Source organism: Pseudomonas sp. OIL-1 (assembly GCF_010669185.1).
GTDB classification, from domain to species: domain Bacteria; phylum Pseudomonadota; class Gammaproteobacteria; order Pseudomonadales; family Pseudomonadaceae; genus Halopseudomonas; species Halopseudomonas profundi.
In genome coordinates this window covers 285,416-746,788 of the sequence record NZ_CP048629.1, presented here as the reverse complement: position 1 = coordinate 746,788, position 461,373 = coordinate 285,416, and the positions used below count along the sequence as shown (strand labels likewise).

The window sequence follows — 461,373 nt, the reverse complement described above, 5'->3', positions numbered from 1 at the left end:
CTCGATCGCTCTGGAGCTGGTCGATGCCTCAGCGCTGCTGTGGCGCCTGCACGTTGCCGGCGCTCAGGTGGGTGATCGTTGGCAGGCGGTGGCGGACAGCTGGGCCATTCACGTCGAAGACAGCGATTACCCTTTCAATGACTGGCACGCAGCCATGGCGTTTCTCGGCGCAGGCAGGGAAGCGGCCCTGCAGCGATTGCAGGATAACCTGAGGCGCCGGTCTGTGGGTAGTGCGGAAGCTGCCAGATGGGCGGGCGAGGTCGGCTTGCCGCTGGTAGAAGGATTCATCGCCTTCTGGCATGGATCCTACGAGCTGGCCGCGGAACGCCTGCACCCTGCGCGCTTCATTGTGAATGCTTTCGGAGGCAGTAACGCCCAGCGCGACATTATCGATCTGACGCTCGCTGAGGCGGCGTTGCGCGGTGGCCTGCACAGTCTGGGGCGATCGCTTGCCGATGAGCGTCTGGCGCTGAAGCCGCACAGCATGATCAACCAGAGGTTTCTGGCGCGCGCTGCCAGGGGGCCGCTAGGGACTGAGCAGACAGCCGCCGTCGGTCTTGCCGGTTAGCCGAAAGGGCCAGAGTGGGTTAAAAGCTCTGGCCCATTGTGCAAGTCTTGACCTGGCTCAATTGCACACAGCAGAACATCGGGGAAAATAGGGCCTTGGCTGGTTCACTATTTTCAACTCAAAGGCACGGGCTGCATAATGACGCCGATACCGCATTTTTAATGGAGTAACGGCATGTCCCTGCAAATGGGCGTTCGCACCCTGACCATTCTGGTTGTCGTGGTGCTGGGGTTTTTCGCCCTGGGTAGCTGGATGGCAGAGCAAAACGCACCTGGCGAGATGCAGTGGCATGGCGAATATCAGGCGTCCTTGTGGCAGCCGTTGCAACAGCAGACGCTAACGCTTGCCGGCGTCGATGCGGCGCTCGGAACAGGTAGCCTGTGGCTGATCAATGCGGAAAACCAACCGTTGCTGGTCAGTCGCCATCCGCTTGAAAGCGACGGTTTGAACTGGCGCGTTCAAGCGGTGATCGAGCTGGATTCAGCGCAGACCGATAGCCTGGTACGCGCTCAGGCCTGGACAGTTGATTCGCCTGAGCAGTCGATATCGCCCGGCGTGGCTGCACCATTAGCCGGCCGCCTGATCAAGCGTATCAGCCTGATCCCTGAGGAGCCGGTGGATGTGGTGAGATTCCAGGGTTCGTTGGGCAATCCGGCGATGCGTATGGATGTCGGCGACGGTAGACAGGCCTGGGTCTATCCTGAACAGGGTGCGGTGGTTGCTGTGAGTGAAGACCAGGCTCATTCAATCCTGTTTGGCCCCAGCGACGATTACGAATAGCGCTGTCGGCTATACCTCGAACTGCATATTGTGCCGACAGGCGCGATTTCTGATCATCATTCGTCCTGTCTGTTGCCGGCGAAATCGAAACCGCAGCAGACGTTCAACGTTGTGGAGTAGATATGGACCAACGGCTGAGTTTCAACCGTGATCTGATCGAGAAGTACGACCGGCCCGGACCGCGCTACACGTCCTATCCTACTGCGCCGCAGTTTCACAAAGCGTTCGCCATGGATGACTATCGGGCGGCGGCCAAGGCCAGCAATGAGGTGACTTCGCCCAAGCCACTGTCGGTGTATATCCATATCCCGTTCTGCAAAAGCCTGTGCTATTACTGCGCCTGCAACAAGATCATCACGCACAAGACCGAGCGCGCCGTCGAGTATCTCGAATATCTCAAACGTGAGATTGCCGAACAGGCGAGCCTGTTCGATTCGTCACGTCGCTTGACCCAGCTGCACCTGGGCGGCGGTACGCCCACCTACTTCACCAGCGAACAGCTGGCTGATCTGATGCAGACGCTGCGCAATGCCTTCAATATGGACGACAGCGACGCGCATGAATTTTCCCTCGAGGTCGATCCGCGCACCGTGGCACCGGTGCAGATTCATACGCTGCGCGAACTGGGCTTCAACCGCCTGAGCTTCGGCGTTCAGGATTTTGACGAGAAGGTGCAGGCGGCAGTCAATCGGATCCAGAGCGAACAGCAAACCCGTGACCTGGTCATGGCTGCGCGCGATGCTGGCTTCAAGTCGGTGAGCGTTGATCTGATTTACGGTTTGCCGTTGCAGACTGTCGCCAGCTTCGATGCCACGCTGGACAAGATCATCGATCTGCGTCCCGACCGCATCGCCGCCTATAGCTACGCACACCTGCCCGAGCAGGTGAAGGCGCAGGGGCTGATCCGCATGGAAGACATGCCGCCGCCCGAGCGCAAACTCGAGCTGCTGGAACTGACCATTCGCCGGCTCACCGATGCGGGCTATGTGTATATCGGCATGGATCATTTCGCCCTGCCTGAAGACGAGCTGAGCCGCGCGCAGGCGAATGGAACATTGCAGCGCAACTTCCAGGGCTACTCGACGCATGCCGACTGCGACCTGATCGGAATCGGCGTGTCGTCAATCGGCAAGGTTGGGGATAGCTACAGTCAGAACGTCAAGGAACTCTCGCGTTACTACGCACGGATGGACGATGGCATGCTGCCGGTGCAACGCGGCTACCAGCTCAGCGAAGACGATCGCCTGCGCCGGGACGTGATTACCGATCTGATGTGCCATGGGCGCGTGGACTACGCCAAGTTCGAGCAGCGTTATCAGATCAATTTCGCCGAATATTTCGCCGACGCGCTGGCGCTGTTACGTGAGCATGAACGCGACGGTCTGGTGGAGCTACATGATGACGCGCTGGTCTTGTTGCCACAGGGCCATCTGCTGATGCGCAGCGTGGCGATGACTTTTGACGCCTACCTTGGCGAAGAGCAGAAGGGCAAGTTCTCCCGCACGGTATGACCCCAAGCCTGCCGGGCGCCTGGCGTCCGGCAGCATCCCCCCGCCGATCACTTCAGCGAAACCCGTTCCTGCCAGTAGGCGAACCTCAACCAGTCGGGTCGCGGGCGGCCCGCTTCCATCTGGTCCAGATAATGTCTCCCGCCAAGCTGGCGGGCCTGGCGCTGGATCCAGGTGGCGCGTCGCTGCACATAGTCAGAGGGTCTGGCGGCGCTCCAACGGATCGGGCTGGGCAACACCGCAGCCAATTGCGCGGCCTGGCGATCAGACAGCGTGGCGGCCCCGCCGTTGAAATGGTGTCTGGCTGCAGCGTCGATACCGAACACGCCCTGATCCCATTCCGCCACGTTCAGATAGATTTCCAGAATACGCTGCTTCGGCCACAACACCTCGATCCACGCCGTGAACCAGACCTCCAGTCCCTTACGGACCCAGCTGCGTCCGGACCATAGAAACTGGTTCTTCGCGACTTGCTGGCTGATGGTGCTGGCGCCGCGCAGGCTGCCACCTTCGAGATTGTGTTCCATCGCCGCGCGAATCGCCTTGAGATCGAAGCCGTGGTGCTCGGCGAAACGCTGGTCCTCGCCAGCGATGACCGCCATCTTGATGCTGTCGGAGATGTTCGCGTAGGGCACCCATTGGTGTCTGATGTTGACGTCGCTTCCCTGCTGGCGAAATTCGATCCAGCGCTCTACCATCAGCGTCGAGCCGGGGGAGGGGATCCAGCGCAGCAGAATGACCGGGATCAGGCTCAGCACCATCAGGTACAGCAGCCAACGAGCTGAGGTGCGCAACAGTTTTTTCAACATGGGCGAATCGGTTTCAGGATTGGCCCGCAGTATAGACTGGGGGATTTATCCATGGCCAAGTTATTGCTTTTGCTGGCGTCTTTTTGCGGCTTCACTGGCGTCGCGCTGGGCGCCTTTGCGGCACATGGTTTGCGCAGCCGACTGCCGGACAATCTGCTCAATGCCTTTCAGACTGGCGTGCAATATCAGCTCTGGCACACTGCTGCGCTGTTTGGCATAGCGCTGCTGCTGTTGCGCTGGCCGGACGTTGCCCTGTTCAAGGCGTCCGGCGGATTGTTCGCATTCGGGATTCTATTGTTCAGCGGCAGCCTGTACGCCATGGCGCTGACTGGGCTGGGCAAGTTGGGCATCATCACGCCGGTGGGCGGCGTGATGTTCCTGCTCGCCTGGCTGTGCCTGGGAATCGGTGTCTGGCGTGCTCTGTGAGCTGCACTAGCGTGGTCAGCACTGGCCAAAGCAGGCTATCATTGTCGCTTTCCTGACTACGTTCGAGTATCCCATGCAGATCCAACTGAATGGCGAAGCCTACGCCCTGGAGAACCCGATTACGCTGGCTGAACTGGTCGAGCGGCTGGGTTTGAGCGGCAAGCGCCTGGCCGTAGAGCTGAATCTGGATATAGTGCCACGCAGCCAACACGCCGAGACCCGACTCGCAGACGGCGACCGGGTAGAAATCGTTCACGCCATAGGCGGCGGATAGGGTAGTTGCCGTTTCATCGCGGCCCTGCCTTTCCCCCCAAATCGGAGTTCACATGACTGACCTGACCCAGGACGCGCTGGAAATTGCCGGCGTGCGTTACCGTTCCCGCTTGCTGGTAGGCACCGGCAAGTACAAGGACATGGACGAAACCCGCGACGCGATCGAAGCCTCAGGCGCCGAGATTGTCACCGTGGCTATCCGCCGGACCAACATCGGCCAGAATCCAGGCGAGCCCAATCTGCTCGACGTGCTACCGCCGGATCGCTTCACCATCCTGCCCAACACCGCTGGCTGTTTCACTGCTGAAGACGCCGTGCGTACCTGTCGCCTGGCGCGTGAACTGCTGGACGGACACAAGCTGGTCAAGCTCGAAGTGCTGGCGGACCAGAAAACCCTGTTCCCGGATGTCATCGAAACCATCAAGGCCGCCGAAATCCTGGTGCGCGATGGCTTTGATGTGATGGTATACACCAGCGACGATCCGATCATCGCGCGTCAACTGGCGGAAATCGGCTGCGTCGCGGTCATGCCGCTGGCCGGGCTGATCGGCTCCGGGCTGGGTATCTGCAACCCCTATAACCTGCGCATCATCCTCGAAGAGGCCACCGTGCCGGTGCTGGTGGATGCGGGTGTCGGCACCGCCTCGGATGCTGCTATCGCTATGGAGCTGGGCTGCGCCGGCGTGTTGATGAACACCGCTATCGCCCATGCGCAGCAACCGGTGCTCATGGCCGAAGCCATGAAACACGCGGTCCTGGCAGGTCGCGGTGCCTATCTGGCCGGACGCATGGAGCGCAAGCTGTATGCCTCGGCTTCCTCGCCGCTGGCCGGCACTTTCTTCTGATTACACTTTGAGCTTTTGCCATGACTGACAGCCAGACCCCTTCCGACCTGCCCGAGAACGATAGCAACAGCGAACATCCGCGCCGCGCGATTCGCAGCTTTGTCATGCGTGCCGGACGGATGACCGATGCGCAGAAGCGCGGCATCGACGTCGGTTGGCCCAGATTCGGGCTTGATCTCGAAAGCGGTATACTTAACCTGGATGCGCTGTTTGGCCGCCAGGCACCGCGTACGCTGGAGATCGGTTTCGGCATGGGGCAGTCGCTGCTGGAAATGGCAGCGGCCGCACCGGAACAGGATTTCATCGGCGTAGAGGTGCATCGCCCCGGCGTCGGCTCGTTGCTCAATGGCGTGCTTAACGCGGGGCTGAGCAACCTCAGGGTGTTCGATTGCGATGCCATCGAAGTGCTCGACAAGACCATTCCTGATGCCAGCCTGGACCGGGTGCTGCTGTTCTTCCCCGATCCCTGGCACAAGAAGAAGCACAACAAGCGCCGTATCGTGCAGCTGGACTTCGCTGAGAAATTGCGGAAGAAGCTCAAGCCCGGCGGTGTATTCCACATGGCCACCGACTGGGAAGCCTACGCCGAGCAGATGCTCGAGGTGATGAGCGCGGCCCCTGGTTACCGCAATCTGGCTGAAGACGGCACCTATGTGCCCCGTCCGGAAGAGCGCCCGGTAACCAAGTTCGAGCGCCGCGGCGAGCGTCTCGGTCACGGCGTCTGGGACCTCAAGTTCGAGCGCGTCGACTAGGTAACCACTCAGGATCAATCGGCCCTGCCTATGGCTTTGCATACGCAAAGCCGAGGGTCATGGCCTGAGGGCATTTGCGCTCTTACACTGTCAGGCCTTCCCATTCTTGCAGGAGTGCCGCAGTGAGCTATTCAACGCTGAATTATCAGGTCGAGGACGGCATCCTCGTCCTGACCCTCAATCGCCCCGACCGCATGAATGCCTTCAATGCCGACATGCGTCGTGAGCTGATCGAAGCTTTCGATGCCGCCGACGCTGACGATGACGTACGCGTCGTCATCATGACGGGCGCCGGGAAGGCGTTCTGCGCCGGTGCGGATCTGGAGAGCGGCGGCGACACCTTCAATCGTCACAAGCGTAGCAACGCCGATCTGCGTGACGGCGGCGGTACTGTTTCGCTGCGAATTTTCGAATGTACCAAGCCAGTAATCGGTGCCTTCAACGGCGCGGCTGTGGGTGTAGGTGCCACCATGACCCTGCCCATGGATATTCGTCTGGCCTCCACCAAGGCGCGCTTCGGTTTTGTCTTCGCGCGCAGAGGTATCACCATGGAAGCCTGCTCCAGCTGGTTCCTGCCGCGTCTGGTCGGCGTACAGCAGGCCGCTGAATGGGTCTACACCGGTCGCGTCTTTGATGCCGAAGAAGCACTGTGCGGTGGCCTGATTCGCAGCATCCATGAACCGGAAGAGCTGCTGCCTGCCGCCATGAAACTGGCCCGTGAAATTGCCGACAACACATCGCCCATGTCCACGCTGCTTAACCGTCAGATGCTCTGGCGCATGCTTGGCGCCGACCATCCGATGGAAGCTCACATCGTCGATTCCCGTGCGATCGCTTTCATGGGTGAATCGGCCGATGCGAAGGAGGGCGTGCAATCCTTCCTGGAAAAACGTCCTGCACGCTTCACTCTGCGTCCCAGCCAGGACCGTCCGGACTTCTTCCCCTGGTGGCAGGAGCGGCCTTTCCGCTGAGGGCCGGATTCGGTTGGCGTTTTCGGTCCTTCGCGATAGAGCGCCAACCGATGCTGAAATGCTAGGCTTCCTTTCAAACCATCCATTTGAGGAGCCGCTGCCATGTCACGCCATTTCGAAACCGCTGAAGGCCTGTGCGAGGATCGCGACCCGGCCACGGAGGGCTTCGTCCTTAACCAGACCATGCTGCGCGTCAAGGACCCGACCGCGTCGCTGGATTTCTACACCCGCATCATGGGCATGACGCTGGTCAAACGGCTGGATTTCGAAGACATGCGCTTCAGCCTGTATTTCCTCGCAATGATCGACGAGCTGGATCTTGGCTACTGGTCGCATGAATCCAGGGTGCGGCTGGTGCAGACCTTCGGCCGGCCGGCAATGCTCGAGCTGACGCACAACTGGGGCACTGAGGACGATCCAGAATTTGCCTATCACAACGGCAACGACCAGCCCCAGGGGTTTGGTCATATCGGCTTCGCCGTCCCTGATCTCGATGCGGCCTGTGAGCGCTTCGAGTCCATGGGCGTGGAATTCGTCAAACGTCCGAACGACGGCAAGATGAAGCGCATCGCCTTTATCAAGGATCCGGATGGCTACTGGATCGAATTGTTTACGCCGGGGCAGTTGCCGGACGTACTAGGTTGAGGTCATCAACCGTCCCAGCGCGGCGCGCGGTCCGGCCGGTATGGCGCATGAGCGGTTGCTGGCGCGCTCGACGAACACGTGTACAAAGCGCCCGGCTGCGCAGGGCGCTTCTTCGCCTGTCTTGAACACTGCCAGTTCGTAATGCACCGAGCTGTTGCCCAGTTTGGCTACGCGTACGCCCACTTCGATACGATCCGGAAAGGCGACTGGTTTGAAGTAGTCACAGGCGGAGCTGACGACAAACGCCACCTGTTCTCCGTCGTGAATATCCAGGCCACCCTGTTCAATCAGCCAGGTGTTCACAGCGCTGTCGAAGAATGCGTAGTAGGTGACGTTGTTGATGTGGCCGTACAGATCATTATCGTGCCAGCGGGTAGTGATCGGATGCAGATAAGGGTAGTCGCTGCGTGAGGAATGGGCGGCTTCGGTCATGGCGTGTCCTGAGGGCGGGCCGCGGAAGTGACTCCGCAGCCCGGCAGTGATGGGTATCAGTAGGCTTTCTGGTAGATGGCCAGCGCGTCGGCTTCGGTCAGCTCGCGGGGGTTATTGACCAGCAAGCGTTGCTGAAGCATGGCGTCGCGGGCCAGCATGGGCAGGCTGTCTTCCGGTACACCGGCATCGCGCAAGCGGCTTGGCAGGCCATGGTCAGGGCTGAGCCGTGACAGTGTAGCCACCAGCTGCGCGGTCAGGCTTGCATCGTCGCCGGGTTGCAGATCGCTACCCAGGATGACTGGCGCTAGCTCCGCGTAAAGCGGTGCGGCGTGGGAGGCGTTATATTCGATTACCGCAGGCAGCACCAGTGCGTTGGACAGGCCATGCGGGATATGAAAATGCCCACCCAGCGGATAAGCCAGCGCGTGCACTGCTGCAACCGGCGCGTTGGCAAAAGCCTGGCCCGCAAGCAAAGCGCCGAGGAGCATCGCCTGACGCGCTTCGCGGTTCTGTCCGTTATGCACCGCCTCGCTCAGGTTGGCGGAGAGCAGGCGCAGGGCTTCGCGGGCCAGCATGTCGGAGAGCGGATTCTTTTTGACCTTGCTGGTGTAGGCCTCGATCGCATGCACCATGGCATCAATACCAGTGGCTGCGGTGACGGAGGGCGGGAGGCCCAGCGTGAGGTCGGCGTCGAGTACGGCCAGATCAGGTAGCAGCAACGGCGAGACCACGCCCATCTTGGTGGTTTCACCGGTGGTGATGATCGCGATCTGGGTGACTTCCGAACCGGTTCCGGCGGTTGTCGGTACTTGAATCAGTGGCAGGCGGCGACCGCGCGCGTTGCCCACGCCATAGATGTCGGGCAATTGCTGTGTGCACTCGGGGTGCGCCAGCAAGGCCACGAGCTTGGCTACATCCATTGAGCTGCCGCCCCCAAAGCCGATCACCAGCTCGGCCCCCATCGCTCGCCCCTGTTCAACCGCCGCCAGCACCACCGCCTCCGGCGGATCGGCCTCTACCGCATCAAATATCTGGTATTGGATCCCGGCGTCTGCAAAACCGGGAAGAATATCCTTCAGCAAGCCTAACTGAATGATGCCCGGGTCGGTCACTATCAGCACGCGGTGAGCATCACGCTCGTGACAGAGTTCGGCCAGGCGCAGGGCAGAGCCGGGTTCACAGAGAATTTGTGCGGTAGTGGCGAAGCTGAAAGGGGACATGCTGACCTCGGTTCAGTTGAGACAGATAGCTGAACTGTACGGGGTATGGGGCGGCAGCATCAAGGAACAGATGGCGGGCGTGACGCCGCTGACAGTCAGCGGCGCCGCGATAGTGCTTACAGCGGTGTCTGGCTGCTGTCAGTGCCGGCTTGATGGCTATTCTGACGGCGTGGCTTGGTCAGGAAATAGGCCACCAGAGCGAAGGCGCCGGCGGCAATCGCCAGCGTCACGACGGGATGCTGTTTGACCATCTGGCCTGCCTGCTGCAGCGAGTGAGAGGCGCGGTTGTTGTGACCGCCGAGATGCATGTCGTGCATGTTATGGCGCGCACGTTTTTGCAGCTTTCTGAAATCGCGGCTGGACTCCTTGGCGGTGCCCTTATAAAAACGGCGTGCAACCGAACCCAGGTGGTGCGCTTCTTTTTCGGCTTCTTTGCGGGCAGCTGATACTTGCTTACTGAATGACATAAGTGTGCTCCTTTGACCAGAATGCTCAAGGAACCCCGAAATGATGGGACGCGGTCATGCAGCGTTGATGTCGCTCTGAAGAGGCTTGTTACAGCTGCACGCTGCAACCGTTCTCTCCATTACGCCTTGTCTGACCTTCGCTCTCTATCTTTTCAGAGGTTTCTACGGTTCCAAGTTATGGACTACAACTCAGAGCAAAGGTGCGGTAACTATTGAGAATCGCCTGATCTGGCAAGCCTGACGCGGAACGGAGCCGGCGTTATCGCCCGGCTCCGAAGCGCTTAATCGAGCATGTCGCTGAAGCGATCATCCTTGCGAAATATCAGGGGCTGGCTGAAGCCGGGCACGGTCATCTGTTCGACCGACATCTCTATCTGCCGGTCATCGATCATGTCCTGACCAAACTTGTAGATCACCTCGAGCTGGCCTTTCTGGGCGCGCTGTTCGTAGGCCAGTGCAGCGGCCCGGACCGCTTCGCGACGGTCAGCATATTCGGCGAAACGCTCTTCCCCGTGACGCTTGCGGAGCATCCGCTCGACCACCTGCGGGGCCAGCACCACCGAGCTGGCGTTGTTGCCGCCGAAGCCCTTGGAGTTGATAAAGCACACCTCGAGCGGATCCTGCGCGCGGTCTACGTCACGGGTGCTGATGCGTAGATGCTGTTGATGGACATCGTCCGCCACTTCATCAATGGTTTTGATGCCGGGAATGATCTGGTATTTGAACGTGCCCAGCGCCGAAGCCAGCTGATCACCACTGGCGCTGGCAAGCGAGTGACCGACGAAGGCCTTGACCGCTGCCACCGGCCAGTCGGCAATACCGAAGGCCTCGGCAACACGGTCCAGCAGTTCTGACTCGGTTACCCGGTTGGCCGGAGTGCTGGATCCGTGCGCATGTACGAAGCTGCGCCGGCGCACGCTGTCTTCGCCGAGGATCTGCATCGCGCTGTGTACGCATTTGGCCATGGTCAGGTAGTTGCCAGGACCCGGCGCTGAAATCGATTTCTTGAAACCGTCGGCGCTGACAAACACATCCGGAACCGAGCCGTGGATATCGGCGCCCAGCTCCATCGCCAGCTCGTCATCCATCAACAGGAAGAACTGGCTGGACTCGGCCAGGGTAAAGCCGCAGTTCTGTCCAAAGGGCCGGCTCGCCCGCCGGAAGTTCACATCCGTCGTGCCTTCGATATTGCGCAGCCCTTCCTCGGTACCCAATGCGCCCATCGCACCGTAACCTTCGATGCATTCCTGGGTTATAGGTGCTTCACTGCTGCCGACCAGGGCGACCCGGGCGCGACCGCTGGTAATCATCTCGGTGGCTTTCTGCAGGTTGTACAGGAAGCTGGCGCAGGCACCGGTGATGGCCCCCGTCGTGCCGACACTGCCAAGGATATAGGCGTTGATGAAGTCCGCCGGCATGCTGTTCAGGCCCAGCGCGAGCTGCTTGGCGCTGACCCGGTTGCCCTTGAGCCGGGACTGCATCATGCCGCCGAAGCTGAATTCATCCAGCTGACTCATGATGCTGCTGGCGAACACGGCGACTTCATCCGGCCGGATGCGCTGGGTGATGTCTTCCCAGGCGATACCGCTGGAACGCAGCGCATCGGTAGCGGCGACGATAGTCATCTGCAGGCCGCGTGGGTGGAAGCGCGATGCGTATTGCTCGCCGGGCTCGAAGCCGCTGGGCAGCTGTCCGGCGGACTTGACTGCCAGCGAGCGGTAGCTGTCGACCTTGATGTCGCAACCGTCATACATGGTGACCATGACTTCAGCGGCATTCAGGGGCTCGACCACCCAGTCCGATGGCAGGGGTTCGGGTAACTGTTTTGCCAGAGTGATGAACGAGAAGGGTTTGCCGGCTTCGCCGGTCACTGTCAGGTTCTTGTGCCAGTGCGCAGCGTCTACATCCAGGTGACGTTTCTCTACCCGGCGTACCAGGGTGCTGTCGAGGATCTGCTGACCGAAACGCTCTTCGATGTCCGCCAGGCTGAGCGGCTGCTCCTCATCATCGAGATAGTCATCACCCTCTACGCGTACCAGCTTCATGAGAACGGCCAGTCCGGCCAGCGTTTGCTGCCGGTCGGCTGGGTTCAGGGATTCAATGATGGTGCGGCGAAAGCCATGATGGAATGAGCTACGGCCAGCGGCGTTGTATCCGCCGAACCCGACAATGACTGGTAAACGCGACATCTCGCAGGACTCCTCACTGTACCCCGGTGCGCACCCGCCACGCGTGACGAACAGGCTGAACTCGATGGTCGCCGGGCGATTTACCCGGTCTGGCCATTGATCCTGAGGAATCTCTGAGAGCCAAGGGCTCGCCGCGACAGGCGTTCATATCACGCTTAGCAGCCCTGCCTGGTCACAAGACAGGGTTGCGGTGTGGTATGAGTGCGTCCCGTCAGGCCGGTGCATGGCTGGCTCTCGGAGCTTCCTGAACAATCCAGGGGAAATTATGGTCTTGAATGCATTGGTTGACGAGGAATGTAACCCGTCAGTCACGTTTAGACCATGCTGTGTCGGCAAGAAACATGTTCAAGTCGGTGCCTAGTGGGTGTCCAGCACGCGTGCGCAACCGCCAGCAAGCCGGCGGGTGCGCACCTGTTGGCCGTTGCGGCCGCTCACGTACGGAAATATCTCAGGGCAGGGCGTGGTCCTTGAGGAAGTTCCAGCTGGCTTGTGCATCCCAGGCCTTGTGACCACCGAGCCTGGCGGTGCAAAGGACTGCCTCGGTGTCGCCGTCACAGTTGCTATAACCCTTGCAATTGTTACCCATGTCAGTAGCCGTGCCGCTGCAATTGTTGATATCCGCCCATTTTTCCAGGCTTCCCTCAGCGCCGAGGAAGGTGATTGGGTCGAGACGGTAGCGGGTCGGCGGAGTGGATTCACCACCCTCAAACGGCACGATGGAATCGCGGGTGCCACGCGCTGCGAACACGGACACCGGGCGCGATGGCTCGCAGGCGGTCTCCTCGATCATGTCGAAAGCTGCGGGTGCGACTGCCGCGAACATGTCTGCCGCCCGGCATGCCAGGGTATAAGCCATGCCGCCGCCGTTTGAATAGCCGGTGGCGTAGACGCGTTTCTCATCGACGCAGGCCTGGGCTGATACTTCCTCGACGACCGCTCTGGCAAAACCGACGTCATCCACTGCGCGCGATTCGGTGCAGCAGGGACCCAGGTTCCAGGCGTTATCCACGCCCTGGGGATAAGCTACGATGAAGCCTTCCTCATCGGCGACTTCCCGCGTACCGGAGTTCTCGATCTGATAGTCAGCGCTGGTCATCAGGGCATGGAAATCCAGCATCAATGGCGTTTCGCTGGCGTTGTTATAGGACTCCGGCACGTACATTACATATTCGCGACGTTGGCCGCCGACATTGATGGTGCGGGTGGTTTCGCCCGGTTGCAGATCCTTGTCAGTGCAGGCTACCGGGCCATCCGGCGGCGGATCAGTCGGCCCAGGGCCCGGTGTTGGAGGGTTGAAAGCCATTGCTACAGGCGATAACAGACACACAGCAGAAATTAGCAAGCGGATCTTCACGGTAATTATTCTCCGGATTCTGGAGCCGGAGCATGACGATCATACGAAGGCGCCCCGGCAGATTTCGGTCCCGGCGCGCTCGGCTGTGGCGCAGCGGAACCAACACGCAGAGACGGCAAACTCTGCTATGAACGATTGTTCATTATCAGGTTGACCGGTTATCTGGGCAGGGGCAATCTGCAGCGGGGATTGTTGCGGACGGGTTCGCATCTGGGCCTGCTTAACCCCGAATCCCCCTGACCCCCTTTTTCAAAAAGGGGAATTGTTTGAGAGCTTGTTCGAGCGATGTGCGACGGATCGTACGGCGGAGAGTCGGGAGTGACCCGGTTCCGCTGGAGGCGACGCTTATGGCGTGCGGCGGAGCACTTTTTCCAGCGTTTCGATAATGCGGTCGATATGGGGCTTTTCGATTATCAATGGCGGCGACAGAGCGATGATGTCGCCAGTGCAACGTACCATCAGGCCGTCCCAGAAACATTCTTCAAACACCTCATACCCGCGCGCGCCGGGTGCTCCTTCACGACTCGCCAGATGCATCGCGCCAACCAGGCCGGCATTGCGGATATCGATGACGTGGTGCAGGTCCTTCAGGCTGTGCAGCGCCTCTTGCCAGTAAACCTCCAGCTGTTGCGCGCGGGTCAGCAGTCCGTCGTTGGCGTAGATATCCAGTGTCGCCAGCGCTGCGGCGGCAGCAACGGGGTGGCCGGAATAGGTGTAGCCGTGAAACAGCTCGATCATGTTCTCCGGTCCCTGCATGAAGGCGTCCTGTATCTGCTCGCTGACAAACACGGCACCCATGGGAATCGCGCCGTTGGTCAAACCCTTGGCTGTGGTAATGATGTCCGGGGTTACGTCCCAGCGCTGCGCGGCGAAGGCGTCGCCAAGGCGTCCGAAACCGGTGATGACTTCGTCGAAGATCAGCAGGATGTCGTGTTTGCTGGTGATCTCGCGCAGGCGCTTGAGGTAGCCCTGCGGTGGCAGTATTACGCCGGCAGACCCGGCCATGGGCTCGACTATCACCGCGGCGATGTTCTCACTGCCGTGCAAGGCGATGATCCGCTCCAGGTCGTCTGCCAGTTCCGCCCCGTGTTTGGGTAACCCGCGGGTGAAGGCGTTGCGCTCGATATCCAGCGTATGCGGCAGATGATCGACACCGGGCAGCAGGCTCCCGAATGCCCTGCGATTGTTGACCAGACCGCCGACCGAGATGCCGCCAAAGCCTACCCCGTGATAGCCCAGCTCGCGACCGATCAGGCGGGTTCGATTGGCCTGTCCACGGCCTCGCTGATAGGCAAGTGCGATTTTCAGTGCGGTATCCACTGACTCGGAGCCCGAGTTGGTGAAAAACACGCGGTTCAGTCCGGCTGGAGCAATGTCTACCAGACGTTCAGCCAACGCAAACGCCAGCGGATGGCCCATCTGGAAGGATGGCGCAAAATCCAGCTTGCCGACCTGCTTGCTGACCGCCTCGGTTATCTCCCGGCGGCCATGTCCGGCATTGCAGCACCACAGCCCGGCGGTGCCATCCAGCACCTCGCGCCCCTGTATATCGGTATAAAACATGCCCTGCGCGCTTTCCAGCAGGCGCGGCCGCGCCTTGAACTGACGATTGGCGGTGAAGGGCATCCAGTACGGGTCCAGGCTGAGGTCCTGTTGGGCATCGAAACGGGGTGGCATGCTATTCATGGTGGCTCCTGGCGCGGACCGTCGAAAGGGGTGTGCCTGCAATCGAGTCTATGTGGTTTTTCCTGGGGGTGTCGAGCGCCTGCTCGTTGTGGGGCTTGCACGGATATATACGTCGACTCATTGCTCCCGGGGGGCGGCTGTGCGGTTATGCGCGCGGATAGCTTGCCGTAGAGTCCGAACGCGGCCCGAGGCGCTTCACAGCCCCAGGAGACGCAGCGTTTTGCTGTAGAACGTGGTGTTTCTGGGAGGTCTCACCCCGCCTGCGGCGGCGCGCCGGCGCGCATCGATCATGGACCGATGCGCGCCGGCAGAGTCCGGATGGATTTCCCGCGAAGTTCGAGCATCAACTCGTACGATAGGCGTCGCCGACAGGTACGCTGGCGAAATGAAACTGGGCGCTACGGAGTGCCGAGTTCCACCTCGACCAACGGCGTTACCAGCGAGTAAGCTGGCCAGGATGGCACCTGGCCCTCCGTACCGCGTGCTATCCCGGCCCTGTTGTGCCATCCACAAAGGTACCGATGTCCGTGTTCAGCTTATCGCCACTGATACTCCACACCCAGCCCCACCAGCCATTGCCTGTCCGGTGCGGGTTCATAGAAACGGTTGCCCGCGCCGTTGATTATCAGCGATCCGATGTACTCCTTGTCGCCGATGTTGTCGATCCGGGCGAAGGGCTCCAGAGCCAGTTGACCCATCTCGTGCCGATAGCCGGCGCGCCAGTTGAACACGGCGTAACCTGGCGCCTGGGCGCTATTGTCGTCCGTGGCATAGCGCTGGCTCAGGCTCTGCGCCTCCAGCGCGGTCGTAAATCCCGTTCCTGGCGGCTGCCAATTGAGTTCGGCGAACAGGCTATGTTCGGGCACGCCTGGCAATTGCCGGCCTGATAGATCTTCGCCGTCACTGTTGCGATAGCGGTCGAAGGTGGCATCCAGGTAGCTATAGGCGAGGTAGGCGCCGATTCCATGGGCGAACTGCTGATCGATCGACAACTCGACTCCACGCCGGGTCGAGCGCCCTGCGTTGGCATAGGTAGAACGGCCGGTGCCCAGTTGATCAGGACCGGTGACGATCTCGTCCTTGACCCGACTTTCGAACAGAGCGACGTTGACCTGGGTGCGATCCCTGCGCAGCTTCAGGCCGATCTCAGCATTGCGTGACAGGCTGGGTTCCAGGCCGAAATTCAGGCCGCTACCCTCGGGCAGGTAAGCCAATTCCTGAAAGGTCGGTGTTTCAAAACCCTGTCCGAGCGCGGCGTACAAGCTGACCGTCTCGGTCCATTGATAACTGACGCCCAGCGCCGGGTTGGTCTGGTTGTAGCGCACGCTGCCGCTGTCGTTCTGGCCATCGAACAGAAAATCATCATCCGAATCGAATTCGATTCGGCTGTGGCGCGCTCCGGCGGTCAGACTCCAGCGTGGGTCAAGCTGCCAGGTGCTGATGAGATAAGCTTCCTGGCTATCGACCCGGTTGAACTCGTCGCGTTTGAGCGCACCTTTGAAACCTTCGTTATTGACGAAGCCCTTGCGGCCTTCGCCCTGATAGTCGTAGGTCAGGCCGGCGGCCAGTTCCACGGGAAGCCCGAACAGCTCGGTATTGCGTTGCCAGCCGAGTTCGCCGCCGCCGAAACGGCGATCCAGCTCGATGACGCCGCCCCCCGAGTATTCCAGGCCCCCGGCAAACGCCAGATACTGCTGCACGTCGCGCTCGCCGCCGTAGATCATTACCGTGATTTCATCGTCATTGTCCAAGCGCCGCTGATAGTTCAGGCCGGCCTGGTTGTGCTTGACTGATTTGCGAGTGTTATAGAGATAAGCGTTCGGCACCGCCTGGCGGCGATCCTCCCGCAAGGCGTCTGCAGTCAGCCCCAGCGGGTCTTCGGTTTCCGGCTGGTCGAGCATGTTTACCAGCAGTGTCAGGCTGGAAGCATCATCGATATCCCAGCCCAGACGCAGATTGGCCAGGTCGCGGCGGGTATCGCTGTGATCACGATAGCCGTCGGTTTCCAGTCGCGACACATTGGCGCTGACATTCAGATCGCCATGCTGACCGCCATAGCGCAAACGCGAGCGTCGCAGCCCGTCGGGGCCGAAAGCGGTCCGTGTGTCCAGAGTCGGGTAGAAGGGTGCTTCGCCGGTGAAGCCCTGGATGATTCCGCCGGCGGCATTGCCATACAACGTGGTCAGCGGACCGCGCAGTACTTCGATGCGCTGCAGGCTGTCCAGATCAAACAAGGCTGGCTGGCCCTGCCCGTCAGGCATGGTCAGCGGGATGCCGTCCTGTACCAGACGCACGCCGCGCACACCAAAGGCTGCGCGAGCACCAAACCCGCGGGAGGAGATCTGCAAATCCTGCGCGTAATTCTGCCTGTTCAGCGCAACGATGCCTGGCACTCGCTGCACCGATTCAGAAATGTTCGCGCCCAGGCTCTGGGGGCTGAGCTGATCGCCAGTGAGGGTGTCACGGGCAAGAGGCAGGCGTACCTCTTCGTCGCCGCTCTCGCTGCCCAGTACGACCTGCGCAGGCAAACTCAGCTGCCGTTCCTGTGCCTGCAGAGTGGACGTCATAACAGCGAGCGCCAGCCCGCCAAGGGCCAGCGTAGGAAGTTTGTGCATGGTCAAGGGTCCGTCAAGTATTGTTGTTGTCGAGGTGCCGGTTGGTTCCGGTCAGTCGTTTCGTTTCTTCCAGCTCCGGCAGGTCTCTGTCCATGCTCTCATGGGCGAACACTCTTTCCAGTGGCGGCAGGTGCGTCTCATTGCTGGACATGGTCTCGGGATCCAGTTGACGCTGGAAGTTTTCCCGTGGCGCATCGTCGCGTTCGTCGTGCTCGAATACCGGCGGACTGAAAGCATAGGCCGTCAGCAGGCGAGCGACCGCTTCGAGACTATCGCGATGGGTACGCTCGTAGCCATGCGTGGCGTCGGTGCCGAAGGCAATCAGCGCGGTGCGGATATCATTGCCCGAGCGGATCGCTGACTCGGCATCGCTGTGGTAATAGCGGAACACGTCACGGCGGACGGGTATTTCGTCGCGCTGGCAGAGGCTGAGCAAGTGGCGAGACAGGTGATAGTCGTAAGGACCGCCCGAGTCCTGCATGCATAGCGATACGGTGTGTTCGGTACTGGTCTGCCCGGGAGCCGAAGGCGCGATATCCACGCCCACGAATTCGCTGACATCCCAGGGCAAAGCGCCGGCGGAACCGGTGCCGGTTTCCTCGGTAATAGTGAAAATGGGGTGCAGATCCATCGGCAGTTCTTCGCCACTTTCAACAATCTGCTTGATGCTCGTGAGCAGTGCGGCGGCGCCGGCCTTGTTGTCCAGATGCCGGGCACTAATGTAACCGCTGTCGGAGAATTCCGGCAGCGGATCAAAAGCCACGAAATCGCCAACGTGCACACCCAGCGCCTCGGTTTCGGCACGGCTGGTGGTCTCAGCGTCAATGCGGAGTTCGACGTTATCCCAGCTCACAGGCAGGGCGTCCACTTCTTCATTGAAGGCGTGACCGGACGCCATCAGCGGTAGCACGCTGCCGCGCAAACAGCCGTGGTCGCCGAACAGACTGACCCGGCTACCCTCAGCGAAGCGGCTCGACCAGTGACCGATAGGCGCCAACTCCAGCCTGCCGTTGGGTTTGATGCTGCGCACCATGGCGCCGATGGTATCCAGATGCGCTGCAATGGCGCGGTCCGGGCTGTTCTGTCGCCCTTTGATGGTGGCGCGGATGGTACCGCGCCGGGTCAGTTCATGGGGCACGCCCATCGCATCCAGATGCTCTGACACATACCGCACTATGCCATCGGTAAAACCGGTCGGGCAGGGGATGGCGAGCATCTCGAGCAGGGTGCCTTTGAGGAAGCCCATATCCGGGCCGTAACGCTTATAAGGCATAAAATCTCCGTTCGCGGGCTGTCGCTTCTCGCATCAAGGATGCGCCCGACTAAGCGGAAACAGCAAGTCGATGAAGCGCTCGGCGGTGGGCTGTGGCTCGTGGTTAGCCAGGCCTGGCCGCTCATTGGCTTCGATAATGACGTATTCCGGCTGGTCGACTGCCGGCACCAGAAAATCCAGGCCGACCACCGGATTCTCCAGGGCGTCGGCAGCTCGGATCGCGGCTTGTTTAAGGTCTGGATGCAGCCGGTCGGTCACATCCAGCAAAACGCCACCGGTATGCAGGTTGGCGGTGCGTCGCACATACAGATGCTGACCGGCGGGCAGCACGTCGTCCAACGAATAGCCCTGCGACTCAACCGTACGCTGCGTCTCGGCATCCATCGGAATCTGGCTTTCGCCGTCAGTGGCGGCCTGTCGCCGGCGGCTCTGTTTTTCGATGAGTCGAGAGATGGGGCTGCTTCCATCGCCGCAGATTTCGGCGGGCTTGCGGATCGCCGCAGCCACCACTTCATAGTTGATTACCAGCACCCGCAGGTCGTCCCCGGGATGGTAGCTCTCGAGCAGAACTTCAGTGTCGTATTGCCTGGCTTCGGCGATTGCGTCTTCCAGCGCCTCGGCGTCGCGGATATTGACCGCCACGCCATGACCTTGCTCACCATTGTTCGGCTTGACTGCGAGCGCCTTGTGTTCGGCAAGAAACGCCGCGTTCTGCTCCGGCTCGCCTGCCAGCTGAAACTGCGGCGTACGCAGCTCATGGCGTTGCAGGGTACGGTGGGTGAGCTTCTTGTCCTGACACAAGGTCATGCTTACGGCGCTGGTCACGTCGCTGAGCGATTCGCGACAGCGAATGCGTCGTGCGCCATGAGTCATTATGAAAAGCCCGGCGGGCGCATCTTCGATCTGCACCTCGATACCGCGTCGGCGGGCTTCACGGGTGATGATACGAGCGTAGGGGTTGAGCTCCTTGTCGCTCTCGAGGCCGATGAACAATGGCTGGTTGAAGCTGTTCTTGCGCTTGATGGCGAAGGTCTGCAATTTGCGAAAACCCAGCTTGCGATAGAGCGTCTTGGCCTGCTGATTGTCATGCATTACCGACAGATCCAGATATTGGCAGCCACGGCTCATGAAATACTCGACAAGGTGACGCACCAGGGCTTCGCCGATGCCCAGCCGCAGGCTCTGGCTGTCCGCGGCGAGGCACCAGAGGCTCGAGCCCTTTTCCGGATCATCGAAGGCTTTTGCATGATTCAGACCCATGACCGTGCCGATGACCTCGCCGGTGTCGTCATCCTCGGCCAACCAGTAGGTGGGCCCACCATTCGCTCGAGCGGTGATGCGTTCCTGATCGACTTTGACCATGCCGGCCGCGGCATACAGGGCGTTGATCGCAGACCAGTCGCCCGGATGCTGCGGCTGGCGAATCTGAAATCCGTGGAGACTATGGTGCGCCGGACGGTAATCGCTGAACCACAGGCGCATGGTATCGGATGGGTCGAGGAACAGGTGCTGCGGAGCAAAGGACAGCACTACCTGAGGATCGGCCACATACAAGGCGATATCGCGTTCACCGGGGCGTTCATCCAGCAAGGTATTGGCCAAGACTTCGTAATCGGAAAAGGTCTGGCCTACCAGCAATCGGCCCCAGCCGCACTGGATGGTCACCGGTTTGGTATGCCCCCCATCCGGCGAGCCCTGTTGGGCGTGTCCAGCGCGCATGCTCTCGTAGGTCGGAGCCTGCCCGCGCATCAGCCGGTGCTGGTCGGGATGCAAATGCTTGGTCATTCGAGCGTTATCCTCTTCTTGCCCACTGACATGAATCGGGCTATTGGGTGATATCCGGCGTGGCCGCCGATGCATTCCCTGTCCAATCCTGACCGTCATAGCGGATCAGAGTTCGTGCGCCTCCAGCCAGAGCCCAAGGACGGCGAGCTGCCACAGCTTTGACCCGCGAAGCGGCGTGATATGGCTCTTCGGGTCCTGGAGCAAGGTGTCCACATAGTCGGTATCAAACAGGCCACGCTCGCGGGCCCGCTGGCTGGTCAGCGCCTCGCGTACCCAATCCAGCGTACCGCCTTCCAGATACTTCAGCCCCGGCACCGGAAAATAGCCCTTGGGCCGGTCAATCACCGCGGCGGGAATCACCTTGCGTGAGGCTTCCTTCAACACATACTTGCCCTCGTCGGGCAGCTTGTATTTGCCGGGTATGCGCGCTGCCAGCTCGACTACTTCGTGATCGAGGAAGGGCACACGTGCTTCGAGACCCCAGGCCATGGTCATGTTGTCGACGCGTTTGACCGGGTCATCCACCAGCATCACCGAGGTGTCCAGGCGCATGGCCTTGTCCAGGCCGCTGGTCGCACCGGGCTGGGCAAAGTGATCGCGAATGAACTCGCCAGCGTAATCCTGTTGTGCCCAGGCGGGCTGGACTGTGCGGCGATATTCCGCAAAATCACGGTCCATGAAGGCCTGCTGATAGGCCGCCAGCGGGTCGTCCGCTTCATCGACCTTGGGATACCAGTGATAACCGGCAAATATCTCGTCCGCCCCCTGTCCGCTCTGCACCACCTTGCAGTGCTTGGACACTTCCCGCGACAGCAGGTAGAAGGCGATGCAGTCATGGCTGACCATTGGCTCGTTCATCGCGCGGAAGGCGCTGGGCAGCTCGGTGAGGATTTCCTGCTCGGGAATCATCAACTGGTGGTGGTCGGTCGCAAAATGCTCGGCGATCAGATCCGAATATTTGAATTCGTTACCGGCTTCACCGTTCACGTCAGCAAAGCCAATCGAGAAGGTTTGCAGCTTGTCTGCGCCGGCTTCGCGCAGCAGCCCGACCAGCAGGCTTGAATCCACGCCACCCGACAGCAGCACACCCACATCCACGGCGGCCAGATTGCGGCGTTTGACCGAGGCACGCAGGCTATCGAGTACCCGGTCCTGCCAGTCGTCGAAGGTCAGATCCTGCTCTTCGGCGCGGGCACCATATTGCACGGTCCACCAGCATTCCTGTTGCTGGCTGCCGTCCGCGTTAATCCGCAGCCAGTGCGCTGGGGGCAATTTCTCGACCCCGGCCAGCATGGTGCGCGGCGCTGGCACCACGGCATGGAACGACAGGTAATGATTGAGTGCTACCGGATCGATAGAGGTGTCCACACCGCCACCCTGCAACAGCGCCGGCAGACTGGAGGCAAAGCGCAGGCGCTCGCCGGTGCGGTTGATGTACAGCGGCTTGATGCCCAGGCGGTCGCGGGCGAGAAACAGGCGCTGCGCGTCGCGCTCCCAGATGGCAAAGGCGAACATGCCGTTCATGCGCGGCAATAGTTGTTCACCCCAGGCGTGATAGCCCTTGAGCACAACCTCGGTGTCGCCGCCGGAATGGAAGCGGTACCCCATGGATTCCAGCTCGGCGCGCAGTTCCGGGTAGTTATAGATCGCGCCGTTGAAGACCATCGACAGGCCGAGCTCGGCGTCAGCCATGGGCTGCCCTGAAGCGGCATGCAGATCCATGATCTTGAGGCGGCGGTGGCCGAATCCCATCGGCCCCTGTGACCACAACCCGGCACTGTCCGGCCCGCGCTTGATCATGTGATGCGTAATTCTATCCAGGGCGCCCATGTCCGCGGGTGCCCCGTCAAAGCGAAGTTCTCCAGCTATTCCACACATAGTCTCGTCCGTTTGAAAGAAATGGGGCCAAAAACGCTTTCTCGGGTGTTTTGGCTATGTGATCGCCGATTAAAACAGCCAACTATTTTGAAGTCAAAATACTAATGTTGTAGCATTCCTGTTTCCGATGCACTGAAAGCGCCGTTTGCTGGGGTTCATAGCTTTCGTTAGCGCGTCGAAAAAGTTTATCTAGTTATTACTGTAATATTTAGGGTTTGTGGCAAAATGCCGCCTTCGTTCGACGTGCCGCCGGAGTCAGACACCATGCACATGATGCACGACCTTTACCTTTCCCTCAGACGACTGCAGCGAGCCAGTGAGATTCATGCCAAACGCCTTGGCCGGCACAGCGGACTGACGCCTATCCAGCTGTTGATCCTGCACAGCATCAAAGCCATGGGCGAGGGTACTCTGGGCCAGCTGGCAAAGCAGGTCAGCGTGTCTCAGGCGACGCTCAGTACTATCATTGACCGCCTCGAGAACCGAGAGTTGCTTCATCGTATTCGCAGCCAGCGTGACAAGCGCAAAGTGCATCTGGCGCTGACCGATAAGGGCCTGGCCGCTATCCAGGCAGAACCCGCCTTGCTGCCAAGCCAGTTTCTTGATCGTTTCGGTCAGCTGGCTGATTGGGAGCAGCTGATGTTGCTGGCCAGCCTGCAACGGGTAGCCGGCCTGCTCGAAGCGGACCAGAACGGGTCTGCAGCATGGTTCGAGAACGAGACGGTGGCGTGACGAGGGAGTCCGCCTCCTAGGTTGGAGGCGTCTGCGGGTGTTGCCGCTCTGGGCTTAGAACGTAGAGATTCCGGTCGCTTCCATCAGCCGGTACAGAGCATAGCGAGCCCACGAATGATCGGCGAATTCGTCATAAGGCTGGCTGTAGGTTGCGCCGTCAGCATTTGACCAAACCTTTTCGAATACCTGGCGGCTTTCATCCAGCACAGGATGCTGCGTCGCGACCAGCCGGACGCTGGTTTCCAGATTGAGATCATCAAGGTTGCGGCGGGTGAAGTTGGCCGAGCCGCTGATCAATTCGGCACCGCCATTGGCTCGATCCAGCCGAATCCATTTGCGATGACATTGCTCGCCCTGGGTAAAACACCAGCGCAAATCGATACCGGCTTTATGCAGATCCCAGGCAGCCTGACGGTTCGGAATGCCATTCTTTTCCCGACCGAAGGCGTCGCGGTTCGGGTCGAGGATCGCTCTTATGGTTACGCCGCGTTGGTGAGCGCTGATCAGCGCGTCTATGACCGGTCGATGGGATAGATAGAACACTTCCATATCCAGACGGTCGCCCCGTTCTGACGAGTTGATCATTGCCAGTAACGCGTCGCGAATGGCGCCTTCGGTCAGTATCTGGATCGCAGGGTCAGGGGAGACAGGCACGGGCGCGGGTGGTGCAGGCCAGTTCGCACCGATCGCAGCGTCGGACATGCTTGATACGGCACGCTCGGTTTGCAGGAGATCCAGCACGGCGGCGCCACTGAAGCGAATGGCATTATTGCTGTGCCGGCTGCTGGCATCCTGGGGGTTGGCGGATGTGATCAGGCCAACCCAGTCATCACCCTGATCGACGACCAGCGTCTTGCGGTGGTTGGCCCGGAAATTCAGCAGATGCAGATAGGTCCGCAGCGTGACGTCCTCATCGGCTACCGGGTTGGGTAACCAGCCGCCGTCTGGATTGTTACCGACCCAGCTACAGCACAGCATCCACAATCCGGACCATACCGGGTTCGAGGCGGGGAGCCGGTCAACATTGGTATACACCACCTGGACACCGGATTCGGCCAGCTGCTCAAGATGCGGCGAACGCAACCCGCCATAAAGATGATTGAACGGGTCGGTGATGAGTACCACCTCGATGCCTGGCTGTGCCTGCCGCGCCGCGATCAGGGCTTCGGTCATTTGCGTGGTCAGGGGGCGATAGCTGTCCTCGGCCGCGAACTCATTGAACAGAAACATGTCGACCACAATGAGCTTGCGCGCTTGGTCGATCAGTCTGAACACTTCGTCGAATATCTGCTGCTCGCTGACTGGCTCGCCATCGGCCGAGCGGTAGGTTTGATCAGTCAGTAAGGCCAGATCGCCTGCAGGACGCAGTGGGCCGGCGAACGACATGCCCGTCGGCAGCGGTCGTAGTGCCTGATAAACCGCCAGGGCGATCCAGATCAGCAGGAATGCCAGCGCAAACATGCTGAACACTCCTATGTGGCGTCGCGGGCGGTTCAACCGCGCTAATGCGTCCATGTATCAGCTCCAGGCCCAGGCGTGTGATGTCTGGCGCCATGCTAACCTGACAACAGACCTTTGAGGAGATGTAGGGTCTGTTGACGTTTCATCGCGGCCGCGACGGAGGCCCGTTTGGTGCAGAACAAGGCGCGAGGAGAGGGATTTGTTCAACACATCCATGTGCTTCACCCCTGCGGGGCTTGCGCGCAAAAACGCTCCAGGCGTTTTTGTGGTCATTCCAAATAAACGACGAGCAACGCAGTGCTGCGCAAAACGGGGTCCGTCCCTTCGGGTGGGGCCGCCTAGGCTGCGGTTCCAAATACCGCCATGCAGTGTTGCAGGACTTGGCGAGGGAACAACCATTGCCTGCGTCCCGCGCCTTGCGGAACGCCGCCCGGCCTTGCGGCATTTGACACAGCAACGCGGCCCGCTATGAAACGTCAACAGACCCTAATGCGGACCGCGTTCCGGATCCTGATCGTGGTGCTTGCATTGATAACGCTGGCCGGCATCTTTGCCGTGCAGTCAGCGCAGCGAGCGTTACGGGATGCCGGCGTCGAACATCTCGACTGGCGAGGCGTGAGCTGGTCGGGCAACGAGTTGAGCGTCGCGGAGATCACCGGCCGATACGCAGCCGAACAGGGCGATCTGGGTTTTGCCGCCTGGGGCGTTCAGGTCAAACTGGTGTGGGAAGCAGGGCCGCGCCTGGAGTTGGTTGATGTGCGGGATCTGGATCTTGACTGGCGTCCCACGCCCGGTATGACCTTTGAAGATCCCATGCTTGACCCGAACCCCGGCTCACCGGCGCCGGCGTCGATTGATCAATCGCCCGCTTCGCTGGATCCGCGCGACTGGCTGCACGTGCCGCACTGGTTTCCCGCCGAGGCTGCTATCCGAGATCTGAGTCTGAGCATGCCCTGTCAGCAGGAGACCTGCGAGCTCAGCGGTTCGTTTGATGCGCGGCGCAATGTCATTTCTGCCAACTCGTTCGCCGCGCAGCTTGCTCTGCTGTCCGGCACGGAAAGTCTGGCTTTGAGCGTCGACTTGCGCGACGAGGCGGACGACCTTGTGCTCAGCAGCGATCTTGCGCTCTCAGGCCAGCACGCCCTGGCGCTGCGCGCGGATTGGCGAGGCGCTACAGATTCTGCTCAATGGCAAGGCAGCGTGAGCATGCCCGGCTGGCCGGACGCCAACTGGTTGTTCGGATTCGTTGATCCATGGCTGAAGCCAGGAACCCTGCCGCTGGAGCAGTTGCCGACTGGCCTGCAGTTCGATGCGAACTGGGTGCTGCAGCCCGGTCGAACGCCCGTTCAGTGGACGGATTTGCTGGCCGGAGCCGTGCGAGTCAAGGGCCAGCTCAACCTGCCGCAGCCCTGGGACGTCAAAGATGTCGGGGCTGTCAGCGGGGCGGCTGATTTTGATTTCCAGGGCGATAAGGGCGCCTGGTTATTGCACCAGGGTACAGCCAGCGTACAGCTGGAGCGGTTGAGTTGGCCGGCATTGGCGAATCTGCCCGCCGACGTGCGTCCGGTCTCCCTGCAGGCTGTTATTGAACCAGAGCCGGGTTCCACTGAAGGCTGGCGGGCCGCGTTGCCGCTGACGTTCAGCGCGACCCTGGGCGGTCCGGTTACCGGTACGCTCGATACCAGGCTCAGTCTGACCAACAACCCGGCGCTGCAAGCTGAGTTACATCAGGGTCGTCTGCAACTGGTGGGTGGCCGTATCGATTATGCCGGCGCCCGATTCCAGGATCTGCGGGCCGATTTGTCTTTCGAGGGGCTGGTCAATCAACAGTTGCTGAGCCTTACCCTGGGCAAGTCATCCCGTCTTGATTCAGCTGCATTGCGACTGGGCGAGGCAGACGTCTCGCTGATCGATACGCGACTGGAACTGGCCGGACTCAAGCTAGATATACCGTTTGACGGCCAGGACGCCACACGGCTCGACGCACCCATCCGCCTTGGCGCTTCCAGACTGGAGCATGCCATGCTACGCCCGCAAAGTTGGAGCCTGGTTGGCAGGCTGGGCTATGGCGAAAAAGGCCTGGACTGGAAGGGCGTGGCGGCGGCGGCAAGCGGTTTGCAGTTCGGTCTGGACATGACCTGGCCAACAAACGCCGGCTGGCGGGCACGGCTGACGCCTGACGCAATCTTCCTGCGCGCGGACAATCCGCTCGCGCTGACGCTCACCGATTGGCCTGCATTGCTTGACCTGAGCGCAGGCAAGTTGACCGCCAACTTCGATGCCAGCGGTCATTCCTCTATCGAGCGGCTGTCCGGGCGGATCGACCTTTCGGGCGGCAGCGGCATATATGACCGCACGGAATTCAGCGGCCTTGATCTGCCGCTGACCATGGAACTGAAAGGTGAACAGGTCACCCTGGCAACATCGGCTATAACGCTACAGTCCATCAATCCCGGCCTGCCAGTCGGCCCTGCCCGTTTTGACGGCCGCTATCAAGCGACACTCGGGCAAACGCTGGCTGGCGAGCTGCATATCGAACACGCCTCCACTGATTTGCTGGGCGGTCGGCTATTGCTGCAACCGACCACACTCGATTTTTCCCATGCGCGTCAGAAGCTCATGGTGCAGATGCAGGGCGTCGAGCTGACCGAGCTGTTCAAAGCCTATCCAGCGGAAGGGCTCAGTGGGCACGGCATTATTGACGGTCAGTTGCCGGTCACCCTGACGGATAACGGCGTAATCATCGAGAATGGTTCGCTGAGGGCGCGTGAGCCGGGTGGTGCCCTGCAGTATCGCTCGGACAGGCTTGCCGGGCTCGGCGACAACCCCGGCATGCGTGAGCTGGTGCTAGCGCTGGATGATTTCCGGTACAGTGTGCTCGCGAGCGATATCGACTATGCCGAAAACGGTACACTCGTACTCGGCCTGCGTCTTGAGGGGCATAATCCAGAGCTGCAGCAGGGCCGTCCGGTGCACCTCAATGTACGTCTGGAAGAAGATATCCCGGCGCTGCTGGCCAGCCTTCAGCTGAGCGGACAGGTCAGCGATATCATTCAGAAACGGGTTCAGGAGCGGCTGCTGCAGCGGCGCTGACCCAGCAGAGGAGAGCCTCATGCGTTGGCGAATGTTTCCGATAGCGGCAATGGCTGTGGTGTTCATGGCAGGTTGCGCACCCACGGTAAAGCTGGAAGCGCCCAGTGAACCAATCAACATCAACCTGAACGTGAAGATTCAGCATGAGATCTACGTCAGGGTCGACAAGGAGCTCAATGAGCTCTTCAGTGAATCGAGTGGGTTGTTCTGACAATCCCGGGGGAATGACATGCGTATGACTATCAGGATGGGCGGCCTTTTACTGGCGCTGATGATGAGTATGCCGGTGCTGGCGATGAGCCTGAACGAGGCGATGTCGGCGTTGCCGGCGGCTAAAGCGGCCGGCCAGCTTGGCGAGCAACCCAATGGTTATCTCAGTGTGGTGAACCCGGGCGGCGAGGCGGCGGAAATTGCCAGTCAGATCAACCAGGCACGCCGTAATGAATATCAGAAACTGGCCAAGGAAAACGGTATCCAGCAAAGTGACGTGGAGTCGATGGCCGGCAAAAAGGCCATCGAGCGTACAGCGCCGGGGCAGTACATCATGCTCAATGGGGTGTGGATGAAGAAGTGATGTGACTCGGGGGCGGTTCATCTCAACCGTCCCTGAGTAGGTCTTACGTAGGCGTTAGCTGGCGCGAGGCGACAGCGCTGCGCCGACACGCTGCAAGTGCATCCCTGTAAGCTCGTCGATGACATCCCTGTCATCGCACGGTCGACTCAACCCTGTCGCCTCGCTTTGCATGAACGTTCGAGTTGCCGGATGGCAAATTCCAAGCAGGTTTTTCTTCGTATCACGCGGATGTTCGAACAAGCCCACCGGCTGTCAGGGTGGAGCAAGTGTTGAAAACAGGGATGTTTTCACCAAGCCCCCACGGATGGGTTCACGGCGTTTTGCTCAATCCTGGCTGACGGTGGGCGACAGGCTTCGATCTGGCCTGGTGGATCGCTGCGCTGAATCTCCCCTAACCCCTCTTTTTCAAAGAGGGGGACTGGTCGGAGTGGTGGCTGGTTAGGTTTCAGGCTCGGACATACCTAATGCTGCAATTACGCCGATGCAGGACCAGGCCCACCGGCTCTCAGGGGTCGGTTGAGCCTTACTTGTCGGCGTCCGCGTCCTCCTTGCGTTCCTCATCCTTTTTGAAGTTCTCCCAGTCTTCCCAGTCATGTGGCGTGCCGGCCTTGGGCGGCTCGGGGTGGGTAGCACGTTCCAGTGATTTGCCCTTCAGGCTTGAGTCCTTGAGTTCGTCCTTTTTGTCTTCTTCCAGTCCATGCTTTTTCAGATATTCGTCGGCGCGCATATAACCTCCGCAGGAGTCGGCAAAAACCGGTGTGGTTATATCTCCGACAAGCCGAATCCGGCACTGTTGCATTTTGCCTGGTGCAGGTCGGTCGGCGAGACAGGTTATCGCCACGACATTGTGCTGCAAGCTCGTACGGGCGCCTTCGCATTCTGCTAGGCTTCCGGCTTTGTCGGCATATCTAAGGGATGAGTTTGATGCTTACGATTGACCTACTCAATAATTATGCATTCTGGCTGGTGCTCGGGTTTCTGCTGCTGATTTCGGAGCTGGCCGCTCCGGGCGTGGTTGCGGTGTTTTTTGGAATCGGCGCGCTGGTAGTCGGACTGCTTACGCTCGTGGGCGTGATTGACAGTCTGCCGGTGCAGCTGTTGTGTTTCTCGGTGGTCAGCCTGCTGGCGCTGTTCGGCTTGCGCCGGCGGTTTCGCCGTTGGTTGCATGGTGACGTATCCGACCGGGCCAGCGGGCCGGATGAGGGCGATCTGGTCGGCGCACGGGTTGCCGTACTGGAGGATTTCGAGCAGGGCGTAGGCGCAGTGCAGTTGAACGGCGCCAAATGGGACGCCGAGTCCGACGAACCATTGAAAACAGGCGACGCTGCGTGGGTTTCGGCCCACCGCGGCATCGTTTTAAGGGTGACTGCAAAGTGCCCTGTGACAGCTGAATAACCACACAACGGAGTAACAGCATGGAAATCGCTACAATCATTTCATTGGCCTTCCTGGCCCTCATCGTCATCACCATCGCCAAGACCGCGCAGATTGTGCCGCAACGGTCAGCCTACGTGGTCGAACGGCTGGGCAAGTACACCAAGACCCTGGACGCGGGCTTTCATCTGCTGATTCCCTTCGTCGACCGGATCGCCTATCGCCATACCCTCAAGGAAGAAGCCATCGACGTAGAGCGTCAGGCCTGTGTGACCAAGGACAACATCCAGGTAGTGGTCAACGGCGTGATCTATCTGCAGGTGGTCGATCCCAAGGCCGCAAGCTACGGCATCAACGATTACCGCTACGCCGCCATGCAGCTGGCGCAGACCACGCTTCGTTCGGTGGTCGGCAAGATCGATCTGGACAAGACCTTCGAGGAACGCGAGACCATCAACGTGCAGGTCGTCGACGCACTGGACGAAGCTGCCCGGCCCTGGGGTGTGAAAGTGATGCGCTATGAGATCGCCGATATCGAGTTGCCCGCGACCATTCTCGATGCGCTTGAGAAACAGATGCGCGCCGAGCGGGAGCGTCGTGCGGTGGTGGCACAGTCCGAAGGCGAGCGTCAGGCCAAGATCAACGTTTCCGAGGGGATCAAGCAGGAGACCATCAACCTCTCCGAAGCCGACAAGATGCGCCAGATCAACGAAGCCGAGGGTAAGGCGCGTCAGATCGAACTGGTCGCTGAGGCCACCGCCCAGGGCTTGCGCCTGGTTGCCGAGGCGATCAATACCCAGGGCGGCAAGGATGCTGTTGCGCTGCGCGTTGCCGAGCAGTATGTGAATGAGTTCGGCAAACTGGCCAAGACCAACAACACCATGATTCTGCCCGCGGAGCTGAGCAATATCGGCGCTGCCGTCGCGGCGATTACCAAGACTCTGGATACGGTCAAGCAACCGAACGTTTAACCCACTTCGGCCAGCGCACCGGCATTGCCGGTGCGCCAGGCGCTGCAGCAGGCTCCCTGTTTTACCGCATCAACCTCTTACCCCTCAGCTCCCGCTGTAGCGGCCTTGCCGCGATTTTCCTTGTACCCCTCCAGCACCGACAGCAACGCCGGAATAACCAGCAGCACCAGCATGGTCGAGAAGCCCAGGCCGAAGGCGATTGATGTCGCCATGGGTATCAGAAACTGTGCCTGCAGCGAGGTCTCGAAGAGCAGGGGCAACAGGCCGCCAATAGTGGTTAGCGAGGTCAGCAGCACAGCGCGCAGCCGCTGGACTACCGCTTCGCTGATGGCGTCATTGATGTCTAACCCCAGCTTGCGCTGATCCTGATAGAAGCTCACCAGAATGATCGAATTGTTGACCACGATCCCGGACAGGCCGAACAGACCGAACATCGACAGGATGGTCATGTGCAGTCCCATGAACCAGTGCCCGAGCAGGGCACCGACCAGTGCTAGTGGGATCACTGACATGACGATCAGCGGCGTGGTCCAGGAGGTGAATACCCAGACCAGCACCGCATACATCAGCAACAGGCCAATGATCAGCCCTGCCTTCATGTCGGCCATGGTCTCGCGCTGGTCCGCCGAGCGGCCTTCGAAGCTGTAACGAACGTTGTGCGCAGCGGCCAGGTCGGGCAGCACGCCGTTGATGACTTCCATCACCTCACCGGCGGTGGTCTGCGTCGGGTCGAGGTCGGCGGTGACCTCCACGGCCAGATGGCCTTCTGCATGGCGCAGTGCTTCAAAACCCTGCCCCGCACTGAAAGTAGCGACCTGACCCAGCGGCACGAAGCGACCATCGTCCAGCCGGATAGTCATATCCCCGAGGCTGGCCAGTTGTTCACGCTCCTTGCGCGGTAGCTGCACGCGTACTTCGATTTCATCCGAGCGATGCTGATAGATCTGGGCAAGGCGGCCGTCGTAGGCGGCGCGCAATTGTCGTCCAAGGCTTTCCGTACTCAGTCCCAGCGCCTGGCCGTAGGGCGTGAGGCTGTAGATCAATTGCTCGCGGCCCCAGGCCATATCGTCTTCGGTGCTGATGACGCCGCCAATGGACGCAATCATCACGCCCAGGGCGTCGGCGGCGTCTTTCAGTTGCACCGGATCATCGCCGGTCAGGCGCACATTGATATCCTTGCCGGGCGGGCCCCCGGTGCGCTCATTGATCACCAGTCGATCGATACCGGCGGGGAGTTCGATGCGCTCGCGCCAGGCGCGGATGAATTGCTGGTTTCGAACGTCACGGTGATCCGGCGATTGCAGCTCGACCATGATCGATCCAAGCTGGTCACCGGCCCGACCCATGCCAGAGGGGCCGGTTACTTCACCCAGGCTCACCACTGCGGTCAGGATCAAGTCTTCACCCAGCGCCTGCTCGGTGTCATTCAGGGTTTCCTGCAGATGAATCAGGAATTGATCGACCTGCTCGCGTGGCGTGCCCGCGACGAAGCTCACACTGGCATTGAGCACCTGCGGTTCCGGCGTCGGGAAGAAACTGAAGCCAATGCGCCCCCCGCTGATCAGCCCCACGGTAAGGATGACGCTGACCAGCGCGCAGGCGAGGGTGGCGCCCCGGTGGCGCAGCGACAGTTCACTCAAACGCCGGAATCGCTGCTGACGGAAACGATCGAAACCCACATCGAAGCGCGCACGTACGGCGTCCACCCGATTGCCCACGCTGCGTAGCCAGCCTGTACTGGTATTGATCGGCTTCGGTTGGAAGGCATTGCGCAGATGGTGGGGCAGGACCAGAAAACATTCGAGCAGTGAGGCGATGAGGACACAGATCATCACCGTCGGGATGTCGCCAAGAATGCTGCCGTAGATGCCACCAATCATCAGCAGCGGCATGAAGGCGGCGATGGTGGTGAGCGAGGAGGCCACCACGGGCCAGAGCATGCGGTGCGCCGCGCCGTCCGACGCCAGCCCTGGCTGCTCGCCATTGCGAAAATGCGCATCGGCATCTTCACCGACCACGATCGCATCGTCGACGATCACACCCAGCGCCATGATCAACGCGAACAACGAGATCATGTTGATCGACCCACCGATCAACCAGAACACCGCCAGTGCGGCGAGGAACGCGGTGGGAATACCGACCGCGACCCATAGCGCCACGCGACCGGGCAGGAAGAAATACAGCAACAGGATGACCAGTGCCAGCCCTCCGACGCCGTTATTGATGAGCAGGCTGATGCGCTCGTCGATAGCTTCCCAGGCCTGATCATGTACGTGTAGGGAAAGGTCCGGCGGCAAGGTCGGGCGCACTTCGGCAAGCCAGTCGTTGAGGATTTCCGCCGCCACCAATGAGTCGCCATTCTCGGCGCGCTGTAGTATCAGCTCCACCGCCGGATAGCCTTTGAAGCGTAGCTCCGGCTGATTGCGCATGGCTTCCTGGCGGATGTTCGCCACATCCCCCAGGCGCAGGTGATTACCTTCGCCGGGTTCCAGCGGGAGGTTGGCGAATTGCTCGGGCGCGCGGCGCTGCTCGACTGCACGGAGCTCGCGGGCGGCGTCCAGCTCACCGGCCAGACCGGCGGGCAAATCCCGGGATTCGGCAGCGACCCGTTCTGCCACCTGATCCAGCGACATGCCCAGCTCCTGCAGTCGCTGATTGGAAATCTCGATACTGATCTGCTGTTCCGGCAGTCCACGGATTTCGACACGGTCAACGCCGTGATCGAGCAGGTCAATTTCCAGCCGGTTGGCGGCGCTGCGCAATTCGTGGTCGGCCAGCGGGCCATATAGCAGAATCTTGGCCACCGGCTCGTAGCGGGCAACCCGCGTGACTTCCGGACGTTCCGCATCGCCTGGGAGGTTGCGGAACTCGTCCACCTGCTGGCGCGCATCGTCCAGCGCCACGATTGGATCGGTGCCTTCACGGAATTCCAGGGTGATACTCGAAACGCCCTGGGCAGAGGTCGAGGTCATCGATTTGAGGTTTTCGATGTTGCGCAGCCGCTGTTCCAGTGGCTGGGTGATTGCCTGCTCGACGTCCTCCGCGGCAGCGCCGCTCCAGATCACCCGCACGGTGACGAAATCCAGTGCGAAGGTCGGAAAGAACTGGATGTTCATGCGCATCAGGCCGAGCACGCCGCCGCCGAGCATGATCAGCATCAGCAGGTTGGCGGCGACCTTGTGCCGGACGAAGAAGCTGATCGCGCTCGACTTGCCATTCATCGCGCCGGCTCCGGCGGATTACCCTTGTCCGCCTCGACGGCATCCACCTTCAGACCCTTCATGGCGTTGGGCAGATGGGTGGTAATGATCTGCATGCCGGGTTGCAGCTCCGGGGATTGCACCAGCACCCAACGCTCGCCCGACTCCATGAGAATTTCGCCGACCTGCTGGATGGCCAGTCGGTGCATGCGCCCGTCTAGCAGCTGATAGATGGTGTCATTGCCATAGATGGAGCTGTAGGGGAGCGCCACGCTGTTGTCACTGGCCGGTCGCGCTACGCTGATCGCCAGCAGGTTGCCCGCGCGCAAGCCGGGGTGCGGCTGATCCAGCTTGAAGAGCGCCTCGACCCCGCGCGTATCGGCCTGGCCAGCAATGCGTTGCAGGGTCAGCTGCACCGGTGGATCGGTATTCAATGCCGTGGCGGGCAATCGCTTGCCGTTGTTCAATGCGCTGATGAACGCCTGGCTATAGATCTGCGGCAGCGTGGCGCGCAGTTCCATGTCTCGCAGCGGGTAGAAATCCAGCAATGCGGCGTTGGCTGCGACCTGGTCGCCGACCGCCACGCGCACCTCACCGACAACGCCATCAAAGGGCGCGCGGAAGCGGCTGCGCTCGACGTCTCGTTGAGTGCTTTCCAGTTCGGCACGGGCGCGCTCAACGCGCGCCTGCAGGCCGGCCATGCGGCTCGGATACCCTTCGATGTTACGTTCACGAATGGCAACGGTGAGCGCTGCCCTGTCCAGCGCGTCGGTGGCCGCGTCCAGTTCGGCCTGCGGCGACAGGCCGCGATCAACCAGTTGCTGCATCCGCTCCAGGGCCTTGTTGGCGTTGGCCTGGATGCGGCGCTCGAGTTTCAGTGCACTTTGATCATTTTTGTGAGCCAGGCGCGCGTTCTCCAGCTGGGACTCGGCATCGGCCAGATCCGCGCGCGCCTGTTGCAGCCGGGGCATCACATCCGCTTCGTCCAGCGCCACCAGCAGTTCGCCTTCATCAACCAACTCGCCGTCACGCACCGGCAGTTCGCCGATTCGCCCCGCCATCGGCGCCACACTGGTCAGGCGCAGGGGGGACTCGAGCCGGCCATATAGAGTCAGGCTGGGTTGGAAGGCTTCGGGTTGAATGTGCAGGGTTTCTACCCGCCAGCTACGCTCAGTCGGTGTCACCGGTTCGGGTACCGGTCTGGTCACTTTGAGCAGGATGAAGCCGAGAATGCCGACAGCAATAATTGTTATAGGTACGAGGCGCTTGCGCATTGTGTATCTCAGGCAGAAAAATCAGTGGCTCTGTATAGCCTTTTGCAGGCATTCGTAGCAATAGCCGCGGTGACGCAGATGGCTGGCCTGTGAGCGAAGCGGCCCCTTGCCCGGTCTATCCCGGCTTAACGCAGCCTATAGCGTGATATATCGGCGGTGGATGCACGTTTCTGAAGGGCCAGCGTCAGGCTAGTTTCATGCTGTCGACCTACTCAAAAAAAACAATACGCGGAGTGCCATTGTGAATAGCGAAATGCCCTGGTTGCGATCCTATCCGGACAATGTTGACTGGAACGCCGCTTTGCCGGCTCGGCCTGTATATGAGCTGCTGTCCGATGCGGTACGCCATTTTCCCGACAATCCCGCCATCAATTTCCTCGGTCATCGGCTCAGTTATCGTCAGCTGGATGACCTGATCTCCCGGGCTGCAGCGGGCCTGCAGCATCTGGGCGTAGGCCCTGGCGTGCATGTTGGCCTGTACCTGCCTAACACGCCGCATTATTACATCAGTTTTTTCGCGGTCCTGCGGGCCGGCGGCACCGTGGTCAATTATTCGCCGCTGGATGCCGAGCGCACGCTCGAGCACAAGATCGAGGATAGCGAGACCGAAGTGATGGTGACGCTGGATCTGGCCGCGTTCTACCCGAAGATGGCCAGTCTGCGTCAGCGAACCCGGTTGCAGACCCTGGTTGTTGGCGGCATGACGGATTTCTGCGGGCCGGGCGTGACTCCCGGTGCTGATCAGCTTGGGCCATCGGTGGAGGTTGGGTTCGACTCGAGCTGCGTTGCGTTTACCCACCTGCTGGATAACACCGGTGAGTATCGTGCCTTCGCGCTGGACGGTCCCGAGTCGACGCTGGCGGTGCTGCAATACACCGGCGGCACCACGGGTGCGCCCAAGGGCGCGATGCTTACCCACGGCAACATCGCTTCGGCCTGCGCACAGCTGAAGGAAATCCTCGATGTGGCGCTGGCCCCTGGCCAGGAACGGGTGCTGGCAGTGCTGCCGCCTTTTCATATCTATGCGCTGATGATCAACATGGTGTTTGGCCTGAGCATGGCGGCTGAGGTTTACCTGCATCCGCGCTTCGACGCGCCGACGGTGTTACGGGAGATCAGCGAGAACAAGATCACCACCTTTCCGGGTGTGCCGACCATGTTTATTGGCCTGCTGGGACACCCCGACACGCCGCAGCATGACCTGACCTCCCTTAAGCTGTGTAATTCGGGCGGTGCGCCGTTGCCTACCGAAGTTCAGCAGCGCTATCTCGACATGGCCGGCTGCAGTCTGCGTGAAGGGTGGGGTATGACTGAGACGACGACGACCGGGACGTTCTCGCCCATGGGCGCTGAACCGCGCCCTGGCTCCTGTGGCATTCCGATGCCAGGTACGCGTATCCGCATCGCTCCGCTGGACGGCCCCTCAGGCAGCCTCGCCCCGGGGGAGCGCGGCGAAGTCTGCATCAGTGGTCCAAATGTGACGGTAGGCTACTGGAAGCGCCCGGATGCAACTGCCGAAGCCATGACAGATGACGGCTATCTGCGTACCGGTGACATCGGTTATATGAACGAGGATGGCTACCTCTATATCGTCGACCGGACCAAGGACATGATTCTGTGCAGCGGTTTCAACGTTTACCCGCGCACCATCGAAGAAGCGATTTATGAACATCCCTCGGTCGAGGAGGTCTCTGTTATCGGTGTGGACGATGCCTATCGGGGGCAAGCGCCCAAGGCGTTCATCAAGCTCAAGGCTGGCGCGCAGGCTTTCGATTTTGCAGAGCTCCAGGCGTTTCTGGAGCCGCGTCTGGGCCGGCATGAACGACTGCAGGCAATGGCCATACGCGACGCCTTGCCGAAAACACCCGTCGGCAAGCTGTCAAAAAAGGAGCTGTACGAAGAAGAGCGGGTGCAATTGACCAGTCAGACCGCCTGAACGGCAGCACCCGGTGTGCGCTTTGCTATGAATGGGCGCTGGCTTTGTCGGATAATGCAGGGCCTGTGAATGTGCCGTTGCCACTACAACGAAGCATCTACAGGCCTTATTCCATTCATAGAACGCAAGGTTTTCATTTCATGCTGATGGCACTGCTCGCTGTAATTGCCGGACTCGCACTACTCGTCTGGAGCGCTGACCGCTTCGTTGATGGCGCCTCGGCCACGGCTACTCATGCGGGTATGCCGCCGCTGTTGATCGGTATGCTGGTCATCGGCTTTGGTACTTCGGCTCCGGAAATGGTCGTTTCGGCGTTGGCAGCCTCGCAGGGCAACCCCGGGCTGGCGCTGGGCAATGCCTACGGCTCCAATATCACCAACATCGCGTTGATCATCGGCCTGGTCGCAGTGATCAGCCCCATCGTCGTGCACTCGCAGGTTGTACGCAAAGAGCTGCCTGTGTTGCTCGGCATTACGCTGCTCGCCGGTTATCAGTTGATTGACGGGAATCTCAGCCGGATGGACGCCTGGGTGCTGCTCGGCGCCTTCGCTTTGCTCATGGGCTGGTCAATCGTGCAGGGCATGCGCGGTCGCGGCGACACGCTGGAAGAGAACTACGACAGCGAGCTCAAGGAACACGCCATGCCATTGAAGAAGGCATTGTTCTGGCTGATCCTGGGTCTGGTGCTGCTGGTAGTCAGTTCCCGCGTGCTGGTCTGGGGCGCAGTGTTCATCGCCCAGAGTCTTGGCGTCAGCGATCTTATTATCGGTCTTACTGTGGTGGCGATAGGTACATCCCTGCCGGAACTGGCCTCTGCGCTGGTGGCGGTGCGCAAGAATGAGCATGACCTGGCACTGGGTAACGTCATCGGTTCGGGCATGTTCAATACGCTCGCCGTGGTGGGCATTGCTGCGGGCATCATGCCGCTGGCGGTCGAGCCGGTGGTGCTGTATCGCGACTGGATGGTGATGGCGGCCTTGACCGTAGCGCTACTGGTCATGTGTATCGGGCTGAACGGCAAGCAGGGGCGCATCAACAGAGTGGAAGGTGGGGTGCTGATGCTGGCGTATGTCTGTTACACCGGCTATCTCGTCTATACCATGATCAACCCGGGATAAGACCGGTCCCTAAAAAATCCGGTCCGGTCGGGCTCTTTGCCGAGTGCGTTCCGTGTAACATGACCCGACCACCCGGAATCGTCTGAGCCATCATGACCGACGCTACACAACAGAAAGTACCGCAGCACAAACCCCGGCCGATGGTCGATCTACTGGTCAGTATCGTTATCCCTTCGGTGATACTGATGAAGTTCAGCGGTGAGGATGACCTCGGTGCTGCGCAGGCATTGATGCTCGCGCTGGCCTTTCCCATCTGCTGGGGTCTGTTCGAGCTGGTGCGCTATCGCAAATTCAACTTCATCGCCATGCTCGGCGTGATCAGTGTGTTTCTGACTGGTGGCATCGGCCTGATGGAGCTGGACCCCAAATGGCTGGCGATCAAGGAAGCGGCGGTGCCGGGTCTGATCGGCATCGCCGTGCTGGTGTCCACCCGCACGTCTTACCCGCTGATTCGCACGCTGCTATACAACGACAGGGTATTGAATGTGCGCCGGGTCAATGAGCGGCTGGAAGAGCGTGGGCTGATGGACATATTCGAATTGCGCTTGTTGAAAGCCACCTACTTTCTGGCGGGCACCTTCTTTTTCTCCTCACTGGCCAATTACACCCTGGCCAAATGGATAGTGGTCAGCCCGGCGGGGACCAGCGCGTTCAATGAGGAATTGGGGCGCATGACCCTGGTCAGCTATCCGGTGATAGCCATTCCTTCGATGGTCATGATGATGGCGATTCTGTTCTATCTCTGGCGCACCATTCATGGCCTGACCGGCCTGAAGATGGAAGACATCGTCGCGCACCCACCGAAATAGATCAGAGGAAGCCATTGCGGCTTCCTCTGCTTGCGTTACATCCGCTCTAACGCTTCGCGGAGCCTGGCAACGGTCTGCTCAACATTGTGCAGCTTGTCCAGGCCGAACAGGCCGATGCGGAAGGTCTTGAAGCTGGCCGGCTCGTCGCACATCAACGGCACGCCTGATGCCGTCTGCAGGCCGTGCTCGATGAACGCCTTGCCGCTCTGGATGCCATCGTCGCTGGTATAGCTGACGACAACGCCGGGCGCCTCGAAACCCTCTGCAGCAATGCTCTTGAAACCCTTCTCGGCCAGCAATGCGCGTACCGCCTTGCCCAGCGCCAATTGCTCCTGCTTGACCTTGTCGAAACCGTAGTCGCGTGTTTCCAGCATGGTGTCGCGGAACTGCTTCAGTGCGTCGGTGGGCAGAGTAGCGTGGTAGGCGTGGCCGCCGTTCTCGTAGGCTTGCATGATCTGCAGCCATTTTTTCAGGTCGCAGGCGAAGCTGTTGCTGCTGGTCTCGGCGATACGCTCAAGCGCCAGCGGGCTGAACATGACCAGCGCGCTGCAGGGCGAGGCGCTCCAGCCCTTCTGCGGGGCGCTAATCAATACGTCCACGCCGCACGCCTGCATGTCGACCCAGAGTGTGCCGGAGGCAACACAGTCAAGTACGAACAAACCACCCACCTCGTGTACCGCATCGGCTACCGCGCGAAGGTAATCGTCCGGTAGAACGATGCCTGAAGCGGTTTCCACGTGGGGGGCAAATACCAGATCCGGTTTGCGCTCGCGGATGGTCGCCACGACTTCATCGATTGGCGCAGGGGCAAAAGGGGACTGTTCGTCAGCGCCGGTTTGCCGCGCTTTGAGCACGATCTCTTCGGCTGGCAACCGGGCCGCTTCGAAAATCTGACTCCAACGGTAGCTGAACCAGCCGTTGCGGATCACCAGGCAGCGCTTGTCCTGGGCAAACTGGCGAGCAACTGCTTCCATGCCATAGGTGCCGCCGCCCGGCACCACCGCCACACCGGCGGCCTGGTAGACGTCCTTGAGCGTGCCGGAAATGTCCCGCATGACCTGCTGAAAGGTGGTGGACATGTGGTTGAGCGAGCGGTCGGTGAAAACCACAGAATATTCGAGTAAACCATCGGGATCGATGCTTGGGTGCAGGCTGGACACGGCAGGTTCTCCAAATCAGGCGGAAGGTTGCGCCGGACCGGGCCGACGCGCCAAAGGTCCTATGCTACCTGATCTGAGCGATCATTTACTGCTGATGCTTTATGGCAACTGTGTTGGTTCTCTGGGCGAGTGAAAGAAATGCCAGAGGTGTGGCCGGCCAATCCGCGATCGCGCCGAGGCGATACGCGATACCCGCCAAGCCAGCCCTGTCGGCGCGCAGGCGCACGCCAACCCCAACCCCAGGGAAACCCCAAACCGCAGCCGAAGCGCACCCCTGGCGGTGTAGCGCGTCTGCGCTACGCCAAATCCGCAGCAACGCGAAACCCTGTGGGCGCATCCGAACGCGGCCCGAGACGCACGCCAACCCCAGGGAACCCCAGCCTCCCGCCTCCGGCTCTCACCGCTCGACCCAACAGCACCCCGCCGAGCCGGGCCGAAATATCACCCGGTACACAAACTCCAGCAGGCATCTCGGGCGGCATCGATATCGGCTTGATCCAGCCTCAGATAGCCATCGCGCTCAGCCTTCATCAGATTGACGAAGGCGCCCCATACCAGGGCCATCAGCACCTCGGCACGGATATCGCTGCGATAAATGCCTTTCTTTTGCATGCTGCGGTAATAGGACAGAACGGGGGCGAGGATCTTGCGTTCGAGCTCGCGGCTGGCCTGGTCCAGATACGGACGGTGGTCCTGTAATTCCATGAAGCGGTAGGAGTCGGGTGCTTCCCGGGTGAACTCGATCATGCGCTGCCAGATGACCGCAAACTGCTGCTGTGGTCCCAGGCTTTCGTCCAGTTCGCCGTAAAGACGCTTGCTCATGGCGAGCTTTTCCTCGCGGAACAGCTCGTTGACCAAGACTTCCTTGCTGACGAAGTAGCGGTAGATAGTACCCGTTCCCACGCCGGCCTGTTCGGCAAGCGTAGGCATCGGTACGCCATTGACACCACCTTCGGCAAACACAGTCAGCGCAGCGCGAAGGATCGCGCTGCGCTTGTCCTTGATCCGTGGCCGTGGTGCCTTGTTTCCCTTCGAATGACTATTCATTTGGGCATTCTAAAGGCAAACGGCCGGTTTTTGCAGCCCTCGTCCGTTCTGTCAGGTGTGAAATGTCTGGTAGGGCTGAAAAATACAGATATTGGTACCGCCCATGCTGTTGCCATCGGTGAGCTCGGTGAAGTAAGTGAAGCTCGTGTCGGCCTTGAGTTCGGCCTGGATGGTCAGTTTGTTGCGGTTCTTGCCTGCGTCCGGATCGGCGAAGCGCTGCAGGAAAATATTGTCCCACCAGTACAGGTTCTGAGGGTCGAATTCCTTACTGTTGCGGGCTTCACAGATACGGAAAACGTAATAAGCATCGACCCCGCTCAGTTCCTTGAACGACTCACAGCGGATTTCGACATTCTGCAACGACGCCTCTGCGGGCAACTTTTCGCCATTGCCCGGGGTATAGCTGGCTTTGAGGCGGTCGCGGATGGGCAGGTAGGCGCTCATCAGGCGTTCCGAGGGAGCGTTATCCTGGATGCGGGAAATAGTCTTGGTCGCCCCATCCTTGCACTTCACTTCGATGATGTATTCACCGGGCTCCATGAAGCCAGTGAGCAGGTTGATCATGTACCAATGGGAATTGGTGGTGCGGTCGTAGATATGACCGTTGAGATTGCTGATGGTGTAGGGCTGATTGGCCACTTCGACGAGGTATCCATTGGGACCACGCGCCGTGATGCTTTCGATCAGCTCGTGTACGGGCGCGCCGCCACTGGGATGGAAGGCGATCAGAAACTTGTGCTGTTCCTTGGGTAGGCCCGTGTCCTCGAAGTCCATATAGACGTTGCACGCCATCAGATCGTAGATCTCGACTTTGCCCTGGTTCATACGCGTCTCCTGCTGATTGTTTTTATGGCGACAGTTAATGAATGAACGTTCGTTCATTGACAAGGTTAACGCCGGCATCGGCGCTTGCCAAGTATTTGATGCAGCTTGCAGTGCGTTCTGATCGTTGGATTCAGATCCCGATTGGCGGCGGGCGAGTAAACAAGGCGGGAGGGAGACAGAAGAGAAAGCAGTAGATGACGTTGTATCGCCGGTTATCCGCCGTAGCGAGCGTCAGATAACCGGGGCAATGCCGGGGCTAGCTCAGGAGCTCGCGTTTGGGTTGCGGGCGCGCCGATCGGCGCTGCGCACAATCAGCCAGGCGAGCAGGGTGCAGAGCGCGACAGCCAGCAGGATGACGCTGGCAATGGCATTGATTTCAGGCTTGACGCCCAGGCGCACCGAGGAGAATACCTCCATCGGCAGCGTGGTGGCGCCCGGGCCCGACACAAAGCTGGCGAGTACCAGATCGTCCAGCGACAGGGAAAATGCCAACAACCAGCCGGCGGCAATCGATGGAGCGATCATCGGAACCGTGATCTGCAGAAAGGTCTTCCAGGGCGGGCAGCCAAGATCCAGCGCGGCTTCCTCCACTGACTGGTCAATTTCCCCGAGCCGGCTGCTGACGACAATGGCCACGTAGGAAGTAGCAAAGGTGGTGTGCGCGATCCATATGGTCACCATACCTCGCTCGGCCGGCCAGCCGACGGCCTGAGCCATGGCTACGAACAGTAGCAGCAGCGAAAGACCGGTAATTACCTCAGGCATGACCAGAGGTGCAGTGACCAGACCCGAGAACAGCGTCCGACCACGGAAGCGCTTGATGCGGGTCATGGCGAAGGCCGCCAATGTGCCCAGCGCCACGGCGGCGGTGGCGGTGAAGAAGGCGATCTGCAGACTGCGCTTGACCGCGCTCATCAGCCCGGTGTTATCCAGCAGGCCGATGTACCAGTGGATCGACCAGCCGCCCCATACCGTCACCAGTCGCGAGGCGTTGAACGAATAGATGACCAGAATCACCATCGGAAGATAGAGGAATACCAGGCCCAGCCAGAGCATGGCAGTGGAGAATGCCGGACGCCTGTTCATGCGTTTCGCTCCATGGCCCGTGACTGGTTGTAATGAAACAGGATGATCGGGATCAACAGCAGAGCGAGCATGACGATGGCCAGCGCGGAGGCAACCGGCCAGTCACGGTTGTTGAAGAATTCCTGCCAGAGCACCCGGCCGATCATCAAGGTCTCGGGTCCACCCAGCAGTTCGGGCACCACAAACTCGCCCACCACCGGGATGAATACCAGCATCGATCCGGCAATGATGCCGCTCCTGGATAGCGGTACGGTGATCTTCCAGAACGCTTTGATCTTGCCAGCGCCGAGGTCCATGGCGGCCTCGAGCAGGGTGTCGTCATGCTTGATCAGGTTGGCGTAGAGCGGCAGGATCATGAACGGCAGGTAAGCGTAAACGACGCCTATATAGACCGCCGTATCAGTGTTGAGAATCTGCAGCGGCGAGTCGATCAGGCCGGCCCACATCAGCGTCGAATTGAGCAGGCCATTGGTGCTCAGGATGCCCATCCAGGCGTATACGCGAATCAGTATGGCGGTCCAGGTAGGCATCATGATCAACAACAGATAGATCAGCTGCTTGTCCCGTGGCGCGCGGGTAATGGCATACGCCATCGGATAGCCCAGCGCCAGGCAGATCAGTGTCGAAAACAGGGCAATCTTCAGCGAGCCGAGATAGGCCGCGTAATACAACGAGTCCTCGCTGAGGAAGATGTAATTGCCGAGATTGATCGCAATGCTCAGCGACTGTTCGGCATATTCCAGCAGGGGCTGATACGGCGGTATGGCGATCGCCGCTTCCGAAAAGCTGATCTTCAATACGATCGCAAAGGGCAGCAGGAAAAACAGGAACAGCCACAGGTAGGGTGCGCTGATAACCCAGAAGCGACCGGTCGGCAGTAGGCGAGATGTCAGCTTGCTCATGAGGGCAGGACGACCCCGCTGTCGTTTTCCCAGCTGATGTAAACCTTGTCATCCCAGGTCATGCGCGGCATGCGGCGTTCGGAGTTGGCAAAGAACGCCTGCACGATCAGGCCACTGTCGAGTTTGATGTAATACACCGAATGCCCGCCGAGATAGGCAATGTCATGCACTTCACCGTGCGCCCAGTTATATTCCTGGTCGGGTTTGTCAGGGCTGACCCAGACCTTTTCCGGACGCAGGGCGAAAATGGTATGCCGGTCTTCTGCGCGGGTGCTGATGCCGTGCCCAATATAGATAGGCCGATCCAGCTTGGGACATTCGATGATGGCGTGGTCTTCCATGTCGACCGTCAGTTCACCCTCGAAGATATTCACGCTGCCAACAAATTCCGCCACGTGACGGCTTGCCGGGCTTTCGTAGATATCCATCGGCGTGCCGACCTGGGCAATCCAGCCCTGGTGCATGATGGCGATGCGTTGTGCCATGGTCATGGCTTCTTCCTGATCATGGGTCACCATGATGCAGGTCACACCGACGCGCTCGATGATCTCCACCAGCTCCAGTTGCATTTGCGAGCGCAGCTTCTTGTCCAGCGCGCCCATGGGCTCGTCCAGCAGCAGCAACTTGGGGCTTTTTGCAAGCGAACGCGCCAGGGCCACGCGCTGGCGCTGGCCGCCGGAAAGCTGATGCGGCTTGCGCCGGGCATATTCGCTCATGCGTACCAGCTTGAGCATTTCCGCCACGCGGTCTTTGATTTCAGCTTTGGACATCCTGTCCTGCTTCAGGCCGAAGGCGATATTCTGCTCCACGGTCATATGCGGGAACAGTGCATAGGACTGGAACATCATGTTGATCGGCCGTTGGTGCGGCGGTAGGTCAGTCAGATCCTGACCATCGAGCAATACCCGGCCTTCGCTCGGCCGCTCGAAGCCGGCGAGCATACGCAGCAAGGTGGACTTGCCGGAGCCGGACCCGCCGAGCAAGGCAAAGATTTCGCCACGATTCACCGTCAGACTGACATCGTCGACCGCCAACGCATCATCGAAGCGTTTGCTGATTCGTTCGATCTTGACGAATTCGTCAGGCTTGGCCTTGGCCATGGCCTGCTTCATGGCTCCTGCAGCGCCAACCATAGTGTTCTCCGTGCTCGGTATCGAATGAAGGCGTTACAGCTGTTGAGGCCTGATGTGCGCACCAAACCTCAACAGTGCCTGTGCTGACTCAGCGACCGGATTTGATCCGGTTCCAGGAGCGGGTAACGATCCGTTGCGCCGCCAGCGGACGCGGTTCGGCAACATACAGCTTCTGCATGACTTCTTCGGTGGGGTAGATGGCTGGATCGTTGAGGATTTCGGGGTCGATCAGCTCATTGGCAGCCTTGTTCGGGTTGGCATAGGCAACGTAATCGGTGATCGGCGCGACGACGTCGGGGCGCAGGATGTAGTTGATGAAGGTGTGCGCGTTATCCGGGTTGGGCGCATCCTTCGGAATCGCCATCATGTCGAACCACAACTGAGTGCCTTCCTTCGGAATGGTATAGGCAATATCGACGTTATTGTTCGCTTCCTCGGCGCGGGCAGCGGCCTGGAATACGTCACCGGAGAAGCCGACGGCAACACAGATATCACCATTGGCGAGGTCGCTGATGTACCGCGAGGAATGGAAGTAGCGAACCGAATCGCGCACGCTCAGCAGTAGTTCTTCGGCCTTTTTCAGGTCGTCCTTGTCGGTACTGTTCGGATCCAGGCCCAGATAGCCGAGCGCTGAGGTGATCATGTCATCGCCGGAATCCAGCATGGTAATACCGCAGCTGGCCAATTTGCTGGCAACCTCGGGCTTGAACACCAGATCCCAGGAATCGGTCGGCGCATTGTCGCCAAGCGCGGCCTTGACCTTCTCGACGTTGTAACCGATGCCGTTCGTGCCCCACATGTAAGGAATGGAGTGTTTGCTGCCCGGGTCGATGCTTTTCACCTGCTCCATTAGCTGCGGGTCGAGATGCTTCATGTTCGGCAGCTTGTCGTGGTCCAGCTCCATGTAGACGTCAGCAGCGATCTGTTTGCTGAGAAAGTGGTTGGAGGGCACCACCAGATCGAAGCCGGAGCGGCCTGTCAGCAGCCGAGCGTCGAGGACTTCGTTGGAGTCATAGACATCGTAGGTCACGTCAATGCCGGTTTCCTTCTCGAAATTGGCGATGGTGTCTTCGGCGATATAGTCGGACCAGTTGAAAATCTTCAGTTGACCGTTCGCCTGCGCAGTCGCAGCGCCACCAAGCAGGGCAGCAGTCGCCAGGGCCAGAAACGTTTTTTGTACCGGGTTTTTCATAGCGCCTCCTGTGCAGGCTCCAGCCACAGTATGTTGCCTGCCTTGTTATAAGCCGGGCGGTAGCCCTGGCTCGATTATCAATTCCTTTCTGCCGGTTCAGTTTGCAGTCAAACCGAACCGGTAATGAGCAGATTAGCTGCCCTGTGCCTTTTTACAGTGCCCGACCGGGCGGCGAATTCTATTCGACGCGCCGGTGTTCGGATAGTCGTCGGCTTGTATCAAACGCCCAATTGCTCGGCCGTCAGGTCCAGACAGCGCCAGATCAGAGCCGCCAGCTCGTCGATCTCGGCAACACTGATGACCAGTGGCGGTGACATGATCATGGTGTCGCCCACAGCGCGCATCACCAGGCCATTACTGACACAAATGTCCCGACAGAGCGAGCCGGTACTGCCTTTGTCGGCAAATCGTTCGCGTGTTGCCTTGTCTTTCACCAGTTCGATCGCGCCGAGCAAGCCTGCGCCGCGCACTTCACCAACCAGCCGGTGTTCGGCCAGCTCGGCAATCTTTTTCTGCAAATAGGGTGCCGCTTCGTTTTTCACGTAATCGACAATCTTTTCGTCGCGCAGAATACGCAGATTTTCCAGTGCTACCGCGGCAGCGACCGGGTGGCCCGAATAGGTGTAGCCATGGAAGAACTCGCCGCCTTCGTCAATCAGGGTGCGTGCAACCCGGTCGCCTACTATCACGCCGCCCATCGGCAGGTAGCCCGAGGTCATACCCTTGGCGATCGGCATCAGGTCCGGCTCAAGGCCGAAATACTGGCTGCCGAACCACTCGCCGGTGCGCCCGAAGCCACAGATGACTTCGTCGACTACCAGCAGAATGTCGTGTTCGGCAAGGATGCGCTTGATCTCCGGCCAGTACGTTGCCGGTGGGATGATCACGCCTCCGGCACCCTGAATGGGTTCCGCTATGAAAGCAGCAACCTGATCTTCACCCAGCTCGTTGATCTTCGCTTCCAGCTGACGCGCGGCCCAGATACCGAACTCGTCGGGGGTCATGTCACCGCCTTCTTCGAACCAATACGGTTGAGGAATATGCACGATGCCGGGGATCGGCAGATCGCCCTGGGCATGCATGGGCGCCATGCCACCCAGGCTCGCGGCGGCAACGGTCGAGCCGTGATAGCCGTTTACCCGGCCGATGACAGTCTTTTTCGCGGGCTTGCCCTTGAGATCCCAATAACGCCGAACCATGCGCAGCACGGTATCGTTGGCTTCTGAACCTGAACCGGTAAAAAACACATGATTCATGTGCGGCGGCGCCAACTCGGCAATCGCCGCGGCAAGCTTCACCGCAGGCGGATTGGCGCACTGGAAGAAACTGTTGTAGTAGGGCAGCTCGATCATTTGCTTGAAAGCGGCTTCGGCCAGCTCGGTACGGCCGTAGCCGATGTTGACGCACCACAGCCCAGCCATGGCATCCAGAATCTGGCGGCCTTCGCTATCCCACAGATAGACACCCTCGGCGCGCTCGATAATCCGCGTACCGCGCTCGCCCAGATCCTTGTGATCGGTAAAGGGGTGCAGATAGTGCGCGTTGTCCAGCGCCTGAAGCTGCGCGGTGGTGTATGTACTTTCAGTGCTCATGCGAAATCCTCTACTTCATTGCTCGCGCGGCCGTGGTTCGGTGAGTCCGCGCGGAGTCTTGATGGTGGCTACCAAGGTCGCTGTGGTCAGACACTCAGGAGCAAAAATTCACGTTCCCAGGAGCTGATCACCCGCTTGTAATTCTCATGCTCCACGCGTTTGACCGAAACGTAGCCACGGCAGAACTTCTCACCCAGTACCTCGGAGATATCCTTGCATTGCTCCATGCGTTCCAGCGCGGCCTCGAGAGAAAAGGGCAGGCGCAAGTTGCGCCGTTCATAAGCGCGACCCTTGACCGGAGCGGAGGGGTCAATCTTGCCGACCATACCCAGATAGCCGCACAGCAGGCTGCCGGCAATGGCGATATAAGGGTTGGCATCGGCGCCCGGGAGGCGGTTCTCGATGCGGCGATTCTGCGGATCGGAATCCGGCACCCGCAGCCCTGCGGTCCGGTTCTCCTCTCCCCATTCAACGTTAACCGGCGCCGAGGTGTCGGGCAGGAAACGGCGGAAGGAGTTCACGTTGGGCGCAAACAGCGGCAGCACTTCGGGGATGTACCGTTGCAGGCCACCGATGTGATACAGGAAGAGCTTGCTCATCGAGCCATCGGCGTTGGAGAAGACGTTCTTGCCGGTTTTCAGGTCAAGAATGCTCTGGTGCAGATGCATCGCGCTGCCGGGTTCGTTGGTGATCGGCTTGGCCATGAACGTCGCGGTGATATCATGCTTGAGCGCGGCTTCGCGCATGGTGCGCTTGAACACCAGAATCTGGTCGGCCAGGTGCAGCGGGTCGCCGTGACGGAAGTTGATTTCCATCTGCGCGGTGCCTTCTTCATGGATCAATGTATCCAGATCCAGCCCCTGGGCTTCGCACCAGTCGTACATGTCCTCGAACAAGGGATCGAATTCGTTGGCCGCATCAATCGAGAACGACTGGCGCCCGGTCTCCTGGCGACCAGAGCGGCCAATCGGCGGCTGCAGCGGCAGGTCCGGGTCCTCGTTGCGCTTGGTCAGATAGAACTCCATTTCCGGTGCCACAATGGGCTGCCAGCCTTTTTCCTCGTACAGCTTGAGCACCTTCTTCAGCACGTTGCGCGGCGCCATCTCGATCGGCACGCCTTTCTTGTCGTAGCAATCGTGGATAATCTGCGCGGTCGGCTCGATGGCCCAGGGCACCAGATAGATCGCCGTGTGATCCGGCTTGCAGATCATGTCGATATCGGCGGGATCGAGAAGGTCGTAATAGATGTCGTCCTCGACATAATCACCGGTCACCGATTGCAACAGGATGCTCTCGGGTAGACGCATGCCTTTTTCCGAAATGAACTTGAGTGTCGGTGCAATCTTTCCACGGGCAATGCCGGTCAGGTCGCTGACCATGCATTCGACTTCGGTGATCTTGCGTTCCTTCAACCAGCTTTCGATGTGATTCATAACTTCCTCAGAGTTGCCGGGCGGCATAAGCCCGGCAGGCGTCGCCAAACGCATTGAATATAGCGGAGTAGAAAGCGTTCTCGGTGACTTTCCATTCCGGATGCCATTGCACACCCAGCGCAAAGCCGGGCGCGTCAATGACGGAGAAGCCTTCGATCAGGCCGTCAGGTGCGAATGCTTCAGGCCGCAGCCCGGGTCCCAGATCCTTCACGCCCTGCGTATGCAGGGAATTGACCTGGGCCGTGCTGCAGCCGGAGACTCGATGAAGCAGGCCCCCCGGTTCAATGCGGACTTCATGTGCGGGGCCATACTGCACGTCCACCGGCCGGCTTTTGTCCTCGCGGTGTTCAATATAGCCTGTCACTTCGTGAAGACGTGGATGCAAGGTTCCGCCGAAGGCGACGTTCATTTCCTGGAAGCCCCGACACAGGCCGAGCACCGGCACGCCACGCTCGATGGCAGCCTTGATAAGGGGGAGTGTCGTTTCGTCGCGTTGAGGATCATGATGGGTACCCTCTGCGCTCGGCGCGCCCCTATAATGATGCGGTTCAACATTGGACGGCGATCCTGTAAACAACAGGCCATGAAAGGTGTCGAGCAATTGATCGATATCGATGCGACTTCCGAGCGCTGGGATCAATAGCGGTAGACCGTCGGCCCCATTGACTACCGCGAGGATGTATTTCTCTCCGGCGATATGAAATGGATGCAGCCCCGTCTTGTCTGTGCAACAGGAAATACCGATAAGAGGTTTGTGCTGAGACGACATGGTTAGGCTCTGAACTGGGGTGGCCGTGTGCGGATTGTTGTTCGATTTTTCATACAATAGCAACAAAAAATAGCCGGCACAAAAGCGCTATTCGAGGCCCGTAATGAATACCTGAAACGCCCCATCCAGCCCGCATAAATAGCGGGTAAACCGGTGTGCTGCGCTCTGATACTCAGGCCCTGGCTCGCTTGACTCGATCTGGCCTTTCGGATTTACTCTGACCATATGACCACTGTGGTTGATATATTTTACAAACAACAGGTGACAACCCATGCAACCCCAACCCGGAGCGGATACTGTGGTGCCGATAACTGAAACGGTAACCAGTATCCAGGAAGCTGAGGCATTTCTTGCCGAGCATCCGGAAGTTCACTTTATTGATCTGCTGATTGCCGATATGAATGGCATCGTCCGCGGCAAGCGCATTGACCGCTCTGCTCTGATGAAGGCCTTTGAAAGAGGCATCGCCTTACCCGCCTCCGTATTCGCGCTGAACATACAGGGCACGACCGTCGAGGAAACCGGGCTCGGTCTGGAGATGGGTGATGCTGACCGCATCTGCCTGCCGATCCCCGGTACGCTGTACATGGAGCCCTGGCAGAAGCGCCCGACGGCTCAGCTGCTGATGACCATGTATGAGCTGGACCGCAAGACGCCATTCTTCGCTGACCCCCGCTATGTATTGCAGCGTATTGTCGAGCGTTTTAGCGAGCTGGGCCTCAAGCCGGTCTCAGCCTTCGAGCTGGAATTCTATCTGATCGATCAGGAGAACATCACTGGTCGGCCACAGCCGCCGCGCTCGCCCATGTCCGGCAAACGGCCGAACTCGGTACAGGTCTATTCCATGGATGACCTGGACGAATACGCCGAATTCCTGCAGGACGTCATCGAAGCTGCCCACGAACAGGGCATCCCCGCTGACGCCATTGTTGCCGAATCTGCGCCGGGGCAGTTCGAGGTCAATCTGCACCATGTCGATGACCCAGTGGTGGCCTGTGATTACAACGTCCTGCTCAAGCGCGTAATCAAGAACGTCGCCTATGACCATGAGATGGACACCACCTTCATGGCCAAGCCGTATTACGATCAGGCCGGCAACGGCATGCACGTGCACATCAGTCTCATCGACAAGGACGGGGTGAACATCTTTGCACCGAACCCGGACGGCAGTCTGAGTGACAGGCTGCGCTGGTCAATCGGTGGCTTGCTGCAGACGCTGCCGGAATATATGGCGTTCCTGTGTCCCAATGTGAATTCCTACCGGCGCTTCAGCCCCAGCTTCTTCGTGCCCTGCGCACCGACCTGGGGTATTGATAACCGCACCGTGGCCGTCCGTGTGCCGGGCGGGGAGCCAGACGCCATGCGCATCGAGCATCGCCTGGCCGGTGCCGATGCCAATCCCTATCTGCTGATGGCTGCGTTGTTGTCGGCGATCCATTACGGCATCACCAACAAGATCGAACCGCCGCCCATGACCGAAGGCAACGCCTACGATCAGCATGAGGCATCGCTGCCGACCAACCTGCGCGACGCACTGCGCTTGCTGGAGCACTCCAAGGTCATGCAGGAGTACATCGGCGAGGAATATCTGGATGTGTTTGTGCTGTGCAAGGAAAGCGAGCAGGAGGAGTTCGAGCGAACCATCTCCGACCTCGAGTACATGTGGTATTTGCATACAGTCTAAGCGCTGAACATCGCGACCTGAATCCCGCCCCCGTGGCGGGATTTTTGTATGTGCGTGTTATTGTCTCTGCGAGAAGGCCGGACGGTTGAATCCTTGATTATCAAAGACATTGAGTCGGCGCAACGCTCGTCGCGAGGCGCTTGGCGAAGGCTGAGCAAATGGCGGGAGGACAGGCGGCTTCGACGCCTGAACATTTCCGCCGATGACTGGCAGCAGGCGCTGGGCGACTGGTCCGTATACCGTCGTTACTCGGTGCCGGAACGCCGCTGGCTGCATGAAGCGGCGCTGCGATTGCTCCTGCGCAAACATTTTGTCGGTGTGGGCGGTCTGGAACTCAGCGACGCCATGCGTCTTCGTATTGCGGGCATGACCGCGGTGCCGGTGCTGGGGATAGGACTGAATTGGTACGACGGCTGGCAGACTCTGATCCTGTACGACGGCCCTTTTGTTGCCAACCACAGCTGGCAGGATGAATACGGCATTGTTCATCAGGAAACCAGCGAGCGCAGCGGAGAAGCCTGGGAGCGCGGGCCGGTCGTTCTGTCGCTGCAGGACGTGCTGAACGCTGGCCAGCACGACGGTTACAACGTGGTCATTCATGAGCTGGCGCATACCCTGGATATGCGTAGCGCCTCAGCCAATGGCGCGCCGCCATTGCATTCCGGCATGGACCCGGTGGCCTGGAAGCGCGACCTGTCTGCTGCCTGGGATGATCTGGCGCACCGTGCAGAGCTTGGCGAGCGGTTGCCCATGGATAGCTACGCGCTTGAAGACGCGGCCGAATTCTTCGCTGTACTCTCCGAAACCTTCTTTGAATCGCCGGGCTCGCTGCAGTCCGCCTGGCCGGCTGTGTACGGTCATCTTGTCGCATTTTATCGTCAGGACCCTCTGGCCCTGACTTAGCAGAATCGGCCCGGCGGCGACCCGCTCCGTCTACTCGTTCAAAACATGAAAAAGTCTCGTTCGGCGACTGTTCGTTTTTATGTCTACTCTTTGGGCTGCACTCCCGTGTAGACAATAAATACAAGAACGAGGTTTACCTATGTTTCGCAAAGATTCCCACTTTGGTTTTACGGTATCGCGGCAGCTGACAGCGGCTTGTCTGTTGATGTTGGCAGGCGCTCTGGCGGGTTGCTCGGACAGTGACAACGACGATGATGATCACGCAGGAGACGGTGGTGGTGGCGGTACCCCGCAGCCCGCGCTGACTGGCGTTTTTGTCGATAGCCCGGTTGCTGGTCTGCGTTATGAAACCGACAGTCTGAACGGTCACACCGATGCGCAGGGCCGTTTTCAATATAACGCCGATGAGACGGTCAGCTTTTATATAGGTGATTACCCGCTGGGCTCTGCGCCAGCGGAGCAGTCCTTGAGTCCGCTGGATCTGGTTGACGGGGCTGAAGGTGTTGAGAACGAGACGGTAAACAACATCGCCGTCCTGCTGCAGACGCTGGATCAGGATGGCGATCTGAACAACGGCATTCAGATCACCGATGAGATCGCCGGCCGGGTTTCCGGCTATGCCGACCTGATCAGCCTTGAACAGCCTGTTGGTGAGTTCCGTACGGCCCTTGAGCCTTTACTCGATGAGCTCAACGCAGCCGAGCCGCCTGTGTTTACGGATACTGATCCGCGCCCGCGCACTGCAATGGATGCGGAAAATGCCCGTGAGCACCTGGCCCGATCCATTTCCCCAGGCAAGACGGTGACAACCCGATATGGCGAGCTGGCCGGATTCCAGGCAGGAGAAGGCGCCTGGGCCTGGTACGGCATTCCCTACGCCAAGCCACCGGTTGGCGAGTTGCGCTGGAAACCACCGGTCAAGCCGGATGCTTGGGACGGTGTGCGCCAGGCTACTGCCTGGGCCGACCAGTCCGCGCAAAACCCACGCTATGAATCCTTTGGTGAAGGCGGCATGAGCGAGGACAGCCTGTACCTGAATGTCACAGCGCCGGATGGGTACGAGGGTGAGCGGCTCCCGGTGATGGTCTGGTTCCATGGTGGCGGCTTCGCCATCCTGACCGGCAATACCAAGGCGTTCAATAACACCTCATTGCCCAAGGAGGGTGTCGTCGTGGTGACAGTCAATCACCGTCTCGGGCCGTTCGGTTATATGGCGCACCCCGCGCTGACCGCCGAGTCCCCGGAGAATACGTCCGGCAATTATGGCCAGCTCGATCTGATCGCCGCGCTGGAATGGGTGCGTGACAACATCGAGGCCTTTGGCGGAGATCCAGCCAATGTCACGATTTTTGGTGAGTCGGGAGGAGGCGGAAAGGCGCTTTCCCTGATCAACTCACCGATGGCTGAAGGGCTGTTCCACAAGGCCATCGTGCAAAGCGGCATGGCCGGCCCCGAGGACGAGCTGATGCCAGTCGAGAACATGCTGGCCAATGAAGAGGCCGACGGCGTGGCCGTGGCCGAAGCGCTGGGCGTTCAGGATGAAGAAGACGTTGCCGCGGCGCTGCGGGCCATCCCCTGGCACGAACTTGCAGTGAAGGTTGATGAGACCGGGCGGGTCTTCTCACCCAACGTGGATGGTGTGTATATGCTTGACGGTATACGGGACAGCTTTGAGGCCAGACAGCATAACGATGTGCCGATCATTGCTGGCGCCAACCAGGGCGATACCCCTGCTTTGATCGAAGGCCTGAAGTGGTACATGCCGTGGATGGCCGAGCATAACGAGTCAGAGGTCTTCGCCTATGTATTCGATCATCTGCCGAATAACTGGTCGAGTCAGGGCGCGTTGGCTTACCACGGCGCCGAACTGGTGTACGTGTTCGACTATCCTGGTAGCTTCCTTTCCCATTACCTGCTGGGGCTGACGGGGCTTGAGGATCCGGTGGGTGGCGATACGCCGACACCCCAGGGGGTCATGGCCAATCCCCCCGGCTGGAATCCCAACGACGTCCAGGTAACTGACAATATGCGCGCCATGTGGGCCAACTTCGCGCGTACCGGCAATCCATCCATCGAACAGGTGGACTGGCCTGCTTATACCAGACAGAACGATACCTACCTGCGTATCAGCCAGGATTTGAATGTCGAAACGGGACTGGATACGGCGTTCCCTGAGCCTGAAACATCCGAGAGCGAGGTCGAGTGAAGGATTAGCAAAGAGGCAGGATTGAAACGCCGTGTCAGTCGCGACACGGCGTTTTGGTTTTACCAGCTACCGAAGGGAATGCCGTGGGCATCGATGTACTCCTGAGCCGCCGGCGCCAAGGGTAGCGCGTAGCGGCCGTTGGTGAGTCCTTCGCTGGGTCCCTCAGGACTGATTGTGCCTTCGAAGCGTCCTATCTCAACAGGCTCCAGACAGTCACCGCTCAACCATGCCTTGGCAATGCCTCCGGGCGCCAGGCCGATAGCGATTATTTTTCTGTAGTCCTGAATATGCTTGCCATCAAAGCGGCAGAAAGCGGAGTAGGGGGTAAGCATCTCCTCTCGATTTTTTTCGGAGATAGGGATTGCTACGCGGTAGGTTTGTGGTTCGGCCAATGATTGCCAGCGAACGAAGACGATTTCCGGTAGATCGACACCGGTCATTGGCCGCGTTTTCCCCGCTCCTGGCCTGGCGGGCCAACCATGAGGGTTGCCGCGGTTATTCGGAGGATTCTGTATCGCAGAAACGCCCCCGTGTACCCCGTAATAGGCCAATCCTCGCTGATCCAGCGCGTCAACGCTTTCGACCCAAACCTCCATATAGTTGGGTGCTAACAAGCCAATTTCCCAGGTTCGGTAGGGCAACTCAGGTGGTGGCAGTCGGAGCGGGTCGGGTTCGCGTTTGTTGGCGCAAGCGGTTAAAGCGATAAAAAGCCCGAATACAAGCAGGACCTTTCTCATACGGGGTAGCCCCGCTGTGGCCGGTCTGCATACAGGGCGCGTTTATTCTGATTTCTAGGTTTGTTCACCAGCAACCCGCTAACGGAGCTCCAGTTGGCGGAACTGTGTATATATTTGCTATGCAGAAAGCGCCTTTCAGTTTTGTCGAGCGTAGCGCTGCGCCCAGCCATCGCAGAATTTATAACCTTGTCCGCGATTGGCTTTAGATTCTCTGGAATGGCGAATACGGGTGTCTCGGGAACGGGCTTGAAGGCTGCATGATTTTCGGTCGCCTTCGCATGCATTATCCGTAACGCGATTCTTGATAATTCGCCGTGTACCGGTCTATCAAGCCCTAACGCCAGAAGCATGTTTTCTGATCCCTGGCTGTTACGACCATTTCCAGGCACCGGCAAACGAACATTCAAGGAAATCAGTCCACCCTCTCCCGGCAGTCCTCTTTCCAGAAGCTGACGCTCTTCCTCTGCCCGAGCCCGCCATTCTCTGGATCGTACCAGCTTCGTCCTGTCGACGCTTTGCATCGAATAATAGGCATCGCGGAAAAGACGGGGCCGGCCGATCAGCACACGTTCACGTATCAGCAGAGGATAGCCGCCGCCGAGGTTCGAATGCACGCCTGGCAACGCCAGTTCCTCATGGAAGTCATCCACGCGGTTAAGGCTGAAATTATGTCGATGTTCGTCGGCTGCAGTCAGGTGCACAACCTTACGAGCACTGCCGGGCGGCATATACAGGTTTATTCCGGGGTTGCGCTCGCCACCCACGTTGACATCCCCGCGTAGCGGATCGAGGACGGCCGCGACGGTATCAAAGAGACCTATGAAGTTGATGCTGACATGGCGCAACCATTCGAATCCAGGCGCCATCGCTGGAAGACCCTCGTTTAGTTGAGCCGCAAAAACGCCGCCGTTGGGCTTGAGCACCTCATTGGCAAAATGACGTGCGGCGGCTGCGCCACGGCTGAACCCGAAGATATCAAACTCGATCTTCTCTATCAGGAGTTTCGGGTTGCCATTCACTAATCTGCGCAGCGTTCCGGTCACCAGAGAAGGGCTTTCTTGAACCCGAGCGACTATGCCCGTCTTGCCTTTCCCTGTCGCTTGCCCCCATCTGACGTCATCGCTGCCACCCGTGGTGCCAATCCCATCGATATAGACCTTCAGGCTTGCCTGAACGGCGGTCGGCTCTACCACCGCATCGCTCTGGTCCTCATACAGGTCATACAAAAGCGCGACGTTGCTCTGCTCGTTCCCATAACTGCTACCGGGCAACTGGTCATAGCGGCCGTCACCGTCGGTGTCACGGTAGTCGTAGGTTTCGCATAGCTGACGGATATGGGTCAGGGTCTGTTCATCGAATTCGTGCAGATCCTGGCGGCGGCACTCCGCGGTGAGTGCAGCGTTGCCAAGGTTGTTTCCCGTGCCGTCAAAGAACATACCCACGCGCAAGGTGATGCGTTGCTACAGGGGTAGCTCGCGCTCTTCCTCCTCCTCTTCTTCCTCTTCCAGAGAATAGGGCAGGCCATCGATAAGAGTGTTTTCCTTGAGTGGTCCGGCGGTGTCGTCCAGGCCTGGGGCAAGCAGGCTGCCAGCACCCGCAGCAACCGATGGAGTTGAGGCTGCGTGATTCTCGCCGCCGGGGTCCGTCGCCGTGCTCACATTGCCCCCAATGGTGCCAGAGCCTCCAGTTATCACGTCGCCATGACTGTCGGTGCTGCCCAGCACTGCTGCCGGACGCCCATTGATCAGGACTGAGGGGATTACCGTTCCGTCAATTGTACTGCCGCAGGCGGTTTGATCGCCTTGACGGGCCGCGGGCTGGCCGTCGAAGAGTACATCTGTCGAGCCAGTGACAATGGCATTGCTGCCGTGACCGTCTTTCGGGCACTGGGTGGGGTCGCCCATCCGGGCGGCGGGCTTGCCTGACATGCCAAGCTCCTTTTGGCGGGTAGAGCTACAGAAGATTAGACCCTAGGGCCATTGGCTGTGCTGGACAATCCGCTTGACGCTTGGGTGTGACACGGTGCCAGCATTTTCGGGTTGAAGAGGGTTTGTGGGGCCTGCGCTAGTACACGTTGCTGTGTGATTGTTTGGGGCACAAACAGGGGAGTGGGCGCCTCAACGGTCCGTGGCTGGGGCAGCTAATTCTTATTTACTACCGCGTGACCCAGCTTTGCCTGGTGGTTTGGTGGCCCTTTTAGTACGAGCTGGTTGTTCTGACTGGTTTTATAACAAACTTTTGACTCATGTCCGAATGATGATAATGTGATATCAACTCGACATGGATTTCAGGGGCACCAGAGATGAGCTTTGCAGACGCATTGGATGATCTTGACGCAGCGAACGGCCCAAAGTGGAAGGCCGAGCCCAAACAGGCGACGGTTCGGGCACGGTTGGAGTGGTTTCTACGGAAACGCAAACTAAAAAAAGAAATTCCCGGTTTTTCCGCCAGCGTGAGCAGTTTCGCCTCATCCGATGTGACCTTTGCCGAACACGTTCGGCTTTGGGGCGGAACCTCTGTTTCCAATGCCCGCATCGGTAGGTTTACATACCTGGCCGGGACCAAAACGGCCAACATCACCATTGGTTCGTTTTGTAGTATCGGACCGGGCACTCGCCTCGGCGGGATGGGCGATCACCCAACCTACATGATTAGTACCCACCCGGTTTTCTATTCGACTCTCAAACAATCGGGAACAACCTTCACCGACGTAGATTATTTTGACGAACTAAAACAAACGCATATTGGGCATGACGTCTGGGTCGGAGCTAACGCTGTTGTGCTTGATGGCGTGAGAGTCGGCAACGGGGCGATCATTGCCGCAGGCGCAGTGGTTACATCCGATGTGCCTGCTTATGCGATCGTGGGCGGGACCCCGGCGAAAGTGATCAAGTTCCGATTCACCGATACCGAGATCGCGCGCCTGGAATACTTGAAATGGTGGAACTTCCCGACCGATTTGCTACGCGAGCATGCTGACCTGATCCGAGCAGCAAACGTTGACGTGCTGTTCGAGAAGCTTGCCGTTAAAGCACTGAAACCTGTGTTGGGCATAACGTACCGTAAGCCCCTGACACCGATTTCAGAGCGCGACCAACCGGCTCCGCCCTTCACCAAAGAATATGCACGGGCCAATAGCGAAGCTGAAAGTTGAGGCTGCGTTAAAAGCGCACGGCCCGCGCATCACTCGGCCCACCAGGCATCGCGTGTTTTTATCGTCTTGCCGACTTCGGTGTCATTGGGTCATGCGCGGTATTGAGTGAATTTTTGCAGGTAGCAACTGCGATTTGCGCGCCTCAGGCGGCACATCAACTTCTTTGAATATGGTCATTCGGACAATGCTCCCTCTTTTCAGACCTTTTACCGGAGGCCGATATCAAAGCCTCTACTGAACACTCTGGCTCAAATTGGAAACAGCGCATTGACGTGATACGGAATGAGCTCCGCAATGGCGCCTTGCGGAATATCGTTGCTGTAATAACGGGCACAGCTGGAGCACAAGCGCTGACGATGGTATTCATGCCAATCGTCGCCAGGCTTTATGGACCGGAAAGTTATGGCGTGCTGGGCGTGTTCATGGGTCTGGTGATGATGGTCGTCCCAATAGCTGCGTTGACTTTTCCTATGGCTATTGCCTTGGCTCGAAAAGATGCTGAGGCACTGGCGCTATGTAGGCTGTCGCTGTGGGTTGCCGCGGCTTTGTCCTTTGGCTCCGCCGTGGTTCTCAGTATCTTCGGCACGCCGCTAGCCAACCGAATAGGCGTTGAAGAAGCTGCTCCCTATCTGATGCTGTTGCCAGTAGTAATGTTTTTTGGAGGGGCGCTGGAAACGGCACAGCAATGGTTGTTCAGAAAACAATTATTCCATGTCACGGCTAAAATTGCAGTTATGCATTCCCTGACCCATAACCTTGTTCGATGCGCAGGTGGGTTGATCTATGCGTCACCTGCTGTGTTGGTGACAACGACCGCCATCGGTTCATTTTTACACGGCAGCATGCTGTTCGCTGCTATCAGGCGGTGGTCGACCGATAGAAAGCTGGAAGAAGAGCCCAAGCCGTCCGCTTGGACCGCTGCGGAGCTGGTGCGGACGTACAAGCAGTTCCCGCTATTCCGAGCGCCCCAGATGTTCATCAATGCGATATCGCAAAACTTGCCAACCCTGATGCTCGCTGCCTATTTCGGTGCAGCGGCAGCAGGCTACTTTGCGCTGTGCCGACAAACTCTCAGCATGCCTACCCACCTGGTAGGCAAGTCGGTAGCAGACGTCTACTACCCAAAACTGACGCGCGCCATCCAGCAGCATGATCGCATCACGGGTATGCTAATTAGAGCGGTCGCAGGGCTAGCTGTCGTGGGGCTGATACCCTTCGGGATGGTTTTCTGTTTTGGTCCATGGCTGTTTTCTGTGGTGTTTGGTGCAGCCTGGGAAGAGGCCGGCGAATTCGCTCGATGGCTGGCACTTGCAGAGTATGCAATCTTTATCAGCCGCCCCTGCACCGTTGCTTTTCCGGCCCTTTCTATACAAGGGCTCGGGCTGGCGATTGAAATAGCCAGCACTGGGTTACGCATAGTCGCTCTATTAATCGGAGCCCTTATTCTAGGCACTACCCTGGGAACGATCACCGTCTTTGCCTTTGCGAACGTAATAATCTACGTAGTCGTCATAGGCGTTGTGCTTTTAAAGGCATATAGCAGAGATCATCATGAATGCAGAAAAACCTAGAGCTGGTTAGGCTTTTCTAGACCTATCCGTTTTCAGCTGCCCCGATTTTGATCAGAGGCTACAGCTATGCGTTATGCTATCGGCATTCAGTCATTCGCCGGAGAAAACCATGTCCCGCCCTGTTACCGTCGCCGCTACCCAGATGAGCTGCAGCTGGGATCGTCAGGACAATATTGCCAAGGCAGAGCGCCTGGTGCGTGAGGCTGCAGCCAAAGGCGCGCAGATCATTCTGATTCAGGAGCTGTTTGAGACTCCGTATTTCTGCCAGAAGCCGAATCCGGAATACCTTCAGCTCGCAACGGAAGTCGATAAAAACCCGGCGATCAAGCATTTCCAGGCGTTGGCCAGGGAGCTGGAAGTGGTATTGCCGATCAGCTTTTTCGAGCTGGCCGGGCGTGCCCGTTTCAACAGCATCGCGATTATCGATGCCGATGGCCGCAATCTGGGCGTGTACCGCAAGAGTCATATTCCGGACGGTCCCGGTTACCACGAGAAGTACTACTTCAACCCCGGCGACACCGGATTCAAGGTGTGGAAGACCCGCTACGCGACCATTGGGGTGGGTATCTGCTGGGATCAATGGTTCCCGGAAACGGCCCGCAGCATGGCGCTGATGGGCGCGGAAATCCTGTTCTATCCGACCGCGATCGGCAGCGAGCCACATGATCCGACGATCAGCTCGCGCAATCATTGGCAGCGGGTGCAGCAGGGCCACGCCGGCGCCAACCTGATGCCGCTGGTTGCCAGCAACCGCATCGGGCTGGAAGAGCAGGACGGGTACGACATTACCTTCTATGGCTCGTCCTTCATTGCCGACCAGTTTGGCGAGAAGGTGCAGGAAGCCAGCCAGACTGACGAAGCCGTTCTGGTGCAGCAGTTTGATCTGGACCAGCTGGAGCATATTCGCAGCGCCTGGGGTGTATACCGCGACCGTCGTCCGAACCTGTACGGTCCCATCAAGTCGCTGGACGGTTCACTGGAGTCCTGATCGCCTATGTACAGTCTGCACAGCACCCCGCGTCACGACGGTTACTCCATGCCTGCCGAGTGGGCGCCTCATGCGCAAACCTGGATGGTCTGGCCGGAGCGTACCGATAACTGGCGCATGGGCGCGAAGCCAGCCCAGGCCGCCTTTGCCGAGGTGGCGCGAGCTATCGCCAGTTTCGAGCCGGTCACCGTGTGCGTCTCCGCCGCCCAATACGAGAATGCCAGCTTGCAGCTGGATCACCCCGGTATTCGCGTGATCGAGATCAGCTCGGATGATGCCTGGGTACGTGATACCGGTCCGACCTTTGTCATCAACGGACAGGGCGGTTTACGCGGCGTGGATTGGACATTCAACGCCTGGGGTGGCTTCAGAGGCGGGCTCTACTGGCCGTGGCAGCGTGATGATCAGGTGGCGGACAAGATCCTCGGTCTGGAGCGTTGTCCGCGTTACCGCACAGAGGGGTTCGTGCTGGAAGGCGGTGCCATCCATGTGGACGGTGAGGGGACCGTACTCACTACCGAAGAATGCCTGCTCAATCCAAACCGCAATCCGGATCTGGCGCGTCAGGAAATCGAGCTTATGCTGGCGGACTACCTGAATATCGAAAAAGTCATCTGGCTGCCCTTTGGGCTGTTCAATGACGAGACCGACGGCCATATCGATAACTTCTGTTGCTTTGTACGGCCGGGCGAGGTGTTGCTGGCCTGGACCGACGACGAAGACGATCCGAATTTTCAACGCTGTCAGGCTGCGTTAAAAGTCCTGCAAGCCAGTCGCGACGCGCAGGGCAGGGAGCTGGTGGTGCATCGCATGCCCATCCCGGGGCCGCTCTACGCGACTGCTGAGGAATGTGTTGGCGTGGATCGGGTTACAGGCACGCAGCCGCGTGATCCCTCGATCCGCCTGGCCGGCTCATACGTCAACTTTCTAATCGTGAACGATGGGATAGTGGTCCCGGGTTTCGATGATCCCCAAGACCAGCCCGCCCTGGAAATACTGCAGGAGCTATTTCCGGAGCGGCGGGTAGTGATGGTGCCTGGACGGGAAATTCTGCTCGGTGGTGGCAATATACATTGCATCACCCAGCAGCAACCGGCGCGTTAGGGGCGCCGGGCTGGTTGTAAGCGACGTGCGCGTGGTGGCTTGCCACCGGAAAATCCTCGCTCTGGTTATATGCTGGGCGGGATCCAGTCCTCGATTCGTAAGCCCGGGACGCGCTCAAACTCGCGCCGATTGTTGGTAACTACGATCAGCCCCTGCGAGCGGGCGTGACCAGCGATCATCTGGTCGTAGGGGCCGATCGGCGTGCCTGCTTTGGTGAGTTCAGCACGGAGCTGGCCCGTGTGTGCGGCGGCTGCCTGGTCGTAGCTCAGCACTTCCAGACGCGTTGCAAACCCTTCTATGACGGCCAGGTTGCGCTCGGGATTTGAGGACTTCTCCGCACCGTAGATCAGCTCCATCAGCGTTATGGTGCTTATGCACATCTGACCGTGATGTTGCGTAAAAGCCTCGCGTACAGACTGAGGTCGGTTTTTGATGGTGAAAATGCATATATTGGTGTCGAGCATGAATTTCAGCATCAGAACGCCTCGCGTTCCTGCTCTGGTGGTTGCTCGCGATCGATCATGAAATCGGCAGTGACGCCTTCTCCTTCAAACCAGCTATCCCAGGATTCCCCGGCTGGCGTGATGAGTCGAGCTCTACCGAGCCTGACAATATCAACTCGATGCACGTCATCAGGCAGTGCGGCAGCCTTGGGCAGTCGTACCGCCTGGCTGCGGTTGCTTTGAAAGACAGAGCCTTGTTCCATCGAGCACCTCCAAAGGTCTTAAAACACACAGCCAATGATAGTCAGGTCGAGGGATATGTCAACGGGATATACATGCAGATCCGGCTGCTTTATTACGGTTACGTGGTGCTTGAAAGCAACCCAGTAAAAAGCCCACCATACGAATCGCATGACGGGCTTGGGTTATCAGTGGACTACCTGATCTTTTCCATGGCAGCTTTTATCGGCCCGGCCCCACCAGCTCCCGCCCACGCTGAACCGCTGCCACTACCTGAGCCGGAGCGGTGCCGCCAATATGGTTGCGCGCGTTCACCGAGCCTTCCAGCGTTAGCACCTCGAACACGTCCTGCTCGATCTGGTCGCTGAACTGGCGCAGCTCGTCCAGGCTCATCTCGGCCAGATCCTTTTTGTTGTCCACGCCATACTTGACCGCATGCCCGACGATCTCGTGGCAGTCGCGGAAGGGCAGGCCCCTGCGTACCAGGTAATCGGCCAGGTCAGTCGCCGTGGAGAAGCCACGCAGGGCCGCTTCACGCATCGCCTCGACCTTCGGTTCGATTGCGGGAATCATGTCGGCAAAGGCGCGCAGGCTGTCGCGCAGGGTATCGACTGCATCGAACAGCGGTTCCTTGTCTTCCTGATTGTCCTTGTTGTAAGCCAGCGGCTGACTTTTCATAAGGGTCAGCAGACCCATCAGGTGACCGTAAACGCGGCCGGTCTTGCCGCGCACCAGTTCAGGCACGTCGGGGTTCTTTTTCTGCGGCATGATCGAGGAGCCGGTGCAGAAGCGGTCGGGCAGATCGATAAAGTTGAACTGCGAACTGGTCCAGAGCACCAGTTCTTCGGAGAAGCGCGACAGGTGCATCATTGCCACGCTCGCTGCTGCGCAGAATTCGATAGCGAAATCGCGATCGGAGACGCCATCCAGGGAATTGCCGGAGATCGCGTCGAAGCCCAGCAACCCGCAAGTGATGCTGCGGTCGATGGGGTAGGTTGTACCTGCCAGGGCAGCGCTGCCCAGGGGCATACGGTTGACCCGCTTGCGGCAATCGAGCAGGCGCTCGCTGTCACGGACCAGCATTTCGAACCATGCCAGCAGATGATGACCAAAGGTCACCGGTTGCGCGGTCTGCAGGTGAGTGAAGCCCGGCATGATGACGGCCGAATGTTTTTCCGCCTGATCAAGCAGCCCGGTCTGCAGGCGATTGAGTTCAGCCAGAATGATATCGATTTCATCGCGCAGCCAGAGGCGGATGTCGGTGGCGACCTGATCGTTACGCGAACGGCCAGTATGCAGTTTCTTGCCAGTGATGCCGATACGGTCAGTCAGTCTGGCCTCGATGTTCATATGGACATCTTCGAGCTCGACGCTCCAGGCGAACTCTCCGGCTTCGATTTCACTCCGGATCGCCTGCAGGCCGTCAATGATGGTGTCGCGCTCGTCGTCGGTGAGTACGCCAACCCGGGCGAGCATCGTAGCGTGAGCAATAGAGCCCTGGATGTCATGCTTGTACAGGCGCTTGTCGAAATCCACCGAGGCGGTGAAACGTGCTACGAAGGCGTCGACCGGTTCGCTGAAACGGCCACCCCATGATTGATTGGTAGTCTGATCTTGGCTCATGTGTCGGATCGATCCGCTGACAATTTGAAGACGCATAGCATACCATCACAGGCCAGGACGATGCCGGTCGGCTAATGGACCAATGGAGATCCGCCACATGAAGAATGGAATCTGGTCGCTGCTGAATAAGCCCCATGAAGGAGAGGATTTCTTTCTTCCGGATCTGTGCTCATCTGTGGCCGTATTTACCCTGGTGGTGTTGGCCGAGCTGGTGGTCATGCTGTGGGTGCTGGCGCAGCCGGGAACGGGTGTTTTCGACTGGTTGCAGTTGGCTATGGCATCGTTGTTTGTGCAGTGGATTGTGCTGCTGTCCGCCGCACTGCTGTGCCGACTGCGGCCCTGGATGCAGCGCCGCCCGTTGTGGCTGGCAATTTCCGCGTGCTACGCCGTAGTGATTGGTCTGACCCTGCTATTCACCGTGCTTGCCGAGTGGGTACTGCAGCACGGCATGACCGGCGCGCCGCCGTTGCGTGTCGATCTGCTGCTTCGCCACGGCCTGATCGCTCTGATCATGACCAGTCTGCTGCTGCGTTATTTTTATCTGCATCAACAGCGACAATTCCAGGTCCAGTCGGAGCTGCAGTCGCGCTTGCAGTCGCTGCAATCACGGATCCGGCCGCACTTTCTGTTCAACAGCCTCAATAGCATCGTCAGCCTCATCGGCAGTCAGCCACAGCAAGCGGAGAATGCGGTGCTGGACCTGGCCGATCTGTTCCGCGCCAATCTGTCCGAGGCCGGCGGCGTGGCCACCTGGGCCCAGGAGAAGCGTCTGTGTGAAGGCTATTTGCGTATCGAAAAGTATCGACTTGGCCAGCGACTCGAAGTGCATTGGCGTACCGAATCGCTACCGCCGGACACGCCCATGCCGCTGCTTACCCTGCAACCGCTCCTGGAAAATGCCATTCTGCATGGCCTGTCGCCACAGCTGGAAGGCGGCGACATCAGCATTTATGCGGCCTATGTCAATGGGCGGGTTGAACTGGAGGTCTCGAATAGTTGTCCAGAGGTACTAGATAGCCACCAGGGAGCCCGCATGGCGCTACAAAATATAAGAGCACGGCTTGCTGCCCTCTTTGGTCCCCAGTCCCGAGTCGAGATCTGGCGAGACGGTCCGCGCTTCTTCAGCAAGCTGGTCTATCCTTGTATAGAACAATCGCCAACTTACCAGAGAAGTCATTGAGGCATGAAAGTACTGATCGCCGATGATGAACCCCTAGCCCGCGAGCGTCTGGCCCGACTGGTCGCCGCGCTGCCGGAGTATAGTGTGGTGCCGGAGATGGCCGCCAACGGGCAAGAGGCGCTGAAGCTCATCGAAGAGCATCATCCGGATATCGCGCTGCTTGATATCCGCATGCCGGGGCTTGATGGCCTGCAAACTGCGGCGAAACTGTGCGAACTCAGCGATGCACCGGCTGTGGTGTTCTGCACTGCCCATGGTGAATACGCTCTGGATGCCTTCGCCGTCAGCGCGGTGGGATATCTGCTCAAGCCGGTGCGCAGCGAGGATCTGGCAAGTGCGCTGGCCAAGGCGCAAAAACCCAATCGGTTGCAACTGGCCAATCTGGGCAAGGCTGGCGTAATCGAGGCGACCAATCAGGCGCGCAGTCATATCAGTGCTCGCACGCGCCGTGGCGTGGAGCTGGTACCCATTGAAGATGTGTTGTATTTCATCGCCGACCACAAATACGTGACCCTTCGCCACTGTGAGGGGGAAGTATTGCTGGATGAACCGCTCAAATCGCTCGAAGACGAGTTTGGCGATTACTTCGTGCGCATCCACCGCAACGCCCTGGTGGCGCGCAACCGTATCGAGCGGCTGCAGCGCAGTGCCATGGGTCACTTCCATCTTCAATTGAAAGGCTTGCCAGACGAGACCCTGACTGTCAGCCGGCGCCACGTGCCGGGCGTGCGCAAACTGATGGAGCAGCTGTGACGCGGATCGCTACCGCATGGATGCCTGTACAGCCATGGCGTATCATGCCGGCTGGCAATGAAAGAGAATCCCATGAGTCGACAACTGCGAATCGCCACCCGCAAGAGCGCACTGGCCCTGTGGCAGGCCGAATACGTCAAGGCGCGTCTTGAAGCAATACACCCCGGACTGAGCGTATCGCTGGTTCCCATGGTGAGTCGCGGCGACAAGCTGCTGGATTCGCCCCTGGCAAAGATCGGCGGCAAGGGTCTTTTCGTAAAAGAGCTTGAGGCGGCATTGACCGCGAACGAAGCCGACCTGGCCGTACACTCCATGAAAGACGTGCCGATGCAGTTTCCCGAAGGGCTGGGGCTGTATGTCATTTGCGAGCGTGAAGATCCGCGCGACGCCTTTGTGTCCAATAATCACGAGAGCGTGGACAGTCTGCCGCACGGCAGTATAGTCGGTACCTCCAGTCTGCGACGCCAGGCTCAGATCATGGCGCGCCGTCCGGACCTGAAAGTAAATTTCCTGCGCGGTAACGTGAATACCCGTCTGGCCAAGCTGGATGCTGGCGACTATGACGCCATCATCCTTGCTGCTGCAGGTCTGATGCGGCTCGGCTTTCATGATCGCATCCGTTACGCCATGCCTCCGGAGGAAAGCCTGCCGGCAGGAGGCCAGGGCGCAGTGGGCATCGAATGCCGTACGGATGACGCCGAACTGCATGCTCTGTTGGCTCCGTTGAATGACGAGGACAGCGCATTGCGCGTGCGTGCCGAGCGCGCGCTCAATCACCGCTTGAATGGCGGCTGTCAGGTGCCCATCGCCTGTTACGCAGAACGTCAGAACGGCGAGATCTGGCTGCGCGGCATGGTCGGTGATCCAGACGGTACTCAGATGCTCACAGCCGAAGCCCGGGGCCCCGAAGCTACGCCGGAAGAGTTGGGTATAGCTGTCGCAGAGGACCTGCTGTCCCAGGGCGCTCAGACCATCCTTGATGCGGTCTATCTGGGGGCTGCGCCGGAGTGAGTACAGCGGTCCTGTTGACCCGCTCGGATGCTGATAATCAGCGTCTGGCGAGTAAGCTGGCACGCCTGGGGATCTCTGCGCTAAGCGTGCCATTGCTGCGCATAGACGAGCTGGACGAGACGCCGGAGCAGCAACGACTGATCCTTGATATCGACCGCTATCATGCGGTCATGGTGGTGAGTCCGGTTGCAGCTCGTCTGGGTCTGGAGCGTCTCGATGCAGCATGGCCTCAGCCGCCGGTGGGTATTGACTGGTTCGCTGTCGGTGAGACAACGGCAAGCGTTCTCAGGGCGTACGGGCTGCCAGTGCACACGCCTGACTCGGGGCAGGACAGCGAAGCGCTGTTGCGTTTGCCCGTATGGAGTGAGTTGCTGGCGCGTCCGGATCTGAAAATACTGGTCTGGCGCGGCGTCGGTGGCCGCGAGCATTTGGCTAATCACGTTCGGGCAGTCGGCGGGCAAGTAGATTATCTTGAATTGTATCGACGCGAACCGCCGCAGGGTTTGGCCACGGCGCTTGAATCTGCCAGCCAGGCGGATGTGCGCGGCATCGTATTGGCGAGTGGCCAGGGACTGGAGCACTGGCACGCTGCGGCGGGCAGACACTGGCCCGAGCAGAGAACCTGGCGTTGCTGGGTGCCGAGCCAACGCGTCGCCGAGCGAGCCAAAGTGCTCGGCTGCAACGACATCATAGTATGCGAAGGCGCGGACGATTCCGCAGTATTGACGGCAATAGCCGCTCATCCGCTGACGCGATAAGGGGAATAGCGTGGAACCGACAGTACCTGACAAGAACGACCGGAACGATGAAGCCGGGACAAACAAGCCAGACGCGTCACAAGCCACGACAACCGGAAAACCCGGTGAATCTGCGACCGGAACCAGCCAGCCCAGCGTATCTGCTCCGGGCGAAGCGGCAGCGCCCACTGCGGCTCCCGAGCCGCCTGTTACGGCCGCTCCCACAACGGAACCTGGCAAAACAGGCGCCGCTAAGACCGAGCCCTCCCAGACGGACAAGCCTGCCACGGACAAGCCCGGCGCAGCCAAGCCCACCGGATCCACGACCAGGCCAAAGGATGTCGGGGCTGGCAAGCCGCCACCGGTCAAGCCGCGCGATACTTCAACGTCCGGCTCCGGGGGCGGACGTGGGCTTTCGGCTCTGGCGCTGTTGGTCGCTCTGGGCGCGCTGGGCCTGAGCGGCTGGCAGTGGTATCAACAGCAATCGGAGCCGGATGTTTCCGCGACGCTGGATGCACGGTTTGATCAACTGGCCGCCGATCAGGAACAATCGCTCCGCCAGGTGCGCGAACAGATGCAACAGCAGTTGCAGGATCTTCCGTCCAGTGCGGAGGTCGACGAAACGCGGCGGCTGGCAGCAGATCTGCAGCGTAGCCAACAGGCACTGTCCCAACAGCTTGAGGAAATGCGTGGCGATACTAACGCCGACTGGAAGCTGGACGAAGCGGAATACATGCTCCGGCTGGCATCGCTACGTCTACTGGCAGCGCAGGATGTCGAGTCCGCCGGCGAATTATTGCAACTGGTCGATCGGATCCTCCGAGAGCAGCCGGACAGCGGCGTTTTTGCCGTGCGTGAAGAGCTTGCACGGTTCCAGACGCAGCTGGAAAGCCTGCCGGAAATCGACCGTCCGGGTGTCTATCTACGGCTTGCGGCATTGCGTGATCGGGTAAACGATATCGTTGCCCTGCCGGTACGTGAATTCAGTCCGGACGAGCAGAGCGCCACCAGCTCCGACCCCGAGGCAAGCCGCTTCGATCGGGTCATGGCGCGTCTCGAGCGCTACGTGCGGGTTGATTTTCAACGCGGCAAGGTCATCACTCCGCAACTTACTGCAGCGGAAATGAACCGGGTCCGGCGCACGCTTCAGCTGGCTATCGAGCAGGCGCAATGGGCCGCCTTACGGGGCGAAGCCGAGATATTCCAGTCCAGCCTCGAACAGGCCGACTCGGTACTACAGCGCTTCTTTGAAGGCGACAATCCCGAGGTCAATTCGCTGCGAGAGCAGCTGGCGAATGTGGCCGAACAGGACATCTCGCTCGACCCGCCGGATATAGCACCCGTTCAGCAAGCCCTGGCAACCTACATGCAGAGCCGCCGAAGCCAGTCCAATGGTCAGCGCGACGGCAGTGGAGAGAGTGGCGACAACGCAGGGGAGAGCGGCAATGAGTAAAAGCTACATTGCCATCCTCATCGTACTGCTGGTGGCTGCCGTACTTGGCATGGCGGTGGCGGAAGATCCAGGCTACCTGCTGATTGCCTGGCGCAATCTCTCCATTGAGACCAGTGTCTGGGTAGGCGTCGCTTTCATCATCGGGCTCTGGCTGCTCGTTGCGCTGCTGCGCACAGTGTTCCGGCTGCTCGGCGCATCGGGTAGACGGATCAATCCCTGGTCGCAGCACAACCGGCATCGTCGTGCTGGTGTGGTAACCACCCGTGGGCTGCTCGAGTTTGCCGAGGGGCATTGGTCCAATTCATTGCGCCTGCTCAAGCGTTCCGCGCCCCATGCAGAACAGCCACTGATCAATTATCTCGCTGCTGCCCGCGCCGCCAATGAGCTGGAGGATTTCACCGAGTGTGACAACCTGCTGCGTGAAGCCTACGAGACAACACCCCGCGCTGAAGTTGCCATTGCGGTGACCCAGGCACAGCTACAGATGGCGCGCGGTCAGCTGGAGCAGGCATTGGCTACCCTGACGCGCGTCCGCAAGGACCACCCTCGGCATCTTTATGCGTTGAAACTGATGAGCCAGCTGTATGCCCGCCTTGAGGATTGGCAGCGCTTGCAGCAACTGTTGCCCGAGTTGCGCAAGCATGAGGTGCTGCGGCCGGAAGAGTTGAAATTGCTCGAATATCGCGTGTATACCGAACTGCTGACGCAGGCGGGGCTGCGCGGTATTCACCACGAGCCCGGGCAGGGCAATCCGCTCAACGAGATCTGGCAGCAGATGCCGAAACAGCTGCGCCAGGATCCGAGACTGGTTGAAGTGTACGCGCTGCAGCTCCATGCCATGGGTGATGGTGCCCGGGCGGAGGAGGTGCTGCGCAGCGCGCTGAAGCATGCCTTCAATGATCGTCTTGTTCATCACTACGGGCTGGTTTCCGGTAAGGAGCCGGCACGGCAACTGGCGACGGCTGAGCAGTGGCTGGCGCAGCATCCACACGATGCCACGTTGCTGCTGGCGCTGGGCCGGTTGGCGTTGCGCAACAATCTGTGGGGCAAAGCGCGAACCTATCTTGAGGCGAGTTTTGCCAGCAAGCCGGATATTCAGACATGCGCCGAGCTGGTGCGATTGCTGGAGCATATGGGTGATGATGTGGCGAGTCAGCTGGTACAGCGCAAGGGCTTCGGACTGATGATGCATGATCTGCCAGCGCTGCCCTTGCCGCAACTGAGCAACAGTACGGCGGAATAAACGCATATGCTCCAGCAACAGGATTCCGCCGCCATTGTGCGGCGTGCGGTACGCCGTGGGCTGATCATTCTGGTGGTGTTCTTGCTGCTGGTCGGCTCGTGGGAAAGCCGCCAACGTATTGGTTATCAGCCAGTCGAGGCGACCGTGGTAACGGAGCGCTCGGTGCCTGGCGAGTGGCTTGGTGAGGTGCGTGAGCTTGGCGTTCGTTACCGCTGGCAGGCGAGTCAGTATCTGGTATTCATTCCGGTGGGCATGCTGGATGCCTTGAGCGGGCTGAATGAGCTTGCCGAAGGCGATCGGGTCGCCCTGGCAATTGACCCGCAGGAGCCGAACCAAGCGATATTCGACCGCCTGACTCAGCGCTACCCGGTGACGCTGGCGACTGTTGGGCTATTGTTGGTGGCGTTGCTGATATTGCTTGCTCTGGCAGGTCTGCGGCGCGGACGTCGGCGCAGCTGAAGCTTCCCCTCAGCCGCGTGGAGCGTAGGCAAATACATCGGAATGCATCCGTTGCTCCGGCATGCCCGCTGCCGTCAGTGCGTCCAGGGTCGCATAGACCATCCCGGGCGAGCCGCTGACATAGAACTCATAGCGTTCCAGATCAGACAGATCTTCACACACCGCCTCAGGCAACAAGCCCTGACGACCTGACCAGCCCGGATCGTCACTGACGACTTTGTGCAGATAAATGTTTGGTTCAGCCTGCCATTGCTGCCAATACGGCGCCTGGTAAAAATCAGCTGCACTGCGTACGCCCCAGTACAGATGGATGGGATGCTCGAACCCGATACGAATACTGTGCTGGATCATGCTCTGCATTTGCGCCAGGCCGGTACCGGCAGCGATCATCACCAACGGGCGGTCAGGCAGATCGGCCAGATGCGCGTCACCAAAGGGTATCTTCACGCGCGCCATGCGCTCGCGGCGAATGTGTTCCACCAAGGCCCAGGCGGAATGCTCACGCACCAGGATATGCAGCTCAATCAGACGATCTTCGCCGGCTTCCGAGGCGATGGAAAAGGCCGAGGCCTGTTCGTCCGGGCGCTCCAGCAGCAGGTACTGGCCGGCATGGTAGCGTAGCGGCTTACCCGCCGGCGGGCGCAGCCGGATCCGCCAGACGTCGCCGCTCAGCAGCTCGGCATCGATAAGTTGGCAAGACAGATTACGCAGCGGCAACTCGCCCGGCCCCAGCACGTTTTCCCAGTACAGTTCGCAATCGTTCAGCGGCTCTGTCACGCAGGTGTAAAGCTCGCCGCTGTGCTGCGGAGTATCGGCGCCGGTCTTGCGGACGGTTCCGCTGATAAGGTTGGCGGCGCAGATATGGCAATTCCCGTTTCGGCAGCTTTGCGGGACATCGAAGCCCAGGCGCCTGGCGGCATCAAGGATGCGTTCACCGGGCCATAGCTCCAGAACGTGGCCTGAGGGCTGCAGCGTTACCTTCATGTATCGATTCCCAACTCGGCCCAGATTGCATCGACGCGCTGTACAACAGCCGGATCCTGACTGATTGCGACGCCCCATTCGCGGGTCGTTTCGCCGGGCCATTTATTGGTGGCATCCAGCCCCATCTTGCTACCGAGACCCGATACGGGCGATGCGAAATCGAGATAATCGATGGGTGTGTTGTCGATCATCACCGTGTCACGCTTCGGATCCATGCGCGTGGTAATCGCCCAGATCACATCGTTCCAGTCACGAATATTGATGTCGTCATCGGTAACGATGACGAACTTGGTGTACATGAACTGACGCAGGAATGACCAGACGCCAAGCATCACGCGCTTTGCATGGCCCGGGTACTGTTTCTTCATCGAGACGACGGCCATGCGATACGAGCAGCCTTCCGGCGGCAGGTAGAAGTCGGTAATTTCGGGAAACTGCTTTTGCAGGATAGGTACAAACACCTCGTTTAGCGCCACGCCCAGAATAGCCGGTTCATCCGGCGGGCGGCCGGTATAGGTGCTGTGGTAGATAGGCTTCTCGCGGCGCGTAATACGCTCGACGGTAAACACGGGAAAGCGGTCCACCTCGTTGTAATAACCCGTGTGATCGCCAAAAGGTCCTTCTTCGGCCATTTCGCCTGGATGGATAACCCCTTCAAGAACGATTTCGGCACCGGCTGGGACCTGAAGGTCCGAGCCGCGGCACTTGACCAGCTCGGTGCGCTGGCCACGCAGCAAACCGGCAAAAGCGTATTCTGAAAGACTGTCAGGAACAGGTGTTACCGCGCCAAGGATGGTCGCCGGATCGGCACCGAGCGCCACCGCAACCGGAAAGGGCTGGCCGGGATGTTTATCACACCATTCCTTGAAGTCCAGCGCGCCCCCGCGGTGGCTAAGCCAGCGCATGATGACCTTGTTGCGACCTATGACCTGCTGGCGATAAATGCCCAGGTTCTGACGTTCCTTGTTCGGGCCTTTGGTGACCACCAGCCCCCAGGTTATCAAGGGCCCGGCGTCGCCAGGCCAGCAGGTCTGGACCGGTATCGCTCCGAGATCGACATCGTCGCCTTCCAGGACCACCGCCTGGCAAGGGCCGTCACGCAGCACCTTGGGGGCCATGGAAATGACCTTCTTGAAGATCGGCAGCTTGGACCAGGCATCCTTGAGGCCTTTCGGCGGATCAGGCTCCTTGAGAAACGCCAACAGCTTGCCGATTTCACGCAATTCGCTGACATCGTCAGCGCCCATGCCCAGCGCCACCCGCTCGGGGGTGCCGAACAGATTGCCCAGTACCGGCATATCAAACCCGGTCGGGTTTTCAAACAGCAGAGCGGGGCCGGCCTTGCGCAGGGTGCGGTCGCAAATCTCGGTCATTTCGAGCACGGGGGAGACGGGCGTCTGGATACGCTTGAGCTCACCGCGCTCTTCCAGGCCCTTGATGAAATCACGGAGGTCGGAATACTGCATCTGAGCTTTATGCCTCAATCTGCAAGCGGCAATTCAAGGAGTGATGTTGCTGCTCGTGGGAGGGGGGCCAGTTAGCTTCAGGCGGGCCTGAAAAGGGCCCGTCTGAAGCATGCGCGGCAGTTTAGTTCTTGCTGCGCTTCATGGACTGGAAGAATTCGTCGTTGGTCTTGGTGTCCTTCAGACGATCCAGCAGGAATTCGATCGCAGCGATTTCGTCCATGGAGTGCAGGATCTTGCGCAGGATCCACATCCGCTGCAACTCGTCTTCGCTGGTCAGCAGCTCTTCGCGGCGGGTACCGGAACGGTTGATGTTGATAGCGGGGAAGACGCGCTTCTCGGCAATCTTGCGATCCAGGTGGATCTCCATGTTGCCGGTGCCCTTGAATTCCTCGTAGATCACTTCGTCCATCTTCGAGCCGGTATCAACCAGTGCGGTAGCAATGATGGTCAGGCTGCCGCCTTCCTCGATGTTGCGCGCAGCGCCGAAGAAACGCTTGGGCTTTTCCAGGGCGTGGGCGTCAACACCACCAGTGAGAACCTTGCCGGAGCTCGGGATCACGGTGTTGTAGGCGCGGGCCAGACGGGTAATCGAGTCGAGCAGAATGATGACATCCTTCTTGTGCTCAACCAGACGCTTGGCCTTCTCGATCACCATCTCGGCGACCTGCACGTGACGACTGGGTGGCTCGTCAAATGTAGAGGCAACCACTTCACCGCGTACGGTGCGCTGCATCTCGGTCACTTCTTCCGGACGCTCGTCAATCAGCAGAACAATCAGGTGGCACTCGGGATTGTTTCGCGCGATGTTCGAGGCGATGTTCTGCAACATCAGCGTCTTACCGGCTTTCGGCGGTGCGACCAGCAACCCCCGCTGGCCCTTGCCGATGGGCGCACACAGATCAATAATCCGCGCCATGAGATCTTCAGTGGAACCGTTACCGGCTTCCATCTTCAATCGGTCATCAGGGAAAAGGGGCGTCAGGTTTTCAAAAAGGATCTTGTTCTTGGTATTTTCCGGGCGGTCGAAGTTGATCGAATCAACCTTGAGCAGCGCGAAATACCGTTCACCATCCTTGGGAGGGCGAATTTTGCCAGCGATCGAATCACCGGTTCTCAGATTGAAACGGCGAATCTGGCTTGGGGAAACATATATATCGTCCGGCCCGGCAAGATAGGAGGAGTCAGCCGATCGAAGGAAACCAAAACCGTCTTGCAGAATTTCCAGAACACCATCGCCATGGATATCTTCACCACTTTTGGCGTGCTTCTTCAGAATGCCGAAGATGACATCCTGCTTCCGCGATCGGCCCATATTTTCGAGGCCCATCTGGTCGGCAATTTCTAACAGTTCGGTAATTGGTTTTTGTTTAAGTTCGGTCAGGTTCATAGGTTCGATGAGTATGATGTCTTTCGGCAGGACGGTTAGTAACAGGCCGCCACGTGAGGATGGGGCGATGGATTTGGCTGAAGTAGGGAAGCCATTGCCGCGGGGGGCGACAGGGAGTTGGAATGCAAATCTAGCACTGCAACACGGTTGCGTCTAGAGAAAACGCAGAGAAAAAACCCTCCCTGGACCGAAAAGTCCAGGGAGTGTGAACATCAGATGTTGCTATCAAGAAATGCCGACAACTGAGACTTGGACAGAGCACCGACCTTGGTCGCTTCTACATTGCCATCCTTGAACAGCATGAGAGTCGGGATGCCGCGCACGCCATACTTGGGTGGGGTGTCGGTGTTTTCATCGATGTTCAGTTTGCAAATCTTGAGTTTGCCATCGTAGTCCTTGGCGATTTCATCCAGAACCGGGGCGATCATCTTGCATGGGCCACACCACTCAGCCCAGTAATCGACCAACACGGGGCTATCTGCCTTAAGCACTTCAGTTTCGAAGCTGCTATCGGTGACATGCACGATCAAATCACTCATGAGTCTCTCCAGGGAGTTTTTAGTAAGCAGGCAGGAATGGCAGACATGATAGCACCACCCTGCGACATAGCAAAAGCCAGCGGGTTAGATCTCTTGACGTGATCGCCGGCCGGGCAAAAGCACAGTTCGGGATGCTAGAATTCGCAGACGACAATCCGAGGTGCCGCATGGCAAACAAGCAAAGGTCCGATTTTCCGCTGGTGGCCGCGATTGATCTGGGTTCGAACAGTTTCCACATGGCGCTGGCCCGGGTTGAGCACGGCGAGATGCGTATCCTCGAGCGGCTGGGCGAGAAGGTTCAGTTGGCGGCGGGACTTAACGAGGAGCGTGAACTAGACGACGATGCCATGCAGCGAGGGCTCGACTGCGTCAGGCGTTTTGCTCAGATGATCAACGGGTTGCCGGTTGGCGCCGTGAGAATAGTTGGCACCAGCGCGCTGCGCGATGCGCGTAACCGAAGCCAGTTCATCAATCAGGTGCAGCAGCTGCTTGGACATCAGGTGGATGTGATTTCCGGGCGGGAAGAAGCACGGCTGATTTATCTCGGTGTTGCGCACACCTTGTCCGATGACGAAGGCAAGCGTCTGGTGGTTGACATTGGTGGGGGCAGTACGGAGTTCATAGTAGGCGAACGTTTCGAGACGCTGCTGCGTGAAAGTCTGCCGATTGGCTGCGTCAGTTACACCCGCAAATTCTTCGCCGACGGCAACATCTCCGCCAGCAACTACTCCCGCGCCTATACGCTTGCGCGCCTTGATCTGATGCAGATCGAGCAGAACATTCAGCGCCTGGAGTGGCGGGAAGCGGTTGGCGCCTCCGGTACTATCCGCTCTATCGGCCAATGTCTACAGGCCGCCGGGCAGGGGCAGGGAGATGTCACCCGTGAAGGCCTGCAGCGTCTCAAGCGCAAGCTGATCAAGGTGGGCGATGTCGACAAGTTATCGCTGCCGGGGCTGAAGAGTGATCGTCGTCCTATCCTGCCGGCTGGCGTGGCTATCCTCGAAGCGATCTTTGACGCGTTGGATGTTGACCGCATGGGGCATTCCGAGGGCGCGCTGCGCGAAGGTGTGCTATATGACCTGTTAGGCCGGCACCGCCATGAGGATGTCAGGGAACGTACCCTTAGTGCGCTGGCAGAGCGTTACCACGTCGATCCAGGTCAGGCTTGCCGTGTCGAACGCAAGGCAATGAGTTTGCTCGGCAAGGTTGCCGAAGCCTGGGGGCTTGAGGACGCCAAGCACGCCGACCTGCTGGGTTGGGCGGCACGCCTGCACGAAGTGGGCAAGGGCATCGCGCACAACCAATATCACAAGCACGGCGCTTATTTGCTGGCGCATTCCGATCTGGCCGGGTTCTCACGTCAGGAGCAGCACGCTCTTGCCCTGCTTATTCGCGCGCAGAAGCGCAGTCTGCCCGGTAAGGAGCGACTCAGTGAATTCGGTGAGGAAAGTGTACTGATGCTGCGGCTGTGCATGCTGCTGCGTCTGGCTATCCTCTATCACCATATCCGTGGCTATCAGGAAATGCCGGCGCTCAAGGTGCAGGCCGGGGACGATTTTCTGGTACTGGAGTTTCCGTCTGGCTGGCTGGATCGCAATCCGTTGACCCAGGCTGACTTCGATCAGGAAGCGCAGTTCTGGGCCAAGGTGGGTTATACGCTGACGGTGCGTTGAGGCGAGTTGCTGAGTTTTTCCAGCAGCGCGCTCTGCGCGCTGCGCGGGATCTGGTTACCGGTCGGCGTGCTGCGCACATAGGTGCCGTCCGGTTGCAGGATCCAGCTCTGGGTATTGTCAGTCAGAAATACCTGCAGTTCCTGCTTGGCTCGTGTAACCAGCTTTTTGCCCTCGAGCGGGAAACAGGTTTCCACACGGTGATCGAGGTTGCGCTCCATCAGATCCGCACTGGACAACCACACCTGCTCGACCCCTCCATTCAGAAAGTAATACACGCGGCTGTGCTCAAGGAAGCGACCGATAATTGAGCGCACTGTGATGTTATGCGACACGCCCGGAATGCCGGGACGCAGACAACACATGCCGCGCACGATCAGGTCGATTTTTACCCCGGACTGTGACGCCTTGTACATTGCCTTGATGATCTTGGCGTCCGTCAGCGAATTGACCTTGGCGATGACATGCGCAGGCTTGCCGGCCTGGGCCGCCAGCGTTTCGCGGTTGATCAGCTCCAGCAAACGCTTCTTCAGCGTGAAAGGTGCCTGCAGGAGCTTCTTCATGCGCAGCATCTTGCCCATTCCGATCAGCTGGTTGAACAGCTTGTGTACGTCTTCGGTCATCGCCAGGTCGGACGTCAGAATGCTGTAATCGGTATATAGCCGGGCGTTTCCTGCGTGGTAGTTACCCGTTCCCATATGCGCGTAGCGGCGCAGGATGCGGTCTTCACGGCGCAAAATAAGCATCATTTTGGCGTGCGTCTTGTAACCCACCACGCCGTAGATCACTACGGCTCCGGCCTGTTGCAAGCGGCTTGCCAGCTGCAGGTTCGATTCCTCGTCAAAACGCGCACGCAGCTCGATCACCACGGTGACTTCCTTGCCGTTGCGGGCTGCTTCCACCAGCGCGTTGACGATTTCCGAGTTCGCCCCGGTGCGATACAGCGTCTGTTTGATCGCCAATACGTTGGTATCCTGCGCCGCCTGGCGCAACAGATCGGTTACCGGGCTGAAGGATTCGTAGGGATGCAGCAACAGAATGTCCTGCTTGCTGATTGCCTGGAACAGGTTGTCCGCACTGGACAATATCTTCGGCAGGCCAGAGCTGAACGGCGGGAATTGCAATTCCGGATGATTTTCCAGCGCCGTGACCGAGAACAGCCGGGTCAGATTGACCGGACCCTGGACCTGATACAGCTCCTGATCAGTCAAGCCGAATTGCTTGAGCAGGAAATCAGTCAAAGGTTTCGGGCAATTGCTGGCGACTTCGAGACGCACTGCATCGCCGTAGCGGCGTGATAAAAGCTCGCCACGTAGAGCGCGCGCCAGATCATCCACCTCGTCGGGATCCACGATCAAGTCCGCGTTGCGCGTCAGGCGGAACTGATAGCAACCCAGCACCTTCATGCCGGGAAACAGATCATCGGCATGTGCGTGGATGACCGAGGAGAGGAACACGAAGTCGTCCTCTCCGGTGGACAGTTCCTGCGGCAGGCGGATAAGCCGGGGCAGGGAGCGCGGGGCCGGAATGATCGCCAGGCCGGAATCGCGGCCGAAGGCATCCGTCCCTTCAAGCTGGCAGATGAAGTTGAGACTCTTGTTCACCAGCAACGGGAATGGGTGCGTGGGGTCCAGCCCGATGGGGCTAATGATCGGCGCTACTTCCTGACGAAAATACCGCCGTACCCACATGGTCTGCTTGTGGGTCCACTGATGCCTGCGTACGAAGCGGATGCCCTCCGCAGCCAGCTGGGGCAGTAGCACGTCGTTGAGAATCGAGTACTGACGGCTGACCTGCTCGTGAGCCAGCTCGCTGATCCGGCTCAGCACCTGCTGCGGTTGCAGCCCGTCGGGACCGGTCTGTTCACGGGCGAAGGTAATCTGTTTCTTCAGGCCTGCCACACGGATTTCGAAAAATTCATCCATGTTGCCGGAGAAGATAAGCAGGAACTTCAGCCGCTCAAGTAGCGGATAGGACTCATCGAGCGCCTGTTCCAGGACACGGATATTGAACTGCAGCTGCGACAACTCGCGATGGATAAACAGTTCCGGCGCGTTGATATCAGCCGCAAAGGGGGTCGGCGCTGCCGGCTCTACAACTGGCATCAGGCGCGTCTCGTCGCTCTCGGACTCCGGAATAACAAAGCTGTCCTGCGGGGTGTGATCGGACGCGGCAATCGGATCATCTTCGCGTGCGCGGTTGGGCTGCTGCATCATTTCCTCTTAGCTGCGCTCGCGTAACTGGCGGGCTGCGGTCTTGGCGTAATAAGTCAATATGGCGTCGGCGCCGGCACGTTTGAAGCCGATCAGTGATTCAAGAATCACCGCATCGCTGAGCCAGCCGTTGGCAATGGCGGCCTGGTGCATGGCGTACTCGCCGCTCACCTGATAGACGAAGGTGGGGACGCCGAAGGTATCCTTCACCCGACGAATGATGTCCAGATAGGGCATGCCAGGCTTGATCATGACCATGTCGGCGCCTTCGGCCATATCCTCGGCGATTTCCTGGAGGGCCTCGTTGCTGTTGGCCGGATCCATCTGATAAGTCGCCTTATTGCTCTTGCCGAGGTTGCCGGCCGAGCCGACAGCGTCGCGGAAGGGGCCGTAATAAGCGCTGGCATACTTGGCAGAATAGGAAAGAATCCGGGTGTGAACATGACCGGCTGATTCCAGAGCCTGGCGCATGGCGCCCACGCGGCCATCCATCATGTCCGAGGGCGCGACGATATCTGCACCGGCTTCGGCATGCGACAGCGTCTGTTTTACCAGCGCTTCGATGGTTATGTCGTTCTGTACGTAGCCGTTGTCATCGATGATCCCGTCCTGCCCATGCGTGGTAAAAGGGTCGAGTGCGACGTCGGTGATGATGCCCAGTTCAGGGAAGCGTTCCTTCAGCGCACGGGTGGCGCGTTGCGCCAGGCCTTCCGGATTCCAGGCTTCGGCGGCGTCGAGGGATTTGCGCTCCAGGGGCGTGACGGGGAACAGCGCAAGAGCAGGAATCCCTAGCTCGACGATCTCGGCCGCTTCTTCCAGAAGCAGATCAATGGACAGTCGCTCGATGCCAGGCATCGAGGCGATCGGTTCGCGCTGTTGCGTGCCTTCCAGTACGAATACGGGGTAGATCAGGTCGTCAGTGCTCAGCTGGTTCTCACGCACCAGCCGGCGCGAAAAATCATCGCGGCGCAGGCGGCGAGGACGGCTGAGAGGGTACTGACGACTGGTATTGGCAAAGCTCACATGGACTCCCGAGGCGCAGACAAAGCGCCCATCTGGTTGACATTTATACGTCCAGATTATGACGGAATTGAGACAGTAAGCGTAATGCCATTTGATCCTGAAGATTTTCGGCGGGCTCTGGCGCCAGCTCGACGCGGTTGCGGCCCAGTGCTTTGGCCCGATACAGCGCAGTGTCGGCGGCAGCCACCAGCGTATCGAAAGTGAAGCCTTGCTGGTCGGTGCAGGCGATACCCAGGCTGGCGCTCAGCTTGACCGGTGCGCTGGCCGACTGCCACGGCTGGTCGCACAGACCCAGGCGAATACGTTCGGCTACCTGTCTGGCGCTTTCGGTATCAAGGCCGGGCAATATCAGTATGAACTCTTCGCCACCGAAACGGCCGAGCAAATCGTTCGAGCGCATATGTTGACGGATGCGCGCTACCATATGACAGAGCGCGGCGTCCCCGGTCTGATGGCCGAACTCGTCATTGATGCGTTTGAAGTGATCGGCATCCAGCATCAGCAAGGTTACAGGGAATGACTGCTCACTCGCGACCTGGAGGACCCGGGTCGCCTGTTCCTGCAGGCTGCGCCGGTTGAGCGTGTCAGTCAGTGCGTCACGTTGGGACAGAGTGTGCAGCGCCATCGTGGTGCGGTAGTGGGTCATCAGTATGAAACCGCTGGCCAGGCCAATCTGGGCGACCATGGCGCCGAGTAGTGTCACGCTCTGCATCGGACTGTTTACCACAACGTGATCTGCTCCCAGTTTCAGGCTGGACAGCGCGCGCAGGGTCAGGCCGATAGCGCAGAACAGGGCAACGCCACCAGTAAACCAGTAAGCCGTGCGTAACGGCCGCTCAGCCGGAATCAACAATTCTCTGGCGCAGAGCATACTCATGCCGGCGAGTATGATTGACGATACGCCGAGACGGGCTGCATAGCTTTCCTGTTGAAAGCTGAAGATTGACATGAGGACTATCATTGTCGCCGCAGCGGCAATCGGACCGGTCTGTGGTTGGCTCAAGCCCTTGAACGCCCGGATGCCGAGCCATGATACGCCGATGCCTAATGCCATCAGGCCGTTGCCAATGACAACTGAAAGACTATCGTGGACGACATCGAGGTTGGTGTTGAGGAGCAGGCCGAGCATCAGAGCGAAGTTGCCGACAGCCCAATGGCGCAGACCTTTATCGGCACCCGCATGCCACGCCGCTATCGACAATAGCAACGTCATGCACAGGGTAACCAGCGACAGGGTTACGCCCAATGTGATGAGGTCAAGTGCTGCGGGCATCTGAGACTATCGTCCTTGTCCGGCAGAGGGCGGCCGGCTACTTCGAATATCCGGGTTAGGATCCGTTTGGTATTACAACCATACCAGCAGACCATTGGGTCCTGGATCGGTTCAATTTGGAAATGTGGCCAAGTCGGCAGTTAAATCCTCGCCCCAGCGCAACGAATTTTGCCAGCAATCCCGGCGCTTCGCTCAATCGGGTGAGGCTTGAACTGCATACCGAGTTCTACTGGCCTTTTGAGATACCCAGGAATGAAAAAGGTTCATCGCAATCTGTTGGTAGTGTTGCTGTTGGCGTGCTGGATGGCGGGGCTTGTATGGGCGCTGACCTGGTACGAGAGTCGCTACGTAAGAATATTCGAGCGTCCGGCATTCTTTGACGGGATACCGGTGTCTCCACCGTTTGAGGCGGCGCGCGTGCAGGTTCTGCATGTCTGGCAGTCCGGCTGCCCTTGCAACGGCGGGCATCAGGCCTATGTGAATGACATGACCGAGCGCTTTGCTGCCGAGGGGGTGGTGTTTGCGCGTTCAGGGGCGCGTGGCGCGGACGCCTTGCCGCAAGCGTTACGCCAGTTGCCTTATTGGCCGATGCCGGAGGCGTGGTCCGCCTGGCCGGGAGCACCAGCCGTCGCGATCTGGGGAGCAGATGGCCGTCTAGCCTATGTAGGGCCTTATAGTGACGGTGCGAGCTGTAGCGAGGAGAGCAGTTTTGTCGAGCCGGTAATCCAGGCTTTATTGGCCGGTCGGAAGGTCAACATCACCCGGCAGGATACGCTGTCCTGCCTGTGTGAAATCGACTGATTACATTCTGGACAACAGCCGGTCCAGAGAATTGGCGAAGGCCTGCTTGTCCCGGTCGTTATAGGGAGCTGGACCACTGCGACCGGCCAGGCCGGCTCCGCGTAGCTCGTCCATGAGATTGCGTACTGCCAAACGTTCACCGACGCTTGATTCGTCGTAGATTTCGCCTCGGGGGTTGATTGCGGTTACCTTGCGTTCAACCAGGCCGGCCGCCAGGGGAATGTCTGCAGTGACGACCAGATCGCCGGGGCGTGAATGATCAATGATGTACTGGTCGGCCACGTCAGGACCGCTCGGCACTATCACCTGGCGCACACCTGGCCCGGGAGGAAGCTGCTGCGCGCTGTTTGCGACCAGCACCAGCTCGATCTGTCGGCGCCTTGCGGCCTTGACCACAATGTCCCGAACCGGGCGAGGGCAGGCGTCAGCATCAATCCATAGCGTCATGCGGTTACCTTTCAAATGAGAGGGTCAGGCGGAATGGCTTTCGAGCTCTTCGCTTGCTTCCAGCCATTGCTCTTCCAGTTGTTCTATTTTTTGTCGGCAGGCTGCCTGTCGGCTCAGCAGCGTCTTCAGCTGATCTTTCATGCCTGCCGTGTAAATCTCGTTATTCGCCAGCCCGGTTTCGATATCAGCCAGCTCAGCTTGCGCCTCGCCCATCTGTTTCTCTAGCTTGTCGACCTGTTTCCTGAGCGGTGCCAGGCGTTTGCGTTCCTCAGCAGCGAGGCGTCGCTGGGTCTTGGCGTCGACCCGTTCTTCGTCGGGTTGAGCACCGGCTGGCGCGTTGGCAATGCGGATGTCCTCAGCTTGCTGCTGTCGGAACCGCGCTAGCCAGCGGGTGTAGGTATCCAGATCTTCCTGGTACGTCTGCAATCTGCCATCGGCGACCAACCAGAGTTCGTCGGTGGTATCGCGAATCAATGCCCGATCGTGAGACACCAGCAACATGGCGCCTTCGAAGCCCTGCAGGGCGAGCGTCAACGCGTGGCGCATTTCCATGTCCAGATGGTTGGTCGGCTCATCGAGCAATAGCAGATTGGGTTTCTGCCAGGCAATCAAGGCCAGCGCCAGTCGGGCTTTTTCGCCCCCGGAAAAATGCAAGACCGGTTCCTCTGCGCGTGCGCCGTGGAAGTCAAAACCACCCAGGAAGTTGCGCAATGATTGCTCGCGCTCCTGCGGCGCGATGCGCGCCATATGTAGCAGCGGGCTGGCTTTCGAATCAAGGCTGTCCAGTTGATGCTGGGCGAAATAACCGATCGCCAGATGTTCGCTGGATTTCAGCTCGCCATCCATCAGCGCCAGGCTGCCGGCGAGCGTTTTGATGAGTGTTGACTTGCCGGCACCATTCGGACCCAGCACACCAATGCGTGCGCCTGGCACCAGCTGCAACTTCACCTGATGCAAAATGGCCTGTTCGCCATAGCCCAGCACGCCTTCGCGCAAATCGATCAGAGGACTGGGTTGTTTGTCAGCCTCGCGGAAGCTGAAAGAAAACGGCGAGTCGAGGTGCGCCGGGCTCAGCGTTTCCATGCGTTCAAGCGCTTTCAGCCGGCTTTGCGCCTGCTTGGCCTTGGTCGCCTGTGCGCGGAAGCGGGCAATATACTTTTCCATGTGTTCACGTTGCGCCTGCTGCTTCTCGAATGCGGCTTGCTGTTGAGTCAGGCGCTCGGCACGGGTGCGCTCGAACTGCGTGTACCCGCCCCGGTACAGAGTGAGCTGCTTGTTCTCGACGTGAACGATATGTTCAACCACTGCATCGAGGAAGTCACGGTCGTGGGAAATCAATACCAGTGTGCCCTGGTAAGCCCTGAGCCAGTCCTCCAGCCAGAGAATGGCGTCGAGATCCAGGTGGTTGGTGGGCTCGTCCAGCAGCAACAGGTCGGACGGACACATCAGTGCCTGCGCCAGGTTCAGTCGCATTCGCCAGCCGCCGGAGAAATCGCCTACCCGGGCTTCGCACTGTTCGGAACTGAAGCCCAGGCCGGCGAGCAGAACTCGCGCGCGGGCATCGGCGCTGAAGCCGTTATGCGATTCGAGCTCGGCGTAGAGCATGCCAAGGGCATGGTTGTCATGTTCCTCCTCGGCGCGTTGCAGTCGTTGCTGGATCTCGCGCAGGCGTTGGTCTCCATCAAGCACATAATCAACCGCCACGCGATCCAGGTTGTCTATTTCCTGGAGCATGTGGGCAATGCGCCAATCGGCGGGTATTGTGCAACTGCCAGCGTCCGGCGTGAGCTCGCCGCGGAACAGCGCAAAAAGGCTTGATTTGCCGGCGCCATTTGTACCAAGCAAGCCGGCTTTCTGGCCCGGATGTAAAGTCAGGTCGGCGCTTTCCAGTAGACGCAAGGCGCCGCGCTGAAGAGTCAGGGATTCAATTTTGATCATGCGCGGGAGTATATCAGCGCGTCAGCCTCTGTGAGCCGTTCCGTGGTTGCGATGGCGGCGTCTCAGAGGTTCTAACAACGGCGAGCCGCTCTAAGGGGGGAGGATGAACGAATTGCAACAGGTTGAAGCTGGCGTGATGTTGCGCCGGTTTGCCGAGGGGGTATATGAGCAGCCAGGGGTCGAGCCGCTGTTGTTGGACCTGCAGGATAATCACGGCTGTGATGTGTTGTTGCTGCTCTACGCCTGTTGGCTTGGGCAGCGACGCGAAGCGGCTTCGTTCTCGCGGTGGGAGGCTATTGTCGATTGGCATTGGCCGTGGCAGGCCCAGGTCGTCACGCCGCTGCGAACCGCCAGACGCTTCCTCAAGGGACGCGAAGATTCAGCCGATCTGTATGTAAAGGTGAAGGGCTGCGAGTTGGAGGCGGAGCTTTTGCAATTGGAACGGCTGGCAAGCCATGACCGTGGGGAGGCGTTGGACATCAGGCGGGACGACTCTGTGGAGGAGCAGCTTGCGGCCTGCTGCGATGCACAGGGCATTGAACTGAGTGCCGCGCTCCGTGGACGGCTTGATCGGCTTGCAGTACTGGCGGCGCCCTTATAGGCACGCCGCCAGCACGGTTTATTCAGGCGTTGGTAGTGGCGCTGGCCGGCTTCTTGGCAGGGTTCTTGGAGCGTCCACGGCGCGGCCCGCTGCGTGGCCGCGGCGGCGGAGCCTGATCAGGATTGTCGCGTTTCTCAATCGCCTGGCTGACTTGCCCGTCGATCCGCTCGAAGCCCTTGGCCAGGCGCAATGTCTGACGGATATCCAGGCGTAGCTGCTTGACGTAGGCATCGGCTGAGTTACGCGCTTCGCTCAATTCCACTAGCGCAGCTTCCAGCTCATCAACCCGGCTCTGAGCCTTGTTAACCGATTTATGCTCTTCGCCGCTCTGCCGCGCAGCCAGTTTCTCGCGCGCCTCAGTCAGCTTGTCATCAAGTTTGGCTTTCTGACGTTCGAGTTTTTCCAGTGCCTTGACGGCGTCATGCTCGGCTTGCTGGCAGGCTTCACCCAGTTGCTCATTGAGCGTGCGGGTCAGGGTCTGCAAAAGGTGCAAGGGTGTCGGCACCCGTGAAGATTTCTTGCCTTGGGTAGTGGCTGTCACAATTACTCCAGTTTTTCGGGGGCGCTGAGCATGTCCTGATGGCAGTTATGCAGTACTTCGATGAGGCAGTCCTCGAGTTCGAAGCGCTCGTGCAGTAAACCGCCCAGCACCTTGAGGTCCTTCTGCATGGTTTCTTCGTCGAAATCGGTGGTGTCGCCGTATCGGTCGTTGAACGTCAGGGCGGCCTGGGTAATGGTTTCTATGCGGGGATAGACCTGGCCTGCAAGATCCAGGCTGCGGACGTCCTGAAGTTCCTCGGCCTCGCGTGTCAGCTGCTCGTAGATTTCAAAGTGACCGGCGCAGACATAGTCAATCAGGATGGTGCAAAAGGAGCCAAGTGCCTGCTCGGGATGGGCTGCGGACGGAGCGCGGTCGCGTAAACCGGTGAACTCCAGGACAACTTGTTTGCGCTCGGCCAGCCAGCGATCGACCATTTCATTGACACCGCCCCAGCGTTCCTGGGCTGTAGTGCAGCTGTCCAGCATTTTTTACACCTCTTCAGTGAGCGATCGTCATACCGGCGACCGAGATCCGGAGTGCTTGATTCATCATTGTGGCAACAGAATAGGCCACTCCGGTCTTCCGCATCAAGAGCTGAAACTGCCGGAGATCTGTCGTCACGCTACGCTGTTATGCGCTTGTGTCAGTAAAGCGTCGGGTCTGTTGGGTTAATCATTCCTGCGCAGCAGTTGCAGCAGACCGAACAGCACAAACCCGATGAAGGCGATCAACGTATATTCAGCGATGCTCAAGCCAAGGAATGTCCAGGTGACCGCTGCACAATCAGCGGTGCCGCTGAATACCAGGCGGAGCATTTCCTGAAAGGGCAGCACGTCCATCATGTAGTCGAGGCTTGGCAGGCAGGAAGGTAGCTGGTCCGCTGGTTGATGCTGCAGCCACACCTGGCGACCGGCGATAGCCACGCCGAATGCGGCTGATACTGTGATCAGTAGGCCATAGACACGCGCGGCCACCGGCCGCTTGCCTGTCGTGGTGGTCGGAACGGGGTTGTGCAAGACCGCGGCGAGACTGATCAGACCGAGAATGACGAACACTACGCGCTGCACGATACACAGCGGACAGGGCTCAAGACCCATTGCATGCTCCATGTACAACGCAACCGCTAGCAGTACGAGACACAGAATGAAGGAAAGCAGATAAAGCGGGCGGGAGGCGGGTTGGGTCATGCTTGTATCCGTCGAGGCGTTGGGCGGTGGCCTACCTTAGAACAAGGTATCGGGGCTGACAAGCGGAGCGCTGAGTTGTGATAACGCCGACCGCAACCGCGATCGGCGCTTGTGCGGTTGCCGGGTCAGGCGGTACCAGCGGCTTCCTGCTGACGGCGTTGTTCGTTCTGCGCGTACAGCGCGTCGAAGTTGACCGGCGACAACATCAGGGGAGGGAAGCTGCCACGGCCAACCAGGCTGTCGATCGCTTCGCGGGCATAGGGGAACAGGATGTTCGGGCAGAAGGCACCGAGCGTGTGACGCATCGCTGCTTCGTCCAGACCAGTGATGGCGAAAATACCCGCCTGCTGTACTTCAGCAATGAAGGTGACTTCATCTTCACCGTTGGTCACGGTGGCGGACAGGCTCAGCACCACTTCGTGGATGCCTTCCTGAAGCTGGGTGTGGCGGGTATTCAGATCAAGATTGACCTTGGGGCTCCATTGAGTCTGAAACACCGCCGGCGACTTCGGCGACTCGAAGGAAAGATCCTTGACGTAGATACGCTGCAGGCTGAACTGCACGGCAGGCTGATCCTGGCCTGCGCCGTTGGCAGTTTGATTGTTCTGGTTGTCGTCGGCCATATTCGGTCCTTAAGTATGTTGTTTTTGATGTTGTAGCGGCGGGATCTTTTCCCGGACTATTTGCCCAGCATGGAATCCAGTTTGCCGGAGCGTTCCAGGGCGACCAGTTGATCGCAACCGCCCACGTAGGTGTCGTTGATCCAGATCTGCGGTACCGATGTGCGCCCGCCGGCAAGGCGAGTCATTTCGGCCCGAACCGCTGGCTGACCGTCAACCACGATTTCCTTGTACTGAATCTTCTTGCTGTCCAGCAACTGCTTGGCACGAATGCAAAAAGGACAATAGTTGCTGCTATAGATAGTTACTTCAGACATGTCATTTCACCAGTGGAAGATTGTCGGCTCGCCATCCGCTGATGCCCCCGACCAGCCTGTGCACATTGTTGTGCCCGGCTGCCTTGAGCTGTTTGGCGTAAGCCCCGGCATGCTGACCATTGGCGCAAACCAGGATGATTGGCTTGTCCTTGTACTTGTCCAGTTCTACCAGACGCGTTGGCAGGCTGTCATGGGGAATGTTGATCGAGTCGACGATATGGCCAGCCGCATAATCTTTCTTGGGACGGATATCGACGACCTGGGCATTCTCCCGATTGATCAGATTGGTGGCCTGTTGCGTGGTGATGGATTTTCCAGCCTTGCGACCTTCAGTAATGATCAGCAGGGTCACTACCACCAGAAAGGCGAGAGCGAGCAGATAATGGTTGCCGAGAAACTCGGTGAATTTTTCGATGAACTGCAAAAGAGCCTGCATTGGACGTGTTCCGGGGTCGATAAAGTCCGCCAGTATACACAGCACGTCTCGGTCACAGAACCTCCCCGTGCATGACAGCCCGGTGCGCTGCAAGTAAACTGTCGGCAACATGCCTGTCGGGTCTTGCGAGGCCGTCGGCGGGTACGCTTTCCACGAAGACAACCTGCGAGCCTACTCCGTATGACAGCTGCCCCAAAACCACTGGTACTGATGATTCTCGACGGCTTCGGCCACAGCGAATCACCCGAATCCAACGCCATCATGGCCGCGCGGACCCCGGTCTGGGATCGGCTCTGGTCGACCGCGCCGCACACGCTGGTGTCGGGCTCGGGCATGGATGTGGGGTTGCCGGATGGCCAGATGGGCAACTCGGAAGTGGGCCATATGAATCTGGGCGCCGGCCGTGTCGTCTACCAGGATTTCACGCGCGTCACCAAGTCCATCATGGAGGGGGACTTCTACGAGAATCCCGAGCTGTGCAAGGCGGTCGATGCCGCGGTCAAGGTTGATCGCGCAGTGCATATCATGGGCCTGTTGTCACCAGGTGGTGTACACAGCCATGAGGAACAGCTGGTGGCGATGGTCGAGCTTGCCGCGCGTCGTGGGGCTAGCCAGATCTACGTACATGCGTTTCTGGACGGCCGCGATACGCCGCCGCGCAGCGCGGCACCTTCACTTGAACTGCTCGAAGAAGCCTATCGGCGCCTGGGCAAAGGCAGAACGGCGAGTCTGATTGGCCGTTATTTCGCCATGGATCGCGACAACCGTTGGGAGCGTGTTGAGGCAGCCTACAACCTGGTCGCCGAAGGCCAGGCGAGTTTCTCTGCTGTTGCGGCTGCCGAAGCGCTAGCCGCTGCCTACGAACGAGATGAGAGCGACGAGTTCGTCAAGGCAACCGCCATCGGCACGCCAGTACGGGTGGAAAATGGCGATGCGGTGATCTTCATGAACTTCCGTGCTGACCGTGCCCGGGAACTGACGCGCGCATTTGTCGAGCCTGATTTCGATGGGTTCACCCGCCAACGTCAGATCCAGCTGGGTGGTTTTGTCATGCTTACCCAGTATGCAGCGAACATCCCCGCACCCTGCGCATTTCCGCCGTCTTCGCTGGACAATGTGTTGGGCGAATACCTCGCCAAGCAGGGCAAGACCCAGCTGCGGATTGCCGAGACCGAGAAGTACGCGCACGTCACGTTCTTTTTCTCCGGCGGACGTGAAGAGCCATTCGAGGGCGAAGAGCGCATTCTGATCCCGTCTCCTCAGGTGGCGACATACGACCTGCAGCCGGAGATGAGCGCGCCCGAAGTCACTGACCGCATCGTCGAGGCGATCGAGCAGCAGCGCTACGATGTAATCATCGTCAACTACGCCAACGGTGACATGGTTGGGCATACCGGTGTGTTCGAGGCGGCAGTCGCGGCAGTCGAGTGTCTGGATGCCTGCATCGCACGTATTACCGACGCGCTGGCCAAAGTAGGTGGCGAAGCCCTGATCACAGCTGACCATGGCAATGTTGAACAAATGTCGGACGACAGTACCGGTCAGGCACATACCGCGCACACCTGTGAGCCGGTACCTTTCGTCTATGTCGGTCAGCGCAACGTTACTCTGCGCGACGGCGGTATTCTGTCCGACGTGGCACCGACCATGCTGGCACTGCTCGGCCTGGAGCAACCGGCTGAAATGACGGGTCGCTCCATTGTCAGTCTGGCGCCCTGAGGGAGCCGCGCCGATGCGATTTGGCCAGGGCTGGCGAGCAATGTCATGGCGTGCCGGAGCGCTGGCGGCGCTGATGGCATGCGCAGGCGCGCTGGCGGTCCCGGTTTTGGCGCAGGATTCGCGCGAAGCCAAGGCGGAGCTCAAACAGACTGAACAGGAGATCGCCCGGCTCAAGAAAATGCTCGGCGAACTCGAGCAGGACATGTCCGGGCTCGAGCAGGAGCTCAAGCAGAGCGAGTCGGAAATTGGTCGCCTGCAAAAGGAAAGTGAAACCCTTGAACAGCAGATCGAAGAGGGCGAATCCCGCATTGATGACCTGCACGACCAGGCTGAAGCATTACAGGTGGCCCTCCAGGAGCAGGAACAACAGATTGCCCGCCAGGCTCGCTCTGCCTATATGGCTGGCCAGCAGGATTACCTGAAGCTGGTACTGAACCAGGATGATCCTGCTCGCGTCGCCCGGATGATGCGCTATTACGAATATGTCAGCCGCGCGCGCATGGAAGAGATCACGACCTACAACCACACATTGGCTCAGATACGGCAGGCCAGCGCGGCGATTGCGCGCGAGCAGGCGCAGCTGCATGAAAATCGCGAACAGTTGGCCGAGCGACAGCAAGCCGTAGAGGCGGAACGCGAGACGCGGGCGGAACTGCTGGCCAGTCTCAAAAGTGAAAGCCGCACCAGCGAGCAGCAGCTCAAGCAACGCCAGTCCGAGCGTGCGGAACTGGCCGCATTGATCAAGAAGCTCGATGAAGCCATCACCAGCATCCCGACGCCGGCCGGCAGTCTGCCGTTTGCGGACGCCAAAGGTAAGTTGCCGCTGCCGGTCAAGGGCAGTATCCAGTCGAAGTTCGGCAGCCAGCGGGGCGACGATGCGCGTCTGAAGTGGGACGGCCTGGTCATAACGGCCGAAGCTGGCACGACAGTGCATGCCATTCATGGTGGCCGCGTAGTCTTTGCCGACTGGTTGCGCGGTTCCGGTCTGCTGCTGATTCTCGATCACGGCAATGGTTATCTCAGCCTGTACGGCCACAACCAGGCGCTGTTGCGCGACGTGGGCACCTGGGTTCAGCCAGGCGAGGCCATTGCCACCGTCGGCAGCAGCGGTGGCCTCTCCAGCTCGTCGCTGTATTTCTCTATCCGCAAACAGGGCCGTGCACTGGACCCGTTAGCCTGGTGTATGCTGTCGAGCTGATGAGGACGCTGTGAAACATCTCGCCCGACTGGCGTGGTGGTTTACCGGCGGTTTCTCAGACCAAATCAATTCTGTGTTCGGAGAGTTAGATGACTGCTGCGCGTACCTTGTCCGCTATCTGCCTGAGCCTTGCTCTTGCTGTCGTTCCGGCTCATGCCCAGCGTCAGGACGAGGCGCCCGCTGCGCCCCTGCCTCTGGACGACCTTCGTACCTTTGCTGAAGTGCTCGAGCGCATCCGCGCCGCCTATGTTGAGCCGGTGGATGACGCCACGCTGCTGCAGAATGCCATTCAGGGCATGCTCGAGGGGCTGGATCCGCATTCTTCATACATGGAGCCCGAAGCCTTCCGTGGACTGCAGGACACCACAACCGGCCAGTTTGGCGGGCTAGGTATCGAGGTTGGCCAGGAAGACGGCATGATCAAGGTCATCTCTCCGATCGACGACACCCCCGCAGCCAAGGCGGGCATCCAGGCCGGCGATCTGATCGTCAAGATTGATGATCGGTTGGTCAAGGGCATGACCCTGATGGAAGCGGTCGAGCTCATGCGCGGGGAGGCTGGCACCAAGGTTGTGCTGACGCTGGTGCGCGGTGAAGGACGGCCCTTTGATGTTGAGCTGGAGCGCGCCGTGGTCAAGGTGGCCAGCGTGCGCACCGAAGATCTGAATAATGGTTACGCCTACCTGCGGATCACCCAGTTCCAGAACAATACCGGCGATGAAGTGCGGGACACCCTGGCTCGTCTGAACAAGAAAGAGCAATTCAGAGGGCTGGTGCTGGACCTGCGTAATAACCCGGGCGGCGTGCTGCAAAGCGCCGTAGAGGTAGCCGACAGCTTTCTTGATGAAGGTCTGATCGTGTACACCAAGGGGCGGCTCAGCAATTCCGATATGCGCTTCAATGCCACCAGTAACAATCCCAGCAAGGACGTTCCCGTCGTCGTATTGATCAACGGCGGTTCGGCCTCGGCTTCGGAAATTGTTGCCGGAGCGCTGCAGGACCATTCCCGCGCCGTCATCATGGGAACTGACAGCTTCGGCAAGGGGTCGGTGCAAACCGTGCTGCCGCTTAACAATGATCGCGCACTGAAGCTCACTACAGCCCTGTATTACACGCCGAATGGTCGCTCGATTCAGGCGCAGGGCATCGTCCCGGATATTCGCGTCGAGCGCGGTCACCTGGTTCGGGACGAGCAGGAAGCCGGCTACCGGGAGGCGGATCTGGAAGGTCATCTGAACAACGAAAATGGTAACCAGCGGCCGACGATTCGTACGCCAGTCAACCAGGGTGATAATCCTGAAGAGACCGATTATCAACTCAGCCAGGCGCTTAACCTGCTCAAAGGTCTGAATATCACCCGCGCCAAACAATGAAGCGAATGGTCTTGGGGCTGCTGGCAATACAGCTCGCAGCCTGCAGTGACCCTGTGCCCGAATCAGCCATCGATGAGCACATTGCCGAGCCTGCCAATGAGCCAGTCGAGGCTCGGCTCCCGATTGTCCGGCCGGCTACTCCCGAGGCAGACCTTCTGCGCGTGGAGTGGATGCGTATCGAGCATGCGGGTTGGGAAACCCTGGCACAGCAGGTTGAACAGCCATTGCAGTCAGTACCCGTGGCCGGACGAGAGCGTCCGGGCGAGATGCCTGCGCTGGGTATCATCATCGACGATCTCGGCCACAACTATTCGAGGGGTCGTCGGGTCATTGATCTGCCCGCGCCCGTCACGCTGGCAATCCTTCCGCATACCGCCATAGCCGCCCGGCTAGCCAAAGAAGCCAGCGCAGCAGGACGCACTGTCATATTGCACCTGCCCATGCAGAACGGCGCGAACCTGTCGCCTGGCCCGGGCGCGCTCTTTGCCGATATGAACCGCGAGACTTTCACCGCCACGCTGCAAGGCAATCTGGATGATTTCGGCCCGCTATCCGGCGTCAATAATCACATGGGCAGTCTGCTCACTACGTTGCGCCCGCAGATGGACTGGCTGATGGATGAGCTGCGTGAGCGTGATTTGTTCTTTGTAGATAGTCGAACATCAGCGCAGACCCAGGCGGCCTTTGCCGCCCAGGAGCACGGCGTACCGCATCTGCCGCGGGACGTGTTTCTGGATAATGAGCTAACGCCCGGAGCGTTGCAGAATGCTTTTGATCGGGCGTTGGCCGAGGCGCGAAAAAACGGCGTGGCGGTGCTGATTGGTCATCCGCATGAACAGACACTGGCGTTTCTTGAGCAGGTGTTGCCGGGGCTGGAGCAGCGTGAAGGGGTGCGGGTTGTGGCGATGGAGGAGTTGGTGGGGCGGAATAGGCGCTGAGTGTGGTGTGAAGCCAAACCAAGGCGTCCTTCGGCCGCCGATCGCGGCGAGTCGCCCCTCCCACAAATTAGTTTTTTTGTCAGACGCTAGATCCGTGCCGAGATCCAGATGTAAGGCGGGTGTCAGTCATTGTCCGTCTAAGCAAGCTGTCAATAGTTCACTGCGCACCATAACTGTGGGAAGGGCGATCGGGGCGCCGAACCGTCGCCGCGATTGGCGGCCGCAGGACGCCCCGGGGGCTGGCTCTACAGCCGCATCTCTATCCCACGCTCAGCCATATACGCCTTGGCTTCGCCGATGGTGTACTCACCAAAGTGAAAAATACTCGCCGCCAACACCGCATCGGCGCCGCCTTCCAGCACGCCATCCGCCAGATGTTGCAGATTGCCGACCCCGCCAGATGCAATGACCGGGATATGCAGCGCATCGCTGATGGCGCGGGTGACGCCCAGGTCGAAGCCGCTTTTCATGCCGTCCTGGTCCATGCTGGTCAGCAGGATCTCGCCGGCGCCGAGGGCCTGCATCTTGCGCGCCCACTCGACGGCGTCCAACCCGGTGGGTTTGCGGCCACCATGGGTGAATATCTCCCAGCGCGGCGTCTCGCCGTCAGCTGAGACGCGCTTGGCGTCAATGGCTACGACAATGCACTGGCTGCCGAAACGGTCAGCCGCCTCGCCAACAAATTCTGGATTGAACACCGCAGCGGTGTTGATCGAGACCTTGTCAGCGCCGGCATTCAGCAGATTGCGGATATCGCTGACGGTGCGCACGCCGCCGCCTACGGTCAGCGGAATGAAGACTTCACTGGCCATGCGTTCGACGGTGTGCAGTGTGGTATCGCGTTCCTGATGGCTGGCGGTGATATCCAGGAAGGTAATCTCGTCCGCGCCCTCTTCGTTATAGCGACGGGCAATCTCAACCGGGTCGCCGGCGTCACGGATGCTCTCGAACTTCACGCCCTTGACCACGCGGCCATTGTCCACGTCCAGGCAGGGGATGATTCTTTTTGCCAGTGCCATATTCAGATCCTCGTTGGAACAGAGCCGGCTGTCAGCCTTGCGCCGCGTCGCAAAGCGCCTGGGCTTCGGCGACGTTCAGCGTACCTTCATAGATAGCGCGCCCGGTAATGGCGCCGACGATTCCCGGTGCACGTGCATCGAGCAGGCTTTGAATATCGCCCAGGTTATGGATGCCGCCGGAAGCAATGACGGGGATCGAGGTTGCGTTCGCCAGCGCCGCGGTGGCTTCAACGTTGCAGCCCTGCATCATTCCGTCCTTGGCAATATCGGTATAGACAATCGCCGATACGCCGTCGGCTTCGAAACGCCTGGCCAGATCCGTGACCTGGATTTCGCTGACTTCAGCCCAGCCGTCGGTGGCGACGAAGCCGTCCTTGGCGTCCAGCCCGACAATCACCTTGCCGGGGAAGGCGCGGCAGGCTTCGCCGACAAACTCCGGCTGCTTGACCGCCTTGGTGCCGATGATCACGTAGTTGACGCCCGCACGGACATAATGCTCGATAGTTTCCAGGGAACGGATGCCACCGCCAATCTGGATCGGCAGATTCGGATAGCGGCGAGCGATCGCGGTAACCACTTCCCCATTGACCGGCTTGCCTTCGAAGGCGCCGTTCAGGTCGACCAGATGCAGACGGCGACAGCCGGCCTCCACCCACTTGGCGGCCATGGCCACCGGGTCGTCGGAAAATACGGTGGCGTCATCCATAAGGCCCTGGCGCAAACGTACGCACGCGCCGTCCTTGAGGTCGATAGCGGGAATGATCAACATGGAATATGTTCCTTGGTTTGCGGCATCGCTGTAGGCAGAAGGCTTGGGATTGGCAGGCTGGGCACTGAGTGGCTTATCCAGCCTGCTGGCTCAAGCGGTATGTTCGGGGTTACCAGCGCCCATCCCAGGCCAGAAAGTTCTGCAACAACTGCAGTCCATTGGTGTGGCTTTTCTCGGGGTGAAACTGGGTAGCAAAGACATTGTCCTGGGCCAGCGCCGCGGCAATGTCGACGCCATAATGGCAACGGCCGGCCAGTTGCGTCTGGCGCGCCGGAACGCCGTAATAGCTGTGCACGAAATAGAAGCGCGCGTCCTGTTCGATACGGTGCCACAGCGGGTGATCAAGCGTCTGCTTGACCTGGTTCCAACCCATGTGGGGGACCTTGAGGCGGGTGCCGTCTCCTTCGCGCAATTCATCGCCGAAGAATTTCACCTTGCCGGGAAACAGTCCGAGACCGTCCACACCGCCGTTTTCCTCGCTGTGCTCAAGCAGCATCTGCATGCCGACACATACACCCAGCAACGGCTTTTGCGTGGCGACCTGGCGCACCACCTCGTCCAGGCCGAGCTGGCGCAACTCGCTGACGCAGTCGCGGATCGCGCCGACACCGGGCAATACCACGCGGTCGGCGGCCAGGATGATCTGCGGGTCGCTGGTCAGTTCAACGTGGCGCGCGCCGACATGCTCGAGCGCCTTGGCGACGGAGTGCAGATTGCCCATGCCATAGTCAATAACCGCTACGTGAGTGTTCACCATGAATTACAGACAACCTTTAGTGGAGGGCATCATGCCGGCCATACGCGGGTCCTCTTCAATGGCCATGCGCAGCGCACGACCAAAGGCCTTGAACACGGTTTCGATCTGGTGATGCGTGTTGGTGCCACGCAGCGTGTCGATGTGCAAGGTCACCAATGCGTGATTTACGAAGCCCTGGAAGAACTCCTGGAACAGATCGACGTCGAAGCCACCAACCGTTGCACGGGTAAAGGGCACATGCATCTGCAGGCCGGGCCGTCCGGAGAAGTCGATTACCACGCGCGAAAGTGCTTCATCGAGCGGAACATAGGCATGACCGTAACGACGAACGCCTTTCTTGTCGCCCAGCGCCTTGGCAAAAGCCTGGCCGAGCGTGATGCCGACGTCTTCCACGGTGTGGTGGTCGTCAATATGCAAATCGCCGCGACAGTGTATCTTCATGTCGATCAGACCGTGCCGGGCTATCTGGTCCAGCATGTGCTCAAGAAAGGGAACGCCGATATCGAAGTCCGCCTGGCCGGTACCGTCCAGATTGATGTCGACTTTGATTCGCGTTTCCAGCGTGTTGCGCTCGACGCTTGCCTTGCGCTCAGCCATGGCAGTTCTCCAGTAATACGATCAAGGCCGAGCATTATACGTACAGCGTGGGGTGCGGGCTACATCAGGGCTCAGGAATGTGGAACAGGGTAATTCAGCAAGGGAATAGCAATGAACGATTGTGACGTAGTGGTAGCAGGGGCCGGCGTGGTCGGCCTGGCAATAGCCCAGCATCTGGCCGCCAGCGGCCGTTCGGTAATGGTGTTGGAGCAAGAAAGCTGGCCGGGCCAGCATGCATCGAGCCGCAACAGTGAAGTCATCCATGCGGGTATCTACTATCCGCCGGGCTCGTTGAAGGCAGCATTGTGCAAGCAGGGGCGCGATCTGCTGTATGACTGGAGCGAACGCCATAACGTACCGCATCGGCGTATCGGCAAGCTGTTGGTGGCGGTAGAGCCCGGTGAAATAGTCGCACTGCAGGCGCTGCACGACAACGCCTCGGCCAACGGCGTCGAGCTGCAATGGCTGAGCGCCGAGCAGGTGCACGAGCTGGAGCCGGACGTCAAAGCTGTCGCCGGCCTGTTTTCGCCGCTGACCGGTATCATCGACAGCCATGCGCTGATGCAGTCATACGAAGCGGCGTTGCAGGCCAATGGCGGAACGCTGGTCTGCAATGCGCGCATCGAGCGCGTCGAGCCGACGCCGGATGGATTGCGTGTCAGCGGCCACAGCGCGGGCGAGGCTTTCGAGTTGAGCACTGCCTGGCTGATCAATGCCGGGGGGTTGTTTGCGCAGCAGCTGGCGGCCAGCGTGAAGGGGGTTCCGGCCTCGGTGATACCGCCTGTGCATTACTGCAAGGGCAGTTATTTCGCCTATAGCGGGCCGTCCCCCTTCCGGCATTTGGTTTATCCTATGCCCGAAGCCAACACCGCAGGACTCGGTGTGCATGCGACGCTTGATATGGGCGGTCAGCTGCGCTTCGGTCCGGATGTGCTATATCAGGACGATCTGAATTATCAGGTTGCCCCGTCGCTGGCGCCGAGCTTCGCCCGGGCCATTTGCCGTTATTGGCCGCAGTGCGAGCCGGAACGCCTAGTGCCTGGCTACGCTGGCATCCGCGCCAAGCTCAGCGGTCCGGGTGAAGTGGCTCGCGATTTCACCCTGCAGGATGCGCGCACGCACGGTATTTCCGGACTGATCAACCTGTTCGGAATCGAGTCGCCGGGTCTGACGTCCAGCCTCGCCATTGCCGAGAAAGTAGCCATGCTGATGGACAGGCTCTAAGGTAATGCGTTTTACGATACATACAGCGGGCCGCGGGTCCGGGCATGAATAACAAGGGGTACCCATGAAAGCGCTGAAAATAGTTGGTCTGGTGGTGTTCGGCTTACTGGTGCTGGGGGTGGGGCTGCTGTTTTTCCTGACTCGCATATTCGACCCGAATGACTACAAGGAAAATATCCAGCAGGCCGCGCGCGAGCACGCCAACGTCGAGCTGACGCTGGAGGGTGATATCGCCTGGTCATTGTTCCCCTGGTTGGGTATCGAGCTCGAGCAGGTTGGCGTTGCACCGCTCGAGCAGCCTGATCAGCAGCTGGCACAAGTCGGTTCCATGGGGCTTGGCGTCAAGGTACTGCCGCTGTTGCGCAAGCAACTGCGCATGGATGATGTGATTCTCGACAGCGTCAGTCTCAATCTGGTTCGCAACCAGCAGGGCGTCGGTAACTGGGAATCGATCGGTGCCAGCGAAGAGGTGGTGCAGGAAGAGGGCGCAACCACCGAGGCTGAACCGGCGCAGGCCGGCGGTGATCTGGATATCGCCATCGAGAGCGTACGCATCACCAACGCCAACGTGCGTTACACCGATGAGCAGGCGGGGCAGAGCCTGCAGATGGAAGACATCAATCTGACCACGGGTGCGCTGATTGAGGGTGAGTCATTCGATGTCGAGTTTCTTGGGCTGCTGATTGTGGACGATCCGGCACTGCGTGTGCGCCTGGATCTGAACAGCGTGGCGCGTTTTGACCTGAGCCAGAATCGTTATGAGCTGGAAGCTATCGATCTCAAGGTCGATGCCAGCGGTACGCCGTTCTCGGGGCGTGCGGTCAGTCTGGAACTGCAGGGTAACGCACTGGTGGATCTGACCGAGCAGATCGCCGAGCTTAATGAAATGCGCCTCACCGTCGCCGATATGCGTGCCACCGGCCAGCTCAAGGCTACTGATCTGAGCGGCGAGATGAAACTCACCGGTAATCTGGATGCCGCGGAATTCGACGGCCGCAAATTCATTCGCTCGCTGGGACAGGAGTTGCCGGAAACCTCCGACCCCCGCGCTCTGGAAGCGGTAGCGCTATCGGCCAATATTGATGGCACCGCCAACAGCCTTATGCTCAACGATCTCAAGCTGGTCGTCGATGGTAGCGAGCTGACCGGCGACGCCGGACTGGCGGACATTGAGCGTCAGGCGCTGCGCTTCAATCTCACCGGTAACACCCTGAACATCGACAAATATCTCCCAGCCGAGGAAGCGCCGAGCGAGGACGCAGCCCCGACGCCAGTATTGCCTTCGGGTGGCAGCCGCTCGGGCATCGCACCGCCGGCCTGGAGCGACGAGGCAGTGCTGCCGCTGGAAACACTCGCCACGCTGGACGTCGACGGTAAGCTGAGCCTGCAGGAAGTCATCGTTACCGGTCTGACCATCAGCCCCTTCGAGGTCAGCGTGCTGGCCAAGGATGGCCTGGTTCAGCTGCGGCAGTTGAGTGGTGGCGTGTTTGGCGGCGAGTTTGCTGCGCAGGGCCAGATCAACACCCGCAGCACCCCCACCACTGTCAGTATCAAACCTGTTCTGACCAACATCGATTCGTTGGCGCTACAGGAAGCCTACGAACAGCCGCCACAGATCCGCGGGCTGGTTGACCTGAATGCGGATTTGCAGGCGCAGGGCAACAGCATCTACCGGTGGATGGATACCCTTGATGGCAACGCCAGCTTCACCGTGAATGACGGCGCGTTGGTCGGCGTCAATCTCGAGCAGCAGCTGTGCAGTGCTATCGCACTGGCCAATCGCAAGGCGTTGTCGGAGTCCCGTGGTGGACAGGACACGCCGTTCCGCCGGCTGCAGGGCAGCTTCAATATCGAAGACGGCCAGGTGCGCAACGACGATCTGGTCGTCGCGTTACCGGGCATTGCAGCCAGGGGCCGCGGCAGTGTGAACCTGCCGCAGCAGAAGCTGGATTACCGCCTTGGTCTGGAGATTCAGGGTGACACCCGCGAAATGCCGGATCCGGCCTGCCAGGTCAATGAGCGCTATGTCGGTATCGAATGGCCAATTCGTTGTGAAGGTTTTCTGCATAACGCCGCCAGTAGTTGTGGTGTGGATGGTGACGGCGTGGCGAAAATTGCCGGACGTCTGATTGGCGACGAAGCCAAGCGCAAGGTCGAGGAAAAACTCGAAGACGAACTGGGTGATAAGGCGCCTGCCGTGCGTGATGCGCTGCGAGGTCTGTTAGGCCGGTGAGTCCCGCAGCTTTTTCGCAGGCGGTGCTGGAATGGTATGACCGCCACGGCCGCAAGGATCTGCCCTGGCAACAGGATATGACGCCCTACCGGGTATGGGTGTCGGAAATAATGCTGCAGCAGACCCAGGTGGCCACGGTCATCCCGTATTACCAGCGCTTCATGGAGGAGCTGTCCAGCGTTCAAGCGCTGGCTGCTGCTCCCGCCGATGAGGTTCTGCACCTGTGGACCGGACTCGGTTATTACAGCCGCGCGCGCAACCTGCACAAGGCTGCGCAGGCTGTTGTCGAGCACTTTGATGGCGTGTTTCCCACCAGCGTTGAAGGGCTCACCCAGCTGCCGGGGATAGGTCCATCAACTGCGGGCGCCATTGCCAGCCTGAGCATGGGGCTGCGCGCGCCCATTCTCGATGGCAACGTCAAGCGCGTGCTGGCTCGGTATCACGCCGTGGAAGGCTGGCCAGGCGAGCGTACGGTGCACGACAGACTCTGGGAAATGGCCGAGCGCTACACGCCGACCGAACGCGTCGATCATTACACCCAGGCCATGATGGATCTAGGTGCCACGCTGTGTACCCGTAGCAAGCCAAGCTGCCTGGTATGTCCGCTGCAAACCGGATGTGAGGCGCGCCAGTTGGGTCAGCCAACCCGCTACCCGAACCCGCGTCCGAAGAAAGTGTTACCGGTGCGCCAATGCGTGATGCCAATGCTGGTCAACCCGGATGGTGACGTGTGGCTCGAACGGCGGCCCGACTCGGGCCTCTGGGGCGGCCTGTGGAGTCCGCCGCAGCTGGACGATCTGGTTGGCCTGGAGCAGCTCGTCGAGCGCCTGGGCTGGCAATCAGCAGCGCCACAAGCGCTCGAGCCACTACGGCACACATTCAGCCATTTCCATCTGGATATTCAGCCGTTGGTTGTGCGGGTCGAGCCAGGTCATGCCGTGACCGAACCGGGGCAGGTCTGGTATAACCTGCGCCAACCCTCCCGCCTTGGACTGGCTGCGCCGGTCAAGAAACTACTCAAGCGGGCCGAATTGATCATCTAGCCGACTTTCCCACTTTTCTGAAGGAGTAGCCCATGACTCGCACGGTAATGTGCCGCAAGTACAAGCAGGAGCTTCCCGGACTCGACCGTCCGCCATATCCTGGCGCAAAAGGTGAGGCCATCTACAACGACGTCTCGAAGAAAGCCTGGGACGAGTGGCAGGCTCACCAGACCATGTTGATCAACGAACGTCGCCTGAACATGATGGATGCCGAGGATCGACGCTTCCTGCAGAGCGAAATGGAGAAATTCCTGTCCGGTGAAGATTACGCTCAGGCCGAGGGTTACGTGCGCCCGGCGCAATGACCGTCAGGTAAGCGGCTGAAAAAAAGGAATTATTTTCCAGGCCGCGCTTGACACATAACCTCTTAAACCGTTTAATAGCGCCCCGTTGCCCAGATAGCTCAGTCGGTAGAGCAGAGGATTGAAAATCCTCGTGTCGGCGGTTCGATTCCGTCTCTGGGCACCATTAATATCGACGAAAAGGCTCACCTCCGGGTGGGCCTTTTTGTTTTCCGCCTGCCGCACTCCTTTCTTGGTATTCCACCGTGCGGTGGGTGGGGTTCGATGTGTCTAGTGCGCGGGTTTTTAGCCGTTCCGATAAATGTATCGTTATGTTTCTGTAACAGCAGGTCACCCATTTGTGGTGTACGTTGAATGAACCACCCTTTGGCAGTAGTGGCCCTATGACCGATAAAAATAAACTCAAACCCTGCGCCTGGCCTAGATGTAACGGGCTGACCTTCGGCCGGTATTGCTTCCACCATCAACCCCTGGCGACCGCTTCCTGCGCCGAACCTGAAGAGAAGCGTTCCGATACGCGGTATCTGGATGACCGAAGCAGTTGACTGAGCCCGTGAGCCGCGGCTGATTCATCTGTCGTTTTAAAGGTACGCTCATCCATCTTCATATGCCCCGCGTCCGTCGTGTTGCATTCCAGGACGCTCATTGCCCCAACCGGGTGCGCTTGGCATGCTTGGAGCACCTCACAGTCACGCTGAATCTGATTCGGAGTACTGGTTATCCGCGCCTATGTTTACCTGCTGCTCGCAGTGTTTCTGTACGCCGGCAATATCCTGGTTGGTAAAGCAGTGGCCGGCACTTTGCCGCCCGTTTCGCTGGCCTTCGGGCGCGTGCTGGTTGCGTTGATTGCGGTGGTCTGTCTGTTCGGTCCAGCCGCATATCGGCAGCGCCAGCTATTGCTCCGTCAGTGGCGTGGATTGCTGGCGGTCGCTGTGTCTGGCGTCGCGCTGTTTAACGTCTTCGTCTATTCCGCTCTCCAGCACACCAGCGCTACCAACGTGGCGGTATTGGAGTCGGGCGTGCCGGTCATCACTGCGTTGTGCATGGCGGCGTTTGTTGGCGAGCGCCTGAAAGCTCGGCAGTGGTTTGGTATTGTCCTGTCGGTTGCAGGCGCTGCGTGGGTAGTCTCCGCAGGCAATCCGGGCGAGCTGCTTGAGCAGGCGAACCGGGGTGATGTGCTGATGCTGCTGGCCGTGTGCGCCTGGGTCGGCTATTCCTTCACTATCAGGCGCTGGCTGGTCGGGATGCCTGCCTACGCAACCCTGGTACCGCTGATGTCCATCGCTGCGCTGATACTGGCGCCGATGGCGCTGGTTGAAAACGTACTGATAGAGCAGCGCTGGAGCCTGAGTGAAGAAGCCTTAATCGCCTTGTTATACTTGGGCCTGGGTCCCTCGCTTGTCGCCTTTGTAGCCTATAACCGTGCAGTGCTGTTAGTTGGGCCCTCGCGTTCAGCGGTATTGCTGAATCTTCTTCCGCTGGTGACCATGGCCGGCGGATTCTGGTGGCTGGGCGCTCCGATCACTCTGGTGCAGGTTGTTGGTGCGGTGGTAGTGGTGGTCGGCGTCACGCTGGTGGTATTCGAGCCGCGGTAACGGCATTGCGACCGGCGATCGCTCAATACATTCTGGATGTCAGTAATCAGGTTTATGGAAAGACTTTTGCATGAATATTCTATCCATGACCCGATGAGTGCTCTTGGTCATGTAACTGAGCTGTGCTAGTTTTGCGCGCATGACAGGATGATTGCAGATAAAGCTGCGTGATTCGTTCGGGCATAGCCTGCCCGAGCTCAATGTACAAGCGTCTGCGGACGCATGGATCGGAAAGCCTTACGTGACACCGCCAGCTTTGGAAGTGCGTGACCTGCACAAGCGCTACGGCGACCTTGAGGTACTCAAGGGCGTTGATCTTACTGCCCGCGACGGCGATGTTATCTCCATTCTTGGCTCCTCCGGGTCGGGCAAAAGTACCCTGTTGCGCTGTATAAACCTCCTCGAGAATCCTCATAAAGGACAAATCGTGGTGGCCGGCGAAGAAATGAAACTCAAGCCCGGTCGTGACGGTGCGCTGGTCGCTGCCGACAACAAGCAGATCAATCGTTTGCGTGCCAATATCGGCTTCGTCTTCCAGAGCTTCAACCTGTGGCCGCACATGAGCATTCTCGACAACATCATCGAGGCTCCGCGGCGCGTGCTGGGTCAGCGCAAAGCCGATGCGGTTGCCGCAGCGGAACTGTTCCTGGAAAAAGTGGGCATCGCCGACAAGCGCCACGCTTTTCCTGCGCAGCTGTCCGGTGGCCAGCAACAGCGCGCCGCTATTGCCCGCACTCTGGCCATGCAGCCACGTGTCATCCTGTTTGACGAACCGACTTCTGCCCTGGACCCGGAGATGGTCCAGGAGGTGCTGAACGTGATCCGAACGCTGGCCGACGAAGGACGTACTATGCTGTTGGTCACCCACGAGATGGGCTTTGCAAGGAATGTGTCCAGTCAGGTCGTTTTTCTGCATCAGGGACAAGTCGAGGAAATCGGTACGCCCGAACAGGTCTTCGATAATCCCGTGTCCGAACGTTGTAAACAGTTCATGTCCAGCCACAGGTAAGGAGTTTTAACCATGAAGAGCTACAAGAAGGTTTTGCTGGCCGCTGCGATGTCCCTGTTCATGAGTGCCCCGGCAATGGCGGAAACGTTGCGCATTGGTACCGAGGGCGCGTATCCGCCCTTCAACATGATCAATAGCGAAGGTGAGGTGGTCGGTTTCGATATCGATATCGGCATGGCGCTCTGTGAGGAAATGGGCGTCGAGTGCACGGTAGTCACCTCCGACTGGGACGGCCTGATTCCAGCACTGAATACCCGCCGGTTTGACTTCCTGATCGCCGGCATGTCCATCACCGACGAGCGCAAACAGGCTGTCGATTTCACCGATCCGTACTACACCAACAAGCTGCAATTTGTTGCGCCGAAGAAATCTGATTTCAAGGTCGATAAAGCCAGCCTGGAAGGCAAGACCATCGGCACCCAGCGCGCCACACTCGCGGGTCAATGGCTCGAAGACAATCTGGGCGACGTGGTCGATATTCGCCTGTACGACACCCAGGAGAATGTTTATCTGGAGCTGAACTCCGGCCGTATCGATGGCGCGCTGGCAGACAAGTTCGTCCAGCATGACTGGCTGCAATCCGAAGCCGGCCAGGACTTCGAGTTCAAGGGCGAGCCAGTGTTTGATGATGACGAGATCGGCATTGCCGTGCGCAAGGGTGATCCGCTGCGCGAGCGTCTGAACAAAGCGCTGGCGGCCATCATCGAAGACGGCACCTACCAAGAGATCAACGCCAAATACTTTCCCTTCAGCATTCGCTGACCTGACGACCGGGCCCCGCGGGGCCCGGCGCGACTGAAAGATGCCCATGTTTGATTTGCACGGTTTTGGTCCGGCCCTTCTCGAAGGGACCTGGATGACGATTCGTTTGTCCCTGGCAGCGGTAGCGCTGGGGCTGTTACTCGGTCTGCTTGGTGCCAGCGCCAAGATCTCAGGCAACGTACTGCTGCGCGGCGTTGGCGGCTTCTATACCTCGGTTGTGCGCGGAATCCCGGAAACTCTGTGGGTGCTGATGGCTTACTTCGGCACCGTTTCGCTGATGAATGCGCTGGGCAGTTACTTCGGTAACCCGTATCTGACGCTAAGCCCGTTCCTGGCTGGAACGCTGGCGCTTGGGTTATGTTTCGGTGCCTACGCCACGGAAGTCTTCCGTGGCGCGCTGCTGTCGATCTCCCCCGGACAGAAAGAGGCGGGGCTGGCGCTGGGCATGTCGAACATGCGGATCTTCTGGCGTATTACCCTGCCGCAACTGTGGCGAGTCGCTCTGCCGGGGTTGGGTAATTTGTATCTCATCCTGCTGAAAGACACTGCCCTGGTATCGCTGATCACGCTCGAAGAAGTACTGCGCAAGGCCCAGGTCGCTGCCAATGCCACCAGGGAACCCTTCACCTTTTACTTCACCACCGCTCTGATCTATCTGGGCCTGACAGTCATCATCATGGCCGCACTGCACTGGTTTGAACGCCGGGCGAACAAGGGCTACGCAAGGACCGAGCTATGACCTGGGCTGAACGCTGGGCAACGATTCAACCCTGGCTGCCGCAGCTGTGGGAAGGCACGCTGGTAACGCTGGAACTGGTCGGCCTGGCCGTATTGATCGGGCTGATACTCGCCATTCCGCTGGGGCTGGGCAGAGCCTCACGGCACTGGTACATCCGCGCCGTGCCCTATTCGTACATCTTCTTCTTCCGCGGCACACCGCTGATTCTGCAGCTGTTTCTGGTGTATTATGGCTTGTCGCAGTTCGAGGTGGTACGCGACAGCATGTTCTGGCCCTACCTGCGCGAACCCTATTGGTGTGCGCTGATTACGATGACGCTGCACACCGCCGCCTACATCGCCGAGATCCTGCGCGGCGCCATTCAGGCGGTACCACCCGGTGAAGTGGAAGCCGCCAGAGCGCTCGGCATGTCGCGTAGCCAGGCACTGCAATACATCATCCTGCCGCGGGCGATTCGTATCGGCCTGCCGGCCTATGGCAACGAGGTCATCCTCATGCTCAAGGCCAGCGCAGTGGTCTATACCGTTACCCTGATGGATCTCATGGGGGTGGTACGCACCATCAACTCACGCACCTACCAGTTCGAGCTGTTCTTCCTGGTAGCGGGGCTGATTTACCTGACTATCACCATTCTCTTCACCCAGTTATTCAAGCTGGTCGAGCACTGGCTCAAGATTGAGGCCAGTCGCAAGCGCTGAGCCATGGACTTCCTTGCGCGTTTTCAACAGCTGGATGCCTGGTTGAGTGAGCACCAGGCAGTCTGGCGCGCACGGCCTTTCACGCAGCTACAGCTGCCGTGGGAGCAGGTCTGGCCCGAGCTTTCCGTATTCTTGCGCGTCCGCTCGCTAGGGCAGGCCGAGCAAAACCACAACCAGCCCCATCTGCTCGACGCGCCTGCGCCCTTTACCGAGTTGGCTGCGCAGTCGCTCGCCTTGAGCCAGGTTGAAGACTGGTCACGTGCCCCGCCGAACCCGCTACCCGAATCGCTGACCCGCAATGTGCCGGGGCGCAAATGGCAGCAGATAACCCGCTTTGCTGATATTTCCCGCCAGCGTTTGCCGCAGCCCGCGCAGCACTGGCTGGATTGGTGTGCCGGCAAGGGCCACCTGGGCAGGCTGCTGGCCTTCACTGGCGGACAGCCGTTGAGCTGCCTTGAATACGACGGCGCGCTCAATGAGCAGGGCAGGGCGCTCAGTCATCAGTGCAATATTGAGGCGTCCCATGTAGATGCCGACGTGCTCAGTGCAAGCTCGTGGCAGCATCTGCAACCGCATCACACGCCGGTTGCCCTGCATGCCTGTGGCGAACTGCACATGACCCTGTTGCGCCAGAGCGTCGCCCGCGGCTGTGGACAACTGGTGCTGTCGCCATGTTGTTACAACCGGATCGAGACGGACAGCTATCAGCCACTCTCTGCCGCAAGCCGTAGGGCGCAGCTCAGCCTCAGCAAGGACGACCTCGCGCTGCCGCTGCTGGAAAGCGTCACAGCCGGACAGCGGGTGCGGCGGCTGCGTGATCAATCCATGGCCTGGCGCCTGGCGTTTGATCTGTGGCAGCGCGAAGCGCGCGGTGTTGATAGTTATCTTCCCACGCCTGCACGGCCGCAAAGCGCTTTGAATGTAGGTATCGCAGACTTCTGCCACAGCCTCGCCGCGCATCATCATCTTGAACTGCCAGAGCCGGCGGACTGGGGCGCGCTGGAATATGGCGGCTGGCAGCGGCTGGCCCAGGTACGCAACCTGGAGCTGGTCGGAGCGCTGTTCAGACGCCCCCTGGAAATCTGGCTGCTCCTCGACCGCGCCTTGTTTCTTCAGGAATCCGGCTACTGTGTACAACTCGGCCAGTTTTGCTCCACAAGCCTTACGCCGCGCAACCTGATGCTCGTTGGACATAAATAAACTGAACAGCCCACCACCAGCCTGTGAACGGCTTGCACACAGACTTATCCACAGATTATGGTTGTGCACTGTTATCCCCGACATCTGTGCATAATCATGTTGACGACAGCTTGATAGAGTTTTGCGGGCCTTTATCGGCGCGGCTTGTAGCGTACCGATCAAAAAATAACCTTGGTGGATAGTTTCGCAAAAACAAGGGGTTAACCCCGCTTTGTCAAGTGCTGCTACAGAAGTCATACACAAGTGCGATTAATCGCCGCACCGGCAAAAAAATAGTGGATAACTCGCCACAGGGCTTTACAGATCAGCCTGCATCTATATAATTCACCCCGCGCCGGTATAGCTCAGCTGGTAGAGCAACTGACTTGTAATCAGTAGGTCCCGAGTTCGACTCTTGGTGCCGGCACCAGCAAAATCAACGACTTAGGCCCGCCTCAAAAGCGGACCTTTTTCGTTTCTGGCGTTTGGGTACCACTTTGGGTACCACTTCTCTCCGCGATCATGCGTCTTCCCGCTTCTAACACCTTTCGCTAAAAAAACCGAAACTCGGTGTTTTATCGCACATTCTCCATCTCGCTTTCGTATTTCATAGGTATCGCCAATTCACGTAGGAGACGAAGGCGATGGCTTTTATTTCGATTTGCAAAGGTGGACATGTATGAATATCGAGCTCATGTCGGCCGTTTTTGCCCTGGAGTGTGACCCCCGCGACAAGAACCTAATGCTTTTTTTAGCGTTTCGCAGCAATGCAGATGGGTTGGCTTGGCCCGGAGTGGCTCGTATAGCGGAGGCAATTTCCCAGTCCCTGCGGTCGACACAAAGAAGACTTAAGCGTCTTGTCGCCCAAGGGTTGTTGGAAATTATCCCTCGTACGGCTGCAGGTGGCCGTCAGACATCAAATTTTTATCGTTTGCTTCCCGCGGTGTCTCAAGCCTCCGCCCCTGAGACCAGCATAGCCGGCAACGGGTCGGATTTGTCACTCTCGAGGGTGACAGCATGGGTGTCGCCCCAAGAATTAACAAAAGAAAGAAAATCTTCAGGGGTGGCATCTGGCGGCGAAGTTGGCAAGTACCACCTGGAACAGCTGCAGCAAAGGCTGAGGGGGAGATTCAGTACTAAGGTGGTCACGAACGGAGGCGATCAATGAGTACTAGCGAGGTGCTTAAGACCACCGATGAAATTTGCGCCATATTACGTGTCAGCCGTCAGACTCTTTGGCGACTGACGAAAGACAATCCATCCCTTCCAGGAAGAGTCAGGATCGGCCGGTTAACGCGTTGGTCTGAGAAAGAGCTGATAGGGTGGCTCAATTCCAGGTGACTCGGTAAGTGATAACTCTTGAGGACATCATCCATGGAGGGAGATGCCCTCCGGCGCACGCCAGAAGATCAAGCTACCTAGCCAAGTCTCTCGGCTCATCACGTCCCATAACGTTTGCTTCCGATATCAAAAAGTTCGAGCTGTCCAACTGCTGCTTCATCACGTGATAGCCAGGCGAAATGCTTCGCAGCATATCTTCGCTCGACTGCGGTTCCACGTGACCACCATGAAACTCGAGAGCCTCAGCCTTCACCTCGCTGTCACATTCTTGAAGCAATGCTTTAACACGCCCTGCGTACCTTTCTGAATTGCAAACCGCAATCCTGCGGCTTTCGAAATTGCGAAAGGTGATCATATGACGCTCCATCCGATACAGGACGCCGTGCTGCGTGTAGACCGGCTTAGTGTGGTCTACCCAGGCGGGGTAGCCGCGCTGCGCGATACGTCGGTGGCTTTCCGGCGTGGCGAATTTACGGTACTGCTTGGTCTCTCCGGTGCAGGCAAGTCGACCCTGCTCCGCAGTCTCAATCGACTGGTTATGCCTACGGACGGCACTGTATCCAGCGAGCTCGGCGAGCTTGGTGGTGGCTCCACCCTCCGGCAGCACCGTCGGCGTACCGCCATGGTTTTCCAGCATCATCAATTGATCGAGCGCCAGAGCGCGCTGGCGAACGTGCTGACTGGTCGGCTGGCGTTTCACAGTACCTTCCGGTCACTGTTTCCGTTGCCACGCGCTGATCAGGAGATTGCGCTCCAATGCCTCGCACGAGTAGGCCTGGCAGACAAGGCGCTGAGCCGGGTGGACAAACTGTCCGGTGGTCAGCAACAACGGGTGGGCATCGCTCGTGCGTTGGCCCAACAACCGGCGATTATCCTGGCCGACGAGCCGGTAGCCAGTCTTGACCCCGCCACCTCGGTTCGGGTTCTCGGCTTGCTCCGCGACATATGCAAGGAAGACGGCATAACCGCCATCGTCTCGTTGCATCAGCTCGAATATGCCCGCTGCTTTGCAGATCGGGTAGTCGGGCTGGCCGACTCTCAGATCGTTTTCGACGCCGCACCATCGGAACTCACTGATGCACAACTCGACCGGATTTATGCGGGCCGCACCACGATTCGGCCAGCAACTCCGTCGGCCGAAGTTACCGCAATGTTTGCACCCTCACTGGAGATGTCTCGATGAAACGTTTAACTACGATGTTACTCGCTTGTTTGCTGGCCGCGATCTCAAGTCTATCCGCCATAGCGGCGGACGCTGATCCGGATGTCCTGAAGGTCGCGCTGCTTCCGGACGAGAACGCCTCCGAGCTGATCAAGCGTAACCAGCCGCTGAAGGATTATCTGGAAAAACACCTTGAAAAAAAGGTACAGCTGATCGTAACGACCGACTATTCCTCGATGATCGAGGCGATGCGCTTTGGCCGTATAGACCTCGCGTACTTTGGTCCCCTGTCCTATGTCATGGCTAAGAGTAAAAGCGATATCGAGGCCTTTGCTGCCATGGTCATTGATGGCAAGCCCACGTATCGCTCTGTGATCATTGCCAACGTCGCCTCGGGCGTGAACGAGTACGCCGACCTCAGGGGCAAGAAGATGGCTTACGGTGACCGCGCTTCGACTTCCAGCCATCTGATTCCCAAGACCGTACTGCTCGAGACGGTTAGCCTCACAGGCGGACAGGACTATGAGCAGCATTTCGTTGGTACTCATGACTCGGTTGCGGTCAACGTGGCAAACGGCAACGCCGATGCGGGCGGGCTGTCCGAGGTGATCTTCAATCACGTGTCCGAGCGTGGTCTGATCGATCCAAGCAAGGTAAAGGTACTCGGCTATAGCGGCGAGTATCCGCAGTATCCCTGGGCGATGCGCTCCAACCTGAGCACTGAACTCAAGGCGAAGGTGCGTGATGTGTTCGTCGGTATCCACGACCCTGAAGTGCTGAGCAGTTTCAAAGCTGAAGCCTTCGCACCCATCACAGATGCTGATTACGACGTGATCCGCCAGATGGGATCGCTGCTCGGCCTCGACTTCGCCACGCTGTGAGGACCGATATGTCTACTCACTATAATGTGCAGGCGCTACCTGCTGAGCAAAGGGAGCGAATACTGCGCGGTTTCGGCCTCAGTTGGTGGCGCCAGTTGGGGCAGGTGGCAATCCTCTGCGGGGTAGTTGTGCTGGCCTGTTGGTACGTTGGGCTGCTTGACGCCACGACATTGCTGAACGGCCTTCCTTCCATCGCGACTCTGGCAGGGGAGGCCATGCCGCCGGACTTCTCGGGCTACCGCAGCTGGATCAGCCCGTTGATCGATACGTTGGCAATGAGCATCGCCGGCACGGCTATCGCGGTGGTGTTCTCGTTGCTGATTGCGTTCATCGCGGCGCGCAATACGTCGCCGCATCCCCTCGTCTTCGGCATAGCAAGGGTGTTGCTGAATGCGTTGCGGTCGGTGCCGGAGCTGATCATGGGCATCATCTTCGTCGCGGCGGTGGGATTTGGTGCCTTGCCGGGCGTGCTAGCGCTGGGGCTGCATTCGATCGGTATGGTCGGCAAGTTTTTTGCCGAGGCCATCGAGCATGTCGACGAAGCGCCGGTGGAAGCCGCTCGCGCGGCGGGGGCCACATCGTTGCAGGTACTGCTGCACGCAGTACTGCCGCAGGTGACGCCGCAGTTTGCCGACGTAGCCATCTACCGCTGGGAATACAACTTCCGTGCCTCCACCGTGATGGGCATGGTGGGTGCCGGTGGTATCGGCTTCGAACTCATGGGCTCATTGCGCATCATGCAGTATCAGGAAGTAGCAGCAATTCTGCTGGTCATCCTGGCCATGGTCACGCTAGTGGACGCCTTCAGCGGCGTTCTGCGCAAACGCTTCAAATAGGACATATCATGCTGCCGAAACTAGTTATAACTCACCGTGTACACGATGAAACCCTGCAACTGCTGGCGCCTCACTGCGAGCTGATCACCAATCAGACCGATCTTACGCTGCCGCCAGAGGAAATTCGCAAGCGCTGCCGTGATGCGCAGGCGATGATGGCATTCATGCCCGACCGGGTTGATGCCGAATTCCTCCACACCTGTCCCGACTTGCGCGTGGTCGGCTGTGCGCTGAAGGGGTTCGACAATTTCGATGTGAACGCCTGTACTGCCCGCGAAGTGTGGCTGACCTTTGTGCCCGACCTGCTTACCGTCCCCACCGCTGAGCTGGCGATTGGCCTCGCGGTCGGTCTGGGGCGCCATTTGCGGGAGGCGGATGCGTTCGTGCGTTCCGGCGCTTTTCAGGGCTGGCAACCGCAGTTCTACGGCACTGGGCTCAACGGCGCGACAGTGGGTATAGTCGGCATGGGCGCCATCGGCCTGGCCATGGCGGAGCGCCTGCAGGGCTGGGGAGCGACCATCCAGTATTACGAGATGAAAACTGTGGATGCAGAAGTCGAGCAACGGCTCGACCTACGCAAAGTGGCGTGTGACGAGCTCTTCGCCAGTTCGGCTTTTATCTTGCTGGCGCTTCCGCTGAACCCTGAAACCGAGCATGTGGTAAACGCGGAGATGCTTGGCAGCGTGCGCCCCGGCACCCTGCTGATCAATCCCTGTCGAGGCTCGGTAGTGGATGAAAGCGCGGTGCTTGATGCGCTTGAGCGAGGCCAGCTCGGCGGCTACGCGGCAGATGTATTTGAGATGGAAGATTGGGCGCGTGCAGACCGGCCTCGACGCATCGATCCTGCTCTGTTGCAGCATCCCAAGACCCTGTTTACACCGCATATAGGGTCGGCGGTGCATCGCGTGCGATTGGAGATCGAACGTTGTGCTGCGCAAAATATTATCCAGGCGCTGGCGGGCGAGCTACCGGCTAACGCTGCGAACCGTATACCTCAGGCCGAGCCTGCTCCATGTTGAATCCGGTATGGCTAAAAAGCTTGGTGGCGATCGTTCAAACCGGCAGCTTTCAAAGCGCGGCCCGGACGTTGGGACTCGCCCAACCGACGGTGTCGCAACACTTGCAGAAGCTGGAAGAGCAGGTTGGCGTTACGTTGGTGCACCGCAGCCGAAGCGGCTGCCAGCCCACCACGCGCGCTTTGGCCTTCATGCGCCACGCCACTGCTCTGCTGGACATGCACGACCGAGCATTGGACGCGCTGCACGGCAGACGCCAGCGCGTTGGGGCCAGCTCCAACATCGGCACCTATCTGCTGCAGCCTTTTCTACGCAGCTATTTGGGGACGGGGGCCGAAGGGGGAGAGGTGGACTTGCGCATCGCAGCCAACCCCGACGTAGCCGACCAACTTCTGGCGGGGCAGCTGGACGCCGCGGTGATGGAATGGTGGATACCTCATCCTGACTTCGAGCAGCGCCAATGGAGGGTCGAGCCGCTGGTGTTAATCGTAGGTCCGGATCACCCGCTTGCCGGTGCTGAGTCTATCGAACGAGCCAGGTTGGTCGAGTTGCCCATGCTCGGAGGCGAACCGGGCAGCGGAACCGGTCGGCTCTTGACCGAATACTTCGGTGAGCTGGGCGTGCCCCGCAGCGGGATGCAACTAGGCAGCACCGAAGCAGTCAAGCAGGCAGTCAGGGCGGGTCTGGGCGTTTCGCTGGTATTGGCCTCGGCAGTGTGTGACGAAGTTCGGAGCGGTACCCTCGTCGCGCTGCCTATTCCGGGGCTGGAAAAGCACGTGCAGCTGATCTGGCGGAAACCACCGCGCAACTTGCCCCCGCCGGGCTTTGTTGTTCATTTGCTCGAGACGGAGGCTGCAGTTGGGGACGTTTGATTCATTGACGGGAGACGACTGGCTATTAAGTCGTTTGTCCAACAACGGCCTGCCGTAACTATCTAGTCGCCGGCCGGTCCCTTGCTGTTCGGCTGTGTTATGGCAAGCCCCACAGTGTGTCGATTACTGTTCTGGTCTTCTCAACGTGAAGGTGAGCGCTTAGCGGCCCCAGCAATACCGTCTACTTTGGATGGATTCTGAGTCGGTCTCAGAAAAGTCAGCTTGTGGTTGGTTGCAACCAGGGAATTATTTTTCTTCGATTCGGTTACAGCTTCTCGATGGGCTTGGAGCACAATGAGAACGGTATAACCGGCGCCTCGATGCACATACTGGGTCGCCACACTGCTCCACGCCGGCCCTCCCGCCCACTGCACTGTGCAATCCACCGAATCAGCAGCCTATCGAGCATCCTGTCCGTGAATGTGGGGTAGAATCTCTGGCATTTACGCCATCAGGACAGGCCCCCACGACGGGTGCCCATAGGGATTTCGCAATGCCCCTCACGCTGCAACAACTGGAACGCCACCTGTTCAAGGCCGCCGATATTCTGCGCGGCAAAATGGATGCCTCGGAGTTCAAGGAATACATCTTCGGGATGCTGTTTCTGAAGCGCTGCTCCGACGTATTCGAGGAGCGCTACGAGCAAGTGGTTGACCAAGAACTGAAGGCTGGAAAGAGTCGGGCTGACGCCTATGTCTCGGCAGCAAGCCCACGCTGGTACAAGCGCGACGGCGGTTTTTGGGTTCCTCAACAATCACGCTTCAGCCACCTGGTCAACGAAGCGCACCTCAACGTCGGCGACCTGCTGAATAAGGCGTTGGCCGGGATCGAGGAAAGCAATGCGTCCCTGGAAGGCGTGTTGGAGCACATCGACTTCACCCGCAAGGTCGGCCAGAGCAAGATTCCTGACCAGAAGCTACGCCAGCTCATCACCCACTTCGGCGATGTGCGCCTGCGCAACAGCGATTTCGAATTCCCCGATCTGCTCGGCGCGGCCTACGAATACCTGATTGCCGAGTTCGCCGACTCCGCTGGTAAAAAAGGCGGTGAGTTCTACACGCCGCGCTCGGTGGTGCGGCTGATGGTTAATCTGCTCAAGCCGACCCTGGCCCATGACGTGTATGACCCGTGCTGCGGCTCGGGCGGCATGCTGATCGCCGCCAAGGAATATATCGACGAGCACGGCGAAGATGGCCGCAAGGCCAACCTGTTTGGTCAGGAATACAACGGTACTGTCTGGTCCATCGCACAGATGAACATGCTGCTGCACGGCATCAGCAACGCCTGGCTGGAGAACGAAGACACCCTGGCTGATCCCCGGCATATCGAAGGCGGCGAGCTGCGCCGCTTTGACCGCATCCTCACCAACCCACCGTTTTCCATCAACTGGGGCCATACCGAGAAAAGTCCGGATGGCAACCTGGTCTGGGCTCCATCCTTTCGTGAGGAGCGTTTCCGTTTCGGCGAGGTGCCGCTGGGTTCGAAGAAGGCTGATCTGATGTTCCTTCAGCACATGCTTGCTGTCACCCGCGACGAGGGCATGGTTGCCACCGTACTGCCGCATGGGGTGCTCTTCCGTGGTGGTGAGGAAAAGGGCATCCGTGCAGGCATCATCGAGAAAGACTTACTCGAAGCGGTCATCGGCCTGCCGGCGAACCTGTTCTACGGCACCGGCATCCCCGCCTGCATATTGATTCTGCGTCAGCAGAAACAGGACGGCGCCAACCGGGTTAGCAGTAAGCCGGTCGCGCGCCGGGGCAAGGTGCTGTTTATCAACGCCGACCGTGAATACTTCGAAGGTCGGGCGCAGAACTTCCTGCTGCCCGAACACATCGAGAAGATCGCTACCGCCTTCGACGAGTTCCGCCAGATCGACGGTCTCAGCGACGTGGTGGACATCGCTACCCTGCGCGAAAACGACTACAACCTGAACATCCGCCGCTATGTGGACAACGCACCGCCGCCCGAGCCCCATGACGTGCGCGCTCACCTGCTCGGCGGCGTGCCCAAGGCTGAAGTGCAGGCCAAGGCCGTACTATTCAACGCCCACGGCCTCGATCCGCAAGACCTCTTTGTGGAGCGCGATGCGCAGTATTACGACTTCCGCGACGAGCTGACCTGCCGCGCCGATCTGAAGCCCGCCATCGAAACCAACGCTGGCCTGCAGAGCAAGGAAGCCTCAATACGCGCCGCCTTCGAGGCGTGGTGGAGCGAACACAGCCCGCGCATCACCGCCCTGGCTGGGAGACTCGACGACACCGCCGCGCTGGTTGATCTACGCGGCGAACTGCTGGCCAGCTTCAGCGAAACGCTGGAGCGCATTGGCATGCTCGATCCCTTCCAGGTGCGCGGCATCGTTGCCGGCTTCTGGTATCAGAGTAAATATGACTTCCTTGGCCTGATGGCGCGCGGCAGCCGAGGCGTAATAGATGCCTGGCGCACCAGCATCGTTACCGCCATGGAAGACAAGGCCAGCAAGCACAGCCCGTTGGAACACAAGCTGGTCAAGTTCCTGCTCGATGATTTCGTTGGCACGCTTGCCGAGCTGGAAGCGAAGAAAACCGAACTTGAAATCCAGATCAAGGCCGCCACCCCAGCCAAGGGCGGGGAGGGTGACGAGGCCGACGGTGAGGCGGACTTAAGCGACGACGAGGACACTGCCGTTGACGAGGGCCAACTCAAGGAATGGAAAGCTGAACTGACCAAAGTGAAGAAGCAGCTCAAAACCAGGAAGGACAACTTTGCCAGCCACCTGAACAAGGCGGTTGATGGGCTGGATGAACAGGCAGCCGCCGAGCTGCTGTTGACTATCCTGCACAACGATATGCAGGCCATCATCGAGCGCTATATTGCTGCCCAGCGCAAAGAGATTGTCGCCTCCTTCGAAAACTGGTGGGACAAGTACCGGGTGACGCTCAATGAGATCGAGCATAAGCGCGATGCGGCAGCGGTGGAGTTGCAGGGGTTCTTGAAGGGGTTGGGGTATGTCTGAGAGAACCACCTGGGAAGCCTGCACTGTCAGAGATGTTATCGAGCGTCACTTTTGTGGCCCAAGCCCTGACTGTGAGGAGCGGCAAATTTTCGCACCCGAAGAATGGGGCGTTCTGAAAACCACAGCGATCACATGGGCCGGATGGAACGATGCTGCTCATAAGGTCTTGCCAAAAGCATTTTGGGAGCAGTCCCAAATTGAGGTTCATGAAGGTGATGTGCTGGTTACGAAGGCAGGTCCGCGACATCGAGTAGGTGTTGTCTGCCATGTTCCGAGCACTCATAGCCGGCTGGTTGTTTCCGGAAAGATGATCGGACTCCGGCCTAAGACGGAAGTGGTTGATGCACGGTTCTTGGCAGGCTTTCTAGGAACAAAGGAGCCGCAAAAGTACATCCATGACCGCACGACCGGAATGGCAGAGTCGCAGGTAAACTTCGCCAACGAAGTCCTGTTGGATGCTCCCTTACGGCTACCGCCAGTCCACGAGCAACACTTGATCGCCAGGGTTCTCGACACCCTCGACACCGCCATCCGCGAAACCGAGGCGCTGATCGGCAAGCTCAAGGCCGTCAAGCAGGGCCTGCTGCACGACCTGCTGACCCGTGGCATCGACGCCAACGGCCAACTGCGACCGCCGCAGAGCAAAGCGCCGCAGCTCTACAAGGAGTCGCCGTTGGGGTGGATTCCGAGTGAGTGGGAGGCGCTGCCGCTTGATACTGTTGCGGTGCGAGGCAGCGGCCACACACCAAGTAAAAATGTCTCTTCCTACTGGAATGGCGGCATCAAGTGGGTTTCCCTGGCCGACTCGCATCGTCTCGACAGGATCTATATCTACGAGACGGACAAAGAAATCAGCGAACTTGGTATAGCCAACTCATCGGCTGTTCTTCATCCCGAGGGAACCGTCATCTTGTCCCGCGATGCTGGGATCGGAAAAAGTGCCATCCTGGACTGCGACATGGCGGTGAGCCAGCACTTCATAGCGTGGCGTTGCGGAGAAAAGCTGAACAACCTTTTCCTGTACTTCTACCTACAGCGAGAAAAGCCCAAGTTCGAGGCTATTGCGATAGGAAGCACGATCAAAACCATCGGACTGCCATTCTTCAGGAGCTACGAAATTGCAGTGCCTCAACGCTGGGAGCAAGATCAAGCGGCTGCCATCCTTATGGAAACTGAGCAGGATCTGGCAGCCCATGATGCCGAACTGGAAAAGCTCCGCCAGCAGAAGGTTGGCCTGATGGACGACCTCCTAACTGGCCGCGTCCGCGTCACCCCGCTGCTGGAATCTGTGCAGCAACCTGCTGCACAAACGGGAGCCTGACATGACCCGGCGCCTGCCGCCCCGCGAAACCCTTACCGTCGAGTTCAAGAGCGACCTGAAGAAGCTCCCCGACCGCGAGCTGATCGAGGCGCTGGTCTGTCTGGCCAACGCCGAAGGCGGCGAGCTGTGGCTGGGCGTCGAGGATGATGCCACGCCCACCGGCCTGCATGCCGAACATCGCATGCTGGAAGGGTTGGCCGGTATGGTGGCGGCGCGGACTTCGCCGTCGTTGTCGGTGCAGGCGGAGGCGGTTGAGGTGAACGGGGTGACCGTGGCGTGTATTCAGGTGCCCAAAGCGCACGGTGAAGTGGCGACCACTAGCGGCGTTTACCTACGCCGCCGCGTGAAGCACGACGGTACGCCCGAGTGCGTAGCCATGTTGCCCCATGAGCGGGCCAGCCGCGCCTCCAGCTTCGGCCTGATCGACGTGTCGGCTCAGCCGGTGGCCGGCGCCACTGTGGCAGACCTTGACCCGTTGGAGCGCGAACGCCTGCGCCAGGCTGTACAGCAGTTTGGCGGTGACCGCGTGTTACTGGAACTGGACGACGAAGCCCTCGACGGCGCGCTGATGCTTACCGCACGCCAGCCGGATGGCTCGCGCGTACCGACGCTCACCGGCTTGCTACTTGTAGGCAGGGAAACCTCCCTACGCCAGTTGGTGCCTACCCACGAATTCGCCTTCCAGGTGCTGGCCCAGCAGGCAGTACGTTTTAATGAGTTCCGTCGCTTCCCTCTGCTCAAGGCGCTGGATTGGCTGGAAACCAACTTCCGCCCCTATAACCCGGAGGAAGAACTGCAAGTCGGCCTGTTCCGCGTGCCGGTGCCTAAGGTCGATATGGGCGCTTACCGCGAAGCGGTGGCCAACGCGCTGATCCACCGCGACTATCACCGTCTCGGCGCCGTGCATGTGCGTCTTGAGGACGAGGCGCTGGTGGTCAGCAACCCCGGCGGGCTGGTAGATGGTGTGACCCTGGCCAACCTGCTGGTCACCGAACCGCGCCCGCGCAACCCGGCTTTGGCGGACGCCATGAAGCGCATCGGCGTGGTTGAACGCTCCGGGCGCGGTGTGGACAAGATCTTTCGCGGCATGCTCAAGTTTGGCCGACCCGCACCGGATTACAGTTACACCACAGCACAGAGTGTGGTGTTGCGCCTGCCGACCACCGAGGCCGATCTGGAATTTCGCCGCCTGGTGGTGGAGCACGAACGGGCCACCAACAACGAGCTACCCATTGACAGCCTGATTGCGCTGGCGGCGCTGCGCTCGACCAAGCGGGTGACTGCCGATGAGTTGGCCACACAGATACAGCGCGACACTGCCAGCGCCAAGCGCACCCTGGAAGCCTTGACTGAAGCCGGTCTGGTGGAAGCGCACGGCTCAACGCGGGCGCGTAGTTATACGCTGTCGGCCAGTTTGTATCAGGCTTCGGGTGACAAGGCCGCCTACACGCGTCAAGCTGGGTTCACACCCATTCAAAATGAGCAGATGGTGCTGAACTATGTGCAGCAGCATGGACAGATCAAGCGAGCCGAGGTGATGGACCTGTGCCGGCTCTCACCTGATCAGGCGGCAAAATTGCTTACACGAATGAAAGATAAAGGTGCGCTGATACAGCAAGGCGAGAGACGCTGGGCGGTCTATACGCTCAGCTGAAGATTCTATGAGCCGCTATGAGCTGCTATAAGCCTGTATGAGCCCATACACGCCTGAATTGGATGTAAATCCGACCGGATTAAAGGAGTAAACCTGTGGGATGGGAACTGGAAGACGTCGAAAAACCCTTTGTGACGCAGCTGCAAGGGTTGGGTTGGGCACATATCGAAGGGAGTCTGGACATTCCGGCTGTAACCGGTCGAAGCAGCTTTGCCGAGGTCATTCAGAGCGCTGTGTTGCGCGCACGATTACGCGCTATCAATCTACGCGATGGCCAGCCCTGGCTGGATGATGAGCGCATCGCCGAAGCACTGGCGACCATTACCCGATTGGGTGCAGCGAAGCTCATGGAAGCCAACCAGAAAGCCACCGAGCTATTGCTCAAAGGCATCACCGTCGATGGCCTTCCCGGTTGGGATGGCGGACGGGGACAGACCATTCAGTTCATCGATTGGGAAACGCCAGTCAATAACCACTTCAGCGTGATCAATCAGTATCGGGTAGATTGCCCGGCTGGCTTCGACAGTGGCAAGAAATTCATCGTCCCGGATCTGGTGTTGCTGGTGAACGGTATCCCGCTGGTAGTGGTTGAGTGCAAGAGCCCGTCCATCCCCGAGCCGCTGGCCGAAGCGGTGGACCAGTTGCGTCGTTACAGCAACCAACGCAAGGCGGCCTTTGAGGTCGAGGAAAACGAGGGCAATGAGGCGCTGTTCGCCAGCGTGCAGCTGTTGATTGCCAGCAGCTACGACGAGGCACGGGTGGGCTGTATCGGTGCCGGCTTTGCGCATTTCAACCAGTGGAAGACGGTGGTTGGCCCGGATGGCAGTGGCAGCGAGCAAGCCGTCGCTGCGGCGCTGGGCATGTCGAAGCTCTCCCAGCAGGAGCGCCTGGTGGCGGGGATGTTGGCACCCGCGCATCTACTCGATCTGATCCGCCATTTCATGCTGTACATGCAGGTAGGCGGGCAGACCATCAAGACGGTTTGTCGCTATCAGCAATACCGCGCGGTAAACCATTCGATCGCACGCCTCAAGCGCGGGCAGACGCGCGCGCAACACGGCGAGAGCGATCAGCGTGGCGGCATCGTCTGGCACACCCAGGGTTCGGGTAAGAGCCTGACTATGGTGTTTCTGGTGCGCAAAATGCGCACCGACGAGCAACTGCGGCGTTTCAAGGTGATCGTGGTCACCGACCGCAAGGATCTGCAGAACCAGTTGGCCGCCACGGCGACCTTGAGCGGCGAGCCTCCGGAAATAGCCGCCAATATCGAAGGCGTGAAGGCGTTGGCCCGCCGCAAGGGGCCGGGGCTAGTGTTTGCGACCATCCAGAAGTACCGTAATCCGGAGCAGGACGAAGGGGAGTCGGCCCTAGGCTTAGCGGAAGCCGCCGCTCCATCCAGGGCGGCGGAACCGCGCGTAACCTACCAGGCGAGCAAGCTCTTCGAGGTACTCAACAACGACGAGAGCATTCTGGTGATGGTGGATGAGGCGCACCGCACCCAGGCCGGCGACCTGCACGCCAATCTGCTGGCTGGCTTGCCCAATTGCGCACGTATTGGCTTTACCGGCACGCCGATCATCATGGGCGAGAAGAAGCGCACCCATGAGATTTTCGGCGCCTTTATCGACAAGTACACCATCAAGGAAGCCGAGGCCGACGGTGCCACTGTCCCGGTGCTCTACGAGGGGCGCACGGCACAAGGTGCCGTCAAGGACGGGGCCAGTCTGGACGAGCTGTTCGAGGATCTGTTCCGTGATCACAGCGAGGAAGAGCTGGAACTGATCAAGAAGAAGTACGCCACTAAGGGGCATATCTTCGACGCACCGGCGCTGATTGCCGAGAAGGCGCGCGATATCCTTCGCCATTACGTCACCAACATTCTGCCCAACGGGTACAAGGCGCAAGTGGTGGCTTACAGCCGGATCGCGGCGATTCGCTATTTCCACGCGCTGCAGGTTGCCCGCGACGAATTGCTGGCCGAAGCCAACGCCTTGTCAGTGACAGACAAGGAACTCGACGACGAAGCTCTTTGCCAGCGCTTGCCGAAAGTGCAGGCGCGGGTCCAGGCCTGGCGCCACCGCGACACGCTGAGCAAGCTGGAATTCGCGCCAATCATTTCTGGGGCCAATAACGATCCATCCGAGTGGAAGACCTGGACCGATGGCACCAAGCATGAGCAGCTGATCAAGCGCTTCAAGAAGCCCCTGTACCATGAGCAGCCGAGCAAGGCCGACCCGCTGGCCTTCCTGATCGTCAAATCCATGCTGCTGACCGGTTTCGATGCGCCCATCGAGGGGGTGATGTATCTGGACCGGCCGATCAAGGAGGCCGAATTACTGCAGGCCATTGCGCGGGTCAACCGGACGGGTTTCGGCAAGCGCTGCGGCCTGGTCGTCGATTACTACGGCGTCGCCAACCACCTGCGCGAGGCCTTGGCTGCTTATGCCGATGAGGATATCGAAGGCGCGCTGAGCAGCATCAAGGACGAGGTGCCGGTGCTACGTGATCGTCACTTACGTGTGATAGACGTGCTGCGCCGCCAAGGTGTCGAGTCGCTGGAGGATGCCGAAGCCTGCATTATGGCGCTCGCCTCGGAGAAGGTACGCGCTGAATTTGCAGTGAAACTCAAAGCCTTTCTCAACTCCCTGGATACCGTTCTGCCACGTCCCGAGGGGTTGCCCTTCGTCAAGGATGCCAAGCGCCTGGCGTACATTCATGCCCGTGCGCGTGGACGCTACAAAGACCTGCCGCAACTGGGCAAGGATGTTGGGGCCAAGGTGCGCAAGCTGATTGACGATCACGTTATCTCGCTGGGCATCGATCCGAAGATCCCGCCGATCCAGCTGACTGATGCGGATTTTGAGAATCAGCTGGCACGCAACGTCAACGACCGCGCAAAAGCCTCGGAAATGGAACACGCCATTCGCTCGCATGTGCGCAAGCATGCCGATGAAGACCCGGTGCTGTTTCGCAAGTTGTCCGAACGCTTGAATGAATTGCTTAAGTCGCTGGGCGATCAGTGGGATCAACTGGTCGTGCAGATGCAGAAGATCATCGACGAGCTACGTAGTGGTCAGTTAAGCGACGGCAACACGCCGTTGGATTTGCCCGAGCACTACGCACCTTTCTTACGCACCCTGCTGGATGTGGTGAGCGCCGATGCGACCCCGCACCCCAGTGAATTGCTGCGTTTGAAGGACGTGACAGTTGAACTGGTTGATCTATTGGTGGATGAGTTGCAAAGCCATCGCGATATATGGAGTCCACGCAAGCGTTCAGCCCAGGAAGAGCTGGCCGGACAGCTATTTGATCATCTGATGCACTTGCGGCCACCGCTGGTGGATACCGATACGGCGGGTTTGCTGGCTGACCGGTTGATCGATCAGGCAAGGGCCAGCCACGAAAGGTTGATGACGGTGTGAGCAATCTGATGCTGACAGTGGACGATCTGCACCTGACGATTCGGCGCAGCGCTCGGCGCAAAACGATGCAGATCACAGTCGAGCGCGATGGCAGCTTGATTCTGTCGACCCCGCCTGAGGTAGAGGAGGGAACGCTGCGGCAGTTTGTGCAAGAAAAGAGCTTCTGGATTTACTCACGGCTGGCCGAGAAGGAGCGCCTGCAGCGTGCTATTCCTACCAAGGAGTATGTGGATGGCGAAGGCTTTCTTTATCTTGGCCGCAGCTACCGGCTCAAGTTGGTCGATGAACAGGATGTACCACTGAAACTGATAGCCGGTCGCTTCCGCCTGCTACGCAGCGAATTGGGGTCGGCACGAGAGTATTTCATTCGTTGGTATAGCGAGCATGCGCGGAACTGGCTAGCCGTGCGCGTCAAAAATTATCAGGCCCGCATGGGCGTCGCGCCCGGCGGGGTGCGGGTGCAGGATCTGGGTTACCGTTGGGGATCATGTGGTAAAGGCGCGCAGTTGTACTTCCATTGGAAGACCATTCTGCTGCCCAAGCACATCGCCGAGTATGTGGTGGTGCATGAGATGACGCACTTGCACGAGCCGCATCACACGCCGGAGTTCTGGCGCCGACTCGAGCGCGCCATGCCAGACTATGCGCAGCGCAAGGCTTGGTTAGCCGAGCATGGGATTGAGGTAGAAGGCGTTTGACCTGCCGCCAGTGTGGCGGCATTGGGCATGAGCCCCAAGAGGGTTCCGTGGGGGAGCTGGTCGGGTCGTAAACGGTGGCTCTGGCCATAGGGACATTTGCCAGCGGCGGCTAGGTAATCGTGCGCATCAAGGTACGCCAGTTAGCGTCCAGCACCCTTGCGGCAAGCCGTCAGTTGACAGGCTCTTCCAAATCTTCAACAGGTCTTGTCTTCTTCGACGATTTTAAATGCCTAGTTTATGGACCTGCCAAGTAGCGACCCCGGTGCTCATGAGTAGGATCACTGCGGGAAGCGAGAAATGCCAACTTTTTTTGGCTACCGTTAACCAGTGTCTAGACCGAACCGCGACGGCATAGAAATAGGCCCAAACGCTGCAGGCTCCCATAGACATAATTGCCCCTGCGTACCTGTAATCCCACCCCACGGGTGAATAAAAGATCGAGGGCGTGCTGTGGAACAGGTATAGCTGCCACCAAGCGAATCCAGAACACGCGAGAAGTACTGACGCTAGTCCGAAAGTTAGTACATAACCCATCATCTCTTCACGCATCGTTGGGGTGTCGAAACTCATTTATGCTCCTCCTGTTCCTTATCGATATGATCCTAACCTCTGGGAGAGAATACCCAAAACCTTCTGGCGGCAGGTGAAATTGACGCTATGCCTGAACAACGCTAATTCCGGTAACTATCCCTTCTAGGTGAAAGAATGGGGGGTTGGCTGAGCCTTAGATATCCCTTCAACGGCGCGAGCACCTCCAACACAGACGAAAAGAATTAGGGTTTTCTGCTGCATGTTTGAAAATCTGTAGGCGGTGGCAGGGAGAAATGTCGTCTCGGTTACCGCCTATCTTGCTTTGTATTGCCGTGTCAGTAGATGGCGAGAAAAACTATTCAGAAAGGAAGGTATAGATGAGCGAAAACGCCAAGGTGATCCGATCGCAACTTCATTGGGTGACTCCACCAGATATTGGTCAGCCATTGGAAGAACTGGAATGGGTTTTTATCGACGTATACGATGATGGCTCCGCCCAAATCAGGCCGGAGCCGCCATCAGATCGAGAGGCGGCGGAATTCCTTGCGGCAGTCAGTTCGCATCAATCTTCGCAGCTAGGATGAGGCACTGGATGTCGCGAATTTGATTGTCGGTCTGTTACTCCAGCATTAAATCGGCTGCCTGGTTCTTTACGGAGGTAAAAGCAGTACGAATACCGCAGGGCGGACCTAGAGATTTCTCGTAAGGTCAGATTGTCATCGTGATTGCGCACAACCCACGGCATGATCGACGGTATCCATTAGAACCGCCTACAGGAACAGGATAATGCTTGGCGCCAGATCTTCTTCGGCCTGCTCCAGATGAAAGCTCGGCTGTAACTGCCGTTGAGCCACACCTGGCGCCAGGACTCAACGGCCTGCGCTCATATCGACTATTCCCTGATCATTATCGGTAATCGCAAATCCGCTTGCGTCGTCACCGAGCGGCGGCTGTGCGCTGTCGCCAGAGCTTCAGCAAGAGTCTGCTGTCGGGCAAGAGGTCGTTGGTTGTTGACCAAGCGGCGCCTCGCACGAGCGACAGCTGTTAGGCCGAAGGGTTTCTACCCAGGCGAGGCTATTCAGTTGCAACCACGAGATCACTCTCTCCAAATCTCAGCTGCCACGGTAACTCATTCAGCCCCACGCGCGCCTCACGCCACGTCCGGAATGCTCCCCGAGGACGGGGATGAAGCATTCGTGCCCCTCTTCAGCCAGACTTGATTAGCACGGTTTTCCTTCGTTGCCCAGAGCGTAGAGCAGATCAGGCGCAGTGACCCTAGAGTCTGGAGCCGGCGACGTGGAGTGTACGCTGAGTTTCTGAGCTTATGGTGCGAATCGTCGACACAGTAGTAGCCGGGAGCGAAAGCAGCCGGATCACCTACCCTCAATTCTGGGTACGTTCGGCCGATACGGAGTAACCGGTGAAACGGAATCCATGTTTGATATGTAGTGAGAACGATGAGATGGGAAGAGATAATTTCACGTCTGCAACCAAGAGCGCACTGGCGCGGAACGTCCACTTCCGATGCGTTTACCCAGGCTGTCCGAGAGTCACCCACGCGTCCACTCCACAGGGGCAGAACGTCAATTTAGGGCAGGCTGCGCATGTTTCAGCTGCAGCTCGAGGAGGGCCCCGGTTTGACAACGCGTTGACGCCTGAGCAACGCAGAGCTTATGAGAACGGTGCATGGCTTTGCGCCAACCACGCGAAGCTTGTAGACGATGACCCCTTAACCTTCCCAGGTGAAACCATAAGGGGGTGGCAGCGTGCGATGGAAGAAAGCGCACGAGAGTCTGTTTATGGGGTTCCGATGAATGCCAACTTCGATTTTTCCGAAATATGCAGCAAGTTGGAGCTCTTCCTGAAGGCTTGCAGGGGAGTAGTTTTCCGTGTGTGCCGGGACCCAAAGTTTATCCAAGTGCCCCGGGAATGTGTAGTCGTCATGCAGGATTTGATCAGGCAATGCCCAAAAGACCATTGGAGACCTGTGCATCATTGGCATTCACTGCATCCAATTACGCACGCCATTCAAGAGCGAGCCATTAGTGCGGTTCGGCGCATCTTCTACGAGATAACGGATTATAATAAATGGTACTGCGATGGATACACATACGTGATTTTAGGCGCGGCCAATGTTTGGAGTCTCACTCCCGCTCAGGAGATCGCACGCATAAATAAAACGGCTGGTATCGTTTGTGAGGCACTATTAGAATTCACCGAATGCATTGGCCATTTGAACGAGTATGCGGCTGGCAGAAGGCATCCAGGCAACATCATGTAATTTTGGAAGGGAATGGTAGCCAACTGTCGTGGTTCGCTTTCATTAGTTTTAGTGATCGCCCCTTGGATAGACATCATCGAGAGGTGTCGTTTTGACGATTCTTTCCCTGTCTTGAAGGCAGCTTTGGGTCGTAAACTGCCTAGCCGGAGGGGCAGTAAACGGCCAGAAGCGGACGTACAGCTTGCTACAGATTTAAACTGGCCCTGCCAAACTGATCGATGACGATTGTAAGCAAGACTGAGAGAGTTCACTTCAAAATCAGCAGTGGCAGTTCGCAACTGGTCCGGTTAGCGTAATAATCGCGGTGTTCTTCGACCAATGAAAATGGATTTTCAGCCATGTGGCATGACAACGAGACAGCAATTGATTACCTAAACTTCGGCGTAGTGGCTGATGCGTGTGCGAGCATGCTGACGCGAGCAAATGGCGAGCCCATTTCCGTCGGTGTGTCCGGGGGATGGGGCGCTGGCAAGTCGTCGTTGGTGAAGATGATTGCGTCTCGACTGGAGGCTCTCGGTGAAGCTAAGCCTGTCGATGATGGCAAGCCAGGTAACACCTTCGTTGTTCTCACCTTCAATCCCTGGCTGTACCAAGATTTTGAGTCTGCTCGCAGTGCTCTGCTTCAGATCGTCGGCGATGAGATTGTTCGGCTTGCCAAAGAGAACCAGACCATCGCGAATAAGGCCGCTGAGCTGTGGCGTCGCATCAACCTGCTCAGGATTGCCCAGCTGAGTGGGGAGGCAGCACTGACATTGACAACTGGGATTCCGGTCGGGGCCCTCGGCAAGACGTTCAACACAATTGCTGGCTTCTTCTCCTCCCTGGAAAAGCCGGGCGAGGTAGCGATAGATGCTGAGGGCATTGGATCGGCGGCCAATGGTTTGCTGAAACCAAGCGAACCGTTCTCTATGCCGGCGCACATCCAGGCCTTCCGAGACACCTTGGAAGAGCTTCTCGCCGAGCTTGAAATCACCTTGGTGATTTTTGTCGACGACTTGGATCGATGCCTTCCACAAACCGCAATTTCAACGCTCGAATCTATTCGTCTACTGCTGTTCATTCGCCGTAGCGCATTCGTTGTTGCGGCCGACAACGACTTTATTAAGGCAGCTGTGAAAGTCCATTTTGATGGGGCAGGAATTTCGAGTGATGTGGCTACCAACTACTTCGACAAGCTCATTCAGGTTCCGCTTCATGTCCCGCGGCTTGGTCTCAATGAGGCGAAAGCCTATCTGGTTCTGCTGCTGCTTGAGCGAGAGGCCAATGTCGGAACATTCGCTCGTGACCAATTCAAAAACGCGCTCAGGCTTGTTCCCGAGAGGCTTCGAAACAGCTGGAAAGGTGAGACGATCAATCAAGATTTTCTCTACGCTTTAGTTGGGGAAAATGAAGCGCTTCGAGGATTGATGGACCTAGCAGAAGGGTTGGCATCACTTCTACATCGCTCGTCAGCAGTCAATGCCAATCCCCGGCTCATGAAGCGCTTTCTAAACACGATTTACCTGCGTGAAGCCCTTTCTGCGCCGCAGGGCATCCAGCTAGATATCGCGGCATTGGCAAAATGGCACCTTCTTGAGCGCTGTGATGAAGCGCTTGCAGAGGAGATTGCTGGCCAAGTGCATTCGGATAATGACGGTCGAGTACAGATCCTGGCCGACGCGGAAAACGCCGCCGCTAATCAAGCTGGCTTGCACGAGCCCTTTAAGGACAATCCCTTCACTAGGGAGTGGCTCGAACTGCCACCTGCACTCGGCACTGAAGATCTCCGCCCATTGCTTCACCTGAGCCGTGACTCGGGGACTCGTGACTTCGGCGATGACAATATGACGCCTGACTCACGACAGCTTCGCGATGTTTTGAAGGCGGCAAAGAGTGGGCACCAATCCCTTACGGATCTTATAAACAAGGTTGGGCCTGATCAGACTGGTTTGGCGATGATCAAGGCATGGCAGAACTGCAGCACTACGCGCACCTGGAGAAGCAACGAAGAGATCGTGATGCTCATCGAGTGCTGCAAGGTCTTTCCCGAGCTGGGTAAAAAGGCGGCCAGCTTGTTGGAGCAAGCGCCTCTAAAGCAAGTTGGCCCCGGCATCATACCTACTCTAGGTGCTCAGTCCTGGGCGCGCGAGGTCTTGGAGCGTTGGAAGGATCTAAATGAACTGCCAAAGAATACAAAGGCGGCGATTGAGCACCTAAGGAAGAAGAACTGATGGGTACATCAACATCCTGCAGTGGTGGCCGTTCAGGCTCTCCTTTTGACCCAGAGTGGCTGGCTCCAGATGGAGCTACAGCTCGCAGCTCGGATGGTGGTGAGCAAACTGACTCTGACCAAGAGGGGGCTCCTGCCAGTGAGGCACCTGTTGCTCCACAGAATGTTATCGCTCCGGATCGTCGCTTTGGCCCTGCCCGGGCAAAAATGGGATCTTACCTAGGCAGTGGTAACCGCGACGATCTTCGTAGTGCGACCAGGAGCATGGTGTCCAAAGGAATGGGAGGAGCGAGTCGCGCTGCTTCTACCATGCGTAGCACTGCACGAGGGGCAGGAGCTCTTGGTCAGTTCCTGGCCGCTGCTCGTGATGGTACTGACCAGCGAGTGACCGACTGGGTAGCACGCTGCCGCTCGGCCAATCTCTCCGCTTCCGACTTGGCGCTTGAGGTCTTGAAAGAAGTCAGTTCGGGTTTCGGCAGTATTGATGAGGAGTCTTTGCATGATGCAGGTGCTGAGGCGCTAGCGAAGCTCTATGAGAATCACCCTGATGTAGACATTTTTGCTCTGACTGATGCGCAAATTGCCGAAGTAGTAGGGCTGACGATCGCTAACCAAATCTGTCAGCGCATTGATATGCAGCTTGGGCAGACCTACGAAAAGCTCAAGCATGATCCTGTAATGATCCAAGAGCGCCGAGCCGACATAAGAGAATGGGTTTGGGCAGAAGTGCGGGCGATCTTGGAGGAGAAGCAAGCTTCGCATGCAGATCCTAAAAACTTAGCCCAGTCAGTCCTTCAAACTGCGTTGCAGGTGTTTGCCGAATGAACAAGGTAATGTGCTCCAAGGCGGAAAGGATCCCGCAGCAGCTGCAGGCGGATGAGCGAGCGTTCTCCTATTTCAAGGGAGCCCAACGCGATGGCGTTGGTACAATTGCTAACCGTTGGCATGGATCATTAAAACGATCGGGCTTTCGGCCGTCGCCGGCAGTCTGGGACTTTGTTCAATTCTGTCTAGCGGTCTGCAGCGCTGACCTGGCTAGCCCCAGAAGTACCAGCGCAGATGGGTGGACCCGTACGATCCAGCTCACAGTGGGACTTTGCGAACCACTGCGTTGGCTACCTCTCAAACATCGTCTTGAGAACATGCTAAAGGTTCTGACCGGCGACTATTGGACTTTGGTTTTCAACGACGCAGGGTTTGAGCCACCTCAGGGGGATGGTGCCTATCTTCAGAGCGACTGTGTGTCTTTGCTGTCAGGTGGGCTAGATAGCCTGATTGGTGGCATCAATTTGGTCACCGAAGGCAGACGTCCTCTGTTTGTCTCCCAGCTTGCGCACAAAGACTCGGCACTACAACGACGTTATGCACAACTGCTGGCAGGTGCTGGCGGGCATTATCAATGGAGTCATGGCATCAATTTCAAAGGTGCACACGAATCCTCGACCCGAGCTCGATCCTTGGCCTTCTATGCATTTGCGGTGCTTGCCTCGACGAAGATTAGTCTGCCCAGGCCGCAAATCTACATCCCTGAAAACGGGTTTATCTGCATCAACCCTCCACTGGTCCCTGGCCGAGTCTCGAGCCTGAGTACGCGCACGACCCATCCGCTTTTCATCGGCACGCTTCAAAGCGTACTCGATGAGCTCGGGATATCCGTTGAGTTGATACTGCCTTATCGCTTCCAAACCAAAGGAGAGATGATGCGGGGCTGTCTCGATCAGGACAGGTTGAGAGAGTTGGCTTCGGACTCCACAAGTTGCGGGCGCTTCCGGACTTATAATCGCCAGCACTGTGGCCGTTGTGTACCTTGCCTGATCCGTCGAGCAGCTTTCTTTGCGTGGGGGCCGGGGTCCGATCAAACCAACTATCGCTTTCCGACCGTACTAGGCAGCGATAAGTCAGGCGGTCCCGATGATCCCATGGCAGTAGCTCTGGCTGTGCTCGATGCCAAGCAGAGAGGGCTGGATCGATTCCTGGGCGGCACACTGGCCTTTGCACCTATTGAGGAGCGTCCAGACTATCGCCGAGTCCTGCAGCAGGGACTTGCTGAGCTGGAAGCTGTTCTTGTTCAGGACCAACTGCTTTGATCGACTTCCATTGCCATGTAGATCTCTACCCCAGAGCTAGGGAAGTACATGCTGAGGCTCTGAGCCGCAATGCGTTCACGTGGCTGGTAACCACGAGCCCGAAGGCTTTCCAGGCAACGAGCTCGGTGCTTGGTCACCACGAAGCAATGCTGATCAGCCCGGGCCTTCACCCTGAGATCGTCGGCGAGCGCTTCCAAGAATTGGACCTCCTCACAGAGTTGATTGATGGCGCCATTGCTGTCGGTGAAATCGGTTTGGATGGCTCTAAGAGGTATGCTTCTAGCTACCTAAAGCAGAAGCAAGTCTTCGCTACTGCCGTGAAGCGATGCCATGACTTGGGAGGGCGTGCGCTCAGCATCCACTCGAGACAGGCGGTTTTAGACGTGTTGGCGCTACTCAGTGAGTTCCCTGACCACGGCATCCCGGTGCTGCATTGGTTCACCGGTACGGCATTAGAGCTCAAGGCCGCTGCTGGGCAAGGCTGCTGGTTCAGCATTGGCCCCGCGGCTTTCCATTCCGCGGCTGGGAAGGCGCTAGCCAAAAAGCTTCCGAAAGATAGGGTCCTTCCTGAAAGCGATGGGCCTTTCGCGCAGCTGGAAGGGCGTCCGGTGATGCCCTGGGATTTCGACATTACCGTCAATTTGCTGAGCGAGGCTTGGGCGCTACCACCGCTAGAGGTCAAGCACCAGTTGTTGAGCAACGCCAAGGCTCTGCTTAGCCAGATGGGTTGCAATGCTTCAGCACACATCCCCACCCAATAACTCCAAGTATCTCGGTGCAACACGAAGCGGATCAAGGCGACTTGCAGAAATATGTCAATTGCTACTAGTTGCAGCTAACCAAAGCCGCCCGTAGGGAGGCGGCGGCTATTGAGCGAAATAAGCTAAACAACGTTTCTTAGCCCGTTGTACCGTCGCCTTTTACGCAGTTACGGGATTGTCCAGATAGGTCAGCCACTCCCTGTGCGAGTCGGGTAGGTGTACCCGCTCGGCACCCCGGGTGACGGCCGTATACAGCATGGATAAGGTGCGCGCTAATTCCCGTTGGCTGCCTTCCCGAGCCAGGTAGTAGAGTGTTTCCGGCAGAGCTAGAATCGGCAGTTCGAAAGATTTGATGTCGTGTAATTTGACCGCGATCAGATTCAGAGGTCGGCCTATGAGTTCGCTTTCTGGTACCGAACGGTATGACAGGTCGAAATGGTCTCCATTTTTTAACCATTCTTCCACGCGCTGGAATGCTGGGCTCCAGATCATGGCTCGGGCTACTGACTCCCACGAGTCGTAGCGTCGGAGTGCCCCGTGGGTCGAGCGGCGTCCATGCTTGAGAAGTTCTCTGCAGTCTTTAACAAAGTGACTCAAGGTTCTGCCAGGGTCAAAAACATCAACCGCGCGACCCTGCTTGCGTCCGCGGATAAGCATGTCTACGACTCCCCATTCATCCGGCGCCGGCATCACTGCCGGCTCCAAGGGTAGCCCATCTGCGGGATACTCATGGAACTCAGTGGTTTTGCGGGCATCTGCTGAAAACGGCGAAGTTGAACGTAGCGGGTGCATGTTGATAAGCGGGTTGACATAATCAGCCATCCGCGTCCCTGCGCGCAGTGAGACTGTCATCTCGCATGTCAGCAGCGTACCAGTGAAAGGCAGATCTAAACCTCGGAAGTTTTGATAGCGATCGCCCAACATTCGCAGGGGCAGCCCGCTACGCTGCAGGACCTCTACCATCACCCGGGGAGCATCGTGCAGTTCATCTATTAATATGGTGCCGTAACGCTCTGGTAAGGTTTTATTAGACAATTGCAACAGCTTGACCAGATGGAAGCCACGCATCGGCATGTCTGAATGGGTCAAATTGATCATGGCATTCCAGACGCGGATTGCGGAGTCTACCGCCGCTGCCGCTTCGATCTTGCCCATATGTAGGCGCTTGCTCGGAGGGATATGACGCTCGGATATGACCGGGTCCAAGCTGTTGCAGTATCTGCGTACGATTTCCCAGCTTTGTGCTGCAAGCTGGTCTACACCCATGCGACTAGGATCGGCCAGTTGGGCGCGTTCGACTAAGACTGTCGCCGAGTAGCGCGTCCCAAGTGCGATCCCGAACCGTTCCGCCAGGCGGCGATTGGAGCCGGCCAGCAACTCAATAGCCAGGCCTATATAGGTCAGCAGATGGATGCGGCTTTTGTAAGTCTGGTATTTCTTCTTACCCAGTTTATGGAGCAGGGGCCTATGCTTCTGTGGTTGGTCAGCCAAAACGGTCACGGGCTTGTCACCGCCGGAGTAATACTGACCCACCAGCGTCGACTTAAAATTGACCCACCTGAAGCAAAATGGCCGCCTAATCAAATGATCAGAGCGGCGGCCGATGTTGACTCAGGAGAGACTCGTGGAAATTCATGTATTACATGGCCAAGGCAACAGTATTCGCTCCATCGCACAGCAACTGGGAGTGTCGCGCAATACCGTACGACGGTACCTGCGGGACCTGTCTGTTGTAGCTAGCTATCCGGACCGGGGCCCGCGACCAACGAAGCTGGAGCCCTACAAGCCCTATCTGTTAGAGCGAATCGAGGCGGCCAAGCCGCACTGGATACCGGCCACGGTATTGTTTAGCGAGATCCAAAACCGTGGCTACACCGGCGGAATCACCCAGCTCAAGCACTACACTGCCGAGTTCAAAACGGTCGAGCCTGATCCGGTGGTCCGCTTCGAGACGCCGCCAGGCAAACAGATGCAGGTCGATTTCACGACCATCTCTCGCCACCGGCGTACGATTAAAGCCTTCGTTGCCACGCTGGGCTTTAGCCGCGCCACCTACGTCCGATTTTCCGAGCACGAACGTCAGGAGGACTGGCTACGCGGTATCGAAGAGGCGTGCCAGTACTTCGGAGGCGTGCCCCAGGAGATCCTGTTCGACAACGCCAAGACCATCATGATCGAGCGCGATGCCTACGGCGAAGGCCATCATCGTTGGAATGCGCAACTGCTGGCGTCCGCGCGGGATTACGGCTTTATCGCCCGCGCTTGCCGACCTTACCGGGCCCGCACCAAAGGCAAGGTTGAGCGCTTCAATGGCTACCTGAAGAACAGCGGTGTTTGTCAACGTAGTTGTCGCGTAGACCATACTTTTATGCAGCCTGTAGCTGCGGTTCTTCTTGCAGGTTTTGCTGCTTCTCTGGATTGAGTGTTACTTCCCTCACAGCGTCCCAGTTTCGCGTATTCCTTGACCATCGTTCCGGGTGCGCTGAGCGTGCCTGTTGATACAGCGAATGACGCTTTGCCAAGATATCCACATCCAGGCGCAGATGGCGCTCCGCTGGCGTCACGAAGCGGATCCGGCTATGCCGGTGCTCGTGGTTGTACCAGTACATGAAGTCCCTGACCCAGGCCCGGGCGTCATCCAGGCTGGCGAAGCCGTTCTGCGGCCATTGAGGGCAGTACTTCAATGTTCGGAACAGTGATTCCGAGAAGGCGTTGTCATTACTTACGCGGGGCCTGCCGCGCGAAGGCGTGACGCCAAGGTCATACATTTTGGTTAGCAAGGTCGCAGACTTCATGGGTGCACCGTTATCAGAATGCAGCACCAGCGGCTCACGCAGGCATTTTTCGCTGAGAATGCTGCGTTGCAACAAGGCGGCAGCCTCTTCGCCAGACTCGGCGCTGTGCACCTCCCAGCCAACGGCTTTGCGGCTGTAAATATCTTCAATCAGATACAGGTAGTAATACTGACCACGCACCGGCGATGGCAGATAGGTAATGTCCCAGGACCAGACCTGGTTGGGCTTTGTGGCTACATGTGTTGTGGGCGCAGGATGCCGACGAGGCGGTTGGCTGCGGCCACGACGGTACTGCTGATCGGCGGCGTGCAGCACACGGTAAAAGCTGCTTTCAGAGCCGACATAACGACCCTGGTCAGCCAGTCGCGGCACAATTTGGCTTGGCGGCAAATGCGCGAACTCTTCGCTGTTGCACAGCTCCAGAATGGCCTGACGTTCTGCCTTGGTGAGCGCATTAGCTGGTACGGGGCGTATGGCAGTGGTACGGCCGTCAGGCTTCATGGTGTTCTCTTGAGTCCAGCGCTGGAAGGTGCGCAAACTGATGCCCAGCTCACCACACGCCGGCTTCTTGCGTGCACCGTTGGTGATGGCCTCAGTGAGCCATTCGACATAGTTCTGCCTGACTGGCAGCGAGGTCATATATCCTCGCTGTCGTCGCCCCAGTAGGCATTCAGCTTTTTTCGCAACACCAGCAGTGCGGCGGCTTCGGCCAAGGCCTTCTCTTTGCGGTTGAGTTCACGTTCCAATTGGCGGATGCGTTTCTTGTCTGTCTTGGCCTGCTCACGATCAGCTTGGCTTTGCGTCTTGGCGCTTTGCTGGCCGGCCAGACAGGCGGCTTTCCAAGCCTTTACTTGTTGTGGATAGAGACCCTTGCTGCGGCAGTACTCACTCAGCTCAATCTCTGACAATGCGGCGGTTTCAATAACGACCGCCAGCTTGGCTTCTGCCGACCAGTTGTCAGTCAGCTTTTGATCTCCCGGCACAACAGCTCCTCCGGCTTTGGCTTGTTTGCGCCAATTATAAAGCGTCTGCTCGCAGATACCTTCCTGCCGGGCCAACTCAGCAACAGACAGGTTGTGCGGGGGCAACAGCTTTCTCAGCAGGGCTTCTTTTCGCTCTGGTGCATAACGTGGCATTGCATGACTCATACCGTCCCCGGGATTGGATTCAGGTAAAACCGATCAAGCGACAACTACCCTGACACCGGGGGACAGCTTCATCACGCCTCTGGCAGCTACCCTAACCCAGACCGGCCTGCGGCTGGACGTGGCAACGGCCAATGCTCACATAGGCCCATGGCTTGAGCGTGTAGCACATCAACGTATCCACGGCACCACCGGCATCAAGCCCCAGGTATTGCTGGATCAGGAGCGCTTCCAGCTCAGACCTTTGCCACGGCAGGCAAAACGGGGTCCAGAGCAAATGCCAGTCACCGCACGGCCTGTGCCCAGGGAGAGCTTCCAACATCCGCTGAGCACCTATGACCGGCTACTGGAGGCGCATCCATGAATCTGCAACATCAGCGTATCCAACACGCCTGCGCGAACCTAAAGCTCGACACGCTAGCTAGCGAATGGTCAGCCATGGCCGACCGTTGCGCCTCGCAAGAAGACACCTTTGCCGTCTTCCTCGAGCAGCTATTGCGCTTGGAACTGGATGCACGGTCCCTGCGCTCCCGCGAGACCTTACTCAAGTTTGCCGGCTTCCCTGGGCGCAAGCTCTTCGAGGACTATGACTTTAAATTCGCCAGCGGAGCGCCGCGCAAACAGCTGAACGAACTGACAAGCTTGGCCTTCGTGGAGCGAGCAGAGAATGTCGTACTCCTCGGCCCTAGTGGCGTTGGCAAGAGCCATCTCGCCATCAGCCTGGGTCACAAAGCCGTCGCTCAAGGCATCAAGACGCGCTTCATCGCCGCAGCCGATCTGATGCTACAGCTGGCAACAGCCCGCAAACAGGAACGCCTAGAGCAATACTTGAAGCGCAGCGTGCTAGCTCCGCGGCTGCTGATCATCGACGAGATTGGCTATCTGCCGTTTGGCCGCGAAGAAGCCAATCTGTTCTTCAATGTCATCGCCAAGCGGTACGAGCAAGGCAGTGTCATCGTAACCAGTAACCTGCCGTTCTCGCAGTGGTCCCATGCCTTCGCCGATGACACAACGTTGACGGCAGCGTTGTTAGACCGGTTGTTACACCATGCGCATATCGTGCAGATCCGTGGCGAGAGCTACCGCCTGAAGGACAAGAACGCTGCGGGTATCGCGCCGGTCTCGGCCAACAGCCAAGATCTATTAAACAACAATTAATCGCCAAGGGTGGGTCAGTTTTAAACCGACGATATCGCCGATAAGTGGGTCAGATTTGAACCGTCGTTGACAGGCTTAAGATCCCGAACAGCTATCCGCTCTACCATCTCGTATAAAATGGTTGTTTTGCCAGTCCCGGCGTTTGACTGGGAACCGATCACCTCCTCAGGCATAGCCATCTCCGCATCCATAATACGGCGCTGGCTGTCGCTAAGGTGTAGCAGGACGCCGTCATGTCGTACCACCTGATAGGGGGTAGCCAGATTCCGCAATCGCTGCGCGTAGGAAAAGTCCCACGAACCGTCTGGCTGCAGATAGCGTCTGCTTTCTACTTCCTTTTGATCCATAAAATGGATGCCGTATTGGGCGCAGAGCATAACGCCTTGGCTCAGCGCGCTGTTGTCATGCCTGGCCTTTAGGTAAGCCTGCAACTCTTCAAGAGGGATTTGAATATTACGGGCGAAACGTTTCTCCAGATCATCAGGCAACAGTATCGATTGTGACAGCTTGGGAAGGTTCTGCAGGTAGACCAGTGCGGCGATTTCTGAGTGCGAAAGTTGTGACAGATCCAGCTCAGGCTCAGACACAACCGCTCCGCAAACATCCGTGCTTACAGGCAATAACCATGAGTAGCTCATGCAGCATCCTCCTAATAATAATTGTGAGATTATATCAATCACGAGCTTAGGAAATCTTTCACAGTCGTGAATCTGCTAAGGAGTGCTCACTGCTTGTTGTCAGAGGGTGCTTGCTGACTCTGTTATTTTTGACGGGTGTTGCTCGAGCGGCGGTCCAGATAGCGCTGATCTTACGTTTTTGCCGCGATATAAGAGTCTATCGAACTCGGTTCTTGGTGCTCGTCTATGGCTCTTTGCGGTGAACGGTTATTTGTCAGGCAAGCCCTGAAATGAGAAGTTATCCGTAAGCACGGTTGGCGAATGGCCGTTATTGGAAAAAGCTATGGTCCAGTAGTAAACAACAAACGATCGGCGGCGCTATGTGAGTGCCGTCGATCGTTTCTAGTGTAATGAGTAATTATTGAATCCGGGTAGAAAATCGAGTAATGTTTTAAAGCTTCAGATTGCCCTAGTTGTCTAGGAAAGGCAGTTGTTTGGCAAGAGTGTTCTTTGTGTGATTGATATGGGAATGCACGGTACAGTTGCGTGATAGAGCATACCTGATGATGGCCAGCCATTCTTCATATAAGAGTACTTGATATCGAAGTTTGGGTTCTAGAAAGGCAAAGGCTGAAGCTGGATATCTATGGGTCCCTCGCCCTTTACGCATAGGGCGGGCTAAAACTCGTTTTGAACCCCTTTCATCGCGCACCAATACGGTCTTGCTCCAACGGATTGACGTAGAACGATATCGCTTATCCTCGTTTATCGTAATCACGATCGGGAGCAGGATTTTCCGTTCTGCAGCAATTTCTAAAAACTGAACCATCAGTCGCTTAGCTTCCGCTGTTAATTCTTCAAACTGACGGTCCAGCACTATCAGCATTTCTTCGTAGGTTTCTAGTTCCAAGTCCAGTTCTAGCATTGTTTGCTCCAGGTTAGTCTGTCCGCAGATTCTCCAGCAGACTCCTGACGGAAAAACTGGGAATTAAACAGGATTTCGGTATAAAAACGCTTTTGATAGGGCTTTATGCACGACGATCCCTGTGAAAGGCTGACAGATACATTCCTGAATGGCGCCGAACGCGCTAGGTCGAGGGGATTGTCCTCGGATCTGCTCCACCGCTTGCTTTAGGCATGCAACACTCTCCTCAAGATGCCTTGCCCAGGAGGTCGAAACCGGGAGTGTGATCATGCCGGAGGATGTCTTACCAGACTCTTGCACCTCATTACCTGCGCCTTCACTTTTTCCGGCGCCATTCGGAGAGAGGACAGCGGAAACGGAGTTTTTCCGGCTTCTTTTCACGGAAAATTATCGCAGAAACAAAGGCTTAGCAAATTTTTTTCCGGCTATACTGTCCCCGGAATCTATAGTTTAGAAAATTGATTTGGGTGCGCAGAAAGAGGGGGCAACGGAAAAAGTTCGCAAGAACAATGGCTTAGCTTCGTTTTTCCGGCGCTTTACTAAAGAAAAACCTGCCGGAGAATTTTTTATTACTGAGATTGTCTTATCTCTGTAATAGTAAGGTAATCAGAGATGACCACCAAGCGCAGTTTCTTATGTGGTTTTTCCGGGTCGCGGAAGCGCGTCGCAGAAAAAGGAGCATGGAATCCTTCGAGTCGAATTCGGCTCTGCGCGATGTACAGGTAGCGCTTTTATGACCGAGCGTGCCCCGGACACTGAGGAAGCTGCTTCAGGGGATGGCATCTCGATGGCACCACATATGATGTCTATCTGGGCTTGCAGCTATGCTGGGCGTGATGAGAACGCGACGGGATGGTCCCTTTCTCCTCTGACCCTTGAGCATCAGCCAAGGTGAAGAGAGTTGTAGACTGGCGCCTAGGTCGCCACATTGATAAACAGTGGCGCGGGTTTGATACAGTTAAGGCGCAGGGATTGATCCCTCTCTTAATCTACATAAAAGTACCATTTTGTATGACGCTGAAATCGACTTTCACGAATCTGTCCGGGAAAAAATACCCCTGCCGAATAGTGAATGCTTGTTTTATGCATCACTGTTGTTGATGTGGCGGTGGGGCTATCTGCGACAAGAAACGATATAGACACGGCAATCTGTTTGTACGATTTATATCAAATGTGTTACTAGATCAATTTATTATTCGCTTTGGTTTGTGAGTCGCTATGCGGTTTCTGATGGAATTTCCTGTCGCAGACAACGCTTTATAGTCCTTCCTTGTATCGAAATAGGAGATGTTTTATGCTTATTAAGATAAATATTGATGATGCGCTTTACGCGAAAGCGTCGAAGTTGGCTGGCCCTGATATGGGTCAAGAAGACATTTTTCATGGGGCTCTGGAAGCTTTTATAAGAGTTCAGGCTGCTAAGCGGTTAGCAGAGCTCGGTGGAGTCTCGCCTAATATGAGTGAAATGCCCCCTCGTCGTTAGGGCCTTTATGGCAGCGGGAGGTTAGATAAAGGGTTTCGACCTGCTCAATACTAATCAGTGACAGTCTGATGGGTTTGTTTGTTAATTCATTTTGACAGACGATATTGCAGGTCGCTTAGCAGTGGCGCGTAATCGAATAGATGTTGGGTAGCGGTCAATTGTTATTACAGAAAAGACTGAAAGTACCGTCTTCCCTGGTGCCTTGCGGCAATTGATAGCTGCTTAGCGACACACCCGGCTGCGTAGGCACAGTATGTTGAGAATCAGCAATGAGAGCACTAAGTCAAAAGGCAGGATCTTAGCGTCAGAGAAACATAAAGGCGAGCTGCGCTGCGGTTGTGGGTGAGCGATACCGAGATAAGCCCTAGTGCGGAGGTATAGGACGATGAGTGTGCTAGAAGGGGACGCAAATTTCAACGCCTCGTATGAGGATAGCTCATCCTCATACCAAAGCCCTGCAGAGCGCATATTTGATGCGGTCTATGGCGAATCGGAACGGCCCACCCACACACTCTCCCACACGCAGGGAAACGTTAACTAGTTGAAATATAATTAAATATATACGAAGTGGTACTCTTTGCAACGGGAAGGTACGGCTAAAATGATGCCATCGTGTCAGTTTATTTGACTTCGGAAGGCAGTAGACTCACAATTCAATTGGATATTTCAAGAATACCAGATGGTGGGAATATGGAGACCGTTCACATCAAGACCTACAAACCCCAAAGGTCCAAGACTGAGTCGTTGTGGGAGAAGATAGGGCTTCCTAGCCGGGGCGAAAAGTTACATAGCGCCGTGAGGGAAGGAGTCAGCTATGTCGTTTACGAGAGACTTGCCGACGCAGGAGGTCTCGACATAAAGAGGCTCTCAAAAGTACTGCTTATATCGGGCACGACTATCCATCGGCGCACCAAATCAGGACGATTTAATACGCTGGAAAGCGACAAGATTGTGATGTTTGCCGAAGTCCTTGAAGCCGCGGTGAATCTCTTTGAAGGCGACAAGGAAGCGGCACGTCAATGGATGAACGCGCCGGTAAAGGGACTGGGCGGCAAAGCGCCGATGGACATGCTCGGAACCAATGTTGAAGCTGAGGCTGTTCTGGATCTGATAGGCCGGCTTGAGCACGGGGTCATTGCGTGACGGACGAGAGCATCGAGTACTTTCGGATCGTCAAAAAGAAGTGGGCAAGCACGGCATTCGATGGAGAGGGAGCCCGTCGACACGGTGGACGCTGGAACAGCAAAGGCCAACGGTGTGTATACCTGTCGTCCAGCATCTCACTCGCTACCCTTGAGGTGCTGGTACATCTACAGTCATCTGATCTTCTCGCAGCCTACGTCCTGTTCTCCGTCAAGATCCCCGTCGAGCATGTTCGCTCCCTGGCTAAATCTGACCTTCCCTCCAACTGGCAAGCTGACCCGGCTCCCAGTGAAACGGCTGCAATAGGTGATGGTTGGTTGGTATCGGGGGATGGCGTTGCCCTGGTCGTTCCGAGCACTGTCATAGTTCAGGAAAAAAACATTCTCCTCAATCCAGCTCATCCTGCTTTCGAGCTGATCGTCGCAACAAGCACGGAAGTGAATTTCGAGTTTGATCCAAGGCTTAAATAGGCAGTACAGCTAACGCAGGGAAAAATATGCCTCTACGATGCATCAGCACGGCAGGTGTCCCCGGTGTCTGGGTAGTTGTCGCTGCAAGTAGCCAATGCAAGGCCTAGTCTCTGGTTCAAGGCTCCCAACGCGACCGGCTCTGCCGGCTTACCCTTGAACTGGGAGCCAGGGTAGGCAGGATTGGTGATCCCGCGATGATTGACCTAGGCACCGGGGTAGATGAGGGCATACCGCAGGCGACTAACCTTTGCTCGCAGAAAACATGATGATCAGCAAAATAAGTCCGATGCTTATGCCTACAACCGCCCCCCAAACATTGATGAAATCATTTTGTTCGACGAGAGCAGCTACGTTTTTATTCTCTTGTTGCTCGTTCCAGGCTTCCATCTCTTGATCAAACATACTCTGAAATCCAAGTCGTTCTTCTTCTGGCCAGTCGGTTGTTAACGCTTCTAGCTCGTCCTGCTTATCCAATGCTTTCTGGTGCGGATTTCCACCGGATTTAGCCCATTCCACTATCTCCAGACCAGTTTTTGCTGCAAGCAACCGTACCGAATCCCTATCAAATCTGGACATCTTTTCCTCCCTCAACTTTAAAGATATATGACCTTCAAGGATTTTCCTTGGTCTGCGAAAACCCCTCGCGCACCCAGCACAGCGCCCAGGCAGCTGCATAAATACCCCAATGAGTAGTCACAGCCGTACCGAAAAAGAAAGCTGCCACGATCAAATAGCTGTAGTCCCTGTGGTCCAAAGCAAAGGCGACTAACAAACCGAAGCCAACTAAAGCCACCGCGCCGGATAAGAAGAAGCGCAGCACCTGAAGCATTCGCCAGTGCCCCTCATTGGCAATCCAGGCAGGTTTATTCTTCGATATGGTAGCCAGCGTTGGCATGGAAATCCTTTGCTTGGAAAATAAACGTGGGATCGTAACGGAACCCAGAAGCACAATGCTATCACTACGCCCAACGAGGTTTATGGTAAATTGAGATGGTAACGGGCTGTGTTCAGATAAAAATACTGCTCTCAGGATTGGCACCCAAATCGCGAACAGGCCGCCTTGATCGTTACGCTAATGCTGCTATGCCGCTTTTTTAAGGAAGAACGATATGTTTGAGGGAATAAAGGTAATTCTTGCAAAAAACCGCGTCATCATCGAGCTCGTTGATCAAGGCCATATTGAGAAGCAAAAAAGCCTTCTTATGCGCCAGATTGCGGGAAATGATTCTAATAGAGCGTACGCGACGTACGCCTTAAAGAATCGCCTCGTGAAATGTAAGTATATGGCCGCAGCCGCCATCTTCGCTCGGGTAGCAGTCTACTCTGCAGAAGACCCATCTAACGGGATTAGCTACCACGATTGGACTACTGCCTGCGAGCGCGCAATCATTCTGTCAGGCGCGAACGATGAAGAAGCGTCTGTCGTGATGCAGAGTTTGCTTGAAATGAATGAGCAGGTTCAACCTTTGTTCTCAGTGTAACGTCGCAATAATCCTAAGTTATGCGACAAACCGGTATGGCCCAGGCCTGGCCCGGCTCGAAGACCTGCGCACCCTGCCGAACCAGCACGCGCAACACTTACATGTTGCTCGCGACGTGCCAGCTCGCGCTGTCGGGCCTGGTGTTACCCACAAAAAATTCCACTGATTGGACGGGATTTTTTGATCATGGCTCGATATTACCCCGCAATCAGATCCAGCACTTTCTGCCCGTCGGGCATCCCTGACATCGTTCTCAGAAAAACAATGTTGCGCTCGAGGATTTTCTTGAGCTCGGCGGCGGGCAGAGGGCGCTCCAAGACATTGAAGCCCTGCAGCTTCTGATAATGAGTTTCGTCTTTATCGCCATCGTGATCGCCTATCTCAACTTTTCCGGTGCCCCGACCGTAGGCGACGATGCCTTTGCCATTCTCATACAAGAACACCACGTCATCTTTTTTGATCCGGTCGATGTTGTATTTCCAGGGCGAGTAGAAAGCGGCGGCGGCACCATTTGCCAGCATCCACTCATGGTCTTCAAGGTTATTGCCCTTGTTCGTGTTCAGAACGTGAAACCCGCTGACTGAAGGTTCTTTAAGCTCGGCTTCAGTTTTTTCAGCGCCATCTAGGGTTTCCTTCGCAATGGCGGCCCCTTTCTCCAACAACTTGAGCATGACCTCCTGTTTGGAGATCCCGATTTCGTCCGCCAGCCCCTCGATGAACGAATACAGTTCTTTGGGCATTCTCACAGTGGACGCGACCAGCTCTTTTTTGGATTTCTTGGAATTTTCGATCAGCGAAATGATGTCGTTCATGCGATGCTCCTTTTGGTTAGCTACAAGCATCATTTCATGATTTAACATATGAATCAATACAAAATTCAACTTTAAACCTAGTCGTGCATCTAAAGATGCTTCAGCGCTCATATATGTGATAATGTCCTTTATCACATATATGTTTGGGTACCTGAGATGAAACTCGACAAAGACTTGGTGCGCGAAATATTGCTGGCCGTTGAAGCGAGCAGCCCCGGTGAAAGTATTACGCTCTCGCTGGAAAACCGCACAGATCAAGAGATTTCCTACCATGTTCTGTTGCTGCATGAAGCGGGATTACTTGTAGGTCAGGATGCTTCCGTCTTGGCTGATGTATTTGCCGTGTGGAAAGCCAAGCGGCTGACCTACAAGGGTCATGAATTTCTCGATACCGTGCGGGATGGCGAGGTGTGGCGACGTACCAAAGCAGGCGCTGAGAAAGCAGGAGTGGCCAGTCTTGGGTTGATTTTTGAGTTAGGCAAGTCGGTTGGTAAGCAGCTGATCAAGGAAAGGCTGGGGATCGATCTGCCATGAGCCGTCTGGTGCTGTCTTCCAACCTCTCGACAAATGTTCCAGTGCTAGTCAGTCACGCCGGCGAGCAGGCCAGCATGTGCTTCCTTGAGTTCTTCGCGGCTAATATCCGCAATGCTAATACCCGGAGAGCGTATGCCCGTGCGACCGCTGACTTCCTAGCCTGGTGCGCCGAGGGCGGCGTATCCAGCCTTGCGTCGGTGGCCCCGCTGCATGTGTCGGCCTGGATAGAATTACAGTTGCAAACGCTGGCCGCCCCCTCGGTGAAACAGCGGCTGGCCGCTCTCCGACATCTGTTTGACTGGCTGGTGGTAGGCCAGGTTGTGCCCCATAACCCAGCCTCATCGGTGCGCGGGCCTCGTCATACTTCCCGCACAGGTAAAACCCCGGTGCTCGATCCATCTGAAGCCAGACAGCTGCTGGACAGCATTGATGTCAGCACGCCGGCAGGCCTTCGTGATCGAGCCTTGATCGCCCTGATGGTGTTTTCGTTTGCGCGTATTGGCGCGGCACTGGGCATGAAGGTCGAGGATGTCTACACACAAAATCGGAGGCTGTGGATACGGCTGCGGGAAAAAGGGGGAAAGCAACATGCCATGCCCTGTCACCACTCATTGGAGGAGTATTTGCACGCGTACCTAATAGAGACAGGGATTGAAAACGATCCGAAAGGGCCGTTGTTTCGCACCATCGGCCGCGGCACCGGGCAACTGAGCTCCCATACGCTGCCCCAGGCCAATGCCCACGCTATGGTACGTCGACGTGCACAGGCGGCCGGGATTCAGACACGGATAGGCAATCACACCTTTAGGGCAACAGGAATCACGGCTTATCTAAAGAACGGGGGCACCTTGGAAAACGCTGCTGCTATGGCCAATCATGCGTCAACGCGCACCACACAACTGTACGACCGACGCCGAGACGAAATCAGCCTTGATGAAATCGAACGGATTCATCTTTAAGCCTTGAAACCCGCATTGGGTGGTGCGGTAGGCAATCTTCTAAAAACGATAACGTATTTTATCGTTACTTTTAGATGCAGCGGAAAGTTGTGGCACAAGGACCAGGCAGGCTAGCCTCCGGGGGCATATAAGCATCGCTATTTCGTCAAAATTTCCCGTTAGTTAGTTCCTCTACTGGCGGCAGGCGGGGGAAGAAACCATCAGCGTGCCAAAACTGCTACGGGCTGCGCTCAAGCAGAGGTTTTGGTTCGCTGCATCCAGCCAGACACGACCGCGACGGCAAAGTTGTCGGGTGCTTTCGTGAAGTGCTGGAAGTGTAGCGAGTGGACCAACCTGCTTGATCACATCGAGCTATGTCCCAGCCAGGAAAGCGGGGATGTGGCCTATTTCAGGATAGACGAGATACCTGAGCACATACTGCCCGAGCTGATCCCTGATTCCCTGCACCCCTGGAAGGTAGGGCAGGTTCAGCAGCGATTCAGCAAAACAGAGGCTGGATCGTACATCTCGAACGGCTGTGTGCAGTGCGATGCGCTTCAGGGACGTTTCTTTTCCTCAGAAATAATGCACAGGTTGCAGCCTATAACAGAGTATCCAGTAACAATCACTAAGCCGCTGAGCGCGGCGATTAACGCATGTAACCCGGGGCGCTGGAGGGTGAGCAATCCATAACGCCTGATGGCCTTGGGTTTGTAAAAAACGATATTAACCTCCATCTATGCAAGAGAGAGCAAGCCGCCGAGCGGGCTCACAACATCAACGGCTGGGCCTCATTCGGGACGGTCATTAACAAGGGCAGAGAGAAGCAGCATGACAAAGCTAGAAGAGACGATCGTCGAGCAGGCGAAATACCAGCTCCAGGAGCTGCGCATGTCGCTTGTGCGCCCAGAAGCGCCCGAGCGTAACGAAGCGATTTCATCGGCGTTCTGGATGCTTGGAGGCCTAACCATCCTGGCCAACCTAGTCGACAGCGGCATGTCCGATGACGCCGCAAAGGCGCTGCAGGTAATTGAGCGTGAATCAGCGCAGGCAATGTCGGCCGCAAGCCTGCTTGGCCCTATCAAACGATAATCAACTGAGCAGAGGGAGGAGCATGACGAAATCCGTGGATAATGGAAACACAGATGGGTCTTTGTTGGAATTTGGCCGTTTGGTTGTGAGGCACTTTTTCTGGATTGCTGTGCCCTTCGCTATCGGTGGTGCAATATACGCATTTAATAAAGACGACGTTAAAGGCGTTGGTGCTATATGTACATTCGCAGGTATGTTACTTACAGCATGGTACTTGGCCACCAGAGAAACAGTACATTCTGAAAATAAGAGACTGAATAAAATAGATGTTATAGAGTTATTGGTCGCGTTAGCGGGAATCGTCTTGAGTGCTTTTGGTTATATGTACAGCCTAACCAATAGCTTCCAGTAAAGCGATAAAAAGCCGAAATTACGTGATTTATAGCGTTGGGTTCTGTGATTTATATGCGACAGTTGTATATGTATATCAAAGCAACTGTCCATATGGAGCATGACACATGAAAAAATGCGCTTTAGCACTTACCATCATTTCAGCCATCGCAGCATCAAATACCGCACTCGCTGAGAACAATATCGCGCTGGGCGTCTACGGCGGTAGTACTGGTGTAGGCATAGGTGCTACCTACAAACTCAATGATCGTATTAATCTCCGCGCAATGGCAAATCACCTCGACTATAGTGACGACGCCACTGTTGATTACTACGATTATGATTTCGACCTAAAAATGAGCAGTGTCGAAGCGCTGGTAGATTACTTCCCATTCGATTCAGGATTCCGCCTTACAGGTGGTGTGATGTTCAATAACAATGACTTCACTGGTAGCGGAAATCCGAACGTAAACGGACTGGTTGAGATCGGCGGATACGTCTTCACAGCCGATACAGTTGGGCAGGTAGACGCTGAGGTTGAGGTTAGGCGGATCGCTCCGTACCTGGGTGTGGGCTATGGCAACACCTTCAAGGGCAGCGCCTTGTCAGTGAATGCGGACCTCGGTGTGATGTTCCTGGGGCGTCCGGATGCGACCGTACGGGCTTCAGGGGCCGACAATGCGAGCCCCTTTATCCGCAACAGACTCAACGAGGCAGCGCGAAACGAAGAGCGTGACGTCGAGGACCAGTTGGACAGGCTTCAGTATTATCCGCTTGTTCGTGTAGGCCTCACATACGCCTTCTAAGCGTCCAGTCAGCATTACAGCCCGGCTCTATGCCGGGCTTTTCCGTTTCTAGGGTGCGCTGAAGGCCCTATCAGTAGCAATCCATCGTTTGCAGGACGACAACCCTAGAACCGAGAGGCATTGCCGTCCTATACTGTATGAATGAACAGTATAGGGATTGCTATGAACCAGGCAGTTATCATCGGCGAGGTCGCGCTCTCCGGTCATCTAGTAACCCGGATTGAGGCATCTGTTCCGGCGGGATTCCCATCCCCGGCTCTTTTCCCATATCGTTCTCTATGTCAATGTGCAGGCCAATTTTTGTAAACCTATATAAAACAATAATATACCGACTAAATAATCAATCCTATCTACTTTAATTGCGTTGACAATTGTCAGCCGGTTCGCTTCCTTCACCGATTCCCGCCAAGATCCCACAATCGGTTGCTTCGCGCTTATCCGAGCAACGCCCTCTCAGTGCAACAAGCTGTCTCTCAAGTTCATGTAGAGCAGTTATCTGCGATCGCACATGAACAATGTGGTCATCGAGCATCGTGTTCACCGCTGCACAAGGCTGGTGAGGATCGTCCTTATAGCTTTGGAGGTCATGAATCTCTGCCAGTGACAGGTTCAGGATTCGGCAGCGACGAATGAAAGCGAGCCGTTTGGCATGTCGCTCGGTATAGATACGGTAACCATTTTCCTGCCGACTTGGCGGTTCAAGCAGGCCCTGCCGCTCGTAGAAACGAATTGTTTGGGTGTCGATACCCGCTGCCTCCGCTAACTGACCAATACGCATCGCGCTTACTCCAAATCTCAACTGATAATCCCGCTCCCTTGACCTTATAGTTACTACATGGTTTTAACTATCACAATTCTATTTCTGCTCGAACTGGAGGCGTACCGTGGGAAAAGATCGTGGTGACTCGTGTGGTGGTGATGCGACGTCTGCAACTGACCCCGATACGCTGATGTCCGGCGATGCGTCAGTTAGCGTCTTTGCCGTGCCGAAGATGGACTGCCCCTCGGAAGAACGAATGATCCGCTTGGCGCTGAATAGTTTTCATAACATTCGAGCGCTCTCCTTTGATTTGTCGAATCGACGATTGACGGTCGTGCACGATGGGGAGGTTGAGCCCATAACGGCAAAACTGACGACCCTGGGGCTGGGTGCATCTCTCCAGGAAACGAGCACTGCCGACACAGGGACGGTCACGGCTGCCATATCCTCTGCATCCTCGGACGCTCAAGAGTCCGGCACTCTACGCTGGTTGCTCGGCATCAATGCGATCATGTTCGTAGCCGAAATGACCGCAGGCTTGATCGCCCAGTCTACTGGGCTGATTGCTGACTCGCTGGACATGTTTGCCGACGCAGCCGTCTATGGTCTTGCCCTCTATGCCGTAGGCCGCAGTTTGCGGTTGCAAACACGCGCCGCTCATGTTGCTGGCGTGCTCCAGCTGGTCTTGGCCCTTGGCGTGTTGATAGAGGTAATGCGCCGTTTCCTGGTTGGCAGTGAACCTGAGTCCCTGATCATGATGATCGCTGCCTTCATTGCATTAATCGCCAACACCGTTTGCCTGTTGCTGATATTCAAGCATCGTGAGGGCGGCGTGCATATGAAGGCCAGCTGGATATTTTCAGCCAATGACGTGCTGATCAATCTGGGCGTCATCACCGCAGGTGCATTGGTCGCCTGGACGGGCTCCAGCTACCCGGATCTGGTTATAGGCACGATTGTGGGTCTTATCGTCCTCAACGGTGCCCGGCGCATTTTGGCGCTCAAGGCGTGATAAAGAGTGGAGTGGCGCCTTGGGCGCGCCCGGATAAAGATTCAACAATTCTACAGTCATTGATGACACCGCCTTCGCAGCACGCGCTTAAGCGTTGAAGTTCACGCTCCATCGCATGCAGATCACGAAGACGCATCCGAACCTGTTCGAGCTGCTCTTGCACCTTGGCATCGAGTGCCGCACAGGAAGCTTCGCGCCGGTCAGCAAACCCGAGAAGCACACGAATATCATTGAGACTGAAACCGAGTGCACGGCTACGCCGGATGAAGAGCAGACGATCGTGCTCCTTATCCGTGTAGAGACGGTAGCCGGCGGCGGAGCGGCCGGCCGGAGGCAATAACCCCAAGCCCTCGTAGTACCGGACCGTTACGGCCTTTGTGTCGGTGGCCTTCGCCAGCTGACCGACCGTGTAGTGTGTCGAACTGCTCCGTTCCGTTGTCATGCCGCTTGACCTTATAGTCACTATAACCTGCATTCTAACATCGAACGTTATCTTGGAAGAGGGTTTGACAATGGATGATTGCTGCGACAGCAAGGGCAGTGAGCTTGCCAAACTGCGTGAGAAGCAGAGCCGGGTGCTCTACATCGTGCTTGCCATAAACGCTGTTATGTTCGTTGTCGAGTTTACGGCCGGCTGGGTCGTGAACTCGACCGCCTTGCTCGGCGATTCGCTAGACATGTTCGGCGATACCCTGGTTTATGCCATCTCGCTTTTCGTGCTGCACCGTGGCACTCGCGCCCGGGCGGGGGCTGCCCTTTTCAAAAGTGGCTTTCTTTTACTATTCAGCATCTTAATTATCGGTGAAGCCATCCGTAAGAGTTTCCTCGGCGTGGTGCCGGAGGCGGGCTGGATGGGTCTGATCGGTCTTATTGCGCTCGCCGCCAACCTGAGCTGCCTGGCGTTGCTCTATAGCCACCGCAGCGACGACATTAATATGAGCTCGACTTGGTTGTGCTCGCGAAACGATGTTATCGCCAACCTAAGCGTGCTAGGCGCGGCCGGGCTAGTTATGCTGACCCAGTCGCGGTGGCCGGACCTGATCGTTGGGGTGGGACTCGCGCTTCTGTACTTGCACTCTTCCGTGCAGGTCGGGCGGGATGCTTGGCCACAGTGGCGCGGTCGCGCTGACCAGTTAGGCGGTTGCTGTGGGACGGGTTCGACGGATGCGAAGACAGAGAACGACGGTGATCAATGCACAAGGCGGTGATGTCGCTGCGGTCTTATTCATCATGGCGACAGATGAAGTCAGTGCGTCTCAATCTGCTAAACAAAGCTTCGGCAGAAGGGGGGATCGCGCCTCGGGGAGCTCATTCGGAAAAAAAACGTAGCCATTAGCCTTAAATGACAAGATTGTCATTTAAGGCTAATCCTCTCGTCAGACTTGAACTGCATAATAGCGGCATGGAATTCATAACCAATGCCAAGCCGAGGGCGCTATGACATATCGCAAAATGATGACCGTATTTAGCATGGCTTTCGTCCTGATTGGAGCCGGCACAGCAGTACAGGCAGAAGATGGAAGCTTGAAATTGAGGACGATGCTTGCCGATCGTCACGGATATGGTCTGCCTCTTGATGAGCGTAAGGGGAATGAAGTAAAAGAGCGTAAGCAGCGTATCCTGAATAATGATGATTTATTCTTGAAAACGACAAAAAAATCAGATCCGGAAAATAGATAACTTCAGTTTCATCTCTTGGGTAGTTACTCCTTCAACAAGAGATGTTTTAGGCGCCTTTGGGCGCCTTTTTTTACAACTAGCAACGCCCACGCATCAGAACACGAAAATGAAAGGCCAAAAAGGTGCAACGATGCGAGTCTTGATCATCGAAGACGAATTGAAGACAGCCGAATATTTGCAACAAGGTCTAAGCGAATCTGGTTACACAGTTGACTACGCTTTAACGGGAACGGATGGAATACACCTGTTCAAAAACCAGCAGTATGCTTTAGTAATACTGGACGTAAATTTGCCTGGCATGGACGGTTGGTCGATATTGGAGGATATTCGCCGCACTAGCGATGCGCGAGTAATGATGTTAACTGCTAGCGGCAGGCTGTCGAACAAGGTGAAAGGGTTGGACCTTGGTGCAGATGATTATCTGGTTAAGCCCTTCGAATTCCCTGAATTGCTGGCAAGAATTAGATCGCTTCTAAGGCGAAGTGAGAAACTGACTGAAACCGGCTCTCTGAAAGTGGCGGACCTTGAGGTTGATCCCGCTAGACATCGTGCATACCGAGCAGGGCAGCGCATCGGTCTGACTGTCAAGGAGTTCTCCTTGTTACAGTTACTCATGCGAAATGCCGGTGTCGTTATGACCAGGACTCAAATAATTTCGTTAATATGGGACATTAACTTCGATTGTGATACTAACGTAGTTGACGTCTCTGTCCGAAGGTTGCGCGCCAAAATAGACGAACCCTTTGACAGGAAGCTAATCCACACCCTGCGTGGGGTAGGGTATGTTCTTGAGGATCGCGGATGACCAAGCCTTTGAGTTTGTCGCTGCGAATCGGATTGTCTGTAGGTATTATGGGATCAATTCTCGTTATTTTGATATTCAGTCAATCCTGGATGACGCTGCGCAATCAGCTGGGAATAATTGCGGAGTCCAGGTTAGAACAAAAGTTAAATCAAATAGAACATGTCATATCAGAGTCAAACCCGTCGCTTGTTAAAGATACTATCTCACACCCGCTGGGCGACTTAGTGTCCGGTCACCCTGATCTAGGCCTGCTGGTATGCGATGCTCAAAGGCTGAATAAACTAACTTTTACGATTGGCTCGGTGCCAAGAGAGTTGTTAACTGGCAGTGCTTGTACCGCCGAACTTGATACATATAAAAATCGGTTCACTCATCTCGGCATTAAGGCGCTGGTAAAATCTAGCACTGTGCGCATCGCTGGGAGCAATGAGAGTTTTCTGCTGGTACTCTTCAGTGATCGTTCCGATGATTCCGAATTGCTTGGTGCATACCTCAATTCAACCATATTAGCGGTGCCGCTGTTCCTTGTATTAATTGGGTTCGGGTCCTCGTGGATTGCCCGACGAGGAATGGCTCCACTGAGTAACTTCAGAGAACTGACTTCCATCGTTACCACAAATGATCTTGATGGAAGAATAACAACCTCTGGTCTGCCCGTGGAGCTTAAAGAGCTAGCAGACAGCGTAAACTTCATGTTGGGAAGGCTTGAGGGCGGCGTGCAACAACTTTCTGATTTTTCGGATGATCTGGCCCATGAATTGCGATCTCCAATTACTAATCTAATGGGTAAAGCGCAGGTGGCTCTTTCTCGAGACAGATCATCCTCAGAATACAAAGAAACGCTGGAATCATGTGTAGAAGAGCTTGGCAGAATATCTCGGATTGTTTCAGACATGCTTTACCTTTCGCAAGCTCTTCAGTCGGATTCAGCTGATCTGGCAGATCAGATATCGCTAAGAAGGGAGGCTGAGCAGATAGTCGACCTGTTTAATATTATGGCTGAAGAAAAGGGAATATCGCTGACGGTCCAAGGAGACGGCGTTATCGTGGGCGACAGGTTAATGGTACAACGAGCTATATCGAACTTATTATCGAATGCCATCAGACATGCGTCCCCCCGCAGCAACATCCCAACCCTCATCACGAGCCAAGGTCAATCTATCGTGTTGTCTGTGACAAATGATGGCCCCGGTATACCCGAAGAGCACACTGAAGCGATATTCAAGCGATTTTATCGCGTGGATAGCGGGCGCTCACGTGACGAAGGAGGGACAGGGCTGGGTCTCTCCATTGTCCGTTCGATCATGCAGATTCATCAAGGCAGTGTAACTGTACAATCGGACACCGCGGGTCCTACCACATTCCAGTTGTGGTTCAGAAGCTCTACTCCGGAACGAAACAATCAGTCCTAACCGAGACAACCTAGTTTGGAGAATACGCATGTTTGATGAACCAGATGATGCCCAACCAAAAAAATCCAAACAGTGTGGATTATGGTGTTTCGCTATCATAATCGCTTGGCTAGTAATCCCGTCAGCGCATGCCCAGACTGATAATTCTTTGTCATTGGACGAAGCTATATCTCACGCCATTGCCCGCAATCCGGATCTGCCGATCTTCGACCTTCGTATCCGAGCGCTGGACGGAAGTCGTATGACCGCTGACCAGCCACCCGCTTACGAGTTGGGCCTGGAAGCAGAAGATATTGTGGGGAGTGGAGAGCAAGGGATCGACACTGCCGAATACACGCTCTCGTTATCATCCGTTCTGGAAATGGGTGGGAAACGCCAAGCCCGCATCGGCATTGTCGACGCCGAGTATGATTTGGTTGAAGCAGAACGGCGGGCCGATGTACTGGATCTGCTCGGAAGAGTCACTCAGACATTCATCTCTACGTTAGCTATTCAGGAAAAGATTCGCGTCGCAGCTGACGCCGTTGACATATCCGAAGCAAGTTATGGAACGGTAGCGCGGCGCGCACAGCAAGGCGCGACATCTGAAGCGGACGTTTTCCGGGCGAAAGCTGCGCTTGCGGAATCCCGGATTGAGCAGGCAAATCTCACGGCGAATTACGAGGTTCAAAAAGCGAATCTCGCAGCAAGCTGGGGAGAGATGACACCAGATTACTCGCGTCTAGACGGCGATTTGTTTCGATTCGAAGCCACCGGCAGCTTCGAGAGTCTATTCGAACGTATAGCGAACAATCCGAACATCGAAGTGTTCGCTAACGAACAGCGGGTTCGAGAGGCAGAGGTTCAAATGGCTCAAAGCCAGGCTGATAGCGATATTCGCTGGGCAGTCGGCGCCCGCCGTATGGAGGCAACAAATGATTTCTCCGTGGTCGCCAGCGCATCGATCCCACTTTTCTCAGGTAAACGAAACCGTGGACAAGTACGGTCTGCGTTAGCCGCACAGGAGCAAGTACTGTATCGAAAAGATAATGCGTTGCTCAGGCTGCGTGCGCAACTATTTGAAGCTTACCAAACACGAAAACAGTATCTCGAAGCATTTCGGGTCATGAACAAACAGATGATTCCTGATTTAACTGAGGCCCTGCGTTTAACACGAGAAGGTTATGAAAGAGGCCGGTACAGTTATCTGGAATGGAACGCCGCTCAGGCTGATCTTCTATCTGCCCGCCTCTCGCTCATCGAAACGGCGTCATCGATATTGTTGAACCAGGCACTGATCGAACAGCTTACAGGTCAGCCGCTGGAAGCCAAATGATCAACTTATACAAAAACACGGCCGCTATAGCTGCGTTGAGAGCGCCGACTGCATTTGGGCTAATCAACGAATACAGGATTATTGAACCATGCAATTAAAAAAAACACTCTACTGCATATTAGTGGTTACCTGTCTGGCCATCAGCCCTTTACATGCTGCGGAAGACCAGCACGATGACCATGACGATCACCAAGAAGCCGAGCACGACGCGCCCGAGACCAAAGGACCACATGGCGGCGTGTTACTACAGCAGGATGGTGTCACCGTGGAGTTGCAGATTTTCGAGCAAGGGGTCCCCCCTGAATATCGCGCTTGGGTGACAACGGACGGAACGCCCGTTACCGGTGATGCTGACCTGGATGTCCAGCTCACTCGCCTCGGTGGACAAGTGGATAACTTTAACTTTGCCTTCCAGGGAGACTACTGGCAGGGCGCTGGCGAAGTGACCGAGCCTCATTCCTTTGATGTGGAAGTAACGCTTGCCCTGAACGGTAAACAATACCAGTGGCAGTGGGAATCCCATGAAGGTCGTACCCGCATTGCAGCTGACATTGCTGAAAAAGCGGGAATCCGTATAGCCCAGGCTGGCCCGGGCACAATCGAGCGAACACTGACCGCTTATGGGCGACTGACCACCGCGCCGGAACAGATGGCGCGAGTGCACGCCCGCTTTCCCGGCGTCATTACCAGAGTCGATGTTCGCTTGGGTGACCGTGTTGCCAAAGGCGATAGGTTGGCACAGGTGGAATCCAATGAAAGCCTCAGAACATATGATCTGCGCTCGCCCATTGACGGCGTAGTGAGCGAGCGCACGATCAGTGTTGGCGAAATTACCGGCGAGCAGCCCTTATTGGCCATCACCGATTTAACCACCTTGTGGGCAGATTTGCAGATATTTCCGGGCCAGCGCAACAAGCTGGCGGTCGACCAAAAAGTCCATTTGAAGGCCGAGGGAGTTGATCGACAAGCTACCGTCGACCACCTGCTGCCCTCCTCAGATAATGCCCCCTATACCATGGCTCGTGTTGAGGTGGAGAACACTGACGATGCGCTGAGTCCCGGCCTGCTTGTGGCAGGAAATATCGTTGTAGAACGCCTTGACGTGCCGTTAGCAGTGGACAATCGCGCACTGCAGTCCTTCCGCGACTGGACGGTAGTGTTTGTCCAGGTTGATGACACTTACGAGATCCGGCCGCTCGAACTCGGCCTCAGCGATGGCACCTCGACCGAAGTGCTTGACGGGCTGCAGGTGGGTGATCGTTATGTGGTGGAAAACAGTTATTTAATTAAGGCGGATCTTGAAAAATCCGGCGCGTCCCACGACCACTAAACCAGGAGGCTATGATGATCAATGCCATCTTACGCTTCTCGGTAGAGCGGCGGTTTTTAACCTTATCCCTCATTCTCGTGCTGGTCGGTATTGGTCTATGGAGCTTTCAGCGCCTGCCCATCGACGCGGTGCCGGATATCACCAACGTCCAAGTACAGATCAATACCGAGGCACCAGGGTATTCACCGCTGGAAGCGGAGCAGCGCATCACCTTCCCGGTGGAAACGGCCCTGTACGGATTGCCCGATCTGTCCTTTACCCGCTCAATATCCCGCTATGGCTTGTCCCAGGTGACGGTGGTATTCGAGGAGGGCACTGACCTTTACTTTGCCCGTAACCTGATCAATGAGCGCCTTGGCTCCATCAAGAATGCTCTGCCACCAGACCTGGAACCAGAAATGGGCCCCATCGCGACCGGCCTTGGCGAGATCTTGATGTACACCGTGGAGGCGCTGCCCGGCGCCACCCAGGCGGATGGCAGCCCCCTGGACGCCACGGCGCTGCGGGAAATTCAAGATTGGATTATTAAGCCCCAACTGGCGCAAGTGCCTGGGGTGATCGAGATCAACACCATCGGCGGCTATGACAAGCAATACCACGTCACGCCCTCGCCACAGCAGTTGCTGCAATTTGGCGTCACCATGGATGAACTGGCGGAGGCACTGCGAGCTAACAACACCAATCGCGGTGCGGGCTATATCGAACGCAACGGGCAACAGCTGTTGGTGCGCTCGCCGGGGCAGTTGGCCTCTATCGCCGAAATCGAGCAAGTCGTGATTGCCAATCGCCACGGTGCGCCGGTGAGAGTCAGTGATGTGGCCGAGGTGGCCATCGGCAAGGAATTGCGCACCGGAGCCGCTACCCGCGACGGCAAGGAAACGGTGATGGGCACGGCCATGATGCTAGTGGGAGAAAACTCTCGCACCGTCGCACAGGCGGTGGCCGAAAAGCTGGAGGCCATCCAGCCCTCGCTGCCCGACGGAGTCAAGGTGGAGGCGGTGTACGATCGTACAACGCTGGTAGACAAGGCCATCGCCACGGTGGAAAAAAACCTGCTCGAAGGGGCGCTGCTGGTGATCGTGGTGCTGTTTCTGTTGCTAGGCAATCTGCGCGCCGCCTTGATTACTGCACTGGTAATTCCCTTGTCCATGCTCGCCACCATCACTGGCATGGTGCAAACGGGCGTATCGGCGAACTTGATGAGCCTGGGTGCGTTGGACTTCGGCCTGATCGTCGATGGCGCAGTAATTATCGTTGAGAATTGCATCCGGCGCCTGTCTCAAGCCCAGCATAATAGCGAGCTGCCCTTAGGAGAAAGGCTTCAACTGGTGTTCGAAGCTACCAACGAGGTCATCCGTCCGAGCCTGTTCGGTGTCGCCATCATTACCGTGGTGTATCTTCCAATTTTTGCCCTTACTGGCGTCGAGGGGAAGATGTTCCACCCTATGGCGGCGACTGTGGTGATGGCGCTGCTGGCGGCCATGGTGCTGTCGCTAACGGTGGTGCCGGCCGCCGTGGCGGTATTTATGGGGGGCAAGATTAGCGAAAAAGAAAGCCCTGTGATCAGCGGCGCCAAATCGCTGTACAAGCCGGCCTTGCTGCTCGCCATGAAGTTTCGCTGGCTGGTGTTAGGGGCGGCAACGGCACTCCTCGTGGTTTGTATATGGCTTGCGACCACTTTGGGCTCGGAATTCATTCCACAACTAGATGAGGGGGATGTCGCTCTGCACGCTCTGCGCATTCCAGGCACGGGACTGGAGCAATCCATCGAGATGCAGTCGCAGCTGGAACAGCGACTGAAGGCGTTCCCGGAAGTGGACAAGGTGTTCGCCAAGATCGGCACGCCAGAAGTGGCCACCGACCCCATGCCGCCCAGCGTGGCGGATAACTTTGTCATCCTCAAGTCTCGCGATCAATGGCCGAATCCCGACAAAACCAAGGACGATCTGGTGGCGGAAATGGAGGAAGCCGTGATCCAGCTCCCGGGCAACAACTACGAGTTCACCCAGCCTATCGAAATGCGCTTCAACGAACTGATCTCCGGAGTACGGGCCGATCTCGGGATCAAGGTGTTTGGCGATGACATGGATCAATTGCTGGCCTCGGCACTGGAAGTTCAGGAAGTGCTCGAAACCGTCGAGGGTGCGGCGGATATTCAGGTTGAACAGGTCACAGGACTGCCCATGCTGTCGGTTCATCCGAAACGCATGGTGCTATCGCGCTACGGTCTGAACGTTGAAGATGTGCAAACACTGGTGGCGACCGGTATCGGTGGTGAAAACGTCGGATTGATCTACGAGGGTGATCGTCGCTTTGAGTTGGTGGTACGCCTGCCGGAAACAGTCAGACGTGACATCGACAGCTTGGCCTTTCTGCCCATTCCCTTGCCGGATGGCGGCTATGTGCCGCTGTCGGAAGTCGCCGAATTGGAAATAGCCCCAGCGCCCAACCAGATCAGCCGGGAAAACGGAAAACGCCGAGTGGTGGTAACCGCCAATGTGCGGGATCGTGACCTGGGTGGCTTCGTCGAGGAAGTACAGGCACGCATCGCACAGGAAGTAGACTTACCGGATGGTTATTGGCTGGATTACGGCGGTACCTTTGAGCAACTCCAATCGGCTAGCGCGCGTCTCGCCATTGTTGTACCCATCACCCTGGCAATCATCATTGGCCTGCTGATTATGGCGTTCGGTTCAGTGAAAGACGCCTTGATTATCTTCACTGGCGTACCGCTTGCGCTGACTGGCGGGGTGTTGTCGTTGTGGTTGCGGGACATGCCGCTGTCGATCTCGGCCGGTGTGGGCTTTATCGCACTTTCCGGCGTAGCGGTCCTCAACGGTCTGGTGATGGTGGCCTTCATTCGCGATCTGTGGCGGGAGCAGGGCGATCTCGTCACGGCGGTTGTGGAGGGTGCCCTGGTTCGTCTGCGTCCGGTCTTGATGACCGCGTTGGTGGCAAGTCTTGGTTTCGTACCAATGGCGCTCAACACAGGCACCGGTGCCGAGGTCCAAAGACCGCTAGCTACGGTCGTGATAGGCGGAATTATTTCGTCGACACTTCTGACATTGTTCGTCCTGCCTATCCTGTACTCCATGTTCCACCGAAACGATCAAAAGCACCAAGTTGTTGAAGAGGCTACGACATAACGTCGAAATCGCCACGGCAAAAAAGCAGGGCGCGCCCACAAATGCGAAGCAGCCGATACAAACTGAAATTTCATTAGTGATAGGAGGCAACGTGGCACATCAACACCTACATAATGAACAGGCCGGTGATAAACGCGTCTGGTGGGCGATAGCCGTCAACCTTGTCTTGACCGTGGCGCAAATAGCGGGGGGGATATTTTCAGGGAGCCTCTCGCTGGTTGCCGATGCAATCCACAACCTGAGCGATGCCATCTCGATGGCTATCGCTTACGTTGCCAGGAGAATAGCTCGGCGCCCAGCCAACGAAGAGTGGACGTTCGGGTACGTCCGGGCAGAGATGATTGCAGCGCTTATAAACTACACCACCTTGATTGTGATCGGCCTGTACCTGGTTTACGAAGCGATCTTTCGCTTTTTCGAACCGCAGCCCGTTCAGGGGTGGACGGTGGTGATTATCGCAGCTGTCGCTTTAGTGGTTGACACGATAACGGCCATGTTGACCTATTCGTTATCAAAGTCCAGCATGAACATTCGGGCGGCGTTTTTACACAACGTGTCAGATGCATTGGGGTCCGTTGCGGTCATCATTGCAGGGACTTTGATAATTTTGTATGACTGGGTATTTGTAGATCCCCTGATAACGCTAATGATAGCTGGGTATATATTGTGGCAAGCGTTTACAGAAATAGGCGGCGCCATACGCATACTCATGTCTGCCACACCAAAAGATATAGATCCCCAGGAGGTTATATCAAGGTCGTTGGCCATTTCAGGGGTGTGTGGCGTTCATCACCTGCACATCTGGCTCATAGATGAACACCGGACATCACTTGAGGCCCACGTTGTGATTGAGGATCAATTGATGAGCCGAAGTGAGGACATAAAGAATGATGTCAAGAAAATGCTCAAAAATACCTTTTCCATTCATCATGTTACGTTAGATGTGGAATCTACATCGGGAGAATGTGGCGACGCGAAAACGATTGGCCATTGAAAACGAAAGGCGCCCCTGGGCGCCCATATCAAGTCAGATCAGATAATATCAAGCGGGTATTCTATAATAATCCTGACTTCATCTAGATCCGACTCAAAAGCAGTTGCACGTGCAGTAGCCTGGCGCACTCTAAAAGACAGGCCATGGAATTTTCCGGACTGCACTATGTATTGGGCTTCGATGTCTCTCTCCCAACGCTTCTGGTCAGTAAGCGGGTCGCCACCAGCATCCCGTCTCATATATACCGCGTTAGCATTTGAATAGTCGGCCTCGCTTCCTTTGGCATAACGGGTCATAAATGAAAGTCCTGGCACGCCATACTCAGTCACATCCAGATCATAACGAAGCATCCACGACCGTTCTTTTGGTGCGTTGAAATCATTATACTGGGATGCGTTATCGAGAAAGATTGCATCGGATTGCCGCAGATAATCGAAATCGTCATCTCCGTGGTTGCGCTGGTGGGACACCGCGATACTGTGGGCACCAGTCGCGATTCCGACTTTAGCGCTCCATATCTGGTTGCTAAATTCTCCAAGTAGCTTTTTTCCTTCATCGCGGGCGTCGTAATAATTTATGCCGCCAAACAGCGAAAGCCGTTCAGAAACCGGCAGCTCACTGGAAATACCAACATACGTTTGATCCCAGGCGTCTTTAAGGCGGCTTGTGTATAGGTTGAACCCTAATGCGGGATTGAGGATATAGTCCCCTCCGAAATAAGCCACCCATGGGGAGTCGACAGGACCTGCGTAAAATGTCGCGAAATCATCATGCATACTGCTGCTGGTTGGTTGGCTCATGCCAGTGAGTCGACCGCCTTGCACAGTCAACCCGTCAATATGAGTATTGACGAGCGTAACGCCTCGGAAGCTTTCAGGAAGTAGCCGGGAATCTCCATAATGGACTACAGGGGTCGTCGGAAACACGTCGCCGACTTTAACGACCGTGTCAAAAGCACTTAATTTTGCCGCCGCGCCGAACTTTGTGTACTCATCCTCAGCTTCGCCTTGACTGTCGGTGGGAAGAACGTCAAAGGTGCTGCGTGCGCCGTTTCGTCCGTCGCCAGTATCAAGCTTCAGGCCCAGCATTGCAAAAGCGTCCAAGCCAAAACCAACGGTACCTTCGGTAAACCCAGACTCGAAATTAGCTATTACGCCGTGCGCCCACGCTTCAGAATATCCTGTCCCTTTCGGACTGAACTGACCATGACGGTCGTCTCGATTAAAATAGAAATTTCGGTTCAGCACCGATAGGTTGCTTCCATCTACGAAGCCAGATGCAATACGTTCTTGTGCTGATACCGCTTCGGAGTGAACGGCAAAAAATATCGACGAGGCAATCAACGTGCGGCTGATGTTTTTATTCATATGATTTTCGTCTTTTTAGGAGGCTTTTTGGAACGAACGTTTTATCGTATTCCTCTCAGAATTGCGGGTAGATTGCAGCAGCATTACAATTCTGTAATACGACCAGGCGCGGTAGGTCTTTTTAACCTGACTGTAATGGTTATGGATGCGCGGAGTGGCCGATGTTGATTCATGTTTGAGCAGACAAAAGCTGATGATCAGTCGCTACGCACTTCGCCAGCGGATGCGATCTTGTCTGGATGAAAAGGTGATCTCGCTCATTCCGCTTGCGCTAGCGTGCCCTGCGCACGCGTCCAGCTTTTGAAACTGACATAAAAGTAATTTTAGGCTCACTTTTCTGTCAGCAAGGTTTGATAATCTAAGCTGTATCAACTGACCGGAGAATATGTAGAAAGGGATCTGTTACGTCCTCTTCGCATGCTACTAGCCATAAATCTATGATCACGTGTCGGAACTTGCTTCTTGTTTTTCTCATGCTGCTTGCGCTTCCCTTCACCGGGACGGCGCAAACCATGACGCCCGACACGCATCATGCCATGAACCAGTCGAGCCTTGCTTCCAGCACAGTCGCGTCCGAAATGGCCACCTCTGCACATGACTGTTGTGCACAAGACCCCGCCGCCTCAGTCTGCGAAAACGGTCAGGAATGCAAAACCATTAGTCTGTTTCAGCTCGCGTTCGGCAAGGTCACTGTGCCGGCGCTCAGCCCACGCCCCTCTGTCTCCCTTCCTGGTCAGGTCCCGACTCGCGCACCTGACATTGTCTGGCATCCTCCCCGTAGCTGATTTCGCTCGTGTTCCCTAGTTTCGCCTGACCCCTTGGGGTGGGCGGTTAAGGCATGCCGATGGCGTGCGCTAGAACATCAACGGAATCGAAGACATGAATTACCGAATCCTCGGGGTGCGTTCCTACGCAGCGGCTTTGTTGTTTGGCCTACTGGCTGTGCCCAGTACGTCGGCAGCACTCACTCTTGAAGAAGCCATCAGTCTGGCTGAGCGGGAAGCCCCTTCATTGGCTGCGCGCAATGCAAACCTTCAAGCCGCTCAAAGTTCGGTGGCCCCGGCGGGTGAGCTACCGGACCCAAAGTTGAAGCTTGGTCTCCAGAGCCTCCCTGTCGAAGGTGAATCCAGCCTGCGATTGGGCGCTGAGCCCATGACTATGCAAATGATCGGCGTTATGCAAGAGGTTCCTAACCGGGCCAAGCGACGGGCACGCGTAGAAACCGCTGAAGCAACTGTGGCACTGGCGCATGCCCAGCAAAAAATCGAGCGCCTTAAGGTTCGTCAGCTGACAGCTGAGGCTTGGATTGCCACGTTGGCAGCGGAGCAAAAGCTGAGCATTTTTGACCAGCTCTATGCAGAAAATCGTCTCTTATCTCAGGCCGTTAAAGCAAGAATCGCTGGTGCTCGCGGAATGGCGAGCGATAGCGTTCTACCAAAGCAGGAAGCGGCTCTTTTGGCCGAACAAAAAGATGTGCTGGTGCGCAACGAAGCTGTTGCCCGTGCGGAGCTGCAGCGCTGGATTGGCGAGGCTGCTAGCGTGCCGCTGGAGGGAAGCTGGCCAGTGTGGCGGGGTGATCTCGATCAATACCGGCACAATCTTGACCGCCACCCCGAGCTGTTGGCCTTCGATCCTTTGAGTGACCGCGCTGAGGCGAAGATTGCCGAAGCCATTTCGGATAAAAGGCCCGACTGGGGGTGGGGCGTGGATTATCAACATAGGGGGGGCGGGTTCGGCGACATGGTCAGTCTCAGTGTCAGCTTCGATCTGCCGGTGTTCGCAGGTTCCAGACAAGAACCGAAAATCGCCGCTGAGCGCGCCCGTCTGGCGGAGCTGGAGGCCGAGCGGCAAGCAAGGCTGCGCCTGTATAACCAAGAGCTTGCAGCCGATGCCGCAGAGCTGCAACGGCTCAATCGAGCGCTTTCTCGATTCGATGAAACACTGCTTCCGCTCGCTGAAGAAAAGGTGCGTCTGGCCATGGCGGATTACCGGTCCGGAAATGGTGAGCTCATCTCCGTTATTGATGCACGGCAGGAGCTTGTCGAAATGCGCTTGCGCCGTGTGGATCTCGCCCGTGACCGCTCTCTGACCAACGCCCGCCTACATTTCGCCTTTGGAGACATCCAGCCATGACATTTCGAATCAAGCGACTGGCTCTGCTGATTAGCCTACCCATGCTGCTGAATACAGGACTAGCCGGGCTAGCTCTAATGGCAAGCAACGCCGGGGCTCAGTCTGCCGAGCAGAACGAGCGAGAAGTTCTTTATTGGTACGATCCGATGTATCCGCAACAGCGCTTTGACGCACCTGGCCCCTCTCCTTTCATGGATATGGAGCTTCTGCCGCGTTATGCCGACGAAGGGGGCGATGGCGCATCGATGACCATCGACCCCGGTGTAATGCAGAACCTGGGAATGCGGATCACCTCAGTCACACGCGAACCTATCAGTCAGACCGTCGAGGCGGTTGGTACTCTGGCTTTCGATGAACGTGACGTCGCCATTGTGCAGGCTCGCAGCGGTGGCTTCGTCGAGAAGGTCTACGATCGAGCGCCGGAAGACGTGATAGCGAAAAATGCGCCATTGGCCGATCTCTTCGTACCGGAGTGGGCAGCTGCGCAGGAAGAATATCTTGCTTTGCGCAGCATAAACGAACCGCAGCTGGTCGCTGCCGCTCGCCACCGTCTTCGCCTCGCTGGTGTTCCGTCTGACGTTATTGCGCAACTCGAGCGCAGCGGCAAAGCCAGGTCAACCTGGACTATAACGAGTCCCATCAGTGGCGTACTCCGTTCCCTTGACGTCCGCGAAGGGATGACACTGCCTGCCGGCGCGTCCCTTGCCCGCATCAACGGACTGGAAAACGTCTGGCTGGAAGTTGCCGTACCTGAAGCACAGGTGGCCAACCTAAACGTTGGTCAAACCGTCGAAGCCAGGCTACCCGCCTACCCGGGCGACAGCCTGGAGGGTTCTATCGAGGCAGTATTACCGCAGGCCAACCTGGATAGCCGAACGGTACGGGTTCGGATCGAACTACCCAATCCTGACCTACGCCTGCGCCCTGGAATGACTGCAGACGTCACTCTCAGTCGCGATAAAGACGTTGCGCTGGTTGTGCCCACCGAGGCACTGATTCGAACCGGTCGACGTACGCTCGTCATGCTCGCCGAAGGCGAGGGCAAGTTCCGCCCGGTAGAAGTTCAAGCCGGCCGTGAGACCGAAGACAAGACAGAGGTGTTGGCCGGTTTGGAGGAAGGCCAGCAAGTGGTGGCGTCAGGGCAATTCTTGCTTGACTCCGAAGCCAGCCTGCGTGGATTGACTGCTCAGCTGAAACAATCAACGCAAACCACAGGACAAGCCTTACACGAGGCCGAGGGCACCATCATGAGCCTGGAAGACGGCATGGTCGGCTTGGCCCACGGTCCGTTCAAGACATTGAACATGCCCGGCATGACCATGGCGTTCCCTGCCGCAGACAAATCCCTGCTGGAAGGACTTACCGAAGGGGATCGCGTCCGTGTGGGCGTTAGCGAAAGCGACGAAGGCCTTCTTATTGAGCAGATCGAACAACTCGGGGGCGGCCATGATCACTAACATCATTCGATGGTCGGTAACCAACCGATTTCTGGTATTGCTTGGCACGCTGTTTTCAGTTGCCTGGGGCATATGGTCAATACAAAACACAGCCGTTGATGCTTTGCCTGATCTGTCCGACGTTCAGGTCATCATCCGCACGCCCTATGCCGGTCAAGCCCCACAGATCGTTGAAAATCAGGTCACCTACCCGCTGGCGACAACCATGCTATCGGTACCTGGGGCGAAGACCGTACGGGGCTATTCATTCTTTGGCGACAGCTACGTTTATGTGCTCTTCGAGGACGGGACTGACCTTTACTGGGCGCGCTCTCGGGTCCTTGAGTACCTCAGCCAGGTTCAAAGTCGCTTGCCCGACGGAGCCGCTCCAGCACTTGGCCCGGATGCCACCGGAGCAGGCTGGGTTTATCAGTATGCCTTGGTTGATCGTACCGGCCAGCACGATCTAGCCCAGCTGCGCTCGTTGCAAGACTGGTTCCTGCGCTATGAGCTCAAGACTCTCCCAAACGTGGCCGAGGTAGCGGCGATCGGGGGGATGGTCAAGCAGTACCAGGTGATGCTCGACCCAGTGCGCATGGCTAACCGCCAGATAACGCAGCAGCAAATCATACAGGCGATCGACGGGGCCAACCAAGAAACAGGCGGGAGCGTACTAGAGCTCGGAGAAAGCGAGTTTATGGTCCGCGCTTCGGGTTATCTCGCTTCGTTAAAGGACTTTCGCGCTATTCCACTGCGCTTGGATACGAATGGTGTGCCGGTAACACTCGGTGACGTCGCGCATATTCAGCTTGGCCCGGAAATGCGCCGTGGGATTGCCGAACTGGACGGCGAAGGCGAAGTGGTGGGCGGTGTAGTGATTCTGCGCAGCGGAAAAAATGCCCGTGAAACCATTACCGCCGTGCAGGCCAAACTGGAAGATCTCAAGAAAAGTTTGCCCGATGGGGTCGAGGTGGTCACCACTTATGATCGCAGCGAGCTGATTGATAGCGCCGTAAAGAACCTCAGTTATAAGCTGCTGGAAGAGTTCATCGTCGTGGGGTTGGTGTGTGCCTTGTTCCTCTGGCATTTACGTTCATCGTTGGTAGCGATCGTGTCGTTGCCGGTCGGTATCTTGATCGCTTTTATCATCATGCAACGACAAGGCGTCAACGCTAACATCATGTCCTTGGGTGGCATTGCGATCGCAATCGGCGCCATGGTTGATGCCGCTATCGTAATGATTGAAAACGCGCATAAACACATCGAAGCGTGGCATAAGAACAATCTCAACAAGAAGCTTGAGGGCGCCGAGCACTGGAAAGTAATAACCGATGCCGCGATCGAAGTTGGTCCGGCTCTGTTCTTCAGCCTGCTTATCATTACGTTGTCATTCATTCCGGTGTTCACGCTGGAAGCTCAGGAAGGGCGATTGTTTGGCCCGCTGGCATTCACTAAAACCTATGCCATGGCTGCAGCCGCAGGGCTCTCGGTCACCCTGGTCCCGGTGCTGATGGGGTACTGGATCCGTGGGAAAATCCCTGATGAACATCGTAATCCCATCAACCGTGGACTTATCCGGGCGTACCAGCCAGCCCTTGAAGCAGTGCTCCGTTGGCCGAAGGTCACCATAGCAGTCGCTATAGTCGTTTTCCTTACAGCTCTCTGGCCGATCTCTCGCCTGGGTGGAGAGTTTTTGCCGTCAATGGATGAAGGCGACCTGCTCTATATGCCGACTGCGCTACCGGGTCTGTCGGTTCAGAAAGCGTCAGAGCTTCTGCAACAAACTGATCGCATGATCAAAACCGTTCCCGAAGTGAAGCGAGTCTTTGGTAAGGCAGGTCGTGCCGATACCGCAACCGATCCCGCACCCTTAACCATGTTCGAGACAACCATCCAGTTCAAGCCGAAAGACCAATGGCGACCAGGCATGACGCCGGAAAAATTGGTAAAAGAGCTGGACCAGGCGGTGCAAGTTCCAGGACTGGCCAATCTCTGGATCCCACCCATTCGGAACCGCATGGATATGCTGGCCACCGGGATCAAAAGCCCGATCGGGGTCAAGGTATACGGCGCGGACCTGGCCCAGATTGACAAGGCGACCCAATCCGTTGAGCGCGTCGCCAAGACGGTCCCGGGCGTGAGCTCAGCTGTCGCCGACCGCATCACCGGCGGACGCTATATTGATGTCGACATTGATCGAGCCGCAGCTGCGCGGTATGGGCTGAACATAGCTGATGTGCAGTCCATCGTGGCTGGTGCGGTCGGCGGTGCCAATATCGGCGAAACCGTCGAGGGGCTGGCCCGTTATCCAATCAGCCTGCGTTATCCGCGCGAATGGCGTGATTCGCTGAGCGATTTACGTAATCTGCCGATCTACACCCCGCAGGGAAGTCAGATCACCCTGGGCACCGTGGCGCAAGTCAAGGTGACGGATGGCCCGCCGATGCTCAAAAGCGAAAATGCCCGACTCACCGGCTGGGTATACGTTGACGTGCGCGACCGGGATATGGCGGCGGTGGTGGATGATCTGCGTACAAGGATTGACGAGGAGGTGACGCTTGAATCGGGCATGAGCATCAGCTACTCGGGGCAGTTCGAGTTCATGGAGCGCGCCAACGCCAAACTGAAACTGGTCGTACCGGCCACCCTGTTGATCATTTTTGTGCTGCTTTATCTGATTTTCAACAGGTTCAGCGAAGCCTTGTTGATCATGGCAACACTCCCGTTCGCCCTGACCGGCGGTGTCTGGTTCCTGTACCTGCTTGATTACAACCTTTCGATAGCTACCGGTGTCGGCTTCATTGCGCTGGCAGGGGTGTCGGCCGAGTTCGGCGTCATCATGCTGCTGTACCTGACCAATGCCTGGACCGAGCGTCAGGGTGCGGGACGTACGGATAAACAAGCTCTACTGGAAGCGATCCGTGAGGGCGCCGTGCAGCGAGTTCGACCCAAGGCGATGACCGTGGCGGTCATCATCGCTGGTCTGCTGCCAATCCTGCTTGGCAGTGGCACCGGTAGTGAAATCATGAGCCGTATAGCCGCGCCAATGGTTGGCGGCATGATCACCGCGCCTCTTCTGTCCCTGTTTGTACTCCCGGCTGCTTATCTCTTGATGAGGCGCCGATCCATTGAGCAAGCCAAACCACAAGTTGGAGATTCACAATGAAAACGAAACTGGCACTCATTCTTAGCCTGGCACTGACTCCGGCAGCCTTCGCCGATGAAATGAAGGGTATGGAAATGAAACAGAGCATGCCCATGGGCGAAATGAAAATGGAGCAAAACGATACGACAACGAAGACAGCCAAGGCAACTGGAACTGTTCGCAAGATCAATCACGAAAAAGGAACCGTGACCATCGCACACGGGGCCGTGCCGGCGCTTGACTGGCCACCCATGACGATGGGCTTCAAGGCTACGGCCGAACAGCTTGAGCAGCTCAATGAAGGTGACGAGATTGAGTTCGAATTCACCTCGAAAGGCATGAGTTCATCCATCACTTCGCTTAAGCAATTGTAACCATGCCGATGGCTACCGCCAGCTGGTGCGGTAGCCCGGCTAGCTGAACGTTACGCAACTGTAAGGATCCCAACAGCTTGTCGTCAGCCTTAGCCGGGTAATCTATAGCCATTCCCAACAATGAGGTGACAAATGAACAAACTAACTAAAGTAATTATCCCGCTAGTTCTGGCGTTCGCGTCTTCAGTAGCGATGGCGGAAGATGGCAGTGATTATGCGCTGACTAGCGTCCCCCGTGCTCAGGCGCCAAAAATGCTGCAGGAGTCGCCGCAGCAAAATCAGCAATTAGCCCAAGAAGCAGTTGAAAGCTGAGCACTGAACCTAGCGACACAACATCCGCCCGAACGCTCATTGGCTGCCGTTATTTGAGCAACAACGCGGCTCGCGACAATAGACCCTGGTGCAGCGTTGGTAAAACTTGCTGAGTTTGGTCCACGCAACATATCGTTAGGGCATCGAAAAGGCGGTTGCAGAAGCTGAGGGCAACACAGTCATATAGACCACCAACTCGAAGCGCTTGCTACCGGGAAACAGCTTTCGTGTCGGTCGACAAGCCTGGCGACGGCCTGCATCTGTTGCTGGACCACGCGGGCCGAGTAGCCACCACTGGTATCTCGATTGCGGCGCAGCTCCCGGCTGATGGTCGAAGGGGATCGGGTGATCTTACCCAGGCTCAAGCCTGGGGCATGACCGATTTGTATGTTGGCGCGTTCTTCAACGCTGAGTTCGGAATAAGATAGCGGCAGCACCGTACCGGAAAGGTCAGGTGTTGCACTCGGTTTTTGCGCCCGCCCCGTTAAAGAAGAAAGCCAATTGAATCATCCTTCGTTTCCTCGGCACTTCGTGCCAGAGGCACGATACTCAAGTATTTTCAGATCCCCGTTGGAATCTTTGTACGTCATCTGGGCAGGCATTACACCGCAGCCAATACGTGTCGATGTGATATGTATGACACGCTCAATATCCAGGTTCATTCCATAGCGGTAATGAACAATCTCCGGGGGGGCTTGGTCAGTTGATAATGCATGCTCCTTCCATCTATTTTCGTTCTCTTTAATCATAGAGCCATAAACGGGATCACTGCTGCCGTCTGCCATTACGAACGGAGAAACAAAACTGATTGAAAATGCAGCAATTTTTGATCGAATGCCCATGCGTGTCTGCCTATAAAAAATATCCAGAGCAGATGGTGTCACATTATACCTGTCACCAAGGTGACACAGACATTACATTGGATTAATGCCACGAACTACTGACGAACTCATCAAAATAAAGAATAATATAAATTTATTGCATAAGCCTCCCAACTGGCCTGCTTTACAGGACATGACAAGCGCCTTCCGTTGGTTTCTTTCTGTATATATATTGCGTTAGCAGTTTGCATCACTTTGCGCAAGTCATGAATGACGTTCCGGCAATTTAGGCCGCCAAATAGCGAAAATCGTTCAGGCAAGGGCGACTCATTAGAAATACCAAAATAACTTTGATACCACGGGCCCTCAAGACTACTCGTATACAAGCTGAACCCCAGCGCAGGGTTTAGGATAAGATGTATCTTCACTTTTGGCTCAATACTTAACGAGAGGCAGCAATGAGCAGGTTGTCATTACGCGGCAGGATGGCGCTTCTTTTTGTAATCGTGGTGACAGCAGTGCTGAGTCTCGCCGCCGTCAGCTTCGACTATTTTTGTCGTCTTCATTTCGACAGACAAGATGCGCAGCTTCTTGACCGCAAGGTTTCCGCGCTGGAAGCCATCCTGACGCGCGGGAGCGGGTTGGACCCTTCGATGGTTTCGGACATTGATCGACTGATCGACACCTCTTTTGGCTTCGCTGCCGCGATCCTGGCCGGAGACCAAGTGATCTATTCCCATCACAACCTGTCCGAAAAGATGGTGTCATTGATAAGCCCCAGCCAGGACGACCGGTGGCTGATTGATGTTGGACCCAACCGCTACAGCGGAATTACAAAAAGGATCGCAGGCTGGGCCGACGGGGACGCAGAGACAATCCACTTGGCACTCGATGTTACGCATCGCACGCATTTTTATGAAATGATCCGGCAGTGGTTCATTTACACGCTCGTGGTCAGTGCGATTTTAAGTGGTGCGCTTGGCTTCGCCTTCATTCGCAGGGGGCTGAAGCCAATATCCAAGCTATCCAGAACGTCTTCCATCATCACTGCTAATTGTCTGGATACCCGAATCTCAACTGAGTCAGTACCCACTGAACTGCACGAACTCGTCGATAACTTCAACGCAATGCTTGAGCGACTGGACCAGTCCTTCGTGCGTCTATCAGGCTTTTCCGCTGACATAGCGCATGAACTGCGGACCCCGCTCAATAGCATGCTGACGCAAACTGAAGTAGCGCTGATGAAGGATCGCGACAATGCCGACTACAAGGACACTCTTTTCTCGACCCTTGAAGAGCTGCGTCGAATGGCGCGCATGGTTGATGACATGCTTTTTCTCGCCAAAGCGGATAATGGCATGATTACTCCTGATTTCGAGGATCACGACCTGACTGCGGTTGCTTCGAGCGTGCTGGAATATTACGAGTATGCCGCCGACGAAAAAGGGATCAAACTCGTCGTTCATAGCAACGGCCCAACGCCGGTGAGCGGAGACAACCTTATGCTACGCCGGGCGATCTCAAACGTGATGTCGAACGCGGTTCGCTATGGAAAGACAGACACAGCAATTGATCTCACTGTCTCGCAAGCTGGCCCATGGGTGGAACTGAGCGTGAGCAATCAAGGCCCAACGATCCCGCACGAACATATCGACAAGCTGTTCGATCGCTTCTACCGCATCGATACAGCCAGACGAGAGGGCAGCACCTTGAATGCGGGCTTAGGGATGGCGATCACTCGCTCGATCGTGGAGGCGCACAAGGGGTCGATCGGTTGTCACTCGGCAGAAAGCGTTACTACTTTTACGGTAAAGTTACCGACAGTTCGAGAATGATTAACGAGAGAGGCAATCTACGACCAGATGCATCGCGATTGTCGATGACGGTCCTACGGAAGCAATACCGTTACCCTGAGTGTCGACTGGCACAACCAGCCAAGATCCGCCGCTTCTCTGCCCAAGCATCTGCGTCGGGACGTCGCCGAGCTGAAAAATTCGCACGCTGCACGCTGGTCTTAATCTATTGGATGCGGCGCGAACTCGGGATCACTTCGCCGAGAGGTTCATCCGGCGGATTTCGAAAATCCACAAACACGCCAAGGAGGAGTTGGAGCAGATCCAGGCGGCAATGCCAAAAGCTGGAACAACTGGCGGGCACCCTGGACGGCGTGGTCCCCATGTTATTGGCAGCTTGTCATTGTCCGGCGCCTATGCGAAGCGCGCTGGCCTTAACCGTGCGCGCTTGCGCCATAATTCCACCTGCCAAAACATTCAAGTAGCTTGAAAATTACATTTCAGTCAACGCGATGTAACCTGTTAGTTCTGACTTGGACAACTTGTCCCGGCTGCCAGGTACTCAAGAATAGTCAAATTACCGTTGGAATCTTCGTATGTCATTTGGGCGGGCATCACATCGCAGCTGCCATCAGTAGAGGTCCTGTGTACAACTTTTTCAATATCAAGCTTCATGCCATAACGGTAATGTACGACCTCTGGTGGGTTCTTTCCATTAGCAATTGCATACTCTTGCATGGCCTTTTCGTTGGCTTGAATCATGCGGCCATAAACGCGGTCAGTAGTACCATCTGCCATGGAAAAAGAAGAAACGGCCATAACGGAAAGTGCGGCAATAGTTCTCATGCTATTCATATCTCATCACTCCTTAAGGTAATGATGACAATATAAGCCCAGGAACCTGTCATAAAAGTGAAGTCAAAATTACATTATCGTAATAAAGCCGCAAACTGCTCATTGCGTATTGAGATGGCCTTTCCTGGGCTGACTTTTCTCCCAAATTTTTCACCATGAACTTGATGAGATTTCCAGCTAACCTAGCACCACGGAGATCGCAATATGAAGAAAACGCGATACACCGAAGACAAGCAGATCATTGGCTCCATGAAGCAGCACGAGGCAGACGCAAAGGTCGATATCGGCCGCAAGCTTACCATTTCCAGTGACATATTGAGCCTAGCCAGGTTCCGCACCGTCGATAAAGTAGCCCATGCCCCGCACGGTGTGGATCAATTTGACCGGAAAGTCATCATCGATTTTCGCGCGCAGCCGTCGGATAGCGACCTCAATGACATTGGTGTCGCTGTCGAAATTAATATCCCATACCTTCGATGCGATAATCGATTTGGATAACACTTCACCACGACGGCGAAGTAGGAGTTCCAGCAACATGAATTCCTTGGCAGTCAGGTCGATGCGCTTTCCACCGCGCTCTACTCTTCGCTTGAGTAGATCCACCTGAAGATCTTCGAGGGTCAAGGTGGTTTGGACGGTGGCACCGTTTCCCCGGCGCAGAAGCGATCTCACCCGAGCCAGCAACTCGAAGAACGCAAAGGGTTTGATCAGATAATCATCCGCCCCGAGCTCCAGGCCTTTGACTCTATCTTCCACCCGATCTCGAGCAGTCAGAAACAGCGCAGGCGTTTCACTACCAGCTGCACGCACCCGCTCAAGCACCTGCCAGCCATCCAGTCCCGGCATCATCACATCCAGAACCAGCAAATCATATTCTTCATCAAGGGTCTGTTGGACCGCATCGATGCCGTTCGTGACCAGGTCAACCACGAACCCGGCTTCAGTCAAACCCTGTTTCAGGTAAACGCCAGTCTTCGGCTCATCTTCTGCGACTAAGATTTTCACAATCAAGCTCCTAAGGAACGTCTGAAAAAGACTTTCTAAAACGGTAAAATGGCGCAGCCCATTTTCGAGATCACCGCATGAAACAGATGAGCTTCGCTGACGCCGAATACGCCGGAAAACGTAAGCAGACCCGCCGTGAGCGCTTCCTGATCGAAATGGATCAGGTTGTCCCCTGGAAGCCATTGCTGGCATTGATCGAGCCCCATTATCCCAAGGGTGAAGGTGGGCGCCCTGCCTATCCGCTGGAAGCCATGCTGCGGGTTCATCTGATGCAGAACTGGTTTGGCTACAGCGATCCGGCGATGGAAGAGGCCCTGTATGAAACGACCATCTTGCGGCATTTTGCGGGCTTGCAGCTAGATCGCATCCCCGACGAAACCACCATCCTCAACTTCCGTCGCTTGCTGGAACGCCACGGCATGTCCACCGCGTTGTTCGAGGTGGTGAACCGTTACCTGGGTGAACATGGGCTAATGCTCCGCCAAGGGACCATAGTCGATGCAACCATCATTCATGCACCCAGTTCGACCAAGAATGCAGACGGAAAGCGTGATCCCGAGATGCACCAGACAAAGAAAGGCAATCAGTACTATTTCGGCATGAAGGCGCACATCGGTGTGGATGCTGACACAGGTCTGGTTCACAGCCTCGTAGGCACACCTGCCAACGCTGCTGATGTCACTCAGGTAGACAAGTTGCTGCACGGCGACGAAACTCATGTGTGCGGTGATGCTGGTTACACCGGCGTCCAGAAACGGGACGAGCATAAGGAACGCAAGTCCGTGGTCTGGTCGATTGCCGTGCGTCCTGGCAAGCTCAAGACGTTGAGCAAAACCAAGCTGATTGAGAAAGGGTTACGCCGAATCGAACGCGCCAAAGCCAGCACCCGGGCCAAGGTCGAGCACCCGTTCCGGGTGATCAAATGCCAGTTTGGCTTTACCAAGGTGCGTTACAAAGGTTTGGCCAAGAATACCGCCCAGCTGCATACCCTGTTTGCCTTGGCGAACCTGTGGATGGCCCGAAAGCAGTTGTTGAGCGCGGGATAAATCCGCCCGGAGTTTCGGGTATGGCGGCCTGACAGGCCGAAAGCGGGCTTAAACACCCCCAAAGCGTGACCAGGCTCGATGAAATCGTTCCCGAAATGATTTTTTGCGCGTTGAGGTCAGAATCGCCGCCAGCGGGGTCAGTTCTTCAGACGTTCCCTAAGCGATAGTTCATTGTGCAGATCTCAGCACGGAGATGCTATTCCCTTTCAGAAATGTAATCGGCTGTGTCTAAAGCACTGTTGATGTTAGCGCTTCGACGGGGTTGGCGCGTCGGGGATTGACCCGAACGCGCCACGCGATTAACTAGCCATCCGCTCACATTCTTCCGCACAGGCCAGGCAAGCCTCTGCACAACGCTGGCAATGATCAGCTTCATGCTTTTTGCACTCTTCGCCACAGGCGCGGCAGATCTGAGCACAGAGTCGGCAGACTTCCTTGGCATACTCGCTGTCTCGGGCCATGAAGTTAGCGGCCAGTTGGCAGATATCCGCACAGTCCAGGTCGAGCTTGATGCACTGAGCCATCATTTTTACGTCATCTTCGGCAAGGCACGCAGAGGCACACGTCTGGCACGCGATCGCACAGTTGCTACAGGCTTGGATGCATGATTCAAACTTGGCATTCATCATTTATTTCTCCACTGTGAAGGTAGGTGTGTGCCGCCTGACAAACCAGGCGGGCACAGGTTTGTCGACCGAAGGGGAGTGGAGAAGTTTTATCAAATCATCTGTCTGACAGAATTGTAATATTCGGCGAATAACACGCTCATCCAATACCTTGCTTGCAGGACTGCTATTGGGGCGATAGTCGTTCGTGTCGGTTGGATGTATCGCCTATCTGACCGTGCCAAATTATCGCGCTCCGCGGCGCGCTTTCTTCAAATCTCGGCGTTCTAGTCGCGCCCAATGCAAACGCGCCGTTCTTTGTGCAGGGCAGTGTAGAGTAACTATAGAATTGTGGGAAAGACGGCCGGCACTTCAAAACCATGAGAGCTAACATGAGGATTAAACAGATGCCGAAACCTGAAATGTCTGACTATCCGAACATTGCTTCGCTGGCGGCAATCGGTGATGGTCGTTCCATGGCACTAGTGGGCCCCGATGGCAACGTTGAATGGTTTTGTCCCCAGCGTTTTGACGCCGCACCGCTAAGCTGGCCATTGCTCGATCGTCAACGTGGCGGTCGACTTCAGCTGTCCTCACCAGGTGCTGATGTCCGGATGCGTTACCTGGACGAGACTGCAGTACTGGAATTCGAGGTGCAAAGCGTGTCCGGCCACGCTCGCGTTAGACTGTGTATGGAGTGGCTTGGGTCGACTGACCAACAACGCTTGATTTGGCAGATAGACGGACTCGATGGTCGTTGTGAATTTACCCTGCTGTTCGAGCCCCGCCCGGACTTCGGAAGCGCAGACGGCGAAGCAAGCCTGTCAACAGACGGTTTGACCTATGTGTACGCACGGCAGCAGGTGCTGCTGCAAGCTGATTGCTTTCTCTGCCCTGACGGGGAGGGCTGGACTGGAACATTGTCAGTGTCGGCAGGTGAGCAGGCGGGGGCTTGCCTGAGCGTTTCCTTGGAAGACGATATGCCAGCCCGTCCTTTGCCACTTGATGCCATACCTGTACAGGTTGCTGCAACCGTTGATGCATGGCGTAAGTGGTGCGCAACGTTGGATGTCCCCGCTACGCATCGTACCGCTATCGTACGCAGCGCTATCTGCCTCAAGCTGTTGATCTACGCACCCACTGGAGCGGTTGTGGCGGCAGGGACGACTTCCTTGCCCGAACATCTAGGAGGAGAACGGAATTGGGACTACCGCTTTACCTGGTTTCGTGATGCAGGATTGACACTCGGCGCGCTGTTTGGTCTCGGCTGCCGGGACGAGGCGCACCGCTGGGCACAGTGGATGCAACAAACCATTGAGCGACATGGTACGCCACTGGCCGTCTTATACGATGTGCAGGGAAATGCCCCGCCACCGGAACGGATTATCAAGGGAGTCCACGGCTATCGTGGTTCGCCGCCGGTGCGTGTGGGTAACGCAGCTGATGGCCAGTTTCAGCTGGATATTTATGGCGAGTTGCTGGAGTGCGTTAGTATCTGCGATAGCATGGCCGACGATGCGATGCGCTCACATTGGTCTCACATGCGCGCCGCTGCGGACTTCATCGCAGCGCACTGGCACGAGCCTGATCAAAGCATCTGGGAAATGCGCAGCGCGCCGCGGCACTACGTCCACTCTAAGGTCATGGCCTGGGCCGGCCTACAGCGTGCGCTTTGGCTGATGCGCCGCCATGGTCTGGGCGGAGATGAGGATAATTGGGTCAGTCAAGCTGAAGCTCTACGTCAGTTGATCTTGCAGCGCGGTCTTAGTACCGATGGGAGCCACTTCATCCGCGCCTTCGATGACGAGAGACTGGACGCCAGTCTCCTGCTGTTGGCACGCGTTGGCTTCGTCGATGGCCGCGATGCTCGTTTCGTTAATACCGTGGACATGATTCGGGAACAGCTTAGCGAAGGAGGGGGCGCAATACGGCGCTATCCCGCTGAAATCTCGGATGGGCTGGAAGGCCGAGAAGGAGCGTTCTTCATTTGCAGCTTTTGGCTGGTCGAGGCGTTGGTGCAAACCGGTCGGCCTCGAGAAGCAGCGGATCTCTATGCACAGCTATTGGAGCACAAGGGCGAACATGGCCTGTTCGCCGAGGAATTCGATACGCGCAGTGGCGGGCATCTGGGAAATGTGCCACAGGCCTTTTCACATGTGGGCCTGATTAATGCAGCACTGAGCCTTGGTTCTGTTGGTTAAAGGACTGGTGTCCTGCTACCTGCCTCGCGTCCGTTCAGCCAGCGGAGCTAAGCCGACTGGCTCAACGGGCGATGGCGAAAACCACTGCGACGCTAAGCGCTGTCATTAACGCCAAACTGCCCACGGCCAGCCTGCCTACCGTAGCGGAGCTGAGGCCCAGCGCCTTGTCTTTCGCCTGGTTGGCAAAGCGTCCCTCGAGACGGTGCAGTCCCGCTACCGGCTGGAACAGGTTGTCCGGCTGATCGGGATCGGCCGCCTCGCCGGTCAACTGCCCGCTCCAAGCTTGTTTGGCCATCATCCGGTCTAGCAAACCTGGCATAAACATGTTGCCGATGATTGCCTGGAGCGAGGCGCGTCCCAGCCAAATCTCGCGCGGGGCGTCGGTCGCTGCACGAACGATGGCACGTGCAGCGACTTCCGGCGTATGGATGGGCGGGACGGGCTGGGGACGCTTTGGCATCTTATTACGCGACCAGTCGAATTGCGGTGTGTTGTGGGCGGGCAGCTGCACCATGGTCAGCCGCACCTGGCTATTGGTATGAATGAGTTCGCAGCGCAACGAATCGGTGAAACCGCGGATCGCGAACTTGGCTGCGCAGTAGGCCGACTGCAAGGGTATCGCTCGATAGGAGAGGGCCGAGCCCACCTGAATGATGGTGCCTCGGTTGCGTTTTTCCATAAAGCGCAACGCGGCCAGGGTGCCATGAACGAAACCGAGATACGTCACCTCGGTAACCCGCTTGTATTCTGCCGCGCTGATTTTGTTGACCGGGCCGAACACCGTAGCCATGGCAGCATTGACCCATATCTCGATCGGACCCAGCTCCGCCTCGATCCGATCGGCGGCCTTATCGACCGCTTCGGCGTCGGCAACATCTGCGGATATCGCCAGTACCACGGCGCCTGCTGCGTCCAGTTCGGCCCGGGTGTCGGCCAGTCCTTCTTCGCCGCGAGCGATCACTGCGACGCGAAAGCCGGCTTGCGCAAGCGCAAGAGCAGTCGCTCGTCCTACACCTGCGGTTCCGCCACAAATCACGGCGGTTTTTGCGCGGTCGGTCATGTTTTATTCCTTAACCATAAAGGCAGTCGCACAGGCTTAGCGCAACAGCGCGTTCCAGCCAGCGTAGCGGTGATGAATCGGTCCTCTGGGAAGGCTAAGCACTATTACCAACAGGCCCGCGACCAAACTGCCAATCGTAGCGGCCAGCTCCGCGCCTGCAAGGAACCAGGGCGAGGCCAACAGCCAAAGGCCGATCGGCAGGTTAAGAAACCGCAGCGGCCGAGCTATTTCTGCCAAGGCCAGCACTGAGACGGTGATCAGCAGGGAGCCCATCAGATGGTCGCTGTTGGCCATGGGCCCCTCTGTGCCGAAAATCAACCGGGTGAACATCAACCAAACGCCTAGAATGCACAGCAGCGTGAGCCCCCAGGGCAGGTTAACTCCGCGCAGACCCTTGAGAGTCATTGAGGAAAGACTGCCCTCGAACTCCGGCGTGTTGTCCTCACGCGCGCCATCCATCGCATCGCCCTTGAAGAAGGTCTTCCAGAAAGGCTTGCCGCGGCGCCGCGCATCCTTGAGGAACTGGCCCATGGCGACCAGCTCATCCAGTGCGTAAGGCATCATCACCAACATGGCTAACGCCTGAGCCAGGCACAGAGTGCACCAGGTCCCGATGAAAATCGGCTGGGCAATGATGAAGAAAATGCTTATCACGCCAAGAGGCACTACTACCACGCCGAACGCCGCGACCATCCATGGCATGGTGCGCCATCGCCGGGCATCGCCCATCACCGCCATGAGCAGTTCGATCATATAGGCCATCACACCGATTCCTGCATCGGACACAGGCCAGGCACGCGACATGTCCGATGTAATGATTGTCTCTGTGCCGTTAGGTTCAGAACCGAAAAAGGGGTCCCAGGCATTCGAGGTATGGCCAAGCTGGTATGCGGTAAGATAGCGCGCGAGAAGAATGCCAATGACGGCGAATATGGCGATAGGCAGGCGTTGTAGCCAGGTCGAAGGATTGTAATCCCATCCCGGCGGCACCGCAGCCTTCTGCATCATGCCCTGCATGCTCATGCCCGGCATCATCGGAACCAAAGTAGAGAAGGCGATCACCAGACCACCGACCAGCAAGGCATTGCCGTAACTCGCCGGGGATGGCGTCCAAAACAGCAACGGCGCAAACATCAGCCACAGCCCCACGACCGTGTTGGCCCATTGCGCCCAGCTGATCCGCTTGAGCGACAGGACCGCGAACAACACGATCAGCCCGCCGCTAATCACGTCGTTCCAGGTCATCAGCAACGCGCGAGTGGCGACTGCGGGCAAATCACGCTCGGCTGCCAGGCGCGGCAGGTCAAGATCACTGGGTGCAATGTTCATGTAGCCAAAGATGAAGGGCGCGCTAAGCACCCACAGGCCGAGCAATACATTGACGAAGTGGCACCATAGTGTCGCGACATGCCGCCGCTCCATCATTTGCATGTGCGTATCCATATCCATATCGGAAGACATACCGCCCTGGCGTAGATATTCCCCTTGATGCTCCATATATCTCGTCTCCTGCAGTGAGTGTTGTTCCAAGGCGGCTAGAATGTCTGCGCACTAAAGGGCGATTTTAATTAAGGACTCATACTCGTCCTCTAAACGCTCGCGGCGGTCTCAACCGGAAAGAATGAGTAAGCCGGTCAGCGCGGCAGCACTGCCGGCACAGCCCAGAAGCAGAGGTTGCGTGGCCTGCGTGTCTCACCGTTACTCTCAGGACTGTCATGACATATCTCACGCTAGCTCCAGCGAAGCCGTTCAACTAAAACGCCAAGCGCAAGCCCGCGAGGAATAACCATTGCTCAGTTCTCTCTCCGGCGGCTTCGGCGATGTTTTCGGTTTCGCCGACGAGGGAGTGATAACGGAGGCCGATATAGGGCGCAAGCTCTCGCTTGATCTCGTAACGCAAACGCAGATCGACGTCGGCCTCGGTCAGTCCGGACCCGAGATTGCGTTCAGAAATGGTTTGTGCAGAAAAGGTCAACCCGACGCGGGGCTGTAGGACCAGCCGTTGGGTGATTCGAACGTCATACTCGCCCTCAGTCTCAAATGTCACATCGCCGTCTTCCGAGACATATAACGAATTATCCAATTCGAACTGATAGGGCGCCATGCCCTGCAAACCCAGCACGTAAGACCAGCGGTCATTATATTCATCATCGGTGACCCACTCATTGGCATATTGAACGCCGGTTTGCACATTCCAAAATGGCGTGATCAACCGAGAATAAAGAAAGTCATTTTCGCTTTCGCCTTCGTCCGTTCCTTCGAAAATCGCCTCACCTTCGCTTTTCCACCAGAACTTGTTGATGTCGCCTCCGATCCAGCCTTGGGCGTCCCAACCCAGGCGGTCCCGCGCGTTATCATCCGGCACGCGGTATTCAAGCTGGTCGAACAGAGCGAAAGCAAAAAGCTGGTCGTCGGGCACTGGATCGGGAAAATCGGAGGGTGGTTCGCTGTTGCTATAGTCGAATACCTCCTCCAGCGTCATGCCTCCAGGCAGTGGCGGAACTTCGAGGTCAGGGGGAGGTGTCTCTTCGTGCTGCTGGGCGGATTGCTGGTGATCAGGACGGTTTGCTGTGGTCGGCATGTCATGCTTGTTCTGGGCATGAGCCGCGCTGGGTATCAACAGAACGGTCGTGGCGATCATCGCAAAGAGGCGGAGATTAGGCGTCAGCATCGATAGACCCTCCATCCAGCGAACGGACGACAGCAACCGTGCGGAACATTCCTGCCTCCATATGATAAAGAAGATGGCAATGAAAGGCCCACTGTCCCGGCGCGTCGGCGGTAATGTCTACAGTCAGTAACTCAGCTGGCTGTACGTTGACTGTGTGCTTGCGGGGATTGGTATCGAGGTCACCACCGGCGTACAGGTCCATCCACATGCCGTGCAAATGGATCGGGTGGCTCATCATGGTGTCATTGATCATGTTGATTCGCAGCCGCTCGCCATGCTGAAAACGGATCATGTCTGACTCTGACCACTTTTTGCCGTCAAAACCCCAGATAAACTTGCTCATGTTGCCGGTCAGGTGTAGATCGAATTCCCGAGTTGGTGGCCGCCGAAGGACCGGACGTTCCAGCGCTCGAAGCTGGCTATAGGTAAGTACCCGCCAACCATCATCGCCGAGTCCGGCTCCCGGATAATCCAGGCGGCGGTTGGCGGTTTGGGCCATGGTGATGCTGGCAGGGCCGTGCTCGTCCGGGCCGTGCTTGATGCGCTCCACCAGGTTTTCGGTAGGCAACTCATTTCCGCTGCGGGGTGAGGTTTGCGTGTCCTTGCTTGCATGTCCATTGTGATTTTCCCCTTCCATGCCTTTCATTCCCCCTCCCATCATGCCCATATCGGCCATGGTTAACATGGGCCGGCGTCGCAGCTCCGGTATGGCCGCTGACATTCCGGGCTGTGGAGCCAGCGTCCCTCGAGTCGCGCCGCTACGGTCCATGGCTTCGGCGAATAACGTGTAAGCTTGATCGTCAGGCATGGTTACAATCACATCGTAGGTCTCTGCGACAGCGATGCGAAACTCATCGGTTTCGACAGGCTTGATATTCTGTCCGTCGGCTTGAACCACCGTCATTGGCAGGCCGGGAATGCGAACGTCATAATAGGTTTGCGCCGAAGCGTTCACGATCCGCAGACGAATGCGCTGACCAGGCTTGGCAATAAAAGTTGGGTTCTCTTCCGTTGTTTTGCCGTTCATCAAAAAACGGTAAGTCGCACCGGTAATATCGGCGATGTCGGTGGGGTCCATGCGCATACGCTGCCACGCCAGCCGCTTGGCAATTACCTCTTCCAACGTCATGCCAGTTGCCTGCATTTGGTCATCAATGTTCGCTAGTGTCGGCCGCTGGAAGTTGAAGTAGCCCTCAATCGTCTTGAGCTTGCGAAAAACCGTGTGGGGGGCTGTAAACGTCCAGTCCGACAAGATAACGGAGTACTCAACATCGTAATCAATGGGATCGGGTTTGGCCGGCTCTATGATTAGCTGACCGTAGTGGCCGCGTTGTTCCTGGAAGCCGGAGTGGCTGTGATACCAGAAGGTCCCATTCTGGCGGACAGGAAAACGGTAGGTGAAGGTTTCGCCCGCCGGAATACCAGCGAAGCTGATGCCGGGCACTCCATCCATATCAAAGGGCAGCAAAACCCCATGCCAATGAATTGATGTTGATTCCGCCAAGCGGTTATGGACTCGAATCAATGCTTCGGCGCCTTCTCGCATGTGGATCGTGGGGCCTGGAAAGGAGCCATTGATCGTGATAGCACGACCGGGTTTGCCCCCGACCAGCAAATCGCGTTCTTCCAGATACAGGTCGATACCGCCAGTATCGGTAGCGACCAGCTCGCCGAACTCACCTGCGCTCGGGAGCGCGAGACCATTAGCCCAGGCGGGTCGGCCCAAAGCCAAGTAACCGGCGAGCGTCAAAGAGCCCGTCTTTATGAGAAAATCTCGGCGGGTCATGGCCGCGCGCGGGGTCGGTCTGGAGTTTTCGGTCATCTGCGTTTCCCTTCGGGTCGGAAATGGGCACTTATGGCCAATTGGCTAGTTGCTGCGCTGGTTCATTTAACTGACTGCGCAAATGACCAGCATTTATCAGTTGCACGCTCCGTTCAGTCGACGGGCATATCGTGGGAAAGTTTTTCTAGAATCATGAACCTGACAAAATTGTAATGTTCGCTTCAGCCTCCAGTTAACTTATCCCGTGTATGGTTATTTGTGAGGCGTGTTGTTCCGTCTTATGTGTTGATCCTTCATCTCTTCGCGTTCCGCTCCTTCAAAAGAGATGCTTTAGGCGCCTTAGGGCGCCTTTTTTTATTGGCTCATCGCACCTTACATAAATGTAATCACGGCTCGTATCGGGATATGGCACATTGGCAACAGGGTCGAAGTGCCGAGAACAACCTGGCAAACCGACCATGATTTTTCAGCACCGATTTTTTGACGACGGGATACATTCGCATGCCATACAAAACTTCAAGACGGACCTTCGTCAAAGGGTTAGTCGCTACCAGCCTGTTCGGAGGCCTTGGCTTGTGGCGCTCGCCGGTCTGGGCGGTGACCAGTCCGGGGCAACCCAGTGTGCTGACCGGCACTGAATTCGATCTGTTTATTGGCGAAACGACAGTGAACATTACGGGCGCCCCTCGAACCGCAATGACCATCAATGGCACTATTCCCGGCCCGCTGTTGCGCTGGCGTGAAGGTGACACTGTTACGTTGCGCGTTGCGAACCGGCTCAGCGAAGACACCTCCATTCACTGGCACGGCATTATCCTGCCGGCGAATATGGACGGCGTTCCCGGCTTGAGCTTTCATGGCATCGCACCGGACGGCATGTACGAGTACAAGTTTCAGGTCAATCAGAACGGTACCTACTGGTATCACAGCCACTCAGGCTTTCAGGAACAGGCAGGCGTCTATGGGCCCTTGGTGATTGATGCCCGGGAGCCGGAGCCATTCGAGTATGACCGCGACTATGTCGTAATGCTGACTGACTGGACCGATGAGACGTCAGATGAAGTCATGGCCAAGCTGAAGAAACAGTCGGATTACTACAACTTCAACAAACGAACCGTTGGCGATTTCATCAGCGATGTAAAGGAGAAGGGCTGGGGCGCTACGGTTGCTGACCGCAAGATGTGGGCGCAGATGAAAATGAGTCCAACTGATCTCGCTGATATCAGCGGCTATACCTACACCTACCTCATGAATGGCCAGGCTCCCAACGGCAACTGGACCGGCTTGTTCAAGCCGGGCGAGAAGCTGCGGCTGCGCTTTATCAACGGCTCGGCTATGAGCTATTTCGACGTGCGTATTCCAGGGTTGAAAATGACCGTAGTCGCCGCGGACGGCTTGCACGTGGACCCGGTCAGTGTTGATGAGTTTCGTATAGCGGTGGCCGAGACCTACGACGTGATCGTCGAGCCCATCGCCGAGGAGGCGTACACCATCTTCGCCCAGTCCATGGACCGTACAGGTTTTGCCCGCGGTACCTTGGCCGTTCGGGATGGCCTGAGCGCCCCGGTACCCGAGACTGATCCACGCCCCGAGATCAGCATGAGCGATATGGGTATGGACCACGGCAGCATGGGAGGCATGGCTGGAATGGACCATGGCGGCATGCAGGGCGAGATGGCCACAATGGACCATAGCAACATGTCGGGCATGGATCATGGGCAGATGCAAGACGACATGGGTGGAATGGATCACAGCAAGATGGCCGGCATGGACCATGGGCAGATGGCGGGTATGGATCACGGAGAAATGGCTGGGATGGGAGCGATGCAATCGCACCCAGTCTCTGAAAAGGACAATCCGCTGGTCGATATGCAGACCATGACGCCGACGCACAAATTGGACGATCCGGGTATTGGGCTACGCGACAACGGACGCCGAACCCTGACCTATGCCGACCTGAAAAGCACCTTCCCCGACCCGGACGGCCGCGAGCCCGGCAGAACGATCGAACTGCACCTCACAGGACACATGGAAAAATTTTCCTGGTCGTTCGACGGTATTGAATTTTCGGACGCCGAACCGCTGCGCCTCAAATACGGTGAGCGGGTTCGAATCACGTTGGTCAACGACACCATGATGACTCACCCCATTCACCTCCACGGCATGTGGAGCGATCTTGAGGATGAGCACGGTAACTTCGTGGTGCGTAAGCACACCATCGACATGCCGCCTGGCTCGAAGCGCAGTTACCGCGTCACCGCCGATGCGCTCGGCCGCTGGGCTTACCATTGTCACCTGCTGTTTCACATGGAAATGGGCATGTTTCGTGAGGTACGAGTGGATGAATAAAGGAGACGCTATGAACGCTTTGATCAGGCCGACGGGAATGCGGGTCAACAGCAACAGGTTTGTACGTCCCGCCTTGCTGGCTTTGGCTGTCTCGCTCAGTACAGTGACCGCCGGCTTGGCGAATGCTCAGACGATGGATCACTCATCCATGGAGCACGGCTCGATGGACCATGACAGCATGGATTCCATGGACCACGGTCAGGCGCAGCCGACGAACCAGGACTCAATGGATCATGGTTCGATGAATCACGGCCAAATGGACCACAGGGCGGTCCATAACGTCAACGGCATAGCCGGTCCGCCGCTCCTACCTGCTCTTACCAATGCTGACCGCGAAGCGGCGTTCCCGGCAATCCAGGGGCATACGGTGCATGACAAAATGCCCTTCGCCTTTTTGCTTTTCGACCAATTGGAATACCAGCATGCCGATGAGGGCAGTGCCCTCAGCTGGGAACTGTTGGGATGGTGGGGCGGGGACGTTAATCGCTTGTGGCTGCGCTCCGAGGGCGAGCGTACCAACGGCGTGACTGAGGACGCTGAGATCCAGGCGCTCTGGGGGCATTCCATTGGTCCCTGGTGGGACGTGGTCGCCGGTGTACGGCAGGATTTCAAGCCGGGCTCGCCCCAGACCTGGGGTGCATTTGGCATACAGGGCATGGCGCTTTACGGGTTTGAAGCAGAAGCGACTGCCTTTATTGGCGAGGGCGGGCAGACCGCTGCCCGCCTGGAAGGGGAGTATGACATCCTGCTGACCAACCGCCTGATACTCCAGCCCACCGCTGAGATGAACTTCTACGGCAAAAACGATTCAGTGCGCGGCGCTGGCTCAGGCTTGGCCGATACAGAACTTGGGTTGCGCCTGCGCTATGAGATTGTGCGTGAGTTCGCCCCTTATATCGGGGTTAGCTGGGGTCGTTCGTATGGAAATACCGCCGACTTCGCTCGCGATGAAGGGGAAGATATTGACGAGGCCCGCTTCGTCGCTGGCGTTCGGATGTGGTTCTAGGGAAAGCAAATGAAAAGAGTAATAGGGGCGTTGGCAGTAGCGGGTGCAGTGGCTGTGGTTGGTGTGGCCGGCGTTGTGTACTTTGGGTTGATTAACGTTGGTGCTGACGATCCACACTCAGCGCCGGTTCATGCATTTCTCGTTACGGCGCGAGACCGCTCAATCGAAGCGCGTGCTCAGGTTATAAAGGTGCCTGATCTCGCAGGCCAGGAGCTGATTCGTGCTGGTGCGGGGAACTATGATTCCATGTGCGCTACATGCCATTTGTCTCCTGGAGCTGCGCCAACCGAACTCAGTAATGGGTTATATCCGGCGCCACCGAATCTGGCCACTGCAGGACTCGCAGGTAATCCGGGCAGAACGTTCTGGGTCATCAAACATGGAATCAAAGCTACCGGTATGCCTGCCTGGGGCAAAAGCATGCAAGACCAGTACATCTGGGACATGGTTGCTTTCATACAGCAGCTTCCGACCCTTGATGCTGATCAATATCAGTCGCTGGTCGCATCAAGCGGCGGCCATCAGCATGGCGGGGGTGAGACCTCTCAGCGTGGGGACCACCATAACGGCGACGCCGCCGAGACTGGCCACGCCAGCGATCACCATGGTGCGGTCGAAACCGACCAGTCTTCCCCAGTTAAGTCTACTCAACACATCCATGCCGACGGCAAGGAACACGTACATGAACATTAAATTCAGCAAAGTTCGACTAGCGATCGCAACGTTATTCTTCGCGACGGCAACGGCCCACGCAGCAGCGCCACAACCAGCCATAGAAGTCCATCGGGACGCCAACTGCGGTTGCTGTAAAAGCTGGGTCTCCTATATGGAAGAACAAGGCTTTCAGGTCATTGATCACGTCGAGCAGGACATGATGGCGGTCAAGCGCAAACTGGGTGTCCCTCGCCACCTCGCTTCGTGCCACACAGCCACTCTGAATGGCAAGTTCATTGAAGGTCATGTACCGGCTGCGCAGGTTACTGAATTGTCGAAACGCTCCGACTTGCAAGGCATTGCGGTACCTGGAATGCCAGCGGGGTCGCCTGGCATGGAGGTTCCAGGGATTGTCCACCCGTATAAGGTGATCGGTGTGAGCGCAGGAGGAGAAAAGGTCATAGCGAACTATCCTTGATACCTGGCGAGTTGAGCAAGCTGGAAGGATAAAAAGCCTGCTGTGACAACCAACACTAGCAGTGGGGCAATGCTCCGCCCCTTAGAAATGTCGTCTTAACTGTCAGTAACAGGCCTTGGATCGGGTGCGCCTTCACGTTCACGTTAAGCCTTCCCCGCTGGGTCTTGCAATAGCCGACCGACTATTGAGATGAATCTCTATTTGACAGTTTGCGGGATATTGAGAGGGTGTTTGCAATGGCGAAAAATAATACTCCGTGTCATGTCGGTTTCATCCCCGATGGAAACCGTCTCTGGGCTCTGGGCTCTGGGCTCTGGGCTCTGGACCACGACCTGCCCAAAGAAGCGGGATATATTCATGGTATCGACCCAGGATTGTTGTTGTACGAGAAATGTAAAGAATGCGGGATCAAGGAAACGTCAATCTTCTGCTTCACCCAGGACGACACCAAGCGGCCTTCCATTCAGAAAACGGCCTTCAGCGAGGCCACCGTTACATTCGCTTTAGAGATCGTACGCCGGGGAGCCGCGCTTCTTGTTGTCGGCGATGAGACCTCGGCACAATTTCCCGGGGAATTAAAAGAATATCGGCAGCGCCAAGGTGTCGGAATGAAGGTAAATTTACTTGTCAACTATGGTTGGGAATGGGATCTGGCCGGTCTTCAAAACGGTGGCCTGCGTTCAGATGAAGTTTCACGTCTGGATTTAATCGTACGCTGGGGAGGGGGATCGCGATTAAGCGGTTTTCTCCCGGTGCAATCAGTTTATGCGGATTTCTATGTCAGGGATGAATATTGGCCAGACTTTGCACCACGCCATTTTGAGGACGCACTCGCTTGATTTAAAAACCAGGACCAGACACTCGGCGGTTAATAGCATCGACGGCCCGCGGGAAAAACTTAAGAAGCCGAGTCTATATGAAGGTTGTGTGCAGGATACTGAGGATCTCGCCGTCAAGGGTGAGGAGTTCATCGCGTACTTTACACGGCACCACACCGTAAGCTAGTTGTCATTCCGCAGCGCGGGGCCGACCATCGACCTGGATGCGATCGGGGAGGGGTCCCCCCGTCCCCGGCGTCAGGATAGTTGTCGCCTGATCGAATTTATCAAAACTCTGTACTGCCGCGTTATTCACCTGAACGTAAACTAGCCCTGCTAAAGACGCTGCTACTCCCTTGAACCGGCCCGTGACTGAGGTTGCACGCCAGGAGGGCATCAGCGAAGTCACCCTGTATGGTTGGCGCAAACAGACCAAGGCAGAAGGAGCCGTTGTGCCAGGAAACAAGAAACTCTCCGATGACTGGTCCGCTGAAACCAAGTTCGCGGTGGTGCTGGAGGCCGCGACCCTCTCGGAGATCGAGGTGAGTGAGTACTGCCGCAGCAAAGGGGCGTACCCCGAGCAAGTCAAAGCGTGGCGGCAGGCGTGCATCAGTGGCCAGCTCTCTGCCCAGACGCAACTTCAGAATGAACGCGCCCAGGCGCGGGGCGACAAGAAGCGTATCGCCGAGCTGGGGCGCAAGGATTAGGATTTTGCTGTTGATCAGTGGCCTGCCGCAGGTAGCGACAAGCTATAGACTCAAAACTGACCTTCGCTCAACCCTGCGGACTGTGTTCCACCTGTTCGCAGTAATGGCGAAAGTTTACCGTCAGGTTAGGCGGACACACACCGCACTGGCGATTCCCAGGGACAGCATGATCAATGAACTTTGGATACGGTAGGTTCAACCCAGCCATGATCTCCTTGAACCGCTCTAGAGATATCGCTTCGCCTAGCCGAGGGTTGCGCTGTTTTTCCTGCGCGATAGTCGATACCCGGCGGCCATGGTAGTCGTGCCCCGGGTAGACTAGCGTGTCGCCCGGCAAAGCGAACAACTTGTTTTTCACGCTGCGAAAAAGGTCATCGGCACTGCCATTTTGAAAATCGGTTCTGCCGCACCCGTCAATGAGCAGGGCGTCACCGCTGAACAGGCGGTTCTCAAGCAGATAGGCGAAGTGCCCGTCTGTATGTCCAGGTGTGTGCAGCGGCATGAAGTTGAGAGTGCCGACCACGAGGCGTGTGCCGTCTTGAACGCCTACATCCGTGCAGGGCAACTGATCCATGGCTGGGGCCGCGGTTAGGCAGCCCGTTTTTTTCTTTAGCTCCAGCGCCGCGGTGATGTGATCGGCATGTATATGGGTGTCCAGCGTATAGGCAAGCTTCAGATCCAGTTCGGCCAGTACAGTCAGGTCGCGATCCATCATGGAAATGACGGGATCAATGAGCACCGCCTGCCCAGTGTCTTCGCAGCCAAGCAAGTAGGTATAGGTAGAAGACACGGGCTCGAACAACTGGCGGAATATCATGATGACACTCGTTTAGTGGTGAGTATTTAGCGGCGGGTGTTCCAGAGCCTCAAGCAACGCAAACTTCTCTCGGTCGATCTCGCCACGTGTACGAACACCCAGGCGGCGCAGAATCGAAAGCGGCGGGCACCAGCCCTGCAAGCCGTGTTGCAGTAAGAAGGGGAGCACGACCCCAGGTAACAGGAACCATCTTTTACTCACCGTAAGCCCGAGCACGAGCCCGGACAGCGCGAGCGTTGATGCATTGACTTCGAGCACGCGCTCGACGTCCCACTCGAGGTCCAGAGCATCGATTCGTTGGGAGATTGCGCGACGATCAAGGCGGCTGAACTGCTGAATATTTTCATCCGTTTGGCGATCAACCGTGCGATTGAGGCCGGGGGACGTTGAGCTACGAACTCGATCTGCTTGGTTGCCCGTTGCGATGTTCTGATGGCTAGATGTCATGACCGACTCCAGAAGTATGCCTTGGTTAGCTGTGCCTGGGCGCTGTGAAAGGAAGATGAAACAGCCCCTGCACAAATCGAAGCTGGGTTGCGCGTCGACTTCCTCTAAGCGCAAGGACGAGGATAGCTGTTTAAAACGATATATCAATATATCGTAATATATACTAGTATAATGTATTGTCAAATCTATCCATTTCCAGCGGTGTGATCATGGCCTCGATAGTAGGCATCAATATTGAAACGTTACATAGCAGCGCGACGGAAGCCTGCGGCCTGTTGAAGGTCCTAGCCAACCCGGATCGCCTGCTACTGTTGTGTCAGCTGACGCAAGGAGAATATTGCGTAGGCGACCTCGCAACCACGACAGGTATCGTGCAACCGACTTTGTCTCAGCAGCTCACTGTGTTGCGCAACAGCGGCCTGGTCACCACTCGCCGGGAAGGCAAGCAGGTCCACTACAGCATCGCTAGCTATCAGGCGATGGAGGTCATGCAGGTACTGTACAGGCTCTACTGCCAGCATCCTGAAGCCGAAGAGACATTCGTATGATGATCGATTGGACAAATTTCACACCCTGGTCTTCGCTGGCTGGGGGAGCGCTGATTGGTCTCGCTGCCACTCTATTCATCCTTATGAATGGGCGTATCGCCGGCATCAGCGGTGTGATTGGCGGTTTGTTGCGTCCCGTGAACGGCGACGTGCTTTGGCGTGTTTCGTTCGTAGCAGGCTTGGTCGTCGCGCCGCTGCTGTTCCAAACCTCTTTCGCATTGCCTGCCGTCGACATCAATGCGGGCACAGCAACGCTTATTGTCGCCGGCTTATTGGTCGGCGTCGGCACCCGGTATGGCTCCGGTTGCACCAGCGGGCACGGGGTGTGCGGATTGTCTCGTCGCTCGCCGCGTTCGTTCGTTGCTACGACCCTGTTCATGGCCAGCGGCTTCGTGACTGTTTTCATCGTACGCCACCTATTCGGCTGAGGTATTGGCATGAAGCTGTTGAGTGCATTTGTAGCGGGTCTGGTGTTCGGGCTCGGCTTGATCTTATCGGGCATGACTGACCCGTCGAAGGTCATTGCATTCCTTGATCTGGCAGGTGCGTGGGATCCTTCGCTCGCGTTCGTCATGGCAGGCGCCATTCTGGTGGCGAGTGTCGGATTCCATTTCGCTTCCAAACGATCCCGGTCGATCCTGGGCGATACCATGCGATTGCCCACCGCCAGCCAAATCGACCGCCGTCTCGTCCTGGGCGGTTTGGCGTTCGGTGCAGGCTGGGGTTTAGCAGGTTACTGTCCGGGACCCGCGGTGGCCTCGCTCGCAAGTGGTAATGCGGAGCCGGTTATTTTCGTCGTTGCGATGCTTGTAGGAATGGGTCTGTACGAGCTCCGAACGCGCCTGTCGGCGACGTCGCGGTGATCAGGCGCGTTAAAGGTTCAGGGCGCGAGGGCATGGAATAGAGACTGAAGGCTGGCTATGACGATTGAGATCGGACTCGGGATGCTCGTCGGTATTGTTCTAGCGTTGACGGGCGCAGGCGGCGGTATTCTCACGGTTCCCCTGCTGATATTCATGGTTGGGCTCGACTTGCCACAGGCCGCTCCAATCGGCTTGATGGCCGTCGGCCTGGCCGCCTGGATCGGCGCAATCATTGGGCTCAGGGATGGCGTCGTCCGTTACAAGGCAGCGGCTTTGATGGCGTGCTGCGGCGTGCTGCTTGCCCCTGTTGGGGTCTGGACGGCCGGGCGGGTAGAGCACAACGTGCTTGCCGTAATTTTTGCCATGGTGCTGTTCTGGGTTGCATTCAACTCCTTGAAACGTCCGGACAACAGTGAGCCAACCACGGAGGCTGTTCCCTGTCGCCTGAACCCTCAGACCGGTCGTTTTCGTTGGACGTCTCGTTGTGCGGCGACGGTGGCTGCATCTGGCGCCTTGGCGGGTTTTCTGTCAGGGCTGCTGGGGGTAGGCGGTGGTTTCGTTCTGGTTCCGGCGCTGAGCCGTTTCAGCGATCTGCCTATGCGCTCGATCGCGGCAACCTCATTGGCGGTCATCGGGCTCGTCTCGCTTAGCGGTGTGTCGTCCGCAGCGCTGGCGGGCAGCATTCTGTGGGCGGTCGCCCTTCCATTTTCGGCAGGTGCCGTCATCGGCATGGTCGCCGGGCGTTTCGTCTCGGCACATCTGAACGGGCAGGTTCTGCAAAGGGCCTTCGGCCTGGTCGCAGCCATTGCGGCGACCGCCTTGCTGTTACGTGTAGTGCTGTAACAGGGCAACCACATTGGCGTCATACGTCGTTTTGTGTGGGCCGGGGAAAGCCTGACCCACCGCTCGGTTCAGCTAGTTTCAACAGGCAGACCTGCAGCGTTCCACGCCGCCCAGGACCCTGGAATGTTCGCCACGTCGGAGAAGCCGGCTTTCTTTAAGATGCTGGCGGCGATGGAGGCGCGATAGCCGGATCCGCAGTAGATAGCAATGGTCTTATTCGGGTCCAGCTCGTCAAGCTGATCGGCAAGATGGGCAACGAATATATGCTTCGCGCCGGGCACCCAACCGTTGGCAACCTCATTCGGACTGCGCACATCGAGCACCTGTACCTCGGTCTCTTCGCGTCGGGCGTTCAGCTCGTGGACGGTCCACTCCTGCAGCCTGTTCAACGGTAGTGCCGCGTTCTGCCAGTCCGTCATGCCGTTGCGCAGGTAGCCTCGGATGTCATCCAGCCCGATGCGGTAGAGTTGGGTGACGGCTTGATGGACATCGTCTGCCGACTCGCCCACCAGCAGGATCGGGCGAGAGTCATTGAGCATCCTTCCCGCCCAGTTGACGAACTCGTTACGCAACGCAATGTTGATGGCACCCGGCACATGCCCGCCGCCAAAGGCCAGTATCGAGCGGATGTCCACGACCTGCATGCCGTTGCCGCCCCCGGCGAGCGTTTCGAAATCCTGGGGCGACAGGGGTGGTGGCAGCGAGGGGCCTTCCATCTGCGCGGCGGGTCGCACGTTCAGTTTCTTCAGGCGCGCGTAGTGACGCGGCGGCTCCGGCATGTCGGCCAGCAGCCAATCGATGAACGCCTCTTCGCTACGCTGTTCCCGCAGAGCGGGATTGAAGAGCCGCTCGTTGCCAAGGGTGGAATGACGCCGGTCACCAATCGATTTGCCACAGGCCGAGCCGGCGCCGTGGCAGGGATACACTTCTATCCGGTCGCCCAGTGGCAGATAGCGGTCGAAGAGGGTATGGAACAGCTCGCCGGCCAGCTTCCGCTCGCTGCCGGCTCCAAGCAAATCGGGGCGCCCAACGTCGAGGTTGAACAGCGTGTCGCCTGTGAACAGCGCGAATGGCTGGTCGCCCTGCTGCGCATCGAACAGTAGCAGCGAAATGTGTTCGGGCGTATGCCCAGGCGAATGCATGATCTGCATTCGTACCTGACCCAGCTTCAATGTTTCGCCATCGCTGACCTGGCGAAGATCGAAGTGGTAGGCATCGGAACGGCCTCCGATGATCTGCGCACCGGTGCGGCTCGCCAGCGCCTGGGCACCCGATACGAAATCCGCGTGGATGTGTGTTTCGATAACGTAGGCGATTCGCAGGCCTCGCTCTTTCGCCATTCGCACGTAGATATCGATATCGCGACGAGGATCAATTACCGCAGTCACTGCCGCTTTGCTGTCGCCGATTAAATAGGAAATCTGCGCCAGACCATCTGTATACACAGGCTCAAAAACAAGCATCGTTAACTCCGTTGATAGGCGGGGCGGGGTTGCCCAATATCTATTTGGACGATGTGTGCTTCTGGTCGTTCAGGCTATCGGTCATTGACCGGCATCGCTGGCCTGTGGCAGGGCTCCTTGCTGCCATCCCCTCAATCTTTACCTATCCACTCAGATGTAGAGTTGCCTGCCGCATGATCGCATCAATGCGGTCGTCACCCTAATTAGCCAGCCGATGCTGAGCCTAATAAGCTTGGTCTCTTCATTTTTTGAACAGATACTTCACCAAGGCAACGATTCCAAAGACAAGGAGGACAATGACCAGAAGCCCTATCAGCCCCATACCCCACATCATTGCTCCTCCATTCATCATTCCGTCCATCATGGTCGTCGCTCCTGTACAGTAGTAAGCTGGGTCGCTCTGGCTAAAGTCGGGTTCCGATCATGCCCAGCCTTTCGAGTCGTTTGTCTCAGCCTCGTCGCGTATGCCAGTCAATGGTGAAAAAGCGTCTTGCGAGCCACCATTGCCACGAGCATAGCAGCCAAGGGGTGGTTGACCTGAAAATGGGAGGCAAAATAGCATTCTATGACCGTATTGCCGAGTTAGAGCGACAACTACCAACCTTAAGTGTCCTACCCATCGACCCGCGAGGCCCCCAAAGACTTTGAGGGAGCTATCAGCACTCATGTGAAACCACCCTTCATCATCAACCGAGCCAGTTGGGTAGAGACTGGCCCGGCCATGACGGCGACTATTCAGGCTTCCTACATCAGATCGCCCGTTTTAACTCGCCATAGTTACCGCTGGTACGAAGCACCAGCGTGATGTCATCATCGTTCCGGTTGCGGAAAAACCAGCCGTGGTTGCCTGTGAACGCAGCCTCCAGTTCGCCTTCGTCTTCCGAGACACCACGGCCCTTCTCGTAAGAGATGGACTGGCCACTGCCGTCACCGTGGGTGTCGTAGTTGATGGGGCCACCCTCGGATACCCAGAAAAAGCGCGCCACGGCACCTTCTTCCATGGTGAGTTTGAACTCCGTCCCTTCACCGGGGGTAAGTACTACACGCACCTCATCCTGCCATTCGGGTTCGGCAGCGGGTGCCTCCGCTTTTGGCGCGGCGTCAGGTTCAGGCGCTGCGGCTGTCTCGGAAGCAGTTACGGCGGGCTCTGGTGCGCTCTCCTCGCTGGACTGCGCCGTTACCATTTTCGCGGCCTCGTCGGCGGCTGCTTCTTCCGCAAGCTGTTCCTTGATTTCACCCATCTCCGTCAAACCCAGCAGACGGCCTGCGCCTGTGGGATCCAGAGCGTATTCAGCGGGCATTACCACGGTTGTCAGCAGCAGCAACGCCACGATGGCGGCGATAATGGTTGAACGAATCAGCCGCGCGGAGCTGGGCAATTCGCCACGTGAAGGCATATCAGTGTTGTACATAAAAGATCTCCAGAATTAAGCGACAAAATAACCGGTGAGCTGATAGCCGATGAGCAGGAAGCCTGCGCCCATCACGGCAACGTTGGCGGTGTAGGCATGGCGGAAAAAGCCATCGGTTTTACGCCAGAAGCTCATGACAATCAGGATCATGGCCAGAGCAATAAGCTGGCCGATTTCCACACCTACATTGAACGCAAGCAGGTTTGGCACCAGCCCATCCGGAGAGATGTCGTATTCGATGATTTTCGTGGACAGACCAAAGCCGTGAAAGAACCCGAAGATCAGTGTTGCGGCCTTGGTGTTGGGCTGGAAGCCGAACCAGCGCTGATACGCCCCCAGGTTATCCAACGCCTTGTACACCACCGAGAGGCCGATAATGGCATCGATGAGGTAGCTGTTGATGCCGACGTTGAAATACACGCCCAACAGCATGGTGGTGGAATGCCCCAGCGCAAACAGACTCACGTAGATGGCGATGTGCTGCATACGGTAGAGGAAGAAAATCACCCCCAGCAGGAATAGCAGGTGGTCATAACCGGTGACCATGTGCTTGGCCCCGAGGTACATGAACGCAATCAGGTTTACCCCGGTGATTTCCTGGATGTACCCCTTATCGCCCTCGGCAACGGCATGGGCCAGTACGTCGGCGCTCATCCCGAGCAATCCGAGTGTTAGAAAAATCCAGATGAAACGGTGTCCGCCGGCGGCTGTGTGCGCACGCCAACGACCGTCAAGCAAAGTTGACAACATAATGACTCCAACAGTTTTGGTTTAAAACGCTGCGACGCAGCGAGACTCAAACAGTCAGAAAAGCTTTTGGCGGGCGATAGAGCCGATAACGAAAACTGCGGGGAGAATCTCCGGCGAAGGGAATGGGCTGCCGGAGTGAGATCGAGTAGTCAGAGAGGAGGCGGATCGTCAGGTGATCCACGGATTCGTGGCTGTGATTACCCGTGTCGTGATGTAGGTGAATATCTGACTTCCCATCAGAATCGTCGTGGCTGTGTGGGTGGTCATCCTGATCCAGTACCGACGTTTCAGCCAGTTCAGCGATACCATGGGAAGAGGCTTCACCGATGACCGAGAGCGACATGCCAGCCAGCGCGAACAGCATGACCAGAATTGGAAGCAGCTTTTTACGGTGGATGGCCGTAATCATAGGTGTCAGTTTTTGGCTGTTGGATTAATATGGTGCCAAAGGATAACATCCCCCCCAGGGGGATAGGAATTAAAGATGGAAAATGATCATAAACACCAATCGCATCCGGACATCGTCAAACGCCTCAAGCGCGCTCAAGGTCATCTTGGCAGTGTTATTGGAATGATCGAGAGTGGGCGACCCTGTCTTGAACTGGCGCAACAGCTCCATGCTGTCGAAAAAGCCATCCAACAGGCAAAGCGAGTGCTGGTCCAGGATCACATTGAGCACTGCCTTGACGACGCGATTGGCCCTTTGGAGCCTCACCAACAAAGGCGTGTTGATGAATTCAAGGCCATCGCCCGTTATCTTTAATTCTGGTGATCCATGCTTGAGATTCTGAAACACCGCACCTATCGGCACTTGTTCTTAGCCCAAGTAGTGGCTCTGCTGGGAACCGGGCTAGCGACCGTTGCGCTAAGTCTTCTGGCATTTGATCTGGCTGAAGACGAAGCTGGCCAGGTAATAGGTACCGCGATGGCGATCAAGATGGTCGCCTATGTGCTGATCGCACCACTGGCCTCGGCACTGGCTGAGAGCGTGCCGCGCCGGGTGATGCTGGTCTCGCTGGACCTGGTGCGTGCAGCCACGGCACTCGCGTTGCCCTTCGTTACCGAAGTCTGGGAGATATATGTGCTAATCGCGGTACTCCAGTCCGCCTCCGCTGCGTTCACCCCCACGTTTCAGTCCACCATCCCGGATACGCTTCCGGATGAAGACGATTACACCAAGGCTCTATCGCTTTCCCGCCTTGCCTATGACATGGAAAATCTCATCAGCCCGGCTCTGGCGGCGGTGATATTGCTAATCACAAGCTGGCAGGGACTTTTTTCAGGAACAGTCATTGGTTTCATTGCGTCGGCACTGCTCGTGGTTTCAGTGACGCTGCCAACGGGCGCGAAACCGGAGAAACGCCGGGGCGTGTATGAGCGTGCCCGGCGCGGATTCAAAATCTTTGCAGCAACGCCCCGTCTGCGGGGTCTGATGGCGTTGAACCTTGTTGTCAGCCTGGCAGGTGCCATGGTGATCGTGAATACCGTGGTGCTGGTCAAGGGCCATTTCGGCCTGACCGACCAGCATACGGCCATGGCCTTTGCTGCCTTTGGCGGCGGCTCGATGCTGGCGGCATTGGCTTTGCCAGCTTTGCTCAAGCGATGGCAGGATCGTAGGGTCATGCTGACGGGGGCCGGCATCCTCATTTCCGGGCTGGTTTTTGCATTACCTGTAGACAGGCTGGGCTGGCTGCTCCCGGTCTGGGCCTTGCTTGGTGTTGGCTTTTCTACCACACAAACCCCTATTGGCAGGCTACTCACCCGTTCTTCCCATGGAGAAGACCGACCAGCGCTTTTTGCCGCCCAGTTCTCTTTGTCCCATGCCGGTTGGCTGGTAGCGTACCCGCTGGCCGGTTGGCTTGGATCGGTCGCTGGCATGCAAATTACTCTGGTGGTATTGGCCAGCCTTGCGCTGGTTGCGCTGATCCCAGCTATCAGGCTATGGCCATCTGATGATCCGACAGAACTCCTGCACCGACATGATGATCTTGCAGACAATCACCCGCACACCGCAACGTCTGGCCGTCAGCATGTCCACCCTTACGTTATCGACAGTCTGCACCCGAAATGGCCGGAGTAACGCTGTTCTGGATCAAAAAGGTTAAAAGATTAAATGTAGTGGTCTACTAAGAGGCTGGGAACAGTTCAGGTAGGACGGTCGCCACAACGCGTCCGGCGCGAAAGACCGGCACATCAAGCTGATTCGTGGGTATTTGAACATCCGGCCGTACGATTCTGCGAAGACAGGAGAGTTAGTCGCCGACTGGGCTCGCAGCGCCGCAAGAACCAAGGAGGCCTTGGCAGACATCATCAACGTCACCCTGGAACACCTGGTGAAAGAACAATATGAACTACCAGGGTTCAGCACACTCGAGCGGCTCTGCCGGTCGGCGCGAGCGGAGGTCAACAACACTTACTATGATCAGCTTTGCGGCTATCTGAATGCCGAAGGCAAACAGCTCGTTGCGCAAGTGCTCCGCTCCTCCAGTGGACCTAGCGGGTTCGGCTGGAGCACGCTTAAAAACGAGCCAAAGCGCCCGACGCCGCGCAATATTCACGCTTACATTACCTATCTGGAATGGCTGACGTCACTTCAAGAGAGTCTGCCGACGGACCTGGGATTACCGCCAGTCAAACACCGGCAGTTCATCAATGAAGCAAAGGCGCTGGACTATGCCGAGTTGATGAAACTCAAGGCGAACAAGCGCGTGGCGCTAGTGATCGTGCTCATCCGCCACCAGTACGCGCAGACCCTTGATAGAGCCGCCGAGATTGTGATCAAGATCCTGCAAAAGATGGATCGGACAGCGGAAAAGCAGCTGGAGCAGTATTTAGCTCACCATCAAAAGCAAACGGACCGTCTAATCGCCGTCTTGTCGGGCACAGTCAAGGTCTACATGGACCGGCCAGCATCAATCGCCGCTTTCGATCCGATATTGGGCAAGGACGGCAAAGAAATTTTGCACATGTGTGAGCAGTACATGGCTTATGCGGGCAATAATTATCTGCCATTCATGGTGCCGCTGTTTAAGAAGCAAAGAGCGACGCTGTTCCGCACCATCGAGATTTTGAATTTAGCCTCGGCCACCGAAGACAAGGACCTGCTGAAGGCCTTCCAGTTCATCCTTAAGCATAGGAACCGTCGCACAGAGTACCTGTGCATTTTGAGCGATCCCGACTCTCCCTCAAGCAAAAACATCCTCAATATCCGATGGATTCGCGATAAGTGGTGGAAGCTTGTCACCGGCAAGTCCACTAGAACGGCGACCGTCACCCATGTCAATAAGCTGTGCTTTGAGTTGTGTGTCTTTGACCGCATCGCCGAGGAGCTAAGCACTGGCGATTTGTTCATTCCTTACAGTGAGACCTTCGACGATTACCGAGAGCAGATGATCACCTGGGAAGAGTACGAGGCAGGTCTGGAAGCTTATTGCGAGGAGGTTGGACTGGTGGCGGGGGATGCGGCGTTCACAGCTGCATTGAGAACCGCCATGGAAGACTCGTGTCTGAAAGCCGACCAGCGTTTCCCCGAAGATGAGCTGGTGCGCATTGAAAAAGGCAAACTGGTGATCGGCAAGCCCAAGCCCGATGAGGTGCCACCCGAAATTGAAGCCCTCTCAAATCTCCTACGGGAACGCCTGGAGAAGATCAATCTGCTCGATATGATCATTAACGTAGAAAAATGGTTGGACCTAAATCGGCTGTTTGCTCCACTTTCTGGCAATGAGTCTCGGGTCGATGACCCGCTCTTACGTTTTGTATTGGCCGTGTTTTGCTACGGTACCAACATTGGCCCCACTGAAACCGCGCGATCGGTTAAAGGCATAACACGCAAACAGGTGGCGTGGCTCAACCTCAAGAGAACCACGGAGGAGCGCCTCGATAAAGCCATCGCTAAAGTCAATAATGCCTATAAGAAATACCATTTGATTAACTGTTGGGGATCAGGCAACAGCGTTTCGGCCGACGGTAAACTGTGGGATCTATATGAGGACAACCTGCTATCGGAATACCATCTGCGGTATGGAAGCTACGGCGGTATCGCTTACTACCATGTGTCCGATACCTATATCGCATTGTTTAGCCGATTCATACCGTGCGGCGTCTACGAAGCCATCTACATCCTGGATGGATTGTTGAACGATGAATCCGACTTCAATCCGGATACAGTACACGGCGACACCCAGGCACAGTCGACACCGGTATTTGGGCTGGCCTACTTGTTGGGCATTAAGCTCATGCCCCGGATCCGAAATATCAAGGATCTGGTGTTCTATAAGCCCGACCGGAAGATGGTACTCCTGCATATCCAGTCGCTGTTCAGTGACCCCATTCGATGGGATCTCATCCAGACCCATTATCCCGACATGATGCGTACGGCCATGTCGGTGAAGGCCGGGAAGATCACTGCATCAACCATCCTGCGCCGGTTTGGCACCAAAAACCGCAAAAACAAGCTTTACTTTGCATTCCGGGAGTTGGGACGGGTCGTCAGGACCATGTTTCTACTGGAATACGTCACCGATCTCGATTTGCGAAAGACCATCCAGGCGGCAACCTGTAAGAGTGAAGAGTTCAACGAGTTCGCCCGCTGGCTGTTCTTCGCTAATGGCGGGAAAATCAGCGCCAACCTCAAACATGAACAAAGCAAAATCATCAAGTACAACCACTTACTGGCGAACTTCGCGATTCTTTACAACGTGAATGCGATGACAGAGATATTCAACCAGCTAAGGAACGTCTGAAAAAGACTTTCTAAAACGGTAAAATGGCGCAGCCCATTTTCGAGATCACCGCATGAAACAGATGAGCTTCGCTGACGCCGAATACGCCGGAAAACGTAAGCAGACCCGCCGTGAGCGCTTCCTGATCGAAATGGATCAGGTTGTCCCCTGGAAGCCATTGCTGGCATTGATCGAGCCCCATTATCCCAAGGGTGAAGGTGGGCGCCCTGCCTATCTGAATCACACCGGGTTTTATGGAGGCCATTTCGTTTAAGTCAGGCGGCCATGGCCTGACCGGTGTTTTGCTGATAGAAGTTTGCCTCAGCTTCTGCCGGCGGTATATATCCAATCGAGCTCAGTAACCGCTGGTAGTTGTACCAGTGAACCCACTTCAAGGTGGCGATTTCGACGGCTTCGCGGCTCCTCCAAGACTGCCGGTAAATCAGTTCCGCTTTGTACAAGCCATTGATGGTTTCCGCCAAGGCGTTGTCGTAGCTGTCTCCTTTGCTACCAACAGAGGGCTCTATTCCAGCCTCAGCGAGACGCTCCGTATAACGAATAGAGACGTACTGACTACCCCTATCGCTATGGTGGATCAGACCGTCCGTGTGGCCTGGCTGCCGGGCGTAGAGTGCTTGCTCCAGGGCATCAAGCACGAAGTCCGTTTTCATGCTGTTGCTCACACGCCAGCCGACGATACGTCGCGCAAAGACATCGATAACGAAGGCTACGTAGAGCCAACCCTGCCACGTTGATACGTATGTAAAGTCTGAAACCCATAACTGATTGGGACGGTCAGCTTTGAACTGGCGTTGAACCTTGTCGAGAGGACAGACGGCGTTGCCATCAGGCACCGTGGTACGAACTACCTGGCCGCGCCGAACACCCTGCAACCCCAAGTGGCGCATCAGTCGCGCAACGGTACAACGGGCAACGTGCACCTTGTCGCGCCTGAGTTGCTTCCAGACCTTCACGACGCCATAGCAGCGCATGTTGTCCTCCCATACACGCTTGATGTCCTCACACAGCAACTCATCCTGTTGGGCGCGAGTGCTTCGCCGTTCAGGCTGTCGGGCACGTGCTGCATGCAGGTAGTAACCGGACGGAGCGATCTGCACCACGCGGCAGATCGACTCGACCCCGTAACGGTCACGGTACTCGTCAACGAAGGCGTTCAGGGTTTGTTGCGGCGGTCGAGCTCCGCCTGGGCAAAATAAGCACTGGCCAGGCGGAGGATCTCGTTCGCTTTACGCAGCTCACGATTCTCGCGCTCCAAAGCCTTGATACGGTCCCGTTCCTCAGTCGTCTGACCGGGTCGCTGGCCGTTGTCGGTCTGGTGTTTGCGCACCCAGCCATGCAGCGTCTGCGGGACACAACCAATCTTGGGTGCAATGGATTCGATGGCTGCCCACTCGGAGGGGTAGTCCTTCAAGTTCTCCAGAACCATGCGCACAGCACGTTCACGGACTTCAGGGGAGTAGCTGTTGGATTTTGTCATGCCTCATTCTCTCAAGAGTTGAGGCCTCCACGAAACCCGGTGTGATTCAATCCGCTGGAAGCCATGCTGCGGGTTCATCTGATGCAGAACTGGTTTGGCTACAGCGATCCGGCGATGGAAGAGGCCCTGTATGAAACGACCATCTTGCGGCATTTTGCGGGCTTGCAGCTAGATCGCATCCCCGACGAAACCACCATCCTCAACTTCCGTCGCTTGCTGGAACGCCACGGCATGTCCACCGCGTTGTTCGAGGTGGTGAACCGTTACCTGGGTGAACATGGGCTAATGCTCCGCCAAGGGACCATAGTCGATGCAACCATCATTCATGCACCCAGTTCGACCAAGAATGCAGACGGAAAGCGTGATCCCGAGATGCACCAGACAAAGAAAGGCAATCAGTACTATTTCGGCATGAAGGCGCACATCGGTGTGGATGCTGACACAGGTCTGGTTCACAGCCTCGTAGGCACACCTGCCAACGCTGCTGATGTCACTCAGGTAGACAAGTTGCTGCACGGCGACGAAACTCATGTGTGCGGTGATGCTGGTTACACCGGCGTCCAGAAACGGGACGAGCATAAGGAACGCAAGTCCGTGGTCTGGTCGATTGCCGTGCGTCCTGGCAAGCTCAAGACGTTGAGCAAAACCAAGCTGATTGAGAAAGGGTTACGCCGAATCGAACGCGCCAAAGCCAGCACCCGGGCCAAGGTCGAGCACCCGTTCCGGGTGATCAAATGCCAGTTTGGCTTTACCAAGGTGCGTTACAAAGGTTTGGCCAAGAATACCGCCCAGCTGCATACCCTGTTTGCCTTGGCGAACCTGTGGATGGCCCGAAAGCAGTTGTTGAGCGCGGGATAAATCCGCCCGGAGTTTCGGGTATGGCGGCCTGACAGGCCGAAAGCGGGCTTAAACACCCCCAAAGCGTGACCAGGCTCGATGAAATCGTTCCCGAAATGATTTTTTGCGCGTTGAGGTCAGAATCGCCGCCAGCGGGGTCAGTTCTTCAGACGTTCCCTAAGCGGTCTATCAGGTCCAGCGCCGTCTCCGTGTGAGTATGAGTAATGAACATTTCTAATGGAGTTTTACCGCTCAAAAACCCGACAGGGCGCTTCAAGCCACAAATTGGCCACGGTAATATCAGCTTCGAATAACTCCAACGTTGCATCTACTAGCCTAACCAGACGAAAGATTCCGTCAGTTTCACCGCCATCAAGTTCGCCTCCCGCAATCCAGTGTTGAATCCTGGGCTTGTCGAGGTTTAAAGCCGCCGCTAGGTCGTACGGGTTGCGGTTAACTAGCGAGGCGAGGCGAAGCAAATGTTCAGCCGAAATATCAGAGCGAGCCTGAGCCATGAGTTCAGCCGACCCGGTAGGGAGACCGAGCTCATCCCAGACGCTAGTTTTTTTCTTGGAAGCATTCATATTCTCCTCCGGATTGCGTCAATTGCAATTACAAGCACCTCAACGAAAGCTCTTGAAAATATCGAGAAGGGGTGACCTGACAACTGTGCCCAGTACATATCGATGTCTGAGTTTGCGAAAAATCGCCTCGACCGCTGTTGATTAATGCTCGCACACGTAAAGCTTTTTTGCGCGGATAGGTAATTATCTGCTCCCAAAGGGGGGATGGATTTGGGCTTGGAACGTGGATTACCAATGGTAGGGAGCTGGCACAGGATCGGTCGGATCGAGCTACCAATGTGTAGAAGTGCACAGCAGCGAGGAGGGGATAAGATGGTAAGCCTCTGATATTGCGAGCTTTTTCCTCGTAGCATGTCTTTCACGTTATTTGCCTGAGGCGCATGGGCCCGCGAGGCAGAGCAGACTCTATTTATCCGTAAGTCTTTGTTTTATTAAGGGGTTGCACGTGCAACCCCCCTTGCCCGGTTCCGTTGTGAGCTACCAATTTGTAGCTCGAAGTCTCCTTCGCGGGGAGCTGGCACAAATGATCGGTCGCATCGAGCTACAGATGTGTAGAAAGCGCGCTGCAGCGGGACGGCGGCTTATCTTTGATAAGCCTATAGATGCCGCGCGATACACATCTCAGGCTATTCGTCTGAGTCGGATGGTCGGCGACGCGTAGCAGACTCTATTTAGCCGTACGGCGTCGTTTCATGAGGGGATTTGGACGTGCAACCCCCTCCTTCACGATGCCCCAGCCTAGTCAGATTCGGGCTGTTAGCGAAAATTCTTATTTACAGCTATGTTGTTGATTCGTATAGGGGTTGCACGTGCAACCCCCCTAGCTTAGAGCTACGCATTTTTAGACCTGACCTTGGGCTCCAAGCTGCTGCCGACGCGGGTCTGCGGGGTTCCATCAACAGCACTTGCAGCAGGACCCAAGTCAGACAGCCGCTAAATAATGCCTACTTTGCGGTTATTTTCTACGTGACAAGGGTGTGCCGGCCATACGGCCAACTGGTTCGAGCTCAAGTCCCTTGGTTGCTGCGATATCGATGAAACGGATCTGCGTCAACGTACGGTTTGCCAGCGTCTGGTGTGCTTCAGCTTGCAATCGTGCGGCCATCAAGGCTTTTGAATTGTGTGTTCGCTTTTTCATAGACAGCGTTTGCCTCAATGTTGCCTTGTTAATATTGCCGCTGGATCGCCATCAGCAGTCAATCTACAGGCCGTCATTGCTGACGGTTACGGTCTTTTCGTAGGAACTGGTAAAACATGGTTTGGATCATGATGACGAAATGGACTCGTCCGAGCTTAATATAATGTCCAGAATATGATCAAATTCTGTCATTGCGGCTTTCCGCCGAGGTAGCGTGATCATGGGGTTGTTACGGTAGTGGTCTGCGACTATGCCACCGGTACCATGCGCTTGAAGCTCATCAGAACGACGATCGTCTATACCGTATTTGGCCATTAGCTGGGTGCACGTTCGTCGTAGATCACGTGCAGTAAATCGAGGAATCTGCACGCCATCCATCTGTGAATGTTCAGATTCGAACCACCGGTTAAGCGCATTTTTCAGGCTTGAAAGTGTAACTGGCCGCCCATCTATCTGATGATTTCAAGCGCACGAGGGGTCAGAGGAACTGGATGAGGTTTCTGTTGCGATCGCCCACTACGGCCTTTGCTGTGGTGCAGATGAGCCACGCATTCCACCAGATCGTACGCATGCCATTCTGCTTCAATGACGCTCGAAAACCGCTGACCTGCAGTAGCGATGACGAATTTGAATAAGGACGTCATCACTGGGCCTACACGGTCGGTCTTTTCCAGTGTATTCCAAAACTGTTTTAGCTCTTTTTCTGAGAGGGCGCGGGTACCTTTCTTTTCGACGTGTTCAACCGTAACCACTGCGGCTGGATTCAACTCGATAGCATAGGTTTTGTTACTAGTTCTACCGACTACGTTCTCCGCTCTCATGCCGTAGTTGAATGACGCGGAAATCTGGCGTCTCATCCGTTCTGCCATCACCTTTGATCCACGTTTATGGATGGGGGATAGGAGCTCTTTAATGTGGGTAGGCTTAATGTCGGCAGCGTGCAGGCAAAGTATCTCGGTATTCTGCAAAATCAGCTTCCCACGGACGCGCTTCATTTCATCAATGGTGCGGGGATCAAGCTTACCAGTCCGGTCATCGATGTAATCCTGCAGTAAGTCCTCGAAGGTACCCTTGGCAGCCTCGATTGCAGCGATACGCTCTGCTTCAATCGCCTTGAGGCGCGCATGATTCTCGACTTCGTTTTTGTGTTTCGTAAGGTCACCATGCTCTAGAGCTAGCATGGCCATCTCCACAGCTTTCTCACGAATTTCTGTCAGAGTAAAACCTGCGTCTTTGGGTTTTTCTTTATAGCTTCCTAAGCTGACCTTCTTACGCGTTCCCTGGATAGCGTATCGGTAGCTGGCTGCGATAACGCCGCTAGCTTTACGCTCGAATAGGATCGCCCCTTTTCCCCTACCTGGTAGCGAGTCGGTAATCGTGTCGCCAGCCCTCAGCGATTTCAGATCTTCAGGTCGTACCAAACGGGACAAATTTGATGCCATATTGAGCTGACTTCCATGTGCCTGGGTACCACTTTGGGTACCACTTCTAAAATGAAAATAGGAAACAACGTGGAACAGTTGAGAACGCAGGGAAACGTTAACTGTTTGAAATATATATGAATTATATACGAGGTGGTACTCTTTGCAACGGGAAGGTACAGCTAAAATGATGCCTTGTAATCAGTAGGTCCCGAGTTCGACTCTTGGTGCCGGCACCACACAAATGAAAGGGTTACGTGAAAGCGTAGCCCTTTTTTGTGTCCAGAATTTGTCCCTGGGGTGGGGTTCGGGTAGAAGTTTGACGCTTACGACCATCTCGGTTAGCCAGGCTTCAACGGCTTTGAATGCCGGACGGCTATAATGTCTTGCCCGCTCCATCGACGCTCGATTCCTCGAGCGTTGTTCAGCGCATGCAATCTAGGTGTTCATGCCTGCATCGACGATCCTCACATCATTGCGTCTTCGGCCAGGTTGTCCCCAAGGAAGAACAATGCGTGACTATGAACGGAGCTGGCCCAATCTCTGTTCGACAGCACCAAGAAGCCCAGGATTACACCACCCGCTGGCTCCGGCACTACAATAATGAACGATCCATTATGGGCTTGGAGGAATCACCCCTCCACACAGAAGTTGGGCATGGTAGTCAGACGTCTATCATTGAACCCGGTGGGAAGTACAGTGGCAGCTTCGGTGGGCGCGGCATGGATTGAATATTGGCGTGCGGATTGCGCACTGATGGTAAATCGGGAGGCAGGTAGAAGCTTCGCAGAGGGTCTTCCGGCGAGCAGCAGTCGGAAAGAGACCTGCCGGCTGGCGCCGGCAGGGTTTTGCTTACTGGTTGATAGTAGCGGTATTAGCGATACCAGCCTGCTGGACTAGCGCCACATTGTCAAAGCCGCCGAACTGGGTAATGGTCGCGGTGTGGCTATAGCCGGCCTGCTGGACGTCGGCCAGGTTTCTGAGTCCCGATTGCGACAGCATTGCGGTGTGCGAGCTGCCATCCTGGTCGATCACGACGATTCCGCTGTCGCCGGTCTGAACGGAGCTTGCATTACTCCCGCGGCCGTCATACTGACTGATCTTCACATAGTTATTACTGAGTTCCTGTTCAGCATACGCCATATGTGACGTGCCGCTCTGCCAGATGACGGATGTCCCGTCCAAACCGTGCTGGCTTGAAGTCGCAACGTTTGCAGTGCCCTGCTGGGTTATGAATGACTTGTCGTTTTGACCGCTCTGATAGCTGTTGGCATCATTACGGGAACCCGACTGTTCGATATTAGAGACATTCTCAATCCCGGCTTGATCTACCGTTGCGTAGTTTGCCCCCAAGAAGCCACCCGACTGGTTTACTGCTACTTTGCCGTCAATACCGGTTTGATTGGTAACGGCATTATTGTTGAGAAACTGGTTAATCTTCACTTGGTTTCTGGTACCTGACTGGATTGCTTTAGCAAAGTTATCTGTGCCCAGAACCTGAATAATCTCCACTTTCTCTTCTACACCAGTCTGATACGAGTAAGCGGTGTTACGGCCCGACTGATCGATGATCGCCTCGTTGGATTCGCCTGCTTGATCGGCGCTGGCGAAGCTGAATACTGCTCCATTTTGCTCGACCGAGACGTAGCCTCCAACGCCGGACTGTAGCGACATAGCTTCGTTGAATAAGCCATTCTGATCAATATTCGCAACATTATCGTTACCAGATTGCTCGGTAAAAGCACGGTTTTCGAGGCCATTTTGATCGATGTACGCCTCGCTACGCTTCGCTTTAAACTGATCAGCAGTGGCATTGTTTCCAGTACCGTCCTGCTTGATATTTACGCTACTGAACCCGCTTCTAAATTGGTCGGACGTCGCGATATTTTCGTTTCCGAACTGATAAATCGTTGCGCTGTTATCCTCCCCCGATTGCGTAGCGACGATATCGTTGTCGTTTCCGATAGTGACTGTCGTCACCGTGCTACGAACCACGTTCTGAGTCGCATCTACTGAGTTGCGGTTACCGTTCTGATATGTATCGGCTGCGTTTCGACTTATGGTTTGTGTAATGGTGGCGGTATTCTCTTCACCTTCCTGCTTGGCAATTGCATCCTGCCGAGAGCCAGTTTGATCAATCGTGGCCTCTTGCTGGACCCCATACTGATTGATCGTGGCCTCGCTATTTTCTGTAGCATGAACGTGCATGGCGCCAACAGCGAGCATGGCTACTACTAACGGCTTGAACTTGAACATATCCTTTCTCCTGGAGATTCAATTTTTCATTGAGTAATAAACACTAGCGATATTGGCGAACCAATATGTCTACAAGTTGGCCGGATTGGTTGATACTGCTGCTCTTTTCCGATCCAATCTGTACTATGGACGCCGAATTGTTGACGCCGCTTTGTTCGATTGATGCCTGATTGTCATGGCCAAATTGGGATATTTGCGCACGATGGCCATAGCCCTGTTGGAGGATCAAGGCTTCGTTATAGGCACCTTGCTGGTAGATAGTTGCTAGCAAGCCGGCTCCATCCTGCATTGTTGAGGCTTCCATGGAAGCACCGGTCTGCGTGGCGACAGCGACATTGCGGGAATCATGGGTCCAGTAGTTGTTTCTATTTGGCGACTGGTTCACATTCAATTCGGGAGGGGCTAGATCGGGATGCTCTTTTCCGTGCGCCAGTAGCGGACTTATACAAATAAGCGATAATGCCAGATAAAGCGTTTTGATTGTTTTTCCAATATGATCCATCACGGGAATCCAGCTCCGATATCGATGAATCTATACTCAGCCATACCCGTTAATATGGAAATCAATCGAAGGATTGAAAGTGCAAAGTATTTAGGCCAAAAAAAACCGCTCGGGGAAGCGAGCGGTTTTTTATGCCGGTATCATCAGGTCGAGCTGACGTCCTCGGCTCTTTGCCAAAGACGTTTTTCCACGCCCTGGTTGATCAGATGCGCTACGGCCGCTTCAATGGCAGATAAAACACATAACTGCGCAGGTTCGTTAGTTGTATATCCTGCCTCTGCTTCGAGGAGTTCCTTGAATTCCACGAACTTGTACACGTTGGCGCTGCGCCCGATAGAGTATATGGTCTTGGTGGTCATTACATTGGATAAGACTTGACCACTCCGAACGTCTACTGCCCGCAGGTTAACTGTCACTTGATCAACGCGGTATTCCTGCGAGACGCCTATGCCCAGATATCGGGCGCCGGCGCCGCCGGTACGAACGTTGGTTTCGTAAGCGACGATAGCTCCTTCCAGCAGGATATTCGCAGCCATCAGTGCGGGCAGGTCGTCGCGAATGTTCGGAGCGACCTCTGGCTGATTCTGCGAAGCACGTATGATCTTGCGCTCGGTCAGCACGTTTTGCAGGCCTTCGCGTTCGAGTATCACGAACCAACCGCTGGCCTGCAGCGCATCGACCAACATACTGGCCGCACCTTGGGTCACCGCGGTAGAAAAAGAGCTGGCCGGGTTGGGCTTGTACTGGCCTGTCTGATCGCGAAAGCCATAGACTGCGGCCACCAGCTTGCCCCGCGGTGCAGGCAGGTTCAACAGATCCTGGTAGGTTGAGGTTCTTGGCGTAAGCGTTGGGGCTTTGTGGTGGGCCGGCATCGGTTCCTTAATGGCGCAGCCCTGGAGGGCGACGGCGGCGGTAACCACCATCGACAAAAATAATTTTCTCATTACCACGTTCCTTGTCAGTTTGGTGCGCCGTAGCCCGAGACGCTGATTTCCGAGATTTCGCCAGTAAGTCTGTCGGTGATTTCAACGGTGAGGTTACCGGCGTCATTGATGACGTTGACGGTGAAATCATCGGTCGTTAGCGTCCCGGTATTGGCGTTGTTCGGGTCATTGAGCAAGTTGGAGAGCAGGCGCGATTCAAGTTGCGAGGTGAACCGCTCCAGCGCCGACTGGCCAGTTAATGAGGAACGGTCGAAAGCATCGGGATCCTTGGTCTTGTTCTGCGCCTGGGCATTGCCGAGCAGCCAGGACCCATTGATCGGGTTGCCGCCGAACGAGGGGTTAACCGGCGTATAGACCAGTTCCGTAGCGGAGGCAGTGCCGATGGCAAGCGCGCTGGCGGCCAGCCCGCTAAACAAGAGTGATTTGTAATTCATAGCTCGTCCTTGTCCATGTCTATGTGATCTGCAAATAAGGATTCAACTTGCCGTCGGCTGATTTCATTCAGCACACCGTCGGCGGCACGGTAGGCAGTTTCATCCTGGCTGGTTGCGTTGGGTGAGAGGAATTCACGGTAGACGGTGCTATTTTCGAGCTCTACCCAGATGAGAATTCCCCAGCGGGCGGAGGGGCGCTCTTTAATGACCAGGTTGGCCTTCAGGTCGCCTGCATCATTGATGCGCTCGCTGAACTTGCGGTAAAAATCGTTACCAGTGCGCGTGATGGTGTGGTTGATCACCAGTCCGCTAATCTCCGCTTCCTGGGCCTGTGCTTCCACCAGGCTTAGCCAGGCCAGCAATAGAAGCCATCTCATGGGCTGCTCTCGGCGTGGCCGAGCACCATCGAGGCGGCCTGTGTCCGGTTGGCAGCCCCCAGTTTGCGTAACGCCCTGTGCACGTGGCTTTTAACGGTATGGATACTGAGGTGGATACGGTTGGCGATGTCGACGTTTGAAAGGCCTTGTCCTGCCAGGAAGAGAATCTGCTTCTCGCGTTTGCTTAGCTGCGAGACAACGTCGTAGGAGCGAGCGAGGTGGCGATATCGATCGATCAGCCTTTCCATCAGCGCTCTGGGCAGCCAGTCGCCCCCAGACACGAGCTTTTCCATACCCTGTTCGAAAACTCCCCTTGAGCAGGAACGATAGAAGACCCCTTTGATCCAGGGATACTTTTCCATCAGCAGTAGCGCTGCATCATGGTTGGCGTTAACAAGGGCGACGGGCGTTTGGTGCAGGGTTTTGAACAGTTCAAGGCATTCATCGATGGAGATGCTGCCCAGGTCGATGAGGACCAGGGCGAAGCTGCCGGTAGGGTCGATCGCCGCCGCACCAGATCGGTAGAGGGCGATACTGTTGACATCTGCGAGCTGTTTTCTAAGCGCGGCGACAAGTAGTTCGCTGGCCGAAACACACGCTACCGCAGCCTCAGTCGCCGGCGCGGGACCGACAATTTTATTGTTTGCCATGGCAAGGTTCCTTTTGCGCGGGTAAGCATCCTGCTATGCGTCGAAAGATAATGTTACTTTGACGTTATAACAGCATGACGCATAAAAACGACGAATTAAAGGCGCGCCGGCCCGGCGCGCGGCCTAATCGATGAATGGACAGTCTGAAAAGCCAACAAGTTCAAGTTTTTGATATCAATACGATGCTTTTTTAGCATCAAGCGTGACTGCCCGCCTCGCTAGGCCCAACACCAACGGGCTATTGGTTCCCCCACCCCGCCTGCTCTGGCATGATCTCAGCTACATACATATCCACCCTGGTCAGGCGGGGTGTCGAAGGAACCGACATGGCAGTTAGCAGTAATTTCGCCTTTCTCTCGGAGCACGACCCCGTTTTCTTTCAGCTCGCCAACGTGGCAGAGCAGGTGTTTGCCAGCGATCCCAACACAACCCTGATCAAACTCCGCCAGCTTGGTGAGGCGCTTGCACAGCATCTGGCTGCCGTTTCCGGCGTCGAGTTTGACAACCAGACCAGCCAGGCAGATCTGCTCTTCCAGCTCAACCGGGAGCTGCGGTTGGAGCCGCAGATCAAAGAGCTGTTTCATATCCTGCGGGTAGAAGGCAACAAGGCCACCCACCAATTTCGTACTCAGCATAAAGAAGCAATGGACGGGCTGAAGGTGGCTCGGGAGCTGGCGATCTGGTTTCACCGGACACTGGGCAAGGCGGGTGCTGCCTTCACTCCTGGGCCCTTTATCGCACCTGCCGACCCCAGCGCCCAGTTGCGCCAGCTACAGACTGATATTGAAAAGCTCCGCCACGATCTGCAACAAGCAAACATGGAGCTGGACAGCAGCCAGCAGCTCAGTCAACTGATCGAGAAAGAAAAGTCCGAATACGAAGCGCTGGCCGTGGCCATGGATGAAGAATCCCGCGCCCTGGCCGAACAGGCCCGCCAGCACGAGCAGGCATTGACCCAGCAGCAACAGGCCTACGAACGCAAAATAAAGGCCCTGCAACAGCAGCTTGCGGAGCAGGGCGAGCAAACGGTTAAAGAGCAGCGCCAGCAGGTAGCGAAGCAGACCAAAGCCGCCACCGATACGTTGGTACTCAGCGAAGAACTGACTCGCATTCTTATAGATCAGCAGCTACAGGAAGCAGGTTGGGAAGCGGACAGTCAGGAAATTACCTATCAGAAAGGCGCGCGCCCGGAGAAAGGGACTTATCGCGCCATTGCCGAATGGCCAACCAACCACAACGGCGAGAAAGGCAGAGCCGACTATGTGTTGTTTGCCGGCCTGACGCCTATAGCTGTCGTGGAAGCCAAGAAAGAAAACACCAACGTAGCGGGCAAGATTGGCCAAGCCGAGCGCTACAGCAGAGGCTTCAAGGTCGCTGCGCCCGTGCTTGGTGCCTGGGAGCTGACGGGCCGTACCATCGCCTGGCCCGCCGATGAGAGCGGTCATTACCACGTGCCCTTCGTCTATTCCTGCAATGGCCGTCCTTATGTACCGCAACTGGCGGAGCAATCCGGCATCTGGTTCCGGGACGTGCGGGAAGCGAGCAACCTGCGCCGTGCGTTGCCGCAGTTCCACACTCCCACGGGTCTGTTGGATCTGCTCGAGCGGGATAAGGCGAGTGCGGAGCAGTTGTTAGCACAAGAGCCCTTCGGTTATCTCAAACTACGGGACTATCAGCAGCAAGCAATCGTTGCCACCGAACACGCCCTTGCCCGCGGCGTGCGCACTGCATTGCTGGCAATGGCCACCGGCACCGGAAAAACCCGCACTATTATTGGTTTGATGTACCGGTTTCTGAAAGCCGAACGCTTCCGCCGTATCTTGTTTCTGGTGGATCGTACCGCGCTGGGTCAACAGGCTATTGATGCCTTCAATGAAGCGCCTCTGGACCAGAACCTGACCCTCAGCAAGATCTATAACGTCGCTGAGCTGGGTGATATGGCCGCCGAAGCGGAAACCCGCATTCAGGTTGCGACCGTGCAAGCCATGGTCAAACGCATCTTTATGAGCGACAACCCGCCGCCTATTGACCGTTTCGACTGCATCATCATCGACGAAGCCCACCGGGGCTATACGCTGGATCAGGAAATGACCGAAGGTGAGCTGGCGCTGCGAGATGCGAGCCAATACCTGTCCAGCTACCGCCGGGTTCTGGATTACTTCGATGCGGTAAAAATCGGCCTTACCGCCACCCCGGCCAAACACACCAGTGAGATTTTCGGCAAACCCGTTTACACCTACTCCTATCGGGAAGCTGTGGCGGACGACTGGCTCATCGACCACGAGCCTCCCATCCGCTACGAGACCCTGCTCACCCAGAACGGCATCACCTTCGAGAAGGGCAAGCCGGTGGAAGTGATCAACACCCGCACCGGTGTAATAGACACCACCGAGCTGGAAGACGAAATGAATTTCGAGGTGGATGCCTTCAACCGCCGGGTGATAAACCAGAACTTCAACCGGGTCATCTGTGAACAGCTGGTACACGAGCTGGACCCATTCGGCGATGAAAAAACCCTGATCTTCTGCGCGACCGATCTGCACGCGGATATGGTGAAAACCCAGCTCGATAATGCCTTCAAGGATTTGTACGACGACCAATACAACGAAGCCGCCGTAGCCAAGATCACCGGTCAAAGCTATAAGGTGAACCAGCTCATCCGTCGTTACAAGAATGAGCGCTACCCCAACATTGCCATCACCGTGGATCTGCTCAGCACGGGTATCGACGTACCCAAAATCTGCAATCTGGTGTTCATGCGCCGGGTACGCTCACGCATCCTCTATGAGCAGATGGTTGGCCGCGCCACCCGGCGCTGCGACGAGATCGGCAAGACAGTATTTCGCATCTACGACCCGGTGGATATCTACGCCGCGCTGCAGGATGTGAATACCATGAAGCCGCTGGTGAAAGACCCGAATATCACTCTCGAGCAGTTGGTGGATGAGCTCAGCGATGACGAGCAACTGGAAAAGGCGCTTGATAGTCCCGGTGAGCTTCCCGGTGAAAGTCATGCAGACGTGGTGCTCAGCCAGTTAAGCCAGAAACTCATGCGCGTGTTGCGCAAGGCCGACAACAAAGCCGAAAACCGGCCAGCACTGAAGGAGAAACTGGACGAGCTGCAGAATACCTGGGGTGTGGAGCCCAAAACGCTGCATCAGCATCTTCACCAGCTCGGGCCCCGGCAGGCCGCGGAATTCATCAAACAGCACAGCGGTCTGCTCAGTCAGCTGGCCGAAGTGAAAGCGCTGGTGGGCAGTGAACACATGCCGGTGATCTCCAATCACGAAGACGAAATTCGCGAGCGCAGCCAGAGTTACGGAGTGCACAAGCGGCCCGAGGACTATCTGGATGCCTTCAACGACTTCATCAAACAACAGCTCAACCAGTCTGCGGCGCTGGCAGTCGTGGTCAACAAGCCACGCGATCTGACACGCGATCAACTGCGGGAAGTGAAGCTGTTGCTGGACAACCACGGCTATTCCGAAGCACGTCTGCAAAGCGCTACGCGCAACCAGACCAACAAGGACATTGCCGCCAGTATCATTGGCCACATCCGGCGGGCCGCCCTGGGCGAGCCGCTGATTTCCTTCGAGCAGCGCGTAGCCGAAGCCATGGACCGCATCTATAGCCAGCACAGTTGGAACCCCAACCAGCGCCGCTGGCTTGAGCGCCTGGCCAGGCAGCTGGTGCATGAAGTCATCATCGACCGGGAGTTTGTGAACCACCGCTTCGCCGACGATGGCGGAGCGAAGCAGATGGACAAGGTGCTTGGCGCACAACTTGATACCGTCCTGGACGAGCTCAACGAGGCGATGTGGCCCGATGTTGGGTGATGTTTACTTGATGCGGAGTTGTTAAAAGCGCAGAATCAACGAAATCACGTTGAATCAGTGAGAATATGATAAAGAATCTGAGCTTCAAAAACTTCTACAGTTTTGCTGGCGAAGCTGTCATCGACTTTGGGCTGGGCAAGAAGCCCACGCCCTCTGGCTATGACATAGAGGTCAATCGCGAGCGCTATAACAAGGTGATTGCCGTAGTGGGAGCTAATGGGTCAGGCAAAACCCAATTCCTGAAGCCGCTGGCCTTTCTGCGCTGGTTTGTTACCAGGTCCTTTTTGGGGACTGACCCGGATCACATCATCCCTATCGCTCCGCACCGGTTACACGGCGAGGAAAGCACTTATTTTGAGCTTGAGTTCATGCTCAAAGGTATCGACTACCGTTACCAACTGGAACTGACCCCTCGAGCGATCATTTCTGAAGCGCTATATGAAAAAACAAGCTCCCAATTCAGTTATCTGTTCAAGCGGGAAAAAACGGAACATGGTTACAGCTTCAAGCAGAAGGGCTTTCCATTTTCCAAACCCCAGGCAGAAAAACTACGCGGTAATGCCTCCCTGCTGGCGGCAGCACACAGCTATGACGTAGCCGAAGCGCGGCCTTTCATCGAATTTTTCAACCACATCGAGACGAACATCATCAGTTCAGGGCGCCGGCCCTTCCAGCATGGCGCCGTCATAAGGGCTGCAGAACAACTGCAGAAAACGCCCGATTTGCTCAAACAGATGTCCGTTGCCATGAGCAAGTTCGACCTCGGACTGGATAGCGTGGATATACGCGAGCTAGCCCGTCCTGATGAAACTGATAAAGAGGAACAGGTATTTGTCCCCTTCGGAACGCACACCACTGAAGATGGGCGCAGCTTCGAGCTGTCTTTCTTTGAAGAATCCAGCGGTACCCAATCTGCCTTTGTATTGCTTGGCCCGATATTAAGAACCCTGCAACACGGCGGGATTGCCGTGATTGATGAACTGGACAACGATCTGCACCCCCACCTGGTGCCGCAGCTGCTGGAATGGTTTGAATTCGATCACAGCAATCCGCATCAGGCACAACTGATCTTTACCTGTCACACGCCGGAGGTGTTGAACCTCCTGCAAAAACATCAGGTTTACCTTGTCGAAAAACGCGACCAGAGCAGCGACGCCTGGCGCCTGGATGACATGACAGGCCTGCGGGCTGATGACAATCTGTATGCCAAATACATGGCCGGGGCCCTTGGCGCCACGCCGGAGTTATAAGAAGCATGGCAAGGAAACGCACCCAACGGAGCCAGCATCGGCAAGCCAGTAAAACAACGCTGTTGATCGTGGGTGAAGGTCCTGACGATCAAGCTTTTATCAAGCACATGAATCAGCAGCTCCGGGAAAGAGATTCCAGCATTAAACCGACCATAGAAAAACAATCTGGGGGATCGCCAGGCAACATCATTACCAACGCTGCCAGAAAATATGAGCATTTGGCTTTTGACCAGAGGCTGTTTGTGCTGGACTCCGACATCCCGATCACTCAGCAGGATTACGATAAAGCCAGGAAGTACGGCTATCGAATCATTCTTTGGGCGCCGGTTTGTCTGGAGGGTGCGCTGCTGGATGTGCTGGGTGAAAGAGTCGGGAATGATGAGGCCGCTATATCCTTGAAAAGACGACTCCACCCGCGTCTGGAAGGGGCGCACACAGAAAGCGAAGCATATCGAAACCTTTTCCCCAGGATCGTACTCGAGCAAGCCGCGAACGAGTCCGTTGTTTTTGTGAGGAAGGCCCTCCTACGGGAGCCCGCTTGAATCCGACTATGTTTATGGCATCGACATAGGTGCAAGCTGTGTCGATTTTTCGGCGTTTTCTCGACATGGCCCAATCGAGGTGTAAAGAAAAAGGACTCTTTCTATACATGTCACCGCAATACATAAAGATTTCTCCGTTTTCTATACAGGATCACCCATGACCAATAACGACATCGTCCAGAAACTCTGGAACCTCTGCGACGTGCTGCGCGACGACGGCATCAACTACTCGGACTATGTCACCGAACTGGTATTGCTGCTGTTTATCAAGATGGTCCACGAGAACACTGAAGCCGGCACCCTGAAAAAGCACCCGCTGCCCGAAGGCTGTCGCTGGACAGACCTCAATGGCAAATCCGGCATCAACCTGCTGAACGACTACAAGCGCATCCTGCTTAGCCTCTCCACCGGCAAGGATGGCGACGGCAAATTGGTTCACGACGATCCGTTGATCAGCGCCATCTACGCCGATGCCCAGACCCGTCTGCGCGAGCCGCGCCACCTGGAACAGATGATCAAAACCCTGGATCAGATTGACTGGTTCAGCGCCCAGAAAGACGGCCTCGGCGATCTGTACGAAGGCCTGCTGGAGAAGAACGCCAACGAAACCAAATCCGGTGCTGGCCAGTACTTCACCCCCCGCGCGCTGATCAACACCATGGTGCGCTGCCTGAAGCCACAACCCGGCGAACGCATCCAGGACCCGGCAGCCGGCACGGCGGGTTTTTTGATTGCCGCTCACGAATACATCAAAAGTCAGACCGATGATTTGTACGAACTGAGCGACAAAGACAAAACCTTCCAGACCACCAAGGCCTACGTGGGCATCGAACTGGTGCCCGGCACCCGCCGCCTGGCGCTGATGAACTGCCTGCTGCACGGCATGGAAGGGGGGAAGGAAGGCGTCGTGCAGCTGGGCAACGCTCTGGGTCAGACCGGCGCCGGGCTGGAGAAGGCTGACGTGATTCTCGCCAATCCACCCTTTGGCACCAGCAAGGGCGGTGATGCCAGCATCACCCGGGACGACCTCACTTATAAAACCAGCAACAAGCAGTTGGCCTTTTTGCAGCACATCTACCGCAACCTCAAACCCGGTGGCCGCGCCGCCGTGGTACTGCCGGACAACGTCCTGTTCGAAGCCGGCGTCGGCACCGACGTGCGCCGGGACTTAATGAACAAGTGCAACCTGCACACCATCCTGCGCCTGCCCACCGGCATCTTCTATGCCCAGGGCGTGAAAACCAATGTGCTGTTCTTCACCAAGGGCAGCGCCATGGACAAGTACCGGGAAGAAAACTGCACCGAGAACGTCTGGGTCTACGACCTGCGCACCAACATGCCCAGCTTCGGCAAACGCACACCCTTTGGCGACCAGCACCTGAAGCCGTTTGAAACCGTTTACGGAGAAAGCCCCAACGGCGACAGCGAGCGCAAAGAGGGTGAATACAGCTTCCATTCCGAAGACATCGAACTGCCCGAACACAGCGAGGAAAACGAAGGCATCGATCCGCGCCTGGCCTACAGCCGCTGGCGCAGCTTCAACCGCCAGTGGATTGCCGAACACAAGGACGACTCGCTGGATATCTCCTGGTTGAAAGACAGCGACAGTGTGGATGCGGCCAATTTGCCGGAGCCGAGTGTGTTGGCGGGTGAGGCGATGGGGGAACTGGTGCAGGCACTCGGTGAGCTGGATGCGTTGATGCGAGAATTGGGGGCTGAGGAGGAGGCTGATGGGGCTAGGATGCTTTTGCGGGAAGTGATGGGTGAGGTTAAGTAATGCAAAACCGACTCACTCCCAAAGTCTGGCAACTGGCTAAGTTAGGAGATATCTCTTCAGATATCTCCTACGGTTACACCGCATCGGCAACTTCTGAACCGACAGGGGTAAGGCTTCTGCGTATTACAGATATACAGAACAACGCCGTAAACTGGCCCGGCGTACCGAATTGTGAAATCGATGCTGAAAAAATCGAGAAATACCGGCTCAAGCCTAGAGATCTTGTTTTCGCCAGAACCGGCGCGACCGTTGGAAAAAGCTTTCTGCTTGTAGGCGACATACCGAAAGCTGTCTATGCCTCGTATTTGATCCGGGTCCGCTGTTTAGATGACATTTCGATAGAATTTCTATCCAGTTATTTTCGGTCACCAGATTACTGGAGCCAAATCACAGCCTTTAGTGCCGGAATTGGACAGCCAAACGTTAACGGTACAAAGTTAAAAAATCTCTCGGTGCCTATCCCGCCCCTCGCCGAACAAAAAGTCATCGCCGACAAACTCGGCACCCTGCTGGCTCAGGTGGAAAACACCAAAGCCCGCCTCGAACGCATCCCGCAAATCCTCAAACGCTTCCGCCAGTCCGCGCTGGCTGCTGCGGTGAGTGGGCGGTTGACGGAGGAGTGGCGAGATTCTGCGGAGAACCAAGATTTCGACCCCCTTGAAATACCGGCTAGTTGGACAGCCACTTCAATTGGAGCGGTTGCTGAAGTAAAAGGAGGTAAACGTCTCCCGAAAGGAGAGGAGTTAGTTTCCGAAAACACCGGATATCCATATATACGAGCAGGGCAACTTAAAAACGGTACAGTGATAACAGGACAGGAAGGAAGAAACGCTCAGCTTTTCATAACCGGGGCTGTACGGAAGGTGATAAGTCGTTACACCGTCAATGCAGGCGATGCCTACATCACAATTGTGGGTGCCTCAATCGGCGACGCGGGTATCGTTCCGGAAAGTCACCACGGTGCAAATCTAACTGAAAACGCAGCCAAAATTACAAACTTCAATGTTGGTCTGGAGCCCAGCTATTTAAGCATCTGGCTAAGAAGTGAGTATCTACAGGATATAATCCGGTTAGAAACAAAATCAGCCGCCCAAGGCAAACTTGCTTTAAGCCGTATAAAAACGTTGCCGCTTCCACTCCCGCCGATAGAAGAACAAACCGAAATCGTTCGCCAAGTAGACCAACTCTTCGCCCACGCCGACCGCATCGAACAACAGGTCAACAACGCCCTGGCCTGCGTCAACAATCTCACCCAGTCCATCCTGGCCAAAGCCTTCCGGGGCGAGCTCACTGAGCAGTGGCGCAAGGATAACCCGGAGCTGATCAGCGGGGAGAACAGTGCGGCGGCGTTGCTGGAGAGGATCAAGGCGGAGCGGGCAGCAGCGCCGAAGGGCAAGCATAGCCGTAAGGTCTTAGCCTGAAGAACGCAGACAACTTTTGAGGGTGCTGCGTCTGTAACGTAGGCCAGCGCCGCCGACCTTTACCAAGGAGTAATACCATGGCGATTCCAGATTTTCAGAGCCTGATGCGACCGGTGTTGGCCGCAGTGGCCGATGGTGCGCCTGTGGCGCTGAGTAGTCTGCGTGAGCAAGTCGCCAACAGCTCGCAGCTCACCGAGGCCGAGCTGCATGAACGCGTGGCGTCCGGCAAGCAGACGGTCATCAATAACCGCATTGGCTGGGCGCGCACTTACCTGAACAAGGCTGGCCTGTTGCACATACCGGCCAAGGGGATGGTGCAGATTACCGAGCGGGGGCTTGAGGTGCTCAGCACAGGACCCGAGCGCATTACCGTCGGCTGGCTCAAGCGCTACCCGGAGTTCGCCAGCTTCCATACCCCGCGCCCGGCCGACAACCCAATCGAGGCAGAACAGACTGAACCGGTCGAGCAGGCCACTCCCGATGAGCAATTATCCAGCGCGCATCAAACGCTGGTGAAGTCGCTGGCTGATGAATTGCTTGAGCAGGTGCGTGCCGCCACGCCTACCTTTTTCGAGCGGGTGGTAGTGGATCTGATGATCGCCATGGGCTACGGCGGCTCGCGTAAGGAAGCCGGGCAGGCGACTCAGGCCACCAATGATGATGGCATCGACGGTATCATCAAAGAGGACAAGCTCGGCCTGGATGTTATCTACCTGCAGGCCAAGCGCTGGACAAACACGGTACACCGCCCGGAAATTGATAAATTCATCGGTGCGCTAACCCGTCGAAGAGCTCGCAAGGGCGTGTTCATCACGACTTCGGACTTTTCTGCTGGTGCGCGCGAAGCGGCGCTGAGTCTGGATATGAAAGTGGTGCTGATTGATGGTGTTGAGCTGGCCGCATTGATGGTGGAAAACAACCTCGGCTGTAGCGTGAAGCATGTTTACGAGGTCAAGCAGCTGGATAGCGATTACTTCAACGAAGATTAGAATTTCTTTTTCGATTTCACCTGCCTGCCGGTGTGGCGGCATTCGGCATGAGGTCCAGGATGGCCTACAACGAGGAGAGTCGGGATTTAACCTTCTCGCTCCCCTCAGTTATGCACAGCGCTCGGCTTGATAGGCGCGGTGCTTGGAGTAACGACCTTGGGTAGTTCGAGCGTAAAGGAACTGCCCTTGTTCGGACCTTCACTCGAAACGCTTATGGTTCCGCCGTGCAGTTCAACCAGCTGCTTGACTAGCGCAAGGCCGATTCCGAGCCCGCCGTGGGCATGTTGAAGGTGGTCTTCGACCTGCTCGAACATATGGAAGATCGCTGTGGAAGCATCCAGCGTCAGGCCTAATCCGTTGTCGGTAACAGTCAAGCTGGACGCGGTCGGCGTGCTGTCGAGCGTGATGTCGATGTGTCCGCCGCTGGGAGTGTATTTGGTCGAGTTGTTGAGAAGATTGGCGATGCACTGGGTGATGCGCACCTGATCGGCCATGAGCTCGACCGGGTGGTCGGGCAGATTCACACTAAGAGTATGGTTCTGCGCCTCGATCGCCGCTTTAGCCATCTCGACTGCCGACCATACAGCCTCTCGCAAGTCACACACCGCTAAGCGAAGTTCGATTTTGCCCTGCGTGACGCGCGACACGTCCAGAAGGTCGTCGACCAGTCGGACGATATGCGACATCTGGGTTTCCATCAGGCTTCTGATCTTTCCTGCCTGCGGTTCAGCTGGCTTGCGCACGAGCAGTTCCAGCCCGCTCTTGAGTGCGGTCAGTGGGTTGCGGAGCTCATGTGCCAGCACGGCAAGAAACTCATCCTTGCGCTTGTCGGACCGTTGCAAAGCCTCTGCCTGTGCTTGCAACAGATCGCGTTGCTCGGCGAGCAGCTGACGCTGAAGGAAGAGTTCGAAAAAGACATCGGTCTTGCTGCGCAGGATGTCCGGCTCGATCGGTTTCTGAATGAAGTCGACGGCACCGGCTTCGTAACCCTGAAACCGGCGTTCAGCGCTATGGGTTCCTGCCGTGACGAAGATGATAGGGATCCGCCGTGTGCGCTCGTTACCGCGCATCAGCTCGGCCAATTCAAAGCCGTTGAGCCCAGGCATCTGAACATCGATCAATGCCAGCGCCACATCGTGATCGAGCAGCAACTCCAGTGCTTCGTCGCCGGATTGTGCCTTCAGAAGTATGAGACCTTCGCGTCGTAAAAGCGCTTCAAGAGAAAGAAGATTCTCGGACAGGTCATCGACCAGGAGAAATTTGACTGGTGTGCTCATTCGGAGATCCTCGACAGGTAGGCGGCAATATCGGGGAGCGACATAACCTGCGCTTGCGGACACGCCGCTATGGCGGCTTCGGGCATGGCCCTGGCGTAGGCCCTCTCCGGGCTTTGCACGATTGCCGTGCCGCCTGCTGCGGATATGGCCTGCAGCCCTCGGGCACCGTCCTGATTGGCACCCGTCAGGATGATGCCGATCAACTGATCACCCCAGACATCGGCTGCGCTTTCCAGCGCTACATCGATCGAGGGGCGCGAGAACAGCACCTCTTCCTCGTTCGACAGCGCTATGTTCTGCTTGTCTTCCAGCAGCATGTGATAGTTCGGCGGGGCGAAGTAGATGGCGCCGGGCATGACGGGTTCCTTGTCTTCCGCTTCGATTGCCCGCAGATTGCATTTGGCATCGAAGATGTCAGCGAGCACGCTGGGTTTGTCCGAAGGGACGTGCACGACCACGAAAATCGGCAGTGGGAATGCGGCGGGAAGCGGCGGCAGGAGGACTGACAGTGCCTCAAGTGCGCCTGCTGATGCGCCGATGATCACGGCTCCCTTCGATGCTCCGGTCATGAATCCGTCCTCTGGTAAATTTTCTCTGTGCGCACGAAATCACGGAAGGCATTGGCGTGCGTCGAGAACCTCAGACTTTCCTTGGCGCCGAGCCCGAGAAAACCCTGTCGCGGCAGCGAATCCTTGAACAGACCCACCACGCGATCCTGCAGGTCACGGTCGAAATAGATCATCACATTGCGACACGATATCAGGTGCATCTCACCGAAAACCTGGTCTGTAACCAGGCTGTGGTCGGAAAAAACCACGTTTCGACGCAGGCTCTTGTCCAGGATGCAGCGGTTGTAATGGCTGTGATAATAATCGGACAGGGACGTCTTGCCACCGGCCTGGCGATAGTTTTCCGAAAACTGTCGAACGCGTTCCGCATCGTAGATACCGGCTTCGGCCTGATGCAATGCGTCCGGGTTGATATCCGTGGCGTAGAACAGCGTGCGCTCTTCCAGGCCTTCTTCGCGGAAGAGGATAACAAGCGAGTAGAGCTCCTCGCCGGTACTGCAGCCTGCCACCCAGACCTTAAGCGAAGGGTAGGTCCGCAGATGCGGGATGACCAGTTGCCGAATGGCCAGAAAATAGCTCGGATCACGGTACATTTCACTGACCTGGACCGTAAGGTAGCGAAGCATCTGCGGCAACATGTCGGGATCATGCAGCACGCGCTCCTGCATGGCTGAAATGGTCGCAAGACCCATATTCTCTTTCGCTTGCCTCAAGCGCCGTTTGATCGACGACATGGCGTAGTCGCGAAAATCGTAATGGTACCGGTGGTACAGGGCTTCGAGAAGCAGGCGGATCTCGATGTCTTCGATCTTTTCGAACGTCTCCATCATTGCGGCATCCACACCCGGACCAGCGAGAGCAGCTTCTCTACGTCAAGCGGCTTGGCCATGTAATCGTTGGCGCCGGCTTCGATGCATCGCTGTTGATCGTCCGGCATGGCCTTCGCTGTCAGTGCGATAACGGGCAACTTCTTCCAGTTCGGATTTATGCGGATATGGCGGGTAGCCGTCAGGCCATCCATGACAGGCATCATGACGTCCATCAGAACGAGATCAATGTGGCGCTCCGGCTGGTCGAGTGACTGATCCAGTTTCTGCAGCGCCTCCTGGCCGTTGCGCGCAATCTCGATCAATGCGCCGCGGGGCTCGAGGATATTGGTCAGCGCGTAGATATTGCGCACGTCATCTTCCACGATCAGGATGCGCTTGCCTTCCAGCAGCGCATCACGATTGCGAGCCTTGCGAATCATTTTCTGTTGCTCGTCCGGCAGTTCCGAGACCACCTGATGCAGAAATAGCGAAACCTCGTCCAGAAGCCGCTCCGGCGATTTCGCACCCTTGATGATGATCGATTTGGAATAGCTGCGCAGCGTCTGTTCTTCTTCGCGAGTCAGTACGCGCCCGGTGTAAACGATGACCGGCGGGAAGGCGTGTGCGGCGTCCTGGCTTATGGTTTCCAGAAGGTCGAAGCCGGAGGCGTCCGGCAGCGACAGGTCGAGCACCATGCAGTCGAACGTCTGCTCCCTGAGCAAGGCCAGGCACTCGGCCGCGGTTCCAGCGCCGACCGTTTCGACGTCGTGCGAGCTGATCAGCTCGCTTACCGCCTCACGCTGGACCTGGTTATCCTCGACGATCAGCACGCGCCGCAGGTTCTGCGAGATTTTCGCTTCGAGCGCTTGCAGCACCCCGATCAGTTGTTCGCGTTGTACCGGCTTGAGCGCATAGCCGATGGCGCCTAACGACAGAGCGCGCGCTGAATAGTCATCGGCAGAGATGATATGCACAGGGATATGGCGAGTGCGTGTATCGCGCTTGAGGCGATCGAGGACCGACAGACCAGACTGATCGGGCAAGCCCACGTCCAGCACGATGGCGCTTGGCAGGAACTGGCGAGCAAGCTCCAGCGCTTCATGTGCTGTTTCGGCTACCAGCGCCAGGAAGTTGGACTCGCGCGCGAGATCACGCAGGATCAGTGCGAAGGATCTGTCATCCTCGATGATCAAAAGCCTGCGAGCCGTGTCGTCACCCTTCAGGCGATCGTCGTCGACCACGCCTGTGCGCTGCTGCAGCTGCGTTCTCGGCTGCACTGCCGCAGACGGAGTGGCGAAACCCGGTACCAGCGGTAACGCCTGAACTTCAGGCGCCGGCGTGCTGACGATGGCGCCATGGTACCGCTGCGGTATGACCACCGTGAAGGTGCTACCCAATCCAGGGCGACTTTTCAGCTGAAGGGTGCCGCCCAACAACCTGACTACTTCGCGGGAGATGGAAAGACCCAGGCCGGTCCCGCCAAACCTGCGGCTGATGGTGCTGTCAGCCTGATGAAAGGCCTGGAAGATGTGCGCTTGCTGATCGTCTGCGATACCGATCCCGGTGTCGATTACCGAAATGGCGATCTGGTCGTCGCTCAGCGAGCGCAAAGTCAGCGTTACGCTGCCTTTGTCGGTGAACTTGATGGCATTGGCAATCAGGTTCTTCAGCACCTGTTCCAGTCGCTGCGGGTCGGTTTCGATGGAGGGCGGGGCATCCGCTGCGACCTCCAGTGAAAAGGCGAGGCCCTTGTCGTTGGCTAGCGGATCGAAAAGATGGCGCAGGGAATTGACCATGCGTTCGGTCGATACCGTTTCGGGCTGAATCTCCACATGACCCGCCTCGATTTTCGACAGATCCAGAATGTCATTGATCAGGTTCAGCAGGTCGTTGCCCGAGGATTGAATGGTCTGGGCGTATTTCACCTGCTCGGGCGTGAGATTGTCTTCCGAATTGTCGGCGAGCAACTTGGCAAGAATCAGCGACGAGTTGAGCGGCGTACGCAGTTCGTGGGACATATTGGCCAGGAAATCCGACTTGTAGCGGCTTGCCTGCTCGACCTCCTGGGCCTTCAGCTGAATCGCCACGTTGGCTTTTTCCAGCTCATCGCGCTGGCCTTCCAGCTCCTGCGCCTGTTCTTCGAGTTGTGTGTTGGTCTGTTCCAGCTCGACCTGCTGTTGCTCCAACCGCGCCTGGGATTCCTTCAGCGCTCGGCCTTGTTCTTCCAGCTCCTCGTTGGAAACCCGCAACTCTTCACTTTGAACCTGCATTTCTTCGGCTTGACGCTGCGTTTCGGCAAGCAGCGCCTCGAGCCGGGCGCGGAATTCGGCTGACTTGATCGCCGCGGCGATGGTCCCGGAGGAGTGTTCAAGCAGAGCGAGCACGTTATCGCCGACGGGATTGAGGAACCCGAGTTCGAAGAGCGCTTTGACTTCGCCGTCCGCTGTTGCGGGTCCCAGCGCAAGGAAGCGCGGCGTCTGCTGGCCGAGACTGGAGCCGAAGCTGATATAACCCTCCGGTAGCTCGCCAACGGTAATCGGGCGCTGGTCTTCCAATACATGGGCAAAGAGACTGTCATTGCCTTTGAAATGCGCCGGAAGATCGCCGTTTTCAGGCACGCCGTATCGCGCCAGCAGTGAATACTGGCCGTTATCCTGCGTATAGATGGCACCCGCCACTGCGCCGAGATGACTGCTAAGGAAGCGGAGTATGTTCTGCCCCAGCTCCTCAGTTGACTGCTCGCCCATGACCACCGACGCCAGACCCACCTGCGCCCCTTGCAGCCACTGCTCACGACGGCGCTCCAGAGTCGCTTTGCGGATCAGGACGGCGATGACCAGCGTCAGGATTATTCCGAGCGCGCCGGACAACGCGCTGGTGATGAACGCGACCGTATAGGCCTTGTTCATGGCTTCCATCCGCTGTGTCCGCAACACGTCTTCTTCTTCGCGCAGCTCGGAAATCACCTGGCGAATGGCATCCATCTCTGTCTTGCCGCGCTCCAGGTTCGCGCCAGCAATCGCGGCCTCCCGTCCTTCGCGCACATAGATGCCCAGTATGATTTCCAGCTCCTGGAACCGAGTGGTGATGTACCCCTGAAGCTCATCAACACGCCAGCTTTGTGCCTCGTTGCGCGCGATCAGGTCCTCGACCACCCGCATCCGGGTTCTTATCTGGGAAACCGCTCGGTTGTAGGGCTCAAGGTAGCGCTCATCGCCTGTAAGCAGAAATCCCCGCTGGCCGGTTTCGGCATCCTGGACGTCCGCCAACAGACGATCAATGGCGACAATGACCTTATGCGTCTGCAGTACTTTCTCGTTGCTCGATTTGAGAAGCTGCGTGGTGTAGATCGCAACCGCTGTGCTCAAAACGAAGAATACGAAGGCGGCCGCCAGGCCCGCAGCAACTTTCAGGTCGAGGCCAAGTGTGCCCTTGGTACTCGCACCCGCACTTTTTCTATGCATTTGATGTACGCAATTTCAAATCAGCGCGATGTTACGGACGGTTCAGGCAGAGGATTGGTGACTGCCCGGATGGTGCCGCCTATTGCGCTGTCGATTAAATTTTGGCTGGAACACCCGAATTGAACGACCCAGCATGGGTTGGTGTGGCCACTTGCTACCGACCGGACCGGCGGAGTGTAACATTTGAAGAGATATAACGACGAAAGCGCTGGCAGGCGGTTATCCAGAGCCTTCCACAGAAGGCCAGCTATCGCGCTATCGCCGAGTGATCTGTCAAGGATAGCGACGGAAAGGGAAAAGCCGATTTGATGCGCTGTGTAGGGCGTGGCTTGGCAAGGACGCGCCCAAACCGCAGGCGCGCCAGGTCATCGCCGTCTATCAAACGTGTGCTTGTTCGCGGGTTGTAACAGCAGGGCGATTAGCGCCGACATTCGCACCGATGGCGGCAGCGATAGCGCTCAGGAGCAGGATGATGAAGGTCCACCACGCGGCCGTAGCGGTAGCGTCTGCAGCAGTATCGCCCCATTCGCGAGCTTTCTGTTCAGCCTCTTCCTGCAACTGGCTGAGCTCTTCCTGCGCGGTCTGGTAGGCTTCTTCGTAGGTCTGTTCCCAGTTTTGTACGGTTTCTTGTGCTTCCTGTTCAGTCATGTCCGTACGCGACACCAGCACGTTGATCAGCGACTCACGGTCGGCGGCGCTCATTTTTTCGTTCATCTCGCGCTGAACCCGATCCAATACCTCCTGAATCGCATCATTCGCTTCGTCAGGGTTTCTGGCAACGCGCCGGGCTTGGGTGGCCACCTGATCGCCGATCTGTGCGGCATCCTGCTCAACTTGCGCAGGCCGCATTTCCGGGGTCTCGGCTTGCTGCGTCAGCTCGCGTGCTTCGCGACGGATAGCGGCAAGGTCCAGATCAATATTGGCTTCCTCCAGCTGTTGTTGGACCTGGTCGGTGATAGGTCCGGCAGCTGATGCTACAGCATCGCCAGCCGCTGATACGCCGGACGCTACCATGCTGGCAGTGCCGCCAATGATTCGACCGACCGCGGTCGTCAGCAACATGAACATAAGAATGGTTACCACAGCCCAGGTAGTCAGGCCGTGCAACGTGCGGTCACGGCGGTCTTGGATCATGGCCAGCGCGCCGGCAACATAACCACCAACAAAAAGCGCAATAAGCGCGCTGATGACCAGATAGATGGCGGAGCCTGTACCAAGCCCGGCTACCGGATTGCCCTCCTGCATTGGATCAATGGTGCTGATGCCGATGGCGATCCCGAGCACACCCAGCAGTAGATGCACGACAATCGCCATCGCTACGCCAGCTAATACCGCTCCCCAGGAAATACGTTTATGGGCAAATGTGGCGTTGGCGATTTCAGTTCTGCCGAGGTCTGCTCGAGCGGTATTGGTAGTAGCAGGGTCGTTTAACGTTGCCATGGTTGTTCTCCTGAGTAGCGTGCACGGGCACGATTCGGACGAATGCATTGACGCGAACAACATGGCGCTTTGATTAACAGTCCATATCGCGAGCAATCAAAAAGTTAGTAGCGATATTCACGGTGGAAGTTCACGTTTTGTCACTAAATCGCGAGTTGACGACCAGAGCGCAACGCGTTGGCCGTGAGGATGATCGAACTGTCGGTGCAGGCCAGGGAGGTGTCGACGGGGCAGCCTTGAAGGCTGGATGCGATGCTGTATTGGCTGATTTTGAAAGGCTGATATTGAAAATCTGGTGAGCATTATTGCGATGAGGGTGTCGGTTTAAGAATGAGCTTTGGAAAACCCTGCGTACGGGAGCGCCATCGTGACGAAACCGGTAAAAGTGATTCTGGTCAGTGTCGCAGTGATTGCCTTGCTTCTCGCAACAGCGATGGCGCTGTTGGACTCTGAGTGGGCGAAGGGTTTTCTGGAAGATCAGGTCAGCCAACGTCTGGAAGGTCGTGAGGTCATAATTGGCGACCTCGATATAGAGTGGGGCTTCCCGCTCGGTATACAGATGAAAAACGTCAGCATTGCCAATCCCGACTGGGCCGAGCACGAGCGCATGCTGGAGCTGGCTGCGATGGAGGCAACGATCAAGACAGGCCAGCTTCTGCGCGGCCGTATTGGCCTGGGGCGTCTTGATCTGCAGCAACCTGTGGTGCATCTGGAACGGCGTGAAGACGGCACCAGCAACTGGCAGGCCCTGCAATCGGAAGAAGACAGCGACGAGCCTCCGGTAATCCCTGATTCAGTTAACCTGAGTGATGGCGTGCTGACCTACCGGGACGCCACGCTCGACGCTGATTTGCGAGCCGAGTTTGAGACCCGCGGCGAGGCGGCGGGCGATCACCGTCTCGATATATCGCTCCAGGGTCGGTATCAGGGCCGGCCCGTTCAGCTGAATGCTGAAGGCGGCGCCCCGTCGCGGGCGTTGCAGGAAAACACGGATTATTCGGTAGCTTTGCAAGGCCAGCTAGGCGAGCTGCGGATATCCTTCGACGGCACGGCGGGTGATTTACTGCAGTTTGAAGATCTGCAAGGGACGTTGCAGGCATCCGCCCCGGCAGGTGCCGATGTGACCGCGATGCTGGGTCAGCCGGATCTGTCGATCCCCGCATTCAACCTTGAGGCGCAAGTCAGCCACGGCGAGCAAGCCTGGTCCTTGAGCGAGCTAAGAGCTCAGGTGGGAGAGAGTCACCTGGCCGGTTCCCTGAGCGTCGACCCAGGCCCGCCGAGTGTAGAGATGGATCTTCAGCTCGAACGCGTTGACCTGGGAGAGCTGCTCGAGCCGCAAGGCTATCCTCAGCTGGGTGTGGTAACGGGCGAGCTGGACGGGGGATTCTCCGACGGCATCCTGACAATCAACGACTCCAACCTGAGCTACGACGCGCCCGATCAGCAATTGCACCTACAGCTCAACGCCCAGTCGCGTGATGTCGCAGCGTCTGAACAGCCGGGCGCGCATCTCGAGGGTACTGGCTCGCGCAATGGTCAGCCGTTCAACTTCGATCTTGAGGTGGGGCCGCTGCTCGATCTCACCGCGTCCGAGCAACCTTATCCGATCAAAGGTACGTTGGTTTCCCAGGAAACCCGTCTGGATATAGACGGTACCATCGTGCAGCCCCTGGAGCTCGGCGCCATTGACGTACAGGTCCACCTGAGCGGCCCCGGCCCAGCCAGCCTCAATCGCCTTACAGGGTTTGACTTGCCTGGGCTGCCGGCCTATGAGCTGGAGGGTCGGTTCCGCTGGGATGACCAGTTATCAAGGCTCAATGAGTTGCAAGTCCGACTAGGGGAGAGCGATTTCAGCGGTGACGTCCGGCTGCAGCGGGGCGATCGTCGGATGCTCTATGCGACCTTGCACTCAACTCGATTGGATATTGAGGATCTGGAGCCCTTGTGGGTAAAAACAGAGATTGAGGAAGATGAGCCTGAATCAGACAAGATCTTTTCCGACGACCCTTTCAACCTTGAGCCTCTGCAAAACATGGACGCGCGGGTGCGCTACCAGGCTGACACGCTCAACAGCCCCAGTGTGCCGCTGAACGACGTGTCGCTGGAGTTGGAGCTGGATCAAGGTGTGATTACCGTCGAGCCCTTGCAGGTAGGTGTTGGCGGTGGAGAAATAACCGGCCGGCTGGAGCTGGACGCAGCCAACTTGCCGCTCGAAGGCGAGCTGGATCTGAGCATCAAGCGCGTGACAATGTCGGCATTGCTGCGTCGTGCCGATTTGCGAGACGTGGCTGAAGACTCGGCGGGAGTAATCGGCGGTAGAACGGATCTGGGATTCCAGGGCAACTCAATGGATGAGCTAATGGCGAGCCTCGACGGCCTCGTCGAGGCGGCGATATCCGGAGGTGAGCTGGACAGGCTGGCAGTGGAGATCCTGGGGCTGGATGTCGGTGAAGCCCTGATGGTTGCGCTTATCAATACTGACCAGGGTCCGGTCTCCATGCGCTGTGCCTATGCGAGGCTTGATGCTGAGCAGGGCATTGCCGAGATCGAACAGTTCTTTGTAAGCACGGCCGATACCAATTTCACCGGTGCGGGAACAATCAACCTGGACGCGGAACAGCTGGATGTTGTGCTGGAGGCGCATGCAAAGGACTTGAGCCTGCTGTCGCTCGACTCGCCGGTGCAGGTAGCGGGTCCTTTCAGCAACCTGCAAGTGAGCGTCGTATCCACTGGATTGCTTGCGCGCGGCGTAGCGACGGTGCTCGGAGCGATCGTCGCGCCGCCGCTGGCGATATTACCCTGGGTGGAGCTGGGGCTGGGGGAAGACGCTGGCCCCGGCTGTCGGCAGGCACTGCAGGAATTTGAGAGCCAGGGCCAGGGCTAGCCCTGCCGTCATGATGGGCTTGCCAAGACAGGCAGCACGCACACAGACCGAAACATAAATGTGATGATCAGCGCGAGTTTCGCTCACCGTACTCCGCCTGAAACTGGCTACAATCTGCGGCTTCTAAGCCACGATGGTCTTGTATGACTCTCCTGATAGCGTTCGCTATTCTTTCAATTGCAGTTTCCTTCCTTTGTTCGATTCTAGAAGCAGCTCTGCTGTCGATGACACCCAGCTTCATCGCCAATCAAAAAGCGGACAAGCCGCAGCTTTACGATCGCTTGAAGCATTTGAAGGAAAATGTGGATCGGCCTCTTGCGGCTATTCTCACGCTTAACACTGTCGCCCATACCGTTGGCGCTACCGGCGTGGGTGCACAGGTAACAGTGGTATTCGGTGACGGTTATCTGGGTGTTGCCTCAGCGGTCATGACATTACTGATTCTGGTCCTTTCGGAGATCGTTCCCAAGACCATCGGTGCACGCTATTGGCCCAGGCTTGCGCCGTTTCTCCCTACGTTACTCGGCGCTATGATCTGGATACTGAAACCCTTTATATGGTTATCGGATCTGGTGACCCGGTCTCTGGGTGGTCAGCCACCGGCGCATGACATTCGTCAGGAGATCAAGGCACTTACGCTGCTGGGGCGCGAGCTGGACGAGCTGGATGATGACGAGCAGCGCGTTATCGGCAACATCCTCGATCTTCATACGATAAAAGTGCGCGATATCATGACGCCACGAACAGTCTGCGAGTATGTGGCTCCGGAAACTGCAATTGGCGAGTTCATTGACAGAGTTGCTGTAAGCCAGTTTTCCCGGTATCCGGTCATCGATGAAGGAGAGCAGCCATTGGGCGTGGTCTTCCGTTATGACCTGGTAGGAACCCAGCAGAGTGATGCCTCTATCGAAACACTGATGAAGCCGGTCAAGGTTGCTCAAGACACATTGAGCGTAGAGGCCCTGATGAGTCAGATGATGAATGAGCAACAACACATGTGTCTGATTTACGACGAATTTGGCAGTTGGGGTGGACTGGTAACGATGGAAGACATTATCGAAACCATTCTGGGTAAGGCGATTCTGGACGAAACGGACGATATCCCCAATATGCGTCGGTTTGCCAGACGTTTGTGGGAGAACCGGCTTAAAGCCGCCCGCGGATAAGCGGGCAGTCAGAGTCTGATTTTAACCAGCACTCGTTCGGTCCGGTTTCAATCGTCAAGGTTGCGGCGGCGTCGCAGCGGGCTTTTCGAAGCGATAGAAAAGATTCGGCTCACTGACGATGTAGAGTTTTCCCTGATCATCCAGGGTTACGCCCTCGGCCTGAGGAATCCCCGACTCCAGAGCCGAGAAGCCGCCGGAAAGGGACATATAACTAATGACCTGGCCGGTGGTGCCGAGCTCGATCAGCAATTTTGACTCGTCGCTAAGTACCAGCAAGTGGTCCGTCGCTTCGGCAAAAGCTAACCCGGAGAAATCATTCAGGAACAGATTGCGGCCGAGTGGGCGGGTCACGTTTTGCAGGTCATGAGGGAGTCGTTGCGACAGGTCGTTGGTGAAATCGTTGATCTGGTATAGCCGCATCGGGTCGCGCTCTTTGGCGATGTACAGACGGTCGTTCGCCGGGTCGTATGCGAGGCCCTCATATTCATTATTATCCTCGGGATATAGCTCAACGCGTAGTTGGGCGAAGTCCTTGCGCTCCAGCACACCAGAACTCTCAGGAACAGGCATCACTACCAGCGTTTGCCGTCTTTCTTCCACGACGGCCAGTTGTCCATCTCCCAGGTGGACGACGCCTTCAACGTCGTCAAAGCCGTGCAGTGGGTGCCGGCTCAATACTTCTCCCTCCAGGCTGAGCCCGATCAGTTCATTCGGCCCATTGATAACAGCCCAGAGTTGCTGCCGTTCGGAGTCAAAGGTCAATCCAGAGAGGTTGTCCGACACGCCGGAGACCGGCCGGGCCTGGATAACGGCCTCATAATTGTCGAGCCAAACCGATTTGTCCTGCCACGCCTCGGCATGGTTGCGGGTGCTGTAAAGGTAGTAGAGACGGTCGTCCCAATGAAAATGACGTATCAAGAACACCGTCACTGCGATGACGGCGATTGCGACGATCGTGAGAAGAGCCTTTCTGGATAAAATCATGGGTGCTTTAGATGTCGCTCTGTCGGTGAAGGACGCCATACAGCATCGCAATTTGATTACAGGAAAAACGCAAAACTATTCTGAACTCAGAAGGTTACCGAATCAGCTCGCCCCATTGCAGCACGATACCGCTAAAGCCGATAGCTCTAAGCCCGTGTAATCCAGCATCGTTGTATTCCAGCTGCTTGTATACAATATGGGCCGCCCTTACGTTCTTGCCCTGCATAAAGAGACACCATTACATGAAGGAACGCCGGTCCCCGTCCGCCGCTGAAGAAACCGACAATGATCCTGTCACGCTCGCCCCGAAAAAGTCTGGCCGAAAAGGCTCCGGTCACTCCGAGTGGATTTATCGGGCTATCAGCAATGCGGTGATCGAGCACCGGCTCAAACCCGGTGCGCGTCTGCGTGAGGATGCGTTGGCCGAGGTGTTCGGCATCAGTCGCACTGGCATTCGCAAGGTATTGCAGCGGTTGGCGCTGGAGCAGTTGATCACGCTGACGCCGGGTAAAGGCGCGACCGTGGCGCGACCGTCAGCCGAGGAAGCGCGGGAGATCTTCGATGCGCGGCGGATGATTGAAGGGGCGCTCATGTCGCGCTTGGCCAGTCGCGTGACGGCCTCGCAGATCAGGGCGTTGCGCGATCTGGCCCGGCAGGAACTACAGGCACTGCAGGGCGATGAGCAGAGTGCGGCGATCAAGGCATCGGCTGCTTTCCACGGCCGTCTGGCTGAATTGGCGGGCAACCAGACGCTGGCGCGATTTGTTGCCCAGTTGTGTTCGCGCTCGTCCTTGATCCTCGCCGTATACGGCCAATCGGGCGACCTGGGTTGTGATTGCAACGACCACAATCAGTTGGTTGATCTGCTCGAGGCGGGGAATAGTGACGGTGCGGCCGCGTTCATGCAGACCCACCTGCACGCGATCGAATCGTCGCTGTCCATCGATGAGGTGGCTGATGAAACGCCAGACCTGCACGATGTATTTGCCGTCGAGCAGGGAGAGGAGAGCCAGACGACCTGAGGTAGCAACGCCGGAGTAAGGATGAGGGGGAGGTGTGCGGCTGACCTCGGAATCCATCGAGGCCAGCCGACTCCGATCGCTGTTACTGACAGAAGCGCTGGCAGGGGGCCCAGTGTTTCATCAGCAGATAGTAGGTTATGCCCGCCGGTATCAGGCTGGCGTACCAGGAAACGGACGAGAACGTCAGCGCCACCACCGCACCCACTGCCGTCGCGATCAACGCAGCGTAATTCATGCCGCTATAGGGCCCCTGGGCATCGTACAGGTGCTGCAGATTCAGCGTGCGCTTGCGGATCAGGTAGTAGTCAACCACCAGAATGGCAAATATCGGACCGAGGAACGCCGAGTAGGTCTGCACAAACAGCTGGAGGCCGGCGGCGGATTCTTCGGTCACCAGTTTCCACGGAAAGGTGGCGAAGGCCAGCAGACCAACGATGATGGTGGCCGGGCGGAACTTCAGCTTGAACACATCCATCAGGATATAGGTCGGCGGCACCACGTTATTCAGGACGTTGGTCGTCACCTGAGCGAAGGCGATGAACAAGAGTGTGGTCATCAGCAGCGGCGTGTTATCCACCGCGTTGGCGAAGACCTGAATCGGATCAGCCACACCGGTCGCTTCCGAGACCATGTAACCGATCAGACCCATGAACAGCGTGCACGGCAGAATCGACATCGAATACAGCGTGGTCAGCAACGATGGGCTGGAGCCGTGCTTGTGCTCGCGCGAATAGTCGCTGACGTTGAGGATCATGGTGCTGTAAATGCCCAGGAACAGCATGGTTGCGCTCCAGAAGGGCAGCCCCCAGGAGCCTTCCATGGACAGCAGGTTGGTCGAAAGCTCGTCCCCGTAACGCTGCACGGTGCTGTAGAACATGTACACCAGCGACGCGAGAATGAAAGCGCTGCCGATATTCTCGAGCCATTTGATGCCCTGAAAGCCCATGACTGACAGGCCGATCTGCAGAAACTGGAAGGCGATGAAAAAGAACACCAGATTGTCGAAGCCGAACAGCGTGGCCGAGACCATGTTTAGCGCGCCGGCACCGATCCAGCTCTGAAAGCCATACCAGACGATCGCCGGCAATGCGCGGACCAGGCCGGGTAGGCGAGTACCGGCAAAGCCGAAGGCGCCGCGTGCCTGAACCATGAACGGAATGCCGTATTTGTACCCCGCTGCACCATTCAGGGCCAAGGCTACGCCGATCACGAAGCAGCCGATGGCGATGGCCAGGGTCGCCTGAATCAGGTTGAGGCTGCCGACGACGCTGGAGCCCATGGTGAACGTACCGATCGAGACGCAGCCGCCGAACCAGGCCAGCAGATAGGAAATGCGCCCCATGATACGGGTTTGCTGGGGCGCCAATGATTCCTCGCCCGGCGCCTTGGATGCGGTCTGGCCGGATGGCTCAGTCTGTGTGCTGGATGCGACGCTCATGAGACCGACTCGCTATTGGTTTTGTTATTCATTGGTTTGCTCCTGGCTAGGTTTGAATTTCTAAAGCAATGTTCAGTCCAGCTTAAGGTTGGAATAGCCCTCGAAGCGTCCAACGAAGGGTTTGGGCCGAGGGAAGGCGAGATCGCCGTATTTACTGGTATGCAGTCCGAGCCCCACTACGGCTTCGGCCAGTTTGATGGCAGCGGTTACGCCTTCCACTACCGGCAGGCCGACGGCCTCGGTAATCTGTGGTGTCAGATCCGCCATGCCGCCACAGCCCAGCACAATGGCGCCGATGTTGTCCTCGTGTTTGGCGCGCAGGCATTCCTCAATGATGAGCTCCAGCGCGCGGTCGGGGTTGTCCTCCAGATCCAGCACCGGAATGTCCGCCGCGCGAATGCGCCGGCAGTTATGGCTGAAGCCATAACTCTCCAGCAGGTGTTCGGCGATAATCATGGTGCGGGGCAGGGTGGTGACGATGGAAAACCGCGTGCTGATCAGACTGGCCATGTGAAAGGCCGCCTCGGCAATCCCGATAACCGGGGCGCGTGTCAGCTCCCTCGCCGCGTAGATGCCCGGGTCGCCGAAGCAGGCGATGACATAGGCATCGGTGCCTTCGCGTTCGCCCGCCAGAATCTCTTCGACGACGCCCATGACGCTGACAGCTTCATCGAAATGGCTTTCAATCGATACCGGGCCACTGTCGGGCTGGGAGGCGGTAATGCGCGTACCGGGCGAGGCGACAGCCCTTGCCGCTTCTCCGATGGTATCCGTCATGGCTTGGGTGGTGTTGGGGTTGATGACGCGGATATGCATGGCTTTGGCCTGTTTCTGGATTTGTACACAAAGTTTGAGTTTAATTGTATACAATCGATCCGGTCAAAAAGATAAAGATACGGTCTGTTTATCGGAACAAATAAGTGGCGGATGTCTGGACGCCACGATTTTTCAACAGATATAAAAGGTTACGCAGTCATGAGTATCAGCGCCCCTTATCCACGGGATCTCGTCGGCTACGGCCGGAATCCGCCGCATGCCAAATGGCCGGGTCAGGCCCGTATCGCCGTCCAGTTCGTGCTCAACTATGAAGAGGGCGGCGAAAATTGCGTGCTGCATGGCGACAGCCACTCGGAACGCTTCCTCTCGGAAATCGTCGGCGCTGAGGCCTTCCCTGCGCGACATATGAGCATGGAGTCGATCTATGAATACGGCTCGCGCGCCGGTGTGTGGCGGATTCTCAACGAGTTTGAAAAGCGCGGGCTGCCGCTGACGGTGTTCGGCGTGGCCATGGCTCTCGAGCGGCACCCGGACGTGGCGATGGCGTTCAAGGAACTGGGGCACGAGATTGCCTGTCATGGCTGGCGCTGGATTCATTACCAGGATGTACCTGAAGCCATAGAGCGCGAGCACATGCAACGCGCCATCGACATATTTGAGCGCCTGTACGGCGAAGAGCCGCAGGGCTGGTATACCGGTCGCGACAGCCCCAACACGCGCCGCCTGTTGCTGGATGAGGGCAGCTTTTTGTATGACAGTGATTACTACGGCGACGATCTGCCGTTCTGGACGCGCGACGCGGACAGTCAGGGCGAGCTGCATGATCACTTGATCGTGCCCTACACGCTGGACACCAACGACATGCGTTTTGCCGCGCCGCAGGGGTTCAACACCGGCGATCACTTCTTCAACTACCTGAAGGATGCGTTCGACGTGCTCTATGCCGAAGGCAGCGAGCAACCGAAGATGCTCTCGGTCGGGCTGCACTGCCGCGTGATTGGGCGCCCGGCACGCTTCCGCGCGTTGCAGCGTTTCCTTGATTACATCGAGGCCCACGACCGGGTCTGGGTGACACGCCGTATCGACATTGCCCGTCACTGGGCCGAACATCATCCTGCTCCAGCCGCCGTATAAGGAATCACCATGGCCCAGCGTCCGAACGAACCCAGAACCTATTTCGCCCCCACCGGTGGGCATCCGCCGCAAACGCAGCTGCTGACTGACCGCGCGGTATTTACCGAGGCCTATGCCGTCATTCCCAAGGGCGTGATGCGCGACATCGTTACCAGTCATTTACCCTTCTGGACCGGTACGCGCCTGTGGGTGTTGTCGCGGCCGTTGACCGGTTTTGCCGAGACCTTCTCGCAGTACATCATGGAAGTGCAGCCCGGTGGCGGCAGCGACAAGCCGGAAACCGACCCTCAGGCCGAGGCCGTGCTGTTCATCGTCGAAGGCGAACTGGATCTGACCCTGAACGGCGAGCTGCATAGCATGCAGCCGGGTGGCTACGCGTTCATTCCGCCCGGCAGTGACTGGACGGTGCGCAACAGTTCTGACACCACTGTGCGCTTTCACTGGATTCGCAAGGCCTATGAGAAGGTCGAAGGGATCGATGTACCGGAGGCCTTCGTCACCAATGAAAACCTGATTGATCCGCTGGTCATGCCCGACACCAACGGCTGCTGGAGCACCACGCGCTTCGTCGATACTCAGGACATGCGCCACGATATGCACGTGAATATCGTCAATTTCCTGCCTGGCGGCGTGATTCCCTTCGCCGAGACCCATGTGATGGAGCACGGCCTCTATGTACTCGAAGGCAAGGCCGTGTACCTGCTGAACAAGGATTGGGTGGAAGTGGAAGCAGGCGATTACATGTGGCTGCGCGCCTTCTGCCCGCAGGCCTGCTATGCCGGTGGCCCGGGGCCCTTCCGTTATTTGCTGTACAAGGACGTCAACCGCCACATGAAACTTCCGAACTACGGCCGCTGAGCGAGCAAGCAGATGAGCGAACAACTGTTACAGCTGACGGCTGAGCCCCTGACGCCCGAGGCCTTCGTGGCCTTTGGCGATGTGATTGATCATCGCCGCGCCGAGTTCTTCATGATCAATAGCGGGCGCACCCGCCGTTATCATGATCTGGCCAGGGTCGAAACCCTGGGCGAGGAAGCTCGAACGCTGATCAGCATCTTCATCAGCCAGCCGGTGCAGATGCCGCTGGAACTGACGTTCCTCGAACGTCACGCTCTGGGCAGTCAGGCCTTTATACCGCTGCATGGCGAGCGTTTCGTTGTGGTCGTCGCACCGTCGGGCGACGTTATTGACCCAACCCAGGTGCGCGCCTTCGTCACCGATGGCCGACAGGGCGTGAACTATCATGCCGGCACCTGGCATGCGATCCAGTCTGTGCTCGATTCAGAGGGTGAGTTCCTGGTGGTGGATCGTGGCGGCGCCGGGCACAACTGCGACGAGCATCCGCTTGCGGTACGGGTGACCCTGGCTTAACGACCTCAGGGCGAGACGCACCAGTTCGTCCTTTACATCCTGTTTCAAAACTCCTAACCTTCCGCCTGCTTCAGGTTCCTGCCAGTAATTGGTGGGTGAAACTGGGAAGCCGGTGCGTCTGCTTCAGACAATTCCGGCGCTGCCCCCGCAACGGTAAATGAGTGCCGGCCACTACGGTGTGCCAGGCGGATGATCCAGCAAGACCACTGTGCTTCGCATGGGAAGGTCGGATCATCGGAGTTATCCACTCATGAGTCCGGAGACCGGCCTGTCGCATGTCACAGTAGTGCGGCGGGCACTGCGGGTGGAGCGATTTCATCTGTGTCGAAACCGTTTGCCCCTGTCCGTCGCGGCTGCTTTTAACCAGCCATGCCGTACGGGTGAGTACGGTGACGGAGCACCGATGAAATTTGCACGCACAACCCTGGCGCTGGCCCTGACGGCCGCTGCCTGCCTGTCCCATGCCGAATCCCTTTCCCTGAATGATCAGGTCGTTACCGCAACGCGGACCGGCCAGTCCCTTGGCGCCAGTCTGGGTGCGGTTACCCGCATTGATCGCGCCGATATTGAACGTCTTCAACCAACCGATCTGCCGGATCTGCTGCGCCGTACGCCTTCGGTGAGCATCGTCAACAATGGCGGGCCGGGCAAAGCGGGCAGCATTGGTATCCGCGGTAGCGGTTCCGGGCATGTGCTGGTGCTGATCGATGGCGCGCGCATTGGCTCGGTGACGAGTGGCGATGCGGCGTTACAGAATCTGCCGGTGGAGCAGATCGAGCGCATCGAGATCGTGCGTGGCCCGCGCTCCAGTCTGTACGGCTCCGATGCCATTGGTGGGGTGATCCAGATCTTTACCCGCCGGGGCAAGGGCGGAGAGACTAGGCGCTGGATGTCGCTGACGGCGGGTAGCCGTAATCACCATGCCGGCAGCGCTGGCATATCCGGTGGGGTGGGCGATGGCTGGTACAGCCTGGGGGTTACCAGTCTGTCGACCCGGGGTATTGATGCGCGGCCGAGTCATGGCGAGCCGGATCATGACGGGTATCGCGAGCTGTCTGGCAATGTCCGCGCGGGTTACCGTTTCGATAACGGTCTGGAGCTGGAAGGCCATGTGCTGGAGTCCCATTCCAGCAATGACTACGACTCTGGCTTCAAGGCCAACTCCGATGCGGTGCTGACCATCCATGGCGTCAATGCCCGTTTTGCGCCGCTCAAGTCATGGCGCGTGTCGCTGCAGGCTGCACGCAGTGAGGACAAGAGCGACAACTTCAACGGCAGCACCTTTTTCAGTCGCTTCGATACCCGCCGTGACACGCTCGGCTGGCAGAACGATATCGATCTGGCGCCCGGTCATCTGCTCACGGTGGGCTATGACTATCTGGCCGATGAGGTCAGCAGCACCACCGAATACAGCGAGTCCCAGCGCGGTAACCACGGCTATTACGCGCAGTATCTCGGCCAACGCGGTATGCACGAATGGCAGGCGAGCCTGCGCTACGATGACAATGAACAGCACGGCGAGCACACCACCGGCAATCTCGGCTATGGCCTGACGCTGTCCGATAACCTGCGATGGGTGGCCAGCTACGGTACCGCATTCAAGGCGCCGACCTTTAACCAGCTGTACTACCCCGGCTTCGGTAATCCGGACATCAGCGAAGAAACCTCCCGCAACCTGGAAACCGGTCTGCGCGGTCAATACGATTGGGGTCAGTGGTCGGTCAATCTGTTCCGCAACGAGGTGGAAGATCTGATCGCCAGCGTAAACCTGGGCGGCGGCATCTATCTGGCGGAGAACGTCGACAAGGCGGTGATCAAGGGTATCGAGTTCGAGATGGACAGCCAGTGGCTGAACTGGGACTGGCGCACCAACCTGACCTTGCAGGACCCCGCGAACCGATCTTCCCGTCCTGGGCAGGGCGATCTGCTCGCCCGCCGCGCAGAGCAGCTGTTCAATCTGGATATTGATCGCCGCTTCGGGCGTATCGGTGTCGGTGCCAGCCTGCATGCCGAAGGCCGCCGCTGGGATAACGCTTCCAACACTACCGACCTGCACGGCTATAACACCGTCGACCTGCGTGCCACCTATTGGTTCAGCCACGCCTGGCGGCTGCAGGCGCGGGTCAGCAATCTGTTCGATAGCCAATACGAAACCGCCGCCAGCTATCAACAGCCAGGCCGGGCCGGTTATCTGACTGTGCGCTACCAACCACTTTAAAGGAGCCCCTGAATAACTACTGCGCTCGGTCATGCTGCGTTGAAATCCTCGTCAAATTGCTCATTTACAGCACGTAAACTGCGCATTCTCGTCGGATTTCGCCTTGCCTGACCTTCGCTCGCTACGTTCTTCAGAGGCTCCCCTAACCGTGAAACGAAAAGGGGAATGACCCATGTTGGCACTATCCAAACGCAGCCAGTTGGCTGTAGGTGTTGTACTCGTACTCTTGATGGCAATCAGTCGCGGCAGCCATTTCAGCGCAGTGAATCTGCCCAGTGCGTCCTGGGCGGTATTTTTCCTGGCGGGGGTGCTGTTGCGTCCGCGCTGGGCATTCCCTCTGCTGTTTCTTCAGGCGCTGTTTATGGATCTGATGTCGACTGGTTGGGCCAGCGATAGCCATTGCATGACGTTGGCGTACTGGACGCTCGTGCCGGCCTATGGCGCGCTCTGGTTTGGCGGCCGCCTGTATGCGCGCTGGCATCGTGAGCAGTTCTCCAGTCTGCTGATTCTGGTGCCCACCGTGGCCGCAAGTGCGCTGGTGTGTCAGTTGTTTTCCAGCGGTGGCTTCTACTGGCTGTCGGGTCGGCATAGCGATCAGACTGTGGCCGGCATGTTCGAGCGCATCGCCACCTACTATCCGCAATACCTGAGCACTCTGGCGCTTTACGTGGCCTTGGCGGCGCTGGTTTACGTTGCGCTGCGCCTACTCACTGGTCAGCAGGTTGCGGCCGGAGATCACCGGGCATGAGTGAGATTCCCGGCCGCGACGAGCGCCACCGCCTGCGCATGCAGCGCAAAAAGGCGCTGATGGATGAAAAGATAGCCCAGGCGCAGGACGAACACGGTCTGCTGCTGGTGCTGACCGGTAACGGCAAGGGCAAGAGCAGCTCCGCGTTCGGGATGGCGGCGCGGGCGCTGGGCCATGGCATGCAGGTCGGCATCGTGCAGTTCATCAAGGGCTCGAGCAGCACAGGGGAGGAGACCTTCTTCCGGCGCTTTCCCGATGAAGTGCGCTACCACGTGATGGGTTCCGGCTTTACCTGGGAGACCCAGGACCGCCAGGACGATATCGCCAAGGCGCACGCGGCCTGGGATGTGGCGGTGGAATTGATGAGCGATCCGGATGTGGGCCTGGTGGTGCTGGATGAGTTGAATATCGCGCTGAAGTACCGCTATCTGGATCTGGAGCAGGTATTGCGCGATATCGCGTCGCGGCCGATGCATCAGCATGTGGTAGTGACCGGGCGCGGCGCGCCTGATGAGCTGATCGACGCAGCGGACACGGTCACCGAGATGGGCGTGGTCAAGCATGCGTTCAAATCGGGCATCAAGGCGCAGCAGGGAGTCGAGTTTTGAATACCCGTTCATGCCCGGCGTTACTGATCGCCGCGCCTGCCTCAGGGCAGGGCAAAACCACCGTTACCGCGGCGCTGGCAAGGATGCATACCCGGCAGGGACGACGGGTTCAGGTGTTCAAATGCGGGCCGGATTTCCTCGACCCGATGATTCTGCAACGCGCCAGTGGCCGCCCGGTATACCAGCTTGATCTGTGGATGACCGGTGAAGTCGAGAGCCGTCAGTTGCTGTGGCATGCGGCGGGCGATGCCGATCTGATTCTGATCGAAGGCGTGATGGGGCTGTTCGACGGCACGCCCTCGGCGGCGGATCTGGCACGGCGATTTGGCGTGCCGATTCTCGGGGTCATCGACGGTTCCGGCATGGCGCAGACCTTCGGTGCCATGGCCCACGGACTGGCGCATTACCAGCCCGATCTACCCTTTGCCGGCGTGTTGGCAAACAAGCTCGGCAGCACCCGCCATGCTGAAATCCTGCGCGACTGTCTGCCAGAGGGCATGCACTGGTACGGCGCTTTGCCGCGTGATCCGGCGCTGGCTTTGCCCAGCCGGCATCTGGGTCTGGTTCAAGCCGATGAGGTGGATGATATCGACGTTCGCCTCAATGCCGCTGCGGACGCTTTGGAAGCCAGCGCCGGGGCCCGATTGCCAGAGGCGGTCCGCTTCGAAGGCGAGCCGGGCGCAGAGGTTGAGCCGCTGCTTGCTGGCGTGCGTATCGGCGTCGCCCGCGATGCGGCTTTCGCGTTTCTGTATCAGGCCAACCTCGACTTACTGAGGCGCATGGGCGCCGAATTGGTGTTCTTTTCGCCTCTGGTCGACAGCATGCTGCCCGATGTCGATAGCCTGTATCTGCCCGGCGGTTATCCGGAGCTGCACCTGCAGCAACTGGCGGCTGACAGTGAGCTGGCGGAGGCGATCCGCCGTCATCACCGCGCCGGCAAGCCGATGCTCGCTGAGTGCGGCGGGATGCTCTATCTCTGCGAGACGCTGACCGATGCCGAAGGCCTATCAGCCGAGCTGGTCGGGTTGCTGCCTGCGCGGGCAGTCATGCAAAAGCGCCTCACCGCGCTGGCGCTGCAGCAGGTTGCGTTTCCGGAGGGCGTATTGCGCGGTCATACCTTTCACCATTCCTCGCTGGATTGTGCGTTGGAGCCGCTGGCTCGTGGCGAGTGTCCGAACTATCGGCGCACCGCCGAAGCGGTGTACCGCCTTGGACGAACGACGGCTTCCTATATCCATCTGTATCTGCCAAGCGATCCCAACGCCGCGGCAGCGCTGTTTCGGCCATGAATAGCCAGGCGTTTTCTGTTGCAGAGCGCGACGCGGTATACCGCGCCATCCGCGAGCGTCGGGACATGCGACATTTCAGCGGCGGCAGCGTGGCGCCGGAGCAGCTGGCGCGTCTACTCCAGGCAGCGCATCAGGCACCCAGCGTTGGCCTGATGCAGCCCTGGCGTTTTGTCCGCGTGCTTGATCCCGCTCTGCGGCAAGCCATTCATGAACTGGTCGACGCCGAACGCTGTTTGACCGCCGAGGCCCTGGGTGAACGCAGTGATGAATTCATGCAGCTCAAGGTGGAAGGCATTCTCGAGTGCGCCGAGTTGTTGGTTGCGGCGCTGCCGGAAGGCCGAGACGCGCATGTGTTTGGCCGCCGCACCTTGCCCGAAATGGATCTCGCCTCGCTGTCCTGCGCCATCCAGAACATGTGGCTGGCTGCCCGCGCCGAAGGCTTGGGCATGGGCTGGGTGTCGCTGTTCGATCCGCTGGCGCTGGCACAACTGTTGAATATGCCGTCCGGTGCGCGACCCGTGGCGGTGCTCTGTCTGGGTCCGGTCGATGCGTTCTATGCGCGCCCCATGTTGGAGGAGCTGGGATGGACGCAGGGCAAGCCGCTGGATGAGCTGATATTTACCGACAGTTGGGGCCAGTTATGACACAGCCCCGGCACATGCCCAACTATGAAAGGCGGATGTGCTGATGGCGCCGATCATGCTGGCCGCGCTGCTGCTGGATCAGTTGCTCGGCGAGCCCCGGCGCTGGCATCCGCTGGTCGGGTTTGGCGCTTACGCATCAGTCCTCGAACGGCGCTTCAATCGCGGCACATCGAGGCGTTTGACTGGGTGTTTCGCCTGGACGTTGGCGGTATTGCCGCTCACGCTGATGGCCTGGCTACTCAGCCTGATTCCCGATATCGGCTGGCTGGTCGAGCTGCTACTGCTATATCTGGCCATAGGGCTGCGTAGCCTGTCCGAGCATGCGTTACCGGTCGCCCGCGCCTTGGCCACGGGCGATCTTCACGCCGCCCGTGAATCCGTTGGCCGGATCGTCAGCCGTAATACTAGCGGGCTCGATGAAACCGCCGTGGCGGCAGCGACCACCGAGTCGGTTCTGGAGAATGGCAGCGATGCGGTCTTTGCTGCCTTGTTCTGGTTTGCCGTGCTGGGCGCGCCGGGGGTGGTGGTGTATCGACTGGCCAATACCCTCGATGCTATGTGGGGCTATCGCAATGCGCGTTTTCAGCAGTTCGGCTGGGCCGCGGCGCGGATTGACGATGTGCTGAATTTTGTCCCGGCGCGGCTGGTCGCGCTGACCTATTCCCTGTGTGGTAAGACCCGGCTGGCGCTGCGCTGCTGGCGCGAGCAGGCACCACGTTGGGACAGTCCCAATGCCGGTCCGGTCATGACCGCAGGTGCGGGCGCATTGGGTGTACAACTAGGCGGACCCGCGATTTACGGCGGGGTCATGCATGAACGTCCGATACTCGGCTCCGGGCCGGCACCCGGTGCGGCGGATATTTTTCGGGCGCTGCGACTGGTGCGCTGCGGCGTCGTTTTATGGGTGTTGATCGCAGTGGCATTATGGGGACCGGACCTTGCTTGAACACGGCGGGCGCCTGCGTCAGGCAGCCATCACCTATGGCATTCCAATCGATGACTGGCTCGATCTCTCCACTGGATTGGCACCCTACAGCTGGCCGTTGCCCTCGATACCCGCTGAGGCATGGCAGCGTCTACCGGAGGACGATGACGGTCTCGAGCAGGTTGCTCAGGAATACTATCAAGTGGAAAGCGCGCTACCCGTAGCCGGCTCGCAGGCCGCTATTCAGGCCCTGCCGGCATTGTTTTCGGGGCGGCGAGTCGGGCTGGTGGAGCCCTGCTATGCCGAGCATCGCCATGCCTGGAAACGTGCCGGGTGTACGCCGGTATCGCTATCCGGCGATGAGATTGAGGGAATGCTCGACCGTATTGACGTGCTGGTAGTGGTCAACCCGAACAATCCCACTGGCCGGGCTTTTCCACCGGCCGTGTTGTTGGACTGGCACGTGCGACTGGCCAGCCGTGGTGGCGGCCTGATCGTGGACGAAGCTTTCGTAGATCCCACCCCGGAGATCAGTCTGGCGCCCTACACCGGTGCGCCCGGCCTGATTGTACTGCGTTCGCTGGGCAAGTTTTTCGGGCTCGGCGGCGCGCGGCTGGGCTTTGTGCTGGCCGAACACGATTTACTTGTTTCCCTCGCAGAAATACTAGGCCCCTGGTCTATCAGCGGGCCGGCTCGGCATGTCGGGCGGCATGCGCTGGCAGACAAACCAACCCAGAGGATCTGGCGCGAGCGGATGCATTTCGATAGCCAACGCCTTGCGCGCTTGCTCACTGCATATGGGTTGGCACCGCAGGGCGGCTGCGCGCTATTTCAATGGATACCGCATATCGGGGCTGCTGCGCTGCATCAGGCGTTGGCCGAACAAGGAATACTGACGCGGCTGTTCGATCAGCTGTCGGCGCTGCGCATCGGCCTGCCGGGTAGCGATGCTGATTGGACACGATTCGAATCTGCACTGGCACAACTTTTCCCGGAGATCACATGCCCACGTTAATGGTCCAGGGCACCACCTCGGATGCCGGCAAGAGCACGCTGGTGACGGCATTGTGTCGATGGTTGGCACGGCGCGGTATCAAGGTCGCGCCGTTCAAGCCGCAGAACATGGCGCTCAATTCGGCGGTCACGGTGGACGGTGGTGAGATCGGCCGCGCTCAGGCGGTGCAGGCCGAAGCCGCAGGGCTGGCTCCGCACACGGACATGAATCCGGTGCTGCTCAAGCCCAACACCGATGTCGGCGCGCAGGTCATCATTCATGGTCAGGCGGTCGGTTGCATGGATGCAGTTCAATACCACGCCTACAAACCCATAGCGATGCAGGCGGTGCTCAGCTCACATGTTCGGCTCGCCAGCCAGTATCAGGTAGTGATGGTCGAAGGCGCCGGCTCACCCGCAGAGATCAATTTGCGTAAAGGCGATATCGCCAATATGGGCTTTGCCGAAGCGGTGGATTGTCCGGTGCTGCTGATTGCCGATATCGACAAGGGCGGTGTGTTTGCTCATCTGGTGGGCACGCTGGAGCTGTTGTCGCCGAGTGAGCGTGCGCGGGTAAAGGGCTTCGTGATCAATCGATTCCGTGGGGATATTGCTTTGTTGCAACCCGGTATCGACTGGCTGGAACAACGCACCGGCATTCCGGTACTGGGAGTGTTGCCCTACCTGCATGATCTGCATCTTGAGGCAGAAGACGCTATCAACGCCCGGCAACCGGACAAAAGCGCTCACGCGCTCAAGGTAGTCGTGCCAGTGTTGCCGCGTATCAGCAATCACACCGACTTCGATCCGCTGCGCCTGCATCCGCAGGTCGACCTGCAGCTGGTGCGGATCGGGGAGCCCATCCCGGCGGCGGAGCTGATCATCCTGCCGGGATCCAAGAGCGTGCGGGCCGATCTTGCCTTTCTACGGGAGCAGGGCTGGGACAACGCGATCCAGCGGCACCTGCGCTATGGCGGGCGGCTGCTGGGTATCTGTGGCGGCTTCCAGATGCTGGGTACGCAGATTGATGACCCGCTGGGTCTGGAGGGGCCGCCCGGTAGCGCCGAGGGATTGGGGCTGCTGGATTTCACCACCACTCTACACGCCAGCAAGCGCCTGGCGCAGGTGACTGGGCACCTGACGCTTGATCAGGCGCCGGTGCAGGGCTATGAAATACACGCCGGCGTCAGTGCCGGCCCGGCTCTGGATTCGCCTCTGGTTAAGCTCGAGGGCGAAAGACCGGATGGCGCGCTCAGCGCTGATCAGCTCATTGCCGGCACCTATTTGCACGGTCTGTTCGAATCCCCCGACGCCAGCCGTGCGCTTTTGCAATGGGCCGGTCTCGATGCGCCGGTGATACAGGATTACGCGGCCTTGCGAGCACGCGACATCGACCGCCTCGCCGATCTGGTCCAAAACCATCTCGACACCGAAAGACTTGATGCCTTGTTAGGAATACATCCTTGATTGAGCTGATACTCGGCGGCGCCCGCTCGGGCAAAAGCCGGCTGGCTGAACAGCGCGCCCGCGCGTCCAATCTGCCCGTCACTTACATTGCTACCAGCCAGGCGCTGGATGCTGCCATGGCCGAGCGTATCGCCATTCATCAGCAACAGCGTCCTTCCGAATGGTTCTTGATTGAGGAGCCGCTGGCATTGGCCGATGCGCTCGATCAAAGGTGCGCAGCCGATCAGTGCGTGCTGGTTGATTGCCTTACCTTGTGGCTGACCAACCTGTTGCTGGATCCGGACCCGCAGCGCATGGCCAATGAACAACAGCGTTTGCTCGATCTGCTCCCGACATTGACCGGACAAGTCATTCTGGTGAGCAACGAGACGGGGCTCGGCGTGGTCCCCATGGGTGAACTGACGCGCCGTTATGTCGATGCCGCCGGCTGGTTGCACCAGAGCCTGGCGCAAATAAGCGATCGGGTGACCTTCTGCGTGGCCGGTTTGCCGATGACTCTGAAGGGGGAAAAACCATGAATGAAGCATGGTGGCAACGCGCCGCTCAGAATGTGAATGTGCAAGTTCAGCAGCAGAGCCTGGCGCGTCAGAGTCAACTGACCAAGCCCCCCGGTTCACTGGGCGTACTTGAAGACCTGGCCGTTACCCTCGCATCGTTGCAGCGCCGTTCGCGCCCGGTGATCGATTACCTGTGCATTGATATCTTTGCGGGCGACCATGGCGTGGTGGAAGAGGGCGTATCGGCCTTCCCCCAGGCCGTCACCGGTCAGATGTTGCATAACTTCGCAGGCGGTGGCGCGGCGATCGCCGTGCTTTCCCGCGCTCTCGACGCGCAGCTGCGGGTTTATGATCTTGGCCTGGCGCAGCCGATAACGCCCCCGCCCGGCGTAATCCAGCGTCATATTGCACCCGGCACGGCCAACTTCACCCGGCGAGCGGCCATGACCGCTGCGCAATGTCAGCAGGCATTGAACGCCGGCAGAGATGCGCTGGTAGAAGCGGCGATTGGCGGCTGCTGTGATCTTTATATTGCCGGGGAAATGGGCATCGGCAATACCACCAGCGCCTGCGCCCTTGCCAGCGCACTGCTTGGCGTTGCACCGCAGCAACTGGTTGGCGCGGGTACAGGGCTCGACGCAGCAGGCGTGGCGCACAAGCTCAAAGTGATTGAGCGTGGATTGCAATTGCATGCAGCACAGCTTGCCGATCCGTTGGATGCTTTAACCTGTCTGGGCGGTCTGGAAATCGCAGCGCTGGTCGGCGCCTATATCGCAGCGTCCCAGTACGGCGTGCCGGTATTGGTTGACGGCTACATTTGCTCGGTCGCTGCGCTCTGCGCGGTGCGAGTCAATCCCTCCTGCCGGCCCTGGTTGTTGTTTGCCCATCGCAGTGCCGAGCCGGGGCATGATGCGGTGCTCGCGGCCCTCGATGCGCGGCCGCTGCTTGACCTGGGCATGCGGCTTGGAGAGGCCAGCGGCGCAGCCATTGCAGTGCCGCTGCTGCGGCTGGCGTGTAATCTTCACAATGAAATGGCAACCTTTGCAGGGGCAGCGGTTTGCGCAGGGATCGGGGAATGATTGTTGATCTGCTGCGCCACGGCGAAACCGTATCCGGCGGTGGTTTTCGCGGCAGCCTGGATGACGCGCTGACCGAGTCCGGTTGGGAGCAGATGCGTCAGGCGGTTCGCGAAAACCTCGATTGGGATCTGATCGTCACCTCTCCCTTGCAGCGTTGCGCAAAGTTTGCCGCCGAACTGGCGCAGCAACGGGGAGTCGCATGGATGATCCAGCCCGACCTGCGCGAGCTGCATTTCGGCGAATGGGAAGGGCGGCACCCGCGGGATCTGATGCTGGATCAAGCTGAATTACTGGCGCGTTTCTGGGATGATCCCTACGCCTTCACGCCGCCGGGCGCTGAGCCGGTTAGCGCATTTCGGCAGCGGGTGCTGGCCGCCATGACGAACCTGCAACGTATGCATGCCGGTCGGCGTATCCTGATCATCAGCCACGCCGGCGTCATGCGCTTACTGCTTGCCCGGGCGCGGTCCTTGCCCGATCGTGACTTGCTGCAGGTTGAGGTAAGCCACGGCCAGCTGATTCGCTACGCGTGTTGACCAGCATTACGGAGAGTTTTGCATGACCCCAATGATGATAGCGCTGCAATTTCTGACCATTCTGCCGATTCGGCTACGACAGCCGCCGCGGGGGGAAGAGTCGGGCGCGTCGCTGCTCTGGTATCCAGTGGTGGGTCTCGTCATTGGCTTGCTGTTGATTGTGGTGCAGTGGCTGCTCGCAGACTTGCCGATTACCTTGCAGGCTGCTTTGCTGCTTGGTTTCTGGGTGTTGATCACCGGCGGGCTGCACCTCGACGGTCTGGCCGATACCGCAGACGCCTGGGTCGGCGGGCGCGGCGATCGCGAGCGCACCCTGGCGATCATGAAAGATCCGAATTGCGGCCCGATGGGGGTGCTGGCGCTACTGCTCACGCTATTGGTGAAATACGCAGCGCTAATCACCATTATCGAATCCAATCTCTGGTGGGTACTGTTGGTAGCGCCGTGGATCGGGCGCTGGTTGTTGCCGGCTTTGTTGCAGTCCACTCCCTATGTGCGGCCCGGCGGCCTGGGCGAATCCATTTACGAACACATGCCGCGCGGCTGGTTGCCGGCCGTGCTCTTTGTGCACGGTTTCGCCATGTTGATCATTGGCGGCCTCGCCTGGCTGGTCGTGGTGCTGTTGTTCGCGGTGGGCTATCGCGCTTTGCTCAAGCACCGTCTCGGCGGCACCACCGGCGATACCGCCGGCGCACTGGTGGAGCTGGGTGAGACGCTGGCGCTGGTGGCATTGGTGTGGGCCAACGGCCCCTTCGGCGTATAACAGGCGTTACGCCCGGCGTACACCGGCAAGAATCGGCGTTCCGGTAACCGGGTCGGCCAGCAGCGTACAGTCCACCCCATAGAGCTCCCGGATCAGCTCAGGCGTGATAATTCGATCCGGTGGCCCCTGTGCGATAACGCGCCCGGCATGCATCGCGACCAGGTTGTCAGCAAAGCGACAGGCGCTGGCCAGATCATGCACCACCATGATCACGGTCTTGCCGGTGTGGGCTTGCCGGCGGATCAGCTCGAACACTTCGAGTTGGTGGCCGAGATCCAGCGCGGAGGTCGGTTCGTCCAGCAACAGAAGGGGCGTCTGCTGGGCGATGGCCATGGCAATCCAGGCGCGCTGCCTCTGTCCGCCGGACATCGAGTCCAGCGGACGCTGTGCCAGTTGCTGCAGGTCGGCAACGGCTAGCGCATGCGCAACGATATCGCGATCTTCATCGGACCATTGACGCAGCCAGCCCTGGTGCGGCTGCCGGCCAAAGCGTATCAGCTCACTGACGGTCATGCCCTCCGGCGCCTGCGTATCCTGCGGCAGGAGAGCAACCCGCCGGGCCACTTCCCGGGTTGGCAAGCGGTGAATGTCCTTGCCATCGAGCAGTACGGCACCCCCGCGCGGCGCATGTAGCCGGGCCAGACCCGCAAGCAAGGTGGATTTGCCGCAGCCATTGGGGCCAACGATGGCGGTAACCTGTGCATCGGGGAAAGACAGATTCATGTCCTCGATAATCGATGCGTCGCCATAGGCCAGATCCAGACCGCGCGTTTGCAACCGTGCGGCTGGTACAGCGTGCTCTTCGCTCATGGCGTCATCCTCTCGCTACGCAGCAAAATCCAAAGAAGGTAGGGCCCGCCTATGACCGCGACGATGATACCCACCGGAACTTCAAGCGGGGGCATCAGCATGCGGCCGACCAGGTCCGAGAGAATCATCAATAGCGCACCGGCCAGCGCAGAGCCAAACAGTGGCACGCCACGCCCCGACAGCTGACGGGCTATTTCCGGCCCCATCAGGCCGACCAATCCCACCGGCCCGGCCACAGTGACTGCTAGCGCGGTCAGCCCCACCGCCAGGAAAAGAGCCAGAAAGCGGATGCGGCCGACTTTCAAGCCCAGGCTGATGGCGACGGGATCCGCAAAGCGCAGCACCGCCAGCGAGCGAACCAGGCCCATCCCGGCAGGAACGCCAATCAACAGTCCTATGGCTAGGGTGGTTACTGCGCCGGCAGGGCGCGCATTGAGCGTGCCGACGGTCCAGGGGAAGGCTGCGTTGGCCACATCGATCGCGACCCGTGCCAACATTAATTGGGTGAGCGAGCCAAACACGGCCCCCACGCCGATACCGATAACAATGAAGCGATAGCCGCGCGTGCCCGCCCCGCCGGCCAGACCGAAGGTCAGCGCAGTGGCGGTGGCTCCACCGATCAACGCCATTGCCGGCGGCGCCAGGCTCACGGTCATGCCAACAACCGAGGCGACGGCGAAGGCGGTTGCGCCGTTATCTATCCCTATGATCCCCGGTGTAGCCAGACGGTTGCGCGCCAGTGATTGCATCAGGCAGCCGCCCATGGCGAACGCAGCGCCAGCCAGCAAACCTGCGACCAGGCGCGGCAGGCGTAATTGGCTGACCATGAAGTTGGCCATCGCTGGCCCTTCACCGAACACGCCCGCAAGCGCCTCGCCGGGTGAAAGTGTCACGGTGCCCAGGCAGAGCGACAGGATCGAGGTGATTACCAGCAGACCAATGAGCAACAAAGAAGCAAGGGTGGCCCGTCGATCGATCAGGACGCTGCGCTTGCCCGGCAATCTGAGCAGCCATGTACCGTCTGGAGCCATTGGGGCACTGACCGGTACGCGGTTGAATGCGAGGGCGTGGTCGACTCCGTGCATGCGGATACTCACAGGCTTGGTAAGCGGTTGGCGCGCACTACCGCGACCAGTACCGGAGCGCCAAGCATGGCTGTAAGCACCCCGAGGGGTAATTCGGACGGCTGCACCACGACCCGCGATAGTATGTCGGCACCGATAACAGTCAACGGCCCCAGCGGCAGGCACAGCCACAGCGCACGGCGGATATCCGACCCGGCCAGAGCACGTGCAGCAAAGGGGACCACCAGGCCGATGAAGGCGATAGGTCCGGCCACGGCGGTGGTCGCACCGACCAGTAGCGCAACGGCAACCACTACCGTCAGGCGTACCAGTTCCGGTCGATGCCCCAGCCCCACTGCGGTTCGCTCGCCCAGCGCCAGCGCCGCCAGTGACCTGATTACCAGGAGGATCAGCACGGCGGCCAGGGCCATGGACGGAAGTATCGCTGTGACCTGATCCATACTGCGGCCGGCAATGCTACCGACCAGCCAGAAGCGAATTTCATCAGCGGTGCGCTGGTCAAGCAACAGCAACAACGAGGTAAGCGCGAACAGCAAGCCGGAGAAAGCCGCGCCGGCGAGGACCAGACGGATCGGATCACTGCCAACGCCGCGGGTCCGCGCTGCTGCCAGCACACATAGACAACCGGCCAGGGCGCCCAGCTGCGCGACCGAAATACGCAGGGTCGTGGCGCTGGAGCCGAGTGCAATGGCTATCGCCACGGCCAGGCCGCTGCCGGCACTGACGCCCAACAGACCAGGCTCCGCCAGCGGATTGCGCGTCACCGCCTGCAATAACGCACCGGCAACACCCAGCGCGGCACCGGCGGCCAACCCCATCAGCATGCGTGGCAGGCGCAATTCGTAGACTACGAACCGCGCTTCCTCGTTGCTGCTCTGGCCGAGCAGCGTCGCCAGTGCGAGATCAGCGCCTGTATTGCCGGCGCCGATCAACAGACTCGCCAGACAGACAATGGCAAGTGCAATGCCGGCGCCACAGAAAGTGACGCCAAGACCGGCTCGCGTTGATCCTGCGTTGGTCACCTGATCTTGCCCTATTGCTGTATCACGGACTCGATGCCGTCAAGCACCGCCTGGGCTGCAAGCGGACCTGAAGCACTCGTCCACAGCTGGCCATCCACCGGGATCACGCGGTCGCGCTGCACTACATCAAGACGAGAAAAGGCCGATGACTTGCGCGCGGCGTCGAGGGTTGCCCGGCCTTCTTCGTTCAGCGTCGCCAGAAACATCCAGTCGCCGTCAACGCGGGAAAGGTTTTCCAGACTTAGCAAGTCGCTGTGAGGGCGTTCGCCGTTGACCAGCCCGCCATCTTCGACCTCGAACCCTGCCGCGCTGAGCAACCCGGTGGTGAACAGCTGCGAAGACATTACCAGCGCACCCTGCGGCATCCAGCGCACCAGATAGGCGCTGCGATCGTTTTCGGCGTAGCGCGAATGCATGCTTTCGGCAAGCTGTTCCGTGCGGCCTTCTACGGCCTCAATTGCCTGCTCTATCGAGGCTTCGCGGTCCAGTGCCTTGGCAAACAACCGGGCTTCCTGTTTCCAGTTGTCCGTTTTCCAGCCTGCCATCGGCGGAACGATGACAGGCGCCAGGCCCGACAGCAATTCGTACTGTTCTTTCGACAGCTGCGGTGAGGCCAGAATCAGATCAGGCTGTTGCGCCACGACGGCTTCAAGATTTAACTCTCGAGAGGTGCCGACTATTGCGACGTCCTTGGCCTTATCCTGAAGATAGGCGGCAACTCCGGTGCCGCCACGTGTGGCTATGGTTCCCAGTGGGGTGATCCCGGCAGTCAGGGCAGTATCCAGGGCACCTTCATAGAGGGTGACAACGCGCTCGGGCTGGCCATCGACCGCGACCTCGCCATAAGCAGTTTCCAGTGTGCGCGGTGCGGCAGTGGCATGGGAAGCGAACAGGATGCCTGCGGTAATAGCGAAGGCGGTGAGCCAGTGGCTTGAAAAGATGCGCGTGGCTGAAGCAGTGTTCATTGGGTTTTTGCCTTGTAGTGCGTTGAGTATGAATGCAGCTCAGGCCTGACGATGCCACTGAACGACTAGCGTTTCCTTTGAGCCGAAGCGCACCAGGTGATCGGCCAGAACCTGCTCGGTCTTGGCCAAGGCTTCCATGTCGTCTGCTTCGGCCGTGATTCGCAGCTGCCCGTCAGTTGCTTCGAGCAGCCCCCGGCCGAAAGGAAATTTGATATCGCCGCACTCATCATCAAAGCTCACCTCGATCTTGTGACTGAAATGACGACACAGCTTCTTGAGATTGACACTGGGGGAATCGGTGCTGACTTCGCTGATAGAACGGTGCATGGGCAGTCTCCTTGAGGGTACGGCATGCATTGGGGATCTTGCCGGACCTCGTGCGGCCTGAGCTTCGACTGTTGCGATGCAGTCCCGAAGACGCCCGGAGTGTGCATCGGGAACAAGGGGGCTTACCAGCTAAGGCCGCAGTAGTCAGGCACGACGACAAGTATGCGAACGGCTCTGAAGCTGAGAATGATAACGCTTCCTATTCGTTTCAGGCAATGTCGTTCTGTGGAACAGCGCGTTCGGCAGATGGCCTCGCGCGTTCGGAAGGGGTTTCGTTAACCTCTGTGGACCGAGCCCGATCGAGGTCGTCGGTGCGGGGATTCAGGGCGGTGGACCATAGACTGAACAGTCGCCTTCCCCCACGTAATCGGACAGTACTTCCCACTGGGGTTGGCCTTCTCCGTCAGGCCCCGGCTCGACCAACAGGGGATAGTCGTCTCTCCACTGGTGTCCAGCCGCCCAGTAAGCCATCGGTATGCACTGCTCCTGCAGATAGGCGAGCAGGTTATCCATGCCCTCCAGCCAGCGCGGGTCATCGCCGGGCACACCGAACTCACCGATATGTCCACGCCGGTAATTCTTCCTGAGCCATTCGACAAACGCGGAGGCACGGCGAACACCGGTCATCGGATCGAATGCGTCGCCGGGTGGATTGGGGTAGGTTCCCCTGCTGCCCTCGTCGAGGTAAAGGTGCGCGGAAAAGATCAAATAGTCGGCGGGATCCTCCAGGTCTAGCAGATCGTTGCCATATGTAGGCCAGTTCGTGGCGCTGGAACTGCCTGCAGACTCGATGAAGATTGGCCGTAGCATGTCATAGCGGCGAATGCCGTTTATCGCCGCCTGCGCCGCAGTCGGCCAGGTCTGGATGCCGGCGGGCTCGTTCATGATGTCGTAGCCGTACAACGCCGTGCGGTCCCGCCAGCGCAATGCCACGCGCTCCAGTAGATTCTGATAATCCTCATAGGGTACTTCCGGGCTGCCGATCAGATTGCCGCGGTAACGCCCATAGTCATGAATATCCAGAATGACATCGATCTGGGCGTTCGCCGCCTGGCTCAGCATGTTGTCAATGAGGCCTGCATAGGTAGGATCGAAATCGTCACCGAGTACCGGTTGCAGCCGTTCCCAGCGAATCGGGAAGCGCACGCTGCGAATTCCCCGGTCCCGCCATTGCTGGAAATATCCCGGCGGTGGGAAGAAGTAGTGAGTGCCATGGATGCCCGGCAGGACACCGGGCGTAAACTCCGCGCCGGCGACGTTCATGCCGACCAAATCAAGGGTGCCTGTTCCTTGCTCCGGAGGCAGTTCGGGGCCGGGGTTCGTTCCGGGAGGAGCGGGAGCAGCACTGCTGCCGCCACCTCCGCCCCCGCCGCCGCAGCCTTGGAGGATTAACAGGACGAACATCAGATAGAACAATCCAGCGAAACTGGCGGAGCGGCATACCGGCATAACAATGTCGTCCTTCGGTGGTTACGCTTAGTTTCCGACGTTGACCATCACGAAACGTTCCATCCAAAGGACGTGCCAGCATTGTCAATCTGCCAGCTTGAATCAGTGATTGTGACAGCCTATCTCGGCACGGCTGCTTCGATTTCGCGTACCAGCACGTCGACCAGTTCTGCCGCTGGCATGGCCCGTGACAATGGCGCGCCTTGTCCGGCCCATTGCACCGCAAAGTCATAGTCGCCCTGGTTCATGGCTGCCGCACTCAGCGCCTTGGTGGCATCGTAGGCGATAGGGTAGTCGGGGCGTGTCGGCGCGCTGACGCCACCGATATCGGTGAAAAGGCGGTTGACCATGCCGCGTGCCGGTCGGCCCGAGATGTCGGCGCTGATCGCAGTGTGCTGGCTGCGCTCGCTTAGCAGGGCCTTCCGGTACTGCTCGTTGGCGGACGATTCCGGACAGCATACGAATGCCGTGCCCATCTGAACCGCCGCAGCGCCCAACTTTTGCGCGGCGACAATCCCGCTGCCGTTCATGATGCCTCCGGCTGCGATAATGGGCAGGTCGGTCATTTCGGCCAGCACTGAAACCAGTGCAAAGGTGCCGATCAGCTCGTCATTGTCGGGATCGAACACGCCACGGTGCCCGCCGGCTTCCATGCCCTGGGCAATCAGCGCGTCGACCTTTGCTGCTTCGGCCTGCCTGGCTTCGGCGGGGGTGGTGACGCAGGCAAGAATTTTGATGCCGGCATCTCTCAATTGCTCGATCCATTCGTTGGGTGGTAGACCGAAGTGGAAGCTGATTACCGCCGGACGCTCCTCTAGCAACACCTGCAGCATGGCTTCGGATTCCAGAAAGCTGACGTAGCCCAGGCTCAGCGAGGCAGGTGGCTCGGTTTTGTAGGCTCTGAACAGCGGGGCCAGATGCCCCAGCCAGGCCTGTTCGACGCCCGGTTTGGCTTGTGCTGGCTGGTGGCAGAACAGATTGACGTTGAAGGGGGCGTTGGTCAGCGCGCGGGTTTTCTTGATCAGCTCCCTGGCCTGCTCCGGGTTGCTGCCACCCAATCCAATCGAACCCAGCGCACCCGCGTTGGATACCGCCGCCGCCAGCTCCGGGGTAGAAACACCCACCATCGGCGCCTGAATGATCGGATGCTGGATGTTCAGGAGGTCGAGAATGTTTGCGCGTTGAGTCATGGGTCACCGGTTGGCTGCGTGGGAGTGGCATCGATTGTAGGAAAAATTTGCCGTGGCGACACGGCGCGATAAGGGATATCTGCAGAGACACGCCTCGGCCGCGCCAGGAATCACCTAGCAGTAGGATGCCTTCGACGGGCCTGGCGTAGCGCAGGCGCGCTACACCCCCAGGGGTGGCTGGCAGAGCCGGGTTTTTCCTGGGGTTGGTGAGCGCCTGCTCGCCGACGGGTTTGTTTATCTGCGGCCTGGCGTAGCTACACCCCAGAATGACACACCGTGGATGTCACGTAATTGCAATTGGCCACTGTTCTAATCACCGACTTGTCATCAACAGGGGCAGTACATGCTGGCCAAAAAAGATCTGTCCCGCTTGCTCAAGCAGGCGGACACCCTTCATCCGGGTATGAAGATCAGCGAGGTTGCGGAACGCATACTGGTTTTAAGTAACCAGCGGTTTCTCTCGCTTGCGGTTGTCGACGGCGCTAATCGTCCGCTCGGCACAGTGAGCCGTTATCGATTGCAGGATATATTCCTGCAACGTTATGGCAGGGAACTCTGGGGTCGCAGGCCCGTGACCGATGTCATGAACAGCTCTCCGCTGTTGATTCCCTTGTCTCTGAGCATCGAGGCGGCTGCTGCCTCCGTGACAGCCCACGTCCAATATCCCGTTACCGAAGATTTCATTTTTATCGACGAGCATGGTCAGTATCAGGGCTTGGGCATCGTGCTGGACCTGTTGGACGCGATGTCGAAGGATCTGGCGCAGAATCGCCGGGCTCTGTTACGCGCCCAGCAGATCGCCGGGCTGGCCAGTTGGGAATGGAACGCGCAGGACGACAGTCTGCTCTGGTCACACCAGCTCAACCGCATTCTGCAGGTTGAGCACGCGCTAAGCGAGGCTCCGCTGGCAAGTCTGGTAAAGGTATTCGACGCTGAATCCCAGGCGCGCCTGCGAACCTTCTTCAGCGCGAACTACGAAGCCGTCCCGCAAACCCTGGAGCTGCGAACCAACGTCGAGGGTGGCGAGCAGCGCCTGATCGAGTTTCAGGGCGAGCATTTTCTCGACCCCGAGACCCGGGACCACCGGGCGGTAGGCACCATTCGCGATATCACCGAGCGCCGCCTGACCGAGGAACGGCTGGCCCATTTGGCCAACTACGATCACCTCACCAGACTGCCCAACCGATATCTTTTCCAGGATCGCCTGCAGCACGCGATCAGCCATGCCAACCGCAGCGGGCAATCCGTGGCCCTGCTGTTTCTCGACCTGGATCGCTTCAAATGGATCAACGACGCGCTGGGCCATGCCGCCGGCGATGAGCTGTTGATTCAGGTCGCGCAACGGCTGACCGGCCTGCTGCGCTCCTCGGATACGGTTGCGCGTCTGGGCGGTGATGAATTCACCATCATCCTCGAAGACATCACCGACACTCACCAGATCATCCACGTCGTGGAGCAGCTGCTCAAAGGCTTCGATGATAAGTTCAGCCTCGGCGCCCGCGATGTTTCGGTTTCGACGAGTTTAGGCATCGCGCTGTATCCGGGCGACGCCAAGAATGTCGACTCCTTGCTCAAGAGTGCCGATGCGGCCATGTACCGGGCCAAGGAACATGGCCGCAATGGTTACAGTTTCTATACCGAGGAGCTCAATCGCCAGGCGGACCGGCGCTTTCAGCTGGAACACGGGCTGCGCAGGGCGCTGGAGCGCGGCGAGTTCGAGCTGTATTTCCAGCCGCAGCTGCATACCGAATCCGGCAGGCTGAGCAGCGCTGAGGCTCTGCTGCGCTGGTTTCCGGAGGGCGAAGAAGTGAGCCCGGTTGAATTCATTCCGCTGTTGGAGGATTTGCGGCTGATCGTCCCGGTCGGGCGCTGGGTGCTGCAGCAAGCCTGCGCAGCGGCCGCCAGCTGGCAAGTCAACGGCTTGCCCGGGGTGCGCGTGGCGGTCAACCTGTCGGTGCACCAGCTGCGTCAGAACGATTTTGTCGCGACGGTGAAGGACACCCTGAAGTGGACCGGGCTGGCACCCGAGCTGCTGGAAATTGAAGTGACCGAGAGCGTGCTGGTCGATGATCGCGGCAGTGCGGCGGCCTTGCTCGAACTCAACGACTTTGGCGTGCGGGTTGCCATCGATGACTTCGGCACCGGTTATTCATCATTGGCCTATCTCAAGCGCTTCGACGTCGACACGCTGAAGCTGGATCGCACCTTTGTCAGCGACCTGACGCTCGATGAAGACGATGACGCCATTGCTTCGGCGGTGATACGTCTGGCGCACACGCTCGGTATCACTGTCACGGCGGAAGGAGTGGAGACGGCGTGCCAGAAGGATTTCCTGCGCGAGCGCAGTTGCGATCATATTCAAGGCTTTCTGATCAGCCGGCCGGTGCCACAGGATGAGTTTCTGCACTGGGCAGCGACCGTGGCCAAGCTGGCCGACGGGCCGGCATGCCCCGAGCCGATCACCGCTTGAATATCTCCTGCGCGGGTTTGTTCTGGATGGTGAAGTCGGTGTCATTCACGCCACCGGCGTTCGGGTCGGTGTACCAGGCCCAGATCGCCAGGCCATCTATCTTGCCGGTCTCATCAAGGGCGTCGCGCCAGCTGGTCAGCACCTCGTTCTGCAAGCCGAGATTGACCGGCAATTCGCGCTCTTCGGGACTTTCCCAAGGCGCCGAGAGGCTGCCGGTGGCGGAGCGCAGGCCCAGTTCTGCGACCCAGACCCGGCGCTGGGCGCGCTGTCCCAATGTGTACAAGCGGTCAGCCATTTCGCGCATTTCGTCGCCGCGGGCTTCCTGGTCGGTCGGCAGCTCTGCGTAAAGGCTGGTGGCGACGACATCGAACAGTGTCCAATAGCGGAATTGCTCGGCGCTTTCCAGGCTGTGTGTCACGTAGGCGATGGGGCCGGAATACACTTTGCGTACTGCTGTCACCACCGGTTGCCAGTAACCGGAGTTCTGTAGCTGGCGCAGCTCGCTGCCGACCACCAGCGCTTCAGCGCCTTCATCCTCGGCAACCTTGGCCAGTTTCAGCAAGCCATCCCGATAGGCATGAAACCAGGCCATGCGGTCGGTGGGGGCGGCTTCGCCGGCCCAGCTCTCGGGTATCCACAGGTGGACCTTGAGGATCGGATCCAGACCGGCGTCGCGCATCTGCCGCAGGCCCGCTGCAACCAGCTCGGGACTGCTGTCGCCGCCAATCACCGGATCATTGGAGTCGGGCTTGGCTTGCCACATGAAGGCGACCAGCAAGGCCTTTTCAGCTCCACTTGCGGCGAGCCGCTCAAGCGATTCCTGAGCCGCATCGCTGCCCCACTGTGCATCGCCGGATATCTTCACGTTGGCGCCCATCCACATTTCGGTCTCCTGTGCGAAACCCAATGCGGGGAGCAACATCAACGCAAGCGCGATAAGTTTTCTTTTTGCCATACCCGCCATGCCCCTCGTTCATACACTAGTTGATATCCCGGACGGCCATGCGCCCAAAGCCCGGGGAAATGTAGATTGCTTGCATCTTCCATCGCCTGCTGGCTGCCCGGTTCTGCCACCACGATTTGCGGAGGCATGCGACTGGGTGTCGCCATCGCCAGCTTGTATCGGTCGCTGAAGGGCAGGATCAGGTTGCGGCCGTTGCCGCGGGCAGCGATGACCGCGTAACCGGTCTGATCATCAATAAGCGTTGGCAGGGACGAGTCCGCCAGCCATACGCCCACCAATGCCTCGTCGGTGATCGGAGCCGGTACGCGCTCGCGCAGTGCCTGGGTCCAGGGCTGCATGTCCGGTGATGGCAACTGTTGCATGACCAGCCAGCCAAGGGGAATGCCCGCCAGCAGCAACGCGGTGACGACCGTTCGCTGGCGCTGCATTTCACGCAGCCCTAACGCCGCGGCGGCAAGCATCAGGGCGAGAAACTCAACAGGTTCCGATGTGTACCACACCAGAGTCGCCATGGCGCCGGCGCAGATTGTGACGCAGGCGATGATCACCGGGCCGACCCAGGCACGGGGCCGCACGTTCCAGGGCGCCAGCAATAGCGAAGGGAATGCCAGCGCGCCTGCCGCCGTGAGCCAGATCAGCGGCACCCACCACTGCCCGCCAAATTCCAGCAGCCAGGGTAGATAAGGCGTTGATTCGAACCCGCCACGAAATGCCGAGCCCGTCTGCTTGAGGAAGATCAGTGCATCATTGAAAAACAGCCAGTTGAGATAGGCCCACCCCAATACCGCAAAAACAAAGGGCACATAGCAGACCAGATAAAACGCCAGCGGTGCGCGCCGTAGCAATGAAGGCGGCGCGATCAGCACCAGCCAGGGCGCCAGCGCCACTGCAATGAACATGGCCCGGGTATCGACGAAGAACAGCAGGCACAGCCAGCCGGCAAAGCGCAGATAGCTGAACACCTCCGGATCATTGCGAAAGCGCCGCAGCGAACGGCTGAGCCCGTAGAAACACAGCAGCCCGAGCGCCAGATCCTGACCGGATAGTGCGGTCCAGAGAAAGAAGGGATGCGCCGCCAGCAACGTGGTCCAGAGCGTTGCCAACAGCAGGCCATGGGATTTGTTCAGGTCGCGCCAGACCAGCGTGACGAACAGCGAAGCCAGCACGATATCGAGCAAATAGGGCACCCGCAGCAGGCTGATACCCGGAATGCCGCTCAATAGCAGTGTCAGGTAGGGCGATACCTGCGGCGAGAGAAACCCCACATCCTCGATATAGAGCCGCGAGGCGTCACGCATGATCAGCACCCGGGCGTAGCGTGCCAGCGCGTCGCTACCCTGGAATCCGTTGTCCAGGAGGTGCGCGCAGAGTGCCGCCAGCGCCAGTAGCGCAAGCAAAAAGACCAGCAGGCCGCTCGGAACCCCGGCGTTACTCTTCCAGCGCGGCCTTACGCTCGTCAGCCATGTACTTGCTGATGCCATGGGTAGTCTTTTCCCAATAGAAGGGTTTGCGAATGAGCTGCCAGAGCCCCTTGTACGCCGCGATCGATTGCAGCATCCAGTAGACAGGAACGGTCAGTGCGTAGGGCGTCAGTCGGAAATAGTCATGCTTGAAGCCTGCGACCAACGTCATGTAAATGAAGAAGCCGTTGCCCAGCAGCAGATTCAGTACGCTCAGGTAGAGCAGCACCGGCGGAAAGGCCACATCAAACAGACGAATCCCGGCAAACAGCCAGACGAAGTAGATCGCCCATAACAAGGGCGCCGCCAGCGCGGTCAGAAAGTTGCCGCCGATAAAGAACTGGAAACCCCAGAAGCCGCGAAACCCGGTGGATTTGTAGAGATGCACCGGATCGCGCATATGCACCAGCCAGGTCTGCATGTAGCCCTTGAACCAACGCGAACGCTGGCGGATCCAGTTGGGTACGCTGACATTGGCTTCTTCGTAGGTGGTCGAGTTGACCACGCTGACACGGTAGCCGCGCTGGGTCATGCGCACCCCGAGATCGGCATCCTCGGTCACGTTGTAGGGATCCCACGCGTTTACGCCGCGCAATACTTCCAGGCGGAAGTGGTTGGAGGTGCCGCCCAGCGGAATAGGAATGCGCAGGTGCTCAAGCGCCGGCAGATAGAAGTCGAACCAGAGGGTGTATTCCAGCGCGAACATGCGGCTCAGCCAGTTCTCGTGCGCGTTGTAGTAGTTCAGCCGCGCCTGGATGCACGCGACGTTCGGGTCTGCCTTGCGAAACGCGAGGACGGCGCGCTTGAGCTGATCGGGCTCGGGCTTGTCTTCGGCGTCATAGATGGTGATCAACTCGCCGCGGGCGAACTGCAGCGCGTAGTTGCACGCCTTGGGCTTGGTCTTGGGCTGCGAAGGCGGTACGCGGATGATCTCGAATATCGCCTCCAGCCCCAGTTCCTTGGCGGCCTCGATGGTATCGCTGTCGTCCTCTTCAAGCACCAGCTTGATATCGAGCTTGGAAGTCGGGTAGTCGAGGTTGCGCAGCGCGCTGGTGATGATCGGCAGTACCTCGGGTTCCTTGTACATCGGCACCAGCACCGTGTAGACCGGCAGATCATCCTCGGGAAGATCGGCCAGCTCCTCGTCGGTGATCTTGATATCGATACGCCGTTTGGCACCAAACCATACCAGCGCGAAACGCAGACCAAAGGTGGCCAAGAAGGCCGCGGTGATCAATGCGTTGAGCGTAATAATGGTGCTCACCGGAAAGAACGCCAGGCCCAGCAAGGTCACGCTTGCCAGCAGATAGAGCACCAGCAGTTGCGGCTGGGTAATGACCTGGCGCGCGGAGTGTTCGGGCGTGCGCTCGGCCAGCAGGTTCAGGGCATCACTGGTCAGTTGATGCTCAGCGCCCTGTTGCAGGCTCCAGAGAATGTCGAATTTGGAGGTGCCGACAAACAGCACATCCTCGCCAAAGGTCTTGCGCGCCCACTCGAATACCTCGGGAGTGGGGTCGGCGACGGCTATTACCAGGTTGCCGTATTGGCGCCGCCACGGGATAGCCAGGCGCTGCGCGAACTCGGGGAACAGCGCGCGATCCACGCTCACTTCCACCGGCTTTTCCAGTAGATTCACAAAACTCAGACCAAACTGCGCTGACAGCAAACGATAGAACGAGAAGGCGCTGACCCAGCGGTGCGCGAGGACGATATCGCCCAGCCGGGAGTTCCAGCGTTTTTGCAGACGCAGGGCGGTCTCCAGCTGCTCGGGTTGCAGCAGGCCAGCGTCCAGCATGCTTTGCCCGATCGGCGTATGCAGCGAGCCGGAATCCGGCATGCGTCCGACCACGAAAGCGTTACTGCCAGCGACCATTTTTAGAATCTCCACCACGCGGCAACAAAGGGACCGCCTGCGGCGCCGGTGTTACGGCCGTCCACCGGTTGCATATAGCCAGCCTGCAGTTGGATGCCGTCAGATAGCGAGTAAAGCCCGGACAGAGACAGCTTGGTCAGGTCGTAGTCGGTGCTGTTTATGTAGACGAGGTTGGAGGTGGTCTCGGGATCGCCCTCTGCCTCGGTTGGGGCGGCATCGTTGCCGCTGTTATTGCCCAGACCTTCAATGTGATTGAGCTCGCCGATTATCATCAGCTTCGGTGTCAGTGCCACACCGACTGTTGCGTCTGCGCGAATTTCATCCGCCGGATTACCGGTACGCTTGCGGCCTGCGATGCCGGCGTCTAGATAGCCAGAACGTTCACCAAGCATGAAGCCCCGGCCAATGCTGTAGCGCAGCTCGAAGTGATAACCGCCCTCGCCCAGTGCCAGGTCAGCGTCCCTGTTGTAAGTGGGCACGCTGACGATGGCCTGCAAGGAACCCACCCAGTCCTCGCTGAAGCCCGGATTCAGTCGATAGCGAATGCCGAACTCCTGATCGCCGAATCCGCGCGTGGTCTCGTCGAACGGCTCGTGTTCGGTCGGGCGGTCTCGGTAACGCATCTCTTGGTAAAAGAAATTACCCACCAGCGTCAGATCGGGCGTCAGACCATGTTCGATATAAAGGTTGATCTGGTCCTGACGACTATGGCCGTCATTCGAGAAATGGGTGTGGTTTCCGTCACTATCAAATACGTCGCTGGCATCGGTGTGACTAAACTTCAGGATCGTCAGCGTCTTGCCTTCTTCCTGCACCCAGGCGTTCGCCAGCACCGGCGTGGCAGCCGGCAGTGTCAACAGTGAGATAGCAGCAATTCTGCACAGGGCAGGTCTGAGAAAGGGGAGGGTTTTCATGATTTTTTCCTTATTCTTCGGGAGACCACAATGGCCACCAGAGTCAATACCACCCAGCCAATGACGAACAACAAGCCGCGATAGCGCGCGAGACGTTCCCACCAGGTCGAGTAGTCCGGATATTCCACCTTCATCAGGGCATAGTCCCTGGTATCCAGCGATACCAGCACGCCCCGTTCATCACCAAACACCAGGTCGCCGGTACTTTGTTCCAGACCCGGCGGTACCTTTGGCAACCCATCGTCCAGCGCGCGCAACCAGATGCCCCGTTGGGAGCCGCTGCGCAGCAGACTGGCGAAGCTGGTCCCTGGCAACTCGCCGGAGTCCAGCAGGATTCTGCCTTCGTTGTCGCGTATTCGCACACGGCCCTGATCAACCGCTATGGAGGCGTCGAAGCCCTCGGGCGGCTGCGACCCCAGCCATATGAAGGGACGGCTGCCTCCGGGCGCCATCGAGGTGCTGACGAATTCCGCCATGCGCGGGTCGAGTGCCAGACTGCGGCCCAGGGACGCCAGTACACTAATCCACTCATGTGGTCGGCCCAGGGCATCGGGGGGCAAATGGACGAAATAACGGTCCGCCAGTTCATAACCGAAGGCTGCCACACTCTGTGACTGGCCTCCGGCGGGTCTGGTTTCCACGGCCGATGAAGTAAGCAGCTGCGCGTAACCCGAGGGCGGCGCGGCGATACACTCAGCCCCCGGCCGGATCAGCAATACGCGGATCGGCTCGGAAGCGGTGGGGTTAACCTCATTCAGGCCGACGCGTACCGATTGCGGGCCGCCATCCGGTGAGAGCTGCTGAACGGCGCGCAACATATTGTCCTGCATAACGTATAGCGTCAGCGGTTGCTCAGCCGGGCTGGGCGGCACGACCAGGTTCAGATTCAGCGCGGTCGGCAGGCGGCCGGCGGGCAGGGCATTGGTATCTATGGCCCATTCAGCACGGTCAGCGAAGGGTCTCGCATTGCCGTCTACGCCAAGTTGTATCAGCTGCACCGAATCCTTGGACGGAGTTGGCGCTGGGGAACTGATGCTTTCGGGATAGCCGGAACTGGTCAGCAGCGCGCCCCAGGGATCGGCGAGGGCATCGATGTAGAACGGCTCGGTCACCGCCAGTAACCGGGAAGTGGGCTGTTGCGGGTCAGGCACTACCACGTCGATATTATGCCCGGCCGCCAGGCGCACCCCGGTCTGGGCGAGCTCTCTGCGCGAGGCGATGACGATGTCTGCACCGTTCTCGAGGCCGGTGTGTTCCACGTCATGCCCGCGCTCTTGCAACTCATGTGTCAGCAGCCAGGCGGCACGCAGGGCTTCCGGGTCAGGTGCCGGCTGGGATATGGCGATACGCACGTCATGCGGCAGCGTATTGATATAACCGCGCACACTTGGCGCCGGGCCCTGGTCGAGCTGGTAAGCGATAGCGGTTTCCGGTTCGATGGTCAGATAGGTCTGTTGAGCGCGCGGCGATGTGCAACGGTCCATCGGGACGTTGGACCTGGCGCGCACGCGGACCTGCAGGTAAGGCAGGCGCAGATCCTCTTGCTGCAACGGGACCGAGAGCATTCTGGTCTCGGCCATTGCGCCGTTTTCGGTGGACGGTGACGTGGCATCCTCGCTGATATCCGCCACGCCGATATTTTCCCGTGGCGTACCGTTGATCAGCACCTGCAAGGAGGCATCCGGGCCCAGCCAGGCGGCGGGAGAATAATGCAGTTCGAGCCGGGGTTCGCTGACCTGTGCATCCAGCGGCATGGGCATATTGAAGGCCACGCTGCCCTCGGCGGTGATCTGCTGCAGGCCTTGATAATGGCCCAGAGAGCCTAGCGTGCGGGTTATATATTGCGTTGCGGGTGCATCACCAGGAGGCGGATTATCAGGCTGTTCGTCAGTTTGTTGAGCATGGGTCGGTACCGACACAAGAATTACGCAACATAGTAGCCAATTCGGCATCCAGCCGAGTGTCGGTCTCATTGTTAGCTTGCCCTCGCAGGAAGCCCGTCCAATGGGCAGACATTCAGAAATTCAGCGGCATGTACGCCGGCTACACATAGGAAAATAGTCGGATTTTGGCGACCTGTACAACGATTGCCAGCAATCTGATGGCGTAGCGCTCACTTGGTTCCGCCCGGCTGTCAATTATCTGGATGAGGGCTGCGTCACAGGTTGAAGCATCATTTTTTCGAGCTGTTGACGTAATGCTGCGGGGATGGGCACCGGGCGATTTGAGCCGGTATCGATCACGACCATGACGCTGTTGGCGGTTGCCTGCATACCCTGTGAATTGGCGGCATAGCCGGTGAACACGAATGAACTGTTGCCGATGCGATTGATCGTTGCAGCGAGGTTCATGATGTCGAAGCCGGGACGGTAGTGTTCGAAGGTGATATCCACGGACGCCACCAGCACACCCAGGCCGCCGAAATCCAGCTGTCTGACGGCATTGTACCGAGCCTGCTCCATGTACTGGGCGAGTGCTGCCTCGCTGCGCTGGGCATCAACATCCAGATCACCGTAACGGGGCGTCAGCTGGCAGGTCACGGGAAATTCCGCAGCGCGCTGCAGCACGTCGCGGTTCTTCGGGTCTGGCAGCGGCTCAGGCTCGCCCTCGATCATGCCGGCTAGCGCATCGCGCACCTCTGCTGGCAAGGCAACCCGCTCATGCTTGTTGAAAGCCCCCATCAGACAATCCTGGCTGCCGACATGATTGCCATTCTGAAACAGGTCACTGCGCACCCGATAGCAGTCGTCCTCGCACGCCAGCACCCGCACCTGTGCCTGCACATCACTGCCATACCAGGTTACCAGCCGATAATCGGTAGTGCTGCGCAGCGGACGCAGACGCACGTCATCGGAGAACCAGGCATCCGCGCCGAACCGCTCAAGGTGAGCGCGCATGCGGGCCTCCTGATGCAGTTGGTAAATGCGGGAATTGTTAACGTGCCGCCAGGTATCCAGATCGGTGAAGCGGGGCGAAAGTGAACATTCGAAGATAGTAGCTGTGGTCATGGCCAGGTGATTCCTTGAGTGCAGCGCAAAAGCATGAAGTCATCACCCATTGGAGGCAAGCAGAACGCCCCGCTATAGATGGTTCGTATATCCGGTTATGAACGTGAGCGCCAGGCGAGGCTCCAATGAACCATTGCCGTTTGGTTTGTCGGGATTGCCAGCCCGGATCTGGTGCGCCGGCGGTGTGTCCATTTTTGCGAAAAATCGGCAGGAGCTTATGTATAAAGCGGTCGTTCACGGAATGTGCATGTTGATGCTGGCGCTCGTCCCGGTTGCGGGTTGGGCCGCGCCTGCTGATGACGGAGAGATAACTGCGCCGCAAGCGCGTCGCGCACTGCAGACACTGCAAGACGAAGCGCAGCGTGAGGAGGTGGTACGTACGCTGGAAACTATCGCCGCTGGCCCGGACGCCGACAGCAATGAAGAAACCGATGGCGAGCCGGCTGACGAAGAAAACGGGCAGGCCGCTGCGGCAGAAGAATCCCCGATTGCCAACATAGTACCGCTGGAAGAGGGTGGCCTGATTGCCCGAACGCTCGAGCAGGTGGGGCAATGGGCGGACAGTTTGGCCGAGCTACTGGCACGCCTCGGCAATGCACTCACGGAACTGCCGGCCTGGTTTGAAGCCACTTTTGTCAGTGAGGTGGGGCGTGCGCTGCTGTTGCAGGTACTGACTGATCTGGCCATCGTCTTCGGTATTGGTCTGGGGCTGGAATGGCTGCTGCGCAGAGTATTGCGCAAGGGCGCGCAGACCCTGATCGACACCGCCGACGAAGCGGATCAACGGCCGCCCGCGCCGCGCAGGCCCGTAGAGCCAATCGCCAGTTCGAGTCTGGCCGAACAGGCGGTAGCCGGATTGCGGCCGATCCAGGATGGCACCGCTCTGGTGCATGTTCAGCGCGACGGCGTCGAACAGGTCGAGTCTGTTGCGGTCGGCGTGGTCAATTCGGGCGCCGACCCAGCGACAGCGCCTGAACCCGCCCAGCAGATCGGCACGGGACACCCCTCAGCCAGGACCAACAAAGCCGAGCCGGAGCTCACTGCGCTGCGTCACCTGCCGTTCGCTTTTGCCAGCTTTGTGCTGGACCTGTTGCCGTTGGGGCTGTTCTTCGGCATCGCTGCGTTGACCCTGCATTTCCTGCCGGGGCTCGATTCGCGCACGCACGAGGTAACCAGTGAGTTCGTCATGGCCTACGTCATTACCCGGATAACCATGGCCGTGGTGCGTTTGCTGGCCTCGCCAACCCGCTACAGCCTGCGCATCGCCCGCATCAGCGATGGCGCGTCACAGCTGCTGCACCGGTGGGCAAGGGGGCTGGTAGTGCTGGCCACGTTTGGCGTAGCCCTTGCCAACGCCGTGGAGATTCTCGGTACCGGGCCGTCAGCGCGTTTGTTGATCATCAAGAGCGTTTCCCTGCTGGCGCACATTGCGGTGGTGGTTCTGGTGTTCCGGATTCGCCATCGGGTAGGCGCGCTGATTGCCGGTCCCCAGGATCGCTCGGGCACCTGGTCGGTCCTGCGTCGGTGGCTGGCGCGAATCTGGCCTTACCTGGCGAGTATGCTGGTCATGGGCTCCTGGCTGATCCGGACCATGCATATCGAGGACGGCTTTCCCAGATTGATCGAGTTTGTCGGGATATCCGGCGCGATTATTGTGCTTGGGCGTCTGGTTGCGGTCCTGGCTCTGGGCGCGCTCGGCCGGCTGGTGGATGAAGACGAGGAGGCGGAGCAGGCCCAGGGCTTGCGCCATCGACTGGCCGAGGATTATTACCCGCTGCTGCGCGCGCTGGTGATATTCATCATCGCGGCCGGCACCTTGCTGGCGTTGCTCCAGGCCTGGGGGCTGAATGCGCTCGCCTGGTTCGCGCCAGGCACGATTGGCGGTAGCCTTGCCTCTGCGGCGCTGACCATTCTGGTGGCGGTGATCCTCGCTATCATCGTCTGGCAGACGACCAATGCAACCATCGACAGGCGCATCAACCTGTGGCGACAACAGGGCGATACGGTGCGCGCAGCACGGCTGCGCACCCTGTTACCCATGCTGCGCTCGGGGCTGATGGTCGTCATCGTGCTGGTGGTCGGTTTCACTGCGCTCAGCCAGATAGGAATCAATACGACGCCGCTGCTGGCGGGCGCAAGCATCATCGGCGTGGCCGTTGGTTTTGGTTCGCAAAAGCTGGTGCAGGACTTTATCACCGGGATCTTCCTGCTCATGGAAAACGCCATGCAGGTCGGCGATTGGGTGACCGTAGCGGGCGTATCAGGCACGGTGGAAAACCTCTCTATCCGTACGGTCCGCCTGCGCGCCGGCGACGGATCACTGCACATTGTGCCCTTCAGTTCGGTGTCGACGGTCAACAATACTACCCGTGGCCTGGGCAATGCGGCGGTGCGCATCAGCGTTCGTTATGACACGGACATCAATCAGGCGATTGCCGAGCTCAAGGCCATTGGCGCCGGGCTACGTTCCGATCCGGCGTTCGAGAAGCTGATTATTGCTGATCTGGAAGTCTGGGGCGTGGACGCGGTGGACGGCTCGCTGTTTACCCTGGCCGGCCAGATGCGCTGCGTGGACAAAGGCCGTTGGGGCGTGCAGCGTGAGATGAACCGGCGCATTCTGGAGCGCTTCCGCGAGCTGGGCATTCATGTGGCTGATCCGAGGGAGCGGTTGGTAGGGTCTATCAAGACGCGGTAGGGATAATCGTGCTGACACGGACCTGAGCTGGATTAGTAACGCCGAACGCTCCGCGACGTCCGCGGCGCGCCCTGGGGTTGCTGCGATCGAGATCGGCTGGCCTGGCGGCCAGCGTCGTGCCGAGGTCGACACTCCTACGGGGGGCTGTGCAAGCTGATGCTGGCGGGCACGGATCAACTCAACACCATCGGCGGACACTGGTTTGAAGGAGCGGCGCCTCGGGGCGCCGAACCGCCGCCGCGACGGCGTCCGCAGGGCACCCTTGGGTTGCTGCAAGCTACATCGACTGGCCTGGAGACCAGCATCGCCCCGACGGTTCGGCGATCCGATCGGGCCTCCCACCCTTGACCGCGTCGGTGTGAATAGAAAGCGCTTCCAGATAGACACCATGTGCTTGGAATAAAACACGGTTTGTGGACAGTCGAGTTCCATCTCGACCAGCGGCATAGCCGGCGAGCACTATGGCCGGGATGGCCCCCCCTCCATTGAGCGCGCACTCATGGAAGCGTCGGGTCTCGCCGCAGGCGGCAATGTGTCACCGCTGCGCCAGGAAATCCATCAGACACTCCATGAACGCCGCAGGCCGATGGTGGTGCACGTTATGCCCGGCGCCCTCGACGCTGATGATTCTGGCGTTGGGGAAGTGTCTGGAGCGGCCATCCTTTTCGGGGTTTGAGGCCCAGCTTTCCTCACCGTAGATCAGCAGTACGGGGCATTCGATTGTCTGCCATAGATCGCTGGCTTCCGGCGAGGCAACCTCCGCGGCGCCCCCGCCGCGTATCTTGGCGTCGTACTTCCAGCGCAGCTGACCATCCTCGGCTGCTGTAAGCCCATGGCTGCAAATGTGCAGCGCGGTGGCGCGGTCGACGAGAGGATCATGGCTCATCAGGCGGTCGACTGCCGCCTCGATATTGGCGTAGCGACTGGTCTGTTGCTTATCTATCTTCCCGACCTTCTCCACCCAGGCGCGCAGTTGGCCGTGCCGGGGCGTTAGATCCCGCTCGGCGCGTACCTTCGGAGACGATCCCAATCCTTCGATCACGCAGAGCCGCTCGACCTGCTCCGGAAAGGCCGCGGTGTAATGGATGGCGATATTACCGCCCAGCGAATGCGCGACCAGCGTGGCCGGCGGGTTGCCGAGATCCTCCATCAGCGCGGCGATATCCGGCACGTAATCGGGAATGGAGTAGGCGCAACCGGTGCTCCAGTCGCTGTCACCATGACCGCGTAGATCCGGCACTACAACATGCCACTGCTCACGCAGCTGCAGTGCCACCTGATCCCAGACACGGGCGTGTTCCAATCCGCCATGCAAAAGAACCAGCAAGGGGGCGTCGGAGTTGCCCCAATCGAGATAATGCAGACGCAAGCTGCGCGAAGAATAAAAACGGCTTACGGGTAAATCGGAGCTGTTCGGGTCGGGCATGTCGAAGGGGTCCAGTTTGGGGCGCCGGTGCGGGAGTGAACCTTCCAGGCCGGCGCTGTTCTTTATGGAAAGAGTGAAGCAGAGGTGTATTCATGGCCGAGGCACTCGAGGAATACAACCGCAAACGGGACTTTGGTGCAACGCCTGAGCCTTCTGGTGCGAGCAAATCGAAGCGCTCTGGCAAGCGTGGCAAGGCAGAACATGCGTTGCAATTCTGTATACAGAAACACGACGCGACGCGGCTGCATTACGATTTCCGGCTGGAGCTGGACGGTACGCTCAAGAGCTGGGCGGTGCCAAAAGGGCCGAGCCTGGATCCGAAATCTCGCCGGTTGGCGGTGCACGTCGAAGATCATCCATTGGACTACGCCACCTTTGAGGGCAATATCCCCGAAGGGCATTACGGGGCCGGCGATGTGATCGTCTGGGACCGCGGAGTGTGGATACCCGAAGGTGATCCCCGCGAGGCCTACCAGAAGGGCAAACTGAAATTCGAGCTGCAGGGCGAGAAGCTTGCCGGCAGCTGGAATCTGGTGCGCACCAACATGGATGGCAAGAAGGAGCAGTGGTTCCTGATTAAATCCAAGGACGACGCGGCGCGTCCGGCGGCTGAATACGATGTAACGGAAGAACAACCCCACAGCGTACTGAGTGACCGCACCATTGTTCCGAAACGTCGCGGCGGTAAAGCGGTAAAACCCCAGCCGGTGGAAAAGGCACCGGCAAAGAAAACAGGCAATAAGCAGTCAACCGAGCTTGGCGATGCGAAACAGGCGGAGCTGCCCGACATGCTCAAGCCTGAGCTCGCCACCCTGGTCGAGAGCGTGCCGGATGGTGACTGGCGCTACGAAATCAAGTTCGACGGTTACCGCATCATGGCGCGTATCGATGACGGCGACGTGCGGCTTTTCACTCGGAACGGTCACGACTGGACGACCAAGATGCCGCGTCAGGCCGAAGCCCTGGCCGGGCTTGGGCTGCAAACCGCCTGGCTGGACGGCGAAATGATCGTCGCCAACGATGAAGGCGTGCCGGATTTTCAGGCTTTGCAGAATGCCTTCGAGACCAACAAAAGCGGCGCCATCGTTTACTACCTGTTCGACATGCCTTACCTCAATGGCATGGACCTGAAAAAGGTGCCCCTTGAGCAACGCCGCGCTGCCCTGGCGAAAGTGATGGAACGCAGTGAAGACGAGATTCTGCGTTTTTCCGAGGATTTTGAGGAATCTCCCGAGGCGATGCTGAACAGCGCTTGCCAGATGAAGATGGAAGGGCTGATCGGCAAGCGCGCGGGAAGCAGTTATGTGTCCCGGCGCAGCAATGACTGGATCAAGCTCAAATGCAGTCACCGCCAGGAGTTTGTGATTGTTGGCTTCACCGATCCCAAGGGTAGCCGCAGCGCATTCGGTGCTTTGCTCCTCGGCCTGCATGACGAGGACAGTGGTGAGTTGCGTTACGCCGGCAAGGTGGGGACCGGTTTCAATGAAGCGACCCTGCGTCGCGTGCACGAACAGTTGAAGCCACTGGAGATGAAGAAAGCGGCTGTGGTGAACCCGCCCACCGGTGCCGATGCGCGCGGTGTGCATTGGCTTAAACCGCAGCTGCTGGCCGAAGTCGCCTACGCGGAGATGACCAAGGACGGCAGCGTGCGCCATGCCGTATTCCACGGGCTGCGCAGCGACAAGCCGGCCGAAGATATTACCCACGAGCGACCGGCAATGACGAAGTCGAAAAAGAGCGCAGCGGACAAGCCCGGCACGAAATCGAAATCGAAATCCAGCGAAAAGTCGGCCCCGACCAAAACCGGCAAATCCTCGACCAGCGGCAATTTCCGCATCACGCACCCCAAGCGCGTGATTGATGCCTCAAGCGGTGCGACCAAAGGGCAGTTGGCGGAGTACTACGCCCGCACCGCAGACTGGATCCTGCCGCACCTGGCCAACCGGCCGGTGGCCCTGGTGCGTGCGCCGGAGGGTTTGTCGGGGGAGCTGTTCTTCCAGAAAAATCCGGATCGCCTGTCCATTCCGGATATCGAAACCATGGGCAAGGAATATTCCGGGCAGCCGGTGATGATGATCAACAGTCCCGAGGCGCTGATCGGGGCGGTGCAAATGAGCACCATCGAATTCCATACCTGGAATGCGACCTCGGCCGATCTTGAGCGCCCGGACCGCTTCATTCTCGACCTCGACCCGGATCCGGCGTTGCCCTGGAAGGCGATGATCGAGGCGACGCAGCTGACCTTGGCGGTACTCGATGAGCTGGGGCTGACCGCCTTTCTCAAAACCAGTGGCGGCAAGGGCATTCACCTGGTGATTCCGCTGAAGCCGAAGGACGACTGGGCGCAGGTGAAAGCGTTCAGCCAAGCGATCGTCAAGCACATGGCCAAGCTGCTACCGGATCGCTTCTCGGCGGTATCCGGCCCGAAGAACCGTGTCGGCCGAATCTTCATTGATTACCTGCGCAACAGCCAGGGCGCGACCACTATCTGCGCCTACGCTGCGCGCACCCGGGAAGGCATGCCGGTCTCGGTACCGATCTACCGCGACGAGATCGACGATCTGAAGGCCGCCAATACCTGGACCATCCATAATCTGCATGAGCGTCTCGGTGAGCTGGACTCGGACCCATGGGAAGGCTATGAGAAAGCCCGCCAGACAATCACCGCTGATATGCGCAAACGACTCGGACTCAAGACGAAATAGGAGATTGCGATGGATAACTACCACGTCAGTCAGACGGATAGGGGCTGGGAGCTGAGAAAGGAGGGCGCTTCGCAGGCTGCGCGCACGGCGGGGACCAAAGCGGAGGTGCTGGCGCTGCTTCCGGACTATATGGAAGGTACGACCGGCTCGGTGAAGATTCATTTGCAGAATGGCGATATCGAGGAAGAGCGGACCTATCCCCGTCGGGCGGATCCCGCTGAAAGCCCGGGCTGAACGCGGCTGGACGGTCCCTCAGCATCGCTGACGTCAGCGATGCAGCTCTGTGCTGTGTCGTCTGTGCCAGAACCAGGGGTGAAGTGTCCCGAAAGTGAGAACAGGCATAGGGAAGCCAATTGCTACAATTTCAGGCTGGTTTAACATTGAATGACGTTTCTGCCCGATTGAAGCCAGTCATCCGGCCCGTCCGATGGTGATTCGCCCGAGTGTCGGTGGCCGGCCGATACAGCGGAATGTAAAACGCTTGACGTTTTTTGTGACGCCGGTTCGGTATACAGTCTTTCAATGTGTATCATGATCGGCTAACGACACATTGTAGGAATAGAGCGATGAATAAGGTTGAACAGCTGGAAGCTTCGCTGACCGACGAAGGGCGCTATCGCTTGCTCATCGACTCGGTGACAGATTATGCCATCTATATGCTGGACCCTGACGGCATTGTTTCCAGCTGGAATCCGGGAGCTGAGCGCTTCAAGGGTTATTCCGCCGATGAGATAATGGGTTGCCATTTTTCTCGCTTTTATTCTGAAAGTGATCAACGCGCTGGAAAGCCACAACGCGGTCTCGATATAGCTGCGCGCGAAGGACGCTTCGAAACGGAAGGCTGGCGCATCCGCAAGGATGGCACTCGTTTCTGGGCGCACGTCATCATTGACCCGATCAGAGATCCCGCGGGCGAAATACTTGGTTATGCCAAGATCACCCGTGACCTAACCGAGCGCAAGATGGCCTAAGAGGCGCTGCGTGAAAGTGAGCAGCAATTTCGTCTGCTAATCGAAGGCGTGACGGATTACGCTATATATCTGCTCAGTCCGGGTGGCCTGGTCACCAACTGGAACGCCGGCGCCGAGCACATCAAAGGTTATAAGCGGGAAGAGATAGTAGGCGAGCATTTCTCGCGCTTCTATACGCCAGAGGACCGCGCTGCCGGTAAGCCCGCAGCCAGCCTGGCAACGGCCGCACGCGTTGGTCGCTTTGAAAGTGAAGGCTGGCGAATGCGCAAGGACGGCAGCCGGTTCGTTGCTCATGTGATTATCGATGCAATATACGATCCTGAGGGAAACCTGACGGGATTCGCCAAGGTTACCCGGGATGTCACTGAGCGGGTTGAACGGGAGAAAGAACTCGAGCAGGCACGTGAAGCGCTGTTCCAGGCGCAGAAAATGGAAGCGGTAGGCCAACTGACTGGCGGTATTGCGCACGATTTCAATAACCTACTGACCGTAGTGCTGATGAGCCTGGAGATGGCCCGCAAGCGCCTCCCGGATGACACGCGGGTGATGCAATTTATCGAAAATGCCATCGAGGGTGCGAAACGCGGCGCGACGCTCACGCAACGTATGCTCGCCTTCGCCCGCAAGCAGGAACTGCGAATCGAGGCAGTCTCGGTGCCTGAACTGGTAGGGGGTATGTCCGGTTTGTTGGAAAGCTCGATCGGACCCTCGATTTCCATTAACACGCGATTTTCTTCGGTATTGCCCTCGGTCAAGGCTGATGCCCATCATCTTGAGACCAGCCTGCTCAACCTCGTCGTTAACGCACGTGATGCAATGCCTGAGGGCGGCACCATCGAGATTTCCGCCAGCGCCGAGTATCACGCCGGTGGCGAGACGGGTGAGCTGGAGCCGGGCGAGTATGTTCGGCTCTCCGTGACCGATACGGGCGAAGGAATGGATGAAGCAACGCTGGCGCGGGTCACCGAACCGTTCTTTACCACCAAAGGGGTGGGTAAGGGGACAGGATTGGGTTTGTCCATGGTTCATGGGATGGCCGGCCAACTGGGCGGTAAGCTGGTGGTAAACAGCGAGAAGGATAAAGGTACGACCGTCGAGGTGTGGCTACCGGTAGCAATCAGCGAGCCGGAACCCACCCAGACTATGGATCCGGATACGATTGCAGAATTCAAGGGGCCGCTGGATGTTCTGGCGGTGGATGATGATCCACTGGTTCTGACCAACACAACGGCGATGCTTGAGGAGCTTGGACACAAGGTGATTGAGGCCAGTTCAGGCCCGCAAGCCCTTGAGCTGCTGCGCGAACGCAACGTGGACCTGATCATTACAGATCACGCGATGCCGGGTATGACCGGCATGCAGCTGGCTGAGATCGTCCGGGCAGAACGCCCCGAACTGCCGATTGTATTGGCTACCGGTTACGCTGAATTGTCTCGCCGGAGCAAAATTCCCATAAAGGTTCCGCGCTTGGCCAAGCCGTTCGGCGAGAATGCGCTGGCCGAAGCAATTACTCAGGCTTTGATTGTGGTAGCGCCTAACGTGTCCGATGAACCTGCCAATATTGCCTCTGTCTGATCCTCCCTGAAAGTCCAGCGTGTTTCCTCTGGTTTACTCTCTTCCTTATGCTTCACGAATCAAACTCTTCCTTCGCGCGGCTTGCTCTGTTGGTTGGTGAGCCCAGGCTGCTTGCTATCCGCTCTGCTGGTCAGGAAATAGGCTTCAGATATTCAGCATGCCGGATGGATCGAGCGAGCGAAGGAAGAACGCACTACGTGAAGCGAGGAGAGATTAGCGAACGGCACGATCCGGCAGGGACTCGAGCCGGTGCCTGGGTAGGCACCGGTAGGTTGTAACAGCGATCAGAAGTGCACTTTTACCAATAGATTGGTGAGGTTCTGGTTGGTATCAAAGTCGCGGCTGTTCCGTATGCCGTACTTGTCTTTCCAGTAACTGTATTCAATACCGGCATAGAATTGCTTGGCTTTCCAGTCCAGCGCCTTGCCCAGGTCGTATTTGATTTGCGGGTTGAAGTGAAAATTGGCGTGGGGGCCCGCTCCGTCGTTATCGACCACCCAGTCGATATAGCCGTCGATCAGAATGTCTGACTTACCCGCGGCCAGCGTGTAACCCCAGACCGGAGTGATCTGCCAGCTGCCACGGCTGCCATCGGGCGTATCAGCGTGTCGATAGTAGGTATTGAGCTGAAAATAATCGAAGCCGGGGAGGTCAAGATCCACTGCAGGGCCGAGCAGGTAGTTCTTGATGTCGCCACGGCCGAATTCATAGGTTCCGGCCAGCAATACATCCTTGACAGGCCCAAAACTGATTGATTGCCCGCTCAACTTGCCAAGCGACAGGCGCGGCGCGATCTCTCCGTAATAGGTGCTGTTGTTACCCGTCGCGTCCTTGCGGCCGTTGTACTGGATGCTATCGATGAACATGAACAGATCGCCGGCGTTCCAACCACTGGCGTGTTCCAGAGTAAAGGTCTGCTGGGTTTTCGGGTCAATCTCGAAATCCGTGCCATACAAATAGGTCAGACTGTTGTCTTGCCACTGCAGGGGGGAGGCGGCAGCGAGCCCGCTGACCACGGCGAGAGTGCCCGCAACGGCGACTGTAGTTCCTTTGCGCATCAATAGTGCTCCGATAATAGGGTTAAAAATCCGCGCCATCTTAAAGCCTTTGCGGCAAAAATACAGAAAATAGCGCTTGGTGCGCTTCCCGCCAGGCCGGACCAGGCTGAACTACGCTGGTGGTTGTCAGTCGAAAAATGACAGTCTTCACATCAGGAGTTTTTATGCTCAAGTTTCTAGCCAGTACGGCCGGTATCATTTTTTTGATTGGTCTCGCAGTGGTGATCGGCTTTTTCATGCTGATCTTCTAACGCCTGTCAGATCTCCGAGCGCCACGCCGGGAATCATCCCTCGGCTGGCGCCATTCATGTCCTGACGTTGTCCTCCCCCCTCCGAATCAAGCCTCCTCTGTTTACCTGTGGCCGGTACCGCTGGTCGTCGCGCGATGCTGTGGCTCGCTCATAAGTGATTAATTTTCAAAATGTTTCGGGCGCTGCTGTCAGGCAGTAGCGGACTGATGTCACATTTCTCGTTGTGCTGAAATGAACTTTCGTAATGCGTACGTATCATAGGACCAGTTCAAACAATCGTTTGCTCGCTACAACCCGCAACCAGCCTCACTTGGCGCAGGGAAGGCCCTTATGAAGATACTCGTACTCGGAAACCTCGGATATGTCGGTCCTTCGGTTGTCAGGGAGCTGGCATTACGCCACCCTGAAGCCGTCATTCATGGATTTGACAACGCCTATTTCAGTCATTGCCTGACCGGCGCGACCGCTGCGCCGGAGCGCTACCTCGATCGCCAGTTCTACGGCGACGTGCGCACGATCTCCGCGTCCATGCTGGAAGGTTACACCGCTGTGGTAGAGCTTGCCGCCGTGTCGAATGACCCGATGGGCAATCGTTTCGCCGGTGTGACAGAAGAAATCAATCAGAAAGCCACCGTCTCGATTGCCAAGCTGGCTGCTGAGGCCGGCGTCAGCAATTTCGTGTTTGCCTCCAGTTGCAGCGTGTATGGCGTCGCTCACGGTGCGCCAAGATGTGAGACTGACCCGGTCGCGCCCATGACCGCCTATGCCAAATCCAAGATCGGTGCCGAACAAGAGTTGGCAGGTATCGATAGTGACATGGTCGTAACCTGCCTGCGGTTCGCCACTGCTTGCGGCATGTCCGACCGGCTCCGCCTTGATCTTGTTCTCAACGATTTTGTCGCCTGTGCACTCAGCGAAGGCCGAATTACGGTGCTCAGCGATGGTTCCCCGTGGCGTCCACTGATTGACGTGGCTGACATGGCCCGCGCAATCGACTGGGCGGTCCAGCGCCCGGCCAGCAATGGTGGTCGTTTCCTGCACATCAATACCGGCTCTGATGAGCGCAACCATCAGGTTCGCGATCTGGCAGCGGCAGTGGCTGATGCAGTCCCCGGCACATCGGTCAGCATTAATACCGACGCGCCTGTAGACAGCCGATCCTACAAAGTGGATTTCAGCCTGTTTGCCAAACTCGCCCCCGATCACCAGCCGCTGATGACGCTCTCCGATTCAATCGGCCAGTTGATCGAAGGGTTGCAACGGATGAAGTTCAACGACCCTGACTTCCGGGCTTCGCCGCTGATGCGACTGCACGTTCTTCAGGACCACATTGCACAGGGTCGTTTATCAGAGGCTCTCAAATGGTTACCCCTGTGAAATACAGTATTTTCCAGCCGGTCGCGCGGCCGACTTACCTGCCTAAGGAGAGGTAAAAAATGAAAGTAGTCATATTTGCCGGCGGTTTTGGTACCCGTCTCAGTGAAGAAACAGCCGTTCGTCCCAAGCCGATGGTCGAGGTGGGCGGTAAGCCCATCATCTGGCACATCATGAAAATGTACGCCCATCATGGCTTTAACGAATTCGTGGTGCTCGGCGGCTACAAGGTTGATTACATCCGCGATTACTTTCTTAACTATCGTGGCAATCGTTCCGATTACACCATCGACCTCGCTACCGGTGAGGTCCAGTGGCATGACAAGCTGCCGGAGAACTGGAAAATAACGGTACTCGACACGGGTGGCGATACCATGACCGGCGGCCGCCTCAAGCGTGCCCAGAAGTACCTGATGGATGGTCCCTTCTGTCTGACTTATGGCGATGGCGTCAGCGATGTCAATATCACTGCGCTGGTCGAGTCGCACCGTGCGTCGGGTTGCTGGTGCACCCTGACGGCCGTTACCCAGCCCGGTCGTTATGGCGCTTTGCGTTTGTCCGACAATCTCAGCCATGTCGACGCCTTCCGTGAAAAGGGCGCCGCTGATGGTGGTCTGATCAACGGTGGATTTTTCGTTTGCGAGCCTGAAGTCTTCGATCTGATCGATGACGACCAGACCGTTTGGGAGAACGAACCCATGGATCGACTGGTCGAGCGTCGCATGCTGGGCAGTTTTGCGCACAAGGGCTACTGGCAGAGTATGGACTCGTTGCGCGACAAGGTCGTGCTGGAAGAGGCCTGGGCGCGCGGTGCGCCGTGGAAGCTCTGGAAAGATTGATCGCCAAGCCCAGCTTACACCTGTCGGAGATGTGTGATGATTATTGTTGATACGGCGCTTGCCCGGCGCCAGGCCGAGGGTCGGCCTATTCGTGTAGGTATGATCGGTGCAGGTTTTCAGGCGAGTGGCATCGCATTGCAGATCATGACGGCTACCCAGGGTATGACGTTGTGCGCCGTGGCCAACCGCAATATTGCGGCGGCGGTGGGAGTGTTTGACCAGGTCGGCATTCAGCCGGCCCGTTGTGACTCTCAGGCCACGCTGGAAGACGCGATCAAGGCCGGTCGCGCTGCGGTGACGGAAGATGCCGAGGCGCTTGCAAGGGCTGAAGGGCTGGACGCGATCATTGAAGTCACAGGTTCGATCGAGTTCGCCGCCCGGGCATTGCTGGCCGCGCTGGAAGCGGGCAAGCATGTCGTGCAAATGAACGCGGAACTGGACGGCACAATCGGTCCGATACTGAAAGCCAAGGCCGACGCCGCAGGAGTGGTCTATACCTTTTCCGATGGCGACCAGCCTGGGGTACAGATGAATCTCTACCGATTCGTTGCGGGTCTGGGCGTAAAGCCTGTTTTATGCGGCAACATCAAGGGTTTGCACGATCCCTATCGCAACCCGACCACCCAGGAAAGCTTCGCCAGGCGGTGGGGGCAAAAGCCGGCTATGGTTGCTTCCTTCGCCGATGGCACCAAGATTTCCTTCGAGCAGGCCATTGTCGCCAATGGCACCGGCATGCGGGTTGCTCGTCGCGGAATGATAGGGCCGGATTTTTCTGGCGGCGATCCGGGGGCTCCGTTGGTCCCGATCGAAGATACATTGTCCGCCTTTGAGCCTCACCTGGACGCGTCGAGCCCCGGGCTGGTCGATTACGTGGTAGGCGCGCGCCCTGGCCCGGGCGTATTCGTTCTGGGCACGCTGGATAACCCTCGGCAGCGGCATTATCTGGAGCTGTACAAGCTCGGCAAAGGGCCTTTTTACTGCTTCTACACGCCTTATCACCTGTGTCACTTCGAGGTACCCAACTCCGTGGCGCGCGCGGTGCTGTTCGATGATCCTGTGCTGACGCCAAAGGCAGGTCCCATGGTCGGCGTGATTGCGGTGGCAAAGAAAGATCTGCAGGAAGGTGAGCTCATCGGTGACTTCGGTGGTTACGAAGTCTATGGCGTCGCGGAAAACATTCAGCCAATTCGTAGCGAGCGCCTGTTGCCGGTTGGTCTGGCGCTGGGTTGCACCCTCAAGCGGGCAGTCAAGAAAGACACGCCGCTGACATTTGATGACGTCAATGTACCCGCTGGACGAGTAGTAGATCGTCTCTACGCCGAACAGGAAGAGATGTTTGCCTGATACCGCGCGGCTGCGCGGTTATCTTTCAAGGAGCAGCAAATGATATTTCACGAAACGACGCTGAAGGATGCCTGGCTGATCGAACTGGAACCGCGTGGGGATGAGCGCGGTTTTTTTGCGCGTACGATGTGCCGGGACGAGTTTGCCAGGCATGGACTTGTCACCGATTATGTTCAGCAGAACACCTCGGTTTCTGCAAACCGCGGGACACTACGGGGCTTGCACTACCAGGCCGAGCCCTACGCTGAAGCCAAGTTGGTGCGTTGCTTGCGCGGGGCCATCGTCGATGTGATTGTCGATCTGCGCGAAGACTCGCCAAGCTATCTGAAGCACCAGCTATTCGAGCTTACCGACCGGAACCGGCACCAGCTTTACGTGCCGCCAGGCTTTGCGCATTCATTTCAGACGCTGGAGGATGATGTAGAGGTGAGCTATCTGGTTTCGGCTCCGTATACGCCGGAGGCCGAGCGCGGCTTGCGTTATAACGACGAACGGCTTGGGATTACCTGGCCCGAGGCGGTAACGACCATCTCGGACAAGGATGCGGCATGGCCGCTAATCGTAGACCGCTCTGAGAAACTGTTCTGACATATTGTCTTCGTTAACCGGCTCGAGTCTGGAGACTGCGACCGGAGGGGTAGCCAGTGGTTGCGGAGCATCCAGCAGAAAGCTACGCACGGTTACCCCGAGATTGGAAAACGGCGCATCTATCGCTTCCGCACTCGGATGGAAGTGGCTGCTTTCAATCAGTCCCTGGAGAACAATTCTGGCTTTACCGAATTCTTTCATTCCGAGTAGTTGACTGATGAGTTTGATCTGGTGGAAAACTGACATGATCAGGCGGCGCGGACGATAATACTTTCTCGCTACAAAAACCTCGTTACGAACGTAATGACGATGGTATTTCAATCGGTTGGGATTGTGCTCGGCGAGAATGCTGATAGCACCGTTTTCTTGTCTAAGGTGCAGGACCTTGCTATTTCCCACGATAAAGCCGGGAGCGTTCCGGGTAATACGTAACGTGTATTCCGTATCTTCGCCCCAGATAAACATCGAAGCCAGAGGTAGCCCATACTCTGCCAGCGTCGCCCGCGGTACGAGTATCGACACAAAAGTTGCCCTGCGTACCGGGACGATGCCGTGCTCCAGGGTCAGTGGCCAATTTTCATAATCGATACGGTTGCGCCGCTGGTCCATGGAAGGTGCGTTCGTTATCAGACCGCCTTCCGTATACGCAGTGGACAGTAAAAATGCGCGCTCCATTGATTTCTGGTCCAGGAGCTCGTCCGCTTCCTGCAGGCGCTGAAGGGCGTCAGGGCTGGGGATGACGTCATCATCCATCATCCAGACGAAGTCAGCGCCTTGTTGATAAGCAATCCGAAACCCGGCGTTGAATCCGCCTGACGCACCTATATTGTTCGACAGGATGTGTACTTCAAGATTCGGAAAATCGAGCTCTTTGAGCATCTGTTCGGTTCCATCGGTGCCAGCGTTATCGATAACAATGACACCATCACAGGCTCGGGTCTGGCTGTAGACCGCTTGCAAACACCTGTTAAGCAAATCCTTTCGATTAAAGGTGAGTATTACCGCAAAAATCTTATTCATACCATCTTCCTAGTATGTTTGATTGTTCCTTCTGCGCTGTGAGCAGTATGGGTAAGAAGCTGCGTAAGCACACGTAATTTTACAAATCGATATAAAGCAAGTGCACCCTAACAAGACAGGCTGTTCGGGCTGTTTGTTCAAAAGTTACTGATTTTATTGTATAAAAGTTGACGGCTCACCTTCCGCTTAGAAAGTTTGTGAGCGACGATTGGCGGTTATATGAAAAATTAAACTAAAAAGTGAAATGTTATCTAGACGCGTATCACATCCTGCGCTATAGGCAGAGTTTTAAGACAGACGGGTAACGGCGGGAGTGAAGATTGGCAGGGATATCATGCATGGAGGGGGCAGTGATTGAGCAGGGCATGCCGGCCGGATTCTCACCCGCACGCCCTCGTTGGATCAGACCAGGCCGCGCTGCTCCTGCTTGGCTTTGCGAAGGTCTTTTAGTGTGGCGGTCAGAATCACGGCCAGCACGGCCAGCGACGCGAGCGGCCAGATCAGGATGTAAGAACCTAGAAGTAGCGATTGCATAGTATGTCTCCTGTCGCCGCCCAAAGCGGGCGGCGGTTGTCCAAGATTAAGATTGAGCCGCTTTGGCGTTGTGGTCGTAGTTGCCCACGTCGCGGCTGATTTTCTGGAAATCAAACTTGTGCGAGCTCAGCAGGCTGATGGCTATACACACGATGGTGCTTGCGCCATAGGCGGTCAGCGAGGCCAGTAGCACGGTGTAGTCGCGCAGGAAGTCCAGGGTGAAATAGGCCAGGACCAGTGCGCCGAGCACACCTATGATGAGACCTGCGCGACGGCCAAAGAACCCGAAGCTCATCAGACCGATGACCACGCCGCCGCCAGCAGAGCCGAGCAGTTCGAAGAACAGGCCGATCACGCCAGTCATGGGCAGCAGTTCGAAGCGCGCCAGGCAGAACATCAACAACCCGGCTACCACCGCCCAGGTGAACGCCGTGTTGGTCACTCGATCCCAGAAACAGCTTGCGATCACCGGGAATACGATTGCACCCCACAGTGCACCGACAAATACCAGCATGATCAGAATATCCATGGAGAAGCTGGCAAAAATTACGCCGAGCAGCGTGGCCACGATCATGGTCAACCGGCCGATGAACAACATCTTTGTCGGGTCGGGATTGTTCTTGGCGATGTTTTTGCCGTAGACGTCTGCCATGACAATGGCGGAAAGCGCGCACAGGTCAGAGTCCGCAGTCGATGATAACGAGCCGATAACCAGAATGAAGAAAAGACCAATGAACACCGGCGGCAGATACATCGAGACCATCTGTGGGATCAGGTTGTTCATGTCGCCATCGATGGGTTCGATGCCGGTTATCAGTGCCATGAGCCCTATCATGCCCAGGCCGATCACGATGGCACCGTAGCCAATGGTAGCGGTAATAAAGGTGGGCTTTATGTGATCTTCGCGGACCGCGAACAGACGCTGCGAAATGGTCTGGTTGCCGATCGCATAGGCCAGTACAGCCACAAAGAAAGGTGCACCCTGGTTGAGGATGGCATCCATGGAGAACAGGTTTGCCTGCTCGGGTGTGAGCACATCCATATTGTCGACCAGAGCGGCTGGCCCACCAAGGGAGAACAGTACTGCGGGGATGATCACGATGGCGATGGCCATCATTGCCATGAGCTGGGCGAAATCTGTCAGGACCGAGGCGCGGAAGCCAGACCAGAGTGTGTATGACAGCACGCCGACGCCAGCAATGATGACACCGGCCTGGAAAGATAACGGCGACAGTACCGATACCAGCGCACCGGACGCGGTGAAGTTGACCATCAGGCTGATGATGCTGCCGAGTACGTTAGACGAGGCCAGAATCAGTTGGCTCGAAGCACCGTGTCGGGCATGTATCAATTCGCCCAGCGTGTGCGCATTCGGAGCCAGCTTGCGGAACCGGCGACCGAAGGGGTAGATAAACAGGATCATCAAGGCGCCCCACAAGCCATAGTGCAGAGGGCCTGATACACCGTAGGTATAACCGGAGGTGGCGGCTGCGTAAAATGAGGCGGCCCAGATCCAGGTGGCGGTCATGCTGGCGGCGCCCAGGCCGAAGCCGATGCGATGGTTTGAAACCATAAAGGCGTCGGTATTTTCTTTCTTGTCCTTGATCAGCAACGTCAGAAGATAGGTGCCGCCATAAAACGCAAGCAACAGTAGCAACACAGTCAACGTCGAGAATTGGAAAAGTGTGGAATCGTTCAAATTATCGTCCCTTTGTGAATTGACAGGGCTGGAAATCCATAAATATCAAACGAGGATCCATCAGCGGTTAAATAACGGACTCAAGCAAGCACGGCGCATTGAAGCTCTCGCCCAGGCACAAACAGAAGGGATATAACCCGATAGATTTCGGCGCAGATGACCGATGAAAACGCATTGCTGGCCCGGGTTTGCTACGTCCGGTGGAGAACTACCCTATCAGTTCAACCGGAGCCAGTCCACCCGGAGCGCTGTATCCTAGCCCTTTGCCAGCATTACTACGAAGGGCTGTCAAGGGTAAACTGTGCCTTTTCCGCGCTGATCAAGCTGGCCTTCCGAGGACCGTGAGCGGGCGTATGCAAGCAATGAAGTAGGAGCACCAACACCCCGATGAGCGTGGTCGATGATAACCAGCGCACCAGGAGCGCTCGATCCATACTGAGAAGTGAGAGCTGAACACCTTCATGAAGATAATTCGCCTATTGGCGTATGGCGTAGTACTCGGCTTGTCAGTTTCCGGCTGTGGTAAAAGCGGGGCTGATAAAAGCGTGCTTGGATATGAAGCAAAGCAAGCCGAGCTTGGCGAACACGTAACAGACAGCTCAGCTGAGTTTGACTCGCTGGCTGCTACGCAGAATATCGATGTCAGCTTTGCCTCGGGCCCATGTACTACAGAGGGCTGTACTGATGCTGCTGCCGCCAAGGTTCCGGCTGTCATCGCCGAACCCATTCCGACTGTGGATACCCGACCGGCTGAGCCTGTTGTCCCCGAAGCCGACCAGAAGCTTGCGCTTGAGCCAGTCAACCCGGAAGAGGAGGCAATCGTTCGTGACGCGCTTTACACTCTCGGCGATGAACGTTGCGCAGCGGACGGCGAGTCCGGACCAGAGTGTCCGGCCAAACCTGAGCCAGGTGATCAACTAAAATTCTGATCGGTTTCAGCGTCCCGGTAAGTCAGGATTCGGGACGTTATTCAGAGCTTCGCTCGGCGCTCGAAGTTCCTTGCCCTCCCGCGTTCTTCCTCGATTCTGCCCAACGGCATCGTGCTGTCAGGTCAGTCGGCAACCTCCCCACGCTTTTCGATATGCCCTGCCGCTTTCCAATGCCCCTGGGGCTCCTGAGCGTTCGACGCTGCTGAATCGCTACATGAATCCTCTCGAGGATGGACAACCAGGGCTGGATGCCGATTCTGTTTGCTAATGAATCGTCATTCCGCTTGCTTACAGCGCAGCGCAGGGAGGTTATGCGGAGTATCTTGGTCAGATCCTATACGCAGCTTCATCGAGGAGAATCAATGTGACCGATCTTGATGCATTTCGACAGGAAACGCGCGACTGGCTGGAGGAAAACTGCCCACCGGCTATGCGCACGCCCATGAAGCAGGAAGGGGATCAATGCTGGGGCGGGCGTAATTTTCAGTTTTCCAGCGATGATCAGCGAATCTGGCTGGAGCGCATGGCTGCGCGCGGCTGGACGGCGCCGGATTGGCCACGCGAGTACGGCGGCGGCGGACTCAGCCAGGCTGAGCACAAGGTATTGCGTGAAGAGATGGCGCGTATCCGGGCACGCCCGCCGCTCTCCAGTTTCGGAGTGTGGATGATTGGGCCAGCTATACTCAAGTTCGGTTCCGAGGCGTTGAAGAGGCAGCATCTCCCGGCCATTGTGCGGGGTGAGATTCGCTGGTGTCAGGGCTATAGTGAACCCGGTGCAGGCTCTGATCTGGCAGGGTTGCAGACACGGGCCGAAGATCATGACGATCACTTCCTGGTTAATGGCCAGAAGATCTGGACCTCCTATGCGGATCAGGCTGACTGGATGTTCTGTCTGGTACGTACCGACCCCGATGTGCGCAAACAATTGGGCATCTCCCTGGTTCTGTTCGACATGACGACGCCAGGCGTGAGCACCCGTCCCATCAAGTTGATTTCCGGCAATTCACCCTTCTGTGAAACTTTTCTCGACGACGTACGCGTTGAAAAGGACCAGGTGGTGGGTGAGATCAATCAGGGCTGGACTATCGCTAAATATTTGCTGACCCATGAACGCGAAATGATCGGCGGCATGGGCCGCACAGCAGCAGGGCAGCAGACACTACCGGACTTTGCGGTGGACAGCGTCGGGCTTGAAAACGGCCGCCTGGCTGACGGCTCGTTACGCGCTGAGGTCGCGCGGTGGGCAATAGACGCGAAAGCCTTCGAGCTGACCGCAGAGAGGGTGCTCGATGAAGCCAAGGCCGGCCAGGGCGTGGGCCACACGTCGGCGATGCTCAAGTATTACGGCACCGAGCTGAACAAGCGATGTCAGGAGCTGATGATTGCGCTGCGCGGCAGCGATGGGCTGGTATGGGAAGGCGAGGCCTCCCATCACGGTGCTTTGCCACGGATGTGGCTGCGCTCGAAGGGCAACTCCATCGAAGGTGGCACCAGCGAGATTCAGCTCAACGTAATCGCGCGCAATATTCTCGCGCTTCAGTAATCGACCCGAGGACGCACCATGGCTGCATTGGTTTTGAATGAAGAGCAGAACATGCTCAGGGACGCCGCCCAACGTTTTTTCAGGGAGAACGCCCCGGTTTCCCAGCTACGCGCGCTGCGCGACACTCGCGACGAGACAGGTTTTTCGACCGAACTCTGGCACAACATGGCGCACATGGGCTTTGCTGGGACCCTGATATCCGAGGATTTTGGCGGTTCGGGTTTTGGCCATGTAGGTATGGGGCAGTTATTTGAGCAGGCCGGGCGCAACCTGAGTGCATCCCCGCTGTTCTCCAGCTCCGTGCTGGCTGCAGCGACCCTTTCACTGGCCGGTTCGGACGAGCAGAAGCGTGCGATGTTGCCGGCTATCGCCAGCGGTAACCTGATCGTGACGCTGGCTATCGACGAAAAAGCCCGCCATCAACCCTGGTCGATCAACACGACCGCGCAGAATCTGGACGGGGGTTTTGTCATTAATGGTCACAAGTGTTCCGTGGTCGACGGGCATGTCGCCGACAAACTGATCGTGGCCGCGCGCACCAGTATTGGCAGTCAGGATAGCGACGGCATTAGTCTGTTTGTTATCGATCCCGGCACCGACGGCGTCAGGGTGGAGCGGACCATCATGGCGGACAGCCGCAACGCCGCACGGATAACGCTGGACCACGTGCGAGTGGACGACGATGCATTGCTTGGCGAGCTGAACCAGGCGCATCCGGTAGTCGAGTCGGTGCTGAATGCCGGCAACGCGCAACTTGCTGCGGAATTACTGGGATTGTCGCTTGAAGCCTTTGAGCGAACTGCCAGCTTTCTTCAGGAGCGTAAGCAATTTGGCGTGGTAATCGGTTCGTTCCAGGCGCTGCAGCATCGGGCGGCACATATGTTCAGCGAGCTGGAGTTAGTGAAGTCGGTGGTGTTGAAAGCGCTCGTCGCGCTGGACGAAGGTGCACCGGATGCCTCGGCTCTGGTCAGCCTGGCCAAAGCCAAGGCCTGTGAAGTGGCTGAGCTGGTGACCAACGAGATGATCCAGATGCATGGCGGCATGGGCATGACTGACGAGTTCGACGCAGGGCTGTTCATCAAGCGAGCCCGTGTCGTGCAGCAACTGCTAGGCGACTACCGCTACCACGCTGATCGCTTTGCCCTGTTGCATGGGTTCTGATTGACCCTGTCAGCCAGCGATTGAAGGGACCGAGCCTGGCCAGATCGGTCCCGGATCCCGGCTCAAGGGCGTTCGGTCCGGGCCTCAATGAGCAGTCGTGAAGCCTCCTCCGGTGCCAGCGGCGGGTTGAGCTGGTCGCCCTGAACATAGTCGCATCCGTTGCGCTGGACCAGCGCCAGTTGCTCGCGTGTGTAGACGCCCTCAACCATGGTTTTCAATCCTAGCCGGCGGGCAATATCAATCAGACTACCCAGAATTATTTCCCGGTTGCTCGCTGTCGGCTCGCTGATGAATAGTCGGTCGATTTTTACGATGTCGGGCTGGAACGACTGCATCTGCTGCAGCGACGAATAACAATCGCCGAAATTCCCGATAACAATCGACACCCCCAGCTCGCGCAGCGACTTGAGCTTGATGGCCGTCGCAGCGGGGTCTTCCATCGCAAGATCTTCCGGTATCTCCAGTTGAAGGTAGCGTGGCTCGATACTCCAGGCTTCCAGGCTCTTGCGTATCCGGGCGGGTAGATTATCCATCCTGAACTTCGCTGGGCAAAGACTCACTGCTACAGGGACCGGTGTCAGGCCTTCATCCTGCCAGCGTTTCAGCTGCGCCAGAACCTGTTGAAGTACCCAGTCGTTCAGTGCGAGCGCCTGACCACTGGCTTCGGCTATGGGCTGAAATTCTTCCACGCTGATTTCGCCCAGTTCCGCGTTGAGCCAGCGCAAACTGGCATGCAGCCCGGCCAGGTGCCGATTGCCGAGCTCCCACTGAGGTTGATAGCGCAGCGACAGTTCCAGGTGTTCCTCGGCGTCGCGCAGCAGGTTTTCCAGCTGCAGGATGTGCGCCATTCTCGCCTGCAGATCCTCGCTAAGGAATCGGTAGGTGTTGCCTCCATCCTGCTTCGCCAGCTGCAATGCTGCTGCGGCTCGGCGGGTCAGCTCGTCGAGGGTGCTGCCATCGTCCGGATAAATGGCAATACCGATTGACGCGGTAAGGGGCGCGATATGTTCACCGAAGCTCAGGGGACGGGCGATTGAATGGCACAGACGTTCGGCTACATGGGCGGCGGCTACGCTATCGAGCGCGGGCAGCGTGAGGATGAACTGATCGCCGCTTTCACGTGAGAGCACGTCCTCCTCTCGCAGAATGGCACGCAATCGGTCTGCCAAAGCCGCGAGCAGTTGGTCCCCCGCCTGGTGGCCGTGGGCCAGGTTGATTTGCTTGAAACCGTCCAGGTTTATCTGCATCAGCGCGAAGCTGCCTTGGTTGCGGGCGGTGAGGCGGAGCGTCATCTCGGTTCGCTGGATGAACAGCTTGCGATTGGGCAGGTGGGTGACGCTGTCATGTTGTGACAGACGCAGAATCTCCGATCTGGTTTTGGTAACGTCGCGCGCTATGACGAGATAGTGGTGGCCGTCAGCGCCCTGTTTGGGCGCGGCCGAAATCTGGAACCATACGGTCCTGCCGTCTATTCGCGAGCGGAAAGGTTCGCTCTGGGCGTGTCCGCGCTGCTTGGCCTCAATGAACGTGCGCTCGCAGATAGGGATGGCTTCGGGTGGAAGCAAGGGAACCATTTCCCGGCCGACCATCTGTCGTCTGCTCAGGTCCAGTTCATCACTGTGCGGCGCATGGAACTCCATTACCTTACCGGACTTGTTAACCTCAACCAGGATGTCCGGCAACGCATCGAAGATAGCTTGCAGCCGCTGTTGTGAAGCTTGCAGCGCAGCGAAGGGGCGTTCGACGGTCTCGATGAACACGGCGCGAAACAAAAACAGGTAGGAAGCTACCTTGAGCAAATGACCGAGCAAGGACATGGTGTCGTTGGTCACGCTGTAGAGCGTCAGGCAGAACTCACTGAGTGCCATGGCGCAGACGGCACCGAAAAGCGAGGCAGCATTGAATGACAGGGGGCCGCGCATGGCACGCCATAGCAGAAAGGCGGCTACAAGGTTCAGCGTGACCAGGAAATATTCGAAACCGACCTTGAAGGGCGTCAGGCCCGAATGGGGATAGAAGGTGGCTGGTAATGCCTCCGGGAAAAAGTACAGCACCGCATGCAGCGCCGAAACCGCGGCCAGTACCCCTAGCAGCAATGCCCAGCGGTTTGGCACCTGAGCGACATCGTTCCAGGGCGCCCGAATGGCCATCCACAGCAGTGCGAGCGCTGCCAGCAGTCGCGCGCTCAACCAGTAAATGATGGTGTTATCGATGTGCGCCGGCACAAGGAGCCCTGGGTTGCCCGGAAACGTCAGGGTGTGCGAGATATCCAACAGCGCAACACCCAGGAACAGACAGGCAAGTACCAGCAGGTTGGCAGATTGTTTACGCCGATGAGTTTCCCAACCGACCGCGAATACCAGGCTGGCGACGACGATGGAAAATACTTCCAGCAGGGTATGTGCAGATAAAAAAACAGCCGGAGGCAGCGTAGACAGCGGTAGCAGCGATGCCATCAGTAGCACCAGTGCCATGGTGATGGCGAGCCCTACCGCTTTGCGCAGCGCTGGGTGATGGCTGTTGTGGCGGCTCCGTATCAGCGTATCGACGGAGAGCTTGCTGAGGATCAAATCGCGGTTCCTTAATCTTTCTGCGCGAGCCAGTGCGCGGGTTCTACCGGAACGGGATGCGGTCGTGTCCGCTTCCTTTTCCTTCTGCATTTCCAGTGATCCGGACTCAGTGCATTGAAGCGCCAATCAGGCGCCTGGGCATGTATATCTGATTGGCTCCCCCGAACTCGGCCAAACGGCCGCTAATAGGCACAGACTACCGGTCATTTGACCGGTTCGCCACAACCAATACCGGTGCCGTTTCACCGGCGTAATAGCCAAAAAACCGGCATCCCGCCAAGTCTCGAAATACCGATTGCAACCAAGGCGCCATCTGCTGATTGATTGCTGGTTTGCGAGAGGGGTGGGCTTTCGCCGCGACAGTGATTAACCTTCGCTTTATTTACGGCAGGAACTCGCTATGTTGCTTCGCGGATTAACCTGGTTGATCACCTTTCAACTGCTGGGAACCGGGCTTAATGTCCTGGTGCTGCCCTTCGTCCCGGGCCCGATTATCGGCATGCTGCTGCTGTTGATCTGTCTGTGTCTGCGCGGGGGCGTCAGTGACTCTCTGGATCAGGCCGCGAGCGGTCTGTTGAAGTATCTGCCGCTGCTCCTGGTGCCCCCAGCCGCCGGCGTGATGCTCTATGGCCAGGAGCTTGCGGCAGGCTGGGCGGCAATTCTCGTTACCATGCTGCTGTCGTTTCTGCTGACGCTACCATTCTGTGGCTGGTTGATGCAGCGATTGATCCGCAAGCAACAACGTATTGAGGCAGACCAATGAACGGCTCGGTTGAGGCCGCGCTTCAGGCTGTGGTTGACCATCCGCTGTTTCTGATTGGTGTGACGCTTGCTGCCTACCAGATCGGCCTCACGCTATATGAGCGCTCCCGTCTGGCGTTATTCCACCCGATCATCGTTTCGGTGCCGCTGATCCTGGTGGTTCTCTGGGCGTTGGACTTCGACTATCCCACCTATCGCGAAGCTGTGGTGCCGGTGACCATTCTGCTGGGGCCGACCACGGTCGCGCTGGCGGTTCCGCTGTATCTCAATTTGCGCAGGATTCGCCAATTTCTGCGGCCCGTGGTGGTCACGCTATTGCTCGGCGGGCTGTTTGCCACGCTCAGCACGCTGCTCATCGGCTGGCTGATGGGTGCAGAGTCGATGATCCTGATGACCATGGCGCCAAAGTCTCTGACCACACCGATCGCCATGTTGCTGGCAGAACAAATTGGCGGTGTGGCGGCGCTGGCTGCGGTGTTCGTGATGATTACTGCAGTGCTCGGCGCGCTACTTGGCCCCTGGTTGCTGCGCCTGTTTCACATTACGCATCCGGCTGCGTGGGGCATGGCCATGGGCATTGTTGCCCACGCGGTTGGCACCTCGCGTGCGCTGGAAGAAGGCGAGGAAGCTGGCGCCTTCGCGGCGTTGGGGATGAGCATGATGGGTATGGGCTCGGCAATATTGTTGCCGCTCGGCGTCACGCTGTGGACGCTGTGGTTCTGACCCAAGTTGCCAACTCATGGCGGCTGGGCTTGGGAGGATCCTCAGCTTTCGAATCAGTCAGTTGGAGCGCTTGGCTGGATAAAAGAATGGAACGCCAGCAGCGCGGCGGTGGTCACAGCTTCGAGCTGATCGGCATGGTGCGTATGGCGCAGGGCTGATCGGCATAACCCAGCTTCGCCCGTTTCCGACAGGAGTCCTCTAATGGAATTGGATCCGTTGTTGTTATCGCGCTTCCAGTTTGCCTTCGTCGTGTCCTTCCATGCGATCTTTCCGGTATTCACTATCGGTCTGGCCTCGTATATCGCATTCCTCGAAGCTTTGGCATTCAAAACCGGCAATCCGCTGTGGACGCAGTTGTCGAAATTCTGGATTCAGGTCTTTGCCGTGGTGTTCGGCATGGGGGTGGTATCCGGGATAGTGATGGCGTTCCAGTTCGGCACCAACTGGAGCAATTTTTCCTATACGGCGGCGAATTTCATCGGCCCGATGTTCAGCTACGAGGTCGTTACCGCCTTTTTTCTGGAAGCGGGTTTCCTCGGTGTGCTGCTGTTCGGGCGTAACCGCGTCCCCCAGGGTATTCATCTTTTTGCGGCCTGTATGGTCGCGCTGGGAACACTTATCTCCGCGTTCTGGATTCTATCTGCCAACAGTTGGCTGCACACCCCACAGGGCACCGAGCTGCGCGATGGCGTGTTCCACGTTACCTCCTGGACGGAATCGATTTTCAACCCGTCCTTTCCTTATCGTTTTACCCACATGGCGATTGCGTCATTCCTCACCGGTTCTTTCGTGGTGGCTGGCGTGAGCGCCTGGTACCTGCTGCGTGGGAGGGAGGTAGAGGTAAATCGCAAGGCGCTCTCGATGTGCCTGTGGATGATTCTGTTTCTGGCGCCGACACAGGCGGTGGTCGGCGATCTGCATGGCTTGAACACCTTCAAGCATCAGCCGATGAAAGTAGCTGCGATGGAAGGCAACTGGGATACCGATGTCGGCGTGCCTTTATTGTTATTCGCATTGCCGGATAGGGATCTGCAGGCCAATCGCGTCGAATTCGGTATTCCACGCCTTGGCAGCATGCTGTTGACCCATACCTGGGACGGCGAAGTCCCCGGGCTGCGCGAGATCGATGTGGAACAGCAGCCGCCGGTCTGGATCGTTTTCTTTGCTTTCCGCATTATGGTCGGCATGGGGCTGTTGATGATCGCCTTCGGGCTCGCCGGTTTGTGGTTACGCCGCGGCCAACGCTATTGCCAGACCCGCTGGTTCCTGCAGGGCCTGCGCTTCATGAGCATCACCCCATTCATCGCGGTTACCGCCGGCTGGGTGGTCACCGAGGTGGGCCGCGCGCCCTGGATAGTCTATGAGACGTTCAGCCATGAACAGGGCCTCACACCTTCATTGACCGGTGGGATGGCACTCTTCACATTGATCGGTTACGTACTGGTGTATGCAGCGATATTCGGTGCGGGGCTGTACTACCTGTTTGGTGTGCTACAGAAGGGTATTACGGTCGAAGAGGAGGAACTGTCGGATCAAGCGGATCAGGCTGAGCGCCCCATGCGTCCATTCTCAGCCACCCATGTTCGCTTTGAACACGAGGAGCATTGATATGGGCAATATTGATCTGTCGATGATCTGGGCGGTAGTCATCGCCTTCGCCGTGATCATGTACGTGCTGATGGACGGCTTTGACCTGGGCGTCGGAATTCTGTTTCTGTTCGCCCCGGACGAAGAAGCTCGCGACGTGATGATGAACTCGGTGGCGCCCATCTGGGATGGCAACGAAACCTGGCTGGTACTCGGCGGTGTCGGTCTGCTGGCTGCGTTTCCACTGGTCTATTCGATCCTGTTGCCCGCCTTGTATATCGGCGTGTTTCTGATGTTGGCGGGCCTGATTTTTCGGGGCGTCGCCTTCGAGTTCCGCTTCAAGGCACACAAGTCGCGCTATCTCTGGAACTGGGCCTTTGCAGGAGGATCGGTCGTCGCATCCTTTGCCCAGGGGGCAGTCGTCGGTTCCTATATCGAAGGCTACCAGACCGAAGGGCTGGTCTATGCAGGCGGCCCGCTGGACTGGCTGACGCCCTTCACCGTATTGACCGGTTTCGGCATTCTCGTCGGCTATGCGCTGCTGGGCTGCACCTGGATAATTCTCAAGGCTGAAGGTTACATTCAGGCATGGGCCTACAAGCTGGCGCCCTGGCTGCTGGCCGGGGTTCTGCTGATATTTCTGGCGGTCAGTGTGTGGACGCCCTCGGTAGATCCGTCCGCCTTTGAACGCTGGTTCTCGGCGATTCGCTGGATCTGGATCTTCCCGGCGCTTGCGGCGTTCTTTGCCTTTCAGATCTGGCGCGGCCTGCGTCAGCGCAGAGAGGCGCTGCCCTTCGTGGCGACCATGGGCATGTTTGGCGCGACCTATTTCGGCTTGCTGTGGACACGCTGGCCGTACGTTATTCCGCCGAACTTCACCCTGTGGGATGCCGCCTCGGCGCCGGAGTCTCAGCTCTTCCTGCTGCTAGGGGTGTTGTTCGTCATTCCGATCATTCTGGTGTACACGGCCTGGGCCTATTGGGTATTCCGCGGCAAGGTCAGAGTCGGAGAAGGCTATCACTGAGTCGGCAGGATTCGGCACGCCGGATTCGGCTCGACATTGGCTGGCTCGCCAGCAGTCGACGGTCAAGCCGCTGCTAATTGGAGTGGTGGTTGCAGGACTGGTTAATGCGCTGGCGTTTATCTGCCTGGCCGGACTGCTCGCGCTGGTTATATACCGCACGGTGATCGACGGGCAAGCTTTAAGTGCGCAGATCGGGCCTGCGATCGGGTTGATAGGGGCAGTGATCGTCCGTTCGATCAGTCAGGTTGCACAGGAGCGCTTCGGTCAGCTCGCCAGCGCCAGGGTGCGCCAGCGGGTGCGCAGTGAACTGCTTGAACAATGGGCCGCGCGGGGGCCGGTGAATCTGGCCGGGCGCTCAAGCGCTACGTTGGCCAATCACTGGGTGGAGCAGGTCGAAGCGCTGGACGGCTATTTCGTCCGTTATCTGCCCCAGCAATGGTTAGCACTGCTCGTTCCTCTGTCCATTCTTGCAGTGGTGTTCTGGCTGGATTGGCTCGCCGCCCTGTTCCTGTTGATAGCCGCGCCCCTGATTCCGCTGTTCATGGCCCTGATCGGTATGAGTGCAGAGCGCTTGAGCCAGCAACATGTTCTCGAAGCGGGCCGTCTGGCCGGGCATTTTCTCGATCGAGTCCGCAGCCTCACCACTCTGCAGCTGTTCGGTCAGGTAGCGCAGGCGAGCGCCGACGTCACCCATACGGCCGAACAGTATCGGGCCGTTACCATGCGCACCCTGCGTGTGGCGTTTCTGTCTTCTGCAGTGCTGGAGTTCTTCGCCTCCGTGGCCATTGCCGTGGTCGCCATGTATATCGGGTTTGGTCTGCTCGGCTATATCGACTTTGGGCCCGCCCCGCAGCTGACCCTGTTTAGTGGGTTATTTATCCTCTTGCTGGCCCCGGAATTCTTTCAGCCGCTGCGCAATCTCGCGCAGCACTACCATGACCGGGCAGCGGCGCTGGGCGCCGCTGACGCACTGGTCGGGTTACCCCCCACCGAGCATGGCTATCCATTGCGTAGACGCGCACTCAGTGCAGGGCCGCGCACTAATAGCGTCATTGCTGAACACCTGAAAGCGGGCTATCCAGGCCGCAGCGCAGTGCTTGAGGACGTCAGCCTGAGCATCGATCGAGGCGAAGTGGTTGCCCTGGTCGGACCATCGGGATCAGGCAAGTCCACATTGCTCAGCTGTCTGGCAGGATTTATCCAGCCCGAGGCAGGCGATGTCACGCTGTTCGGTCAAGCACCCGGGGCGGAACCAGTCGCCTGGCTCGGCCAGAAACCATTTCTGATCAAAGGCAGCTGGGTCGACAATCTGAGACTGATCGCGCCGGATGCAGAGTTATCCGCCATGCATGCAGCGCTCGAAGCTGTCGGATTGAAGGATGTTGTGGCCGCCCAACCGCAGGGGCTCGACACACCGCTGGGCGAAGGTGGCCGCGGTCTGTCAGGGGGGCAGGCCCAACGCCTGGCGCTGGCCCGGGTATGGTTGATTGATGCCGAGCTGGTGCTGCTGGATGAGCCGACCGCAAGCCTGGACCCTGAAAGCGAAGCAGAGGTCATTGAAGCGCTTCTGGCACTTGCTCGCAGCGGTAAAACCCTCCTGATTGCCACCCACCACCCTGCAATCCTGGCTATGGCTGATCGAGCGCTCCGCCTACAGGACGGGAGGCTGACCGATGACTGAATTGCGTCCATGGTTGGCGCTGATAGTGGCCAAGCGTGCGCGGGTGCTGATTGGCGCGCTGCTCATCGCGGCAACCCTGTTCAGCGCCATAGGTCTGCTGGCTCTGTCAGGATGGTTCATCACCGCAACCGGCGTTACCGCCATGCTCTGGGCTGCAGGTCAGCGTATGGCTTTCGATGTCTACGTCCCCGGCGGCGGCATCCGCTTCTTCGCCCTGACCCGCACAGTCGCACGCTATACCGAGCGCATCTACAACCACAACACCGTGCTGGGCCTGCTGGCCGATCTGCGTAGCACGCATTTTGCTGCGCTGGCGCGGCTGGACGGCGCAACCCTGAGCCGACTGCGCGCAGCTCAATGGCTCAATCGCCTGACGGCAGATATCGATACCCTGGACACACTCTACCTCAGGTTGCTCGCACCGCCCGCGGTAGCGCTGTTGGGTGTGTTGCTGGTGTGCGGCGTTATCGCCCTGTTTCACCTCGCATTAGGCGTTCTGCTGGGTGTGACGCTATTGATACTGCTGTGTGTACTAACCTTCGGCATGGCCGCCTGGGCCATGCGTCTGAGTGCGGCACGGGTACAGCAGCTCGACCTGTTGCGCACCCTGAGCATTGAACAACTGCAGGGCCTGGCCGAGCTGACTGCCGCTGGCACCCTTGCTCGCCATCAAGCGCAACTGTTGCAAGCCAGTCACGGCATGCTCGACGATCAACTGGAACTGCAGCTACGGGTCGCCCTGGGCCAGGCCTTGGCCACCGCTGGCGTGCTGAGCTGTGTGCTCATCGGATTTCTCGGCGCGCTCTGGGCGGCGGAGCAAGGCACACTCAGCGGCCCCATCGCAGTCTTGATGACGCTGGCGTTGCTGGCGTTAGGTGAAGGCCTGGCACCGCTGCCCGGCGCCTTCGCCCAATATGGCGCCACGCGCGCTGCAGCAGCGCGGCTGAATCAGCAGGTAGCGCTAACCAGTCAACTGCCAGAACCGGTGACGCCGCACGCAGTACCAGCCGAGCTCACGCTCAACTGGGATGCTACCAGCGTTGGATACGCCGGGATCTCGAGACTGGATCTCACAATACCTGCAGGCACTTCACTGGCCATCATCGGTCCCTCCGGGTGCGGGAAATCCACCCTCGCGCAACTCGCCGCCCGGCTGATCGACCCTGATTCGGGCGAGATACGAATCGGCGGGACAGCCCTGAACCAGTTAACGCTGCAGGATTGGCGCGCTCAGGTGGGCTATCTCACCCAGCAGACAGAATTGCTCCACGACAGTATCGCCGCCAACCTTTTGTTAGCCGCGCCGGATGCAACCGATGCGCAGCTTTGGGACGTCCTGGAAAGGGTAGAGCTGGCCGACATGGTCGAACAATTGCCTACCGGACTGGACACTTGGGTAGGGGAGTCCGGCAAGCAACTCTCAGGCGGGGAAGGGCGCCGGCTCGCGCTGGCGAGAGTGCTGTTGAAGGATAGCCCGGTAGTGATACTCGACGAGCCGTTCAACGGTTTGGATAAAGCAACAGCAGAACGCGTTCGCCGCAACATCGAACCATGGCTGGCCCGCCGCACCGTATTGCTGCTAGGACATGCGCCAGATTTACTACCCAGAGCAGACAGAACGCTATCCTGGTCTGAGCTCGTGGACAGCCAACTCACAGCAACGCAAAAGCCTGACTGGCCAGCGGGCTGAGGCGCTGGCGCAAGTGTCGAAAAGAGGGATGTTTTCGTCAAGCCTCCAAGGATGGATTCACGGCGTCTTGCGCGAGCGGCTCAGTACACCGGCCCACCCGCATAACCGCCGCCGCTCCAATACAATATCGCCACAGCCGACTTACCAGGTATCCACAAATGGCCGGGTCCCACGCTGCCGTGACTCGGGCGGCGCTGAACTCAGCCCACGCAACAACCAATCGCGCGTTTCCAGCGGATCAATCACCGCATCGATCTCAAGAAAGCTTGCCATACTGATCCCTTTGCCACGGGCGTACAGTTCGCCGACCAGCTTGTCGAACAAGGCCTGACGATCCTGTTCATCTTCCACCGCTGCCAGCTCCTTGGCATACCCCAGTCGCACTGCACCTTCCAACCCCATGGCGCCAAACTCGCTGCTCGGCCAGCCAATGGTGAACATGGGAGCACCAAAGCTTCCGGCCGCCATCGCCTGGGCGCCCAGCCCGTAACCCTTGCGCAGCACGATGGTAAAGAAGGGCACCGTCAGACTGGCCGCCGTCACAAACATGCGCGAAACATGCCGCACCGTAGCCTGTTGTTCAGACTCCGGCCCAACCATGAAACCGGGCGTATCACACAACGAGACCAGCGGCAGACCATGTGCCTGACACAGCTGCATGAAGCGCGCAGCCTTGTCACCCGCGACCGCATCAATTGCACCGCCTAAATGCATCGGATTGTTGGCCATCAGGCCGAAGGCCTTGCCATCGATCCGGATAAGCGCAGTGATCAGCCCCGGCGCAAACTGGCGGCGCAGCTCCAGCACCGAACCGTCGTCGGCCAGCGTCTCGATTACCTCGCCGATATCGTAGGCGCGCAGACGGTTCTCCGGAATCAGATGGCGTAGCCGGCGCTGGTCGGTGCATTCTCCGCTCGGCAGATCGCCCTGGAAATAGGACAGATATTGCTTGGCGACCCGGGTCGCTTCCGCCTCATCCTTGACCAGCACATCTATCACCCCGTTGGGCCCCTGCACGCTGGTGGGCCCCACTTGCTCGGGAGTAAAGCGCCCGAGCCCTCCGCCCTCGATCATTGCCGGGCCGGCCATGCCGATGCTTGCGTTCTCTGTCGCAATGATCACATCGCAACAACCCAATAGTGCCGCATTGCCGGCGAAGCAGCGACCCGACACCACGCCCACCAGCGGAACCTGTCCGCTCAATCGCGCCATGCGCATGAAGGTCGTGCAGTCCAGCCCGGCCACACCCACCTTGTCGATGTCCCCCGGCCGGCCGCCGCCGCCCTCCGTGAAAAACACCAGGGGCAGACGCCACTGCTCAGCCAGCTCGAGCATGCGATCGGTCTTCTTGTGATTCATCACGCCCTGGGTGCCGGCGAATACCGTGTAGTCATAACTCATGGCCATGCAACGGGCCACCTGGCTACCAAAGAGATCCGCGTTGACCGTGCCGATGCCGGCGATCAGGCCATCAGCAGGGCTCATCTTCAACAGTTCTTCATGGCTACGGCGGGTGCGTTGCGCAGCCAGTGCAAAGCCGCCGTATTCCATGAAGCTGCCTTCATCGAGCAACTCGGCAAGATTCTCACGGGCGGTTCGCTGACCAGTCTTGCGCCGCTTGGCCACTGCGTCGGGACGCTCCTGGTCGGTGAGTTGCGCGCGGCGTTGCAGCACCTCATCCAGATCCGCACGGATGTACGCCAGATCCAGTTGTTCTTCGTTTTGCTGGGCGTCAGATTGAATGTCGGCCGGTTCAATAAATAGCAGTGGACTGGATTCAAACAGATTAGCGCCGGGTGCTGCCGCCAGCGCGTGGACGATGCCGCTCTGGGTTGCCTTGACCTCGAACTCCATCTTCATGGCTTCGATGATCGCCACCTGCTGCCCGGCGGTCACTGTGTCGCCGGCCTTGACGTCGAGGCTGACAAGAACGCCCTGGACCGGGGCATTCAGAGAAAGGCATCCCTGCGGCACAGCGGCGGGACGGCCAACCAGCGCGTCTTGCTCGGGAGCCTGCTGTTCAAAGTAAAGCTGTGGATGCGCTTCGCTAGCGATTTGGAGCAATCCAGAGGCATGGGCTTCGATAAAGCCGGTGCTGACCTGGTAATCGACCACCCCGGGATGACGCAGCAGGTTCTGCAGAAACGCCTGGTTGCTTGGCGCGCCTTCCAGGCGAAACTCGCATAACGCGCGATAGGTTCGCCGCAATACGGCCGGGAAATCGGCAGCCGCATGCACGATCAGCTTAGCCAGCAGGGAATCGAACCCGGGGTGGCTGGTATAGCCGGTATAACCGCACCCGTCGACACGCACACCAGGCCCGCTAGGCGGATCATAAGCGGTCAGCGTGCCGCCGGCGGGTCTGGCGCTGCCATCGCTTTGCATGCTTTCCAGATTGATGCGCAGCTGTATGGCATAGCCGCGCGGTGCAGGAATGTGTGCCTGCTCGACTCCCAGTTCCGACAGGCTCATGCCCGCAGCAAGCTGTATCTGCAGCTGGGCCAGATCAAGGCCCGTCACCGCTTCAGTGACGGTGTGCTCTACCTGAATACGCGGGTTGGCTTCCATGAAAATGAAATCACCCGTGTCCTGGTCGAGCAGGAACTCGACCGTGCACAGGCCGCGATAACCGACTGCGGAGGTGAGCTTCCGCGCAGCCTCAAGCAGACGCTGGCGCAGCTCAGGGTCAAGATTCGGGGCCGGCGCAATTTCCAGGAGTTTCTGATTGCGCCGCTGCAACGTGCAATCGCGCTCCCAGAGATGACTGACTGTTGAGCCGTCGCCGACAATCTGGACTTCAATGTGGCGGGCGCGGGAAATCAATCGCTCAATATACAGGTCGGGGTTGCCGAAGGCTGCCTGGGCTTCGGAGCTGCAGCGGGCAAAGGTTGATTCCAGCTCGGCCGCATCCGTGACCGTGCGCATGCCACGGCCGCCCCCGCCAGCCAGCGCTTTCAACATTACCGATGTGCCAGCACCCAGCGATGCCATGAACGCGTGAGCTTCGTTGAGGCTGGTCGCTTGGCTGGTGCCTTGAGCCAGGGGGATGTCGAGTTCAGCAGCCAGGCGACGGGCATTTGCCTTGTCGCCGAAAACATCCAGTACGCGGGCGTCAGGACCGATGAAGGTCAATCCGGCGGCAGTGCATTGCCGGGCGAAATCGGCGTTCTCGCTAAGGAAACCGTAGCCAGGATGAATGGCGTCGCAGCCTTGTTCCAGCGCTACAGCGATGATCTGGGCGCCGTCCAGATAGGCGGCAACGCCGCGCCCGCGCAAGGGCACTGCGGTATCCGCCTTGCGTACATGAAGCGACAGGGAATCATCTTCTGAATAAACCGCAACGCTGGTGATTTCCAGTTCTGCCGCGGCGCGAGCCAGGCGCACGGCAATTTCACCACGGTTGGCGATCAGCATGCTTTTGAATAGCTTCATATTCGTCCTCGGCGGGCGGCCAGGCGATAAACCGCTCGAGGAGATCCCGGAGACGGTTCAAGCGGTTACAGGTTCGCTGCGTTGGACAACGAATCTGAAGCCGGGCGCGGACCCTTTGTTATTGGCAGGCAGATCGCAGCTTAGAGTCAGAGACCCGCAAAAAGCAGCGACCGTTTGCGCCTCGAATATGCTGACAGTGCTCCAGCTTATAGCGTGTCAGAACAGCTCAAGCGGCGTGACCGCGCCGTCGTCGCGGTAGCCGTTATCGTCTATTTCACTGAAAGAGGGCGGGGCGTCCTCTTCCTTGAATATCTCAAGAATGCTGTCATTACTGCCAGGCCGCGCGCTGCGGCCAGTGTTCGGATCGATGCGCATGGTGAGCAGGCCATCGGGCATGGGCTGGCTGTTCTCCGGTTTGTCATCCAGAGCAGTGTCCATGAACTTCATCCATATCGGCAATGCCGTCGTACCGCCATACTCGCGTCGTCCAAGCGGAGCTGGCTGGTCAAATCCAACCCAGACGGTGGCGACCAGGTCAGCGTTATAGCCCGAAAACCAGCCGTCCTTCTGATCGTTGGTGGTGCCTGTCTTGCCTGCCAGATCACTACGCTCCAGCGCCTTCGCCCTCACGGCAGTCCCGCGATTGATCACGTCCTTGAGCATGCTGGTCAGCTGATAGGTGGTGCGCGGGTCTATGACCTGTTCGGCCAGCAATACCTGTTTAGCCTCATCCGGTTCAGCGCTGCGCCGGTAACTGTCAATGGCGTCATGCCGTTGTGCAAGGCGCTGCGGCGTCATCGCCGGCTGGGCAATGTGAATAGTTTCTCGATTGCGATCCTGAATCTGCTCGATCAAGTAGGGTTTAACGGCATAGCCGCCGTTGGCTATAACGGTGTAACCCTGCGCTATTTGCAGCGGCGTAAGCTCCGGCGTTCCAAGGGAGGCAGAGAGGTTGCGCGGTAGCTCCTCACGGGCAAACCCGAACCGCTCCATGTAGGTCAGGGCATTGTCGACCCCGAGATCCTGCATCAGCCTGACAGATACCAGATTGCGAGAGCGGTACAGCGCTTCGCGAAGCCGAATCGGACCCAGAAAGTCGCCACCCGAGTTACGCGGCCGCCAATCGGTATCCATGTACTGATCGGCGAATACGATAGGTGCGTCGTTGACCATGCTGGCTGGTGTGTAACCGTGATCCAGTGCGGCACTATATAGAAACGGTTTGAAGCTGGATCCCGGTTGGCGGCGTGCCTGGGTAGCACGGTTGTATTTGCTCTGGGCGAAAGAAAACCCCCCGGTCAGTGCTTTGAGGCTGCCGTCCTGTGGGTCCAGCGCGACCAAGGCGCTTTGCGCTTGCGGAATCTGGGCCAGACGGTACTGGCCTTCTTTATCCGTGGTGCGAACGCGGATGATATCGCCGGCTGCGAGTACATCAGTCGGCTGTTCAGGCACCGGCCCCATGCTGTTGACGTTCAGATAAGGCCGGGCCCAGCGCATGTCGTCCCATTCGATGCGCCCTTGATCACCGTTGCGAAGCTGGATGCGGGCGTGCTCAGCGTTGACCTCTGTAACCAGCGCCGGCGCGAGGCCGCCAATTTCCCCGTGTTTAGCCAGCAAAGCAGGCCACTGTTGCGAATCAATACCGGAGTGGCGAGCTTCTGGTCCGCGATAGCCGTGACGCCTGTCGTATTCCTCGAGGCCATCGCGGAGCGCCCGGTGGGCGAGCTCCTGGAGTCGGCTGTCGATCGTGGTGTAAACATGGAACCCATCGGTGTAAGCAGCATTGCCGTAACGCTGAATCATCTCGAGCCGGGCCATTTCGGCAACGTATGGGGCCTCCAGCTCGGGATTGGCGCCGTGGTTTCGCGCGTTATTGGGTGTAGCGATTGCGTCCTGATAGGCGGCCTGGTCTATATAGCCGAGGCCCAGCATGCGCTGCAGGATCCAGTTGCGACGGGCGATCGCTCGCTCCGGGTCGGCGATGGGGTTGTAACGCGACGGTGCCTTGGGCAAGCCGGCAATCATCGCCATATCGGCCAGCGGGAGTTCGGCGATGGGTTTGCCATAATAGATGTGAGCGGCGGCTTCGATGCCGTAGGCACGGTTGCCCAGATAAATCTTGTTGACGTAGAGCTCGAAGATCTCTTCCTTGCTCAGGCTCCGCTCGATCTGCAACGCCAGGAAAATCTCGTTGAGTTTGCGCGAAAATACCCGCTCGCTGGAGAGGAAGTAGTTCTTCGCCACCTGCATGGTGATGGTGCTACCGCCTGTCTGAATTTCACCCGTGCGGGCCAGTTCTCCGGCGGCGCGCAACAGGCCTGCTGGGTCCACGCCATGATGATTGAGGAAGTTATCGTCCTCAGCGGCCAGCATGGCCAGTATAAAGTTCTGGGGAATCTGGTCGAAACTGATAGGGAATCGACGCATTTCTCCAAATTCAGCAATCAATTTGTGATCTGTGCTATATATCCGCAACGGCGTTTGCAATTGTACGTCACGAAGTGTTTCAACATCCGGCAAAGCGGGGCTAAGATAAAGTGCCATGCCGGTTATGCCCAGGAGAGGGGCAGTCACCAAGGCAAGCAAAGACCAGAAAACGATTTTTATGAAGCGCATAGGGATAGGAAGGTGTTCCCTGATTTATGAAAAGGTTAGCGGTTAGCTTGGTGAGATGCGGTTTAGCAGCGTGCATTATAAGCGTTTTGTTTTGAATTTAGCCATTTGCGCTTGTGTGTTCTCTGCTATTTAATGTAGGACAACATAAACCGCCCGTAAGTGGCGGATGCTGATAGGGAATTGGCTGTGCTAGGGCTCATAAAAAAGAAATCGAATACGCTTCTGGGTATCGATATCAGCTCCACGACCGTGAAGCTGCTAGAACTCAGTCGCTCCGGGAACCGCTATAAGGTCGAGGCCTACGCGGTCGAACCTCTCCCACCGAGCGCGGTGGTCGAGAAAAATATTGTCGAGCTCGAAGGCGTCGGGCAGGCCCTGGAAAAGGTCCTGGCGCGATCCCGTACCTCGGTAAAACAGGCCGCAGTCGCCGTAGCAGGTTCGGCGGTGATCACCAAGATCATCGAGATGGATGCCGGTTTCGATGACGATGAGCTTGAAGAACAGATCAAGCTTGAAGCTGACCAATATATCCCATATCCCCTTGACGAAGTTGCGATCGATTTCGAAGTCCAGGGAGTTTCCCCGCGAAATCCTGAGCGAGTCGAAGTGTTGCTGGCAGCCTGCCGCCGAGAAAATGTCGACATACGTGAAGCGGCTCTCGCATTGGCTGGCATCGATGTCAAAGTAGTCGAAGTCGAAGCCTACGCTATGGAACGCGCCTGTAGCCTGGTTACCGACCAGCTGGATAGCGGTCAGCATGATCTCACCATTGCCGTCGTGGATATCGGCGCAACGATGATGACGCTTAGCGTGCTGAGCCAGGGTCGCACGATTTATACCCGAGAACAGCTGTTCGGCGGCAAGCAATTGACCGAAGAGATCCAGCGTCGTTACGGCCTCTCGCAGGAAGAGGCCGGGTTGGCCAAGAAGCAGGGCGGCCTGCCAGACGATTACGAAACCGAGGTGCTGGGTCCTTTCAAGGATGCCGTGGTCCAGCAGGTGTCGCGCTCGCTACAGTTCTTTTTCGCGGGCAATCAGTACAACGACGTCGACTACATCCTCCTTGCGGGGGGCACCGCATCGATTCCGGGCCTGGATCAGCTGATCCAGCAAAAGCTCGGAACCACGACGCTGGTGGCCAATCCCTTCGCAAACATGACCCTTTCCAACAAGGTAAATGCGGTTGCGCTCAGTAATGACGCGCCAGCATTGATGATTGCCTGTGGTCTTGCAATGAGGAGTTTCGACTAATGGCGCGCATTAACTTATTACCCTGGCGCGAGCAGCTCAGGGAAGAGCGCAAGAAGGAATTTCTGACCATTCTGGCGCTGATTCTGGTCTTTACTGGCGCGCTGGTGTTTCTTGTCGACCGCAATCTGAACGGCAAGATTAATCATCAGAACGCCCGTAACGAGTTCATCTCCAAGGAAATCCGGGTGCTCGAGACCCGTATCAAGGAGATCGAAGAGTTGCAGTCCCGCCGCACCCAGCTGCTTGATCGGATGAAAATCATCCAAGATCTGCAGGGCAATCGCCCGATCATAGTTCGCGTGTTCGACGAAATGGCGCGTACCTTGCCTGACGGCGTGTATTTCACATCGGTCGACATGAAAGAGTCGACTATCAATATCAAGGGCGGTGCCGAATCCAATAGCCGGGTTTCCAATCTGATGCGCCAGATGGACGCTTCAGAGTGGTTGACTTCGCCAAACCTGACAGCCGTGCGTGCGGTGACCCAGGGGGCTCTGGATCAGGCCAACGTCTTTGAACTGTCAGTGCGTCAGACGGAACCGCAGACGCGTGCCGCTGAGGGAGAACAGCAGCCATGACTTTCGCTCAATCCATGGAAAGTTTGAAAAAGATCGACGTCAACGATCTTGATTTCAACAATATAGGAGCCTGGCCGGGCGCGCTGAAGGTGATCGTCGCGGTATTGGTGTTCGTGATCCTGGCGTTCCTTGGCTACCATTTTCACCTCAAGGATCTGCAGGCCAGCCTGCAGCGCAGCCAGGCGCAGGAAGTAGCGCTGCGCAAGGATTTTGCCGACAAGTCGTTTCGAGCGGCGAACCTGGATGCCTATAAAGAGCAGTTGGCAGAAATCGAGGAGCGTTTCGGTACGCTGCTCAAGCAGTTGCCGAGTGACACCGAAGTCCCCGGGTTGCTTGAAGATATTACTCAGATGGGCCTCAACAGCGGGCTGGAGTTCGAGTCGATTACCTTGCAACCTGAAGCCGCCAAGCAGTTCTATGCCGAGTTGCCAATCAGCATCCAGGTGCAGGGCAACTACCACGATATCGGCACCTTCGTCAGTAGCGTGGCCGGGCTGCCACGTATCGTAACGCTGCACGATTTCACTATTGCGCCCGTAAGCGAGGGTAACCCGGATCTGCTCAAGATGAGCATTCTGGCCAAGACCTATCGCTACAACGAAGCAGGAGCGCAATGATGAGCATGCACAAGCGTTTGGCCGGGCTTGCCATTGCTGCGTCCGCCGTATTGACGGGCTGTGGCGGCGATGACTTCAATGATTTGCAGGTCTTCATGGAAGAAACCAGGGCGCGTCCGGCCGGCACTATTGAGCCGCTGCCGCGTTTCAGCCCTTACGAAGCGTTCGTCTACAGCGCGACCTCGTTGCGCAGCCCCTTTCAGCCGCCTATCCGTATCGACCTGACCCAGCGTCAGCGTGGTTCTCAGGACATCAAGCCGGACGAAGACAGAACCCGGCAATTCCTTGAGGGCTTCAATATCGAAGGGTTCGAAATGGTCGGCACACTCAGTAATCAGGGAGGCATGCAGGCGCTTATACAAGGCGCTGGTAGCGTGCACCGGGTGAAGATTGGCGACTACTTGGGCCGTAATCACGGCCGTATCGTCAGCATCGAGGAAGGTCGTCTCGATGTGGTCGAGATAGTGCCTGACGGCGAAGGGGGATGGTTGGAGCGTCCGCGTACCCTCAGCTTGCCTGAGCGCGGTTAGGACAACCAGGGAGAGATAATCATGAACTGCAAACAGTCACGCGTGGAACGCAACCAAATGCCTCTAACCAGGAAGTTATCGCTTGCAGCAGCCCTGGCGCTGTTGAATCCTCTGGCCATCGCGGCCGACCTTCAGAATATGGACGTGGCCTCGCTGCCGGGTGAACGGGTCGAGCTCAAGCTCAGCTTTGACGAACCCGTTGCCGCACCGAAGGGCTACACCATTGAGCAACCTGCACGTATCGCTCTGGATTTGCCTGGCGTCAAGAACAAGCTGGGCGAGCGCAGCCGCGACCTCGGCCTCGGGAACGCACGTAGTGTGACCGTGGTAGAGGCCGGTGACCGGACTCGCCTGATCATCAATCTTACCGATCTTGCGCCTTACGCCACGCGGGTCGAAGGCAACAATCTGTACGTCATGGTCGGCGCCGATCAGGCTCCGGGTTATAACGCTCCCGACAGAGCCGCTGCACCCAGCGCACCGACAACCGCGAGTTGGCGTGCTGCCGACGAGCCGGCCGTGGCAGCAAATTCGCCAGCAGCTGCTTCGGGCAAAGCCATTCGCGGCCTGGATTTTCAGCGTGGAGAGCAGGGAGAGGGTAACGTCATCGTAGACCTGTCCGACCCGTCTGTACGAGTCGACGTGCAGGAGCAGGGCGGTCGTGTGCGGCTGACTTTCCCTGGCACTCGCCTGCCTGATGAACTGCGCGTACGGCTGGACGTCAAGGACTTCGCAACCCCGGTCAATTTCGTCAACGCCAGCACCAGCGGTAACGACACAACCATCAATATCGAACCAAACGGTTTTTACGAGCATCTGGTATATCAGACCGATAATCGTCTGATTGTCAGCTTCAAGCCGTTGAGCAAAACTGAGGTCGAGCAACGCCGTGCTGCCGACTTTGCCTATACAGGTGAAAAACTGTCGCTTAACTTCCAGGACATCGAAGTGCGTTCGGTGCTGCAGTTGATTGCAGACTTCACTGACATGAACCTGGTCGCCAGTGATACCGTCTCGGGCAGCATCACTTTACGTTTGCAGAATGTGCCCTGGGATCAGGCGCTGGATCTGGTGCTGAAAACCAAGGGGCTCGACAAGCGCAAGGTGGGTAATGTCCTGCTGGTTGCCCCGGCCGACGAAATCGCCGCCCGCGAACGTCAGGAGCTGGAATCCCAGCGGCAGATTGCCGAGCTGGCTCCGCTGCGTCGTGAGCTGATCCAGGTGAACTACGCCAACGCAGCTGATATCGCCAGCCTGTTCGCGTCGGTAACCGCAGGCGAGGGCGAGCAGCGTGGCTCCATCACCGTAGATGACCGCACCAACAGCATCATTGCTCTGGAAACCCAGGACAAGCTCGACGAGCTGCGCCGCATTGTTACTCAGCTGGATATTCCGGTTCGCCAGGTCATGATCGAGGCGCGCATCGTTGAAGCTAACGTTGGCTTCGACAAGGCACTGGGTGTGCGCTGGGGTGGCAACCTGCGAATGGGTGATCGTTTCGATCTGTTCGGCAAGGACGGTCAGACCGGCGTAGTGGAAGATCCCAACGCGCGTGGCTTGCCTGGTGATGACGATTATATCCCGTCGCGGAATACCGGCGGCTTCATCGGTATTCCGGAACGTCCGTTCAACACGCCCTTTGTGGATATGGGTGTGCTGGGTGCGACATCAGGCGTCGGCATCGGCTTTATCACCAACAACGCCGTGCTCGATTTGCAGCTGTCGGCGATGGAAAGCACCGGTAATGGCGAGATTATTTCCCAGCCCAAAGTGGTCACCTCTGATAAGGAAACCGCAAAGATCCTGAAGGGTTCCGAGATCCCGTATCAGGAAGCGAGTTCCAGTGGGGCCACCACTACCGCCTTTGCTGAAGCTGTGCTGTCTCTGGAAGTAACCCCGCAGATCACCCCGGACAACCAGGTGATTATGGAAGTGATCGTTACCAAGGACGAGCCGGACTTCACCAACGAAGTGAACGGGGTGCCGACTATTCGCAAGAATGAAGTGAACGCGAAGATCCTGGTGGCCGATGGCGAAACCATTGTCATCGGTGGGGTATTCTCCAGCGAAACCTCCAAGGGACAACAGAAGGTTCCGTTCCTGGGCGACCTGCCGATTTTGGGCCGGGCGTTCCGTCGTGATATAACGTCGGAAAGCAAGACCGAGCTGCTGGTATTCCTCACGCCACGCATCATCAATAGTGGAGCTATTTCCCTTGCCAAGTAATGCGTAACGTCTTTCTGATAGGCCCGATGGGTGCTGGTAAAAGCACCATCGGGCGTCTGCTCGCCAAGGAAATCGGGTACCCCTTCAAGGATTCAGACCGGGAGATAGAAGCGCGTACTGGCGCCGATATCCCCTGGATTTTTGACGTTGAGGGGGAGGATGGCTTTCGCGAGCGTGAGCAGGCGATGATTGCCGAGCTGGTCAAGGAAGATGGGATCGTTCTGGCGACGGGCGGCGGTGTGGTTATGCGCGAAGCCAACCGTCAGGCGCTCGGCGCCCACGGTCTGGTGGTCTATCTGCGAACCAGTGTCGAACAACAGCTGCAGCGCACTGCGAAGGATCGGCAGCGTCCGCTGTTACGGACTCCCGATCCGGAAAAAGTCCTGCGCGAGCTGATGGCCAGGCGTGACCCGCTCTATAGCGAGATCGCTGATCTGACTATCGATACGGACCAGCGCGGGCCGAAGATTGTGGTCAATACGATTCTGACCGCACTCAAGGCCTAAACTGCAACTGCGTTGAGCAAGACGACCGAGCAGCCCGGGATCCCGGGCTGTCTGCCATTCGATTCGAAATAAAAAACCAGCAATACCGGCCTGCGCGCCCCGTGCGTCTGAGGTATGCTTGCGTGGACTTAAGGGAGAGGCTTCATGCAGCAATTGACCGTTGAACTGGCTGACCGCAGCTATCCAATCTACATCGGCAGCGGGTTGCTGGATCAGCCCGGTTTGCTGGGTTCGCATCTTTCGGGCAAGCAAGTATGCGTCGTCACTGACGATACCGTCGCGCCGCTTTATCTTGCCCGGTTTTTGGGCTCGCTTGCGGGATATCAGGTCGAACAGGTTGTTCTGCCAACTGGCGAAGCCTTCAAGAACTGGAGCACCCTGCAGCAGATTTTTGATGGTTTGCTTGCCGCCAGGCATGACAGGGGTACTACACTTATTGCGCTGGGTGGCGGGGTGATCGGCGACATGACCGGCTTCGCCGCTGCCTGTTACCAGCGCGGGGTGAACTTCGTTCAGATCCCAACGACGCTTTTGTCTCAGGTTGACTCATCCGTGGGTGGCAAGACAGGCATCAATCATCCCGCTGGCAAGAACATGATTGGGGCGTTTTATCAGCCTCAGGCAGTCATTATCGATACTGACAGCCTGCATACCCTGCCTGAACGTGAAATCAGTGCCGGTCTGGCCGAGATCATCAAGTACGGTTTGATCAGGGATCGGGCTTTCCTCGACTGGCTCGAAGCCAATATGTCAGCTTTGCGTGCACTCGAGCCATCGGCGATTACCGAAGCCATCGCGCGGTCCTGCGCAATCAAGGCAGACGTTGTGGCGGTTGACGAGCGAGAGGGCGGGCTGCGCGCCATCCTCAATCTGGGGCATACATTCGGTCATGCGATTGAGGCGCATCAGGGCTACGGACGCTGGTTGCACGGCGAGGCGGTGGGCGCCGGCATGGTTATGGCGCTGGAGCTATCCAGGCGCTCAGGCTGGTTGTGTCAGAGCGATTATGATCACGCGGTCAAGATCATTCGCTCGGCGGGGCTTCCGGTTGCGCCGCCCGACAACATGACCGCAGACGACTTCATGCGCTTGATGGCAGTGGACAAGAAAGTGGTCGGCGGGCAGCTGCGGCTTGTGCTGCTGCGTCAGCTGGGGGAAGCGGTTGTCACTGCCGATTTTGACGTGGCCGCGTTGCAAGCCACCCTGCATTCAGAGTATCCATCAGAGCCCTTATGAACGCCGAACATAAACCTGACTATGCTGCTGTCGAGGCCGACCTGCTGGCGCACTATGAGCTGACTCACGACCCGTTTCTGCCGCGCACGCCCGGATTCCGCTTTTTCACTGCGCGGCGCAAGAGTGTCCTCGCCGAACTGCACCATCTGGCGCGGTTCGCCCAGCAGTTACTGGTTGTTACCGGCCCGCGGAGCAGTGGCAAGACATTGCTCCGACAGGTTCTGGTGGCCAGCAGCAAAAAGGACCATGTGCAATGCGTGGTTGCCTCGGCCAGGGAATTGGCGTCTGCCGATGCACTGCTAGGCTTCCTGGCGCAGGCAATCAATTCACCCGTCAGAACTGAAGCTGGCTTGCTTGATAAGGCCGCTGAACTTTTCCAGACGGGTATCCAGCTGTATATCGTTATCGACGATGCACATCTTTTGGACCCGCAGGCGTTGCAAAGCCTCGCTGACCTCAGTCAGATCGACTTGCGGGGCGCTCCAAAGGTTTTTCTGTTCGCTGAGCCCTCTATCGAGACAGCGCTGCGTACGGTGCAAATGTCCGACGGACAGGCATGGTTGCATACTATTGAATTACAGCCGTTTCGACCTGATGAGACGCGCGACTATCTGGCGCAGCGACTTGAAGCGGCAGGACAAGGTCTTGAACTACTCAGTGATGAGCAGCTCGGCTGGATACATCAGCAAAGCGAGGGCTGGCCAGGGCGAATCAATATGGTAGCCAGAGAAGCGATGCTGGCGGCAATCGAGCCCCCAGCGCTGCGACCGCAACGCGGTTCTGCGTTTCCGCTTCGCTCGTTGATCGCATTGATACTGGTATCCGTCGCCGTGGTTGTCGTGTGGACCATGGACGACAGCGAGCCTGAACCCGAGCGCACCGTGTTGGAGCTACCCAGGCCGGTCGCTACGACCGATGTGCTGGATGCAGAGGCAGCTGACGGCGGCCAGTCGTTCAATGTCGCGCCACCACCTTCTCGATCGGAAGCGCCGTCTGGAGATAGGATACCCGAGCTGCTGCCCTCCGAAGCCCAACCTGTCGTCGAGATAGAGCCTTTTTCGGTGGAGCAGACTGCGCCCTCCGTACCGTCGGCGGATGCCGGTTCTGCCCCGGATGGGTCAACTGACGAACAGTCAGCAAGCGCTCGAACCGAAAGAGCTCAGGCCGGGAAGCCCGAGCCTGCCGGGAATGCTGGCTGGTATCGCCAGCAACCGGCTGGCAATTTTGCGTTGCAATTGCTGGGTACGCGTTCGGAGCAGGCCGCAGCCGATTTCGTCACTCGTCACAGCGCGTTGTCCGAATTGCATTATTTCGAGACGGTACATGAGGGCAAGCCGTGGTTTGTCGTAACGCAAGGCGCATACGGTGGACGAGAACAGGCCCAGCGGGCGATCGCCGGGCTGCCCGACGCTGTACGCACGCTCAAACCCTGGCCACGTAGTATGGCCGGGATTCAACAGTCCTTGCCATAGGAGGCTGTTACAGCATCGCGCCGGGCTTTATTCCTCGCGAATAAGCCGCCGCTGATCAGAAGGCAGTACCCGCTTTAAGTGTGGTGCTGCATTTTGCTGTCCGATCGCACTCCCTTGTCACGGGTGATATTGTTCAGCGGGTGCTGAACCGCTGCTATGGGCCGGTGCTCTTCATCGAATGGCACTAACCGTAAGGGCTGCAGAGGTTTTGTCGCCTGACCTTCAGGTTGTCCGGATGCTCCCGCAGGGTTTCATCGCCGCTGGGTGCTGAGTTGCGAACTCCCGCGTTTTAAAAGTCTTCTCTTATTACGACATTTCTGGTCGCTTTTGCGGCACTGAATTATTGTCCCCATAGCAGGTGGTGTGTACAATCACCTTCCCATTTTGAGTGGCGCAGCCCGGCCCGCTACTGTCCGGTTTCACTAAGCGTCTGAATACATTACATTTTTGAGAGTGTGCCTATGAAAGCCGGTCTATATCAGCCAGACCAGTTCAAGGATAACTGTGGCTTCGGTTTGATTGCCCATATGGAAGGGCAGCCCAGTCATCACTTGCTGAAAACGGCCATTGAGGCCCTGACCTGCATGACCCACCGTGGCGGTATCAATGCCGACGGCAAGACTGGTGACGGTTGTGGTTTGCTCATTCAGAAACCAGACGGATTTCTGCGTGCTGTCGCCCAGGATGCGCTTGGCGTCACGCTGCCCGAGCAATACGCCGTGGGTATGGTATTCATGGGCGCCACGCAGTCAGCGACCGAGGCAGCCAAGCAAGCCTTCGCCGACGCGTTCAACGATCAGGGCTTGCAAGCGCTGGGCTGGCGCGAAGTGCCGGTTGATCCAAGCGTACTCGGCTCGCTGGCGCAGAGCTGCATGCCGCGAATCGAGCAGGTCTTCGTCTCGGGCGAAGGGCTCGACGAGCAGCAATTCGGCACCCGTCTGTTCTATGCGCGGCGCAAGGCTGAGATCGCCATGCAGGCAGATGACGAGTTTTATGTCTGCAGCCTGTCGCACAAGGTAATTTCCTACAAAGGCCTGATGATGCCGGCCGATCTCGACAAGTTCTATCCGGAGCTGAGTGACAGCCGGATGGAAACCGCGATCAGCGTGTTCCACCAGCGTTTTTCTACCAACACCCTGCCGAAATGGCCGCTGGCCCAGCCGTTCCGGTTGATTGCACACAATGGCGAGATCAACACTATCACCGCCAACCGCAACTGGGCCCAGGCTCGACGCAACAAGTTCGCCAATGAGATGTTGCCGGATCTGGACAGCCTGGCGCCGATTGTCAACGTGAAAGGCTCGGACTCCTCCAGCATGGATAACATGTTGGAGCTGCTGATCACCGGTGGCATGGACCTGTTCCGCGCCATCCGCATGGTGGTTCCGCCAGCATGGCAGAACGTCGAAACCATGGATGCCGACCTGCGGGCTTTCTATGAATTCAATTCCATGCACATGGAAGCCTGGGACGGCCCGGCCGGTATCGTTTTGACTGAAGGTCGTTACGCGGTGTGTCTGCTGGACCGTAATGGTCTGCGTCCGGCGCGCTATGTCGTCACGCGTAATGGTTACATCACACTCGCCTCGGAAATTGGCGTTTGGGATTATCAGCCGGAAGATGTGATCAGCAAAGGGCGTGTTGGACCCGGTCAGATTCTCGCCGTCGACACTCAAACCGGCGAAGTACTGCATACCGACGACGTCGAAGATCGACTCAAATCACGGCACCCTTACCGCAAATGGCTGAAAGAGAAGGCGGTGCGGATTCAGGCGACCATGGACGACCGCGATCACGGTTCTGAATTCCTCGAGCCGGAGCAGCTCAAGCAGTACATGAAAATGTTCCAGGTGACCTTCGAAGAGCGAGATCAGGTGCTGCGTCCGTTGGCCGAGAACGGCCAGGAGGCAGTGGGCTCGATGGGCGATGACACGCCCATGGCGGTGCTTTCGAGCCGTGTACGCCCGGTCTACGATTATTTCCGCCAGCAATTTGCCCAGGTGACCAATCCGGCAATCGACCCGTTGCGCGAGTCGGTAGTCATGTCGCTGGAGACCTGTCTAGGCGCGGAACGCAACGCATTCGAAGAAACCGCCGATCACGCCGATCGTGTGATCCTCAGTACGCCGGTGATGTCCCCTGCCAAATGGCGGACCCTGATGACCATGGACCGCCCGGGCTTCGATCGGATCACCATCAATCTAAACGTACCTGCCGACTTGCCGCTGGGCGAAGCGGTCAAGCGCATTGTGCTGGACGCTGAAGCGGCGGTACGTGAAGGCAAGACGCTGTTGATTCTGAGCGACCGCGATATCAGCCAGGGTATGCTGCCGGTACATGCGTCATTGGCAGTCGGCGCCGTGCATCATCATCTGATTGCCCAGGGGCTGCGTTGCGATTGCAACATCCTGGTGGAAACCGCTACCGTTCGCGACCCACACCATTACGCAGTACTGGTTGGCTTCGGCGCGAGCGCGATCTATCCCTACCTGGCCTATGAAGTGCTCGGGGACCTGATCCGCACCGGCGAAGTGATCGGTGATCTGTACGAGCTGTTCAAGAATTACCGCAAAGGCATTTCAAAAGGCTTGATGAAGATCCTGTCGAAGATGGGTATCTCCACCGTGGCCTCCTATCGCGGTGCGCAGCTATTCGAGGCGGTGGGCCTGGCTGACGAAGTTGTCGATCTGTGCTTCAAGGGCGTAGCCAGCCGTATTCAGGGCGCACGCTTTGAAGACATTCAGCTGGAGCAGTCCTTGCTGGCCAAGGAAGCCTGGAATCCGCGCAAGGCAATCCAGCAGGGCGGATTGCTCAAATTCGTATTTGGCGGTGAGTATCACGCCTATAATCCTGATGTCGTGCGGGCACTGCAGGACGCGGTTCAGGGCGACAGTTATGACAAATATCTGGAATACGCCGCATTGGTTAACGAGCGTCCGGTAGCGGCATTGCGTGACTTGCTGAAGCTGCGGGAGGATCAGACGCCGATCCCGCTGGATCAGGTCGAGCCGCTGGAGAGCCTCTTCAAGCGCTTCGATTCGGCGGGTATCTCCCTGGGCGCACTGTCGCCCGAGGCGCATGAAGCTATCGCCGAGGCGATGAACCGGCTCGGTGCGCGTTCCAACTCCGGTGAGGGCGGCGAAGACCCGGCCCGCTATGGCACCGAGCGCAGCTCCAAGATCAAGCAGATCGCCTCGGGACGTTTCGGCGTAACGGCTGAATATCTGGTCAATGCTGACGTACTGCAGATCAAGGTTGCCCAGGGCGCCAAGCCCGGTGAGGGTGGCCAGCTGCCAGGCGGCAAGGTCAACGAATTGATCGCTCGTCTGCGTTACGCGGTACCGGGCGTGACCCTGATTTCGCCACCGCCGCACCACGATATCTATTCAATCGAGGATCTGGCCCAGCTGATTTTTGACCTCAAGCAGGTCAATCCGGCTGCGCTGGTATCGGTCAAACTGGTATCAGAGCCAGGCGTGGGGACCATCGCCGCTGGTGTGGCCAAGGCCTACGCCGATCTGATCACCATCTCCGGTTATGACGGCGGCACCGGCGCCTCGCCGCTGACTTCGATCCGTTATGCGGGCTCGCCCTGGGAGCTGGGTTTGTCGGAAGCGCACCAGACGCTGCGCGGCAACGACCTGCGCGGCAAGGTGCGGGTGCAGACAGATGGCGGTCTGAAGACCGGTCTGGATGTGATCAAGGCGGCCATCCTTGGTGCTGAAAGCTTCGGCTTCGGTACTGGTCCGATGATTGCGCTGGGTTGCAAGTACCTGCGGATCTGTCACCTGAACAACTGCGCGACCGGTATTGCCACACAGAACCGTCACCTGCGTGACAACCATTACATCGGTACCGTGGAAATGGTGATGAATTACTTCACCTACGTGGCGACCGAGACCCGTGAATGGTTGGCCAAGCTGGGCGTAAGTTCGTTGCAGGAATTGATCGGACGCACCGATCTGCTGGAAATCCTGCCGGGCACAACCGGTAAGCAGCAGAATCTGGACCTGAAACCGCTGCTGTTCAGCGAGCACGTTCCAGCGGACAAGCCGCAGTATTGCGAGTCGCCGCGTAACGTGCCATTCGATAAAGGTCTGACCGCCGAGAAAATGGTCGAGCTGGCCCGTACGGCGATTGACGGTGCTAGTGGCGGCGAGTTCGAGATGACGTTAACCAACTGCGATCGCTCGATCGGCGCCCGGGTATCCGGTGAGATTGCCAAGATGCACGGCAACCAGGGCATGGCAAGCTCGCCGGTGGTGTTCCGTTTCAAAGGCACTGCTGGACAGAGCTTCGGCGTGTGGAATGCCGGCGGTTTGCATATGTATCTGCAGGGCGACGCGAACGATTATGTCGGTAAGGGTATGACCGGGGGCAAGCTGGTGATAGTGCCGCCTGCGGGCAGTCCGTTCCGCTCCGAGCAGACGTCGATCATCGGTAATACCTGCCTCTACGGCGCGACCGGCGGCAAGCTGTTTGCTGCGGGTGTGGCCGGTGAGCGTTTCGCTGTCCGCAACTCGGGCAGCCATGCGGTTATCGAAGGCGCTGGCGATCACTGCTGCGAATATATGACAGGTGGCATGGTTTGTGTGTTGGGTCAGACGGGTTACAACTTCGGGGCAGGCATGACCGGTGGTCTGGCCTATGTGCTGGACATGGACAACAGCTTCTTCGACAGACTGAACCACGAACTGGTCGAACTACGCCGTGTCACCAGCGAGTCGATGGAGGCGTATCGCAGCCATCTGACCCAAGTGCTGACGGAATACGTAAGCGAGACCGGCAGTGCCTGGGGCGCGGAAGTGCTGGATGACCTGGATAACTACATCCGGCGCTTCTGGCTGGTCAAGCCGAAGGCTGCGAACTTGCGCGCCCTGCTGACGACTACTGTAGCTAACCCCCAGTAACTGTCAGTAACCCAACTGCCCCGGCGAATGCGCTCGCGATTCAGCGCATTCGTTACAGAGATTTCAGCAGCGCAGCTGCGAGGTAATTTATATGGCTGACCGTTTGAATAACGATTTTCAATTTATAGATGTAGGCCGCAAGGATCCCAAGAAGCGGCCGTTGCGTGCGCGCAAGACGCAGTTCGTGGAGATCAACGAGCAGTTCAAGCCGGAGGAGGCGTCCGACCAGTCGCACCGCTGTCTGGAGTGCGGGAACCCCTATTGCGAATGGAAGTGCCCGGTCCATAACTACATTCCCAACTGGCTGAAGCTGGTATCTGAAGGCAACATTCTTGAAGCAGCGGAGATGGTGCACAAGACCAACACGCTTCCGGAAGTGTGCGGTCGGGTCTGCCCTCAGGACCGTCTTTGTGAAGGGGCATGCACCCTCAATGACGGCTTTGGCGCGGTGACTATCGGTTCGGTGGAGAAATATATCGCCGATACCGCCTTCGCCATGGGCTGGCGTCCGGATATGTCGCAGGTTGTGCCCACTGGCAAGCGGGTTGCGATCATTGGTGCAGGCCCGGCGGGATTGGGCTGTGCCGATGTGCTGGCACGCGCCGGCGTGGCACCAGTGGTGTTTGATCGCAACCCGGAGATCGGCGGCCTGCTGACCTTTGGTATCCCTGAATTCAAGCTGGAGAAGACGGTCCTGTCCCGTCGCCGCGAGGTGTTCGGTGGCATGGGTATCGAGTTCCGGCTGAATACCGAAATTGGCAAGGACGTAGCCATGCAGGACTTGCTGGCCGAATACGATGCCGTGTTCATGGGGATGGGTACCTATACCTATATGAAGGGCGGTTTCCCGGGCGAGGATCTGCCTGGCGTTTATGACGCGCTGGACTTTCTGGTGGCGAACGTCAATCGCAACCTGGGCTTCGAGAAATCCGCCGAGGACTTCATCGACATGAAGGGGAAGAAAGTCGTGGTCCTCGGTGGTGGTGATACCGCTATGGACTGCAACCGTACCTCTATCCGCCAGGGCGCCAAGTCGGTGCATTGTGCGTATCGCCGTGATGAAGAGAATATGCCCGGCTCACGCAAGGAAGTGAAAAACGCTAGAGATGAAGGGGTGAAATTCCTGTTCAATCGCCAGCCGATCGCCATCGTTGGGGAAGACCGCGTCGAGGGCGTCAAAGTGGTTGAAACGCGTCTTGGCGAGCCAGATGCCCGTGGACGTCGGAGCCCTGAACCAATTCCGGGCTCCGAGGAAGTACTGCACGCCGACGCCGTGGTGATCGCTTTCGGATTCCGCCCAAGCCCGGCGTCCTGGTTCAGCGATTTCGAAATCGAAACTGACGGCCAGGGTCGGGTCAATGCGCCGGAAATGGCACGCTACAAGTTCCAGACCAGTAACCCCAAGGTGTTCGCCGGGGGGGATATGGTGCGCGGTTCTGATTTGGTAGTAACGGCCGTATGGGAAGGGCGTCAGGCGGCTGAAGGTATTCTCGAATATCTGGATTTGTAAGCACATGGAATGGCGCCTGCGGGCGCCTTTCTGCTTCCTGCACTGAGCTTTCCCCGGGTGGGATAGCCGCGCTCTGATCTTCCTCGCGTTTTATCGGTACAATGGCCGCTGATCCCGCTATTGGACCTTCCCATGTATGAATTGAAAAATGACCGTTTCCTGCGCGCCCTGATGCGCCAGCCCGTGGATGTAACGCCGGTATGGATGATGCGCCAGGCTGGCCGCTACCTGCCTGAGTACCGGGCATCGCGTAGCCGTGCTGGAGATTTCATGGGGCTTTGCACCAACCCGGAGATGGCCTGCGAAGTCACCTTGCAGCCGCTGGAGCGTTATCCGCTGGATGCCGCCATCCTGTTCTCCGACATTCTCACTATTCCTGATGCCATGGGGCTAGGCCTGCATTTCGAAACAGGCGAAGGACCGCGGTTTCGCAAGCGGATCGACACGGCCGCTGATATCGAAGCGCTGGCAGTACCGGATCCCGAACAGGACCTGGGCTATGTCATGAATGCGGTACGCACTATCCGTAGCGAACTCAACGGTCGCGTACCGCTGATCGGTTTTTCCGGCAGCCCGTGGACGTTGGCGACCTATATGGTGGAAGGCGGCTCGTCGAAGGATTTCCGCAAGAGCAAAGCAATGCTCTACGATCAGCCGGAAGCCATGCATCTGCTGCTCGACAAATTGGCCGATTCGGTTATTTCCTACCTGAACGGCCAGATTATGGCCGGTGCCCAGGCGGTGCAGATTTTTGATACCTGGGGCGGAAACCTGTCCGCCGACGCGTACCAGAAGTTTTCCCTGGCCTATATGCGCAAGATTGTCGCCGGACTTATACGCGAGCACGAAGGCCGCAAGGTGCCGGTGATTCTGTTCACCAAGAACGGCGGCCTGTGGCTGGAGAGCATTGCTGATACCGGTGCCGACGCGCTGGGTCTGGACTGGACCATTGATATGGGCGTGGCACGTTCACGGGTGGGTTCGCGTGTTGCATTGCAGGGCAACATGGATCCGACGGTACTCTATGCCAAGCCCGACGCGATCCGCGCCGAGGTGGGTCGGATTCTGGCCAGCTACGGCAAGGGTTCAGGCCATGTGTTCAATCTTGGTCATGGGATCACCCCCGAAGTCGACCCAGCACATGCCGGTGCGTTTATTGAAGCGGTTCACGAACTCTCCGCTGCCTACCACGATCCTTCTGCTATCGTAGCCTGACGGTATTCCGGTTCAGGGGGCGATATGCGGCGGGTGGTGTTCAACCAGAAGGGTGGGGTAGGCAAGTCGAGTATCGCCTGTAACCTGGCAGCGGTTAGCGCCGCTGCCGGCTTCAAGACGCTGGTGGTCGATCTAGATCCCCAGGCCAACTCCAGTCATTATCTTCTGGGCGATCGGCTGGCGCAGCTGGACGTTACGCTCGCGGATTTTTTCGCGCAGACGCTCGCTTCGGGTGCTGCGACGAAAAAGGCGGAGCAGTATGTGAGCGAAACGCCATTCGAAAACCTCTGGTTGATGGCGGCCGATGCGGAGCTCTCCGAACTGCAGCACAAGCTCGAGTCGCGCTACAAGATCAAGAAGCTGCGCAAGCTGCTGAATGAACTGAAGCACAACTACGAACGCATCTATATCGACACGGCGCCAAGCTTCAACTTCTTTACCGTCTCGGCACTGATAGCTGCCGACCGTTGCCTGATTCCCTTCGACTGCGACAGTTTCTCGCGCAAGGCGTTGTACAGCCTGCTTGCGGAGCTGGAAGATTTTCGTGACGAGCACAACGAGGATCTGCAGATCGAAGGCGTGGTGGTAAATCAGTTCCAGGCGCGTGCTTCCTTGCCGCAACAGATGATCGATGAACTGGTTGCCGAGGGATTGCCGATAATTCCGGTGTATCTGCCCAGCTCGGTGCGCATGCGTGAGTCCCACGAGGAATGCATGCCGCTTATCTATCTGGACAGCCGGCATAAACTGACCCAGCAGTTCGTGGCCTTGCACCAGCACCTCGAAGCCTAAGGCTTTTGATGGTCCAGCCCGCCAGCGGTGGTTCGTCCTTTCAGTCTGATGGCCACAAGCTCCCCTGTTCTGTTTCCGTTTATGCGTCCTGCAGCGATACTTGATCGAGCGCGGTGGTTTGCGCATGCTGCATAGCTCTCCAAATCTCAACGGAAGGACATAATAATGAAGCTCGAGACTCTGGCGATCCACGCCGGCTACAGCCCGGATCCGAACACCAAGGCCGTGGCCGTGCCGATCTACCAAACCACGTCCTACGCTTTCGACAGTACCCAGCACGGCGCGGACCTGTTCGATCTGAAAGTGCCTGGCAACATCTATACGCGGATCATGAACCCCACCAATGACGTGCTTGAGCAGCGCATTGCGGCACTGGAAGGGGGCGTGGGCGGGCTGGCGATGGCGTCCGGGATGGCAGCCATTACCGCCGCTATTCAGACGATTGCGGAAGTTGGTGACAACATCGTTTCGGTCGCCAAGCTATATGGCGGTACCTACAACCTGTTCGCCCACACCTTGCCTCGCCAGGGTATCGAAGTGCGTTTTGGCGCGCACAATGACATTGCCGCGCTGGAAGCGCTGATTGACGAGCGCACCAAGGCAGTCTTCTGTGAATCCATCGGCAACCCCGCGGGCAATATCATCGATATCGCAGCCCTGGCCGAAGCGGCGCACCGCCATGGCGTGCCTTTGATTGTCGACAACACAGTGGCTACCCCGGCGCTGTGTCGCCCGATCGAACATGGCGCAGATATCGTCGTGCATTCGCTGACCAAGTACATCGGTGGTCACGGCACGACGGTGGGCGGCATGGTGATCGATGGCGGGCGTTTTGCCTGGGCAGACAATGCCGAGCGCTTCCCGATGCTCAACACGCCCGACCCGTCCTATCACGGTGTCGTCTATACCGAAGCCTTCGGTCCGGCTGCGTTTATTGGCCGCTGCCGTGTCGTTCCGCTACGCAATATGGGTGCGGCGCTGTCTCCGATGAACGCCTTCCAGATTCTGCAGGGGCTGGAAACGCTCGCGCTGCGCATGGAACGCCATTGCGAGAATGCATTGCGGGTAGCCGAGTATCTGAAGCAGCATCCGCAAGTTGAGTGGGTGCAGTTCGCCGGTCTGCGGGATCATCCCGAACATGAGCTGGCCCAGCGTTACATGGGCGGCATTCCTGCGGCGATCCTGTCGTTTGGTATCAAGGGCGGCCAGGAAGCGGGCGGGCGTTTCATCGATGCACTGGAGCTGGTGGTGCGTCTGGTAAACATCGGTGACGCCAAGTCCCTGGCCTGCCACCCGGCATCCACTACGCATCGACAGCTGAACGACGAGGAACTGGAAAAGGCCGGCGTGCCGCGTGACATGGTGCGCTTGTCGATCGGCATCGAGCATATCGATGACATCCTGGCCGATCTCGAGCAGGCACTGACAGCAGCAGCCTGAGCCCTGACCCGGCGCGGCCAAGCCGCGCCGGCTAACGTTAAATCCCAACCACAAATCTCTCCCTACCAGCTTCCAGCTTAGCGCTTCCGCTTTCCCGCCTTTATGCCGGAAACAACGGCCACACCCACGGAATAACCAGCGTAGCGGTAAGCCACATGATCAGATTCAGCGGTATGCCGATGCGCATGAAATCGGTGAAACGGTAGCCACCGGCGCTGTAAACGAAGGTATTGGTCTGATAACCGATCGGGGTGGCGAAGCTGGCGCTGGCCGCGAACATTACTGCTGCGACGAAGGGTCGAGGATCCGCGCCCAACTGGTGAGCAACGCCGATGGCGATGGGTGTCAGCAGTACCGCAACGGCATTGTTGCTGACCAGTTCGGTGAGTATCGAAGTCAGCAGATACACGAAGGACAGCATGAACAGCGGCCCTAGCAGTGGCGCCAGCGTTATGACCTGGCTGACCAGGCTGTCTACCAATCCCACCTTGTTCATCGCAATACTGATCGCGAGCATGCCGAATATCAGCGCGAGAATGCGCCAATCGATCGCCTTGTAGGCATCCTCGGTATCCAGGCAGCCGGTGGCGACAACCGTGACGGCGGCAATCATCGCCAGGCCTTCGATCGGCATCACGTTGAACGCCGCGAGCAGCATGACCAACAACACAGAGGCGATGGCGATGGGTGCCTTGTTCCGCCGATAGGCGCGCTCCTGCACTGTATTCAAGCTGATCAGGTCGCCGTTATCTGCGAACTTGCGGATCTGCGCGGGCGAACCTTCTACCAGCATGACGTCGCCAAACTGCAGTTGGAAGTCATCCAGGTTCTCCTGGATATTCTCATCCTGACGGTGCACGGCCAGCACGTGAATGCCATAACGTGCTGTCAGGTTCAGATCGCGCATGGGCCGGTGACTGTAGCGCGAACTCCTGCCCACGATGGCCTCGGCTAGGGTGACATCGCGGGTCGAGATGGTTTCGAAATTAGCGGCCTGGTTGCGGTTGAAGGTGAGCAGGCCGTTTTCCCGCAGCTCGATGAAATCGCGCATGGGGGCGTGCAATACCAGGCGATCACCGGCCGCCAGCACCGTGGTATTGACCGGTGTGGACAGTTCCTCGTCGCCGCGGAAAATTTTCAGCACCTGAATACCACTCTCACCATTGAGGTTGGCCTGGGCGATGCTCTGGTTGATTACAGCTGAATCGTGCGGTACCAGCAGTTCAGTCATGAACGGGCGGCTCTGATCGGGCCTGAGTTGCTTCGACAGGCTCTCACGGTCTGGCAGCAGCCGGTGTCCGATGAGCATGATGAAGGTCACGCCGATGACCGCCATGATCAGGCCCGGCAGGAATATGTCGAACATGCCGAAGGGCTCAAGGCCGTTCTGGCGCGCTACCCCGTCAACCAGAATATTGGTTGAGGTACCGATCATGGTCATGGTGCCGCCAAGTATGGTGGCGTACGACAAGGGAATCAGCAGCTTTGAAGCCTTGGTGCCAACCTGTGCGGCGAGCGTGACCGCTACCGGGGTGAGAATCGCAACAACCGGGGTGTTATTGATGAAGGTCGAGAGCACCATGCCAGTCAACATCAGGCTGAACAGCGTGCGCAGGGGGCTGCCGCCACCCATGCGCGCCAGCCAGCGACCGAGGGCCTCGACGCAACCGGTGCGCTCGAGGGCTGCGGACAGCACAAACATGCAGGCGATGGTAATCGGCGCGCTGTTCGACAGCACGCCGAGTATGTCGGCAGGCGTAAGCAAGGTGCTGACCAGCAGCACGGCTACGGCTATGCCGACCACTACGTCAGGGCTGAATTTTTCGCGAGCGAAAGCGTAGAACACCCAGCACAGCAGGGCGGCGACGCCAATCATCGGCAGGGAATCCCAGCTCATCTGTTACCTATTGAACACCGTTTGGGGTTTCGCCATGAAACCTCGGGCGGACACAGTAAGAGGGATTGCTTAAGCTGTCCAAGGCCGAAAAAGGATTTTGTTATTCCATAAGCGAATAAAGCGCGGGGCCGGAATTATAATGTTGCATCAAGCTGACTAATGAACTGGCTTGATTCTTGACCAGCCACCTGAGGGTCCGTAGTGTTCAAACGCTTGTATGAATATTCGTTCAGTCAGGATGGCCCGGCTGATTTAGTGGAGACATTGCTATGCCAGATTACAAAGCCCCGTTACGCGATATGCGCTTCCTGATTGACGAGGTGTTCGATTTCGGCACCTGCTATGAAAACTATGGCCTGACTGATGCCTCACCGGATCTGGTCAGTGCGATTATGGAGGAGGGTGCGCGCTTCGCCGGTGAAGTTCTGGCACCGCTCAACCGCACCGGGGACGAGGAAGGCTGTCACTTCGAAGATGGAGTCGTCACCACGCCGCAGGGTTTCAAGGAAGCCTATCAGCAGTACGTGGATAACGGCTGGGGTTCCATGACCGGGCCGACCGAGTATGGCGGTCAGGGTCTGCCGTTCTCGCTGGGGCTGGTCATCAGCGAGATGATTGCATCGGCCAACTATGCCTGGAGCATGTATCCCGGCCTGAGCCACGGCTGCGCTGCGGCGATTCGCGCACACGGTACCCAGGAGCAGAAAGACAGCTACCTGAGCAAACTGACCCCGGGTGACTGGACCGGCACCATGTGCCTGACCGAGCCTCACTGTGGTACCGACCTGGGCCTGATCAAGACCCGTGCGGTTCCCCAGGCTGACGGCAGCTATCAGATTACCGGCACCAAGATCTTCATTTCCTGTGGCGAGCACGATCTGGCCGAAAATATAGTGCACCTGGTGCTGGCCAAGCTTCCCGACGCGCCGGCCGGTACCAAGGGTATTTCGCTGTTCATCGTTCCCAAGTTTTTGCCTGATGCCAATGGCGAAAGTGGTGAACGCAATGCGCTGAAGTGCGGCTCGATCGAACACAAGATGGGTATCAAGGCATCCGCGACCTGTGTCATGAATTTCGATGGCGCGACCGGCTTCCTGATTGGCGAGGCCAATCGCGGCCTCAACTGCATGTTCACCATGATGAACCATGCACGTCTGGGCACCGGTATGCAGGGCCTTTGCCATGGTGAGGCGTCCTACCAGAGCGCAGTAGCCTACGCCAAGGACCGTCTGCAGATGCGTTCGCTGTCAGGCGCGGCGGCACCTGACAAGCCGGCGGATCCGATCATTGTGCATCCCGATGTGCGTCGTATGCTGCTGACCATGAGAGCCTTCAACGAGGGCAATCGGGCGTTGGCCTATTATGCAGCGCAGCTGCTAGACCAGGCGCATTACTCCACGGACGAGGCGGCCAAGGCTGATGCGGAAGATCAGTTGGCGTTCCTGACGCCGATCTGCAAGGCGTTCATGACTGATACCGGACTGGAAGTGACCAGTCACGGCATGCAGGTGTTTGGTGGCCATGGTTACATCCGCGAATGGGGTCAGGAGCAGCAAATGCGCGACTGCCGCATTGCTCCTATCTATGAGGGCACCAACGGTATTCAGGCGCTGGACCTGCTCGGCCGCAAGGTGCTGATGAGCCAGGGTAAGCTGCTCCGTGTATTTACCAAGCAGGTGCATCAGCTGTGTCAGCAGTATGAAGGTCACGCCACGCTCGGAGAGTCTGTGAACAGGCTTAGCGAGCTGAACAAGCAGTGGGGCGAGTTGACCCAGCAGATCGCCATGCGCTCGATGCAGAACCGCGAGGAGGTCGGAGCGTCATCGACGGATTTCCTGATGTTCTCCGGTTATGTCACCCTCGCTTTCGTCTGGCTGAAGATGGCCGTCGTCGCGCAGGAAAAGCTGGACGCTGGTACCAGCGAGACTGATTTCTATGAGGCCAAACTGGCAACGCAGGAGTTTTACTTCAAGCGGCTGTTGCCACGGGCCCAGGCGCACCTGGCGGCACTTGAAGCTGGCGCCGATACGCTGATGAAGATGTCGGCCGAGCAGTTCTAACCTGCCAGTTGTAGCTAAAAAGCCCCGACTGGTTCGGGGCTTTTTTATGCAGCCTGTCGCCGCCAGATCGCAGGCCGCTTTTCGTAGGAGGGTCGCCCCGGCGCGACGGCGTCCGAAGGACGCCCAGAGATCGCAGTCTGCTCAGTCTCCCGTTCCACAGGCCACACAAACGACCGCGTTGTGCTGATCAGCAGTTGCCTCCCCAATTTCGTGACCAGACTTTGGTCGGAAGTCATTTAAAGACGGTATCGGTCTTTTCGTTGTCGCGCTACAATCCCCCGCATATTCCGGGATGCCCCGGGCGAGCCGACTGCTATAGGAGTGTCCATGGCCGATTATAAAGCCCCCTTGCGCGATATCCGTTTTGTCCTCAATGAAGTTTTCGAGGCCGACAAACTGTGGCAGAGCCTGCCCGGACTGGCTGACACTATCGATGCCGAGACAGCCGACGCCATGCTTGAAGAGGCGGGCAAGATCACCTCGCAAACAATCGCCCCGCTGAACCGCAGTGGGGACGAAGAGGGCGCCCAGTGGAATAACGGTGAAGTGACCACGCCCGCCGGTTTCAAGGAAGCCTACCGCACCTATTCCGAAGGCGGCTGGGTCGGCTTTGCGGGCAATCCGGAGCTCGGCGGCCTGGGCATGCCGAAGACGCTGGGCGTGCAGGTTGAGGAAATGGTCTACGGCGCGAACAACAGTTTTGCGCTGTATCCGGCTCTGACTGCCGGGAGCTGTCTGGCGCTGGATGCGCACGGTAGCGACGAGCTCAAGCAGCGCTACCTGCCGAATATGTACGCAGGCACCTGGTCCGGCACCATGTGCCTGACCGAGCCGCATTGCGGCACTGACCTGGGCATCATCCGCACCCGCGCTGTCCCGAACGCCAACGGCACCTACGCTGTTACAGGGACCAAGATTTTTATCACCGGTGGCGAGCACGATCTGACCGAGAACATCATCCATCTGGTTCTGGCCAAGCTGCCTGATGCCCCGGCGGGTCCCAAGGGTATCTCGCTATTCGTAGTGCCGAAGTTTCTGGTTAATGAAGACGGCAGCCTGGGCGAGCGCAACGCGGTCAGCTGTGGCTCTATCGAACATAAGATGGGCATCAAGGCATCGGCGACCTGTGTGATGAACTTCGACGGTGCCGAAGGCTACCTGGTTGGTGAAATCAACAAGGGCCTCAACGCGATGTTCACCATGATGAATTACGAGCGACTGTCTATCGGCATTCAGGGCATTGGCTGTTCGGAGGCGTCCTACCAGAGCGCCGTTGCCTACGCCCGTGACCGCATTCAGAGTCGTGCGCCCACCGGTGCCGTTCAGCCTGACAAGGCGGCCGATCCGATCATCGTGCACCCCGATGTACGCCGCATGTTGTTGACCATGAAGGCCATGACAGAAGGCAGCCGGGCTTTCTCTACCTATGTTGGCTCGCAACTGGACATCAGCAAATTTGCCGAAGACGCTGACATCCGCAAAAAGGGTGAGGATCTGGTCGCTTTGCTGACCCCGATCGCGAAGGCATTTTTCACTGACATCGGGTTGGAAAACTGCGTGCACGGCCAGCAAGTGTTCGGTGGCCATGGTTATGTACGCGAGTGGGGCCAGGAGCAGTTGGTGCGTGACGTGCGTATCTCACAGATTTACGAAGGTACCAACGGCATCCAGGCGCTGGATCTGATGGGGCGCAAGACTGTTGCTAATGGCGGTGCGTTCTTCAAGGTGTTCGCTGAGGAAGTGAAAACCTTTATTGCCGACAATCAGGATCATGCGCTGGCCGAGTTCATCCAGCCCCTGGCGGATGCCCTGGCCAATCTGGAGGAGCTGACCGCACAGGTGATAGAGCGTAGCCGCAGTAACCCGAACGAGATCGGTGCCGCATCGGTCGAGTATCTGCATGTGTTCGGCTACACCGCCTATGCCTATATGTGGGCAAAGATGGCCAAAGTCGCCGCGGCCTGCCTGGAGCAGGACGCCGATGGATTCTATAAGGCCAAGCTCGGCACGGCGCGATTCTTCTTCAAGCGGTTGCTGCCGCGGGTGCAGTCGTTGAGCGCCTCCGTTCGTGCTGGCAGCGAGCCGCTGTATGAGTTGGATGCGGATCAATTCTGAAGCGCGGTGCTCGTCTGCCGGATTTCCACGCCGTGTAAGCCTTTGCTTACACGGCGTGGTGGTAAAGGACTATTTCCGCCATTCATGACCCTGCGTACTATCGGTCTGGCTAGGAGCAAGCAAGGAAGCGCAACAGATCAATAGGGATCAGGGAGCGGTACCAGGGAAGATATATCAGGGATAGTGCCAGGAGGGCAAGATCGCAGGATAGCGGTCAAGGACAGTGTCGGGATGACGCTACGTTAAGGATGATGTCAGGGACAGAGCCAGGATGGCAAAGATCGCAGGATGGCGGTCAAGGACAGTGTCGGGATGACGCTACGTTAAGGACGATGGTCAGGGATAGAGCCAGGATGGCGTGTCATCAGGAAGATGACCAGTGGTAACGCCGGGATGGCATGATCGTTAAGGATAATGATCAGCAACCAAGTTCTATAAAACCTCGCTTCGGCGGGGTTTTTCTTTTGGAGCGTCAAAACCCGGGCAGGCGTTCGCTAGATGCCCTTTCTCCGTTGCCGTAAGTGCCGTTTCGATGTCTGGAATACACGCTCTGGTGCGGCGGACCTATACTGCACGCATGAATTCAAATCTCCTTCGCTCTGTTCGTTTACCGATCTTACGACCAATCCGTTGGCATCGATTGGTCGGGGTGTCTGCCAATGCTTGAAGTCAGCACGCTGACCAAGAGTTATCAAAGCCCTCAGGGGCCTTTGCAAGTGCTCAACGGAGTCGATCTCCGGCTGACTGCGGGGCATACGCTCGCTTTGATGGGCGAGTCGGGCAGTGGCAAAAGTACGCTGTTGCATCTGGTGGCGGGTCTGGATCAGGCGGACGCGGGCGAGATCAAGGTCGCCGGAACTTCGCTGACAGGGTTAGGTGAAGCGGCTCGTGCCGCCTACCGCCGTGATCGCGTCGCTGTCATCTTCCAGCAGTTCAATCTCGTTCCTTCGCTGAAGGTCGCTGATAACCTGGCTTTTCAGGCGCGGTTGGCTGGCCGTGAGGACACCGCCTGGCTAGCGCTTCTGGCCGAACGTCTCGGGCTGGCTTCATTGCTTGATCGCTATCCGGAGCAGTTATCCGGCGGACAGCAACAACGCGTCGCTGTCGGCCGCGCGCTGGCCGTACGGCCGCCGTTGATCCTGGCGGACGAGCCGACCGGTAATCTGGATGAACACACAGCTGATGAAGTGATGACGTTATTGCTCGAGCTGGTGCGAGAGGCTGAATCCAGTTTGCTGATGGTCACCCATAGCGCCCGGCTGGCTGCTCGCCTGGACCGTCAGGTAACGCTGTCTGCGGGCCGTATCGTTGGTGACAGCCTTCCATGATTGAACGCCTGGGCTGGGTGCTGCGAACCCTGCTGAGTCATTGGCGGCGTCACCCTTTGCAGGGCGTCTGTTTGCTGGTGGGTTTATGGCTGGCGACAGGTCTGTGGACGGGTGTTCAGGCGCTCAACGAACAGGCCCGCGATAGTTATGACCGCGCAGCGGGCCTGTTTGGCGAGGACAACCAGAGTGTGCTGGTCAGTCCGGGTAATCAGCCATTCGATCAGGAGTACTTCGTTACGCTGCGCCGTGCTGGCTGGCCTGTCTCGCCCGTTCTGCAGGGCAGCGTTACCCTTAACGGGCCCGACGGGGCGGCGACGCGTTTACGCTTGACCGGCATCGAGCCGCTGAGTGTGCCCGAGCAAGGCAGCGTGGTCGGCACCATACAGCAGGTGGATCTCGTCGGGTTTCTGGTTCCGCCCGGGCGAACCTGGATTGCACCCGACACGCTTGCCGAGCTGGGGCTGTCGAGTGGCGATACCGCGCAATTGGCGAACGGGCATGCGCTCCCCCCGCTGCAGTCCCTCGAGGCCGTGCCGCCGGGCATGTTACTGGTCGATATCGGCGTGGCGCAGCGGATGCTTGATCAACCTGGCCGACTCAGTCAGCTATTGGTAGAGGGCGCGTTTGCGGCGAATCAGCCGCCCTTGCCGGTGCAGGTGGCGCTGCGCTGGGACGTACGCGACGAAGGCGATCTGCAGCGTCTGACTGACAGCTTCCATATGAACCTCACCGCCCTGGGGCTGCTGGCTTTTATTGTCGGGCTTTTCATCGTGCACGCCGCGGCGGGTTTGGCCATGGAGCAACGGCGCGGCCTGTTGCAGACACTGCGTGCATGCGGCGCCAGTTTGCGTCTGGTGATCTGTGCGCTGTTGCTGGAGCTGCTGGTACTGGCGCTGGTTGGCGGGAGTCTCGGCGTACTCAGCGGTTTTGCTCTGGCCTCCTTGCTGGTCGGGGATCTGGCCGCCAGCCTGCGTGGTTTGTACGGCGCTCAGGTGGCCGGTCAACTGGTGCTCGATTCGCAGTGGTGGCTGACCGGCCTGGCAATGAGCCTTGCCGGCACCTTGCTGGCTGGCGGCAGCAGTGTATTGAAAGCCATGCGCCTGCCGGTGCTGGCCTGGGCGCGCCCGCAAGCCTGGCGGGATGCGCAGGCTCGCAGCATCAGGCGCCTGGCGATCATGGGCGTGCTGCTGTTGTTGGTCGCGGGCATCTTGATCTACGTCGGTGAAAGCCTATTGACGGGATTCATGCTGCTTGGCTGCTTATTGCTCGGTGCAGCCTGGTTATTGCCACTGGTGCTGAGTCTGCTGCTGCGTGGAGGCAGAAAGCTCGCGCGCAGCCCTCTCGGGCATTGGTTCTGGGCCGACAGCCAGCAGCAGCTGTCGGGTTTGAGTCTGGCACTGATGGCCTTGTTGCTGGCGCTGGCGGCGAACATTGGCGTAGGCAGCATGACCGAAGGCTTTCGCCTGACCTTCACCAGCTGGCTGGACCAGCGTCTGGCTGCCGATCTCTACCTGCGCCCCGAATCCCAGGCTCAGGCAGATAGCATTGAGCAATGGTTAAGTCGGCAACCGAGCGTGCAGGCTCAGCTGCCTAGTTGGCAGGTGCAGAGTCGGGTCCGGGATTGGCCAACGGAAGTCAGCGGGATTATTGATCATCCGCTCTACGCGAGGCGCTGGCCGTTGATTGAGGCCGTCCCCGGGGCCTGGGACCAACTGGCCCAGGGGCGCGGCGCGGTGATCAGCGAACAGCTGGCCTACCGACTGGAGATTGAGTTGGGCGATGCCATTGAACTGGAAACGCCCAGCGGCATCTGGACGCTACCAGTACTGGGACGCTACGCCGATTACGGTAATCCCAAGGGGCAGCTGTTGGTGTCAGCCGAGCAGCTCAACCAGCGCTGGCCCGGCCTGGAAGTAAGCAGTATCGGCCTGTTGGTCGACGAGGCGGCGATCAGTGATCTGGTCGCCGGCCTGCAAGACAACTTCGAACTGGGTGGCTTCAGCCTGATTGATCAGGCAGCGCTGAAACGTTATTCGCAGCAAGTCTTCGAGCAGACCTTTGCCGCCACCGCTGCGCTCAATACCCTGACGCTAGGCGTGGCAGCTGTGGCGCTCTTTACCAGTCTGCTCAGCCTTGCCGATGCCAGGCTCAGCCAGCTGGCGCCTTTATGGGCGATGGGCTTGCGACCGTCCCGCCTGGCCTGGCTGAGTCTGGCGCAGATGCTCATGCTTGCCACCTTGACCTGCGCACTGGCGATTCCCGTCGGCCTGGCGTTGGCCTGGTGTCTGGTCGAGGTGGTCAATGTCCAGGCATTCGGCTGGCGGCTGCCCTGGCACTGGTTTCCCTTCCAATGGTTGACCCTGGCAGGCTTTGCCTTGCTGGCCGTGTTGCTGGCCAGCATCAGCCCGGTGTGGCGCATCGTGCGGGTCGGCCCCACCCAGTTGCTGAGGCAGTTTGCCCATGATGCATAGATTCTCTTGCCTCTTCGTGCTGCTGGCGATGCTGGGATTGGCCGGTTGCGAACCTGAGCAGCAATCAGTGGATGCGGGATTTGCCGGCCTCGGTGAGCAGGCGGAGGGTTTCACCCAGGTTTCCCCGGATCGTCGTTTCGAATTTCCCGCTGATCATGGCGCCCACCCGGACTACCGCATCGAATGGTGGTATGTCACCGCCAACCTGACGGATGAAGATGGCCGGGAATGGGGCGCGCAATGGACCTTGTTCCGCCAGGCACTGCAGCCGCAAACGCCGCTGGAAGCGGAGGCCGGTTGGAATAGCGCTCAGGTCTGGCTGGGGCACTCCGCGGTTACCCATGCCGATGGCCATAAATATGCTGACCGGCTGGCGCGGGGCGGCGTGGGGCAGGCGGGCGTGCGGGTGGAGCCCTTCGAAGCCTGGATAGATGACTGGTCTCTGTCACAGGCCGGCGAGGCGCAAGGACAAGACAGTTTCAGCGCGTTGTCGGTGAAGGCAGCCGGCGAGGACTTCAGCTATCAACTCAATCTAACCGCGGACCGACCCGTTGTTCCCCAGGGTGAACAGGGCTATAGCCGCAAATCCGAGGGTGACCAGGCGTCCTATTATTACAGCCAGCCTTTTTTCAGCGTCGAAGGTGCCATCGGATGGGAAGGCCAGCGGCATATCGTCACCGGACAAGCCTGGCTGGACCGAGAATGGAGCAGTCAGCCGCTGGCCGCCAATCAGCAGGGCTGGGACTGGTTTTCCCTGCATCTGGATGGCGGTGAAAAACTCATGCTGTTCCGGCTACGCAGCACCGATGACAGTCACTATTATTCAGGCACCTGGATTCAACCGGATGGCGAAACGCAGCCATTGGCTCCCGGCGCGATAGAGCTGGAGCCGCTGGACGAAACAACTGTCGCAGGGCGCGAGGTGCCTACCCGTTGGCGTCTCAGAATACCAACCAAGGACTTCGATGTGACCACCGAGCCGCTGAACGAGCGGGCCTGGATGGGCACCACCATCCCGTACTGGGAGGGTCCGATTCGTTTCGGCGGGAGCCACACAGGGGTAGGCTACCTTGAGATGACCGGCTACTAGCTGGGAGGCGAGCTTCTGCTAAGGTGAGTCGAAGTGATCTTTTCTGCGAGGCCCCCGCATGTCTGCCAGAGCTCCGATACCCATTCCGCAAAGCATGTCGGCAATGATCCTCACCGGGCACGGCGGCCTGGACCAGCTGGAATACCGCCAGGATATCCCTGTCCCGCAGCCAAAACCGGGCGAGGTGCTGGTCAAGGTCACGGCCACGGCAAAGAACAATACCGATCGCAAGGCGCGTGAGGGGTTGTATCCGACGCGGGACAAGGCTGAAATGACCTCATTCCAGATCGCCGGAGCGCCTACATTGACGTTCCCCCGCATTCAGGGCGCAGACGTGGTGGGCACTGTGGTGGCGGTCGGCGATGGGGTTGAGCCAGAGCGAATCGGTGAGCGGGGGCTACTGGATTTCAACCTGTACGCCGATGGCCGGAGAGACATCAATCTCACCCCGGATTATTACGGACATGGTGCAGACGGCGGTTTCGCTGAGTACATCGCCGTGCCTTCGACGCAATTTCACCACATTGCCAACCCTGAACTCGCCGATGCAGAGCTCGCGGCGCTGGGTATGTGCTCTTATCAAACGGCGCTGCATATGCTCACTGCGGCGCAGGTGAAGGCCGGCGAGCGGGTGCTGGTCAGCGGTGCCAGCGGGGGTGTGGGCACGGCGCTGATCCAGCTCTGCCGTATTCTCGGCGCCATTCCCTATGCGCTGAGCCAGCGCGACAAGGCTGAAGCGCTGCGTGTGCTTGGCGCCGAAGCGGTGTTCGACCGCTCTGATATGAGCCATTTCACCGACACCGTCCGTGAAGCCACGGGCGGAGCGCCGATTGACGCGGTGATGGATCTGGTCGGCGGCGAGATGACCAATCGCTTCATCGACAGCATGATCTTCGATATGACCCGCCGCACGACCTATCCGCGGCTGAGCATTGCCGGTGCCAGCGGGGATAATGTCAGCGAGATCATGTGGACGCGCATCTATCTGTATCAAGTGCAGATATTCGGGGTGTCACACGGCACGCGGGAGGAGGCCGGACAGCTGATTGCCTGGATCCGCTCCGGCCAGTTGCGACCAGTACTCTACGGCGCGTTCAAGCTGTCCGAGTTGCACGCTGCGGAAGCCTTTTTTGTTCATCGCTCGAACAATTTTCTTGGCAAGATCGTCATCGTTCCCGATTCGGAGTGGGCGCAGCACGGCGCGCGCTTTGCGCTGAGGGCTGACTGATGAAAGAGGAGCTTTCGCTGAAGCTGATCGACACCCATGCGGGCGGTGATGTCAGCCGTATTGTCATTGGTGGGATTGGGCCGTTGCCGGGCGACACGGTCAGACAGCAGATGCAGTATTTGAGCAACGAGGCGGATGGGCTGCGCCGTTTGCTGCTCACCGAGCCTTACGGCATACCCGAAATGTCGGTGGATCTGATCGTGCCGACGAAGGATCCTGCGGCGGAGGTCGGCTACATCGTGATGGAAGTGATGGGCTATCCCATCTATTCAGGGTCCAATACCATCTGTACTGCTACGGCCGTTCTGGAATGCGGCATGGTGCAAAAACGCGAAGGCCGCCAGCGTTTCGTCATGGAATCGGCTGCCGGTCAGGTGCATATCGAGGCCGTGGTGCAGGACGGCGTAGTCGAAGCCATTACCTGCGAAGGCCTGCCGACCTACATTCACAGCTACCGGAATAGCATCCATGTGCCGGCGATTGGCGATGTGACCTACAGCGTTGCCTATAGTGGTGGCTTTTATGCGTTGGTAGACGCGCCCGCGCTGGGGTTTTCGTTAGTGCGGGAAGAGGAGTTGGAGCTGGCTGCCTGCGCCCATGCCATTGTCGATGCCCTGCAGGCCGAGCGTGGTTTTTCGCATTACACGCTGGGCGAAGTCGGGCCGCTGCCGTTTCTGCATTACATGGGGCCGGTGGAGCAACTGTCCGACAGTTTTTACCGGTCACGCTCTGCCACCTATGTGCATCCGGGAGTGATTTGCCGCAGTCCTACCGGCACCGGTACTTCGGCGCGTCTGGCGCTGATGCACTACGAAGGCAGTATCAAACCGGGCGACCGGCTTGAAACCGTTTCTCTGCGTGATACCGGCTTTATCGGTGAATTCACCGGCGTGAACCAGGCCGGCGACCATCAGCTGGTAGAGAACAGCATCACCGGCAAGGGCTACATCCTGGCCCGCTCGGAGATCATCATCAATTGTGAGGATCCGATGGTGGAGTGTGGCGGTCTGCTGCATATTCTCAGCAGCCGCCAGCCGTGAAATACGCCTGTCAGGTGAGCGCGAGACCCACCCCGGCCAGCGCAATCGCAGCGCCGATAACCCGTGACAGCCAGGTTGATCTCCAGCTACCCAGTCCGGCGCCGACCAAATGCAGAACTGCAGTGCTCAACGCAAAGCCGAGCATATACAGCGTCATCTCTGCGCCGGGCGGCATCTCACCACCGTGCGCCACCCCGTGCATCACAGCGAAAGCGGATACCAGTACTGCACCAGGCAGCAACGGCACGCGCCTAGCCCAGAGCAGCAGAAGCCCGAGCGCCAGTACCGAGCCGACTATACCCTGCTCGACGCCCGGGACTGCAATGCCGGCCATGCCCAGGCCGGCGCCGGCGAGCATGAAGGCAACGAACAATACCGGTAACAACCAGCGCGCACGTCCACCGAGCTGCGCCGCCCAAAGCCCGACCGCAACCATGGCGAGCAAATGGTCAAGCCCGCCGATGGGATGCCCAAGCCCGGCGGCCAGCCCGCCGAACTCGGTGTGTCCGGGGTGGGCCTGGGCAAAAGTCGGCAGGGCGATCAGTGCGGTCAGGGTGAAGGTACGGCTTATCAGGTGACCCATGGTCAGACTCCTTCTGTGGCAGGTGCAGGTAATGGACGCAGCATGCCCTCGCGAACAATGAAGGCGATGATGTCGTCGACACCCGCGCCACTTTTCAGATTGGAAAACACAAAGGGCCGCTCGCCGCGCATCTTCTTCGCATCGCGGTCCATGACGCCGAGGTCAGCGCCAACCAGCGGCGCGAGGTCCGTCTTGTTGATGATCAGCAGGTCCGAGCGGGTAATGCCGGGGCCGCCCTTGCGCGGGATCTTGTCGCCGGCGGACACATCGATTACGTAGAGCGTCAGATCCGACAGCTCCGGACTGAAGGTCGCCGCGAGGTTATCACCGCCGCTTTCCACCAGAATCAGTTCAACACCCGGGAAGCGTTCCTGCAGTTCCGCCACGGCGGCGAGGTTCATCGATGCATCTTCGCGGATGGCGGTGTGCGGGCAGCCGCCGGTTTCCACGCCGAGAATGCGATCAGCCGGCAGCGCCTGGTTGCGCAGCAGGAAATCGGCATCCTCGCGGGTGTAGATGTCATTGGTAATCACCGCCAGGTTGTAGTGGGGATACAGGTGCTCGCACAGCGTGCTGACCAGTGCGGTCTTGCCCGAACCGACCGGGCCGCCAATCCCCACGCGCAATGCGGGTTTGGTATTCATGTAGTGCTCCTTATGATCGAAACAGTCGTGTGTATTGATGTTCGTGCCGGGCGCTGGCAAAGGCCAGACCGGGCAAGCCAGCGCCGAGTTCGTCGTCATGCAGCTGCGTCGCTGCGTTGACGATCACCGGCAGACGCGGCAACAGGTGGTCGAGCAGCCGTTGGGCGTCGGTCTGGCCCAGCGGAATCAGTTTGGTTGCGGCACCGGTCTGGTTTTCCAGCCAGCTCCAGAGCACGCCGAGTGCCAGCTGGTGTGCACCAGTCTGCCAATGCCAGCCGGCCATGGCGAAGGCGGTCATCAGGGCGATGGGTTCGCCCCTGGGCCAGTCCAGCGCCAGCGGAATTTCCAACGAACAGAGCAGCCGCAACAGCGCGCCGCCTTGCTGGCTGTCTTCCAGATAAAGTTCAGCCGTTTCGCGGTTGGCCAGCAGCCAGTCGTTCCATTCAGAGACGGCATCCAGGTCGCCATCATCCATGGCCACGTACTGGCGCATCAGTAGCGGAATATCCAGGTACCCCAGCGATCGCGTCGCCAGCCCGTCGAGCCATTCCACTGCCGAGTCGAGATCGGTCACCCAGCCCTGTTCCACGACATATTCCATACCCTGGGAGTAGGCATAGCCGCCGATCGGCAGCGCTGGGCTGGCCAGCTGGAGTACCCGCAACAGGGCCCTGTCGGCCTGTTCAGTGCTCGACATGCTGCTTGCCGTTCAGCCGAACAAAAGGCGCTGGCGGTGTGGCGACGCTATGCGCGTGCCCGTGGTAAGCGCCGGGCTCGGGATTGAACGGCGCAAAGATATCCTCCACCTCCAGCCGCAACCCGATGAGCATGGCCTCCAGCACATGATCGCGCAGATAGCGCAACTGGCCGGGCAGTACTTCCAGCGCAACGTGCCGGTTGCCCAGGTGGTAGGCGGCACGGGCCAGCAGCAGCGGGTCGTCACAGAGCACGCGTGATAGCGGCTCCGGCTCGGCGTGGATCATCACTACTGTATTGTCGTTGGCTAGCAGACGGTCGCCTTCGCGCAAAACGCGGCCACGCGGCAAAAACAGCCCCACCTCGGCGCCTGCTCGCGTGTGGGTGCGCAGCCGACTGCGGGTACGCATCTCGTAAGTCAGCTCCAGCTCATGGTGAACCGGCCCTGTGTCGTCCAGCCATTGGTGACATTCGAGCATCTAAGCCTCCTCAGAAAAGAAAGTAGCGTTGCGCCAGCGGTAGGTCTTCGGCGGGATCGCATAACAGGGCGACGCCGTCTGCCTCCACAATGTAGGTCTGCGGATCCACGCTGATCGTCGGCTGGTAGTCGTTGAGTTTCATATCCGCCTTGCTGATGGTCCGCGTGTTGCGTACGGCTTCGAGGCGCCGGGACAACCCGAGCCGCTCCTTGATGCCGGCGTCCAGCGCCGCCTGGGAGACAAAGGTGACGCAGGTGTGGTTCATGGCCTTGCCGAGCGCACCGAACATGGGCCGGTAATGCACCGGCTGGGGTGTCGGAATTGACGCGTTCGGGTCGCCCATGGGGGCGGCGGCGATGGCTCCGCCTTTGAGAATCAGGCTGGGTTTGGCACCGAAAAAGGCGGGCTTCCAGAGCACCAGATCCGCCAGCTTGCCTGGCTCCACCGAGCCAACCAGGTGCCCGATACCCATGGTGACAGCCGGGTTGATGGTGTACTTGGCAATGTAGCGGCGCGCGCGGAAGTTGTCCGACCAGTCGTTATCCTCCGGCAATGGACCGCGCTGCACCTTCATCTTGTGTGCAGTCTGCCAGGTGCGGGTGATCACCTCGCCGACCCTGCCCATCGCCTGGGAGTCCGACGAGATCATGCTGAACGCGCCGAGGTCATGCAGGATGTCCTCGGCGGCGATGGTCTCGCGGCGGATGCGCGAATCGGCGAAGGCGACGTCTTCGGCAATGGCCGGGTCCAGGTGATGGCAGACCATGAGCATGTCGAGATGCTCGTCGACGGTATTGATGGTGTAGGGGCGCGTCGGATTGGTGGAGGAGGGCAGCACGTTTGGCTCGCCACAGGCCTTGATGATGTCCGGGGCGTGACCGCCGCCCGCGCCTTCGGTGTGATAGGTATGAATCACCCGCCCCTTGATGGCTGCGAGTGTGTCCTCGACGAAGCCGGATTCATTCAGCGTATCGGTGTGAATCGCCACCTGCACATCGTAGGCATCGGCGACACTCAGACAGCAATCGATCGCCGCCGGTGTGGTGCCCCAATCCTCGTGCAGCTTCAGGCCCATGGCGCCGGCTTCGATCTGTTCTTCCAGCGCATCGGGCAGGCTGGCGTTGCCCTTGCCGAGAAAACCCATATTCATCGGCAATGACTCGGCCGCTTCGAGCATCCGCGCGATATGCCAGGCGCCCGGTGTACAGGTAGTAGCGTTGGTGCCGGTAGCCGGCCCGGTACCGCCGCCGAGCATGGTGGTGACGCCGGACATCAGCGCTTCATCGATCTGCTGCGGGCAGATGAAATGGATATGCGCATCGATGCCGCCGGCGGTAAGGATCATGCCTTCGCCGGCGATGACCTCGGTGCCCGGGCCGATGATGATGTCCACGCCGGGCTGGATGTCCGGATTGCCGGCCTTGCCCAGCTGCTGGATAAGCCCGTCCTTGATTGCGACGTCCGCCTTGAAGATGCCCGACCAGTCCAGAATCAGCGCATTGGTGATCACGGTGTCAGGCGTATCTGTGCGGCCGCGCTGGCTCTGCCCCATGCCGTCACGGATAACCTTGCCACCGCCGAACTTCACCTCCTCGCCGTAGCGGGTGTAGTCCTTCTCGACGCTGATCCACAGCTCGGTATCGCCGAGCCGCACCCTATCGCCGGTGGTAGGCCCGTACATCTCCGCATAGGCCTGCCTGCTTATTTCCATGTTGCCTCCCCGTGCGGTCCAGCCAGGTGACGGACTGCTACAAATTGATTTTCAGGCGGCATCAGAGACTGCCCATAACCTGTCCGCGAAAGCCGAACACCTTGCGCTCGCCGGCTAGTGCTACCAGCTCCACCTCCCGGCTCTGGCCGGGTTCGAAACGCACCGCAGTGCCGGCAGCTATGTTGAGCCGAAAGCCTCGGGCGGCGTCGCGATCGAAACGCAATGCCGCATTGGTCTCGGCGAAGTGGTAATGCGAGCCGACCTGCACCGGCCGATCGCCGGTGTTGGCCACGCTCAGGCGTAGCGTTTCGCGCCCGGCGTTCAAGGTCAGCGAGCCTTCAAGCGTCTGGATTTCTCCGGGTATCATCGGTGCGCCTCATATGATCGGATCATGAACGGTCACCAGCTTGGTGCCGTCCGGGAAAGTGGCTTCAACCTGCACTTCGCCGAGCAGTTCCGGCACGCCGGGCATGACCTGTTCGCGGCTGAGCAGCGTGCGGCCGTAGCTCATCATGTCTGCCACGCTGCGGCCGTCACGGGCGCCTTCCATAATGGCGGCGCTGATGTAAGCCATGGCTTCGGGGTAGTTCAAGGTCACGCCTCGCGCCAGACGGCGCTCGGCGACCAGTGCTGCGGTAAACAGCATGAGCTTGTCTTTCTCACGGGGCGAAAGCTCCATGGGTACACTCCGTTCAGGTATTCCAAATCCGCGGCGCGCAACCGCGCCGCCCATTGATGCGCGGCCTCAGCTGTTGCCACAGCCGCATGAAGGTAAGTCGGGCATGTTCGGCGCAGTGGCCGAGGTAGCGGCCGATAAAGAGGCCATTTCGCTGGGTAAAAACCAGTTGCGGGACGTCGGCGTACTCCTCCCGCAGCGCGTCCAGTGCGTCGCGATCCAGCGTCAGCGTGGCCAACCAGGTGCCGCTGACGAAGCAGCCACCCAGCCCCCAGCGGGCTGACAGCAGCGCGTCGTCACCCATGAAGCGATTACGCTCGATGTAGACCGGCCGGCCGTCGCGCCAGATATCCAGGTGCTGACTGACACAGCCGCTGGTGAAGCCCTCATCCGCAGCCGGCCGGCCCAGGCACAGCAAATCCCACATACACATCCGCGCATCAGCTTGCAGATCAACCCGTGTGGAGAGGCGCGCGTTGCAACCCTCGAAGGCGATGGTGTCCTGCGGCAGGTATTCAAGCGAGCCCCCCGCTTCGACGGTGAGACGGGTGAGCTGTTGTTGCAGAGTGCCGTTCTCGCGTGCGCGATAACACTTGCCTGATGACGGCGTAGTGAGCAACGCGGCTGCGTCAGCGCCGATGTGGGTGTTCAATCGCAGGGTGTCGCCACTGACCAGACCGCCTGGCGGATGCAGGATATACAAGTGCGGACAGTCCGGGCCTTCCGGATGCAGCGGACGCTGTATGCGCAGCGGGCCACGGTGGTGCAACCGGTCGATAACGGTGCGTCCTGCCCGGCGACTGACGCCAATGTCCAGGCCAGCCTGCCAGCTAATGGCGCTATCGACCTGTTCGAGATGCCAGGCTGCAGTCATCGACCTTCCTCATTCATAACATTTGGCTGAACAGTACAAGCTTCAGCGCTTTCCAGCCGCGCTCAGCGCTGCGCCAGGGCGTGAGGCAGCGAACGCAGCGGTGCAGTTACCAGACAGGCATAAACCGGGCCAAGGTTGATATCACGGCAAAACCTGCTTCAGCGGGGCACTGCGCGCGACCGCGCGGCAATGCGTGCGCTAAAATAGAGCAGTGAGTTGAGGGGCTGCACCAATGTTGTTCAATTCGGCTCTCGTCCGGAGCGGCCACGTTCGAGCGGGGCCAAACGCCGGATCGATTCGTCGATTGAGGCTCAGGCCGTGATCAAAAAAGCTGGCCAGAGAGTCAGGAACCTTTACCATGCGCCGCCATTGCGCATGGCACAGCTCATGCTTGGATCAACGGAACGGCGCCGCTCAATGGCGCAGCCCGACCCGGAGGTAAAGATGGACGAACAATGGCTGGTGGATTTACCCAAGGCTGAACTGCACCTGCATCTGGAAGGGTCGCTCGAGCCGGAGCTCCTGTTCAGGCTTGCGGAGCGCAACGCGGTCGGCTTGCCCTGGGCGAATGTCGAGATGCTGCGCCAGGCCTATGCCTTTAATAACCTCCAGGAATTTCTGGATTTGTATTACCAGGGGGCAGACGTTTTGCGCACCGAGCAGGATTTCTATGACCTCACCTGGGCGTATCTGCAGCGCTGCAAGACCCAGGGTGTGGTGCATGTTGAGCCCTTCTACGACCCGCAAACACATACCGATCGCGGCATTCCGTTCGAGGTCGCGCTTCAAGGCATCAGCTCGGCCATGCGCGACGGGCGCGAGAAGCTGGGCATCAATGGTGGGCTGATCCTCAGCTTTCTGCGGCACTTGTCTGAGGAAGAGGCTTTCAACACGCTTGAGCAGGCGATGCCGTACCGGGACTCCTTTTTCGCCGTCGGGCTGGATAGCTCCGAGATGGGCCATCCACCCAGCAAGTTCGAACGCGTCTTCGCCAAGGCGCGTGCCGAGGGCTTGCTGGCAGTGGCCCACGCAGGGGAGGAAGGCCCGCCGGAATATATCTGGCAAGCGCTGGATCTGCTCAAGGTGAGCCGCATTGACCATGGCGTGCGGGCAGCGGAGGATCCGCGGCTCATCGAACGATTGGTCGAGGAGCAGATCCCGTTGACAGTCTGCCCCTTGTCCAACATCAAACTTTGCGTTTTTGACAGTATGCGCGAGCACAACATCTTGCAGCTGCTTGAGAAGGGCGTGAAGGTCACGGTGAATTCAGACGACCCCGCGTACTTCGGTGGTTATGTACTGGAAAACTTCATGGCATTGCACGAAAGCCTGGGGATGACTGACGACCAGGCCAGGCTGCTCGCGCAGAATAGTCTCGATGCCAGGCTGGTCTGAAATCGCGCCCCTAGGCACAGGCGGGCCTCACCATCGGCGTCCACGCTCTATGCTAGGATGGCGACGGACCTGGGGGGCGGCATGCGGATCGATTCAGCAGACTTCCCTTCGGGTTGATCCCGCCCGGGCGGGCTAATCCGGGCGCGTACCGCACGCAAAGATAACCGGGCCAGGTATCAGTTTCTCGGCTTGTTCACCGCATGTCAGAGGAGGGGGCGTGTATTCACTCAAGCGCAAGGGCGATTACCGTCTGCAGTTGACTCGAACTCTGCGCAAGCCAGGTCGGCATAAGGTCGAGGTGTACCTGTTCACCCCGCACGACAGCAATCTGTCGGTCTGGACGCTGAGCGAGCAACAATTCTTCTTCACGTCTCTGGAGCACCGCTTCGGCCTGCTGGGGCTGCCGGACAAGGACCGCGTGAGCAAGGCCGACCGTTCGTTCGTGCTCCTTTCTCCCTACTACGAGATCATGTACGGCTCCTGGCTGTTCCAGTATCGCGCGTCTATCGACCGCCTGCGCCAGCAGGTTCAGAACGCGGACGTGCTCGAAGAACCGCTCAAACGCGCGCTTCGGTTGACCCAGAATTTCGCCCAGCGATTGCGCAGATCCAGTCCGGAGCAGAGCAACCAGCGCCGTTATTTCCGGCAGATGGATATCTACTTTTCGTGGCGTGCCGAGCAGTTTCTGCTGGAGTGCATGACCCACCCTGGCTTTGCTGAGCTGGACGAGGAGCTGAAACAAGCGGTAGCGGACTTTTTGCGGCAGGAACACAAGTACCGCAAGGAGCGCGAATACCTGAGTGATTTCCGCGGCTCGCCAACCCGGGTCTGGAACCGCATGAGTCTGTACCACAGGCTGCTCGAATATCCGGTATTGCTGCGCTCCAAAGTCACCGAGCTGGGTGCGGGTACGCGCAAGCTGGTCAAGGCAGCGTCGACCATGTTGATCATGTCGCTGTTTACCTATTTCCTGTTCAATGCGCGGGACGCCAGTGAAAAGCTTTCGCTGGCGCTGCTGTTGGGAATCGCACTGGTCTATGCCATCCGCGATCTTTTGCGTGACGATATGATTACCGGGATAACCCGGTGGCTACGCAAGGGCAAACCGCGCTGGAAAATCCGCCTGTTCATGCCATACACGCAAAAGCTACTGGCCCTGCAAAGAGTCTGGCTGGACTACCGCAGGCTGCCTGCATTGCCGCGTCAGATACTCGAGCACTCCGGGAACTGGGCATCCAACGATGAGCGGCAGATCATCTGCTACCGCTCGGAGCTCAACCTGGACAAGGATGCCCTGGAGAAGGATGAGATTCAGGAACGGTTGAGCCTGGATTGCGAACAGCTCTGCGAAATGATTCAGACCAGCAAGCACCGCCTGTTCGTTCCTGCTAACGAGGCAGACCCCTTCGCTTCCATTGAGGCGCACCCTATCGAAAAGCAGCTCGACTACAATCTATTGGTGGTGCACACCGAGGCAGGTCAGCCCTTCTCCCAGGCCCAACGTTGGCGGTTGCGGCTGGGGCCGAGCGGAATAGTGAAATGCGAAAGCAAAAAGATTAACTGGCCGACGCCCGAGGAGCAGTTTGCTGCACCCTGGTACCGGCGCTTAAGCAGTGTGTTTCACAGAAAAGACGCAGGGACATAATTCGCCGCGGTGATTGATCAGCACTGGCAGTGCATCAGGTCGGAGAAAGCTGATGCCAGCCCGCCGGGCTGGCACCATCCTGGTCAGTCTTCCAGCTGGGCAGCCAGAGCCTTCACTTTGCTCAGGTCGCCATTGGCAACCTTGGCTACGCGGGTGCCATAGTCGGCATCAGCCTTGTACAGGAACGAGAGCATGATGTGTTTGCTTTCGTCATCTGTGATCGCCAGGGCCTGCCCGAAACTTTGCACCAGGTCAGACTTCTCCTGTTTGGTGTATGAGCGATACAGCTCGCCGGTCTGCTTGAAGTTCTGCTCGCGCTGGATCTTTTTCTGCTGGGTTGTACCCTGCAATGCAGTCTCACTGTAACGGGCACGTTCAACCTGTTCCCGCGGCGCCAGACGGCTGGGCTCGTAGTTCACCCCGGAACTGGTGTGGCCGGCATTCATCGCGCCGTCCTGGTTGCCGTTGTTCACTGCGACACGTGGCTTGTTAACCGGAAGGCTCAGACCGTTCGCGCCGACCCGATACATCTGCGTATCTGCGTAGGCGAACAGGCGGCCTTGCAGCAGGCGGTCCTCGGAAGGCTCGATACCCGGTACCAGGTTGGCTGGCGACATGGCTACCTGTTCGGTTTCCTGGAAGAAGTTGTCGACGTTGCGGTTCAGCACCATCTGGCCGATCTTCTGCTCGGGAATATCCGGCCAGATCTTGGTGGCATCCAGCGGGTCGAAATCGAACGTGGCCAGATCTTCCGGTTCAAGCACCTGGATGTACAGATCCCACTTCGGAAAGTCGCCTTAATTGATTGCAGAGACCAGATCATTGGTCATGTGGCTGTAATCCTTGCCCTGGACCTCTTCAACCTCATGCGGGCGCAGGTTCTTGATCCCCTGCAAGCTCTTCCAATGGAACTTCACGTAGTGAACTTCGTTATCGGCATTGACGAACTTGTAGGAATGCACGCTGTTGCCGTCCATCAGTCGATAGCTGGCCGGAGTGCCTTCGTTGGAGTACAGAAGGGTCAGCGTGCGCGTAGCTTCCGGCACAAGGGAGAAGAAGTCGAAACGGCGTGAGTCATCATCCAGGTTGGAACGCGGGTCAGGCTTGAAGGCGTGGACCATATCCGGGAATTTGATTGCATCGCGGATAAAGAAGGTCGGAAAGTTGTTGCCTACCAGGTCCCAGTTACCATCCGCGGTATAGAACTTGGTAGCGAAACCCCGGGGATCACGCAGTGTTTCGGGGGAATGGTTGCCGTGTACTACCGCGGAAAAACGCACAAACACGGGCGTTTTCTCTCCCGGCGTAAAAACTTTGGCCTTGGTCAGCGCGGAAATGTCCTCTGACGCGACGAACTCGCCGTGCACACCAGTGCCGCGGGCGTGTACAACGCGCTCAGGGATGCGCTCACGATCGAAGCGCTGGAGCTTCTGAATCAGCTGCACATCCTGCAGCACGGTTGGACCGTTGGCGCCGGCGGTTTGTGAGTTCTGGTTATCACCTACCGGTGCCCCGTTATCCCGGGTCAAAGGCGATGCTACCGCCATGGAAATGCTCAAAAAACAGGCGGCGAATATGCTCAGCCCGCGACCTGTCCGACCTAATAACGACATTTCTATCTCCTGATAATCCACTTGATTGGTTGCGCAAGCGACTATAGGTTGCCGGTCCGCTTGATCTAAATAGAACTTTATAATCAAGGCGATAGGCTAATATTCCACAAATAATTGAGCCGGTGTGCAGATAGATAACGCCGCGCCGCGTGCCAGGATGCAGGCGCGCACCAGCGAGACCTTTGGCTCCGCGCTGATTGCATTGGTGATCGCCGCCAGGCCCCTCGCAGTCATTGGCGCCGCCCTGGGCTTCTGGGCCTTCGACATCACCACCATCGTTGGCCTGGCTCCACTCGCCATCAGCAGCCCCTTCTTCCGGCCGCTCACCCTGGTGATCATCTTCGGCTTGATCCCGGTATCGGCGTTAGCGCTGTTCCTGGTGCCGGCGTTGTATGTGTTGCTGACACCGGCGGATGCGAGGAAGGCGAAAGTATTGGATTGAGTGGGGCAGGCTGACCGAGAGCAGGAAGCAATACAAGGTCTCGCCAGGCTTGCTCAGGCCGCTGCGTGATGGGCATCAAGTCCACTATCTCGGAGAATGAACGCTTACCCTGGATCCAGGTTCTGAGGCCTCGTGCTGAATATATTTCTCGAGAGCGTCAATTGTCATCGGATGCGCAAAAAGGTAGCCCTGAAACAGATCACAGCCGCAATCTTCGAGTATCTGCCGCTGTTCTTCGGTTTCTACGCCTTCGGCGAGAATGGCCATCTCGTAGATACGGCCAATGTTGATGATGTTCTTGACCATCTTCAGAGAGGTATCGTCCGACAGAATGTTGTTGACGAAGCTCTTGTCGATCTTTAGTTCATCAATAGGTAGATCACGAAGAATGCTGAGGGAGGAGTACCCGGTTCCGAAGTCATCCAGAGCGATCCGGACGCCCGCTGAATGCAATGTCTGCAGAACGCCACGGAAGTGATCGAGATCCTCGATCAACAGATTCTCCGTGATTTCCAGGCACACAGCGTGCACCGGCACGCCTGCGTTGCTGAGCTTCGCCAGAAAATCTTCCGCAAAGTCAGGCTCGGCAAACTGGCGCAGAGAGATGTTGATTGATAGCCTGAAATACATTTTGTAGCGCTGAGAAAGGGTCTGGATCTGGTGGAGTGACTGATCAACTATATAGTTGCCGAGTTCGCCCATTCCGCCGGACTGTTCCGCTACGCCGATGAATTGATCCGGTGGGATAAGTCCCAGTTCAGGGTGGTGCCAACGAACCAGCGCTTCAACGCCATGGAGCTGGCCTGCGGCATTGATCTGGGGCTGGTAGGTCATGTAGATCTCACCGCGCTGTTCGGCGCCCCTGAGTAACTGTTCAATCTTGAGCCGTTGCAGGTAATGTTCTTCCAGGCTGGGCCTGAAAACGGCGACGCTGTTGCGTTTCTTCTTCGCCTCATACATGGCGATGTCTGAAGCCCGGAGCAGTTCGTCCAGACGGGTACCATGCTCTGGAAAATGGGCGATGCCAATGCTGCAGCCGGGAGAGAAGGTCATATCGAAGGCGCGGATGTTGTCACAGGCCTGATACACCAGGGTGGCTGCTCGTTGTTCGTTCTGGTCCCGGTCAGCGCCCGCTGTCAGAAGGACAAACTCGTCACCGCCATGGCGAACCAGTAATTCATTATGGTTGGTATTGGCGTGAAACCGTTTGGCAAGTTCAACAAGAATGCCATCACCGATGCTGTGGCCAAAGTTATCGTTGATCCCCTTGAAGCTATCCAGATCGATGAACAGAAGTGAGAAAGCTGGTTTCTCATGCATCCACTCGTCAAAGGTTGAAATCAGGTAGTTGCGGTTCGGCAGCCTGGTCAAGGCATCATGGTTGGCCTGAAATATGAGCTCCCTGCGTCGGCCCTTTTCTATCCGGTCAATGTAACGGAATAGCAAATACATACTCACCGTGAACGCCAACATGACCAGCAGGTAACTGGCAAAGATATTGAAAAACTCTCGTATCAGGAAGGCATCTTCAATCTCGGAGATAAGCCAGAATTCATATCGGGGATGGTATATGGCTACGCCTCTGACCATGCCTCGCTCGGCCCCCGCATCCCAACGGAAGCCTATCGGCCCCAAACCAGATCGGCTGCTGGAGCGATCAGGCTCTGAGAAATCCTGCAATATCCCCATGAGATTTCCATAGGCCGATTGGGCCATGGGCTGGTCGTGGAAGTTTTTGACCAGCTCATCACTGGTGGCGTATTGGACGTAATGATCGCGACTGCGAAAAATGGTAATACGATGGAAGCCCCCCAGGATGTGGCCTTGCGAAAAATAGCCGTCTGCGCCCATGACGCTAAGGGCTCCAGTCATGACCCCGAGGACTTCGCCTTGGTCGTTGCGAATTGCCTTGCGTGCGGGAACAACCAGGCGGGGCGCGAAGTAGGTGCGGCCAAGGACCATCTTGTCTGTTTCCAGGGCGTAGGCGAAGGAGTCGCGCACCTCAGGCGCGCGCAAGATGTTGGTCACGTCGTTGTCGAGACTTGACGTGCGTTCCAGCACCTCGCCCCGGGGAGAAATCACTGCGAACCCTGAGAAAAAGTCCCGGTTCAGATTCATCAATTCGTCGAGCCGGGCCTGGAGATCTTCAGGCTCATCGGTCCCTGGCTTGAGCAGATCTTCGCCCATCAGGGTGAGGATGACTTCCTGTTGTTCCAGAATCGACGAGAATGCACCGAACCACTGGGCCGCCAGCCCTTGTTGGCTGACACGGTAATATTCGGTGAGGCTGTTCCAGCGAGAAACCGAGATGCTTACCAGCAGGACCGTGCTTGAAAGTACGAGCACGAAGAACAGTAGCCATATATTTTTTCTCGGGACATCCATTGCTACTCGCTCTCCGTTTTGCTCCGGCCTGAGGTTGGCTCGCGGTTCGGCGGATCCTGTCAACACAGCATAGGCGATCGATCAGTGAATTAGAGGGCGGCCGCGCCAATTAGGGCAGCAGTCAACCTCAGTGGGCTCAGCCATTTCCGGACTAACATGCGTGCGGATCGCCTCCGGCTGAAGCTATGCAGTCGTCTGATCACAGCAGAAGACCGTTCAGTTCGTCATCTGGAAACGCGAATGCGAGCAATGGCGGAGAGGGAGCGGTGGCGTCCAGCTCGGGTAACAATGGTTACCAGGGCACGAGATCTTGCGCGACAGAAGAGAATGGTGGGCCCAGTAGGACTTGAACCTACGACCAATCGATTATGAGTCGACTGCTCTGACCAACTGAGCTATAGGCCCACTGATAGTGCAACAGCCGGGGAATTATACGGATTGACGTGGCGGGTGGCTATAGCTTGGCGCTACGACAGTTAAATACCTGTTCCACAACGGAAAACGCCCGGCGAGCCGGGCGTTTTCGTTAGCGCAGTTGCTTATTCGTCAAGGAAGCTGCGCAGGTGATCGCTGCGCGTCGGATGACGCAACTTGCGCAGGGCCTTGGCTTCGATCTGCCGGATCCGCTCGCGGGTGACGTCGAACTGCTTGCCGACCTCTTCCAGCGTATGGTCGGTATTCATGTCGATGCCGAAGCGCATGCGCAGAACCTTGGCTTCCCGTGCAGTCAGTCCGGAGAGGACGTCGCGGGTCGCTTCCTTCAGGCTCTCGACAGTCGCTGAGTCGATCGGTGATTCCATGGCACCGTCTTCGATGAAGTCGCCCAGATGAGAGTCTTCATCATCGCCGATCGGTGTTTCCATGGAGATCGGCTCTTTGGCGATCTTCAGTACCTTGCGGATCTTGTCCTCAGGCATTTCCATCCGTTCGCCCAGTTCTTCGGGTGTAGGCTCGCGGCCCATTTCCTGGAGCATCTGCCGCGAGATGCGGTTCAGCTTGTTGATGGTTTCGATCATGTGCACCGGAATACGGATGGTGCGCGCCTGGTCTGCGATAGACCGGGTGATCGCCTGACGAATCCACCAGGTGGCGTAGGTCGAGAATTTGTAACCGCGACGGTATTCGAACTTGTCCACGGCCTTCATCAGGCCGATGTTGCCTTCCTGGATGAGGTCGAGGAACTGCAAGCCACGGTTGGTATATTTCTTGGCGATCGAGATAACCAGACGCAGGTTGGCCTCGACCATTTCCTTCTTGGCGCGACGAGCACGGGCTTCACCGATCGACATGCGACGGTTGATGTCCTTCACCTCGGACAGCTTCAGCTCGACTTCGTCTTCCAGCGCAGCGAGTTTCTTCTGCGTACGGATGACGTCAGGCTTGACTGCTTCGAGTGCTTCGGCATAACGCGGGCCGTCAGCCAGCAGGCTGTCGACCCACTGTTCGTTGGTCTCGTTGCCAGGGAAACTGCGCAGGAAATCTGCACGCGGCATGCGCGCATCACGCACGCAGAGCTGCATGATGGCGCGTTCCTGGGCGCGGATCTGATCCTGGGTGCCGCGGACGCGTCGAACCAGTGCTTCGTACTGCTTGGGCACCAGCTTGATCGGCATGAACAGAACGGCAAGCGCTTCCAGCTCGTCGGTAACGTCCTGGCTGCCGCGGCCGTGCTTTTTCAGCGCTTTCTTGACCTTGGCCAGCTGATCGTCGATGGCGGTGAAACGTTGCCGGGCGACTTCCGGATCCGGGCCGCCATCGCCTTCTTCTTCCGCGGTGTCGTCATCTTCGTTTTCTTCGTCGTCGTCAGACTTTTCGTCGGTCTTGGCTTTGGCGGCCGGCGCAGGCGCCTCAACGGCACCCGTCGCGGACATGCCGTCGTCGTCCGGATCGATATAGCCATTGAAGATGTCGGTCAGGCGTCCGCCTTCCTCGACTACGCGATGGTAGTCGGCAAGAATGCTGTCGACGGTGCCAGGGAACATCGAAATGGCAGCCATGACCTCGCGGATGCCTTCCTCGATGCGCTTGGCAATTTCGATTTCGCCTTCGCGGGTCAGCAGTTCCACCGTACCCATTTCACGCATGTACATGCGTACTGGATCGGTCGTTCGGCCTATATCACTCTCGACAGCGGCCAGCGCAGCGGCGGCCTCTTCGGCAGCGGCTTCGTCGGCGTCGTTATCTGCCAGGAGCAGGGCATCGGCATCGGGTGCGGCCTCGAAAACCGTGATCCCCATGTCGTTAATCATGCGAATAATGTCTTCAACCTGCTCCGGATCGGCGATATCCTCCGGTAGGTGGTCGTTGACTTCCGCATAGGTCAAATAGCCCTGCTCGCGACCGCGGGCGATGAGCTCTTTGAGACGGGATTGCTGTTGCGCTTTTCCGGACATAACAACCCTTGGATGCCTTGGTGTGCAAAAAAGTAAGCTGCGGATTATACCTTTATTTCAGTCTTCAGCGCCACTTGGCCACCTGTTACTTGGCGGTAGACGACGTTTTACGACTATTTAGAAGGTCTCGTAGCTGCTGTTTTTCCTCGGGAATGAGCGGCGAAACCGCCGACTTGTCGAGGAGCTTCTGAATCTGGCGATCGGTCTGTCGTGCCAGCAAGTTATTAATGGTGTCAAAAAACTGTTGTTCAAGGTTCGCACTGGGAATATTTAACAACCATTCCTTTTCTGCGAGCTGATTCAACTGATCCCCCATTGCCGTCCCATGCCAGCGGGCCAGCAATTGAATTGTAGTCAGCGTTGGATTTTTTTGCAGGGCATCCACCAATGCCACAAGCAAAACAGCTTCATCTTCGTCCTCGTTTGCAAACTGGCTGGCCTGATTCACCAGGCCGGCGAGATGCGGGTGATGCAATAGTGTTCTCGCTGCGTTAAGCAGCGGATTTTCAACACCATTGGACCTGGCCGCTGGTGCTGAACGCTTGCGATAGCTGCCGCGCGGTGATGGATCAGGTATCGGCTGGTCGGCCCATGAGCTTGAGGGCTGCGGCTCGAATTCCTGATGGTCGGTGCCCGGCGGCGCTGCCGGCAATGCATCCAGATCCATGCCGGTTCTGGCTTCCAGGGATTGCCTGAGCAATCGCCGAAGCAGCGTGCCAGGCACCTGCTCGATAAGCGGCAAAGCCAGGCTGGCAAGATGTGCTTTGCCCTCAAGACTGTCCGGGTTGGCTTGTTCCGCCAGATGACGGAACAGATAATCCGTCAGCGTCACAGATTGCTGCGCCATGCGTGCACGAAAGCCATCCTGGCCCTCGTTGCGTACCAGGCTATCCGGATCCTGGCCCTCCGGAAGGAACATGAAGCGCACGTGCCGACCATCGTCGAGGACCGGTAAACAGCAGGTCAGGGCGCGCCAGGCTGCCTGGCGTCCGGCATTGTCGCCATCAAAACAGAACACCACGCTGTTCACGATGCGAAACAGCCGCTTGAGATGCTCCTCGCTGGTCGCGGTGCCCAGCGTCGCCACGGCATTGGAAATGCCATGTTGAGCCAGGGCGATCACGTCCATGTAGCCTTCAACCACCAGGATGTCATCGAGCTGGCGATTCTGCCGACGGGCTTCATATAACCCGTATAGCTCGCGGCCCTTGTGAAATACCGGCGTTTCAGGTGAATTCAGGTATTTGGGCTTGTCGTCACCCAATACCCGTCCGCCGAAACCGATAACTCGTCCGCGGCTGTCGCGAATAGGAAAAGTGATGCGATCGCGAAAACGGTCATAGCGTTTGCCATTCTCGTTTTCAACCACCAGTCCCGCTTCCATCAGCGCCTTCTCTTCGGTGCTGTCGGTAGCCAGATGACCCATCAGGTTGTTCCAGCCGGGCGGGGCGAAGCCGATGTCGTATAGCTTGGCAATCTGCCCTGACAGCCCGCGTTTTTTCAGATAGGTCACTGCGCGCTGGCGTTGCGAATGCTGGCGCAACTGCTGCCGGTAAAAGGCCGCGGCCTGATCAAGTAAGGCGTAAAGCGGACTGTCCTGGCGTGGCGCCCGGGGCGTTTGTTGACGCCCGTTGCGCTCTTCACGTGGCACGTCGACGCCGAGATTTCGAGCCAGCTCCTCAACCGCCTGGGGAAAGTCCAGGCGCTCGAAGTCCATGATGAAACTGACCGCATTGCCGCCGGCGCCGCATCCGAAGCAGTAATAGAACTGCTTGTCCGGGCTTACGCTGAACGAGGGCGATTTTTCGTTATGGAACGGGCAGAGCGCAGAATAATTCTTGCCGGTCTTCTTCAGCTTCAGACGTGAACCGACAACCTCGACGATATCAGACCGTCCAAGCAAATCGTCAATGAAGCCTTGAGGGATCAACCCGGCCATTCAAGCGTGCCTTGCGAGATTCTGAGTGGCTGCGCTCCGGTCGACGGGTGGTTGACCGGAGGCAAGACACTATAGCAGGGAACGCAAAAATCCAGCCAACTCCATGCTCTGGATGGCCGGACATGCGTGCTCAGCTTCTAGTGTCAGCCTGTTGAATGCTGCGCCAGATGGCTTACATTCGCTGGGCCTGTGATCAGGCCCGACAGGTCAAGCGGCTAAACTCAGTACAGACGCTCGCGACGGCGGTGCTCGCGTTGCAACTTCTTGGCGTGACGCTTGACGGCAGCTGCGGCTTTGCGCTTGCGTTCGGTAGTAGGCTTCTCATAGAACTCGCGGCGGCGGACTTCAGCCAGGACGCCAGCTTTTTCGCAGGAGCGCTTGAAACGACGCAGGGCCACGTCGAAGGGTTCGTTCTCTTTTACTTTGACGGCAGGCATTTCGTACCTTTCTAAGAAACTGTGCTGTGAGTGTCATTACAACGCTGTTGGCGGTTGCCTTCAGCGAATGCATTTCAAGGGGACCGGATGTTACCGCCTTCATTGGGGAAAAGCAAAGGGTGATTGGCTTGTTTCGCGTGGACCAGCTCCCGGCGCTTTGCATAAAGAATCTGTAGGGGGCGAGACGCTTGTATTGTATCGTCAGGCTGTACCAGAATGAGACGGCCGCTGCGTATGGAAAACAGTCAGCGGAGCAAACGCAGTTATTGCTAACAATGGAGTGTTGCCATGCGTGTGGGTCTGATTGTCGATTCGGCTTGCGAATTGCCGTATTCCTTTATCAAGGAAAACAACATCTTCATTCTTCCGGTCACGGTCAAGGTCGACGGCCACACCTTCGTCGATGACCACGATCCCCAGACCACCCGGCGCTTCTATGATAGCGGCTCCATGCAACTGGGTCACCAGGCTACGACAGAAGCCTACACCGTCGACCAGATCTACAATCTGTTCATGGACGAAATCGTTAATCAGTACGATTTTGCATTCCTTGAAACCATTGCCGAAGACCGTAGCGAGATCTATCAGAACGCGATAGCGGCGATGCACCGGATTATCGCCAGCTATCGGCCGCACCGGCAGGCCGCTGGGCTTAGCGGCAAGTTCTCGATGCGCGTAGTTAACAGCAAAACCTTTTTTTCCGGGCAGGGATTGCTTGCGGCGCACACCGTTCATCTGATCAATCAGGGGATCGGCAAGAACCAGTTGCGTGAAGAGGTAAGTCATTTTACCCAGCACATTTTTGGCTGCGCCATTCCGCGCGATCTCGAGTACATCAGGCAGCGCGGCAGGCAGCGGGGCGATAAAAGTGTGTCTGCGCTTCAGGCTTTCCTGGCCAAGCATTTGAAGATCACACCGCTACTGTGGGGCGCGGGGTCGGGCGAGGGGGGTGGACCGGTTTATCGGGGTCGCAGCTTCGAAGCGGCGGTCGAGCGCATGATCGACTATGCCTGCGCACGCATACGACAAGGACTTTTGTCGCCCTATGTGGTGTTCAGCGCCGGAATGGAAGAGCACGAAATGTTCGCCCTGCCGGGCTTCGATCGGCTGATTCAGACATGCAAGGAGCATGACGTCACGCTGCTGGCCTCGCCAGCCAATATCACCAGCAACATCTACGTAGGGCCTGGCGGCGCGGGCCTGGCGCTGGCTGCCGAGCCGCATCGCTTCGAGGACATGCGCTGAGACAGTAAGCCCGGTTGGGCTGGAAAGGCTGGTCTGGGGCGGGCGCGGCGATTATCATGCGCGCCTGATTCTCCTCTGGCTGGGTTGTTTATGCGTGTCCTGGGTATCGAAACCTCCTGCGATGAAACCGGCATTGCGCTGTATGACAGCGAGCGTGGGCTGCTGGCTGACGCTCTGTTCAGTCAGATCGATCTGCACCGCGTATACGGTGGGGTTGTGCCGGAGCTGGCATCGCGCGACCACGTGAAGCGATTGGTGCCGCTCATGCGCGAGGTATTCGAGCGTGCCGGCATTGCCCATGGCGATGTTGACGGTGTGGCCTACACCGCTGGCCCAGGACTGGTCGGCGCTCTGTTGGTGGGTGGCGCCTGTGCCCGCGCGCTGGCCTTTGCATGGCGAGTGCCCGCGCTTGGAGTCCATCACATGGAAGGTCACCTGTTGGCTCCCATGCTGGAAGAGCATCCTCCGGCGTTTCCCTTCGTCGCTCTGCTGGTATCCGGCGGTCATACGCAGCTGGTCCGGGTGGACGGTATTGGCCAGTATCAGCTGCTGGGTGAATCCCTGGACGACGCAGCGGGTGAGGCTTTCGACAAGACCGCCAAGCTCATGGGTCTGCCGTATCCCGGCGGGCCCGAAATCGCTCGGATGGCGCAGACAGGTCAGGCCGGACGCTTTGTGTTTCCGCGCCCGATGACCGATCGGCCGGGTCTGGATTTCAGCTTCAGCGGCCTCAAGACCGCTACCTTGAATGCATGGCAGAAAGGCGTGCGCGAGGGCGACGACTCCGAGCAGACGCGCTGCGATATCGCCCTTGCCTTCGAACAGGCGGTGGTGGACACCCTGACCATCAAGTGCCGACGCGCGCTGAAGAGCACCGGGCTGAAACGTCTGGTGATAGCCGGCGGCGTCAGTGCCAATCGCCATCTGCGCGATTCCTTGCAGCACATGGCGTCTGGCCTCAAAGGTGAGCTGTTCTATGCCCGTCCGGCATTCTGTACGGATAACGGCGCGATGATCGCCTATGCTGGTTGGCAGCGTTTGAAGGCTGGGCAGTCTGATCAGGGCGGTATCGAGGCGCGGGCACGTTGGCCAATGGATCAGCTGCCGCCGCTTTAGGGTCTGTTCCCGTTTCATCGCGGCCGCGACGGAGGCCCGTTTGGCGCAGAACAAGGCGCGAGGAGAGAAGTTTGTTCAACACATCCATGTGTTTCACCCCTTCGGGGCTTACGCGCAAAAACGCTCCAGGCGTTTTTGTGGTTGTTCCAAATGAGCGACGAGTAACGCAGTGCTGCGCTAAACGGGCCCCGCCCCAAGGGTTGCGTGGCAAATGACGCCATGCGGCGTTGCGAAACTTGCCAAGGGAACAACCATTACCTGCGTCCCGCGCTTTGCGGAACGCCGCCCGGCCTGGCGCCATTTGACACAACAATGCGGCTCGCGATGAAACGGGAACAGACCCTAACGCTTGAAGCGGTTCTCTGTGCCGTCGAGCAGGCGGCCAATATTGAGTCGATGACGCAGCAATATCAGTCCAACCATCAAGCTGACCGGGCCGAGCAATTCTGGTGCATACCAGGCGAGCCAGGGCAGCATTCCTATGCTGGCGACCAACGAGGCAAGAGACGCCATGCGTTCTACGCTAAAGGTTATCAGCCATAATGTTGCGGCAAGTAGTGCAGCGGGCCAGGAAAGCATCAGCATCACCCCTGCGGCAGCGGCTACGCCTTTGCCGCCGCGAAACTGATGATAGAGGGGTAGAACGTGGCCGGTAACGGCTGCCAGTCCGATCAGCCCCTGGGCAAACAGCCCCAGTTCGCAGCGAGCTGCCAGCCAAACGGCAAGAGCGCCCTTGCCGATATCGCAGATCAGGGTGGCGAAGGCCAGCGGACGGTTACCCAGGCGCAGCATATTGCTCGCCCCGGGATTACCGGATCCGATATGGCGCGGATCAGGCAAATGGCCAAGGCGGCTGAACAGCACGGCGAAGGACACCGAGCCGAGCAGATAGGCAGCGATAAGTAACAATGGCAGTGCGACGGACATGGCGCTGAGTCATGACGAAAACCAGATTGTAGTCGATAGCGGAGTAATCAGTGGACCAGATATTCATCAACGGCCTGGCCGTGGACGCAGTAATCGGCGTGTACGATTGGGAGCGCGATATACGCCAGCGCCTGATTATTGATCTGGATATGGGTTGGAATATCGCCCCTGCGGCCGCCACTGACGATTTAGGCGCCACGCTGAACTACGCCGCAGTAAGCCAGCGCATCACTGATTATGTTTCAGCCAGCAGCTTCGGTCTGGTCGAGACGCTGGCAGAACGGTTGGCAGCATTGATCATGCAGGAGTTCTCGGTACCCTGGTTGCGTTTGCGCATCAATAAACCGGGTGCTGTGCCGGGGGCGGCCGGCGGTGTTGGTGTGCTGATCGAGCGCGGAGCTCAATCTTGATGACCGCGATCTTCCTGGGCGTTGGCAGCAATCTTGACCGTGATCGTCACCTGACACGCGGTCTGGATGCGCTTGAGCAATTGCTGGGCCCCCTTGATCTGTCACCGGTTTTTGAGAGCGAAGCGGTAGGGGTGCTGGGCCGACGGTTCTTCAATATGGTGGTCGGCGCCGAGACGCGCCTGCCGCTCGCCGATCTGCAGGCCGCATTGAAAGCAATCGAGGCCGCGTGCGGTCGCCGGGAAACCAATGTCCCGGGGCGAGTAACGCTGGATATCGATATTCTGGTATACGGCAGTTTGACCGGGATACATCAGGGCATTCTGTTGCCCCGACGTGAAACTGCACGCAACGCCTTTGTGCTCTGGCCGTTGGCGCTGCTCGCCCCGCATGCGATTCTTCCCGGCACCGCTCAGCGCTACGCCGAGCTATGGGCTGGCTGGCAGGGCGATCAGTCGCTGTGGCCCGTGCCCTTTGAATGGTGCGGCCGGGCACTGACACCGGGCGAGTTGATTTCGGCGCATCGGCCCTCCCAGGCGCTCTGATCCTGTCTCCTCAGGGGTTACCGAAAGCTTCTCGATAAGCAGCCAGTGCGCGGCTGCGCTCGCGATCCAGCGCTGCCCCGAGCTCTGCGCCCTGAAATCCCTGCTCGAGCAATGGCTGAATGCTGACCTGGCGTGCCGTATCGGCTGCCGAACGCAGATATTCAGCCTGTGGGTAAAACGGAGTAGCGGGACTGGCTAATGCCCTGGCATCCGCTTCACCAACTAACAACAGCTGTTCGAAGCGCTCTGGCCTGCGGTAGATATCCACGGATTTGAACAGCTGCATCAACGCTTCTGGCGACAGCTCGGGACCGCTATGGATCGATGGAAGATGATCGCAGGCCAGCAGGGCTAGATCCTGGCAGTCACGGGGCGCCTTGCAGCGCTGGTTTACTCGCTTCACCAGGGCGTGCGCGCTGTCTTGCGGCGAGGCGTCTTTCCTCACATCAAGCAGCAAGCAGGCCCAGCGACCGGCGAGCGGCATATCCATATTGGCTGCAATGCGCAGCCGTTCCAACAGCCGCTTGCCCAGGCTCCCGGTGGGCTCGGGGAATGGGTCGTCGAATAGCTCGCCGAGTTCAGGGAAAAGTTTTTCCAGCGCGCAGCACGCACGCAGAACCTCCACGAAGACCTCGGGATACGGTTCCATCAGGGCGCGGCTGATCTCCTTCCAGCTGCGCTCGGCGGTTAATGCTTCGAGCTCGCCGGAAGTCGCCAGCTGTCGCATCAGTTCGCGGGTTTCCTCGGCCACGGTAAACCCCAGGCCGGCGTAGCGCGCAGCGAATCGCGCCACGCGTAGCACGCGCAGAGGATCTTCGGCGAATGCCGGTGAAACGTGACGCAGGACGCGCGCCTCAAGGTCCCTTTGTCCGCCATAGGGATCAATCAGTGCTCCGTCTTCAGCCTGAGCCATGGCGTTGATTGTCAGGTCGCGGCGTATGAGGTCTTCTTCGATGGTCACGTCGGGGCTGGTATGAAAGATGAAACCGCCATAGCCGCGGCCGCTCTTGCGTTCGGTGCGGGCAAGCGCGTATTCCTCGCCGGAGCCAGGCTCGAGGAAAACCGGGAAATCCTGCCCAACGGGCCGAAAACCAGCTTCTCGCATCATTTCCGGCGTGGCGCCCACAACAACCCAGTCGCGTTCAGTCACGGGCCTGCCGAGCAACTGGTCACGCACGGCCCCGCCCACCAGATATTTGGTGAAGTGTTTTCTCATGCGCAGACTCTAAGGCATTTTGGGCGGTCAGACCAGGGAAAGGCCGTCGCCTGGGTTGTAGATTATCGCTGGCACGATTGCCCGCGGCCCGAGGCGCTCGACAGCCCCAGGAGGCAGCAGGTGTCCCTGGGGGTGTAGCGCGCCTGCGCTACGCCGGGTTTGAGTTTGTCGCTGATGCAATTGCCGTCGAGTCCGACCGCGGCCCGAGGCGCTCGACAGCCCCAGAGATGCAATCAGATCGGTGGAATGTTCATATCGAAACGGGGAATCCGTTCCTCTTCCCGGGATGGGCGCGGCGGAATATGCGCTTCGCCGACCACGGTATCGCCATCGAGACTTTGCAGATGGATATCGAAACCCCACAGCCTGTGCAGATGCCGCAGCATTTCGTCGGTGGTCTCACCAAGCGGTTTGCCTTCGTGTCGCTGGTGGCGAAGGCTGAGTGAGCGGTCTCCGCGCCGGTCTACTTCCCAGACCTGGATGTTCGGCTCGCGATTGCCCAGGTTGTATTGCGCCGCGAGGTATTCGCGTACGACCCGATACCCTTCATCGTCATGGATCGCGGCAATTTCCAGATAGTCTCGCTTTTCATCATCGACGACTGCAAACAGCTTCAGATCACGGATCACCTTGGGCGACAAAAACTGCAGGATGAAGCTTTCATCCTTGAAGGTGTGCATGGCGAACTTGATGGTTTCCAGCCAATCACTGCCGGCAATGTCCGGGAACCAGCGGCGGTCTTCTTCTGTAGGGTCCTCACAGATGCGGCGAATGTCCTGCATCATGGCGAAGCCCAGGGTGTATGGGTTAATGCCGCTGTACCAGTTGCTGTCAAAGGGCGGCTGGTAGATGACACTGGTATGCGATTGCAGGAACTCGATCATGAAGCCATCGGTGACCTTGCCTTCGTCATACATATGATTGAGCAGGGTGTAGTGCCAGAAGGTGGCCCACCCTTCATTCATTACCTGGGTCTGGCGCTGGGGATAGAAGTACTGTGCGATCTTACGCACGATACGAATGACTTCACGCTGCCAGGGCTCAAGCAAGGGCGCGTTCTTTTCAATGAAATACAGCAGATTTTCCTGCGGCTCGCTGGGATAGCGTGGCTCTTCGCGCTGTTCGCTGGCATGGTTCGGATTGACCGGGATAGTCCGCCACAGATCGTTGACCTGCCGCTGCATATGCTCTTCGCGCTCAATCTGACGCCGGCGTTCTTCCTCAGCGGAGATCGGATAGGGCCGCTTGTACCGGTCAACCCCATAATTCATCAGGGCATGGCAGGAGTCGAGCAGATCTTCCACCGCGTCGATGCCGTGACGTTCTTCGCAGCGCGAAATGTACTGTTTGGCAAAGACCAGGTAGTCGACAATGGCGCTGGCATCTGTCCAGGTCTTGAACAGATAGTTGCCCTTGAAAAAGGAGTTATGACCGTAGCAGGCGTGGGCAATGACCAGCGCCTGCATGGTCATGGTGTTCTCTTCCATCAGATAGGCAATACAGGGATCGGAGTTGATCACGATCTCGTAGGCCAGGCCCATCTGGCCTCGGGTGTAGTTTTTCTCTGTGTGCAGGAAGTGCTTGCCGTAGGACCAGTGGTGGTAGCCCAGCGGCATGCCTACCGAGGCGTAGGCATCCATCATCTGCTCTGCGGTGATGACCTCGATCTGGTTCGGGTAGGTGTCCAGGCCGTAGATGTCATGCGCGATGCGGCCGATCTCCCTGTCATATTCACGGATCAGGTCGAAGGTCCATTCCGAGCCGGTTGAAATCGGTTGCCGGTTCATGAGGCCATCCTCTTCTGAAACAGATTGCGGAACACCGGATAGATATCACCGGCACCGACAATCTGTTGCTGGGCGAAGCTTTCCGAGAACTTCGCAGCGACCTGTTCGTACTCGTACCACAACGCCTGATGTTCGCGGGGGGTAATCTCTACGTAGCAGTAGTACTGCATCGCCGGCATGATCTCGTTGATCAACAGATCGCGGCAGATCGGCGAGTCGTCATTCCAGTTGTCCCCGTCAGAAGCCTGGGCACAGTAGATATTCCATTCATTCGGCGAATAGCGGTCCTGAACGATTTGTTGCATCAGGCGCAGCGCGCTGGAGACGATGGTGCCGCCGGTTTCGCGCGAGTAGAAAAACTCCTCTTCGTCGACTTCCTTGGCGCTGGTGTGGTGACGAATGAATACCACCTCAATGCGCTCGTAATTTCGCTGCAGAAACAGATATAACAGGATGTAGAAACGCTTGGCCAGGTCCTTGGTGGCCTGGGTCATGGAGCCGGAGACGTCCATCAGGCAGAACATCACAGCCTTGGAGCTGGGGTGCGGCACCTTGGTGATCAGGTTGTAGCGCAGATCGAACGTATCGAGGAATGGAATGCGCGCAACACGCCGGCGCAGCACCTGAATCTCTTCTTCCAGTGCCTTGATATCGTCAAGATTGTCCGGCTGGATAAGGCGCAACTGTTCAAGTTCCCGTACTGCCAGACGCAACCGGGAACGACTGCCGCCGCTGAGTGCGATGCGCCGGGCATGAGCTGCGCGCATGGAGCGCACGATATTGATACGCGACGGGTTGCCCTGTTGGGTGATCCCGGCGCGGACGGGTTTGAAGGTGTCGGTTCCAGCCAGATGGCGCTTGATCAGATTGGGCAGCGCCAGATCTTCGAACATGAAGTCGAGGAATTCTTCCTGGGTGATCTGAAAGACGAAATCGTCTTCGCCCTCACCGCTATTGCTGGCCTGCGAGCCACCTCCACCGCCGCCGCCTTGAGGTCGCGCGATCTGGTCGCCGGAAGTGAATTCCCGGTTGCCCGGGTGTACCCGGGTCTGGCGTCCGCCCTGGCCATGGTGAAAAATGGGTTCGTCGATATCACGGCCGGGAATGCTGATCTGTTCGCCGTGTTCCATATCGGTAATGGAGCGCCGGCCCACCGCCTGCTCAACCGCTTTCTTGATGTGCGCCTTGTAACGGCGCAGAAAACGTTGACGGTTTACCGTGCTCTTGTTCTTGCCATTCAAACGTCGGTCGATCACATAGCTCATTCAAGCCCCTCCGGGGGAGGGTCAGCTTCAAGCTGCAAGCGACTTACTTGAAGCTGACCGTGCTGCTTCGGGTACTGCTACGGTCACGCAGACTGCTTGTCGCTTGCAGCCGCAGCCCTTGTCGGGCTATTGCGCCTTGCGCACTCGCAGATACCATTCCGACAGCAGGCGAACCTGCTTCTCTGTATAGCCACGCTCTACCATGCGCGTTACAAAGTCGCTGTGCTTCTTCTGATCCTCCGTCGATGCCTTGGCGTTGAAGCTGATGACGGGCAGCAGGTCTTCGGTGTTGGAGAACATCTTCTTCTCGATAACCACCCGCAGTTTCTCGTAGGACAGCCACGACGGGTTCTTGCCGTTGTTGTGCGCCCGGGCCCGCAATACGAAGTTGACGATTTCGTTTCTGAAATCCTTCGGGTTGCTTATGCCTGCGGGTTTCTCGATCTTCTCCAGCTCCTCATTCAAGGCAGCGCGGTTAAGGATCTCGCCAGTGTCCGGATCGCGGTATTCCTGATCCTGGATCCAGAAATCGGCGTACATTACATAGCGATCGAAAATATTCTGCCCATATTCGCTGTAGGACTCGAGATAGGCGGTCTGGATTTCCTTGCCGATGAAGTCCACGTAGCGCGGTGCCAGATACTCCTTCAGGAAGCGCAGGTAGCGCTCGCTGACCTCGTTGGGGAATTGCTCCTGTTCGATCTGCTGTTCAAGCACATATAACAAGTGAACCGGGTTGGCCGCAATCTCGCTATGGTCGTAGTTGAACACCCGGGACAGGATCTTGAAGGCGAATCGGGTCGACAAACCATTCATGCCTTCATCTACGCCCGCGGCATCGCGGTATTCCTGGATGGATTTGGCCTTGGGATCAGTATCTTTCAGGTTTTCGCCATCATAGATGCGCATCTTCGAATAGATATTCGAGTTCTCAGGTTCCTTCAGGCGCGACAGCACGGTGAACTGTGCCAGCATCTTCAGCGTGTCAGGCGCGCAATGTGCTGTATCCAGGGAGCTGTTCGAAAGCAGCTTCTGATAGATCTGGATCTCATCGCTGACGCGCAGGCAGTACGGGACCTTGACGATAAAGATCCGGTCAATGAAGGCCTCGTTATTCTTGTTGTTGCGGAAGGTGTGCCATTCCGATTCGTTGGAGTGGGCCAGCAGCACCCCGTTGAAGGGAATCGCGCCCAGGCCTTCAGTGCTGTTGTAGTTACCCTCCTGAGTGGCGGTGAGCAACGGATGCAGCACCTTGATCGGTGCCTTGAACATCTCGACGAATTCCATCAGCCCCTGGTTGGCCCGACACAGCGCGCCGGAGTAGCTGTAAGCGTCCGGATCGTTTTGCGGAAATTCTTCAAGCTTGCGGATATCCACCTTGCCCACCAGCGAGGAAATATCCTGGTTGTTCTCGTCACCCGGTTCGGTTTTCGCCACGGCGATCTGTTGCAGAATCGAAGGGTACAGCTTGACGACTCTGAACTGGCTGATATCGCCGTTGAATTCGTGCAAGCGTTTCACCGCCCAGGGCGACATGATGCTGTTGATATAGCGCCGTGGGATGCCATAGTCCTCCTCGAGAATCGCACCGTCTTCTTCGGCGCTGAACAGGCCAAGCGGCGATTCGAAGACCGGGGAGTCCTTGATGGCGTAGAAGGGCACCTGCTGGATCAGCGACTTGAGTTTTTCGGCGAGTGAAGATTTGCCGCCGCCCACCGGGCCCAGCAAGTAAAGGATCTGTTTCCTTTCTTCCAGGCCCTGGGCCGCATGCTTGAAGAACGACACGATGTGCTCGATGGCGTCTTCCATGCCGTGAAAGTCAGCGAAGGCCGGGTAGCGCTTGATCATCTTGTTGGAGAATATTCGCGACAATCGAGGGTCAAGCGACGTATCGACAAGCTCAGGTTCGCCTATCGCCATCAATAGCCGTTCTGCAGCCGAGGCGTACGCCGTGGGATCCGCTTTGCATAGATCGAGGTATTCCTGAAGGGAATACTCTTCCTGCCGGGTAGTCTCGTATCGGTTCTGAAAGTGGCTGAATATGCTCATGGCGCGACCTCGCTGTTGCCTGGATAAGGTCTGTGGCTTCCGGGCAGCTGTCCGCCTGACGCTGTACAGGGCGACGGCATTTCTTTACGCATGAATCCCCCATACCACTTCAAAACGGACATTTGGGGATGCCGCAAGATCCGGGCGCCGCTGAGCCGGCGCCGGATCCGGCAGCTCCCTTTTTATCGGAAGCCGGCAGACCGGCCTTCACTTAATAATTCGCCTTGATTTCAGGATAGTTGTTTTATGGAAGAGTGGCAGGGGGGAAATGAAAAAAAGTTTATGGCAAGGTATTTTTTGCGCGTCAGTCGTCGTCGCGTTCGTACTGATCGGGATATTGGCGATGCCACAGTTCGAAGCCGCCGTCCAGGCTATACACCTCGGCGAAGCCGGCGCTGGCCAGGTACGCCGCAGCGGACTGGCTCGAGTTGCCGTGGTAGCAGCAGATTACCAGCGGCTTGCTGTGGTCCGTGGCGGCCAGATACTGCGGTAGATTGGTATTGTCCAGGCGGGTCGCAGACGGCATATGCCCATTGGCAAAGGATTGCTCGTCGCGGATATCTACCACGTTGGCACCCTGTTCCATGAGCCTGGCTGCGTCATCCGGGCCTATGCGTTTGAAATCAGTCATGTTCATCTCCGCAGTCACATTCGTAACGTTCGCCTGTGTTCAGGTTCATCAGCGTCATGCTGTTGCCCCATACGCACCCGCTGTCCAGTCCGTGGATGTCGGTGACGTTCACCTTGCCCTCCAGCGCCGCCCAATGTCCAAAGATCAGGCGGATCTGCGGATCAGGCCGCGGGAAGCTGAACCAGGGAGCAAAGCCGGTGGGTGCGCTGCCAATGGCTTCCTTGGACTTGAGCTCCAGGGTGCCGTCCGCTTTGCAAAACCGCATGCGCGTCAGGTAATTGGTGATCACGCGCAGCCGGTCGACTCCTTGTAGGTCTGCCGACCAGCGTACCGGCGTATTGCCGTACATCTGATCCAGAAAGCCAGGCAGTAGCGTGCCGGAGCGCAATACAGCCTCAACTTCGGCGGCGCGCTCGAGGGTCTCGGCGACTGTCCAGATAGGCGGAATCCCGGCGTGCGTCATCGCATATTTCAGCGAGTCGTCATAATAGGCCAGCGGGCGCTGCCGCAGATTACCGAGCAGGGTCGTACGGTCGGCGGCCTTGAGTATGGGCAACAGCGTATCGGATTTGCGCAAGCGGCTAGCGTCACGCGAGGCAGCCAGCAGATGCAGATCATGATTGCCCAGCACAGCAACGCAGGCATTCCCCAGGCCGTCCAGGAAACGCAAGGTATCCAGGGATTGTGGGCCGCGGTTGACCAGATCGCCAACTGACCAGAGCACGTCACGCGACGGATTGAAGTCCACTCGTTCAAGGAGACATTTCAGTTGCTTCAGGCAACCGTGGATGTCTCCGACTGCGTAGGTAGTCATGCCGTAGCCTTACGTCAATTCAAAGCGTTGGGTTGTGCCAGGCGAAATAGTGGTATCTCGGCGCGGAATTCGTGCTGATCTTCGGCGCGCATGCCGTAGCTGCCCTGCATGGTGCCAACGGGCGTGGGTAACAGGCAGCCGCTGCTGTATGTGTGGCTTGCGCCGGGCTCCAGCACCGGTTGCTCACCGACCACGCCTGGCCCTTCGACTTCCTGAACCTCGCCGTTACCGTCAGTGATAATCCATTTCCGGTCGATCAGCTGCGCCGTAACGGCGCCCTCGTTATGGATATTGACAGTGTAGGCGAAGGCATACCGGCTGGCACTGGGGTCGGACTGTTCGCGCAGATAGCGTGTTTCCACCTTGACGGTGATGGCATGGGTAGGTGAAGCGTTCATGTCAGATCCTTTTGCTGGCGTGCCAGACGATTGGCCAGTCGAACAAATCCGGCCAGGTCCACCTGCTCGGGACGGGTCGTCGGATCCAGTCCTTCTTCAGCGATGCTGTCGGCATCCAGTAGCGGTTTCAGTGTATTGCGTAGTGTTTTGCGTCGCTGGTTGAAGGCTTCGCGTACCACCAGTTCGAGCAGCTTGGGATCATCCGCCGGATGGGGCAACTGCGTATGGGGCGTCAGTCGGACGATGGCTGAATCCACTTTGGGCGCCGGGCTGAACGCGCCAGGACCAACATCAAACAGGTGTTCGACCTGGCAGTGATACTGCACCATGATGCCGAGACGGCCGTAATGGTTCATGCCGGCGCCGGCAGCCAGCCGTTGCACCACTTCCTTCTGCAGCATGAAATGCATATCAGCAATGCATTCAGACTGGCTGAGCAGGTGAAACATCAGCGGTGTGGAGATGTTGTAGGGCAAGTTGCCCACTACGCGCAGCTTTACGCCATTCGCCGTAAGCTGGCTGAAATCGAACTTCAGCGCGTCGCCCTTGTGCAGCTGGAATAACGGTTGATGACCGAAGCGGGCCTGAAGGATTGGATGCAGGTCGTGGTCCAGCTCGACGACATCCAGCCTGGCGCCACTATCGACCAGGCCTTCGGTCAGCGCGCCCTGACCCGGCCCGATTTCGACCAGGTGTTGGCCGGCACGCGGCGCGATAGCACGGTGGATACGGTTGATGACGCCCGGATCGTGCAGGAAATTCTGACCAAAGCGCTTGCGCGCCCGGTGTGGTGCGAACTGACTCATGCTTATCCTCTGGCTTCGATCATGCTGATGGCGGTGTCCAGCGCAACATGCAGGCTGCCGGGGTCGGCGCGCCCGGTGCCGGCGAGGTCAAGCGCTGTGCCATGGTCCACCGAGGTGCGAATGATAGGGAGGCCCAGGGTGATATTCACTGCCTGGCCGAATCCTTTGTGCTTGAGCACCGGCAACCCCTGGTCGTGGAACATCGACAGTACTGCATCAGCATGGTCGAGATATTTTGGTGTGAACAGCGTATCGGCGGGCAATGGGCCCTCGAGCTGAATGCCGTCTCGGCGCAGTGTATCGAGCGCCGGGATGATCACGTCGAGCTCCTCCCGGCCGAGATGGCCGCCTTCGCCAGCATGCGGATTGAGCCCGCACACCAGTATTCGTGGGTTGTCGATGCCGAACTTGTTGCGTAGATCCGCATCGAGTATGCGTATGACGCGGTCGAGCAGGGGGCCTGTTATCGCATCGGCCACGGCGCGCAGCGGCAGGTGTGTTGTCGCGAGTGCCACGCGCAGGCCCGGACAGGCCAACATCATGACCACCTGATCGGTGCCGGTCAGCTCGGCGAAAAATTCGGTATGACCCGAGAACGCCACGCCGGCTTCGTTGATCACGCCCTTGTGCACGGGAGCGGTAACGACCGCTGCAAACCGACCATCGAGACAGCCCTGGCCGGCCTGGCGCAACGTTTCCAGCACGTAAGCGCCGTTGGCCTTGTTCAGTTCTCCCGGGCGACAGGGTGCGTCAAGCGGAACCGACAGCACGCTTAGCTCTCCGGCTGCCTGGGGCCGGGCTGTCTGCGACGGATCGAAGGCACTCAAGGTAACCGTCAATCCGAGCTGTCGCGCACGTTCTTCCAGCAGCCGGGCATCGCCTATCACCACGCGTTGATGCGGGCAGGGAAGTGCGGCCAGCATCAGACATAGATCCGGCCCGATACCGGCGGGTTCGCCCGAGGTGATTGCAATGGCGTTAACCGCCACTAGATCTTTGTCTCAACGTAAGCTTCGTCGCGAATTTCGAGCAGCCAGGTCTGCAGTTCTTCCTCGAACTTGCGGTTGCGCAACATGTTCGCAGCCTGCTGCTTACGCATGTCCTGCGTCATGTCGACGCTGCGCTTGTCGAGCACTTCCAGAATATGCCAGCCGAACTGGCTCTCGAACGGCTGGGAGACCTGATTGACTGGTGTGCGGGTCATTACCTCACCGAATTCCGGCACCATGGCATCGGCGGTCACCCAGTTCAGCGAACCACCGTTGAGTGCTGATCCGGGATCTTCCGAGAAGGAGCGAGCCAGGTTGGCAAAGGATTCGCCGGCCTGGACGCGTTCGTACAGACGCTGAGCCAGTTGCGCGGCCTCGCCTTCAGTACGGATTTCGCTTGGTTTGATCAGGATATGGCGGACGTTGTATTCATCCACTACCTGGCCTTCGCCGCCGCGTTGCTCAAGCAGCTTCAGGATATGAAAGCCGCTAGGCGAGCGCAGCGGCTGTGTGATCTCGCCGACTTCCAGCTGGCCGACCGCCTGGGCAAAGGGGCGCGGTAGTTGCGCAGCCTTGCGCCAGCCAAGTTCGCCGCCTTCCAGCGCCGTGTCTCCGCCCGAGCGGCTGACCGCCAGCGTGGTGAAATCGGCACCGGCGCGCAATTCGTCATACAGCTCGTTGGCCAGTTCAGCTTTCGCCCGGACTTCCGATTCGCTGGCGGATTCAGATACCGGCAGCACGATCATCGCCAGGCGATAGTCCGCGGAGGTCTGGTACTGACCCACTTCGGAGCTGAGGAAGTTGCGCACTTCCTGATCGGACACCTGAATGCGTTCGGCCACCCGACGCTGACGCACCCGATTGATGATCATCTCCCGGCGGATCTGTTCGCGTGCCTGCTGGTAACTGATGCCGTCGCGCTCCAGCGCGGCGCGGAATTGTTCAAGCGACACGCCGTTACGCTGGGCCAGCTGCTGCATGGTCTGGTTCAGGCTGGCGTCGTCGATTCGGATACCGGCGCGCTCACCCATCTGCAGCTGGATGCTTTCGAGAATCAGTCGGTCCAGCACCTGACGCTTCAGTGTGTCTTCGGGCGGCAATTGTGCATCACGCTCGTCAAGTTGCTGACGTACCGCGCCCATCCGCTCTTCCACCTGGCTGAGCATGACGACATCGTTATCCACGATTGCTGCTACCCGGTCCAGCGGCACTACCTGTGCCGCTGCGCTCGAGCTGAAAAACAAACCGGCACACAGGCCGATTACTGCTGTGTATAACTTAAAGGGCATTATTTTCACGCTCTCTGTAACCTGGGATTCCTTCCGAGAGAAGGGTTTCTACACGGTTGCCGGTGACACTGCCAAGTCCCTTGAGGACCACTTGCAGGAAGATACCGCGATTGGGTTCGTCGTCGGCGAGCGATTCATACTCGTCGTAATCGACCCAGTAGCGGTTGACGATGCGGAGTTTCCAGCAGCAGCTGTCGTATTCCAGACCGCCCATGGCTTCGAGGGTTCGGTCTTCGACGAAATCGTGCTGCCAGCGGCCGATAACGCTCCATTGTTGACTGAGCGGCCACATGAAGGAAAGGTCTGACTGGTCGATCTTGTTATTCAGATCACTTCGATAGGCGCCGGTGCGGGTATCGAATGTGTTCAGCTCATTACGGAAACGGTAACCGACGTTGATTGCCTTGCGCGGCTCGGGCTGATAGTTGACGCGCACGTCGCCGGCATTGCTGTCGCTGTCATCCGGATCCCACAGCAGGTTGCTGCTCAGGCGCCAGTCATCATGCATCTGGTACATGAATTCCGCCGCATAGGCGGACGTGGAATTGCTGTCGCGCGGGTCGGGTTCGCCGGTCACGTCGGTTAGCTGCACCCGGCGATCATTCAGATAGAAGATCTGGCCCAGGCTGCCGCGCATGCGCTCGCGGCCAGCGTCATCGAGGAAGCGGCTGGTTGCGCCCAGTGTGACCTGATTGGCATCGCCAGTCCGGTCGCGTCCACTGAAGCGGTCATCGCGATACAGCGAGTTGTAGCTGAACGTGGTTTCGTTGGTATCGAACAGAGGCTGATCGCTCTGTTCTCTGTACGGCGCGTAAACGTAGAAGGCGCGCGGCTCCAGCGTCTGGCGCATGTCATTGCCGAACCAGCTGGTGTCGCGATCGAAATACAGGCCGGTATCGAGGCTGCTGACTGGAACGGTAGTGGAGGGCGTCCGGTCGGCGCTGGCGTAGTCGAAACCGTCGCCTGCACGCTCATCGAACTCCAGATCGTAGTGGGTCGATTCCAGCCGCGTCTTCGGAATGATGAAACCCCAGCTGTTGCGTAGCGGATAACTCAGCGCCGGGCTCACGTTAACCCGATGGCCGTTGGCCCGTTGTAAGCCGCTCAGGCCGATATCGGGCTGGCCGATGGCGAAACCGTTCTCGTCAATAACAGTGCCGGTACGCAGATCCCGATCGAAATAGCTGTACTGAGCGCTATAGTCCAGTCTCAAGCCGGTCTCACCCAGCCCGTTACCTCCGTCCAGTTGCAGCTGCGGCAAGCGTTCGTAGGGGGTGACGGCAGTAACGGTGGATAGCTCATAACCATGTACCAGCGCCTGCAGGCGCCAGGTGTCGCCGGCATAATTCATCGAGGCGCGCTGATTCACATAATCATCCGGGCGCGACTCCAGCGCCGAGGACAGATCATGGAAATAATAAGGATCGCTCATGTCCGCGGTATCGATATGGGCGGACAATCTGTCGGTCAAAGACTGGGCGTGCAGTACGTGATACATCCAGCGCTGTTCGCCGAACTCCTTGTCGTCCAGAAACGCCGCGTTGAGCTGGCTCTGGCTTACCCGGCTCATATGGCGAGCCTCGCCCTCAATCAACGCGCCGCGCTTTGACATCAGGCGTGGGTACAGGGTTGCGTCGTAGTTCGGGGCCAGGTTGAAGTAATAGGGAATGGTGACTTCGTTGCCGTTGTCGGTACTGCTTGCATAGCTGGGCGCGAGCAGGCCGGTCTTGCGGCGGTCATCCAGCGGGAAATTGAAGTAGGGCGTATAGAACACCGGCACATCCTTGACATGCAGGCGCACATGCTTGGCCTCGCCCCAGCCCTCCTCACGATCCAGTTCAATATCCTTGGCGTGCAGCGACCAGGTGTTCTCGCCGGGCTCGCAAGTGGTGTAGGTGCCGTTGGTCATGACGATGACCGCGTCGTCGCGGCGCATCACCTTGTCCCCGGTACCTCTGGCTGCGGCGTCATGTACCACATACTGCACGCGGTTGACGCGCGTCTCGCCGGTATCGACGCGCATCTGTGCTTCGTCGCCGATCATCAACACGCCCTGGTCGCGTAGCCGTACGTTGCCCTCCAGGCGCACCAGATCCTCGCCACGGTCATAGGTGGCCCTGTTGGACTGGGCTTGCAGTCGGCCCTGGCGCAGTACTACGTCGCCTTGCAGAACGCCGATCTGGCTGCTTTGTTCGAAGCGGCTGGTATCGGCGGTGGCGTGGATTGGCAAGTCCGAGAAAGGTGTTTCATCGTCTCGTCCGGCGCGTTCCGGCTCGATATAAGCGCCGCCGCAATAGGGCGCGATGGCTGCTAGCTGGGCGGCATCAAGCTGTTCGCGGGGTACCCAGTCCAGCTCGCTGAAGGGAGTGGGTTGCGCTGGCGGCGGGGGAGTTCGGGACGCTTCCCGCGGTGCAAGTGTCTCGTCGACAGGTCGGGTATCTGCTTTGACCGGTCTTGGAGGCTCGCTCCGTGCGGGGCGTGGAGGCAGCGTCGCTGGCGTGCTCAGAGGATTGCAATTCCATCCCGAACCGTCAGTGCTGGCGCGACATTCCACCTGATCGTTGGCCAGGCTCGTCATGGGCTGGGCCAACAGCAATCCGCTTGCCAGCATCATGGGAAATGAAGAACGAAACGGAGGTATGCGGTAGGCCATTGTAATTATTCCGGGCTTCCAGTCGGTGCGAGCTCGCTCTGCTTGTGCGAGAAGAATGCAACATGCATGCTGCGTTTGCGTAAAGAGATCGTGGATAATAAAGCATTGTGCGGCGCCAGAGCCAGCGCCGTCCGCTCGGGATGGGAATGATGGATTCAAGACAGACGATACTGCACCAATGGTTGCCTGCGGCGCTGGAAACAGCCTATCGCGAACAGAGTTGGGGCACTGTTCCGGTAGGTGAAATCACTACCGCGAGCGCCGACGCCAGTTTCCGCCGCTACTTCAGGTGGCGCGATGGCGTCCGCAGCCTGGTGATCATGGATGCGCCTCCGGAGCGGGAGGACTCGACGCCCTTCGTCAAGGTGGCGGATCTACTGGCCGAGGCTGGCGTACGCGTGCCACATATATATGTAGCGGATCTCCAGCAGGGTTTCTTGCTTATGGAAGATCTGGGCAGTCATACCTTCCTGGAAAGTATCCAGGCCGGGATCAGTGATGCCGAACGCCAGCGGCTGTTCAGTGCGGCAATAGCGGTGCTGGTTCGCTGGCAAGCGACCAGCCGCCCCGGCGTGCTGCCTGAGTATGACGAGGCGGTGCTGAGCCGCGAGCTGGCGCTGTTTCCGGACTGGTACGTCGGCAAGCATATCGGCCGTGCAATGACGGCGGAGGAGTCCGCGGATTGGAACGAAGTCTGCACGGTTCTGCTCGGCAGCATTCTTAATGAAGCCCGGGTATTTGTGCATCGCGATTACATGCCGCGCAATCTGATGACCGCTGCGGGCGAGCCGGGTGTGCTGGATTTTCAGGACGCGCTATACGGCCCGGTGAGCTATGACGCGACCAGCCTGTTTGCCGACGCGTTTTTCAGCTGGCCGGCTGCCGAGCGCGATGCCTGGTTGCGCGAATACTGGCAACAGGCGAAGGAGGCCGGGGTTCCGGTCCCTGACGATCCGGAGGCATTTCTTGACCAGTCGCGCTTGATGGGCGTGCAGCGGCACCTCAAGGTACTGGGCATTTTTGCACGCATTCGCTATCGCGATGGCAAGGCCCGCTATCTTGAAGATGCGCCGCGCTTTATTCGATACCTGCGTGAAGCCTGCGTGCAGGATGCCCGTCTTGCGCCTCTGGCCCGGCTGCTGGACAGTCTGGGATTGCATGCATGAAGGTGATGATCCTGGCTGCCGGGAAAGGTGAGCGGATGCGCCCGTTGACCCTGACGACCCCTAAGCCGCTGTTGCCTGTTGCCGGTAAACCATTGATCCAGTGGCATATCGAAGCGCTAGCCAAAGCCGGACTGACCCGTCTGGTAATCAATCATGCCTGGCTGGGCGAGCAACTGGAGCGAACGTTCGGCAACGGTGAGCATCTCGGCGTGCGGATCGACTGGTCAGCCGAAGGCGAACCGCTGGAAACTGCAGGCGGTATTTTCCAGGCGTTACCCTTGCTGGGTGATGCCCCGTTCCTGCTGGTGAATGGCGATATTTTTACTGATTTCGACTTTTCCGGCATGCGTGAAGACCGCGATAGTCTGGCGCATCTGGTCCTGGTGAATAACCCTGCGCACAAGGTTCAGGGCGACTTCGTTCTGGCTGATGGGCAGATCCGCAACCCCCAGACCGGCGAAGCCGCGCTGACCTATAGCGGCATTGCGGTATTGCATCCGGCATTGTTCGATGGCCTCAAGCCGGGCGCAGCGGCGCTGGCACCGCTTTTGCGCCAGGCGGCAGACCAGGGCCGGGTGACCGGGCAGTACTTCTCCGGCGTCTGGATTGATGTCGGCACGCCGGAAAGGTTGGCTGAAGCCGACCGACAGGCGCAGGCGCGCTGACCATGCTGTGGCCGGTAACGGTAGCGGGAACCTTCCTGGGCGGACTCGCAGGCGGCGCGCCGGGCTGCATTCTTGGCGCGGTGCTGGGACATGCGCTGGATCGCCATCTTGCCCTGCAAAGCTGGAGCGAGCTACCGCAGCGTCTGAGCCGAGCGGCAAGCCGTCAGCACACCTTTGAAGAGGTGTTGTTCATCAGTCTGGGCAGGCTAGCCAAGGCCGAGGGGCAGGTTCAGCCGGCGCATCTGCAGCTCGCGCGCGAAATCATGTCGCAGTTTCGGTTATCGGATGCGGGTCGCGTGCAGGCGATGAAGGCATTCAATCGGGGCAAGGATCCGCGAATCAAGATTGATCGAATGATAGAGCGCCTCTGTGAAGCCGAGCCGGCGCGCGCTGCTGATTTGATGGATTGCTGCTGGCGTATGGCACTCCTTTCCGGTTCGCTGGGGCCTGCCTCTGCCCGCTTGCTGGACGGCTGGGCGCAGCGGGCAAGGCTTAGCCGGCCAGAACAGCAGCGGATGCATCAACGCCACCGGGCTCGCAGCGGTAGCGACACCACACGGCGCGCGCCGGTCTCTACCCAACACTTGGTGAACGAGGCGGCAAGTGTGCTCGGGATCGATGCGGACGCTCGGCCTGACGCCATCAAGCGCGCCTACCGCCGGCTGATCAGCAAACACCATCCGGACAAGCTCATCGGTGCGAGCCAGCAGGAACTGGCCACCGCTGGCGAGCGCATGCATGCCATTCAGCAAGCCTACGAACGGCTTAAACGGCACCGTGATTTTCGTTGATGTGCGGCACTAGCGGCTGCACGAAATGAAAACTGACCGCAATCCTTGCGGTAGACTATGGCGGTCCCGAATTTACCGCTGAGGTCCTGTCATGTTTGAATACGCGATCGCCCCATCCATTCTGTCAGCCGATTTTGCCCGCCTGGGCGAGGAAGTCGATCGCGTACTGGCCGACGGGGCGGATATCGTCCACTTCGATGTAATGGACAACCATTACGTACCCAATCTGACCATAGGTCCGATGGTGTGCAGCGCGCTGCGCAAATACGGCATCACCGCGCCCATTGATGTGCATTTGATGGTCAAACCGGTCGACCGCATCATTGGCGATTTTCTCGACGCCGGCGCCAGCTATATCACCTTTCACCCGGAAGCCAGCGAACACATCGACCGGTCACTGCAGCTGATCAAGGAAGGGGGCGCCAAGGCCGGTCTGGTATTCAACCCGGCCACACCGCTGGATAGCCTCAAGCATGTGATGGACAAGGTCGACATGGTGCTCCTGATGAGCGTCAACCCCGGTTTCGGTGGGCAGAAGTTTATCCCCGGCACGCTCGATAAACTGCGCGAGGCGCGGGCGTTGATCGATGCCAGCGGACGTGACATCCGTCTGGAAATCGACGGTGGCGTGAACGAGGGCAACATCCGCGAAATCGCCGAAGCAGGCGCCGATACCTTTGTTGCCGGGTCGGCCATTTTCAACAAGCCGGACTACAAGGCTGTGATTGACCAGATGCGCGCCGAGCTGGCCAAGGTCCAGCGCTGAGCATGTCAGTACTGCGCCAACTCTTCGATGGCGGTTTGCCGCAACTGGTGATGTTCGATCTGGACGGCACGCTGGTTGACTCGGTGCCCGATCTGGCCGCTGCGGTAAACCATATGCTCGGTCAGCGCGGCCGTGCGCCCGCCAGTCTCGAACAGGTTGGTGATTGGGTGGGTAACGGTGCGCCGGTACTGGTGCGCCGGGCGCTGGCGGGGTCGGTGGATCACGCCGGTGTCGACGACGATGAGGCCGAGGCGGCGCTGCAGGTGTTTCTGCAGGCCTACGGTGGCGCGCACGAACTCACGACCCTGTATCCCGGCGTCGCGGAATGTCTCGATTGGCTGCAGCATCAGGGCTTGAAAATGGCGGTGGTCACCAACAAGCCGCAGCGTTTCGTTGCGCCCTTGTTGGCGGAGATGGGTATCGCAGGGTTTTTCGAGTGGTTGATAGGTGGCGACACCTTGCCAGTTAAAAAGCCCGACCCTGCCGCGCTGCTTCACGTCATGCGACTGGCGCAGGTGGAGCCAGAGCACAGCCTGTTCATCGGCGACTCGCGCAACGATGTGCTGGCGGCGCGTGCTGCCGGTGTGCGGGTGGTTGCGGTGCCTTACGGTTATAACCACGGGCGCCCCATAGCTGAGGAAAACCCCGATCTGCTGGTTGATTCACTTGACGCGCTCATATAGCCTTAGGGTCTGTTGACGTTTCGTCGCGGCCGCGACGGAGGCCCGTTTAGTGCAGAACAAGGCGCGAGGAATGAAATTTGGTTGTTCCAAATGAGCGACGAGTAACGCAGGGCTGCGCTAAACGGGCCCCGTCCCTGCGGGTTGCGTGTCAAATGACGCCATGCCGCGTTGCGTGACTTGGCAAGGGAGCAACCATTACCTGCGTCCCGCGCCTTGCCTGGCGTCATTTGACACAGCAACGCGGCTCGCGACGAAACGTCAACAGACCCTAGCTTCCACCCCGTACTCCATGGATCAGCCGTGTTTGTCAGCAACCGCATACTGATGAGAATGATGAAGGCGCTCGCCCGCTGGCGTTGGCGTACCTGAAATTGTTCCGCCTGCGTATTACGCGGGCACCGGTTTGTGTCTGACAATTACCCCGCCCTGTGAGGCTGATCATGACCCGCGAAGAATTCCTCCATCTGGCCAGCCAGGACTACAACCGCATACCTGTTGTGCGTGATGTGCTGGCAGACCTGGACACCCCGCTATCAACCTATCTCAAGCTTGCCGATGGCCCCTATTCCTATTTGCTGGAGTCGGTGCAGGGCGGCGAGAAATGGGGCAGATACTCGATCATCGGCTTGCCTGCACGGACTGTTCTGCGGGTAACCGGACATCTGTGTCAGGTGCTGGTGGACGACGTCGAGACCGAGCGCCATGAATGCGCTGATCCGCTGGCCTTCGTCGAAACCTTCAAGGCGCGCTATCGGGTAGCCGACGTTCCGGGGCTACCGCGTTTCAATGGCGGCCTGGTTGGCTATTTTGGTTATGACTGTGTGCGTTACGTCGAGCAACGCCTGGCTCAGTGTCCGAATCCTGATCCCTTGAAAACACCTGACATCCTGCTGATGGTGTCCGAGGAAATCGTGGTGTTCGACAATCTGGCCGGCAAGCTGCACGCCATCGTAGTGGCTGATCCGGCTCGCCCCGAGGCCTATGAGGAAGCCTGCACGCGGCTCGACCTGTTGCTCGGCAAACTGCGCCAGCCATTGACGCAGCGTTCAAACCTGAATCTGGACGTACCGCTGGACCGCGAGCTGGATTATCGCGCCACCTTCACCAGGGAGGACTATCAGCAAGCGGTTGACCGGGTGAAGGAATACATTCTCGCCGGCGATTGCATGCAGGTTGTGCCATCCCAGCGCATGAGTATCAACTTCAAGGCAGAGCCCATCGATTTGTACCGCGCGCTGCGCAGTCAGAATCCGACGCCTTATATGTACTTCTTCAACTTCGGCGACTTTCATGTGGTCGGTAGCTCGCCTGAAGTGCTGGTGCGTGTCGAAGACGGCGAGGTCACAGTGCGCCCGATTGCCGGTACCCGGCCCCGCGGCGCCACCGAGGAAGCTGACCTGGCGCTGGAGCAAGACCTGCTCTCGGATGACAAGGAGCTGGCAGAGCACCTGATGCTCATCGATCTGGGCCGCAACGATGTAGGCCGCGTGTCCCAGATCGGGAAGGTACAGCTCACCGAGAAAATGGTGATCGAGCGCTATTCCAACGTCATGCATATTGTGTCGAATGTGCGGGGGCAGCTGCTTCCGGAGCTCACCGCGATGGACGCGCTGCGCGCCATACTGCCCGCAGGCACGCTGTCCGGCGCGCCGAAGATACGCGCCATGGAAATCATCGATGAGCTGGAGCCGGTCAAGCGCGGCGTCTATGGCGGCGCGGTCGGCTACTGGGCGTGGAACGGTAATATGGATACCGCCATCGCCATTCGCACAGCCGTGATCAAGAACGGAGAGCTGCATGTGCAGGCCGGCGGCGGCATCGTTGCCGATTCGGTACCCGAGCTGGAATGGGAAGAAACCATCAACAAGCGCCGCGCCATGTTCAGGGCTGTCGCCCTGGCTGAACAATCCGTCGAGTGAGGATCAAGACATGCTGCTGATGATCGATAATTATGATTCCTTCACCTATAACGTGGTGCAGTACCTCGGCGAGCTTGGCGCGCAGGTCACCGTCATTCGCAATGACGAGCTGACCCTGGAGGCGATCGAAGCGCTCAAGCCCGAGCGCATCGTTGTATCGCCCGGTCCCTGCACCCCGAACGAGGCTGGCGTATCGGTCCCGGTGCTCAAGCATTTCGCCGGCAAGTTACCGATCCTGGGTATCTGTCTGGGGCACCAGAGCATTGGCCAGGCGTTCGGCGGCGAAGTCATTCGCGCGCGCCAGGTCATGCACGGCAAGACCAGCCCGGTCTATCACGAGAATACAGGTGTGTTTGCCGGGCTGGAGAATCCCTTGACCGTCACCCGCTACCATTCGCTGGTGGTCAGCCGCGAGCCGTTGCCGGACTGTCTGGAGATTACTGCCTGGACTCAGCACGAAGACGGTTCGATCGATGAGATCATGGGGCTGCGTCACCGCGACTATATGATCGAAGGCGTACAGTTCCATCCGGAATCGATTCTGACCAACCAGGGCCACGAGCTGCTGGACAACTTCCTCAAACAACAGGGCGGCCTGAGAAACTGACGAGGTTGCGTCGCGGCACGCGACGACATTTCAACAGACTCTCGGGCTGATTGCACAAGGAGCACCCATGGATATCAAGTCAGCACTGGCCCGCGTGGTCGACCACATCGATCTGAGCACCGAGGAAATGCAGGCGGTGATGCGCCAGATCATGACCGGACAGTGCACTGATGCGCAGGTTGGCGGATTTCTGGTCGCCCTGCGCATGAAGAGCGAAAGCATTGACGAAATCACTGGTGCCGCCATGGTCATGCGCGAGCTGGCCTCCGGCGTGGATATCCCGGGGCAGCGTCTGGTCGATACCTGCGGTACCGGCGGCGATGGCGCGAATATCTTCAACGTTTCCACGGCTGCGGCCTTTGTTGTTGCCGCAGCCGGGGCCAAGGTGGCCAAACATGGCAACCGTGCGGTGTCAGGCAAGAGCGGTAGCGCCGATCTGCTGGAAGCAGCCGGGGTCAATCTGGATCTGTCGCCGCAACAGGTCGCCCGTTGTGTCGACAGCGTGGGGGTCGGTTTCATGTTCGCGCCGGCGCATCACGGTGCAATGAAGCACGCCGTAGGGCCACGCCGCGAACTCGGATTGCGCACCCTGTTCAATATCCTCGGCCCCATGACCAACCCGGCCAATGTCGAGCATCAGGTACTCGGAGTGTTCAGCGATAAGTTGTGCCGGCCAATGGCTGAAGTGCTCAAACGTCTCGGCAGCAAGCATGTGCTGGTCGTGGCGGCCAGGGATGGGTTGGACGAGCTGAGTCTGGCGTCGGCAACCCATATCGCCGAACTGCGTAATGGCGAAATCACCGAATATGATGTCACCCCCGAGGATCTGGGTATCGACAGTCGCAGTCTGATCGGACTGATGGTTGACGGCCCCGAAGCATCCCTCACCCTGATCCGCGACGCGCTGGGCAAGCGTCAGACCGAGGCGGGCGAGCGGGCTGCGGATATGATCATTCTGAACGCCGGCGCGGCGCTCTATGCAGCGGATCACGCTTCTACCCTGAAAGAAGGTGTCGAGCTGGCTTCTGATGCGCTCTATAGCGGTATGGCGCGGGAAAAACTGGCGGAGCTGGTTGCCTTCACCGAGGTGTTCAGAGAGGAGGCCGCCCAGTGAGCCTGCCGACCATTTTGCAGAACATCGTTGCGCGCAAGCATGAGGAAGTAAAAGAACGCCGCGCGCAGACGCCACTTAGCGAGCTGGAACGTTTGAGCGCCGCCGCCGATGCGCCGCGTGGGTTCGCGGATGCGCTGCGCAAGCGCGCCGCCGAGCGCCAGCCGGCAGTCATTGCAGAGATCAAGAAAGCCTCGCCGAGCAAGGGCGTCATCCGCGAAAACTTTGTCCCCGCTGATATTGCTGCCAGCTATGAGCAGGGCGGGGCGGCTTGCTTATCAGTGCTGACCGATGTGGATTTTTTCCAGGGACATGACGACTACCTGCGCCAGGCACGGGCGGCCTGTAGTCTGCCGGTGATCCGTAAGGATTTCATGGTCGATCCTTATCAGGTCGTTGAAGCCCGCGCGATTGGCGCCGATTGCATCCTCCTGATTGTTGCTTCGCTTGAGGACAGCCAGATGGCGGAACTCGCCAGCGTTGCGGCGGACCACGGGCTGGATGTGTTGGTCGAGGTGCATGACGGCGCCGAGCTGGATCGGGCACTGAAGATCGACACTCCGCTGATTGGCATCAATAACCGTAATCTGCATACCTTTGATGTTAGCCTTGAGACCACTCTCGATCTGTACCCGCAGGTTCCGGCAGACCGTATGTTGATCACTGAAAGTGGCATTCTCAATCGCGCCGACGTGGAAGTGATGCTCGCCCATGACATTTACGGCTTCCTTATCGGTGAAGCATTCATGCGCGCTGAAGACCCGGGCGCCGAGCTCAAACGCTTGTTCTTCTAGTAGTTCTCTGCAGCCACCGACTCAGGATCCAAAGGACCCGGGAGTCGGTGATCGCTGAGCATCGAATTAATCGATAACTCCTACTTACATATTGCGCTTTAACTCCCACCGTTTCGATGTGAGAATCCTTGTCATCTCAACGGACGGACGGCTTCATGCACCTCAAGAATACTCCCGGTCGATATGGCGCGATTGCGGTCGCCCTTCACTGGACAGTCGCCCTGACAGTGATCGGACTGGCCATTCTGGGTCTATGGATGGTCGACCTGACCTACTACAGCGCCTACTACCGCAGCGCACCCTTCTGGCACAAGAGCATAGGGATCACCCTGGCCGCTGTGATGGTGTTGCGGCTTGTCTGGCGATTGGTGAATCCCCGTCCTGCGCCGCTCCCGAACCATCAGCCATGGGAGAAACGAATGGCCACCGTAGTGCACACGCTGCTCTACGTTCTGATTGCCGTGATTGTGATCAGTGGGTTTCTTATTTCGACCGCGAAGGGCCAGGGTGTCAGTGTGTTTGGCTGGTTCGAGATTCCCGCAGTGCTGACTGACCTGCCTCAACAGGCCGACCGGGCCGGCGCTGTGCACTACTGGGTAGCGATCAGTGTATTGGTACTGGCCGGACTGCATGCTCTGGGCGCGTTGAAACACCATTTTATCGATCGGGACGACACGCTGCGCCGCATGCTCGGCATGCGGCCACGTGCGCCTCGGCAAAGTTCATGAAAAAACAGGAGATTCAGATGAGAAAGACCTTTGCAGGCATTGCGTTGGGCGGATTGCTCGCCTTGTCCGGTTCGCTTCAGGCAGCGGACTATATTATCGACAAGGAAGGCCAGCACGCCTTCATCAACTTCAAGACGGGCCACCTCGGTTTCAGCATGCTTCATGGCCGCTTCAACGACTTCGACGGCACTTTTACCTGGGATGAGGAAAAGCCGGAAGCCAGCGAGGTGAATGTCACCATCAACACAGCAAGCGTCGATTCCAATCACTCGGAGCGAGACAAGCACCTGCGCAGCGACGATTTTCTGAACACCAGCGAGCATCCGCAGGCGACCTTCATCTCCACCGACGTTGAAATGACCGGTGAAAATACCGCCAAGGTGACCGGTGACCTGACCCTGAACGGCGTGACCAAGCCGGTGGTGCTGGATGCCCGGTTCATTGGTGAGGGAGAGGATCCCTGGGGTGGCTACCGCGCAGGTTTCGAAGGAACCACCACTATCAAAATGAAAGACTTTGACATTTCCATGGATCTCGGCCCAGCGGCGGCCGAAGTAGAGCTGGAAATGAGCATCGAAGGCATCCGTCAGTAAGCGACTGATCCCATAAAACGGCGAGCATTCAGCTCGCCGTTTTCGTTTCTGGAACTATCCGTTGTCAACCTGATGAAGCCAAGCGAAACGAATGCTGATAGGATGCAAACAAGAATTGATCGCGTTTAGGGGTTCGGTCCCTAAAACTACCTGACGCCGGCCGCGAGGGGCCAGATCTGCTCATCAACTTACACAGGATGCTATTCATGTCGTTTCGTCAAAGTCGTATTTCCGCCCGTCTTTCCGGCTGCCTTCTGGTTACTGCCATGATGTGGGGTCTGTCCAGCCCGGCATTGGCGGCAGCGGAGATCAAGGTAACGCACAACAGTGGTGAAACGCAGGTGGCGGCCAATCCTCAGAACGTGGTGGTATTGGACTGGTCGACCCTCGATACGTTGGCACAACTTGGCGTACAGGTGAATGGTATTCCCTCGTCCAACCCGCCGGAAATGCTCAAGCAGTACCGTGATGGCGATTTCGTCAGGGCAGGCTCACTCTTCGAACCGGATTTCGAAGCGCTGAAAAATGCCAAGCCCGACCTGATCATTCTCGGCCGCCGCGCCCAGGGCAAGTTCGAGGAAGTCACCAAGTTCGGTACCACCATCGACCTTACGCCGGATCCGAACGACCTGCTGGGCAGCGTCGAGCGCAACACGCTGTTGCTGGGTGAGATATTCGGCAAGCAGGACAAGGCTGCCGAACTGACGGCGGAGCTTAAGGCGTCGGTTGCCGAACTGAGAAAGCTGACCGCTGACCGCGGCGACGGCTTATTGATTTTGACCACTGGCGGCCGCATGGCAGCATTCGGGCCTGGCACTCGCTTTGGTCTAATCCACGATGTGTTCGGTGTTGAGGAAGCAGTGAAAGACCTCAAAGTCGGTCGCCATGGCCAGGCAGTGTCCTTTGAATTCCTGCTGGAAGCCGACCCGGACTGGCTGTTCGTCATGGATCGGGATGCCGCCATTGGTCGTGAAGGCACCGCCGCTGCAGAGATGATGGACAACGAACTGGTCGAAGCCACGACGGCCGGCAGCAAGGATCAGATTGTCTACCTCGATCCGGCCAGCTGGTACCTGCTGGATAACAGCGGTATCGGCGTCATGCAGAACAGCGTTGATGAACTGATCAAGGTGTTCTCCGCCGCTCGTTGAGGGACTTTGTAACGCTGCTGCGCTCGGTCAGGCTGTGCTTCGCCATGCCTGACCCGCGCGCGCTACGTTCGCAGACGTTTCTGTAGACCTGGTTCTTTTGTCGTTCAGGCAGGAAGCATGACCAATAACCTTTCTTCACCCTCCACAGGGTCGCCTTCGCGGGCGGCCCTGTGGTTGTTTCTGTTGCTGGCACTGGTCGTTGTGCTCGGGCTGTGCAGTTTGAATGTCGGCGCCAGCCGCATGAACCTGCTGAATGTCTTCGGCGCCGATCCGGATGACCGTATCTCCAAGCTGCTGTTCGTCAGCCGGCTGCCGCGCACTGTTGCGCTGATCCTTGCTGGCGCCGCATTGGCGGTAGCGGGTGCGATTTTGCAGATGATGGCGCGCAACCGGTTGGTGGATACCTCTACTACCGGGTCCATGGAAGCAGCTGCCCTGGGCATGTTGGTGCTGGCCATCCTGTTGCCGGAAGGCCTGCCATTATTGGCGCGTTTTCTTGTGGTAAGCAGCTTTGCCGCGGGCGGTATCCTGTTGTTCCTGGGCGTGCTGAAACGTATGCCGCTGCGTTCGGCGCTGATTGTTCCGCTGGTTGGGCTGGTAATCGCAGCTGTGGTACATACCGGCAGCGGCCTGCTGGCGCACCATTTCGACCTGGCGCAATCGTTGCGCGCCTGGGGCAGCGGAGATTTCTCCGCGGTGCTGCGCGGCCGTTACGAACTGCTGTGGATTGCCGCCGCACTCACCATCGCAGCGATGCTGTTGGCGGACCGGTTTACCGTGATCGGCATGGGCCGCGATTTTGCGACCAACGTCGGTGTGAACTATACGCGCCTGCTTGTTGCGGGCGTTGTGCTGGTATCGCTGATCGTCGGCAGCGTGGTGGTGACCGCGGGCGTCATTCCATTCATTGGTCTGGTGGCGCCGAACCTGGTGCGTCTGATTACTGGAGACAACCTGCGCAGGGCCGTTCCGCTGATTGCCTTGATGGGCGCGGCCTTGTTGTTGGTGGCGGATCTTCTTGGACGTCTCTTGATTCATCCCTATGAAGTGCCCTCGTCGAACCTCCTGTCGATTGCCGGCTGCCTGATATTTCTGGTCGTCCTGTTGCACGGGAGGTCCAGGTGGGCGTGAAGCAATCGCGTGATCCCGCCGCGCTTCGGCTGGCGATACTGGTGGCTCTGGCACTGCTGTGCGCGGTGGGCTACATGACCCTCAACGTGAAGAGTGACTGGGCTTTCATTCTCGAATACCGGGGCAGCCGCCTGGCAGCCATGCTGCTAGCCGCCTGCGCTATTGGTATTTCCACAGTGCTGTTTCAGACCATCACTCACAGTCGCCTGCTGACGCCGGCGTTGATGGGGTTCGATGTGTTGTACGTGCTGGTGCAGACCCTGGGCATGCTGCTGCTCGGCGGCGAACTGGCGCAATGGTCGCCTTCGCTGCGCTTCGCCGTGCAGGTGGTGATCATGGTGACGCTGGCGCTGGTGCTGTTCCGGGTGCTGTTTTCCGGATCGGTGCGTAGCCTGCACCTGATGATCCTGCTCGGTATGCTCGCGGGCATGCTGTTCCGGGAACTGTCCGAGCTGGGTGGGCGAGTGCTGGATCCCAGTGAGTTCGGTATCAGTCAGGGCGTCGCCCAGGCCAGCTTCAGCCGCATGAATACCGAGTTACTGGCTGTCGCAGTCGTGGTTCTGGTGGTGGCGTGCCTGTTGCTCATGCGCTGGCGTCGCAGTCTGGATGTGCTGGCGCTGGGGCGAGATATAGCAATCAATCTGGGCGTGGCCTATGAGCGTGTCGTGCTGGGCGTGATGGCGGTGGTCGCCATACTGGTCTCTGTCGCCACCGTGCTGGTCGGTCCGACGCTGTTCTTCGGCTTGCTGATTGCCAATCTCGCTTACTGGTTTACCGGGTCTCAGCGCCACCGTTGGACGTTGCCGGCCAGTGTGATGGCCGGTGTGATCTGTCTGGTCGGCGGCCAGTTGCTCCTGGAGCATGTTTTTGCCTCAACCTTGCCGCTGGCGCTGGTCATCGAGCTGGCCGGCGGCTTGCTGTTCATAGCGCTGCTGATGCGCGGAGTCAGACAATGATCGAAACCCATGCAGTATCCAAACGGTATGGCGACACACTGGTAGTCGACAACGTTTCTCTGAGTATTCCCCGTGGCGGCTTCACCTCCATTATCGGCCCCAACGGTGCCGGTAAGTCGACGCTGTTATCGATGATCAGCCGGCTGACGCCGATGTCGTCCGGCAGCGTCATGGTCGACGGGATGGACGTAACCCGTACGCCTGGAAACGTCCTGGCGCGGCGGCTATCGATCCTGCGCCAGGATAACCAGACCTCCCTACGCTTGACCGTGCGCGATCTGGTTGCCTTCGGCCGGTTCCCGCATTCCGGCGGACGCCTGACCGCGGAGGATCATCGCCATGTGGACGAGGCAATGGAGTACCTGCGGCTGGATGACTACCGCGATCGGCCGATCGATGAGTTATCCGGTGGGCAACGTCAGCGCGCCTATGTCGCCATGGTTATGTGCCAGGACACCGAATACGTACTGCTCGACGAGCCCTTGAACAATATCGACATGCGCTTTGCCGTAGACATGATGCAACTGTTGCGCCGTGCCGCAGACGAGAAGGGCAAGACCGTGGTCGTCGTGCTCCACGACATCAACTTTGCTTCCTGCTATTCCGACCACATCATCGCCATGCGCCATGGCAAACCGGCGTATCAGGGCACGCCCGAGGAGATTATCCGCACTGAGGTATTGCGCGACCTGTACCAAATGAATATCGGCGTGCATGACGTGGATGGGCAGCGGATCTGTGTTTATTTCCGGATGGGGTGATCAGCTGGAGTATTTCTGCTGTGTGGGTCGTCAGCGCTTGTCCAGTCCTGCGGTGAGTCCCGGCTGGTACTGCGCGGGCAGCAGTGCTTATTGGCATGTCAGGCTGGTGATAGCCACTGTTGCGTAGCAGTTGAAGCAGCTCAACACCGCAGCTGCTGCTCTGAGGAGAGCCCAGGAACAGATGTTCCTGGGCGATGATGCCTGGTACTGCTCGAACACATTCGCTTCACTACTTTCCTTGAGAGCCGAAGCCCGCTGATGAATGGCTGACGTCGGGTCTGATGTGCGCGGTTTTCAGGTCGTCGTTCGACAGTCTAGAAATAAATAAAAAACAGTTTGACTTGTTTTAAGAGCAGGGCTAGCTTGAATCCACGAGACGAGTAGCCATAGATCTGCTCGTAGAGCCCGAATACCTGATTTTTCTAACAACAAGGTAAAGGCAGTTGACCGATCCATCCATTCTCGCTCTGCTCAGGCAGGCTGAGGCCAACCATACGCTAACGGCGCTCAACGACCGGTTGATCTGCGTCATGAATCGCATGGATTGTTGTCAGACGGTCTCCTTGAGGCGCCATCGCGCCGAAATCGAGTGGGCTCCACACGAGAAGCCAATACAACCTGCCGTGGTGGTCATTACCTCGCCGACCGATGTGCTGGAACGCGGCTTTCATGTGCCTCTCAACGATTTCTACAAGTTCAAGAGCAAACTGCGTCCCGTTTCCTTACATGGTGTTTTTCATGATCATCGAGGGCTGCCAGATCTTGTGACCTGCCGGCCATCATTAGACCGATCAAGCGAGATCGAGGCGCGGCCGTACCGCGTCGCCGCCAAAAGCACGTCGCGCAGGGCTTTGCCCTCCTAACAAAAACAATCGATGCACACGCGAGGTAAACAATGGGAAGAATAGAGAACAAGGTGGCCCTGGTCACAGGTGCGGCCTCCGGGTTGGGCTACGCCGACGCTCAGCGCTTGGCCGAAGAGGGCGCCAAGGTGGTGCTCACGGACGTCAACGAAGAAATGGGGCGGGAAGTGGCCTCAACAATTCCCGGTTCGCTGTTTCTGGTGCAGGACGTAAGGGATGAACGGCGCTGGGAAGCGGTGATCGCCGAGACGATGGCTCACTTCGGCCGTCTCGACGTGCTGGTGAACAATGCCGGATTGGTACGATTCGCCGATATCGAGCAAATTGAGCTGGACGAGTTTCGTTTCCACCATGCGGTCATGACCGAGGGCACGCTGCTCGGCTGCAAGTACGCCATCCCGGCGATGCGGCTGGGCGGTGGCGGTTCGATCATCAACGTTTCGTCCGTTGGCGCGGTCAAGGGCATCGGTGAAATCGTTGCGTACGCAGCGGCCAAGGGCGCCATTCTTTCAATGACCCGCAGCATTGCGGTGCACTGCCAGAACCACGGCTACGGCATTCGCTGCAATGCTATCGCGCCCGGTGCCCACGACACCCCGATGACTGCCCAGGCAATGCAGCAGGTGGACGACGACAGTAATGGGATGGAGCAGATCAAGAGTCTGGGTCAAGGTCAGCCGGTCGACGTAGCCAACCTGGTGCTGTTCCTCGCCTCCGACGAGTCACGCAATATCAACGGCGCGCAGCTGGTGATCGATAATTGCGAAACCATCAGGTAGGTCAGAGCGCCAGCGAAACGCGGACATCGCGTCTCGCCTTGGTGACGGCGTGCCGATGGAGAGAACTCAAAATGCTTCCAGACTGGGAGCGGAGGAAGCGCAATGACCGATCTGCAGCAAATGCAGGCGCAACTACAGCGCCTTACCGATCTAGAGGCGATACGCACTTTGCGGTACCGGTACGCGTACCTGGCCAATGTGGTCGACGGACAGCTCGGTGATGCCGAGGCCTTCGCTTCGCTGTTCTGCGTCGACGGTGTGCTGGATTTTGGAATGGGCCAGGCGCGCGGTCGGGAAGAGATCGCTTCGATGCTGCGCGCGGCAGCGGTCGACTGGCAGTGCGCCATGCATTACATGCTCAACCCGGTGATCGATCTGCAAGGCGACGAGGCCGAGGGGCAAGTGTCAGGGCTATTTGCCTTTACCACCCAGGCGCGGCCGCAACCGGTGTGGTTTTCCAATCTCTATGAAGATCAGTACGTGCGGACGGACGGCGACTGGCAATTCCGCATGGTCAGGGTCAGAACCACCTTTGTCGACCCGGCTGTGGTCGAGGCGTACACCGCACTCTGGGGCAATCCGGGCGATCCGGGATAACCGACAAACGTCACGGAATTGCGCTACGGCCGTCACTGTGAAGGGCGAGTTCTGGCGCTTATCCAAGCTGTCGAACCACTAACTTGACAACAACAAAAAGCAAAACAGGTGATCCGATGAACAAGAAGCTCTGCTTGACTCCGCTGTTGCTGGTGGGCATTGCCAGTGAAGGCTGGGCGGCCCCCGGCGCCGATGAAATCGCTCGGCTGGGCAATGACCTTACGCCCTGGGGGGCCATTGTGGCGGGCAATGAGGACGGCACCATTGCGCCTTACAACGGCGGGCTTGAACCGCCGTCAAGCTATGACCCAAGCCGGCCGGGCTTTCGACCGGACCCGTTCGCCGACGAGAAGCCGTTGTTCAGCGTCACCGCGGAGAACCTGGACGACCATGCTGAGCATGTGAGCGAGGGTTTCAAGGTAATGCTGCGCAAGTATCCCGGCTTTCGCATGGACGTCTATCCTTCGCACCGCACCGCCAAGTACCCCGACTATGTCATTGCTAACACGCTGAAGAACGCCGAGACCTGCCGGCTTACCGAAAACGGTCTGCAATTGGCCGGAACCTGCTATGCCGGCGTGCCGTTTCCACTTCCGGAGACCGGCTCCGAGGTGATGTGGAACCGGACCCTGAAATATGACCAGTATGCCTATGCCTCGCCAGGTCAGTACTCGGTGCTGATCGATTCCAGCGGGCGTCGCACGCTCACCGGGCAATGGTCGTTGCATCAGACCTTCCCGCCGTACGACCCGGCGCGGACAGAGCCGATCGCTGACGACGAAATCATCGAGATGCTGCGCATCAGCTACGATTCTCCGGCGCGCAAGGCCGGTGAGAAGCTCATCATCCATGACTCGGTGGATATGCAGAACGTGGGGCGTCGTGCCTGGAGCTATCTGCCCGGCCAACGTCGGGTCAAGCTGTCACCTGACATCGCCTACGACACACCAAGTCCCTCCGGCGGCGGCGTCGGAGTGGTTGACGAGACACAGGTGTTCTACGGCGCGCTCGACCGCTATGACTTCGAGCTGCTCGACAAGCGGGAGATGTACATTCCTTACAATACCTTCAGCCTGCAGGATCCAGAGCGCTGCAGCGACGACCAGTTGCTCCAGCCGAACTTCCTCAATCCCGATTGCGTGCGTTGGGAAAAACATCGGGTCTGGGTCGTAGAAGCCACCCTCAAGCAGGGCAAGCGCCACGTATATCCCCGACGCGTGTTCTATTGGGACGAAGATCTTCCCGCTGTCGGTATGGCCGACAACTATGACGATGCTGGCGACATCTATCGGGTCACTGCCACCCATTACTTCCCGTTCTATGAAACCTACGGTCACAACACCCATGAGTTCGTAACCTATGACCTGACCAAAGGTGCCTATGTGCGCCAGGACTATAACGAGGCCGGCAAGAGCATGATGATCGTGACCGATCCGGCCGACGCCAAGTCGTCGAGGTTCTATCAGCCGGGTGCATTGACAGGCAGCGGCGTGCGCTGATCTACCTCCCACAATAAATACAACTAAGAAGGACTGTGTAAATGACTCTCCAGAATCGCCAGTGGTACCTGCATAGCCGCCCCGAGGCTGTGCCGACCGAAGACAACCTCCGTCCGCGCAGCGTTCCGCTCAAGCGTCCAGGCCCCGGTCAGGTGTTGATGCAGAACCTTTACCTGTCGATGGACCCGGGGGCACGCTTCTGGATGAGCGACAAGCCCGGCTACATGGATCCGATCCCCATCGGCGGGACCATGCGCGGCTCGACCCTGGGGCGCATCGTTGAGAGCAACCACCCGAAGTTCAGCGTGGGTGACTACGCTGTGGGCATCGCCTGTAACGGTTGGGAAGATTTCAGCCTGATCGATCCCGAACAGAACTATGTGGTAAGCGCTGACGAGGGTTTCCCGGTCAATTATCATCTGAGCGTGTTCAGCGCAGTGGGGTTGACGCCGTACTTCGGCCTGCTGGAAATCGGCAAGCCGAAGCCCGGCGAAACTCTGCTGGTGAGCATCGCCGCTGGGGCGGTGGGCTCGCTGGCTGGACAAATCGGCAAGATCAAAGGCTGCCACACGGTGGGTATCGCCGGCAGTGACGAAAAGTGCCGTTGGATCGTCGAGGAGCTGGGGTTCGACGCCGCGATCAACTACAAGACCTGCGGTGACATGCAGAAGGCCATTGCCGAGGCCTGTCCGAACGGTGTGGACATCTACTTCGATAACGTCACTGGCAACATTCTCGACGCCGCACTGCTGAATATGAACAATTTCGGACGCATCGTATTCTGTGGTGCGATCGCCCAGTACAACACCGATGAGCCGGTGCCTGGCCCGTTCAACTACTGGCAGATACTCGCCCGCAGCCTCACGGTGCGTGGATACATCGCGCTGGAATTTCAGGACCGCTTTCCCGAGGCGGTCGCCGAGATGCGCGGCTGGCTGGATGCGGGCCGCCTGCAGTTTGCCGAGGAAATTGCCGAGGGCTTCGAGAATACAGTGGCCACCTTCGCACGTCTGTTCGATGGCAGTAACAAGGGAAAGTTGATGGTGAAGCTGCGCGACATCAGCGAGCCGGCGCCGACCCTTGACGAGATTCGTGCCGCCGCTGAGCCGGCCGACACCGAGGAGGCAAGAGCATGAGCGAAGAAGAGCTCCAGGCCCTGCGCGACGAAGTCGCCGACCTGACGGCACGGCGAGATATCGAAAAAGCTGCGCGAAACTACATGCGCGGTCAGGACCGCTTGCTGCCCGCACTGCACCTGAGTGCCTTTCACGACGATGCCTGGGTGGACTGCGGACTTTACGCTGGCTCGGCGGCTGGCTTCGTCGACTTCGCCCAGGGCTTTCTTGCAAACTTTGATTCCAGCCAGCATCTCATCGGCCAGATTGATATCCAGCTGAACGGCAACCGCGCCACCGGCGAGGTGTATTTCATCGCGCACCATCGCACCACCGAAAACGATGAGAAATACGATCTGTTTGTGGCCGGCCGCTACCACGACGAATACGAGAACCGTGGTGATGGCTGGAAGATTGCTCTGCGCAAGGAAATCGTCGACTGGGTCCGAACTGATCCCTCTGCCGATAGTTTCCTCGCCGGCCAGCCCGCGCTGCATTTGGCCGCTCGTGGCGAAAGTGGCTGACGTGTAGATTTATGGCTTTTCAGCGGCCCCGTTGACAGATCGACGATACGTATCGGCTTCGGTGGTGATCCAGTCTCGAAATGCTTGAAGAGTAGCCGACTCAGCCTTGCGCTCCGGTATGACCAGGTAATACGCCTTGTCGCTTTCGAAAGTATGCGGGTTGGCGATGACCAGGCGCCGGGCTTCGAGTTCGTTGCGAATCAGGAATGGTGGGATCAATGCGACGCCCATGCCCAGCATGGCTGCCTGGGCGAGCATTGAGAAGAGTTCCAGACGGGTGCCGTTGAGGTCGTGTTCGACGCGCATCTCCTGCGAGGCAAACCACTGCCGCCAGGCGTAGGGGCGAGTGCTTTGTTGTAACAGCGGCATGTTTGCTATGTCAGCCGGGGCGAGTTCGGCACGATCGCCCAGCAGCGCCGGGCTGCATACAGGCACAGGATGCTCTTTCATCAGAAAATGCGCTTCGGTACCTGACCAGTCCCCGTCACCGAAATAGATGGATGCATCGAATTCGGTATCAGCGAACAGGAAAGGCCGCGTGCGGTTGGTGAAGTTGACCGTCACCTGCGGGTTAGCCTGTATGAACTGCCCCAGGCGCGGCAGTAGCCATTGGGTGCCGAAGGTTGGCACCAGCGCCAGCTCCAGCGTCGCCGTGCCCTGGTTGCCCATCACCGAAAGAGTGTCGCGTTCCACGGCATCCAGGCGACTGGCTACGCGCCGGCTGTAGGTCTGTCCGGCCTCGGTCAGCTTTACGCCTCGGCGGGTTCGCCGGAACAACTGTACATCCAGGAATTCCTCCAGGTTGGCAATCTGTCGGCACACAGCGCTTTGCGTGAGTGACAGTTCTTCAGCCGCCTTGGTGAAGCTTTCGTGCCGGGCCGATGATTCGAAACAAATCAACGCCTGAGTCGGGGGAATCTTGCGACGCATGGAGTCTCCAATGTACAACGACGAGCTCAGGCCTGGACGGGACAAGCACCTCGGAATTCACTTTAATGACCATCAGATGAGCACCTGACGCCAAAGCCCTGGGGCTTGGTCAGTTTCGGAGTTCGAAAATAGCACAGATACCTGAAAAAAACGCGGTTGCTCATCGCCGGTGCCGCCCCTACCATCCAACGCAAACCGAGGCACTGCCCCAGTGTCTTCCCGATACAACGACATACGGAGTTCTCATGGCCGATTCGAAAGCGAGTTTCAACTGGAGTGATCCACTGTTGCTGGACCAGCAGCTGACCGAAGAAGAGCGCATGGTGCGCGACTCAGCTGCTCAGTATTGCCAGCAGAAACTGATGCCGCGGGTGCTTGAGTCCTTCCGTCATGAGCAGACCGATGCATCGATATTCCGTGAAATGGGCGAGCTGGGTCTGCTGGGCGCGACCATACCCGAGCAGTACGGCGGAAGCGGGCTGAACTATGTCTGCTACGGTTTGATCGCCCGTGAAGTCGAGCGCGTCGATTCCGGTTACCGCTCCATGATGAGTGTGCAGTCCTCGCTGGTGATGGTACCGATCAACGAGTTTGGTACCGAAGAGCAGAAACAGAAGTATCTGCCCAAGCTGGCCAGCGGTGAATTCATCGGCTGTTTTGGTCTGACCGAGCCCAACCACGGTTCTGATCCGGGTTCCATGGTGACTCGTGCTCGCAAGGTCGATGGCGGTTATCGTCTGAGCGGAGCGAAGATGTGGATCACCAACAGCCCGATCGCTGACGTATTCGTTGTCTGGGCGAAGACTGAAGACGACGTCATCCGCGGCTTTATTCTGGAGAAGGGCTGGGAAGGTCTGAGCGCTCCGGCTATCAAGGGCAAGGTCGGCCTGCGTACCTCCATCACCGGCGAAATCGTGATGGAAGATGTATTCGTGCCTGAAGAAAACCTCATGCCTGGCGTGACGGGTCTGCGTGGCCCGTTCACTTGCCTGAACTCGGCCCGTTACGGCATCGCCTGGGGCGCCCTGGGCGCCGCGGAGTTCTGCTGGCACACGGCTCGTCAGTACACAATGGATCGCATGCAGTTTGGCCGCCCGCTGGCGCAAACCCAGCTGGTACAGAAGAAGCTGGCCGACATGCAGACCGAGATCACCATGGCGCTGCAAGGCTGCCTGCGTCTGGGTCGCATGAAAGACGAAGGCACTGCATCAGTTGAGATCACCTCGATCATGAAGCGCAACTCCTGTGGCAAGTCGCTGGACATAGCGCGCGTTGCCCGTGACATGCTTGGTGGTAACGGTATCTCCGACGAGTTCGGCGTGATTCGCCACGTGGTCAACCTTGAAGTGGTCAATACCTACGAAGGTACTCATGATGTGCACGCACTGATTCTGGGTCGCGCACAGACTGGCCTGCAGGCATTCTTCTAAGGTTGCCAGGCAAACAAAACGGGGCTGAAGGAGAAATCCTTCAGCCCCCGTTTTTGTTTCTGCCCGGGCGGTTGACGAGGCGCAGGGCGGTCAGGGCATCAGCAATACCGGACGATGACTGGCCCTGGCCACCGCTTCAGCCGTGCTGCCGACCAGTAGTTCGGCAATGGGTGTATTGCCGCGCTTACCGATAATCAGCAGCGCCACATGTTCCTGCTCGGCGAATGAGACCAGTTTCTCTGCAGGGTCCCCCATGATCCGTCTGGATTGAACCTTCGGATAGGTCTCAGCGAAGTGTTTCAGCACCGTTTGGACACGTTCTTCGTCGTGATCGTCATCATCGTCGGCCTTTATCCAGACGACAAACCCATGATCGATTCTGCTCAGCATCTTCTCGAAGGCGCGCTGGGCATTACGCGATGAATCAGAGCCGTCGGTCGCCAGCATCAGCGGTGAATCCGCCACGGCCTGTTCGGCATCGGCAGGAATCACGACTACCGGAACGCTGCTTACCCGCGTCAGATTCAACACCACATTGCCAAACAGCGCGGCGCGCCCCGCTGAGTGGTTGCGATTCAGTGCAATAATTCCGTCGGCATTGAGCTTGCGCGCCGCAGCCGCGAGTTCCGCAGCAGGGAAGCCGTGGCGCACCACATGGTCCACCTGCACATCAAGTTCGGTTTGCAGCCGTTTTTCGATCTTTTCCAGATGATGGGCGATCGCCGAGTCGTTATCTTCCAGACGCTTGCGATTATGTGTCTCGACCACATGGGTCAGGCTCAGCCGTTCGACGCCGAGCAGTTTTATGATTCCCGGCAGGTGATCAAATATCTTGTCCCATTTCTCTGAATAATCGACGCTCAGAACGCAGTGCTTCAGCATGGTATCTCCTTGCGAATCTTGACGGCCTCTTTGAAAATCTGACCCTGCGCTGGCGGCTTAATTCCTTGCCGGTTGGGTGCGGGGGCGCGACGACGGCGGTCAAGCTGGCTCTTCTCACTCTGCCGTATTGCCCTGCGTAGCGAGCGCGCCGCAATCGGCTGCTATCCATTTCGATACTTCCGTATGCTCAATCAGCACAGGCTCGTCTTCACCGGCTGTGGCGGCGTGATTACTCTTGCCCGAAAACGACGAGCGCATCTCACGGCTGCTGATCATCTCCAGGTCGCCGCGCATGTCACCGACAAAGCCATGATCTCCGGAACAGGTGCCATGAAAAGCAAGGCGCGACTTGCCGTTCTGTTCGATCTGCAGATCACAGCCGCTCATGCTTTGCTGTGCTTCGGCCAGGAGCGCCTGCGGGTTGATCATTAGGGCGGCATCGTCGGCGGTTATGCAGTCGGTGGTGGTTCGCAGGTCTTCTTCCGACTCCAGCGTTGATTCCATCTGGGCGCGCTGCTCGGGGGGAAGTTGCGCCAACACCGCTTCCTGCTGTTTGCGGATATCAGCCTGGGCGTCCCTGCCGTCGACCAGCGTAGTCGCGTGACTGCGCCAAAGCCCTGGCTCGGGTTGTGGGGTGATGGTTTGAGCCTGCGACACAGCGGCTGCCGCTGACAGGCAAGCGCCGAATAGAAGCCGCTGGGGGTGATTCATCGAGATTTCCTCTGAATAGTATGGCTTCGCCAACTATAGATAGAGGGAGCAGTGCGGGCAAAAAAGGCGGGCAAATCTGCGAACAGACCGACGCTACATTGGGTGCAGATGGCAAAAGGCCCGGCATTGCCGGGCCTTGGGTAAGCCTTATCGGTTAACGGCTGAACAGCGCTGGTTTTTCCCGCTGGGGCCGGCTTGGGCGAGGTGCACTGTCACGCTGAGACGTACTCGGCGGGACTGCCCGGTTGCCGTAGGCTTGCAAGCGTCTTTCTTCTGCTACTGCGTCACGGGGTTCGCTGATACCCGGGCGCGCCGCACGCGGCTCGCTGTTAGAGCGACCACCAGTGCGTGGCTTGTCTGAACGGGGCTTGTCGGAACGTGCCTTGTCAGCGCGCGGCTTATCGTTGCGACCCGGGCTGCGAGCAGGTTTCTGAGCGCCGTTCGCTGCAGAACGACCACGGCCGCCACCTGGCGCGCCCCGCGGGCGTTCCGGACGGTCACTGTTGAGCTCGGCCTGAGCCGGCGGCTCGAAGCCCTGCAGATCGCCTTCTTCAATGCGCTGGCGGGTCATCCGTTCGATGGCCTTGAGCAACTTCTCTTCGTCGGGGCTGACCAGTGAAACCGCGCCGCCGCTGCGACCGGCACGGCCGGTACGACCGATACGGTGCACATAGTCTTCCGAGACGTTGGGCAGTTCGAAATTGATGACGTGCGGCAGCTGATCAATATCCAGGCCGCGCGCAGCAATGTCAGTCGCAACCAGAATTCGCAGCTTGTTGGCTTTGAAGTCCGCCAGGGCCTTGGTGCGGGCGCTCTGGCTCTTGTTACCGTGGATGGCTGATGCGGGCAGGCCGTTCTTGTCCAGATATTCAGCCAGACGGTTGGCGCCGTGCTTGGTACGGGTAAATACCAGCACCTGCTCCCACGCGCCCTGAGTGATCAGGTGGGCAACCAGCGCGCGCTTGTGGCCAGCAGCGACGCGGTACACGCTCTGCTGGATACGCTCGACGGTGGTATTGGGCGGGGTGACTTCGATACGTGCCGGGTTGTTCAGCAGCTTGTTGGCCAGGTCGGTAATGTCTTTGGAGAAGGTCGCCGAGAACAGTAGCGTCTGACGGGCAGAAGGCAGCTTGGCGATGACTTTCTTGACATCATGAACGAAGCCCATGTCGAGCATGCGGTCTGCTTCGTCAAGCACGAGAATTTCGACCTTGGACAGATCCACCGCGCGCTGTCCGACCAGATCCAGCAGGCGGCCGGGGCAGGCGACGAGTACGTCGAGGCCTGGAGCGATCGCTTTCATCTGCGGATTGGCACCCACGCCGCCAAAGACGCAGGCGGATTTCATGGCCAGCTCGCCGCCGTAGGTCTGGAAGCTCTGGTGAACCTGCGCAGCGAGTTCGCGGGTCGGGGTCAATACCAGTACGCGTACCTGCTTGGGCGCACGGCGAAAACTGGCGTCGGCCTGGCCGAGCGGAAACAGTTTTTCCAGGACGGGCAGGGCGAAGCCTGCGGTCTTGCCGGTGCCGGTCTGGGCAGCAACCATTAGGTCGCGGCCTTGAAGTACTGCCGGGATGGCTTGTAACTGGACGGGGGTAGGCGTGGTGTAACCGGTGGCCGCTACGGCGCGCACGAGCACGTCGGAAAGACCGAGAGAAGCAAAGGACATTCAGATAACCCTGTGATGGCCGTTTGCGGAACGATGTGTCCGTGCGGCCGATGATGAAGGAGCGCGAGTATAACAGAATCGCGCAGAATGCGTTGAGGAGAGCGACCGGCAGCCGGAGCGACCGCCTGAAATCTCGCTGGAATGAGAACCGGCTCCGGATTGCGGAGCCGGGATCAGAGCGCCGATCAGGACCGGCCCAGGTTGCGCCAGACGGCCAGACTCGGCTCGGCCTGGTTCAGGGTATAGAAGTGCAGCCCTGGCGCGCCGCCGTCCAGCAGGCGTTCACACATGTGGCTGATTACCTCGGTGCCGAAGCCGGCGATGCTGGCGCTGTCGTCGCCATAGGCTTCCAGCTGCTTGCGAATCCAGCGAGGAATCTCGGCGCCACAGGAGTCGGAGAAGCGCGCCAGTTTGGTGTAGTTGGTAATCGGCATGATGCCCGGAATGATCGGGATATCCACGCCAGCCTTGCGCACACGCTCAACGAAGTGGAAGTAGCAATCGGCATTGAAGAAGTACTGCGTGATTGCACTGTCCGCACCGGCCCTGGCCTTGCGAATGAAGTTCTCCAGATCGGCTTCGAAGTGTCGTGCCTGCGGATGGGCTTCCGGATAGGCAGCCACTTCGATGGCGAAGTGATCGCCGGTTTCGTTGCGGATGAATTCCACCAGCTCGTTGGCATAGCGCAGCTCACCCGACGCCTGGCCCATACCTGACGGCAGATCGCCGCGCAACGCAACGATGCGCTTGATACCGGCTTCACGGTACTGGTTGAGCAGGCTGCGCAAGTCTTCCTTGGCGTCGCCCACACATGACAGATGCGGCGCGGTCGGAATTTTCACTTCCTGGTCGAGCTGCAGCACGGTATTGACTGTGCGATCGCGGGTCGAGCCGCCGGCACCGTAGGTCACCGAGAAGAACTCGGGTTTCTCTGCGGCTATCACGTGGGCGGCAGCGATCAGTTTTTCATGTCCCGCATCAGTCTTGGTCGGAAAGAACTCGAAGCTGATGGGATTGTTTTGCTCTGTGGTCATGCTTTTATTCTCACGCGCGGCAGGCTGTATGCGAACCGGCGAGATGACCGTGCCTGGGCACAGACAGCTCGCGGTTGAAATGCTTCGCCTGCGGCTGGTTTTTAATAGCGGTAGGAGTCCGGCTTGAACGGACCTTCCTGGTTCACGCCAATATAGTCGGCCTGCTCAGGGGTCAGCTGCGTGACGACGCCGCCGAAACCCTTGACCATTTCCAGTGCCACTTCTTCGTCGAGTTTTTTCGGCAGAACCATGACGGTGACGTTCCTGGTCTTCTCGACGACCGGCAGATCGGCGAACTTCTCGTTGAACAGGTGGATCTGTGCCAGCACCTGGTTAGCAAAGGAGCCATCCATAATGCGGCTGGGGTGCCCGGTGGCGTTACCCAGGTTCACCAGACGGCCTTCGGCGAGCAGGATCAGGTAATCATCGTTTGCAGTGTCGACATCCTTGCCGGTGCGGTGAATCTTGTGAACCTGTGGCTTGACCTCTTCCCAGCCCCAGTTCTTGCGCATGAATGCGGTGTCGATTTCATTGTCGAAGTGACCGATATTGCAGACCACGGCACGCTTCTTCAGCGCTTTGAGCATGGGCGCGTCGCACACATTGGCATTGCCTGTGGTGGTGACGATCAGGTCGATCTTGCCCAGCAGGTCAGCATTGACGCAGCTATCGGTGCCATCGTTGATGCCATTCTTGTACGGCGATACCAGTTCGAAACCGTCCATGCATGCCTGCATTGCGCAAATCGGATCCACTTCACTGATGCGGACAATCATGCCTTCCTGGCGCAGCGATGCAGCCGACCCTTTGCCCACATCACCGTAGCCGATGACCAGCGCCTGCTTACCCGACAACAGGTGATCGGTGGCGCGTTTGATTGCATCGTTCAGGCTGTGACGGCAGCCGTACTTGTTGTCGTTCTTGCTCTTGGTGACAGAATCGTTGACGTTGATCGCAGGGATCTTCAGGGTTCCCTTTTTCAACATGTCCTGCAGGCGATGCACACCTGTGGTGGTTTCTTCGGTTACACCGTGAACGCCTTCCAGCACCTGCGGGTACTTGTCATGCAGCAGCTGGGTCAGATCGCCGCCGTCGTCCAGCACCATGTTGGCGTCCCATGGCTCGCCATCCTTGAGGATGGTCTGCTCCAGGCACCATTCGTATTCTTCTTCGGTTTCGCCCTTCCAGGCAAAAACCGGAACGCCGGCAGCGGCGATGGCTGCGGCGGCCTGGTCCTGGGTGGAGAAGATGTTGCAGGACGACCAGCGCACTTCGGCGCCCAGCGCGGTCAGCGTCTCGATCAGCACTGCAGTTTGGATCGTCATGTGGATGCAGCCGAGGATCTTCGCGCCCTTGAGCGGCTGTTCCCCAGCGTATTTGCGGCGCAGTGCTAGCAGGGCAGGCATTTCGGACTCGGCGATGATGATTTCGCGGCGGCCCCAGTCGGCCAGGCTGATATCGGCTACCTTGTAGTCGTTGACTTCTTTGTCGTTCATTACTGCACTCATGCGGTTACTCCATTCGTGTTCGGCGAATGGGCGCGGTTGTCGTTCGAGACACACTCCGAGCCTGACGGTCATCCGACCGCTGCAGCGCCCCTCGGAGGGTCGATTCGGTTGGCCTGGACACCTGTTGCAACAGCGTCGGCTTGGCCTGAATGGCGGGAGCGGTGATACTTGCGCCCGTCATGTAAAGTCGGAATGAAACGATGCCAGCTGTTCCAGTCTTCAAGTTGTTCGTACCTGTTGCGCTTTCCCTTGTACTTATCGGCTGTGCCGAGGAAGTCGACCCCGATTCACCCGAGGGCAAGCGTCAGGCGCTGTTCAAGCAAATGCTGCATCACAGCGAGCCCATGGGCGGCATGTTCAGCGACCGTCTGCCCTATGATGCAGAAGCCTTTGCTGAGCATGCGCGTCAGCTCGATGCCCTATCGGACGCGCCCTGGGAGCATTTTCCCGAGCCGGGCGATTCAACCCAGCCAACGGATGCCCTGCCGAAAATCTGGTCCGAGCCGCTGGCGTTCTCGCTGCGTGTCGAAGACTTCCAGAACGCCACCGCCATGCTCGCCGCAGCGGTCGAAGACGGCGCCGAAGATCCGGAAGCAGTCCGTGACCCGCTGCGTGCCGTGCAGCAATCCTGCAAGGCCTGTCACGATGATTTCCGCCGTTAGGCGCTGACCTCGGCTCGCTACGTTTTGCAGCGGCTCCCTGTCCTTTGTTTTAAAGCCCTGCTTCTGTCTTCAGTGTTTCCGCCAGATCTGTCTTCTCCCACGGGAAGGCAGTAAAGGTGTCGCCCTTGACGGTCATTTCTATCGGCGTCCGGCCGAAGTGACCGTAGGCGGCGGTGGCACGGTACATCGGGTGCAGCAGGTCCAGCATGCGGGTAATGGCGTAGGGACGCAGGTCGAAGTGCGCGCGGACCAGCTCAACAATCTTGTCGTCGCTGATCTTGCCGGTGCCGAAGGTGTTGATCGCGACTGATGTCGGCTGCGCTACACCGATGGCGTAGGACACTTGGATTTCGCAGCGATCGGCCAGACCGGCGGCAACGATATTCTTCGCAACATAGCGGCCGGCGTACGCAGCGCTGCGGTCAACCTTGGACGGATCCTTGCCGGAAAACGCGCCGCCACCGTGACGGGCCATGCCGCCATAGGTGTCGACAATGATCTTGCGGCCGGTCAGACCGCAGTCACCCACCGGGCCGCCGATCACGAACTTGCCGGTCGGGTTGATGTGATACTGGGTATCGGCATGCAGCAGCTCGGCTGGAATTACATGCTTGACGATGGTTTCCATCACTGCTTCGCGCAGGTCTGCCTGTTCGATCTCCGGGTTGTGCTGGGTCGACAATACGATGGCGTCTATTCCGACAACCTTGCCGTTGTCATAGCGGCAGGTCACCTGGGATTTCGCATCGGGGCGCAACCAGTTCAGCGTGCCGTTCTTGCGTACTTCGGCCTGGCGCTCGACCAGGCGGTGAGCGAAGGTCACTGGCGCGGGCATCAGCACATCAGTCTCGTTGCTGGCGTAGCCGAACATCAGGCCCTGGTCGCCGGCGCCCTGGTCTTCAGGCTTCTGGCGGTCGACGCCCTGGGCGATATCAGGGGACTGCTTGCCAATGATGTTGATCACGCCACAGGTCTCGGCGTCATAGCCGACTTCGGAGGAGGTGTAACCGACGTCCTTGATCACGCTGCGGACCAGATCTTCCAGGTCAACCCAGGCGCTGGTGGTGATTTCGCCGCCGACGATCGCCACACCGGTCTTGACCATGGTTTCGCACGCCACCCGGGCGTACTTGTCTTCGCTGATGATGGCATCCAGCACAGCGTCGGAGATCTGATCGGCCAGCTTGTCCGGATGGCCTTCTGAGACGGATTCAGAGGTGAATATCGAGTAGTCGCTCATGGCGCAGTCCTTGGGTTGACGTTATTGTTCAATGAATAGGGTTTGGCAAATTGCTGCACCTGCAGCTGAAAGCCATTGCGCAGGCCAATGTACAGATTGGCGCCTGGTTCCAGCCCGGCGTCGGCAGCCCAGCTGTTGAGGTCTTCCTGATCGAAACCGAACCACAGGTCGCCGCAGGTTTCACGCACCCAGCTCTGGTCGTGCCTGCATAGCTCGGTCAGAACCAGGCTGCCGCCGGGCTTGAGCAGTGCGGCGAAGCAGCGCAGCGCATCAGCCGGCGCAGGCAGGTGATGCAAGACCATGTTGCTGACCAGGCAATCGGCCGGTGGCAGCTCTTGTGGCTCCAGCACATCGGCCAGCAGGCACTCGACATTATCCAGTCCTGCTTCAGCACATTGCTGCCGGGCCCGATCGAGCATCGCCGGGGCGTTATCCAGCCCGAGCACCCGCTCGAAACGACCCGACAGGTCGGGCAAGAAACCGCCTTCACCCGGGCCCACTTCGATCGTTAACGCCCGGGCTGGCAAATCCAGGCTGTCGATCAGGCTGAGTAGCGGCTCGCGGTACATACCGAAATGCGCAATCAGATCCTGCTGCGCCGGGGTGCCATCAGCAAAGCGCGCAAAGAACTGACGCGACACTTCCGCACGCTGCCGGTGCACTGCTGCGATGGCAGCGTCCAGCTGGCTATCCCGCGCCAGCGCGTCGAGCCCGCATAGCAATTGCTCATGCACGGCGCGCCACGGACTGACCGCCCTGGGCAGGCTGCGGCGATAAAAAATCGAATTACCTTCACGTCGGGTGCTGACCAATCCCGCGCTCGCCAGCACTTTCAGGTGATGACTCATGCCGGACTGGCGCATATCGAAAATCTGCGCCAGCTCGAGTACGCCAAAGGAGTCATTGCGCAGCACGCGAAGGATATCCAGGCGCAACACATCGCCGGTTGCCTTGCAAAAGGCGGCCAGTGATTCGGTCGGGCTGTCCGGCGCAGCGAGGCGGGCAATCTGGTTCATGGGGCGCAGTGTAGTAGCGCTTCGGAGATAGCGCAATTGCTATATCAAAAGTTTTTGATATAGGTGTTCCGGCGCCGCGGGCCAGTCGCTGCCGCTGTTTTCGGGGTTTTCGTTGCCGCCACGCGCGGTTTGCGCGAAAATGCGCGGCTCAATGACTGGTCGTGCCGTGCGGCCATCTCTTCGTTATGCAAGCCACAGGAGTTTTCCATGCCCAGCCGTCGTGAACGAGCCAATGCCATTCGTGCCCTCAGCATGGATGCTGTGCAGAAAGCCAACAGCGGCCATCCTGGTGCCCCGATGGGCATGGCGGACATAGCCGAAGTGCTATGGCGCGACTACATGAAGCACAACCCGGCCAATCCGGGCTGGGCAGACCGCGACCGCTTTGTGCTGTCCAATGGTCACGGCTCGATGTTGATCTACTCGCTGCTGCACCTGACTGGCTATGACCTGTCTATCGATGACCTGAAAAACTTCCGTCAGCTGCACAGTAGAACACCGGGCCACCCCGAATACGGTTATACGCCGGGCGTCGAAACCACTACCGGCCCGCTGGGGCAGGGTCTGGCCAACGCAGTAGGCTTTGCGCTCGCAGAGAAAATCATGGCTGCGCAGTTCAATCAGCCCGGCCACGACATCGTTGACCACAATACCTATGTATTCATGGGCGATGGCTGCCTGATGGAAGGGATCTCCCACGAGGTCTGCTCACTGGCCGGCACGCTGGGGCTGAACAAGCTGATCGGCTTCTATGACGACAACGGCATTTCCATTGACGGCGAAGTACACGGCTGGTTCACCGACGATACGCCAAAGCGTTTCGAATCCTACGGCTGGCAGGTCATCCGCAACGTCAATGGTCATGATGCAGACGAAATCCGCACGGCTATCGAAACCGCACGCAAGGGCGACAAGCCCACGCTGATCTGTTGCAAGACCATCATCGGCTTTGGCTCGCCCAACAAGCAGGGTAAGGAAGCCTCCCACGGCGCCGCGCTGGGCGATGATGAAATCGCCTTGACCCGTGAGAAGCTTGGCTGGAAACATGGCCCGTTCGACGTCCCCGACGATATCTACGCGGAATGGAATGCCCGGGACGCTGGTGCCAAGGCTGAAGCCGAGTGGGATCAGCGGTTTGCTGCCTACCAGGCGGCGTTCCCTGAACTGGCTGCCGAGTTCCTGCGCCGTATGGCTGGCGAACTGCCGGCTGATTTCGAGCAGAACGCGTCGGCATTCATCCGTGACGTGGCGACCAAGGGCGAGAACATCGCCAGCCGCAAGGCCAGTCAGAACTGCCTGAACGCCTTTGGCCCGCTATTGCCCGAGCTGCTGGGCGGCTCGGCAGATCTCGCCGGTTCCAACCTCACACTCTGGAAAGGCGCCAAACCAGTCGTGAAGGAAGACGCCTCCGGCAACTACATGTACTACGGCGTTCGTGAGTTTGGCATGAGCGCTGTCATGAACGGCGTCGCCCTGCACGGTGGTCTGGTGCCCTACGGCGCGACTTTCCTGATGTTCATGGAATATGCCCGCAACGCGGTGCGCATGTCCGCCCTGATGAAGACACGGGTCATTTATGTATTCACCCATGACTCCATCGGCCTCGGCGAAGACGGCCCGACGCATCAGCCAGTCGAGCAGCTGACCAGCCTGCGCAGCACGCCGAACCTGGATACCTGGCGCCCGGCGGATACTGTCGAGTCCGCGGTTGCCTGGAAATCCGCTGTACAGCGTAAGGATGGCCCAAGCGCGCTCATATTCTCGCGCCAGAATCTGCCGTACCACATTCGCGACAACGAGACCGAGTCTTCCATCGCCCGGGGTGGCTATATACTCAAGGGCTGCGAGGGCGAGCCGGAACTGATTCTGATCGCTACCGGCTCCGAGGTCGGTCTGGCCGTACAGGCCTATGACGAGCTCACCCAGCGCGGGCACAAGGTTCGTGTGGTCTCCATGCCTTGTACCAGCGTGTTCGACCAGCAGGATGCCGAGTACAAGCAGAAGGTGCTGCCGCTGGAAGTCGGCGCACGGATTGCCATCGAGGCCGGGCATGGCGACTTCTGGTACAAGTACGTTGGGCTGGATGGCCGGGTCATCGGCATCAATACCTTCGGCGAGTCTGCTCCGGCGGCTGCATTGTTCGAGGAGTTCGGCTTCACCGTGGAGAATATCCTGCTGGCGGCCGACGAACTGCTGGAAGACTGAGTGCGGATGTCCGCCTCAACGCCTTTTCGTATAGCCATCAACGGCTATGGCCGTATTGGTCGCTGCGTTCTGCGTGCATTGCACGAGCGCGGCGACAACGGCATACAGATTGTTGCCCTGAACGATCTGGCCGACCAGGCCAGCATCGAATATCTCACGCGCTTCGATTCCACCCACGGCCGGTTTCCCGGCGAGGTGCGCGTTGAAGGGGATTGCCTGCATATCAATGGTCACTGTGTGAAGGTGCTCAGTGCGGCGCGCCCGGAAGATATCGACTGGGCGGCGCTGGAAATTGATCTGCTGGTGGAATGTTCCGGTCAGTACACTGAGCGCGCCGACGCCGAGCGGTTCCTGCGAGCCGGTGCGCCGCGGGTGCTGTTCTCGCAGCCGATGGCCAATGCCGAAGCAGTTGACGCAACACTGGTGTACGGGGTTAATCACGAGCAGCTGGATGGCGACATGCGGTTGGTCTCCAATGCGTCCTGCACCACCAATTGCAGTGTCCCGGTGCTCAAACTACTCAACGAGCAGATCGGCGTTGAATTCGGCTCCATTACCACCATTCATTCGGCCATGAATGATCAGCCGGTGATTGATGCGTATCACCACAACGACCTGCGTCGCACCCGTTCTGCGTTCCAGTCAATGATCCCGGTATCAACCGGGCTGGCTCGGGGTATCGAGCGACTGCTGCCGGAACTGGCCGGGCGGATGCAGGCCAAGGCGATTCGCGTCCCGACGCTCAATGTGTCGGCGCTTGATATGACGCTGGAGATGTCCCGCGATACGACTGCAGAGGAGGTCAACGGGTTGCTGCGCAGCGCAGCGGCCGGATCGCTCAAGGGATTGCTGGATTACACTGAACTGCCGCACGCCAGTTGTGATTTCAACCATGATCCGCACTCGGCGGTTGTTGACGGCAGCCAGACCCGGGTATCGGGCCCGCGGATGGTCAATCTGATGGTCTGGTTCGATAACGAATGGGGTTTTGCCAACCGCATGCTGGATGTGGCGGGGTATTGGCTAAGGACGGCTGGCGCTCCGTCACGGGTCAAGGGAACTTGAGGGCAGATTGAGGGTCCGGATACAGCGACCCGCAAAAAGCGGATTGACGCCCTATTCAGCGGTCAGCATGCCCATTCAGGGATTGCGGTTGTTCATTTATCTAACAAGGAGTCACCCATGAGCGTTTTGACCATGAGCGAGCTGGACCTGAAGGACCAGCGTGTATTGATCCGTGAAGATCTCAACGTGCCGGTCAAGGATGGTCGTATCAAGAGCGATGCGCGCATCCAGGCAGCCTTGCCAACTATCCGGCTGGCGCTGGAAAAGGGCGCGGCGGTCATGGTCTGCTCCCACCTGGGTCGCCCTGAAGAAGGTGTGTTCAGCGAAGAGAACAGTCTGGCACCCGTTGCTGAATACCTGAGCAAAGCGTTGGGCCGCGAGGTCCCGCTGGTGCGTGATTATCTGGCTGGCGTCCAGGTTGAGCCGGGCAACGTGGTGCTGCTGGAAAACGTACGCTTCAATAAGGGCGAAAAGAAAAACGATGATGAACTGGCACAGGCCTATGCGGCGCTGTGCGATGTGTTCGTGATGGATGCCTTTGGTACTGCACACCGCGCCCAGGGTTCGACCCACGGCGTCGCCAAGTTCGCTCCGGTTATTTGTGCTGGGCCGCTGCTCTCTGCTGAGCTGGATGCCCTGGCCAAGGCGCTTCTGGAGCCGAAACGCCCCATGGTTGCCATTGTCGCGGGCTCCAAGGTATCCACCAAGCTGGACGTGCTTACCGCACTTTCCGACAAGTGTGATCAGCTGATCGTTGGCGGCGGTATCGCCAATACCTTCCTGGCTGCCGCCGGATACCCGGTAGGCAAATCCTTGTACGAAGCGGATCTGATTGATACTGCCAAGGCTATCGCCGCCAAGGTCAGCGTGCCCTTGCCGGTGGATGTGGTTGTCGCCAAGGCGTTTGCCGAAGATGCCGAGGCCACTATCAAGGCGGTCGAGGATGTTGCCGAGGACGACATGATCCTGGATATCGGTCCGAAGACTGCAGCCCAGTTTGCCGAACTGCTGAAATCATCAGGCACCATCCTGTGGAACGGTCCGGTCGGCGTATTCGAATTCGATCAGTTTGGCGAAGGCACCCGTGTTCTGGCCAAGGCTATTGCTGAAAGCCCGGCATTCTCCATTGCCGGTGGCGGCGACACCCTGGCTGCGATCGACAAGTACGACGTCGCCAAGCAGATTTCCTATATCTCTACCGGTGGCGGCGCTTTCCTCGAGTTTGTCGAAGGCAAGTCCCTGCCTGCTGTTGAAATCCTCGAACAGCGCAAGGCCACGGTCTGATTGCCAGCCGCCGGGGCACGGGGCTGCAGTATTTTTTCAGCCGAACGCAGGTTCGGCACTGCTCCCGGCAACCTTTGCGCCAGTAACTTGCAGCCTGCTGTCCTCTGCGGCAGGCTAGCTACCAGAATTCTGAATATTACTTACCGGAGATAACAGATGGCTCTTATCAGCATGCGTCAGATGCTCGACCACGCCGCCGAATACGGTTACGGCGTGCCAGCATTCAACGTCAACAACCTGGAACAGATGCGCGCGATCCTGGAGGCCGCAAGCAAGACCGATTCGCCGGTTATCGTCCAGGCGTCGGCCGGTGCGCGTAAATATGCCGGTGCACCCTTCCTGCGCCACCTGATCCTCGCCGCAATCGAAGAATTTCCGCATATCCCGGTGTGTATGCACCAGGATCACGGCACCAGCCCGGCCGTATGTCAGCGTTCGATCCAGCTTGGCTTCTCCTCGGTGATGATGGACGGCTCGTTGGGCGAAGATGGCAAGACGCCCACCGATTACGACTACAACGTCAACGTCACGCGCCACACTGTCGACATGGCCCACTCCTGTGGTGTCTCCGTTGAAGGCGAGCTGGGCTGCCTGGGCAGTCTGGAAACCGGGCAGGCAGGCGAGGAAGACGGCATTGGCGCCGAAGGCATTCTCGATCATGCGCAGATGCTCACCGATCCGGAAGAGGCTGCCGATTTCGTCAACAAGACTCACGTGGATGCGCTGGCCATCGCCATCGGCACCAGCCACGGTGCTTACAAGTTCACCCGCCCACCGACAGGCGATATTCTCGCAATCGACCGCATCAAAGCGATCCATGCGCGTATCCCTGACACGCACCTGGTAATGCATGGTTCGTCTTCGGTCCCGCAGGAATGGTTGCAGATCATCAACGAGCACGGCGGCAATATTTCCGAGACCTACGGTGTCCCGGTTGAAGAAATCGTCGAAGGCATCCGTTACGGTGTGCGCAAGGTGAACATCGATACCGATTTGCGCCTGGCATCAACCGGTGCGATCCGCCGCTTTCTGGCAGAAAATCCCAGCGAGTTCGATCCGCGTAAATATCTGGCCAAGACCGTCGAAGCGATGCGCGACATCTGTATCGATCGCTATGAGGCTTTCGGCACTGCCGGTAATGCATCGAAGATCAAGCCGATCTCCCTGGACGACATGCATCAGCGCTACCTCAGCGGTGAGCTGGATCCGAAGATCAACTAACGCCCGTAAGGGGGCGCCCCGGCGCTCCCGACACGCTGTGGAGATTGTCCATGGACCACATTAATGACGACAGTCTCGATGACGATAGCGATGAAGCGATCGCACGTGCGGGCCTGCGGGAAGCTATCGAGAATCAGCTGGCCGACAACAAGCCTGAGGCGGCTCAGGCTACCTTGAACAAGCTGATGCTTGTCGGGTATAGCCGTGAGGACAGTATCGATCTCATGGCCCATGTGCTGGCCTTCCAGATTGGCGAAATGTTTATCGACGATACACCTTTTGATAACGAGGCTTATGAACAGGCCTTGCGGAATCTGCCGGATCTACCCTAACCATCGACGGACCGGCATGTGCCGTCCACTGCCACACGGGCGTGACGGTTATAGACAGGAAGGAATGCATGTCACTGATTTCGGTATTGCGGGTCATTCTGTTTTTTGTTCTGGCGGTAGTGGTAGCAGTGGTGTTGGCTACCCTTGTGCAGACACAGTTCAATCTTTATGAATTGCAGAAGCTGGGCGTGGAGATCCTGCCCGCCGATCGCATCGATTCAAGCCTCAAGGATCTGGTCAACTTCACCCCCCTGATGGCAATAATCGTACTGGCGACCTTTATTTGCGCGTTGCCCGTGGCGGAGGGTGTGGCCCGCATCCTCAAGCCCTGGCGGTTGGTGGTGTATTTCCTCGCCGGCGCGGTAGGTCTATGGGTCGCCTTCCAGGCCGTCAACTGGTACGCACCACCCCCTGTATTTATCGCAGCCAACCGCGAATTACCCGGCACATTGTCGATGATGGCAGCGGTCGGTGTCGGCAGCGCCCTGTTCGGCCGATTGGTGCGCCCACGCACGCGCCGGGGCCTCCGGGTACTAGGCTAGTAGTGAGAATCCACGGAGAGCGATGCGATGATCAATAAGCACATGTATCTGCTAGCAGCTGTTGCAATGGCCGCTTCCCTTGGCGCCCAGGCTGAGGAATATCAGGTTGAGATTGTTGCACGGAATCTCGAGCACCCCTGGTCGCTGGCGTTTCTGCCCGATGGCCGCATGCTGGTAACGGAGCGGGCGGGTCGGCTGCGAGTGATCGAGGCCGATGGTTCCCTGCGTGAGGAGCCGGTTGCCGGTGTCCCCGAGGTTTTTGTGCAAAGCCAGGCAGGTCTGTTCGAAGTCGCCCTGGATCCGGAATATGCGTCCAATGGGCGTTTGTTCCTCAGCTACGCCTGCGGCACCGAAGCGGCCAACAACACCTGTCTCGCGAGTGCGCAATTGCAGGACAACCGCCTGGTCGAGGTAGACGAAATCTTCAGAGCTCAGCCGGCCAAGCGCGGCGGTGCGCACTACGGCGGCCGTCTCGCCTTTCTGCCTGATAACACCCTGGTGCTGGGGCTCGGCGATGCGTTCATTCACCGCGAAGAGGCGCAGAATCCGGCGAATCATCTTGGCTCAACCATCCGGATCAACCGTGATGGGACAGTGCCCGGTAACAACCCCTTCGTGGATTCGCCCGATGCGGCACCCGAGTTGTATACCCTGGGTAACCGCAACGTGCAGGGTATGGTGTACGACACGGCCAACCAGAGATTGATCAGCCATGAGCACGGCGCGAAGGGAGGTGACGAGATCAACCTGCTGGAACCGGGCAATAACTACGGCTGGCCAAAAATCACCTACGGCGTGGATTACAGCGGTGCGGTCATAAGTCCGCATACTGAAGCCGAAGGTCTCGAACAGCCGATACTGCATTGGACCCCATCGATAGCGCCCGCTGGCATGACGCTATATGACGGCGATATGTTCCCGGAATGGAAAGGCAGTTTCCTGGTGTCCGCCCTCGCTGCCAAGCAAGTACGCAGAGTGGTGTTGGATGGGACGGAAGAGGTGGCTCAGGAGCCTTTGTTCATGGAGCTGAACGAACGCATGCGGGATGTTCGAACTGCACCGGACGGTTCCATCTACCTGCTGACAGATGACCCGGAAGGCAAGGTGCTGCGAATCTATCGCGACTAGATCTGGTCTGGCGCAGCGACCTCGCTGCACCCTGATGCGCTACTGCGCTGAGCTTTTTGCCAGTGCGACCACCGAAGGTTGCAGCGTCAGTTGTCCCGGGTGTGCCTTCATCTGGGCCAACTCGGCCGTTTGCTCGATGACTTGATCACGTAAGGCGGCCTCGTTCTGTTGCAGCGTTTCGATCAGTTCGCGCATGGTGCTCAACGCAGATACGGCAGAACTCTGGTTCCGCATGTTCTGATGCTTGAGCCGCATGCAAAGCCAGCCAAGCCCCACCGCAAGCAGAGTGAGACCTACGCTGATCAGTAGAAACGGGTTGCCCAGCTGTACGAATTCAGCCGGCGAAGGATTGGCTATGGGATCGGCATTGGCAGCTGCCGGCAGGCAGGAAAGGAGCAGCGTAAAAGATATCCAGCTAAGCGGTTTGTTGTTCTCCATAGCGATTCCTTATTCTTCCCTGGCTTGTATTGCTTGAGCTCTGCCTTGAACTATATGGGCATTGTGATATCACTTCAACAGCTGAAATGCTTCTGTTTTGCAACCCAGGCGCTTGGCCCTGGGGGTGTAGCGCGCCTGCGCTACGCCAAGCTCTCAACTGCACCAAAGCCCGCCGGCGGACGACGCCATCGACGCTCTGCTTTGTACAGTGAGTCAGCTTACGCGAGGCAACAGGACCGCGCTGACACGCTGCAAATACGTCCCTGTAAGCTCGGCGATGACGTCCCTGTCATCGAACGGTCATTGCAACCCTGTCGCCTCGCTCCGCAATAGAGATTTGTGTTACCGGAGGCGAATTCAGATGGCCGCCTGAGCCGTCTGGGGGTGTAGCGCGCCTGCGCTACGCCAAGCTCCAACCGCACCAAAGCCCGCCGGCGGACGACGCCAACAGCGCTCCGGCGTTCTAAACCCTTCCTCACGCCGACCCGAGATCAAGCCCGCCAGCTGCCAGGGTGGAGCAAGTGCTGAAAACAGGGATGTTTTCACCAAGCCCCCATGGACGGGTTCACGGCGTCTTGCGGAATCCTGGTTGCTGGGGGGCGACTGGCTTAAAACCGGCCATGATTCTTGCAGCGGTCAATCCCCCCTAACCCTCTTTTGCCAAGGGGGGACTCAATCCGCGACTCCTGATTGTTTTGATTGTCTCGGCCGTACCGGTGCGCACATACACACCATAAAATCTCAGTGGATATTTTTGGCAACAAGCTCTAACCCATTAACTCCCCGCACAGCTGCTAGGCTCAATCGTCACGCATGCTTGCTCAGGAGACACGAATGAAAGCGATACAGTTAAAAGCCCCCGGTGGTCCTGACCAGTTACAGCTGGTTGAGCTGGACGATCCGGGTCAGCCGGGTCGGGGCGAGATTCGGGTACGTATCCACGCCAGCTCGTTGAACTTTCATGATTATCTGGTGGTGGCAGGCAAGATTCCCAACGATGACAAACGGATTCCCATGGCTGACGCGGCCGGCGTGGTCGAAGCGGTCGGGGAGGGCGTTGAAGAATTCAAAACCGGAGACAGGGTGATCTCGTGTTTCTTTCCCTGGTGGCAGGAAGGCGGACCGGTGGAAGGGTTCGCCAGGGGGGTGCCCGGTGATGGAATGGATGGCTACGCGCGGGAAGTCGCGGTCACACCTGCCACCTGGTTTACCCATGCGCCGACTGGATACAGCCACAGCGAAGCTGCCACGTTACCCACCGCAGGGTTGACTGCGTGGCGGGCGCTGGTGGTGGATGGTGGCATCAAGGCTGGCGATACCGTCCTGGTAATGGGTACCGGTGGCGTTTCAATTTGCGCGTTGCAAATGGCCAGGGCGATGGGTGCGCAGGTTATCGCTACGTCCTCGTCCGAGGAAAAAATGCAGCGACTCAAAGCCATGGGTGCGGCGCATGTGCTCAATTACAGGACCGAGCAGAACTGGGGCGAACAGGTCCGGGAGGCTACTGGCGGACGCGGTGTGGACATCGTTGTCGAGATTGGCGGCCCAGGCTCGCTGCCGCAGTCGATCAAGGCCGTGCGGGTGGGTGGGCACATTGCGCTTATCGGCGTGTTGACCGGTATGGCGGGCGACGTGCCTACCGCCGAACTGATGTATCGGCAGGCACGTATCCAGGGGATTACAGTGGGGAGCCGTCGTCATCAGCTGGACATGGTCCGCGCGCTCGAAAGCATCGAAATGCGCCCGGTAATTGACCGCAGTTTTACGCTGGGTGAGATTGCTGTCGCATTCCGTCATCAGGAAAGCGGCAAGCATTTCGGCAAGATTTGCCTCGAATACTGATCGGGCAGGTCTTGAAGCGTCTGACCCGCTCGGCCTCGAGAGCTGGTCAGACAGGGCGGTCAAAGCGGCCAGACGACCAGCAGCATCGGCACGCTGATCAGCACAACGAGTATTTCGAGCGGTAATCCCATCCGCCAGTAATCACCAAAGCGGAAGCCACCCGGCCCCAGAATCAGCGTGTTGTTCTGATGGCCTATCGGCGTTACAAAGGCGCAGGAAGCGCCAATCGCCACGGCCATCAGCAGGCTGTCAGGGTTGACCTGCAATTGCTGGGCGATACTCAGAGAGATGGGACACATCACCGCGGCGGTAGCGGCGTTGTTCATGAAGCCGGACAGCGTCATGGTGATGACCAGAATAAGCGTCAACGCGGCGACGGAATTGCCCTGCGCCAGATAGTCGAGCATGGTCTTGGCCAGAAGATCAGCCGCGCCGGTTTCGGCCATGGCGCCAGCCAGCGGAAACAGTGCTCCCAGCAATACGATGATGGGCCAGTCCACGGCATCATAGATGCGCTTAAGCGGAACAACCTTGGTCAGCATGTAGCCCAGCACGCCGGCAGAAAAGGCGATCTCCGCCGGCAGGATGCCGAACGCAGCCAGAAGCACCGACCCCACCATCAGCCCGATGGCGGTATACGCCTTGCGCGTATTGGGAATGAGAATTTCCCGCTGGGCCAAGGGTATGCAGTGATGCTCGGTGGCGAAGCTGCGAGTCGATTCTGGGCGACCTTGCATCAGGAGCACATCGCCGGCCTCGAGCATGGTCGAGCGCAAGCGGCGAATTGATCGGTGACCCTTTCGCGAAATGGCAAGCAGATTGATGCTGTATCGGCTGCGGATCTGCATGTCCGACGCGCTGTGTCCGATCAGCGGCGAGCCTGGCTGAATCACCAGCTCCTGCAGGGCGATCTCGTCGCTATGGCTGCGAGGCTTGGTATCTTCGCTGTTATGCTCGCCAGCATCCGGGTCGACCTCGTCAGTGTTGGAGGCAGTAGCGGGTGTAACAGCCGCGACAGGAGGGGGGTTGGTTACTGGAGCCTCATCAGCCAGGTCATCTGCTTCGGTGGCTTCATTTTCGGAGGCTTCGGCAGCGGTGGGCACTTCTTCCTCAAGCTTCAAGCCAAGGCGCGTCAGCGTGGCTCCGAGCTCTTCCGGCTCCGCTTCGATGACGAGAATGTCACCAGCGCGCAGCATGCGACCGGGGTAGGGTGCAGTCACGCGGTAATCGTCTCGCACCAGGCCAACGATCTGAGCGTCGAACTCATCCAGACGCGCTTCGATGTCGCGGATGGTTCGTCCTACAGCTTTGGCGTCTGCACTGATCTTCACTTCTGTCAGATAGGTGCCGGTATCGAAGCCTTGTTCGTTGGCTTGCGTGCGAGCAGGCACCAGCCATCGTGCAGCCAGAACGGAAAATATCACCCCGCACAGTGCGACCGTAACGCCAACGGGTGCGAAGTCGAACATGGCGAAGCTACTATTGCCAGTGGACTCGCGAAAGCCGGCCACAATCAGGTTGGGGGGCGTTCCTATCAGCGTGGTCATGCCGCCGAGGATGGTTCCGAAAGCCAGCGGCATGAGGATTTTGCCGGGTGCTATATTCTGCCGGGCAGCCAGCTGAATGGCGATTGGCATGGTCAGCGCCATCGCCCCGACATTATTCATGAAAGCGGAAAGCAGAGCGCCAAGCAGGACCAGTGCGGCCTGGCTGACCAGCGGGTTTCCCCGTTTAGGCAGGATTCGCTGCGCCATGGCCTCAACCGCGCCGGTGCTTTGCAAGCCATAGCTGAGCACCAGTACCGCTGCGACGGTGATCACAGCCGGATTGCCAAAGCCACTGAAGGCCCCTGCGCTGGGCGTCAGCCCGGTGATAACGCAGGCTAGTAATGCTGCCAGAGCGACGACGTCATGGCGCCAGCGACCCCAGATGAACAGGCAAATGGTGATGCCAAGGATCGCGAAAATCAGCGCCTGATCTGTGGTCACTTATATTTCCCGCTCAAGTTGAGAATAATCAGAACAGCCGCACCTTGAACCGTCGTCCTTTGATTTTGCCTTCCTCCAGACGTTCCAGGGCCGTTTTGGCCAGATCCCAGCGGATCGCTACCAGCGCCTGAAAATCACTGATGCTGATCTTGCCAATGGCGTCGGCGGGCAAACCGGCTTCTCCAGTGAGTGCGCCGAGAAGATCGCCCGGGCGCAGCTTGTCCTTTCTACCGCCGGCAACAGCCACGGTGCGCATTGGCGGCAATAAGGGGCGGTCCAGTCGCTCGGGAAGCTTGTCCAACGAATGCCAGGCCAGCGGTTCACCGATGTTGTTCTCGATGGAGCGGGCGCGTCCCTGTTCCGCAGGGGCCACCAGACTAAGGGCCAGGCCTGACTGACCGGCACGGCCGCTGCGGCCGATGCGGTGGGTATGCACCGCCGGATCGGGGGACAACTCGACATTGATGACGGCCGCCACGCCTTCGATATCGATACCTCGTGCGGCAACATCCGTTGCAACCAGGACGCTGCAGCTTTGATTGGCGAACAGGGCCAGTACCTGATCCCGTTCGCGCTGCTCCATATCGCCGTGCAGAGCCTGCGCGCTGACGCCATTGGAGGAGAGTATCTGCTGCAGCTCCTGGCATTGCTGACGGGTGTGGCAGAAAGCAATGCACGGCTGTGGACGATCCTGCGCGAGCAGACGCAGCACTGCCTGTAGGCGATCCTGCGGCTGGACCTCGTAGAAGCGCTGGACAATCGGATTTGCCGGATTCGCGTCTTCGATGGTTACGGTTTCTGGATCCCGCATAAAGCGCCCGGCCAGGGCTTCGATCCCGGGTGGGTAGGTCGCAGAAAAAAGCAATGTCTGTCGGCGCTGCGGCGTCTTGTTGATGATCTCGCTGATTGGCTCCAGAAAGCCCATATCCAGCATGCGGTCGGCTTCATCGAGTACCAGGCAGTTCAGATCGTCGAGGGTCAGCGTACTGCGGTCCAGATGATCCTTGATTCGACCCGGTGTTCCCACTATGACGTGCGCACCCTGCTCCAGTGACGCGGCTTGCGGGCCGAACGGCGTACCGCCACAGAGAGTGATTATCTTGATATTGGGCAAGCCGCGCGCAAGCGTGCGCAGCGCAGTGGCAGTCTGGCCTGCCAACTCACGAGTCGGACACAGAACCAGCGCCTGGCAGCCAAAGAATGCGGGATTCAGAGGCGTCAGCAGGCCGATTCCGAAGGCAGCGGTCTTGCCGCTACCGGTCCTCGAACGCGCAATAAGATCTCTGCCGGCCAAGATGATCGGCAAAGCTTGTTGCTGAACGGGTGTCATGTGCTCGTAGCCGAGGTGGTCGAGCGTCGCGAGCAGGGCAGGGGGGAGAGACAGCGTGGAAAAGGAACTGGAGTTCACGGATCAATGACCTGCTGGAAAAGGCAGGTCAGTGTAGCAGACCCCGGGTCGGCAAACCGAACAGGCTTAGCGCCGGATCCGTGACTTCCGAAAGCCGCCATGCGTTAGGAATGAGCCGGTATCGCCAACCAGCCAGAATCGCGTTGCCCGGTAGAACGCCTGCATTGCTGAAACGTGGTAGCCGCGGGCTTTGTGATACGCCCATTTCCAGCCGTGTCGTGAACTGTCCATAGTAATGTCGCTCTTTCAGGTTGGTACTGTCGATCCATTGACAGTAATGATGCTCTGAAGTTTACATGGGCTGTATTTTTGACGTAATAGCCAGAGGCCGCTATCTACCAAAATTTTGAGGCAGGTCTCAATTTCTGGTACTAACGGTGGACCGATGTCCTGTTGCGCCCCCCTTCCTTGGAGCGATAAAGGGCTTTGTCAGCGCGCTCAATCAGCTGAGTATGCTTCTGGAGGTCCGGCTCGATACAGGCAACGCCGAGGCTTACGGTAAAGGAGAGCGCGGTGCCTTCATGAGCGATTTGCAGGCGTTCGATCCCCTGGCGGAGCCGCTCGGCAAACTGGGCAGCGCCGTCGAGGCTGGTGTCCGGTAACAGGACTACGAATTCCTCACCACCATAGCGGCCGGCAAAATCCGTCTCTCGAGCCAGCTGGTGGGTAATCCGTGCGACTTCGCGGATCACCTCATCACCAAGCTGATGGCCATAGGTGTCATTGACCGCCTTGAAATGGTCGATATCAAACATCACCAGGCTGACCGGCGATTGGTAGCGCAGGTGTCTTGCAAATTCATGCTCCAGGCATTGCTCCCAGTGGCGACGGTTGAGCAATCCGGTGAGACCGTCGCGCAACGCCAGTTCCTGCAGCTGATTATTGGCAGACTCGAGCTGGCGCTTGTTCACCGCAACATTGGTCACATCGTAGATGATCAGGCAGACGTGGTCGATTTCACTGTTGGGGCTGCGCAACGGCAGAATGGTCACGTTCTGGTACATCTCGTCCGCCAGGCCGGTGATCGGCTGGTAACTCTTGAACCGGAACAGGTTGGGCCGTTGTTCCCAGATGGTGAAGGCTCTGGTGCCCAGCATAACGGCCGTTTCAACCTTGCGGGTAAACCACTCCTGCTCAATTTCCGGAAACAGGCCGAACAGCGATTGATGCGAAACCGTCTCTGCGCTCATGCCCGAGTGGTTTTCCATGAAGCTGTTCCATACCTCGATACGGTATTGGCGGTCCAGCACCACCACACCAACGTCGATGCTCTGAACGATATCCAGCAGCCAGTGGAGTTCGTCAATATCAAATTGAGCGGGCATTGGCTCGTCCTTGTCCTGAGGGTTACCCATCAATCAAGAAATCCAGCTGTTTCTGTAGCCGCGGAACCGAATCTTCAGTGAACAGCAGCATCAGATCGAAATGGATATCAAGATCCTCGAGGCCGTAGCTTATTTCTACCGCGAGGGTGCGTTTCCAGCGCCGCTGGTTGATGCGGATGAGCTCCTCGATCGGACAATGCTGGCCGAGCACCAGCGGGTGGCCCTGGGATAGATTAATCATGAGTTGCTCGGAGAGGCCATTCAGACAAGCGCCAATGATAATGCTCGCCAGGTCCAGCAGCATTTCCAGCCTGGCGCTCTCGTCGAGGTGCGTTTTGAGCAGATTGGCGACGCTGTCAATTTCCGCGTCATGAAATATCAGCAGCGCCTCGCCAGCCACACCACCGCCAATATAGCCCTGGCAAATCGCGGTGAGACGTTCGGCACGCTGGGCATCGGCCAGCGCCATATGCAGTTCACCCACTTCGAGGATATTGACGTTCGGGATCGGCAGTTTGATGAAAACGTCAAGCACACGGCCAAGGAGCTCGGCGGCGCGACCCATCGCAACGTTGGCAACCTCGCGAAACGCATCGCGGAACGGAACACCAGGAAGACAGGCAGCATGCTGGGATGACGATTGCCTGACCGAACATACCGGAATAGTGATATCCAGCGCGCCCAGGGCTGCGCTCAACTGGAGCGGATCGGCAGGCTTCTTGATGAAGGCGCTTGCACCGAGCGCCTTGGCCCGACGTATCGCTTCAGCCTGTACGTCACCCGACACCACGACTACGTGGCACTGCAGCCTTTCCTTCTGAAGCTGAGCCAGCACACCAAAGCCGTCCAGTTCTGGCATCGTCAGATCCAGCAGAACAACGTCGCCTTGCCCGTTGCGTATCGCTTCCAACCCCTCAAGGCCGTTCGTCGCCTGGGTGATCTGAAACAGACCGTCAGCGGGTAGGGCTCGAATCAGCTGCTTGCGAGCCATGGCGGAGTCGTCGCACACGAGCAGTTGTAGAGGGCGGGCGCTCACGCTGATCCTGCGGGCAGGTCGGACTGGGTTATGTGCATTGTTTCATCCATGGGTAATGCAGTGAGTCAAATGGCCATCATGGCGTGTTCGTATACTAGCAATCAAAACAACATAACGCAGCAGTACATTGAGCTAGTTTTATCTCAGCCATGAGCACAGCGAAACAGCGAATGTATCCTCTCTGACCAATGGCGGGACGGCCGTGCCTGCGAGGCGCGGGTTGCCAGGCCCGTCAGGGCTGGGTACGGTAGTTCGTGGTCACCAACAGGGCGCAACGGGTAGTAAAAAATCAAGGGCATGTTTCGCCCGTAGGCATTATGAAGCGCAGCTATCCGCGGCTGGCTCAGTCATGCTCACCCGAAAAGGGGATTGCTGCGAAAATCCAGGGTTACTACTGTGCCCGCTGACCTTCATACGGCCCGACAGGTGTCCAGAGGCAGAATAATAATGAACCGGCTTGACCTGTCCATTGCGAAAAAACCGTTTGATGATGCGTCGGCAGTTGCCTCCGCTGTGCCACTGGCGTGCAGGATCATGCTGGCCGCGTTGTCCGGTGCGCTGTTGTGTATTCCCTGGCTGATACCCCATCTTTACTGGACTGCCTGGCTCGGCTGGGTGCCTTTGCTGTTTGCGCTGGACGGTACGCGACTGCCGACAGCGACGATGCTCGGCTGGGTCGCCGGTACGGTGTGCTTCGCCGGTGCCAGTAACTGGATGGTCGAGTTTGCTATCAATCTGAAGGCGCTTTCGTTCCCGCTTAGTCTCGGCCTGGCGGCTATCTTCTGGTTGTACGCTGGTTTATCGGTGGGCCTGGCCTGTCTGGTATATCGATGGCTTGCTCGCGCGCTGCCGGGGTTTGAGGTGCTGACCTTCACCTTCAGTATTCTCGCGATCATGGCATTCTATCCACTGTTGTTCGAAGCGCGTTTTGCCGAGGCGCAGACGCAGTTCTTGCCTGGATTGCAGGGCGTTGACCTGGTCGGTGCGCAAGGAATGGATGCGATCATGCTCATGGTCAGTGGATTGGTGTTTCATGTATTGCGGCGGAGCCCGATTCGGAGCGCGGGTAATCGAGCAGTCAATATAGGCGCGGCTATATCGGTGTTCGTCTGGTTCATATACGGATTCGCCAGTCTGCAGGCATGGGATGAGCGTACTGCCGAATGGGAAACGCGTCGGGTAGGGCTGGTACAGCCCAATGACGCAGTCACGCTGGACCTGCCGAAGCCGGCGCCCGGTTTCAGTCTTGAGTCTCCGGAGGAAATGCTGGCGACCGAGCGGCTGATAAAAGGAGGTGCTACCTGGGTTGCCTGGCCTGAAGCGCGTTATAAAGGCTATTTCGAAAATTACAGCGTTCGATACGGTTACGCTCAACGATTAAGCGAGTCCGGTGTTCCGCTGGTTTTCCATGACGTTGAGAATCGCTGGATCGACGGTGAAAGGCAAAGCTTCAACTCGGTGGCCTTCCTTGGTCAGGACGGCGAGTTGGCCGATACCTACCGCAAGGTTCAGCGTATGCCGTTCGGCGAGTACTTGCCGGCGTTTTTCCACCTGCCCGGCCTGAGAACCATAAGCAATCTGTTTCTTGGCGAGTTTCTCCGTGAATTGTCTGCCGGGGATAGACATGCCTATTTCCACGTGGGAGGCATGCAGGTAGTGCCAAAAGTGTGTTTCGAAACGGCATTCCCGGAATTTGTGGCTGATTCGGTCGGAGCCGATGGAGAAGGCAAGGTGCTGTTGTTTCTTTCACAGGACAACTGGTTTGGCGAGACGACCCAGCCGTTCCAGCACCGCGCCATGTCGATTGTACGTGGAGTGGAGAACCGGGTTCCGATGATTCATCTCATCAACAACGGGCCCTCCGTCGTATCGAGTCCCAACGGTCGGATTATCGCGAGCTCGCGCGCGTTTTCCCGGGCGGAAATGCTGGTCGATATACCCTTCTCGACCGAGTCCGGCGGAAGCTTCTACAGCCGTCACCCGCATTTGTTTGGCACCTTGGTATACGTCGTGCTCGGTTTGCTGGTTACCGCGGTGTTAGCGATCCGGCGCCGACGTTACACCACGAGCCCGGCGCTATAGCCGGATGACCAGGCCCACTGAAAATTGAATCCGCCCAGGTGTCCGGTTACGTCAAGCACCTCACCAATAAAGAACAGTCCTGGCTGCTGTTTCGCTTCCATGGTTTTTGAGCTGATCGCGTCGGTATCTACCCCGCCAAGGGTCACTTCAGCGGTGCGATAACCTTCGCTCGCCGAGGGTTTGAGCCGCCAGCCGTTGAGCTGTTCTCCTATGCGATTCAGTTGCTTGTCGCTGAACTCCGCCAGTGCGGTATCGTCGTGCTCGGGCCACCATTTCTGCTGCAGTTCTGCGATCAATCCCTTTGCCAGGTGCTGTCCGAGGATCGTGCGGAGGCGACTTTTTCCGTTGGATTGCTTTGATTCCAGTAGCCACTTCGGCGCATCGATGCCGGGTAGCAAGTCGATCGAGATATCATCACCCGGGTACCAGTAGTTGGAAATCTGCAGTACCGCCGGTCCACTGATTCCACGGTGAGTGAAGAGGATATTCTCGGTGAATGACTGGCCGTTACAGCTGATGGTTACTTCAACAGCCAGACCGGAGAGGCGTTCGCAGAGCTGTTTCATCGTGTCACTGAACATCAGCGGCACCAGTCCGGCACGGCGTTCAGTCAAGGGAAGACCGAACTGCCGCGCGATTTCATAACCCAGCCCGCTGCCCCCCAGCGTGGGGATCGACAGTGCACCGGTCGCCACAACCAGTGATTCACACTCCAGGGTGCGGACGATGTCAGCCTGCTGCAGGCCCACGCGATAGCGTGATTTGCCGGTGGTGATAGCCTCGATCCGGTTGATCTCGCAGTGACTACGGATTTGCGCGCCGGCCCACTCGCATTCGGCGAGCAGCATGGCGACGATCTCCTTCGCCGACTCCTTGCAGAACAGTTGACTGTGTTTGCGTTCTTCGTAGCTGATGCCATGTCGCTCGACCAGCTCGATGAAGTCCCATTGGGTATAGCGTCTGAGAGCTGACTTGCAGAAATGCGGGTTGGCAGAGATGAAATTGTCCGGTTCGACCAACTGATTGGTGAAGTTGCAGCGGCCGCCGCCGGACATCAGGATCTTCTTGCCTATCTTGTTGGCCCGCTCGAGAACCAGCACACGGCGTCCGCGCTGTGCAGCGGTAAAGGCACAGAGCAATCCGGATGCTCCGGCGCCGAGAATGATTACGTCAAAATGCTCGCTTTTGGCCGACACGGGTAAATCCATCAGAACGGGGCGCAGCAGTGTATCAAACAGGCGGGAAGGGTAGGTGACTGCTAATCAATGGCGGCTGGCCGGTTAACCCGGACCCGGTTGTTGGTGTCGCGGCTTTCGCGGATCAAGGCATCGTTTCCCATGCCCGCCGAGGATTTGGCGAGGCGGTCGTACAGCAGCACATTGACCGTGGCAGCGAGATTCATGCATCCAACAGTCGGGACATAAACCACGTGATCCGCCCGATCAACCAATGCCTGGCTGAGACTGCCGTCCTCTGGTCCGAACACATACAGCGCTTGCTCGGGGTGCCTGAATGCAGGCAGTGCAGTAGCGCCTTCGACCAGTTCCACGCACACCACGCTGGTGCCCGCCGGCAAATCGTCAAGTACGTCGTTCACACTGATCAACGGAATGCGTTGGCTGACGCCCTGGGTATCGGTATGAAATCGCGCCGCTCTCGCATAACGCATGCCGGTGTAACGGACAGAGTCAACGCGGTAGCATCCCGCAGCGCGCATCACAGCTCCAACGTTGCTCGGGCTCTTCGGATCGATCAGGCCAATGCTGGCGCAAGGTTGGGGCATGTGAAATCGACTATGCTTGGCAATGAAGGTTTTGCCCGTTAGGGGTATAGTGCGGGCTGAATTCTACCATGGGAATACGATGAAAATTCTTGTTCGCAATCTTGCTCGCAACACCACCGAAGCGGAACTGCGCAATCTGTTCGAGGCGCACGGAATCGTGACGGCCTGTGATCTGGTCCTTGATCAGCAAACCGGCAAGTCGAAGGGCTTCGGCTTTGTCGAAATGCCACACCCGTCAGATGCCAAGGTTGCCATCAAAAGTTTGAACGGCATGGATGTAGCGGGAAGCCGTATCCGCGTAAAACTGGATGAATCGACCAGTGCCTGACCAGACAAGTAACGATCCATTGCATGGCGTGACGCTGAAACAGGTGCTGACCTCATTGGTCGACACCTACGGTTGGGAAGAGTTGGGAAGCCGCATCCCGATCCGTTGTTTCCAGGTCGATCCAAGCGTGAATTCCAGCCTGAAATTCTTGCGGATGACCCCTTGGGCCCGCCAGAAAGTCGAGGCGTTATATCTGGCTTCCCGGCGCTGAAGGGCCCCGCTGAAAACGTCTCAATGCCGTTATTCCGTCAGCTCAGGGGTAACGGATGAATATATATTCATTTCATATAACCCTCTCTGGAACGGGCGTTTGATCCACCCGATCTGTTAACTCTGTCACGTTCAACAGTTTCCTCGTTCCGCCACAATGCTTGTCCTATAACAAGATGGTGGGCCTTGCATTGAACACCTTTGATAAACCTTTGCAGGTACTTGATTGCCGCTGGTTGTTGGCACTTTACGCGATCGTTCCTGTTTCGCTTGCCCTGGTGCTGATTGATAGCCTCGTCCTGGATGGTCGCCTGCTGCGCCAGCATATTCCGGTAGATCCGATGCATTGGCCGTTCTGGACTGTGATATTCGGGCTGCCGCATATCGTGGCGAGCCTTCTGACAATGGCCGATTCGGAATATATCTCCCATTACAGGCGCAGCCTGCTGTTACCCTTCGTCGGGTTTGCGGGGCTGACGAGTCTGGCGATATTCGGGCCGCAACCGCTGGGCGAGCAGTCCATGTTCATTTTTCTGGCGTTTTACACCATTTATCATGTACTCGCGCAGCAACTCGGCCTGACATTGATGATGATGGGGGTGCCACCGTCCGGGGTATTCAAGACCTGGAAGTGGTTGTCGATCCTGTGCGGGTTCGTTATCTATGTGACCGTCTATACAGCCAGCTTGCTTGGCTATGAACTCTTTGCCGGCGTCAGCGCTTTTGAGTTCTTGATGGCGATAGCCGGCCTGATGTGTGCGGCCGTCATCGTGCTGGCGTTCAAATTGACCAAGACCTCGCGTAACCGGATCGGCGTCTGGTACCTGTGGGGTAATGTCGCCATGCTGACCTCTGTGTTGTTGATCCATGAAATCGGCTACACGCTGTTTGTGATCCTTATTCCGCGTGTCATTCATGACATCACAGCGTTCATGATCTACATCACCCACGACACCAATCGTAATCGTGCTGCGCCTGTGAACCTGATCTATCGTCTGACACACTTCAGCAGGCTGCCGCCCATAATCGTGCTGCCGGCGGCCTCTGTTGCAATTGCCTATGTTTTGACCAGCCTGCAGGATGATTATCGGCTGGCGGTGGTATTCGCTCTCACCATCACGCTGGTGCACTACTACTTCGAAGGGTTCATCTGGCGTGGCGGCAATCCGCACCGCCAGCATATTGAATTCAGGCGTTGATCAATCCAGCGCTGGATCCTGAACGGGGCGATCCGGCGCTATATCGGTAACCAATGCCTGCACAAAGGATTGTGCTTCAAGCGAGTAGTCCCATCGCTCGACAGTGCAGCGATGTCGACCGGCCTCGTATTCATGCTGGATGAGATTGACCGAATTGGGCACCTCACCGCGCGTACGACTGGAAATGGCGGTGCCGGCCTGGACAGTCCAGGCTTTGCGACCTGTTTCTCCGTCATGGCCATAGACCGGCCACACGTACGGAAGATGAATGTGTCCTCCAAGCAGCAGGTCCATGCCCGCATCGACCCACGCCGGAACCGCCCGTTCCCGCCCGATCAACAGATTGGCTGTATCCGATTCGGCGACCGCTCGTACCGGATGATGCTGCATGACGATGCGTAGCTGACCGGGTTCAGCCTGACGCAGCCGTTCGATGATTCGTGCCGTCTGTGAAGCTGACACTTCGCCGTCCTTGTGGCGGGATGCGCGGGTGGTGTTGACCCCGAGAACAAGCACATCCGGATTAGAAAACTCAGGTTCCAGCTGTTTTCCGAATGCGCGCTGGAAATTACCGTACGGATTGATAAAGCGTGCAAACAGGTTGAACAGCGGAATGTCGTGGTTGCCCGGAATGGCCAGAACCGGACAGCGTACCCGGTCCAGAAAGCGCTGCGCGGCGTCGAATTGATGGCGACGCGCCCGTTGGGTAATGTCGCCGCTCAGTAACAACACATCCGGCGCGCAGTTGTCGATGAACCGATGCAGGGCATCCACTACATGTGGCTGCTCGGTGCCGAAATGCGGATCCGAGAGTTGAAGAACGCGGGTCATGGGTTCGCCTCCACGGCCACGCGCGGCACCAGCAGCGGAAGTTTTTCCTTTGCGACCCGAAACGTCAATGGCGCATACATTCGAGTGATTTCGCCGTCCAGAGCCACCTTTACTTTACGACGACCGCGGCCGGGTCGTACCACCATGGAGTCGAATGCAAAGGAGATGACATTCTCCGCGTCGCCCAGGCGGCTCACCAGGCCGCGTAGTAACAGCCAGTAGAGCGACAGGGTACCCACTGGTCGTGATGTCATCAGCACAAGCCTGTTGCGTTCCGACGCCTCTGCCTCTTCGATTCCGATATGTTCCATCTGCAGTCGATTGTTGCCCACAACAATGGTCGGTGTGCGCAGTGAGTGTGTAGCGCCATCATATTCGAGTTGGACATCCAGTTGCCGGTGCGCATGAGCCAGGGTCGCCAGAGCCGACCAGAGTGCAACCAGGCGGCTGCGGCCATAGCGTCGTTTATAACGCTCACGGTCCTGCAGCAGCCTCGGGTACAGGCCCAGGCTCGCGTTGATCAGAAACAGCTGGTCGTTGAGCAGGCCAACACTGATCGGGCGCACCCGGGCATCCAGCAAACACTGCACTGCCGCCTCGGTGTCCTGAGGGATGCCATGGCAGCGCCCGAAATAGTTGAATGTCCCCTGCGGGAGAATACCGAACGGAACGCCGGAACCCAGCACGACCCGGGCAACAGCATTCAGCGTACCGTCGCCGCCAATCGCAACCACTATGCCGTTCTGTTCGCGGGCCTTTGTCAGTGCTTTCTGCGCAGCGGGGCCGAGCTGCGGTCCGCTGTCTACAGATATCAGTTCGTAGCGGCGCCCGGCTGCGGACAGCAGCGCCTCAATGGTTTTACTTATCTGCTCGGCATTGCCTTTGCCTGAGCGGCTATTCATCACCATGAAAAACGGCTCATGCCCCGTCAAGGTTGGGCAGGGCGAAGGTTGAACGGGTTCGGTGCGCAGGGTTGGGTCGGTCATGCCGCTGAGCATAGACCATATTAGCGAAACCGTAGCGGTTGGATTTGTTCAGACGCAGAGGAGAAAAGCCGACACGAACCCGGCTTGCAGGGATGGGATAGTACGTCAATAGATGGAAGCTTAACGTAGCTGGCTGTCCTTGCTGCCACGACGGTTGTATCCGCCATGGCGCTGGTTCTCATTATCCTGAGCGGTCTGGCAGGCGATACACAGGCGCACGCCGGGTAGCGCCTTGCGGCGGGCCTCGGGGATGGGCTCGTCGCACTCTTCGCAATGCGTCAGGCTTTCGCCGCGAGGTAATTTGCTGCGGGCACGCTGCACCGCTTCGTCGACAGTGTCGTCGATCTGATCCTGGACAGCGCCGTCCTGTGCCCAACCGGTAGCCATGGGATCTCCGCTTCGTCGCAATGCGCGCGACCCGACGTCGCGCTCACTATTCAAGTATGGAATCTATCCGCGGATAGGCAAATCCGTCGAGCTGTATTAAACAGGGCTGGCCCGAAACGGGCGGCGCCCTGCACAAACCTGCCTCAACTGCCTACGTCGGCGTTGTACAACTGCTCATAGTACTCCTGCGCCATGCGGTTGGAATCAAAACCCGGCACCACGTCGCGCATCCCTTGTTTTGCGATTTCGAGCCAGCCTTGCGGGTCGTCGTAGTAGCGAGCGATTATTTCGTGCTCAAGAATGCGCATCAGGTGCTGATAGTCGGCCTCATCCTGCTCATGTTCGGGTAACGTCGGGTCGGCAACGGGAATGATGAAGCTGTTCTCTCCGTGGCGGGCGAACTCCGGAATCCAACCATCGTTAACGGAGAAATTCACCGCGCCATTCATCGCCGCGGTCATCCCGCTGGTTCCGGACGCTTCGCGTGGACGCCGCGGGGTATTCAGCCAGACATCCGCGCCCTGCTTGAGCAAGCGGGACAGCTCGATTTCATACCCGGTGAGCACTGCGAAGTTGGCTGCCTTGTAGGAGAACCGCACCAGTCTGTCGAACATCTCGATGGCGCCATTGTCGGTGGGGAAGGGCTTGCCAGCCCAGATAACCTGCACCGGCCGGTCGCTTCGCTCGATCAGTTGGGTGAAACGGTAAATATCGCGAACCAGCAGGTCGGCACGCTTATAGGCAGCGAAACGGCGGGCCCAGACCACCGTCAGGGTGTCCCGGTCAAAGAGTTTGCCGGTCTGGTCGGCCACCACTTTGAACAGCTCGTCTTTCATCTGTTTTTTGCGCTCGACCAGTCGCGCGTCGTCACCCTCATCGAGCGCCGCACGTAACGTGCGATCCTGCCAGAAGGTGGTGTTCTGAGCGTTGGTAATTGCCTTGATCCGGCAGATGTTCGGATTGCTGTCCCACATCTCGTTGGACACCACGCCGTGCAGGCGCGAAACGGCGTTGGCTACACGCGCGACACGCAGCGCGGCGAGGGTGTGGCTGAACATGTGACCATCCATGCCGGTCATGCGCACCACTGTTTCGTGGGACAGGCCGTTGAAGTAGCCCATGTCCCGGAGAAACGCGGTTTCATGCTCCTGGTTGCCGGCCAGCTCCGGCGTGTGAGTGGTCAGCACCACGCGGTTGCGGACTTCATCGAGATCGCCGAATTGCTCCATCAGCTGAAAAGCCATCGGCATCGCATGGGCTTCGTTCATGTGATAAAGATCGGCTCCACCCAGCGCCTCGACCAGCTTGGCCCCGCCGATACCGAGCACAATGCTTTGTGCCACCCGCGCAGCATGTTCCCCATCGTACAGACGGTGGGTAATGGTCTGGGCAAGATAGTCGTTTTCCGGTATGTCAGTGGTGAGCAGGTAAATCGGCGCGGTGTTGAATATTTCCGGCGCAAGGTACAGAGCCTTTACGTATACCGGATGGCTGTTGACCGTGACTTTCACAGTGATGCCACTGTCCCGCAGGAAGGGGTAGTACTTGCGCTGCAGCTGCACGCGCATTGTCTGATCCTCGTTGCGCTCCTGATCGTAATAGCCGAACTTCCACAACATTCCGATACCGATCAGGTTCTGGTTCAGCTCATAGGCGCTGCGCATGTGCGAGCCGGCCAGAAAGCCGAGGCCGCCCGAGTAGATCTTGAGTGGCTGGGCTATCGCAAATTCCATGGAGAAGTACGCGACCCGCTTGCTGTATCGCGGGTCGACGGGATAGGGATGACTCCATTGGTCATATGTATTCATGGTCAGGTCCAGTTCTCATCAAATAGGGCGAGCAGAGGTCGCAGTCGGTTATGGGGTCGAGTCCATTTACCCTTGCCGTACTGCTTGAAGGCGAGATTACTTTCAGTGTCAGGCAGGGAAGGAGGTTCGGCAAGGCCAAGGCCGCACCGCCTGTCGCTCCGTGGGCTTCACTCATGGCGCGATGGGCTCCTGTACGCCGCGGCGTACTTCGGAAGCTCATCGTCGATATCCCACCAACCGGCTTTGGAGGCGACATAAAAGTGTACGCAGGGGCGCGCATCGAGGGGTTCAGCCAGCAAGCCGGCCCGTATTCGAATGGTCTCGGGATCTGAGTCGCGTTGACTGAACAAGGGCGACCCGCAACGGCTGCAAAAGACACGTTGCTTGCCGGGAGACGACTCGAAAGAGGCCAGCAGGTCTGTACCGCTGATGACCTTCACCGCGGCGCGCCGCACGGGGATGTTCGTCGCGAAGGGACCACCCTGCGCCTTGCGACATTGCGAGCAGTGGCACACCTGGATGGGTTCCAAGGGGCCTTCGATCTGAATGGTTACTCCGCCGCATAGGCAGTTACCTGTTGTCATGAGTACTCCTCGCTCTGCTCTGGACCCGACCGCAAAGACTGCGGGTTCGGGAATCTTTTGTTCGGGGAATCGTCAACTGCATAACACCAGAAGGAGAAAAGATAATGAAAACGCGCGATGAAAAGCGAGACCCGGACCGCACCACCGACCAGATCGCAGTGGACGAAGACGTCGACGAAGTGTCCATTCCCGAAGATGAACCCATGGGTCCGATTGGCAAGGTGCCTACCGAAGACGAAGCCATAGACCGCGCGGCAGAGGCCGGTTTGACCGAAGCATCGCAGCCGGGCGAAGGTCCGACCATGGACGATGCGACGCCGGAGACCCTGATGCCGGAGGACGGTTCGCGATCGCCATTGGAAGCCGGGGACGGCGGGGGGCCGACCGACCAGGACTTTTCCGTGGTGGATGAAGATGATATCGGAGCCGGCGGTGGGCTGGATGAAGCGGAACTTGGGCGGGTCAAGCCGTTGGACGGCAAGCCCTGGGACGGGGAAGAGAAGTGACGCTCCAGCATTGGTGATCCGCAGCTGACCCGGCACAGGCTGTGATTGCGCGGTGCCGGGTAGTTTGCAGGTCAGGGTGCTCATTGGCGTGGGGCCTATGAGAGCCTGCGCGAGCAGCTCATCTTGCTGCCACCGGTTCCGCTGCGGTTGCCCAGCGCTGGCACCTGGAATGCTCATCCAGGTCGCCCCAGGCTTGTTCGATGGGTGAATCGATGCGTTGTAGCAGTTCGTGCGCTTTGCTCTTGTCCTCGGCGGAGCAGGAAATACGCGCGAAATTGTTGATGTTCCACTGATCCGGATACCGCTCGAGCACGTCATCTATGCCCTTCTTCATAACGGTCCAGTTGATGCGGGAATCCTTGGTGAGCCTGTCGTCGAATTGTATCTGCGCCGCATGCCAGTACAGCCGCGCGTATAGGCCGCTGCCTTCGCTATCCCGGGTGCGTTGCATGGCATCCATGGCGAACCGCTCGATGGCGTCCGCGCTGCCGTTCCATTTCGGTGAGTAGTAATCAACCGCGGCGTAATAGATCGGGTAGTAGTCGGGGTACCGGGTCAGCGCCTCGTCGAGCATTTCCTTGAACCGCTCGTCCGGCCAGTACTGGCTCTTGGCAACAACTGCCATGGTCACATACCACTGTGGATCACGCGCTGCGAACTGCTTCGACTGCTCCAGCGCCACGCGGGCGCGCTCGATATGTTCATTGAATGGCTGCCAGTCTTCTTCCTTGACCGACTCTGTCGGACCGGTGCCACGATAACTCCATGCTTGATGGATCAACATGCTGGCACGCGCCAGGTGCGCGGTGGGTGACTTCGGGTACTGTTTCAACCAGTCGCCGATGTAGTCGTCCAGATAGGCCCAATAGGCAGGGTCACGAATGGCTGGATCGAACATCGAGCGTACGCCTGCATCCAGTGCGCTGAGTTTCCATACCCCGCTGGGTGAGCGCTCCTGGTTCGCACGATATTGCTCTGCAAGCGCTTCCAGGTGAGCGAAGTCGGCGTTCTGCAGATCCCGTGTCACGGTGTCGTAGATCGCTCTGCGCTCACCAAGTTCGTCTGCCGAGGCAGTCACCGGTGCAAGCAGGCTGCTGCAGACGAGGCAAAGGTAGCAAAGCTGCTTATTGATGGCGTTCATGAATCCCTCCAGTTCTGACAGATAAGCTTCCGTACTCCGAGCGAGCGGAGCCGTCCCGACAATCAATGCAGGCGACGCGATATGGCAACCTCGGTCAGGACTGGCAAGGGTCTGTTGCTGTTCGTCGCGGCGGCGATGAAACGGGCAACAGACCTGGACACTACCGTTGCGCGCTGAATCGGTGCGGATCAGGGCGATCCGCAGCTTGTTGGAATTCGGTCGATCCAGGCGGGGCCATTGTGCGGTAACTGCAATGGTGCGCCATCGCGCAAGATGAACCAACCCCACCAGGCGGACCTGATTCACAGACCTGGAACTTGCCGGGTTCCGGGAAGCGATGCCTAACCGGAGCGTGCGGAAACACTCACGGATTCGCCTGGCTGCAGCACGCATTGGCCGTTGGCATGAAATATCTGTACCGCCTCGGGGTTGCTGTCTCGCGAGAGCAGACTAACTTCGTCGTCATGCAGCGTGATCCGCAAGCGCAAGCCCCGGTAGCAAAAATCCAGGCTCACCCGGTCGAGGTCAGTCGGCACAGAGGGAAGGAGATGCAGCCCGTCCGGCTGTGGCTGAACCCCCAGATAATGCCGCTGCAACACATCCAGCGAGCCGGCCATGGCGCCAAGGTGAACGCCTTCCAGCGTACCGCGGTTGGGATCATCGGTCAGGTCGACGTTCAATGCCTGCATGAAATATTCCCAGGACTCCTCGGGGCGGTGATACGCCAGCGCTCCGGCACAGACCACCTTGGACAGGCTGGATTCATGGGTGATGTGGCGGAGTTGATAATCCAGAGTACGTTGCAGCACGCCATCGTCCGCAGAATATCCGAGCCGCTCCAGCAGCGCCTTCAGAACGGGGGGTGAAAACAGATACAGCAGCATCAGGGTGTCGGCCTGCTTGCTCAGCTGATAGCGCTCGGTAGTATCACCGCGGCCTTCGAGCATCCAGTCCAGGCGCGGATGGTTGTCGGTCAACCACTCTTCGGGCGGTGTGCGAAGCTGCTCGAAACCTTCGAAGGGGCTTAGCGCGCCTTCGTCGTTGAAGTGCAGGTACATGCGCCGGCTGACATGCTCCCAGTGCGCCAGTTCGGCCGCGCTCAGGTCGGTACGCTGGCGTAGCGCTGCGGCCTGCTCGGCCGGCAACATGTTTACCAGTTGTAGCCCGCAGGTCAGGGTCCAGGTTGCCATGATATTGGTGTAGCTGTTGTTATCCAGACCGGGCTCGGAGCTGTCGGGATAGTGGTTGTGATATTCGTCGGGGCCGACGACACCGCGAATGCAGAAGCGTCCATGGCTTTCTTCATAGTGCGCGCGGCTGGCCCAGAAGCGCGCTATCTCCACAATCATTTCGCCGCCGAAGCCGGCCAGCATTGCCATATCACCTGTTGCCAGATAGAGCGTCCAGACATCGTAGGCCACCGCTGCGCCGATATGACGCTGCAGGAAGGTGTAGTCCGGTACCCAGCTTCCCGACGGCGGATAACACTGGAAGGGCGGGGTTTCGTCTTCGCCGCTGCGGGCACTCCGCCAGGGATACATGGCGCCACCCAGGCCGAGGCGGCGTGCGCGCTGGCGGGCTGTATCCAGCCGGCGGTAGCGGTAGTCGAGCAACTCCAGCCCGAGTTCGGGGAAGTGCGTGGAGATGAACGGAAAGGCAAAGATCTCGTCCCAGAATACCTGGCCGTAATAGCCTTCATGCCAGCCGCGCGGTGGACAGCCCAGATCATGGCCGATGGAATGGGGCGACACCGTTTGCGCCAGATGATAGGCATGCAGGCGCAGCGTCAGTTGCGTGCCCGCCTGGGCTGCACGCATCGGCATGCGCGCCCATAATCTGCGCCAGGCTTTTCGGTGATGCCGCAGCAACAGGTCGAACGGCTCTGCGGGAAGCGCGTCGATAACCAGGCTGCGGGCAAGGCGGGAGTCGCTGGGCAAATCATCATCGACGCGAACCACAACCCGCTTTTCAAGGGTAAGCTGCCGGGCTCCGGACAGCTCGATGGTGGCGTGTTGAAGCAGCCGCCCATCGTGCTCTTCGTTGTGCCAGACAAGCGGCTTGTCGCCGAACGTTCTCACCGCCATGGCCAGGTGGCGATCGGGTGTGTGCAAGGATGCACTCACCGCGGCAAGGCCGGTCGGGTTGCACTGGTAGCAGACATTGCGCAACCGCGGACCTTCGTAGGCCTGGTTACGCGCGATCAGACTGTTGGTAACGGCGCCGTCCAGCGTGGCGCGAAGATGCAGGCGCTGCAGGCCTTCCGGTAACGTCAGCTCCCAGCGCAGCAGCGCCAGCTCCGGCGATGCCATGCTCAGCAGCCGCGTCTCGCGTAGTCGTACGGTTTGACCCTGCAGTTCAAAACAGATGTCCCGCTGCGCCAGGCCGTTGCGCACATCCAGACTTTGCCGATAATCGCGCACCTGGTTTGCGTCCGCCCCGAACCAGCATTCGCCATCAAGGCTGATGCTCAGGCCGAATGGATCAGGCAGATTGACCAGCGAGCCCAGGGTCACCTGTTTGCCGTTGACCTCGCGCGGGGCTTCGTCATACCAACCGGCGCGATAGAATCCTGCATAGCGCGTCTGCTGCCAGTCATGCCGGGGCAGCAGAGCGGCCGCCTCGGGGGCGCTGGTGCGACAGGACAGCAAGCCATTGCCCAGCGCCAGCAAGGCCTCGCGGCGGAGCTCATCCTCCGGGTCGTAGTGGTCGAACTCAACACGCCAGCCGGCGCGCAGCACATCAGACATGCAATACCCTCGCATCTTGCGACAGCCTGGCGGCCATCTGGACTATCTCTTCCCGGTCTGCATAGGCGGGTTGCGACCCGTAACCGGTTACCGCCAAGTTGGCCGAGGCTACGCCCCAGGCAGCCGCATCCAGAGCGGACATTCCCTCAAGTAATGCAACGGAAAACACGCCAGTGAACGCGTCCCCTGCACCGGTGGAATCCACCGGGTCTATCTCGCCTGCCGGTATGTGTATCAGCTCGCTGCCCGCTGCCAGTACACAGCCACCGTCGCCCAGTTTGATGCACACCAGCTCGACGCCTTCGTTGCGCAATTGCCGGGCCGCGCCGGCGGCGTCGCTGATAGTTTTGAGGTCGCGTCCGACCAGGCCGCCTGCTTCGCTGATGTTCGGCGTGATGGCGTGCAGTCTGTTGAGTACCGCGGGTTCCACGCGGTCGACAAAGGAAGGATCGAGAATCACCGGGATATCCGAGGCAGCGGCTTTCTGTATTGCGCGCCGCACTACCCAGGCAGGTATCTCGCAGTCAAGGACCAGACAAGCCGGCGGGTTAGCGTCCCCGATGGCTGCTTCGACCTTCACGGCCGCGGCGTCATCCCAGCAATCATTGGCATTGGGCGCGAGAACTATATGCTTCTTGGCATCCGGCGGAACCATGATCATCGAGACCCCGGTGGGCTGTCCGGTTACCCGATTCACGCCGTCCAGGTCAACGCCTGCTGCCGCCAGCGATCCCAGCGCCTGCTGCGCCAGGTCATCATCCCCTACGCATCCGAGCAATCGGCTGGCGTGGCCGAAGCGAGCGGCGAGAAATGCAGTGTTGGCGGCTTTCCCACCCGACAACCGGCAGAAATCATGTGCCGGGAGCATGTCATTGCTGCCTATGGCAGCGTTTACGCGTACCTGGAAATCAGCGTTGATGCTGCCCAGCGAAAGCATTGTTCGAGACTTCATATTGCTGTCCTTCGATCGAAAAGACTTACCAGAGCTGACCGACACAATGATGTCGGGTTCAGCGTTACCTGGTGCGTCTGATGACCTTCGGTGGATACGCCAGCCGCGCAACGCTGTTGGCGAATCAGAACGGCGGCCATCTGCTAGGCTCAGAACTAGCTCATTCGTTTTCAACCGAAGGGTCAGTGCCATGCTCCGTCCCGGAACAGTTCAATTGCGCGCTTCCCTTGCCTGGCTCTGGGCCGGTATGTTGCTGTTCGGGGTGTTGATCTATGCCGCTTCTTTCAGCCACAGCCTGGTGGCGCAGGAGGGCGAAGCGGCTTCCGCTGGGCTGGTACTCTCGGTCGACGGGCCCATAGGCCCCGCCACCATGGATTATCTGGTGCGGGGGATCGAGCGGGCCGAAGCTGAACAGGCGCGCATCGTGGTGATCGAAATGGATACCCCGGGCGGGCTGATGGAGTCGATGCGGCTGATCATCCGGGAGATTCTGCGCTCACCGGTACCGGTCGTAACCTATGTCACGCCAGCCGGGGCCCGTGCAGCCAGCGCCGGGACCTATATCCTGTATGCCAGTCATATAGCGGCGATGGCGCCGTCTACGCACCTGGGCTCGGCAACGCCGGTACAGATGGGCGGTATGCCAGGCAGCCCTGATCCGGCAGCCGAGCCGGGCGGGACAGACGGGGAGAACGACGCCAACGAAGATCGGGAGCCGAGGCGTGGGGGCAGCGCCATGGAGCGCAAGGTCCTGGAAGACTCCGTCGCTTATATAAGAGGCCTTGCCGAGCGCCATGACCGCAACGCTGACTGGGCCGAGCAGGCCGTGCGCGAAGCGGTCAACCTGGGCGCCACTGAGGCACTGGAGCGTAACGTCATCGACGTCGTAGCGCCGAGCCTGGACGATCTATTGCTGCAGATTGATGGTCGTAGCGTGCGTATGGCCGAAGGTGAAAGAACCTTGCATACGGCCAATCTGACGTTGACACGGGTTGATCCGAACTGGCGTACCCGATTGCTTAGTGTGATAACCAACCCCAATATCGCTTATTTCCTGATGTTGATCGGCTTCTACGGGATCATTTTCGAGCTGTCCAATCCGGGTAGCCTCTATCCCGGCGTAATTGGCGGTATCTGCCTGATCCTGGCGCTGTTTTCCTTCCAGGTGCTTACGGTCAACTATGCGGGGCTGGCGCTGATTCTGCTGGGGTTGTTGCTGATTGTCGCGGAGGCGTTCCTGCCCAGTTTCGGCATCCTGGGCATCGGCGGCATCGTCGCTTTTGTGATCGGTTCGGTGATTCTCATGGACGGCAGTCACCAACCTGTCTCGCTGCCCCTGATCGGCGGAATGGCCGCCCTATTTGCCGGCCTGTTGTTATGGACGGTCACGCGGGTGCTCAGCCTGCGAAGGCGACCGGCGGTCAGTGGCACCGATCGGCTGATCAATGAGACCGGCGTGGCGCTGAATGATTTCTCGCGCGAAGGCCAAAACTATTGCGGATATATACGGGCTGGCGGGGAACGCTGGAAAGCCGTTTCTACACTGCCGGTACAGGCTGGTCAGACTGTGACGATTGCACGCGTAGAAGGCCTGACCCTTCACCTTGAACCCACAATGCAGGCGAGGGTGCCCGAGCGATAGCATCGTCTCGGCACGCGCCGCGAGGAGGAAACATGACATTCGATATGATCTCCTATCTGGCTCCGCTGGTTTTCCTGCTATTGCTGCTGGGGTCGGCTATCCGCATTCTTCCGGAATATCAACGGGGCGTTGTATTCTTCCTTGGACGTTTTCAGGGGGTAAAAGGACCCGGTCTGGTAATCGTGATTCCGGGCCTTCAGCAAATGGCACGGGTCGACCTGCGGGTGGTTGCGCTGGATATTCCGAGTCAGGACGTCATTTCCCGTGACAACGTCACTGTGCGCGTTAATGCGGTGCTGTACTACCGTGTGGTTGACCCCGAGAAGGCCATCATCCAGGTCGAGAATTTCAGCGAAGCGACCAGCCAGCTGGCGCAGACCACGCTGCGCTCGGTGCTTGGCAAGCATGACCTTGATGAAATGCTTTCAGAGCGCGACAAACTCAACGCGGATATCCAGGAGATCCTGGATCTCCAGACGGAAGACTGGGGCATCAAGGTGGCGAATGTTGAAATCAAGCACGTCGATCTCAACGAATCGATGATCCGCGCAATTGCCCGGCAGGCTGAGGCGGAGCGCGAGCGGCGCGCCAAGGTGATCCATGCCGAAGGGGAGCTGCAGGCTTCAGAGAAGCTGGTGGAGGCAGCTCGGGTAATGTCCAGCGAGCCGGGCGCGATGCAGTTGCGCTACCTGCAGACGCTGGCGGACATGAGTGGCGATAACACCTCGACGATTGTCTTTCCGTTGCCCATCGACCTGATACAGAACCTGGTTCGTTCCGGTCAGCAGCAGGGTGGGGCGGGTAAAGATGTATGACCTGGCCCGAATTACCGGGCCAGCCATGCCTCTGCTTCAGCCGTCTCATCCAGCGCGAAGGCCTGCAGGTTCAAGCCGGGAATCAGTGCGCCTTCGACAGTACTCATCTTGCGCACCCAGGTCTGTCCGGCGACGACAGCCACGCGGTCAAATTGCCGGATGAAACGAAACAGTTGCGGCAACCGGGACATTTCCACGCCCATTGCGCCCAGGGTCGGTAGTTCGAACTCGCCCACTTTCACGAGCATTGCTCCGTCGGTAATGCCGTGCGCCTGCTGAATCATCTCATCGAGCGCAACCTTCATGGATGCGCTGTCAAGCTTGCCGCTGAATACGACATCCAGCCGGTGGTTATTTACTCTGATGGTCTGGAACATGGCCGCGCCTCGATTGCAGTTGTTCGCAGCAGTCAGTCTAGTTGATAACCGTGATAGGAAAAAAAGTTCATTTTTTTGTGTTGCGAGACGTTTTTCCGGGAAACTCCCGGGAACCCGGCCGGTCCAATTCGCTGCGGAGCACGCTCTCTAGCATGCAGTCCCGCGCAACATGACAAGAACTGGAACGCGCCATTCAGCGGAGCGGAATGCGGTCAAAACGTTCAGCTATACGGCGGCCGTCGTGAGGCTACCAGGGAATGTCGGAAAGCTCGAGAAAGTAGAACATATCTCCACTTTTCGCACGATAAGGATTGGTTATGACGGAGTTCACGCCTGTGGACGCTCAGGTGGTTTCGCGCTTGGCGTCTGAGATCGAATCAAACGGATATGCGGTTTTTGAAAACTTCTTCACGCCGGAGCAGTTGGAACAGGCGCGGGAATACATAAGGGCACAGACCAGCAAGCATAATCAGGAATATTTCTCGATTCATGGAATCGAGGCGATGGAAGGCAGTGTGTTGGCGAGTCTCGGTGGGTCTACCACGTTCAAGCAATTTCTCTCGGATATGTATGAACAGGTCACCGGGTCCCAGCCACCTGTCGCCGAGCGGATCTTCCCGGTCATCCGCTGCCTGCAAGGCAAGAGTGGCCTCAAGGAATCACATTTCTACCATTTCGATGCGACCGCCGTGACAGCACTTGCCCCGGTATTCATTCCGACAGAAGGCCAGCATTGTGGCGATCTCATCATCTTTCCCAACGTGCGCCCGGTGCGTTCGAGCGCCGTATTGAATATTGCCGAAAAAGCCATAATGCACAACAAGCTGAGCCAGAAGTTGACGGCCATTGCGGTAAAACGGGGCTTGCTCAAGCCGATCACCGTGAAGCTGGTTCCGGGCAACCTCTATCTGTTCTGGGGCTACCGCAGCCTGCACTCCAACGATCAATGTGATCCCGAGAACCTGCGTGCGACCGGCTTGTACCACTTTGGTAATCCGCACCGTGAGAGCTCGCTGGCGCGGATATTTCTCGGCAAGAACAAGCGCAAGGCCAAGCTCGATCACGATGGGCTGCGCCCCCAGACCTGACAGGCGGCCCCTCCGGTAATCAGTCAACTGCCGGAGTAGGCCGTACCAGGATCTCGTTAACGTCGACATGGGCCGGCTGCGACAGGGCATACAGTACGGCCCGACCGATATCTTCGGGCAGCAGACTATTACTCGGCGGTTGATCGAAAAATGGCGTATCGACCATGCCCGGTTCGATCAGCGTGACGCGGATGCCGCTGCCTCGTATTTCCTCCCGCAGTCCGTAACCGATAGCGGTGACGGCCCATTTGGTGGCGCTGTACATTGAGCCCGGAAGGGTTGCACGCCCGGCAGCTGAGCTGGTCAGCAGGATGTGCCCGCGGCTCTTGCGCAGGGCAGGTAAACAGCATTGCACCGTCAGGCCAACACCGTAGATATTGGTCAGGATCATGTCCTTCCATATCTCTGGGTCGGCTTTGCTGAAGCCGCCCGGCTCACCGCCGCGGCCGGCATTGGCGAGCACGGCATCCAGCTGACCAAAGGTATCCAGTGTCGCCTGAACCATGCGTTGCTGGTCCGCAAGTTCCTGGACATCGCAGGCGACGGTCAGCACCCGTTCCGGTCCGCCCAGTTCGTTTTGCAACGCCTCGAGCTTGTCTTTTGAGCGGGCCGCCAGAACCAGCCGGTAGCCGTTGGCAGCGGCTTCCCTGGCGGTCGCTTCACCTATGCCGGACGAGCCCCCGGTAATCAACAGAACTGGATCAGTCATAACGCTATCTCCTGGTGACAGTGATAAAACCTCAGTCTAGTCAACGCCGGGACCAGCGGTTCGGGTCAGGCCTGCTGCGCGCCTTTCTCCGTCTCCGCCTCGGCGCGGGCTTGCAGCACCCTGTCCGCATCATCCCGTAGCTGAGCAGCCAGATTGCATGCCAGGTCAAGCCGTCGCACTATCCATGGCGACAGGTCATAACCAAACGGATCAGTCTGCGGCAGGTCCGTCGGCCAGTTTGTTATCGAGGGCGCGTTGGCAGGTGATTGCGGCTCGCTGGCGGTCAGCAGACTTTCGATAATGGCCGATGCGCGTTGCAGCGGCTCGCGCGTAGGTTCCTGATCCATATTGCGCCGCCGCATCAGCATGGTCTTGACCACGGCAAGCTGCGCTAGCAGGTTGTGACCATGGATCAGCAGGCTTTCCAGTGCTTCAAGCGGAGGTCGCACCGCGCGGGGCTCCGACAGCGAGCGTCGCGTAGCCTGCACCAGTGCAGACAGGCTGTCATAGGCTTCGCGCCGGGCCAGGCGCCATTCGAGTTCGGGTTCGTCATCCACCGCCTCCAGCTGCCCCAGGTTAAGCGCTGTCCGGGCATGCCGCGCTTGCGCGGCCATGGTTCGGGCTACCAGCGCGGGTATCTGGTTGCGCTCCCAGGAGGGCAATACGTAACTGAATGCCCAGGCGATGCCGGTTCCGATCAGGGTGTCGGCCAGACGTTCGAAAACGTTGATTGCAGGCGCCATGCCGCCGCTCAGCAGATGCGCCTGAACCAGGCTCAACACCGTGGCCGAGACCGCGGTAATCAGGTAACGCTTTATTGCAAAGGAATGCGAGATCGCCTGCGCGACAGGGACGATGACCAGTAGCAATAACGCTGGCGCCTGGGTCGAGAGGATTACAGCGGCCAGTACGCAGCCCAACGCGGTGCCGGCTACCCGGCTGTTTCGTCTTTCAAGCGTGTGCGCGAGACTGCCGCGCAATACCACGACCACCGCCAGCAGTATCCAGTAATCGTGCGTAGCCCAGGGCAGCGCCAGGGCGATCAGATAGGCCGTGCCCACTGCCAGTGCGGCGCGAATGGCATGGCGTAGCGGCGGCGCGTCCCAATGCCAGAGCATGGTGAAGGGTTTCCACGACCAGGAGGTCGGGCTGACGAAGAGTTGCCAGGCGGTGCGTACCACGGTCAGATCGGGCGCCGTTTCGCCACGGGCCAGCCCGTTCAGGTGTAACACTTCATCGCTTATATTGCCGATACGGTTGCCGATCGCTCGCGACATCGCTGTTGCCGGAGGCATAGGGCCTGGCGCCATTTCTTCTTCCAGTTCACCGCCGAGTCTGGCCAATTGCGGGCGTTGATCCGCGAACCGGCGCGGTTGGCGACCGGTCAGCAGCGCGTCGGCAATGGCTTCCACCGCTTGCGCCTGTTCCATCAACAGCTCGCGAAGCTGATGAAACACCGGGGCATGCCCGGGCACTGACCGCAGCGTGTCCAGATCCAGTTCGCTGGCAAGTAGATGATCACGTATTTCCAGCGAGCGCAGCAGCATTGCCGCGAGCTGCTGCCGGCGCGGGGTACGCGGTGATTCCAGGATAAGGTCCCGTGCAGCCTGCAGCTGATCAGCCAGGGCAGCCTGTTGCTGCATCAATTGTCCCGGCAACACCGGTAGTTGACCCAGCGCATCTGCCGGCACGAAACGCCGGGCCTGCGTGTGCATCATGGTGCTGAGTGAAAGCAGCGCCTCGGCGAGAATCTGCGCGCGATATCGGCTATTGAGCCCTATGTTGGCTAGCGTCGAATAGACGATGTAAAGGGCGGAGCCCAGGGCGAAATACAAGCAGGTCGACAAAAACCCGGCACTCTGTGGATGCGCGGCCACCGCCATTGAGAAAATCATTGAGAACATGATCGAAATGACAATGGGCAGGCCGCGCTTGCCCCAGGCGCCGGCCAGAAAAGCGCAAAAGGTCGCGGGCACCAGTAACAGACCAAGCCACAACGGATCCTCCTGCACTGCCTGCATGCTGGCGAACAGCGGTAGGCCAATCAAGGCGGTGGGTAAAAGCGTCAGGAATTTACCCCGGCGGGGCGCCGCGTGGTCGGTTGGGATACATACGATCGCCCCGACTGCAGCGACGGAGCCAGCGTAGGGGCCGATCAGTAGATAAGCGCTTCCGGCGATCAGCATCAGGCCGAAGCCGGCGGAAACGCCAGTCAATACGTAGGAGCTGAGGATGGTACGCAGGATAGCCCTTGGAAGTTCCCGGACGGGTGTGATGCGCGGCACTGGTTCGCCTTGTAATGCTGGGTGATGGTGTTCAGTGTAGACGACCGATCGGGCATTCGGTCACATGCTGCGGGCGGGGCTTGAGCGCCTGGCCAGAGAGCTGGATGGGCCGCCGGGGCGTCCAAACAGGCCTGGTGAGCTCGCGCCGGACATTAGTCTTCGTCAGACTTTTGCCGGCTCTTGGCAGTGTAATCATGCTCTGCGAATACCTCGGCGAGTATCGCCTGCTCGATGAAGCTGCGCTCGCCGGACCGGGCAGGAATGCGCACTATCAGATGCAGCTCACTGGCGGTGGGGAGTTGTATCGACACGCGCGGATCCACCGTGGGGACATCGAGCCCACGGTGTTCGGTCAACCGCTTCATGTGCCGGCGTGCCTTGTCCAGGTAGGGTTGGCAATGTTTGTCGGCACAAGCCCGCAGCGCCTGCTGAGCCTCGCGCCAGTTGTCCTCCCGCTTGAAGGGCACGGTGAATACATGAATGACGAAATCGTGGGTGTAACTTTCATTGATGACCGGCTCGGAGACGAACAGCGCATTGGGAATTACTGCCATCCGGCCGGTACGCTGGTGCGTGAGCCGTCCCGGTCCTACCTCCAGGATAGTGGTGGCCAGCAGGTTCTGGTCGATGACGTCACCGCGGAAATCCTTGACCTGGATACGGTCGCCAATCTGAAAGGAGCGTGCGCCGGACTTCAGCAATGAGCCGGTAAAACACAGAATAAGTTCCTTGGTAGCGACCACAAAGGCCACTGCGATCGCGACAATGGACAGCGCCAGCGTGCGCAGCTCCTCGCCCCAGATCATGACCAGTCCCATCAGCATCAACAGGATCAGTCCGTTGCGCGTCTGCACTATCCATTTGCGACGCAGTTCGGGGGCAAGTACGGCGCGACGGATGAACCGCGCCGAGATGGCGCGTAGAACAACTATGCTCACCAGCAGGATGCCGGTGCTGATCAGCAGGCTCAAAAAGCTGTCGGTAACCCGGATGCTGGTCAGGTATAAGCCGATTTGTTCGATCATTCAGTGATTCTTCCGTGAGAATAGAGAGCGCGAGATTATCAGATAGCGTTCAACGACGGCCCGATCAGTTCTTCGAGCTGTCGGTAGACGCCCGGGCACGCGACCAGATAGGAATTGCCCTCAAGCAGACCTTCGCCCCTGAAGAAATCGTTGCGCAGGCCACCCGCTTCGCGAACCAGCACCAGACCGGCCAGGCAATCCCAGCTTTTCAGGCGTGTTTCGTAATACCCGATCAGGCGGCCGGCGGCCACGTAAGCAGTCATCAGCGCGCCTGAGCCATTGCGGTAGAACACGCCGCCCTGTTCCAGCAGGCCGGCGAGAAACGGCAGAAAGTGTTCCTTGCCTTGCTGGTAAAAGGTACCGACGCCCATCAGGCCTTCGCGCACGTGGCCGGCATCGCTTACCTGCAAGGGGGTCTCGTTGACGAAAGCGCCCCGGCCCAGGCAGCCGTGGAACAATTCATCGTGATTCGGATCGGCGATCGCGCCCAGATAAGGCTCGCCATCAATCATCAGCCCGACCGATACGCACCAGGTATGCAGGCCATTGACGAAACAGGCTGTGCCGTCAATCGGGTCGATTACCCATACGCAGCGGGCGTTGAGCGACGCCGAGCCGCTCTCTTCGCCGAGAAAGCCATCCTCGGGAAACGCTGCTTTCAGCTCGCCGCGAATGAAGTCCTCCAACTCACGGTCCGCCACGCTGACGACGTTCTGCCTGTCGCCCTCCTTGGTATCCACGACCAGGCTGCTGCGTTGGGCGTAGTATTTGACGCCCTGTTGTGCGGCTTGCTCTGCCAGTCGACGCGCAAGCGCATAACGCCCGTCAATATCGAGGCCGCTGGTGTCGGGGGTGGGCAGGTTCGGGTTCATGGCGTGCGTTCCTGAAGCGGTCGGAGCAGCAAGGGTACTGAAAAACGATGGGAAATATAACGGCGCGTTCCCCCATGGCTAGCCGTTTCAGGAGGGATCTGTTGCCGGGGCGTTCTTTTTGGTCCCGCGCAGGTTCATCAGGAACAGGCCGAGCTGCAGAATGATCAGCGCATATGCCTGAGCGTGCCAGCCCCAGGCGATCCATAGGGCATTACTCAGGATGAAGCAGAGAAAGCCCCAGTTGCGCTTTTTGCGCGATTGCGAACCGACCAGGTAGGCTGCGACCAGCGTCGCGAGCATCGCCGGCCATTGCAGAGAATCGATAAATGCATTGATATCCATGACTTGTCTGACCGGGCCGCAAGCGAGACGTTCCGACCCAAGCGCCAACTATGCCATGACCCCGAGCTATGGCGCGTCGCGTTCCATCTCGACCAGCCGTGTCGCAGGCGAGAGCCATGGCCGCGATGGCACCTGGCCCTCCATGGATCCCCAGGATTGAAACTTACTCCCGGTGCTCCTGCTTTTTCGCCTGGAGCTTTTTCTTCTCGGTATTGGGGCCTGTCAGGCTCAGCACTTTCCAGTCTTGCTCGGGTAGCAGGGCACTGTGCTCTGTCAGCACTTCTATGCGTCCCTTGGGTGAAATCGCAAACAGCGGAATGATATCGCTGTGCGCGTGGAGCAGATCGTCGTAGCCGAACTCGTCAGTGAGTCGGGTCTCCCGAATCTGCCAACCCTTGCTCAGCAAGCTGGCGAATTTGCTGTAGCTCATGTCCTCGGTGAACAGGGTGTGGCCACGCTGTTTCGAACCCAGCTGATGTTTTTCCGCCGTCTCGGTTTGCGAGGCGGCCAGCAGCGTATAGATGTTCCGGTCACCAAATTCGGTGCGGTACCGCATGCCGGCCACAACATTCATCGCCGGGTCAGGGGAGAGTGCGAGCAGCTTGCCCACGCCAACCAGGTCCAGATGATGGTCTGCGTAACTGGAGACTGGATTGGCAAAAAACGTAGGCAACCCGGCCATGCGCGCTTCGCGAATGTGCTCCCATTGCGAACCGGTCAGCATGACGCGAAACCCCTGCTGTTGCAGGGCCGCGCCAACAGCCCGGGCGACCGGATTGGCGCCGACGATCAGAAAGCCGCTCGGCGCTGGCTCGGCAACTTTAAGCAGCCTGGCGAGCCCGCGGGAGGTCGCGCTCTGCAATACCACGGTGCCAATAATGACAACGAATGTCAGCGGTACGAGAATTTCGGCACCCTCGTGCCCGGCTTCTTCCAGCCTGATGGCGAACAGCGCCGATACCGCTGCGGCGACAATGCCGCGCGGTGCAATCCAGGACAACAGCGTCTTCTCGCGCCAGTTCAGGGTGGAGCCTATCGAGGACAGCCAGACCGATGCCGGGCGTGCAATAAACTGCATGATCAGCAACAGGATAATCGCCGCCCAGCCCAGCGAAGTGATGTCATCAAGGGTCAGTCTCGCGGCGAGCAGGATAAACAGGCCCGAAATCAGGACGACACTGAGATTTTCCTTGAAGTGCAGGATGTCATCGATATGCACATCCTTCTTGTTGGCCAGCCACATGCCCATCAGCGTAACGGCCAGCAGCCCGGATTCGTGGGCGAAGGTGTCCGACACGCTGAACACTGTGGTGACCAGCGCCAGTGTTGCGAGGTTCTTCAGGTAGTCGGGTACCCACCCGCGTTGCAGAACCCAGCCCATGAACCAGCCGCCGAGCAGACCCAGAACAGTGCCGATCGCGATGGTTTGGAGAAAGGTAACAAACCCGTGCGCGATGCCGGATGCCTGACTTTGCGCCACGATAAATTCGTAAACCACGACCACCAGCAGCGCGCCGATCGGGTCGATAAGGATTCCTTCCCAACGCAGGATATTGGAGATATTAGCGTTGGGGCGCACCGTTCGCAGCATTGGCACTATCACCGTCGGGCCGGTAACCACGGTCAGCGCGCCGAACAGCACGCTCAGTTCCCAGCCAAGACCGAATAGAAAGTGTGCGGCCACCGCCACAATCGCCCAGGTCACGCCGGCACCAATCACCAACAATCGCCGAACCACCATCCGCTGCGTTCTGATTTCGCTCAGATCAAGCGTGAGGCTGCCCTCGAACAGGATCACCGCCACCGCCAGACTGATCAGCGGAAACAGCAGATCGCCGAGCAGTTCGTCTGGAGAGACCAGAGAGGTAAATGGACCAAGCACGATGCCGGCGGCAAGCAGGAACAGGATGGCTGGAAGCTTGACGCGCCAGGCAAACCACTGGCAGCCAAAAGCGATCAAGGCGATAAGCGCGAATGACAGGGTCGCGTTTGTCAAAGGGGTATCCTTGCTGTTGATTATTTGATGCTGCCCCCGAGCGGGCCGGCGTTTCGATAGACCTGTCGAGTGGCGAAGTGCCCAGCAAGTTTCAATCTGATAATCAGTTTTTTGGCGTGGCCGGTCCCGCGGCCGTTATGAGATACACCCGCGCTAGTAGAACCAGCCGGTTCTGAACGAAACGCCAACGACTACAAACAGCACCCCGATAAAGGTGACCGGGATGATGTGCCAGGCCATGGACACCAGCTTTCCTTCATTCAGGTTGGGGATGACCCGCAGTCGCGCATCCAATGCGAACGCGGCGGTCGTTGCCAGCAATAGCAATTTGACGCCGACCAGCCGTCCGGCGACATCTCCCGGGTCGATCCAACGAGCCGGATCCGGCACCAGTCGGTAAGCCAGCATCAGCCCGGTAATGATCTGGATGACCAGCGCGGGCAGGCCGATCCGCTCATACGCCGACTCGAAGCGCATTAGCTCGGCGGGGCTCCGTTCGCGTAATACCCTTGGAAGTATGGTGAACGCCAGGATCAGATGCCCGCCGGTCCAGATTGTTGCGCCAAGAATATGCAGAAGTATCAGAATGCCGTACATGTCATCAGAATCCAGGTTGATGTCGTTTGAGGCGCAGAGCGTACATTAACCGGCGCTTCTGAGCCCGGGCTTGCACGGGCGCGTGTGAGCACTACAGGTAACTCGTCGGGCAAGCGGTCTATTTCGCGGGTTCCAGCTAGTGATATCCATATCCTGATCTAGAGTGGTGGTTAGGGAACAGACCCTGATGCAGTCCTCATAGAAGATATCGGATGTCTTGATGATGATGGCCAACAATAACAATATCCAAAGCATTGTGCCGAAAGTGAATGCCTCGCGGTTGATCCTGATCTCCTCCGGCGCGCTGCTTGGTAATACCATCAAGCACTACCTGCAGGGCGAGGGGTATTGCACGCTGGTTCAGCAACCCGAGCAGGTCCGGCGATGTCGATGTGACCTGGTGTTGCTGGATGCCGGTAGCTATTCCCGCGAGCGGTGCCTTGCGGTCTTTCCGCTGGTAGACGCGACGCCTGTTGCACTCATCAATACGCATGAAACGCTGGCCAGCGACCTGCTCAAGCTACATCCGCACATCCGGGGCGTGTTTTACCCCGGCAGTAATCGTGAACAGATCCTCAGGGGCACGCAGGCGATCCTCGGCGGTGGTGACTGGCTGCCCCGAAACCTGATGCAGCAACTGGTCGATTGCTACCGACAGCTGAATCACTCTTCGACAGCAATCGCTTCGCTCAGTGCACGCGAGATTCAGGTACTGGCCCTGGCCGGGCGTGGACTATCCAACGCGGATATCGCCGACCAGGTAAACCTCAGCGTCCATACGATCAAGAGTCATATCCACCACGCATTGCAAAAGCTGGATGCCAGTAATCGTGCGCAGGGCGCAGCGCTGGTGCTGGGGCATATCGAAGGTGGCTCCCGATGAAAGCACTGACCCTGGTATTGGCCCTGTGTTGCGCCTTGTCTGCGCATGCCGATGAGGCGGAGCTGAGTGGCTTCATCATTGACCACACAATTTCGCGTACCGGCCAGGAGTTCTACCGGTACTTTTCCGAGCGGATCACTGATATCGGCGATCCTGATTTCAATCTGGTGGTGAAAGAGCGTCCGTCCGCCCGGTGGGGCGTCCTCATCTGGGTAGAGCAGGACGGGACATTGCTGTACCGACAGTTCATGCAACCGAGCCTGTCGGACGTCCGCGACACAGCTTACGCCGCAGCCGACTTTGTCGTTGATTCGATCAACCGCAGAAAGATCGAAGCCATGTTTACCGATCCTATCGATCTCGCCGAGGACGAACTATGAAGAGCTCACGTTCCATTGTCAGCATGACCCTGGCATGCACGCTGGGAATCGCTGTCCCCACCGGGGCAAGCGCCACCGAGCTGGTTTACACACCGGTTAATCCGTCGTTCGGCGGGAGCCCGTTGAACGGCGCCTGGCTGCTCGGCAGTGCCCAGGCGCAGAACGATTACAAGGATCCGGATGCCCTGGACCGATCGTCGCTGGGCGGCGGCTCGGCGCTGGAACGTTTTACGAACCAGCTGGAGGGTCGCTTGCTGTCCCAGTTGCTGGCAGACGTTAACGACGGCAATGCCGGTTCGCTGACCACGGACGACTTCATCGTCAATATCATCAATGACTCCGGCAACCTGAATATTCACATTACCGATCTGCTGACCGGGGAAGTGTCCGAAATCGAAGTGAACGGCTACGGCGCAAACTGACCTCGGGAGCATCACAGGGATGAAACACCTACTTCCTTTGTATGTGATCCTGGTTTTGCTCCAGGGCTGTTCACTGCGAGAACCCATGCCTGCCGAACCGCAGGAACCCACACTGACCCCGCGCGCCTCCACCTATCAGGATCTGCTGGATCTGCCCAAGCCGCGCGGCCGGCTGGTGGCTGCGGTCTATGGCTTTCGCGATCAGACCGGTCAATACAAACCCAACCCGGCCAGCTCCTTCTCCACCGCCGTGACCCAGGGTGCGGCCAGCATGCTGGTTGATGCAATGCAGGCCAGTGGGTGGTTCGTGGTGCTGGAACGTGAGGGACTGCAGAACGTGCTCAACGAGCGCAAGATCATCCGTGCTTCCCAGGCCCAGCCTGATGTGCCGGCCAATATCGCCAGCGGCTTGCCCTCGTTGCTGGCGGCCAATCTGTTGATGGAAGGCGCGATTGTCGCCTACGAGACCAATGTGCGCAGTGGCGGCCTCGGGGCGCGCTATCTGGGTATTGGCGTCTCGCAGGAATATCGGGTAGATCAGGTCACGGTCAATCTCAGGGCGGTGGATGTGCGCAGCGGCCAGGTGTTGTCGAATGTGATGACCACCAAGACCATCTATTCGGTCGGTCGCAGCGCCAACGTATACAAGTTCATCGAGTTCAAGGAGTTGCTCGAAGCCGAAGCCGGTTACACCACCAACGAGCCGGCGCAGTTATGCGTGCTGTCGGCGATTGAGGCGGCGGTTGCACATTTGATCAACCAGGGCATCGAGCGCCGGCTGTGGCAGACGGCGGTGGCTGACCGAGGGGCAGTCCCAGCGAGCTCAGGCGTAACAGGGAGCGCAAGCCCCCAGTGAATATTCAACCGTTCGATGGATGTGCAGGGCGCCTGGCAGGCGCAGGATAGACGCTCTGATTACCTTTCCGGGCATAGCCATGACTTCGATGAAACGGAAGATTGCACGGGCTCTCGCTGCGTTACTAGCCGGTTTCGGCAGCGCTGGCCTTGTGCTGGCGGATCCCGGCCAGGGTTCTCCAGACCTGGCACCGGCAGAAATCACGCTGGGGCCAGCGCCCACCCGGCTTGTGGGCGCAGCTGCTCTGGCCGCAGCGCAGGACCGCATCGCCGCTATTCAACAAAATGGTGAAGGTCTTACCGCTCACATCCGCCAGGATGGCGCAGCGCTGGAGGCGCGCATTCTGCAGACCGGCTTTGATCACACGGCAAGCATTACTCAGCAGGGCTCCAGTAGCGAGGCGCTGATTATGCAGTCCGGATCACGCAACCAGGCAGATATTACCCAGTTTGGCGCGGCTAACCTCGCGCTGATTGAACAGGCAGGCTCGGACAAGCGCAGCAGTATTGTTCAGCATGGCCAAAGCACTACCGTTCTGGTGCATCAGTACTGAAGCAGTCCACCAGGATTTGTCTGCGAATGTGGCGACCGTTACGCAACTGGGCGTTGCCAATTTCGCGACCATTACCCAGCAGTAAGTTGAAAGCGCCGTTCAGGCAGAGAGTCGAGCGAGCAGTAGAAAGTAATCCTAACCAGGTTGAACGTACTCGGGAGAATTCTATGTACAGGTTATCAGGCGTTGTCGCTGCCGGGCTGATGCTGGCTGTTTCGCAGGTCTATGCCGACAACAATCAGGCGACTATCTATCAGGATGGTACCAATCACAACGGCACGATCGCGCAGGATGGCGATGCCAACGAAGCAGAGCTCCAGCAGCGGGGGTTCATTAACGCTGTCGGGACGATTAGGCAGACTGGTTCTCAAAACATCGCTACTACCGACATGTATGGGGACAGCCTTGCCGAGACCGTTCAGGAGGGCAGGGGTAACCAGGCATCGATCAGGCACGAGGGTGACCTGTTCAACACCACCGTTACCCAGGTAGGCGATCTGAATACCGCGAACGTGGTGCAGAGTTATCGGACCAGCACAGTTGAAGTGGCCCAGACGGGTGAAGGTCACTTCGCCGATATTTACCAGGAGGGCAGGGCCCACTACGCATCCACCCGGCAGGATGGGATGAACAACAGCGTCACTATTGATCAGGGCGAGTATTACGCTGGCAAATGGGCTTTGGTGGACCAGTCGGGCAATGACCACGTCGCCGCGGTATATCAGACCAGTGGCGGAGAGAACAGCACCACCATCATGCAGCTTGGCTCATCGCACAATGCAGAGGTACACCAGGAGATCTACGGAATACTGGATGGTGACAATGTCGCTATGGTCAATCAGGCGGGGCTGGATCACACCGCCTGGGTGAGCCAGGAACGTGCCAACAATACGGCCGAAATTGATCAGCTGGGCGAGGGACACAACGCAAGCATCACCCAGCAGGGTGAGTTTAATACCTCGACGATGACTCAACAGGGCATGTTTAACACTGCCGTCAGCTCTCAGTTCGGCGACGACAATAGCGTGGTCATAGGGCAGAACGGCGAGCGGAATCTCGCTGAGATCTCCCAGATAGGTGCAGGCCTCGAAGCGACTATCAACCAGACCGGAACGGACCATCAGGCCTTCATAACGCAGGGATTGTCCGGCAACCAGGCGACCATCACCCAGCTGGGCGCGGCTAATTTGGCCACCATTAGTCAGTAAGTGATAAATCAGTGAAAACCGGCTTCGGGATAGCCGTACGAGGCCGGTTACTCAATGTCCTCGAGCAAGGCGGACATGATGTCGTCCATGGCCACAAAACCGAGCAGCTGATTGTCGTCCAGGACCAGGACGCGCTTGACCCGGTGCTGGGTCATCAAGCTGGCCACATGTTTGACGGAAAGACTTTTGCCCACCGAAAGAGCCGGCTTGGCGCAGACGTCATAGACGTTCAGCAGGTCGATATCGCCGCCCTCCGCAATCACCGTCTTGAGGATATTGGTGTAGGTAATCAGCCCCCAGGCATCGTGCGGACTCTGTTGATCCACCACCAGAGACTTGAGGTTGTGCCGCTTCATCAGGCTTAACGCTTCGCGAAGTTTGGCGAAGGGCGATACGGTGACAACGTCGGTCACCATCACATCTTTGACCAGTAGCATGCCTGCTCACTCCAAATCGGATTCTTTGAGATGTTGCTCGAATTTTTCGAACTGGGACAGATCAATGCCACCGAGATGGTCCAGCGGCACAGTGAACACCAGGCCTTGCGAGTCGTCCTGGCTGGGCATCAGGATTTTCTGGATCGCCTTGAGCACCTCCAGCGACAAGCCCTTCTCCAGCACCATCAGCAGAACGCTCTGACTGCCATCGTAGGTCAGTCCGAAAAAGGTCTTACGCGTGTTGTTGCTGATGCCCCGGGCAGACATGACGGTAATCCCGCCGGCGCCCAGCTCCCGTGCGCAGTCAATGCACTGCTGCTCCAGGTCTTCGGGAGCAATGGTGATGAGTGCAGAGAATTTCATCGGTCAACCTCTTTGGCAGTATGACGGTCAGAGACCCATTGGCTGATGATGGCGTAGGACATCACCGTAACGATAGGGAAAATGGAGGCGAACGCAATGAGGCCGAAGCCATCCATCAGTACGTTACGGCCTTCGATATGGGTGGCCAGGCCGATACCCAGCGCTGTAACAAGGGGAACGGTGACCTCGGAGGTGGTGACGCCGCCGAGGTCGTAGGCGAGCGCAACGATATAGCGGGGTGCCAGGGCTGTCAGGATGATGACCAGCGTATAGCCGCCGATGATGTAGTAGTGCATGGAGCCGCCGACAATGATCCGATGGACGCCGATGGTTATGCCCACGGCGACCCCGACCGCCACCAGTATGCGGATGGCATTGCCATTGATCTGGCTGGACGCGGCTTCTTCCGCCTGTTTGCCGATCGCAATCAGCGCCGGCTCCGCCATGGTAGTGGCAAAGCCGATCATGAACGCAAACAGGTAGACATAGACGAAGCCATCCAGCCCGATCAACTGCTCGGCCATGGAGGTGCCAATCGGGAACAGTCCCAGCTTCAGGCCCACGACAAAGGCATACAGGCCAAGAATCACCAGCAAGAAGCCGAACATGATCCTGGCCGGGTTGGCCAGCGCCTTGCGCAGCACCACATACTGGAAAAACACAATGGTCAGGATGATGGGCAGCACGTCGCGCAACATACCGCCCAGGTCCAGCAGCATTTTCAACGGGCCGGAAAGCGCGACCTTGTCAGCGGCGATTACGGACACCACATCGGCCGCAGCCTGTGCGCTGCTGAATACGTAAATGCCGTACAGCTGCACAGTGATCATTGGCACCATCACAGCCAGAGCCACCAGCCCGAAACCATCCATCAGCGGATTGCGCCCGCGAATGGACGCAGCAAGCCCGATACCCAGGGCGGCGATCAAAGGCACCGTGACGATGTTGGTGGTAACGCCGCCGGAGTCATAGGCGAGCCCGACAATTTCCGGCGGAGCGAACCAGGTGACCGCGACGACGGTGACATAGCCGGCAATCATGAACCAGTGCAGGGGATAGCCGAACAGGGTGCGGAATACGCCCAGTGCGATCACCAGGCCAACCGAGACCGCCACCAGTAGCCTGAGCGTTAGCGCGTCAATCCGGCCCTCGCTGATTTCCTGAGCCTGCTGGGCCACGGCAATCAATGCAGGCTCTGCAACCACGGCCGAGAATCCGATAGCGAACCCGAACGCAAGCAGTATGGGGACAGACCCTTTGCGGGCGAACTGATTGGAGAGGCTTTTGCCGACCGGAAAAATACTCAGCTCCAGCCCCTGAAGAAACAGCGCGACACCCACCGCCACGATACCGAGGCCGATCACCATGCTCAGGGTGTTATCCGGCAACTGCTGCAGAATGGCCAGCTGGAAGAACGCCACCACCACAACAATGGGCAGCAGATTCTTGAAGGCATGCAGGAGCGCGTGGGTAAACGCTTTAAGGTAGACCACTCTGTCCTTAATTTTTCTGGTGGGGAAGGCATCGATTCTGACGCAAACCCCGAGCTGCCAGCAAGGCGGGCAGCGCCGCGTACCGAATCCTTTCTGCGTACAAAGGCGGCGGCCGGCCGGTCGGTGTTGCCTGGCTGTTTCCAAACAGCATCGCAACTGCCACCATTACAGCTGACGACTGTCGAGACAACAATTCCCGGAGCCTCTCATGAATAATACGCTGCACATCGATATCGTTTCGGATATCGCCTGTCCCTGGTGCGCCATCGGCTACGCACGGCTGGAGCGTGCAATGGCTGGCCTGGAAGGCGAGCTGGCGTTCAGCATCGAATGGCATGCTTTTGAATTGAACCCGGACGCTTCGGGTGAAGGCGAGCCGATATTGCAGGCGCTAAGCCGAAAATATGGACGTAGCGAGAGCGAGATGGAGGCCGCCCAGGCGAACATGGTCAGCATCGCTACCGGGTTGGGGCTGAATTTCGAGAAGATGCAGCAGCGCCGCACCGCCAATACCTTTGATGCGCATCGGCTGGTCAAGTGGGCCGGTGAGCAGGGCCGTCAGACGCAAATGAAACAGGCGTTTTTTGACGCGTATTTTGGTCGCGCCGAAAACGTCGGTGATCAGCAGGTGTTGCTGCGTTGCGTCGAAACCATTGGCCTGGATGCTGCTGATGCGCAGGCAGTGCTCGCATCGGAGCGGTACGCCGAAGCAGTACGTGCTGACGAGGAGCGCTATCGTCAGGCCGGCGTCACCGGGGTGCCGGCATTCATCATCAACGGGCAATACATGATTGCCGGTGCGCAGGAGCCCGAGACGCTGATGACGGCGTTGCGCGACATCGCTTCCGGCAATCCCGATGTTTGAACTGCAGCAGATCGACCCCGAGGCGTACCGGCGCCAGACGCGGCGTAGCACCTTGATTGTGGCGGTCCTGTTTGCGGCGATCGCCATGGCATCGGCAACGCTGACCGTTGCGCTCTTTGGCGAGCCCGGCGGGAACAATTTCATCTGGAATCTGGCGGGTGTGCTTGCGGGCCTGTTTATCAGCAGCGCTATCGTGCGGGCATTGCTCTGGGACAAGCCCTTCATGGCGCAGGCGCGTTACGGCTGGCAGCTCAAGCGCAGCCTGATGAGCGTTACCAATGTCATGCATCACATAGAAGCCGGCGTGGCGGCCAATGATCCGGAGGCGATGAAGCTGTTGCGTTTTTACCACCAGGGGCTGACACAGATGCACCAGCTTGAGGGCCATACCAGCGCGCTGGAAGAGCTTCGTAGCGAGAGCGAAACGCATCGCCAGCGGCTTGAAGCACTGGGCATCCCGGCTGATCAGCCGCGACTCGATCCGCACTGGCTGGAGGCCGTCAAGCGCTACGGAAAGAAGGCCAGATAAGCCCATACGCCCCACGGTGTGGGGCGTATGGGCTTGCTGCTGATGGCTTACTGGAGATAGTCCCGGAACTGCACCGAGATCGACCGCACTTCACTTGAAGGCCAGTTGGGCACGTTGATCTGTTGTGCCGCACCTCCGCCCCCACGGGGGGTCAGCTCAATGGCGATGACATCGCTCGGTGGTGAACTGGCAGGCAGATACATGTCCAGCCCGGATATGAACGGAACCACATGAAAGTCCGGGTCCGGTGTCTCGAGTGAGCTTTGCTTGTCCGCTCCCTTGTCATGCAGGAACAGGCTGCTGAGGCGTTTCTCCAGCGGGGCTACCTCGGCCGTTATTACCTTCGTCCCGTTCACCGTCAACCCGTCGTTGCTGTCCCCCTGGTCGCCCCATAATTCCTTGTCACGACCGATATTCAGGTTCGAGTGCCCCGGGTCGCGCGCAAGCCTGGCGCCGAGTCCGGTGCCGGGCGCCGAGGTGTTCAGCCGTACAAAATAGCTGTCCTGCGCATAGCCCTCACGGTAGAAATAATGATCGGCGTTCTCCGTTTCGCGAATCAGTCCGAACTCGTAGGTAGCGCCCTTGACCGCACGAACCGGGCCCCATTCACCGGTCTCGTTGATTGGCGTTTCGTACACTGGCGTGTCCGCCAGACGGATCCCTGTCGCCGGGTCAACTTCGAACACTCTGAGCGTGGTGCCCGCAGCGCCGATATTCTGCGGGAAGATGTTCGCCTGCCCGGCAATCCACACGGTGTCGCCCTCGGCCGGCGGAACCTGGCTGGTAGTCGGTTCGCGGTCATTGAAGAAGCGGAACATCCGGGTGAAGGAATCAGCCGAAGTGGTGACCTCAATGTGGCCAACCGGCTTGTCCGGCTCGGGATAGACGTTCTCCGCGCCGGTGACTTCCTGGTCCACGTATTGCCCCCATAGTGCCAGGGTCGGCACCTGGCCAGGCGGTGCGTCGGCGGCGCGGCCGTCGATGTTCACGTAATGCGCCACTTTGGCTGCGTGCTCGGGTGAGGCCAGATAGATTGCGCTCACGCCCGTGCCCAGCGAATGGCCCATCAGATCAATCTGTTCGGCGCCAGTGCTGCGCAGCAATTCATCGATCAGCGCGTTAAGCCGGGCATGGCGCTCGGCGATGCTGGCGGGCTCCGTTATCGAGGTGGGATCACTGGTGTCGTATTCGAAGACGGCGAGATGCGAACGGGGGTAACCGTTGGCCATGAAGCGTTGTGCCTGCGATTCGAATTGCGAGGCGGAACCGGCGCCCCCGTGGATGAAGACAACGGGGCGCAGGGAGTGATCGACCGGTTTGCCCGCTTGCTTGTCGAGTGAGTCCTGCAGGTGTGCCCAGGCTTCCAGGGAACTGCGCAGGTTGCGCTGACTGTCCTCGGCGTTTTCGGCAAAGACCGCCTCTGCGTTGAGGGCTGGCAACAAACCCTCCGGACCGGTCATGCTCGCCTCAAAGCTATCGGTATCGGCCCAATCGATGGTTGAACCCAGCGTGTTGTTGGCTTCGATCGCGGCGATGATTTCCGGCGTGATACCGATACCATTGGTGAGATCACCATCGGCGTCCAGTGATTGCAGAAAGCGGGACATATTCAATACCGCCGGATCACCGACGTGTTCGGCATCGGACACGATATCTTTCGGAGTCAGGACGGCTTGCCCTGCAGCGGCGCCTAGCTCAATGCCCGCCAGTGAAAAACTGACTGTTTCACCGTCCTGATATCTGAACACACCGGCCTCAGTAGTGGTGCCGCTTTGGCTCGCTGTTTCATAAGTGATGCCTGCCACCGGACTATCAAGGAAAACGCCCTCCGATACATCGACCGGGTCTGGATCGGGGTCTGGCTTCGGATGGTGAGGGTGGTCATCATCCGAGTCAGAACCTGAACTGCACCCGGCCAGCAGCAGGGAGAGAAAAAGTGGTATCGCTGCGCATCGGGTGCCCGTGCGCGGTCCGTAACTGTTCATGCCGCATCCTCTTTTGTTATTGGAAAGCGATGTCTGCGCCGGCATTGCTGTAACGACACACAAAAGACAATCGGACAAAGAGTAGGACAGTTTTCAATTCTGTTCCGTGAGCGGGACCCTAGGGCTGGCGAAAGTCCATCTTTCGATGGATGCCGCTCAGGATCGAAAGGGAGAGGATAGAGCCAACAGCGGATTGATTGGCTCGATGAAAAGATCCGCATGAACATGGGAGAAGGCGACATGATCATGCAAAGATTGAATCAGACAACTGCAATCATCGCATTGGCGACGGCTTTTGCCTCGGCGCATGCTGATGATTTCAATCAGGCACATATTCATCAGGACGGCGAGCAGCAACACGCAAGCGTCTGGCAAACAGGCGTGGGCAACCGTTCGTCGACGGCGCAGACCGAGAGCGTGCTGACCGAGGCTTTCACGCGGCAGGACGGCAGCTATAACGAAGCGGATATCAACCAACGCGGGGTGTCGCTCAGTACAGCGGTCGATCAGATCGGCGAATTGAATCAGGTGGACGTATGGCAGTATGAATCAGCCCAGGACATTTCGCTGGCGGTCTCTCAGACCGGTTCCGGACATCTTGCGCTCGTTAGCCAGATGCACGTTGAGCAAACTGCGCTGATCGAGCAGGCGGGGAGCGGGCATAGGGTCGACCTGAGCCAGTTTGGCGAAGGGAACGTGGCTACCATTCTCCAGTCGGGTGAGGGTCATAGTGCGTTGGTCAGGCAGACGGGCACACAGGAATTTTCCACCGTCTATTCCTATTATGGGCAGGCTAGGATTGAGCAGAGTGGTATCCAGCAAGGCGCTTCGCTGAATCTGGGGGGCTGGTGGAATCAGGTACAGCTTGTTCAGGGCGGGCAGGATAACCGGGCCACCGTGCACCAGCACGGGTCAGATCTGATAATTGATGTAGTGCAGCAGGGCCAGGGCAATGAGGTGGAGATGTATGGATCGAGCCCCGGCAATGACATAACCATCGATCAGAACGGCAACGATAATTGGACCCAGACGTCTCATCCGGGGAGTTTCGGCGGCTACGAAGCCAGTCTGGCGGTCAGCCAGACCGGCAATTCCAACTGGGCGCAGGTCACTCAGGATTCAGCGATGGCTCAAGCCGATGTCATTCAGTCCGGCTCCGGTAACTTCGCCAGGGTCGAGCAGTATTGACCTAGGGCGCCGGTCAGTAGGTTGAGCAACTGACCGGCGCCCTATTGCGCATGGCCAGATCGCTGGCGCCTGTGTGCAAACCGCTTGCCGGCTTGTTTCGGTGCTAGGCTGGTCTATCCTTCCTTTGCCGGTAAACTCATCTGCAACAGGCGTTTCAGAGCGGTTGCGACTGATTGAACAAAGATCAATGCAACTCAGGGGCTGCCTGCTAATCCAACCAATAAACCGACGTCCTCTGGAGGCAGTTGTGAGCCAGGTCAGCACCCCGAAATTCGATAACAGTTACGTGCGATTGCCGGAACGTTTCTACACGCGGCAGGCACCTGAGCCGGTCAGGGCGCCGGGGATGATTCGCATCAACGAAGCCCTGGCCAGGCAGTTGGGGATATCGCTTGAGTGGCTGAATTCTGCCGAGGGTCTGCAGGTGCTTGCCGGCAATCAGCTGGCGCCCGGGTCCGAGCCGATTGCCACCGTCTATGCGGCCCACCAGTTCGGCGGTTGGAATCCGCGGCTGGGTGATGGTCGCGCGGTGCTGCTTGGCGAGGTGGTCGATTCGAGAGGGCGGCGTTTCGATGTTCAGCTCAAGGGTTCCGGGCGCACGCCTTATTCGCGAGGCGGTGATGGGCGTTCGCCGCTTGGCCCGGTGCTGCGTGAATACATTGTCAGCGAGGCGATGGCCGCGCTTGGCGTGCCCACATCCCGCAGCCTGGCGGCGGTTACTACAGGCGAAAAGGTACGACGCGAGCGAAGCCTGCCGGGCGCCATTCTCACGCGTGTGTCGTCCAGCCATATACGCATCGGTACCTTTCAGTATTTTGCCAGCCGGGACGACCAGGAGGCTGTGCATATTCTCGCTGATCATGTGATCAAGCGGCATTACCCCGCAGCAGCCAAAGCCGAGCGGCCCTATGTTGCGTTGCTGCAGGCGGTCATTGCGCGGCAGGCCAATCTTGTCGCTGACTGGCAGCAGTTGGGCTTCATTCATGGCGTCATGAATACGGATAACATGCTGGTCTCCGGCGACACCGTGGACTACGGCCCCTGCGCGTTTATGGACGCTTACCATCCCGACAAGGTCTTCAGCTCCATCGATGAGGGCGGACGCTACGCCTACTCCAATCAACCGGGTATCGCCCAGTGGAATCTCGCCTGGCTGGCGCGAGCGCTGCTGCCGTTGCTCGATGAGGATGAAGATGCTGCGGTGCAGGCCGGGCAGCAGGCGATTGACGCCTATGAAAAGCAGTATCTGGATGCCTACAACGATCTGATGCGGCGCAAACTCGGGCTGGCACGAACCAATGAAAAGAGCATAACCCTGGTGACAGAGCTGCTGCAGGCCATGCACGAGGCGGGCGCCGACTACACGCTGACGTTCCGCCGCCTGGCCGAGCTGGCCGGACCGACACCGGGGCCTGAGCAGGCCAGTATCGCTGGTATCTTCGAACTGCCTGATACGCTGCAGCCATGGCTGGAAAAATGGCGTGCCCAGCTTGCGGCGGAGGCAGGTCCGGCGGCTGAACGGCAACGACAGATGCTGGCTCTGAACCCCGTGTTCATTCCGCGTAACCATCTGGTTGAAGAGATCATACGTGCGGCTACCGACAAGGACGATTTCGAGCCGTTTCACCAGTTAGTCGAACGGCTTGCCATGCCCTGCCGCTATGATGAAAAGGATGCGCGCTACGCTACGCCGCCGCGGCCGGAACAGATGGTGGCGCGTACGTTTTGCGGAACCTGATCTGACAAGGAAAGCGTGAATGCTCAAGCCAGCAGGCGGACACCTCAAGGCCAGGCTGTTCCAGATTATCTTCGAGTCCGATTCGCGTCTGGCCAAGGGGTTCGACATTGCTCTGGCTGCGCTGATACTGCTCAGCGTCGCCGTGGTGCTGCTCGACAGTGTCGCGTCCTTCCATGAGCGCTTCGGTGTGCTGTTCTATCGGCTGGAGTGGGTGGTAACCGTACTCTTCACAATCGAACTGGCCCTGCGCATCTATTGCCTGGAGAAACCCTGGCTGTATCTGCGAAGTTTCTACGGCGTGATCGATATGCTGGCAGTGCTGCCCACATGGTTGGCGCTTATCGCGCCTGGCGCGCAAACGCTGGTGGTCATCCGTTTGCTGCGTACCCTGCGTCTGTTCCGCGTTCTGGAAATGATGACGCTGGTCGGGCAGGGACGGTTGTTGCTGGACGCCCTGGCGCGTAGCCGCGGACAGATAACGCTGTTCCTGTTCTCGGTCCTGATGCTGGTAACCATATTTTCCTCGTTGTTGTATCTGATCGAGCCGCCCGAATCCGGCTTCACCAGTATCCCCATGGCGATCTACTGGGGCGTGGTCACGCTGACGACAGTAGGCTACGGCGACATCACTCCCATCACCCCCCTCGGGCAGTTCAT

Annotated in this window: 396 protein-coding genes, 3 tRNA genes, 10 pseudogenes, 2 riboswitches and 1 other annotated feature (2 of these 412 only partly in view); of the genes and pseudogenes, 232 read left to right on the top strand and 177 right to left on the bottom strand. The window is 58.2% G+C overall.

Annotated elements, in window-relative coordinates; all coding sequences use genetic code 11:
• From G3M63_RS03390 to hemN, 3 genes are all read left to right on the top strand, one after another.
• Nucleotides 1–568 carry the 3' portion of a tetratricopeptide repeat protein gene (locus G3M63_RS03390; RefSeq protein ID WP_163981870.1) on the top strand. The gene continues 791 nt to the left of window position 1, outside the view, so the window shows 568 of its 1,359 coding nt (coding positions 792–1,359); its start codon lies off the left edge, out of view; its stop codon occupies nucleotides 566–568.
• Nucleotides 569–742: 174 nt separating this feature from the next.
• Nucleotides 743–1,348, top strand: a complete 606-nt coding sequence (locus G3M63_RS03385) for a hypothetical protein (RefSeq protein ID WP_163981869.1) — start codon at nucleotides 743–745, stop codon at nucleotides 1,346–1,348.
• Nucleotides 1,349–1,470: 122 nt separating this feature from the next.
• Nucleotides 1,471–2,859: an oxygen-independent coproporphyrinogen III oxidase gene (gene hemN / locus G3M63_RS03380; protein ID WP_163981868.1), complete on the top strand. Its 1,389-nt coding sequence runs from the start codon at nucleotides 1,471–1,473 to the stop codon at nucleotides 2,857–2,859.
• A gap of 47 nt (nucleotides 2,860–2,906) precedes the next feature.
• On the opposite strand, the gene mtgA is transcribed toward hemN, so the two are convergent.
• On the bottom strand, nucleotides 2,907–3,665 hold the full coding sequence (mtgA, locus tag G3M63_RS03375) for a monofunctional biosynthetic peptidoglycan transglycosylase (RefSeq protein ID WP_163981867.1): 759 nt from the start codon (nucleotides 3,663–3,665) through the stop codon (nucleotides 2,907–2,909).
• 51 nt (nucleotides 3,666–3,716) lie between these two features.
• On the opposite strand from mtgA, the gene G3M63_RS03370 reads away from it, so the two are divergent.
• The 6 genes from G3M63_RS03370 (at nucleotide 3,717) to gloA (ending at nucleotide 7,577) form a co-directional block, all read left to right on the top strand.
• On the top strand, nucleotides 3,717–4,091 hold the full coding sequence (locus tag G3M63_RS03370) for a DUF423 domain-containing protein (RefSeq protein WP_150301708.1): 375 nt from the start codon (nucleotides 3,717–3,719) through the stop codon (nucleotides 4,089–4,091).
• 73 nt (nucleotides 4,092–4,164) lie between these two features.
• Entirely contained in the window at nucleotides 4,165–4,365 is a 201-nt protein-coding gene (gene thiS / locus G3M63_RS03365; protein ID WP_163981866.1) for a sulfur carrier protein ThiS, read from the top strand.
• Nucleotides 4,366–4,417: 52 nt separating this feature from the next.
• Nucleotides 4,418–5,209 (top strand): thiazole synthase, encoded by a 792-nt coding sequence (locus tag G3M63_RS03360; RefSeq protein WP_150301710.1) that lies wholly within the window; start codon nucleotides 4,418–4,420, stop codon nucleotides 5,207–5,209.
• A gap of 104 nt (nucleotides 5,210–5,313) precedes the next feature.
• A complete protein-coding gene (gene trmB / locus G3M63_RS03355; protein ID WP_256670001.1) occupies nucleotides 5,314–5,961 on the top strand; it encodes a tRNA (guanosine(46)-N7)-methyltransferase TrmB in 648 nt (215 codons plus the stop codon).
• Between the two features lie 122 nt (nucleotides 5,962–6,083).
• Nucleotides 6,084–6,932 (top strand): crotonase/enoyl-CoA hydratase family protein, encoded by an 849-nt coding sequence (locus G3M63_RS03350; protein WP_163981864.1) that lies wholly within the window; start codon nucleotides 6,084–6,086, stop codon nucleotides 6,930–6,932.
• Between the two features lie 102 nt (nucleotides 6,933–7,034).
• Nucleotides 7,035–7,577 carry a lactoylglutathione lyase gene (gene gloA / locus G3M63_RS03345; RefSeq protein ID WP_163981863.1) on the top strand — a complete coding sequence of 181 codons (543 nt, stop codon included), beginning with the start codon at nucleotides 7,035–7,037 and terminating at the stop codon, nucleotides 7,575–7,577.
• Here the strand turns inward: gloA and G3M63_RS03340 are convergent.
• From G3M63_RS03340 to G3M63_RS03295, 10 genes are all read right to left on the bottom strand, one after another.
• Nucleotides 7,569–8,009, bottom strand: coding sequence for a thioesterase family protein (locus G3M63_RS03340; RefSeq protein ID WP_163981862.1), 441 nt, complete (start codon nucleotides 8,007–8,009; stop codon nucleotides 7,569–7,571). The genes gloA and G3M63_RS03340 overlap by 9 nt on opposite strands.
• Nucleotides 8,010–8,065: 56 nt before the next feature.
• Nucleotides 8,066–9,229, bottom strand: coding sequence for an iron-containing alcohol dehydrogenase (locus tag G3M63_RS03335; protein ID WP_163981861.1), 1,164 nt, complete (start codon nucleotides 9,227–9,229; stop codon nucleotides 8,066–8,068).
• A gap of 116 nt (nucleotides 9,230–9,345) precedes the next feature.
• On the bottom strand, nucleotides 9,346–9,696 hold the full coding sequence (locus tag G3M63_RS03330; protein ID WP_150301717.1) for a hypothetical protein: 351 nt from the start codon (nucleotides 9,694–9,696) through the stop codon (nucleotides 9,346–9,348).
• A 281-nt stretch (nucleotides 9,697–9,977) separates the two neighbouring features.
• Nucleotides 9,978–11,885 (bottom strand): beta-ketoacyl synthase, encoded by a 1,908-nt coding sequence (locus G3M63_RS03325; RefSeq protein ID WP_163981860.1) that lies wholly within the window; start codon nucleotides 11,883–11,885, stop codon nucleotides 9,978–9,980.
• Nucleotides 11,886–12,333: 448 nt separating this feature from the next.
• Nucleotides 12,334–13,239 carry a PHB depolymerase family esterase gene (locus tag G3M63_RS03320; protein WP_218573650.1) on the bottom strand — a complete coding sequence of 302 codons (906 nt, stop codon included), beginning with the start codon at nucleotides 13,237–13,239 and terminating at the stop codon, nucleotides 12,334–12,336.
• A 345-nt stretch (nucleotides 13,240–13,584) separates the two neighbouring features.
• On the bottom strand, nucleotides 13,585–14,925 hold the full coding sequence (locus G3M63_RS03315; RefSeq protein WP_163981858.1) for an aspartate aminotransferase family protein: 1,341 nt from the start codon (nucleotides 14,923–14,925) through the stop codon (nucleotides 13,585–13,587).
• A 536-nt stretch (nucleotides 14,926–15,461) separates the two neighbouring features.
• Nucleotides 15,462–17,540, bottom strand: a complete 2,079-nt coding sequence (locus G3M63_RS03310) for a TonB-dependent receptor (protein WP_163981857.1) — start codon at nucleotides 17,538–17,540, stop codon at nucleotides 15,462–15,464.
• A 13-nt stretch (nucleotides 17,541–17,553) separates the two neighbouring features.
• A complete protein-coding gene (locus G3M63_RS03305; RefSeq protein WP_150301722.1) occupies nucleotides 17,554–18,813 on the bottom strand; it encodes an osmoprotectant NAGGN system M42 family peptidase in 1,260 nt (419 codons plus the stop codon).
• A 33-nt stretch (nucleotides 18,814–18,846) separates the two neighbouring features.
• On the bottom strand, nucleotides 18,847–20,598 hold the full coding sequence (gene ngg / locus G3M63_RS03300) for an N-acetylglutaminylglutamine synthetase (protein ID WP_163981856.1): 1,752 nt from the start codon (nucleotides 20,596–20,598) through the stop codon (nucleotides 18,847–18,849).
• A 105-nt stretch (nucleotides 20,599–20,703) separates the two neighbouring features.
• Nucleotides 20,704–22,476: an N-acetylglutaminylglutamine amidotransferase gene (locus G3M63_RS03295; protein WP_163981855.1), complete on the bottom strand. Its 1,773-nt coding sequence runs from the start codon at nucleotides 22,474–22,476 to the stop codon at nucleotides 20,704–20,706.
• Between the two features lie 264 nt (nucleotides 22,477–22,740).
• On the opposite strand from G3M63_RS03295, the gene G3M63_RS03290 reads away from it, so the two are divergent.
• Complete coding sequence (locus G3M63_RS03290; protein ID WP_163981854.1) at nucleotides 22,741–23,208, top strand: MarR family winged helix-turn-helix transcriptional regulator; 468 nt, start codon at nucleotides 22,741–22,743, stop codon at nucleotides 23,206–23,208.
• 54 nt (nucleotides 23,209–23,262) lie between these two features.
• On the opposite strand, the gene G3M63_RS03285 is transcribed toward G3M63_RS03290, so the two are convergent.
• Nucleotides 23,263–24,723, bottom strand: a complete 1,461-nt coding sequence (locus tag G3M63_RS03285) for a phospholipase D-like domain-containing protein (RefSeq protein WP_218573649.1) — start codon at nucleotides 24,721–24,723, stop codon at nucleotides 23,263–23,265.
• A 414-nt stretch (nucleotides 24,724–25,137) separates the two neighbouring features.
• Between G3M63_RS03285 and G3M63_RS03280 the strand changes: the two genes are divergently transcribed.
• From G3M63_RS03280 to G3M63_RS03270, 3 genes are read left to right on the top strand one after another with little or no spacing between them, the layout of a single operon-like run.
• The gene (locus tag G3M63_RS03280) at nucleotides 25,138–27,762 is read left to right on the top strand and encodes a YdbH domain-containing protein (RefSeq protein WP_163981853.1); all 2,625 of its coding nucleotides are present in this window, start codon (nucleotides 25,138–25,140) and stop codon (nucleotides 27,760–27,762) included.
• Between the two features lie 19 nt (nucleotides 27,763–27,781).
• Nucleotides 27,782–27,973, top strand: coding sequence for a YnbE family lipoprotein (locus tag G3M63_RS03275; protein ID WP_163981852.1), 192 nt, complete (start codon nucleotides 27,782–27,784; stop codon nucleotides 27,971–27,973).
• Between the two features lie 18 nt (nucleotides 27,974–27,991).
• Nucleotides 27,992–28,336: a YdbL family protein gene (locus G3M63_RS03270; RefSeq protein ID WP_150301729.1), complete on the top strand. Its 345-nt coding sequence runs from the start codon at nucleotides 27,992–27,994 to the stop codon at nucleotides 28,334–28,336.
• A gap of 523 nt (nucleotides 28,337–28,859) precedes the next feature.
• Here the strand turns inward: G3M63_RS03270 and G3M63_RS03265 are convergent.
• Entirely contained in the window at nucleotides 28,860–29,063 is a 204-nt protein-coding gene (locus G3M63_RS03265; RefSeq protein ID WP_150301730.1) for a hypothetical protein, read from the bottom strand.
• A 197-nt stretch (nucleotides 29,064–29,260) separates the two neighbouring features.
• Between G3M63_RS03265 and G3M63_RS03260 the strand changes: the two genes are divergently transcribed.
• Complete coding sequence (locus G3M63_RS03260; RefSeq protein WP_150301731.1) at nucleotides 29,261–29,731, top strand: NfeD family protein; 471 nt, start codon at nucleotides 29,261–29,263, stop codon at nucleotides 29,729–29,731.
• Between the two features lie 20 nt (nucleotides 29,732–29,751).
• A complete protein-coding gene (locus G3M63_RS03255; protein ID WP_150301732.1) occupies nucleotides 29,752–30,681 on the top strand; it encodes an SPFH domain-containing protein in 930 nt (309 codons plus the stop codon).
• Between the two features lie 77 nt (nucleotides 30,682–30,758).
• On the opposite strand, the gene G3M63_RS03250 is transcribed toward G3M63_RS03255, so the two are convergent.
• On the bottom strand, nucleotides 30,759–33,902 hold the full coding sequence (locus tag G3M63_RS03250; protein ID WP_163981851.1) for an efflux RND transporter permease subunit: 3,144 nt from the start codon (nucleotides 33,900–33,902) through the stop codon (nucleotides 30,759–30,761).
• Nucleotides 33,899–35,155, bottom strand: coding sequence for an efflux RND transporter periplasmic adaptor subunit (locus G3M63_RS03245; RefSeq protein WP_163981850.1), 1,257 nt, complete (start codon nucleotides 35,153–35,155; stop codon nucleotides 33,899–33,901). The genes G3M63_RS03250 and G3M63_RS03245 overlap by 4 nt, the downstream gene beginning before the upstream one ends.
• 241 nt (nucleotides 35,156–35,396) lie before the next feature.
• On the opposite strand from G3M63_RS03245, the gene G3M63_RS03240 reads away from it, so the two are divergent.
• The 3 genes from G3M63_RS03240 to G3M63_RS03230 all read left to right on the top strand — a co-directional run bounded on the left by G3M63_RS03240 (nucleotide 35,397) and on the right by G3M63_RS03230 (nucleotide 39,018).
• Nucleotides 35,397–37,091, top strand: coding sequence for a long-chain fatty acid--CoA ligase (locus G3M63_RS03240; RefSeq protein WP_256669927.1), 1,695 nt, complete (start codon nucleotides 35,397–35,399; stop codon nucleotides 37,089–37,091).
• Nucleotides 37,092–37,231: 140 nt separating this feature from the next.
• Nucleotides 37,232–38,209 (top strand): calcium/sodium antiporter, encoded by a 978-nt coding sequence (locus tag G3M63_RS03235; RefSeq protein ID WP_178100932.1) that lies wholly within the window; start codon nucleotides 37,232–37,234, stop codon nucleotides 38,207–38,209.
• 92 nt (nucleotides 38,210–38,301) lie between these two features.
• Nucleotides 38,302–39,018 (top strand): VC0807 family protein, encoded by a 717-nt coding sequence (locus tag G3M63_RS03230; protein ID WP_150301735.1) that lies wholly within the window; start codon nucleotides 38,302–38,304, stop codon nucleotides 39,016–39,018.
• A 35-nt stretch (nucleotides 39,019–39,053) separates the two neighbouring features.
• Here the strand turns inward: G3M63_RS03230 and G3M63_RS03225 are convergent, their stop codons facing one another.
• From G3M63_RS03225 to G3M63_RS03180, 10 genes are all read right to left on the bottom strand, one after another.
• Complete coding sequence (locus G3M63_RS03225; RefSeq protein WP_150301736.1) at nucleotides 39,054–40,178, bottom strand: aminotransferase class V-fold PLP-dependent enzyme; 1,125 nt, start codon at nucleotides 40,176–40,178, stop codon at nucleotides 39,054–39,056.
• 441 nt (nucleotides 40,179–40,619) lie between these two features.
• Nucleotides 40,620–41,225 (bottom strand): TetR/AcrR family transcriptional regulator, encoded by a 606-nt coding sequence (locus G3M63_RS03220; RefSeq protein ID WP_150301737.1) that lies wholly within the window; start codon nucleotides 41,223–41,225, stop codon nucleotides 40,620–40,622.
• 51 nt (nucleotides 41,226–41,276) lie between these two features.
• On the bottom strand, nucleotides 41,277–42,050 hold the full coding sequence (locus tag G3M63_RS03215) for a hypothetical protein (protein WP_150301738.1): 774 nt from the start codon (nucleotides 42,048–42,050) through the stop codon (nucleotides 41,277–41,279).
• Between the two features lie 261 nt (nucleotides 42,051–42,311).
• On the bottom strand, nucleotides 42,312–43,136 hold the full coding sequence (locus G3M63_RS03210) for an ABC transporter permease subunit (protein WP_150301739.1): 825 nt from the start codon (nucleotides 43,134–43,136) through the stop codon (nucleotides 42,312–42,314).
• Entirely contained in the window at nucleotides 43,133–44,038 is a 906-nt protein-coding gene (locus G3M63_RS03205; protein WP_150301740.1) for an ABC transporter permease subunit, read from the bottom strand. The genes G3M63_RS03210 and G3M63_RS03205 overlap by 4 nt, the downstream gene beginning before the upstream one ends.
• Nucleotides 44,035–45,171: an ABC transporter ATP-binding protein gene (locus tag G3M63_RS03200; protein WP_150301741.1), complete on the bottom strand. Its 1,137-nt coding sequence runs from the start codon at nucleotides 45,169–45,171 to the stop codon at nucleotides 44,035–44,037. Before G3M63_RS03200 ends, G3M63_RS03205 begins: the two co-directional genes overlap by 4 nt.
• Nucleotides 45,172–45,259: 88 nt before the next feature.
• Entirely contained in the window at nucleotides 45,260–46,363 is a 1,104-nt protein-coding gene (locus tag G3M63_RS03195) for a polyamine ABC transporter substrate-binding protein (protein WP_150301742.1), read from the bottom strand.
• A gap of 218 nt (nucleotides 46,364–46,581) precedes the next feature.
• Nucleotides 46,582–47,955 carry an aspartate aminotransferase family protein gene (locus tag G3M63_RS03190; RefSeq protein ID WP_163981849.1) on the bottom strand — a complete coding sequence of 458 codons (1,374 nt, stop codon included), beginning with the start codon at nucleotides 47,953–47,955 and terminating at the stop codon, nucleotides 46,582–46,584.
• Between the two features lie 86 nt (nucleotides 47,956–48,041).
• Entirely contained in the window at nucleotides 48,042–49,388 is a 1,347-nt protein-coding gene (locus tag G3M63_RS03185) for a glutamine synthetase family protein (RefSeq protein WP_150301744.1), read from the bottom strand.
• A gap of 7 nt (nucleotides 49,389–49,395) precedes the next feature.
• Entirely contained in the window at nucleotides 49,396–50,157 is a 762-nt protein-coding gene (locus G3M63_RS03180; protein ID WP_163981848.1) for a gamma-glutamyl-gamma-aminobutyrate hydrolase family protein, read from the bottom strand.
• 271 nt (nucleotides 50,158–50,428) lie between these two features.
• On the opposite strand from G3M63_RS03180, the gene G3M63_RS03175 reads away from it, so the two are divergent.
• The 3 genes from G3M63_RS03175 to G3M63_RS03165 all read left to right on the top strand — a co-directional run bounded on the left by G3M63_RS03175 (nucleotide 50,429) and on the right by G3M63_RS03165 (nucleotide 54,950).
• On the top strand, nucleotides 50,429–51,841 hold the full coding sequence (locus G3M63_RS03175; RefSeq protein WP_163981847.1) for a glutamine synthetase family protein: 1,413 nt from the start codon (nucleotides 50,429–50,431) through the stop codon (nucleotides 51,839–51,841).
• Between the two features lie 93 nt (nucleotides 51,842–51,934).
• Entirely contained in the window at nucleotides 51,935–52,744 is an 810-nt protein-coding gene (locus G3M63_RS03170) for a zinc-dependent peptidase (RefSeq protein WP_218573648.1), read from the top strand.
• Between the two features lie 139 nt (nucleotides 52,745–52,883).
• Nucleotides 52,884–54,950, top strand: coding sequence for a carboxylesterase/lipase family protein (locus G3M63_RS03165; protein ID WP_163981845.1), 2,067 nt, complete (start codon nucleotides 52,884–52,886; stop codon nucleotides 54,948–54,950).
• 59 nt (nucleotides 54,951–55,009) lie between these two features.
• Here G3M63_RS03165 and G3M63_RS03160 read toward each other — a convergent pair whose 3' ends face one another.
• From G3M63_RS03160 to G3M63_RS03150, 3 genes are read right to left on the bottom strand one after another with little or no spacing between them, the layout of a single operon-like run.
• The gene (locus tag G3M63_RS03160) at nucleotides 55,010–55,687 is read right to left on the bottom strand and encodes a DUF2931 family protein (protein ID WP_163981844.1); all 678 of its coding nucleotides are present in this window, start codon (nucleotides 55,685–55,687) and stop codon (nucleotides 55,010–55,012) included.
• Complete coding sequence (locus G3M63_RS03155; protein WP_163981843.1) at nucleotides 55,684–57,123, bottom strand: DUF2235 domain-containing protein; 1,440 nt, start codon at nucleotides 57,121–57,123, stop codon at nucleotides 55,684–55,686. The genes G3M63_RS03160 and G3M63_RS03155 overlap by 4 nt, the downstream gene beginning before the upstream one ends.
• A 24-nt stretch (nucleotides 57,124–57,147) precedes the next feature.
• Nucleotides 57,148–57,615 carry a PAAR domain-containing protein gene (locus tag G3M63_RS03150; RefSeq protein WP_163981842.1) on the bottom strand — a complete coding sequence of 156 codons (468 nt, stop codon included), beginning with the start codon at nucleotides 57,613–57,615 and terminating at the stop codon, nucleotides 57,148–57,150.
• Nucleotides 57,616–57,989: 374 nt separating this feature from the next.
• Between G3M63_RS03150 and G3M63_RS19625 the strand changes: the two genes are divergently transcribed.
• The 4 genes from G3M63_RS19625 (at nucleotide 57,990) to aguA (ending at nucleotide 62,504) form a co-directional block, all read left to right on the top strand.
• Nucleotides 57,990–58,841, top strand: a complete 852-nt coding sequence (locus tag G3M63_RS19625) for a CatB-related O-acetyltransferase (RefSeq protein WP_150301750.1) — start codon at nucleotides 57,990–57,992, stop codon at nucleotides 58,839–58,841.
• Between the two features lie 221 nt (nucleotides 58,842–59,062).
• Nucleotides 59,063–60,412, top strand: coding sequence for a lipopolysaccharide biosynthesis protein (locus tag G3M63_RS03140; RefSeq protein WP_163984165.1), 1,350 nt, complete (start codon nucleotides 59,063–59,065; stop codon nucleotides 60,410–60,412).
• A gap of 109 nt (nucleotides 60,413–60,521) precedes the next feature.
• Nucleotides 60,522–61,400 (top strand): N-carbamoylputrescine amidase, encoded by an 879-nt coding sequence (gene aguB, locus G3M63_RS03135; protein WP_163981841.1) that lies wholly within the window; start codon nucleotides 60,522–60,524, stop codon nucleotides 61,398–61,400.
• Nucleotides 61,401–61,406: 6 nt separating this feature from the next.
• On the top strand, nucleotides 61,407–62,504 hold the full coding sequence (aguA, locus tag G3M63_RS03130; RefSeq protein ID WP_150301753.1) for an agmatine deiminase: 1,098 nt from the start codon (nucleotides 61,407–61,409) through the stop codon (nucleotides 62,502–62,504).
• Between the two features lie 65 nt (nucleotides 62,505–62,569).
• Here aguA and vapC read toward each other — a convergent pair whose 3' ends face one another.
• The 3 genes from vapC to argH form a co-directional block, all read right to left on the bottom strand.
• Nucleotides 62,570–62,980, bottom strand: a complete 411-nt coding sequence (gene vapC, locus G3M63_RS03125; RefSeq protein WP_163981840.1) for a tRNA(fMet)-specific endonuclease VapC — start codon at nucleotides 62,978–62,980, stop codon at nucleotides 62,570–62,572.
• Nucleotides 62,980–63,210, bottom strand: a complete 231-nt coding sequence (gene vapB / locus G3M63_RS03120; protein WP_163981839.1) for a type II toxin-antitoxin system VapB family antitoxin — start codon at nucleotides 63,208–63,210, stop codon at nucleotides 62,980–62,982. Before vapB ends, vapC begins: the two co-directional genes overlap by 1 nt.
• A 199-nt stretch (nucleotides 63,211–63,409) precedes the next feature.
• A complete protein-coding gene (argH, locus tag G3M63_RS03115) occupies nucleotides 63,410–64,810 on the bottom strand; it encodes an argininosuccinate lyase (RefSeq protein ID WP_163981838.1) in 1,401 nt (466 codons plus the stop codon).
• 97 nt (nucleotides 64,811–64,907) lie between these two features.
• Between argH and G3M63_RS03110 the strand changes: the two genes are divergently transcribed.
• From G3M63_RS03110 to G3M63_RS03080, 7 genes are all read left to right on the top strand, one after another.
• Nucleotides 64,908–65,990: a sensor histidine kinase gene (locus G3M63_RS03110; RefSeq protein ID WP_223825087.1), complete on the top strand. Its 1,083-nt coding sequence runs from the start codon at nucleotides 64,908–64,910 to the stop codon at nucleotides 65,988–65,990.
• Nucleotides 65,991–65,993: 3 nt separating this feature from the next.
• Complete coding sequence (locus G3M63_RS03105) at nucleotides 65,994–66,743, top strand: LytTR family DNA-binding domain-containing protein (RefSeq protein WP_150301758.1); 750 nt, start codon at nucleotides 65,994–65,996, stop codon at nucleotides 66,741–66,743.
• Nucleotides 66,744–66,815: 72 nt separating this feature from the next.
• Complete coding sequence (gene hemC / locus G3M63_RS03100) at nucleotides 66,816–67,754, top strand: hydroxymethylbilane synthase (protein WP_150301759.1); 939 nt, start codon at nucleotides 66,816–66,818, stop codon at nucleotides 67,752–67,754.
• Nucleotides 67,751–68,512, top strand: coding sequence for a uroporphyrinogen-III synthase (locus tag G3M63_RS03095; protein ID WP_163981837.1), 762 nt, complete (start codon nucleotides 67,751–67,753; stop codon nucleotides 68,510–68,512). Before hemC ends, G3M63_RS03095 begins: the two co-directional genes overlap by 4 nt.
• Before the next feature lie 10 nt (nucleotides 68,513–68,522).
• Complete coding sequence (locus G3M63_RS03090; RefSeq protein ID WP_163981836.1) at nucleotides 68,523–69,944, top strand: uroporphyrinogen-III C-methyltransferase; 1,422 nt, start codon at nucleotides 68,523–68,525, stop codon at nucleotides 69,942–69,944.
• On the top strand, nucleotides 69,937–71,187 hold the full coding sequence (locus G3M63_RS03085) for a heme biosynthesis HemY N-terminal domain-containing protein (protein ID WP_163981835.1): 1,251 nt from the start codon (nucleotides 69,937–69,939) through the stop codon (nucleotides 71,185–71,187). The genes G3M63_RS03090 and G3M63_RS03085 overlap by 8 nt, the downstream gene beginning before the upstream one ends.
• A 6-nt stretch (nucleotides 71,188–71,193) precedes the next feature.
• Complete coding sequence (locus G3M63_RS03080) at nucleotides 71,194–71,646, top strand: DUF3592 domain-containing protein (RefSeq protein WP_163981834.1); 453 nt, start codon at nucleotides 71,194–71,196, stop codon at nucleotides 71,644–71,646.
• A gap of 9 nt (nucleotides 71,647–71,655) precedes the next feature.
• Here the strand turns inward: G3M63_RS03080 and G3M63_RS03075 are convergent, their stop codons facing one another.
• The 4 genes from G3M63_RS03075 to trxA form a co-directional block, all read right to left on the bottom strand.
• Complete coding sequence (locus tag G3M63_RS03075) at nucleotides 71,656–72,630, bottom strand: 2Fe-2S iron-sulfur cluster-binding protein (RefSeq protein WP_163981833.1); 975 nt, start codon at nucleotides 72,628–72,630, stop codon at nucleotides 71,656–71,658.
• Nucleotides 72,627–74,096 carry a 4-hydroxy-3-polyprenylbenzoate decarboxylase gene (ubiD, locus tag G3M63_RS03070; RefSeq protein ID WP_163981832.1) on the bottom strand — a complete coding sequence of 490 codons (1,470 nt, stop codon included), beginning with the start codon at nucleotides 74,094–74,096 and terminating at the stop codon, nucleotides 72,627–72,629. Before ubiD ends, G3M63_RS03075 begins: the two co-directional genes overlap by 4 nt.
• 121 nt (nucleotides 74,097–74,217) lie before the next feature.
• On the bottom strand, nucleotides 74,218–75,483 hold the full coding sequence (gene rho, locus G3M63_RS03065; protein WP_150301766.1) for a transcription termination factor Rho: 1,266 nt from the start codon (nucleotides 75,481–75,483) through the stop codon (nucleotides 74,218–74,220).
• A gap of 212 nt (nucleotides 75,484–75,695) precedes the next feature.
• Nucleotides 75,696–76,022 carry a thioredoxin TrxA gene (gene trxA, locus G3M63_RS03060; RefSeq protein ID WP_150301767.1) on the bottom strand — a complete coding sequence of 109 codons (327 nt, stop codon included), beginning with the start codon at nucleotides 76,020–76,022 and terminating at the stop codon, nucleotides 75,696–75,698.
• Between the two features lie 167 nt (nucleotides 76,023–76,189).
• On the opposite strand from trxA, the gene ppx reads away from it, so the two are divergent.
• Nucleotides 76,190–77,695 (top strand): exopolyphosphatase, encoded by a 1,506-nt coding sequence (ppx, locus tag G3M63_RS03055; RefSeq protein ID WP_150301768.1) that lies wholly within the window; start codon nucleotides 76,190–76,192, stop codon nucleotides 77,693–77,695.
• On the opposite strand, the gene ppk1 is transcribed toward ppx, so the two are convergent.
• Genes ppk1 through G3M63_RS03040 form a run of 3 tightly spaced genes read right to left on the bottom strand, consistent with a single transcriptional unit; the run spans nucleotide 77,674 to nucleotide 82,201 of the window.
• Nucleotides 77,674–79,905, bottom strand: coding sequence for a polyphosphate kinase 1 (gene ppk1 / locus G3M63_RS03050; RefSeq protein ID WP_150301769.1), 2,232 nt, complete (start codon nucleotides 79,903–79,905; stop codon nucleotides 77,674–77,676). The two genes, ppx and ppk1, sit on opposite strands and share 22 nt — an antisense overlap.
• Nucleotides 79,906–79,914: 9 nt before the next feature.
• Nucleotides 79,915–80,928 carry a porphobilinogen synthase gene (gene hemB / locus G3M63_RS03045; RefSeq protein WP_163981831.1) on the bottom strand — a complete coding sequence of 338 codons (1,014 nt, stop codon included), beginning with the start codon at nucleotides 80,926–80,928 and terminating at the stop codon, nucleotides 79,915–79,917.
• Nucleotides 80,929–80,971: 43 nt separating this feature from the next.
• The gene (locus tag G3M63_RS03040) at nucleotides 80,972–82,201 is read right to left on the bottom strand and encodes a GGDEF domain-containing protein (protein WP_150301771.1); all 1,230 of its coding nucleotides are present in this window, start codon (nucleotides 82,199–82,201) and stop codon (nucleotides 80,972–80,974) included.
• A 252-nt stretch (nucleotides 82,202–82,453) separates the two neighbouring features.
• Between G3M63_RS03040 and G3M63_RS03035 the strand changes: the two genes are divergently transcribed.
• Nucleotides 82,454–83,002, top strand: coding sequence for a DUF6436 domain-containing protein (locus tag G3M63_RS03035; RefSeq protein WP_150301772.1), 549 nt, complete (start codon nucleotides 82,454–82,456; stop codon nucleotides 83,000–83,002).
• Here G3M63_RS03035 and G3M63_RS03030 read toward each other — a convergent pair whose 3' ends face one another.
• Nucleotides 83,003–83,449 carry a YaiI/YqxD family protein gene (locus G3M63_RS03030; RefSeq protein WP_150301773.1) on the bottom strand — a complete coding sequence of 149 codons (447 nt, stop codon included), beginning with the start codon at nucleotides 83,447–83,449 and terminating at the stop codon, nucleotides 83,003–83,005.
• 24 nt (nucleotides 83,450–83,473) lie between these two features.
• Nucleotides 83,474–85,387, bottom strand: a complete 1,914-nt coding sequence (locus G3M63_RS03025; protein ID WP_163981830.1) for an ATP-binding cassette domain-containing protein — start codon at nucleotides 85,385–85,387, stop codon at nucleotides 83,474–83,476.
• 103 nt (nucleotides 85,388–85,490) lie between these two features.
• Here G3M63_RS03025 and G3M63_RS03020 point away from each other — a divergent pair, with 103 nt between their 5' ends.
• Nucleotides 85,491–85,988, top strand: a complete 498-nt coding sequence (locus tag G3M63_RS03020; protein ID WP_150301775.1) for a TIGR02444 family protein — start codon at nucleotides 85,491–85,493, stop codon at nucleotides 85,986–85,988.
• A gap of 22 nt (nucleotides 85,989–86,010) precedes the next feature.
• Here the strand turns inward: G3M63_RS03020 and G3M63_RS03015 are convergent, their stop codons facing one another.
• The 6 genes from G3M63_RS03015 to G3M63_RS02990 form a co-directional block, all read right to left on the bottom strand.
• Entirely contained in the window at nucleotides 86,011–86,529 is a 519-nt protein-coding gene (locus tag G3M63_RS03015; RefSeq protein ID WP_150301776.1) for an AlgP family protein, read from the bottom strand.
• A gap of 2 nt (nucleotides 86,530–86,531) precedes the next feature.
• Nucleotides 86,532–87,014 (bottom strand): sigma D regulator, encoded by a 483-nt coding sequence (gene rsd / locus G3M63_RS03010; protein WP_150301777.1) that lies wholly within the window; start codon nucleotides 87,012–87,014, stop codon nucleotides 86,532–86,534.
• A 183-nt stretch (nucleotides 87,015–87,197) separates the two neighbouring features.
• Entirely contained in the window at nucleotides 87,198–87,716 is a 519-nt protein-coding gene (locus G3M63_RS03005) for a disulfide bond formation protein B (RefSeq protein WP_150301778.1), read from the bottom strand.
• Nucleotides 87,717–87,841: 125 nt separating this feature from the next.
• Nucleotides 87,842–88,339 (bottom strand): protein-export chaperone SecB, encoded by a 498-nt coding sequence (gene secB / locus G3M63_RS03000; protein ID WP_150301779.1) that lies wholly within the window; start codon nucleotides 88,337–88,339, stop codon nucleotides 87,842–87,844.
• Nucleotides 88,340–88,395: 56 nt separating this feature from the next.
• Nucleotides 88,396–88,653: a glutaredoxin 3 gene (gene grxC, locus G3M63_RS02995; protein WP_150301780.1), complete on the bottom strand. Its 258-nt coding sequence runs from the start codon at nucleotides 88,651–88,653 to the stop codon at nucleotides 88,396–88,398.
• A 1-nt stretch (nucleotide 88,654) separates the two neighbouring features.
• Nucleotides 88,655–89,089: a rhodanese-like domain-containing protein gene (locus tag G3M63_RS02990; protein ID WP_150301781.1), complete on the bottom strand. Its 435-nt coding sequence runs from the start codon at nucleotides 89,087–89,089 to the stop codon at nucleotides 88,655–88,657.
• 180 nt (nucleotides 89,090–89,269) lie between these two features.
• On the opposite strand from G3M63_RS02990, the gene gpmI reads away from it, so the two are divergent.
• The 4 genes from gpmI to G3M63_RS02970 all read left to right on the top strand — a co-directional run bounded on the left by gpmI (nucleotide 89,270) and on the right by G3M63_RS02970 (nucleotide 94,317).
• A complete protein-coding gene (gene gpmI / locus G3M63_RS02985; RefSeq protein WP_150301782.1) occupies nucleotides 89,270–90,808 on the top strand; it encodes a 2,3-bisphosphoglycerate-independent phosphoglycerate mutase in 1,539 nt (512 codons plus the stop codon).
• Nucleotides 90,809–90,821: 13 nt separating this feature from the next.
• Nucleotides 90,822–92,006, top strand: coding sequence for a murein hydrolase activator EnvC (locus G3M63_RS02980; protein ID WP_150301783.1), 1,185 nt, complete (start codon nucleotides 90,822–90,824; stop codon nucleotides 92,004–92,006).
• 89 nt (nucleotides 92,007–92,095) lie between these two features.
• Nucleotides 92,096–93,379: a S41 family peptidase gene (locus G3M63_RS02975; RefSeq protein ID WP_150301784.1), complete on the top strand. Its 1,284-nt coding sequence runs from the start codon at nucleotides 92,096–92,098 to the stop codon at nucleotides 93,377–93,379.
• Nucleotides 93,376–94,317 carry a divergent polysaccharide deacetylase family protein gene (locus G3M63_RS02970; protein WP_150301785.1) on the top strand — a complete coding sequence of 314 codons (942 nt, stop codon included), beginning with the start codon at nucleotides 93,376–93,378 and terminating at the stop codon, nucleotides 94,315–94,317. Before G3M63_RS02975 ends, G3M63_RS02970 begins: the two co-directional genes overlap by 4 nt.
• Nucleotides 94,318–94,562: 245 nt before the next feature.
• Here G3M63_RS02970 and hisF read toward each other — a convergent pair whose 3' ends face one another.
• The 4 genes from hisF to hisB form a co-directional block, all read right to left on the bottom strand.
• Nucleotides 94,563–95,336: an imidazole glycerol phosphate synthase subunit HisF gene (hisF, locus tag G3M63_RS02965; RefSeq protein ID WP_150301786.1), complete on the bottom strand. Its 774-nt coding sequence runs from the start codon at nucleotides 95,334–95,336 to the stop codon at nucleotides 94,563–94,565.
• 31 nt (nucleotides 95,337–95,367) lie between these two features.
• Nucleotides 95,368–96,105, bottom strand: coding sequence for a 1-(5-phosphoribosyl)-5-[(5-phosphoribosylamino)methylideneamino]imidazole-4-carboxamide isomerase (hisA, locus tag G3M63_RS02960; protein ID WP_150301787.1), 738 nt, complete (start codon nucleotides 96,103–96,105; stop codon nucleotides 95,368–95,370).
• Nucleotides 96,106–96,214: 109 nt separating this feature from the next.
• A complete protein-coding gene (gene hisH / locus G3M63_RS02955; RefSeq protein WP_150301788.1) occupies nucleotides 96,215–96,862 on the bottom strand; it encodes an imidazole glycerol phosphate synthase subunit HisH in 648 nt (215 codons plus the stop codon).
• Nucleotides 96,863–96,865: 3 nt separating this feature from the next.
• A complete protein-coding gene (hisB, locus tag G3M63_RS02950; RefSeq protein WP_150301789.1) occupies nucleotides 96,866–97,459 on the bottom strand; it encodes an imidazoleglycerol-phosphate dehydratase HisB in 594 nt (197 codons plus the stop codon).
• A 111-nt stretch (nucleotides 97,460–97,570) separates the two neighbouring features.
• Between hisB and G3M63_RS02945 the strand changes: the two genes are divergently transcribed.
• From G3M63_RS02945 to qatD, 29 genes are all read left to right on the top strand, one after another.
• Nucleotides 97,571–98,683 (top strand): NAD(P)/FAD-dependent oxidoreductase, encoded by a 1,113-nt coding sequence (locus G3M63_RS02945; protein WP_150301790.1) that lies wholly within the window; start codon nucleotides 97,571–97,573, stop codon nucleotides 98,681–98,683.
• A 64-nt stretch (nucleotides 98,684–98,747) separates the two neighbouring features.
• Nucleotides 98,748–100,916 (top strand): AsmA family protein, encoded by a 2,169-nt coding sequence (locus G3M63_RS02940; RefSeq protein WP_150301791.1) that lies wholly within the window; start codon nucleotides 98,748–98,750, stop codon nucleotides 100,914–100,916.
• Complete coding sequence (gene mutY / locus G3M63_RS02935; RefSeq protein WP_150301792.1) at nucleotides 100,913–101,959, top strand: A/G-specific adenine glycosylase; 1,047 nt, start codon at nucleotides 100,913–100,915, stop codon at nucleotides 101,957–101,959. Before G3M63_RS02940 ends, mutY begins: the two co-directional genes overlap by 4 nt.
• Nucleotides 101,960–101,991: 32 nt before the next feature.
• A complete protein-coding gene (locus G3M63_RS02930) occupies nucleotides 101,992–102,264 on the top strand; it encodes an oxidative damage protection protein (RefSeq protein ID WP_163981829.1) in 273 nt (90 codons plus the stop codon).
• Nucleotides 102,265–102,351: 87 nt separating this feature from the next.
• Nucleotides 102,352–102,427, top strand: a tRNA-Phe gene (locus G3M63_RS02925).
• Between the two features lie 547 nt (nucleotides 102,428–102,974).
• Nucleotides 102,975–103,856, top strand: a complete 882-nt coding sequence (locus G3M63_RS02920) for a DMT family transporter (RefSeq protein ID WP_371923569.1) — start codon at nucleotides 102,975–102,977, stop codon at nucleotides 103,854–103,856.
• Between the two features lie 241 nt (nucleotides 103,857–104,097).
• Nucleotides 104,098–104,865, top strand: coding sequence for an ABC transporter ATP-binding protein (locus tag G3M63_RS02915; protein ID WP_163981827.1), 768 nt, complete (start codon nucleotides 104,098–104,100; stop codon nucleotides 104,863–104,865).
• Nucleotides 104,866–104,877: 12 nt separating this feature from the next.
• Nucleotides 104,878–105,627, top strand: coding sequence for an ABC transporter substrate-binding protein (locus tag G3M63_RS02910; RefSeq protein ID WP_163981826.1), 750 nt, complete (start codon nucleotides 104,878–104,880; stop codon nucleotides 105,625–105,627).
• A gap of 46 nt (nucleotides 105,628–105,673) precedes the next feature.
• Nucleotides 105,674–106,366 carry an ABC transporter permease gene (locus G3M63_RS02905; RefSeq protein WP_150301797.1) on the top strand — a complete coding sequence of 231 codons (693 nt, stop codon included), beginning with the start codon at nucleotides 105,674–105,676 and terminating at the stop codon, nucleotides 106,364–106,366.
• Nucleotides 106,363–107,064 (top strand): ABC transporter permease, encoded by a 702-nt coding sequence (locus tag G3M63_RS02900; RefSeq protein WP_163981825.1) that lies wholly within the window; start codon nucleotides 106,363–106,365, stop codon nucleotides 107,062–107,064. Before G3M63_RS02905 ends, G3M63_RS02900 begins: the two co-directional genes overlap by 4 nt.
• Nucleotides 107,065–107,067: 3 nt before the next feature.
• Complete coding sequence (locus G3M63_RS02895) at nucleotides 107,068–108,264, top strand: methyltransferase (protein WP_163981824.1); 1,197 nt, start codon at nucleotides 107,068–107,070, stop codon at nucleotides 108,262–108,264.
• Nucleotides 108,265–108,597: 333 nt separating this feature from the next.
• Nucleotides 108,598–108,673 (top strand) — tRNA-Thr (locus tag G3M63_RS02890).
• Between the two features lie 249 nt (nucleotides 108,674–108,922).
• Nucleotides 108,923–109,411, top strand: a complete 489-nt coding sequence (locus G3M63_RS19680) for a helix-turn-helix domain-containing protein (RefSeq protein ID WP_371923520.1) — start codon at nucleotides 108,923–108,925, stop codon at nucleotides 109,409–109,411.
• The gene (locus G3M63_RS19675) at nucleotides 109,408–109,584 is read left to right on the top strand and encodes an AlpA family transcriptional regulator (RefSeq protein ID WP_150301800.1); all 177 of its coding nucleotides are present in this window, start codon (nucleotides 109,408–109,410) and stop codon (nucleotides 109,582–109,584) included. Before G3M63_RS19680 ends, G3M63_RS19675 begins: the two co-directional genes overlap by 4 nt.
• Before the next feature lie 355 nt (nucleotides 109,585–109,939).
• A complete protein-coding gene (gene phnC, locus G3M63_RS02880; RefSeq protein WP_150301802.1) occupies nucleotides 109,940–110,767 on the top strand; it encodes a phosphonate ABC transporter ATP-binding protein in 828 nt (275 codons plus the stop codon).
• A complete protein-coding gene (gene phnD / locus G3M63_RS02875) occupies nucleotides 110,764–111,627 on the top strand; it encodes a phosphate/phosphite/phosphonate ABC transporter substrate-binding protein (protein WP_150301803.1) in 864 nt (287 codons plus the stop codon). The genes phnC and phnD overlap by 4 nt, the downstream gene beginning before the upstream one ends.
• Before the next feature lie 8 nt (nucleotides 111,628–111,635).
• Nucleotides 111,636–112,463, top strand: a complete 828-nt coding sequence (gene phnE / locus G3M63_RS02870) for a phosphonate ABC transporter, permease protein PhnE (RefSeq protein WP_150301804.1) — start codon at nucleotides 111,636–111,638, stop codon at nucleotides 112,461–112,463.
• 8 nt (nucleotides 112,464–112,471) lie between these two features.
• Complete coding sequence (locus tag G3M63_RS02865) at nucleotides 112,472–113,482, top strand: phosphonate dehydrogenase (RefSeq protein WP_150301805.1); 1,011 nt, start codon at nucleotides 112,472–112,474, stop codon at nucleotides 113,480–113,482.
• On the top strand, nucleotides 113,476–114,351 hold the full coding sequence (locus tag G3M63_RS02860; protein ID WP_163981823.1) for a LysR family transcriptional regulator: 876 nt from the start codon (nucleotides 113,476–113,478) through the stop codon (nucleotides 114,349–114,351). The genes G3M63_RS02865 and G3M63_RS02860 overlap by 7 nt, the downstream gene beginning before the upstream one ends.
• Before the next feature lie 493 nt (nucleotides 114,352–114,844).
• Nucleotides 114,845–117,343: a class I SAM-dependent DNA methyltransferase gene (locus tag G3M63_RS02855; RefSeq protein ID WP_163981822.1), complete on the top strand. Its 2,499-nt coding sequence runs from the start codon at nucleotides 114,845–114,847 to the stop codon at nucleotides 117,341–117,343.
• Nucleotides 117,336–118,664 (top strand): restriction endonuclease subunit S, encoded by a 1,329-nt coding sequence (locus tag G3M63_RS02850; RefSeq protein WP_163981821.1) that lies wholly within the window; start codon nucleotides 117,336–117,338, stop codon nucleotides 118,662–118,664. The genes G3M63_RS02855 and G3M63_RS02850 overlap by 8 nt, the downstream gene beginning before the upstream one ends.
• A gap of 1 nt (nucleotide 118,665) precedes the next feature.
• Nucleotides 118,666–120,318 carry an ATP-binding protein gene (locus G3M63_RS02845; protein ID WP_163981820.1) on the top strand — a complete coding sequence of 551 codons (1,653 nt, stop codon included), beginning with the start codon at nucleotides 118,666–118,668 and terminating at the stop codon, nucleotides 120,316–120,318.
• A 95-nt stretch (nucleotides 120,319–120,413) separates the two neighbouring features.
• Nucleotides 120,414–123,740, top strand: a complete 3,327-nt coding sequence (locus G3M63_RS02840) for a type I restriction endonuclease subunit R (protein ID WP_163981819.1) — start codon at nucleotides 120,414–120,416, stop codon at nucleotides 123,738–123,740.
• Nucleotides 123,737–124,438, top strand: coding sequence for a M48 family metallopeptidase (locus G3M63_RS02835; protein WP_163981818.1), 702 nt, complete (start codon nucleotides 123,737–123,739; stop codon nucleotides 124,436–124,438). The genes G3M63_RS02840 and G3M63_RS02835 overlap by 4 nt, the downstream gene beginning before the upstream one ends.
• A gap of 908 nt (nucleotides 124,439–125,346) precedes the next feature.
• A complete protein-coding gene (locus tag G3M63_RS02830; protein ID WP_163981817.1) occupies nucleotides 125,347–125,553 on the top strand; it encodes a hypothetical protein in 207 nt (68 codons plus the stop codon).
• Nucleotides 125,554–127,588: 2,035 nt separating this feature from the next.
• Nucleotides 127,589–129,460 (top strand): P-loop NTPase fold protein, encoded by a 1,872-nt coding sequence (locus tag G3M63_RS02825; RefSeq protein ID WP_150302392.1) that lies wholly within the window; start codon nucleotides 127,589–127,591, stop codon nucleotides 129,458–129,460.
• Between the two features lie 383 nt (nucleotides 129,461–129,843).
• Nucleotides 129,844–130,284 (top strand): hypothetical protein, encoded by a 441-nt coding sequence (locus G3M63_RS19430; protein ID WP_218573647.1) that lies wholly within the window; start codon nucleotides 129,844–129,846, stop codon nucleotides 130,282–130,284.
• On the top strand, nucleotides 130,281–131,546 hold the full coding sequence (gene qatC / locus G3M63_RS02815; RefSeq protein WP_150302394.1) for a Qat anti-phage system QueC-like protein QatC: 1,266 nt from the start codon (nucleotides 130,281–130,283) through the stop codon (nucleotides 131,544–131,546). Before G3M63_RS19430 ends, qatC begins: the two co-directional genes overlap by 4 nt.
• A complete protein-coding gene (gene qatD, locus G3M63_RS02810) occupies nucleotides 131,543–132,307 on the top strand; it encodes a Qat anti-phage system TatD family nuclease QatD (protein ID WP_150302395.1) in 765 nt (254 codons plus the stop codon). Before qatC ends, qatD begins: the two co-directional genes overlap by 4 nt.
• A 159-nt stretch (nucleotides 132,308–132,466) precedes the next feature.
• Here qatD and G3M63_RS02805 read toward each other — a convergent pair whose 3' ends face one another.
• Entirely contained in the window at nucleotides 132,467–133,807 is a 1,341-nt protein-coding gene (locus tag G3M63_RS02805; RefSeq protein ID WP_163981816.1) for a hypothetical protein, read from the bottom strand.
• Nucleotides 133,808–133,910: 103 nt separating this feature from the next.
• Here G3M63_RS02805 and istA point away from each other — a divergent pair.
• Nucleotides 133,911–134,642: pseudogene (gene istA, locus G3M63_RS02800) on the top strand (IS21 family transposase); the annotation flags it as partial.
• Between the two features lie 31 nt (nucleotides 134,643–134,673).
• Here istA and G3M63_RS02795 read toward each other — a convergent pair.
• Nucleotides 134,674–136,238 (bottom strand): IS3 family transposase gene (locus tag G3M63_RS02795; RefSeq protein WP_163984141.1). Its coding sequence is split into 2 segments (ribosomal slippage): nucleotides 134,674–135,776 and nucleotides 135,776–136,238, totalling 1,566 coding nucleotides; the frame shifts between segments, so codons are not numbered across the junction.
• Nucleotides 136,239–136,314: 76 nt separating this feature from the next.
• Between G3M63_RS02795 and G3M63_RS02790 the strand changes: the two are divergent.
• A pseudogene (locus G3M63_RS02790) lies at nucleotides 136,315–136,611 on the top strand (IS21 family transposase); the annotation flags it as partial.
• Nucleotides 136,608–137,405: an IS21-like element helper ATPase IstB gene (istB, locus tag G3M63_RS02785; protein WP_150302439.1), complete on the top strand. Its 798-nt coding sequence runs from the start codon at nucleotides 136,608–136,610 to the stop codon at nucleotides 137,403–137,405. The pseudogene G3M63_RS02790 and the gene istB, both read left to right, overlap by 4 nt.
• A 20-nt stretch (nucleotides 137,406–137,425) precedes the next feature.
• On the opposite strand, the gene G3M63_RS02780 is transcribed toward istB, so the two are convergent.
• On the bottom strand, nucleotides 137,426–138,043 hold the full coding sequence (locus G3M63_RS02780; RefSeq protein ID WP_163981813.1) for a hypothetical protein: 618 nt from the start codon (nucleotides 138,041–138,043) through the stop codon (nucleotides 137,426–137,428).
• A gap of 448 nt (nucleotides 138,044–138,491) precedes the next feature.
• Nucleotides 138,492–138,947: a conjugative transfer protein MobI(A/C) gene (mobI, locus tag G3M63_RS02775; protein WP_150302397.1), complete on the bottom strand. Its 456-nt coding sequence runs from the start codon at nucleotides 138,945–138,947 to the stop codon at nucleotides 138,492–138,494.
• Between the two features lie 1,294 nt (nucleotides 138,948–140,241).
• On the opposite strand from mobI, the gene G3M63_RS02770 reads away from it, so the two are divergent.
• The 3 genes from G3M63_RS02770 to G3M63_RS02760 all read left to right on the top strand — a co-directional run bounded on the left by G3M63_RS02770 (nucleotide 140,242) and on the right by G3M63_RS02760 (nucleotide 142,043).
• Nucleotides 140,242–140,430 carry a type II toxin-antitoxin system VapB family antitoxin gene (locus G3M63_RS02770; RefSeq protein ID WP_150302398.1) on the top strand — a complete coding sequence of 63 codons (189 nt, stop codon included), beginning with the start codon at nucleotides 140,242–140,244 and terminating at the stop codon, nucleotides 140,428–140,430.
• Between the two features lie 690 nt (nucleotides 140,431–141,120).
• Entirely contained in the window at nucleotides 141,121–141,573 is a 453-nt protein-coding gene (locus tag G3M63_RS02765) for an antitoxin Xre/MbcA/ParS toxin-binding domain-containing protein (RefSeq protein WP_150302399.1), read from the top strand.
• Entirely contained in the window at nucleotides 141,570–142,043 is a 474-nt protein-coding gene (locus tag G3M63_RS02760; RefSeq protein WP_223825135.1) for an RES family NAD+ phosphorylase, read from the top strand. Before G3M63_RS02765 ends, G3M63_RS02760 begins: the two co-directional genes overlap by 4 nt.
• Before the next feature lie 240 nt (nucleotides 142,044–142,283).
• On the opposite strand, the gene G3M63_RS02755 is transcribed toward G3M63_RS02760, so the two are convergent.
• Together G3M63_RS02755 and G3M63_RS02750 are read right to left on the bottom strand one after the other, a co-directional pair.
• Entirely contained in the window at nucleotides 142,284–142,619 is a 336-nt protein-coding gene (locus G3M63_RS02755) for a hypothetical protein (protein WP_150302400.1), read from the bottom strand.
• Nucleotides 142,620–142,653: 34 nt separating this feature from the next.
• The gene (locus G3M63_RS02750) at nucleotides 142,654–142,938 is read right to left on the bottom strand and encodes a hypothetical protein (RefSeq protein ID WP_150302401.1); all 285 of its coding nucleotides are present in this window, start codon (nucleotides 142,936–142,938) and stop codon (nucleotides 142,654–142,656) included.
• 214 nt (nucleotides 142,939–143,152) lie between these two features.
• Here G3M63_RS02750 and G3M63_RS02745 point away from each other — a divergent pair, with 214 nt between their 5' ends.
• The gene (locus G3M63_RS02745) at nucleotides 143,153–143,524 is read left to right on the top strand and encodes a hypothetical protein (protein WP_163981812.1); all 372 of its coding nucleotides are present in this window, start codon (nucleotides 143,153–143,155) and stop codon (nucleotides 143,522–143,524) included.
• 197 nt (nucleotides 143,525–143,721) lie between these two features.
• On the opposite strand, the gene G3M63_RS02740 is transcribed toward G3M63_RS02745, so the two are convergent.
• A complete protein-coding gene (locus G3M63_RS02740) occupies nucleotides 143,722–144,336 on the bottom strand; it encodes a hypothetical protein (protein ID WP_150302192.1) in 615 nt (204 codons plus the stop codon).
• A 156-nt stretch (nucleotides 144,337–144,492) separates the two neighbouring features.
• On the opposite strand from G3M63_RS02740, the gene G3M63_RS02735 reads away from it, so the two are divergent.
• The 5 genes from G3M63_RS02735 (at nucleotide 144,493) to G3M63_RS02715 (ending at nucleotide 148,036) form a co-directional block, all read left to right on the top strand.
• Nucleotides 144,493–144,870 (top strand): DUF2513 domain-containing protein, encoded by a 378-nt coding sequence (locus tag G3M63_RS02735; protein ID WP_150302191.1) that lies wholly within the window; start codon nucleotides 144,493–144,495, stop codon nucleotides 144,868–144,870.
• Nucleotides 144,867–145,829: a tyrosine-type recombinase/integrase gene (locus tag G3M63_RS02730; RefSeq protein WP_163981811.1), complete on the top strand. Its 963-nt coding sequence runs from the start codon at nucleotides 144,867–144,869 to the stop codon at nucleotides 145,827–145,829. The genes G3M63_RS02735 and G3M63_RS02730 overlap by 4 nt, the downstream gene beginning before the upstream one ends.
• Nucleotides 145,830–146,639: 810 nt before the next feature.
• Nucleotides 146,640–146,900, top strand: coding sequence for a hypothetical protein (locus tag G3M63_RS02725; protein WP_150302190.1), 261 nt, complete (start codon nucleotides 146,640–146,642; stop codon nucleotides 146,898–146,900).
• A gap of 22 nt (nucleotides 146,901–146,922) precedes the next feature.
• Nucleotides 146,923–147,252 (top strand): hypothetical protein, encoded by a 330-nt coding sequence (locus G3M63_RS02720; RefSeq protein ID WP_150302189.1) that lies wholly within the window; start codon nucleotides 146,923–146,925, stop codon nucleotides 147,250–147,252.
• Nucleotides 147,253–147,358: 106 nt separating this feature from the next.
• Complete coding sequence (locus G3M63_RS02715; protein WP_150302188.1) at nucleotides 147,359–148,036, top strand: hypothetical protein; 678 nt, start codon at nucleotides 147,359–147,361, stop codon at nucleotides 148,034–148,036.
• A gap of 355 nt (nucleotides 148,037–148,391) precedes the next feature.
• Here G3M63_RS02715 and cadR read toward each other — a convergent pair whose 3' ends face one another.
• Nucleotides 148,392–148,814, bottom strand: coding sequence for a Cd(II)/Pb(II)-responsive transcriptional regulator (gene cadR, locus G3M63_RS02710; protein ID WP_150302187.1), 423 nt, complete (start codon nucleotides 148,812–148,814; stop codon nucleotides 148,392–148,394).
• A gap of 172 nt (nucleotides 148,815–148,986) precedes the next feature.
• Here cadR and G3M63_RS02705 point away from each other — a divergent pair, with 172 nt between their 5' ends.
• A complete protein-coding gene (locus G3M63_RS02705) occupies nucleotides 148,987–149,808 on the top strand; it encodes a cation transporter (RefSeq protein WP_371923568.1) in 822 nt (273 codons plus the stop codon).
• On the opposite strand, the gene G3M63_RS02700 is transcribed toward G3M63_RS02705, so the two are convergent.
• Entirely contained in the window at nucleotides 149,798–150,250 is a 453-nt protein-coding gene (locus G3M63_RS02700; RefSeq protein ID WP_223825122.1) for a helix-turn-helix domain-containing protein, read from the bottom strand. The two genes, G3M63_RS02705 and G3M63_RS02700, sit on opposite strands and share 11 nt — an antisense overlap.
• 70 nt (nucleotides 150,251–150,320) lie before the next feature.
• Between G3M63_RS02700 and G3M63_RS02695 the strand changes: the two genes are divergently transcribed.
• From G3M63_RS02695 to G3M63_RS02660, 8 genes are all read left to right on the top strand, one after another.
• On the top strand, nucleotides 150,321–151,016 hold the full coding sequence (locus G3M63_RS02695; protein WP_150302199.1) for a cation transporter: 696 nt from the start codon (nucleotides 150,321–150,323) through the stop codon (nucleotides 151,014–151,016).
• A gap of 229 nt (nucleotides 151,017–151,245) precedes the next feature.
• Nucleotides 151,246–151,488 (top strand): hypothetical protein, encoded by a 243-nt coding sequence (locus G3M63_RS02690; RefSeq protein ID WP_150302184.1) that lies wholly within the window; start codon nucleotides 151,246–151,248, stop codon nucleotides 151,486–151,488.
• Between the two features lie 130 nt (nucleotides 151,489–151,618).
• The gene (locus tag G3M63_RS02685; protein ID WP_150302198.1) at nucleotides 151,619–152,293 is read left to right on the top strand and encodes a heavy metal response regulator transcription factor; all 675 of its coding nucleotides are present in this window, start codon (nucleotides 151,619–151,621) and stop codon (nucleotides 152,291–152,293) included.
• Nucleotides 152,290–153,705, top strand: coding sequence for a heavy metal sensor histidine kinase (locus tag G3M63_RS02680; protein WP_150302183.1), 1,416 nt, complete (start codon nucleotides 152,290–152,292; stop codon nucleotides 153,703–153,705). The genes G3M63_RS02685 and G3M63_RS02680 overlap by 4 nt, the downstream gene beginning before the upstream one ends.
• A 28-nt stretch (nucleotides 153,706–153,733) precedes the next feature.
• Nucleotides 153,734–155,020 carry a TolC family protein gene (locus tag G3M63_RS02675; RefSeq protein WP_150302182.1) on the top strand — a complete coding sequence of 429 codons (1,287 nt, stop codon included), beginning with the start codon at nucleotides 153,734–153,736 and terminating at the stop codon, nucleotides 155,018–155,020.
• A gap of 88 nt (nucleotides 155,021–155,108) precedes the next feature.
• Complete coding sequence (locus G3M63_RS02670; RefSeq protein WP_150302181.1) at nucleotides 155,109–156,350, top strand: efflux RND transporter periplasmic adaptor subunit; 1,242 nt, start codon at nucleotides 155,109–155,111, stop codon at nucleotides 156,348–156,350.
• A 14-nt stretch (nucleotides 156,351–156,364) separates the two neighbouring features.
• The gene (locus G3M63_RS02665) at nucleotides 156,365–159,496 is read left to right on the top strand and encodes an efflux RND transporter permease subunit (RefSeq protein ID WP_150302197.1); all 3,132 of its coding nucleotides are present in this window, start codon (nucleotides 156,365–156,367) and stop codon (nucleotides 159,494–159,496) included.
• Between the two features lie 91 nt (nucleotides 159,497–159,587).
• A complete protein-coding gene (locus tag G3M63_RS02660; RefSeq protein WP_218573646.1) occupies nucleotides 159,588–160,490 on the top strand; it encodes a cation diffusion facilitator family transporter in 903 nt (300 codons plus the stop codon).
• 38 nt (nucleotides 160,491–160,528) lie between these two features.
• On the opposite strand, the gene G3M63_RS02655 is transcribed toward G3M63_RS02660, so the two are convergent.
• Nucleotides 160,529–161,857 (bottom strand): OprD family porin, encoded by a 1,329-nt coding sequence (locus G3M63_RS02655; protein WP_150302180.1) that lies wholly within the window; start codon nucleotides 161,855–161,857, stop codon nucleotides 160,529–160,531.
• Nucleotides 161,858–162,736: 879 nt separating this feature from the next.
• On the opposite strand from G3M63_RS02655, the gene G3M63_RS02650 reads away from it, so the two are divergent.
• From G3M63_RS02650 to G3M63_RS02630, 5 genes are all read left to right on the top strand, one after another.
• Nucleotides 162,737–163,990: a TolC family protein gene (locus tag G3M63_RS02650; RefSeq protein WP_150302179.1), complete on the top strand. Its 1,254-nt coding sequence runs from the start codon at nucleotides 162,737–162,739 to the stop codon at nucleotides 163,988–163,990.
• Nucleotides 163,987–165,447: an efflux RND transporter periplasmic adaptor subunit gene (locus G3M63_RS02645; RefSeq protein ID WP_150302178.1), complete on the top strand. Its 1,461-nt coding sequence runs from the start codon at nucleotides 163,987–163,989 to the stop codon at nucleotides 165,445–165,447. Before G3M63_RS02650 ends, G3M63_RS02645 begins: the two co-directional genes overlap by 4 nt.
• The gene (locus tag G3M63_RS02640) at nucleotides 165,437–168,592 is read left to right on the top strand and encodes an efflux RND transporter permease subunit (protein ID WP_150302177.1); all 3,156 of its coding nucleotides are present in this window, start codon (nucleotides 165,437–165,439) and stop codon (nucleotides 168,590–168,592) included. Before G3M63_RS02645 ends, G3M63_RS02640 begins: the two co-directional genes overlap by 11 nt.
• Entirely contained in the window at nucleotides 168,589–168,945 is a 357-nt protein-coding gene (locus tag G3M63_RS02635; protein ID WP_150302176.1) for a copper-binding protein, read from the top strand. The genes G3M63_RS02640 and G3M63_RS02635 overlap by 4 nt, the downstream gene beginning before the upstream one ends.
• Nucleotides 168,946–169,077: 132 nt before the next feature.
• Entirely contained in the window at nucleotides 169,078–169,257 is a 180-nt protein-coding gene (locus tag G3M63_RS02630; protein ID WP_150302175.1) for a hypothetical protein, read from the top strand.
• Nucleotides 169,258–169,437: 180 nt separating this feature from the next.
• On the opposite strand, the pseudogene G3M63_RS02625 reads toward G3M63_RS02630, so the two are convergent.
• Nucleotides 169,438–169,691, bottom strand: a pseudogene (locus G3M63_RS02625) (helix-turn-helix domain-containing protein); the annotation flags it as partial.
• 72 nt (nucleotides 169,692–169,763) lie between these two features.
• On the bottom strand, nucleotides 169,764–170,099 hold the full coding sequence (locus G3M63_RS02620) for a DUF2790 domain-containing protein (RefSeq protein ID WP_150302195.1): 336 nt from the start codon (nucleotides 170,097–170,099) through the stop codon (nucleotides 169,764–169,766).
• A gap of 437 nt (nucleotides 170,100–170,536) precedes the next feature.
• On the opposite strand from G3M63_RS02620, the gene G3M63_RS02615 reads away from it, so the two are divergent.
• Nucleotides 170,537–171,913 (top strand): heavy metal sensor histidine kinase, encoded by a 1,377-nt coding sequence (locus tag G3M63_RS02615; RefSeq protein WP_150302174.1) that lies wholly within the window; start codon nucleotides 170,537–170,539, stop codon nucleotides 171,911–171,913.
• Nucleotides 171,914–172,014: 101 nt separating this feature from the next.
• Nucleotides 172,015–172,263: pseudogene (locus G3M63_RS19670) on the top strand (hypothetical protein); the annotation flags it as partial.
• 130 nt (nucleotides 172,264–172,393) lie between these two features.
• On the opposite strand, the gene G3M63_RS02610 reads toward G3M63_RS19670, so the two are convergent.
• The gene (locus tag G3M63_RS02610; protein WP_150302173.1) at nucleotides 172,394–172,726 is read right to left on the bottom strand and encodes a DUF2790 domain-containing protein; all 333 of its coding nucleotides are present in this window, start codon (nucleotides 172,724–172,726) and stop codon (nucleotides 172,394–172,396) included.
• 321 nt (nucleotides 172,727–173,047) lie between these two features.
• Nucleotides 173,048–173,731, bottom strand: a complete 684-nt coding sequence (locus tag G3M63_RS02605) for a heavy metal response regulator transcription factor (RefSeq protein ID WP_163981810.1) — start codon at nucleotides 173,729–173,731, stop codon at nucleotides 173,048–173,050.
• Nucleotides 173,732–173,808: 77 nt separating this feature from the next.
• On the opposite strand from G3M63_RS02605, the gene G3M63_RS02600 reads away from it, so the two are divergent.
• Nucleotides 173,809–174,777, top strand: a complete 969-nt coding sequence (locus G3M63_RS02600; RefSeq protein ID WP_150302151.1) for an IS5 family transposase — start codon at nucleotides 173,809–173,811, stop codon at nucleotides 174,775–174,777.
• 299 nt (nucleotides 174,778–175,076) lie between these two features.
• Here the strand turns inward: G3M63_RS02600 and G3M63_RS02595 are convergent, their stop codons facing one another.
• Nucleotides 175,077–175,406 (bottom strand): four-helix bundle copper-binding protein, encoded by a 330-nt coding sequence (locus tag G3M63_RS02595; protein ID WP_150302171.1) that lies wholly within the window; start codon nucleotides 175,404–175,406, stop codon nucleotides 175,077–175,079.
• 383 nt (nucleotides 175,407–175,789) lie between these two features.
• Between G3M63_RS02595 and G3M63_RS02590 the strand changes: the two genes are divergently transcribed.
• Entirely contained in the window at nucleotides 175,790–177,583 is a 1,794-nt protein-coding gene (locus tag G3M63_RS02590; protein ID WP_163981809.1) for a glycoside hydrolase family 15 protein, read from the top strand.
• A gap of 61 nt (nucleotides 177,584–177,644) precedes the next feature.
• On the opposite strand, the gene G3M63_RS02585 is transcribed toward G3M63_RS02590, so the two are convergent.
• From G3M63_RS02585 to G3M63_RS02570, 4 genes are all read right to left on the bottom strand, one after another.
• Complete coding sequence (locus tag G3M63_RS02585) at nucleotides 177,645–178,643, bottom strand: SDR family oxidoreductase (RefSeq protein ID WP_163981808.1); 999 nt, start codon at nucleotides 178,641–178,643, stop codon at nucleotides 177,645–177,647.
• Nucleotides 178,644–178,679: 36 nt separating this feature from the next.
• On the bottom strand, nucleotides 178,680–180,140 hold the full coding sequence (locus G3M63_RS02580; RefSeq protein WP_223825121.1) for a vitamin K epoxide reductase family protein: 1,461 nt from the start codon (nucleotides 180,138–180,140) through the stop codon (nucleotides 178,680–178,682).
• 256 nt (nucleotides 180,141–180,396) lie between these two features.
• Complete coding sequence (locus G3M63_RS02575; RefSeq protein WP_163981807.1) at nucleotides 180,397–181,314, bottom strand: copper resistance protein B; 918 nt, start codon at nucleotides 181,312–181,314, stop codon at nucleotides 180,397–180,399.
• Nucleotides 181,301–183,136 carry a copper resistance system multicopper oxidase gene (locus G3M63_RS02570; protein WP_150302167.1) on the bottom strand — a complete coding sequence of 612 codons (1,836 nt, stop codon included), beginning with the start codon at nucleotides 183,134–183,136 and terminating at the stop codon, nucleotides 181,301–181,303. Before G3M63_RS02570 ends, G3M63_RS02575 begins: the two co-directional genes overlap by 14 nt.
• Nucleotides 183,137–183,598: 462 nt before the next feature.
• Between G3M63_RS02570 and G3M63_RS02565 the strand changes: the two genes are divergently transcribed.
• The 6 genes and pseudogenes from G3M63_RS02565 to G3M63_RS02540 all read left to right on the top strand — a co-directional run.
• Nucleotides 183,599–185,446, top strand: coding sequence for a copper resistance system multicopper oxidase (locus G3M63_RS02565; RefSeq protein ID WP_150302166.1), 1,848 nt, complete (start codon nucleotides 183,599–183,601; stop codon nucleotides 185,444–185,446).
• A 10-nt stretch (nucleotides 185,447–185,456) separates the two neighbouring features.
• Complete coding sequence (locus G3M63_RS02560) at nucleotides 185,457–186,452, top strand: copper resistance protein B (RefSeq protein ID WP_223825120.1); 996 nt, start codon at nucleotides 185,457–185,459, stop codon at nucleotides 186,450–186,452.
• 9 nt (nucleotides 186,453–186,461) lie between these two features.
• The gene (locus G3M63_RS02555; RefSeq protein ID WP_150302165.1) at nucleotides 186,462–187,145 is read left to right on the top strand and encodes a cytochrome c; all 684 of its coding nucleotides are present in this window, start codon (nucleotides 186,462–186,464) and stop codon (nucleotides 187,143–187,145) included.
• Entirely contained in the window at nucleotides 187,135–187,584 is a 450-nt protein-coding gene (locus G3M63_RS02550) for a DUF411 domain-containing protein (protein ID WP_150302164.1), read from the top strand. The genes G3M63_RS02555 and G3M63_RS02550 overlap by 11 nt, the downstream gene beginning before the upstream one ends.
• Nucleotides 187,585–187,820: 236 nt before the next feature.
• Nucleotides 187,821–188,423, top strand: coding sequence for an undecaprenyl diphosphate synthase family protein (locus G3M63_RS02545; protein WP_163981806.1), 603 nt, complete (start codon nucleotides 187,821–187,823; stop codon nucleotides 188,421–188,423).
• A gap of 279 nt (nucleotides 188,424–188,702) precedes the next feature.
• Nucleotides 188,703–189,103: pseudogene (locus tag G3M63_RS02540) on the top strand (transposase); the annotation flags it as partial.
• A gap of 73 nt (nucleotides 189,104–189,176) precedes the next feature.
• Here the strand turns inward: G3M63_RS02540 and G3M63_RS02535 are convergent.
• Together G3M63_RS02535 and G3M63_RS02530 are read right to left on the bottom strand one after the other, a co-directional pair.
• Nucleotides 189,177–189,926 (bottom strand): MBL fold metallo-hydrolase, encoded by a 750-nt coding sequence (locus G3M63_RS02535; RefSeq protein ID WP_150302163.1) that lies wholly within the window; start codon nucleotides 189,924–189,926, stop codon nucleotides 189,177–189,179.
• Nucleotides 189,927–189,938: 12 nt separating this feature from the next.
• Complete coding sequence (locus G3M63_RS02530; protein WP_150302162.1) at nucleotides 189,939–190,373, bottom strand: hypothetical protein; 435 nt, start codon at nucleotides 190,371–190,373, stop codon at nucleotides 189,939–189,941.
• 209 nt (nucleotides 190,374–190,582) lie between these two features.
• On the opposite strand from G3M63_RS02530, the gene G3M63_RS02525 reads away from it, so the two are divergent.
• The 4 genes from G3M63_RS02525 to G3M63_RS02510 are packed head-to-tail and all read left to right on the top strand — an operon-like array spanning nucleotide 190,583 to nucleotide 192,627.
• Complete coding sequence (locus tag G3M63_RS02525; RefSeq protein ID WP_150302161.1) at nucleotides 190,583–190,921, top strand: helix-turn-helix transcriptional regulator; 339 nt, start codon at nucleotides 190,583–190,585, stop codon at nucleotides 190,919–190,921.
• Nucleotides 190,918–191,349 (top strand): YeeE/YedE family protein, encoded by a 432-nt coding sequence (locus G3M63_RS02520; RefSeq protein WP_150302160.1) that lies wholly within the window; start codon nucleotides 190,918–190,920, stop codon nucleotides 191,347–191,349. The genes G3M63_RS02525 and G3M63_RS02520 overlap by 4 nt, the downstream gene beginning before the upstream one ends.
• 9 nt (nucleotides 191,350–191,358) lie before the next feature.
• A complete protein-coding gene (locus G3M63_RS02515; RefSeq protein ID WP_150302159.1) occupies nucleotides 191,359–191,784 on the top strand; it encodes a YeeE/YedE family protein in 426 nt (141 codons plus the stop codon).
• A gap of 57 nt (nucleotides 191,785–191,841) precedes the next feature.
• Entirely contained in the window at nucleotides 191,842–192,627 is a 786-nt protein-coding gene (locus tag G3M63_RS02510; protein WP_163981805.1) for a sulfite exporter TauE/SafE family protein, read from the top strand.
• 68 nt (nucleotides 192,628–192,695) lie between these two features.
• On the opposite strand, the gene G3M63_RS02505 is transcribed toward G3M63_RS02510, so the two are convergent.
• The 5 genes from G3M63_RS02505 to G3M63_RS02490 form a co-directional block, all read right to left on the bottom strand.
• Complete coding sequence (locus tag G3M63_RS02505; RefSeq protein ID WP_150302157.1) at nucleotides 192,696–194,090, bottom strand: rhodanese-like domain-containing protein; 1,395 nt, start codon at nucleotides 194,088–194,090, stop codon at nucleotides 192,696–192,698.
• 241 nt (nucleotides 194,091–194,331) lie between these two features.
• A complete protein-coding gene (locus G3M63_RS19480; RefSeq protein WP_256669918.1) occupies nucleotides 194,332–194,454 on the bottom strand; it encodes a hypothetical protein in 123 nt (40 codons plus the stop codon).
• A 385-nt stretch (nucleotides 194,455–194,839) separates the two neighbouring features.
• Nucleotides 194,840–195,502 (bottom strand): hypothetical protein, encoded by a 663-nt coding sequence (locus G3M63_RS02500; RefSeq protein WP_150302156.1) that lies wholly within the window; start codon nucleotides 195,500–195,502, stop codon nucleotides 194,840–194,842.
• A 15-nt stretch (nucleotides 195,503–195,517) separates the two neighbouring features.
• The gene (locus G3M63_RS02495; protein WP_150302155.1) at nucleotides 195,518–196,252 is read right to left on the bottom strand and encodes a HupE/UreJ family protein; all 735 of its coding nucleotides are present in this window, start codon (nucleotides 196,250–196,252) and stop codon (nucleotides 195,518–195,520) included.
• Nucleotides 196,253–196,298: 46 nt separating this feature from the next.
• Nucleotides 196,299–196,661, bottom strand: coding sequence for a hypothetical protein (locus tag G3M63_RS02490; RefSeq protein ID WP_150302154.1), 363 nt, complete (start codon nucleotides 196,659–196,661; stop codon nucleotides 196,299–196,301).
• 75 nt (nucleotides 196,662–196,736) lie between these two features.
• Here G3M63_RS02490 and G3M63_RS02485 point away from each other — a divergent pair, with 75 nt between their 5' ends.
• From G3M63_RS02485 to G3M63_RS02470, 4 genes and pseudogenes are all read left to right on the top strand, one after another.
• A complete protein-coding gene (locus G3M63_RS02485; RefSeq protein WP_150302153.1) occupies nucleotides 196,737–197,015 on the top strand; it encodes a metal-sensing transcriptional repressor in 279 nt (92 codons plus the stop codon).
• A 12-nt stretch (nucleotides 197,016–197,027) separates the two neighbouring features.
• Entirely contained in the window at nucleotides 197,028–198,332 is a 1,305-nt protein-coding gene (locus G3M63_RS02480) for an MFS transporter (protein ID WP_150302152.1), read from the top strand.
• Nucleotides 198,333–198,444: 112 nt separating this feature from the next.
• On the top strand, nucleotides 198,445–200,997 hold the full coding sequence (locus G3M63_RS02475) for a Tn3 family transposase (RefSeq protein ID WP_371923567.1): 2,553 nt from the start codon (nucleotides 198,445–198,447) through the stop codon (nucleotides 200,995–200,997).
• A 52-nt stretch (nucleotides 200,998–201,049) separates the two neighbouring features.
• Nucleotides 201,050–201,211 (top strand): annotated as a pseudogene (locus tag G3M63_RS02470) (IS5/IS1182 family transposase); the annotation flags it as partial.
• A 40-nt stretch (nucleotides 201,212–201,251) separates the two neighbouring features.
• Here the strand turns inward: G3M63_RS02470 and G3M63_RS02465 are convergent.
• Nucleotides 201,252–202,474 (bottom strand): IS3 family transposase gene (locus G3M63_RS02465; RefSeq protein WP_163981804.1). Its coding sequence is split into 2 segments (ribosomal slippage): nucleotides 201,252–202,189 and nucleotides 202,189–202,474, totalling 1,224 coding nucleotides; the frame shifts between segments, so codons are not numbered across the junction.
• Nucleotides 202,080–202,196 (bottom strand) — a sequence feature (AL1L pseudoknot). Its footprint overlaps the gene before it by 117 nt.
• A gap of 51 nt (nucleotides 202,475–202,525) precedes the next feature.
• Between G3M63_RS02465 and G3M63_RS02460 the strand changes: the two are divergent.
• Nucleotides 202,526–203,332: pseudogene (locus G3M63_RS02460) on the top strand (IS5 family transposase); the annotation flags it as partial.
• 224 nt (nucleotides 203,333–203,556) lie between these two features.
• On the opposite strand, the gene G3M63_RS02455 reads toward G3M63_RS02460, so the two are convergent.
• The 9 genes from G3M63_RS02455 to G3M63_RS02415 all read right to left on the bottom strand — a co-directional run bounded on the left by G3M63_RS02455 (nucleotide 203,557) and on the right by G3M63_RS02415 (nucleotide 211,617).
• Complete coding sequence (locus G3M63_RS02455) at nucleotides 203,557–203,895, bottom strand: hypothetical protein (protein ID WP_150302426.1); 339 nt, start codon at nucleotides 203,893–203,895, stop codon at nucleotides 203,557–203,559.
• A 955-nt stretch (nucleotides 203,896–204,850) separates the two neighbouring features.
• On the bottom strand, nucleotides 204,851–205,033 hold the full coding sequence (locus G3M63_RS02450) for a hypothetical protein (RefSeq protein WP_150302425.1): 183 nt from the start codon (nucleotides 205,031–205,033) through the stop codon (nucleotides 204,851–204,853).
• A 449-nt stretch (nucleotides 205,034–205,482) separates the two neighbouring features.
• Nucleotides 205,483–206,475 (bottom strand): integrase, encoded by a 993-nt coding sequence (locus G3M63_RS02445; protein ID WP_163981803.1) that lies wholly within the window; start codon nucleotides 206,473–206,475, stop codon nucleotides 205,483–205,485.
• Nucleotides 206,476–207,306: 831 nt separating this feature from the next.
• On the bottom strand, nucleotides 207,307–208,710 hold the full coding sequence (locus G3M63_RS02440) for a hypothetical protein (protein ID WP_163981802.1): 1,404 nt from the start codon (nucleotides 208,708–208,710) through the stop codon (nucleotides 207,307–207,309).
• A gap of 43 nt (nucleotides 208,711–208,753) precedes the next feature.
• Nucleotides 208,754–209,212 (bottom strand): hypothetical protein, encoded by a 459-nt coding sequence (locus G3M63_RS02435; RefSeq protein ID WP_163981801.1) that lies wholly within the window; start codon nucleotides 209,210–209,212, stop codon nucleotides 208,754–208,756.
• 143 nt (nucleotides 209,213–209,355) lie between these two features.
• The gene (locus tag G3M63_RS02430; protein ID WP_163981800.1) at nucleotides 209,356–210,156 is read right to left on the bottom strand and encodes a CsgG/HfaB family protein; all 801 of its coding nucleotides are present in this window, start codon (nucleotides 210,154–210,156) and stop codon (nucleotides 209,356–209,358) included.
• 14 nt (nucleotides 210,157–210,170) lie between these two features.
• Nucleotides 210,171–210,590: a curli assembly protein CsgF gene (locus G3M63_RS02425; RefSeq protein ID WP_163981799.1), complete on the bottom strand. Its 420-nt coding sequence runs from the start codon at nucleotides 210,588–210,590 to the stop codon at nucleotides 210,171–210,173.
• Nucleotides 210,587–210,967, bottom strand: coding sequence for a CsgE family curli-type amyloid fiber assembly protein (locus tag G3M63_RS02420; RefSeq protein ID WP_163981798.1), 381 nt, complete (start codon nucleotides 210,965–210,967; stop codon nucleotides 210,587–210,589). The genes G3M63_RS02425 and G3M63_RS02420 overlap by 4 nt, the downstream gene beginning before the upstream one ends.
• Nucleotides 210,964–211,617: a helix-turn-helix transcriptional regulator gene (locus tag G3M63_RS02415; RefSeq protein ID WP_163981797.1), complete on the bottom strand. Its 654-nt coding sequence runs from the start codon at nucleotides 211,615–211,617 to the stop codon at nucleotides 210,964–210,966. Before G3M63_RS02415 ends, G3M63_RS02420 begins: the two co-directional genes overlap by 4 nt.
• Before the next feature lie 326 nt (nucleotides 211,618–211,943).
• Between G3M63_RS02415 and hsdR the strand changes: the two genes are divergently transcribed.
• The 6 genes from hsdR (at nucleotide 211,944) to G3M63_RS02385 (ending at nucleotide 221,432) form a co-directional block, all read left to right on the top strand.
• On the top strand, nucleotides 211,944–215,453 hold the full coding sequence (gene hsdR / locus G3M63_RS02410) for a type I restriction-modification system endonuclease (protein WP_163981796.1): 3,510 nt from the start codon (nucleotides 211,944–211,946) through the stop codon (nucleotides 215,451–215,453).
• A gap of 65 nt (nucleotides 215,454–215,518) precedes the next feature.
• Nucleotides 215,519–216,703, top strand: a complete 1,185-nt coding sequence (locus G3M63_RS02405; RefSeq protein WP_163981795.1) for an ATP/GTP-binding protein — start codon at nucleotides 215,519–215,521, stop codon at nucleotides 216,701–216,703.
• 5 nt (nucleotides 216,704–216,708) lie between these two features.
• The gene (locus G3M63_RS02400; protein WP_163981794.1) at nucleotides 216,709–217,245 is read left to right on the top strand and encodes a hypothetical protein; all 537 of its coding nucleotides are present in this window, start codon (nucleotides 216,709–216,711) and stop codon (nucleotides 217,243–217,245) included.
• A gap of 157 nt (nucleotides 217,246–217,402) precedes the next feature.
• Complete coding sequence (locus G3M63_RS02395; protein ID WP_163981793.1) at nucleotides 217,403–219,022, top strand: N-6 DNA methylase; 1,620 nt, start codon at nucleotides 217,403–217,405, stop codon at nucleotides 219,020–219,022.
• Nucleotides 219,022–220,443 (top strand): restriction endonuclease subunit S, encoded by a 1,422-nt coding sequence (locus G3M63_RS02390; protein WP_163981792.1) that lies wholly within the window; start codon nucleotides 219,022–219,024, stop codon nucleotides 220,441–220,443. The genes G3M63_RS02395 and G3M63_RS02390 overlap by 1 nt, the downstream gene beginning before the upstream one ends.
• A 77-nt stretch (nucleotides 220,444–220,520) precedes the next feature.
• Entirely contained in the window at nucleotides 220,521–221,432 is a 912-nt protein-coding gene (locus G3M63_RS02385; RefSeq protein ID WP_163981791.1) for a restriction endonuclease, read from the top strand.
• A gap of 104 nt (nucleotides 221,433–221,536) precedes the next feature.
• On the opposite strand, the gene G3M63_RS02380 is transcribed toward G3M63_RS02385, so the two are convergent.
• The 5 genes from G3M63_RS02380 to G3M63_RS02360 form a co-directional block, all read right to left on the bottom strand.
• Complete coding sequence (locus G3M63_RS02380; protein ID WP_163981790.1) at nucleotides 221,537–222,709, bottom strand: hybrid sensor histidine kinase/response regulator; 1,173 nt, start codon at nucleotides 222,707–222,709, stop codon at nucleotides 221,537–221,539.
• Nucleotides 222,706–223,278: a chemotaxis protein CheB gene (locus G3M63_RS02375; protein WP_163981789.1), complete on the bottom strand. Its 573-nt coding sequence runs from the start codon at nucleotides 223,276–223,278 to the stop codon at nucleotides 222,706–222,708. The genes G3M63_RS02380 and G3M63_RS02375 overlap by 4 nt, the downstream gene beginning before the upstream one ends.
• A complete protein-coding gene (locus G3M63_RS02370; RefSeq protein WP_163981788.1) occupies nucleotides 223,275–224,108 on the bottom strand; it encodes a protein-glutamate O-methyltransferase CheR in 834 nt (277 codons plus the stop codon). The genes G3M63_RS02375 and G3M63_RS02370 overlap by 4 nt, the downstream gene beginning before the upstream one ends.
• A complete protein-coding gene (locus G3M63_RS02365; protein ID WP_163981787.1) occupies nucleotides 224,105–227,551 on the bottom strand; it encodes a response regulator in 3,447 nt (1,148 codons plus the stop codon). Before G3M63_RS02365 ends, G3M63_RS02370 begins: the two co-directional genes overlap by 4 nt.
• A 378-nt stretch (nucleotides 227,552–227,929) precedes the next feature.
• Entirely contained in the window at nucleotides 227,930–228,991 is a 1,062-nt protein-coding gene (locus G3M63_RS02360) for a hypothetical protein (RefSeq protein ID WP_163981786.1), read from the bottom strand.
• Between the two features lie 367 nt (nucleotides 228,992–229,358).
• On the opposite strand from G3M63_RS02360, the gene G3M63_RS02355 reads away from it, so the two are divergent.
• Both G3M63_RS02355 and G3M63_RS02350 read left to right on the top strand, forming a co-directional pair.
• Entirely contained in the window at nucleotides 229,359–231,875 is a 2,517-nt protein-coding gene (locus G3M63_RS02355; RefSeq protein ID WP_163981785.1) for an AsmA family protein, read from the top strand.
• A 143-nt stretch (nucleotides 231,876–232,018) separates the two neighbouring features.
• Complete coding sequence (locus tag G3M63_RS02350; protein ID WP_163981784.1) at nucleotides 232,019–233,041, top strand: CNNM domain-containing protein; 1,023 nt, start codon at nucleotides 232,019–232,021, stop codon at nucleotides 233,039–233,041.
• Between the two features lie 54 nt (nucleotides 233,042–233,095).
• On the opposite strand, the gene G3M63_RS02345 is transcribed toward G3M63_RS02350, so the two are convergent.
• Complete coding sequence (locus G3M63_RS02345) at nucleotides 233,096–234,025, bottom strand: SdiA-regulated domain-containing protein (protein WP_163981783.1); 930 nt, start codon at nucleotides 234,023–234,025, stop codon at nucleotides 233,096–233,098.
• Nucleotides 234,026–234,267: 242 nt separating this feature from the next.
• Here G3M63_RS02345 and G3M63_RS02340 point away from each other — a divergent pair, with 242 nt between their 5' ends.
• Complete coding sequence (locus tag G3M63_RS02340; protein ID WP_163981782.1) at nucleotides 234,268–235,047, top strand: GntR family transcriptional regulator; 780 nt, start codon at nucleotides 234,268–234,270, stop codon at nucleotides 235,045–235,047.
• Nucleotides 235,048–235,129: 82 nt separating this feature from the next.
• Here the strand turns inward: G3M63_RS02340 and G3M63_RS02335 are convergent, their stop codons facing one another.
• On the bottom strand, nucleotides 235,130–236,485 hold the full coding sequence (locus tag G3M63_RS02335) for an NCS1 family transporter (protein ID WP_163981781.1): 1,356 nt from the start codon (nucleotides 236,483–236,485) through the stop codon (nucleotides 235,130–235,132).
• A gap of 72 nt (nucleotides 236,486–236,557) precedes the next feature.
• Entirely contained in the window at nucleotides 236,558–237,301 is a 744-nt protein-coding gene (locus G3M63_RS02330; RefSeq protein ID WP_163981780.1) for an aspartate/glutamate racemase family protein, read from the bottom strand.
• Nucleotides 237,302–237,466: 165 nt separating this feature from the next.
• Here G3M63_RS02330 and puuE point away from each other — a divergent pair, with 165 nt between their 5' ends.
• From puuE to G3M63_RS02255, 15 genes are all read left to right on the top strand, one after another.
• Complete coding sequence (gene puuE, locus G3M63_RS02325) at nucleotides 237,467–238,396, top strand: allantoinase PuuE (RefSeq protein WP_256669998.1); 930 nt, start codon at nucleotides 237,467–237,469, stop codon at nucleotides 238,394–238,396.
• A gap of 9 nt (nucleotides 238,397–238,405) precedes the next feature.
• Nucleotides 238,406–239,254 carry a bifunctional allantoicase/(S)-ureidoglycine aminohydrolase gene (locus tag G3M63_RS02320; RefSeq protein WP_163981778.1) on the top strand — a complete coding sequence of 283 codons (849 nt, stop codon included), beginning with the start codon at nucleotides 238,406–238,408 and terminating at the stop codon, nucleotides 239,252–239,254.
• 12 nt (nucleotides 239,255–239,266) lie between these two features.
• Nucleotides 239,267–239,767, top strand: coding sequence for an ureidoglycolate lyase (locus tag G3M63_RS02315; RefSeq protein WP_218573645.1), 501 nt, complete (start codon nucleotides 239,267–239,269; stop codon nucleotides 239,765–239,767).
• Nucleotides 239,768–239,822: 55 nt separating this feature from the next.
• A riboswitch (cobalamin riboswitch) is annotated at nucleotides 239,823–240,054 on the top strand.
• A 116-nt stretch (nucleotides 240,055–240,170) separates the two neighbouring features.
• Entirely contained in the window at nucleotides 240,171–241,985 is a 1,815-nt protein-coding gene (gene btuB, locus G3M63_RS02310; RefSeq protein ID WP_163981777.1) for a TonB-dependent vitamin B12 receptor, read from the top strand.
• A 172-nt stretch (nucleotides 241,986–242,157) separates the two neighbouring features.
• Complete coding sequence (locus G3M63_RS02305) at nucleotides 242,158–242,733, top strand: hypothetical protein (RefSeq protein WP_163981776.1); 576 nt, start codon at nucleotides 242,158–242,160, stop codon at nucleotides 242,731–242,733.
• Nucleotides 242,730–243,341, top strand: a complete 612-nt coding sequence (cobO, locus tag G3M63_RS02300) for a cob(I)yrinic acid a,c-diamide adenosyltransferase (protein WP_163981775.1) — start codon at nucleotides 242,730–242,732, stop codon at nucleotides 243,339–243,341. Before G3M63_RS02305 ends, cobO begins: the two co-directional genes overlap by 4 nt.
• Nucleotides 243,338–244,630: a cobyrinate a,c-diamide synthase gene (locus G3M63_RS02295; protein ID WP_163981774.1), complete on the top strand. Its 1,293-nt coding sequence runs from the start codon at nucleotides 243,338–243,340 to the stop codon at nucleotides 244,628–244,630. Before cobO ends, G3M63_RS02295 begins: the two co-directional genes overlap by 4 nt.
• Nucleotides 244,627–245,274 (top strand): 5,6-dimethylbenzimidazole synthase, encoded by a 648-nt coding sequence (gene bluB, locus G3M63_RS02290; RefSeq protein WP_163981773.1) that lies wholly within the window; start codon nucleotides 244,627–244,629, stop codon nucleotides 245,272–245,274. The genes G3M63_RS02295 and bluB overlap by 4 nt, the downstream gene beginning before the upstream one ends.
• Before the next feature lie 43 nt (nucleotides 245,275–245,317).
• Complete coding sequence (gene cbiB / locus G3M63_RS02285) at nucleotides 245,318–246,220, top strand: adenosylcobinamide-phosphate synthase CbiB (protein ID WP_163981772.1); 903 nt, start codon at nucleotides 245,318–245,320, stop codon at nucleotides 246,218–246,220.
• Nucleotides 246,213–247,214: a threonine-phosphate decarboxylase CobD gene (gene cobD / locus G3M63_RS02280; protein WP_163981771.1), complete on the top strand. Its 1,002-nt coding sequence runs from the start codon at nucleotides 246,213–246,215 to the stop codon at nucleotides 247,212–247,214. Before cbiB ends, cobD begins: the two co-directional genes overlap by 8 nt.
• Nucleotides 247,202–248,659, top strand: coding sequence for a cobyric acid synthase (locus G3M63_RS02275; RefSeq protein ID WP_163981770.1), 1,458 nt, complete (start codon nucleotides 247,202–247,204; stop codon nucleotides 248,657–248,659). Before cobD ends, G3M63_RS02275 begins: the two co-directional genes overlap by 13 nt.
• Nucleotides 248,656–249,177, top strand: coding sequence for a bifunctional adenosylcobinamide kinase/adenosylcobinamide-phosphate guanylyltransferase (gene cobU / locus G3M63_RS02270; RefSeq protein ID WP_150300110.1), 522 nt, complete (start codon nucleotides 248,656–248,658; stop codon nucleotides 249,175–249,177). Before G3M63_RS02275 ends, cobU begins: the two co-directional genes overlap by 4 nt.
• Nucleotides 249,174–250,235: a nicotinate-nucleotide--dimethylbenzimidazole phosphoribosyltransferase gene (gene cobT / locus G3M63_RS02265; RefSeq protein ID WP_163981769.1), complete on the top strand. Its 1,062-nt coding sequence runs from the start codon at nucleotides 249,174–249,176 to the stop codon at nucleotides 250,233–250,235. The genes cobU and cobT overlap by 4 nt, the downstream gene beginning before the upstream one ends.
• Nucleotides 250,232–250,771, top strand: coding sequence for an alpha-ribazole phosphatase family protein (gene cobC, locus G3M63_RS02260; protein WP_163981768.1), 540 nt, complete (start codon nucleotides 250,232–250,234; stop codon nucleotides 250,769–250,771). The genes cobT and cobC overlap by 4 nt, the downstream gene beginning before the upstream one ends.
• Nucleotides 250,772–250,793: 22 nt before the next feature.
• Nucleotides 250,794–251,534 carry an adenosylcobinamide-GDP ribazoletransferase gene (locus G3M63_RS02255; protein WP_163981767.1) on the top strand — a complete coding sequence of 247 codons (741 nt, stop codon included), beginning with the start codon at nucleotides 250,794–250,796 and terminating at the stop codon, nucleotides 251,532–251,534.
• Between the two features lie 6 nt (nucleotides 251,535–251,540).
• Here the strand turns inward: G3M63_RS02255 and G3M63_RS02250 are convergent, their stop codons facing one another.
• The 7 genes from G3M63_RS02250 to G3M63_RS02220 form a co-directional block, all read right to left on the bottom strand.
• Nucleotides 251,541–252,344, bottom strand: coding sequence for an ABC transporter ATP-binding protein (locus G3M63_RS02250; RefSeq protein ID WP_163981766.1), 804 nt, complete (start codon nucleotides 252,342–252,344; stop codon nucleotides 251,541–251,543).
• Nucleotides 252,341–253,429: an iron chelate uptake ABC transporter family permease subunit gene (locus G3M63_RS02245; RefSeq protein ID WP_150300115.1), complete on the bottom strand. Its 1,089-nt coding sequence runs from the start codon at nucleotides 253,427–253,429 to the stop codon at nucleotides 252,341–252,343. The genes G3M63_RS02250 and G3M63_RS02245 overlap by 4 nt, the downstream gene beginning before the upstream one ends.
• Before the next feature lie 8 nt (nucleotides 253,430–253,437).
• Nucleotides 253,438–254,451 (bottom strand): iron ABC transporter permease, encoded by a 1,014-nt coding sequence (locus G3M63_RS02240; RefSeq protein ID WP_150300116.1) that lies wholly within the window; start codon nucleotides 254,449–254,451, stop codon nucleotides 253,438–253,440.
• Nucleotides 254,452–254,462: 11 nt separating this feature from the next.
• Entirely contained in the window at nucleotides 254,463–255,416 is a 954-nt protein-coding gene (locus tag G3M63_RS02235) for an iron-siderophore ABC transporter substrate-binding protein (RefSeq protein ID WP_150300117.1), read from the bottom strand.
• Nucleotides 255,417–255,455: 39 nt separating this feature from the next.
• Nucleotides 255,456–255,743 (bottom strand): DUF2218 domain-containing protein, encoded by a 288-nt coding sequence (locus G3M63_RS02230; RefSeq protein WP_150300118.1) that lies wholly within the window; start codon nucleotides 255,741–255,743, stop codon nucleotides 255,456–255,458.
• A gap of 321 nt (nucleotides 255,744–256,064) precedes the next feature.
• Nucleotides 256,065–257,192 (bottom strand): glycoside hydrolase family 5 protein, encoded by a 1,128-nt coding sequence (locus tag G3M63_RS02225; RefSeq protein WP_163981765.1) that lies wholly within the window; start codon nucleotides 257,190–257,192, stop codon nucleotides 256,065–256,067.
• 119 nt (nucleotides 257,193–257,311) lie between these two features.
• Nucleotides 257,312–258,382: a nitronate monooxygenase family protein gene (locus tag G3M63_RS02220; RefSeq protein WP_163981764.1), complete on the bottom strand. Its 1,071-nt coding sequence runs from the start codon at nucleotides 258,380–258,382 to the stop codon at nucleotides 257,312–257,314.
• 343 nt (nucleotides 258,383–258,725) lie between these two features.
• Between G3M63_RS02220 and G3M63_RS02215 the strand changes: the two genes are divergently transcribed.
• On the top strand, nucleotides 258,726–260,852 hold the full coding sequence (locus tag G3M63_RS02215) for a bifunctional diguanylate cyclase/phosphodiesterase (RefSeq protein ID WP_163981763.1): 2,127 nt from the start codon (nucleotides 258,726–258,728) through the stop codon (nucleotides 260,850–260,852).
• Here the strand turns inward: G3M63_RS02215 and G3M63_RS02210 are convergent.
• From G3M63_RS02210 to G3M63_RS02185, 6 genes are all read right to left on the bottom strand, one after another.
• A complete protein-coding gene (locus tag G3M63_RS02210; RefSeq protein WP_163981762.1) occupies nucleotides 260,842–261,807 on the bottom strand; it encodes a glycosidase-like protein in 966 nt (321 codons plus the stop codon). The genes G3M63_RS02215 and G3M63_RS02210 overlap by 11 nt on opposite strands.
• Nucleotides 261,774–263,297, bottom strand: a complete 1,524-nt coding sequence (locus tag G3M63_RS02205; protein ID WP_163981761.1) for a hypothetical protein — start codon at nucleotides 263,295–263,297, stop codon at nucleotides 261,774–261,776. Before G3M63_RS02205 ends, G3M63_RS02210 begins: the two co-directional genes overlap by 34 nt.
• On the bottom strand, nucleotides 263,245–265,149 hold the full coding sequence (locus G3M63_RS02200) for a glycosyltransferase family 2 protein (RefSeq protein ID WP_163981760.1): 1,905 nt from the start codon (nucleotides 265,147–265,149) through the stop codon (nucleotides 263,245–263,247). Before G3M63_RS02200 ends, G3M63_RS02205 begins: the two co-directional genes overlap by 53 nt.
• 2 nt (nucleotides 265,150–265,151) lie before the next feature.
• Nucleotides 265,152–266,063, bottom strand: a complete 912-nt coding sequence (locus tag G3M63_RS02195) for a hypothetical protein (protein WP_218573644.1) — start codon at nucleotides 266,061–266,063, stop codon at nucleotides 265,152–265,154.
• The gene (locus G3M63_RS02190; RefSeq protein WP_218573643.1) at nucleotides 266,060–268,036 is read right to left on the bottom strand and encodes a cellulose biosynthesis cyclic di-GMP-binding regulatory protein BcsB; all 1,977 of its coding nucleotides are present in this window, start codon (nucleotides 268,034–268,036) and stop codon (nucleotides 266,060–266,062) included. Before G3M63_RS02190 ends, G3M63_RS02195 begins: the two co-directional genes overlap by 4 nt.
• Nucleotides 268,037–268,201: 165 nt before the next feature.
• Complete coding sequence (locus G3M63_RS02185) at nucleotides 268,202–269,071, bottom strand: thioesterase family protein (protein ID WP_163981758.1); 870 nt, start codon at nucleotides 269,069–269,071, stop codon at nucleotides 268,202–268,204.
• A gap of 217 nt (nucleotides 269,072–269,288) precedes the next feature.
• Between G3M63_RS02185 and G3M63_RS02180 the strand changes: the two genes are divergently transcribed.
• Nucleotides 269,289–271,766, top strand: coding sequence for a mechanosensitive ion channel family protein (locus G3M63_RS02180; protein WP_256669914.1), 2,478 nt, complete (start codon nucleotides 269,289–269,291; stop codon nucleotides 271,764–271,766).
• Nucleotides 271,767–272,301: 535 nt separating this feature from the next.
• Here G3M63_RS02180 and G3M63_RS02175 read toward each other — a convergent pair.
• Entirely contained in the window at nucleotides 272,302–273,192 is an 891-nt protein-coding gene (locus tag G3M63_RS02175) for an alpha/beta fold hydrolase (protein WP_163981757.1), read from the bottom strand.
• A gap of 92 nt (nucleotides 273,193–273,284) precedes the next feature.
• Between G3M63_RS02175 and ligD the strand changes: the two genes are divergently transcribed.
• From ligD to G3M63_RS02160, 3 genes and pseudogenes are all read left to right on the top strand, one after another.
• Nucleotides 273,285–275,897, top strand: a complete 2,613-nt coding sequence (gene ligD, locus G3M63_RS02170; protein WP_163981756.1) for a DNA ligase D — start codon at nucleotides 273,285–273,287, stop codon at nucleotides 275,895–275,897.
• Nucleotides 275,898–275,906: 9 nt separating this feature from the next.
• Entirely contained in the window at nucleotides 275,907–276,131 is a 225-nt protein-coding gene (locus G3M63_RS02165; protein WP_163981755.1) for a DUF2188 domain-containing protein, read from the top strand.
• A 332-nt stretch (nucleotides 276,132–276,463) separates the two neighbouring features.
• Nucleotides 276,464–278,443 (top strand): annotated as a pseudogene (locus G3M63_RS02160) (PAS domain S-box protein).
• A 284-nt stretch (nucleotides 278,444–278,727) separates the two neighbouring features.
• Here G3M63_RS02160 and G3M63_RS02155 read toward each other — a convergent pair.
• Complete coding sequence (locus G3M63_RS02155; protein WP_371923516.1) at nucleotides 278,728–279,504, bottom strand: outer membrane protein OmpK; 777 nt, start codon at nucleotides 279,502–279,504, stop codon at nucleotides 278,728–278,730.
• Nucleotides 279,505–280,082: 578 nt separating this feature from the next.
• On the opposite strand from G3M63_RS02155, the gene G3M63_RS02150 reads away from it, so the two are divergent.
• The 4 genes from G3M63_RS02150 to rfbC are packed head-to-tail and all read left to right on the top strand — an operon-like array spanning nucleotide 280,083 to nucleotide 283,897.
• A complete protein-coding gene (locus G3M63_RS02150; RefSeq protein WP_163981753.1) occupies nucleotides 280,083–281,129 on the top strand; it encodes an NAD(P)-dependent oxidoreductase in 1,047 nt (348 codons plus the stop codon).
• A gap of 59 nt (nucleotides 281,130–281,188) precedes the next feature.
• Nucleotides 281,189–281,965, top strand: coding sequence for a glucose-1-phosphate cytidylyltransferase (gene rfbF, locus G3M63_RS02145; protein ID WP_150300132.1), 777 nt, complete (start codon nucleotides 281,189–281,191; stop codon nucleotides 281,963–281,965).
• 36 nt (nucleotides 281,966–282,001) lie between these two features.
• Nucleotides 282,002–283,309 (top strand): NAD(P)H-dependent oxidoreductase, encoded by a 1,308-nt coding sequence (locus G3M63_RS02140; protein WP_163981752.1) that lies wholly within the window; start codon nucleotides 282,002–282,004, stop codon nucleotides 283,307–283,309.
• A 39-nt stretch (nucleotides 283,310–283,348) separates the two neighbouring features.
• Entirely contained in the window at nucleotides 283,349–283,897 is a 549-nt protein-coding gene (rfbC, locus tag G3M63_RS02135) for a dTDP-4-dehydrorhamnose 3,5-epimerase (protein WP_150300134.1), read from the top strand.
• Here rfbC and G3M63_RS02130 read toward each other — a convergent pair.
• The 3 genes from G3M63_RS02130 to G3M63_RS02125 form a co-directional block, all read right to left on the bottom strand.
• Nucleotides 283,865–284,917 carry a glycosyltransferase family 2 protein gene (locus G3M63_RS02130; RefSeq protein ID WP_163981751.1) on the bottom strand — a complete coding sequence of 351 codons (1,053 nt, stop codon included), beginning with the start codon at nucleotides 284,915–284,917 and terminating at the stop codon, nucleotides 283,865–283,867. The two genes, rfbC and G3M63_RS02130, sit on opposite strands and share 33 nt — an antisense overlap.
• Before the next feature lie 402 nt (nucleotides 284,918–285,319).
• Nucleotides 285,320–285,451, bottom strand: a complete 132-nt coding sequence (locus G3M63_RS19425) for a putative transporter small subunit (RefSeq protein ID WP_218573642.1) — start codon at nucleotides 285,449–285,451, stop codon at nucleotides 285,320–285,322.
• Between the two features lie 46 nt (nucleotides 285,452–285,497).
• The gene (locus G3M63_RS02125) at nucleotides 285,498–287,150 is read right to left on the bottom strand and encodes a sodium:solute symporter family protein (protein WP_163981750.1); all 1,653 of its coding nucleotides are present in this window, start codon (nucleotides 287,148–287,150) and stop codon (nucleotides 285,498–285,500) included.
• A 461-nt stretch (nucleotides 287,151–287,611) separates the two neighbouring features.
• Between G3M63_RS02125 and G3M63_RS02120 the strand changes: the two genes are divergently transcribed.
• The 3 genes from G3M63_RS02120 to G3M63_RS02110 all read left to right on the top strand — a co-directional run bounded on the left by G3M63_RS02120 (nucleotide 287,612) and on the right by G3M63_RS02110 (nucleotide 290,783).
• Nucleotides 287,612–288,079 (top strand): hypothetical protein, encoded by a 468-nt coding sequence (locus G3M63_RS02120; protein WP_163981749.1) that lies wholly within the window; start codon nucleotides 287,612–287,614, stop codon nucleotides 288,077–288,079.
• 364 nt (nucleotides 288,080–288,443) lie between these two features.
• Nucleotides 288,444–289,622, top strand: coding sequence for an acyl-CoA dehydrogenase family protein (locus G3M63_RS02115; RefSeq protein ID WP_163981748.1), 1,179 nt, complete (start codon nucleotides 288,444–288,446; stop codon nucleotides 289,620–289,622).
• Nucleotides 289,623–289,640: 18 nt separating this feature from the next.
• Entirely contained in the window at nucleotides 289,641–290,783 is a 1,143-nt protein-coding gene (locus G3M63_RS02110; RefSeq protein ID WP_163981747.1) for an acyl-CoA dehydrogenase family protein, read from the top strand.
• Between the two features lie 62 nt (nucleotides 290,784–290,845).
• Here G3M63_RS02110 and G3M63_RS02105 read toward each other — a convergent pair whose 3' ends face one another.
• On the bottom strand, nucleotides 290,846–293,353 hold the full coding sequence (locus G3M63_RS02105) for a bifunctional diguanylate cyclase/phosphodiesterase (RefSeq protein WP_163981746.1): 2,508 nt from the start codon (nucleotides 293,351–293,353) through the stop codon (nucleotides 290,846–290,848).
• 400 nt (nucleotides 293,354–293,753) lie between these two features.
• Here G3M63_RS02105 and G3M63_RS02100 point away from each other — a divergent pair, with 400 nt between their 5' ends.
• From G3M63_RS02100 to cydC, 6 genes are all read left to right on the top strand, one after another.
• Entirely contained in the window at nucleotides 293,754–294,116 is a 363-nt protein-coding gene (locus G3M63_RS02100; RefSeq protein ID WP_150300141.1) for a CidA/LrgA family protein, read from the top strand.
• On the top strand, nucleotides 294,113–294,838 hold the full coding sequence (locus tag G3M63_RS02095) for an LrgB family protein (protein WP_150300142.1): 726 nt from the start codon (nucleotides 294,113–294,115) through the stop codon (nucleotides 294,836–294,838). Before G3M63_RS02100 ends, G3M63_RS02095 begins: the two co-directional genes overlap by 4 nt.
• A 201-nt stretch (nucleotides 294,839–295,039) precedes the next feature.
• Entirely contained in the window at nucleotides 295,040–296,446 is a 1,407-nt protein-coding gene (locus tag G3M63_RS02090; RefSeq protein ID WP_150300143.1) for a cytochrome ubiquinol oxidase subunit I, read from the top strand.
• Between the two features lies 1 nt (nucleotide 296,447).
• Nucleotides 296,448–297,449 (top strand): cytochrome d ubiquinol oxidase subunit II, encoded by a 1,002-nt coding sequence (gene cydB, locus G3M63_RS02085; protein WP_150300144.1) that lies wholly within the window; start codon nucleotides 296,448–296,450, stop codon nucleotides 297,447–297,449.
• Nucleotides 297,450–297,534: 85 nt separating this feature from the next.
• A complete protein-coding gene (gene cydD, locus G3M63_RS02080) occupies nucleotides 297,535–299,130 on the top strand; it encodes a thiol reductant ABC exporter subunit CydD (RefSeq protein ID WP_218573641.1) in 1,596 nt (531 codons plus the stop codon).
• The gene (gene cydC / locus G3M63_RS02075; RefSeq protein WP_163981745.1) at nucleotides 299,123–300,820 is read left to right on the top strand and encodes a thiol reductant ABC exporter subunit CydC; all 1,698 of its coding nucleotides are present in this window, start codon (nucleotides 299,123–299,125) and stop codon (nucleotides 300,818–300,820) included. The genes cydD and cydC overlap by 8 nt, the downstream gene beginning before the upstream one ends.
• A gap of 141 nt (nucleotides 300,821–300,961) precedes the next feature.
• On the opposite strand, the gene G3M63_RS02070 is transcribed toward cydC, so the two are convergent.
• Together G3M63_RS02070 and G3M63_RS02065 are read right to left on the bottom strand one after the other, a co-directional pair.
• Nucleotides 300,962–304,252 (bottom strand): carboxyl transferase domain-containing protein, encoded by a 3,291-nt coding sequence (locus G3M63_RS02070; protein ID WP_163981744.1) that lies wholly within the window; start codon nucleotides 304,250–304,252, stop codon nucleotides 300,962–300,964.
• Nucleotides 304,253–304,468: 216 nt separating this feature from the next.
• The gene (locus tag G3M63_RS02065) at nucleotides 304,469–306,868 is read right to left on the bottom strand and encodes a penicillin-binding protein 1A (RefSeq protein ID WP_163981743.1); all 2,400 of its coding nucleotides are present in this window, start codon (nucleotides 306,866–306,868) and stop codon (nucleotides 304,469–304,471) included.
• 186 nt (nucleotides 306,869–307,054) lie between these two features.
• On the opposite strand from G3M63_RS02065, the gene G3M63_RS02060 reads away from it, so the two are divergent.
• The 13 genes from G3M63_RS02060 (at nucleotide 307,055) to G3M63_RS02000 (ending at nucleotide 325,151) form a co-directional block, all read left to right on the top strand.
• Nucleotides 307,055–308,119, top strand: a complete 1,065-nt coding sequence (locus G3M63_RS02060; protein ID WP_150300149.1) for a pilus assembly protein PilM — start codon at nucleotides 307,055–307,057, stop codon at nucleotides 308,117–308,119.
• Nucleotides 308,119–308,697 carry a PilN domain-containing protein gene (locus G3M63_RS02055; RefSeq protein ID WP_163981742.1) on the top strand — a complete coding sequence of 193 codons (579 nt, stop codon included), beginning with the start codon at nucleotides 308,119–308,121 and terminating at the stop codon, nucleotides 308,695–308,697. Before G3M63_RS02060 ends, G3M63_RS02055 begins: the two co-directional genes overlap by 1 nt.
• Complete coding sequence (locus tag G3M63_RS02050; protein WP_163981741.1) at nucleotides 308,694–309,314, top strand: type 4a pilus biogenesis protein PilO; 621 nt, start codon at nucleotides 308,694–308,696, stop codon at nucleotides 309,312–309,314. The genes G3M63_RS02055 and G3M63_RS02050 overlap by 4 nt, the downstream gene beginning before the upstream one ends.
• The gene (pilP, locus tag G3M63_RS02045; RefSeq protein WP_371923515.1) at nucleotides 309,311–309,844 is read left to right on the top strand and encodes a type 4a pilus biogenesis lipoprotein PilP; all 534 of its coding nucleotides are present in this window, start codon (nucleotides 309,311–309,313) and stop codon (nucleotides 309,842–309,844) included. Before G3M63_RS02050 ends, pilP begins: the two co-directional genes overlap by 4 nt.
• Before the next feature lie 57 nt (nucleotides 309,845–309,901).
• Nucleotides 309,902–312,070 (top strand): type IV pilus secretin PilQ, encoded by a 2,169-nt coding sequence (pilQ, locus tag G3M63_RS02040; RefSeq protein ID WP_150300152.1) that lies wholly within the window; start codon nucleotides 309,902–309,904, stop codon nucleotides 312,068–312,070.
• On the top strand, nucleotides 312,070–312,576 hold the full coding sequence (gene aroK / locus G3M63_RS02035; RefSeq protein WP_150300153.1) for a shikimate kinase AroK: 507 nt from the start codon (nucleotides 312,070–312,072) through the stop codon (nucleotides 312,574–312,576). The genes pilQ and aroK overlap by 1 nt, the downstream gene beginning before the upstream one ends.
• Nucleotides 312,577–312,720: 144 nt before the next feature.
• Nucleotides 312,721–313,812, top strand: a complete 1,092-nt coding sequence (aroB, locus tag G3M63_RS02030) for a 3-dehydroquinate synthase (RefSeq protein WP_163981740.1) — start codon at nucleotides 312,721–312,723, stop codon at nucleotides 313,810–313,812.
• Complete coding sequence (locus G3M63_RS02025; RefSeq protein WP_163981739.1) at nucleotides 313,809–315,284, top strand: AAA family ATPase; 1,476 nt, start codon at nucleotides 313,809–313,811, stop codon at nucleotides 315,282–315,284. Before aroB ends, G3M63_RS02025 begins: the two co-directional genes overlap by 4 nt.
• 461 nt (nucleotides 315,285–315,745) lie before the next feature.
• Complete coding sequence (gltB, locus tag G3M63_RS02020) at nucleotides 315,746–320,194, top strand: glutamate synthase large subunit (protein ID WP_163981738.1); 4,449 nt, start codon at nucleotides 315,746–315,748, stop codon at nucleotides 320,192–320,194.
• Between the two features lie 91 nt (nucleotides 320,195–320,285).
• A complete protein-coding gene (locus G3M63_RS02015; protein WP_163981737.1) occupies nucleotides 320,286–321,704 on the top strand; it encodes an FAD-dependent oxidoreductase in 1,419 nt (472 codons plus the stop codon).
• Between the two features lie 132 nt (nucleotides 321,705–321,836).
• Nucleotides 321,837–322,919 carry a uroporphyrinogen decarboxylase gene (gene hemE, locus G3M63_RS02010; RefSeq protein WP_150300158.1) on the top strand — a complete coding sequence of 361 codons (1,083 nt, stop codon included), beginning with the start codon at nucleotides 321,837–321,839 and terminating at the stop codon, nucleotides 322,917–322,919.
• A gap of 24 nt (nucleotides 322,920–322,943) precedes the next feature.
• Entirely contained in the window at nucleotides 322,944–323,711 is a 768-nt protein-coding gene (locus G3M63_RS02005) for a ParA family protein (RefSeq protein ID WP_163981736.1), read from the top strand.
• Between the two features lie 165 nt (nucleotides 323,712–323,876).
• Nucleotides 323,877–325,151, top strand: coding sequence for a bifunctional O-acetylhomoserine aminocarboxypropyltransferase/cysteine synthase (locus G3M63_RS02000; RefSeq protein ID WP_163981735.1), 1,275 nt, complete (start codon nucleotides 323,877–323,879; stop codon nucleotides 325,149–325,151).
• Nucleotides 325,152–325,251: 100 nt separating this feature from the next.
• Here G3M63_RS02000 and G3M63_RS01995 read toward each other — a convergent pair whose 3' ends face one another.
• Nucleotides 325,252–327,048, bottom strand: a complete 1,797-nt coding sequence (locus G3M63_RS01995) for an SLC13 family permease (RefSeq protein WP_163981734.1) — start codon at nucleotides 327,046–327,048, stop codon at nucleotides 325,252–325,254.
• A gap of 269 nt (nucleotides 327,049–327,317) precedes the next feature.
• Between G3M63_RS01995 and G3M63_RS01990 the strand changes: the two genes are divergently transcribed.
• From G3M63_RS01990 to G3M63_RS01960, 7 genes are all read left to right on the top strand, one after another.
• Entirely contained in the window at nucleotides 327,318–329,108 is a 1,791-nt protein-coding gene (locus G3M63_RS01990; RefSeq protein ID WP_163981733.1) for an acyl-CoA dehydrogenase C-terminal domain-containing protein, read from the top strand.
• A 327-nt stretch (nucleotides 329,109–329,435) separates the two neighbouring features.
• Nucleotides 329,436–331,223 (top strand): acyl-CoA dehydrogenase C-terminal domain-containing protein, encoded by a 1,788-nt coding sequence (locus tag G3M63_RS01985; RefSeq protein ID WP_163981732.1) that lies wholly within the window; start codon nucleotides 329,436–329,438, stop codon nucleotides 331,221–331,223.
• 659 nt (nucleotides 331,224–331,882) lie between these two features.
• Nucleotides 331,883–332,551, top strand: coding sequence for an ABC transporter ATP-binding protein (locus G3M63_RS01980; RefSeq protein ID WP_163981731.1), 669 nt, complete (start codon nucleotides 331,883–331,885; stop codon nucleotides 332,549–332,551).
• Nucleotides 332,548–335,022 carry an FtsX-like permease family protein gene (locus G3M63_RS01975; RefSeq protein ID WP_163981730.1) on the top strand — a complete coding sequence of 825 codons (2,475 nt, stop codon included), beginning with the start codon at nucleotides 332,548–332,550 and terminating at the stop codon, nucleotides 335,020–335,022. The genes G3M63_RS01980 and G3M63_RS01975 overlap by 4 nt, the downstream gene beginning before the upstream one ends.
• On the top strand, nucleotides 335,012–336,112 hold the full coding sequence (locus G3M63_RS01970) for a lipocalin-like domain-containing protein (RefSeq protein WP_371923511.1): 1,101 nt from the start codon (nucleotides 335,012–335,014) through the stop codon (nucleotides 336,110–336,112). Before G3M63_RS01975 ends, G3M63_RS01970 begins: the two co-directional genes overlap by 11 nt.
• A gap of 58 nt (nucleotides 336,113–336,170) precedes the next feature.
• The gene (locus G3M63_RS01965) at nucleotides 336,171–337,340 is read left to right on the top strand and encodes an alcohol dehydrogenase catalytic domain-containing protein (RefSeq protein WP_163981729.1); all 1,170 of its coding nucleotides are present in this window, start codon (nucleotides 336,171–336,173) and stop codon (nucleotides 337,338–337,340) included.
• Complete coding sequence (locus tag G3M63_RS01960) at nucleotides 337,340–338,380, top strand: proline racemase family protein (protein WP_163981728.1); 1,041 nt, start codon at nucleotides 337,340–337,342, stop codon at nucleotides 338,378–338,380. The genes G3M63_RS01965 and G3M63_RS01960 overlap by 1 nt, the downstream gene beginning before the upstream one ends.
• Before the next feature lie 10 nt (nucleotides 338,381–338,390).
• On the opposite strand, the gene G3M63_RS01955 is transcribed toward G3M63_RS01960, so the two are convergent.
• The 8 genes from G3M63_RS01955 to G3M63_RS01920 all read right to left on the bottom strand — a co-directional run bounded on the left by G3M63_RS01955 (nucleotide 338,391) and on the right by G3M63_RS01920 (nucleotide 344,043).
• Nucleotides 338,391–338,963 carry a HupE/UreJ family protein gene (locus tag G3M63_RS01955; RefSeq protein ID WP_163981727.1) on the bottom strand — a complete coding sequence of 191 codons (573 nt, stop codon included), beginning with the start codon at nucleotides 338,961–338,963 and terminating at the stop codon, nucleotides 338,391–338,393.
• Nucleotides 338,964–338,965: 2 nt separating this feature from the next.
• Entirely contained in the window at nucleotides 338,966–339,607 is a 642-nt protein-coding gene (gene ureG / locus G3M63_RS01950; protein ID WP_163981726.1) for an urease accessory protein UreG, read from the bottom strand.
• Between the two features lie 10 nt (nucleotides 339,608–339,617).
• Nucleotides 339,618–340,304 carry an urease accessory protein UreF gene (locus G3M63_RS01945; protein ID WP_150300171.1) on the bottom strand — a complete coding sequence of 229 codons (687 nt, stop codon included), beginning with the start codon at nucleotides 340,302–340,304 and terminating at the stop codon, nucleotides 339,618–339,620.
• Nucleotides 340,291–340,782 (bottom strand): urease accessory protein UreE, encoded by a 492-nt coding sequence (ureE, locus tag G3M63_RS01940; RefSeq protein ID WP_163981725.1) that lies wholly within the window; start codon nucleotides 340,780–340,782, stop codon nucleotides 340,291–340,293. Before ureE ends, G3M63_RS01945 begins: the two co-directional genes overlap by 14 nt.
• Nucleotides 340,783–340,792: 10 nt before the next feature.
• On the bottom strand, nucleotides 340,793–342,493 hold the full coding sequence (ureC, locus tag G3M63_RS01935; RefSeq protein ID WP_163981724.1) for an urease subunit alpha: 1,701 nt from the start codon (nucleotides 342,491–342,493) through the stop codon (nucleotides 340,793–340,795).
• A gap of 61 nt (nucleotides 342,494–342,554) precedes the next feature.
• Complete coding sequence (locus tag G3M63_RS01930; protein WP_163981723.1) at nucleotides 342,555–342,860, bottom strand: urease subunit beta; 306 nt, start codon at nucleotides 342,858–342,860, stop codon at nucleotides 342,555–342,557.
• Between the two features lie 9 nt (nucleotides 342,861–342,869).
• Complete coding sequence (ureA, locus tag G3M63_RS01925) at nucleotides 342,870–343,172, bottom strand: urease subunit gamma (protein ID WP_150300175.1); 303 nt, start codon at nucleotides 343,170–343,172, stop codon at nucleotides 342,870–342,872.
• Between the two features lie 13 nt (nucleotides 343,173–343,185).
• Nucleotides 343,186–344,043, bottom strand: coding sequence for an urease accessory protein UreD (locus G3M63_RS01920; RefSeq protein WP_150300176.1), 858 nt, complete (start codon nucleotides 344,041–344,043; stop codon nucleotides 343,186–343,188).
• Between the two features lie 444 nt (nucleotides 344,044–344,487).
• On the opposite strand from G3M63_RS01920, the gene G3M63_RS01915 reads away from it, so the two are divergent.
• Both G3M63_RS01915 and G3M63_RS01910 read left to right on the top strand, forming a co-directional pair.
• Complete coding sequence (locus G3M63_RS01915; RefSeq protein ID WP_163981722.1) at nucleotides 344,488–345,438, top strand: adenosine deaminase; 951 nt, start codon at nucleotides 344,488–344,490, stop codon at nucleotides 345,436–345,438.
• Nucleotides 345,439–345,655: 217 nt separating this feature from the next.
• Nucleotides 345,656–347,083 carry a threonine/serine exporter family protein gene (locus tag G3M63_RS01910; RefSeq protein WP_163981721.1) on the top strand — a complete coding sequence of 476 codons (1,428 nt, stop codon included), beginning with the start codon at nucleotides 345,656–345,658 and terminating at the stop codon, nucleotides 347,081–347,083.
• Nucleotides 347,084–347,166: 83 nt separating this feature from the next.
• Here G3M63_RS01910 and katB read toward each other — a convergent pair.
• Nucleotides 347,167–348,630 (bottom strand): annotated as a pseudogene (katB, locus tag G3M63_RS01905) (catalase KatB).
• A 190-nt stretch (nucleotides 348,631–348,820) separates the two neighbouring features.
• On the opposite strand from katB, the gene G3M63_RS01900 reads away from it, so the two are divergent.
• Nucleotides 348,821–349,138, top strand: coding sequence for an efflux RND transporter permease subunit (locus G3M63_RS01900; RefSeq protein ID WP_163981720.1), 318 nt, complete (start codon nucleotides 348,821–348,823; stop codon nucleotides 349,136–349,138).
• Nucleotides 349,139–349,222: 84 nt separating this feature from the next.
• Here G3M63_RS01900 and G3M63_RS01895 read toward each other — a convergent pair whose 3' ends face one another.
• The 5 genes from G3M63_RS01895 to rpsU form a co-directional block, all read right to left on the bottom strand.
• Complete coding sequence (locus G3M63_RS01895; protein ID WP_163981719.1) at nucleotides 349,223–351,523, bottom strand: bifunctional diguanylate cyclase/phosphodiesterase; 2,301 nt, start codon at nucleotides 351,521–351,523, stop codon at nucleotides 349,223–349,225.
• A 328-nt stretch (nucleotides 351,524–351,851) separates the two neighbouring features.
• Nucleotides 351,852–351,928 (bottom strand) — tRNA-Ile (locus G3M63_RS01890).
• 134 nt (nucleotides 351,929–352,062) lie between these two features.
• A complete protein-coding gene (rpoD, locus tag G3M63_RS01885) occupies nucleotides 352,063–353,916 on the bottom strand; it encodes an RNA polymerase sigma factor RpoD (RefSeq protein ID WP_163981718.1) in 1,854 nt (617 codons plus the stop codon).
• A gap of 85 nt (nucleotides 353,917–354,001) precedes the next feature.
• Complete coding sequence (gene dnaG / locus G3M63_RS01880; protein ID WP_163981717.1) at nucleotides 354,002–355,855, bottom strand: DNA primase; 1,854 nt, start codon at nucleotides 355,853–355,855, stop codon at nucleotides 354,002–354,004.
• 221 nt (nucleotides 355,856–356,076) lie between these two features.
• The gene (gene rpsU, locus G3M63_RS01875; RefSeq protein ID WP_150300184.1) at nucleotides 356,077–356,292 is read right to left on the bottom strand and encodes a 30S ribosomal protein S21; all 216 of its coding nucleotides are present in this window, start codon (nucleotides 356,290–356,292) and stop codon (nucleotides 356,077–356,079) included.
• 288 nt (nucleotides 356,293–356,580) lie between these two features.
• On the opposite strand from rpsU, the gene G3M63_RS01870 reads away from it, so the two are divergent.
• Together G3M63_RS01870 and tsaD are read left to right on the top strand one after the other, a co-directional pair.
• Nucleotides 356,581–357,537 (top strand): DegV family protein, encoded by a 957-nt coding sequence (locus tag G3M63_RS01870; RefSeq protein WP_163981716.1) that lies wholly within the window; start codon nucleotides 356,581–356,583, stop codon nucleotides 357,535–357,537.
• Between the two features lie 90 nt (nucleotides 357,538–357,627).
• Entirely contained in the window at nucleotides 357,628–358,653 is a 1,026-nt protein-coding gene (gene tsaD / locus G3M63_RS01865; RefSeq protein ID WP_150300186.1) for a tRNA (adenosine(37)-N6)-threonylcarbamoyltransferase complex transferase subunit TsaD, read from the top strand.
• A 342-nt stretch (nucleotides 358,654–358,995) separates the two neighbouring features.
• Here the strand turns inward: tsaD and plsY are convergent, their stop codons facing one another.
• The gene (plsY, locus tag G3M63_RS01860) at nucleotides 358,996–359,580 is read right to left on the bottom strand and encodes a glycerol-3-phosphate 1-O-acyltransferase PlsY (RefSeq protein WP_163981715.1); all 585 of its coding nucleotides are present in this window, start codon (nucleotides 359,578–359,580) and stop codon (nucleotides 358,996–358,998) included.
• Between the two features lie 50 nt (nucleotides 359,581–359,630).
• Between plsY and folB the strand changes: the two genes are divergently transcribed.
• The gene (gene folB, locus G3M63_RS01855; protein ID WP_163981714.1) at nucleotides 359,631–359,990 is read left to right on the top strand and encodes a dihydroneopterin aldolase; all 360 of its coding nucleotides are present in this window, start codon (nucleotides 359,631–359,633) and stop codon (nucleotides 359,988–359,990) included.
• Entirely contained in the window at nucleotides 359,984–360,532 is a 549-nt protein-coding gene (folK, locus tag G3M63_RS01850) for a 2-amino-4-hydroxy-6-hydroxymethyldihydropteridine diphosphokinase (protein ID WP_150300189.1), read from the top strand. Before folB ends, folK begins: the two co-directional genes overlap by 7 nt.
• A gap of 10 nt (nucleotides 360,533–360,542) precedes the next feature.
• Here folK and G3M63_RS01845 read toward each other — a convergent pair whose 3' ends face one another.
• From G3M63_RS01845 to G3M63_RS01795, 11 genes are all read right to left on the bottom strand, one after another.
• Nucleotides 360,543–361,748, bottom strand: coding sequence for a multifunctional CCA addition/repair protein (locus tag G3M63_RS01845; RefSeq protein WP_163981713.1), 1,206 nt, complete (start codon nucleotides 361,746–361,748; stop codon nucleotides 360,543–360,545).
• A 233-nt stretch (nucleotides 361,749–361,981) separates the two neighbouring features.
• Complete coding sequence (locus G3M63_RS01840; RefSeq protein ID WP_150300191.1) at nucleotides 361,982–363,535, bottom strand: SpoVR family protein; 1,554 nt, start codon at nucleotides 363,533–363,535, stop codon at nucleotides 361,982–361,984.
• Nucleotides 363,532–364,800, bottom strand: a complete 1,269-nt coding sequence (locus G3M63_RS01835; RefSeq protein WP_150300192.1) for a YeaH/YhbH family protein — start codon at nucleotides 364,798–364,800, stop codon at nucleotides 363,532–363,534. Before G3M63_RS01835 ends, G3M63_RS01840 begins: the two co-directional genes overlap by 4 nt.
• 126 nt (nucleotides 364,801–364,926) lie before the next feature.
• Nucleotides 364,927–366,849, bottom strand: a complete 1,923-nt coding sequence (locus G3M63_RS01830; protein ID WP_150300193.1) for a PrkA family serine protein kinase — start codon at nucleotides 366,847–366,849, stop codon at nucleotides 364,927–364,929.
• Between the two features lie 304 nt (nucleotides 366,850–367,153).
• The gene (gene glpE, locus G3M63_RS01825; protein WP_150300194.1) at nucleotides 367,154–367,480 is read right to left on the bottom strand and encodes a thiosulfate sulfurtransferase GlpE; all 327 of its coding nucleotides are present in this window, start codon (nucleotides 367,478–367,480) and stop codon (nucleotides 367,154–367,156) included.
• Nucleotides 367,473–368,294, bottom strand: a complete 822-nt coding sequence (locus tag G3M63_RS01820) for a symmetrical bis(5'-nucleosyl)-tetraphosphatase (RefSeq protein ID WP_150300195.1) — start codon at nucleotides 368,292–368,294, stop codon at nucleotides 367,473–367,475. Before G3M63_RS01820 ends, glpE begins: the two co-directional genes overlap by 8 nt.
• A gap of 14 nt (nucleotides 368,295–368,308) precedes the next feature.
• A complete protein-coding gene (apaG, locus tag G3M63_RS01815) occupies nucleotides 368,309–368,692 on the bottom strand; it encodes a Co2+/Mg2+ efflux protein ApaG (protein WP_150300196.1) in 384 nt (127 codons plus the stop codon).
• Nucleotides 368,689–369,498, bottom strand: coding sequence for a 16S rRNA (adenine(1518)-N(6)/adenine(1519)-N(6))-dimethyltransferase RsmA (rsmA, locus tag G3M63_RS01810; RefSeq protein WP_163981712.1), 810 nt, complete (start codon nucleotides 369,496–369,498; stop codon nucleotides 368,689–368,691). The genes apaG and rsmA overlap by 4 nt, the downstream gene beginning before the upstream one ends.
• A 2-nt stretch (nucleotides 369,499–369,500) precedes the next feature.
• Entirely contained in the window at nucleotides 369,501–370,487 is a 987-nt protein-coding gene (gene pdxA, locus G3M63_RS01805) for a 4-hydroxythreonine-4-phosphate dehydrogenase PdxA (protein ID WP_150300198.1), read from the bottom strand.
• Nucleotides 370,487–371,776, bottom strand: coding sequence for a peptidylprolyl isomerase (locus G3M63_RS01800; RefSeq protein WP_150300199.1), 1,290 nt, complete (start codon nucleotides 371,774–371,776; stop codon nucleotides 370,487–370,489). The genes pdxA and G3M63_RS01800 overlap by 1 nt, the downstream gene beginning before the upstream one ends.
• Complete coding sequence (locus tag G3M63_RS01795; protein ID WP_150300200.1) at nucleotides 371,766–374,429, bottom strand: LPS-assembly protein LptD; 2,664 nt, start codon at nucleotides 374,427–374,429, stop codon at nucleotides 371,766–371,768. The genes G3M63_RS01800 and G3M63_RS01795 overlap by 11 nt, the downstream gene beginning before the upstream one ends.
• Before the next feature lie 140 nt (nucleotides 374,430–374,569).
• On the opposite strand from G3M63_RS01795, the gene G3M63_RS01790 reads away from it, so the two are divergent.
• From G3M63_RS01790 to G3M63_RS01690, 21 genes are all read left to right on the top strand, one after another.
• Nucleotides 374,570–375,595 carry an aminoglycoside phosphotransferase family protein gene (locus G3M63_RS01790; protein ID WP_371923566.1) on the top strand — a complete coding sequence of 342 codons (1,026 nt, stop codon included), beginning with the start codon at nucleotides 374,570–374,572 and terminating at the stop codon, nucleotides 375,593–375,595.
• Complete coding sequence (murU, locus tag G3M63_RS01785) at nucleotides 375,592–376,260, top strand: N-acetylmuramate alpha-1-phosphate uridylyltransferase MurU (RefSeq protein WP_150300202.1); 669 nt, start codon at nucleotides 375,592–375,594, stop codon at nucleotides 376,258–376,260. Before G3M63_RS01790 ends, murU begins: the two co-directional genes overlap by 4 nt.
• 2 nt (nucleotides 376,261–376,262) lie before the next feature.
• Nucleotides 376,263–377,051 (top strand): DnaJ domain-containing protein, encoded by a 789-nt coding sequence (locus G3M63_RS01780; RefSeq protein ID WP_150300203.1) that lies wholly within the window; start codon nucleotides 376,263–376,265, stop codon nucleotides 377,049–377,051.
• 91 nt (nucleotides 377,052–377,142) lie between these two features.
• On the top strand, nucleotides 377,143–377,817 hold the full coding sequence (rpe, locus tag G3M63_RS01775) for a ribulose-phosphate 3-epimerase (RefSeq protein WP_150300204.1): 675 nt from the start codon (nucleotides 377,143–377,145) through the stop codon (nucleotides 377,815–377,817).
• A gap of 2 nt (nucleotides 377,818–377,819) precedes the next feature.
• A complete protein-coding gene (locus tag G3M63_RS01770; RefSeq protein ID WP_150300205.1) occupies nucleotides 377,820–378,500 on the top strand; it encodes a phosphoglycolate phosphatase in 681 nt (226 codons plus the stop codon).
• 440 nt (nucleotides 378,501–378,940) lie between these two features.
• Nucleotides 378,941–380,419, top strand: a complete 1,479-nt coding sequence (gene trpE, locus G3M63_RS01765; protein ID WP_163981711.1) for an anthranilate synthase component I — start codon at nucleotides 378,941–378,943, stop codon at nucleotides 380,417–380,419.
• 10 nt (nucleotides 380,420–380,429) lie between these two features.
• Nucleotides 380,430–381,026: an aminodeoxychorismate/anthranilate synthase component II gene (locus G3M63_RS01760; RefSeq protein WP_163981710.1), complete on the top strand. Its 597-nt coding sequence runs from the start codon at nucleotides 380,430–380,432 to the stop codon at nucleotides 381,024–381,026.
• A gap of 67 nt (nucleotides 381,027–381,093) precedes the next feature.
• On the top strand, nucleotides 381,094–382,140 hold the full coding sequence (trpD, locus tag G3M63_RS01755) for an anthranilate phosphoribosyltransferase (protein ID WP_163981709.1): 1,047 nt from the start codon (nucleotides 381,094–381,096) through the stop codon (nucleotides 382,138–382,140).
• Entirely contained in the window at nucleotides 382,137–382,931 is a 795-nt protein-coding gene (trpC, locus tag G3M63_RS01750) for an indole-3-glycerol phosphate synthase TrpC (RefSeq protein ID WP_150300209.1), read from the top strand. Before trpD ends, trpC begins: the two co-directional genes overlap by 4 nt.
• Before the next feature lie 155 nt (nucleotides 382,932–383,086).
• Nucleotides 383,087–383,659, top strand: a complete 573-nt coding sequence (locus G3M63_RS01745) for a cytochrome b (protein ID WP_150300210.1) — start codon at nucleotides 383,087–383,089, stop codon at nucleotides 383,657–383,659.
• A 17-nt stretch (nucleotides 383,660–383,676) separates the two neighbouring features.
• Nucleotides 383,677–384,252 (top strand): YceI family protein, encoded by a 576-nt coding sequence (locus G3M63_RS01740; protein WP_150300211.1) that lies wholly within the window; start codon nucleotides 383,677–383,679, stop codon nucleotides 384,250–384,252.
• 206 nt (nucleotides 384,253–384,458) lie between these two features.
• A complete protein-coding gene (locus tag G3M63_RS01735) occupies nucleotides 384,459–385,403 on the top strand; it encodes a siderophore ABC transporter substrate-binding protein (RefSeq protein ID WP_150300212.1) in 945 nt (314 codons plus the stop codon).
• Nucleotides 385,404–385,520: 117 nt separating this feature from the next.
• The gene (locus G3M63_RS01730) at nucleotides 385,521–386,534 is read left to right on the top strand and encodes an iron chelate uptake ABC transporter family permease subunit (protein WP_150300213.1); all 1,014 of its coding nucleotides are present in this window, start codon (nucleotides 385,521–385,523) and stop codon (nucleotides 386,532–386,534) included.
• Nucleotides 386,525–387,490, top strand: a complete 966-nt coding sequence (locus G3M63_RS01725) for an iron chelate uptake ABC transporter family permease subunit (protein WP_218573640.1) — start codon at nucleotides 386,525–386,527, stop codon at nucleotides 387,488–387,490. The genes G3M63_RS01730 and G3M63_RS01725 overlap by 10 nt, the downstream gene beginning before the upstream one ends.
• Nucleotides 387,487–388,251 (top strand): ABC transporter ATP-binding protein, encoded by a 765-nt coding sequence (locus G3M63_RS01720; protein WP_150300214.1) that lies wholly within the window; start codon nucleotides 387,487–387,489, stop codon nucleotides 388,249–388,251. The genes G3M63_RS01725 and G3M63_RS01720 overlap by 4 nt, the downstream gene beginning before the upstream one ends.
• 443 nt (nucleotides 388,252–388,694) lie before the next feature.
• The gene (locus G3M63_RS01715; RefSeq protein ID WP_150300215.1) at nucleotides 388,695–389,114 is read left to right on the top strand and encodes a hypothetical protein; all 420 of its coding nucleotides are present in this window, start codon (nucleotides 388,695–388,697) and stop codon (nucleotides 389,112–389,114) included.
• A gap of 32 nt (nucleotides 389,115–389,146) precedes the next feature.
• Complete coding sequence (locus G3M63_RS01710; protein ID WP_163981708.1) at nucleotides 389,147–389,893, top strand: SDR family NAD(P)-dependent oxidoreductase; 747 nt, start codon at nucleotides 389,147–389,149, stop codon at nucleotides 389,891–389,893.
• Nucleotides 389,894–389,995: 102 nt separating this feature from the next.
• Complete coding sequence (locus G3M63_RS01705) at nucleotides 389,996–390,490, top strand: nuclear transport factor 2 family protein (protein WP_150300217.1); 495 nt, start codon at nucleotides 389,996–389,998, stop codon at nucleotides 390,488–390,490.
• A 116-nt stretch (nucleotides 390,491–390,606) separates the two neighbouring features.
• Complete coding sequence (locus G3M63_RS01700; RefSeq protein WP_150300218.1) at nucleotides 390,607–391,989, top strand: DUF1329 domain-containing protein; 1,383 nt, start codon at nucleotides 390,607–390,609, stop codon at nucleotides 391,987–391,989.
• A gap of 41 nt (nucleotides 391,990–392,030) precedes the next feature.
• The gene (locus G3M63_RS01695) at nucleotides 392,031–393,125 is read left to right on the top strand and encodes an NADP-dependent oxidoreductase (RefSeq protein WP_150300219.1); all 1,095 of its coding nucleotides are present in this window, start codon (nucleotides 392,031–392,033) and stop codon (nucleotides 393,123–393,125) included.
• Complete coding sequence (locus tag G3M63_RS01690; RefSeq protein ID WP_163981707.1) at nucleotides 393,122–393,628, top strand: nuclear transport factor 2 family protein; 507 nt, start codon at nucleotides 393,122–393,124, stop codon at nucleotides 393,626–393,628. The genes G3M63_RS01695 and G3M63_RS01690 overlap by 4 nt, the downstream gene beginning before the upstream one ends.
• Before the next feature lie 9 nt (nucleotides 393,629–393,637).
• On the opposite strand, the gene G3M63_RS01685 is transcribed toward G3M63_RS01690, so the two are convergent.
• Nucleotides 393,638–394,558, bottom strand: coding sequence for a LysR family transcriptional regulator (locus G3M63_RS01685; RefSeq protein WP_163981706.1), 921 nt, complete (start codon nucleotides 394,556–394,558; stop codon nucleotides 393,638–393,640).
• Nucleotides 394,559–394,803: 245 nt separating this feature from the next.
• Between G3M63_RS01685 and G3M63_RS01680 the strand changes: the two genes are divergently transcribed.
• Nucleotides 394,804–395,988, top strand: a complete 1,185-nt coding sequence (locus tag G3M63_RS01680) for an acyl-CoA dehydrogenase (RefSeq protein WP_150300222.1) — start codon at nucleotides 394,804–394,806, stop codon at nucleotides 395,986–395,988.
• Nucleotides 395,989–396,078: 90 nt separating this feature from the next.
• Here G3M63_RS01680 and G3M63_RS01675 read toward each other — a convergent pair whose 3' ends face one another.
• From G3M63_RS01675 to ahcY, 5 genes and pseudogenes are all read right to left on the bottom strand, one after another.
• On the bottom strand, nucleotides 396,079–396,870 hold the full coding sequence (locus G3M63_RS01675) for a universal stress protein (protein WP_163981705.1): 792 nt from the start codon (nucleotides 396,868–396,870) through the stop codon (nucleotides 396,079–396,081).
• A gap of 114 nt (nucleotides 396,871–396,984) precedes the next feature.
• Nucleotides 396,985–397,581 carry a DUF3617 family protein gene (locus tag G3M63_RS01670; RefSeq protein WP_163981704.1) on the bottom strand — a complete coding sequence of 199 codons (597 nt, stop codon included), beginning with the start codon at nucleotides 397,579–397,581 and terminating at the stop codon, nucleotides 396,985–396,987.
• Between the two features lie 187 nt (nucleotides 397,582–397,768).
• Nucleotides 397,769–399,250: pseudogene (locus G3M63_RS01665) on the bottom strand (DEAD/DEAH box helicase); the annotation flags it as partial.
• Between the two features lie 185 nt (nucleotides 399,251–399,435).
• The gene (gene metF / locus G3M63_RS01660; protein ID WP_163981702.1) at nucleotides 399,436–400,284 is read right to left on the bottom strand and encodes a methylenetetrahydrofolate reductase [NAD(P)H]; all 849 of its coding nucleotides are present in this window, start codon (nucleotides 400,282–400,284) and stop codon (nucleotides 399,436–399,438) included.
• A gap of 101 nt (nucleotides 400,285–400,385) precedes the next feature.
• Nucleotides 400,386–401,792, bottom strand: coding sequence for an adenosylhomocysteinase (gene ahcY, locus G3M63_RS01655; protein ID WP_163981701.1), 1,407 nt, complete (start codon nucleotides 401,790–401,792; stop codon nucleotides 400,386–400,388).
• Between the two features lie 21 nt (nucleotides 401,793–401,813).
• A riboswitch (S-adenosyl-L-homocysteine riboswitch) is annotated at nucleotides 401,814–401,891 on the bottom strand.
• Nucleotides 401,892–401,992: 101 nt separating this feature from the next.
• Between ahcY and G3M63_RS01650 the strand changes: the two genes are divergently transcribed.
• Nucleotides 401,993–402,454: a cytochrome c gene (locus G3M63_RS01650; protein WP_150300227.1), complete on the top strand. Its 462-nt coding sequence runs from the start codon at nucleotides 401,993–401,995 to the stop codon at nucleotides 402,452–402,454.
• 49 nt (nucleotides 402,455–402,503) lie between these two features.
• On the opposite strand, the gene metK is transcribed toward G3M63_RS01650, so the two are convergent.
• Entirely contained in the window at nucleotides 402,504–403,694 is a 1,191-nt protein-coding gene (gene metK, locus G3M63_RS01645) for a methionine adenosyltransferase (protein WP_150300228.1), read from the bottom strand.
• The gene (locus tag G3M63_RS01640; protein WP_163981700.1) at nucleotides 403,691–404,710 is read right to left on the bottom strand and encodes a metalloregulator ArsR/SmtB family transcription factor; all 1,020 of its coding nucleotides are present in this window, start codon (nucleotides 404,708–404,710) and stop codon (nucleotides 403,691–403,693) included. Before G3M63_RS01640 ends, metK begins: the two co-directional genes overlap by 4 nt.
• Nucleotides 404,711–404,917: 207 nt before the next feature.
• On the opposite strand from G3M63_RS01640, the gene tkt reads away from it, so the two are divergent.
• The 7 genes from tkt to G3M63_RS01605 all read left to right on the top strand — a co-directional run bounded on the left by tkt (nucleotide 404,918) and on the right by G3M63_RS01605 (nucleotide 412,487).
• Nucleotides 404,918–406,915 (top strand): transketolase, encoded by a 1,998-nt coding sequence (gene tkt / locus G3M63_RS01635; RefSeq protein ID WP_163981699.1) that lies wholly within the window; start codon nucleotides 404,918–404,920, stop codon nucleotides 406,913–406,915.
• A gap of 6 nt (nucleotides 406,916–406,921) precedes the next feature.
• A complete protein-coding gene (epd, locus tag G3M63_RS01630) occupies nucleotides 406,922–407,980 on the top strand; it encodes an erythrose-4-phosphate dehydrogenase (protein ID WP_163981698.1) in 1,059 nt (352 codons plus the stop codon).
• A 117-nt stretch (nucleotides 407,981–408,097) separates the two neighbouring features.
• Nucleotides 408,098–409,264, top strand: a complete 1,167-nt coding sequence (locus tag G3M63_RS01625) for a phosphoglycerate kinase (RefSeq protein ID WP_163981697.1) — start codon at nucleotides 408,098–408,100, stop codon at nucleotides 409,262–409,264.
• Between the two features lie 156 nt (nucleotides 409,265–409,420).
• Nucleotides 409,421–410,485: a class II fructose-bisphosphate aldolase gene (fba, locus tag G3M63_RS01620; protein WP_150300233.1), complete on the top strand. Its 1,065-nt coding sequence runs from the start codon at nucleotides 409,421–409,423 to the stop codon at nucleotides 410,483–410,485.
• 50 nt (nucleotides 410,486–410,535) lie between these two features.
• Nucleotides 410,536–410,817, top strand: a complete 282-nt coding sequence (locus G3M63_RS01615; protein WP_150300234.1) for a hypothetical protein — start codon at nucleotides 410,536–410,538, stop codon at nucleotides 410,815–410,817.
• Between the two features lie 68 nt (nucleotides 410,818–410,885).
• Complete coding sequence (locus G3M63_RS01610; RefSeq protein WP_163981696.1) at nucleotides 410,886–411,359, top strand: hypothetical protein; 474 nt, start codon at nucleotides 410,886–410,888, stop codon at nucleotides 411,357–411,359.
• A gap of 27 nt (nucleotides 411,360–411,386) precedes the next feature.
• Entirely contained in the window at nucleotides 411,387–412,487 is a 1,101-nt protein-coding gene (locus G3M63_RS01605; protein ID WP_256669907.1) for a PQQ-dependent sugar dehydrogenase, read from the top strand.
• Between the two features lie 39 nt (nucleotides 412,488–412,526).
• Here the strand turns inward: G3M63_RS01605 and G3M63_RS01600 are convergent, their stop codons facing one another.
• Entirely contained in the window at nucleotides 412,527–412,925 is a 399-nt protein-coding gene (locus tag G3M63_RS01600; RefSeq protein WP_163981695.1) for a hypothetical protein, read from the bottom strand.
• A gap of 834 nt (nucleotides 412,926–413,759) precedes the next feature.
• On the opposite strand from G3M63_RS01600, the gene G3M63_RS01595 reads away from it, so the two are divergent.
• Nucleotides 413,760–414,767: an NAD(P)-dependent alcohol dehydrogenase gene (locus G3M63_RS01595; protein ID WP_163981694.1), complete on the top strand. Its 1,008-nt coding sequence runs from the start codon at nucleotides 413,760–413,762 to the stop codon at nucleotides 414,765–414,767.
• Nucleotides 414,768–414,826: 59 nt separating this feature from the next.
• Here the strand turns inward: G3M63_RS01595 and G3M63_RS01590 are convergent, their stop codons facing one another.
• The 4 genes from G3M63_RS01590 to G3M63_RS01575 form a co-directional block, all read right to left on the bottom strand.
• The gene (locus tag G3M63_RS01590) at nucleotides 414,827–416,755 is read right to left on the bottom strand and encodes an SLC13 family permease (RefSeq protein WP_163981693.1); all 1,929 of its coding nucleotides are present in this window, start codon (nucleotides 416,753–416,755) and stop codon (nucleotides 414,827–414,829) included.
• A 28-nt stretch (nucleotides 416,756–416,783) separates the two neighbouring features.
• On the bottom strand, nucleotides 416,784–418,163 hold the full coding sequence (gene dbpA / locus G3M63_RS01585; RefSeq protein ID WP_163981692.1) for an ATP-dependent RNA helicase DbpA: 1,380 nt from the start codon (nucleotides 418,161–418,163) through the stop codon (nucleotides 416,784–416,786).
• A gap of 371 nt (nucleotides 418,164–418,534) precedes the next feature.
• On the bottom strand, nucleotides 418,535–419,488 hold the full coding sequence (locus G3M63_RS01580) for a diguanylate cyclase (RefSeq protein ID WP_150300241.1): 954 nt from the start codon (nucleotides 419,486–419,488) through the stop codon (nucleotides 418,535–418,537).
• Nucleotides 419,489–419,510: 22 nt separating this feature from the next.
• Complete coding sequence (locus G3M63_RS01575; RefSeq protein WP_371923506.1) at nucleotides 419,511–420,524, bottom strand: response regulator; 1,014 nt, start codon at nucleotides 420,522–420,524, stop codon at nucleotides 419,511–419,513.
• Nucleotides 420,525–420,971: 447 nt separating this feature from the next.
• On the opposite strand from G3M63_RS01575, the gene lnt reads away from it, so the two are divergent.
• Nucleotides 420,972–422,606, top strand: coding sequence for an apolipoprotein N-acyltransferase (lnt, locus tag G3M63_RS01570; RefSeq protein WP_163981691.1), 1,635 nt, complete (start codon nucleotides 420,972–420,974; stop codon nucleotides 422,604–422,606).
• Here lnt and G3M63_RS01565 read toward each other — a convergent pair.
• Both G3M63_RS01565 and G3M63_RS01560 read right to left on the bottom strand, forming a co-directional pair.
• Nucleotides 422,582–423,802 carry an NAD(P)/FAD-dependent oxidoreductase gene (locus G3M63_RS01565; RefSeq protein ID WP_256669905.1) on the bottom strand — a complete coding sequence of 407 codons (1,221 nt, stop codon included), beginning with the start codon at nucleotides 423,800–423,802 and terminating at the stop codon, nucleotides 422,582–422,584. The two genes, lnt and G3M63_RS01565, sit on opposite strands and share 25 nt — an antisense overlap.
• A 62-nt stretch (nucleotides 423,803–423,864) precedes the next feature.
• Entirely contained in the window at nucleotides 423,865–424,389 is a 525-nt protein-coding gene (locus G3M63_RS01560; RefSeq protein WP_163981689.1) for an RNA methyltransferase, read from the bottom strand.
• A 79-nt stretch (nucleotides 424,390–424,468) separates the two neighbouring features.
• Here G3M63_RS01560 and G3M63_RS01555 point away from each other — a divergent pair, with 79 nt between their 5' ends.
• The 3 genes from G3M63_RS01555 (at nucleotide 424,469) to G3M63_RS01545 (ending at nucleotide 426,126) form a co-directional block, all read left to right on the top strand.
• Complete coding sequence (locus tag G3M63_RS01555) at nucleotides 424,469–424,717, top strand: RNA-binding protein (protein ID WP_150300245.1); 249 nt, start codon at nucleotides 424,469–424,471, stop codon at nucleotides 424,715–424,717.
• Nucleotides 424,698–424,928 (top strand): VF530 family DNA-binding protein, encoded by a 231-nt coding sequence (locus tag G3M63_RS01550; protein WP_150300246.1) that lies wholly within the window; start codon nucleotides 424,698–424,700, stop codon nucleotides 424,926–424,928. Before G3M63_RS01555 ends, G3M63_RS01550 begins: the two co-directional genes overlap by 20 nt.
• Nucleotides 424,929–425,118: 190 nt before the next feature.
• Nucleotides 425,119–426,126 carry a hypothetical protein gene (locus G3M63_RS01545; RefSeq protein WP_163981688.1) on the top strand — a complete coding sequence of 336 codons (1,008 nt, stop codon included), beginning with the start codon at nucleotides 425,119–425,121 and terminating at the stop codon, nucleotides 426,124–426,126.
• Here G3M63_RS01545 and G3M63_RS01540 read toward each other — a convergent pair whose 3' ends face one another.
• From G3M63_RS01540 to G3M63_RS01520, 5 genes are all read right to left on the bottom strand, one after another.
• Nucleotides 426,127–426,957, bottom strand: coding sequence for a metallophosphoesterase (locus G3M63_RS01540; protein WP_150300248.1), 831 nt, complete (start codon nucleotides 426,955–426,957; stop codon nucleotides 426,127–426,129).
• Nucleotides 426,954–427,865, bottom strand: a complete 912-nt coding sequence (locus tag G3M63_RS01535) for a diacylglycerol kinase family protein (protein ID WP_218573639.1) — start codon at nucleotides 427,863–427,865, stop codon at nucleotides 426,954–426,956. The genes G3M63_RS01540 and G3M63_RS01535 overlap by 4 nt, the downstream gene beginning before the upstream one ends.
• Nucleotides 427,866–428,063: 198 nt before the next feature.
• A complete protein-coding gene (locus tag G3M63_RS01530) occupies nucleotides 428,064–428,330 on the bottom strand; it encodes a DksA/TraR family C4-type zinc finger protein (RefSeq protein ID WP_150300250.1) in 267 nt (88 codons plus the stop codon).
• Between the two features lie 143 nt (nucleotides 428,331–428,473).
• Nucleotides 428,474–430,138, bottom strand: coding sequence for an alpha-glucan family phosphorylase (gene glgP, locus G3M63_RS01525; protein ID WP_163981687.1), 1,665 nt, complete (start codon nucleotides 430,136–430,138; stop codon nucleotides 428,474–428,476).
• Between the two features lie 167 nt (nucleotides 430,139–430,305).
• A complete protein-coding gene (locus G3M63_RS01520; protein ID WP_150300252.1) occupies nucleotides 430,306–430,722 on the bottom strand; it encodes a GFA family protein in 417 nt (138 codons plus the stop codon).
• 104 nt (nucleotides 430,723–430,826) lie between these two features.
• On the opposite strand from G3M63_RS01520, the gene G3M63_RS01515 reads away from it, so the two are divergent.
• Entirely contained in the window at nucleotides 430,827–431,228 is a 402-nt protein-coding gene (locus G3M63_RS01515) for a serine kinase/phosphatase (protein ID WP_150300253.1), read from the top strand.
• A 118-nt stretch (nucleotides 431,229–431,346) separates the two neighbouring features.
• On the opposite strand, the gene G3M63_RS01510 is transcribed toward G3M63_RS01515, so the two are convergent.
• From G3M63_RS01510 to G3M63_RS01500, 3 genes are all read right to left on the bottom strand, one after another.
• Nucleotides 431,347–432,369 carry a DUF4034 domain-containing protein gene (locus G3M63_RS01510; protein WP_163981686.1) on the bottom strand — a complete coding sequence of 341 codons (1,023 nt, stop codon included), beginning with the start codon at nucleotides 432,367–432,369 and terminating at the stop codon, nucleotides 431,347–431,349.
• A gap of 341 nt (nucleotides 432,370–432,710) precedes the next feature.
• A complete protein-coding gene (locus G3M63_RS01505) occupies nucleotides 432,711–435,116 on the bottom strand; it encodes a glycoside hydrolase family 65 protein (RefSeq protein ID WP_163981685.1) in 2,406 nt (801 codons plus the stop codon).
• Nucleotides 435,109–436,068 (bottom strand): PfkB family carbohydrate kinase, encoded by a 960-nt coding sequence (locus G3M63_RS01500; RefSeq protein ID WP_163981684.1) that lies wholly within the window; start codon nucleotides 436,066–436,068, stop codon nucleotides 435,109–435,111. The genes G3M63_RS01505 and G3M63_RS01500 overlap by 8 nt, the downstream gene beginning before the upstream one ends.
• A 190-nt stretch (nucleotides 436,069–436,258) precedes the next feature.
• On the opposite strand from G3M63_RS01500, the gene G3M63_RS01495 reads away from it, so the two are divergent.
• Both G3M63_RS01495 and G3M63_RS01490 read left to right on the top strand, forming a co-directional pair.
• A complete protein-coding gene (locus tag G3M63_RS01495; protein WP_163981683.1) occupies nucleotides 436,259–437,710 on the top strand; it encodes a nodulation protein NfeD in 1,452 nt (483 codons plus the stop codon).
• 32 nt (nucleotides 437,711–437,742) lie between these two features.
• Entirely contained in the window at nucleotides 437,743–438,525 is a 783-nt protein-coding gene (locus tag G3M63_RS01490; protein WP_150300258.1) for a slipin family protein, read from the top strand.
• Between the two features lie 11 nt (nucleotides 438,526–438,536).
• On the opposite strand, the gene G3M63_RS01485 is transcribed toward G3M63_RS01490, so the two are convergent.
• Nucleotides 438,537–438,902 (bottom strand): STAS/SEC14 domain-containing protein, encoded by a 366-nt coding sequence (locus G3M63_RS01485; protein WP_163981682.1) that lies wholly within the window; start codon nucleotides 438,900–438,902, stop codon nucleotides 438,537–438,539.
• Nucleotides 438,903–439,219: 317 nt separating this feature from the next.
• On the opposite strand from G3M63_RS01485, the gene G3M63_RS01480 reads away from it, so the two are divergent.
• Nucleotides 439,220–439,990, top strand: a complete 771-nt coding sequence (locus G3M63_RS01480) for a hypothetical protein (protein WP_163981681.1) — start codon at nucleotides 439,220–439,222, stop codon at nucleotides 439,988–439,990.
• A gap of 19 nt (nucleotides 439,991–440,009) precedes the next feature.
• Here G3M63_RS01480 and G3M63_RS01475 read toward each other — a convergent pair whose 3' ends face one another.
• From G3M63_RS01475 to G3M63_RS01445, 7 genes are all read right to left on the bottom strand, one after another.
• The gene (locus G3M63_RS01475; protein ID WP_163981680.1) at nucleotides 440,010–440,699 is read right to left on the bottom strand and encodes an SDR family oxidoreductase; all 690 of its coding nucleotides are present in this window, start codon (nucleotides 440,697–440,699) and stop codon (nucleotides 440,010–440,012) included.
• A 65-nt stretch (nucleotides 440,700–440,764) separates the two neighbouring features.
• Nucleotides 440,765–442,984, bottom strand: coding sequence for an FUSC family membrane protein (locus G3M63_RS01470; RefSeq protein WP_218573638.1), 2,220 nt, complete (start codon nucleotides 442,982–442,984; stop codon nucleotides 440,765–440,767).
• A gap of 152 nt (nucleotides 442,985–443,136) precedes the next feature.
• Nucleotides 443,137–444,009: a mechanosensitive ion channel domain-containing protein gene (locus G3M63_RS01465; protein WP_150300262.1), complete on the bottom strand. Its 873-nt coding sequence runs from the start codon at nucleotides 444,007–444,009 to the stop codon at nucleotides 443,137–443,139.
• Between the two features lie 38 nt (nucleotides 444,010–444,047).
• A complete protein-coding gene (locus G3M63_RS01460) occupies nucleotides 444,048–444,881 on the bottom strand; it encodes an inositol monophosphatase family protein (RefSeq protein ID WP_163981679.1) in 834 nt (277 codons plus the stop codon).
• Nucleotides 444,882–444,968: 87 nt separating this feature from the next.
• Entirely contained in the window at nucleotides 444,969–445,223 is a 255-nt protein-coding gene (locus tag G3M63_RS01455) for a hypothetical protein (protein WP_178100924.1), read from the bottom strand.
• Nucleotides 445,224–445,386: 163 nt separating this feature from the next.
• On the bottom strand, nucleotides 445,387–447,219 hold the full coding sequence (locus G3M63_RS01450; RefSeq protein WP_150300264.1) for a sodium:proton antiporter: 1,833 nt from the start codon (nucleotides 447,217–447,219) through the stop codon (nucleotides 445,387–445,389).
• A 153-nt stretch (nucleotides 447,220–447,372) separates the two neighbouring features.
• A complete protein-coding gene (locus G3M63_RS01445) occupies nucleotides 447,373–447,816 on the bottom strand; it encodes a CopD family protein (RefSeq protein WP_163981678.1) in 444 nt (147 codons plus the stop codon).
• 220 nt (nucleotides 447,817–448,036) lie between these two features.
• Here G3M63_RS01445 and G3M63_RS01440 point away from each other — a divergent pair, with 220 nt between their 5' ends.
• The 6 genes from G3M63_RS01440 to G3M63_RS01415 all read left to right on the top strand — a co-directional run bounded on the left by G3M63_RS01440 (nucleotide 448,037) and on the right by G3M63_RS01415 (nucleotide 452,118).
• A complete protein-coding gene (locus G3M63_RS01440) occupies nucleotides 448,037–448,699 on the top strand; it encodes a response regulator transcription factor (protein WP_256669901.1) in 663 nt (220 codons plus the stop codon).
• A complete protein-coding gene (locus G3M63_RS01435; protein ID WP_150300266.1) occupies nucleotides 448,696–449,079 on the top strand; it encodes a CsgE family curli-type amyloid fiber assembly protein in 384 nt (127 codons plus the stop codon). The genes G3M63_RS01440 and G3M63_RS01435 overlap by 4 nt, the downstream gene beginning before the upstream one ends.
• A 23-nt stretch (nucleotides 449,080–449,102) precedes the next feature.
• The gene (locus tag G3M63_RS01430; protein ID WP_178101026.1) at nucleotides 449,103–449,501 is read left to right on the top strand and encodes a curli assembly protein CsgF; all 399 of its coding nucleotides are present in this window, start codon (nucleotides 449,103–449,105) and stop codon (nucleotides 449,499–449,501) included.
• 19 nt (nucleotides 449,502–449,520) lie between these two features.
• Nucleotides 449,521–450,357: a CsgG/HfaB family protein gene (locus G3M63_RS01425; protein WP_150300268.1), complete on the top strand. Its 837-nt coding sequence runs from the start codon at nucleotides 449,521–449,523 to the stop codon at nucleotides 450,355–450,357.
• A 79-nt stretch (nucleotides 450,358–450,436) separates the two neighbouring features.
• Nucleotides 450,437–450,910 (top strand): hypothetical protein, encoded by a 474-nt coding sequence (locus G3M63_RS01420; protein ID WP_163981676.1) that lies wholly within the window; start codon nucleotides 450,437–450,439, stop codon nucleotides 450,908–450,910.
• A 167-nt stretch (nucleotides 450,911–451,077) separates the two neighbouring features.
• Entirely contained in the window at nucleotides 451,078–452,118 is a 1,041-nt protein-coding gene (locus G3M63_RS01415; RefSeq protein ID WP_163981675.1) for a hypothetical protein, read from the top strand.
• Nucleotides 452,119–452,165: 47 nt separating this feature from the next.
• Here the strand turns inward: G3M63_RS01415 and G3M63_RS01410 are convergent, their stop codons facing one another.
• Genes G3M63_RS01410 through G3M63_RS01400 form a run of 3 tightly spaced genes read right to left on the bottom strand, consistent with a single transcriptional unit; the run spans nucleotide 452,166 to nucleotide 454,411 of the window.
• Nucleotides 452,166–452,555: a CBS domain-containing protein gene (locus G3M63_RS01410; RefSeq protein WP_150300271.1), complete on the bottom strand. Its 390-nt coding sequence runs from the start codon at nucleotides 452,553–452,555 to the stop codon at nucleotides 452,166–452,168.
• Between the two features lie 6 nt (nucleotides 452,556–452,561).
• Nucleotides 452,562–452,918 (bottom strand): transcriptional regulator, encoded by a 357-nt coding sequence (locus G3M63_RS01405; protein ID WP_150300272.1) that lies wholly within the window; start codon nucleotides 452,916–452,918, stop codon nucleotides 452,562–452,564.
• Nucleotides 452,915–454,411: a DUF1538 domain-containing protein gene (locus G3M63_RS01400; RefSeq protein WP_163981674.1), complete on the bottom strand. Its 1,497-nt coding sequence runs from the start codon at nucleotides 454,409–454,411 to the stop codon at nucleotides 452,915–452,917. The genes G3M63_RS01405 and G3M63_RS01400 overlap by 4 nt, the downstream gene beginning before the upstream one ends.
• A 208-nt stretch (nucleotides 454,412–454,619) precedes the next feature.
• On the opposite strand from G3M63_RS01400, the gene G3M63_RS01395 reads away from it, so the two are divergent.
• Both G3M63_RS01395 and G3M63_RS01390 read left to right on the top strand, forming a co-directional pair.
• Entirely contained in the window at nucleotides 454,620–455,276 is a 657-nt protein-coding gene (locus G3M63_RS01395; RefSeq protein WP_163981673.1) for a DsbA family oxidoreductase, read from the top strand.
• Nucleotides 455,269–455,805, top strand: coding sequence for a DUF3087 domain-containing protein (locus tag G3M63_RS01390; protein WP_163981672.1), 537 nt, complete (start codon nucleotides 455,269–455,271; stop codon nucleotides 455,803–455,805). The genes G3M63_RS01395 and G3M63_RS01390 overlap by 8 nt, the downstream gene beginning before the upstream one ends.
• 47 nt (nucleotides 455,806–455,852) lie before the next feature.
• On the opposite strand, the gene G3M63_RS01385 is transcribed toward G3M63_RS01390, so the two are convergent.
• The gene (locus G3M63_RS01385; RefSeq protein WP_163981671.1) at nucleotides 455,853–457,790 is read right to left on the bottom strand and encodes an alpha/beta fold hydrolase; all 1,938 of its coding nucleotides are present in this window, start codon (nucleotides 457,788–457,790) and stop codon (nucleotides 455,853–455,855) included.
• Nucleotides 457,791–458,036: 246 nt separating this feature from the next.
• On the opposite strand from G3M63_RS01385, the gene G3M63_RS01380 reads away from it, so the two are divergent.
• The 3 genes from G3M63_RS01380 to G3M63_RS01370 all read left to right on the top strand — a co-directional run.
• Complete coding sequence (locus tag G3M63_RS01380; protein ID WP_163981670.1) at nucleotides 458,037–458,978, top strand: hypothetical protein; 942 nt, start codon at nucleotides 458,037–458,039, stop codon at nucleotides 458,976–458,978.
• A 247-nt stretch (nucleotides 458,979–459,225) separates the two neighbouring features.
• Nucleotides 459,226–460,716 (top strand): YdiU family protein, encoded by a 1,491-nt coding sequence (locus tag G3M63_RS01375; RefSeq protein ID WP_218573637.1) that lies wholly within the window; start codon nucleotides 459,226–459,228, stop codon nucleotides 460,714–460,716.
• A gap of 19 nt (nucleotides 460,717–460,735) precedes the next feature.
• Nucleotides 460,736–461,373: the 5' portion of an ion transporter gene (locus G3M63_RS01370; RefSeq protein ID WP_150300280.1), read on the top strand. Its footprint extends 211 nt past the window's final position; the window shows 638 of its 849 coding nt (coding positions 1–638); its start codon is at nucleotides 460,736–460,738; its stop codon lies beyond the right edge, outside the window.

Excerpts from the sequence above, each read along its gene's own strand:
- rho (WP_150301766.1), bottom strand. The coding sequence starts at position 75,483 with ATGAACCTGACCGAACTTAAACAAAAACCAATTACCGAACTGTTAGAA.
- G3M63_RS02755 (WP_150302400.1), bottom strand. The coding sequence starts at position 142,619 with ATGTCCAGATTTGATAGGGATTCGGTACGGTTGCTTGCAGCAAAAACT.
- ngg (WP_163981856.1), bottom strand. The coding sequence starts at position 20,598 with ATGACCAAGCATTTGCATCCCGACCAGCACCGGCTGATGCGCGGGCAG.
- G3M63_RS01455 (WP_178100924.1), bottom strand. The coding sequence starts at position 445,223 with ATGGATATCAATGCATTTATCGATTCTCTGCAATGGCCGGCGATGCTC.
- G3M63_RS02435 (WP_163981801.1), bottom strand. The coding sequence starts at position 209,212 with ATGGATCATATTGGAAAAACAATCAAAACGCTTTATCTGGCATTATCG.
- G3M63_RS01735 (WP_150300212.1), top strand. The coding sequence starts at position 384,459 with ATGTCGTTTCGTCAAAGTCGTATTTCCGCCCGTCTTTCCGGCTGCCTT.
- G3M63_RS01800 (WP_150300199.1), bottom strand. The coding sequence starts at position 371,776 with ATGCCCTTTAAGTTATACACAGCAGTAATCGGCCTGTGTGCCGGTTTG.
- G3M63_RS02705 (WP_371923568.1), top strand. The coding sequence starts at position 148,987 with ATGTCCGGCGATGCGTCAGTTAGCGTCTTTGCCGTGCCGAAGATGGAC.
- G3M63_RS02665 (WP_150302197.1), top strand. The coding sequence starts at position 156,365 with ATGATCAATGCCATCTTACGCTTCTCGGTAGAGCGGCGGTTTTTAACC.
- ppk1 (WP_150301769.1), bottom strand. The coding sequence starts at position 79,905 with ATGCAGCAGCCCAACCGCGCACGCGAAGATGATCCGATTGCCGCGTCC.
- tkt (WP_163981699.1), top strand. The coding sequence starts at position 404,918 with ATGCCCAGCCGTCGTGAACGAGCCAATGCCATTCGTGCCCTCAGCATG.
- G3M63_RS02580 (WP_223825121.1), bottom strand. The coding sequence starts at position 180,140 with ATGGAGCATCAAGGGGAATATCTACGCCAGGGCGGTATGTCTTCCGAT.
- G3M63_RS02720 (WP_150302189.1), top strand. The coding sequence starts at position 146,923 with ATGACGAAATCCGTGGATAATGGAAACACAGATGGGTCTTTGTTGGAA.
- G3M63_RS03250 (WP_163981851.1), bottom strand. The coding sequence starts at position 33,902 with ATGAATGGCAAGTCGAGCGCGATCAGCTTCTTCGTCCGGCACAAGGTC.
- G3M63_RS02120 (WP_163981749.1), top strand. The coding sequence starts at position 287,612 with ATGAAGATAATTCGCCTATTGGCGTATGGCGTAGTACTCGGCTTGTCA.
- gloA (WP_163981863.1), top strand. The coding sequence starts at position 7,035 with ATGTCACGCCATTTCGAAACCGCTGAAGGCCTGTGCGAGGATCGCGAC.
- rpe (WP_150300204.1), top strand. The coding sequence starts at position 377,143 with ATGTTTGAATACGCGATCGCCCCATCCATTCTGTCAGCCGATTTTGCC.
- G3M63_RS02500 (WP_150302156.1), bottom strand. The coding sequence starts at position 195,502 with ATGTACAACACTGATATGCCTTCACGTGGCGAATTGCCCAGCTCCGCG.
- G3M63_RS01390 (WP_163981672.1), top strand. The coding sequence starts at position 455,269 with ATGTTTGAACTGCAGCAGATCGACCCCGAGGCGTACCGGCGCCAGACG.
- G3M63_RS01830 (WP_150300193.1), bottom strand. The coding sequence starts at position 366,849 with ATGAGCATATTCAGCCACTTTCAGAACCGATACGAGACTACCCGGCAG.
- G3M63_RS02575 (WP_163981807.1), bottom strand. The coding sequence starts at position 181,314 with ATGCTGACGCCTAATCTCCGCCTCTTTGCGATGATCGCCACGACCGTT.
- phnE (WP_150301804.1), top strand. The coding sequence starts at position 111,636 with ATGTCTACTCACTATAATGTGCAGGCGCTACCTGCTGAGCAAAGGGAG.
- G3M63_RS02990 (WP_150301781.1), bottom strand. The coding sequence starts at position 89,089 with ATGCAGGCTCTTTTGCAGTTCATCGAAAAATTCACCGAGTTTCTCGGC.
- hisA (WP_150301787.1), bottom strand. The coding sequence starts at position 96,105 with ATGTTGATCATTCCCGCTATCGACCTCAAGGACGGCGCGTGCGTACGT.
- G3M63_RS03105 (WP_150301758.1), top strand. The coding sequence starts at position 65,994 with ATGAAAGTACTGATCGCCGATGATGAACCCCTAGCCCGCGAGCGTCTG.
- G3M63_RS02750 (WP_150302401.1), bottom strand. The coding sequence starts at position 142,938 with ATGCCAACGCTGGCTACCATATCGAAGAATAAACCTGCCTGGATTGCC.
- G3M63_RS02595 (WP_150302171.1), bottom strand. The coding sequence starts at position 175,406 with ATGATGAATGCCAAGTTTGAATCATGCATCCAAGCCTGTAGCAACTGT.
- G3M63_RS03180 (WP_163981848.1), bottom strand. The coding sequence starts at position 50,157 with ATGTCGTCTCAGCACAAACCTCTTATCGGTATTTCCTGTTGCACAGAC.
- G3M63_RS02895 (WP_163981824.1), top strand. The coding sequence starts at position 107,068 with ATGGACTTCCTTGCGCGTTTTCAACAGCTGGATGCCTGGTTGAGTGAG.
- G3M63_RS01975 (WP_163981730.1), top strand. The coding sequence starts at position 332,548 with ATGATTGAACGCCTGGGCTGGGTGCTGCGAACCCTGCTGAGTCATTGG.
- G3M63_RS02340 (WP_163981782.1), top strand. The coding sequence starts at position 234,268 with ATGAAGGAACGCCGGTCCCCGTCCGCCGCTGAAGAAACCGACAATGAT.
- G3M63_RS19480 (WP_256669918.1), bottom strand. The coding sequence starts at position 194,454 with ATGATGGACGGAATGATGAATGGAGGAGCAATGATGTGGGGTATGGGG.
- G3M63_RS01420 (WP_163981676.1), top strand. The coding sequence starts at position 450,437 with ATGACTTCGATGAAACGGAAGATTGCACGGGCTCTCGCTGCGTTACTA.
- G3M63_RS02525 (WP_150302161.1), top strand. The coding sequence starts at position 190,583 with ATGGCCTCGATAGTAGGCATCAATATTGAAACGTTACATAGCAGCGCG.
- G3M63_RS03255 (WP_150301732.1), top strand. The coding sequence starts at position 29,752 with ATGGAAATCGCTACAATCATTTCATTGGCCTTCCTGGCCCTCATCGTC.
- lnt (WP_163981691.1), top strand. The coding sequence starts at position 420,972 with ATGAACCGGCTTGACCTGTCCATTGCGAAAAAACCGTTTGATGATGCG.
- G3M63_RS02130 (WP_163981751.1), bottom strand. The coding sequence starts at position 284,917 with ATGAATAAGATTTTTGCGGTAATACTCACCTTTAATCGAAAGGATTTG.
- aguB (WP_163981841.1), top strand. The coding sequence starts at position 60,522 with ATGTCCCGCCCTGTTACCGTCGCCGCTACCCAGATGAGCTGCAGCTGG.
- G3M63_RS02430 (WP_163981800.1), bottom strand. The coding sequence starts at position 210,156 with ATGAGAAAATTATTTTTGTCGATGGTGGTTACCGCCGCCGTCGCCCTC.
- cadR (WP_150302187.1), bottom strand. The coding sequence starts at position 148,814 with ATGCGTATTGGTCAGTTAGCGGAGGCAGCGGGTATCGACACCCAAACA.
- G3M63_RS02405 (WP_163981795.1), top strand. The coding sequence starts at position 215,519 with ATGATAAAGAATCTGAGCTTCAAAAACTTCTACAGTTTTGCTGGCGAA.
- G3M63_RS02200 (WP_163981760.1), bottom strand. The coding sequence starts at position 265,149 with ATGGTCGCTGGCAGTAACGCTTTCGTGGTCGGACGCATGCCGGATTCC.
- cobO (WP_163981775.1), top strand. The coding sequence starts at position 242,730 with ATGAGTGAGATTCCCGGCCGCGACGAGCGCCACCGCCTGCGCATGCAG.
- G3M63_RS02780 (WP_163981813.1), bottom strand. The coding sequence starts at position 138,043 with ATGAGCTACTCATGGTTATTGCCTGTAAGCACGGATGTTTGCGGAGCG.
- G3M63_RS01380 (WP_163981670.1), top strand. The coding sequence starts at position 458,037 with ATGCAAAGATTGAATCAGACAACTGCAATCATCGCATTGGCGACGGCT.
- G3M63_RS01500 (WP_163981684.1), bottom strand. The coding sequence starts at position 436,068 with ATGAAGTCTCGAACAATGCTTTCGCTGGGCAGCATCAACGCTGATTTC.
- G3M63_RS02905 (WP_150301797.1), top strand. The coding sequence starts at position 105,674 with ATGTTTGATTTGCACGGTTTTGGTCCGGCCCTTCTCGAAGGGACCTGG.
- G3M63_RS03210 (WP_150301739.1), bottom strand. The coding sequence starts at position 43,136 with ATGAACAGGCGTCCGGCATTCTCCACTGCCATGCTCTGGCTGGGCCTG.
- G3M63_RS01490 (WP_150300258.1), top strand. The coding sequence starts at position 437,743 with ATGACATTCGATATGATCTCCTATCTGGCTCCGCTGGTTTTCCTGCTA.
- G3M63_RS03175 (WP_163981847.1), top strand. The coding sequence starts at position 50,429 with ATGCAACCCCAACCCGGAGCGGATACTGTGGTGCCGATAACTGAAACG.
- G3M63_RS03160 (WP_163981844.1), bottom strand. The coding sequence starts at position 55,687 with ATGAGAAAGGTCCTGCTTGTATTCGGGCTTTTTATCGCTTTAACCGCT.
- G3M63_RS01990 (WP_163981733.1), top strand. The coding sequence starts at position 327,318 with ATGCCAGATTACAAAGCCCCGTTACGCGATATGCGCTTCCTGATTGAC.
- G3M63_RS02090 (WP_150300143.1), top strand. The coding sequence starts at position 295,040 with ATGGAATTGGATCCGTTGTTGTTATCGCGCTTCCAGTTTGCCTTCGTC.
- G3M63_RS19680 (WP_371923520.1), top strand. The coding sequence starts at position 108,923 with ATGAATATCGAGCTCATGTCGGCCGTTTTTGCCCTGGAGTGTGACCCC.
- G3M63_RS03290 (WP_163981854.1), top strand. The coding sequence starts at position 22,741 with ATGCACATGATGCACGACCTTTACCTTTCCCTCAGACGACTGCAGCGA.
- G3M63_RS03020 (WP_150301775.1), top strand. The coding sequence starts at position 85,491 with ATGAACGAATTGCAACAGGTTGAAGCTGGCGTGATGTTGCGCCGGTTT.
- G3M63_RS03150 (WP_163981842.1), bottom strand. The coding sequence starts at position 57,615 with ATGTCAGGCAAGCCCGCCGCCCGGATGGGCGACCCCACCCAGTGCCCG.
- G3M63_RS02495 (WP_150302155.1), bottom strand. The coding sequence starts at position 196,252 with ATGTTGTCAACTTTGCTTGACGGTCGTTGGCGTGCGCACACAGCCGCC.
- pilP (WP_371923515.1), top strand. The coding sequence starts at position 309,311 with ATGATGAGCATGCACAAGCGTTTGGCCGGGCTTGCCATTGCTGCGTCC.
- gpmI (WP_150301782.1), top strand. The coding sequence starts at position 89,270 with ATGACAGCTGCCCCAAAACCACTGGTACTGATGATTCTCGACGGCTTC.
- phnD (WP_150301803.1), top strand. The coding sequence starts at position 110,764 with ATGAAACGTTTAACTACGATGTTACTCGCTTGTTTGCTGGCCGCGATC.
- G3M63_RS01430 (WP_178101026.1), top strand. The coding sequence starts at position 449,103 with ATGACCCTGGCATGCACGCTGGGAATCGCTGTCCCCACCGGGGCAAGC.
- G3M63_RS01520 (WP_150300252.1), bottom strand. The coding sequence starts at position 430,722 with ATGACAACAGGTAACTGCCTATGCGGCGGAGTAACCATTCAGATCGAA.
- aguA (WP_150301753.1), top strand. The coding sequence starts at position 61,407 with ATGTACAGTCTGCACAGCACCCCGCGTCACGACGGTTACTCCATGCCT.
- G3M63_RS03025 (WP_163981830.1), bottom strand. The coding sequence starts at position 85,387 with ATGATCAAAATTGAATCCCTGACTCTTCAGCGCGGCGCCTTGCGTCTA.
- G3M63_RS01895 (WP_163981719.1), bottom strand. The coding sequence starts at position 351,523 with ATGGATGTCCCGAGAAAAAATATATGGCTACTGTTCTTCGTGCTCGTA.
- G3M63_RS01730 (WP_150300213.1), top strand. The coding sequence starts at position 385,521 with ATGACCAATAACCTTTCTTCACCCTCCACAGGGTCGCCTTCGCGGGCG.
- G3M63_RS02930 (WP_163981829.1), top strand. The coding sequence starts at position 101,992 with ATGACTCGCACGGTAATGTGCCGCAAGTACAAGCAGGAGCTTCCCGGA.
- G3M63_RS03195 (WP_150301742.1), bottom strand. The coding sequence starts at position 46,363 with ATGAAAAACCCGGTACAAAAAACGTTTCTGGCCCTGGCGACTGCTGCC.
- G3M63_RS01870 (WP_163981716.1), top strand. The coding sequence starts at position 356,581 with ATGCGTGTGGGTCTGATTGTCGATTCGGCTTGCGAATTGCCGTATTCC.
- G3M63_RS03080 (WP_163981834.1), top strand. The coding sequence starts at position 71,194 with ATGCTCCAGCAACAGGATTCCGCCGCCATTGTGCGGCGTGCGGTACGC.
- G3M63_RS01410 (WP_150300271.1), bottom strand. The coding sequence starts at position 452,555 with ATGCTACTGGTCAAAGATGTGATGGTGACCGACGTTGTCACCGTATCG.
- G3M63_RS01945 (WP_150300171.1), bottom strand. The coding sequence starts at position 340,304 with ATGTCGAGCACTGAACAGGCCGACAGGGCCCTGTTGCGGGTACTCCAG.
- G3M63_RS19625 (WP_150301750.1), top strand. The coding sequence starts at position 57,990 with ATGAGCTTTGCAGACGCATTGGATGATCTTGACGCAGCGAACGGCCCA.
- G3M63_RS02445 (WP_163981803.1), bottom strand. The coding sequence starts at position 206,475 with ATGGCATCAAATTTGTCCCGTTTGGTACGACCTGAAGATCTGAAATCG.
- G3M63_RS02250 (WP_163981766.1), bottom strand. The coding sequence starts at position 252,344 with ATGAGCGAAGAGCACGCTGTACCAGCCGCACGGTTGCAAACGCGCGGT.
- G3M63_RS02150 (WP_163981753.1), top strand. The coding sequence starts at position 280,083 with ATGAAGATACTCGTACTCGGAAACCTCGGATATGTCGGTCCTTCGGTT.
- vapC (WP_163981840.1), bottom strand. The coding sequence starts at position 62,980 with ATGCTGAAATTCATGCTCGACACCAATATATGCATTTTCACCATCAAA.
- G3M63_RS02025 (WP_163981739.1), top strand. The coding sequence starts at position 313,809 with ATGAACGCCGAACATAAACCTGACTATGCTGCTGTCGAGGCCGACCTG.
- G3M63_RS02330 (WP_163981780.1), bottom strand. The coding sequence starts at position 237,301 with ATGCATATCCGCGTCATCAACCCCAACACCACCCAAGCCATGACGGAT.
- G3M63_RS19425 (WP_218573642.1), bottom strand. The coding sequence starts at position 285,451 with ATGCAATCGCTACTTCTAGGTTCTTACATCCTGATCTGGCCGCTCGCG.
- G3M63_RS01980 (WP_163981731.1), top strand. The coding sequence starts at position 331,883 with ATGCTTGAAGTCAGCACGCTGACCAAGAGTTATCAAAGCCCTCAGGGG.
- G3M63_RS02345 (WP_163981783.1), bottom strand. The coding sequence starts at position 234,025 with ATGATTTTATCCAGAAAGGCTCTTCTCACGATCGTCGCAATCGCCGTC.
- G3M63_RS01840 (WP_150300191.1), bottom strand. The coding sequence starts at position 363,535 with ATGAACCGGCAACCGATTTCAACCGGCTCGGAATGGACCTTCGACCTG.
- G3M63_RS02610 (WP_150302173.1), bottom strand. The coding sequence starts at position 172,726 with ATGAATAGCATGAGAACTATTGCCGCACTTTCCGTTATGGCCGTTTCT.
- G3M63_RS02335 (WP_163981781.1), bottom strand. The coding sequence starts at position 236,485 with ATGAGCGTCGCATCCAGCACACAGACTGAGCCATCCGGCCAGACCGCA.
- hsdR (WP_163981796.1), top strand. The coding sequence starts at position 211,944 with ATGGCAGTTAGCAGTAATTTCGCCTTTCTCTCGGAGCACGACCCCGTT.
- G3M63_RS02005 (WP_163981736.1), top strand. The coding sequence starts at position 322,944 with ATGCGGCGGGTGGTGTTCAACCAGAAGGGTGGGGTAGGCAAGTCGAGT.
- G3M63_RS02455 (WP_150302426.1), bottom strand. The coding sequence starts at position 203,895 with ATGAATGCTTCCAAGAAAAAAACTAGCGTCTGGGATGAGCTCGGTCTC.
- G3M63_RS01415 (WP_163981675.1), top strand. The coding sequence starts at position 451,078 with ATGTACAGGTTATCAGGCGTTGTCGCTGCCGGGCTGATGCTGGCTGTT.
- G3M63_RS01485 (WP_163981682.1), bottom strand. The coding sequence starts at position 438,902 with ATGTTCCAGACCATCAGAGTAAATAACCACCGGCTGGATGTCGTATTC.
- G3M63_RS02825 (WP_150302392.1), top strand. The coding sequence starts at position 127,589 with ATGTGGCATGACAACGAGACAGCAATTGATTACCTAAACTTCGGCGTA.
- G3M63_RS02730 (WP_163981811.1), top strand. The coding sequence starts at position 144,867 with ATGAGCCGTCTGGTGCTGTCTTCCAACCTCTCGACAAATGTTCCAGTG.
- G3M63_RS02685 (WP_150302198.1), top strand. The coding sequence starts at position 151,619 with ATGCGAGTCTTGATCATCGAAGACGAATTGAAGACAGCCGAATATTTG.
- G3M63_RS01670 (WP_163981704.1), bottom strand. The coding sequence starts at position 397,581 with ATGAATCACCCCCAGCGGCTTCTATTCGGCGCTTGCCTGTCAGCGGCA.
- G3M63_RS01835 (WP_150300192.1), bottom strand. The coding sequence starts at position 364,800 with ATGAGCTATGTGATCGACCGACGTTTGAATGGCAAGAACAAGAGCACG.
- phnC (WP_150301802.1), top strand. The coding sequence starts at position 109,940 with ATGACGCTCCATCCGATACAGGACGCCGTGCTGCGTGTAGACCGGCTT.
- pilQ (WP_150300152.1), top strand. The coding sequence starts at position 309,902 with ATGCCTCTAACCAGGAAGTTATCGCTTGCAGCAGCCCTGGCGCTGTTG.
- G3M63_RS01505 (WP_163981685.1), bottom strand. The coding sequence starts at position 435,116 with ATGTCTGATGTGCTGCGCGCCGGCTGGCGTGTTGAGTTCGACCACTAC.
- glgP (WP_163981687.1), bottom strand. The coding sequence starts at position 430,138 with ATGAATACATATGACCAATGGAGTCATCCCTATCCCGTCGACCCGCGA.
- trmB (WP_256670001.1), top strand. The coding sequence starts at position 5,314 with ATGCGTGCCGGACGGATGACCGATGCGCAGAAGCGCGGCATCGACGTC.
- G3M63_RS02415 (WP_163981797.1), bottom strand. The coding sequence starts at position 211,617 with ATGGCAAACAATAAAATTGTCGGTCCCGCGCCGGCGACTGAGGCTGCG.
- G3M63_RS02910 (WP_163981826.1), top strand. The coding sequence starts at position 104,878 with ATGAAGAGCTACAAGAAGGTTTTGCTGGCCGCTGCGATGTCCCTGTTC.
- epd (WP_163981698.1), top strand. The coding sequence starts at position 406,922 with ATGTCCGCCTCAACGCCTTTTCGTATAGCCATCAACGGCTATGGCCGT.
- G3M63_RS02655 (WP_150302180.1), bottom strand. The coding sequence starts at position 161,857 with ATGAATAAAAACATCAGCCGCACGTTGATTGCCTCGTCGATATTTTTT.
- G3M63_RS03035 (WP_150301772.1), top strand. The coding sequence starts at position 82,454 with ATGAAAAAGGTTCATCGCAATCTGTTGGTAGTGTTGCTGTTGGCGTGC.
- G3M63_RS01435 (WP_150300266.1), top strand. The coding sequence starts at position 448,696 with ATGAAAGCACTGACCCTGGTATTGGCCCTGTGTTGCGCCTTGTCTGCG.
- G3M63_RS02245 (WP_150300115.1), bottom strand. The coding sequence starts at position 253,429 with ATGCACGGAGTCGACCACGCCCTCGCATTCAACCGCGTACCGGTCAGT.
- G3M63_RS03340 (WP_163981862.1), bottom strand. The coding sequence starts at position 8,009 with ATGACCGAAGCCGCCCATTCCTCACGCAGCGACTACCCTTATCTGCAT.
- G3M63_RS01465 (WP_150300262.1), bottom strand. The coding sequence starts at position 444,009 with ATGATCGAACAAATCGGCTTATACCTGACCAGCATCCGGGTTACCGAC.
- G3M63_RS02600 (WP_150302151.1), top strand. The coding sequence starts at position 173,809 with ATGAAACAGATGAGCTTCGCTGACGCCGAATACGCCGGAAAACGTAAG.
- G3M63_RS03310 (WP_163981857.1), bottom strand. The coding sequence starts at position 17,540 with ATGCACAAACTTCCTACGCTGGCCCTTGGCGGGCTGGCGCTCGCTGTT.
- mobI (WP_150302397.1), bottom strand. The coding sequence starts at position 138,947 with ATGCTAGAACTGGACTTGGAACTAGAAACCTACGAAGAAATGCTGATA.
- G3M63_RS19675 (WP_150301800.1), top strand. The coding sequence starts at position 109,408 with ATGAGTACTAGCGAGGTGCTTAAGACCACCGATGAAATTTGCGCCATA.
- istB (WP_150302439.1), top strand. The coding sequence starts at position 136,608 with ATGAATCTGCAACATCAGCGTATCCAACACGCCTGCGCGAACCTAAAG.
- G3M63_RS03190 (WP_163981849.1), bottom strand. The coding sequence starts at position 47,955 with ATGAGCACTGAAAGTACATACACCACCGCGCAGCTTCAGGCGCTGGAC.
- cbiB (WP_163981772.1), top strand. The coding sequence starts at position 245,318 with ATGGCGCCGATCATGCTGGCCGCGCTGCTGCTGGATCAGTTGCTCGGC.
- G3M63_RS02865 (WP_150301805.1), top strand. The coding sequence starts at position 112,472 with ATGCTGCCGAAACTAGTTATAACTCACCGTGTACACGATGAAACCCTG.
- G3M63_RS01930 (WP_163981723.1), bottom strand. The coding sequence starts at position 342,860 with ATGATACCCGGAGAAATCCAGACGCTTGAAGGCTCGCTGACCTTGAAC.
- G3M63_RS01710 (WP_163981708.1), top strand. The coding sequence starts at position 389,147 with ATGGGAAGAATAGAGAACAAGGTGGCCCTGGTCACAGGTGCGGCCTCC.
- G3M63_RS03075 (WP_163981833.1), bottom strand. The coding sequence starts at position 72,630 with ATGAAGGTAACGCTGCAGCCCTCAGGCCACGTTCTGGAGCTATGGCCC.
- G3M63_RS03230 (WP_150301735.1), top strand. The coding sequence starts at position 38,302 with ATGACCGACGCTACACAACAGAAAGTACCGCAGCACAAACCCCGGCCG.
- G3M63_RS02235 (WP_150300117.1), bottom strand. The coding sequence starts at position 255,416 with ATGAACACTGCTTCAGCCACGCGCATCTTTTCAAGCCACTGGCTCACC.
- G3M63_RS02165 (WP_163981755.1), top strand. The coding sequence starts at position 275,907 with ATGGATAACTACCACGTCAGTCAGACGGATAGGGGCTGGGAGCTGAGA.
- G3M63_RS01405 (WP_150300272.1), bottom strand. The coding sequence starts at position 452,918 with ATGAAATTCTCTGCACTCATCACCATTGCTCCCGAAGACCTGGAGCAG.
- G3M63_RS02215 (WP_163981763.1), top strand. The coding sequence starts at position 258,726 with ATGCTGGCCAAAAAAGATCTGTCCCGCTTGCTCAAGCAGGCGGACACC.
- G3M63_RS02055 (WP_163981742.1), top strand. The coding sequence starts at position 308,119 with ATGGCGCGCATTAACTTATTACCCTGGCGCGAGCAGCTCAGGGAAGAG.
- G3M63_RS01440 (WP_256669901.1), top strand. The coding sequence starts at position 448,037 with ATGATGATGGCCAACAATAACAATATCCAAAGCATTGTGCCGAAAGTG.
- ureE (WP_163981725.1), bottom strand. The coding sequence starts at position 340,782 with ATGCTCGAATGTCACCAATGGCTGGACGACACAGGGCCGGTTCACCAT.
- fba (WP_150300233.1), top strand. The coding sequence starts at position 409,421 with ATGGCTCTTATCAGCATGCGTCAGATGCTCGACCACGCCGCCGAATAC.
- G3M63_RS02050 (WP_163981741.1), top strand. The coding sequence starts at position 308,694 with ATGACTTTCGCTCAATCCATGGAAAGTTTGAAAAAGATCGACGTCAAC.
- G3M63_RS02515 (WP_150302159.1), top strand. The coding sequence starts at position 191,359 with ATGAAGCTGTTGAGTGCATTTGTAGCGGGTCTGGTGTTCGGGCTCGGC.
- G3M63_RS02110 (WP_163981747.1), top strand. The coding sequence starts at position 289,641 with ATGGCTGCATTGGTTTTGAATGAAGAGCAGAACATGCTCAGGGACGCC.
- G3M63_RS02390 (WP_163981792.1), top strand. The coding sequence starts at position 219,022 with ATGCAAAACCGACTCACTCCCAAAGTCTGGCAACTGGCTAAGTTAGGA.
- G3M63_RS02425 (WP_163981799.1), bottom strand. The coding sequence starts at position 210,590 with ATGAATTACAAATCACTCTTGTTTAGCGGGCTGGCCGCCAGCGCGCTT.
- G3M63_RS02900 (WP_163981825.1), top strand. The coding sequence starts at position 106,363 with ATGACCTGGGCTGAACGCTGGGCAACGATTCAACCCTGGCTGCCGCAG.
- G3M63_RS02690 (WP_150302184.1), top strand. The coding sequence starts at position 151,246 with ATGACATATCGCAAAATGATGACCGTATTTAGCATGGCTTTCGTCCTG.
- G3M63_RS02190 (WP_218573643.1), bottom strand. The coding sequence starts at position 268,036 with ATGAGACCGACACTCGGCTGGATGCCGAATTGGCTACTATGTTGCGTA.
- G3M63_RS01690 (WP_163981707.1), top strand. The coding sequence starts at position 393,122 with ATGAGCGAAGAAGAGCTCCAGGCCCTGCGCGACGAAGTCGCCGACCTG.
- G3M63_RS02680 (WP_150302183.1), top strand. The coding sequence starts at position 152,290 with ATGACCAAGCCTTTGAGTTTGTCGCTGCGAATCGGATTGTCTGTAGGT.
- glpE (WP_150300194.1), bottom strand. The coding sequence starts at position 367,480 with ATGACTGATTTCAAACGCATAGGCCCGGATGACGCAGCCAGGCTCATG.
- G3M63_RS03335 (WP_163981861.1), bottom strand. The coding sequence starts at position 9,229 with ATGTCCCCTTTCAGCTTCGCCACTACCGCACAAATTCTCTGTGAACCC.
- G3M63_RS01970 (WP_371923511.1), top strand. The coding sequence starts at position 335,012 with ATGATGCATAGATTCTCTTGCCTCTTCGTGCTGCTGGCGATGCTGGGA.
- G3M63_RS02945 (WP_150301790.1), top strand. The coding sequence starts at position 97,571 with ATGAACGATTGTGACGTAGTGGTAGCAGGGGCCGGCGTGGTCGGCCTG.
- G3M63_RS03110 (WP_223825087.1), top strand. The coding sequence starts at position 64,908 with ATGAAGAATGGAATCTGGTCGCTGCTGAATAAGCCCCATGAAGGAGAG.
- G3M63_RS02975 (WP_150301784.1), top strand. The coding sequence starts at position 92,096 with ATGACTGCTGCGCGTACCTTGTCCGCTATCTGCCTGAGCCTTGCTCTT.
- G3M63_RS02615 (WP_150302174.1), top strand. The coding sequence starts at position 170,537 with ATGAGCAGGTTGTCATTACGCGGCAGGATGGCGCTTCTTTTTGTAATC.
- G3M63_RS02480 (WP_150302152.1), top strand. The coding sequence starts at position 197,028 with ATGCTTGAGATTCTGAAACACCGCACCTATCGGCACTTGTTCTTAGCC.
- G3M63_RS01820 (WP_150300195.1), bottom strand. The coding sequence starts at position 368,294 with ATGACTACCTACGCAGTCGGAGACATCCACGGTTGCCTGAAGCAACTG.
- G3M63_RS01555 (WP_150300245.1), top strand. The coding sequence starts at position 424,469 with ATGAAAATTCTTGTTCGCAATCTTGCTCGCAACACCACCGAAGCGGAA.
- G3M63_RS02650 (WP_150302179.1), top strand. The coding sequence starts at position 162,737 with ATGAATTACCGAATCCTCGGGGTGCGTTCCTACGCAGCGGCTTTGTTG.
- G3M63_RS01955 (WP_163981727.1), bottom strand. The coding sequence starts at position 338,963 with ATGGGTCACCTGATAAGCCGTACCTTCACCCTGACCGCACTGATCGCC.
- G3M63_RS02970 (WP_150301785.1), top strand. The coding sequence starts at position 93,376 with ATGAAGCGAATGGTCTTGGGGCTGCTGGCAATACAGCTCGCAGCCTGC.
- G3M63_RS01425 (WP_150300268.1), top strand. The coding sequence starts at position 449,521 with ATGAAACACCTACTTCCTTTGTATGTGATCCTGGTTTTGCTCCAGGGC.
- G3M63_RS01650 (WP_150300227.1), top strand. The coding sequence starts at position 401,993 with ATGCCAGCTGTTCCAGTCTTCAAGTTGTTCGTACCTGTTGCGCTTTCC.
- G3M63_RS03155 (WP_163981843.1), bottom strand. The coding sequence starts at position 57,123 with ATGTTCTTTGACGGCACGGGAAACAACCTTGGCAACGCTGCACTCACC.
- G3M63_RS01695 (WP_150300219.1), top strand. The coding sequence starts at position 392,031 with ATGACTCTCCAGAATCGCCAGTGGTACCTGCATAGCCGCCCCGAGGCT.
- G3M63_RS02860 (WP_163981823.1), top strand. The coding sequence starts at position 113,476 with ATGTTGAATCCGGTATGGCTAAAAAGCTTGGTGGCGATCGTTCAAACC.
- G3M63_RS01995 (WP_163981734.1), bottom strand. The coding sequence starts at position 327,048 with ATGAGCTGGGATTCCCTGCCGATGATTGGCGTCGCCGCCCTGCTGTGC.
- G3M63_RS01920 (WP_150300176.1), bottom strand. The coding sequence starts at position 344,043 with ATGACTGCAGCCTGGCATCTCGAACAGGTCGATAGCGCCATTAGCTGG.
- grxC (WP_150301780.1), bottom strand. The coding sequence starts at position 88,653 with ATGTCTGAAGTAACTATCTATAGCAGCAACTATTGTCCTTTTTGCATT.
- G3M63_RS02855 (WP_163981822.1), top strand. The coding sequence starts at position 114,845 with ATGCCCCTCACGCTGCAACAACTGGAACGCCACCTGTTCAAGGCCGCC.
- G3M63_RS03360 (WP_150301710.1), top strand. The coding sequence starts at position 4,418 with ATGACTGACCTGACCCAGGACGCGCTGGAAATTGCCGGCGTGCGTTAC.
- G3M63_RS02380 (WP_163981790.1), bottom strand. The coding sequence starts at position 222,709 with ATGAGCACACCAGTCAAATTTCTCCTGGTCGATGACCTGTCCGAGAAT.
- G3M63_RS02740 (WP_150302192.1), bottom strand. The coding sequence starts at position 144,336 with ATGAACGACATCATTTCGCTGATCGAAAATTCCAAGAAATCCAAAAAA.
- G3M63_RS01610 (WP_163981696.1), top strand. The coding sequence starts at position 410,886 with ATGTCACTGATTTCGGTATTGCGGGTCATTCTGTTTTTTGTTCTGGCG.
- G3M63_RS03275 (WP_163981852.1), top strand. The coding sequence starts at position 27,782 with ATGCGTTGGCGAATGTTTCCGATAGCGGCAATGGCTGTGGTGTTCATG.
- G3M63_RS02845 (WP_163981820.1), top strand. The coding sequence starts at position 118,666 with ATGACCCGGCGCCTGCCGCCCCGCGAAACCCTTACCGTCGAGTTCAAG.
- G3M63_RS03030 (WP_150301773.1), bottom strand. The coding sequence starts at position 83,449 with ATGACGCTATGGATTGATGCTGACGCCTGCCCTCGCCCGGTTCGGGAC.
- tsaD (WP_150300186.1), top strand. The coding sequence starts at position 357,628 with ATGCGTGTCCTGGGTATCGAAACCTCCTGCGATGAAACCGGCATTGCG.
- G3M63_RS02450 (WP_150302425.1), bottom strand. The coding sequence starts at position 205,033 with ATGAAAAAGCGAACACACAATTCAAAAGCCTTGATGGCCGCACGATTG.
- G3M63_RS02175 (WP_163981757.1), bottom strand. The coding sequence starts at position 273,192 with ATGCCCGACCCGAACAGCTCCGATTTACCCGTAAGCCGTTTTTATTCT.
- G3M63_RS02180 (WP_256669914.1), top strand. The coding sequence starts at position 269,289 with ATGTATAAAGCGGTCGTTCACGGAATGTGCATGTTGATGCTGGCGCTC.
- G3M63_RS02320 (WP_163981778.1), top strand. The coding sequence starts at position 238,406 with ATGGCCCAGCGTCCGAACGAACCCAGAACCTATTTCGCCCCCACCGGT.
- G3M63_RS01535 (WP_218573639.1), bottom strand. The coding sequence starts at position 427,865 with ATGGTGATGAATAGCCGCTCAGGCAAAGGCAATGCCGAGCAGATAAGT.
- ureA (WP_150300175.1), bottom strand. The coding sequence starts at position 343,172 with ATGGAGCTTTCGCCCCGTGAGAAAGACAAGCTCATGCTGTTTACCGCA.
- qatC (WP_150302394.1), top strand. The coding sequence starts at position 130,281 with ATGAACAAGGTAATGTGCTCCAAGGCGGAAAGGATCCCGCAGCAGCTG.
- G3M63_RS02570 (WP_150302167.1), bottom strand. The coding sequence starts at position 183,136 with ATGACCGAAAACTCCAGACCGACCCCGCGCGCGGCCATGACCCGCCGA.
- rpsU (WP_150300184.1), bottom strand. The coding sequence starts at position 356,292 with ATGCCTGCCGTCAAAGTAAAAGAGAACGAACCCTTCGACGTGGCCCTG.
- G3M63_RS02185 (WP_163981758.1), bottom strand. The coding sequence starts at position 269,071 with ATGACCACAGCTACTATCTTCGAATGTTCACTTTCGCCCCGCTTCACC.
- G3M63_RS01480 (WP_163981681.1), top strand. The coding sequence starts at position 439,220 with ATGACGGAGTTCACGCCTGTGGACGCTCAGGTGGTTTCGCGCTTGGCG.
- trxA (WP_150301767.1), bottom strand. The coding sequence starts at position 76,022 with ATGAGTGATTTGATCGTGCATGTCACCGATAGCAGCTTCGAAACTGAA.
- G3M63_RS02140 (WP_163981752.1), top strand. The coding sequence starts at position 282,002 with ATGATTATTGTTGATACGGCGCTTGCCCGGCGCCAGGCCGAGGGTCGG.
- btuB (WP_163981777.1), top strand. The coding sequence starts at position 240,171 with ATGAAATTTGCACGCACAACCCTGGCGCTGGCCCTGACGGCCGCTGCC.
- trpE (WP_163981711.1), top strand. The coding sequence starts at position 378,941 with ATGACCCGCGAAGAATTCCTCCATCTGGCCAGCCAGGACTACAACCGC.
- ppx (WP_150301768.1), top strand. The coding sequence starts at position 76,190 with ATGGCAAACAAGCAAAGGTCCGATTTTCCGCTGGTGGCCGCGATTGAT.
- cobC (WP_163981768.1), top strand. The coding sequence starts at position 250,232 with ATGATTGTTGATCTGCTGCGCCACGGCGAAACCGTATCCGGCGGTGGT.
- metF (WP_163981702.1), bottom strand. The coding sequence starts at position 400,284 with ATGACCACAGAGCAAAACAATCCCATCAGCTTCGAGTTCTTTCCGACC.
- G3M63_RS01625 (WP_163981697.1), top strand. The coding sequence starts at position 408,098 with ATGAGCGTTTTGACCATGAGCGAGCTGGACCTGAAGGACCAGCGTGTA.
- ligD (WP_163981756.1), top strand. The coding sequence starts at position 273,285 with ATGGCCGAGGCACTCGAGGAATACAACCGCAAACGGGACTTTGGTGCA.
- hemN (WP_163981868.1), top strand. The coding sequence starts at position 1,471 with ATGGACCAACGGCTGAGTTTCAACCGTGATCTGATCGAGAAGTACGAC.
- trpD (WP_163981709.1), top strand. The coding sequence starts at position 381,094 with ATGGATATCAAGTCAGCACTGGCCCGCGTGGTCGACCACATCGATCTG.
- G3M63_RS01960 (WP_163981728.1), top strand. The coding sequence starts at position 337,340 with ATGAAAGAGGAGCTTTCGCTGAAGCTGATCGACACCCATGCGGGCGGT.
- G3M63_RS02505 (WP_150302157.1), bottom strand. The coding sequence starts at position 194,090 with ATGCTTGTTTTTGAGCCTGTGTATACAGATGGTCTGGCGCAGATTTCC.
- G3M63_RS01985 (WP_163981732.1), top strand. The coding sequence starts at position 329,436 with ATGGCCGATTATAAAGCCCCCTTGCGCGATATCCGTTTTGTCCTCAAT.
- rpoD (WP_163981718.1), bottom strand. The coding sequence starts at position 353,916 with ATGTCCGGAAAAGCGCAACAGCAATCCCGTCTCAAAGAGCTCATCGCC.
- G3M63_RS02735 (WP_150302191.1), top strand. The coding sequence starts at position 144,493 with ATGAAACTCGACAAAGACTTGGTGCGCGAAATATTGCTGGCCGTTGAA.
- murU (WP_150300202.1), top strand. The coding sequence starts at position 375,592 with ATGAAGGTGATGATCCTGGCTGCCGGGAAAGGTGAGCGGATGCGCCCG.
- G3M63_RS01965 (WP_163981729.1), top strand. The coding sequence starts at position 336,171 with ATGTCTGCCAGAGCTCCGATACCCATTCCGCAAAGCATGTCGGCAATG.
- G3M63_RS02000 (WP_163981735.1), top strand. The coding sequence starts at position 323,877 with ATGAAGCTCGAGACTCTGGCGATCCACGCCGGCTACAGCCCGGATCCG.
- G3M63_RS03285 (WP_218573649.1), bottom strand. The coding sequence starts at position 24,723 with ATGGACGCATTAGCGCGGTTGAACCGCCCGCGACGCCACATAGGAGTG.
- mtgA (WP_163981867.1), bottom strand. The coding sequence starts at position 3,665 with ATGTTGAAAAAACTGTTGCGCACCTCAGCTCGTTGGCTGCTGTACCTG.
- G3M63_RS02360 (WP_163981786.1), bottom strand. The coding sequence starts at position 228,991 with ATGGCAACGTTAAACGACCCTGCTACTACCAATACCGCTCGAGCAGAC.
- G3M63_RS02620 (WP_150302195.1), bottom strand. The coding sequence starts at position 170,099 with ATGGGCATTCGATCAAAAATTGCTGCATTTTCAATCAGTTTTGTTTCT.
- dnaG (WP_163981717.1), bottom strand. The coding sequence starts at position 355,855 with ATGGCCGGGTTGATCCCTCAAGGCTTCATTGACGATTTGCTTGGACGG.
- rsd (WP_150301777.1), bottom strand. The coding sequence starts at position 87,014 with ATGCTGGACAGCTGCACTACAGCCCAGGAACGCTGGGGCGGTGTCAAT.
- bluB (WP_163981773.1), top strand. The coding sequence starts at position 244,627 with ATGAATAGCCAGGCGTTTTCTGTTGCAGAGCGCGACGCGGTATACCGC.
- G3M63_RS03005 (WP_150301778.1), bottom strand. The coding sequence starts at position 87,716 with ATGACCCAACCCGCCTCCCGCCCGCTTTATCTGCTTTCCTTCATTCTG.
- G3M63_RS02205 (WP_163981761.1), bottom strand. The coding sequence starts at position 263,297 with ATGGCATCAGCAAGTACATGGCTGACGAGCGTAAGGCCGCGCTGGAAG.
- G3M63_RS02065 (WP_163981743.1), bottom strand. The coding sequence starts at position 306,868 with ATGCGCTTCATAAAAATCGTTTTCTGGTCTTTGCTTGCCTTGGTGACT.
- G3M63_RS01560 (WP_163981689.1), bottom strand. The coding sequence starts at position 424,389 with ATGCCCCAACCTTGCGCCAGCATTGGCCTGATCGATCCGAAGAGCCCG.
- G3M63_RS03165 (WP_163981845.1), top strand. The coding sequence starts at position 52,884 with ATGTTTCGCAAAGATTCCCACTTTGGTTTTACGGTATCGCGGCAGCTG.
- G3M63_RS02315 (WP_218573645.1), top strand. The coding sequence starts at position 239,267 with ATGAGCGAACAACTGTTACAGCTGACGGCTGAGCCCCTGACGCCCGAG.
- G3M63_RS02365 (WP_163981787.1), bottom strand. The coding sequence starts at position 227,551 with ATGCATAGAAAAAGTGCGGGTGCGAGTACCAAGGGCACACTTGGCCTC.
- G3M63_RS02210 (WP_163981762.1), bottom strand. The coding sequence starts at position 261,807 with ATGGCAAAAAGAAAACTTATCGCGCTTGCGTTGATGTTGCTCCCCGCA.
- argH (WP_163981838.1), bottom strand. The coding sequence starts at position 64,810 with ATGAGCCAAGATCAGACTACCAATCAATCATGGGGTGGCCGTTTCAGC.
- G3M63_RS03385 (WP_163981869.1), top strand. The coding sequence starts at position 743 with ATGTCCCTGCAAATGGGCGTTCGCACCCTGACCATTCTGGTTGTCGTG.
- G3M63_RS01530 (WP_150300250.1), bottom strand. The coding sequence starts at position 428,330 with ATGGCTACCGGTTGGGCACAGGACGGCGCTGTCCAGGATCAGATCGAC.
- G3M63_RS02305 (WP_163981776.1), top strand. The coding sequence starts at position 242,158 with ATGTTGGCACTATCCAAACGCAGCCAGTTGGCTGTAGGTGTTGTACTC.
- G3M63_RS03295 (WP_163981855.1), bottom strand. The coding sequence starts at position 22,476 with ATGTGTGGAATAGCTGGAGAACTTCGCTTTGACGGGGCACCCGCGGAC.
- G3M63_RS02440 (WP_163981802.1), bottom strand. The coding sequence starts at position 208,710 with ATGTTCAAGTTCAAGCCGTTAGTAGTAGCCATGCTCGCTGTTGGCGCC.
- G3M63_RS02520 (WP_150302160.1), top strand. The coding sequence starts at position 190,918 with ATGATGATCGATTGGACAAATTTCACACCCTGGTCTTCGCTGGCTGGG.
- G3M63_RS02715 (WP_150302188.1), top strand. The coding sequence starts at position 147,359 with ATGAAAAAATGCGCTTTAGCACTTACCATCATTTCAGCCATCGCAGCA.
- G3M63_RS01745 (WP_150300210.1), top strand. The coding sequence starts at position 383,087 with ATGCACCTCAAGAATACTCCCGGTCGATATGGCGCGATTGCGGTCGCC.
- cydC (WP_163981745.1), top strand. The coding sequence starts at position 299,123 with ATGACTGAATTGCGTCCATGGTTGGCGCTGATAGTGGCCAAGCGTGCG.
- G3M63_RS01675 (WP_163981705.1), bottom strand. The coding sequence starts at position 396,870 with ATGCTGAAGCACTGCGTTCTGAGCGTCGATTATTCAGAGAAATGGGAC.
- G3M63_RS02530 (WP_150302162.1), bottom strand. The coding sequence starts at position 190,373 with ATGACATCTAGCCATCAGAACATCGCAACGGGCAACCAAGCAGATCGA.
- G3M63_RS02635 (WP_150302176.1), top strand. The coding sequence starts at position 168,589 with ATGAAAACGAAACTGGCACTCATTCTTAGCCTGGCACTGACTCCGGCA.
- G3M63_RS03185 (WP_150301744.1), bottom strand. The coding sequence starts at position 49,388 with ATGAATCACATCGAAAGCTGGTTGAAGGAACGCAAGATCACCGAAGTC.
- hisB (WP_150301789.1), bottom strand. The coding sequence starts at position 97,459 with ATGGCTGAGCGCAAGGCAAGCGTCGAGCGCAACACGCTGGAAACGCGA.
- G3M63_RS03205 (WP_150301740.1), bottom strand. The coding sequence starts at position 44,038 with ATGAGCAAGCTGACATCTCGCCTACTGCCGACCGGTCGCTTCTGGGTT.
- G3M63_RS03260 (WP_150301731.1), top strand. The coding sequence starts at position 29,261 with ATGCTTACGATTGACCTACTCAATAATTATGCATTCTGGCTGGTGCTC.
- G3M63_RS01770 (WP_150300205.1), top strand. The coding sequence starts at position 377,820 with ATGTCAGTACTGCGCCAACTCTTCGATGGCGGTTTGCCGCAACTGGTG.
- G3M63_RS02550 (WP_150302164.1), top strand. The coding sequence starts at position 187,135 with ATGAACATTAAATTCAGCAAAGTTCGACTAGCGATCGCAACGTTATTC.
- G3M63_RS01515 (WP_150300253.1), top strand. The coding sequence starts at position 430,827 with ATGAAAACGCGCGATGAAAAGCGAGACCCGGACCGCACCACCGACCAG.
- G3M63_RS02510 (WP_163981805.1), top strand. The coding sequence starts at position 191,842 with ATGACGATTGAGATCGGACTCGGGATGCTCGTCGGTATTGTTCTAGCG.
- G3M63_RS03245 (WP_163981850.1), bottom strand. The coding sequence starts at position 35,155 with ATGCGCAAGCGCCTCGTACCTATAACAATTATTGCTGTCGGCATTCTC.
- G3M63_RS03270 (WP_150301729.1), top strand. The coding sequence starts at position 27,992 with ATGCGTATGACTATCAGGATGGGCGGCCTTTTACTGGCGCTGATGATG.
- G3M63_RS02560 (WP_223825120.1), top strand. The coding sequence starts at position 185,457 with ATGAACGCTTTGATCAGGCCGACGGGAATGCGGGTCAACAGCAACAGG.
- G3M63_RS02565 (WP_150302166.1), top strand. The coding sequence starts at position 183,599 with ATGCCATACAAAACTTCAAGACGGACCTTCGTCAAAGGGTTAGTCGCT.
- G3M63_RS02585 (WP_163981808.1), bottom strand. The coding sequence starts at position 178,643 with ATGACCGACCGCGCAAAAACCGCCGTGATTTGTGGCGGAACCGCAGGT.
- G3M63_RS02395 (WP_163981793.1), top strand. The coding sequence starts at position 217,403 with ATGACCAATAACGACATCGTCCAGAAACTCTGGAACCTCTGCGACGTG.
- G3M63_RS03200 (WP_150301741.1), bottom strand. The coding sequence starts at position 45,171 with ATGGTTGGCGCTGCAGGAGCCATGAAGCAGGCCATGGCCAAGGCCAAG.
- G3M63_RS02830 (WP_163981817.1), top strand. The coding sequence starts at position 125,347 with ATGAGCGAAAACGCCAAGGTGATCCGATCGCAACTTCATTGGGTGACT.
- G3M63_RS02485 (WP_150302153.1), top strand. The coding sequence starts at position 196,737 with ATGGAAAATGATCATAAACACCAATCGCATCCGGACATCGTCAAACGC.
- plsY (WP_163981715.1), bottom strand. The coding sequence starts at position 359,580 with ATGTCCGTCGCACTGCCATTGTTACTTATCGCTGCCTATCTGCTCGGC.
- G3M63_RS01760 (WP_163981710.1), top strand. The coding sequence starts at position 380,430 with ATGCTGCTGATGATCGATAATTATGATTCCTTCACCTATAACGTGGTG.
- G3M63_RS03265 (WP_150301730.1), bottom strand. The coding sequence starts at position 29,063 with ATGCGCGCCGACGAATATCTGAAAAAGCATGGACTGGAAGAAGACAAA.
- G3M63_RS02745 (WP_163981812.1), top strand. The coding sequence starts at position 143,153 with ATGTTTGAGGGAATAAAGGTAATTCTTGCAAAAAACCGCGTCATCATC.
- rsmA (WP_163981712.1), bottom strand. The coding sequence starts at position 369,498 with ATGAGTCAGTTCGCACCACACCGGGCGCGCAAGCGCTTTGGTCAGAAT.
- G3M63_RS02375 (WP_163981789.1), bottom strand. The coding sequence starts at position 223,278 with ATGACCGGAGCATCGAAGGGAGCCGTGATCATCGGCGCATCAGCAGGC.
- G3M63_RS02400 (WP_163981794.1), top strand. The coding sequence starts at position 216,709 with ATGGCAAGGAAACGCACCCAACGGAGCCAGCATCGGCAAGCCAGTAAA.
- G3M63_RS01580 (WP_150300241.1), bottom strand. The coding sequence starts at position 419,488 with ATGCCCGCTCAATTTGATATTGACGAACTCCACTGGCTGCTGGATATC.
- ureC (WP_163981724.1), bottom strand. The coding sequence starts at position 342,493 with ATGGAAATAAGCAGGCAGGCCTATGCGGAGATGTACGGGCCTACCACC.
- G3M63_RS03325 (WP_163981860.1), bottom strand. The coding sequence starts at position 11,885 with ATGTCGCGTTTACCAGTCATTGTCGGGTTCGGCGGATACAACGCCGCT.
- G3M63_RS03280 (WP_163981853.1), top strand. The coding sequence starts at position 25,138 with ATGAAACGTCAACAGACCCTAATGCGGACCGCGTTCCGGATCCTGATC.
- G3M63_RS02370 (WP_163981788.1), bottom strand. The coding sequence starts at position 224,108 with ATGATGGAGACGTTCGAAAAGATCGAAGACATCGAGATCCGCCTGCTT.
- aroK (WP_150300153.1), top strand. The coding sequence starts at position 312,070 with ATGCGTAACGTCTTTCTGATAGGCCCGATGGGTGCTGGTAAAAGCACC.
- G3M63_RS01495 (WP_163981683.1), top strand. The coding sequence starts at position 436,259 with ATGCTCCGTCCCGGAACAGTTCAATTGCGCGCTTCCCTTGCCTGGCTC.
- G3M63_RS02675 (WP_150302182.1), top strand. The coding sequence starts at position 153,734 with ATGTTTGATGAACCAGATGATGCCCAACCAAAAAAATCCAAACAGTGT.
- gltB (WP_163981738.1), top strand. The coding sequence starts at position 315,746 with ATGAAAGCCGGTCTATATCAGCCAGACCAGTTCAAGGATAACTGTGGC.
- G3M63_RS02230 (WP_150300118.1), bottom strand. The coding sequence starts at position 255,743 with ATGCACCGTTCTATCAGCGAAGTCAGCACCGATTCCCCCAGTGTCAAT.
- G3M63_RS01685 (WP_163981706.1), bottom strand. The coding sequence starts at position 394,558 with ATGCGTCGCAAGATTCCCCCGACTCAGGCGTTGATTTGTTTCGAATCA.
- G3M63_RS01795 (WP_150300200.1), bottom strand. The coding sequence starts at position 374,429 with ATGGCCTACCGCATACCTCCGTTTCGTTCTTCATTTCCCATGATGCTG.
- G3M63_RS02765 (WP_150302399.1), top strand. The coding sequence starts at position 141,121 with ATGGAGACCGTTCACATCAAGACCTACAAACCCCAAAGGTCCAAGACT.
- G3M63_RS01445 (WP_163981678.1), bottom strand. The coding sequence starts at position 447,816 with ATGTACGGCATTCTGATACTTCTGCATATTCTTGGCGCAACAATCTGG.
- G3M63_RS01475 (WP_163981680.1), bottom strand. The coding sequence starts at position 440,699 with ATGACTGATCCAGTTCTGTTGATTACCGGGGGCTCGTCCGGCATAGGT.
- G3M63_RS02100 (WP_150300141.1), top strand. The coding sequence starts at position 293,754 with ATGTTGCTTCGCGGATTAACCTGGTTGATCACCTTTCAACTGCTGGGA.
- thiS (WP_163981866.1), top strand. The coding sequence starts at position 4,165 with ATGCAGATCCAACTGAATGGCGAAGCCTACGCCCTGGAGAACCCGATT.
- G3M63_RS03220 (WP_150301737.1), bottom strand. The coding sequence starts at position 41,225 with ATGAATAGTCATTCGAAGGGAAACAAGGCACCACGGCCACGGATCAAG.
- G3M63_RS02195 (WP_218573644.1), bottom strand. The coding sequence starts at position 266,063 with ATGAAAACCCTCCCCTTTCTCAGACCTGCCCTGTGCAGAATTGCTGCT.
- G3M63_RS02545 (WP_163981806.1), top strand. The coding sequence starts at position 187,821 with ATGGCGAAAAATAATACTCCGTGTCATGTCGGTTTCATCCCCGATGGA.
- G3M63_RS03235 (WP_178100932.1), top strand. The coding sequence starts at position 37,232 with ATGCTGATGGCACTGCTCGCTGTAATTGCCGGACTCGCACTACTCGTC.
- G3M63_RS02275 (WP_163981770.1), top strand. The coding sequence starts at position 247,202 with ATGCCCACGTTAATGGTCCAGGGCACCACCTCGGATGCCGGCAAGAGC.
- G3M63_RS02490 (WP_150302154.1), bottom strand. The coding sequence starts at position 196,661 with ATGATTACGGCCATCCACCGTAAAAAGCTGCTTCCAATTCTGGTCATG.
- apaG (WP_150300196.1), bottom strand. The coding sequence starts at position 368,692 with ATGAACGCTTCACCTACCCATGCCATCACCGTCAAGGTGGAAACACGC.
- hemE (WP_150300158.1), top strand. The coding sequence starts at position 321,837 with ATGTATGAATTGAAAAATGACCGTTTCCTGCGCGCCCTGATGCGCCAG.
- G3M63_RS03330 (WP_150301717.1), bottom strand. The coding sequence starts at position 9,696 with ATGTCATTCAGTAAGCAAGTATCAGCTGCCCGCAAAGAAGCCGAAAAA.
- G3M63_RS01595 (WP_163981694.1), top strand. The coding sequence starts at position 413,760 with ATGAAAGCGATACAGTTAAAAGCCCCCGGTGGTCCTGACCAGTTACAG.
- G3M63_RS02385 (WP_163981791.1), top strand. The coding sequence starts at position 220,521 with ATGGCGATTCCAGATTTTCAGAGCCTGATGCGACCGGTGTTGGCCGCA.
- G3M63_RS01385 (WP_163981671.1), bottom strand. The coding sequence starts at position 457,790 with ATGAACAGTTACGGACCGCGCACGGGCACCCGATGCGCAGCGATACCA.
- G3M63_RS01845 (WP_163981713.1), bottom strand. The coding sequence starts at position 361,748 with ATGAGAAAACACTTCACCAAATATCTGGTGGGCGGGGCCGTGCGTGAC.
- ahcY (WP_163981701.1), bottom strand. The coding sequence starts at position 401,792 with ATGAGTGCAGTAATGAACGACAAAGAAGTCAACGACTACAAGGTAGCC.
- G3M63_RS02015 (WP_163981737.1), top strand. The coding sequence starts at position 320,286 with ATGGCTGACCGTTTGAATAACGATTTTCAATTTATAGATGTAGGCCGC.
- G3M63_RS01720 (WP_150300214.1), top strand. The coding sequence starts at position 387,487 with ATGATCGAAACCCATGCAGTATCCAAACGGTATGGCGACACACTGGTA.
- G3M63_RS02670 (WP_150302181.1), top strand. The coding sequence starts at position 155,109 with ATGCAATTAAAAAAAACACTCTACTGCATATTAGTGGTTACCTGTCTG.
- G3M63_RS01550 (WP_150300246.1), top strand. The coding sequence starts at position 424,698 with ATGAATCGACCAGTGCCTGACCAGACAAGTAACGATCCATTGCATGGC.
- G3M63_RS02225 (WP_163981765.1), bottom strand. The coding sequence starts at position 257,192 with ATGCCGGTATGCCGCTCCGCCAGTTTCGCTGGATTGTTCTATCTGATG.
- G3M63_RS01395 (WP_163981673.1), top strand. The coding sequence starts at position 454,620 with ATGAATAATACGCTGCACATCGATATCGTTTCGGATATCGCCTGTCCC.
- G3M63_RS03305 (WP_150301722.1), bottom strand. The coding sequence starts at position 18,813 with ATGCCTTATAAGCGTTACGGCCCGGATATGGGCTTCCTCAAAGGCACC.
- G3M63_RS02350 (WP_163981784.1), top strand. The coding sequence starts at position 232,019 with ATGACTCTCCTGATAGCGTTCGCTATTCTTTCAATTGCAGTTTCCTTC.
- G3M63_RS01460 (WP_163981679.1), bottom strand. The coding sequence starts at position 444,881 with ATGAACCCGAACCTGCCCACCCCCGACACCAGCGGCCTCGATATTGAC.
- G3M63_RS01705 (WP_150300217.1), top strand. The coding sequence starts at position 389,996 with ATGACCGATCTGCAGCAAATGCAGGCGCAACTACAGCGCCTTACCGAT.
- G3M63_RS02070 (WP_163981744.1), bottom strand. The coding sequence starts at position 304,252 with ATGAAGCTATTCAAAAGCATGCTGATCGCCAACCGTGGTGAAATTGCC.
- G3M63_RS01680 (WP_150300222.1), top strand. The coding sequence starts at position 394,804 with ATGGCCGATTCGAAAGCGAGTTTCAACTGGAGTGATCCACTGTTGCTG.
- G3M63_RS02535 (WP_150302163.1), bottom strand. The coding sequence starts at position 189,926 with ATGATATTCCGCCAGTTGTTCGAGCCCGTGTCTTCTACCTATACCTAC.
- aroB (WP_163981740.1), top strand. The coding sequence starts at position 312,721 with ATGCAGCAATTGACCGTTGAACTGGCTGACCGCAGCTATCCAATCTAC.
- cydB (WP_150300144.1), top strand. The coding sequence starts at position 296,448 with ATGGGCAATATTGATCTGTCGATGATCTGGGCGGTAGTCATCGCCTTC.
- G3M63_RS01605 (WP_256669907.1), top strand. The coding sequence starts at position 411,387 with ATGATCAATAAGCACATGTATCTGCTAGCAGCTGTTGCAATGGCCGCT.
- secB (WP_150301779.1), bottom strand. The coding sequence starts at position 88,339 with ATGGCCGACGACAACCAGAACAATCAAACTGCCAACGGCGCAGGCCAG.
- G3M63_RS01915 (WP_163981722.1), top strand. The coding sequence starts at position 344,488 with ATGGACGAACAATGGCTGGTGGATTTACCCAAGGCTGAACTGCACCTG.
- G3M63_RS02700 (WP_223825122.1), bottom strand. The coding sequence starts at position 150,250 with ATGACAACGGAACGGAGCAGTTCGACACACTACACGGTCGGTCAGCTG.
- rfbC (WP_150300134.1), top strand. The coding sequence starts at position 283,349 with ATGATATTTCACGAAACGACGCTGAAGGATGCCTGGCTGATCGAACTG.
- G3M63_RS02255 (WP_163981767.1), top strand. The coding sequence starts at position 250,794 with ATGACCCCAATGATGATAGCGCTGCAATTTCTGACCATTCTGCCGATT.
- rfbF (WP_150300132.1), top strand. The coding sequence starts at position 281,189 with ATGAAAGTAGTCATATTTGCCGGCGGTTTTGGTACCCGTCTCAGTGAA.
- vapB (WP_163981839.1), bottom strand. The coding sequence starts at position 63,210 with ATGGAACAAGGCTCTGTCTTTCAAAGCAACCGCAGCCAGGCGGTACGA.
- G3M63_RS02980 (WP_150301783.1), top strand. The coding sequence starts at position 90,822 with ATGCGATTTGGCCAGGGCTGGCGAGCAATGTCATGGCGTGCCGGAGCG.
- metK (WP_150300228.1), bottom strand. The coding sequence starts at position 403,694 with ATGAGCGACTACTCGATATTCACCTCTGAATCCGTCTCAGAAGGCCAT.
- G3M63_RS03370 (WP_150301708.1), top strand. The coding sequence starts at position 3,717 with ATGGCCAAGTTATTGCTTTTGCTGGCGTCTTTTTGCGGCTTCACTGGC.
- G3M63_RS02850 (WP_163981821.1), top strand. The coding sequence starts at position 117,336 with ATGTCTGAGAGAACCACCTGGGAAGCCTGCACTGTCAGAGATGTTATC.
- G3M63_RS02420 (WP_163981798.1), bottom strand. The coding sequence starts at position 210,967 with ATGAGATGGCTTCTATTGCTGGCCTGGCTAAGCCTGGTGGAAGCACAG.
- G3M63_RS01780 (WP_150300203.1), top strand. The coding sequence starts at position 376,263 with ATGCTGTGGCCGGTAACGGTAGCGGGAACCTTCCTGGGCGGACTCGCA.
- hemC (WP_150301759.1), top strand. The coding sequence starts at position 66,816 with ATGAGTCGACAACTGCGAATCGCCACCCGCAAGAGCGCACTGGCCCTG.
- G3M63_RS03315 (WP_163981858.1), bottom strand. The coding sequence starts at position 14,925 with ATGAATAGCATGCCACCCCGTTTCGATGCCCAACAGGACCTCAGCCTG.
- G3M63_RS02220 (WP_163981764.1), bottom strand. The coding sequence starts at position 258,382 with ATGACTCAACGCGCAAACATTCTCGACCTCCTGAACATCCAGCATCCG.
- G3M63_RS03040 (WP_150301771.1), bottom strand. The coding sequence starts at position 82,201 with ATGCCCGCAGCACTTGACCTCATCACATTGGGCGTAACCCTGTCGCTG.
- G3M63_RS01600 (WP_163981695.1), bottom strand. The coding sequence starts at position 412,925 with ATGGAGAACAACAAACCGCTTAGCTGGATATCTTTTACGCTGCTCCTT.
- G3M63_RS02940 (WP_150301791.1), top strand. The coding sequence starts at position 98,748 with ATGAAAGCGCTGAAAATAGTTGGTCTGGTGGTGTTCGGCTTACTGGTG.
- G3M63_RS02640 (WP_150302177.1), top strand. The coding sequence starts at position 165,437 with ATGATCACTAACATCATTCGATGGTCGGTAACCAACCGATTTCTGGTA.
- G3M63_RS03085 (WP_163981835.1), top strand. The coding sequence starts at position 69,937 with ATGAGTAAAAGCTACATTGCCATCCTCATCGTACTGCTGGTGGCTGCC.
- cobT (WP_163981769.1), top strand. The coding sequence starts at position 249,174 with ATGAATGAAGCATGGTGGCAACGCGCCGCTCAGAATGTGAATGTGCAA.
- G3M63_RS02645 (WP_150302178.1), top strand. The coding sequence starts at position 163,987 with ATGACATTTCGAATCAAGCGACTGGCTCTGCTGATTAGCCTACCCATG.
- G3M63_RS03215 (WP_150301738.1), bottom strand. The coding sequence starts at position 42,050 with ATGAACCAGGGCAAAGTCGAGATCTACGATCTGATGGCGTGCAACGTC.
- G3M63_RS01740 (WP_150300211.1), top strand. The coding sequence starts at position 383,677 with ATGAGAAAGACCTTTGCAGGCATTGCGTTGGGCGGATTGCTCGCCTTG.
- G3M63_RS01790 (WP_371923566.1), top strand. The coding sequence starts at position 374,570 with ATGGGAATGATGGATTCAAGACAGACGATACTGCACCAATGGTTGCCT.
- G3M63_RS02770 (WP_150302398.1), top strand. The coding sequence starts at position 140,242 with ATGCTTATTAAGATAAATATTGATGATGCGCTTTACGCGAAAGCGTCG.
- G3M63_RS02725 (WP_150302190.1), top strand. The coding sequence starts at position 146,640 with ATGACAAAGCTAGAAGAGACGATCGTCGAGCAGGCGAAATACCAGCTC.
- hisH (WP_150301788.1), bottom strand. The coding sequence starts at position 96,862 with ATGGTGAACACTCACGTAGCGGTTATTGACTATGGCATGGGCAATCTG.
- G3M63_RS02590 (WP_163981809.1), top strand. The coding sequence starts at position 175,790 with ATGCCGAAACCTGAAATGTCTGACTATCCGAACATTGCTTCGCTGGCG.
- G3M63_RS02555 (WP_150302165.1), top strand. The coding sequence starts at position 186,462 with ATGAAAAGAGTAATAGGGGCGTTGGCAGTAGCGGGTGCAGTGGCTGTG.
- G3M63_RS01510 (WP_163981686.1), bottom strand. The coding sequence starts at position 432,369 with ATGAACGCCATCAATAAGCAGCTTTGCTACCTTTGCCTCGTCTGCAGC.
- G3M63_RS02095 (WP_150300142.1), top strand. The coding sequence starts at position 294,113 with ATGAACGGCTCGGTTGAGGCCGCGCTTCAGGCTGTGGTTGACCATCCG.
- ubiD (WP_163981832.1), bottom strand. The coding sequence starts at position 74,096 with ATGCAGTATTCCGACCTCCGTGATTTCATCAAGGGCCTGGAAGAGCGC.
- G3M63_RS01640 (WP_163981700.1), bottom strand. The coding sequence starts at position 404,710 with ATGAACCAGATTGCCCGCCTCGCTGCGCCGGACAGCCCGACCGAATCA.
- ureG (WP_163981726.1), bottom strand. The coding sequence starts at position 339,607 with ATGAATACCAAACCCGCATTGCGCGTGGGGATTGGCGGCCCGGTCGGT.
- G3M63_RS02695 (WP_150302199.1), top strand. The coding sequence starts at position 150,321 with ATGGATGATTGCTGCGACAGCAAGGGCAGTGAGCTTGCCAAACTGCGT.
- G3M63_RS02630 (WP_150302175.1), top strand. The coding sequence starts at position 169,078 with ATGAACAAACTAACTAAAGTAATTATCCCGCTAGTTCTGGCGTTCGCG.
- G3M63_RS01540 (WP_150300248.1), bottom strand. The coding sequence starts at position 426,957 with ATGACCCGCGTTCTTCAACTCTCGGATCCGCATTTCGGCACCGAGCAG.
- G3M63_RS01700 (WP_150300218.1), top strand. The coding sequence starts at position 390,607 with ATGAACAAGAAGCTCTGCTTGACTCCGCTGTTGCTGGTGGGCATTGCC.
- G3M63_RS01615 (WP_150300234.1), top strand. The coding sequence starts at position 410,536 with ATGGACCACATTAATGACGACAGTCTCGATGACGATAGCGATGAAGCG.
- hisF (WP_150301786.1), bottom strand. The coding sequence starts at position 95,336 with ATGGCACTGGCAAAAAGAATCATCCCCTGCCTGGACGTGGACAATGGC.